This is a genomic window from Comamonas sp. 23 (genome assembly GCF_049601575.1).
Lineage (GTDB): Bacteria > Pseudomonadota > Gammaproteobacteria > Burkholderiales > Burkholderiaceae_C > Comamonas > Comamonas squillarum.
Genome location: NZ_CP187127.1, coordinates 2732023 through 3188594 on the forward strand (window position 1 = coordinate 2732023; position 456572 = coordinate 3188594).

418 protein-coding genes, 8 tRNA genes, 1 other RNA gene, 9 pseudogenes and 1 riboswitch (2 of these 437 only partly in view) are annotated in these 456572 nt (G+C 62.9%); of the genes and pseudogenes, 221 read left to right on the forward strand and 215 right to left on the reverse strand.

From position 1 onward, the window contains the following. Positions 1–47 carry the start of a quinone-dependent dihydroorotate dehydrogenase gene (locus tag ACPEE1_RS12275; RefSeq protein ID WP_182341413.1) on the reverse strand. 1009 nt of this gene lie to the left of the window's left edge, so the window shows 47 of its 1056 coding nt (coding positions 1–47); it begins with the start codon at positions 45–47; the stop codon falls past the left edge of the window. Between the two features lie 54 nt (positions 48–101). Here ACPEE1_RS12275 and rpiA point away from each other — a divergent pair, with 54 nt between their 5' ends. After that, a complete protein-coding gene (gene rpiA, locus ACPEE1_RS12280) occupies positions 102–773 on the forward strand; it encodes a ribose-5-phosphate isomerase RpiA (protein WP_260719579.1) in 672 nt (223 codons plus the stop codon). Between the two features lie 88 nt (positions 774–861). On the opposite strand, the gene ACPEE1_RS12285 is transcribed toward rpiA, so the two are convergent. From ACPEE1_RS12285 to ACPEE1_RS12305, 5 genes are all read right to left on the reverse strand, one after another. Continuing rightward, positions 862–1521 (reverse strand): DUF4124 domain-containing protein, encoded by a 660-nt coding sequence (locus tag ACPEE1_RS12285; RefSeq protein ID WP_423932892.1) that lies wholly within the window; start codon positions 1519–1521, stop codon positions 862–864. Between the two features lie 104 nt (positions 1522–1625). Further along, positions 1626–3683, reverse strand: coding sequence for a M3 family metallopeptidase (locus tag ACPEE1_RS12290; RefSeq protein ID WP_116925697.1), 2058 nt, complete (start codon positions 3681–3683; stop codon positions 1626–1628). Positions 3684–3883: 200 nt separating this feature from the next. After that, on the reverse strand, positions 3884–4732 hold the full coding sequence (gene folD / locus ACPEE1_RS12295; protein WP_116925696.1) for a bifunctional methylenetetrahydrofolate dehydrogenase/methenyltetrahydrofolate cyclohydrolase FolD: 849 nt from the start codon (positions 4730–4732) through the stop codon (positions 3884–3886). A 162-nt stretch (positions 4733–4894) separates the two neighbouring features. After that, positions 4895–5527: a response regulator transcription factor gene (locus tag ACPEE1_RS12300; protein WP_021028067.1), complete on the reverse strand. Its 633-nt coding sequence runs from the start codon at positions 5525–5527 to the stop codon at positions 4895–4897. A gap of 36 nt (positions 5528–5563) precedes the next feature. Next, entirely contained in the window at positions 5564–8083 is a 2520-nt protein-coding gene (locus ACPEE1_RS12305) for a PAS domain S-box protein (protein ID WP_116925694.1), read from the reverse strand. A 216-nt stretch (positions 8084–8299) separates the two neighbouring features. Here ACPEE1_RS12305 and aceE point away from each other — a divergent pair, with 216 nt between their 5' ends. From aceE to lpdA (ACPEE1_RS12320), 3 genes are read left to right on the forward strand one after another with little or no spacing between them, the layout of a single operon-like run. Beyond that, entirely contained in the window at positions 8300–11005 is a 2706-nt protein-coding gene (aceE, locus tag ACPEE1_RS12310; RefSeq protein WP_116925693.1) for a pyruvate dehydrogenase (acetyl-transferring), homodimeric type, read from the forward strand. A gap of 21 nt (positions 11006–11026) precedes the next feature. Then, entirely contained in the window at positions 11027–12724 is a 1698-nt protein-coding gene (gene aceF / locus ACPEE1_RS12315; RefSeq protein WP_423932899.1) for a dihydrolipoyllysine-residue acetyltransferase, read from the forward strand. 15 nt (positions 12725–12739) lie between these two features. Next, positions 12740–14605, forward strand: coding sequence for a dihydrolipoyl dehydrogenase (lpdA, locus tag ACPEE1_RS12320; protein ID WP_182341398.1), 1866 nt, complete (start codon positions 12740–12742; stop codon positions 14603–14605). A gap of 100 nt (positions 14606–14705) precedes the next feature. Here the strand turns inward: lpdA (ACPEE1_RS12320) and ACPEE1_RS12325 are convergent, their stop codons facing one another. After that, on the reverse strand, positions 14706–15347 hold the full coding sequence (locus tag ACPEE1_RS12325; RefSeq protein ID WP_423932902.1) for a VOC family protein: 642 nt from the start codon (positions 15345–15347) through the stop codon (positions 14706–14708). Between the two features lie 295 nt (positions 15348–15642). On the opposite strand from ACPEE1_RS12325, the gene ACPEE1_RS12330 reads away from it, so the two are divergent. From ACPEE1_RS12330 to ACPEE1_RS12345, 4 genes are all read left to right on the forward strand, one after another. Then, positions 15643–16563: a tripartite tricarboxylate transporter substrate binding protein gene (locus tag ACPEE1_RS12330; protein WP_423936436.1), complete on the forward strand. Its 921-nt coding sequence runs from the start codon at positions 15643–15645 to the stop codon at positions 16561–16563. Between the two features lie 148 nt (positions 16564–16711). Continuing rightward, positions 16712–17692, forward strand: a complete 981-nt coding sequence (locus ACPEE1_RS12335; RefSeq protein ID WP_313900082.1) for a tripartite tricarboxylate transporter substrate binding protein — start codon at positions 16712–16714, stop codon at positions 17690–17692. Between the two features lie 190 nt (positions 17693–17882). After that, a complete protein-coding gene (locus ACPEE1_RS12340) occupies positions 17883–19211 on the forward strand; it encodes a putative DNA modification/repair radical SAM protein (protein WP_423932906.1) in 1329 nt (442 codons plus the stop codon). A gap of 11 nt (positions 19212–19222) precedes the next feature. Continuing rightward, positions 19223–20143, forward strand: a complete 921-nt coding sequence (locus ACPEE1_RS12345) for a TIGR03915 family putative DNA repair protein (protein WP_182341387.1) — start codon at positions 19223–19225, stop codon at positions 20141–20143. Positions 20144–20165: 22 nt separating this feature from the next. On the opposite strand, the gene panS is transcribed toward ACPEE1_RS12345, so the two are convergent. After that, positions 20166–21119 carry a ketopantoate/pantoate/pantothenate transporter PanS gene (panS, locus tag ACPEE1_RS12350; RefSeq protein ID WP_116925686.1) on the reverse strand — a complete coding sequence of 318 codons (954 nt, stop codon included), beginning with the start codon at positions 21117–21119 and terminating at the stop codon, positions 20166–20168. 845 nt (positions 21120–21964) lie between these two features. Between panS and ACPEE1_RS12355 the strand changes: the two genes are divergently transcribed. From ACPEE1_RS12355 to ACPEE1_RS12365, 3 genes are all read left to right on the forward strand, one after another. After that, on the forward strand, positions 21965–23197 hold the full coding sequence (locus ACPEE1_RS12355; RefSeq protein WP_423936438.1) for a cation:proton antiporter: 1233 nt from the start codon (positions 21965–21967) through the stop codon (positions 23195–23197). Beyond that, positions 23187–24299, forward strand: a complete 1113-nt coding sequence (locus tag ACPEE1_RS12360) for a YbdK family carboxylate-amine ligase (protein WP_116925684.1) — start codon at positions 23187–23189, stop codon at positions 24297–24299. Before ACPEE1_RS12355 ends, ACPEE1_RS12360 begins: the two co-directional genes overlap by 11 nt. A 94-nt stretch (positions 24300–24393) precedes the next feature. Then, positions 24394–25176 (forward strand): glutamine amidotransferase, encoded by a 783-nt coding sequence (locus ACPEE1_RS12365; protein ID WP_232539343.1) that lies wholly within the window; start codon positions 24394–24396, stop codon positions 25174–25176. Here ACPEE1_RS12365 and ACPEE1_RS12370 read toward each other — a convergent pair. Both ACPEE1_RS12370 and ACPEE1_RS12375 read right to left on the reverse strand, forming a co-directional pair. After that, positions 25149–25463: a DUF2322 family protein gene (locus ACPEE1_RS12370; protein ID WP_182341381.1), complete on the reverse strand. Its 315-nt coding sequence runs from the start codon at positions 25461–25463 to the stop codon at positions 25149–25151. The two genes, ACPEE1_RS12365 and ACPEE1_RS12370, sit on opposite strands and share 28 nt — an antisense overlap. A 130-nt stretch (positions 25464–25593) precedes the next feature. Beyond that, positions 25594–26076, reverse strand: a complete 483-nt coding sequence (locus tag ACPEE1_RS12375; RefSeq protein WP_116925681.1) for an EVE domain-containing protein — start codon at positions 26074–26076, stop codon at positions 25594–25596. A 454-nt stretch (positions 26077–26530) separates the two neighbouring features. Between ACPEE1_RS12375 and infA the strand changes: the two genes are divergently transcribed. From infA to ACPEE1_RS12390, 3 genes are all read left to right on the forward strand, one after another. After that, on the forward strand, positions 26531–26782 hold the full coding sequence (infA, locus tag ACPEE1_RS12380) for a translation initiation factor IF-1 (RefSeq protein ID WP_021028051.1): 252 nt from the start codon (positions 26531–26533) through the stop codon (positions 26780–26782). 81 nt (positions 26783–26863) lie between these two features. Then, positions 26864–26940 (forward strand) — tRNA-Pro (locus tag ACPEE1_RS12385). Positions 26941–27213: 273 nt separating this feature from the next. Next, a tRNA-Pro gene (locus tag ACPEE1_RS12390) sits at positions 27214–27290 on the forward strand. Positions 27291–27383: 93 nt separating this feature from the next. On the opposite strand, the gene ACPEE1_RS12395 is transcribed toward ACPEE1_RS12390, so the two are convergent. Further along, entirely contained in the window at positions 27384–27578 is a 195-nt protein-coding gene (locus tag ACPEE1_RS12395; protein WP_182341378.1) for a hypothetical protein, read from the reverse strand. 209 nt (positions 27579–27787) lie between these two features. Between ACPEE1_RS12395 and nrdA the strand changes: the two genes are divergently transcribed. The 13 genes from nrdA to ACPEE1_RS12460 all read left to right on the forward strand — a co-directional run bounded on the left by nrdA (position 27788) and on the right by ACPEE1_RS12460 (position 44732). Further along, positions 27788–30049 (forward strand): class 1a ribonucleoside-diphosphate reductase subunit alpha, encoded by a 2262-nt coding sequence (gene nrdA / locus ACPEE1_RS12400; protein ID WP_420093961.1) that lies wholly within the window; start codon positions 27788–27790, stop codon positions 30047–30049. 14 nt (positions 30050–30063) lie between these two features. Then, the gene (nrdB, locus tag ACPEE1_RS12405; RefSeq protein WP_116925679.1) at positions 30064–31197 is read left to right on the forward strand and encodes a class Ia ribonucleoside-diphosphate reductase subunit beta; all 1134 of its coding nucleotides are present in this window, start codon (positions 30064–30066) and stop codon (positions 31195–31197) included. After that, on the forward strand, positions 31194–31496 hold the full coding sequence (yfaE, locus tag ACPEE1_RS12410) for a class I ribonucleotide reductase maintenance protein YfaE (RefSeq protein WP_116925678.1): 303 nt from the start codon (positions 31194–31196) through the stop codon (positions 31494–31496). The genes nrdB and yfaE overlap by 4 nt, the downstream gene beginning before the upstream one ends. A 154-nt stretch (positions 31497–31650) precedes the next feature. After that, positions 31651–31866: a hypothetical protein gene (locus ACPEE1_RS12415; RefSeq protein WP_133248127.1), complete on the forward strand. Its 216-nt coding sequence runs from the start codon at positions 31651–31653 to the stop codon at positions 31864–31866. Positions 31867–31925: 59 nt separating this feature from the next. After that, complete coding sequence (locus ACPEE1_RS12420) at positions 31926–34028, forward strand: hydantoinase/oxoprolinase family protein (RefSeq protein ID WP_423932915.1); 2103 nt, start codon at positions 31926–31928, stop codon at positions 34026–34028. A gap of 2 nt (positions 34029–34030) precedes the next feature. Beyond that, positions 34031–35707, forward strand: a complete 1677-nt coding sequence (locus ACPEE1_RS12425) for a hydantoinase B/oxoprolinase family protein (RefSeq protein ID WP_423932917.1) — start codon at positions 34031–34033, stop codon at positions 35705–35707. A 77-nt stretch (positions 35708–35784) separates the two neighbouring features. Beyond that, positions 35785–37167 (forward strand): MFS transporter, encoded by a 1383-nt coding sequence (locus tag ACPEE1_RS12430; protein WP_423932920.1) that lies wholly within the window; start codon positions 35785–35787, stop codon positions 37165–37167. 182 nt (positions 37168–37349) lie between these two features. Further along, on the forward strand, positions 37350–38294 hold the full coding sequence (locus tag ACPEE1_RS12435; protein WP_182341363.1) for a LysR substrate-binding domain-containing protein: 945 nt from the start codon (positions 37350–37352) through the stop codon (positions 38292–38294). A gap of 96 nt (positions 38295–38390) precedes the next feature. Beyond that, positions 38391–38661, forward strand: a riboswitch (cobalamin riboswitch). A gap of 240 nt (positions 38662–38901) precedes the next feature. Next, on the forward strand, positions 38902–40938 hold the full coding sequence (locus ACPEE1_RS12440) for a TonB-dependent receptor (RefSeq protein ID WP_232539342.1): 2037 nt from the start codon (positions 38902–38904) through the stop codon (positions 40936–40938). 12 nt (positions 40939–40950) lie between these two features. Continuing rightward, on the forward strand, positions 40951–42051 hold the full coding sequence (locus tag ACPEE1_RS12445) for an ABC transporter substrate-binding protein (RefSeq protein ID WP_423932924.1): 1101 nt from the start codon (positions 40951–40953) through the stop codon (positions 42049–42051). Beyond that, on the forward strand, positions 42048–43154 hold the full coding sequence (locus ACPEE1_RS12450) for a FecCD family ABC transporter permease (protein ID WP_232539341.1): 1107 nt from the start codon (positions 42048–42050) through the stop codon (positions 43152–43154). Before ACPEE1_RS12445 ends, ACPEE1_RS12450 begins: the two co-directional genes overlap by 4 nt. Then, positions 43151–43942: an ABC transporter ATP-binding protein gene (locus ACPEE1_RS12455; RefSeq protein ID WP_260719568.1), complete on the forward strand. Its 792-nt coding sequence runs from the start codon at positions 43151–43153 to the stop codon at positions 43940–43942. Before ACPEE1_RS12450 ends, ACPEE1_RS12455 begins: the two co-directional genes overlap by 4 nt. Continuing rightward, on the forward strand, positions 43935–44732 hold the full coding sequence (locus tag ACPEE1_RS12460; protein WP_260719567.1) for a (2Fe-2S) ferredoxin domain-containing protein: 798 nt from the start codon (positions 43935–43937) through the stop codon (positions 44730–44732). The genes ACPEE1_RS12455 and ACPEE1_RS12460 overlap by 8 nt, the downstream gene beginning before the upstream one ends. Positions 44733–44742: 10 nt before the next feature. Here ACPEE1_RS12460 and ACPEE1_RS12465 read toward each other — a convergent pair whose 3' ends face one another. Then, complete coding sequence (locus tag ACPEE1_RS12465; RefSeq protein WP_260719566.1) at positions 44743–45657, reverse strand: LysR family transcriptional regulator; 915 nt, start codon at positions 45655–45657, stop codon at positions 44743–44745. Positions 45658–45841: 184 nt separating this feature from the next. Here ACPEE1_RS12465 and ACPEE1_RS12470 point away from each other — a divergent pair, with 184 nt between their 5' ends. From ACPEE1_RS12470 to ACPEE1_RS12495, 6 genes are all read left to right on the forward strand, one after another. Further along, entirely contained in the window at positions 45842–46693 is an 852-nt protein-coding gene (locus tag ACPEE1_RS12470; RefSeq protein WP_021028037.1) for an alpha/beta hydrolase, read from the forward strand. A gap of 216 nt (positions 46694–46909) precedes the next feature. Beyond that, positions 46910–48160 carry an efflux RND transporter periplasmic adaptor subunit gene (locus ACPEE1_RS12475; RefSeq protein WP_116925668.1) on the forward strand — a complete coding sequence of 417 codons (1251 nt, stop codon included), beginning with the start codon at positions 46910–46912 and terminating at the stop codon, positions 48158–48160. A 24-nt stretch (positions 48161–48184) separates the two neighbouring features. Beyond that, the gene (locus ACPEE1_RS12480; protein WP_182341347.1) at positions 48185–51430 is read left to right on the forward strand and encodes an efflux RND transporter permease subunit; all 3246 of its coding nucleotides are present in this window, start codon (positions 48185–48187) and stop codon (positions 51428–51430) included. 12 nt (positions 51431–51442) lie between these two features. After that, entirely contained in the window at positions 51443–52972 is a 1530-nt protein-coding gene (locus ACPEE1_RS12485; protein WP_409935154.1) for an efflux transporter outer membrane subunit, read from the forward strand. Positions 52973–53136: 164 nt separating this feature from the next. Then, positions 53137–53213, forward strand: a tRNA-Pro gene (locus ACPEE1_RS12490). Positions 53214–53362: 149 nt separating this feature from the next. Continuing rightward, positions 53363–54184: a heparan-alpha-glucosaminide N-acetyltransferase gene (locus tag ACPEE1_RS12495; protein WP_260719564.1), complete on the forward strand. Its 822-nt coding sequence runs from the start codon at positions 53363–53365 to the stop codon at positions 54182–54184. A 22-nt stretch (positions 54185–54206) separates the two neighbouring features. On the opposite strand, the gene ACPEE1_RS12500 is transcribed toward ACPEE1_RS12495, so the two are convergent. Further along, positions 54207–55328 carry a site-specific integrase gene (locus tag ACPEE1_RS12500; protein ID WP_260719563.1) on the reverse strand — a complete coding sequence of 374 codons (1122 nt, stop codon included), beginning with the start codon at positions 55326–55328 and terminating at the stop codon, positions 54207–54209. A gap of 103 nt (positions 55329–55431) precedes the next feature. On the opposite strand from ACPEE1_RS12500, the gene ACPEE1_RS12505 reads away from it, so the two are divergent. Next, complete coding sequence (locus ACPEE1_RS12505; RefSeq protein ID WP_182341335.1) at positions 55432–56517, forward strand: DNA-binding protein; 1086 nt, start codon at positions 55432–55434, stop codon at positions 56515–56517. Between the two features lie 360 nt (positions 56518–56877). On the opposite strand, the gene ACPEE1_RS12510 is transcribed toward ACPEE1_RS12505, so the two are convergent. Continuing rightward, positions 56878–57324 carry a ribonuclease HI family protein gene (locus ACPEE1_RS12510; RefSeq protein ID WP_182341332.1) on the reverse strand — a complete coding sequence of 149 codons (447 nt, stop codon included), beginning with the start codon at positions 57322–57324 and terminating at the stop codon, positions 56878–56880. A 221-nt stretch (positions 57325–57545) separates the two neighbouring features. Here ACPEE1_RS12510 and ACPEE1_RS12515 point away from each other — a divergent pair, with 221 nt between their 5' ends. The 5 genes from ACPEE1_RS12515 to phnX all read left to right on the forward strand — a co-directional run bounded on the left by ACPEE1_RS12515 (position 57546) and on the right by phnX (position 63722). Next, positions 57546–58580: a putative 2-aminoethylphosphonate ABC transporter substrate-binding protein gene (locus ACPEE1_RS12515; protein WP_116925662.1), complete on the forward strand. Its 1035-nt coding sequence runs from the start codon at positions 57546–57548 to the stop codon at positions 58578–58580. A 137-nt stretch (positions 58581–58717) separates the two neighbouring features. Further along, on the forward strand, positions 58718–59812 hold the full coding sequence (locus ACPEE1_RS12520) for a putative 2-aminoethylphosphonate ABC transporter ATP-binding protein (protein WP_198424372.1): 1095 nt from the start codon (positions 58718–58720) through the stop codon (positions 59810–59812). Between the two features lie 81 nt (positions 59813–59893). Continuing rightward, positions 59894–61615, forward strand: coding sequence for a putative 2-aminoethylphosphonate ABC transporter permease subunit (locus tag ACPEE1_RS12525; protein WP_423932935.1), 1722 nt, complete (start codon positions 59894–59896; stop codon positions 61613–61615). A gap of 44 nt (positions 61616–61659) precedes the next feature. Beyond that, positions 61660–62793: a TIGR03364 family FAD-dependent oxidoreductase gene (locus ACPEE1_RS12530; protein ID WP_182341327.1), complete on the forward strand. Its 1134-nt coding sequence runs from the start codon at positions 61660–61662 to the stop codon at positions 62791–62793. A gap of 92 nt (positions 62794–62885) precedes the next feature. Beyond that, the gene (gene phnX, locus ACPEE1_RS12535; protein WP_182341325.1) at positions 62886–63722 is read left to right on the forward strand and encodes a phosphonoacetaldehyde hydrolase; all 837 of its coding nucleotides are present in this window, start codon (positions 62886–62888) and stop codon (positions 63720–63722) included. A 102-nt stretch (positions 63723–63824) separates the two neighbouring features. Here the strand turns inward: phnX and ggt are convergent, their stop codons facing one another. The 14 genes and pseudogenes from ggt to ACPEE1_RS12605 all read right to left on the reverse strand — a co-directional run bounded on the left by ggt (position 63825) and on the right by ACPEE1_RS12605 (position 76734). After that, on the reverse strand, positions 63825–65825 hold the full coding sequence (ggt, locus tag ACPEE1_RS12540) for a gamma-glutamyltransferase (protein ID WP_182341322.1): 2001 nt from the start codon (positions 65823–65825) through the stop codon (positions 63825–63827). A 284-nt stretch (positions 65826–66109) separates the two neighbouring features. Next, positions 66110–66370: a hypothetical protein gene (locus ACPEE1_RS12545; RefSeq protein ID WP_182341298.1), complete on the reverse strand. Its 261-nt coding sequence runs from the start codon at positions 66368–66370 to the stop codon at positions 66110–66112. Between the two features lie 79 nt (positions 66371–66449). Next, the gene (locus ACPEE1_RS12550; RefSeq protein ID WP_182341295.1) at positions 66450–66974 is read right to left on the reverse strand and encodes a hypothetical protein; all 525 of its coding nucleotides are present in this window, start codon (positions 66972–66974) and stop codon (positions 66450–66452) included. A gap of 340 nt (positions 66975–67314) precedes the next feature. Then, positions 67315–67401, reverse strand: a pseudogene (locus tag ACPEE1_RS12555) (tripartite tricarboxylate transporter substrate-binding protein); the annotation flags it as partial. 49 nt (positions 67402–67450) lie between these two features. Continuing rightward, on the reverse strand, positions 67451–68401 hold the full coding sequence (locus ACPEE1_RS12560; RefSeq protein WP_116925644.1) for a 2-hydroxyacid dehydrogenase: 951 nt from the start codon (positions 68399–68401) through the stop codon (positions 67451–67453). A gap of 74 nt (positions 68402–68475) precedes the next feature. Then, complete coding sequence (locus tag ACPEE1_RS12565; protein WP_116925643.1) at positions 68476–69156, reverse strand: amino acid ABC transporter permease; 681 nt, start codon at positions 69154–69156, stop codon at positions 68476–68478. Positions 69157–69166: 10 nt separating this feature from the next. Then, on the reverse strand, positions 69167–69850 hold the full coding sequence (locus ACPEE1_RS12570; RefSeq protein ID WP_423932943.1) for an amino acid ABC transporter permease: 684 nt from the start codon (positions 69848–69850) through the stop codon (positions 69167–69169). Continuing rightward, on the reverse strand, positions 69847–70644 hold the full coding sequence (locus ACPEE1_RS12575; protein WP_116925641.1) for an amino acid ABC transporter ATP-binding protein: 798 nt from the start codon (positions 70642–70644) through the stop codon (positions 69847–69849). The genes ACPEE1_RS12570 and ACPEE1_RS12575 overlap by 4 nt, the downstream gene beginning before the upstream one ends. A gap of 40 nt (positions 70645–70684) precedes the next feature. After that, the gene (locus ACPEE1_RS12580; protein WP_423932946.1) at positions 70685–71539 is read right to left on the reverse strand and encodes a transporter substrate-binding domain-containing protein; all 855 of its coding nucleotides are present in this window, start codon (positions 71537–71539) and stop codon (positions 70685–70687) included. 197 nt (positions 71540–71736) lie between these two features. After that, on the reverse strand, positions 71737–73209 hold the full coding sequence (hydA, locus tag ACPEE1_RS12585; protein ID WP_423932948.1) for a dihydropyrimidinase: 1473 nt from the start codon (positions 73207–73209) through the stop codon (positions 71737–71739). Positions 73210–73358: 149 nt separating this feature from the next. Further along, positions 73359–73778, reverse strand: coding sequence for a VOC family protein (locus ACPEE1_RS12590; protein ID WP_339535255.1), 420 nt, complete (start codon positions 73776–73778; stop codon positions 73359–73361). A 91-nt stretch (positions 73779–73869) separates the two neighbouring features. Further along, on the reverse strand, positions 73870–74904 hold the full coding sequence (locus ACPEE1_RS12595) for a threonine ammonia-lyase (RefSeq protein ID WP_243419303.1): 1035 nt from the start codon (positions 74902–74904) through the stop codon (positions 73870–73872). Continuing rightward, positions 74904–75917, reverse strand: coding sequence for an N-carbamoyl-D-amino-acid hydrolase (locus ACPEE1_RS12600; protein WP_116925637.1), 1014 nt, complete (start codon positions 75915–75917; stop codon positions 74904–74906). Before ACPEE1_RS12600 ends, ACPEE1_RS12595 begins: the two co-directional genes overlap by 1 nt. Positions 75918–76065: 148 nt before the next feature. Further along, positions 76066–76734 (reverse strand): aspartate/glutamate racemase family protein, encoded by a 669-nt coding sequence (locus ACPEE1_RS12605; protein WP_116925636.1) that lies wholly within the window; start codon positions 76732–76734, stop codon positions 76066–76068. A gap of 178 nt (positions 76735–76912) precedes the next feature. Between ACPEE1_RS12605 and ACPEE1_RS12610 the strand changes: the two genes are divergently transcribed. Beyond that, positions 76913–77857, forward strand: a complete 945-nt coding sequence (locus ACPEE1_RS12610) for a LysR family transcriptional regulator (protein WP_116925635.1) — start codon at positions 76913–76915, stop codon at positions 77855–77857. A gap of 93 nt (positions 77858–77950) precedes the next feature. Here the strand turns inward: ACPEE1_RS12610 and dkgB are convergent, their stop codons facing one another. After that, a complete protein-coding gene (gene dkgB, locus ACPEE1_RS12615) occupies positions 77951–78754 on the reverse strand; it encodes a 2,5-didehydrogluconate reductase DkgB (RefSeq protein WP_423932954.1) in 804 nt (267 codons plus the stop codon). Between dkgB and ACPEE1_RS12620 the strand changes: the two genes are divergently transcribed. Further along, entirely contained in the window at positions 78753–78956 is a 204-nt protein-coding gene (locus ACPEE1_RS12620) for a hypothetical protein (protein ID WP_133248120.1), read from the forward strand. The two genes, dkgB and ACPEE1_RS12620, sit on opposite strands and share 2 nt — an antisense overlap. 66 nt (positions 78957–79022) lie before the next feature. On the opposite strand, the gene ACPEE1_RS12625 is transcribed toward ACPEE1_RS12620, so the two are convergent. Then, positions 79023–80204, reverse strand: a complete 1182-nt coding sequence (locus ACPEE1_RS12625) for an MFS transporter (protein ID WP_260719552.1) — start codon at positions 80202–80204, stop codon at positions 79023–79025. Between the two features lie 75 nt (positions 80205–80279). Between ACPEE1_RS12625 and ACPEE1_RS12630 the strand changes: the two genes are divergently transcribed. Further along, positions 80280–81182 carry a LysR family transcriptional regulator gene (locus ACPEE1_RS12630; RefSeq protein WP_182341272.1) on the forward strand — a complete coding sequence of 301 codons (903 nt, stop codon included), beginning with the start codon at positions 80280–80282 and terminating at the stop codon, positions 81180–81182. Between the two features lie 85 nt (positions 81183–81267). Here the strand turns inward: ACPEE1_RS12630 and ACPEE1_RS12635 are convergent, their stop codons facing one another. Then, the gene (locus ACPEE1_RS12635; protein ID WP_232539676.1) at positions 81268–83061 is read right to left on the reverse strand and encodes an AI-2E family transporter; all 1794 of its coding nucleotides are present in this window, start codon (positions 83059–83061) and stop codon (positions 81268–81270) included. 337 nt (positions 83062–83398) lie between these two features. Next, positions 83399–85789, reverse strand: a complete 2391-nt coding sequence (locus ACPEE1_RS12640) for a Tex family protein (protein WP_423932959.1) — start codon at positions 85787–85789, stop codon at positions 83399–83401. 223 nt (positions 85790–86012) lie between these two features. Here ACPEE1_RS12640 and ACPEE1_RS12645 point away from each other — a divergent pair, with 223 nt between their 5' ends. Together ACPEE1_RS12645 and ACPEE1_RS12650 are read left to right on the forward strand one after the other, a co-directional pair. Next, positions 86013–87179, forward strand: a complete 1167-nt coding sequence (locus tag ACPEE1_RS12645; RefSeq protein ID WP_182341264.1) for a DUF72 domain-containing protein — start codon at positions 86013–86015, stop codon at positions 87177–87179. 160 nt (positions 87180–87339) lie between these two features. Next, positions 87340–87822 (forward strand): hypothetical protein, encoded by a 483-nt coding sequence (locus ACPEE1_RS12650; RefSeq protein WP_260719548.1) that lies wholly within the window; start codon positions 87340–87342, stop codon positions 87820–87822. Positions 87823–87875: 53 nt separating this feature from the next. On the opposite strand, the gene ACPEE1_RS12655 is transcribed toward ACPEE1_RS12650, so the two are convergent. Continuing rightward, positions 87876–88886 (reverse strand): bile acid:sodium symporter family protein, encoded by a 1011-nt coding sequence (locus ACPEE1_RS12655; RefSeq protein WP_116925628.1) that lies wholly within the window; start codon positions 88884–88886, stop codon positions 87876–87878. 88 nt (positions 88887–88974) lie between these two features. On the opposite strand from ACPEE1_RS12655, the gene ACPEE1_RS12660 reads away from it, so the two are divergent. From ACPEE1_RS12660 to ACPEE1_RS12675, 4 genes are all read left to right on the forward strand, one after another. Further along, the gene (locus ACPEE1_RS12660; protein ID WP_182341261.1) at positions 88975–89895 is read left to right on the forward strand and encodes a LysR family transcriptional regulator; all 921 of its coding nucleotides are present in this window, start codon (positions 88975–88977) and stop codon (positions 89893–89895) included. Between the two features lie 108 nt (positions 89896–90003). Continuing rightward, the gene (locus ACPEE1_RS12665) at positions 90004–90540 is read left to right on the forward strand and encodes a superoxide dismutase family protein (RefSeq protein WP_116925626.1); all 537 of its coding nucleotides are present in this window, start codon (positions 90004–90006) and stop codon (positions 90538–90540) included. A gap of 74 nt (positions 90541–90614) precedes the next feature. Next, complete coding sequence (gene pdxH / locus ACPEE1_RS12670; protein ID WP_182341255.1) at positions 90615–91286, forward strand: pyridoxamine 5'-phosphate oxidase; 672 nt, start codon at positions 90615–90617, stop codon at positions 91284–91286. Then, positions 91286–91831, forward strand: a complete 546-nt coding sequence (locus tag ACPEE1_RS12675; protein WP_232539338.1) for a GNAT family N-acetyltransferase — start codon at positions 91286–91288, stop codon at positions 91829–91831. Before pdxH ends, ACPEE1_RS12675 begins: the two co-directional genes overlap by 1 nt. Before the next feature lie 307 nt (positions 91832–92138). Here ACPEE1_RS12675 and ACPEE1_RS12680 read toward each other — a convergent pair whose 3' ends face one another. The 6 genes from ACPEE1_RS12680 to ACPEE1_RS12705 form a co-directional block, all read right to left on the reverse strand. Further along, on the reverse strand, positions 92139–93089 hold the full coding sequence (locus ACPEE1_RS12680) for an AEC family transporter (protein WP_409935153.1): 951 nt from the start codon (positions 93087–93089) through the stop codon (positions 92139–92141). A gap of 149 nt (positions 93090–93238) precedes the next feature. Then, positions 93239–93709 carry an N-acetyltransferase family protein gene (locus tag ACPEE1_RS12685; RefSeq protein ID WP_423932966.1) on the reverse strand — a complete coding sequence of 157 codons (471 nt, stop codon included), beginning with the start codon at positions 93707–93709 and terminating at the stop codon, positions 93239–93241. Between the two features lie 29 nt (positions 93710–93738). Further along, a complete protein-coding gene (locus ACPEE1_RS12690; protein ID WP_260719544.1) occupies positions 93739–94875 on the reverse strand; it encodes an NAD(P)/FAD-dependent oxidoreductase in 1137 nt (378 codons plus the stop codon). Between the two features lie 90 nt (positions 94876–94965). After that, complete coding sequence (locus ACPEE1_RS12695; RefSeq protein WP_423932969.1) at positions 94966–96486, reverse strand: efflux transporter outer membrane subunit; 1521 nt, start codon at positions 96484–96486, stop codon at positions 94966–94968. 20 nt (positions 96487–96506) lie between these two features. Then, on the reverse strand, positions 96507–99677 hold the full coding sequence (locus tag ACPEE1_RS12700; protein WP_182341244.1) for an efflux RND transporter permease subunit: 3171 nt from the start codon (positions 99675–99677) through the stop codon (positions 96507–96509). Between the two features lie 26 nt (positions 99678–99703). Further along, on the reverse strand, positions 99704–100999 hold the full coding sequence (locus ACPEE1_RS12705; protein ID WP_423932973.1) for an efflux RND transporter periplasmic adaptor subunit: 1296 nt from the start codon (positions 100997–100999) through the stop codon (positions 99704–99706). A gap of 238 nt (positions 101000–101237) precedes the next feature. Here ACPEE1_RS12705 and ACPEE1_RS12710 point away from each other — a divergent pair, with 238 nt between their 5' ends. The 3 genes from ACPEE1_RS12710 (at position 101238) to ACPEE1_RS12720 (ending at position 104011) form a co-directional block, all read left to right on the forward strand. Then, positions 101238–101642 (forward strand): sirohydrochlorin chelatase, encoded by a 405-nt coding sequence (locus ACPEE1_RS12710; protein ID WP_182341241.1) that lies wholly within the window; start codon positions 101238–101240, stop codon positions 101640–101642. 170 nt (positions 101643–101812) lie between these two features. Continuing rightward, complete coding sequence (locus ACPEE1_RS12715) at positions 101813–102754, forward strand: CysB family HTH-type transcriptional regulator (RefSeq protein WP_116925620.1); 942 nt, start codon at positions 101813–101815, stop codon at positions 102752–102754. Positions 102755–102847: 93 nt separating this feature from the next. Next, positions 102848–104011, forward strand: a complete 1164-nt coding sequence (locus tag ACPEE1_RS12720; RefSeq protein ID WP_423932978.1) for a pyridoxal phosphate-dependent aminotransferase — start codon at positions 102848–102850, stop codon at positions 104009–104011. 78 nt (positions 104012–104089) lie between these two features. On the opposite strand, the gene rng is transcribed toward ACPEE1_RS12720, so the two are convergent. From rng to ACPEE1_RS12755, 7 genes are all read right to left on the reverse strand, one after another. Beyond that, positions 104090–105577, reverse strand: coding sequence for a ribonuclease G (gene rng, locus ACPEE1_RS12725; RefSeq protein ID WP_182341233.1), 1488 nt, complete (start codon positions 105575–105577; stop codon positions 104090–104092). A gap of 21 nt (positions 105578–105598) precedes the next feature. Continuing rightward, the gene (locus tag ACPEE1_RS12730) at positions 105599–106213 is read right to left on the reverse strand and encodes a Maf family protein (protein ID WP_182341230.1); all 615 of its coding nucleotides are present in this window, start codon (positions 106211–106213) and stop codon (positions 105599–105601) included. A gap of 153 nt (positions 106214–106366) precedes the next feature. After that, positions 106367–106834: a 23S rRNA (pseudouridine(1915)-N(3))-methyltransferase RlmH gene (rlmH, locus tag ACPEE1_RS12735; RefSeq protein WP_116925617.1), complete on the reverse strand. Its 468-nt coding sequence runs from the start codon at positions 106832–106834 to the stop codon at positions 106367–106369. A 73-nt stretch (positions 106835–106907) separates the two neighbouring features. After that, positions 106908–107627, reverse strand: coding sequence for a ribosome silencing factor (gene rsfS, locus ACPEE1_RS12740; RefSeq protein WP_423932982.1), 720 nt, complete (start codon positions 107625–107627; stop codon positions 106908–106910). Between the two features lie 258 nt (positions 107628–107885). After that, positions 107886–108821, reverse strand: coding sequence for an oxygen-dependent coproporphyrinogen oxidase (gene hemF / locus ACPEE1_RS12745; protein ID WP_116925615.1), 936 nt, complete (start codon positions 108819–108821; stop codon positions 107886–107888). 54 nt (positions 108822–108875) lie between these two features. After that, positions 108876–110153 carry a phosphoribosylamine--glycine ligase gene (gene purD, locus ACPEE1_RS12750; protein WP_116925614.1) on the reverse strand — a complete coding sequence of 426 codons (1278 nt, stop codon included), beginning with the start codon at positions 110151–110153 and terminating at the stop codon, positions 108876–108878. Then, on the reverse strand, positions 110150–110869 hold the full coding sequence (locus tag ACPEE1_RS12755) for a YebC/PmpR family DNA-binding transcriptional regulator (RefSeq protein WP_423932985.1): 720 nt from the start codon (positions 110867–110869) through the stop codon (positions 110150–110152). The genes purD and ACPEE1_RS12755 overlap by 4 nt, the downstream gene beginning before the upstream one ends. Positions 110870–110947: 78 nt before the next feature. Here ACPEE1_RS12755 and ACPEE1_RS12760 point away from each other — a divergent pair, with 78 nt between their 5' ends. Further along, positions 110948–112468, forward strand: a complete 1521-nt coding sequence (locus ACPEE1_RS12760; protein WP_423932989.1) for a helicase HerA-like C-terminal domain-containing protein — start codon at positions 110948–110950, stop codon at positions 112466–112468. Between the two features lie 103 nt (positions 112469–112571). Here ACPEE1_RS12760 and ACPEE1_RS12765 read toward each other — a convergent pair whose 3' ends face one another. Then, on the reverse strand, positions 112572–113348 hold the full coding sequence (locus ACPEE1_RS12765; RefSeq protein WP_116925610.1) for an amino acid ABC transporter permease: 777 nt from the start codon (positions 113346–113348) through the stop codon (positions 112572–112574). 65 nt (positions 113349–113413) lie between these two features. After that, positions 113414–114178, reverse strand: coding sequence for a basic amino acid ABC transporter substrate-binding protein (locus ACPEE1_RS12770; protein WP_021028432.1), 765 nt, complete (start codon positions 114176–114178; stop codon positions 113414–113416). A 260-nt stretch (positions 114179–114438) separates the two neighbouring features. Here ACPEE1_RS12770 and ACPEE1_RS12775 point away from each other — a divergent pair, with 260 nt between their 5' ends. From ACPEE1_RS12775 to ACPEE1_RS12785, 3 genes are all read left to right on the forward strand, one after another. Next, complete coding sequence (locus ACPEE1_RS12775; protein WP_182341218.1) at positions 114439–115416, forward strand: threo-3-hydroxy-L-aspartate ammonia-lyase; 978 nt, start codon at positions 114439–114441, stop codon at positions 115414–115416. A gap of 132 nt (positions 115417–115548) precedes the next feature. Continuing rightward, positions 115549–116181, forward strand: coding sequence for a uracil phosphoribosyltransferase (upp, locus tag ACPEE1_RS12780; RefSeq protein WP_021028434.1), 633 nt, complete (start codon positions 115549–115551; stop codon positions 116179–116181). 154 nt (positions 116182–116335) lie between these two features. Further along, complete coding sequence (locus ACPEE1_RS12785; RefSeq protein ID WP_116925608.1) at positions 116336–116767, forward strand: hypothetical protein; 432 nt, start codon at positions 116336–116338, stop codon at positions 116765–116767. Positions 116768–116781: 14 nt separating this feature from the next. Here the strand turns inward: ACPEE1_RS12785 and ACPEE1_RS12790 are convergent, their stop codons facing one another. Then, positions 116782–117408: a retropepsin-like aspartic protease family protein gene (locus ACPEE1_RS12790; protein ID WP_243419301.1), complete on the reverse strand. Its 627-nt coding sequence runs from the start codon at positions 117406–117408 to the stop codon at positions 116782–116784. 219 nt (positions 117409–117627) lie between these two features. Between ACPEE1_RS12790 and ACPEE1_RS12795 the strand changes: the two genes are divergently transcribed. After that, on the forward strand, positions 117628–118620 hold the full coding sequence (locus tag ACPEE1_RS12795) for a Bug family tripartite tricarboxylate transporter substrate binding protein (RefSeq protein ID WP_423932995.1): 993 nt from the start codon (positions 117628–117630) through the stop codon (positions 118618–118620). A 62-nt stretch (positions 118621–118682) separates the two neighbouring features. Here ACPEE1_RS12795 and ACPEE1_RS12800 read toward each other — a convergent pair whose 3' ends face one another. Then, positions 118683–119690 carry a D-2-hydroxyacid dehydrogenase family protein gene (locus ACPEE1_RS12800; RefSeq protein ID WP_423932998.1) on the reverse strand — a complete coding sequence of 336 codons (1008 nt, stop codon included), beginning with the start codon at positions 119688–119690 and terminating at the stop codon, positions 118683–118685. A gap of 435 nt (positions 119691–120125) precedes the next feature. On the opposite strand from ACPEE1_RS12800, the gene ACPEE1_RS12805 reads away from it, so the two are divergent. Further along, complete coding sequence (locus ACPEE1_RS12805; RefSeq protein WP_116925605.1) at positions 120126–120791, forward strand: gamma-glutamylcyclotransferase; 666 nt, start codon at positions 120126–120128, stop codon at positions 120789–120791. A 746-nt stretch (positions 120792–121537) separates the two neighbouring features. On the opposite strand, the gene thiD is transcribed toward ACPEE1_RS12805, so the two are convergent. Further along, on the reverse strand, positions 121538–122392 hold the full coding sequence (gene thiD / locus ACPEE1_RS12810; RefSeq protein WP_182341214.1) for a bifunctional hydroxymethylpyrimidine kinase/phosphomethylpyrimidine kinase: 855 nt from the start codon (positions 122390–122392) through the stop codon (positions 121538–121540). Positions 122393–122681: 289 nt separating this feature from the next. On the opposite strand from thiD, the gene ACPEE1_RS12815 reads away from it, so the two are divergent. The 4 genes from ACPEE1_RS12815 to ACPEE1_RS12830 all read left to right on the forward strand — a co-directional run bounded on the left by ACPEE1_RS12815 (position 122682) and on the right by ACPEE1_RS12830 (position 125834). Then, on the forward strand, positions 122682–123794 hold the full coding sequence (locus ACPEE1_RS12815) for an FAD-dependent oxidoreductase (protein ID WP_182341211.1): 1113 nt from the start codon (positions 122682–122684) through the stop codon (positions 123792–123794). Positions 123795–123831: 37 nt separating this feature from the next. Next, positions 123832–124029: a sulfur carrier protein ThiS gene (thiS, locus tag ACPEE1_RS12820; protein ID WP_027011261.1), complete on the forward strand. Its 198-nt coding sequence runs from the start codon at positions 123832–123834 to the stop codon at positions 124027–124029. A gap of 68 nt (positions 124030–124097) precedes the next feature. Further along, positions 124098–124907, forward strand: coding sequence for a thiazole synthase (locus ACPEE1_RS12825; RefSeq protein ID WP_182341208.1), 810 nt, complete (start codon positions 124098–124100; stop codon positions 124905–124907). Between the two features lie 12 nt (positions 124908–124919). Beyond that, on the forward strand, positions 124920–125834 hold the full coding sequence (locus tag ACPEE1_RS12830; RefSeq protein ID WP_420093959.1) for a thiamine phosphate synthase: 915 nt from the start codon (positions 124920–124922) through the stop codon (positions 125832–125834). Positions 125835–125846: 12 nt separating this feature from the next. Here the strand turns inward: ACPEE1_RS12830 and ACPEE1_RS12835 are convergent, their stop codons facing one another. The 3 genes from ACPEE1_RS12835 to dusA all read right to left on the reverse strand — a co-directional run bounded on the left by ACPEE1_RS12835 (position 125847) and on the right by dusA (position 129220). Then, a complete protein-coding gene (locus ACPEE1_RS12835; protein ID WP_182341202.1) occupies positions 125847–126284 on the reverse strand; it encodes a hypothetical protein in 438 nt (145 codons plus the stop codon). Next, the gene (locus ACPEE1_RS12840) at positions 126281–127867 is read right to left on the reverse strand and encodes an NINE protein (RefSeq protein ID WP_423933005.1); all 1587 of its coding nucleotides are present in this window, start codon (positions 127865–127867) and stop codon (positions 126281–126283) included. Before ACPEE1_RS12840 ends, ACPEE1_RS12835 begins: the two co-directional genes overlap by 4 nt. A 294-nt stretch (positions 127868–128161) precedes the next feature. Next, positions 128162–129220: a tRNA dihydrouridine(20/20a) synthase DusA gene (gene dusA / locus ACPEE1_RS12845; protein ID WP_269780244.1), complete on the reverse strand. Its 1059-nt coding sequence runs from the start codon at positions 129218–129220 to the stop codon at positions 128162–128164. 487 nt (positions 129221–129707) lie between these two features. Here dusA and ACPEE1_RS12850 point away from each other — a divergent pair, with 487 nt between their 5' ends. From ACPEE1_RS12850 to ACPEE1_RS12865, 4 genes and pseudogenes are all read left to right on the forward strand, one after another. Beyond that, on the forward strand, positions 129708–130361 hold the full coding sequence (locus tag ACPEE1_RS12850; protein ID WP_232539335.1) for a site-specific integrase: 654 nt from the start codon (positions 129708–129710) through the stop codon (positions 130359–130361). A gap of 1006 nt (positions 130362–131367) precedes the next feature. Beyond that, a complete protein-coding gene (locus tag ACPEE1_RS12855) occupies positions 131368–134283 on the forward strand; it encodes a Tn3-like element IS1071 family transposase (RefSeq protein ID WP_003049965.1) in 2916 nt (971 codons plus the stop codon). Positions 134284–134414: 131 nt separating this feature from the next. Beyond that, positions 134415–135020, forward strand: a pseudogene (locus tag ACPEE1_RS12860) (FAD-dependent oxidoreductase); the annotation flags it as partial. Between the two features lie 108 nt (positions 135021–135128). Beyond that, positions 135129–136676 (forward strand): IS91-like element ISPps1 family transposase, encoded by a 1548-nt coding sequence (locus ACPEE1_RS12865; protein WP_011117152.1) that lies wholly within the window; start codon positions 135129–135131, stop codon positions 136674–136676. Between the two features lie 180 nt (positions 136677–136856). Here ACPEE1_RS12865 and ACPEE1_RS12870 read toward each other — a convergent pair whose 3' ends face one another. From ACPEE1_RS12870 to aroB, 3 genes are read right to left on the reverse strand one after another with little or no spacing between them, the layout of a single operon-like run. Further along, positions 136857–137348, reverse strand: a complete 492-nt coding sequence (locus tag ACPEE1_RS12870; RefSeq protein ID WP_273759457.1) for a chorismate synthase — start codon at positions 137346–137348, stop codon at positions 136857–136859. Beyond that, a complete protein-coding gene (aroA, locus tag ACPEE1_RS12875) occupies positions 137345–138640 on the reverse strand; it encodes a 3-phosphoshikimate 1-carboxyvinyltransferase (protein WP_039262295.1) in 1296 nt (431 codons plus the stop codon). The genes ACPEE1_RS12870 and aroA overlap by 4 nt, the downstream gene beginning before the upstream one ends. Continuing rightward, positions 138637–139548 carry a 3-dehydroquinate synthase gene (gene aroB / locus ACPEE1_RS12880; protein ID WP_102063299.1) on the reverse strand — a complete coding sequence of 304 codons (912 nt, stop codon included), beginning with the start codon at positions 139546–139548 and terminating at the stop codon, positions 138637–138639. The genes aroA and aroB overlap by 4 nt, the downstream gene beginning before the upstream one ends. On the opposite strand from aroB, the pseudogene ACPEE1_RS12885 reads away from it, so the two are divergent. The 4 genes and pseudogenes from ACPEE1_RS12885 to ACPEE1_RS12900 all read left to right on the forward strand — a co-directional run. Further along, positions 139483–140691, forward strand: a pseudogene (locus ACPEE1_RS12885) (IS91-like element ISPps1 family transposase); the annotation flags it as partial. The gene aroB and the pseudogene ACPEE1_RS12885 overlap by 66 nt on opposite strands. A 341-nt stretch (positions 140692–141032) precedes the next feature. After that, complete coding sequence (locus ACPEE1_RS12890) at positions 141033–141908, forward strand: EamA family transporter (RefSeq protein WP_047748381.1); 876 nt, start codon at positions 141033–141035, stop codon at positions 141906–141908. Positions 141909–142116: 208 nt separating this feature from the next. Beyond that, positions 142117–143295 carry an acetate/propionate family kinase gene (locus ACPEE1_RS12895; protein ID WP_047748382.1) on the forward strand — a complete coding sequence of 393 codons (1179 nt, stop codon included), beginning with the start codon at positions 142117–142119 and terminating at the stop codon, positions 143293–143295. Positions 143296–143312: 17 nt separating this feature from the next. After that, positions 143313–144856 (forward strand): annotated as a pseudogene (locus ACPEE1_RS12900) (phospholipase D family protein). Positions 144857–145096: 240 nt separating this feature from the next. On the opposite strand, the gene ACPEE1_RS12905 reads toward ACPEE1_RS12900, so the two are convergent. After that, on the reverse strand, positions 145097–146422 hold the full coding sequence (locus tag ACPEE1_RS12905; protein ID WP_047748383.1) for an NAD(P)/FAD-dependent oxidoreductase: 1326 nt from the start codon (positions 146420–146422) through the stop codon (positions 145097–145099). A 75-nt stretch (positions 146423–146497) separates the two neighbouring features. Continuing rightward, the gene (locus ACPEE1_RS12910; protein ID WP_047748384.1) at positions 146498–148702 is read right to left on the reverse strand and encodes a putative bifunctional diguanylate cyclase/phosphodiesterase; all 2205 of its coding nucleotides are present in this window, start codon (positions 148700–148702) and stop codon (positions 146498–146500) included. A 67-nt stretch (positions 148703–148769) separates the two neighbouring features. Between ACPEE1_RS12910 and ACPEE1_RS12915 the strand changes: the two are divergent. After that, positions 148770–149441, forward strand: a pseudogene (locus ACPEE1_RS12915) (Tn3 family transposase); the annotation flags it as partial. Positions 149442–149537: 96 nt separating this feature from the next. Here the strand turns inward: ACPEE1_RS12915 and ACPEE1_RS12920 are convergent. After that, complete coding sequence (locus ACPEE1_RS12920) at positions 149538–150341, reverse strand: SOS response-associated peptidase (protein ID WP_423933026.1); 804 nt, start codon at positions 150339–150341, stop codon at positions 149538–149540. Positions 150342–150716: 375 nt separating this feature from the next. On the opposite strand from ACPEE1_RS12920, the gene ACPEE1_RS12925 reads away from it, so the two are divergent. Next, positions 150717–151256, forward strand: a complete 540-nt coding sequence (locus ACPEE1_RS12925) for a hypothetical protein (protein ID WP_133248118.1) — start codon at positions 150717–150719, stop codon at positions 151254–151256. A 173-nt stretch (positions 151257–151429) separates the two neighbouring features. On the opposite strand, the gene ACPEE1_RS12930 is transcribed toward ACPEE1_RS12925, so the two are convergent. From ACPEE1_RS12930 to ACPEE1_RS12940, 3 genes are all read right to left on the reverse strand, one after another. Continuing rightward, positions 151430–152701: a fibronectin type III domain-containing protein gene (locus tag ACPEE1_RS12930; protein WP_116925593.1), complete on the reverse strand. Its 1272-nt coding sequence runs from the start codon at positions 152699–152701 to the stop codon at positions 151430–151432. Positions 152702–152859: 158 nt separating this feature from the next. After that, entirely contained in the window at positions 152860–153393 is a 534-nt protein-coding gene (locus tag ACPEE1_RS12935) for a hypothetical protein (RefSeq protein WP_182341196.1), read from the reverse strand. Positions 153394–153395: 2 nt separating this feature from the next. Continuing rightward, on the reverse strand, positions 153396–153677 hold the full coding sequence (locus ACPEE1_RS12940; protein ID WP_182341193.1) for a glycoside hydrolase family protein: 282 nt from the start codon (positions 153675–153677) through the stop codon (positions 153396–153398). Positions 153678–153699: 22 nt separating this feature from the next. Here ACPEE1_RS12940 and ACPEE1_RS12945 point away from each other — a divergent pair. Both ACPEE1_RS12945 and ACPEE1_RS12950 read left to right on the forward strand, forming a co-directional pair. Beyond that, positions 153700–154524: pseudogene (locus tag ACPEE1_RS12945) on the forward strand (DNA cytosine methyltransferase); the annotation flags it as partial. Positions 154525–154585: 61 nt separating this feature from the next. Continuing rightward, positions 154586–155056: a hypothetical protein gene (locus ACPEE1_RS12950; protein ID WP_182341190.1), complete on the forward strand. Its 471-nt coding sequence runs from the start codon at positions 154586–154588 to the stop codon at positions 155054–155056. A 13-nt stretch (positions 155057–155069) separates the two neighbouring features. On the opposite strand, the gene ACPEE1_RS12955 is transcribed toward ACPEE1_RS12950, so the two are convergent. Continuing rightward, complete coding sequence (locus ACPEE1_RS12955; RefSeq protein ID WP_116925760.1) at positions 155070–155471, reverse strand: BLUF domain-containing protein; 402 nt, start codon at positions 155469–155471, stop codon at positions 155070–155072. A gap of 106 nt (positions 155472–155577) precedes the next feature. On the opposite strand from ACPEE1_RS12955, the gene ACPEE1_RS12960 reads away from it, so the two are divergent. Next, positions 155578–155859 carry an ASCH domain-containing protein gene (locus ACPEE1_RS12960; RefSeq protein WP_182341187.1) on the forward strand — a complete coding sequence of 94 codons (282 nt, stop codon included), beginning with the start codon at positions 155578–155580 and terminating at the stop codon, positions 155857–155859. 63 nt (positions 155860–155922) lie between these two features. Continuing rightward, entirely contained in the window at positions 155923–156702 is a 780-nt protein-coding gene (locus tag ACPEE1_RS12965) for a YoaK family protein (RefSeq protein WP_116925588.1), read from the forward strand. A 73-nt stretch (positions 156703–156775) separates the two neighbouring features. Here the strand turns inward: ACPEE1_RS12965 and ACPEE1_RS12970 are convergent. Beyond that, positions 156776–157129, reverse strand: a pseudogene (locus ACPEE1_RS12970) (IS3 family transposase); the annotation flags it as partial. On the opposite strand from ACPEE1_RS12970, the gene ACPEE1_RS12975 reads away from it, so the two are divergent. Beyond that, on the forward strand, positions 157072–157407 hold the full coding sequence (locus ACPEE1_RS12975; protein WP_182341184.1) for a pyocin activator PrtN family protein: 336 nt from the start codon (positions 157072–157074) through the stop codon (positions 157405–157407). The pseudogene ACPEE1_RS12970 and the gene ACPEE1_RS12975 overlap by 58 nt on opposite strands. Before the next feature lie 296 nt (positions 157408–157703). Here ACPEE1_RS12975 and ACPEE1_RS12980 read toward each other — a convergent pair whose 3' ends face one another. Both ACPEE1_RS12980 and ACPEE1_RS12985 read right to left on the reverse strand, forming a co-directional pair. Continuing rightward, entirely contained in the window at positions 157704–158519 is an 816-nt protein-coding gene (locus ACPEE1_RS12980; protein WP_116925758.1) for an MlaE family ABC transporter permease, read from the reverse strand. A 93-nt stretch (positions 158520–158612) separates the two neighbouring features. Further along, entirely contained in the window at positions 158613–159170 is a 558-nt protein-coding gene (locus tag ACPEE1_RS12985) for a peroxiredoxin (RefSeq protein ID WP_182341180.1), read from the reverse strand. Between the two features lie 220 nt (positions 159171–159390). Here ACPEE1_RS12985 and ACPEE1_RS12990 point away from each other — a divergent pair, with 220 nt between their 5' ends. Beyond that, on the forward strand, positions 159391–160377 hold the full coding sequence (locus ACPEE1_RS12990) for a Bug family tripartite tricarboxylate transporter substrate binding protein (RefSeq protein ID WP_116925586.1): 987 nt from the start codon (positions 159391–159393) through the stop codon (positions 160375–160377). A 95-nt stretch (positions 160378–160472) separates the two neighbouring features. On the opposite strand, the gene ACPEE1_RS12995 is transcribed toward ACPEE1_RS12990, so the two are convergent. Both ACPEE1_RS12995 and ACPEE1_RS13000 read right to left on the reverse strand, forming a co-directional pair. Beyond that, positions 160473–161222 (reverse strand): 2OG-Fe dioxygenase family protein, encoded by a 750-nt coding sequence (locus ACPEE1_RS12995; protein WP_182341177.1) that lies wholly within the window; start codon positions 161220–161222, stop codon positions 160473–160475. Between the two features lie 138 nt (positions 161223–161360). Next, positions 161361–161798: a universal stress protein gene (locus tag ACPEE1_RS13000; RefSeq protein WP_021028467.1), complete on the reverse strand. Its 438-nt coding sequence runs from the start codon at positions 161796–161798 to the stop codon at positions 161361–161363. Between the two features lie 195 nt (positions 161799–161993). Between ACPEE1_RS13000 and ACPEE1_RS13005 the strand changes: the two genes are divergently transcribed. After that, complete coding sequence (locus ACPEE1_RS13005) at positions 161994–162956, forward strand: aldo/keto reductase (protein ID WP_423933037.1); 963 nt, start codon at positions 161994–161996, stop codon at positions 162954–162956. A 19-nt stretch (positions 162957–162975) separates the two neighbouring features. Here the strand turns inward: ACPEE1_RS13005 and ACPEE1_RS13010 are convergent, their stop codons facing one another. Beyond that, the gene (locus ACPEE1_RS13010; RefSeq protein ID WP_423933040.1) at positions 162976–163749 is read right to left on the reverse strand and encodes an SIR2 family NAD-dependent protein deacylase; all 774 of its coding nucleotides are present in this window, start codon (positions 163747–163749) and stop codon (positions 162976–162978) included. Positions 163750–163934: 185 nt separating this feature from the next. Here ACPEE1_RS13010 and ACPEE1_RS13015 point away from each other — a divergent pair, with 185 nt between their 5' ends. From ACPEE1_RS13015 to ACPEE1_RS13025, 3 genes are all read left to right on the forward strand, one after another. Continuing rightward, positions 163935–164393 carry a VOC family protein gene (locus ACPEE1_RS13015; RefSeq protein WP_182341171.1) on the forward strand — a complete coding sequence of 153 codons (459 nt, stop codon included), beginning with the start codon at positions 163935–163937 and terminating at the stop codon, positions 164391–164393. 54 nt (positions 164394–164447) lie between these two features. After that, positions 164448–164915 carry an SRPBCC family protein gene (locus ACPEE1_RS13020; protein WP_182341169.1) on the forward strand — a complete coding sequence of 156 codons (468 nt, stop codon included), beginning with the start codon at positions 164448–164450 and terminating at the stop codon, positions 164913–164915. Between the two features lie 67 nt (positions 164916–164982). Then, complete coding sequence (locus ACPEE1_RS13025) at positions 164983–165345, forward strand: DUF1428 domain-containing protein (protein ID WP_182341167.1); 363 nt, start codon at positions 164983–164985, stop codon at positions 165343–165345. A gap of 46 nt (positions 165346–165391) precedes the next feature. On the opposite strand, the gene ACPEE1_RS13030 is transcribed toward ACPEE1_RS13025, so the two are convergent. From ACPEE1_RS13030 to ACPEE1_RS13040, 3 genes are read right to left on the reverse strand one after another with little or no spacing between them, the layout of a single operon-like run. Then, positions 165392–166855 (reverse strand): sensor histidine kinase, encoded by a 1464-nt coding sequence (locus ACPEE1_RS13030; RefSeq protein ID WP_182341165.1) that lies wholly within the window; start codon positions 166853–166855, stop codon positions 165392–165394. 24 nt (positions 166856–166879) lie between these two features. Beyond that, complete coding sequence (locus ACPEE1_RS13035) at positions 166880–167545, reverse strand: response regulator transcription factor (RefSeq protein ID WP_182341163.1); 666 nt, start codon at positions 167543–167545, stop codon at positions 166880–166882. 6 nt (positions 167546–167551) lie between these two features. Next, a complete protein-coding gene (locus ACPEE1_RS13040; protein WP_182341162.1) occupies positions 167552–168292 on the reverse strand; it encodes a PepSY domain-containing protein in 741 nt (246 codons plus the stop codon). A gap of 141 nt (positions 168293–168433) precedes the next feature. Between ACPEE1_RS13040 and ACPEE1_RS13045 the strand changes: the two genes are divergently transcribed. Continuing rightward, entirely contained in the window at positions 168434–169084 is a 651-nt protein-coding gene (locus ACPEE1_RS13045; protein WP_116925578.1) for a PepSY domain-containing protein, read from the forward strand. Between the two features lie 123 nt (positions 169085–169207). Here the strand turns inward: ACPEE1_RS13045 and rlmB are convergent, their stop codons facing one another. Further along, positions 169208–169969, reverse strand: coding sequence for a 23S rRNA (guanosine(2251)-2'-O)-methyltransferase RlmB (gene rlmB / locus ACPEE1_RS13050; RefSeq protein WP_116925577.1), 762 nt, complete (start codon positions 169967–169969; stop codon positions 169208–169210). Positions 169970–170101: 132 nt separating this feature from the next. On the opposite strand from rlmB, the gene ACPEE1_RS13055 reads away from it, so the two are divergent. Further along, positions 170102–171520 carry a glycerate kinase type-2 family protein gene (locus tag ACPEE1_RS13055; RefSeq protein ID WP_116925576.1) on the forward strand — a complete coding sequence of 473 codons (1419 nt, stop codon included), beginning with the start codon at positions 170102–170104 and terminating at the stop codon, positions 171518–171520. Positions 171521–171550: 30 nt separating this feature from the next. On the opposite strand, the gene ACPEE1_RS13060 is transcribed toward ACPEE1_RS13055, so the two are convergent. The 9 genes and pseudogenes from ACPEE1_RS13060 to ACPEE1_RS13100 all read right to left on the reverse strand — a co-directional run bounded on the left by ACPEE1_RS13060 (position 171551) and on the right by ACPEE1_RS13100 (position 184869). Then, entirely contained in the window at positions 171551–172297 is a 747-nt protein-coding gene (locus tag ACPEE1_RS13060; protein ID WP_182341159.1) for a DUF3011 domain-containing protein, read from the reverse strand. A 132-nt stretch (positions 172298–172429) separates the two neighbouring features. Next, a pseudogene (locus ACPEE1_RS13065) lies at positions 172430–173848 on the reverse strand (short-chain fatty acid transporter). A 195-nt stretch (positions 173849–174043) separates the two neighbouring features. Continuing rightward, positions 174044–176668, reverse strand: coding sequence for an alanine--tRNA ligase (alaS, locus tag ACPEE1_RS13070; RefSeq protein ID WP_423933049.1), 2625 nt, complete (start codon positions 176666–176668; stop codon positions 174044–174046). A 143-nt stretch (positions 176669–176811) separates the two neighbouring features. Beyond that, positions 176812–177519, reverse strand: coding sequence for a hypothetical protein (locus ACPEE1_RS13075; RefSeq protein WP_182341153.1), 708 nt, complete (start codon positions 177517–177519; stop codon positions 176812–176814). Between the two features lie 15 nt (positions 177520–177534). Continuing rightward, positions 177535–178638, reverse strand: coding sequence for a cell division protein ZapE (zapE, locus tag ACPEE1_RS13080; RefSeq protein WP_116925572.1), 1104 nt, complete (start codon positions 178636–178638; stop codon positions 177535–177537). A gap of 91 nt (positions 178639–178729) precedes the next feature. After that, positions 178730–180157, reverse strand: a complete 1428-nt coding sequence (gene lpdA / locus ACPEE1_RS13085; protein WP_116925571.1) for a dihydrolipoyl dehydrogenase — start codon at positions 180155–180157, stop codon at positions 178730–178732. A gap of 2 nt (positions 180158–180159) precedes the next feature. Beyond that, on the reverse strand, positions 180160–180612 hold the full coding sequence (locus ACPEE1_RS13090) for a hypothetical protein (protein WP_116925570.1): 453 nt from the start codon (positions 180610–180612) through the stop codon (positions 180160–180162). A 75-nt stretch (positions 180613–180687) separates the two neighbouring features. Continuing rightward, positions 180688–181950, reverse strand: coding sequence for a 2-oxoglutarate dehydrogenase complex dihydrolipoyllysine-residue succinyltransferase (gene odhB, locus ACPEE1_RS13095; protein WP_116925569.1), 1263 nt, complete (start codon positions 181948–181950; stop codon positions 180688–180690). A gap of 39 nt (positions 181951–181989) precedes the next feature. Next, complete coding sequence (locus ACPEE1_RS13100; protein WP_116925568.1) at positions 181990–184869, reverse strand: 2-oxoglutarate dehydrogenase E1 component; 2880 nt, start codon at positions 184867–184869, stop codon at positions 181990–181992. Positions 184870–185117: 248 nt separating this feature from the next. Between ACPEE1_RS13100 and ACPEE1_RS13105 the strand changes: the two genes are divergently transcribed. From ACPEE1_RS13105 to prmB, 9 genes are all read left to right on the forward strand, one after another. Next, complete coding sequence (locus ACPEE1_RS13105) at positions 185118–186203, forward strand: AI-2E family transporter (RefSeq protein ID WP_116925754.1); 1086 nt, start codon at positions 185118–185120, stop codon at positions 186201–186203. A gap of 53 nt (positions 186204–186256) precedes the next feature. Beyond that, the gene (locus tag ACPEE1_RS13110) at positions 186257–187330 is read left to right on the forward strand and encodes a GTP pyrophosphokinase (RefSeq protein ID WP_182341151.1); all 1074 of its coding nucleotides are present in this window, start codon (positions 186257–186259) and stop codon (positions 187328–187330) included. 298 nt (positions 187331–187628) lie between these two features. After that, positions 187629–188960, forward strand: a complete 1332-nt coding sequence (locus ACPEE1_RS13115; RefSeq protein WP_116925567.1) for a polyhydroxyalkanoate depolymerase — start codon at positions 187629–187631, stop codon at positions 188958–188960. Then, a complete protein-coding gene (locus ACPEE1_RS13120; protein ID WP_182345681.1) occupies positions 188960–189730 on the forward strand; it encodes an RnfABCDGE type electron transport complex subunit B in 771 nt (256 codons plus the stop codon). Before ACPEE1_RS13115 ends, ACPEE1_RS13120 begins: the two co-directional genes overlap by 1 nt. A gap of 103 nt (positions 189731–189833) precedes the next feature. Next, positions 189834–191042 (forward strand): succinyldiaminopimelate transaminase, encoded by a 1209-nt coding sequence (dapC, locus tag ACPEE1_RS13125; protein ID WP_116925565.1) that lies wholly within the window; start codon positions 189834–189836, stop codon positions 191040–191042. A 3-nt stretch (positions 191043–191045) separates the two neighbouring features. Further along, entirely contained in the window at positions 191046–191870 is an 825-nt protein-coding gene (gene dapD / locus ACPEE1_RS13130; protein ID WP_182341148.1) for a 2,3,4,5-tetrahydropyridine-2,6-dicarboxylate N-succinyltransferase, read from the forward strand. A 184-nt stretch (positions 191871–192054) separates the two neighbouring features. Continuing rightward, positions 192055–193215, forward strand: coding sequence for a PilT/PilU family type 4a pilus ATPase (locus ACPEE1_RS13135; RefSeq protein ID WP_021028493.1), 1161 nt, complete (start codon positions 192055–192057; stop codon positions 193213–193215). 111 nt (positions 193216–193326) lie between these two features. Then, on the forward strand, positions 193327–194475 hold the full coding sequence (gene dapE, locus ACPEE1_RS13140) for a succinyl-diaminopimelate desuccinylase (protein WP_182341145.1): 1149 nt from the start codon (positions 193327–193329) through the stop codon (positions 194473–194475). A 111-nt stretch (positions 194476–194586) separates the two neighbouring features. Next, positions 194587–195498: a 50S ribosomal protein L3 N(5)-glutamine methyltransferase gene (prmB, locus tag ACPEE1_RS13145; protein ID WP_182341142.1), complete on the forward strand. Its 912-nt coding sequence runs from the start codon at positions 194587–194589 to the stop codon at positions 195496–195498. 19 nt (positions 195499–195517) lie between these two features. Here the strand turns inward: prmB and ACPEE1_RS13150 are convergent, their stop codons facing one another. After that, positions 195518–196411, reverse strand: a complete 894-nt coding sequence (locus ACPEE1_RS13150; RefSeq protein WP_232539333.1) for a ferritin-like domain-containing protein — start codon at positions 196409–196411, stop codon at positions 195518–195520. Between the two features lie 253 nt (positions 196412–196664). Here ACPEE1_RS13150 and ACPEE1_RS13155 point away from each other — a divergent pair, with 253 nt between their 5' ends. From ACPEE1_RS13155 to ACPEE1_RS13165, 3 genes are all read left to right on the forward strand, one after another. Further along, positions 196665–198719 carry an ABC-F family ATP-binding cassette domain-containing protein gene (locus tag ACPEE1_RS13155; RefSeq protein WP_182341139.1) on the forward strand — a complete coding sequence of 685 codons (2055 nt, stop codon included), beginning with the start codon at positions 196665–196667 and terminating at the stop codon, positions 198717–198719. A 22-nt stretch (positions 198720–198741) separates the two neighbouring features. Further along, the gene (locus tag ACPEE1_RS13160; RefSeq protein WP_182341136.1) at positions 198742–199056 is read left to right on the forward strand and encodes a cupin; all 315 of its coding nucleotides are present in this window, start codon (positions 198742–198744) and stop codon (positions 199054–199056) included. Between the two features lie 86 nt (positions 199057–199142). Continuing rightward, on the forward strand, positions 199143–199304 hold the full coding sequence (locus ACPEE1_RS13165) for a hypothetical protein (RefSeq protein ID WP_182341133.1): 162 nt from the start codon (positions 199143–199145) through the stop codon (positions 199302–199304). Positions 199305–199437: 133 nt separating this feature from the next. Here the strand turns inward: ACPEE1_RS13165 and ACPEE1_RS13170 are convergent, their stop codons facing one another. Both ACPEE1_RS13170 and ACPEE1_RS13175 read right to left on the reverse strand, forming a co-directional pair. Then, positions 199438–201183, reverse strand: coding sequence for a long-chain fatty acid--CoA ligase (locus ACPEE1_RS13170; RefSeq protein WP_182341131.1), 1746 nt, complete (start codon positions 201181–201183; stop codon positions 199438–199440). A gap of 69 nt (positions 201184–201252) precedes the next feature. After that, positions 201253–201870 carry a hypothetical protein gene (locus ACPEE1_RS13175; RefSeq protein WP_423933060.1) on the reverse strand — a complete coding sequence of 206 codons (618 nt, stop codon included), beginning with the start codon at positions 201868–201870 and terminating at the stop codon, positions 201253–201255. 231 nt (positions 201871–202101) lie between these two features. Between ACPEE1_RS13175 and ACPEE1_RS13180 the strand changes: the two genes are divergently transcribed. The 4 genes from ACPEE1_RS13180 to ACPEE1_RS13195 are packed head-to-tail and all read left to right on the forward strand — an operon-like array spanning position 202102 to position 205453. Next, a complete protein-coding gene (locus ACPEE1_RS13180; protein WP_260719509.1) occupies positions 202102–203109 on the forward strand; it encodes an ABC transporter substrate-binding protein in 1008 nt (335 codons plus the stop codon). A 9-nt stretch (positions 203110–203118) separates the two neighbouring features. Then, on the forward strand, positions 203119–203907 hold the full coding sequence (locus ACPEE1_RS13185; RefSeq protein ID WP_021024935.1) for an ABC transporter ATP-binding protein: 789 nt from the start codon (positions 203119–203121) through the stop codon (positions 203905–203907). A 2-nt stretch (positions 203908–203909) separates the two neighbouring features. Further along, positions 203910–204752 carry an ABC transporter permease gene (locus tag ACPEE1_RS13190; protein WP_232539332.1) on the forward strand — a complete coding sequence of 281 codons (843 nt, stop codon included), beginning with the start codon at positions 203910–203912 and terminating at the stop codon, positions 204750–204752. Between the two features lie 35 nt (positions 204753–204787). Continuing rightward, complete coding sequence (locus ACPEE1_RS13195; protein WP_116925555.1) at positions 204788–205453, forward strand: isochorismatase family cysteine hydrolase; 666 nt, start codon at positions 204788–204790, stop codon at positions 205451–205453. 55 nt (positions 205454–205508) lie between these two features. Here ACPEE1_RS13195 and hrpA read toward each other — a convergent pair whose 3' ends face one another. The 4 genes from hrpA to ACPEE1_RS13215 all read right to left on the reverse strand — a co-directional run bounded on the left by hrpA (position 205509) and on the right by ACPEE1_RS13215 (position 212145). Further along, complete coding sequence (hrpA, locus tag ACPEE1_RS13200; protein ID WP_182341122.1) at positions 205509–209582, reverse strand: ATP-dependent RNA helicase HrpA; 4074 nt, start codon at positions 209580–209582, stop codon at positions 205509–205511. Positions 209583–209663: 81 nt separating this feature from the next. Then, a complete protein-coding gene (locus ACPEE1_RS13205) occupies positions 209664–210416 on the reverse strand; it encodes a glycine-rich domain-containing protein (RefSeq protein ID WP_116925553.1) in 753 nt (250 codons plus the stop codon). 48 nt (positions 210417–210464) lie between these two features. Continuing rightward, complete coding sequence (locus tag ACPEE1_RS13210; RefSeq protein WP_116925751.1) at positions 210465–211070, reverse strand: flavin reductase family protein; 606 nt, start codon at positions 211068–211070, stop codon at positions 210465–210467. Positions 211071–211149: 79 nt separating this feature from the next. After that, the gene (locus ACPEE1_RS13215) at positions 211150–212145 is read right to left on the reverse strand and encodes a tripartite tricarboxylate transporter substrate binding protein (protein WP_116925552.1); all 996 of its coding nucleotides are present in this window, start codon (positions 212143–212145) and stop codon (positions 211150–211152) included. Positions 212146–212407: 262 nt separating this feature from the next. Here ACPEE1_RS13215 and argA point away from each other — a divergent pair, with 262 nt between their 5' ends. Further along, positions 212408–213754 carry an amino-acid N-acetyltransferase gene (gene argA / locus ACPEE1_RS13220; protein ID WP_116925551.1) on the forward strand — a complete coding sequence of 449 codons (1347 nt, stop codon included), beginning with the start codon at positions 212408–212410 and terminating at the stop codon, positions 213752–213754. A gap of 132 nt (positions 213755–213886) precedes the next feature. Here the strand turns inward: argA and bla are convergent, their stop codons facing one another. Beyond that, positions 213887–214777: a class A beta-lactamase gene (gene bla, locus ACPEE1_RS13225; RefSeq protein ID WP_182341116.1), complete on the reverse strand. Its 891-nt coding sequence runs from the start codon at positions 214775–214777 to the stop codon at positions 213887–213889. Positions 214778–214893: 116 nt separating this feature from the next. Between bla and ACPEE1_RS13230 the strand changes: the two genes are divergently transcribed. The 7 genes and pseudogenes from ACPEE1_RS13230 (at position 214894) to ACPEE1_RS13260 (ending at position 221323) form a co-directional block, all read left to right on the forward strand. Beyond that, on the forward strand, positions 214894–215790 hold the full coding sequence (locus tag ACPEE1_RS13230; RefSeq protein WP_182341113.1) for a LysR substrate-binding domain-containing protein: 897 nt from the start codon (positions 214894–214896) through the stop codon (positions 215788–215790). Between the two features lie 147 nt (positions 215791–215937). Then, the gene (locus ACPEE1_RS13235; protein WP_133248114.1) at positions 215938–216468 is read left to right on the forward strand and encodes a DUF3617 domain-containing protein; all 531 of its coding nucleotides are present in this window, start codon (positions 215938–215940) and stop codon (positions 216466–216468) included. Positions 216469–216774: 306 nt separating this feature from the next. Beyond that, positions 216775–217689, forward strand: a pseudogene (locus ACPEE1_RS13240) (rhodanese-related sulfurtransferase); the annotation flags it as partial. Positions 217690–217752: 63 nt separating this feature from the next. Then, the gene (locus tag ACPEE1_RS13245; protein ID WP_269780269.1) at positions 217753–218400 is read left to right on the forward strand and encodes a glutathione S-transferase; all 648 of its coding nucleotides are present in this window, start codon (positions 217753–217755) and stop codon (positions 218398–218400) included. 112 nt (positions 218401–218512) lie between these two features. Further along, positions 218513–219592 carry an acyltransferase family protein gene (locus ACPEE1_RS13250; RefSeq protein ID WP_182341106.1) on the forward strand — a complete coding sequence of 360 codons (1080 nt, stop codon included), beginning with the start codon at positions 218513–218515 and terminating at the stop codon, positions 219590–219592. Beyond that, positions 219589–220104 carry a dihydrofolate reductase gene (locus ACPEE1_RS13255; RefSeq protein ID WP_116925546.1) on the forward strand — a complete coding sequence of 172 codons (516 nt, stop codon included), beginning with the start codon at positions 219589–219591 and terminating at the stop codon, positions 220102–220104. Before ACPEE1_RS13250 ends, ACPEE1_RS13255 begins: the two co-directional genes overlap by 4 nt. 133 nt (positions 220105–220237) lie before the next feature. Continuing rightward, complete coding sequence (locus ACPEE1_RS13260) at positions 220238–221323, forward strand: metallophosphoesterase (protein ID WP_182341104.1); 1086 nt, start codon at positions 220238–220240, stop codon at positions 221321–221323. Between the two features lie 101 nt (positions 221324–221424). Here the strand turns inward: ACPEE1_RS13260 and ACPEE1_RS13265 are convergent, their stop codons facing one another. The 9 genes from ACPEE1_RS13265 to ettA all read right to left on the reverse strand — a co-directional run bounded on the left by ACPEE1_RS13265 (position 221425) and on the right by ettA (position 239299). Further along, positions 221425–221832 carry a GlcG/HbpS family heme-binding protein gene (locus ACPEE1_RS13265; protein ID WP_116925544.1) on the reverse strand — a complete coding sequence of 136 codons (408 nt, stop codon included), beginning with the start codon at positions 221830–221832 and terminating at the stop codon, positions 221425–221427. Positions 221833–221961: 129 nt separating this feature from the next. Further along, positions 221962–223536 (reverse strand): 23S rRNA (uracil(1939)-C(5))-methyltransferase RlmD, encoded by a 1575-nt coding sequence (gene rlmD / locus ACPEE1_RS13270; RefSeq protein WP_182341102.1) that lies wholly within the window; start codon positions 223534–223536, stop codon positions 221962–221964. A gap of 133 nt (positions 223537–223669) precedes the next feature. Beyond that, on the reverse strand, positions 223670–223999 hold the full coding sequence (locus ACPEE1_RS13275; RefSeq protein WP_182341100.1) for a hypothetical protein: 330 nt from the start codon (positions 223997–223999) through the stop codon (positions 223670–223672). Between the two features lie 469 nt (positions 224000–224468). Then, positions 224469–226703: an exodeoxyribonuclease V subunit alpha gene (recD, locus tag ACPEE1_RS13280; RefSeq protein WP_232539331.1), complete on the reverse strand. Its 2235-nt coding sequence runs from the start codon at positions 226701–226703 to the stop codon at positions 224469–224471. A gap of 11 nt (positions 226704–226714) precedes the next feature. Beyond that, entirely contained in the window at positions 226715–230560 is a 3846-nt protein-coding gene (recB, locus tag ACPEE1_RS13285; RefSeq protein WP_198424318.1) for an exodeoxyribonuclease V subunit beta, read from the reverse strand. Then, a complete protein-coding gene (recC, locus tag ACPEE1_RS13290) occupies positions 230557–234174 on the reverse strand; it encodes an exodeoxyribonuclease V subunit gamma (RefSeq protein ID WP_423933074.1) in 3618 nt (1205 codons plus the stop codon). The genes recB and recC overlap by 4 nt, the downstream gene beginning before the upstream one ends. A 136-nt stretch (positions 234175–234310) precedes the next feature. After that, complete coding sequence (locus tag ACPEE1_RS13295; RefSeq protein WP_182341094.1) at positions 234311–235333, reverse strand: tripartite tricarboxylate transporter substrate binding protein; 1023 nt, start codon at positions 235331–235333, stop codon at positions 234311–234313. A gap of 208 nt (positions 235334–235541) precedes the next feature. After that, entirely contained in the window at positions 235542–237575 is a 2034-nt protein-coding gene (locus tag ACPEE1_RS13300; protein WP_423933077.1) for a DUF1631 family protein, read from the reverse strand. Between the two features lie 62 nt (positions 237576–237637). Next, positions 237638–239299 carry an energy-dependent translational throttle protein EttA gene (gene ettA / locus ACPEE1_RS13305; protein ID WP_027010548.1) on the reverse strand — a complete coding sequence of 554 codons (1662 nt, stop codon included), beginning with the start codon at positions 239297–239299 and terminating at the stop codon, positions 237638–237640. 254 nt (positions 239300–239553) lie between these two features. Between ettA and ACPEE1_RS13310 the strand changes: the two genes are divergently transcribed. The 3 genes from ACPEE1_RS13310 to ACPEE1_RS13320 all read left to right on the forward strand — a co-directional run bounded on the left by ACPEE1_RS13310 (position 239554) and on the right by ACPEE1_RS13320 (position 244600). Continuing rightward, on the forward strand, positions 239554–241335 hold the full coding sequence (locus tag ACPEE1_RS13310) for a DEAD/DEAH box helicase (protein ID WP_182341092.1): 1782 nt from the start codon (positions 239554–239556) through the stop codon (positions 241333–241335). Positions 241336–241460: 125 nt separating this feature from the next. Further along, positions 241461–242573: an endonuclease/exonuclease/phosphatase family protein gene (locus ACPEE1_RS13315; protein WP_182341091.1), complete on the forward strand. Its 1113-nt coding sequence runs from the start codon at positions 241461–241463 to the stop codon at positions 242571–242573. Between the two features lie 212 nt (positions 242574–242785). Next, positions 242786–244600 carry a M14 family metallopeptidase gene (locus tag ACPEE1_RS13320; protein ID WP_423933081.1) on the forward strand — a complete coding sequence of 605 codons (1815 nt, stop codon included), beginning with the start codon at positions 242786–242788 and terminating at the stop codon, positions 244598–244600. 196 nt (positions 244601–244796) lie between these two features. Here ACPEE1_RS13320 and ACPEE1_RS13325 read toward each other — a convergent pair. The 3 genes from ACPEE1_RS13325 to ACPEE1_RS13335 form a co-directional block, all read right to left on the reverse strand. Next, positions 244797–244873 (reverse strand) — tRNA-Arg (locus ACPEE1_RS13325). A 275-nt stretch (positions 244874–245148) separates the two neighbouring features. Next, the gene (locus ACPEE1_RS13330) at positions 245149–245535 is read right to left on the reverse strand and encodes a PRC-barrel domain-containing protein (RefSeq protein ID WP_409935195.1); all 387 of its coding nucleotides are present in this window, start codon (positions 245533–245535) and stop codon (positions 245149–245151) included. A gap of 31 nt (positions 245536–245566) precedes the next feature. Further along, positions 245567–245749, reverse strand: a complete 183-nt coding sequence (locus ACPEE1_RS13335) for a CsbD family protein (protein ID WP_021028228.1) — start codon at positions 245747–245749, stop codon at positions 245567–245569. Between the two features lie 489 nt (positions 245750–246238). Here ACPEE1_RS13335 and ACPEE1_RS13340 point away from each other — a divergent pair, with 489 nt between their 5' ends. Then, positions 246239–246559 carry an FHA domain-containing protein gene (locus ACPEE1_RS13340; protein WP_165841234.1) on the forward strand — a complete coding sequence of 107 codons (321 nt, stop codon included), beginning with the start codon at positions 246239–246241 and terminating at the stop codon, positions 246557–246559. 91 nt (positions 246560–246650) lie between these two features. On the opposite strand, the gene ACPEE1_RS13345 is transcribed toward ACPEE1_RS13340, so the two are convergent. The 9 genes from ACPEE1_RS13345 to icd form a co-directional block, all read right to left on the reverse strand. After that, positions 246651–247724 carry an alcohol dehydrogenase gene (locus ACPEE1_RS13345; RefSeq protein WP_182341083.1) on the reverse strand — a complete coding sequence of 358 codons (1074 nt, stop codon included), beginning with the start codon at positions 247722–247724 and terminating at the stop codon, positions 246651–246653. A gap of 219 nt (positions 247725–247943) precedes the next feature. Next, positions 247944–248441, reverse strand: coding sequence for a disulfide bond formation protein B (locus ACPEE1_RS13350; protein WP_232539330.1), 498 nt, complete (start codon positions 248439–248441; stop codon positions 247944–247946). Between the two features lie 134 nt (positions 248442–248575). Beyond that, entirely contained in the window at positions 248576–249709 is a 1134-nt protein-coding gene (locus tag ACPEE1_RS13355; RefSeq protein WP_182341080.1) for a sulfate/molybdate ABC transporter ATP-binding protein, read from the reverse strand. A gap of 23 nt (positions 249710–249732) precedes the next feature. Further along, positions 249733–250698, reverse strand: coding sequence for a sulfate ABC transporter permease subunit CysW (cysW, locus tag ACPEE1_RS13360; protein ID WP_165841235.1), 966 nt, complete (start codon positions 250696–250698; stop codon positions 249733–249735). 12 nt (positions 250699–250710) lie between these two features. Then, positions 250711–251583, reverse strand: a complete 873-nt coding sequence (gene cysT / locus ACPEE1_RS13365; RefSeq protein ID WP_423933086.1) for a sulfate ABC transporter permease subunit CysT — start codon at positions 251581–251583, stop codon at positions 250711–250713. Positions 251584–251655: 72 nt separating this feature from the next. Continuing rightward, positions 251656–252660 (reverse strand): sulfate ABC transporter substrate-binding protein, encoded by a 1005-nt coding sequence (locus ACPEE1_RS13370; protein WP_116927330.1) that lies wholly within the window; start codon positions 252658–252660, stop codon positions 251656–251658. Between the two features lie 119 nt (positions 252661–252779). Continuing rightward, positions 252780–253331: a DUF1439 domain-containing protein gene (locus ACPEE1_RS13375; protein WP_423933089.1), complete on the reverse strand. Its 552-nt coding sequence runs from the start codon at positions 253329–253331 to the stop codon at positions 252780–252782. 31 nt (positions 253332–253362) lie between these two features. Beyond that, on the reverse strand, positions 253363–254001 hold the full coding sequence (locus ACPEE1_RS13380; protein ID WP_116927420.1) for a trimeric intracellular cation channel family protein: 639 nt from the start codon (positions 253999–254001) through the stop codon (positions 253363–253365). A gap of 61 nt (positions 254002–254062) precedes the next feature. Then, positions 254063–255328 (reverse strand): NADP-dependent isocitrate dehydrogenase, encoded by a 1266-nt coding sequence (gene icd / locus ACPEE1_RS13385; RefSeq protein ID WP_116927332.1) that lies wholly within the window; start codon positions 255326–255328, stop codon positions 254063–254065. A gap of 315 nt (positions 255329–255643) precedes the next feature. On the opposite strand from icd, the gene ACPEE1_RS13390 reads away from it, so the two are divergent. The 3 genes from ACPEE1_RS13390 (at position 255644) to ACPEE1_RS13400 (ending at position 257799) form a co-directional block, all read left to right on the forward strand. Next, complete coding sequence (locus ACPEE1_RS13390) at positions 255644–256087, forward strand: DUF192 domain-containing protein (RefSeq protein WP_116927333.1); 444 nt, start codon at positions 255644–255646, stop codon at positions 256085–256087. Between the two features lie 89 nt (positions 256088–256176). Next, positions 256177–256761, forward strand: coding sequence for a peroxidase-related enzyme (locus ACPEE1_RS13395; protein ID WP_423933093.1), 585 nt, complete (start codon positions 256177–256179; stop codon positions 256759–256761). Between the two features lie 12 nt (positions 256762–256773). Continuing rightward, the gene (locus ACPEE1_RS13400) at positions 256774–257799 is read left to right on the forward strand and encodes an Ldh family oxidoreductase (protein WP_116927335.1); all 1026 of its coding nucleotides are present in this window, start codon (positions 256774–256776) and stop codon (positions 257797–257799) included. Between the two features lie 57 nt (positions 257800–257856). Here the strand turns inward: ACPEE1_RS13400 and coaBC are convergent, their stop codons facing one another. Continuing rightward, positions 257857–259071: a bifunctional phosphopantothenoylcysteine decarboxylase/phosphopantothenate--cysteine ligase CoaBC gene (gene coaBC, locus ACPEE1_RS13405; RefSeq protein WP_116927336.1), complete on the reverse strand. Its 1215-nt coding sequence runs from the start codon at positions 259069–259071 to the stop codon at positions 257857–257859. Positions 259072–259260: 189 nt separating this feature from the next. On the opposite strand from coaBC, the gene ACPEE1_RS13410 reads away from it, so the two are divergent. From ACPEE1_RS13410 to ACPEE1_RS13435, 6 genes are all read left to right on the forward strand, one after another. Then, positions 259261–260916, forward strand: coding sequence for a CTP synthase (locus ACPEE1_RS13410; protein WP_116927337.1), 1656 nt, complete (start codon positions 259261–259263; stop codon positions 260914–260916). 111 nt (positions 260917–261027) lie between these two features. Further along, a complete protein-coding gene (gene kdsA / locus ACPEE1_RS13415) occupies positions 261028–261885 on the forward strand; it encodes a 3-deoxy-8-phosphooctulonate synthase (protein WP_021028243.1) in 858 nt (285 codons plus the stop codon). Beyond that, positions 261886–262176, forward strand: a complete 291-nt coding sequence (locus ACPEE1_RS13420) for a DUF1330 domain-containing protein (RefSeq protein ID WP_021028244.1) — start codon at positions 261886–261888, stop codon at positions 262174–262176. Positions 262177–262273: 97 nt separating this feature from the next. Beyond that, a complete protein-coding gene (gene eno / locus ACPEE1_RS13425) occupies positions 262274–263560 on the forward strand; it encodes a phosphopyruvate hydratase (RefSeq protein ID WP_021028245.1) in 1287 nt (428 codons plus the stop codon). A gap of 60 nt (positions 263561–263620) precedes the next feature. Next, a complete protein-coding gene (locus ACPEE1_RS13430; protein ID WP_423933099.1) occupies positions 263621–263899 on the forward strand; it encodes an FtsB family cell division protein in 279 nt (92 codons plus the stop codon). A 111-nt stretch (positions 263900–264010) separates the two neighbouring features. After that, positions 264011–264547, forward strand: coding sequence for a hypothetical protein (locus ACPEE1_RS13435; RefSeq protein WP_133248207.1), 537 nt, complete (start codon positions 264011–264013; stop codon positions 264545–264547). A gap of 24 nt (positions 264548–264571) precedes the next feature. Here the strand turns inward: ACPEE1_RS13435 and ACPEE1_RS13440 are convergent, their stop codons facing one another. Both ACPEE1_RS13440 and ACPEE1_RS13445 read right to left on the reverse strand, forming a co-directional pair. Then, on the reverse strand, positions 264572–265561 hold the full coding sequence (locus tag ACPEE1_RS13440) for an Hsp33 family molecular chaperone HslO (protein WP_116927339.1): 990 nt from the start codon (positions 265559–265561) through the stop codon (positions 264572–264574). 68 nt (positions 265562–265629) lie between these two features. Further along, the gene (locus ACPEE1_RS13445; protein ID WP_116927421.1) at positions 265630–266157 is read right to left on the reverse strand and encodes a gamma carbonic anhydrase family protein; all 528 of its coding nucleotides are present in this window, start codon (positions 266155–266157) and stop codon (positions 265630–265632) included. Between the two features lie 112 nt (positions 266158–266269). On the opposite strand from ACPEE1_RS13445, the gene ACPEE1_RS13450 reads away from it, so the two are divergent. Both ACPEE1_RS13450 and ACPEE1_RS13455 read left to right on the forward strand, forming a co-directional pair. Then, positions 266270–267076 carry a ferritin-like domain-containing protein gene (locus ACPEE1_RS13450; RefSeq protein WP_116927340.1) on the forward strand — a complete coding sequence of 269 codons (807 nt, stop codon included), beginning with the start codon at positions 266270–266272 and terminating at the stop codon, positions 267074–267076. 232 nt (positions 267077–267308) lie between these two features. Next, the gene (locus ACPEE1_RS13455) at positions 267309–268430 is read left to right on the forward strand and encodes an EAL domain-containing protein (RefSeq protein WP_182341064.1); all 1122 of its coding nucleotides are present in this window, start codon (positions 267309–267311) and stop codon (positions 268428–268430) included. A 98-nt stretch (positions 268431–268528) separates the two neighbouring features. On the opposite strand, the gene ACPEE1_RS13460 is transcribed toward ACPEE1_RS13455, so the two are convergent. From ACPEE1_RS13460 to dnaX, 4 genes are all read right to left on the reverse strand, one after another. Then, positions 268529–269842, reverse strand: coding sequence for an MFS transporter (locus ACPEE1_RS13460; protein WP_182341061.1), 1314 nt, complete (start codon positions 269840–269842; stop codon positions 268529–268531). Between the two features lie 366 nt (positions 269843–270208). Further along, positions 270209–270799, reverse strand: a complete 591-nt coding sequence (recR, locus tag ACPEE1_RS13465) for a recombination mediator RecR (protein WP_116927343.1) — start codon at positions 270797–270799, stop codon at positions 270209–270211. A 105-nt stretch (positions 270800–270904) separates the two neighbouring features. Further along, on the reverse strand, positions 270905–271237 hold the full coding sequence (locus ACPEE1_RS13470) for a YbaB/EbfC family nucleoid-associated protein (protein ID WP_021028254.1): 333 nt from the start codon (positions 271235–271237) through the stop codon (positions 270905–270907). Positions 271238–271301: 64 nt separating this feature from the next. Next, positions 271302–273563 carry a DNA polymerase III subunit gamma/tau gene (gene dnaX, locus ACPEE1_RS13475; protein ID WP_423933107.1) on the reverse strand — a complete coding sequence of 754 codons (2262 nt, stop codon included), beginning with the start codon at positions 273561–273563 and terminating at the stop codon, positions 271302–271304. Positions 273564–273718: 155 nt separating this feature from the next. On the opposite strand from dnaX, the gene ffs reads away from it, so the two are divergent. The 12 genes from ffs to ACPEE1_RS13535 all read left to right on the forward strand — a co-directional run bounded on the left by ffs (position 273719) and on the right by ACPEE1_RS13535 (position 285485). After that, an RNA gene (ffs, locus tag ACPEE1_RS13480) (signal recognition particle sRNA small type) lies at positions 273719–273814 on the forward strand. Positions 273815–273912: 98 nt separating this feature from the next. Next, the gene (locus tag ACPEE1_RS13485; protein WP_116927345.1) at positions 273913–274224 is read left to right on the forward strand and encodes a LapA family protein; all 312 of its coding nucleotides are present in this window, start codon (positions 273913–273915) and stop codon (positions 274222–274224) included. Beyond that, positions 274214–275380, forward strand: a complete 1167-nt coding sequence (lapB, locus tag ACPEE1_RS13490) for a lipopolysaccharide assembly protein LapB (protein ID WP_423933110.1) — start codon at positions 274214–274216, stop codon at positions 275378–275380. Before ACPEE1_RS13485 ends, lapB begins: the two co-directional genes overlap by 11 nt. A gap of 469 nt (positions 275381–275849) precedes the next feature. Beyond that, positions 275850–278774: a monovalent cation/H+ antiporter subunit A gene (locus ACPEE1_RS13495; protein ID WP_423933113.1), complete on the forward strand. Its 2925-nt coding sequence runs from the start codon at positions 275850–275852 to the stop codon at positions 278772–278774. Between the two features lie 12 nt (positions 278775–278786). Beyond that, entirely contained in the window at positions 278787–279152 is a 366-nt protein-coding gene (locus ACPEE1_RS13500) for a Na+/H+ antiporter subunit C (protein WP_021028259.1), read from the forward strand. Next, entirely contained in the window at positions 279152–280924 is a 1773-nt protein-coding gene (locus tag ACPEE1_RS13505) for a monovalent cation/H+ antiporter subunit D (protein WP_116927348.1), read from the forward strand. The genes ACPEE1_RS13500 and ACPEE1_RS13505 overlap by 1 nt, the downstream gene beginning before the upstream one ends. Further along, positions 280921–281409: a Na+/H+ antiporter subunit E gene (locus ACPEE1_RS13510; RefSeq protein WP_116927349.1), complete on the forward strand. Its 489-nt coding sequence runs from the start codon at positions 280921–280923 to the stop codon at positions 281407–281409. Before ACPEE1_RS13505 ends, ACPEE1_RS13510 begins: the two co-directional genes overlap by 4 nt. Further along, complete coding sequence (locus tag ACPEE1_RS13515) at positions 281406–281684, forward strand: K+/H+ antiporter subunit F (protein ID WP_021028262.1); 279 nt, start codon at positions 281406–281408, stop codon at positions 281682–281684. The genes ACPEE1_RS13510 and ACPEE1_RS13515 overlap by 4 nt, the downstream gene beginning before the upstream one ends. Next, positions 281681–282058, forward strand: a complete 378-nt coding sequence (gene mnhG / locus ACPEE1_RS13520; protein WP_116927350.1) for a monovalent cation/H(+) antiporter subunit G — start codon at positions 281681–281683, stop codon at positions 282056–282058. The genes ACPEE1_RS13515 and mnhG overlap by 4 nt, the downstream gene beginning before the upstream one ends. A 134-nt stretch (positions 282059–282192) precedes the next feature. Next, positions 282193–284013, forward strand: a complete 1821-nt coding sequence (locus ACPEE1_RS13525) for a peptidase M14 (protein ID WP_423933118.1) — start codon at positions 282193–282195, stop codon at positions 284011–284013. Between the two features lie 70 nt (positions 284014–284083). After that, a complete protein-coding gene (crcB, locus tag ACPEE1_RS13530; RefSeq protein WP_116927422.1) occupies positions 284084–284467 on the forward strand; it encodes a fluoride efflux transporter CrcB in 384 nt (127 codons plus the stop codon). Positions 284468–284621: 154 nt separating this feature from the next. After that, positions 284622–285485, forward strand: a complete 864-nt coding sequence (locus ACPEE1_RS13535) for a TIGR00730 family Rossman fold protein (RefSeq protein ID WP_423933121.1) — start codon at positions 284622–284624, stop codon at positions 285483–285485. 90 nt (positions 285486–285575) lie between these two features. Here the strand turns inward: ACPEE1_RS13535 and ACPEE1_RS13540 are convergent, their stop codons facing one another. The 5 genes from ACPEE1_RS13540 to ACPEE1_RS13560 form a co-directional block, all read right to left on the reverse strand. Next, positions 285576–286277: an ABC transporter ATP-binding protein gene (locus ACPEE1_RS13540; protein WP_116927423.1), complete on the reverse strand. Its 702-nt coding sequence runs from the start codon at positions 286275–286277 to the stop codon at positions 285576–285578. Between the two features lie 8 nt (positions 286278–286285). Beyond that, positions 286286–287053 (reverse strand): high-affinity branched-chain amino acid ABC transporter ATP-binding protein LivG, encoded by a 768-nt coding sequence (gene livG / locus ACPEE1_RS13545; protein ID WP_260719483.1) that lies wholly within the window; start codon positions 287051–287053, stop codon positions 286286–286288. Positions 287054–287090: 37 nt separating this feature from the next. Then, positions 287091–288323, reverse strand: a complete 1233-nt coding sequence (locus ACPEE1_RS13550; protein ID WP_409935194.1) for a high-affinity branched-chain amino acid ABC transporter permease LivM — start codon at positions 288321–288323, stop codon at positions 287091–287093. Beyond that, positions 288320–289243, reverse strand: coding sequence for a high-affinity branched-chain amino acid ABC transporter permease LivH (livH, locus tag ACPEE1_RS13555; RefSeq protein WP_116927424.1), 924 nt, complete (start codon positions 289241–289243; stop codon positions 288320–288322). The genes ACPEE1_RS13550 and livH overlap by 4 nt, the downstream gene beginning before the upstream one ends. Before the next feature lie 89 nt (positions 289244–289332). Then, positions 289333–290457 carry a branched-chain amino acid ABC transporter substrate-binding protein gene (locus ACPEE1_RS13560; RefSeq protein WP_116927355.1) on the reverse strand — a complete coding sequence of 375 codons (1125 nt, stop codon included), beginning with the start codon at positions 290455–290457 and terminating at the stop codon, positions 289333–289335. A gap of 719 nt (positions 290458–291176) precedes the next feature. Between ACPEE1_RS13560 and ACPEE1_RS13565 the strand changes: the two genes are divergently transcribed. Continuing rightward, the gene (locus ACPEE1_RS13565) at positions 291177–291386 is read left to right on the forward strand and encodes a hypothetical protein (RefSeq protein WP_133248208.1); all 210 of its coding nucleotides are present in this window, start codon (positions 291177–291179) and stop codon (positions 291384–291386) included. 163 nt (positions 291387–291549) lie between these two features. Here ACPEE1_RS13565 and ACPEE1_RS13570 read toward each other — a convergent pair whose 3' ends face one another. Further along, complete coding sequence (locus ACPEE1_RS13570) at positions 291550–291729, reverse strand: hypothetical protein (protein WP_182341045.1); 180 nt, start codon at positions 291727–291729, stop codon at positions 291550–291552. A 428-nt stretch (positions 291730–292157) separates the two neighbouring features. Here ACPEE1_RS13570 and ACPEE1_RS13575 point away from each other — a divergent pair, with 428 nt between their 5' ends. Next, entirely contained in the window at positions 292158–292376 is a 219-nt protein-coding gene (locus ACPEE1_RS13575; protein WP_116927358.1) for a hypothetical protein, read from the forward strand. Between the two features lie 492 nt (positions 292377–292868). On the opposite strand, the gene ACPEE1_RS13580 is transcribed toward ACPEE1_RS13575, so the two are convergent. Beyond that, positions 292869–293255 carry a hypothetical protein gene (locus ACPEE1_RS13580; RefSeq protein ID WP_260719480.1) on the reverse strand — a complete coding sequence of 129 codons (387 nt, stop codon included), beginning with the start codon at positions 293253–293255 and terminating at the stop codon, positions 292869–292871. Here ACPEE1_RS13580 and ACPEE1_RS13585 point away from each other — a divergent pair. The 3 genes from ACPEE1_RS13585 (at position 293239) to ACPEE1_RS13595 (ending at position 294853) form a co-directional block, all read left to right on the forward strand. After that, positions 293239–293577 carry a hypothetical protein gene (locus tag ACPEE1_RS13585; protein WP_423933127.1) on the forward strand — a complete coding sequence of 113 codons (339 nt, stop codon included), beginning with the start codon at positions 293239–293241 and terminating at the stop codon, positions 293575–293577. The genes ACPEE1_RS13580 and ACPEE1_RS13585 overlap by 17 nt on opposite strands. 92 nt (positions 293578–293669) lie before the next feature. Beyond that, on the forward strand, positions 293670–294215 hold the full coding sequence (locus ACPEE1_RS13590) for an endonuclease V (protein ID WP_423933130.1): 546 nt from the start codon (positions 293670–293672) through the stop codon (positions 294213–294215). A 314-nt stretch (positions 294216–294529) separates the two neighbouring features. Next, positions 294530–294853, forward strand: a complete 324-nt coding sequence (locus ACPEE1_RS13595; RefSeq protein WP_133248211.1) for a helix-hairpin-helix domain-containing protein — start codon at positions 294530–294532, stop codon at positions 294851–294853. 838 nt (positions 294854–295691) lie between these two features. On the opposite strand, the gene ACPEE1_RS13600 is transcribed toward ACPEE1_RS13595, so the two are convergent. Next, positions 295692–296531, reverse strand: coding sequence for an alpha/beta fold hydrolase (locus ACPEE1_RS13600; RefSeq protein ID WP_423933133.1), 840 nt, complete (start codon positions 296529–296531; stop codon positions 295692–295694). 907 nt (positions 296532–297438) lie between these two features. Here ACPEE1_RS13600 and ACPEE1_RS13605 point away from each other — a divergent pair. The 3 genes from ACPEE1_RS13605 (at position 297439) to ACPEE1_RS13615 (ending at position 299565) form a co-directional block, all read left to right on the forward strand. Then, positions 297439–297876: a LexA family protein gene (locus ACPEE1_RS13605; protein WP_182341036.1), complete on the forward strand. Its 438-nt coding sequence runs from the start codon at positions 297439–297441 to the stop codon at positions 297874–297876. Between the two features lie 7 nt (positions 297877–297883). Continuing rightward, positions 297884–299185, forward strand: coding sequence for a Y-family DNA polymerase (locus ACPEE1_RS13610; protein ID WP_423933137.1), 1302 nt, complete (start codon positions 297884–297886; stop codon positions 299183–299185). 155 nt (positions 299186–299340) lie between these two features. Next, positions 299341–299565: a hypothetical protein gene (locus ACPEE1_RS13615; RefSeq protein WP_423933139.1), complete on the forward strand. Its 225-nt coding sequence runs from the start codon at positions 299341–299343 to the stop codon at positions 299563–299565. A 524-nt stretch (positions 299566–300089) separates the two neighbouring features. Here the strand turns inward: ACPEE1_RS13615 and ACPEE1_RS13620 are convergent. From ACPEE1_RS13620 to ACPEE1_RS13755, 28 genes are all read right to left on the reverse strand, one after another. After that, positions 300090–300557 carry a hypothetical protein gene (locus tag ACPEE1_RS13620; protein WP_423933142.1) on the reverse strand — a complete coding sequence of 156 codons (468 nt, stop codon included), beginning with the start codon at positions 300555–300557 and terminating at the stop codon, positions 300090–300092. A 245-nt stretch (positions 300558–300802) separates the two neighbouring features. Continuing rightward, entirely contained in the window at positions 300803–301339 is a 537-nt protein-coding gene (locus ACPEE1_RS13625; protein ID WP_423933145.1) for a hypothetical protein, read from the reverse strand. Then, on the reverse strand, positions 301336–301968 hold the full coding sequence (locus tag ACPEE1_RS13630; RefSeq protein ID WP_423933148.1) for a glycoside hydrolase family protein: 633 nt from the start codon (positions 301966–301968) through the stop codon (positions 301336–301338). Before ACPEE1_RS13630 ends, ACPEE1_RS13625 begins: the two co-directional genes overlap by 4 nt. Next, positions 301965–302303 (reverse strand): hypothetical protein, encoded by a 339-nt coding sequence (locus ACPEE1_RS13635; protein WP_423933150.1) that lies wholly within the window; start codon positions 302301–302303, stop codon positions 301965–301967. Before ACPEE1_RS13635 ends, ACPEE1_RS13630 begins: the two co-directional genes overlap by 4 nt. 44 nt (positions 302304–302347) lie before the next feature. Next, positions 302348–302569, reverse strand: a complete 222-nt coding sequence (locus tag ACPEE1_RS13640; protein ID WP_423933153.1) for a hypothetical protein — start codon at positions 302567–302569, stop codon at positions 302348–302350. After that, positions 302562–304469: a hypothetical protein gene (locus ACPEE1_RS13645; RefSeq protein WP_423936503.1), complete on the reverse strand. Its 1908-nt coding sequence runs from the start codon at positions 304467–304469 to the stop codon at positions 302562–302564. Before ACPEE1_RS13645 ends, ACPEE1_RS13640 begins: the two co-directional genes overlap by 8 nt. Positions 304470–304474: 5 nt before the next feature. Next, a complete protein-coding gene (locus tag ACPEE1_RS13650) occupies positions 304475–304864 on the reverse strand; it encodes a hypothetical protein (protein ID WP_423933155.1) in 390 nt (129 codons plus the stop codon). A gap of 1 nt (position 304865) precedes the next feature. Next, on the reverse strand, positions 304866–305129 hold the full coding sequence (locus tag ACPEE1_RS13655) for a hypothetical protein (RefSeq protein WP_423933157.1): 264 nt from the start codon (positions 305127–305129) through the stop codon (positions 304866–304868). A 128-nt stretch (positions 305130–305257) separates the two neighbouring features. Further along, positions 305258–306448, reverse strand: coding sequence for a hypothetical protein (locus ACPEE1_RS13660; protein ID WP_423933159.1), 1191 nt, complete (start codon positions 306446–306448; stop codon positions 305258–305260). Positions 306449–306468: 20 nt separating this feature from the next. After that, complete coding sequence (locus ACPEE1_RS13665; protein ID WP_423933162.1) at positions 306469–308388, reverse strand: hypothetical protein; 1920 nt, start codon at positions 308386–308388, stop codon at positions 306469–306471. Between the two features lie 10 nt (positions 308389–308398). Further along, entirely contained in the window at positions 308399–310111 is a 1713-nt protein-coding gene (locus tag ACPEE1_RS13670; protein ID WP_423933164.1) for a hypothetical protein, read from the reverse strand. Between the two features lie 2 nt (positions 310112–310113). Beyond that, positions 310114–310506, reverse strand: coding sequence for a hypothetical protein (locus ACPEE1_RS13675; RefSeq protein ID WP_423933167.1), 393 nt, complete (start codon positions 310504–310506; stop codon positions 310114–310116). After that, entirely contained in the window at positions 310503–313241 is a 2739-nt protein-coding gene (locus tag ACPEE1_RS13680; RefSeq protein WP_423933170.1) for a phage tail tape measure protein, read from the reverse strand. Before ACPEE1_RS13680 ends, ACPEE1_RS13675 begins: the two co-directional genes overlap by 4 nt. A gap of 96 nt (positions 313242–313337) precedes the next feature. Continuing rightward, a complete protein-coding gene (locus ACPEE1_RS13685; RefSeq protein WP_423933173.1) occupies positions 313338–314138 on the reverse strand; it encodes a hypothetical protein in 801 nt (266 codons plus the stop codon). A 23-nt stretch (positions 314139–314161) separates the two neighbouring features. After that, complete coding sequence (locus tag ACPEE1_RS13690; protein WP_423933176.1) at positions 314162–314575, reverse strand: hypothetical protein; 414 nt, start codon at positions 314573–314575, stop codon at positions 314162–314164. Further along, positions 314575–314889: a head-tail joining protein gene (locus ACPEE1_RS13695; protein ID WP_423933178.1), complete on the reverse strand. Its 315-nt coding sequence runs from the start codon at positions 314887–314889 to the stop codon at positions 314575–314577. The genes ACPEE1_RS13690 and ACPEE1_RS13695 overlap by 1 nt, the downstream gene beginning before the upstream one ends. Positions 314890–314894: 5 nt before the next feature. Continuing rightward, complete coding sequence (locus ACPEE1_RS13700; RefSeq protein WP_423933181.1) at positions 314895–315215, reverse strand: DUF2190 family protein; 321 nt, start codon at positions 315213–315215, stop codon at positions 314895–314897. Positions 315216–315268: 53 nt separating this feature from the next. Further along, a complete protein-coding gene (locus ACPEE1_RS13705) occupies positions 315269–317329 on the reverse strand; it encodes a ClpP-like prohead protease/major capsid protein fusion protein (RefSeq protein WP_423933184.1) in 2061 nt (686 codons plus the stop codon). 85 nt (positions 317330–317414) lie between these two features. Further along, positions 317415–318926, reverse strand: a complete 1512-nt coding sequence (locus ACPEE1_RS13710; RefSeq protein ID WP_423933187.1) for a phage portal protein — start codon at positions 318924–318926, stop codon at positions 317415–317417. Beyond that, the gene (locus tag ACPEE1_RS13715) at positions 318923–319150 is read right to left on the reverse strand and encodes a hypothetical protein (RefSeq protein ID WP_369460995.1); all 228 of its coding nucleotides are present in this window, start codon (positions 319148–319150) and stop codon (positions 318923–318925) included. Before ACPEE1_RS13715 ends, ACPEE1_RS13710 begins: the two co-directional genes overlap by 4 nt. Before the next feature lie 82 nt (positions 319151–319232). Next, positions 319233–319580, reverse strand: a complete 348-nt coding sequence (locus tag ACPEE1_RS13720; RefSeq protein WP_423933189.1) for a Mor transcription activator family protein — start codon at positions 319578–319580, stop codon at positions 319233–319235. Further along, complete coding sequence (locus ACPEE1_RS13725) at positions 319562–321586, reverse strand: phage terminase large subunit family protein (protein WP_423933192.1); 2025 nt, start codon at positions 321584–321586, stop codon at positions 319562–319564. The genes ACPEE1_RS13720 and ACPEE1_RS13725 overlap by 19 nt, the downstream gene beginning before the upstream one ends. Further along, entirely contained in the window at positions 321586–322068 is a 483-nt protein-coding gene (locus ACPEE1_RS13730) for a hypothetical protein (protein ID WP_423933195.1), read from the reverse strand. Before ACPEE1_RS13730 ends, ACPEE1_RS13725 begins: the two co-directional genes overlap by 1 nt. 189 nt (positions 322069–322257) lie before the next feature. Next, positions 322258–323076 carry a hypothetical protein gene (locus ACPEE1_RS13735; RefSeq protein ID WP_423933198.1) on the reverse strand — a complete coding sequence of 273 codons (819 nt, stop codon included), beginning with the start codon at positions 323074–323076 and terminating at the stop codon, positions 322258–322260. Next, entirely contained in the window at positions 323073–323330 is a 258-nt protein-coding gene (locus ACPEE1_RS13740; RefSeq protein ID WP_423933200.1) for a hypothetical protein, read from the reverse strand. The genes ACPEE1_RS13735 and ACPEE1_RS13740 overlap by 4 nt, the downstream gene beginning before the upstream one ends. A gap of 209 nt (positions 323331–323539) precedes the next feature. Next, the gene (locus tag ACPEE1_RS13745) at positions 323540–324511 is read right to left on the reverse strand and encodes a YdaU family protein (protein ID WP_423933203.1); all 972 of its coding nucleotides are present in this window, start codon (positions 324509–324511) and stop codon (positions 323540–323542) included. Between the two features lie 11 nt (positions 324512–324522). Then, positions 324523–324852, reverse strand: coding sequence for a hypothetical protein (locus ACPEE1_RS13750; protein WP_423933205.1), 330 nt, complete (start codon positions 324850–324852; stop codon positions 324523–324525). Between the two features lie 13 nt (positions 324853–324865). Further along, positions 324866–325417, reverse strand: coding sequence for a phage regulatory CII family protein (locus tag ACPEE1_RS13755; protein ID WP_423933208.1), 552 nt, complete (start codon positions 325415–325417; stop codon positions 324866–324868). Positions 325418–325444: 27 nt separating this feature from the next. On the opposite strand from ACPEE1_RS13755, the gene ACPEE1_RS13760 reads away from it, so the two are divergent. Next, positions 325445–325672 carry a hypothetical protein gene (locus ACPEE1_RS13760; protein ID WP_423933210.1) on the forward strand — a complete coding sequence of 76 codons (228 nt, stop codon included), beginning with the start codon at positions 325445–325447 and terminating at the stop codon, positions 325670–325672. Positions 325673–325781: 109 nt separating this feature from the next. Here ACPEE1_RS13760 and ACPEE1_RS13765 read toward each other — a convergent pair whose 3' ends face one another. Continuing rightward, positions 325782–326483, reverse strand: a complete 702-nt coding sequence (locus ACPEE1_RS13765; protein WP_423933213.1) for a hypothetical protein — start codon at positions 326481–326483, stop codon at positions 325782–325784. Here ACPEE1_RS13765 and ACPEE1_RS13770 point away from each other — a divergent pair. Both ACPEE1_RS13770 and ACPEE1_RS13775 read left to right on the forward strand, forming a co-directional pair. After that, entirely contained in the window at positions 326474–326776 is a 303-nt protein-coding gene (locus ACPEE1_RS13770; protein ID WP_423933216.1) for a hypothetical protein, read from the forward strand. The two genes, ACPEE1_RS13765 and ACPEE1_RS13770, sit on opposite strands and share 10 nt — an antisense overlap. A gap of 294 nt (positions 326777–327070) precedes the next feature. Further along, positions 327071–327463 carry a helix-turn-helix domain-containing protein gene (locus ACPEE1_RS13775; protein WP_423933219.1) on the forward strand — a complete coding sequence of 131 codons (393 nt, stop codon included), beginning with the start codon at positions 327071–327073 and terminating at the stop codon, positions 327461–327463. A 34-nt stretch (positions 327464–327497) separates the two neighbouring features. On the opposite strand, the gene ACPEE1_RS13780 is transcribed toward ACPEE1_RS13775, so the two are convergent. After that, entirely contained in the window at positions 327498–327785 is a 288-nt protein-coding gene (locus tag ACPEE1_RS13780; protein WP_423933221.1) for a helix-turn-helix transcriptional regulator, read from the reverse strand. Between the two features lie 1253 nt (positions 327786–329038). Between ACPEE1_RS13780 and ACPEE1_RS13785 the strand changes: the two genes are divergently transcribed. The 19 genes from ACPEE1_RS13785 to ACPEE1_RS13875 all read left to right on the forward strand — a co-directional run bounded on the left by ACPEE1_RS13785 (position 329039) and on the right by ACPEE1_RS13875 (position 340083). After that, positions 329039–329245 carry a hypothetical protein gene (locus ACPEE1_RS13785; RefSeq protein ID WP_423933224.1) on the forward strand — a complete coding sequence of 69 codons (207 nt, stop codon included), beginning with the start codon at positions 329039–329041 and terminating at the stop codon, positions 329243–329245. Positions 329246–329388: 143 nt separating this feature from the next. After that, positions 329389–329538 carry a hypothetical protein gene (locus tag ACPEE1_RS13790; RefSeq protein WP_423933226.1) on the forward strand — a complete coding sequence of 50 codons (150 nt, stop codon included), beginning with the start codon at positions 329389–329391 and terminating at the stop codon, positions 329536–329538. Next, positions 329535–329900, forward strand: coding sequence for a hypothetical protein (locus tag ACPEE1_RS13795; RefSeq protein ID WP_423933228.1), 366 nt, complete (start codon positions 329535–329537; stop codon positions 329898–329900). The genes ACPEE1_RS13790 and ACPEE1_RS13795 overlap by 4 nt, the downstream gene beginning before the upstream one ends. 67 nt (positions 329901–329967) lie before the next feature. Beyond that, positions 329968–330222 carry a hypothetical protein gene (locus tag ACPEE1_RS13800; protein ID WP_423933231.1) on the forward strand — a complete coding sequence of 85 codons (255 nt, stop codon included), beginning with the start codon at positions 329968–329970 and terminating at the stop codon, positions 330220–330222. Next, on the forward strand, positions 330219–330857 hold the full coding sequence (locus ACPEE1_RS13805; protein ID WP_423933234.1) for a hypothetical protein: 639 nt from the start codon (positions 330219–330221) through the stop codon (positions 330855–330857). The genes ACPEE1_RS13800 and ACPEE1_RS13805 overlap by 4 nt, the downstream gene beginning before the upstream one ends. 125 nt (positions 330858–330982) lie before the next feature. Beyond that, a complete protein-coding gene (locus ACPEE1_RS13810; RefSeq protein ID WP_423933237.1) occupies positions 330983–331564 on the forward strand; it encodes a DUF1566 domain-containing protein in 582 nt (193 codons plus the stop codon). Between the two features lie 42 nt (positions 331565–331606). After that, positions 331607–331924, forward strand: a complete 318-nt coding sequence (locus tag ACPEE1_RS13815; protein ID WP_423933239.1) for a hypothetical protein — start codon at positions 331607–331609, stop codon at positions 331922–331924. Between the two features lie 111 nt (positions 331925–332035). Further along, positions 332036–332449, forward strand: coding sequence for a four helix bundle protein (locus ACPEE1_RS13820; protein ID WP_423933242.1), 414 nt, complete (start codon positions 332036–332038; stop codon positions 332447–332449). Between the two features lie 201 nt (positions 332450–332650). Next, entirely contained in the window at positions 332651–333763 is a 1113-nt protein-coding gene (locus tag ACPEE1_RS13825; protein WP_423933244.1) for an RNA-directed DNA polymerase, read from the forward strand. Between the two features lie 734 nt (positions 333764–334497). Then, the gene (locus tag ACPEE1_RS13830; RefSeq protein WP_423933247.1) at positions 334498–335682 is read left to right on the forward strand and encodes a hypothetical protein; all 1185 of its coding nucleotides are present in this window, start codon (positions 334498–334500) and stop codon (positions 335680–335682) included. A 1-nt stretch (position 335683) separates the two neighbouring features. Then, complete coding sequence (locus ACPEE1_RS13835; RefSeq protein WP_423933250.1) at positions 335684–336085, forward strand: hypothetical protein; 402 nt, start codon at positions 335684–335686, stop codon at positions 336083–336085. After that, complete coding sequence (locus ACPEE1_RS13840) at positions 336082–336420, forward strand: hypothetical protein (protein ID WP_423933253.1); 339 nt, start codon at positions 336082–336084, stop codon at positions 336418–336420. Before ACPEE1_RS13835 ends, ACPEE1_RS13840 begins: the two co-directional genes overlap by 4 nt. A 232-nt stretch (positions 336421–336652) precedes the next feature. Next, entirely contained in the window at positions 336653–336823 is a 171-nt protein-coding gene (locus ACPEE1_RS13845) for a hypothetical protein (protein WP_423933256.1), read from the forward strand. Between the two features lies 1 nt (position 336824). Continuing rightward, entirely contained in the window at positions 336825–337205 is a 381-nt protein-coding gene (locus ACPEE1_RS13850) for a hypothetical protein (protein WP_423933259.1), read from the forward strand. After that, positions 337202–337498, forward strand: a complete 297-nt coding sequence (locus ACPEE1_RS13855) for a hypothetical protein (protein ID WP_423933261.1) — start codon at positions 337202–337204, stop codon at positions 337496–337498. Before ACPEE1_RS13850 ends, ACPEE1_RS13855 begins: the two co-directional genes overlap by 4 nt. Beyond that, entirely contained in the window at positions 337495–338136 is a 642-nt protein-coding gene (locus tag ACPEE1_RS13860; protein WP_423933264.1) for a hypothetical protein, read from the forward strand. The genes ACPEE1_RS13855 and ACPEE1_RS13860 overlap by 4 nt, the downstream gene beginning before the upstream one ends. Then, positions 338129–338635 carry a hypothetical protein gene (locus ACPEE1_RS13865; RefSeq protein WP_260719423.1) on the forward strand — a complete coding sequence of 169 codons (507 nt, stop codon included), beginning with the start codon at positions 338129–338131 and terminating at the stop codon, positions 338633–338635. The genes ACPEE1_RS13860 and ACPEE1_RS13865 overlap by 8 nt, the downstream gene beginning before the upstream one ends. Before the next feature lie 121 nt (positions 338636–338756). Then, positions 338757–338981, forward strand: coding sequence for a DUF4224 domain-containing protein (locus ACPEE1_RS13870; protein ID WP_260719422.1), 225 nt, complete (start codon positions 338757–338759; stop codon positions 338979–338981). A gap of 118 nt (positions 338982–339099) precedes the next feature. After that, positions 339100–340083, forward strand: coding sequence for a tyrosine-type recombinase/integrase (locus tag ACPEE1_RS13875; RefSeq protein WP_423933269.1), 984 nt, complete (start codon positions 339100–339102; stop codon positions 340081–340083). Between the two features lie 91 nt (positions 340084–340174). Here ACPEE1_RS13875 and ACPEE1_RS13880 read toward each other — a convergent pair. The 5 genes from ACPEE1_RS13880 to tolB all read right to left on the reverse strand — a co-directional run bounded on the left by ACPEE1_RS13880 (position 340175) and on the right by tolB (position 343807). Then, a tRNA-Lys gene (locus ACPEE1_RS13880) sits at positions 340175–340250 on the reverse strand. A gap of 74 nt (positions 340251–340324) precedes the next feature. Then, complete coding sequence (locus ACPEE1_RS13885) at positions 340325–341125, reverse strand: tRNA threonylcarbamoyladenosine dehydratase (RefSeq protein WP_423933271.1); 801 nt, start codon at positions 341123–341125, stop codon at positions 340325–340327. Position 341126: 1 nt separating this feature from the next. Next, a complete protein-coding gene (ybgF, locus tag ACPEE1_RS13890; RefSeq protein ID WP_423933274.1) occupies positions 341127–341888 on the reverse strand; it encodes a tol-pal system protein YbgF in 762 nt (253 codons plus the stop codon). Between the two features lie 9 nt (positions 341889–341897). After that, on the reverse strand, positions 341898–342434 hold the full coding sequence (pal, locus tag ACPEE1_RS13895; RefSeq protein ID WP_116927366.1) for a peptidoglycan-associated lipoprotein Pal: 537 nt from the start codon (positions 342432–342434) through the stop codon (positions 341898–341900). Positions 342435–342493: 59 nt separating this feature from the next. Next, positions 342494–343807, reverse strand: a complete 1314-nt coding sequence (gene tolB / locus ACPEE1_RS13900; RefSeq protein WP_423933277.1) for a Tol-Pal system beta propeller repeat protein TolB — start codon at positions 343805–343807, stop codon at positions 342494–342496. A 121-nt stretch (positions 343808–343928) separates the two neighbouring features. On the opposite strand from tolB, the gene msbA reads away from it, so the two are divergent. Together msbA and ACPEE1_RS13910 are read left to right on the forward strand one after the other, a co-directional pair. Next, positions 343929–345749 (forward strand): lipid A export permease/ATP-binding protein MsbA, encoded by a 1821-nt coding sequence (msbA, locus tag ACPEE1_RS13905; RefSeq protein WP_409935150.1) that lies wholly within the window; start codon positions 343929–343931, stop codon positions 345747–345749. 131 nt (positions 345750–345880) lie between these two features. Continuing rightward, on the forward strand, positions 345881–346777 hold the full coding sequence (locus ACPEE1_RS13910) for a DNA ligase (RefSeq protein WP_423933280.1): 897 nt from the start codon (positions 345881–345883) through the stop codon (positions 346775–346777). A 111-nt stretch (positions 346778–346888) separates the two neighbouring features. On the opposite strand, the gene ACPEE1_RS13915 is transcribed toward ACPEE1_RS13910, so the two are convergent. Continuing rightward, on the reverse strand, positions 346889–349447 hold the full coding sequence (locus ACPEE1_RS13915; RefSeq protein WP_232539319.1) for an arginine/lysine/ornithine decarboxylase: 2559 nt from the start codon (positions 349445–349447) through the stop codon (positions 346889–346891). Positions 349448–349606: 159 nt separating this feature from the next. Between ACPEE1_RS13915 and ACPEE1_RS13920 the strand changes: the two genes are divergently transcribed. From ACPEE1_RS13920 to ACPEE1_RS13935, 4 genes are all read left to right on the forward strand, one after another. Beyond that, positions 349607–350047: an NfeD family protein gene (locus tag ACPEE1_RS13920; protein WP_116927369.1), complete on the forward strand. Its 441-nt coding sequence runs from the start codon at positions 349607–349609 to the stop codon at positions 350045–350047. A 189-nt stretch (positions 350048–350236) separates the two neighbouring features. Further along, positions 350237–351151 carry an SPFH domain-containing protein gene (locus ACPEE1_RS13925; protein WP_021028801.1) on the forward strand — a complete coding sequence of 305 codons (915 nt, stop codon included), beginning with the start codon at positions 350237–350239 and terminating at the stop codon, positions 351149–351151. A 120-nt stretch (positions 351152–351271) separates the two neighbouring features. After that, positions 351272–351362 (forward strand) — tRNA-Ser (locus ACPEE1_RS13930). An 87-nt stretch (positions 351363–351449) separates the two neighbouring features. Beyond that, positions 351450–351540: transfer RNA gene (locus ACPEE1_RS13935), tRNA-Ser, on the forward strand. A 123-nt stretch (positions 351541–351663) separates the two neighbouring features. On the opposite strand, the gene ACPEE1_RS13940 is transcribed toward ACPEE1_RS13935, so the two are convergent. The 10 genes from ACPEE1_RS13940 to xseA form a co-directional block, all read right to left on the reverse strand. After that, positions 351664–353148, reverse strand: coding sequence for a sensor histidine kinase (locus ACPEE1_RS13940; RefSeq protein ID WP_423933284.1), 1485 nt, complete (start codon positions 353146–353148; stop codon positions 351664–351666). Beyond that, entirely contained in the window at positions 353145–353855 is a 711-nt protein-coding gene (locus ACPEE1_RS13945; RefSeq protein ID WP_423933287.1) for a winged helix-turn-helix domain-containing protein, read from the reverse strand. The genes ACPEE1_RS13940 and ACPEE1_RS13945 overlap by 4 nt, the downstream gene beginning before the upstream one ends. 112 nt (positions 353856–353967) lie before the next feature. Beyond that, on the reverse strand, positions 353968–354606 hold the full coding sequence (locus tag ACPEE1_RS13950) for a sulfite oxidase heme-binding subunit YedZ (protein WP_423933289.1): 639 nt from the start codon (positions 354604–354606) through the stop codon (positions 353968–353970). A 15-nt stretch (positions 354607–354621) separates the two neighbouring features. Beyond that, complete coding sequence (msrP, locus tag ACPEE1_RS13955; protein ID WP_182340834.1) at positions 354622–355602, reverse strand: protein-methionine-sulfoxide reductase catalytic subunit MsrP; 981 nt, start codon at positions 355600–355602, stop codon at positions 354622–354624. A 1106-nt stretch (positions 355603–356708) separates the two neighbouring features. Further along, on the reverse strand, positions 356709–359186 hold the full coding sequence (locus ACPEE1_RS13960; protein ID WP_423933292.1) for a TonB-dependent siderophore receptor: 2478 nt from the start codon (positions 359184–359186) through the stop codon (positions 356709–356711). Positions 359187–359339: 153 nt separating this feature from the next. Next, on the reverse strand, positions 359340–360329 hold the full coding sequence (locus ACPEE1_RS13965; protein ID WP_423933294.1) for a FecR domain-containing protein: 990 nt from the start codon (positions 360327–360329) through the stop codon (positions 359340–359342). Positions 360330–360339: 10 nt separating this feature from the next. Beyond that, positions 360340–360897 carry a sigma-70 family RNA polymerase sigma factor gene (locus ACPEE1_RS13970; RefSeq protein ID WP_423933296.1) on the reverse strand — a complete coding sequence of 186 codons (558 nt, stop codon included), beginning with the start codon at positions 360895–360897 and terminating at the stop codon, positions 360340–360342. Positions 360898–360926: 29 nt separating this feature from the next. Beyond that, entirely contained in the window at positions 360927–363173 is a 2247-nt protein-coding gene (locus ACPEE1_RS13975; RefSeq protein ID WP_423933299.1) for a TonB-dependent receptor, read from the reverse strand. 238 nt (positions 363174–363411) lie between these two features. Then, on the reverse strand, positions 363412–363993 hold the full coding sequence (locus ACPEE1_RS13980; RefSeq protein ID WP_021026539.1) for a superoxide dismutase: 582 nt from the start codon (positions 363991–363993) through the stop codon (positions 363412–363414). A gap of 273 nt (positions 363994–364266) precedes the next feature. Next, positions 364267–365628: an exodeoxyribonuclease VII large subunit gene (gene xseA, locus ACPEE1_RS13985; RefSeq protein ID WP_423933302.1), complete on the reverse strand. Its 1362-nt coding sequence runs from the start codon at positions 365626–365628 to the stop codon at positions 364267–364269. Positions 365629–366242: 614 nt separating this feature from the next. Between xseA and ACPEE1_RS13990 the strand changes: the two genes are divergently transcribed. The 7 genes from ACPEE1_RS13990 (at position 366243) to adk (ending at position 371331) form a co-directional block, all read left to right on the forward strand. Continuing rightward, the gene (locus ACPEE1_RS13990) at positions 366243–366863 is read left to right on the forward strand and encodes a MotA/TolQ/ExbB proton channel family protein (protein WP_021026538.1); all 621 of its coding nucleotides are present in this window, start codon (positions 366243–366245) and stop codon (positions 366861–366863) included. Positions 366864–366882: 19 nt separating this feature from the next. After that, a complete protein-coding gene (locus ACPEE1_RS13995; RefSeq protein WP_116926867.1) occupies positions 366883–367299 on the forward strand; it encodes an ExbD/TolR family protein in 417 nt (138 codons plus the stop codon). Positions 367300–367341: 42 nt separating this feature from the next. Next, entirely contained in the window at positions 367342–368469 is a 1128-nt protein-coding gene (gene lpxK / locus ACPEE1_RS14000) for a tetraacyldisaccharide 4'-kinase (protein WP_423933306.1), read from the forward strand. Between the two features lie 8 nt (positions 368470–368477). After that, on the forward strand, positions 368478–368675 hold the full coding sequence (locus tag ACPEE1_RS14005; protein WP_027010813.1) for a Trm112 family protein: 198 nt from the start codon (positions 368478–368480) through the stop codon (positions 368673–368675). 161 nt (positions 368676–368836) lie between these two features. After that, on the forward strand, positions 368837–369433 hold the full coding sequence (locus ACPEE1_RS14010; RefSeq protein WP_423933309.1) for a hypothetical protein: 597 nt from the start codon (positions 368837–368839) through the stop codon (positions 369431–369433). A 229-nt stretch (positions 369434–369662) separates the two neighbouring features. Then, on the forward strand, positions 369663–370457 hold the full coding sequence (gene kdsB, locus ACPEE1_RS14015) for a 3-deoxy-manno-octulosonate cytidylyltransferase (protein ID WP_423933312.1): 795 nt from the start codon (positions 369663–369665) through the stop codon (positions 370455–370457). Positions 370458–370674: 217 nt separating this feature from the next. Next, on the forward strand, positions 370675–371331 hold the full coding sequence (adk, locus tag ACPEE1_RS14020; protein ID WP_423933315.1) for an adenylate kinase: 657 nt from the start codon (positions 370675–370677) through the stop codon (positions 371329–371331). Positions 371332–371428: 97 nt separating this feature from the next. Here adk and ACPEE1_RS14025 read toward each other — a convergent pair whose 3' ends face one another. After that, positions 371429–372448, reverse strand: coding sequence for an asparaginase (locus ACPEE1_RS14025; RefSeq protein WP_423933318.1), 1020 nt, complete (start codon positions 372446–372448; stop codon positions 371429–371431). Positions 372449–372562: 114 nt separating this feature from the next. Here ACPEE1_RS14025 and lexA point away from each other — a divergent pair, with 114 nt between their 5' ends. Beyond that, the gene (gene lexA / locus ACPEE1_RS14030; protein ID WP_021024923.1) at positions 372563–373279 is read left to right on the forward strand and encodes a transcriptional repressor LexA; all 717 of its coding nucleotides are present in this window, start codon (positions 372563–372565) and stop codon (positions 373277–373279) included. Positions 373280–373414: 135 nt separating this feature from the next. After that, positions 373415–374002, forward strand: coding sequence for a hypothetical protein (locus ACPEE1_RS14035; RefSeq protein WP_133248186.1), 588 nt, complete (start codon positions 373415–373417; stop codon positions 374000–374002). 167 nt (positions 374003–374169) lie between these two features. Here ACPEE1_RS14035 and ACPEE1_RS14040 read toward each other — a convergent pair whose 3' ends face one another. From ACPEE1_RS14040 to ACPEE1_RS14055, 4 genes are all read right to left on the reverse strand, one after another. Continuing rightward, complete coding sequence (locus ACPEE1_RS14040) at positions 374170–375117, reverse strand: IS481 family transposase (RefSeq protein WP_423933322.1); 948 nt, start codon at positions 375115–375117, stop codon at positions 374170–374172. 341 nt (positions 375118–375458) lie between these two features. Further along, the gene (locus tag ACPEE1_RS14045; protein ID WP_116926873.1) at positions 375459–376094 is read right to left on the reverse strand and encodes an FMN-dependent NADH-azoreductase; all 636 of its coding nucleotides are present in this window, start codon (positions 376092–376094) and stop codon (positions 375459–375461) included. A 58-nt stretch (positions 376095–376152) separates the two neighbouring features. Beyond that, complete coding sequence (locus ACPEE1_RS14050; RefSeq protein ID WP_260719411.1) at positions 376153–376878, reverse strand: SDR family oxidoreductase; 726 nt, start codon at positions 376876–376878, stop codon at positions 376153–376155. Positions 376879–376911: 33 nt separating this feature from the next. Continuing rightward, positions 376912–377349 carry a carboxymuconolactone decarboxylase family protein gene (locus tag ACPEE1_RS14055; RefSeq protein WP_182340814.1) on the reverse strand — a complete coding sequence of 146 codons (438 nt, stop codon included), beginning with the start codon at positions 377347–377349 and terminating at the stop codon, positions 376912–376914. Positions 377350–377456: 107 nt separating this feature from the next. Between ACPEE1_RS14055 and ACPEE1_RS14060 the strand changes: the two genes are divergently transcribed. After that, entirely contained in the window at positions 377457–378902 is a 1446-nt protein-coding gene (locus ACPEE1_RS14060; RefSeq protein ID WP_260719410.1) for a PLP-dependent aminotransferase family protein, read from the forward strand. Positions 378903–378930: 28 nt separating this feature from the next. On the opposite strand, the gene ACPEE1_RS14065 is transcribed toward ACPEE1_RS14060, so the two are convergent. Continuing rightward, positions 378931–379725, reverse strand: coding sequence for a crotonase/enoyl-CoA hydratase family protein (locus ACPEE1_RS14065; protein WP_260719409.1), 795 nt, complete (start codon positions 379723–379725; stop codon positions 378931–378933). 212 nt (positions 379726–379937) lie between these two features. Between ACPEE1_RS14065 and ACPEE1_RS14070 the strand changes: the two genes are divergently transcribed. Continuing rightward, positions 379938–380927: a Bug family tripartite tricarboxylate transporter substrate binding protein gene (locus ACPEE1_RS14070; protein ID WP_116926878.1), complete on the forward strand. Its 990-nt coding sequence runs from the start codon at positions 379938–379940 to the stop codon at positions 380925–380927. Between the two features lie 55 nt (positions 380928–380982). Next, the gene (locus ACPEE1_RS14075) at positions 380983–381771 is read left to right on the forward strand and encodes an enoyl-CoA hydratase/isomerase family protein (protein ID WP_116926879.1); all 789 of its coding nucleotides are present in this window, start codon (positions 380983–380985) and stop codon (positions 381769–381771) included. A gap of 56 nt (positions 381772–381827) precedes the next feature. On the opposite strand, the gene ACPEE1_RS14080 is transcribed toward ACPEE1_RS14075, so the two are convergent. Next, positions 381828–382253: a PaaI family thioesterase gene (locus ACPEE1_RS14080; protein ID WP_116926880.1), complete on the reverse strand. Its 426-nt coding sequence runs from the start codon at positions 382251–382253 to the stop codon at positions 381828–381830. A gap of 120 nt (positions 382254–382373) precedes the next feature. Here ACPEE1_RS14080 and ACPEE1_RS14085 point away from each other — a divergent pair, with 120 nt between their 5' ends. Together ACPEE1_RS14085 and ACPEE1_RS14090 are read left to right on the forward strand one after the other, a co-directional pair. Beyond that, a complete protein-coding gene (locus ACPEE1_RS14085; protein ID WP_116926985.1) occupies positions 382374–382871 on the forward strand; it encodes a flavodoxin family protein in 498 nt (165 codons plus the stop codon). Between the two features lie 203 nt (positions 382872–383074). Further along, entirely contained in the window at positions 383075–383545 is a 471-nt protein-coding gene (locus ACPEE1_RS14090) for a CopD family protein (protein WP_116926881.1), read from the forward strand. Between the two features lie 57 nt (positions 383546–383602). Here ACPEE1_RS14090 and ACPEE1_RS14095 read toward each other — a convergent pair whose 3' ends face one another. The 3 genes from ACPEE1_RS14095 to ACPEE1_RS14105 form a co-directional block, all read right to left on the reverse strand. Then, the gene (locus ACPEE1_RS14095) at positions 383603–385777 is read right to left on the reverse strand and encodes a TonB-dependent copper receptor (RefSeq protein ID WP_423933331.1); all 2175 of its coding nucleotides are present in this window, start codon (positions 385775–385777) and stop codon (positions 383603–383605) included. A gap of 203 nt (positions 385778–385980) precedes the next feature. Continuing rightward, positions 385981–386418 (reverse strand): DUF2946 family protein, encoded by a 438-nt coding sequence (locus tag ACPEE1_RS14100; RefSeq protein WP_423933334.1) that lies wholly within the window; start codon positions 386416–386418, stop codon positions 385981–385983. Between the two features lie 49 nt (positions 386419–386467). Continuing rightward, positions 386468–388012 (reverse strand): acetolactate synthase large subunit, encoded by a 1545-nt coding sequence (locus ACPEE1_RS14105; RefSeq protein ID WP_116926883.1) that lies wholly within the window; start codon positions 388010–388012, stop codon positions 386468–386470. Positions 388013–388424: 412 nt separating this feature from the next. Between ACPEE1_RS14105 and ACPEE1_RS14110 the strand changes: the two genes are divergently transcribed. The 6 genes from ACPEE1_RS14110 (at position 388425) to ACPEE1_RS14135 (ending at position 393719) form a co-directional block, all read left to right on the forward strand. Then, on the forward strand, positions 388425–388904 hold the full coding sequence (locus ACPEE1_RS14110; protein WP_133248187.1) for a hypothetical protein: 480 nt from the start codon (positions 388425–388427) through the stop codon (positions 388902–388904). 281 nt (positions 388905–389185) lie between these two features. Continuing rightward, positions 389186–389947 carry a transporter substrate-binding domain-containing protein gene (locus ACPEE1_RS14115; RefSeq protein WP_116926885.1) on the forward strand — a complete coding sequence of 254 codons (762 nt, stop codon included), beginning with the start codon at positions 389186–389188 and terminating at the stop codon, positions 389945–389947. 211 nt (positions 389948–390158) lie between these two features. Further along, a complete protein-coding gene (locus ACPEE1_RS14120; RefSeq protein ID WP_116926886.1) occupies positions 390159–390845 on the forward strand; it encodes an ABC transporter permease in 687 nt (228 codons plus the stop codon). Continuing rightward, positions 390842–391555, forward strand: a complete 714-nt coding sequence (locus tag ACPEE1_RS14125; RefSeq protein ID WP_116926887.1) for an ABC transporter permease — start codon at positions 390842–390844, stop codon at positions 391553–391555. Before ACPEE1_RS14120 ends, ACPEE1_RS14125 begins: the two co-directional genes overlap by 4 nt. 19 nt (positions 391556–391574) lie before the next feature. Then, entirely contained in the window at positions 391575–392351 is a 777-nt protein-coding gene (locus tag ACPEE1_RS14130; RefSeq protein WP_021026757.1) for an ABC transporter ATP-binding protein, read from the forward strand. 138 nt (positions 392352–392489) lie between these two features. Beyond that, positions 392490–393719: an MFS transporter gene (locus tag ACPEE1_RS14135; RefSeq protein ID WP_423933340.1), complete on the forward strand. Its 1230-nt coding sequence runs from the start codon at positions 392490–392492 to the stop codon at positions 393717–393719. A gap of 24 nt (positions 393720–393743) precedes the next feature. On the opposite strand, the gene murB is transcribed toward ACPEE1_RS14135, so the two are convergent. Further along, entirely contained in the window at positions 393744–394844 is a 1101-nt protein-coding gene (gene murB / locus ACPEE1_RS14140; protein WP_116926890.1) for a UDP-N-acetylmuramate dehydrogenase, read from the reverse strand. A 65-nt stretch (positions 394845–394909) separates the two neighbouring features. Here murB and ACPEE1_RS14145 point away from each other — a divergent pair, with 65 nt between their 5' ends. Continuing rightward, the gene (locus ACPEE1_RS14145; protein WP_021026760.1) at positions 394910–395395 is read left to right on the forward strand and encodes a YajQ family cyclic di-GMP-binding protein; all 486 of its coding nucleotides are present in this window, start codon (positions 394910–394912) and stop codon (positions 395393–395395) included. 75 nt (positions 395396–395470) lie between these two features. Here ACPEE1_RS14145 and ACPEE1_RS14150 read toward each other — a convergent pair whose 3' ends face one another. Then, the gene (locus tag ACPEE1_RS14150) at positions 395471–397612 is read right to left on the reverse strand and encodes a TonB-dependent receptor (protein ID WP_423933344.1); all 2142 of its coding nucleotides are present in this window, start codon (positions 397610–397612) and stop codon (positions 395471–395473) included. A gap of 273 nt (positions 397613–397885) precedes the next feature. On the opposite strand from ACPEE1_RS14150, the gene ACPEE1_RS14155 reads away from it, so the two are divergent. Then, positions 397886–398596: a retropepsin-like aspartic protease family protein gene (locus ACPEE1_RS14155; protein WP_116926892.1), complete on the forward strand. Its 711-nt coding sequence runs from the start codon at positions 397886–397888 to the stop codon at positions 398594–398596. 97 nt (positions 398597–398693) lie between these two features. On the opposite strand, the gene plsY is transcribed toward ACPEE1_RS14155, so the two are convergent. The 3 genes from plsY to ACPEE1_RS14170 form a co-directional block, all read right to left on the reverse strand. Continuing rightward, positions 398694–399326: a glycerol-3-phosphate 1-O-acyltransferase PlsY gene (gene plsY / locus ACPEE1_RS14160; protein ID WP_423933347.1), complete on the reverse strand. Its 633-nt coding sequence runs from the start codon at positions 399324–399326 to the stop codon at positions 398694–398696. Between the two features lie 67 nt (positions 399327–399393). Next, a complete protein-coding gene (locus ACPEE1_RS14165) occupies positions 399394–399885 on the reverse strand; it encodes an aminoacyl-tRNA deacylase (RefSeq protein WP_116926894.1) in 492 nt (163 codons plus the stop codon). 179 nt (positions 399886–400064) lie between these two features. Continuing rightward, a complete protein-coding gene (locus ACPEE1_RS14170; protein ID WP_116926895.1) occupies positions 400065–401126 on the reverse strand; it encodes an aldo/keto reductase in 1062 nt (353 codons plus the stop codon). A 507-nt stretch (positions 401127–401633) separates the two neighbouring features. Between ACPEE1_RS14170 and ACPEE1_RS14175 the strand changes: the two genes are divergently transcribed. The 11 genes from ACPEE1_RS14175 to ACPEE1_RS14225 all read left to right on the forward strand — a co-directional run bounded on the left by ACPEE1_RS14175 (position 401634) and on the right by ACPEE1_RS14225 (position 413167). After that, on the forward strand, positions 401634–401954 hold the full coding sequence (locus tag ACPEE1_RS14175; protein WP_423933350.1) for a hypothetical protein: 321 nt from the start codon (positions 401634–401636) through the stop codon (positions 401952–401954). Positions 401955–402035: 81 nt separating this feature from the next. After that, the gene (locus ACPEE1_RS14180; protein WP_423933353.1) at positions 402036–402707 is read left to right on the forward strand and encodes an NUDIX hydrolase; all 672 of its coding nucleotides are present in this window, start codon (positions 402036–402038) and stop codon (positions 402705–402707) included. Between the two features lie 148 nt (positions 402708–402855). Then, positions 402856–403960, forward strand: a protein-coding gene (gene prfB, locus ACPEE1_RS14185) for a peptide chain release factor 2 (RefSeq protein ID WP_133857164.1) whose coding sequence is annotated in 2 segments (ribosomal slippage) — positions 402856–402936 and positions 402938–403960 — 1104 coding nt in all. Because the reading frame shifts where the segments join, the coding sequence is not laid out codon by codon here. A gap of 114 nt (positions 403961–404074) precedes the next feature. Beyond that, positions 404075–404746: an HAD family hydrolase gene (locus ACPEE1_RS14190; protein WP_423933356.1), complete on the forward strand. Its 672-nt coding sequence runs from the start codon at positions 404075–404077 to the stop codon at positions 404744–404746. Then, a complete protein-coding gene (gene pepN / locus ACPEE1_RS14195; protein ID WP_423933358.1) occupies positions 404736–407474 on the forward strand; it encodes an aminopeptidase N in 2739 nt (912 codons plus the stop codon). The genes ACPEE1_RS14190 and pepN overlap by 11 nt, the downstream gene beginning before the upstream one ends. An 11-nt stretch (positions 407475–407485) precedes the next feature. After that, a complete protein-coding gene (locus ACPEE1_RS14200) occupies positions 407486–408571 on the forward strand; it encodes a hypothetical protein (protein ID WP_423933360.1) in 1086 nt (361 codons plus the stop codon). A gap of 38 nt (positions 408572–408609) precedes the next feature. Beyond that, on the forward strand, positions 408610–409617 hold the full coding sequence (locus ACPEE1_RS14205; RefSeq protein WP_423933362.1) for a class 1 fructose-bisphosphatase: 1008 nt from the start codon (positions 408610–408612) through the stop codon (positions 409615–409617). Between the two features lie 53 nt (positions 409618–409670). Further along, positions 409671–409746 (forward strand) — tRNA-Thr (locus tag ACPEE1_RS14210). A 979-nt stretch (positions 409747–410725) separates the two neighbouring features. After that, positions 410726–411142, forward strand: coding sequence for a hypothetical protein (locus ACPEE1_RS14215; protein ID WP_182340765.1), 417 nt, complete (start codon positions 410726–410728; stop codon positions 411140–411142). Between the two features lie 46 nt (positions 411143–411188). Then, a complete protein-coding gene (locus ACPEE1_RS14220; RefSeq protein ID WP_423933366.1) occupies positions 411189–412394 on the forward strand; it encodes a reverse transcriptase domain-containing protein in 1206 nt (401 codons plus the stop codon). 332 nt (positions 412395–412726) lie between these two features. Further along, positions 412727–413167 (forward strand): hypothetical protein, encoded by a 441-nt coding sequence (locus ACPEE1_RS14225; protein WP_423933369.1) that lies wholly within the window; start codon positions 412727–412729, stop codon positions 413165–413167. 255 nt (positions 413168–413422) lie between these two features. Here the strand turns inward: ACPEE1_RS14225 and ACPEE1_RS14230 are convergent, their stop codons facing one another. Beyond that, positions 413423–413545, reverse strand: coding sequence for a hypothetical protein (locus ACPEE1_RS14230; RefSeq protein ID WP_269780242.1), 123 nt, complete (start codon positions 413543–413545; stop codon positions 413423–413425). Positions 413546–414209: 664 nt separating this feature from the next. On the opposite strand from ACPEE1_RS14230, the gene ACPEE1_RS14235 reads away from it, so the two are divergent. Together ACPEE1_RS14235 and ACPEE1_RS14240 are read left to right on the forward strand one after the other, a co-directional pair. Further along, positions 414210–414584, forward strand: a complete 375-nt coding sequence (locus tag ACPEE1_RS14235) for a nucleotide pyrophosphohydrolase (protein WP_182340752.1) — start codon at positions 414210–414212, stop codon at positions 414582–414584. Further along, a complete protein-coding gene (locus tag ACPEE1_RS14240) occupies positions 414581–416452 on the forward strand; it encodes a DUF2075 domain-containing protein (RefSeq protein WP_182340749.1) in 1872 nt (623 codons plus the stop codon). The genes ACPEE1_RS14235 and ACPEE1_RS14240 overlap by 4 nt, the downstream gene beginning before the upstream one ends. A 218-nt stretch (positions 416453–416670) precedes the next feature. Here the strand turns inward: ACPEE1_RS14240 and ACPEE1_RS14245 are convergent, their stop codons facing one another. Next, entirely contained in the window at positions 416671–417087 is a 417-nt protein-coding gene (locus tag ACPEE1_RS14245; RefSeq protein WP_182340746.1) for a hypothetical protein, read from the reverse strand. Positions 417088–418065: 978 nt separating this feature from the next. On the opposite strand from ACPEE1_RS14245, the gene ACPEE1_RS14250 reads away from it, so the two are divergent. The 7 genes from ACPEE1_RS14250 (at position 418066) to ACPEE1_RS14280 (ending at position 425131) form a co-directional block, all read left to right on the forward strand. Beyond that, complete coding sequence (locus tag ACPEE1_RS14250; protein WP_312409300.1) at positions 418066–418485, forward strand: Ohr family peroxiredoxin; 420 nt, start codon at positions 418066–418068, stop codon at positions 418483–418485. 33 nt (positions 418486–418518) lie between these two features. Further along, positions 418519–419832 carry an ATP-binding protein gene (locus tag ACPEE1_RS14255; RefSeq protein ID WP_423933373.1) on the forward strand — a complete coding sequence of 438 codons (1314 nt, stop codon included), beginning with the start codon at positions 418519–418521 and terminating at the stop codon, positions 419830–419832. 49 nt (positions 419833–419881) lie between these two features. Continuing rightward, positions 419882–420631, forward strand: a complete 750-nt coding sequence (locus tag ACPEE1_RS14260; RefSeq protein ID WP_423933376.1) for a response regulator — start codon at positions 419882–419884, stop codon at positions 420629–420631. Positions 420632–421010: 379 nt separating this feature from the next. Continuing rightward, entirely contained in the window at positions 421011–422033 is a 1023-nt protein-coding gene (locus tag ACPEE1_RS14265; protein WP_423933379.1) for an alpha/beta fold hydrolase, read from the forward strand. Positions 422034–422061: 28 nt separating this feature from the next. Next, complete coding sequence (locus ACPEE1_RS14270; protein WP_423933382.1) at positions 422062–423843, forward strand: cytochrome c biogenesis protein DipZ; 1782 nt, start codon at positions 422062–422064, stop codon at positions 423841–423843. A gap of 119 nt (positions 423844–423962) precedes the next feature. Next, on the forward strand, positions 423963–424340 hold the full coding sequence (locus ACPEE1_RS14275; RefSeq protein WP_423933385.1) for a DUF4440 domain-containing protein: 378 nt from the start codon (positions 423963–423965) through the stop codon (positions 424338–424340). Between the two features lie 164 nt (positions 424341–424504). After that, positions 424505–425131: a LysE family translocator gene (locus ACPEE1_RS14280; RefSeq protein WP_423933387.1), complete on the forward strand. Its 627-nt coding sequence runs from the start codon at positions 424505–424507 to the stop codon at positions 425129–425131. Between the two features lie 81 nt (positions 425132–425212). On the opposite strand, the gene ACPEE1_RS14285 is transcribed toward ACPEE1_RS14280, so the two are convergent. Beyond that, the gene (locus ACPEE1_RS14285) at positions 425213–426121 is read right to left on the reverse strand and encodes a LysR family transcriptional regulator (protein ID WP_182345655.1); all 909 of its coding nucleotides are present in this window, start codon (positions 426119–426121) and stop codon (positions 425213–425215) included. Positions 426122–426249: 128 nt separating this feature from the next. Between ACPEE1_RS14285 and ACPEE1_RS14290 the strand changes: the two genes are divergently transcribed. Continuing rightward, positions 426250–427431 (forward strand): M20 aminoacylase family protein, encoded by a 1182-nt coding sequence (locus ACPEE1_RS14290; protein ID WP_423933390.1) that lies wholly within the window; start codon positions 426250–426252, stop codon positions 427429–427431. A gap of 19 nt (positions 427432–427450) precedes the next feature. Further along, complete coding sequence (locus tag ACPEE1_RS14295) at positions 427451–428458, forward strand: Bug family tripartite tricarboxylate transporter substrate binding protein (RefSeq protein ID WP_423933392.1); 1008 nt, start codon at positions 427451–427453, stop codon at positions 428456–428458. A 786-nt stretch (positions 428459–429244) separates the two neighbouring features. On the opposite strand, the gene ACPEE1_RS14300 is transcribed toward ACPEE1_RS14295, so the two are convergent. Then, entirely contained in the window at positions 429245–430108 is an 864-nt protein-coding gene (locus ACPEE1_RS14300) for a transglutaminase-like domain-containing protein (RefSeq protein WP_423933395.1), read from the reverse strand. 298 nt (positions 430109–430406) lie between these two features. Here ACPEE1_RS14300 and ACPEE1_RS14305 point away from each other — a divergent pair, with 298 nt between their 5' ends. Next, on the forward strand, positions 430407–430895 hold the full coding sequence (locus ACPEE1_RS14305) for a hypothetical protein (RefSeq protein ID WP_116926920.1): 489 nt from the start codon (positions 430407–430409) through the stop codon (positions 430893–430895). Positions 430896–430957: 62 nt separating this feature from the next. Here ACPEE1_RS14305 and ACPEE1_RS14310 read toward each other — a convergent pair whose 3' ends face one another. The 6 genes from ACPEE1_RS14310 to ACPEE1_RS14335 all read right to left on the reverse strand — a co-directional run bounded on the left by ACPEE1_RS14310 (position 430958) and on the right by ACPEE1_RS14335 (position 435746). Next, positions 430958–431290, reverse strand: a complete 333-nt coding sequence (locus tag ACPEE1_RS14310; RefSeq protein WP_423933398.1) for a DUF3325 family protein — start codon at positions 431288–431290, stop codon at positions 430958–430960. Further along, on the reverse strand, positions 431287–433026 hold the full coding sequence (locus ACPEE1_RS14315; RefSeq protein WP_423933401.1) for a PepSY-associated TM helix domain-containing protein: 1740 nt from the start codon (positions 433024–433026) through the stop codon (positions 431287–431289). Before ACPEE1_RS14315 ends, ACPEE1_RS14310 begins: the two co-directional genes overlap by 4 nt. Next, the gene (locus ACPEE1_RS14320) at positions 433023–433349 is read right to left on the reverse strand and encodes a DUF3649 domain-containing protein (RefSeq protein ID WP_232539315.1); all 327 of its coding nucleotides are present in this window, start codon (positions 433347–433349) and stop codon (positions 433023–433025) included. The genes ACPEE1_RS14315 and ACPEE1_RS14320 overlap by 4 nt, the downstream gene beginning before the upstream one ends. A gap of 230 nt (positions 433350–433579) precedes the next feature. Beyond that, positions 433580–434803: an MFS transporter gene (locus ACPEE1_RS14325; RefSeq protein ID WP_423933404.1), complete on the reverse strand. Its 1224-nt coding sequence runs from the start codon at positions 434801–434803 to the stop codon at positions 433580–433582. Next, positions 434787–435329: a Chromate resistance protein ChrB gene (locus ACPEE1_RS14330; protein WP_423933406.1), complete on the reverse strand. Its 543-nt coding sequence runs from the start codon at positions 435327–435329 to the stop codon at positions 434787–434789. The genes ACPEE1_RS14325 and ACPEE1_RS14330 overlap by 17 nt, the downstream gene beginning before the upstream one ends. Positions 435330–435491: 162 nt before the next feature. Continuing rightward, on the reverse strand, positions 435492–435746 hold the full coding sequence (locus ACPEE1_RS14335; protein WP_133248188.1) for a hypothetical protein: 255 nt from the start codon (positions 435744–435746) through the stop codon (positions 435492–435494). Positions 435747–436112: 366 nt separating this feature from the next. Between ACPEE1_RS14335 and ACPEE1_RS14340 the strand changes: the two genes are divergently transcribed. Genes ACPEE1_RS14340 through ACPEE1_RS14350 form a run of 3 tightly spaced genes read left to right on the forward strand, consistent with a single transcriptional unit; the run spans position 436113 to position 438432 of the window. Continuing rightward, entirely contained in the window at positions 436113–436766 is a 654-nt protein-coding gene (locus tag ACPEE1_RS14340; protein WP_423933409.1) for a TetR/AcrR family transcriptional regulator, read from the forward strand. Beyond that, positions 436763–437443, forward strand: a complete 681-nt coding sequence (locus tag ACPEE1_RS14345; RefSeq protein ID WP_423933412.1) for a type 1 glutamine amidotransferase domain-containing protein — start codon at positions 436763–436765, stop codon at positions 437441–437443. Before ACPEE1_RS14340 ends, ACPEE1_RS14345 begins: the two co-directional genes overlap by 4 nt. Positions 437444–437454: 11 nt before the next feature. After that, positions 437455–438432, forward strand: a complete 978-nt coding sequence (locus ACPEE1_RS14350) for a zinc-binding dehydrogenase (RefSeq protein WP_423933415.1) — start codon at positions 437455–437457, stop codon at positions 438430–438432. Positions 438433–438447: 15 nt separating this feature from the next. On the opposite strand, the gene ACPEE1_RS14355 is transcribed toward ACPEE1_RS14350, so the two are convergent. From ACPEE1_RS14355 to ACPEE1_RS14380, 6 genes are all read right to left on the reverse strand, one after another. After that, entirely contained in the window at positions 438448–439212 is a 765-nt protein-coding gene (locus ACPEE1_RS14355) for a DeoR/GlpR family DNA-binding transcription regulator (RefSeq protein WP_423933418.1), read from the reverse strand. A 66-nt stretch (positions 439213–439278) separates the two neighbouring features. Beyond that, entirely contained in the window at positions 439279–440175 is an 897-nt protein-coding gene (locus ACPEE1_RS14360; RefSeq protein WP_116926930.1) for a dihydrodipicolinate synthase family protein, read from the reverse strand. A 9-nt stretch (positions 440176–440184) separates the two neighbouring features. Beyond that, complete coding sequence (locus tag ACPEE1_RS14365) at positions 440185–441321, reverse strand: iron-containing alcohol dehydrogenase (RefSeq protein WP_423933421.1); 1137 nt, start codon at positions 441319–441321, stop codon at positions 440185–440187. 20 nt (positions 441322–441341) lie between these two features. Continuing rightward, a complete protein-coding gene (pdxA, locus tag ACPEE1_RS14370) occupies positions 441342–442340 on the reverse strand; it encodes a 4-hydroxythreonine-4-phosphate dehydrogenase PdxA (RefSeq protein WP_260719365.1) in 999 nt (332 codons plus the stop codon). Continuing rightward, a complete protein-coding gene (locus ACPEE1_RS14375; RefSeq protein ID WP_423933425.1) occupies positions 442337–443692 on the reverse strand; it encodes a four-carbon acid sugar kinase family protein in 1356 nt (451 codons plus the stop codon). The genes pdxA and ACPEE1_RS14375 overlap by 4 nt, the downstream gene beginning before the upstream one ends. A 102-nt stretch (positions 443693–443794) precedes the next feature. Next, the gene (locus ACPEE1_RS14380) at positions 443795–444079 is read right to left on the reverse strand and encodes a hypothetical protein (protein WP_182340683.1); all 285 of its coding nucleotides are present in this window, start codon (positions 444077–444079) and stop codon (positions 443795–443797) included. Here ACPEE1_RS14380 and ACPEE1_RS14385 point away from each other — a divergent pair. Then, positions 444078–445082, forward strand: a complete 1005-nt coding sequence (locus tag ACPEE1_RS14385; RefSeq protein ID WP_116926934.1) for a Bug family tripartite tricarboxylate transporter substrate binding protein — start codon at positions 444078–444080, stop codon at positions 445080–445082. The genes ACPEE1_RS14380 and ACPEE1_RS14385 overlap by 2 nt on opposite strands. A 179-nt stretch (positions 445083–445261) precedes the next feature. Next, positions 445262–445786 (forward strand): GNAT family N-acetyltransferase, encoded by a 525-nt coding sequence (locus ACPEE1_RS14390; protein ID WP_423933429.1) that lies wholly within the window; start codon positions 445262–445264, stop codon positions 445784–445786. A gap of 59 nt (positions 445787–445845) precedes the next feature. On the opposite strand, the gene ACPEE1_RS14395 is transcribed toward ACPEE1_RS14390, so the two are convergent. From ACPEE1_RS14395 to ACPEE1_RS14445, 11 genes are all read right to left on the reverse strand, one after another. Then, entirely contained in the window at positions 445846–447303 is a 1458-nt protein-coding gene (locus tag ACPEE1_RS14395; protein WP_116926936.1) for a cryptochrome/photolyase family protein, read from the reverse strand. A gap of 179 nt (positions 447304–447482) precedes the next feature. Next, positions 447483–447794 carry a hypothetical protein gene (locus ACPEE1_RS14400; RefSeq protein WP_116926937.1) on the reverse strand — a complete coding sequence of 104 codons (312 nt, stop codon included), beginning with the start codon at positions 447792–447794 and terminating at the stop codon, positions 447483–447485. Between the two features lie 52 nt (positions 447795–447846). Continuing rightward, the gene (locus ACPEE1_RS14405; RefSeq protein ID WP_116926992.1) at positions 447847–448107 is read right to left on the reverse strand and encodes a hypothetical protein; all 261 of its coding nucleotides are present in this window, start codon (positions 448105–448107) and stop codon (positions 447847–447849) included. A 239-nt stretch (positions 448108–448346) separates the two neighbouring features. Next, positions 448347–449294: an IS481 family transposase gene (locus ACPEE1_RS14410; protein WP_423933434.1), complete on the reverse strand. Its 948-nt coding sequence runs from the start codon at positions 449292–449294 to the stop codon at positions 448347–448349. Between the two features lie 98 nt (positions 449295–449392). Continuing rightward, the gene (locus tag ACPEE1_RS14415; protein WP_423933436.1) at positions 449393–449533 is read right to left on the reverse strand and encodes a hypothetical protein; all 141 of its coding nucleotides are present in this window, start codon (positions 449531–449533) and stop codon (positions 449393–449395) included. Between the two features lie 48 nt (positions 449534–449581). Then, complete coding sequence (locus ACPEE1_RS14420; RefSeq protein WP_243419396.1) at positions 449582–450367, reverse strand: SDR family oxidoreductase; 786 nt, start codon at positions 450365–450367, stop codon at positions 449582–449584. A gap of 1 nt (position 450368) precedes the next feature. Further along, the gene (locus ACPEE1_RS14425) at positions 450369–451406 is read right to left on the reverse strand and encodes an ABC transporter substrate-binding protein (protein ID WP_116926940.1); all 1038 of its coding nucleotides are present in this window, start codon (positions 451404–451406) and stop codon (positions 450369–450371) included. Positions 451407–451446: 40 nt separating this feature from the next. Then, positions 451447–452232, reverse strand: coding sequence for an ABC transporter permease (locus tag ACPEE1_RS14430; protein ID WP_423933439.1), 786 nt, complete (start codon positions 452230–452232; stop codon positions 451447–451449). Continuing rightward, positions 452229–452975 (reverse strand): ABC transporter ATP-binding protein, encoded by a 747-nt coding sequence (locus ACPEE1_RS14435; RefSeq protein ID WP_423933441.1) that lies wholly within the window; start codon positions 452973–452975, stop codon positions 452229–452231. The genes ACPEE1_RS14430 and ACPEE1_RS14435 overlap by 4 nt, the downstream gene beginning before the upstream one ends. Positions 452976–452986: 11 nt before the next feature. After that, positions 452987–454489, reverse strand: coding sequence for an acyl-CoA reductase (locus tag ACPEE1_RS14440; RefSeq protein ID WP_423936445.1), 1503 nt, complete (start codon positions 454487–454489; stop codon positions 452987–452989). Then, positions 454489–455571 carry a long-chain fatty acid--CoA ligase gene (locus ACPEE1_RS14445; protein WP_423933444.1) on the reverse strand — a complete coding sequence of 361 codons (1083 nt, stop codon included), beginning with the start codon at positions 455569–455571 and terminating at the stop codon, positions 454489–454491. Before ACPEE1_RS14445 ends, ACPEE1_RS14440 begins: the two co-directional genes overlap by 1 nt. 531 nt (positions 455572–456102) lie before the next feature. On the opposite strand from ACPEE1_RS14445, the gene ACPEE1_RS14450 reads away from it, so the two are divergent. Next, a protein-coding gene (locus ACPEE1_RS14450; RefSeq protein WP_260719356.1) for a class II aldolase/adducin family protein crosses the window boundary here: on the forward strand, positions 456103–456572 show its 5' portion. Its footprint extends 343 nt past the window's final position; the window shows 470 of its 813 coding nt (coding positions 1–470); it begins with the start codon at positions 456103–456105; the stop codon falls past the right edge of the window.

Here is a 456572-nt window from a genome sequence, read left to right on the forward strand (position 1 = left end):
ATGCCAAACAGAACGGCGCGGGAGAGGGAATAGGGGATCAGGGACATGGGATGGGATAATCAAGGCGTTATCTGTATTTTCGCTGATCTGATCGCACTACCATGACACAAGACGAATTAAAGGCCGAGGTTGGCCGCGCAGCACTGCAATATGTGGTTGCCGGAGAAATCGTAGGCGTGGGCACGGGCTCCACCGTGAACAAGTTCATTGATGCGCTGGCATCCATCAAGGACCAGATCCCGGGCGCTGTCTCCAGCTCCGTGGCCAGCACCGAGCGTCTGCGCGCGCTGGGCATCCCGGTGCTGGATGCCAACGAGGTCGAGCGCCTCGCGGTCTATATCGATGGCGCCGATGAAATCGACCACCAGGGTTTCATGGTCAAGGGCGGCGGCGCGGCCTTGACGCGCGAGAAGATTGTGGCGGCGCTTGCCGACCGCTTTATCTGCATTGCGGACGCCTCCAAGCAGGTGCAGACCTTGGGCGCTTTCCCGCTGCCGGTGGAAGTCATCCCCATGGCTGCGGCCCAGATCGCCCGCCGCTTTGCTGCCAAGGGTGGCCATGCGACCGTCCGCCTCAAGGATGGCCAGCCGCTGGTCACCGACAACGGCCAGCACATCCTCGATGTCACCGGTTTGGCGATTGCCGACCCTGCCGCTTTTGAATCCGAAGTGAACCAGTGGCCAGGCGTGATCACCGTCGGCGTGTTTGCGCACCAAAAAGCGGCTGTCTGCCTGCTGGGCACCGAGCAAGGCGTGGAAACGCTGGAGTTCTAAAACCGCCAAGCCCTCCACGCCTTAAAGCAATGGCCCGATCCAGCTAATGCCGGGTCGGGCCATTTTTTTGTAAACGGATGGCGTTTGCTTAGAACACAATCCCGGTGGGATTGCTGGGCGTAACGCGATCGGGCTCGACGCTCTGGTTACCCTGCGCTGGCTCGGCACTGCCGTCTGCCGGCTGTGCGGCAGCAGAAGCGGCCGGGGCAATCACCTTGGGAATCAAAGGCTGTGCAGGTGCGGGGCGGTAGCTGGAGGGCAACTTGGACTGGGCTGGGTAGCCGGCTGCGTCCAGGTATGCGCTCCAGTCGTTTTCATTAAAGCCACTCAAATGCTGGCTTCCCAGCGTGGCAAAGGGGATGGTGCCATCGGGGTTGAGCTTGCGCAGCGCCTGGATTTCGGCGTTGGAGGTTACCGTCTTTTCTGCAAAAGGCACACCCCGGGTCAGCAGATAGCGGCGAGCCACATCACAGGCACCGCAGTCCTTGCTGGTGTAGAAGGTCAGCGGGTACTTGGTGGCTGCTTGCTTGACTTCCAGCGGCAGGTCACTGGTGCGGGTGCCCGCAGGCTCGGTGACGGCGCCGGTGGTGACCGATTGACTCGGGGTGTCGGACGTGGGTGCACGGTCCGAGAAAGTGACCCGGCCATCGGGGCCCACAATGCGGTACACCGTTTGCGCGCCTGCCAAGCCTGCAGCGCAAGCGATGGCGGTGCCAACGAGCATGCTGCCCAAAGCCTTTTTCTTCATGCCTATCCCTCTCTATAGCTGTTGTAGCGCCATTATGCCTGCGCAGCACTGCAGCTGGCTGTGGGCTGCCGGGCACTGAAGGGGTGACCGGCAGCCGGAGCCGGTCAGGCCGCCAGCGGCTCGGCCATGCCCTGGTGGCGCAGCAGTGCGTCGAGCTGCGGCTCACGGCCCCGGAAGGCCTTGAACGATTCCATGGCCGGGCGGCTGCCACCGGCTTCCAAAATCGCATGCAGGTAGCGCTGGCCCACCTCGCGGTCCACCACATCGCTGCTGCCGCGCTTTTGCGCTGCTTCTTCAAAGCTGGCAAAGGCGTCGGCCGACAGCACCTCAGCCCACTTGTAGCTGTAGTAACCAGCGGCATAACCACCGGCAAAGATGTGGGTGAAGGTGTTGGGCATGCGGTTGAAGTCTGGCTGATCGAGCACCGCCACCTGGCGGCGCACATCGCGCATCACGCCATAGATGGCGTCCGCATTGATGCCTTCACCCGACAGCTCGGTGTGGATGCGCATGTCAAACAGCGAGAACTCGATCTGGCGCAAGGTCTGCATGCCCGATTGGAAGTTCTTGGCCGCAATCATCTTGTCGTAGAGCGCGCGGGGCAGCGGCTCGCCGGTGTCGACATGGGCCGTCATATGGCGCAGCACTTCCCACTCCCAGCAGAAGTTTTCCATGAACTGGCTGGGCAGCTCGACCGCATCCCATTCCACACCACCGATGCCGGAGACATCGCGCTCGTTGACCTGCGTGAGCATATGGTGCAGGCCGTGGCCGGTTTCGTGGAAGAGGGTGATCACGTCGTCATGGGTCAGCAGCGGCGGCTTGCCATCGACGCCAGCGGCAAAGTTGCAGACCAGGTGTGCGATCGGGGTTTGCAGCTCGCCGTTGTCCGGGCGCAGCCAGCGGGTGCGCACATCGTCCATCCAGGCGCCGCCGCGCTTGCCATTGCGCGCTGGGGGGTCCAGGTAGAACTGGCCGACCAGCACGCCATCGCGCTCGATGCGGTAGAAGGCCACGTCCTGGTTCCACACGGGAGCCAGGTCGCCCTTGATCTGCACGCCGAACAAGGTCTCGACAATGCGAAAGAGCCCGGCCAGCACCTTGGGCGCCGGAAAGTACTGCTTGAGCTCCTGCTCGCTGAACGCGTAGCGCGCTTCTTTAAGGTGCTCGCCAATGTAGCCCCAGTCCCAGGCCTGTGGGTTGTCCAGGCCCAGCTCGGTGCGGGCATAGTCGCGCAGGTCTTGCACATCCTTTTGGCCATAGGGCTTGGCCTTGCTGGCTAGCTCCTGCAAAAATTCCAGCACCTGGGCGGAGGACTGGGCCATCTTGGGCGCGACCGACAACTCGCCAAAGCTGGGGTAGCCCAGCAGATGCGCTTCTTGCTCGCGCATCTTCAAAATCTCGACCATCAACGGCGTGTTGTCGAGCTTGGTATCGCCAAACTCGCTGGCCCGCGTGGTGTAGGCGCGGTAGAGCTTCTCGCGCAAGGCGCTGCTCTTGGCAAACTGCATCACCGGCAGGTAGCTGGGGATCTTCAGGGTCAGCTTGTAGCCGGGCTTGCCTTCGGCTTCGGCTGCAGCGCGGGCAGCCTGGATCACGTCTTGCGGCACGCCAGCCAGCTCGTCCAGCTCCGCATAGTAGGCAAACTGGTCGGTCGCATCCATCGCGTTCTCGCTGTACTTCTGGCAGGCGATGGCGCTTTTTTCTTGCAGCTGCGCATAGGTCTCGCGCGCCTGGCCCTGCAGCTCGGCACCACCGAGCACAAAGTTGCGCATCGCGTTGTCCCAGGCCTGCTTTTGCTCGCTGTTCAGCGTAGCCGGGTCAATGGCCTTGTATTTGGCATACAGCGCCTCGTCCGCGCCCAGTTGCGTCCAAAAGGCGGTGACCTTGGGCATCTCGGCGTTGTAGGCTGCGCGTAGCGCAGGCGTATCGGCCACGGAGTTGAGGTGACCGACCATGCCCCAGGCGCGGCCCAGCTTTTCGGTGCTGACATCGAGCACCTTGGCGATCTCGTTCCATTGCGCCGGGAACTCGGGCGCTGTGACCGTCTTGAGGGCCGCTTCACTCTCGGCCAGAAGCTGGTCGATGGCGGGGGCGATGTGTTCAGGTTGGACCTGGTCAAAGCGGGGCAGGCCGCTGAAATCGAGCAATGGATTGGTCATGGTGCTGTATATGGGGCCTGGCGCCCTGCAATCAATGCCATGTTGGCACTTGGAACGTAATCGCGATCCGGAGATCATTGCCTGTCATTTAAGCACAAAAAAAAGCTGCTGGCACCGGCAAGGCGGATGCCAACAGCTATCGTTTTCATAGTTTTACCGCCGCGATAAATCGCGGCGGAATCGAGGCGGTTTTGGGCAGATCAGGCGCGCTCGGCCGACTCCAGCGTGTTGACCATCAGCATCGTGATGGTCATCGGGCCTACGCCGCCGGGCACGGGGGTGATGTAGCCGGCCACTTCCTTGACGCCGTCAAAATCCACATCGCCGCAGAGCTTGCCTTCGGCATTGCGGTTCATGCCCACATCGATCACCACGGCGCCGGGCTTGACCATGTCGGCGGTCAGCACATTGACCTTACCCACGGCCGCCACAATGATGTCGGCCTGGCGGGTCATCGCAGCCAGGTCGGCTGTGCCGCTGTGGGTGATGGTGACGGTGGCGTTGGCCGCCAGCAGCATCATCGCCATGGGCTTGCCCACGATGTTGGAGCGGCCGATCACCACCGCATGCTTGCCGCGCAGGTCCTTCATGCCGATCGATTCGAGCATCTTCATGCAGCCGTAGGGCGTGCAGGCCTTGAAGCCCACTTCTCCCACCATCAGCGCGCCGGCGCTGGCCACATGGAAGCCGTCCACGTCCTTCTTGGGCGAGATGGCTTCGATGACCTTGTGGTCGTCGATGTGCTTGGGCAGCGGCAGCTGCACCAGGATGCCGTGGATGCTCGGGTCGTTGTTGAGCGCCTCGACCCGGGCCAGCAACTCCGCCTCGGTCATGCTCGCGTCGTACTTCTCCAGCACCGAATGGAAGCCGCACTCCTCGCAGGACTTGACCTTGTTGCGCACATAGACCTGGCTGGCCTGGTTGTCACCGACCAGGATGACGGCCAGACCCGGAACGATGCCCTTGGCCTTGAGCTGGTCGGCACGCGCCTTGACATCGGAGCGCAGTTGCTGGGAGAGGGCCTTGCCATCGATCAATTGAGCAGTCATGTGGTCATCCAAAAAGGGTTGCGCGTGGTCCAGCAGCCGGGCGAGCCCCCAGCATGGCGCGCGGAATTGAAAAATGCGCCGTACCGAAGCCGGTACCGGCGCATTGCGCTTTGAGAAGCGTTGTTGGAACGTTGTCCCTAGGGCGCGAAGGCCGCTAATTTATCACGTTGCCTTGGCCGCTGCATTGGAGCCCAGCGCAATCTTGAGCAGATCAGCGACGGTATTGGCGCCGAGCTTTTCCATGATGTTGGCGCGGTGCGCTTCGACGGTCTTGATGCTGATGCCCAGGTCATCGGCGATCTGCTTGTTCAGGCGACCGGCCACAATGCGTTCGAGCACCTGCGACTCGCGGCCCGTCAGCTTGGCCAGCAGCGCATCGCGGCTGGCCGCTTGCTGGTGGCCAGCGAAGGCATCGCGTGCCTGGTCCAGCATGCGCTCGACCAAGGCATCGAGCTGGGCTTCGTCAAAAGGCTTCTGGATGAAATCCATGGCGCCTTTTTTCATCGTGTCCACCGCCATGGGCACGTCGCCGTGGCCGGTGATGAAGACGATGGGCAGCGGCGACTTGTTCTCGATCAGGCGGTCCTGCAGTTCCAGGCCGCTCATGCCACCCATGCGGATATCGACAATCAGACAGGCGACCTCGCGGGCATCGTAGCGTGCCAAGAAGGACTCGGCTGAGTCAAAGCAGCGCACCCGGTAATCCTTGCCCTCCAGCAACCATTGAAGCGAGTCACGCACCGCCTCATCGTCATCGACTACGTAGACCGTGCCCTTTTTGGGGATCAAGCTCATGCACAATTCCTTCTATCAGTATTGGTATAGCGCTGGCTATTCAGCCGACTCCGCGGGGCTGGCCACCGGAATCCAAAAGCTGAAATTACAACCTGTCACCTCCGGCCCATTGTAGAGGTTCTCTGCCTGCATCCGGCCATGGTGAGATTCGACAATGCTGCGGCAGAGATTGAGCCCGATTCCCATGCCTTCACTCTTGGTAGAGAAGAAGGCCTGGAACAGGCGCTCCAAAGCCTCGGGTGACAGACCGCGCCCCGTATCTTGAACGGAAAACTCTATCACATCCGTGGCGTCGATCTTGCGAGGCACGACGCGCAGTTCCACCATGCGCTGGTGGGCCGGGCGCTCGGCATTGGCAATGGATTCGGCGCCGTTCTTCATCAGGTTGATGAGCACCTGCTCGATCAGGATGCTGTCGACCTTGACCTTGGGCAGACGTGCGGCAACGTGGTGCGAAAGCCGCACATTGTGGCGCTTGAGCTCGATCGAGCCCAGCTCCACCGCTTCGCTGACGATGTCGCTGACATCGGCCAGTGCCCGGTTGGGCTCGCTGCGTTTGACAAAGGAGCGGATGCGGTGGATCACCTGGCCGGCGCGCTGGGCCTGGTGGGCGGTTTTCTCCAAGGCCCCTAGCAGCGCTTCTTCGCTCAGGCTCCCGTTCTTGACGCGGGTGATCATGCCCGAGCAGTAGTTGCTGATCGCCGACAGTGGCTGGTTCAGCTCATGGGCCACGCTCGACGCCATCTCGCCCATGGTCACCAGGCGGCTCACGGTGGCGGCCTTCTCGGCCTGGCGCGCGGACTGCTCCTCGGCCTGGCGTCGTGGCGTGATGTCAGTGGCGATCACCATCTGCGCCAGGCGCCCGTCCACCCAGTTGAGGTAGCGCGAGCGCACTTCCAGCCATTTGCCCAGCTCGGCGATATAGATCTCGGCATTGCCGCTGACAGCAGTGGTGATCTCGTCACTGGGCAGGCCCATGAGCCCATCTTCATCGTCCATGCTGGTGTTGGCATTGCTGTTGCTGGGCAACACGCCGGCCTGGGCCACCAATTGCAAATGGCCCACGGTTTGCGAGCCAAACCACTGCCGGTAGAGCTTGTTGGCGAACAGCAACTCGGCACTGCCCAGCGGCGCGACCGACACCGAGGCGTCCAGTGCCTCGAGCACGATGGTGAAGCGCTCATACGACGCCGAGAGCTGCTCGCGGATGCGGTTGGGCTCGGTGATATCGGTCATCGAGGTCATCCAGCCGGTCTGGCGGCCGTGGCCGTCAATCAGCGGCGAGACATAGAGCCGGGCCTCGAACATCGTGCCGTTCTTGCGCTTGACCCGCATCTGGAAACCACCGGGAAACACCTTGCCGCTCATCTCGTCGATCAGCATGTCGTGGTAGGTGCTCTGGTCGCCCTCGGGCCAGTACGGGTAGGGCGGCAGCTTGCCCACCAGCTCTTCCTCGCTCCAGCCGGTCATCTGGCAAAAGGCGGCATTCACATAAGAGATGCGGCCTTGCAGATCCAATGCGCGCATGCCCGTGAGCACGCTGTTTTCCATCGCTCGGCGGAAATTGGTCTCACCCTGCAGGGCTTCTTGCGCGCGTATGCGCTTGCGGGTGTGGCGCCAGGTCGCCACCAGCAGCCAGGCGGTCATAAAGCTCAGCACACAGACCAGCCAGAACAGGCCGTTGCTGACCAGGCCGAGCGAGGTGTGGTAGCCCTGGGCGCGCAGCTTCAAACTGTTACCCACGGGAGCGACTGGCATCTCGAATTCATTGGGCGCCGCGCGCCAGGGCAGCAGCCGCTGGGCGGCGACACGTGGGGTGAGCGGAGTGCCGGCCAGCGTGGTTCCCTTGCCGTCCTGCAGGGTCACCGCGTAGCGGGCCAGGATCTCGGTGGGCGTGCCGTAACGCAGCAGGTTGTCGATCGAGAACTCGGCCAGCAGCACGCCGCCAAAGCGGCCCTTCTGGCTGATGGGGACCTCCAGCAGCAGCATGGGCGCTGTCTCGCTGGTGGCCAGTGGCTGCGAGAACACAGGCTGCTGCAGATCGCGCGCCATCTCAAAGAGCTCGAGCAGCTCCTTTTTCTGGATCACCTCGTCCACGGTGAGCAGGTTCTCTGCGGCCACGCTGGGGCCAAACTGGGTGGCGCGCACCTGGCGGCCGGTATCAATCCAGGTCAGGGCCTGCAGCTCGGCGTACTGGCTGATCAGCGTGTCAGCCCGGTCGTTGAAGCCATTCTTGTCCACGTCCTGGTTGCCCACGTCGCGGGCCAGGCGCATCAGTTGCTCCTGGCGCTCGGACAGGCGCAGCCGAATGCGCTGCTGGGCATATTCCACATCGCGGCGCATGGCCTCACGCTCACGCTCGAGCTCTTCGCTGCGCAGGTACCAAAAAGCGGCCACGATGGCGATGAAAAACATCACCACGGCCACCAAGGGCGCAATGGCCGCATAGCGATCTTGTCTCGAAGGTGACAATCCTCGCCACCAGGTCTGCCACATCTGCACCAAACGAGGACGGCTGTTTGGGGATGGGGTGGCGGGGCGCTCGGTCGAATTCATGGAGGGTGAGTGTAGTCCAGGGCAGGGCGGCCATGCCCTGATGCCGGGCAAATCGTTGATCTGGTCCCCGATGCATCCTGCTGCAGCGCCCATGGATTGTGCGTTTGCAGCAATTTCCCATAATATGAAAATGAAGACCGCTATTTGAAATCTTCAAAAAATGTGAGAAACTCTGGCACAGTCATTCATAGCAGATCACTTGAAGGAGACGCGAGCATGTCCGAACCATCCGAACAAAAAGCCGTCAACGGCCCCACCCGCACCGACGACCAAGAAACCCGAGAATGGATGGACGCGCTGTCCGCTGTGATCGACCGTGAGGGCGCAGATTACGCCCACTCGCTGATCGAGCAATTGCTCGAGCACGCGCGCCAGAACAGCGTCGATCTGCCTTTCTCCGCCAAGACCGGCTACGTCAACACCATCGAGACCGAGCAGGAAGCGCGCAGCCCCGGCAACCTCGAGATCGAACAACGCCTGCGCGCCTACATGCGCTGGAACGCCATGGCCATGGTGGTCAAGGCCAACCGCCTGCACCCACCAGAAGGCGGTGACCTGGGCGGCCACATCGGCTCCTTTGCCTCGCTGGCCAGCATGTTTGGCGCCGGCTTCAACCATTTCTGGCATGCCGAGAGCGACAACCACGGCGGCGACTGCCTCTACATCCAAGGCCACGTATCGCCCGGCATCTATGCCCGCGCCTATCTCGAAGGCCGCATCAGCGAAGAGCAGCTGCTCAACTTCCGCCAGGAAGTGGACGGCAAAGGTCTGTCGAGCTACCCGCACCCCAAGCTGATGCCCGATTTCTGGCAGTTCCCCACCGTCTCGATGGGCCTTGGCCCCATCATGGCGATCTACCAGGCGCGCTTTTTGAAGTACCTGCACGCCCGCGGCATTGCCAACACCGAAAACCGCAAGGTCTGGGTGTTCTGTGGCGACGGTGAAATGGACGAGGTCGAATCCTTGGGCGCGATCGGCCTGGCCGCGCGTGAAAACCTCGACAACCTGATCTTCGTGATCAACTGCAACCTCCAGCGCCTCGATGGCCCGGTGCGTGGCAACGGCAAGATCATCCAGGAGCTCGAAGGCGAGTTCCGCGGTTCCGGCTGGAACGTGATCAAGCTGATTTGGGGCAAGGGCTGGGATGCCTTGCTGGCCAAGGACCATGACGGCGCGCTGCGCAAGATCATGATGGAGTGCAACGACGGCGACTACCAAGCGTTCAAGGCCAATGACGGCGCCTATGTGCGCAAGAACTTCTTTGGCCGCGATCCACGCACCCTGAAGATGGTCGAGCACCTGAGCGACGACGAGATCTGGAACCTGCAGCGCGGCGGCCACGACTCGCAAAAGGTCTACGCTGCCTTCCACGCAGCGCAAAACCACCAGGGCCAGCCCACCGTCTTGCTGGTCAAGACCGTCAAGGGCTTTGGCATGGGCAAGGTCGGTGAGGGCAAGAACAATGTCCACCAGACCAAGAAGCTGGCCGATGAGGACATCAAGGCCTTCCGCGACCGTTTCAACATCCCGATCCCGGACAGCCAGATTGCCGAGCTGCCTTTCTACAAGCCAGCCGACGACACCCCGGAGATGAAGTACCTGCACGAGCGCCGCAAGGCCTTGGGCGGTTACCTGCCCAAGCGCCGCGAAAAGGCCGACGAGCAGTTCACCGTGCCTCCGCTGGACACCTTCAAGGCCGTGCTCGAAGCCACGCCCGAAGGCCGTGAGATCTCGACCACGCAAGCCTATGTGCGTTTCTTGACCCAGCTGCTGCGCGACAAGGAAATCGGCCCCCGCGTGGTGCCCATCCTGGTGGACGAGGCCCGTACCTTCGGTATGGAAGGCCTGTTCCGCCAGATCGGTATCTACAACCCGCATGGCCAGCAGTACACCCCGGTCGACAAAGACCAGGTGATGTACTACAAGGAAGACACCAAGGGCCAGATCCTGCAGGAAGGCATCAACGAAGCGGGCGGCATGTCCAGCTGGATTGCTGCGGCAACCAGCTACAGCCACAGCAACCGCATCATGATTCCGTTCTACATCTACTACTCGATGTTCGGATTCCAGCGCATTGGCGATCTGGCCTGGGCCGCTGGCGACCTGCAGGCACGCGGCTTCTTGCTGGGCGGCACCTCGGGCCGTACCACCTTGAATGGCGAAGGTCTGCAGCACGAAGACGGCCACAGCCACATCCTGGCCGGCACCATCCCCAACTGCATCAGCTACGACCCGACCTTCTCGCACGAAGTGGCCGTGATCATGCACGAAGGCCTGCGCCGCATGGTGCAGAACCAGGAAAACATCTTCTACTACCTGACGCTGCTCAACGAAAACTATGCGATGCCAGGCCTCACGCCCGGCACCGAGGAGAAGATCCTCAAGGGCATGTACCTGTGCAAGGCCGGTGGCGCCGGCGACCTGCGCGTGCAACTGCTGGGCTCGGGCACCATCCTGCGCGAATCCTTCTTTGCGCAAGAGCTGCTGGCTGCCGACTGGGGCGTGACTGCCGACGTCTGGAGCTGCCCATCGTTCAACGAACTGACCCGCGACGGCCAGGATGCAGACCGCTGGAACCTGCTGCACCCGCTGGAAACCGCCAAGGTGCCGTTTGTGACCGCCGAGCTGGGCAACAGCACCGGCCCGGTGATCGCCTCGACCGATTACATGAAGTCCTACGCCGAGCAGATTCGCCCCTTCATCCCCGCGGGCCGCACCTACAAGGTGCTGGGCACGGACGGCTTTGGCCGCTCGGACTTCCGCCGCAAGCTGCGCGAGCACTTCGAGATCGACCGCCACTACATCGTGGTAGCCGCCTTGAAGGCGCTGGCCGAAGACGGCAAGCTGCCCGCGCAAAAGGTCGCCGATGCGATTGCCAAGTACGGCATCAACGCCGACAAGATCAACCCGCTGTACGCCTAAATTGCACCAGGAGACACCACAATGGCATTGATTGACATTCAAGTCCCCGATATTGGCGACTTCGCAGAAGTGGGCGTGATCGAGTTGCTCGTCAAGCCCGGTGACACCGTCGCCAAGGACCAGTCGCTGATCACTGTCGAGTCCGACAAGGCCTCGATGGAGATCCCGTCCAGCCACGCTGGCGTGGTCAAGGAAATCGTCGTCAAGATTGGCGACAAGGTGGCCGAAGGCTCGGTCATCATCAAGCTCGAAGCGGCCGATGCGGCCGATGCGGCCGATGCGGCCGATGCCGCTGCTGCCGCACCCGCTGCGCCGGCACCAGCCCCCGCCGCTGCGGCAACCGCTCCTGCAGCTGCACCTACGCCAGCACCCCAGGCTGCTGCTGCGCCTGCGGCCTCGGGCCCGGTCGAAGTGAAGGTCCCCGATATCGGTGACTTCAAGGATGTGGCCGTGATCGAGCTGCTGGTCAAGGTGGGCGATACCGTCACCGAAGAGCAGTCGCTGTTCACCGTCGAGTCCGACAAGGCCTCGATGGAGATCCCATCGCCCGCCGCTGGTGTGGTCAAGGAGCTCAAGGTCAAGATTGGCGACACCATCAATGTTGGTGATCTGGTCGCCATTCTGGAAGGCAGCGCCGCTGCTGCTCCAGCGTCCGCACCGGCTACGCAAGCACCGGCGGCAGCTGCGCCGGCTCCCGCTGCCAGCGCACCTGTCCCTGCTGCAGCACCTGTCGCCGCACCGGCTGCAGCTGTTCCCGCCCACAACCCCACCGTGCCGCCCTCGGGCGCGATGCCCTATGCATCGCCATCGGTGCGCAAGTTTGCGCGTGAGCTGGGTGTGCCGCTGGACGAAGTCAAGGGCTCGGGCAACAAGGGCCGTATCACCGCCGATGACGTGCAAGCCTTCACCAAGCAGGTGATGGCTGGTGCCGTGCAGACGAAGGCACAGGCTGCCAAGGCGCCTGCCGGTGGCGGCTCTGGCGCAGGTCTGGATCTGCTGCCATGGCCCAAGGTCGATTTCAGCAAGTTCGGCGCTGTCGAGCGCAAGGACCTGTCGCGCATCAAGAAGATCTCGGGCGCCAACCTGCACCGCAATTGGGTGATGATCCCCCACGTCACCAACAATGACGAAGCCGACATCACCGAGCTCGAAGCCTTCCGCGTCTCCACGAACAAGGAAAACGAGAAGAGCGGCGTCAAGGTCACCATGCTGGCCTTTGTGATCAAGGCCCTGGTCTCTGCACTCAAGAAGTTCCCTGAGTTCAACACCAGCCTCGATGGCGACACCCTGGTCTACAAGCAGTATTTCAACATCGGCTTTGCCGCTGACACGCCCAATGGCCTGGTGGTGCCGGTGCTCAAGGATGCCGACAAGAAGGGCATCATCCAGATCAGCGCAGAAATGGGTGAGCTGGCCAAGAAGGCACGCGATGGCAAGCTGGGCGCGGCCGACATGCAAGGCGGCTGCATCTCCATCTCGTCGCTGGGCGGCATTGGTGGCACGCACTTCACGCCTATCGTGAATGCCCCTGAAGTTGCCATCCTGGGCCTGTCCAAGTCGGCGATCAAGCCGGTGTGGGACGGCAAGCAGTTTGTGCCACGCCTGATGCTGCCACTGAGCCTGTCGTACGACCACCGCGTCATCGATGGCGCCTCGGCCGCACGCTTCAATGCCTACCTGGGCCAGGTGCTGGCGGACTACCGCCGCATCATCCTGTAATCGGAGACGCACACTATGGCAATCGTAGATATCAAAGTCCCCGACATTGGTGATTTCGCTGAAGTGGGCGTGATCGAGCTGCTGGTGCAGCCTGGCGACACCGTCGCCAAGGACCAGTCGCTGATCACCGTCGAGTCGGACAAGGCCTCGATGGAGATCCCGTCGAGCCATGCCGGCGTGGTCAAGGAGCTCAAGATCAAGATCGGTGACAAGGTCGCTGAAGGCTCAGTGATCCTATCGCTGGAAGCCGCAGAAGGCGCAGCTGCTGCCCCCGCACCTGCTGCTGCACCTGCAGCCTCGTCGCCCGCTCCGGCCCCTGCAGCAGCGGCGCCTGCTCCCGCAGCGCAGTCCGCACCAGCTGCAGCGCCGTCCCCGGTGGCCAGCAACTACAGCGGCCAGGTCGATGAAGACTGTGACGTGGTCGTGCTCGGTGGCGGCCCAGGCGGCTACTCGGCCGCCTTCCGCGCCGCTGACCTGGGCCTCAAAGTGGTGCTGGTCGAGCGCTACAAGACGCTGGGCGGTGTCTGCCTGAACGTGGGTTGCATCCCCTCAAAGGCTTTGCTGCATGTGGCTGCCGTGATGGACGAGGTCAAGCACCTGGACGTGGCCGGTATCAAGTTCGCCGCGCCCGAGGTCAATATCGACCAGCTGCGCGCCCACAAGGATAAGGTCATCGGCAAGCTGACCGGCGGTCTGGGCCAAATGGCCAAGATGCGCAAGGTCACGATCGTGCGCGGCTATGGCAATTTCGTCAGCGCCAACCACATCGAAGTGCAGGAAACCTCGGGCGATGGCCAGGAGCAGACCGGCGCCAAGAAGGTGGTGCAGTTCAAGAAGGCCATCATTGCTGCAGGCTCGCAAGCCGTGCATCTGCCCTTCATGCCCAAGGACGAGCGCGTGGTCGATTCCACGGGTGCGCTGGACCTGAAGGCCGTGCCCAAGCGCATGCTGATCCTGGGCGGCGGCATCATCGGCCTGGAAATGGGCACCGTCTACAGCACGCTGGGCGCACGCCTGGATGTGGTCGAGATGATGGATGGCCTGATGCAAGGCGCTGACCGCGACCTGGTCAAGGTCTGGCAGAAGATGAACGCGCCGCGCTTTGACAACATCATGGTCAACACCAAGACCGTGGCCGCCGAAGCAACGCCCGAAGGCATCAAGGTCTCGTTCGAGCCAGCCAAGGAGGGCATCACCGTGCCCGAACCCCAGGTGTACGACCTGGTGCTGCAAGCCGTGGGCCGCACGCCCAATGGCAAGAAGATCGGCGCAGAGGCTGCAGGCGTGTCCGTGACGGACCGTGGCTTTATCAATGTCGACATCCAGATGCGCACCAATGTGCCCAACATCTTCGCGATCGGCGACATCGTGGGCCAGCCAATGCTGGCACACAAGGCTGTGCACGAAGCGCATGTGGCCGCCGAAGTCATCGCCGGTGAGCTGCAAGGCAACAAGGAGCTGGCCGCTGCCGCTTTCAATGCCCGCGTGATTCCATCGGTGGCCTATACCGATCCCGAAGTGGCATGGGTGGGTCTGACCGAAGACCAGGCCAAGGCCCAAGGCATCAAGGTCAAGAAGGGCCTGTTCCCCTGGGCTGCCTCGGGCCGCGCCATTGCCAATGGCCGCGACGAAGGCTTTACCAAGCTGCTGTTCGACGACTCGCCCGAAGCCCATGGTCACGGCAAGATCCTGGGCGGCGGCATGGTCGGCACGCACGCCGGCGACATGATCGGCGAGATAGCACTGGCCATCGAGATGGGTGCAGACACTGTGGACATCGGCAAGACCATCCACCCGCACCCGACCTTGGGCGAGAGCATTGGGATGGCGGCCGAAGTGGCCCATGGCACCTGCACCGATGTGCCGCCAGCGCGCAAGTAAGACCAGCCGGTCTTGATCTAATCCGCAAAAGACAGCCTACGGGCTGTCTTTTTTTGCCTGTGCGCCCAGTGTTCAATGCCGTGCAGACCACGGCATGGGTTTACTCATAGTCAAACTCCGCCCGGTACTCATCCGGGTTGATGCCTTCGGCGCGCAGCGGCTCCACCAGGCGAAAGCGCGTGACCTTGGCCGATGCGGTGATATAGCCTTTGATGACCCACTCGCGGGTGACGGGGCTGTGCGCCTCCTGGGCCAGCTGTTCGATGATGCGCGTGGTCTTGCGCCGGGCCAGCATGCGAAAGAACGCCGGTACATGGGCGAGCAGGCGCTGGAGCAGGTGCTCGGCATCGGCGGTCCATTCGCCTTGCTTGGGCAGCTCGGGCACAAAGCCCCATTCGTCTTCTGTCAAGGCGCGCCACAGCACGATGGCATGGCCATCGGCATCGCTCACGCAGGCCATTTCTTCGAGTTCAGGGGTGCGCATCGGCGCATAGCGTGAGGTGCTGCCTGCCGCCAGCAGGCTTTGGTAGGCCTGGGCCACATCGGCCACCTGCAGGCGCAGGCTCGTCTGCGACTCCACCTTGGGCACCTGCAGCAGCCGCAGCAGAGCGCTGCCGGTGTCGATATCGACATAGCCCTCGCCGCTGCGCGCAGCGGCAAAGCCGATCACATCGCGCCAGAGATGCGTGGCCTTTTCCAGATCGCTGCAGGGAAGGACAAGGTGGCTGATTCCAAAAAACATGGCATACGCTGTGAACAATAAGAGCGCCGATGATAGCGGGCTGCGTGCCGTATCGATCAGAACTGATCGATGCGTACATGCGAGGCGCCACCCACTCGCAGTTGTCTTGGTGACAGGCGAGGCGGCCAAGGCGAGTCAGGATGGGCGAAGATTCCCGGCTAGAAAAAGCCTGCGCAGCGCATCGGCACTTTCTGCCACAGCGCCTGCTGCTCTTGAGGAGACCCACCCCATGACCCCCCATGCGTTTGCCACTACCGCCGCATTGGCCATTGCCGCCAGCTTGGCCGCCGCTGCCATGCCAGCAGCCGCTGCCTACCCGGACAAGCCCATCAAACTGATCGTTCCGTTCCCACCGGGTCAGGCCACCGATATCTTTGCCCGCGCGCTCGCCGAGAAACTGGGCCAAAAGCTGGGCCAGCCGCTGGTGGTAGAGAACAAGGCCGGCGCGGGCAGCAATATTGGCTCCGAGCAGGTCGTCCGCAGCGCCGCCGACGGCTATACCTTGTTGGTCGCGGGCAGTGCAATGGCAGTCAACCAGACGCTCTACAAAAAGGTGAACTTCGACCCCCGAGTGGACCTGGTCGGCATCAGCTTGATCGCCAAGGTGCCGCTTGTCTTTCTGGCCAACCCGGCCAGCGGCATCAAGAGCATGAACGACCTGGTGGCCAGGGCGCGGGCCGAGCCGGGCAAGCTGAGCTATGCCAGCGCCGGTATTGGCGGCACCCAGCACTTGAGCGCGGAGATGGTCAAGGCCCGTGCTTCGCTGCAGATCGAACATATTCCCTACAAGGGCAGCGGCCCGGCCCAGGCGTATTTTCTGGGCAACCAGGTGCCGTTGATGGTCGACTCAGTCACAGCCGCGCTGGCCAATATCCAGGCTGGCAAGGCCGTGCCGCTGGGGGTGACGTCAGCCACACGCTCCAGCCAGTTGCCCCAGGTGCCAACGATTGCTGAATCCGGCCTGCCGGAGTTCAAGGGCTTTGAGGCGGTCGGTTGGCTGGGCCTGATGGCCCCCAAGGACACGCCCAAAGCCATCGTCGACAAGCTGAACCAAGAGACGGTGGCCATCCTCAACAGCCCCGAGATGCAGAAGTTCATTCGCGACCGGGGCTCCGAGCCCGCGCCGACCAGTGGCCCGGAGATGGACCGCTTTGTCGCCAGCGAAATTGCCGAATGGGGCAAAGCGGTCAAGCAGTCGGGCGCGACCGTAGAGTAGGGCGTCGCCATCGGCCTCGCCGGCCAGTGCAGGCCGGTTCGCAGTCAGAATCCTTACGGGCTGCCGACCATGTCACCCATGCGTCCCCGTGCCTGGGAGCGCTTTTCTACACTCTTTGTCGCCTATAGACTGAAATGGAGACAAAGAGATGGTGTTGACGCGCAGAAGCATGCTGCAAGCGGGGGCTGCCACGGCAGCTGGTGCATGGATGGGGGCGGGCGCATCGCTGGCCCATGCCAGCAAGACCTTTCCCACCCGGGCGATCAAGCTGGTGGTGGCTTTTCCGGCCGGCGGCCCCACGGATCTGACGATGCGCCAGCTCGCTGAGAACGCCGCCAAGGTGCTGGGCCAGCCGATTGTCGTGGAAAACCGCCCGGGTGCGGCAGGATCTCTGCCCGCTACCCAGTTGCAGAACACCGCAGCGGACGGCTACACCATCGCCCAGCTGCCGATGAGCGTGATGCGCCTGCCCTTTACCACCGGCCTCAAATGGAACCCGGTGGAGGACCTGAGCTACATCATCAATGTCACCGGCTATGCGTTCTGCATGGTGGCCAGCACCCAGTCCGGGCTCAAGAGCTGGCAGGACGTGGTGGCCTGGGCCAAGGCCAATCCTGGCAAGCTCACGCTGGGCAATACCGGCACCTACACCTCGCCCCATGTCACCTCGGCCATCATTGCGCAGCAGCTGGGCCTGGATGTCGTGCATGTACCGTACAAGGGCTCGTCGGAGCTGATGCGCGCCACGATGGCGGGTGAGGTGATGGTCGCGGCCGACACCAGCGCCGTGATCCCCTATGTGGACCAGGGCCGCATGGTCGCCTTGAACGTCTGGACCGAAAAGCGCCTGCCGACCTTGCCCAACACCCCCACCTTGATCGAGCTGGGCCTGCCGACCACGCAGTACTCGCCCTTTGGCCTGGTGGGCCCCAAGGGCATGCCCGCCGATGTGCAAGCGGCCTTGCACAAGGCCTTCAAGGAAGCGATGGAGATGGAAAGCTACCAGGCCATGCTGCAGCGCTTTGAGATGCTGCCCATCTACATGAACAGCGCCGACTACAAAAAGTTTGCCGCCGAGTCCACCGTCAAGGAAAAGGCCGTTCTGGCCAAGCTGGGGCCGCAGGCTTGATGGGGCTGTGATGGCTGTCTGGGGGCAGTTTTCCTGAAGGCTGTATTTATATACAGTATTTGCAGAAAACTACTCCGGTCTGAATAGCGCCGCCATGCGTCCCGGAGGGGCGCGCTCCCAAGGAGGATCACTCCCATCTTGGTGAACGCGAGGAGATTTTGCTAGAATACTGTACATATACACAGTATTTATGCAAACCCTCACCAAACTCCAGATCCTGGCCGATGCCGCCAAATACGATGCCAGCTGCGCGTCGAGCGGCAGCAAGCCCCGCAACTCCCTGGGCCGCAAGGGGATGGGCTCGACCGAGGGCATGGGCATCTGCCACAGCTATACGCCCGATGGCCGCTGCGTGTCACTGCTCAAGATTCTGCTGACCAATTTCTGCATCTACGACTGCCGCTACTGCATCAACCGCAAAAGCTCCAATGTGCAGCGTGCCCGCTTTAGCGCGGCAGAGGTGGTGGGCCTGACCTTGGACTTTTACCGCCGTAACTGCATAGAGGGCCTGTTTTTGTCCAGCGGCATCATCCAGTCGTCGGACTACACGATGGAGCAATTGGTGGAGGTGGCGCGCAGCCTGCGCGAGGACCATGATTTTCGCGGCTATATCCACCTGAAGACGATTCCGGATGCTGCCCCTGAGTTGCTCGCCATGGCAGGCCGCTATGCCGACCGGCTCAGCATCAATATCGAGCTGCCCACCCAGCAGGGCCTGCAGCAGTTGGCGCCCGAGAAGGATGCCGTAGGTATTGCCGCGGCCATGCACCAGGTGGCCGAACATATCGAGCTGGCCCGGCAGCAGACGCAAGACCAGCAGGGCAGCAAGCTGGTATCGCTGCCCCGCCAGCGCCAGGCAGCCCGGGCCGCAGCGCCCAGCTATGCGCCCGCTGGCCAAAGCACACAGATGATAGTGGGCGCCGACAGTGCCAATGACGCCACCATCTTGCGCACCAGCAGCGCGCTCTACACCGGCCAGCGCCTGCGCCGCGTCTACTACTCGGCCTTCAGCCCCATCCCCGATGCATCGTCCGATCTGCCGCTGCAGGCGCCGCCGCTGATCCGCGAGCACCGGCTCTACCAGGCCGATTGGCTGATGCGCTTCTACGGTTTCAGCCCTGCCGAGATCACTGCGCCAGCCGCCGGCGGCATGCTCGATCTGGAGCTGGACCCCAAGCTCGCCTGGGCGCTGTCGCAGCGCCAGCATTTCCCGGTGGACCTGAACCGTGCGGCCAAGGCATGGCTGCTGCGGGTGCCGGGCTTGGGCGTAGGCAGTGTCGAGCGCCTGCTCGCTGCCCGCCGGGTGCGCCGGCTGCGGCTGGCCGATCTGCAGCAGCTGCGCGTTGCCACCAGCAAGGTGCTGCCTTTTGTCGAGTTGGATGACTACCACCCGCCGCTGGCCATGCTCGACAGTCCCAGCTTGCGCCAACAGCTGCTGGCCCAGATGGGGCAGGGCGCGGTGCAGCGCCGGCACAGCGGTATGCAGTTGGCGGCTGCCGCGCAGATGGCGCTGTTTTGAGGAGGCCCGGCATGCAGGCAGAGAACGACAGCTTGACCGTAATGTTGGAAGCACCGGACGACTTTGCCGGCTTTCGCCAAGCGGCGCGGGTATTGCTGGCCCTGGGCGCAGCGCCCGAGGTGGTGCATTGGCGCTGGACGGATGAACTGTCCACCCAGGCCGAGGATGGTGATTTGTTTGCGGATGCTGGGGCAGCCGACGCTGGGGCAGCCCATGCTGCGGCTGCCGGTGCTTGGGTTGCCGATGCGCCGGCCCGCGTTATTACCCCCGATGCGTTGGACCGTTTGACCATTGCACCCGGCCAGCCGGTGCATATCCGCAAACCCCAGCTGGCTGTGCTGCGCCATGCCTGCTGCCACCGCAACCCGGGCCGCTTTATGCTGTGCTACCGCTGGTTGTGGCGGCTGCAGTGCATGCCCAGCCTGGCAGGCGATGCGCTCGATGCCGATTGGCGCGAGATCGAACGCCTGGCCCGTGCGGTGGGGCGAGAGATCCACAAGATGCATGCCTTTGTGCGCTTTCGGCCCGCGCAGGACGAGAAGGGCGCACCGTTGCATGTGGCCTGGTTCGAGCCCGAGCACCACATCGTGCGCGCGGCCTCGGGCTTTTTTAGGGAGCGCTTTAGCAATATGCGCTGGGCGATTCTGACGCCAGGCTGCAGCGTGCTCTGGGACCAGGAATGCCTGCAATGGGGGCCTGGCGCCACGCAAGCCCAGGCACCGGGCCCCGATGCGGGCGAGGCGCTGTGGTTGGCCTATTACCAATCGACCTTCAACCCGGCGCGGCTCAAGGAGCAGGCCATGCTGCGCGAAATGCCGCGCCGCTACTGGAAGAACCTGCCCGAGACGCAGCTGATCAGCGGCCTGGTCGCAGGCGCACGCAGCCGCACCGGGCTGATGCTGGCGGCGCAACCAGCAGCGGAGCGCGCCTGATCAGCCCTGCGGATCTGCAAGATCAGTGCAGCGAAACGTCTTCGCGGCGCACATGGTCATTGGCCGTGCCCGTGGGGCGGCTGGACCAGTAACCGGCCAGCAGCGAGCCAGAGATGTTGTGCCAGACCGAGAAAATGGCGCCCGGCAGCGCGGCCATGGGGCTGAAGAACTTGGCGCCCAGGCTGGCTGCCAGGCCCGAGTTCTGCATGCCCACCTCAATGGCCAGGGTACGGCAGACCGATTTGTCAAAGCCCAGCAGGCGACCGCCCCAGTAGCCACCCAGGTAGCCGATCAGGTTGTGCGCAATGACGCCCGCCAGCACGACGCCGCCGACGGTAGCAATGCGGTCACGGCTCAAGGCCACCACGGTGGAGAGCACCAACAAGATCGCCACCATCGATACGAGCGGCAGCAGGCGCTCTACGCGCTTGATCTGCGCATGCCAGAAATGGTTCAGCAGCAGGCCCAGGCCAATGGGCAGCAGCACGATCTGCGCAATTTCCATCAAAAGCGCGCTGACCGGCACGTCGATCGAGGCCGAGATATACAGGCGCGCGAGCAGCGGCGTGGCCACAATCCCCACCAGGGTCGACAGCGCACTGATCGTCACTGACAGCGCCACATCGCCTTTGGATAGAAAAATCATCACATTCGAAGAGGTGCCACTGGCCACGCTGCCCACCAGCACCATGCCTGCGGTCAGCTCGGGCGGCATGTTCAGCGCCTTGGCAATCAGCCAGGCCGCTAGCGGCATGATGAGGTAGTGCAGGAACAGACCCGCCGCAATCGGGGCCGGGCGCTGCAGCACGCGGCTGAAATCGGCCACGCGCAGGGTCACGCCCATCGCAAACATGATCAGCATCAGCAGCTGGGCAATATGGGGCTTGAAGCCCAGGAAGGCCGAGGGCGCGCTGTAGGCGATCAGCGCCATCACAGCCGCCCAGACGGGGAAAAGACGGGTCAACAAGGCAAGCACGGATATATCCAGACCAAAAACGGGCCCCAGGTTGTGCGGAGGGACAAATCCGGATGCACAGGGGCCAAAAAGCAGGGAGTGGCTGATGCGTGGTCGCGGCTGCGCTGTCACGCTCGTCCGCCGGGCAAGGTGCCCGACCAGGGATAGCGGACCGGGGCAGCAAAAGGGCGGTGAACGCGGCGCTACCGGTGGGTAGCGGGCAGGCGCTGGGAGCTTGTGGCTGGCCGCATCAGAGCCGCGATCATACGGTTACGGCTGCAACTGGTTGGGGCGGGCGGCGGGGTGGCATCACTGCGCAGTCGGATATTGGCGCGCACTGCCTGGCGGTGCTGGGGCAGGTGCGGGCACCGGGCTTGCCAGTGCAGCTTACCGATGGGATGCTGGCATCTTTTGTACCCACCGCATGCTACGTTCCAAATAGCACGCTTGGGCGCCAATGCAGGGCTGGGTGCTCGGCACACCTGCCTGGTAAAAAGAGCGGCTCATGCGGCCTGCATTGTAGGACTGAAGGCTTTTTGTGCCCAGCGCCGGCATGCTGTGGTGGCAATCGGCAGATCATCCAGTAAAGTTGTTGAGATTGGTTAACGATCTGATGCATAAGTGCAACAAGGTGCCTGGGCACCACGCTGGTGCATCCCCTGCCTCGTAGTGCCTGCCATGGTCTGGCTTTTGAAGCTGGCCACGTCAGACAGCGGCACTGCCAGGCGATCTACAGCTCTGTGCCCTGCGGCCATGCATGCAGGACACACTTTTTGGAGGAGGGTGCAGATATGCCACCCCAAGCAGCATCTTCCATGCCGCTGCCGCAGATCGGCGGCTGGCTTGAACACAGTGTGGGCCCCTTGATGAGTTGGTGCGTGCTGGTTGCAGCTGCGGCACTTGCCGGGCACGCGGTTTTCCGACTCACCGGTTTTCCGCGCATGCTGGGCTATACAGTGGTGGGCCTGCTCGCTGGCTGGCTGGGCTTTGGCGATCTGCCCTGGCCGCTGCAGGGCAACACCCAGGTGCTGCTGCACACGGCAGTGGGCACCAGCATGCTGATTGCGGCCTCGCAAATCTCCCTGAAATGGCTGATGCGACAGCCATTTTTGCTGTTGCAAAGCCTGGTCGAATCGATGGCCGCTCTGGTGCTGGTCACGGCCACTTTGCAATTGCTGGGCATGGGTTGGGCGGTGTCGCTAGGGGTAGGGGTGGTGGCCATGGTGGCCTCGCCCTCGGTGCTGCTGCGCATCTCGGCCGACCTGCGCTCCAGTGGCGCCGTGACCGACCGCAGCTTGCTGATGGCCACCTTGGGCTGCATATATGCGCTGGTGCTGGGCCTGGTGGTCACCGTGGCCTGGTCGCCCGTCGCGGGCACGGATGCGCAATCGGGCCTCGTGCTGACGGCAGCTGGCATGGGCCACTTGCTGTGGAGCCTGGGTTTGACCCTGCTGTGGGCGCTGCTGACCACCGCCGCGCTATGGCCGGTGCTGCGCTGGCGATCGTCGCGCAGTGATTCCACGGCGCTCTACATGCTCGCGGTGCTGGTCGCTGCCAGTTTGCTCGCGGAGCGTCTTGGCGGCTCGGCGGCGCTGGGCTTTGTGCTGGCCGGTGTCATGCTGCGCAACCTGAGCCCCAAGCCCATGGTCTGGCCCTCGGCCTTTATGGCCGGCAACACCATGCTCAATTTGCTGATGTTTGTGCTGGTGGCCAGCATGGCCGGCCAGATTGCACCCAGCGCGGCGCTGATCAGCCTGGTCGCTGCCGTCAGCCTGGCGCGGCTGCTGGGCAAGATGGGCGGCGTGCTGCTCTTGGGCGCGGGCACCGGCATTGGCTGGTTGCGCCAGTGGCCGGTGGCCTGCGCACAGTCGCCCAGCTCGGGCCTGGCCTTGCTGCTGGCTTCCGGCCAGGTGGCGCAATGGGCTGCGATCAACCCGGAAGTGGCAGTGAGCGTGTCGTCCATCGCGCTGCCGATGATTGTGCTGTGCGAGGTGATTGGCGTGCTGCTGGCCTCGCTCGCTTTGTGGCGCAGTGGCGAGGCGCACCGCGGCATCGGCCTGTCTGCCCTCACCAGCAAGGAGAAACGCCATGACGCTTGAAGCCTTCCACCAGTCCGAGGCCTTGACGCTCGGCGTCGAGCTGGAGCTGCAGCTGGTCAACACCAACCACTATGACCTGACACCTTATGCGCCCGATATGCTGGCCTTGCTGAAAAACGCGCAGGTGCCCGGCTCCATCGTGCCCGAGGTGACCACGAGCATGATCGAGATATCGACCGGCATCTGCACCGACGCCCAGGACGCCTACCAGCAGCTGAGCGTCACGCGCGATGCGCTGGTCAAGGCGGCAGACAAACTCAATATTGCGCTGGCCGGCGGCGGCACGCACCCGTTCCAGCAGTGGCACCAGCAGCGCATCTACAACAAGCCGCGCTTCAAGGAGATCACCGCGCTCTACGGCTACCTCACCAAGCAGTTCACCATCTTTGGCCAGCATGTGCATGTGGGCTGCCCGGGCGCCGATGCGGCGCTGATGATGCTGCACCGCCTCTCGCGCTATATCCCGCACTTTATTGCGCTGTCGGCCTCCAGCCCCTTTGTGCAGGGGCAGGATACGGCCTTTGATTCGGCGCGGCTCAACTCGGTGTTTGCGTTTCCGCTCTCGGGCCGGGCGCCGTTTGCGCTGCACTGGGAGGACTTTGAGCGCTACTACGACAAGATGACCGCCACCGGTGTGATCCACAGCATGAAGGACTTCTATTGGGATATTCGGCCCAAGCCGGAGTTCGGCACGGTGGAGGTGCGGGTGTTTGACACGCCGCTGTCCATCGAGCGCGCCGTGGCGCTTGCTGCCTATGTGCAGGCGCTGGGCGCCTGGTTCCTGGCCGAGGAGCCGTTCGAGCCTAGCGAGGATGACTACCTGGTCTACACCTACAACCGCTTCCAGGCCTGCCGTTTTGGCCTTGAAGGCGCCTATGTGGACCCGGCAACCAGCGAGTCCTTTGGGCTGCGCGAGCATATCTTGCTGACATTGCAGCGCATCCAGTCCTATGTGCCGGAGAACAGCAAGGAGGCCTTGCAGCAGTTGCGCAAGACCGTCAACGAAGGCGTCAACGACGCGAGCCGCCTGCGCGAAGCCTATGCCCATGCCCAGCAGCTGCCTGAGGTGGTGCGCCAGTCGACCTTGCGCTTCCGGTACTGAGGCAAAACCGGCAATTAAATCCACCGGGTTGAAGGCCATCCGGGGCTGGCCTGCATTACAGTGCATGGGCCAGCCCTTCTTTTTGCCTTCACCCGTGTCTGAAAAAACTCTGCTGCTTATCCAGGTCGGCACACCGCCCGACGACATCCGTGCCCAGGTCGGCGATCTGCCGCTGTGGTTCTCCGCCGTCCTCGCCGCTGGGCCTGCCTTCCAGGTGGTGCGGGTGTTCGAGGGCGAACCCTTGCCGCCGCATGATGCACACAGCGCTGCGATCATCACCGGCTCCTGGGCCATGGTGACGGACCTGCTGCCCTGGAGCGAGGCGACCGCCCAATGGATACGGGAGGCGATGGCGCGGGACATGCCGCTCTTTGGCATTTGCTACGGCCACCAGCTGATGGCCCATGCGCTGGGCGGCCGGGTGGACTACCACCCCCAGGGGCGCGAGATGGGGTGCCTGGATATTGCGCTGCTGCCAGGCGCAGAGCACGAGGCCTTGCTCGCAGGCTCAGGCCGGCACTTCAAAGCCAACCTGACCCATATGCAGACGGTGCTGGAGCTGCCGCCCGGCGCCCGGGTGCTGGCCCGCTCGGCCCATGATCCGCACCAGGTCGTGCGCTATGGGCGCCATGCGGTGTCCACCCAGTTCCATCCGGAGTTCAGCCCGGCTGTGGCTGCCGCCTGCATCGAGCTGCGCGCGCAGGTGCTGCAAGCTGAAGGTTTTGACCCGGCGGCGATGCTCGCGCAGCTGAGCGACACGCCCGTGCCCCAGCAGATGCTGCAGCGCTTTGTGGCCGCCTATGCCGGCCAGCCAGCAGCTGCGCCGGCGCTGCAAGCGGCCCAGGTGCCTCAGGCCGAGACGATCTTGACGGTATAGCCCTTGCCGGAGGCGATCACCTCCATCAGGCGATCAATATTGGGATGCGCGCCGGGGCGGGCCTTGGCGTCATCCGTGTGCTCGGCAAAGATCGTGAGGCCTTCTTCGGCCGCTGCCACATTGATGTCGCCATGCTTGGCCGCCAGCGCGTTGTAGACCTTGACCGAACCGGCTTTGCCCGGTGCATTGGGAATGGTGGCCGCCACCTGGCCATCGGCAGCGATCAGTTGCAGCTCGGCGATATGGTCGATGGAGGGCAGGGACTGGAGGTTGTCAGCAAAAGCCATGGGGATTCCTGGGCGCAAAGGTAGTATCAAAAAAATAGCTGCCGGTGCTTATTGCATGGGCAGCTCACGGGTTTTGTATTATGCAGCAGCGCTTGCCGCCAACGGGGGCTGGCAGCGCTCCTCGCGCGCATTAGCCCTGGGCCTTGACCAGGTCCATGATAAAGCGCCAATGCGCCTCGTCCACCGGCGTGATCGACAGGCGATTGCCTTTTTGCAGCACGCGCATCTCTTGCAGCTCTGGGTACTGGCGCAGTGCAGCTACCGTTATCGGCCTGATCTTGCGCAGCGCCTGCACATCGAGCATCAACCAGCGCGGGGCCTCCGGCTTGGACTTGGGGTCATAGTATTTGGACTGCGGGTCAAACTGGCTGGTATCGGGCCGCAGCTGGCCTGCAATGCGGGCAATGCCGTAAATACCGGGCTCGGCGCAGCTCGAATGCCAGTACAGCACACCGTCACCCACCTGCATGTCATCGCGCATGAAGTTGCGCGCCTGGTAATTGCGCACCCCATCCCAGGCAATGGTGGCATCGGGGGCGCTGAGCGCATGGTCGATCGCATAGTCGTCCGGCTCGTTTTTCATCAGCCAGTAGCGGGGGGATGCAGCATTCATGGTGTTCGTTGGTGAAGGGGAGGGAGCCATCGGGTTGCACGGCCTGGAGCCAGCCGCGCATGCATGCGCCATGCTAGCCGATGCGCCGGCGCTGCTGCTGCCAGCACAGCCATGCGGGCCTGCGGATCACCGGCGGCGTTTATACGAGACAAGCCACAGCGGAATTGGCAGCAACATAGTACAATAGAGAGCTTTGCAAGCTTTTATAGCTTGGAGGCGTTGGCTGCCCTGGCAGCTGCGCCGTCAATATTGTGTGGGATGCTGGCTGTTGCGCCCCGTTGTCGGGCTGGCAGATTTCCACTTGGTTGCCTTGAAGGCCCTTGCCCCTTGGGTGGCGAGAGTTGGCAAGGCCCTCCCGAACCATGGAGAGAGCCACCGCTTGTTGGTGGCACTGAGAACAGCATGGCGAACCGGTTTCGCACATGCACCACTAGACAAGGATTCGTCGACTTATATGGCTAAAGAAGAACTGATTGAGATGCAAGGCTCCGTGACCGAAGTGCTGCCCGATTCGCGCTTTCGCGTGAAGCTGGACAACGGCCACGAGCTGATCGCTTACACAGGCGGCAAAATGCGCAAGCACCACATTCGCATTCTGGCCGGTGACAAGGTGTCGCTGGAGATGTCGCCCTACGATCTGAGCAAGGGCCGCATCACTTTCCGTCACCTGCCTGGCCGTGGCCCGGCACCGACCCAACAACGTTAACCGCATCGGTGGTGGCCGCTGTAAAAAAATCGTCAAATACGAAATGCAGCTGCCAAACCCTGGTTACAATAACGGCTTAGTCGGAGCGTAGCGCAGCCTGGTAGCGCATCTGCTTTGGGAGCAGAGGGTCGCGAGTTCGAATCCCGCCGCTCCGACCATTCCATTTAAAAACCTGTTGCATGCAAATGCAGCAGGTTTTTTGTTTTGGCAATTCTTGGCAATTCGCGATATGGCGCGGTTTATCCTGATGGCGCGCCGGCAAGCATCTTTCACATGCTGCTTCATGCACGGCGGGTGGCGCGGCCCTCTCGGTTTTGCTGCGCAGCGGGCAGGGCGGCTGTCTCGCCAACCGCCCCAGCAGATGAAAAGTTGTCAAAGTAATCATTTTTCGCCGGAAGGCGCTCCGGCTCGATATACAATAGCGGCTTAGTCGGAGCGTAGCGCAGCCTGGTAGCGCATCTGCTTTGGGAGCAGAGGGTCGTGAGTTCGAATCCCACCGCTCCGACCATCCTTATCGAAACCTGTTGCACGCAAGTGCAGCAGGTTTTTCGTTTGGGCAGTCCTTGAAAAAGACGATGCATTGCCCGCTATGCAGCTTGGTCTATGGCTTGATGGCCCAGGCCATCAACCAGATGGTGATCGCCATCAACATCGGGGGATGATGCCCCTCTTCATCACCGGGAATGTGCCCACCCGGATACATATATTTACCGGCGCTCTGCGCGTTGATTTTGCTGCATTCTTCGCCCAGTCCGCCAGTGCCTAGCAGAAATCGAGCCTGATTTTCTGCTGCCAAGAACGCTACAGGTAGCGTACACTCAAGCCCATAGACACCATATGTAGTGTCCACCGCTTCCCCCACAGGTTGTTTGATGCTGGTCTCGCTCCAGCCAAAACGCGCCAGCCATGCCTGGCGCGTTTTGGCGCGGGACTGCCGCGTCTTGCGCCCGTGGTCCTGCGTTTTTTATCCCATTAGAAACATCGCAAATGAACCAGACAAGCACTATGAGAGTCACCAAGCGTGACGGTCGCGTTGAGCCTATCGACCTCGACAAAATCCACCGGGTGATTGACTGGGCGGCCAAAGGCCTGAGCAATGTGTCGGTCTCCCAGATCGAGCTGCAGTCGCATATCCAGTTTTATGACGGCATCCGCACCGATGCGATCCATGAAACCATCATCAAGTCTGCGGCCGACCTGATCTCCGAAGACGCACCCGACTACCAGTACGTGGCAGCGCGCCTGGCCATCTTCCACCTGCGCAAGATCGCCTTTGGCCAGTTCGAGCCGCCCCATTTGTACGATCATGTGCAAAAGCTCACCGAGCTCAAGAAGTACGACCCGCACCTGCTGGCCGATTACAGCCGCGAAGAGTACGACGAGATCAATGGTTTCATCGACCACTGGCGCGATATGGACTTCTCCTACGCAGCCGTCAAGCAGCTCGAAGGCAAGTACCTGGTGCAAAACCGGGTGACCAAGCGCATCTACGAGAGCCCGCAGATTCTGTATGTGCTGGTGGCGATGAGCCTGTTTGCCAAGTACCCGGCCGACCGCCGTCTGCAGTACATCAAGCGCTTCTATGACGCCGTCTCGCGCTTCAAGATTTCGCTGCCCACGCCCATCATGTCGGGCGTGCGCACCCCGCTGCGCCAGTTCAGCTCCTGCGTGCTGATCGAGTGCGATGACAGCCTCGACAGCATCAATGCCACCACCAGCGCCATCGTCAAGTACGTCTCGCAGCGCGCCGGTATCGGCATCAACGGCGGCCGTATCCGTGCGCTGGGCAGCGAGATCCGGGGCGGCGAGGCACAGCACACCGGCTGCCTGCCTTTCTTCAAGATGTTCCAGTCGGCCGTCAAGTCCTGCTCGCAAGGCGGCGTGCGCGGCGGTGCAGCCACCTTGTTCTACCCACTATGGCACCTGGAAGCCGAGTCGCTGCTGGTGCTCAAGAACAACCGCGGCGTCGAGGAAAACCGCATCCGCCATCTGGACTACGGTATCCAGATCAACCGCATGCTCTACCAGCGCCTGATCAAGGGGCAGAGCATCAGCCTGTTCTCGCCCCATGATGTGCCTGGTCTGTACGAGGCCTTCTTTGCCGACCAGAACAAGTTCGAAGAGCTGTACGTCAAGTACGAGGCTGACGAATCCATCCGCAAGCGCACCCTGCCAGCAGTGGAGCTGTTCTCGCTGATGATGCAAGAGCGCGCCAGCACCGGCCGTATCTACATACAGAACGTTGACCACTGCAACACCCACAGCCCGTTCAACCCGGCCGTGGCTCCCGTGCGCCAGTCGAACCTGTGCATGGAAATCCTGCTGCCCACCAGCCCGCTCGAAGACATCAAGGACGAAAACGGCGAAATTGCGCTGTGCACCCTGTCTGCCTTCAACCTGGGCGCGCTCGAGTCGACCGATGAGCTCGAAGAGCTGGCCGACCTGATCGTGCGTGCGCTCGATGCACTGCTGGACTACCAGGACTACCCGGTAGCCGCTGCCCGCATTGCGACCGAAAAGCGCCGCTCGCTGGGCGTGGGCGTGATCAACTACGCCTACTACCTGGCCAAGAACGGCGTGCGCTACTCCGACGGTTCGGCCAATGGCCTGACCCACCGCACCTTCGAAGCCATCCAGTACTACCTGCTCAAGGCCTCGGTGCAGCTGTCGCGCGAGTTCGGCCCTTGCACCGCCTTTGCCGAGACCAACTACGCAGCCGGCATCCTGCCGATCGACACCTACAAGAAGGATATCGACGCGCTGACCGATGAGCCCCTGCACCTGGACTGGGAAGCCCTGCGCGCCGAGATCAAGACCCACGGCCTGCGCAACTCAACCTTGACGGCACTGATGCCGTCCGAGACCTCCAGCCAGATCGCCAACGCGACCAATGGCATCGAGCCTCCACGCGGCTTTGTCTCGGTCAAGCAGTCCAAGGACGGCATCCTGCGCCAGGTGGTGCCGGAGATCGATCGCTTGAAGGGCCAGTACGAGCTGCTCTGGCAAATGCCCAACAACGAGGGCTACCTCAAACTCGTGGGCCTGATGCAGAAGTTCGTCGACCAGTCCATCTCGGCCAACACCAACTACGATCCCCAGCGCTTTGCCGATGGCAAGGTGCCGATGCAGCAACTGCTCAAGGACCTGCTGCAGGCCTACAAGTTTGGTGTGAAGACGCTCTACTACCACAACACCCGTGACGGTGCCGAAGACATGCAGGGCGCAGCGGCAGAAGACGACTGCGCCAGCGGCGCCTGCAAGATCTAAGCGGAGAGAAGGCGATGGCATACAGCACCTTCTCCAAGGTCGACAATGACCAGCTCAAGGAACCGATGTTCTTTGGCAATTCGGTCAATGTCGCCCGCTACGACCAGCAGAAGTACCCGATCTTCGAGAAGCTGATCGAAAAGCAGCTCTCGTTTTTCTGGCGCCCTGAGGAAGTGGACATCACGCAGGACCGGATCGACTACCAGAACCTGCCCGACCACGAAAAGCACATCTTCATCAGCAACCTGAAGTACCAGACGCTGCTCGACTCCATCCAGGGCCGCAGCCCCAACATGGCCTTCCTGCCGCTGGTATCGCTGCCCGAGCTCGAGACCTGGATCGAGACCTGGGCGTTTTCCGAGACCATCCACTCGCGCTCGTACACGCACATCCTGCGCAACATCGTCAACGATCCATCGGTGATCTTTGACGACATCATGCGCAACGAGAGCATCAAGCTGCGCGCGGGCGATATCTCGTCGTACTACGACGACCTGATCCGCGATGCGATGCTGCACGCCCAGCTGGGCGCAGGCAGCCACACGATCAATGGCGTGGTACACCAGATCGATGTGTACCAGCTCAAGAAGAAGATGTACCTGTGCCTGATGAATGTGAACATTCTGGAGGCCATCCGCTTTTATGTGAGCTTTGCCTGCTCTTTCGCGTTTGCCGAGCGCAAGCTGATGGAGGGCAATGCCAAGATCATCCGCCTGATCGCCCGCGATGAAGCGCTGCACCTGACCGGCACCCAGCATTTGCTCAACATCATGCGCTCGGGCCAGGACGATCCGGACTTTGCCAAGATCGCCAAGGAGACCGAGCAGGAATGCTTTGAGATGTTCAAGACGGCGGCGATGCAGGAAAAGCAGTGGGCCGAGTACCTGTTCCGCGACGGCTCGATGATTGGCCTCAACAAGGACATCCTGAGCCAGTATGTGGAGTACATCACCAATATCCGCATGACCGCGATCGGGCTCAAACCGGCGTTTGACAACGCCAAGAGCAACCCGATCCCCTGGATCAACACCTGGCTGTCGTCCGACACCGTGCAGGTGGCCCCGCAAGAGGTGGAGCTGAGCTCCTACCTGGTGGGCCAGATCAACGCCGAAGTCTCGCTCGATGACCTGAGCGGAATCGAGTTGTGACCACCGTCAGCACCACGGACACCCTTATACGCGTGCTGCCAGGGGAGAGCCTGCTCGAAGCGCTGGAGCGCACGGGCCACGATGTGGAGTACCAGTGCCGTGGTGGTTATTGCGGCAGCTGCCGCCTCACCTTGGTGGAGGGCGAAGTCGTCTACACCCAGGAGCCGCTGGCCTTTGTCGGGCCCAATGAGGTGGTTCCCTGCTGCTGTGTGGTCAAGACCCCCATCAAGGTGGAGTGCAGCCTGCGGCAAGTGGAAACCAGCGCCGACGATAAGAACCAGCTGGCCCTGGACTTGTAATTCTTCTGCCGTTCTGCGCACAGGCCCCAAGCTTTGCTTGGGGCTTTTTTTGTGGCGTGGTGGCAAGCGCAAAGGCAGCCGATCTTGGGTTCCGTCTGGCGCTCAGGCGCCTGGTTTTTCCTCCCTCGTCAAAGCTTTACACAAGCAAGTCCTGATGGTTTTACAGCACCTGTCCGCCCTGATTGGTGCAAGCATGCCGCCGCATGCTGCAGCACTGTGCAGCGCTGGTGCATGGCCGACCAAAAATATGGTCTTTTTGCACTGTCGACGTGCATGGCCACCGGGTAAGCGCGTAATGGTTTTTACCCGCGAAGCACAGCTTGTGCCCGCCCTCGAATTTCTTGTTTGCGCCGACTGGGCGATCACTTGATCATCGCTGCCAGGTCAGAGCTTCTGATCCACACAGCTTGCATGATTCGGAGATACCAGATGGCAACAAGCCAAGTCATACGCGCCGGGGCAGACATCGGCGGCACTTTCACAGATATCGCGCTCGAGGTCGATGGCGTCCTGTTCAGCGAGAAGGTCCTGACGGACTATGAAAAACCTGAGCGCGCCATCGTCACAGGCCTCAAACAGGCGGCAGCCCAGGCAGGCATTGCGCCAGCGCAGATCGGCACGGTGATCCACGGCACGACCCTGGCCACCAACTCGCTGATCGAGCGGCGCGGCGCCAGAACCGCCTTCATCACCAGCGAAGGTTTTCGCGATGTGATCGAGATGCGCAACGAGGGCCGTTTTGAGCAGTACGACCTGGCCATCCAGCTGCCCGCGCCGCTGATTGCCCGCAACCACCGCTATACCGTGCAGGGCCGGCTCGATGCCAAGGGCCAGGAGCTGCAGCCGCTCGATGAGGCAGAGGTGCAGGACGTGATTGCCCAGCTGCGCGAGGGTGCATACGACAGCGTGGCCGTGGGCCTGATGCACAGCTACAAGAACCCGGCCCATGAAAAGCGGGTGCGCGCGCTGATTGTAGAGGCGCTGCCCCAGCTGTCAGTGTCCATCTCCAGCGAAGTCTCGCCCCAGATTCGCGAGTTCGAGCGCTTCAACACCGTCTGCGCCAATGCCTATGTGAAGCCGCTGATGTCCTCCTACCTGCAGCGCCTGGCCCAGGCCTTGGTGGCAGAGGGCATGCATTGCCCGCTCTACCTGATCCACTCGGGCGGCGGGGTGATGTCGCTGGCCAATGCGGCCGAGTTTCCGGTGCGCCTGCTCGAATCCGGCCCGGCCGGTGGCGCCATCTACGCCAGCGATTTTGCGGCCAAGTACGGCCAGGACAAGGTGGTGTCCTTTGACATGGGCGGCACCACCGCCAAGATCTGCCTCATCGACCAGCATGTACCCAAGACAGCGCGCGTGTTTGAAGTGGCGCGCAGCTACCGCTTCAAAAAGGGCAGCGGCATGCCGATCTCAATCCCCGTCATCGAGATGATCGAGATCGGCGCGGGCGGCGGCTCCATCGCCCATGTGGATGACATGCGCCAGGTGCGCGTGGGGCCGGAGAGCGCGGGCTCGGAGCCGGGCCCTGCCAGCTACGGCCGGGGCGGCGCCCGCCCGACGGTGACCGATGCCGACTTGCTGCTGCATAAGCTCGACCCGGCACGCTTTGCCGGCGGCAGCATGCGGCTGAACATGCCTGCCGCGCAAGACGCGATGGCCACCCATGTCGGCCAGGCGCAAGGCCTGGACGCGGTGCGTGCGGCCTATGCCGTGGCCGAAGTGGTGGACGAGAACATGGCCAATGCCGCGCGCATGCATGCCGTGGAGTCTGGCCAGGACCTGGAGGCCTACACGATGATCGCCTACGGCGGCGCTGCGCCGCTGCATGCCGTGCGGCTGTGCGAAAAGCTGGGCATCCATCGCCTGCTGATCCCGACGGGCGCCGGCGTGGGCTCGGCCATCGGCTTTTTGCGCGCGCCCTTTGCCTATGAGTCGCTGCGCAGCTCGGTGATACGCATGAGCCAGTTCGATGGCGAGGCCGTCAATGCCATGCTGCGCGAGATGGAGGTGGAGGTGAGCGCCTTTTTGCACGACACCGGCTACGACGGCGAGACCGTCAAGGAGCTGCGTGCCTTTATGCGCTACTGCGGCCAGGGCTGGGAGATCCCTGTGTCGGTGCCGGTGCAGCACTTTGGAGCGGACAGCGTGCCCGCCCTGAACGCGGCCTTTGTGCAGAACTATGTGGCCTTGTTTGGCCACGCGATCGACGGGCTCGACATCGAGGTGGTGAGTTGGGCACTGTCCTTGCGTTCCAAGACCTTGCCGCCGGCCAAGGCCGCGCTGCAGCGGGGCGGCACGCCCCAAAAGGGTGCCGGTACGGTGCTGGACCGCCGCGAGGTGTTTGACGGCAAACAGGGACAGTTCTATGCCTGCGATATCTATGAGCGCCTGGGCCTGCCCCGGGGCCAGGCCGTGCCCGGCCCGGTGGTGATTGTGGAGAAGGAAACCTCGACCTATGTGAGCCCCGGATTCAAGGTGGTGCTGCAGGCAGATGACTGCATGCTGGTCGAGCGCATGGACAGCGGAGTGTGATCATGGCAAACAATACAGACGTTCATTACCAAATCATGTGGAACCGCCTTATCTCGGTGGTCGAAGAGCAGGCGGTCACCTTGATTCGCACCGCCTTTTGCACCAGCGTGCGGGAGGCGGGGGACTTGTCGGCCGGCGTGTTCGACAAGCAGGGCCGCATGATGGCCCAGGCCGTGACCGGCACCCCAGGTCACGTGAACTCGATGGCCGAGTCGGTCGCGCATTTCGCCAAACGCTTTGAGCGCAACACGCTGCAAGATGGCGATGTGCTGGTCACCAACGACCCCTGGCTGGGCACCGGCCACCTGCACGACATCACCGTCGTCACCCCAGTCTTCTATGGCCGCGATGGCCACAGCGCCCATATCGGTTACTTTGCCGCCACCGCCCATGTGGTGGACATCGGCGGGCGCGGCTTTGGCCCGGACGGCAGCGATGTCTACGAGGAGGGCCTGTGCATTCCGCCGATGAAGTTCTTCCGCGCCGGCGCACTCAATGAGGACCTGATCGAGATCCTGCGCAACAACGTGCGCGAGCGCGACCAGGTGATTGGCGACTTCCATTCGCTGGCCGTCTGCAATGCCACGGGCATGCGCCGCTTGAAGGGCATGCTCGACGAGTTCGGGCTCCATGACCTGGAAGACCTGGCCGGCTTTATCTTTGCCAACAGCCAGCGCGCCACCCGCGAGCGCATCGCCGCCTTGCCCGACGGCACGCAGCGCTACGCGATGACCGTGGACGGATACGAGAAGCCCATCGAGCTGGTCGTGGCCGTGGAGATTGCGGCCGAGAAACTGCGCGCCGACTTCACCGGCACCTCGGATCCCAGCCACTACGGCATCAATGTGCCGCTGACCTACACCAAGGCCTATGCCTCCTATGCGCTCAAATGCGCGATTGCGCCGGAGATCCCCAACAACTGGGGCTCGCTGGAGCCCTTTGAGATCAGCGCGCCCGAGGACTGCATCCTCAATGCCCACCGCCCGCGCCCGGTCTCGGTGCGCCATGTCATCGGCCATCTGATCCCCGATGTGGTGCTGGGTGCGCTGCAGCCCATTTGCCAGGGTGAGATTCCGGCCGAAGGGGCCAGCTCGCTGTGGAACCTGCAGATGCGCTTCAAGGGCATCACCCAGGCGACGCGCAACCAGCAGCACGAGATCCTGATGTTCAACACCGGTGGTACCGGCGCGCGCCCCTCTAGCGATGGCCTCAGCGCCACCGCCTTCCCCAGCGGCGTGCAGGCCATGTCGGTCGAGGTGACCGAGAGCATCGGCCCCATCATCATCTGGCGCAAGGAGCTGCGCCCCAACTCGGGCGGCGCCGGCCGCTGGCGGGGCGGCCTGGGCCAGCGCATCGAGGTGGGCTCGGCCGAGGGCTTTGAGTTTGACCTGAACGCCATGTTCGACCGTGTGCATTTTGCAGCGCGCGGCCACAACGGCGGCCAAAGCGGCGCACTGGGCAAGGTGACGCTGGACGACGGCACGGCCTTGCGCGGCAAGGGCAAGCAGCAGATTCCGGCCGGGCGCCGATTGATTTTGGACTTGCCCGGCGGTGGCGGCAACGGCGATGCGGCGCTGCGCCCCGCCGCGCTGGTGCAGCGCGATGTGGCTTATGGCTATATCAGCGCCGAACAAGCCGAAACCGATTACGCCCAGGCCACGCCGCTGCCCCCGGCCTGATCGCGTGCCCATGGCCAGCGGCATAGCCGCTGGTCCTTTCCCATTTTTCTCCCCCTGCAGGACACCAAGGACTCCCGATGCGCACCCACAATCCCATGGCAGATGGCTTTGCCGCCCCAAGTGCAAGCCTTTCGGACTGGTCATCCCCCCAAGCGGCGGTGGCGCCGCGCGCGGTGCAGTCCAAGGAGCTCAACCGCGTAGTACTGGCCTCGGTGGTGGGCAGCTTTGTCGAATGGTTCGAGTTCTCAGTCTACGGCTACCTGGCAGCGGTGCTGGGCAAGGTGTTCTTTGCCACCAGCTCGCCCACCATGCAGATCACCGCATCCTGGGCGGCCTTTGCGATTGCGTTTTTTGCCCGGCCCATTGGCGGCATCTTCTTTGGCTCGCTGGGCGACAAGTACGGCAGAAAGCGGGTGCTGACCATCACCATCATCATGATGGCGATCTCCACCTTTTTGATTGGCGTGCTGCCCGGCTATGCGAGCATCGGCATTGCCGCGCCGCTGCTCCTGATCGTGCTGCGCCTGATGCAGGGGCTGTCGGCCGGTGGCGAGGCCAGTGGCGCGGCCATCTTTGTGGCCGAGTACTGCCGCGACCGCAACCGCACCTTGCTCACCAGCTGGGTTGAGGTGGGCTGCATGGCGGGCTTTTTCTTCGGTGCCTCGGTCTCGGCCATTCTGACGATGTTCTTCAGCGCCGAGCAGATCCTGGACTGGGCCTGGCGCATTCCGTTTCTGATTGCGCTGCCGCTGGGCGCCATTGGCCTCTATATCCGCAAGTACCTGGAAGAGACCCCCACCTTCATGGCCATGAAGCAGCAGCATGACGCACTGGCCCAGGCGAGCTGGAAGGTGCTGTTCGCCACGCACAAGAAAGAGCTGTTCCAGTCCGCTGGCATCATCATCGTGACCAATGTCACCTTGTTCACCGTCGTCACCTATATCCCGACCTACTTTGTCAGCGCGCTGCATGTCGATGTGGCCACCGGCCTCAAGCTCTCGCTGGGCCCGCAGCTCTTTTTGGTGGTGATGATCCCGATCATGGGCCTGCTGGCCGACAAGCTCAGTCGCAAGACGATGATGATCGCTGCGAGCCTGGCGATTGCGGTACTGGCCGTGCCTTGCTTTCACCTGCTGCTCGAAGGCAGCACCGCCGCCAAGATCTTGTCCTTGATGGTGCTCAACTTCTGTCTGGCCATGCTGCTGGGCAGCATCTACTCGATCATCCCTTCGATGTTCCACACCAGCGTGCGCTTCAAGGGCATGGCGCTGAGCTACAACGTGGCTGTGGCGATGTTTGCCGGCACCGCGCCGATGATCAACTCCTGGTTGATTGCCCGCACCGGCAACCCGGTCGTGCCTGCCTACTACCTCATTGGCGCGGCAATCATTGGCCTCATCGCCCTGGTCAGCAGCCGGGACCGCACCGGTTTGCCGATGCATGGTGATCCGGTCCAGTAAGGCCATGCGCTGCTGAGCGCTGCGCCAGCCCGAACGCATCCTTTCTGGATGCGTTTTTTTATGCATCAGCGGGGCAGGGCGCAGCAGGCAAGAGCGGTGGCATGCCGGCCCGCTGGGCGCCGGGCTGCGACCTATAATCATCGCCAGCCCGGGCTCTGCCTCTCCTGGCCTGGCGCTCCTCCATGAAATACAAGCTCCCGCCCCTGCAGCCACTGCGCGTGTTCGAGTCCGTCTACCGCCATGGCTCGATCCGCAAGGCGGCCGACGAGCTGTGCCTGACGCCACAGGCCGCCAGCCAGCAACTCAAGCAATTGGAAAGTGCGCTGGATGTGCAACTTTTCGAGCGCGGCGCGCGGGGCCTGGCGGCCAGCGCCGAGGCGCAGACCTTGTACCACTATGTGGAGCAGGGGCTCGATGCACTGAGCCAGGGGCTGGAAGCCGTGCGCTCCCACTACAAGGCTGCGCAGTTCCATATCCAGGTCAGCCCATACTTTGCAACCCAGTACCTGATCCGCTCGCTGCCCTCGTTCACCAAGGATTACCCGGAGCTCGATCTGCGCATCTCCATCGGTGTGGAGCTGCCTTCGTTCGATAGCGGCGATCTGGATGCAGCCATTGTCTGGGGCTACGGCGGTGTGGACCACCTCGATGAAACGCCGCTGCTCGAAGACCTCAAGGTGATCGTGGCTGCGCCGCAGCTGCTGGCCGAGCACCCGGTGGAGACAGCGCAGGATTTGCCGCACCACCGGCTGATATCGCCGCTGACGCACAACAGTCTGTGGCAGGACATTTATGCGATGCTGGGCCTGGAGCCCGGCGGCAAGCATGTCAGCCCCATGCTGCTGCACACGCACGATGCGATGCTGCAAGCCGTTCTCAGCGGGCAGGGCGTGGGCCTGCTGTCCTATGTCGATGCGCTCAGCTATATCCACAGCGGCAAGCTGCTCGCACCCTTTGGGGCCGAGCTGCTGCGCCAACTGCCGATGGACAGAACGCCCAAGTTCCACCTCTACACCCGCCGGGGCGGGGGAGAGCGCCCAATCCAGGCCAGCTTTCGGCAGTGGCTGCTGGGCCAGCTGCGCAGCACTGACTTCATCGGCTATGCGACGCGGCTGCCGCAGGGCTGATACAGCCACTGGGGCATGCGCTGTATCGCCCAGCTGACACAGGCCATGGCCAAAAGGCACTGCCCGGGCTTGCGGCTGGTACACTGGCTGCGCTTTGAAAAAAGCCTATCTACAGGTGCTCGCATGCGAGTGAAACGGGAACAAGGTCGGGAGTGCGCTCCCCCAAGCCTTGGCTGCCCCCGCAACGGTAGACAGGAAACGTAGCCGATGCGGCCCGCTCCCACGCGGGCCCAGTCACTGGGGTTGAGAGAGTGTCCACGCCTGCCAGGCAATAAGACACCCGCACCCTGGGAAGACCGGCTACCGGGTCAGCGCCTGCGCTGCACCGCCTGTAAGCCCGGAGACCGGCCTGTTCCTAGTCGCAGTGCGCGCTGTGCCTCTGGCCAGCACGTGCTCTCTCAACTGTCTGCGGGGTGTGGACGGCGGTTCTTCGCGCGACCCCGTCTTGGGGGGTGACCGCGTGCAGTGCAGCCCCCGCATCAGGCAGTTAGCGCCTTTTGTTCAAATGACTGCAGTTCCTTTTCCGAAAAACCGGCTCCTGGCCGCCCAGCGGCTCTCTTCCTCCTTGCGCCTGGTAGGCAGCTCCTGTGTTCTGTGTTTGCCCGCCTTGGGCATCGCAGTAGCCCATGCCCAAGAAGCCTCACTGCCTGAAGTGGTGGTGAGCGACCAGCGCAGCGAGCCCAATGCGCTCCAGCTGCCGTCGACCTCGGCGAGCAAGCTGGCCGTGCCGCTGCAGGACCTGCCCGCCAGTGTCAGCTCGGTCTCGGCCGTGCAGGTACAAGAGCGTGCCGACTACGAGGTGGTCGATGCCGTGGGCCGCAGCGTGGGCCTGAGTGCCAATGGCACGCCTGGCAATGGCGGGCTGTCGTTCTCCAGCCGGGGCTTTACCGGTGTGAACTCGGTCGGCGTGGCCGAAGACGGGCTGAGCCTGGGGGTTGCAGCCGGCACCGTGGCCTATCCCAATTCCAGCTGGGGCTATGAGCGCTTTGATGTGCTGCGCGGCCCCGCATCGCTGATGTACGGCAGCGGCACCATGGGCGCCACGGTGAACGCGGTGCGCAAGGAACCCAGCCGCAGTACATCGACCGAAGTGCTGCTGGGCGCTGGCTCCCACGGCACCGCCCGCGCGGGCCTGGGCAGCACCGGCGCGCTGAGCGACAGCCTGAGCTACCGCCTGGATGTTTACGGCGATCGCACCGATGGCGAGCGCCAACTGGGAAACAGCGACAGCAAGAAGATCATGAGCGCCATCCGCTGGCAGGCGAGCAGCGATCTGCGCCTGGACCTGACGGCCGATGTCAGCGACCAAAGGCCCGAGCGCTACTTTGGCACCCCGGTGGTCGATGGCAAGCCGGTGGCGGCGCTGGGCGACCGCAATTTCAACTTTCTCGACAGCGACATCCACTACAAGGACCAGCGCTACAAATTGAGGGCCGAGTGGAATGTGAGCGAGGCGCTGGTGCTGCGCAACGAGACCTACCATATGAAGGCCGACCGCCACTGGAAGAACATCGAAGGCTATGACTACGATGCCAGCACGCGCACGGTTCACCGCTACGACTACCTGGAGATCGGCCACGACCTGGAGCAAAGCGGCAACCGCTTAGGCGCCGTTTTCAAGCCCGGCCAGCATGAGATAGCGATGGGCTGGGATGTGTCGCAGGCCAAGTTCACTGCGCTCAACAGCTCGCCCTATACCGGTGAATCCGATGTGCCGCTGACCGGTAGCACCAGTGGCTACTGGGACAGCCCAGACCCTTACAAGCCGCGCATGACCTCGCGCATCCGCCAAAACGCCTTCTACCTGGAAGACGCCTGGAAGCTGGGCGAGCAGTGGCTGCTGATGGCCGGCCTGCGCCGCGACCTCTATGATTTTGACCGCATGGATTTGCTGAGCCAAGCCCGCTTTGACAAGACCTTGGGCGGCACCTCTTGGCGCCTGGGCCTCACGCACAAGCTGGACCAGAACACCAGCCTCTATGCCCAGGTCAGTACCGGCCATGACCCGGTCAACAGCCTGCTGTCGCTGACCCAGTCGCAAACCGGCTTTACATTGAGCAAAGGCCGCCAGGTGGAAGTGGGCATCAAGCAGCAGCTGCCCAATGGCCAGGGCGAATGGACCCTGGCGGTCTTTGATATCCGCAAGAAGGACATCATCACCCGCGATCCGGACCGGCCAGCGCTGTTGATCCAGGGCGGCAAGCAGTCGTCCAAGGGGATCGAGCTGGCAGGCAGCTGGCGGGCGACCAAGGCCTGGCGCTTCGAGGGCAACCTGGGCTATGCGGATGCCCAGTTCGACGAGCTGCTCGAAGGCGCCACAGCCATTGACCGCGCTGGCAACCAGCCGGCCAATGTACCGCGCTACACGGCCAATGCCTGGGCCCATTACCAGACGGGCGATTGGCGCGCATCGCTGGGCCTGCGCCATGTTGCCAGCCGCTACACCAGCAATGCCAATACCGCGCAGCTCCCCGCCTACACGGTGGCCGATGCGGTGCTGGGCTGGAACCTGAACCGCACAACCACCTTGAACCTGGTGGGCCGCAATCTGGCCAACAAACGCTATGCTGCATCGTCCTACGGCTCGCAATGGCTGATGGGCAATGGCCGCAGCTTTGAGCTAATGGCCCATCTGCGTTTCTGAGCAAGGTAGAGCATGACCACAAGCGCTTCCCGGCAAACCCTGCGTGCCCTGGCGGCAGCTGCTGCCCTGGTGCTGACCGGCTGCGACCGGCCAGGGGGCCAGCAGCCGCCCAGCCGCCCCAGCCAGGCGGCGGCCATCCCCATGGCCGAAGCGGCAGCAGTGCCCGCAGGCCTGCGGGCTGCGCCGTTGGAGATCGATGTCTGCGGCCAGCCCCAGCGCTATGACCGGGTGCCGCAGCGTGCCATCACGCACGATGTGAACATCACCGAGATGTTCCTGTTTCTGGGCCTGGGGCCCAGGCTGGTCGGCTACTCGGGCATACCGTCGCGCAAGGAAATCAGCCCCGAGCTGATGACCCAGCTCGCCCAGGTGCCCAAGCTGTCATCGCAGGACATGAACCTGGAAAACATGCTCGAGGCCCGCGCCGACTTTGTGTTTGGCGGCTGGAGCTATGGCTTTCGCCCCGGCGGGGTGACGCCCGAGCTGCTGGCCCAGCATGGCGTGGCCAGCTATGTGCTGTCCGAGTCCTGCATCCATGTGCAAAAGCGCGAGCGTGTGGCGCTGGGCGACACCTTGGCAGACCTGCGCAATGTGGCGCGTATCTTTGCTATCGAAGCCCAAGCGCAAGGGCAGATTGACAAATTGCAGGCCTCGATCGACCAGCTGGCCGCGCAGATGCAGGGCAATACGCACAGGCCGCGCATCTTTGTGTTTGACAGCGGCGAGAAGATACCCACGACCGTGGGCGGTTTTGGCATGCCCCAGGCCATGCTCGATGCCGCAGGCGGCAGCAATATCTTTGCCGACATCGCCAGCAACTGGCCCAAGGGCAACTGGGAGGATGTGATCACCCGCGATCCGGAATGGATCATCATCATCGACTATGGCCGGCCCAGCGCCCAGGGCAAGATCGATTTTCTGCGCGCCAAGCCTGAGCTGGCTGGGGTGTCTGCGATCCGCGAGCAGCGCTTTTTTGTCATCAGCTATGCCGAAGCCACCCCAGGCCCGCGCAATGTGCATGTGGCCCAGCGCCTGGCTGCCGCCCTGCACCCGGATCGCCGTATCACCGTGGACTCCGTTCCCTGGCTGCCTGCAGCGGAGCCCAAGCCGTGAGCCATGCGCCGGGCTGCGACGGCCTGCATGAACGCCAGCGGCGCGCGCCCTGGTCCTTGGCGCTGTGCCTGCTGCTGCTCTTGGCCCTGCTGCTGGCCAGCGGCCTGGCCGCCATCACCTGGGGCTCGGCATCGCTGCACGCGTCAACGGTGTGGTCGGTCATCTGGCAGCAGCTGCTGGGCGGCGGGTGGCAGCCCGATGCTGGGCAGGGCGGCATCAGCCAGCAGCACTACCAGATTGTCTGGATGGTGCGCATGCCCCGGGTGCTGCTCGCGGCGCTCGTCGGCACCGGCCTGGCCGTCGTGGGCGTGGTGATGCAGGCGATGGTGCGCAACCCGCTGGCCGACCCCTACATGCTGGGCGTGTCCTCGGGGGCATCGGTGGGGGCAGTCTCGGTGCTGGCCTATGGCAGCCTGGCGGCGGCTGGCCTTTATGCGATCACCGCAGGCGCCTTTATCGGTGCACTGCTGGCTACCGCCCTGGTCTATGCGCTGGCCCAGCAGCAGGGGCGCCTGCACGCGACCCGGCTGATCCTGAGCGGCGTGGCCATCGGCTACATGCTGATGGGGGTCACGAGCCTCATCACGTTGACGGCCGGACAGCGCGAGCTGGCCAATGCCTTGCTGACCTGGACCTTGGGCAGCCTGGCCGCAACGCAGTGGAGCGCCCTGGGCCTGCCCGCAGCCGTGCTGGGCCTGGGCCTGCTGTGGCTGCTGCTCTGCGCCCGCCAGCTCAATGCCTTGCTGATCGGCGATGAGGGCGCGGCCACCTTGGGGCTGAACACTGCCAGCCTGCGCCTGCAATTGTTTGTGGTGGTGTCGCTGCTGACGGGCACCATGGTGGCGGTGAGTGGCGCCATCGGCTTTGTCGGTCTGGTCATCCCCCATATCACGCGCATGCTGGTGGGCAGCGACCACCGCCGCGTGCTACCGGTCAGCGCCTTGATGGGGGCGAGCTTTCTGGTGCTGGTCGATCTGGCCGCGCGCACCTGGTTTTCGCCCAGCGAGCTACCCGTGGGCGTCATCACCTCGCTCATTGGCGGGCCCTTCTTTATCTGGATGCTGTGGCGCCGCACCAGTGCGATGCCGGGAGACAGCGCATGATGCTGACGGCCAGCAACCTGTCCTGGACCGCCGGCCACGGCGCCCAGGCCACGCAAATCGTGCGCCAAGCCAGCCTGCAAGTGGCAAAGGGCGAATGTGTCGGTCTGGTCGGCCCCAATGGCTGCGGTAAATCGACGTTGATGCGCATGCTCTACCGCGTGCTGCAGCCCCAGGCCGGTGGCCGCATACAGCTGCAGGGCCGCGATATCTGGCAGATGAGCGCCCGCCAGTTTGCACAGCAGGCGGCCGTGCTGGGCCAGGAGTCTGGCCTGGGCTTTGACTGCACGGTGCAGGAGCTGGTGATGATGGGCCGCTACCCGCACCAGTCGCGCTGGGCGAGGGACAGTGCCCGGGACAAGGCCATCGTCAGCGACTGCCTGGCCCAGGTGCGGGCCAGCAATTTGGCAGGCCATCCGCTGTCCTCGCTCTCGGGCGGCGAGCGCCAACGTGTGCTGCTGGCCCGCGCACTGGCCCAGCAGCCCCAGCTTTTGTTTCTGGACGAGCCCACCAACCACCTGGATATCCAGTTCCAGCTGGAGCTGCTCAGCCTGGTGCGTGCCTCGGGCTGCACGGTGCTGATCGTGGTGCATGACCTGAACCTGGCCGCGCAGTTCTGCGACCGCCTCTATGTGATGCAGGACGGCGCGATCGAGGCCGAAGGCTGGCCAGAGCAGGTGCTGACGCCGCAGACCATTGCACGGGTGTTCCAGGTCGAGTCCCTGGTGGACCGCCATCCGCGCCTGGACAAGGCCCGTGTTAGCTACTGGATGGACAAACCCCATGGCTAAACCACCCGATGCCTTGTTGCTGCTGGGCCGGGGCGGCCTGGGGTCCGCCGCCAAGAACGAATTGCAGGCCTTGCTGCAGGCCTGCCAGCAGGGAGCTCCGGGCCTGCCTATGCAGCTGGCCTTTGTGGACCGCAACCAGCCGGCCTTGCCCGAGGCGCTGGACAGCCTTTGCGCTGCACTTGCGCCGGCCGATCTGGCGCGGCAGACCATCGTCATCCAGCCGGTCATGGTGCCCGATGAGCCCGCCCTGCGGCGCTGGCTGCAAAAGGTCGCCATGCGCTGGCTCGCCAGCCAGGCCAAAGATGCCCGGCCCCAGCTGGTATTTGCGCAGCCGCTGCTGCAGTCGGATGGCTTGGTGCCCGCCTTGCTGAACAACCTGGCGCTCGCAACATCCCAGCCCGATGTGGTGGCCGAGGAGGGCGACGAGGGCTGGCAAACCGACCCCGTGGCGTGGAGCACGGTGCCCGCGCACCAGCGCCATGTGCTGTGGTGCATGGGGCCGCGCTGCGTAGCCAAAGGGGCTGCAGCGTTATGGCCCCGGCTCAGCCAGGCGGTGCAGGCCAGTGCGCCCCTCAAGCAGCAGCTGCAGCTGCTGCAGACCAGTTGCCAGTACCCCTGCAACCAGGGGCCGCTGATGATCGTCTATCCCGATGGCGTCTGGTACGGCAACCTCGATGAAGACAGCCTGGTGCCGGTGCTCAAAAGCCACATCGAAGGCAGCGAGGCCTGTGCGGCGCACCGGGTGCATTCGCCCCGCGTGCCTCCGCCCTGCAGCGATCCAGATCCATGAGCGCAGTGCGCTATTTGCACTGCAGCAGCGGATCGGCCGCAAAAATCTCCACCACCCAGTCGACAAAGGCACGGACCTTGGCGCTCAGGTGCGAGTTGGGCGGGTAGACCACATAGACTGGCAGCAGAGGCTGGGTCCACTCCGGCAGGATCTGCACCAGCTGACCGCTTTTCAGGTATTCGCGCGCCTGGTAGCTGGTGATCTGTCCTACGCCCTGGCCGCTGAGCAGGCTGGTGGTATAGGCATTGGCTTCGTTCACGGCCAAGGTCGAGGGGTTGGTCATCTCGATGACCTCGCCGTTGTGCTGAAACTCCAGCGGATAGCGGCGCTGGGTCACTGGCGAGAAATAAATCACACTGTTGTGGCCGTTTTCCAGATCGCGCGGATGCTGGGGCGTACCGTGCTGCTGCAGATAGCCGGGCGAGGCCACCGTCGAAAACTCCACATTGCCCACGCGGCGCGCCACCAGCGACTGGTCACGCAACTCGCCGCCCCGGATCACGCAGTCCACATTGTCGGCAATCAGGTCCACCGTACGGTCCGTCACACCCAGGTCGATCTGGATATCGGGGTAGCGCGCCTGGAAGGATGCCAGCTGCGGAATGATCAAAAGCCGGGCGATCGAGGTGCCCACGTCCACACGCAGGCGCCCGCGCGGCGTGGCCCGCACCTGGCTCATGCTGGCTTCGAGCTCATCAAAATCGCTCAGCAGCCGCACGGCGCGGTCGTAGTAGGCAGCGCCGTCGGTGGTGACGGTCACGCGGCGCGTGGTGCGGTTGAGCAGTTTGACCCGCAGCCGGTCTTCCAGCGCCTGCACATGCTTGGTCACACTGGCCTTGGGCAGCTGCAGCGACGAGGCCGCAAGCGTGAAGGTGCCCGACTCCACGACCCGCGCGAACACCCGCATTGCCTGTATCTGATCCATCTGCCTCTCCTTGCACTGTGCTTGCACTGTCGCGCACGCGCGCGCCAAAGTAGGTGGATTCTCACACGCCAAAGATCATGCCATTGTTCCTGATTTGGAAATAGTGCGGCCATAATTTGCGGATTGATCGGTTGCAGCAACGCAACTACATTTACCCCATGCCTACTTTCCACCGGGCTAGCTTATGTCTGACACCACCGTAAAAACCCGTTCACCGGCTCCTGACTTCATCGACACCGTCGCTCCGACGGCGTCGGGCGAGTCGGTGGCCGTGCGCCTGTACGGTAGCAAAGGCAAGTCGGGCGAGCCTTCGCCCTTGGTGCTGCATTTTCATGGCGGCGCTTTTGTTGAAGGCGATCTCGACAGTGGCTGCACCGTAGCGGGTCTGCTGGCCTCAGCAGGTGCCCGTGTGGTGTCGGTGGCGTACCCGCTCTCGCCTGAGCATCCATTTCCGCGTCCATTGGAGATCGGATATGAAATGCTCCAGTGGAGCTACAAACATCGCACACGCCTTGCCGGCAAAGGTGCGCCGATGTATGTGGCTGGTGAGGAGGCGGGCGCCAACCTGGCGGCCGGCGTGTGCTTGATGGCGCGTGATCAACGCCATCCGCCGCTGGCAGGGCAGATCCTGCTCTCACCCATGCTCAATCCCTGCGCCGGCACGGCATCGCTTCGCGCTGCCAATGGCGATGCGACGGAATGCAAATGGGCCGAGGGCTGGAGCAAGTTCCTGGGCTGCACCTATGACGGTATCCATCCCTACGCCGTGCCCGCGATGGCACAGCGCCTGGCTGGGCTGCCGGCAACGCTCATCATGGTGGGCGATGAAGACCCGATGCACGACGAGGCACTGGCCTATGCCAGCCGCCTGCAGGCAGCCGGTCATCTGGTGCAGCAGCATGTGTTCAAGGTCGCGCAACAGTGGCCCGATGCATTGCTCGAGCCCCGAGCTCCCGAGCCCTGTCCCTGTGCCGGGGCGGTGCTGGAACAACTGGCACTTTTCTTCGAGACATCCCGATGTCGGGCGCAAGCCTGATCCCCTGAACGAAGCGCAAGGCATGAGCGGCGCCTCTTCCCGGTAAAGCCCTGGGAGCGGCGGCGGGCGGCTGCGCCTTCACCACCCTTAAAAACGCTTTCTCGCAACGCATTGCCGGATGGGCAAGGATTTTCTGTCGGCTCTTGTTAGCCGCAGGGGCATGCCGTTGCCGCAGGAAACCTCAAAAACGATTCACGCACACATCAGGACTTGGCCATGAGCAACAACAAAACTTCTTCTTCCCCTCAACGCCGCTGGTGGACGGCCATCGGACTGGCAGCCGCCGTGGTAGCTGCCGGCGGCACGGCATTGGGCCTGCAAAGCTCGCACGCGAGTGCCCCGGCCGAGGCCGCAGCGCCGCCCGCGATGCCGGTCTCCGTCGCCCAGGTGCTGCAGCAGGACGTGCAGCTCTGGGACGAATTCTCCGGCCGGCTCGAAGCCGTGCAGCGCGTCGATGTGCGCCCCCGTGTGGCCGGCGCGCTGCAGGCGGTGCACTTCAAGGAAGGCGCCCTGGTCAAGGCCGGTGACCTGCTCTTCACGGTGGACCCTGCGCCATATGCCGCCGAAGTAGACCGTGCCGAAGCCCAGGTAGTGGCCGCGAAGGCGCGCATGGGCTATTCGCAAAGCGAAGCCGAGCGTGCTGCACGCCTGTGGGAAGAGCGCGCGATTGCGCAAAAGGAGCTGGACGAGCGCAGCAACGCCCGCCGCGAAGCAGACGCCAACCTGCGCGCCGCCCAGGCCGCGCTGCAGACGGCCAAGTTGAACCTGGGCTACACCCAGGTGCGCGCGCCGGTGGCCGGCCGCATGGGCCGCATCGATGTGACCGTGGGCAACCTGGTCAGCGCCGGTGCCGGCGCGCCAGTGCTGACGACCCTGGTGTCCGTCAACCCCATGTACGCCAGCTTTGATGCCGACGAGCAAATCGTGACCAACGCGCTGCAAGGCCTGCGCCAGGGCAAGAGCGCGCGGGCGCTGATCGAGAGCATTCCCGTGCAGATGGGGGTGGGCACGAGCGGCGCCACCCCTTACAACGGCCACCTGCAGCTGATTGACAACCAGGTCGATGCGCGCAGCGGCACGGTGCGGGTGCGTGCGGTGTTTGACAACGCCGATGGCGCGCTGATGGCCGGCCAGTTTGCCCGCGTGCGCATGGGCCAGCCCCACAGCCAGCAAGCGCTGCTGATCAATGAGCGTGCGGTGGGCACGGACCAGAGCAAGAAGTTTGTACTGGTGGTGGGCGAGGGCAACAAGGCCGAATACCGCGAAGTGCAGCTGGGCGCGCCGTTTGAAGGCCTGCGCCTGGTGACCTCGGGCCTCAAAGCCGGCGAGCGCATTGTGGTCAACGGCCTGCAGCGCGTGCGGCCCGGCGCCGTGGTGGCGCCGCAGGATGTGCCCATGTCCAGCAAGTCCGAGCTCAAGAACGATGCGCAGCAGGCAGCCAACGATGGCTCCAAGCCAGCCGCCTAAACCGATAACAAAAAAGCCAAGCGTATGAATTTATCCCGATTTTTCATCGACCGCCCGATCTTTGCGGGCGTGCTGTCGCTGCTGATCTTTCTGGCAGGGCTGATCGCCATGCGGGCCTTGCCCATCTCGGAGTACCCCGAGGTGGTACCACCCTCGGTGGTGGTGCGCGCCCAGTACCCCGGCGCCAACCCCAAGGTGATCGCCGAAACCGTGGCCACGCCGCTCGAAGAATCCATCAACGGTGTCGAAGGCATGCTCTACATGGGCAGCCAGGCCACCACCGATGGCGTGATGACCCTGACCGTGACCTTCAAGCTGGGCACCGACCCGGACAAGGCCCAGCAGCTGGTGCAAAACCGCGTCTCGCAAGCCGAGCCGCGCCTGCCCGAAGAAGTGCGCCGCCTGGGCGTGACGACAGTCAAGAGTTCGCCCGACATCACCATGGTTGTCCATATGGTCTCGCCCAATGGCCGCTATGACATCGATTACCTGCGCAACTACGCCGTGCTCAATGTCAAGGACCGCCTCGCGCGTATCCAGGGCGTCGGCCAGGTGCAGATCTTTGGCGGTGGCGATTACTCGATGCGTGCCTGGCTCGACCCGCAAAAGGTGGCGCAACGCGGCCTGTCGGCCAGCGATGTGGTCGCTGCCATCCGCGGCCAGAATGTGCAAGCCGCTGCCGGCGTCGTCGGTGCATCGCCCGGTCTGCCCGGCGTGGACACCCAGCTGTCGATCAATGCCCAGGGGCGCCTGTCCAGCACTGAAGAGTTTGGCGACATCATCGTCAAGACCGGCTCGGACGGTGCGGTGACGCGCCTGCGCGACATTGCCCGCCTGGAGTTGGGCGCGGCAGATTACTCGCTGCGTTCGCTGCTGAACAACGAACCGGCCGTGGGTATGGGCGTGTTCCAGGCCCCGGGCTCCAATGCCCTCGAGATCTCGGAAAACGTGCGCAACACCATGGCCGAGCTGCAAAAGAACATGCCCGAAGGCGTGGAGTTCCGCATCGCCTATGACCCGACCCAGTTTGTGCGCGCCTCCATCGACTCGGTGATCCACACCTTGCTCGAAGCCATCGCGCTGGTCGTGGTCGTCGTGATTGTGTTCCTGCAGACCTGGCGCGCCTCCATCATTCCGCTGCTGGCCGTACCGGTGTCGGTCGTGGGAACGTTCGCCGTTTTGCACCTGCTGGGCTTCTCGATCAATGCGCTCAGCCTGTTTGGCTTGGTGCTGGCCATCGGTATCGTGGTCGATGATGCCATCGTCGTGGTCGAGAACGTCGAGCGCAACATTGAAGCGGGGCTGAGCCCGCGTGAAGCCACCTACCAGGCGATGCGCGAAGTCTCGGGCCCGATCATTGCGATTGCGCTGGTGCTGGTCGCGGTGTTTGTGCCGCTGGCTTTTATCAGCGGTCTGACCGGCCAGTTCTACAAGCAGTTTGCGGTGACGATCGCCATCTCCACAGTGATCTCGGCCATCAACTCGCTGACCCTGTCGCCGGCGCTGGCAGCGCTGCTGCTCAAGGGCCATGACGAGCCCAAGGATGCGCTCACCCGTGGCATGGACCGTGTGCTGGGTGGCTTCTTCCGCCGCTTCAATGCCGTCTTCCACCGTGGCTCGGAAGCCTACAGTGGCGGCGTGCGCCGCGTGATTGGCCACAAGGCCGGCATGTTTGTGGTCTACCTGGCGCTTGTCGGTGCCACCTGGGGCCTGTTCCATATGGTGCCCGGCGGCTTTGTGCCGGCGCAGGACAAGCAGTACCTGGTCGGTTTTGCCCAGCTGCCCGATGGCGCAACCCTGGACCGCACCGAAGACGTGATCAAGCGCATGGGCGATATCGTCAAAGACAACCCCAATGTGCAGGACGCCATCGCCTTCCCCGGTCTGTCGATCAATGGTTTCACCAACAGCTCGAACTCCGGCATCGTGTTTGTCTCGCTCAAGCCCTTTGCCGAGCGCACCCGCGCCGACCAAAGCGGTGGCGCCGTGGCCGGCCAGCTGAACCAGGCCTTTGGCCAGATCCAGGACGCCTTTATCGCCATGTTCCCGCCGCCCCCCGTGTCGGGCCTGGGCACCACGGGCGGCTTCAAGCTGCAGATCGAGGACCGGGCGTCGCTCGGCTACGAAGCGATGGACGGCGCGGTCAAGGCCTTCATGGCCAAGGCCTACCAGACGCCTGAGCTGACCGGCATCTTCTCGAGCTGGCAGGTCAATGTGCCCCAGCTCTTTGCCGATATCGACCGCACCAAGGCGCGCCAGCTCGGTGTGCCGGTGACCGACATCTTCGAGACCCTGCAGATCTACCTGGGCAGCCTGTATGCCAATGACTTCAACCAGTTTGGCCGCACCTACAGCGTGCGGGTTCAGGCGGATGCGGGATTCCGCGCCCGTGCCGAAGATGTGGGCGCGTTGAAGGTGCGCTCGACCACCGGCGAGATGGTGCCGCTGTCGGCGCTGATGAAGCTCGAGCCCAGCTTTGGCCCTGAGCGTGCGATGCGCTACAACGGCTTCCTGTCTGCCGACGTCAATGGCGGCCCCGCCCCCGGTTTCTCGTCGGGCCAAGCGCGCGAAGCGGTCGAGCGCATTGCCGCCGAGACCTTGCCGCAGGGCATCAGCTTTGAATGGACGGAGCTGACCTACCAGGAAATCCTGGCGGGCAATTCGGCAGCGCTCGTCTTTCCGCTGGCTATCTTGCTGGTGTTCCTGGTGCTCGCTGCGCAGTATGAAAGCCTGACCTTGCCGCTGGCGATTGTGCTGATCGTGCCGATGGGGCTGCTCGCCGCCATGACCGGTGTCTGGCTCTCGCATGGCGACAACAATGTGTTCACCCAGATCGGCCTGGTGGTGCTGGTGGGGCTGTCAGCCAAGAACGCCATCTTGATTGTGGAGTTTGCCCGTGAGCTGGAGTTTGCCGGACGCACCCCCGTGCAAGCCGCGATTGAGGCGAGCCGCCTGCGTCTGCGCCCCATCCTGATGACCTCGATGGCCTTCATCATGGGCGTGCTGCCGCTGGTGCTGTCCAAGGGCGCCGGTGCCGAGATGCGCAGCGCCATGGGTGTGGCGGTGTTTGCCGGGATGATTGGTGTGACCGCGTTTGGTCTTTTCCTGACCCCCGTGTTCTATGTACTGCTGCGCAAGCTCGCAGGCAACCGCCCGCTCAAGCAGCATGGCGCCCATGTGGCTCCGATCACGACGCCGGTGCCAGCCCCCGTGCATGGCGCAGGCTCGGGCCAACCCATCTTGGCCGCGGCGCGCGGACATGACGAATAAGAGAAGAACAACATGCAAAAAATGACCCTATTTACCCATGCCAACGCCGGGCGGGGCCCGGTGGGCCAAAGCCTGCGCCGCGCACTGGCCCCCCTGCGCTTGAAACTGCTCACGCCGCTGGCAGCGGCCCTGCTGCTGGCCGGTTGCGCAACCGCGCTGCCGCCTGCTGTACAAAACGCTGGCGTGCCGGTGCCCGCCGCTTTCAGCACAGCGCAGGACCAGGCCTCCTGGACCACGGCGGCCCCGGCCGAAGCCCAGCCCCGGGGCGCCTGGTGGCTGGCCTTTGGCGATGCCGAACTTACCCAGCTGGTCGAGCGCGCAGCGGACGCCAACACCGATGTGCAAACGGCCGCAGCGCGCCTGGCAGAGGCCCGGGCGCTGCTGCGCTCGGCCGATGCCCAGCGCCTGCCGCAAGTGGGCGTCTCCGGCGGCGCGGCGCGCCAGGCCGGTGCCAACACCAGCAATGGTTTGCAGCCGGCCACCTTGGTAACGGCCGGGCTCAACCTGTCCTACGAGGTCGACCTGTTTGGCCGTCTCTCGCAAGCCAGCCAAGCTGCCCAGCTTGACGCCGATGCCCGTGCCGCCTTGCTGCAAAGCACGCGGCTGATGGTGCAGTCCGATGTGGCGCAGACCTATCTGCAGCTGCGCGCGCTGCAAACCGAGCAGCAGCTGGTGCAGCAAAGCCTGTCCGCCTACCGCGACACCTTGCGCTTGATCCAGCGCCGCTTTGACGCGGGCGATGCCGCCGAGCTGGACGTGGTGCGCATGCAAAGCGAGGTGTCGGCGACCGAGTCCGAGGCCTTGGCCTTGGAACGCCAGCAGGCAACACTCAGCAATGCGCTGGCAGTGCTGGTGGGCGAGGTGGCGACCGGCTTTGTGCTGCCCGCAGCCCAGGGCGAGGTGCGCTTGCCGGTGATCCCGGCGGGCGTGCCCGGCACCGTGCTGGCCCGCCGGCCCGATGTATCGGCCGCGCAAGCCAGTGTGCTGGCCGCACAGGCCCGCGTGGGCGTGGCGCAAGCGGCCTGGTTTCCGGCGATCACCTTGACGGGCAATGGCGGCTTTGCCTCGCCCGACCTGGGCGACCTGTTCAAATGGTCGGCCCGCTCCTGGGGCCTGGGCGCGCTGCTGTCGCTGCCGCTGTTTGACGGCGGCCAGCGCGAAGCGCAGGAAGAGGGCGCCAAGGCCAGACTGGAAGCGGCAGTGGCGGCCCAGCGCGGCCAGGTGCTGGGGGCCTTTCGCGAGGTGGAAGACCAGCTGAGCAGCCTGCGCCTGCTGCAAGGCCAGGCCAGCGTGCTGGGCCAGGCCGTGCAGTCGGCCGAGCGCGCCACGCACCTCTCCGATGTGCGCTACCGCAACGGCCTGGTCAGCCAGCTCGAACTGCTCGACGCCCGCCGCAACGAGCTGCGCAACCGCCGCCAGGCGCTGCAGGTGCGCACCGCACAGTACACGGCCACCATTGCGCTCATTCGCGCGCTGGGCGGCAGCTGGGACAGCGCGCCGCTGGCAGAGAACGGCGCGGCCAGCGCCAAAGCAGCAGGTTAAGTGGCGGTCGCCACAGGCTACCATCCGGGCTGCGTGGCCGCAGCAAGGCGGGGGCCTGTGGCGCAAATCGCACGGCCTGACATCCGGCTCGTGCAGCGCAACGAGAAGATCAGTTCTGATTTCTCCAAACACGCTCCAAAATCGGGTTACAATAGATGCTTAGTCGGAGCGTAGCGCAGCCTGGTAGCGCATCTGCTTTGGGAGCAGAGGGTCGTGAGTTCGAATCCCACCGCTCCGACCATTATTTAAAAGCCTGTTGCATGCAAATGCGACAGGCTTTTTCATATTGGAATCTTTGAAAACGGTGGCTGGGTTTGCTGCTTGCCAGCAACGCCAGGCAGCAGCTGCGGTGCAGATGTGGCACGATAGCGCAGCCTCCGTCATTGACCTATGCCCACCCAGTTCCATCCTGTCACCTACGCCGATTCAAAGCCCCGCGCGCCGCGCGATCGCTGGGACCACCTGGATGTGCTGCGAGGCCTGGCGATGGTCTGGATGACGGTCTTCCACCTCTGCTTTGATCTGAGCCATCTGCAGCTGTGGCGCCAGGATTTCTACCACAACCCCGTCTGGACCTGGCAGCGCAGCGCCATCGTCAGCCTGTTCCTGCTGTGCGCAGGCCTGGCCCAAGCCGCAGCCCAGAGCAAGCAGACCAGCGCCACCCGGTTTTACCAGCGCTGGGCGCAGGTAGCGGGCTGCGCGCTGCTGGTCAGCGTCGGCTCCTACCTGGTGTTTCCCAACAGCTTTATCTACTTTGGCGTGCTCCATGGCATGGCCGTGATGCTGCTGCTACTGCGCCTGCTGCAAGGCTGCAGTGACCGTATGCTGTTGTGCCTGGCGATGCTTTGCATGCTCGCGCCAGGCCTCTACCACTATGCCGCCAGCAGCTTGCCTGCCGCGCTTGTCGAGTGGCTCAACACTAAGCCGCTCAGCCCCTTGGGTTTGGTGACGCGCAAGCCCGCGACCGAGGATTTTGTTCCGATCCTGCCTTGGTTGGGCGTGATGCTGCTGGGCTTGAGCGTTGGCCGCCAACAGATGGCCAAGCCCGGTGCCTGGCTGCAGGCCTACCTGGCGCGGCCTGCGCAAAGCTGGGCCAGCCGCAGCCTCGCCTGGCTGGGGCGCCACAGCCTGCCTTACTACATGCTGCACCAGCTGGTGCTGCTGGGTGGTTTGATGCTGCTGGTGCTGCTGCTGCCTACCGCACTGGATTGACCCAAGGCACTGCGCTGCAGGCTCAGTCGGCCAACGGGTCATCAAGCAGGCGCGCTGCCTTGTTGGCCAGAGGCGCCTCGGCTCGGAAATAGCCCAGCACCGTCGCCGCACTTAGGTGGCCGGTCATCGCCATCGTGTCGGCCAGCGCCATGTTCTGCCGGCCCGCTTCGGTCACAAAGCCCGAACGCAGCGAGTGCGCAGAAAAATCCCCCTCAACCCCCGCGAGCGCGCAGCGCTCCTTGACGATGTTGTTGACCGACAGCGCGCTCAGTGCCGAGTCGCCCACCAGGCCATTCTTGAACACGCGTCTAAATATCGCGCCCTCACGGATGCCCGAGCCCTCCAGCCACTGGGCGAGCGCCGCACCGGCCACGCCAACGACGGGCTTGAAGTTCTCCGGCCGGGCGGATCCGCTCTGGTTGGTTTTGGACAGGCGCAGGTCATAGAGGTACTGGCCCGGGCCCATGCTCTGCAGCCATTCCATGCGCGCGTCCGCCACCTCTGATCTCCGGCGCCCACCGCTAGCCCAGGCAAACAGTAGCAAGGCGCGGTCACGCCGGCCTTTGAGACTTTCATCGCAGGTGGCCAGCAGCTGCTCCAGCAAGGGGCGGGTGAGGGCGGCCTTTTTCTGCTCCAGCATGCCCCGGCGCGCATAGGCCTTGCGCAGGTGCTGCAGTGCCTCGCGCACTTCCGTGCTGTGGCAGGGATTGGGCAGGGCCTGGTGGCTGTGCGCCTTGGATAGCACCGCAATCCGGTGCACCAGGGTGGAATGCGCCAATGATCCCCGTTTTCCCTTGAAGCCAAGTTGCACCAGCTGCGCGTCCAGCGCCGGCGGCAGGCCCGACTGCGCGCCTTGCGCGCCCAGGTGCTCGCCGTGGTCAGCCACAAACTGCAGCACCACATTGGCCGGCAGCGGCAGGGCAATGGCCTGGCCATAGCGCAACCAGTACCAGGCGGCCCAGTAGCGCAGCGCCCCTTGGTAGCTGTTGGTGGTGTTTTCAGAGGCAGCCTCCAGCCGCAGCGCATGTAATGCGTCTTGCGCCGATGCGGACAGCAGCTCAGGCTGCAATGGCGCGGCGCCGGGCGGCGCTGCGGGCAGCAAATCCGTATCTACCGGTATAGGAAGTGGTATGTAAGACTTCATATTAATTAAATATTACATGCTATGTATGATATATTACATACAACAGACGAATTACTTGCGATAACAATCTCTTATCGATAGTAATCGGAAAAGGGGTCAAAAAATGGAAATGTCGCGTGCCACGCGCAGCGTGCAAAAAGAAGATGTCTGGCAGGCGGCCGATGCGCTGCTGCTAGAGGGCAAACGGCCGACGATTGAGCGGGTGCGCCAGAAGATCGGCCGGGGCTCGCCCAATACGGTAAGCCCCATGCTGGAGGCCTGGTTTGCGACCTTGGGGCCGCGCCTGGGAGCGGGAGGCGGGGGCAGCGCCCTCAATGGCGAGCCTGATAGCGCTCTCGGCAACGGCTTGCCGCCCGTGCTGGTGCAGGCGCTGCAACAGGTCTGGGAGCAGGTGCAAGCGCAGGCATCGCAAGCGGCCGATGCGCTGTTGGAGCCCGTGCGCGAGGATCTGCAGGCGCAGCAGCAAGCGTTAGACGACGCTCAGCAAGCCCTGGCGCAAGAGCGCAGCCTGATGGCCCAGCAACGCGCCGCCACCGAGCAGGCGCTCGCCGTAGCCCATGCCCAGATCAAGATGCAAAGCGGGCGCCTGGCTGATCTGGAGCAGGCCGGCCGGCAAAAAGACCAGTTTGCCGCCACCCAGCAGCAGCGCCTGCAGGCGCTGGAGCAGGAGCTGTTTGCCAACCGCAAAGCCCGCGATGAGGCCGACCTGGCCCATGCCGAGCAGCTGCGGGAGCTGCAGCACAGCACCCAGCTGCAGCAGCACAGGGCATTGCAAGAGCTCGACCGCGCACGCCAGGAGACCAAGCAGGCAATGGCGGCCCAGCGCGCCGAGCAAGAAAAGCTGGCCAAGCTCGAAGCCCAATGGCAGCAAGACCGCCAGACCCTGCAGGGCCAGCGTGAGCAGCAAGCCGCGCAGCTGCAGCAGGCGCAGGCCCAGGTGCAGCAGTTGCAGCACCAGCTGCAGAGCGCGCAAGCAGCACATGCGCAGGCCATGGCGCTCCAAAGCCACCAGCATGAGACTGCGCTCGCCCAGCTGCGGCTGGAGCAGGCCCAGGCGGGCAGGGCGGGGGATACAGTCGCCGCAGCAGACACTGGAGCAGGCAACGGCCGCCGCCCCATGCGCAGCGTGCCGCCAGCGGCCCGGCCCCTGCGCAGGCTGCCAGGCTCGCGCCTGCGCGGCAAAAACTAGCCCGTCTGCGCTGCGGGTCTCGCCTCAGAACCTTTTCAAAGTGTCTACGCAACCGCGTTGGAGTGCAATCGGGATGAGTTTGAAGGGTCAGCGCGAAGAAATCGCCCGATTTCACTCCAACCCACAGGGACAGTGGCTTTGCGCTGCCCGGGAAGGGGCGCCCGGCTAGGGAGCGGTATGCGTTGTTGCAAATCCTCGCAATAGCTGGGCTATTGCTGCGGTATTGCGCGGCTGGGCGCCCCCCTCGCATCCCATCTCGCAAAGACACTGTCGCGGCGCGAGGAGACTTTGAACAGGTTCTTAGGCCAGCCTCAACCAGATCAATCCAGCTAAGGCCAGATAAAACACCATCAGACCGGATCAGGCCATGCTGGTCATCGCTGCTGCATCTACCGCATCGTCTGCCGGTGCCGCTTCACCGCGCGCCAAGGCATCGGCTACGGTGTTCTTGTGGCGCGGCACCCAGCGCACCTCCAGCTGTGCAAAGCCAGCACGCAGAGAACGGGCCTGTTCATACAGTGCAGCCAGGCGGGCAATCGGCTTGGCGGCGGGCTCTGCCATTTGCGCGGCCAGAATGCTGCTGTCGGTGTGCAGTAGCACCTCGCGTGCGCCCATGCCTTGCAGCCATTGAAGGGCATGGATGGCGGCCAGTGCTTCGGCCTCGTTGTTGCAGCCGGTATGGCCTACTGCCTGGCTAAAGCGGTGGCTCGCCCCATCGGGCGCATAGGCAATGCCGCCAATGCGCATGCGCCCCGGGTTGGGCAGGGCGCTGCCGTCGATATAGGCGATCCAGGTGGCTGATGTCATGCGAACAGCATAAAGTGGCGCCCAATCCAGCGCAGGGCCACCGGGAATGGCGGCCTTCAGGCGCAGGATGGCAGGCCACTGTAGCGCCTGCGATACAGCCCAAATGCCTCGTCAATATGACGAGCGCCTGTGTCATCCAAGATTCGCCAATCCGCCATGCCATTGTCACAAAGGCTTCCGATACTCCATCGATCCTATTAACCCAGGCGAGAGAGTACGCAATGAAGAACTGGAAAAAGCTGGTGGCTGCAGCTGCCGCCATGGCAGCAACGGGCCTGGTGTATGCCCAAAAGACGGAACTGACGGTCTACACGGCGCTCGAGATGGACCAGCTCAAGGCTTACGAGACGGCCTTCAACAAGAACCATCCCAACATCGCGCTGAAATGGGTGCGTGACTCGACCGGCGTTATCACCGCCAAGCTGCTGGCCGAAAAAGCCAACCCCAAGGCCGATGTGATCATGGGCGTGGCGGCATCGAGCCTGGCGATTTTCGACAAGAACGACATGCTCCAGGGCTATGCCCCCAAGGGCCTCGACGCCATCACGGCCAAGTACCGCGACAGCAAGAACCCACCCAGCTGGGTCGGTATGGATGTGTTTGGCGCCACCATCTGCTTCAACACCGTCGAAGCCAAGAAGCGCAACATCCCCATGCCCACCAGCTGGCAAGACCTGACCAAGCCCGAGTTCAAGGGCCAGGTGGTGATGCCCAACCCCGCCTCGAGCGGCACCGGCTACTTTGACGTCGCTGCCTGGCTGCAGCTGTTTGGCGACGACAACGGCAACGGCGGCGGCTGGAAGTACATGGATGCGCTGCACGAGAACATTGCGCAGTACACCCACTCGGGCTCCAAGCCCTGCAACATGGCCGCCCAGGGCGAGTATGTCGCCGGTATCTCGTTTGAATACCGCGCGCACGCCAACAAGGCCAAGGGCGCCCCCATCGAGTTGGTGTTCCCCAAGGAAGGCCTGGGCTGGGATCTGGAAGGCATCAGCATCTACAAGGGCACCAAGCAAGCCGATGCCGCCCAGAAGCTGGTGGACTGGGCCGTGAGCAAGGAGGCGATGGAGCTGTACGGCAAGAACTTTGCCGTCACCGCCATGCCCGGCGTCGCCCCCAAGCTGGCCAATATTCCTGCCGACTATGAGTCGCGCCTGATTCCGCTGGACTTCTCCAAGATGGCCGACAGCCGCGAGCGCGTGCTGGCCGAGTGGACCAAGCGTTACGACGCCAAGAGCGAGGCCAAGAAGTGAGTGACAGGGAGACAGCACGTTTGCCAGTAGCGCAGGGCCAGGCGGCGCAGACCACGCCCGTGCGCGATACCTCGTATGCATTCGAGTCCGCCGAGCAGGGCTTGCGCCGTGGCCGCGAAGAAGGCGGCCCGCCCTTTTTGGAGATTCGCCATCTGCACAAGTCCTACGGCAGCTTTACCGCCTTGCAGTCGATCAACCTGCAGATTCGCCGTGGCGAGCTGGTGTGCTTTCTGGGCCCCTCGGGCTGCGGCAAGACCACCTTGCTGCGCGCGATTGCCGGGCTCGAAGCCCAGACCAGCGGCGAGATCTGGCAGGACGGCAAGAACATCTCCCAACTGCCTGCTTCCCAGCGGGACTACGGGATCGTCTTCCAGTCCTATGCGCTGTTTCCCAATCTGACGGTCGCCGACAACGTGGCCTATGGCCTCGTCAGCCAGCGCCAACCCAAGGCCCTGGTGGCCCAGAAGGTGCAAAGCCTGCTGGATACCGTGGGCCTGTCGGTCAGTGGCGGCAAGTACCCGGCCCAGCTGTCGGGTGGCCAACAGCAGCGCGTGGCCCTGGCCCGTGCGCTGGCCATGTCGCCCGGCCTGCTGCTGCTCGATGAGCCTCTGTCCGCCCTGGACGCCACCGTGCGCGTGCACCTGCGCAACGAGATCCGGGCGCTGCAGCAGCGCCTGTATGTCACCACCATCATGGTCACGCATGACCAGGAAGAGGCGATGGCCATGGCCGATCGCGTTGTGGTGATGAACCATGGCGTGGTCGAGCAAGTGGGCACGCCCCGCGACATCTACCAACGCCCGGCCACCCCGTTTGTGGCCGAGTTCATCGGCAAGGCCAACAAGCTGCAGGCCCTGGCCGCCGGCAATGGCGGCATCACCTTGGCAGGCCACAAGCTGTACTGCCCGCAGGCGCCGCGCATGAGCCCCGGCGAAAGCCTGCATGTCTACCTGCGGCCAGAAGACTGCAGCGTGCATGACTGCACGGCCATGCCGCCCATCGGCAGCGCGCCTGCGCCCAATGGCGCGCCGGTGCTCACCGGTGTCGTCGAGCAGCTGGAGTTTCTCGGAGCGCTGTGCATCGTCCATGTCGATGTGCAGCGCCTACCCGAGCGCCATGTGCAGCTGCAGCTGAGCCCGGCGCAGTGCCTGCAGCTCGATATCCAGGTGGGCCGCTGGTTGCAGTTTTCCATCCATGCGCAGCAGTTGAAGATTTTTGCCCAGGCCGCCTGAGCCCGGCCGTTGCCCTGGCAAGCGCCGGGGCAGGGGCCGCTCGCGGCCATGTCCCCGGTCACGGGGCCTTACCGACACACTATGACCTCATCCGTTTCAGCGCCCGCAGCGCTCCCCCGCCATACCGGCCTGCATGCAGCGCCCAGTGACCGCATCGCGCAACTGGCGCTGGTCGCCATCACTGCGCTGCTGCTGCTTGGCCTGTTGGCACCGCTGGCCGCCTTGCTGGGCCAGGCCTTTGCGCCCACCTCGGCTGACGACGGCTCGGCCTTCATGCGCTTTGTGCGCTATTTCCAGTCGCCCGCGCTGCTGGGCAGCCTCTGGAACAGCCTGTGGGTATCGCTGGTGGTCACCGCCGTGGTGATCCCGCTCGCCTTTGGCTTTGCCTATGCCATCACGCGCTCGGGCATCCGCGCCAAGGTTCTGCTGCGCAGCATCAGCCTGCTGCCGTTGCTGGCTCCGTCGCTGCTGTCTGCCATCTCGCTGATCTACTGGTTTGGCAACCAGGGCGTGCTCAAGTCCGTTCTCAATGCGCTGGGCTTTGAGAGCATCTACGGCGCGCCCGGTATCGTGCTGGCCCAGTGCTTTGCCACCTTTCCGCATGCGCTGATGATCCTGATCACCGCACTGGCCCTGGGCGACCAGCGCCTCTACGAGGCCGCCACCGCGCTGGGAGCGAGTCGCACGCGCCAGTTCTTGACTGTGACCTTGCCGGCGGCGCGCTACGGCGTGGTCTCAGCCGCGCTCGTGGTGTTCACCTTGGTGGTCACTGATTTCGGTATCCCCAAGGTAATCGGCGGCAATTTCAACATGCTCGCCACCGATGTGTTCAAGCTGGTGATCGGCCAGCAGGATTTCCAGCGTGGCGCCGTCGTGGCCTTGCTGCTGCTGCTGCCGGCCGTCATCACCTATGCGATTGACCGCCAGGTGCAGAAAAAGCAGACCGCGGTGCTGACCGCGCGCGCCGTGGTGCTGCAGCCCAGCCGCCATGCCGCCACCGACCGCTTTTGCAGCCTGCTGTGCTGGACGCTGGCCGCGCTGATGCTGGCCATGTTCGGCATGGCCATCTTTGCGTCGCTGGTGCAGTTCTGGCCGTACCAGCTGGGCCTGACCCTGAGCCACTACACCAGCGGCCTGGTCGATGCCGGCGTGGATACTGCCGTCTTCAACAGCCTGACCATGGCTGCGAGCGCTGCGGTGGCCGGGCCCATCGTGGTCTTCATGGGCGCCTATCTGCTGGAAAAAACCAAGGGCATGCCTGCGCTGCGCCCGGTGCTGCGCATGCTGGCCATGCTCCCCATGGCCGTGCCCGGCCTGGTGCTCGGCCTGGGCTATATCTTCTTTTTCAATGCCCCCGGCAACCCGCTGAACTTTCTGTACCAGACCATGCCCTTGATGGTGCTGTGCACGGTGATGCACTACTACACCACCGGCCACATGACCCTGGTGACGGCGCTCAAGTCGATTGATGGCGAGTTTGAATCGGTCAGCGCCTCGCTCAAGGTGCCGTTCTACCGCACCTTGTGGAAGGTGACCCTGCCGATGTGCCTGCCGGCCTTGCTGGAGGTCTCGCGCTACTTCTTTGTGGCCGCGATGACCACGATCTCGGCCGTCGTCTTCCTCTACTCGCCAGAAACGCGCCTGGGCGCGGTTGCGATCCTGAACCTGGATGAGGCCGGCGACATGGCCGCTGCCGCTGCGATGGCGGTGATGATTGCCGCGATCAGCTGCGTGGTGACCGTGCTCTACCAGGCGCTGGGCTGGTGGTTGAACAAGCGCACGCAGGCTTGGCGCAAGCGCTGATCGCGTGGATGGACAAGATGATTCGAGAACCAGGAAAGACAGGAATGACGGTGGGAAGCACAAGTTTTGATGTGATGGTGGTGGGTGCAGGCATTGTGGGCCTCGCCCATGCCTATGAGGCGGCGCGCCGGGGCCTTAAGGTCTGCGTGGTCGACCGGGATGCCGCCTGTGTGAGCGCATCGATCCGCAATTTTGGCTTTGTGACGGTGACCGGCCAGGGGGCAGGGGACACCTGGCGCCGTGCGCGCCATGCGCGCGACGTCTGGGCCGAGCTTGCGCCCAAGGCCGGTATCACTGTGCAGCACCAGGGCCTGAACCTGGTGGCCACACGCGACAAGGCGCTGGATGTGTTGCAGGCCTTTATGCACACCGAGATGGCCCAGAGCGTGAACTGCGCACTATGGAGCCCCGAAGAAGCCGCCCGCCACGCACCCGAGCTGCGGCTGGACCAGGCCAAGGCCGTGTTGCACAGCCCCATTGACCTGCGGGTCGAATCGCGCGACGCAATCGCCCAGCTGACGCGCTGGCTGGCCGAGCAGATGCAAGTCACCTTCCGCTTTGGCGAAGCGGTGTGGGAGGTGGCCACGCCCAAGGTGGTGACATCCAAGGGCCAGCTGCATGCCGAGCGCGTGGTGGTCTGCACCAATGCCGACATCCATGGCCTTTACAGCGAGCTGTTTGCCAAACACCAGGTGCAGCTGTGCCAGCTGCAGATGCTGCGCGTGCAGCCGGCTGGCGATCTGCGCCTGAACGCATCGGTGATGGGCGACCTGAGCCTGGTGCGCTACCACGGCTACAGCAAGCTGCCCGAGGCCCGCGCCTTGCTTGAGCAACTGCAGCAGGAAGAGGGCGAGAGCCTTGCCCATGGCATCCACCTGATCGTGGTGCAGAGCGCCGACGGCAGCCTGGTGGTCGGCGATTCGCACCACTACGGCGCCTCCGTCCAGCCCTTTGCGCAGGACGAGGTCGATGCCCTGATGCTGCGCCACATGCGCGAGGCATTGAATATCGACGACTTCCGCATTACCGAGCGCTGGCTGGGCATCTACCCTTCGGCCCCACGCACGGACTGCTTTATCGAGGCGCCGGACGCTGCCACCCGCGTAGCCATCGTCACCAGCGGCACGGGCGCGAGCACCGGCTTTGGCGTGGCGCACGACACCTTTGCCCATTGGTAAGGGTTGCCGGGCACGCAGAACGACACATCTCTTGTATAGACAGCCCCAACGCGGACCCTGGCCAGTGGCCGGGCCAAGGGGCAGAGGACACCATGACGAATTTTCACAACCCCCAACGCGTACAAGCCGTTGTTTTTGACTGGGCCGGCACCATTGTCGACTTTGGCTCACGCGCGCCTATGGGCGCCTTTGTGCAGCTGTTCCAGGATTTCGGCATCGAGATCAGCATTGCCCAGGCCCGGGGCCCTATGGGTTCGGCCAAATGGGACCATATTGCGGCGCTGTGCCAACTGCCCGAGGTGGCAGCCCAGTGGGAGCGCCGCTATGGCAAGCCGGTGTCCAGCAGCGATATCGACCATCTCTACGAGGTGTTCACGCCGATGAACGCGCGCGTGGTCGGAGACTTTGCCGAATTTATCCCTGGCGCGCTCGAAGTCGTCAACCGCCTGCGGCTCGATGGCATCAAGATCGGCAGCACCACCGGCTACAACCGCCCAATCATGGATGTGCTCGAGCCCATCGCAGCCCGCGCCGGCTACGCGCCAGACAACATCGTCTGCGCCGGCGACCTGGCCGCTGGCCGCCCCAGCCCCTTGATGATGTACCGCTGCTTTGCCGATCTGGGCATCTGGCCGGCCTCGACCGTGGTCAAGGTGGACGACACCAGTGTGGGCATTGCCGAAGGGCTGAATGCCGGTTGCTGGACGGTCGGTGTGGCCGTCAGCGGCAATGCCAATGGACTGTCCCTGCCCGAATGGCAGGCACTGAGCTCGGACGCGCAATCAGAGATCCGCAGCACTGCGAGCGAACAGCTGCGCAGCGCCGGCGCCCATTTTGTGATCGACAGCGTGGCTGACCTGCTGCCAGTGATCGAGCAGATCAACCAGCATCTGCAGCGCCAGGAGCTGCCCGCACACACTGCCGCTTGATGCGCTAATCAGATAAGCGCCAAGAGCAGGGCGCCAACCAGCAAAAAAGCCGCCGCGGGCATCAACCCACAGCGGCTTTTTGACGATGGTGAAACCCGAGGCTTACTTGGCCTTGTAGGTATCGCCCAGCACCACACCTTCACGGCGTGGATCTGCGCCACCGCTCAGGCGGGCTTCGCCTGCTGCATTGGCGGTGCGAATCACGGTGCCCACACCGCTGGACTGCGCATTGACCGACACGGTATGCCCCATGGCGCGCAGTGCCAGCACCAGCGGATCGTTGTCACCGCTGTTGGTGGCATTGATGTTGGGGTGCTCGCCGCCCAGGTTGGTGGTGCGGCTGTTGGAGGCGCCAAAGTTCACCAGGTTGGTGGCTTGCTGCGCATCGAGGCCCCAGTCCAGTGCGCCCACCAGGGTCTTGGTCACGAACTGGATGATGGTGGCACCGCCAGGCGAGCCAGTAGCCATTTTGAAGGCGCCAGGTTGGCCGTCCGCCGTGGCTTCAAACACCAGCGTGGGCGCCATCGAGCTGCGTGGGCGCTTGCCCGCTTCCACCTTGTTGGCGATCGGCAGACCATCGGCCGAGGTGGGCGCGGCGGAGAAGTCGGTCAGCTGGTTGTTCAGGATAAAGCCCTGGGTCATGTGGTAGGAGCCCATGCCCGCTTCCACCGTCGTGGTCATGCTCACCACGTTGCCCTTGCCGTCGACGATGGTCATGTGCGTGGTACCCGCTTCGGTCACCTTGCCCACGCCCAGACGGGTGTTGCCAAACTGGCCGGCAGTCGCGGTGCCCATGCTCTGGGTGGGCGAGATCAGCGCGGCGCGCGACTTCAGGTAGCTCTTGTCCAGCAAGGTGCTGTAGAGCGGGCCGGGCAGGGGGGTGAAGTCGGTGTCGGCCACATACATGTCGCGGTCGGCATAGGCCATGCGCTCGGCTTCGCTCACCAGGTGCACGCCCATGGCGGTGGGCTTGCCGCCTTCGACATCCAGCGCGGTGGGCTTGTGGGGGGCCAGGTCAAAATTCTCCAGCACACCCATGGCCTGGGCCACGGCAATACCGCCGGATGACGGTGGTGGCATGCCGCAGATCACATACTTGGCACGGTAGGTGGTGCAGACGGCATCACGCTTCTTGGCCTGGTAGCCGGCCAGATCGGCCAGCGTGGTCACGCCAGGGGTGATGGGCGCGCCAGTCGTGACGTTCTGGGTCACGGCAATCTTGTCGACAATGCCTTGTGCCACCGATCCGGTGTAGAACGCATCGGCACCGCCGGTCGCCATCTTCGTCAAAGTGGCTGCGTAAGCGGGGTTCTTGAAGGTTTCACCCAGGCCCTTGGTCGAGCCATCGGCGTTGAAATACAGAGCCAGCGCATCGGCATCGGCCTGCAGCGCGGTCTTGGCACCGGCCAGCGCATCGGACATGCGGCCGCTGATCTTGAAGCCATTGGTGGCCAGGTCAATGCCGGGCTGGATCAGGTCCTTCCAGGGTTTGGCACCGTGGTCCTTGTGGGCCAGGTCCAGCATGCGCACGGCGCCAGGCGTGCCGATGGAGCGGCCGCTGGCACGGGCGCTGGGCAGTGGCGTGGTTTGTGTGCTGCTGTCGATATAGCGCAGGTAATCGGGTGTCGCGGCCGCAGGGGCTGTTTCGCGGCCGTCGTAGGCCGTTACCTTCTTGGTCGCTGCATCGTAGTACAGCATGAAGGCGCCACCACCAATGCCGCTGGACTGGGGCTCGACCAGACCCAGCACCATCTGCACGGCCACTGCGGCATCGACGGCCGAGCCGCCGGACTTCAGCACTTCACAACCGGCCTTGGACGCCAGAGGATTGGCCGTCACCACCATGTACTTATGGCCTTCGACGACCTTCTTGCCGGTGCGGTAACCCGAAGCCAGCTCGGGGAACGAAGGATCGCCAGGCAGACCGGAGCCCACCACTACCGAGCCGTCCGACGTGCCAGCTTCGCAAGCGGTGCTCACCAGGTCTTCTTTGTCGTTGTGGCTGGAGCCGCCGCAGGCGGTCATCGTCAGCGCGACGATCGCTGCCAATGCGGCCATGCTGTAGCGCGCAGGTACGGCGCCCAGCGATTTTTCGTTTTTCATATAACTTTTCCTTGGATCAATTGACAGGAAATTGTCTTAGCAAAACGAATCATCGAAAGGCTGTATGAGCCGTGGTTAACCCTCGGTTTGGCAACAAATTGACCGCCTTGCCCAGGCGGGGCGAGTAGATGGTTCCTGGTTCGGTGCTGGTCTGTTGGCTAGGCAGAAAGATGACTTAACATAATATACATCGTATCAATTAACTAAGGAGCTGTCTGCAGTGCTCAGCAGTACTTGCAGCTGCCATTCCTTCAGCGCCGCCTAGAACCTGCAATTTCTTGCTCTTAGCGCTCAGGCCGAATATCTGCGTCAGACTTGTCATCCTTGACCAGCACCCAACGGTAGCCCGCTGGTGCAACTGGTGGCTGCGCCGCCTGCGTCGACCTCCGGCGGTCACCCAGACTGGAGGCATTGATGCCGTTTTTGATGGCGGCCTTCAGAATCTCGTAACCGACCCACAACGAGATGATGCTGCCAACCAGCCACCACAACAGCATCCAAGCGAACTGTCGATCCATCTCCATCTGCCATCTTGCCCAGTCCATTGCGACTCCTCCTGCCGCGCAGTGTAGCTGCGTGCGGGTCTGAAACCCGCCAGCGCATGCAAGCGCTGTAACAGGAACCTCAGCACCCCGCCCGAAACTGCTGGTCTCGCGCGCTTTGCCGTTCCTCGCGGATCCATTCCATCTTGCGTGCGGTACCGCCAAATCTAGCGGCGGCATCCAGATATTCCACCCTTTGCTTGAATTCCTCGCAACGCGCTTCGTTGGATCGTACGCTGCCAGGCGCCGCCGAATGGTAGTGATGACGGGCCCGGCTAGCGCGCCGAGCATCGTCCGCCCGTTTTCGTTGGGCGATGGCCATTTGGGTCTTCCAGTCCACATTGCTCGGCACTCGGGCGCTCTCGACCAGGCCCCAACGCTCCTGCGAACAAGGCCGATCGATCCACCACAGCTCGGTTTTGTCAGGCCTTTTGCACAGGTAGATCAGCCGGGTAAGCGGCCCATCGGGATTGCTGACTGCGGGCGTCACATCAATGGTTTTGGCGTTTTTGCAGGGCTCGGCGCTATAGCTATTGCCGCAGCGGTAGACCTCTTGGGCACCGGCTGAGCCTGCGAGCAGCAGGCCCAGGGCCATCAGAAAGCGCATACATTTCCTTACGTATTCTCTGCGCGAATCCTAGCGGCTGGTTCTGCTTCCAGCATTGAAAAAGGCCTGCATACGGGCAGGCCTTTGGTGGTGGGTGAGGTCGTCACCGTATCAGCGCCCACCTCAGCTGGCATTGATACCAAAGCGCTTGATGATGTCGCCATAGACCTGGGTCTCACGGCGCATCTTCTCGGCAAACTGGGCCGATGGCATGGCGACCAAGTCGGTGCCTTGGGCGGCAAGCCGTTGGCGGGTATCGCAGCGTCTTGCCACCCAACGCGTGGCCTGGCCACCAGGATATTGGGCGACTGTGAAATGAGCACCACCGGTACAAAGCTATCAACACTGTATAGCCATCCGCCTGCGCCCTGGTCACGACCTCGGCACCGAGCAAGCCGCCCGCCCCTCCCCTGTTCTCGACGACCATGAACAGGTGATGTCAGCCGCCCCGACTTGACATTGAGTGGATTGAGTTTTTAGCGGATTAGAGAGGAGCTCTTAGCGTACAAACCGGCTAAACGCTGCAAAGTCAGTGCAATGATTTCCTCGTGGGCTTCGACCGTAAAGCCGCCACGGTGCGGCTGCAGCAAGGTGTTGGGGCTTTGAACCAGGCTATCGGGCACCTGCGGTTCGTGCTCAAACACGTCGAGGGATGCCCCGGCAATCTGGCCTGCGGCCAGCGCTTGGGCCAGCGCTTGTTCATCGACCACGCTGCCACGGCCCACATTGATCACATAACCCTGAGGGCCCAAGGCGCTCAGGATGTCGGCATTGACCAGATGCAGTGTCGCGCTGCCTCCGGGCAAGGCTAAAAACAGAAAATCCACCGCAGTGGCCAGGCTTTGCAGATCGGCATGGTGGGTATAAGGCAGCGCTTCTACTGGGCGGCGTGAGAAATAGCTGATCGGCATGTCGAAGGCGAGCAAGCGCTTGGCAATCGCCTGGCCAATCGCGCCCATGCCGGCAATGCCCACGCGCTGGCCAGCCAGGCGGCGCACCGGCTTTCGGTCAGCGCCCCATTGCAGCGCGCGCACTTCGCGGTCGGCAAAATGGATGCGCCGGGCCATCGAAATCATCATGCCAATCGCAAGCTCAGCCACGTCCACCGCATTGACGCCTGCGCCTGTCAGCACCTGAATGCCACGTGCCTGTGCGGCGGCCAAATCCACGCACTCCGTGCCCGCACCCAGGTTCAAAATGAGTTCGAGCTGGGGCAGTTGCTCCATCAAGGTCGCATCAATTGCCTGGCCGCCGCTGGTACACACCAGGGCGCGAATGCGCGGCACGTACGGTGCGAGCTGGGCCATAAAGTCCGGTGCACTGTGCAAGACCAAAGGCAGGAAGCTGTCAGGCAAGCTGGCACTGAGGTCCTGGGCCAGCCAGGGGCCGAGAATGGGCAATGGGATGGGTGTAGCGTGCAGGGTCATGGGGCGTGCGCAATTAAATGGATCAATGAACCTGCGATTGAAACCATTCAATGGCAGGCCTGCTAGTGCGTCTATCAGTGGCTGAACATGGCGAGCTTGCGGTGCTCCAGGCGCGCCAGCCAGCGCGTCAGCGGCCACAATAAGGCCAGGTAGAGCAGTGCGGCCAGCACCACGGGCGAGGGGTTGTAGACCAGCGACTGCACATCGCGGGCGTTGCGCAGCAATTCCGGAATCCCGACCACGCTGGCAATCGCGGTGAGCTTGACCACCTCAATACAGTTGCCCAGCAAGTCGGCCTGCACATGGCGCGTGGCCTGCGGCAAGATCACCCAGCGCAGTGCTTGCAAACGGCTCAGACCGGTGGAGCGGGCCGCTTCCATCTGACCTTTGGGAATGGCCTCGATGCCGGCGCGAAACACCTCGGCAAAGTAGCTGGAGTTGTTCAGCGTAAAGGCCAGCATCACGGCAATCAGCTTGGGCACATCGCCGATGACAAAAGGCAGGCCAAAGTAGAGAAAAATCAGCAAGACCAGCGGCGGAAAGGCGCGAAAGAAATCAATATAGGCAATGATGCTCCAGCGCAGGCTGCGGCGGCTCGATTGCGTCTGGCCCAGGGCCAGCAGCAAGCCTGCAGCTGCACCCAGCGGAATCACCAGCACCGAGAGCCAGATCGTGGTCCAAAAACCTTGCAGCAAATACGGCAGCGCTTGCTGGAAGACCTCGAGGTTGAAGAAGTTTTGTAAGAAAATTTCCATGGCTTGGCACTTACGCGGTGGTTTTGGTTTTGTGCTCCAGCCACCGCGAGAAAATCACGATCGGCAAGAACACCAACAGGTAGAGAAATGCCCCAATCGTCAGCGGCGTGGGGTTGCCCGCCACCGCCGATGCGGCCTGCGCATTGCTCAGAATTTCCCCCAGGGCAACGATCGAGCCCAGTGCGGTGTTCTTGGTCGTCGAGATCACACGGTTGGTCAGCGGCGGTACCGCGCGGCGCAGCGCCTGGGGCAAGACCACCCAGCGCATCGCCTGCCACCACGACAGGCCGGTGGAGCGCGCCGCCTCGGTCTGGCCTTTGGCCAGCGAGGCCATCGCCGACCAGATGCTTTCTTGCGCATAAGCGGCCAGCACCATCGACAGGCTCACCCAGGTCGCGGCAAAGGCCGATAACTCCAGCCCCAGGGTCGCCAGGCCAAAATACAGCAGGATGAGCACCACCAGCGGTGGCAGCGAGCGCATCACGTCCGAGAAGATCACAGTGGCTGCCGTCAGCCAGCGCAGCTGCAATGCGCGGCCAATTGCCATGGCCAGACCCAGCGCCAGACCGGTGATGACGACCGCTATGCCGACCCCGATGGTGACCAGCATGCCACGCGCGATGTCGGCCCAGTATTCCTGCGCGATGGCAAGGTTGAAAAAGGTAAATAAAAAACCGCCGCTGGACTCGCTCATAGGCTGCCACCTGCGCCAATGAATGCCTGCAATGCAGCGCCTTTGACTCCATTCGTGCCATGCATGTAGCGGCCCACAAAGCTGCGGGTGCGCTCTTGCTGGGGGTTCTCAAAAATCTCAGCCGGGGTACCCGCTTCGGCGACCACGCCGCCATCCATGAAGATCACGCGGTCAGCCGCTGCGTGGGCAAACGCCATTTCATGGGTCACGACCAGCATGGTCATGCCTTCATCGCGCAGCGCGCGCATCACCTGCAGCACCTCGTCAACCAGCTCCGGATCCAGCGCGCTGGTGGGCTCGTCAAACAGCATCACCTGGGGCTTGAGCGCAATGCCGCGCGCAATGCCCACGCGCTGCTGCTGCCCGCCCGATAGCTGGCTGGGAAACGCGCTCGCCTTGTGGGCCAGACCCACTTTGGCCAGCGCCTCCTGGGCAATGGTCTCGGCCTCGGCTTTGCTTTTTTTCTGCACCTGGCGCAGTGCCAGGGTGATGTTTCCCAGCACGTTCAGGTGGGGATACAGGTTGAAGTGCTGGAACACCATGCCGACGTTTTGGCGCACCTGGTTGACATCGACATCGGACCGCATGATGTCCTGGCCGTTGATGACCACCTGGCCGTCGCTGGGCTCTTCCAGCCGGTTGCAGCAGCGCAGCATCGTGCTTTTGCCAGAGCCAGAAGGTCCGATGACGCACACCAGCTCTGCCGGGTACACACGCAAGTTCACACCACGCAAGACGTCCAGCGAGCCGTAGGATTTGCGCAGTTCAACAAGTTCAAGAATGGGGGCACTCATAGGTTCTCAGCACTTCAGGGTTATCACAGCCATCGCGTGCTTACGAGCACTTCGGCTTAACGGGGGTGGCGTCGTAGTTCTCGGTGCCTGGCACGCCGTGGCCTGGGCTGACGGTGCGCTCCACGCTGTTGGTCTCGGGCGAGTAGCCATACCATTTTTCTGCGAGCTTGGCGATCGTGCCATCGGCCTTCATGCACTTGAGCACGTTGCTGACCTGGTCACGGCCGGCCTTGTCGTCGAGGCGGAAGGGAATCGCCCAGACCAGCCCGGTCTTGATGGTGTAGCCCGCCTGCAGCGCAGGCGATTGTTTGACGGCCCAGCCCGCCACCGTGCTGCCGGTCAGGTTGTAGTCGGCACGCTTGGTCAAGACGGCCTGAATCGCATCGGCGTTGGAGCCGTAGACGAAGTACTTGAAGCCGTACTTGTCGGCGTTCTCTTTGGCCCAGGCGTCGTAGTTCGAGCCCTTGTTGACCGCAACAACCTTGCCTTTCAGCGCCTCCAGCGACTCCAGCGCGGCTGCGTTTTTTCGGCCCATGAAGGTGTAGTTCGTCTCGGTGTAGCCCTCGGTAAACAGCATGGCTTTGGCGCGCTCAGGCGTGACCGTCACAGGCGCGAGCAGAAACTCGTATTTGCCGCTGTTAAGACCCGGCACCAGGCCCGAGAATTCGGTTGCATCAATGCTGAGCTTGCGGCCCAGGCGCTTTGCGATTTCTTCGCCCATGTCGACGTTAAAGCCTTGCAGGCCGCCGCCGATCTTGACCATGGCCTGCGGGGCAAAGGTGGGATCCAAGGCGGTTTTCAAAGGCGCAGCAGTTTGTGCGTGGGCGGCGCTGGTCAAAGCCAGTGCCAGTGTCAGCCAGGAGACGCGAGTGAGGGGATGGGCAAGGTTGTTCATGGGCGGAGTTGGTTCATTCATGGATGAAAAGCCATCACTGGCTGGGCCTGAAAGCTTGGGAGCTTGAGAAAATTATTGGGCGCATTGGCCAAGCTGTCGCCTGCCGTTTTATCGGTATGCCTTAACCTGTTGTTAAGGGCCCGCCAAAGCCAGGCTGGGCCTGGCTTTGACACGCAAAAGGCGACGTCATCTGGCACTCAATACTGCTGCCAGGCCTTGCCTTTGAGCCCCAGCCATTGCGAGGCATCAGAGGGCTTGGGCTGCTGGGCTGCTTGCAAAATCGGCTCGGGGCATTCGCAAGGCAAGAATTGGCCACGGCCACGCTCGGCCTGCAGCTGGGCGTTCTCGACCACGACCTCGCCACGGCTGATCACGGTGATGGGCCAGCCATTGACCACACGGCCCTCGTAAGGCGTGTAGCCGACCTGGTCGTGCAGGTCGCTCCAGCGCACGCTGCGCTGGGCTTGGGGGTCCCAAATCGCAATGTCGGCATCCAAGCCGACGGCAATATCGCCCTTGCGTTTTTGCAGGCCATACATGCATGCATGGTTGGTGGCAGTGAGACGCACAAATTCTTCGGGCGTGAGGCGGCCAGTCAGCAGGCCCTCGGAGAACAGCAGCGGCAAGCGCAGCTCCAGGCCGGGCACGCCATTGGCCATTTCCTTGAAGGTGGTGGCATCACCCTTAGGCAGCTTGCCGCTTTCATCGAACTTATAGGGCGCGTGGTCAGAGCTGTAGATGCCCAGGGTGCCATCCAGCAGGCCCTGCCAGACCTTGTCTTGCGCGGCCTTGTCGCGCACGGGTGGGCTGCAGCAGAACTTCGCCCCTTCCAAGCCCTTCTGGTCCATGTCTTCTGCGGTCAGGAACAGGTATTGCGGGCAGGTCTCGGCATGCACTTTGCTGCCCAGTTGCCGGGCACTGCGAATCACTTCAATAGCTTCGGGGCCTGAAATATGCACCAGCAAAATCGGCACATCGAGCAGATTGGCCAGCTGGATGGCGCGCGCGCTCGCTTCGATTTCTGCAATCGCATCGTGGGCCACGCCGTGGAATTTGGGTGCCGTGAGGCCCTTGTCCAGCAAGCGGCGCGCAATCCAGCGGATCACGTCGTGGTTCTCGGCATGCACCATGACCATCGCGCCTTCGCGGCCTGCGACTTCCAGCACATCCAGCATCTGGAAGTCGTCGATCTTGAGCTTGTCGTAGGTCATGTAGACCTTCAGCGAGGTGATGCCCTCTGCAATCGCGCGTGGCAAATCCTGCTCCAGCATTTGAGGGGTGATCTCGGACAGGATCAGGTGAAAGCCGTAGTCGATCACCGCTTTCTCGGCCGCCAGCTTGGCGTAGGCGGCGACCACCTCGGGCACTTGCTGGCCTTTGTGCTGCGCAGCAAACGGGATCACGCAGGTCGTGCCACCAAACGCGGCCGAGACCGTGGCGCTGTAGAAATCATCGGCGCACATCACGCCCGCGCTGGACGCTTGTTCAATATGGGCGTGGCTGTCGATGCCGCCTGGCATGACCCACAGGCCTTGTGCGTCAATGTCACGCCGCCCTGCTGGCAGGTTCTCGCCAATGGCAGCAATGGCGCCGCCCTGAATGCCGATATCGGCCACAAAGGTGTTTTGGGAGGTGCTGATACGGCCGTTGCGGATGGTCAAATCAAACATGGCATCGTTTCTTTCTCAAGCTAGGTTCAGACAGATGCCCGGGTGGTAAGCAGGCTTCATGCCAACTTGCACCGGATTGGTGCTCAGTGCAACGGCTTTGGTGCATGGAGCGGCCTTGGGGCAGCGTTTTGGGGAACCTGAATACATTCTTAGTGCGCGTAGATTTGCGCTTCTGAGCGGAAGCCTTTGACCTCAATTGGATTGCCAAAGGGATCGCGAAAGAACATGGTCCATTGCTCACCGGGCTCGCCCTCAAAGCGCACTTGGGGCGCGAGCACAAACTCCACGCCGGCGGCTTGCAGGCGGTCGGCCATCGCGCGCCAGTCGGGGTAGAGCAGGATGATGCCGAAGTGCGGCATTGGCACCATGTGCTGGCCGACCTTGCCGGTGTTGGCTGTGGCAAAGGGCTCGCCCAGGTGCAAGGAGATTTGGTGGCCGAAGAAATCAAAATCGACCCAGGTGTCGGTACTGCGGCCTTCGACGCAGCCGAGCACGCCGCCGTAAAAGGCGCGGGCCTGGTCCAGATCGCGGATATTGAAGGCAAAGTGGAAAGCGGAAGGTAAATTCATGGTGTATGGACTCTGGAAATAGCTGGACGGTGCGGGCGCTGGCGAATGCATGGAACGCAGAGCAGGCCCGCTCGGGACGTGGCAGATGGCATCAAGCCAGGGCCTGGCTGAGCAAAGGCAAGTCGACATTGGCCCCTGACAGCACAACCACTGCACTTTGGCCCTCTAGCGGCAACTTGCCTGCGAGCAAGGCTGCCAAAGCCACTGCGCCGCCGGGCTCGACCACCAAGCGCAGGTCTTCGATGGCAAAACGCATGGCAGCCAGTACCTCGGCGTCGCTGACGCTGACGGCCTGGCTCAGGCGCAGGCCATTGATCGCATAAGGCAGCTCGGCCGGTGTGACGGCCTGCAAGGCATCGCAAATCGAATCGGCCGATTGGGGATTGCTCTGGCGCGTGCCACTGGCCAGTGAGCGCACGGTGTCATCAAACGCAGCCGGTTCCACGGCGACGCAGCGGGTCTGCGGGCTCAAGGCGGCCAGGCTCAGATTGCAGCCCGCCATCATGCCGCCACCGCCACAGGGGGCGGCAAACAGACCGAGTTGCGCCAGGTCATCGGCAGGCAAGTCCTGCAAGGCTTCGAGCGCGACCGTGCCTTGGGCGGCCAGCACTTCGGGAAAGTCGCCCGGTGGGATCAGGGTTGCGTCGGTCTCGGCCAGCAACTGCATGCCGATCTCCTCACGGCTTTGCGTCATGCGGTCGTAGTGCACCACTTTGGCGCCCTGCTCCAGCGCCTTTTTGACCTTATTCTTGGGCGCATCAGCGGGCATCACAATCGTCGCCTGCACGCCCAGCGTGGCAGCGGCCCAGGCAATCGCCTGGCCGTGGTTGCCCGTGGAGTACGCGATCACGCCGTTCTGGCGCTGCGCTTGGCTGAGCGACAAGATCGCATTAAAGGCACCGCGCAGCTTGAAGGAACCGGTGATTTGCAGGCATTCGGGCTTGAGCCAGATGCGTGCACCCGTGCGTTCGCTCAGGCTGCGCGAAAACAGCAGTGGCGTGCGGCGTATATAGGGCGCAATGCGCTCGGCGGCCAACTCAACATCGGCAAACGTGGGCACGCGCATTACGCCAAACAGCTCATGCTGGATGCTGCTGGGCAGCTCGGCCAGGCTGGGCGCATTCATTAGTTCTGCTCCTGGGCGACGGCAGCGCCTTGGGGCTGCCAAACCGCAGGCGCTGTGCTGCCAGTTTGGTTGGTGAGCCGCTGGTAGGCTTCGAGGCGGCGGTGCTGCGCAAAGTTGAAGATGGTCGTGCGGCCCAACTCGCACATCGCGAGGTTGCAGTCGGCCACGACCAGCTCGTCGTCCCAGCTGGTAGCCATCGCCATGATCTCGCCTTGCGGGTTGACGATGATCGAGTGGCCCATCAGCTCAAAGCCGTCTTCATTGCCCGCCTTGGCCACGCCCACGCCAAACGTGGCGTTTTGGTAGCAACCGGCCTGGATCGATAATTGCGAGTGGAAGTTGCGCAGGTGGTGGGCTTCAAAGCCACGGTTTTCCTGGTTCACGGCCGGGGTGTTGTAGCCCAGCATGACCAGTTCCACCTGCTGCAGACCCAGCTCACGCCAGGATTCTGGCCAGCGGCGGTCGTTGCAGATCAGCATGCCCATGTTGACGCCTTCGACTTCACCTACAGGCGCGCGGGTGACCGGAAAGCCCAGGTTGCCCACTTCAAAATAGCGCTTCTCCAGGTGCTGCACCTTGCGGATGGTGGAGAACTCCTTGTGACCGGGCAGGTGGATTTTGCGGTACTTCAATATGACCTCACCCGACGGTGCAATCACCACCGAGGTGTTGAAGCGGCGCTTGCGCAGCACGCCGGTTTCATCGGCTTCGTGGGCGATCTCGGCGTAGCCCAGGTAGCAGGTGATACCGTAGCGCTTGATTGCATCGAACAGCGGCTGGGTGGCGGGCGATGGCAGGGTTTCTTCATACCAGTTGTCAGCCTGGTCGAGGTCCTCGACATACCAGCGTGGGAAGAAGGTCGTGAAGGCCAGCTCGGGGAACACCACCACATTGGCGCCGCGCTGGTAGGCGCGCTCTACGAGGCGCACCATGCGTGCGACGACCGAGTCACGGCCTTCGGCTTTTTGAATAGGGCCCAGCTGGGCGGCAGCCACGGTAATAAGACGCTTCATAGTTGTAGAACTCAAGTGCTAGGAAAACAAACAGGCCTGGTGTGACACGGCAGCGCAGCGCACGCCCAGGTCAAGCCATCAAAGTCAATCCAAGGGGAAAAAGGGTGCAAGGGCTTGTGCCCATGCCGCTAGGGTGGCGAGCAGTGGCCTACCAGCCCAGCCGCGCACGGCCCAAGGCCATCGCAGCAGCTGCTTGGGTGGGCTCGACCACCGGCACGCCAGAGGCTTCAGCCAGTGCATCGCGGTAAGAGGCCATGCCTGCACAGCCCATCACCAGCACGTTCGCGCCCTGCTCGCGCACCAGGCGCTGCCCCACCTCCACCATGCGCGAGAGCGTGCGTTCCTGGTCGGCCAATTCAGTTACGCCCAGGCCGATTGCAGCTTCGCCAGCAATACGGCTGCTGATGCCCATCGCACCGTAGTTGCGCATATGGCGGGCTATCGAGGTTTCCAAAATCGCAATCACGCCCACCCGCTGGCCCATCGACAGGGCCGTCAGCATCGCGCACTCGCTGATGCCCAGCACCGGCACGCCACGCGGCTGCATGGCCTCGCGCACGGCGTACAGGCCGGGGTCGCTAAAGCAGGCAATCACCACTGCTGCGCAGTCATCCGGCAAGGCCAGGCAATGCTGCACCAGGAGCATGGCCACGCCATCGACATCCTGTTGGCTTTGCACACCGGGCGGGCCGCTTGGCAGCCAGTCACTGACGAAGCGCGGCCCTCCAGGCATGCGCAGCGGCGAGAGCGCGAGATCAATTCCTTGGGTGACCCTTAAGCTGCTGTTGGGGTTGACGACGTAAATGGCCGATGACATGAGCGCGCCTCGTACAAATTGGAATGACTGCAATTTACGAGTATTCGCGTGGCATAGAAATTGCTGAAATGTCGGTCTTGATTAACATGAGGTTAAGGCTTGCTGGTGGCGCCCTGCTCTGTGCAGTCTCCCAGCACCTTGGCCGCTTTTGTAGTCACCTTGACTAGTAAGGACCACAATGGCCGCACTGAACTTGCGCCAGATTGAGGTATTCCGCGCCGTGATGAGCACCGGCAGCATTGCGGGCGCTTCGCAAATCCTGTTTGTCTCCCAGCCGGCCGTCAGCCGTCTGCTGGCCTACACCGAGCAGCGCATTGGTTTTGTTTTGTTTGAGCGCATCAAAGGGCGCTTGTTTGCCACGCCGGAGGCGCGCCGCCTGATTGGCGAGGTCGAGCAGGTCTACCAGTCGGTGCAGCGCGTCAACGACCTGGCAGGCGACCTGGCCAGGCACCGCACCGGCATTCTGAACCTGGTCTCGGGCCCCTCGATTGGACAAAGCTTTATTCCGCAGGCTGTCGCCAGTTTTCGCCAGCAGTTTCCCGATTGCAAGATGACTTTTGCCTGCCACGGCCACGAGCAGATTCGCGAGCGCTTGCTGAACCACCAGGCCGATCTTGGCGTGATCAGCTCAGCGATTGAGCACCCGAATCTCGACATCACGCCGCTGTGCACCAACCGCCTGGTGTGCATCATGCCGGCCAACCACGCACTGTGCGAGAAAGAAGAAGTCACCCCCGAGGACTTGATGCAATGGCCCATGGTTGGCTACGGACACGACACGCCGATGGGTCGGCGCGTGACGGCGTACTGCCAGGATATGGAGCTGGAGCCCAACGAAGTGGTGGAGGTGGGCTCGCCGCAAAATGCGGGATCGATGGTCGAGATGGGTGTGGGCATTGCGCTGGTCGATGAATTCTCGGTGCGCAGCTGGCATGCCTCGCGACCCGTCATGGTGCGCCCCTTGAGGAATGCACCGGTATTGCAAACCAATTTGGTGCATCACAAATTCGAGCCCATGTCCCAGCTGGCGCAGCGCTTTATCGCCGAGTTGCGCCAGTTGGTTGAGCAATACGGCTTTGTGCTTGCGCGAGAGAGGGATATGGAACCGGCGGTGACCCCATAGCATGGGCCAGATTGCAGAACCATCCCGCCTTTGGACGCAGCGCGTTTGCTGCAAAGCGGCCAAGCGCCCATGCAGGCAAATGCGGCTACCGCCTCAATCCCAGATCGGAGCCAGCCCCTCAGGATTGACTTCGCGGCCATTGCGCTCCAGCTGCGCAATGCGGGCCATGTCCTCGGCATCGAGCACCAGCTGCTGGGCCAGCAGGTTGCTGGCCAGGTTCTCGCGCTTGGTGGAAGACGGGATGACGGCGTAACCCAGCTGCAGCGCCCATGCCAGGGCGACCTGGGCGACGGTGGCCTGGTGCTTGCTGGCGATCTCGGCCAGTACCGGGTCCTTCAGCACCTTGCCGTAGGCCAGGGTCATGTACGAGGTCACAGCAATTCCCTGCTCCTGGAGAAAGGCCGTCAATTGGTGGCTTTGCAGGTAGGGGCTGAGCTCGACCTGGTTGGTGGCGATCTCCCCTGCTCCGACAGCAGCGATAGCCTGGCGGGTCAGCTCGATATTGAAGTTGGAAATACCGATCTGGCGCGTGAGGCCCTGGGCCTTGGCTTCTGCCAGTGCCGTCATGAACTCTTGCAATTCCACGCCATTGCCGGGGGCGGGCCAGTGGATCAGGGTCAGGTCCACATAGTCGCTGCGCAGCTTTTTGAGGCTGTGCTTGAGGCTGGGAACCAGCTTGGCCTGGCTGTAGTTGTCGGTCCAGATCTTGGTGGTGACAAACAGCTCTTCGCGCGCCACGCCGCTGTCGGCCATAGCCTGGCCCACTTCGGCTTCGTTGCCGTAGATCTGCGCGGTATCGACCGCCCGGTAGCCCAGCTCCAGTGCATTGCGCACGGAATCGACGACCACCTGCCCTTGCAGACGGAAAGTACCAACGCCAAATCGAGGAATAGACATGAAAAACTCCTTGGAAAAAATACAGATAGAGACAGGTGCGGCAGACCTGCAGCGCTTGGATCACCAACCAGGTCTTGATCGCATTGGCAACCAGTTTGCGCTTTTCATCCTTGCAGATAAAGCCCTGGATCAACAATATTCTTTTGAAGAAATATCAACTATCAAGCCCTACCCACTCCGTGCGCGGCTTCACCAGGCCTAGAAAGCAAAAAAGCCCCTCGCGCAGCCTGTGGTCTGCACGAGGAGCCTTTGGCCCAAATAGCAATGTTTAGATATTGCTAGCCGCCGCTGCAGCACCAGCCTGACCACGGCGCATGCGGCCCTGAATCAATACCAGGCCCAGCCCGCCTGCGGCAAGCGCCGCACCTGCCCAAGCTACGGCCCCGTAGCCCAGGCCCTGTCCGATCACGGCACCCCCCAAGGCCGCGCCCACGGCATTGCCCAGATTGAAGGCGCCCACATTGACGGATGAGGCCAGGCCGGGCGCCTCAGCAGCGGCCTGCATCACCCGCATCTGCACCGGGGGCACCATGCCAAAGGCAGCCGCACCCCACACCACCAGACCGATGCCGGCGCCTACATGGGTGGTCAGCGCCCAAGGCAATACCACCATGATGAGCGCCAGGGCCAGCAGGATGAGGCGCGTGGCGCCATCGAGCGACCAGTCGGCCAGGCGCCCTCCCAGGCTGTTGCCGATGGTGAAACCCAGGCCAATGAGTACCAGCGCAAAGGCGATAAAGCCGGGGCTGGCATGGGTGATCTCGGTCAGCACCGGGGCCACATAGGTGTAGAGCGTGAACATGGAGCCGGCGCCCAGCACCGTGGTGCCCATGGCCAGCAGCACCTCAGGTCGCGTCAGCACCTTGAGCTCGCGGCGCACATCAGGGCGTGTGCCGGCCTCGCCCTTTGGTAGCACCATCCACAGCGCGGCAATGGTGACCAGGCCCAGCGCGGCCGTGCCGGCAAAGGCCAGCCGCCAGCCCACTTGCTGGCCGATCCAGGTGGCAGCGGGCACACCGCCAATATTGGCCACCGTGAGCCCCATGAACATCGCAGCAATGGCGCTGGCCTGTTTGTCCTTGGGCACCACGCTGGCTGCCACCACCGCGCCAATGCCAAAGAAAGCGCCATGGTTGAGGCTGGTCACCAGGCGCGACAGCATCAAGGTCGTGTAGCCGGGGGCCAGTGCCGAGAGCAGATTGCCCACGGTGAAGATCAGCATCAAGGTGACCAGCGCGGCGCGCCGACCAAAGCGGCTGAACAGCAAGGTCATCACCGGCGCGCCCAGCATCACGCCCACGGCATAGGCCGACACCAGCATACCGGCGGTCGGAATGCTGACATCAACGCCCTGGGCGATAACAGGCAAAAGCCCCATCGGGGCAAACTCGGTCGTGCCAATGGCGAAAGCACCAATGGCCAAGGCGAACAAAACAGCGGAAGACTTCATAGCCTCTAGTGTGCCCTGCTACTATTTGCAGATTAAGTACCATTGCCACCAAAATATTTTGACGCCAGGGCAACAATGAAGACCACGCTCGATGAATTGCAGGCCTTTGTGGCCGTGGTCGATACCGGCTCGATCACCGCAGCGTCCGAATTGCTGGACCAGACGGTGTCCGCCACCAGCCGCACCTTGGGCCGGCTGGAAGAAAAGCTACAAACCACCCTGCTGCGCCGCACGACCCGCCGCCTGGAGCTGACCGAAGAAGGCAGCGCCTTCCTGCAACGAGCACGCGCGATTTTGGTGTCCGTCGATGAGGCCGAGGAGCTGATGGCCGCCCGGCGTGTGCGGCCCGCCGGGCGCCTGCGGGTGGATGCTGCCACGCCCTTTATGCTGCATGTGCTGGTGCCGCTGGTTGACAGCTTTCGCGCGAAATACCCGGAGGTGGAGCTGGAGCTGCACTCGCACGAAGGCATTGTGGATCTGATCGAAAAGCGCAGCGATGTCGCCTTTCGCATTGGTGCGCTCAAGAATTCGAGCATGCATGCGCGGCCGGTGGGCATCAGCCGCATCCGGGTGCTGGCCAGCCCGGCCTATCTGGCGCGCCATGGCACCCCGAGCAGCCCCCAGCAGTTGGCGCAGCATGTACTGCTGGGCTTTACCCAGCCCGATTCGCTCAATGAATGGCCGCTGCGTGATGCAAGCGGCGAGCTGCTGCGCATCCAGCCCGCGATTGCGTCCTCCAGCGGCGAGACGCTGCGCCATATGGCCCTGGCGGGTTTTGGCATCGTCTGTCTGTCGGATTTCATGACCCGGGCGGACCGCGACAGCGGCCAGCTGGTGACCTTGTTTGACGACCAGCTGCTCGATGTGCGCCAGTCCATCCATGCGGTGTACTACCGCAATACGGCGCTGGCCTCGCGCATCACCTGCTTTGTCGACCATGTGATCGGTGCGCTGGGGGCGCAGCCCTTCAGCGACTGATCGCTGCCACCCAGACCATGGACAACCGCCCTGCTCTGCCGGGCTTGGGGGCGCCTATTACTGCCTGCCTGCCAAAGCGCGCTCGTCAGGCAGCATCCTTGTCCGATGGCTCTTCATCCACCACCAGCGCCGTCAGGTCACTGATCCGGTAAGCGGCGCTATCGGCCTGCATGCTGCCCAGCGTTGCAGGCCGCAAGGGTCCGCGCCCCGGGGCGCCCAACAGCATCACGGTGATGTGCAGCTGCGGGCAGCGCAAGCGCAGGCTCTCGCACATCTGGCTAAGCTTGCCCAGCGGGTTGGAGTGAAAGCTGCAGATGCACAGATGGCGCACGCCGTCATAGAGGGACAGATCGCCCTGGCGCAGTACCGTCTCGATCGACACCGCGCGGGTGCTGCTGTCCACGCCGTGCAGCCGCAGCGCATGGGCGGCCATCGAGGCGGCATGCCGGTCAATATCCCACTGCATGCCCACGCAGACCACGGTCTGTGCCGGTGGCTGGCCTTCGGCAACTGGGGGCAGCGCCGCGGGCCGGTAGTGGCGCTGCAGGCCACTGAGCAGCATGGCCACGGCCTCTGAAAGGCGCTGGCGTTGCGGCGGGCTGGCGGAATGGCGGTACTGCTGCGCGGCAATCAGCAGCGCCGGCACGGCCACTTGGTCATAGAACTGGGTGACAGCCAAGGCCTGTTCATGCTGGCTGGGCTTGGGAGACAGCGCCTGGTCAATATTTTCCGAGGCCACGTCAATGGCCTGGTCCACATCGCCACGCCACAGCCGTTGCAGCAGTTTCTCGGGCGGGTCAAACACGGCCTGGCTGCCCAGCAAGATCTCCAAAAAGCCCATGCCCGGAATATAGCGGCCCAGCACCAGCAGGCAGACCGTCAGCGGCGTCGACAAGATCAGGCCGATGGGCCCCCAGAGCGCGGTCCAGAAGGTCGCTGCCAAAATAATGGACAAGGTCGACAAGCCCGTGCTGGCCCCATACAGCCAAGGCTCGATCACGTTGTTGCTGAGCAACTCCAAAAGCAGGATCAAGGCCAAGGTCCACAGCAGCAGGCTCCAGCCCGGGTCCACCGCAAAGGCCAGCGTGAGCGGGAACACCGCCGACGCCATCGGGCCGATATAGGGCACAAAGCGCAGCACCGCTGCCAAGATGCCCCAGAGAATCGCGCCAGGCACACCAATCCACCACAGCCCCAAAGCCATCGGCACGCCATAGCTCAGATTCACAAAAAGCTGCATGCGCAGATACTGGCCAATGCGGGTGGCGGCATCGTCGAGCGCGTCCGACGCCATATGGGTGTTGGGGCCCATCAGGCGCAGCAGCCGGTCCTGCAGGCCGCTGCGGTCCAGCAAGATCAAGACGACAAACAAGAACACGATGCCGGTGGTGGCCAGCGGCTCAGCCACCTTGCTCAGCAGCTCCAGCGCCTTTTGAATGGGTTTGACGGTGGGCTCTTGCACTTCCACCTTCTGCACCCGGCGCGTGCGTGCATCGCCCTGCCCGATCTCCGTCTCCACGGTATTGAGCACCTTGACGGCGCCGTCCCAGACGCCCGGGCCATTGAAATAAGGTTTGACATGGCGCAGCTTCTGGCGAATGGTGTTTTGGTAGGTGGGCAGCTCGGCGCTGAGGCTGGTGACCTGACCGCCCACATAGATGGCGCCCGCACCCAGCGCGCCCAAGGCCAGCACCATCACCAGCGCCACCGACAGCACCCGGGGCATGCCCCAACGCTTGAGCCGGCTGACCGCCGGGTCCAGCAAAAAGCCCAGAAGCGCTGCCAGGGCCACCGGTAGCAGCACATCCCGGCCTACATACAGGCCCAGAATCACCACCGCCGCAATGACCATGCCCACCATCAGCCGCAAACCGGGCACGATCGCCAACAGCGGCGCCAGTGTTTCTTGGGTAGACGGCCCGGCTCGGCGGCGCCCCGCTGAGCGCCCGCTGCTGCGTCCCGTTTCGCGCAGCTCTGCACGCTGTGAGCGTTTGGGCCCGGGAACAGGCTGGGCTACAGGCTCATCATCGGGCGCGGGGTGGTCGGGTGGCATGGGGTGCAGAGCTCAGAGGGGTGGGATACGCAAGCTGCTATTAGATCCAATTTCCGGGATGGAAGATGTCATCTTTGGCCGCTTTTTGGAGCGCTGACCGCAGTCAACAAAAAACCGCAAGGCCGGATGGCACTTGCGGTTCGCGCAGGCCATAGGCCTGGGCTTATTTTTTGAGGCCTTGCAGCTTGGCAAAAGCCGAGGCCATGGCGTTTTGCTGCGCAGGTTGGTTGGCGCGTGCGGGCTGCGTGTAGCCGCCCCGGCCGCCACCGCCCTGGCCCCGGCCAGCCGCTTCAAAGCGGTTGTCGCGTGGGCCATCGCGGCGTGGGGGCGCAGCGTCCAGCTTCATCGTCAGGCTGATGCGCTTGCGCTCCACATCCACTTCCAGTACCTTGACCTTGACGATCTGGCCGGTCTTGACGGCTTCGCGGGCATCTTCGATGAACTTGTAGCTCATCTGGCTGACGTGGACCAGGCCATCTTGGTGCACGCCCAGGTCCACAAAGGCGCCAAACTGGGCGACGTTGCTCACGGTGCCTTCCAAGGTCATGCCTTCGCGCAGGTCCTTGATGTCTTCCACGCCTTCGTTGAAGCGGGCCACGACAAAGTCGGGGCGCGGGTCACGGCCGGGCTTTTCCAGCTCGCCCAAAATGTCCGAGATCGTGAGCGCGCCAAACTTCTCGCTGACAAAGCGCTCGGCCTTGAGGCTCTTGAGCACCTCGCCACGGCCCATCAGCTGGTCCACCGGCTTGCCCGTCGTCGCAATGATCTGCTCAACCACCGCATAGGTTTCCGGGTGCACGCCGGTCATGTCCAGCGGGTTGTCACCACCCCGGATGCGCAAAAAGCCTGCTGCCTGCTCAAAGGTCTTGGCGCCCAGCCCCGCCACATCCATCAGCTGCTTGCGGTTCTTGAACGAGCCATTGGCATCGCGCCAACGCACCACCGACTTGGCCACCGTGCCCGACAGGCCGGAGACGCGGCTGAGCAGTGGGGCAGAGGCCGTATTCAGGTCCACGCCCACCGAGTTCACGCAGTCTTCCACCACCGCGTCAAGCTGGCGGGCCAGCTCGCTTTGGTTCACATCGTGCTGGTACTGCCCCACGCCAATGCTCTTGGGGTCGATCTTGACCAGCTCGGCGAGCGGGTCCTGCAGGCGGCGGGCAATCGAGGCCGCGCCGCGCAGGCTGACATCGACATCGGGCATCTCGAGCGCAGCAAACTCGCTGGCCGAGTAGACCGACGCGCCCGCCTCGCTCACCACCACTTTTTCAATCTTCTTGTCCGCTTTCTCGGCAATGCGGATCAGGTCGGCGGCCAGTTTGTCGGTCTCGCGGCTGGCCGTGCCGTTGCCAATCGCAATCAGGTTGATCTGGTGCTTTTCCACCAGGCGTGCCAGCACGGCCAGGGAACCGTCCCAGTCGCGGCGCGGCTCGTGCGGGTAGACGGTGGTGGTGTCCACCAGCTTGCCGGTAGGGTCGACCACCGCGACTTTCACGCCGGTGCGGATGCCCGGGTCCAGGCCCAGCACGGCGCGCTGGCCGGCAGGCGCTGCCAGCAGCAGGTCGCGCAGGTTGTCGCCAAACACCTTGATCGCTACTTTTTCGGCGTCTTCACGCAGGCGGGAGAACAGATCGCGCTCGGTCGACAGGCTGAGCTTGACGCGCCAGGTCCAGGCCACGCACTTGCGGATCAAATCATCGCTGGCGCGCTTGGCATGGCTCCAGCCCAGGTGCAGCGCAATCTTGCCCTCGGCGAGGCTGGGCTGGCCCGGCTCGGGCGCCACGCCAGGCTGCAGCTCGGGCTGGACCAGCTTGGCCTCGAGCACTTCGAGCGCGCGGCCCCGGAACACGGCCAGCGCGCGGTGCGACGGCACGCGGCCAATGGGCTCGTCATAGTCAAAGTAATCGCGGAACTTGGCGACCTCGGGGTCGTTTTCGTTCTTGGACTCGACCTTCTTGGATCGCAGCAGGCCTTCGGCCCAAAGCCATTCACGCAGCTTTTGCACCAGTGCCGGGTCTTCAGCCCAGCGCTCGGACAGGATGTCGCGCACGCCATCGAGCACCGCCAGCGGGGTCGAGAAATCCGGACCGGGCTTGCCATCGTCGAGCACGGTGGCGGGCTTGCAAAAGGCCCGGGCTTCCTGCTGCGGGTCCAGGCTCGGGTCCGCAAACAGCTTGTCGGCCAGCGGCTCAATGCCAAACTTCTTGGCGATCTGGCCCTTGGTGCGGCGCTTTTGCTTGAAAGGCAGGTAAATGTCTTCGAGCTCCTGCTTGGTGGGCGCGCGGGCAATGGCCAGGCGCAGCGCATCGGTCAGCTTGCCCTGCTCGTCAATGGCCTTGAGCACCGTCTCGCGCCGCTCCTGCAGCTCCCGCAGATACGTCAGGCGCTCGGCCAAATCCCGCAGCTGGGTGTCATCCAGACCACCGGTGGCTTCCTTGCGGTAGCGGGCAATAAAGGGCACCGTCGCCCCGCTGTCCAGCAATTCCACGGCCGACGTCACCTGCGATTCGGCAACCTTCAGCTCAGCTGCAATCTGCGCAATGATCTTTTGCATGCTCTACGCTCGCTCCAATGCTTCTCTGGCAAAAGAGCCAGTGTGCCATAGCTGCTGGCAGCCACTGGGGATTTGAACAGTTGCCGGATTTGAAAAATGTAATTTTTATAGCGATCGGCAGGACAGCTGCACTGGGGTGGCGCCTCACGGCGGGCTTTGCGCGCCAATCGTCAAACAATGCCAATCGGGCGGGCAGCTGCCGCCAATGGCATACTGGGACGCGATGTCCTCTGACCATGACCTGAATTTGGATTTGTTTGGCGCCGAGCCCGCGCCGGCTGCTGCTGCAGCCACCCCAGCGGCGCCGCCCGCCAACGCGCAAGACAGCGAAGCCGCCCCTCCTCCAGCCGCCACTCCACCCGCTCCTGCCGTCAAAACGCGCAGCCGTGCGCAGGCCGTCGGTGCCGCATACCCCTTGTTGGGGGAGGACCTGGCCCCCGCCCTGCCTGCGCTGCTGCGCATGGGCGGCTCATCCTGGTCCTATCCTGGCTGGCAGGGCCTGGTCTGGGACAAGGCCTACAGCGAGCGCATTCTTGCGCAGCGCGGCCTGAACGCCTATGCCGAGCACCCGTTGCTGCGCACCGTCAGCATTGACCGCAGCTTTTACCGGCCGCTGGCAGCGTCCGAGTACGCGGTTTATGCCGCCCAGGTGCCAGAAGATTTTCGCTTTGTCGTCAAGGCGCCGGCGCTCGTCTGCGATGCCCAGGTGCGCAGTGAAGAAGGCCGCGGGAAAGAGCCCAACCCAGCCTTTTTGAATGTGGAGCTGGCCCTTGCCAGCTATGTGCGGCCCGCCTGCGAAGGGCTGCTGGACAAGCTCGGCGTGCTGCTGTTCCAGCTCAGCCCCCTGCCGCTGGGGCGGCTGCTGAACCTGCAGCCCACCTTGGCGGAACTGGAGCAACTGGCGCAGGCCGTGCAGGCCGAGCTGGCCGGATTGCCGGCAGAGCGCCGGCCCATTGTGGCCTTTGAAGTGCGCGATGCCGATTGGCTGCGCCCCGACATCGCCCCGCAGCTGGCCCAGATTCTGCGCCAGACCGGCGCGACCTACTGCCTGGGCCTGCATGCCAAGATGCCGCGCCTGCCCGAGCAACTGCCGCTGCTGCGCGCGCTGTGGCCCGGCCCGCTGGTCTGCCGCTGGAATGTGAACCCCGTCTTTGGCCCCTATGGCTATGCCGATGCCGAAAAGCAATTGGCGCCGTTTGACCGCATCCAGCAGCCTGACCCCGCGACGCTGGCCCTGCTGGCGAGCACCTTGGCCGGCGTCTGCGGCAAGGGGCAAGCGGCCTATGTCACCGTCAGCAACGAAGCCGAGGGCTGCGGCCCGCTCAGCATTGTACGGCTGGCAGAGGCGATGGCCGCGCTGAAAAAATCTGAAAACCCAAGCCCGGCCTGATTGCAATCGCTTGCGATGTTTTGCGCAAATTTGCCGCTGCTGCCCCGTTATCTGCGCTGGAGCAGTCTGGTGCAGGCCTATGATGGTTGCCCTGCGGGTGCGCAGCGCAGTGCCATTCCGGGCGAACGCCGCACCCACTCCCCCTTTAGCGATGGATCCCATGCGTTACCGCACTTTGTGCCAATTTGCCAGCCTGGCGGCCTTTTGCACTGCCCTGGCCTCTTCTTTCAGCGCCCAGGCGGCAGAAGTCCGTGCCAACCGGTTCACTGTGAGCGACAGCGTCACCAGCGTACAGCTGTGCGGCAACCGCAACCAGGGCAGCAACAAGGCGGAGCAGCCCTACCGCGTGGTGCAGGGCGAGCAAAACGGCCAGGCCTATTTGTTTGTGCAGTGGATGAACCAGCCCGAAGAAACGCCCCACTGGCGCGGGGTGGCTGCCCATACCCAGGGTTTTGCCGAGATCAACGACGACAACGCCGATCTGGGCTTGCAGGAGCTGCGCTGCAAGGCCCATGGCAAAGGCATTGTGATTACGGCCCAGGTGACCGGTGGCAAGCCCGCGGCCAAGCGCCGCACGATGCAACTGGAAGTGGGCCCTGCGCTGGAGAAATACAGCATCCGCTTCAGCCCGGCGCTGAAGTGATGCGGGCCGGGGCTTGATGCGCCCGGCCCGTTTTTGATGGCTTTCGCTGTGGCTTACTTGCCCGCAGCCGCTGTGCCCAAGGCCTTGTCACCCTCGAGCTGCTGCGCACGCTTGGCATACTTGGCGGCCAATACCCCGCAGACCATCAGCTGCATCTGGTGGAACAGCATCAGCGGCAGCACCATCATGCCCACGGTGCTGCTGGCAAACAGCACCTTGGCCATGGGCACGCCACTGACCAGGCTCTTCTTGCTGCCGCAAAATACGGCGGTGATTTCATCCTCTTTGCTAAAGCCCAGGCGGCGCGAGAGGAAGGTCGTCAGCAGCAAGGCCAGTGCCAGGATGATGGCGCTGATCACCAAGAGGCCCACCAAGGTGGTCACCGACACCTGGCGCCAGATGCCTTGCACCACGGCGGCACTGAAGGCGGTGTAGACCACCAGCAAGATGGAGCCCTGGTCCACCACCTTGGTGAGCTTGCCGTGCTTTTTGATGAACGGGCCCACCCAGCGCTGCAGCAGATGGCCTAGGGCAAAAGGCAGCATCAGCTGCAGCAGGATCTTGACCACCGCATCGACCAAGGAGCCGCTGGCACCATGGGCGGTGACAAACACGCTCACCAGCAGCGGCGTGATGAACACCCCCAGCAAGGTCGAGGCCGAAGCGCTGCAAATGGCCGCCGGGATATTGCCGCGCGCCATCGACACAAACGCAATCGAGGACTGCACGGTGGACGGCAGAACGCACAGGAACATCACGCCCACATACAGCTCGGGCGAGACCAATGGCGTCAAGAGCGGCTTGAGCGCCCAGCCCAGAAGCGGAAACACGACAAAGGTGCTGCCGACGATAAACAGGTGCAGTCGCCAGTGCATGATGCCCGCGAGAATCGCCTGGCGCGAGAGCTTGGCGCCGTGCAGAAAGAACAGCAAGGCCACGGCGGCGGTCGTCAAGGTCTCAAAGCTGCTCGCCACCTGGCCGGTGGCAGGCAAAAAACTGGCCAGCAGCACGGTAGCCACCAGCATCAGGGTGAAGTTGTCGGGACGGAATTTCATGAGCGCCATTGGACGCCGTTCTCTAGCGAAAGTAAAATTAATTTATAAGATTGATTAATGATTTAAAGTCATATATATCCCCATCACCCTTCCAGCCATGCATGTCAGCCTCCGCCAGCTCCAGGTGTTTCTCTGCGTTGCCCAGTGCCGCAGCTTCAGCCAGACCGGCCAGACCCTGGGCCTGACCCAGTCGGCCGTGAGCCGCGCGATGGTCGAGCTGGAGGGCCAGCTCCATGTGCGGCTGCTGGACCGCACCACGCGCGAGGTGCTGCTGACCGATGCCGGCCAGCTGCTGGCCCAAAAAGCCGCACCCTTGCTGCAGGAGCTGGCCGATACCCTGGCCGAAGTGGCCGATGTGGGCCACGCCGCGCGCGGCCAGGTGCGCATGGCCAGCAGCCCGACCTTGTCTGCCGCGCTGATGCCCGCCTGCATTGCCGCCTGCAACCGCGAGCTGCCGCAGGTCCAGCTGCAGCTGGTGGACCGCCTGCAGCAAGAAGTGCTGGCCCAGGTGCGCAGCGGCGATGTGCATTTTGGGCTGGTGGTGGAGCCGCCCGAGCTGGGTGACCTGGACTGCATCAATCTGCTGCATGACCCGTTTGTCGCAGTGCTGCCGCCCGGGCACGCGCTGGTGCAGCAGGCGCAGGATGCGACGAGTTTGCGCTGGGACCAGCTGCGCGGCGAAGCGCTGGTGCTGCTCGACCATGCATCGGGCAGCCGCCGCCTGATGGACGCCGCGCTGCTGGCCAGCGGTTGCGGGCCCGAGCACAGCCCCGTCGTGCAAGAGGTCGGCCATGTGACCACCGCCTTTCGCATGGTCGAGGCGGGCATCGGCATCAGCATCATGCCGGGCCTGGCGATCCCGGCCCATGGTTTGAGCAGCCTGCAGGTGCGCGATCTGCGGCCCCAGGTGCAAAGGGCCATCATGCTGGTGCGGCGCCGCCAGCGCAGCCTGCCCGCTGCTGCGCAAGCGGTTTGGGATTTGGTCGCCAGGCGGCTGACAACGCTGCCCCCGCAGTAAGCATGCCGCCTCGATTGCTAGCCATCAGACTACAAAACAGGCCCAGCACGCATGCTAAAAACGGTGGCTTGTGACAACCCTTTAATACAAGGCACCAGGAGAGTTCGCATGATTCAACGCATCCCATCTATCGCCAAACTCGCAGCCGCTGCTGCCGTGGCCGCCGTTTTGAGCGCCTGCGCCACCACCGACCGCGCCACCCCGATTGCCGAGGCCACGATCAACCCTACCGAAGGCAACAACATCAGCGGCTACTTCCGCGTCTACGAGGTCAACCGCGACACCGTGCGCGTGATGGCCCAGGTCAAGGGCCTGCAGCCCGGCAGCGAGCATGGCTTCCATGTGCATGAGAACGGCAACTGCTCCTCGCCCGATGCGATGAGCGCCGGCGGCCACTACAACCCGAACGGCCACCAGCATGGCAAGGCCGGCCCGCAAGCCCATGTGGGCGATCTGCCCAGCCTGATGGCCGATGCCGCGGGCACCGCGTTCCTGGTCTGGGAGACCAAGGACCTGTCGATCGGCACCGGCAAGCCCAGCGACATCAAGGGCCGCGCCGTGGTCGTGCACAAGGACAAGGACGACTACACCACCCAGCCTACCGGCAACTCCGGCGCGCGTCTGGGCTGCGGCGTGATCCAGTAAGCCCCTCCTGCGCTCCCCAGCCTGTGGCGCCCAGCGGCCCACAGGCTTTTTTGTCGCTGCGCCGCGCCAAAGCGATGCACAATCGGGCCATGAGCGAACTCTCCCACTCCATTGCCGATTTGCGCAAAAGCTATGAACGCGCAGAGCTGAACGAATCGGCGTCTTGCGCCGCGCCCATCGACCAGTTTGACCGCTGGATGAACGAGGCGGTCGCCTCGCAACTGCCCGAGCCCAATGCGATGACGGTGGCCACTGTGGGAGCCGATGCCCGCCCCAGCACCCGCATCGTGCTCATCAAGGGCTACGACGCGCGCGGAATCGTCTGGTACACCAATTACGACAGCCGCAAGGGCCGCGAGATTGCCGGCAACCCATTTGCCGCGCTGATGTTCCACTGGGTCGAGCTCGAGCGCGTGGTGCGCATCGAGGGGCGCGTGGAGAAAGTCTCGGACGAAGAAAGCGATGCTTACTTCAACAGCCGCCCGCTCGACTCGCGCATTGGTGCCTGGGCCAGCCCGCAAAGCCAGGTCATCGACAGCCGCACCGTGCTGGTGACCAATGCCGCCAAGTATGGCGCGCAGTTCCTGCTCAAGCCCCCCCGCCCGCCGCACTGGGGTGGCTTTCGCCTAGTGCCCGACACCTGGGAGTTCTGGCAGGGCCGCAAGAGCCGGCTGCATGACCGTCTGCGCTACCGTCAGGCAGCGCCAAACAGCGCCGACTGGATTCGCGAGCGCCTGGCGCCCTGATGCTGATGGCTGCCGCTGCCTATGAGATCCGTTGGCTGAACCCGTCCGATGCCAGTGCGTTCCAAACGCTGCGCCTGGCGGGCCTGCGCGCATCGCCTAGCGCCTTTGGCTCCAGCTACGAAGAGGAAAAAGACCGTGCATTGGCGCTGATTGAGGCGCGCCTGGCGCCCAGCCCCGACCAGGGCGTGCTGGGGGCCTTTGCCGGGGGCCAACTGGTGGGCATGCTGGGTATCCGCCGCCAGGACGGCCTCAAGACCCGGCACCGCATGGCTTTGTGGGGCGTGTATGTGGCGCCCGCCTTCCGCGGCCAGGGTATCGCGCAGGCCTTGTTGGCGCGGGCCGTCGCCTTTGCCCGCCAGGTGCCTGGCGCGGTGCAGATCCACCTGAGCGTCAACGCCGCCAATGCCAGCGCCATTCGCCTCTACGAGCAAGCGGGCTTCCATGCCTATGGCACCGAGCCGGCGGCCTTGCTGGTCGATGGCGCGCTGCACGACGAGCTGCTGATGCAGCACCGCTTGCATCCTGCCGCAGGGCCTGTGGCCTAAGAACCTGTTCAAAGTCTCTACGCAGCCGCGTTGGAGTGCAATCGGGATGAGTTCGAAGGGATGGAACGCTGCTTGCACCGGGGTGCAAGCAAGGGCCAGCGCGCAGAAATCGCCCGATTTCACTCCAACCCGCAGGGACAGCGGCTTTGCGCTGCCCGGGAAGGGGCGCCCGGCTAGGGAGCGGTCTGCGTCGTTGCAAATCCTCGCAATAGCATGGCTATTGCTGCGGTATTGCGCGGCTGGGCGCCCCCCTCGCATCCCATCCCGCAAAGACACTGTCGCGGCGCGAGGAGACTTTGAACAGGTTCTAAGCCGTCTGCAGCAGCTGGGCCAGGCCCAGCAAGATCAGCGGTATCGTCACCAGGGCCAGGCTGGTCGATACCGCGATGCTGGCCGTGACCTCCTCGCGCCCCACTTCATAGCGCTGCGTGAACAAAAACACATTGGCCCCCACCGGCAGCGATGCGGCCGTGGCCAGCACCACCAGCGGCAGGCCGCGCAGCCCCCACATCCATCCGATGGCCAGCAGCAGCACCGGGTGCAGCAGCAGTTTGACCACTGCGATACGGCTGGCAGGCAGCCAGTAGCGGCCCACTGCGCTGAAAAACAAGGTGATGCCCACGAGCATCAGCGCGATCGGGCCCAGCGCCTGGGCCAGCATCTGCAGTGAGGTATCGATCACCTCGGGCATCTTGAGCCCGGTCTGCGCGAACAGCAGCCCGCAGATGATGGGCAAGGGAATCGGGTGGATGATGCCGTTTTTCAGCGCCCGGACCACGGTGATCGCCATTCCGCGGTAGCTGCGCGCGCCGCCTTGCGCCCCCTGCTGCTGGTGCATGACGGCCAGCTCGAACACGATGGTGGCCGAGGTCATCAGGATCAGCGCATGGACCGAGACGATGGTGAACAAGGTGACCAGGCCTTCTTGCCCAAACACCATTCCCACCAGCGGCACGCCGATCATGATGTTGTTGCTGAAACAGTTGGCCAGAGCCCGCGCAGCGCCCAGCGTGGTAAAGCCCTGCAGCAGCAAGGTCGTGACAAACAGCAGGCCCGCAGCGCTGAAGTAGACCGCAATGGTCTGCAGGTTGAGCTCTTGCACACGCACCGTGCTCATCGTGTGAAACAGCAAGGCCGGCGTGAGAATCAGAAAAACGATATTGGACAGATCGCGCACCGATGCCGCCTTGACCCAGCCCATGCGCCCTGCACCATACCCCAGTGCAATGAACAGCACCACGGGAATCAAAGACACCATCACCGCCATCGCTGCATCGCCCTTTGTTGATCAAACCCGGCGGCGATTATCGCCGCTGCACCGCGCCGGCCTCGTCGCCCAGGGGCGCGTTAGCCAAACCGCCGCGAATCCAAAGGACGCATGCAGCTTGCCGGCAGCGCAATGCCGCGCTACAGCACGCGCGCCAGAAAGGCCGTGCCCGGCACCGGGTTGACGCTCACCGGCGGCGCATCGACAAAGCCCAGATCCCGGTAAAGCGCTTGGGCGGCGACAAATTCCGGCAGCACATCGAGCGCCATGCGCTGGTAACCGGCGGCGCGGGCCTCCTGCAGCATCTGCTCGACCAGGCGCCGGCCCAGCCTGAGGCCGCGCGCCGCTGGCCGCACATAGACGCGTTTGAGCTCGCAGCACTGGCCATCGACATCGCGCAACGCCGCGCAGCCCACCACCGCATCGCCTTGCCAGGCCAGCAGCAAACGCCCCTGGAGCGCTGCATATTTGCCGGGGAGTGCCGCCAGCTCGGGCTCATAGTTCTGAAAACCCAGGTCGGCCTGGGGGCTGGCAATGTACTCGCGAAAGATCGCCAGCACCGCCTGCAGATCTTCAGGAAAACGGGCGTGGCGAATGGATAGATCAGGCATCGGCGGGGTTCGTATCAACAAGGCGGGGCTCAGTCCGGGTGCGACACACCCAGGCGTTCATGCAGGCGTTTGCTGGTGGTCGTGTACTCCAGCAGCAGTTTTTCGCCGCGCAGGTATTCTATGGCGGCCATCGCGGCCATCGTCGCTTCGTAAAAGCCGCTCAGAATCAGCTTGCGCTTGCCAGGATAGCTGACGATATCCCCTGCGGCATAGATACCGACGGCGTTGGTCTGGAAGGTATCGGTCGCCACTTGCAGCTGCTTTTTCGCAAGCGCCAGGTTCCAGTCGAGCAAGGGCCCGAGCTTGGGCGAGAGGCCCTGGAACACCCAGAGCTGGTCACAGGCCAGGCGCTGGTCCGCGCCATCGGCATCGACATAGTCGATAGCCTGCAGATGTTCCCCCGCATCGATAGCCTGGGGCATGCCAATGACGACCTCCACCCTGCCACTGGCACGCAGCTGCGCCAGGCGCTGCAGCAGCGCATCAGGCGCATTGAACTGGTCGCGCCGGTGCATCAGCACCAGCTGCGCGGCTTGCAAAGCGGCATGCCCTGCCGCTGTCAGCACGGCCTCGACGGCGGCCTCGTCGCCGCCATGGATCACAATGCGCGGCGCGGGGTGGCGCGCCAGTACCGGCTCCAGCCAGGCATCATCGAACGCGGGATGGTAGAAGACCTGGCTGCCCAACCAGGCGTCGAGCCCGGGCAGGCGCAGCTGCTTGGGCACAAAGGCCCCAACACCGGCGGTCACCACCACGGTACGGGCCAGCAGCCAGCGGGTCTGCAGCCCATCGATGGCCTGCAGCTGCACACGCCAACGGCCATCGCCATGGGGCAGCAGTTGCGCGACCTGGGTGTGGCCATGAAAAACGGGGTGGAAGGGCTGGATCTGTTGCTGCAGCTGCGCGGCCAGCTCGCGGCCGGTGCACAGCGCTATGCCGGGGATGTCGTAGATGGGCTTGTCGGCATAGAGCGCAATGCACTGGCCGCCCATCTGCGGCAGGCTGTCGCATAGATGGGCCTGCACGCCCTGCAAACCCAGCTGGAAGGCGGCAAACATGCCTACGGGCCCGGCGCCGACAATCAGCGCATCCACTGCCTGCGCCTGGGATTCGTCAAACTCGGAAGAGGTAATGCGGTCAGCAGGCGTGTGCAAGGTGTCAGTCATGCCGCCATGGTAGTGCAGCGCGCATTGCCCTCGCAGCATTGCGCGTTTGCGTTTGCACCTGAGCTTGCGAGGGTCCTAGCGCCTGCGACCTCACGACACCTTGTCGATACCCCCGCCCAGCGCCTTGTACAGGCTGATGCGGTTGACCTGCTCGGCCTGCATCAAGGTGATCTGGGTTTGCTGGGCCGCATAGAGGCTGCGCTGCGCATCGAGCACGGTGAGAAAGTCGTCGGCCCCGGCCTTGAAGCGCGCCTGCGACAGCTGCAGCACGCGGCTGGCCGCCTGCACCAAAGCCACTTGCGAGTTCAGGCGCCGCTGCATCGTGGCGCGATCGGCCAGCGCGTCGCTCACCTCGCGGAAAGCGACCTGGATGGCCTTGTCGTACTGGGCCAGCGCGGCATCGCGGTTCGCTTGCGCAATATCGAGGTTGGCCTGGTTGCGGCCACCGTCAAAAATCGGCAGACGGATCTGCGGCACAAAGCTCCAGGCGCGGTTGCCGCCATCGAACAGGCCCGAGAGCGCATCACTGGCAGTGCCGGCATTGGCCGTCAGGCTGATGGTAGGGAAGAAAGCCGCACGCGCCGCGCCAATGCTGGCGTACTGGGCCTGCAGGCTGTGCTCGGCAGCGGCCACATCGGGCCGGGCCAGCAGCACCTGCGATGACAGGCCGGTTGGCACCACGGTCATCGCGGTGGCGACGCCAGGCGCTTTGACCTGTGGCGTTGCGCCGTCGAGCAGCTGGCCCGAGCCCGCGCTCTTGACCTCATTGCTGCTGAGCGATGCACTGGGCGCCGGGGGCAGCATATCGCCCGACACCGGCCCGCCCACCAGCAGCTGCAGCGCATTGCGATCACGCGCCACCTGCGACTCGTAGGCAGCCACATCGTTGCGGGCGGTCTCGACCGCCGTCTGGTTCTGGGCCAGCACCAGACCGTTGGTGGCGCCCAGCTGGTGCATGCGCTGCACCAGTCCATAGCCCTGCTCGCGCGTGGCCAGCGTATCGCGCGCCAGTTGCAGGCGCTGCTGGTCGCTGGCCAGGGCCACCCAGGCATTGGCGATATCGGTGATCAGGCCCAGCTGCACACTGCGGCGGTTTTCTTCGACCAGCAGGTACTGCTGCAAGGCCGCCTCGCTCAGGTTGCGCACCCGGCCCCAAAAATCGAGCTCATAGCTGGCCAGACCCAGCTGCACGCTCACCTGGTTGGCCACGGACGACGGCGCCGTCGACGAGCGCAGATCATCTGCGGTGCGGGTGCGGCTGCCTTGGGCATTGGCGTTCAGGCTGGGCAGTTGGTCGGCGCGTTGCACACCGTATTGCGCGCGCGCCTTTTCGATATTGGCGATCGCCACGCGCAGATCGCGGTTGTTCTGCAGTCCCTGCTCAATCAACTGGCGCAGGCCTGCGCTCTCCACCCACTGCTGCCAGGGCAGCAGCTCCAAGGTATCGGCCGCAGCGGGCTCCACGACAAAGTCGGCAGGCAAGGTCTGCGCCACGCCGTCGAGCGTAGCGGGCACCGCCGTTGGAGGGCGCTGGTACTGCGGTGCCAGGTTGCAGGCGGACAGCAGGCCCGCTGCCAAAAGCGACAGCGGCAAACGATAAGCACGTGTCATGGAAAAAGTGTCAAAACGGCTCATGGCGCGGTCTCCTGCGCGGGGCTGGGGTGCGCGGGCGCCTCGTCATGGCGGCTGCGGGAGCGGAACCAGCTGCGGATCAGCAGGAAAAAGACCGGCACCATGAAAATGCCGAGCACGGTCGAGGCCACCATACCGCCCAGCACCGCCGTGCCGATGGCATTGCGCCCGCCCGCCCCGGCGCCGGTGCCAATGGCCAGCGGAATCACGCCAAAGCCAAAAGCCAGCGAGGTCATCAGGATGGGGCGCAGGCGCAGGCGCACGGCTTCGACCGTCGCGTCGAACAGCTGCTTGCCCTGCTCCTGCAATTGCACCGCAAACTCCACAATCAAGATGGCATTCTTGGCCGCCAAGCCCACCGTGGTGAGCAGGCCCACCTGGAAATACACGTCGTTGGTCAGGCCCCGGGTATAGGTCGCCGCCAGTGCACCAATCACGCCCAGCGGCACGGCCAGCATCACCGACAGCGGCACGGTCCAGCTCTCGTAGAGCGCGGCCAGGCACAGGAACACGAACAGGATCGAGATCGCATAGAGCATCGGCGCCTGCGCTCCGGACTGGCGCTCTTGCAGCGAGGCGCCGGTCCATTCATAGCCCAGGCCGGCGGGCAGCTTGGCCAGGATGGCTTCGACCTCCTGCATCGCCGCGCCCGAGCTGATACCGGGTGCCGCGCGGCCTTCAAACTCATAGGCCGGGCTGCCGTTGTAGCGCAGCAGCTGGGGCGAGCCATAGGCCCAGTGGCTGTCCGAGAACGCGCCAAAGGGCACCATCTCGCCGTTCTTGTTGCGCACGGTCCATTTGGCGATGTCCTGGGGCAGCATGCGGTGCGGCGCATCACCCATGATGTAGACGCGCTTGACCCGGCCATTGTTCAAGAAGTCATTCACATAGGTGCCGCCCATCGCACTGGACAGCACGCTGTTGATGTCGGCATACGACAGCCCCAGCGCTGCGGCCTTGCGGTCGTCCACATCGACGCGCAGCTCGGCCGCATCGTCCAGATTGGTGGTGCGCACGGCAGTCAGATTGGGGTTGGCACGCATCGCGGCGAGCACCTGGTTGCTGGCGGCCAGCAGGCCATCGTGGCCGATGCTGTTCATGTCCTTGACCATGAAGTTGAAGCCCGAGCTGGCACCCAGGCCGCGCACGGCCGGCGGCAGAATCACCAAGACGCGTGCATCGCGGATGCGCGACAGGTCCTTGGTGGCCTTGTTGGCGATGGCTGCCGACGACTGCGATGGAAGCTTGCGCTCATCCCAGGGCTTGAGCCGGATGAAGCCACGCGCCGAGCTCTGGTCGCCGTTGAGGCCCGAGACCTGGTTGAAGCTGATGATGTCGGGTTGCTGGAGCAGGTACTCGCGCACCTCGTCGAGCACATCCTGCAGGCGCGCATCTGCCGCGCCCGAGGGCAGGTTGACGTTCACGTACAGAAAGCCCTGGTCCTCATCGGGCAGGAAGGACGTGGGCAGCTTGTGCATCAGCAGCCACACACCCAGCAGCACCGCGATAAAGATCAGCATCATGCGCTTGGCGCGGCGCAGGCTGCGGGCGACGATGCCCTGGTAGCGGCTGGCAGTGCGGTCAAAATTGCGGTTGAACCAGCGGAAGAACCGGTCGCTGATGCCAAACAGGCCCTTGCGAATGGCCCGCTCATGGCCGCCCGCATGCGCGGGCGCCTTCAGGATGGTGGCGCACAGCGCAGGGGTCAAGGTCAGCGCGACAAACACCGACAGCGCCATGGCCGCGACGATGGTGATCGAGAACTGGCGGTATATCACCCCGGTGGAGCCGCCAAAAAAGGCCATCGGCACAAACACCGCCGACAAGGTCACGCCAATGCCGACCAGCGCCGGCGTGATCTCGCGCATCGAGACCTTGGTCGCCTCCTTGGCGGACATGCCCGTCTCGTGCATCACCCGCTCGACGTTTTCCACCACGACAATGGCATCGTCCACCAATAAGCCGATGGCCAGCACCATCGCAAACATCGTCAAGGTATTGATCGAGTAACCGGCAATCGACAGCACGCCGAACGTGCCCAGCAGCACCACTGGCACGGCAATGGCCGGAATCAAGGTCGCGCGCAGGTTCTGCAAAAACACGAACATCACGATCACCACCAGCACCATGGCCTCGCCCAGCGCTGCGACCACCTCATGGATGGAGGCACGCACAAAGGGGGTGGAGTCCGAGCTGACGAAGTAGTCGATCTGGTTGGGGAAGTACGGCTTCATCTCGGCCAGCTTGGCCGCGACGGCATCGGACACCGCCATCGCATTGGCGCCATCGGCCAAGATGATGCCCATGCCAGCGCCGCGCATGCCATTGAGCTTGGCCTGCACGTTCAGGTTTTCCGCGCCCAGCTCCACCCGCGCCACATCCTTGATGGTGACCACCGAGCCATCGGTCGCAGCCTTGAGCACGATGTCCTCGAACTGGTCCACGGTCTTGAGCTTGGTGCGCGCGGTGATCGTGGCATTGAGCTGCTGGTTGTTCACCGCTGGCAGCGCGCCCAGCTGGCCGGCTGAGACCTGGGCGTTTTGCGCATTGAGCGCATTGGCCAGGTCCGACGGCATCAGGCCGAATTTCTCCATCTTGGCCGGGTCCATCCAGATGCGCATGGCATAGGACGTACCAAACACATTGATGTCGCCCACGCCTTCGAGGCGCCCGATCACATCGACCAGGCTGGCATTGATGTAGTCACCAATGTCGACCTCGGTCATCGTCGGGTCTTGCGAGTAGAAGCTGTAGGTGACCAGAAAATCCTGGCCGCCCTTGTTGATGAACACGCCCCGGCTCTTGACCGATTCGGGCAGGCGGTTGAGTGCCCCCTGGATCTTGTTTTGCACCTGCACCTGGGCGACGTCCACATTGGTGCCGGGCGCAAAGGTCAAGGTGATGCGGGCCTGGCCAGAGGCATTGCTGGTCGCGCTCATGTAGAGCATGTTGTCAATGCCCTTGAGCTGCTGCTCGATGATCTGGGTGACGGAGTTCTCCACCGTCTCGGCCGATGCACCGGTGTACTGGGTGCCGATGGTGACGCGTGGCGGCGCAATCTCGGGGTACTGCTCCAGCGGCAGCTTGGAGATGGACAGGGCCCCGCCCAGCATGATGATGATGGCGATCACCCACGCAAAAATGGGGCGCTGGATAAAAAACTGTGCCATGGATGCAGCCTCGGGTTCTGGGTGTCTTACTGGGCTGCTGCCGGCGCTGCGGCCTGGCCGGGAACGCGTCCCGGGCTGCGCACGCGCTCGGTCTGTGCCTTGAGGTCCACCTCGGCCACCCGCACCTTGTCACCGTCCTTGACGCGCTGGAAGCCATCGACCACCACGCGCTCACCGGACTTGAGCCCACTGCCCACCAGCCACTGGCTGCCCACAGCGCGGTCCAGTTGCAAGGTGCGCTTTTGCACCTTGTCCTCGGCGGTGACCACCAAGACGGTCGGCTTGCCGGTCAAATCGCGCACCACCGATTGCTGGGGCACGAGCAGCGCATCGGGCGCCACGGCCGTGGGCAGCAAGGCCTGCACATACATATTGGGCATCAGCACGCCATCGGGGTTGGGCACCTGCGCCCGCAAGGTGACCGTGCCCGTGGTGGCGCTGACAATCACGCCGGAGAACTTGAGCTTGGCCTCATGGCTGTATTCGGTGCCGTCATCGAGGCGGATGCGCACCGGAATCTGGTCGCCTTCGAGGCGTTGAAAGCGCCCCGCCTTCAGGTCGCGCTGCAGCTGCAGCATCTCGGTGCTCGATTGGGTGAAGTCCACATACATCGGATCGAGCTGCACCACGGTGGTGAGTGCCGTCGCCTGGTTGGCCGTGACCAGCGCACCGGGCGTGACGGCCGAGGTGCTGACCTTACCGCTGATGGGCGAGCTGATGCGGGTGTACTGCAGATTGATGCGCGCATTGTCCAGCGCGGCCTCGGCGACGGCCACATCGGAGGCGGTCTGCGCGACCAGCGCCTGGCTGTCATCAAACACCTGGCGGCTGATGGCATCGATCTTGACCAGCTCGCTGTTGCGCGCTGCGTTGCTACGCGCCGTCTGCGCCGTGGCCTTGGCTTTGGCCAGTGCCGCCTCGGCGCTGTTGACCGCGGCCCGCGCGGGCCGGTCATCGAGCTGGTAGAGCGCCTGACCGGCCTTGACCGAGGCACCTTCGGTGAACAGGCGCTTTTCGACAATGCCGTTGGCCTGGGGGCGAATCTCGGCAATCATGAAGGCATTGGTGCGGCCCGGCAGCTCGGCGGTCAGCTGCTGCGATGCGGATTGCACGGTGATGATGCCCACCTCCGGGGCCTGCGGCGCTGCAGCGGTGGGCGCAGGTTTGTCCGTGCAGGCAGTCAGCAGGCCCAGGGCTGCGACCACCGCGCCAACCCGGGCGAGCTGGCCAAACGTACAGGGGGAGGAAAGCTTTCCGACAGTTGCCAAAGATTGAAACGGTGCCAGAGACTGGCGCGAAAAATTGGAAACATCCGGCATCATCGGTTTTGGCTTCAGGTAGAGCAAACTACTATTTTTACAGCTAAATATGTAGGCAGTGTAAAGCGTTGCGCAGGATGGGCAGGTTTTTCGGACCTGGCCGCGCAAGCTGTACATTTTGCTACATGCGGTATCAGCGCGGGCGCCAATCGCGCCCATCCATGGGAAAGCGATAATGATCAAAGGTTCCAAGCTTTACAGCCGCAAACACCTTTCCACCTTAGACCACCACCATCGCCCCATGCCATCGCCCTCCTCTGCCACTGGCCTCATCCTGCTGTCTCACGGCTCCAAGGACCCCGTCTGGCGCCGCAATGCCGAACACCTGCTCGCCCAGGTGCAGCAAGCGCAACCGGCTGCTGCTGTGGCTTGCGCCTACCTGGACTGGTGCGAGCCGCCGCTCGGCCCCGCCGTGGCCCAGCTGCTGCAGTCGCATCCGCAGCTGACCCACATCACCATCTGGCCCCTGCTTTTTGGCGTGGGCAAGCATGCCAGCGAAGACATTCCTGCGCTCGTTGAGGAGCTTGCTCCCCTCTACCCCCAGCTGCAGCTGCGCATCGCCCCGGCGATGGGCGAGGATGCCCGGGTCATCCAGCTGTTGGCGGACATGGCTGGCGGCTATCTGCAAGGCAAGCTGCAGGGCTAGTGGCCCGAGTCGCATCGCCGAACTATATGGGCCTAGACGCCACGCCTATGGCGATGCGCGGCAAGCGCGGCGTGCCAAAATTCCGCCCCGCCGCTTGGGTTTCTGTCTAAGGGCTGCTTTTTATATTCCAATCAAGCATAATGATGCACATTCATATTCCGCATCATTGTATGAACCTGCATCAGTTCCGCTTTGTGCAAGAGGCCGCGCGCCGCAACCTCAATCTGACCGAGGCGGCCAAGGCATTGCACACCTCGCAACCCGGCGTCTCCAAGGCCATCATCGAGCTGGAAGAGGAACTGGGCATCGACATCTTTGCACGCCACGGCAAGCGCCTCAAACGCATCACCGAGCCGGGCCAGCAGGTGCTGCGCAGTATCGAGATCATCATGCGCGAGGTCGGCAACCTCAAGCGCATTGGCGACCAGTACAGCGCGCAGGACAGCGGCACCCTCTCCATCGCCACCACCCACACCCAGGCGCGCTATGTGCTGCCCACCCCGGTGGCGCGGTTGCGTGAGCACTACCCCAAGGTGACGGTCAGCCTGCACCAGGCCACGCCCGCCGAAGTCGCGCGCATGGTGATCGATGAGCAGGCCGACCTGGGCATGGCCACCGAGTCGCTTGCCGACTACCCCGAGCTGGTGACCCTGCCCTGCTACGAATGGCAGCACGTGCTAGTCATGCCGCACCAGCACCCGCTGGCGCAAAAGGAACGCATCAACCTCGAAGACATTGCGGCCGAGCCCTTGATCACCTACCACCCCTCCTTCACCGGCCGGGGCAAGATCGATTCGGCGATGGCAGCCCGCCAGCTCACGCCCAAGATCGTGCTCGAAGCGATTGACTCCGACGTCATCAAGACCTATGTCCGCCTGGGCCTGGGCATTGGCATCGTGGCCGAGATGGCCATGCGCGATGACCCGATCAAGGACCTGGCCGTGCGGCCCATGGGTCACCTCTTTGGCGAGAGTGTGGCGCGCGTGGCCTTCAAGCGCGGCGCCTATATGCGCAATTTCGTCTACAAATTTGCCGAGCTGATCAGCGACCGTTTGAACCGTGATCTGATCGGCCGAGCGATGGTCGGCCATGTGGCTGACTACGAGCTCTGATCCGCAACCCTTTTCACCCCCATTTTTGATCGATGGATGCATGGTTCGCGGCCCCGCTGGCCGGCCGTGGTCTTGTGTCCCGCCCCGTCCACCATGTCCGCTTCTGCCCTGACCCCATCCTTCCCCAGCCGCCTGCCCAACGTGGGCACCACCATTTTCACCGTCATGTCGGCGCTCGCGACCGAGCACAAGGCCGTCAATCTGGGCCAGGGTTTCCCGGACTTTGGCTGTGATCCGGCTTTGATCGACAGCGTCAGCCGCGCCATGCAGGCCGGCCACAACCAGTACCCGCCAATGACCGGTGTGCCAGCCTTGCGCGAGGTGGTGGCCCAGAAAATCGAAGCGCTCTATGGCAAGCGCTATGACGCCAACAGCGAAATCACTGTCACCGCCGGTGCCACCCAGGCCATCCTCACCGTCATCCTCAGCTGCGTGAGCCCCGGCGATGAAGTCATCGTGCTGGACCCCTGCTATGACAGCTATGTGCCCAATATCGAGCTGGCTGGCGGCGTGCCGGTGCGCGTGCCGCTGACCCCCAAGACCTTCCGCCCTGATTTTGGCAAGATCGCGGCAGCCATCACGCCCAAGACGCGCCTGCTGCTGATCAACACGCCGCACAACCCCAGCGGCACCACCTGGACCGCGCAGGAGATGCAGCAGCTGCAAGACCTGCTGGCCCCGACCAGCATCCTGCTCTTGGCCGATGAGGTTTACGAGCACATGGTGTTCGACGGCGAGCGCCATGAAAGCGCATCACGCTACCCGGGCCTGGCCGCGCGCGCCTATGTGGTCAGCAGCTTTGGCAAGACCTTCCATGTGACCGGCTGGAAGGTGGCCACCGTGGCCGCACCGGCGCCGCTGACGGCGGAATTTCGCAAGGTGCACCAGTTCAATGTCTTCACGGTCAACACCCCCATGCAGGTGGGGCTGGCCGAGTATTTGAAGGACCCCGCGCCCTACCTGAACCTGCCGGCCTTCTACCAAAAGAAGCGCGACCTGTTCCGCGCCGGCCTCGAAGGCTCGCGCCTCAAGCTCCTGCCCAGCTCAGGCACCTATTTCCAATGCGTGGATATCTCGGCCGTGACCGATGCCAGCGAAGCGGAGTTCTGCCAGCAACTGGTCAAGGACCTGGGCGTTGCAGCCATTCCTCTCTCCGCCTTTTATGGCGACGGCTTTGACCAGCAGGTGGTGCGCTTTTGCTACGCCAAAAAGGATGAAACGTTGCTGGCGGCGCTGGAGCGCCTGCGCAAGCTTTAAGCAGCCGTCCCATAGCAAAAGCCCGGCGAGAACCGATCTTGCCGGGCTTTTTGCTGGGTGGATGCAGCCGACTTGGAGCTACAGCAGCACGATGTCGTACTGGTCCGAACCATCCCGCCCTTCGGCCTGCAGCGAGATCGGCTTGCCGATGAAATCGGACAGGCCGGCCAGGTGCTGGCTCTCTTCGTCCAGCAGCATCTCGATCACCGGAGGGGCTGCGAGCACGCGGAACTCCTTGGGGTTGAACTGGCGTGCCTCGCGCAAAATCTCGCGCAGGATGTCGTAGCAGACGGTGCGCACGGTCTTGACTTCACCGACGCCATGGCAGACCGGGCACGAGGTGCAAAGCATATGCGCGAGGGACTCGCGCGTGCGCTTGCGCGTCATCTCTACCAGGCCCAGCTGGGAGAACTCGCCGCACATGGTCTTGACGCGATCGCGCTGCAGCTGCTTGCGCAGCTCATGCAGCACCTGCGCCTGGTGGTCCTCGTGCACCATGTCGATGAAGTCGACGATGATGATGCCGCCCAGGTTGCGCAACCGCAGCTGCCGGGCAATGGCATGGGCCGCTTCCAGGTTGGTCTTGAAGATAGTGTCGTCAAAATTGCGCGCACCCACATAGCCGCCGGTGTTCACGTCGACCGTGGTCAGGGCCTCGGTCTGGTCCACGATCAGGTAGCCGCCCGACTTGAGATCCACACGCCGGCCCAGCGCGCGGGCAATCTCCTCGTCAACCGAGTACAGGTCGAAGATCGGGCGCTCGCCCTTGTAGAGCTGCAGCTTGGGGAGCGCGGCGGGCATGAACTCCTGGCCAAACTGCTGCAGCAGCACAAACTGCTCGCGCGAATCGATGCGGATCGACTGGGTGTTTTCCGTGACCATGTCGCGCAGCACGCGCTGCATGAGGCTCAGGTCCTGGTGCAACAAGCTCTTGGCGGCTTGCTTGGCAGCGCTGTCCTTGATGCGCTTCCAGACCTTGCGCAGGTAGCTGATGTCCTCGGCCAGTTCCTCATCGCTGGAGTCCTCGCCATTGGTGCGCAGGATAAAACCGCCGCCCCCGCCGGTTTGCGCCGTGCCCACCAATGCCTGCAGGCGGGCGCGCAACGCATCACGTTCGTTCTGGGGGATTTTTTGCGAGACGCCGATATGGTCGTCCTGGGGCAGAAACACCAGCAGGCGCCCGGCCACGCTGATCTGGGTGGACAGCCGCGCGCCCTTGGTGCCGATCGGGTCCTTGATGACCTGCACCATGATCGACTGGCCTTCGAAGATCTGCTTTTCAATCGGTACCTGGGGCTCGCCCTTGCGCGCAAACATCGGCGCCAGGCCACCCTCCTGGCGCTGCCAGACATCGGCCACATGCAAGAACGCGGCGCGCTCCAGACCAATGTCGATAAAGGCCGATTGCATGCCGGGCAGCACGCGCGATATCTTGCCCAGGTAAACATTGCCTACGAGGCCTCGCTCCAGGGTGCGCTCGTGGTGCAGCTCCTGCACGGCGCCACCCTCAATGATGGCCACGCGCGTCTCCTGCGGCGCCCAATTGATCAAAATATCATTTTGCATAGAAGTCATTCTTAGAGGGCCTTAAATGGCAAACCCTGCAGCCCGCAGCACCTGGGCCGTCTCGAACACGGGCAGCCCCATGATGCCGGAATAACTGCCGCTGATCTTGGCAATATACGCTGCCGCCCGCCCCTGCACGCCATAGGCGCCCGCCTTGCCCATGGGCTCACCACTGGCAACATACGCCTCGATCTGCGCGGCATCGATAGGCGCAAACTGCACGCTGGAGACGGACAAGGCCGTCAAGCGCTTGCGCCCGCTTTGCAGGGCCACAGCGGTCAATACCCGGTGCGTCTTGCCGCTGAGTGCCTGCAGCATCTCGCTCGCTTGCTGCGGCGTCTCGGGCTTGCCCAGAATATGCCGGCCCAGCGACACCGTGGTGTCAGAGCACAGAATCGGTGCTGGGTCCAAGCCGCGCCGCTGCAGCCGGGCCAACGCGGCATCGAGCTTCAGCCCGGTCACGCGCTGCACATAGTCGGTGGCCGATTCGCGCGGCAGCACCTGCTCCAGTGCTTCAGGGTCCTGGGATTCGGGATCGCCGTCCTGGGCCACCAGCAAGCGGTGGGCGATACCAATCTGTTCGAGCAGTTGACTGCGCCGCGGGGACTGTGACGCCAGGTAGACGAAGGGATGCATGGTGGGAAGCGAGGCCTTGATTTGAAAAAAGCGCCTGTGCCCATCAATCCAGCGCAAGCAGCTATTATTTTTGCAGCATAACGCATCCGGCATCCCGCTGGCAAGCGGGGATATTGCCCTGCCCTCGCCCACCCGAGCGCAGGCGCTCTGGGCCTACTCGCGGTGGTAGGGGTGGCCGGCATTGACCGACCAGGCGCGGTAGAGCTGCTCGATCAGCAGCACCCGCACCATCGCATGGGGCAAGGTCATGTCCGAGAGGCGAATGCGCTCATGCGCAGCAGCCTTGAACTCGGGGTCCAGCCCATCGGGGCCACCAATGATCAGCGCCACATCGTCACCCTCGAGCTGCCAGCCCTTGACCCGCTGGGCCAGCGCCTTGGTGGTCAGGTTGGTGCCGCGCTCATCGAGCACCACAATGCGTGTGCCGCGCGGGATCGCCGCCTCGATGCGCTTGCGCTCGGCGGCGTACAGGGTCTCCACCGTCTTGGAGCCGCGCGGCTCGGTCTTGACCGCCTTGAGCTCCACCTTCAGCTCGGGCGGGAAGCGCTTGGCATAGTCGTCATAAGCGGTCTGCGCCCAATCGGGTACATGCTGGCCCACCGCAACAATGAAAATCTTCATGCGAAATCTCCAATGAAAAAGAGCTGTCCTGCTTGGCAGTACAGCTCTTTGCAACCCGCAGGTTGAGGGGGTGTTACTTGGCCTTGCTGGTCGCGCGCTTGGCCGCTGGCTTGTTGGCTGCAGGCTTGGCGACGGCCGACTTGGCTGCGGGCTTGCTGGCCTTGGGCTTGTTGACCACGACGGTCTTGACGGTGGCAGCAGCGCTGGTCTTCTTGGCCGCAGGCTTTTTGGCCACGGTGCCCGAGATCTTCTTGACCGCTGGCTTCTTCGCAGCGGTCTTCTTCACTGGTGCATCGGCAGCGCTGGCAGCAGCGGCAGGCTTGCGTGCAGCGGGCTTCTTCTTGCTGTCAGCAGCGGTGTCGGCAACGGCTTCTGGTTTGGCCTTGGCCGGCTTGGCGGTCTTGGGCTTGGCAGCGCCCAGCTTGACGCGCACGGGCGTGTCGCCCCACATCTCTTCGAGGCGGTAGTACTGGCGGATCATCGGCTGCATGATGTGGGCCACAACCGGGCCGCAGTCGACAATGATCCATTCGCCGTTGTCTTCGCCTTCGGTGCGTGGCTTGGGAAAGCCCGCTTCCTTGACGGCGTCCTTGACGCTGGCAGCCAAGGCCTTGGTCTGGCGGTTCGAGGTACCGGCAGCGACGATCACGCGCTCAAACAGCGGCGAGAGGTGCTCGGTATTGAAAACCTGGATATCTTGTGCTTTCACATCTTCCAGCCCATCAACGATGGCACGCTGCAGCAATTGCACAGATTTCTTGGCAGTGGATTCGGATTTTTTGGCGGTGGTCATCAGTCGGTGATGGATGAAAGTGTTTGTACTATAGCGCGTGTTGCAGTTATTGTTGATCGCGTCAACACGCCGTGTCAAAAGGGCAAGGCCTTCAAGAGATACTGCCGCACAGCCTGCGATGGGGCATGAATACGGTCAGCGGAACGTCAATTATACGCAAGCTGCGCCAAATGGCGCCTTGGTAAGGCCTTGCAGTGCAGACGGCAGGCCCCGCCAGCCCTGCCACAAGTGGTGCCGGCGGACTGAGGCGGCCGGTGTTTACAGCCAATCACGCGGCTGCAAAAAGTCCGCAAGCAAACGCGCTTCGGGCGAGCCCTCTGGGTCCTGGCGCTGGTAGCTCCAGCTCGCCAGGGGCGGCATCGACAGCAGGATCGATTCCGTGCGCCCGCCCGACTGCAGGCCAAAGTGGGTGCCCCGGTCCCAGACCAGGTTGAACTCCACATAGCGCCCGCGCCGGTAGAGCTGGAACTCGCGCTCGCGCTCGCCATAGACCTCGTCCTTGCGGCGCTGCACGATGGGCACATAGGCCTTCAAAAAGGCATCGCCCACCGACTGCAGCATTGCAAAGCCGCCCTCAAAGCCCAGCTCGGAGAAGTCATCAAAGAAGATGCCGCCGATGCCGCGCGCTTCGTTGCGGTGCTTGAGGAAAAAATAGCTGTCACACCACTGCTTGAAGCGCGGGTACAGCTCGGCACCGAAGGGCGCTACCGCATCGTGGCAGACCTGGTGGAAATGCTGCGCATCCTGCGCAAACGGGTAGAACGGCGTCAGATCCATGCCGCCACCAAACCAGCAGGTGGCCGGCTGGCCGGGGTGGCCTGCGGCAATCATGCGCACATTCATGTGCACCGTGGGCACATAGGGGTTGCGCGGATGGAAGACCAGGGACACGCCCATGGCCGTGAAAGGGGCACCTGCCAGTTCCGGCCGGTGCTGGGTGGCCGAAGGCGGCAGCTGCGGGCCCCGCACTTGCGAGAAACCCACGCCTGCGCGCTCAAACACCGTGCCGCCTTCGAGGATCTTGGTCAGACCCTGGCCTTGCAGCTTTTCGCCAGGTGCCTTTTGCCAGGCGTCGGCCAGAAAGCGCACGGCGCTGCCCGCCTCCTGCTCCAGCGCCTCAACGGCCTCGGTGATCGAGGCCTGCAGCGACTGGAGATAGGCGGCCACCGCCAGGGCCTGGGTTCCAGCGTTCACTTGGTCAACGGACGAGGACAGCACGGGCCTGGCTCACTGTGGGCTTGTTGGCAGTCACTTGACCGCGCGGTAGCCGATGTCATGGCGGTATTGCGCGCCATCGAAATGCACCTGGGCGGCAGCGGCATACACGCGCTGCTGCGCCTGCTTGACGTTGTCGGCCAAGGCGGTCACGCACAGCACGCGGCCACCGCTGGTGACGGGCTTGCCATCCTGCACCGTGGTGCCGGCGTGAAAGACCATCACCTCTTCTTCATCCTCGGGCAGGCCGGTGATCACATCGCCCTTGCGGGGAGCGTCCGGGTAGCCATGGGCGGCCATCACCACACCCAGGGCCGTGCGGCGGTCCCACTGCAGCTCGATCTGGTCGAGCTTGCCATCGGTCGCAGCCTGCATCACATCGACCAGATCGCTCTTGAGGCGCATCATGATCGGCTGGGTCTCAGGGTCACCCATGCGGCAGTTGAACTCCAAGGTCTTGGGGTGCCCCGCCTTGTCGATCATCAGGCCCGCGTACAAGAAGCCGGTGTAGGGAATGCCGTCTTTTTCCATGCCACGGATGGTGGGCAGAATGATCTCGCGCATCGCGCGGGCATGCACATCGGCCGTCACCACCGGGGCGGGCGAGTAGGCACCCATGCCGCCGGTATTGGGGCCCTGGTCACCGTCTTTGAGGCGCTTGTGGTCCTGGCTGGTCGCCATGGCCGCCACGCTCTTGCCGTCGCACAGCACGATGAAGCTGGCCTCTTCGCCGTCGAGGAACTCCTCGATCACCACACGGGCGCCGCCGTCGTTATGGGCAACGCCGTACTTGTTGTCCACCAGCATGAAGTCCACGGCATCGTGCGCTTCCTGGGCCGTGGTAGCCACCACCACACCCTTGCCGGCGGCCAGGCCGTCGGCCTTGACGACGATGGGCGCGCCCAGCTTGTCGATGTAGGCATGGGCCGCCACTGGATCGCTGAAGGTCTCGTACTGCGCCGTCGGGATGCCATGGCGCGCCATGAAATCCTTGGAAAAAGCCTTGGAGCTCTCCAGCTGTGCAGCGGCCTTGGTCGGGCCAAAGATCTTCATGCCGTGCGCGCGGAACTCGTCGACCACGCCGGCGGCCAAAGGCGCCTCGGGGCCCACCACGGACAGCTGCACACCGTTGTCCTGCGCCCATTCGCGCAGTTGGACCACATCGGTGATCGGCAGGTTTTCTAGACGCTTGTCGCGTGCGGTGCCTGCGTTACCCGGGGCTACATAGACCTTGGAGACCTTGGGCGATTGCGCCAACTTCCAGGCCATTGCGTGTTCACGGCCGCCGCCACCAATCACAAGTACCTTCATAGCGCCGCGTTATGGTAAACATCTTGAACATCATCCAGATCTTCCAATGCGTCCAGCAATTTTTGCATCTTGGCCGCACCTTCCTCATCCAGATCTACGGTATTTTCGGGGCGCATCGTCACCTCGGCCACTTCGGGCTTGAAGCCCGCTGCCTCCAGCGCATTGCGCACCGCTTCGAATTCTGACGGGGCCGTCAGCACTTCGACGGCGCCCTCCTCGTCGGTGATCACATCCTCGGCGCCCGCATCGAGCGCCACTTCCATGATCTTGTCCTCGTCGGCACCGGGGGCGAACACCAGCTGCCCCAGGTTGCGGAACTGGAAGGACACCGAGCCTTCGGTGCCCATGTTGCCGCCGTGCTTGCTGAACGCATGGCGCACATCGGCCACCGTGCGCACGCGGTTGTCCGTCATGGTGTCAACAATGATGGCCGCGCCACCAATGCCATAGCCTTCGTAGCGGATTTCCTCGTACGTCACCCCTTCGAGGTTGCCGGTGGCCTTGTCGATGTTGCGCTTGATGTTGTCGGCCGGCATGTTGGCCGCCTTGGCCTTGTCGATCGCCAGACGCAGGCGCGGGTTGGCGCTCAAATCCGCACCGCCCTGCCGCGCAGCGACCATAATTTCACGAATGATACGGGTCCATACCTTGCCGCGTTTTTCGTCCTGACGACCCTTGCGGTGTTGAATATTGGCCCATTTGCTGTGTCCTGCCACAGAATTTCCTTTGCTATTGTTTTATCTAGCTAGACTGCGATTTTACTTTTGACTTTGATGCTGGAGAGGAAACCTACGATGGCTGAACCCCTACTGGTTGCCAAAAATGGCACAACGGAGTGTTTTTTACTTCCCGGCCTCGCCAACCGCCACGGGCTGATCACCGGCGCGACCGGCACGGGCAAGACTGTAACCCTTCAGACATTGGCCGAGGGATTCTCGGGCATTGGCGTGCCGGTGTTCATGGCCGATATCAAGGGCGATTTGACCGGCATCAGCCAGGTAGGCCAGATTGGCGGCAAGCTCGCTGCCACCTTGCAAGACCGTGGTATTGACCTGCCCACGCCCAAGGCCTGCCCCACCACCTTGTGGGATGTGTTTGGCGAGCAAGGCCACCCGGTGCGCGCCACCATCTCGGACATGGGCCCGCTGCTGCTGGGCCGCATGCTGGACCTGAACGACACGCAGATGGGCGTGCTCAACCTGGTCTTCAAGATCGCCGATGACAACGGCATGCTGCTGCTGGACCTGAAGGACCTGCGCGCCATGCTCTCCTATGTGGGTGAGAACGCCAAGCAGTTCACCACCGACTACGGCAACATCAGCTCGGCCAGCGTGGGCGCCATCCAGCGCGGCCTGTTGCAGGTCGAGCAGCAAGGCGGCAGCAACTTCTTTGGCGAGCCCATGCTCAACATCGACGACATGATGCAAACGGTGGGCACGCAAGGGGTGATCAACATCCTGGCGGCCGACAAGCTGATGAATTCGCCGCGCCTGTATTCCACCTTTTTGCTGTGGATGCTGTCCGATCTGTACGAGAAACTGCCGGAAATTGGTGACCCCGACAAGCCCAAGCTGGTGTTTTTCTTTGACGAAGCCCACCTCTTGTTCAATGACGCACCCAAGGTGCTGCAAGAGCGCATTGAGCTGGTCGTGCGCTTGGTGCGCTCCAAAGGCGTGGGCGTGTATTTCGTCACGCAAAACCCGCTGGATATTCCCGACAGCGTGCTCGCCCAGCTGGGCAACCGCGTGCAGCATGCGCTGCGCGCCTTCACGCCGCGCGACCAGAAGGCCGTCAAGGCCACCGCAACCACGATGCGCGCCAACCCGGGCTTGAACATCGAAGCGGCCATCACCGAACTGGCAGTGGGCGAGGCGCTTGTGAGCTTTCTCGACGAAAAAGGCCGCCCCAGCGTGACCGAGCGCGTCTATGTGCTGCCGCCCGGCAGCCAGATCGGCCCCATCAGCACCGAGCAGCGCCAGGCCTTGCTGAAAAATTCGCTGGTCGCTGGCGTCTATGACGCGCCGGTGGACCGTGAGTCGGCCTACGAGATCCTGAAGGCACGAGCCGTACAGGCCACGGCAGAGCAAGGCGGCAAGGCCGGTGCAGGCACAGCAGGTGGTGCCGCAGCCCCAGAGGAAGGTGGCCTGATGGGCAGCATCAACGACATCCTGTTTGGAACTACCGGTCCGCGCGGCGGCAAGAAGGACGGCATCGTGCAGTCCATGGCCAAATCCACCGCCCGCTCCTTTGGCACCAAGCTGGGCAACCAGATTCTGCGCGGCGTGCTGGGCAGCATCATGGGTGGCAAAAAATAAAACTGCCCGCCTGTGTGACCTGGCAAACCTGGCAGGCCTTACAGGGCGCAGGCAAAGAAAAAGCCGGCAATGCCGGCTTTTTTTTCGCTTATGCGCTGCGCAGTCAAGTGCGATCGGTGCGTGCCAGGTGGTTTTCCAGTGCCCGCAGGCCCAGGGTCAGCATAAAGGTCATCAGCCAATAGGCGAGCGCCACAGCGAGGTAGGGCTCCCAGTAGCGGCCATAGGCGCCGGCCACGGTGCGCGCGGCATAGGCCATCTCGGCCAGGCCGATGGCCGAGACCAACGAGGTGTCCTTGAGCAACGAGATCATGTTGTTGCCCAGCGGCGGCAGCATGCGGCGAAAGGCCTGCGGAATCACCACATAGCGCATCATCTGGCCATGCGTCATGCCCAGCGACATGCCCGCCTGCTTCTGGCCCATCGCAATCGACTGGATGCCGGCGCGGAACACTTCGGAGATATAGGCCGCCGAGTTCAGCGTCAAGGCCACGACCCCCGACATCAGCGCGCCATGGTCCTGCTTGAGCGTGCGCGCCAGGTCACCGCTGATGAACAGCCCGTTGACCGGGTGCACGAACAAGGGCATCACGGCAAAATGCATCAGCAAGATCTGCACAAAGAGCGGCGTGCCCCGGAAAAAGCTGACATAGGCCGTCGATGGCCAGCGCAGCAGGTATTTGCACACGCCCTTCCAGGGCTGGTGGCGCGTGTCGGCCAGGCGTGCCAGGGCCAGCATCAGGCCCAGCGCGCAACCCATGATCACGCAGGCCACCGTCATGCCGATGGTGACCATGGCACCCTGCCAAAACATCTGCTTGTATTCCACCAGGATATCGGGGCGGAACCAGCCGAACCACTCTACGGGGGTGTTGTTGTCCATCAATCCATTCCTTCAAACAAAATGACGGCCACAGGGCCGTCATTGCAACTGCGCCAAGCCTTGCCTTATTGGGGCTTGTAGTCCTGGTTGAACCACTTCTTGTAGATCACGTTGTAGCTGCCATCGGCGCGGATGGCGGCCAGGCCGGCGTTGATCTTGTCTTGCAGGGCCTTGTCGCCCTTGCGCACGACGATGCCGAAATGCTCCTTGGGGAAGCTCGCATCATCGACAGTCTTGAGCGCCGGGTACTGCGAGACGCGGTAGGCGATGACGCCGTTGTCGCCAATCGCCGCATCGACGCCGCCGGCGGCCAGCTCGGAGATGATCAGCGGTGTGCTCTCGAAGCGGCGGATATTGGCGCTGGTCTTGCCCACTTCGCGGCTCATCACATCGTCACCGGTCGAGCCGCTGACCACCGACACCTTCTTGTCCTTGAGGTCCTTGAGCGAGGCCACCGTGCTGTCCTTGGGTACGGCAATCAGCTGGCGGGCATCAAAGTAAGGCTGGGAGAAATCAAAGCTCTGCTTGCGCTTGTCGTTGATGGTCACGCCGGAGATGACAAAGTCCACATCGCCATTGTTGAGCGAGGCAAAGATGCTGCTGAACGGTGTGTTGACGATGCGCAGCTTCATGCCCTGCTGCTTGGCGATGGCATTGACGATGTCGATATCAAAACCCACGATTTGCTTGTCTTTGTTCTCGAACGCAAAAGGTGCGTAGGTCGCGCTCGAGGCCACCACGAGATCACGGCCCTGCGCTTGCGCCGCGCCCGCTGCCAACACCGAGACCGCTGCGGCACCGATGGCCAGCGCAAATTTTTTGTTCCACATACCCCAACCTTTAGCAACATAAGCCGATACAAGCGGCCGATTATACGTAAACGCCTATAGGCAACGGTGGTTACAGCCTGCCCGCCAGCGTTGCGCACAAGCTTGTCTGCCAGCCTCGCGAGCCAGGTGTCGGGCGCCGCAGCGACCCGCAGCGCTGCATGCAGCCTGCAGCACCCCCAAGGCGGACGACCAGAGCGACACCAAACCGCCAAAAAGCCACTACCATGAATCCCTCGATGCCTCTGCCACCCTGATCGACCATGAACGCCACCGCCACCCCGCTCCCCACTTTTGACGATGTGCAGGCCGCTGCCCAGCGCCTGCAGGGCGTTGCCCACCGCACGCCGGTCCTGCGCTCGTCCACCCTCGACAAATTGACGGGGGCAGAGTTCTTCTTCAAGTGCGAGAACTACCAGCGCATGGGCGCCTTCAAGTTTCGGGGCGGCTACAACGCGCTGGCCCAGTTCTCGCCGCAGCAGGCGCAGCGCGGCGCGCTGGCCTTTTCGTCGGGCAACCATGCGCAGGCGATTGCGCTGTCGGCCCGCATCCTGGGCATGCCCGCGGCCATCGTGATGCCCGAAGACGCCCCGGCGGCCAAGCTCGATGCCACGCGCGGCTATGGCGCCGAGGTCATCACCTATGACCGTTTTAGCGAAGACCGCGAGGCGATCAGCCAGCGCATTGCCCAGGAGCGTGGCATGACCCTGGTGCCGCCCTACAACCATGCCGATGTGATTGCCGGCCAAGGCACCAGCGCGATGGAACTGTTCCAGGACGTGCCCCAGCTCGACTACCTGTTTGTCTGCCTGGGCGGCGGCGGACTGCTGTCGGGCTGCCTGCTGTCGGCCAAGGCCATGGCACCCCAGTGCAAGGTCTATGGCGTGGAGCCGGAGGCCGGCAATGATGCCCAGCAATCGCTGCGCAAGAGTGAGATCGTCAAGATCGCCACGCCCCGCACGATTGCCGATGGCGCGCAGACCCAGGCACTGGGCGACCTGACCTATGCGATCATCCGCCGCGATGTGACCGACATCGTCACCGCCAGTGACCCGCAGCTGGTGGACTGCATGCGTTTTTATGCCGAGCGCATGAAGATGGTGGTCGAGCCCACCGGCGCGCTGAGCCTGGCCGGGGCCCGCTTTGGCGGCGTCGATCTGCAGGGCGCCCGCGTGGGCGTGCTGATCAGCGGCGGCAATGTGGACCTGGGCCGCTACGCGCAATTGCTGGGCAGCGCCTGAGCGGCGAATAGCGGCGATTGGCGACGATGGGCCCTGCAAAAGCCTACCATTCGGTAAATATATTCACCGGCAGCGCACGGCCACAGAGCGGCACTGCTACCATTGCGGCCAAAAATGACATTGGCAACTACCATGAGCACCGTTCACCTCATCGACCACCCGCTGGTCCAGCACAAACTCACCCTGATGCGCCGCAAGGAAGCATCGACCAACAGCTTTCGCCGCATGCTCGGCGAGCTGTCCACCCTGATGGCCTATGAGATTACGCGCGACTTCCCGCTGCAGGATCTTGAGATCGAAACCCCGATGGAAAAGATGGTCGGCAAGGTCATCGATGGCAAGAAGCTGGCCCTGGTCTCCATCCTGCGCGCCGGCAATGGCTTTCTCGACGGCATGCTCAACGTGGTGCCCGGCGCCCGTATCGGCCACATCGGCCTCTACCGTGACCCCGAAACGCTGCAACCCGTCGAGTACTACTTCAAGATGCCCGACAACATGGGCGAGCGCGATGTGATCGTTGTCGACCCGATGCTGGCCACCGGCAACTCGGCCGCCGCCGCCGTGCAGCAGCTCAAGGACAAGTGCCAGCCCAAGTCGATCAAGTTCATGTGCCTGCTCGCAGCCCCTGAAGGCATCAAGACCATGCAGGCCGCCCACCCCGATGTGGACATCTACACGGCCGCCGTGGACCGCCAGCTCAACGACCACGGCTACATCCTTCCGGGCCTGGGCGACGCGGGCGACCGCATCTTCGGCACCAAGTAAGCCCAGCCACACCGCCTGCCCACCGCGCGCTGGGCATGCGAGGTCCGACGACGCCGCAGCTTGCCCATGGCAGGGCGTAGGACAAATCGCACACCCAACACGCAGCAGCTTTGGTTAAATGGGCTTCGGGGCATCATTGCCGGGAGACCACACCATGAGCTACCATCTGCTGGTTTTTGCGCCCACTGCCGCGCCCAAGGAGGCGTCGGCCTTTGGTCTCTGGTTCCAGGCGCAGACCGAATGGCCTGAGCACCATGACTATGAGGACCCGGCCGTCGCCACCTTGTCGCTCAAAGCCTGGTGCCTGGATATGATGCAGCGCTTTCCCCCCCGGTCAGGCCCTTACCGGGAAGAACTCCCACCCGAAGACAAAAGTCTGCTCGCCGACTACAGCATTGGCCGCAATATAGTTTTTGTGGCCGTGCAGCCGTCGCAGGCCAAGGCCGCACTGCAATTGGCGCGTGCGCTGGCAGCGCAGCACTGCGTGGGCCTGTACGAGGCCAGCGCATCGCCAGCCGCCGTGCGCCTGCCCGATGGCAACAATGGCTTGCAGGCGGCGTTTGACTGCAAGCCGGACATGGGCTGAGCAGGCCTCCAGAGTCAGCGCGCCGACTCGCTATCGCGGGCCTTGAGCACCATGCTATTGCCCGAGATGCTCACATCAAAGTAGCGCAGGAAGTTCTGCCCCAGCAGCGCATCGCGTGCGCTCTCACCGGTGTAACCGGTGCCCACGCGCAAGTCGTTGACGGCCAGCGGCCCCACTTCGATACGCTCGGCCCGGCTCATCATGCCCTGGCGCACGCCATTGGCCGTCTGAAAGCTGATCGGCACGCCTTCGCCCAAGTTCGCACGCTCGGCCACCGTATCGGTGATGCTGATCAGGCTGGCGCCAGTATCGACCATGAACTGCACCGGCACGCCGTTGACCGAGCCTGCGACGCGAAAGTGCCCGTCGCGGTCGCGGGGAATCTCCAGCACGCCATGGGCCATGACCTTGCCTTCGCTGGGCTTGCGGTAGACCTCGGTCACCAGGTAGATCGCCAACATCACGCCAATCCAGATGGCCAGCAGCAGCCAGGTCGTGCGCCGGCTGGCATCGGGTGGCGTGCGCACAGACCCTGGGCCGCCAGCGGGCTGCGGGCTGCCCGGCCATGGCGATGGATGCGCCGCGCCTGCGGGCTGTGCTGAAGAGGAGGAATTGGGGCGTCGGGTGCGTAAACGGCTCATGGATCAGGATTTTTTGCCTACGCAAGCAAACTGTGCGACGGCCGGTGACAAAGCATAAATCATACTGGCATGGCCCGGGCCACGCCGCTGCACTGTGCGCGCGGGCTTGTCGCGCTTCATTGGCGCCCGGCCGCAGCCGCCTGGCGGACAAGGTGAGCAGCAGGGACCGGGCTGGACTGGGGTAGGATTGCCGCCAGTTATCACCCTGCCCTGTTATTCATGACCATCGACCGTCGCCATTTGCTGCAATCCCTGGCGGGCTTTGCCGCCGCCGCTGCCCTGCCTGCGGGCTGGACCAACGCCCATGCAGCCCAGGCCCATTGGCCCAGCAAACCCCTGCGCTTTATCGTTGGCTACCCGGCGGGCTCCTCGCCCGACATGCAGGCACGCATGATCGCCCAGCCGCTGGCGCAGATCCTGGGCCAGCCCGTGGTGGTCGACAACCGGCCCGGTGCCAGCGGCAATATCGGCGCTGACCAGGTGGCCCGCGCGAGCGATGACCACAGCTTTGGCATTGTGGGCAATGGCCCGCTGACCTCGTCGCAGGCGCTGTACGCCAAGCTGCCCTACGACCCGGTCAAGGACTTTGCGCCGCTCGCCCTTGTGGGCGTATCGCCGCTGGCCTGGGTGGTGCCCGCCAGCGCGGGTGCGCAGACCGACAAGGCGCTCGCCAGCCTGCGCCAAAAAGGCAATGCCGCCAGCTATGGCTCCACCGGCCTGGGCTCGGGCGGCCATCTGGGTATGGAGCTGCTCAAAGATGCGCTGCATTTCGAGGCCGTGCACATCCCCTTCACCGGTGCGCCCGGTGTTGTTGGCGCGCTGATGGGCGGCCAGCTCGACTGCGCGCTGCTGCCCATATCTTCGGTGCTGCCGCTGGTGCAAAGCGGCAAGCTGGCGGCGCTGGCCGTCACCTCGGCCCAGCGCACGCAGCTGATGCCGCAGACGCCGTCGATGCGCGAAATCGGCGCCCAGGATGTGAATATCGAAGTCTGGAATGCGCTGATGGCCCCCGCCAGCATGCCGGCCGCCATCCGCAGCCAGTTGAGCGAGGCCTTGCTCAAGGTGCTCAACACCGCCGATATCCGCGATCAGCTGCTGCGCCAGGCCTGGACCTTGGAGGACGTGTCGCCCGCTGCGCTGCAAACGCGCATCAGCAGCGACCGCAAGATGTACAACGCCTTGATTGCGAAAAAGAAACTGCAGCTGGAGTGATACCCGCGCTGCTGCAACACCAAGGGCCCTCGCAGGGCCCTTTTTTTGTGCGCTAAGCCGACTTAGCGGCGCACCTGCAACGCACCCGGGTTGACGATATTCGACGGCCGGCCCCTGATGAAGTTGACCACGTTGTCGAAAGCCACGCCAAAGTATTGCTCGTAGCTGTCCTGCTCGACATAGCCAATATGGGGCGTGCAGATGCAGTTCTCCAGCCGCAGCAAGGCATGGCCCTGCAGGATAGGTTCGCTCTCGAACACATCGACGGCCGCAATGCCGGGGCGTCCCCGGTTGAGCGCGGCAATCAGCGCATCGGGCTGCACCAGTTCGGCCCGCGAGGTGTTGACGAAGGTGGCCGAGGGCTTCATCTGCGCCAGGTCCTCAAAGCTGATGCAGCCCTTGGTCTGCTCGCTCAGGCGCAGATGCACCGACAGCACATCGCTGTTGGCAAAAAAGAACTGCTTGCTCGGCGCCACCTTGTGGCCGTCGGACAGCGCCTTGGCGCGCGAGCCATCGCTGCCCCAGACCAGCACCTCCATGCCAAAGGCCTTGCCATAACTTGCAATCAGCTGGCCAATGCGGCCATAACCCCAGATGCCCAGCGTGCGCCCACGCAGCACTGTGCCCAGGCCAAAATTGGGCGGCATATTGGCCGCCTTGAATCCCGACTGCTGCCAGGCGCCATGCTTCAAGTTGGCAATGTACTGCGGCAGGCGGCGTGCTGCGGCCATGATCAGCGCCCAGGTGAGCTCGGCAGGCGCAACGGGAGAACCCACGCCTTCGGCCACCGCCACGCCGCGCTCGGTGCAGGCCGTCAAATCCACATGGGAGCCGATGCGCCCGGTCTGGGCAATCAGTTTGAGACGGGGGAGCTTGTCGAGCAGCAGGCGGTTGATATGCGTACGCTCGCGGATCAGCACGATGATGTCGGCATCCTTGAGGCGCACCGACAACTGTCCTAAACCCTTGACGGTATTGGTATAGACCTTGGCCGAATAGGCGTCGAGAACGGATGCACACTGCAGTTTGCGCACTGCATCCTGATAATCGTCCAAGATCACTATATTCATAGGAAGACCATTCTCGTCGAACGCCAACCAGGCTGCTTTGCCCCACGCAAGCCACCTGTACACGGCAGCGCGCTGGCAACATTCACCGAAAAACCGGTTTCTGAGCACCGCTGAGTACCGCATCAGCTATGAACATCATAGCATTGAATAATCTCGGCCTTTTGCCATGCCCACCAGCTGGCGACATGCCTGCAACAACAGGCGGCTGCGCCACCCGTCCGTGCTGCCGCGTGCTATGCAAATCTTTGCACAAGCCGGTGCAGGGGCGCTGTCATCGCCCTGGCCGCCTGCTGCGTTGTGCACAGTGCGTCCAGCGCCCGCCAGACTGTTGCTTTCAACGCAAATTTAGAAGCTCGGGCGCGGCAACGCTAGCGCTGGCTCACGCCGAGCGCTATAACAATTGCTTGTTACTTTGCTTTGTTGGTTGATAGCACTATGACGAATTTGGTCGCTCCATCCCGCAGTCGTTGCCCACAACAGATGTTGGCGCAAACCATGCAGGAATGGGGAGGAACAGACGACCTCTGGGTATTTGCCTACGGCTCGCTGATCTGGCGCCCGGAGTTCGAATTTTTGGAATGCCGCCACGCGCGGGTTTTTGGCTGGCACCGCGCGCTCAAGATGTGGAGCCACATCAACCGGGGCACGCCCGAATGTCCGGGTCTGGTGTTCGGCATGTTTTCGGGTGGCAGCTGCCGGGGCATGGCGTTTCGCATCGCCCGCCAGCATGTGCCCGAGATGATGCCCCGCCTGTGGCAGCGCGAAATGGCCACCGATTCCTACGATCCCAAGTGGCTCGATTGCCAGACCGAAGACGGCCCCGTCAAGGCACTGGCCTTTACTCTGTCCAAATCCAGCCCGCGCTGCACGGGCACCTTGAGCGAAGAAGACTACCGCCGCATCTTCGCCCAGTCCTGCGGCATTTATGGCACTACCTTGGACTACGCCGAGTCCACCTACACGGCCCTCAAGAGCCGGGGCATCCAGGACCGCGCCTTGGAGCGCCTGCTGCGCCTGTCCGCCTCACGTGCCCATGCGGGCCAGCAAGCGCGCAGCCTGCTGGGCCAACCAAGCCTCAGCACAGCCAGCTCTGCCACTTAAACCCCATTGCAACTGCTGAACCAGCGCGCCTGGTGCGCTGGCCTAAAGGCTGATCTCCCTACAACTGCGCCAGAAAAACAAACACCCCGCCTTTCTGGGGCCAGATGGCCACTGAAGCGAGGTGCATGTTGAGAGCGGATGGACTGTCTTTGGTCCATCCCGGGCGGGAATGTGCAGCTTCCGCGCCCTATTCGCAAGTAACGGCTCCATGGAGGAGCCGTCTACTGGGGTGGGTTGCCGGATTCAGTATCGGCAAGCAGGAAAAAAGAGCTACTGGCGCCAGTGCTTAGCGCTTGCGATCACGTTCGTCTTCTGGCCAGATGCTGAAAACATTTGCGGTGGTCATGTGAACAATCTCCTAAAGATGGGTGTTCAACGCCGGGGCTGACGAGGCGGTTGACAGCAGGCCTTAGAAATTTAAATGTTTACACATTGTTTACCTAGGTTGATTTAACCCATGAAAAACAACGATGAGAAATGTATCAAAAACTTGATTTCGGCTACATTTTCGGCATATTATTGATATATATCAATGGCTTAAATCGTAAACGTAGAGAGTAACTTAAATTAACAGCAACACCATTTGATGTTCAGTAAATATTGCATTCCGTCGTAATCTTGACAACTTTCAGGTCATTTCGATTTTAAATCGTCAATTATTTAGCCATTTAGACGTAAGTATGGACGAAAAATCAACTGCGCAGCCACCTTGACTGCTGCTTACAGAACCCGCCAAGCGCAGGTGTTCAACGCACAATGACCTGCTTTTGCGGGTTCCAACCATGGTTGAGCGGGCCATGGCCCTGGCCGGTATGCACATCGGCACCCGATTCAATGGCGCCCAGAATGTACTGCCGCGCCAGGCTGACGGCGGCCGGCAGTGGCTGCCCCAAGGCCAGCTGGCAGGCAATGGCCGATGACAGGGTGCAGCCGGTGCCATGGCCGTTGTGCGTGTGGATACGGGTGGAAGCCAGGCGCAGGCGCGCGCCGTCGGCAGTGGCCAGCAAGTCCACCACCTCGTCGCCCGGCAAATGGCCGCCCTTGATCAGCACGGCCTGGGCGCCCAGGGCCAGCAAGTCCTGCGCCGCCTGCTCGAGCTGGTCGGCATGCACCAAGCTGCGGCCCAGCAGCAAACCCGCTTCGTCCAGGTTAGGGGTGATGAGTGCAGCGCGGGGAAACAGCTCGCGCACCAGCTCAGCCACTGTGGCCTCGGCAATCAGGCGGTCGCCGCTGGTGGCGACCATCACCGGGTCCAGCACCACATGGGGCAAGGCATAGCGGTCAATCGCCGCAGCCACCACGGCGACAATCTCGGGCGCGTGGAGCATGCCGATCTTGACGGCATCGCAGCCAATGTCCTCCAGCACGGCATCGAGCTGCTCTTGCAGAAAGACTGGTGGCACGCCATGGATGGAGCGCACGCCTTGCGTGTTTTGCGCCGTCAGCGCCGTAATCGCGGTCATGCCAAAGCAGCCCAGCGCCGACATGGTCTTGAGATCAGCCTGGATACCGGCCCCCCCGCCGCTGTCGGAGCCTGCAATCGACAGCACCCGGGCATAACGGGGCAAAGAGACAGGAGAAGATGGGGTCAGTGAGGCCATGGCTGCAGTCCAAAAACAATGCCGGGCAACACTGGCCCGGCCTGGGCAAAATTATCCACGATTGTGACGACGGCTTGACACTGCACGGTGGTTGCAGCGCAGCGCTGTGCTTTAATGCAGCTTGAGACGAAACAGGGGTGTCCCTGCAGCGCTTTGGCTGCAGCGCGACTGAGATCAGACCCTGGAGCGCGCCGCCACGGTAGCGCTCCGCAACCCGATCCAGGTCATGCTGGCGTGGGGAGTTTTCGGCAGCTGCGCGCACTGTTTTGTCTATTGCCAAGCACAAAACATGTCCTCTCCGCCCTTCATTTCTCCCCAATCCCGTATCACCATTTTGGGCGCTGGCCTGCTGGGCCGGCTGATGGCGCTGGAGCTGTCGGGGCGCGGCTTTTCCATCGATCTGTACGACCGGGGCGGGCCAGACGCTGAGCATGCTGCAGCGCGCGTGGCCGCCGCCATGCTGGCGCCCCTGGCCGAATCGGCCGTGACCGAGCACGGCGTGGTGCGCATGGGCCAGTACGGGCTGCAGCGCTGGCCCGCGTTGCTTGCGCAGCTGGAGGCGCCAGTGTTTTTGCAGCAGGCGGGCACCCTGGTGGTCTGGCACCGGCAAGACGCACCCGAAGCCCAGCGCTTTCATGGCATCTTGCAGCGCACGCAGGCTGCCATTCCGGAGCTGCCGCCTTTGCAAATGCTGGACCGTGCGCAGATCGCCGAGCTGGAGCCAGCGCTGGCGGGCCATTTTCAGGCGGCCTACTACCTGCCAGGTGAAGGGCAGTTGGACAATCGCCAACTGCTGGCCGCACTGGTGCCGGCGCTGCAGGCCCGGGGCGTGCGCCTGCACTGGCACCAGGCGCGCGAGCTGGATGACTTCTCGCCCGGTGCGCAGGGCCAGCCCGATCTGCTGATCGACACCCGCGGCCTGGGCGCCAAACCCCAGTGGAGCCAGCTGCGCGGCGTGCGCGGCGAGGTGCTGCGTGTGCATGCCCCAGAGGTGCAGCTGCGCCGCCCCACGCGCCTGATGCACCCGCGCTACCCGATCTACATCGCGCCCAAGCAGGACCGCCATTTTGTCATCGGCGCCACCGAGATCGAGTCCGATGACATGTCGCCGGCCAGCGTGCGCTCGGCGATGGAGCTACTGAGCGCCGCCTACACCGTGCACAGCGGCTTTGCCGAGGCACGCATCCTGGAGATCAACACCCAGTGCCGCCCGACTTTGCCCGATAATCTGCCAGCCATCCGCCAGGTGCGGCCAAGGGTGCTGGAGGTCAATGGCCTCTACCGCCACGGCTTCATGATCTCGCCAGCGGTGCTGGACTGCGCGGTCGAGCTACTGCTGACCGGCCAATCACCCCTGGCAACGCGCTTCGATCTGGATGTGCGCCTGCTCGCGGGCGCCTGATGGCCCGCAGCCCCCTGATGAGCCTAGACAAATGACGATACAGATTCTCTTGAACAACCAGGCCACCGCCTTGCCCGAAGGCGCCACCATCGCCGTGGCCCTGGCGCAGCTGCAGCCGCGCCCGCCGTTTGCCGTGGCCGTCAACACCGAATTTGTGCCCAAGGGCCAGTACGACAGCCGCCAGCTGCAAGCCGGTGACAAGCTCGAAGTCATCTCGCCCGTCACTGGCGGCTAAGCGCCGGCGCCATCTGCCCGGGCCACCCCCACCCGGCCCCTGACCCGTATTTACCCAAGGCCTTTGCCATGAACGCCACTCCCTCCTCCGACGACGCCCTGGTGCTGTATGGCCAGCGTTTTCAAAGCCGCTTGCTGCTGGGCACCTCGCGCTACCCATCGCCCGCCGTGCTGGAAGCGGCCGTCGCCCGCGCCCAGCCTGCCATGGTCACCGCATCGCTGCGCCGCCAGGGCAGCAACGCTGCCGAGACCGGCAGCGATTTTTGGGCATTGCTCAAACGCCTGAATGTGCCGGTCCTGCCCAACACCGCCGGGTGCATGCGCCTGCAAGAGGCCATCACCACCGCGCAAATGGCGCGCGAGGTGTTCGAGACGCCCTGGATCAAGCTGGAGCTGATTGGCGACGACTACACCTTGCAGCCCGATACCTTGAACCTGGTGGAGGCCGCCTCCATCCTGATCAAGGACGGTTTTCAGGTGCTGCCCTACTGCACCGAGGACCTGGTGCTCTGCCAGCGCCTGGTCGATGTGGGCTGCCAGGCCGTCATGCCCTGGGCTGCCCCCATTGGCACGGGCCGTGGCCCCGTCAACCCGTATGCGATGCAGACCTTGCGCGAGCGCCTGGATGTGCCGCTGATCTGCGACGCGGGCCTGGGCCTGCCCAGCCATGCCTGCCAGGTGATGGAATGGGGCTTTGACGGCGTGCTGCTGAACACCGCCGTTGCGCTGTCGCAAGACCCGGTCGCCATGGCCGGCGCCTTTGCCGATGCCACCACCGCTGGCCACGCCGCCTTCCGCGCCGGCGCGATGCAGGCGCAGGACATGGCCCAACCCAGCACCCCGGTGCTGGGCACGCCGTTCTGGCACCAAAGCAACTAAAAGGCCATGCCCATGCACGCCGCCTCCACCCCAGCCCAGATCGCACAGGCCATCACGGCCGCCCACCAGGCCGCCTTTGCCAGCTTTCCGCCGCAACCCACGCCCGCACTGCCCGCAGACCGCCAGCACGATGCCGTCTATGCCGGCGCCTTGGCCGCTTGCAGCGCACTGGGCTTTATCGCCATCGATGCCGAATGTCTGGCCAGCGCCTGGAGCGCGCAGACCGCCCGCACCGGCCAGTTCGATCCCCAGGCCTGGCCCACGCAAGCCGCCGATTTTGGCCTGCTGACCAGCGGCGGGCCTGAGGCCTTTGCGCCCTGCCCCCAGTGGCTGGGCCTCTATGCCGTGCTGCCAACGGCCGAATGGGTGGGCCGCATGGCCCGCGCGGGCGTGCCTACGGTGCAGTTGCGCTTCAAATCCGACGACGCCCAGGCCATTGCTGCAGAGATCGCCGCAGCCGTGGCCGCCGTTGAGGGAACCGGCTCCCTGCTCTTTATCAACGACCACTGGCGCCAGGCGATTGCGGCGGGCAGCTATGGCGTGCACCTGGGCCAGGAAGACCTCGATGCGCTCAGCCCCGAAGAGTTAGCCGAGCTGCGCGCCAGCGGCGTGCGCCTGGGCGTCAGCACCCATGGCTATGCCGAGATGGTGCGTGCCAGCCAGGCCCAGCCCAGCTATATCGCGATGGGGGCGGTCTTTCCGACCACCTTGAAGAAAATGGCCACCGTCCCGCAAGGCTTGGCACGCTTGGAGCGCTATGCCGCATTGACGCGCAGCTATCCCCAGGTGGCTATTGGTGGCATCTCGGCAGCAGAGTTTGCGCAGGTGCGCAAGAGCGGTGTCGGATCGATCGCCGTGGTGCGCGCCATCGTCAACGCAGGCAACCCCGAGGCCGCTGCCGCCGAGTTGATGGCGCTGATGGGCTAAGCGCGGCCCGCGCTACACCACATAAAGCAGCACGGCATCACGCCGCTGGGCAGCTGCCTGCCAAAAGCCGCGCAACGCGGCCTGCCGGCGCACCCACAGGCGCAGAGCTTCCAGATCGGGCACGCTGCCATCCTGCGCCTTTTGCCAGGCATGCATACGCTGCACCAGTTGGGCTGCGCTGATGGCGGCCAGCCGTTGCGCACTGTCCGTCACCAGGTCGGCCGGCCAGGCCCAGCACTGCTGGGCCAAGGTGCCCTCCACCGCCACACCGGGCTCGATCTCGGGCAGGCGCTGCATGTCCTGCTGCCACAGGCTGCCCTGGTCCAGCATGGCGAGCGGCCCGCCTTGCGCAGCACTGCGCTGCAGGTAGTCATCCATCGCCGATGGCTCGACCAGCAAGCCCCGCAGGCCATGGCGCGGCAGCGCATAAAAAAGTCCTTGCACGCTCATGCCGCCTCCCTTATCGCTGTTTTGAGCTGTTGCAGATGCGCGCTGTTGTCCGGGTCACAGATCTGCACCAGCAGCAGCGCTTTTTTCAGGTAGCTACGGCGGGCATCGGTCTGCCCGTGCGCCGCCAGAAAATCCGCAAACACCTCATAGGCACGCGCTGCTGCCAGCGAGTAACCCCGGCAACTGCGCTGCTGTATGCGCAAGGCCTGCTGCACAAGGGGCTTGACCCGCGCGGGCTGGAGGCGGCTGGCAAACGCTGCGTAGCCGGCCAGCATGACAGACACCGCCTCCGGATCGGGCATGCGCTGGCCTTGCTGGTCCAGCCGGTCAAAGCTGTCCACGTACAGCGCCAGCCGCTGCCAGCATTGCAGCGCCTGCGCCGTCTCGCCCAGCGCTGCATGGCTGGCGGCCATGCGCTGCAACAGCGCGCACAGTGCCAAGGCCTGGGCTGCGGGGTTGACCCCGCTGCGCACATCGACCAGCGCCAGCGCTTGCGCATAGTGCTGCGTAGCACGCTGGTGCTCCCCCTCCGCCTGGTACCCATCTCCCAGGCGTTCCAGCGCCTGGCGCCGCAGCGTGGCGGGCACAGCAGCCCCCTCGCGCACGGCCAGCGCCAGCAAGGCCTGGCCATGCCCACGTTGGCGCGCCGTATCGCCCAGATGCTGGGCTAGCTCCATCGCATGCAGATGGTGCTGCGCCAGATCGGGCAGATCCCCGTTCTGGGCGGTCTGCAAGCCAATGGTCTGCTCACACAGTGCCAATGCCTGCGCCCAGTCCTGCGCTTGCATCAGCAGCGGGTACTGCCCTGGCTGCAGTGCAGGGGTGGCAGTGGTGCCCGGCGCCATCTTGGGCGCGCGCAGGCGCTGCAAACAGGATTGCGCCTGCTGCACCGGTTGCGCCAGCTCGGCAAAAGCCGCGCCCAGATGCACCCCCATCTGCAGTTTTTTGCGCGCGGCATCGAGGTGTTCGGTTTGGTAGAAGGTCATCCCCTGCAGCAGATAGGCCATCGCCAAATGGGGATCGTTTTGCGGTTTACGGCTACGCTGCGCCAGGTACCTGACCAAGGTGTCCGCCTCGGCATGCGCGGTCTGGATATCCCGGTGTGCCAGCGCATCGCTAATATGCTTTTGCGCCATCTGGATGGCCAGCGACTTTTTGTCGGCCTGTAGATCGGCTGCAGGATCGGACTTGGGGTGCGGCAAGGGTGCTGCAGCCACCAGGGACTGGGCCACAGAGGCAAGCGCCGGGGCTGCTGCAGCCTGCACGCTCGCCGCTGGCTGCGATGCCTGCGCATCGAGCTGCGACTGGGCAAAGGCGGACAGGCGCGAATCCATGTCTTCCTCGACCCGAAAGTAGTCGAACAACCAAAAACCATCCCGCAGCAGCCAAAAGACCACCGGCCCGAGCAGGTAAGGCGCGTAGCGTGCAAGGGGACCTCCCCATAGCCACAGCGCCGCGCACAGCACGCTGATGCCCAGCTGCGCCACGGCGCTTGCATAACGCCCCAGATAAAAGCGGTGGGCGCCCAGCCACCCCACCGCCAACAACAGGCCCAGAGCCCATCGCGGATTTTTTTCCCCCATCCCTCATCCCTTGTGCTTTGTTTGGTCTGCACTTTGCCGCCCAGGCATGCACCGTATTGGCGCTGCCCAAGGCGGCATATATCGCGGGAAGTATAGCAACCGCTACCGGCTCCGCCAGGGCTGCCAGCGGGCGCGGAGCTTCAGTTGGCAGGCGCTGCCGCTTTGGCACCAGAGGGATTTAGCAAGAAAATCAGGCCTGCGCGAGGGCGCCATAGGGGCATGCCGCCGCTCTGCTGCCGCGCAATACCGATCGGCAGCGACCAGCAACGACCAGCTGCCGCCGGCATTGCCGTATCAAACATTTACCAAAACGGGCGCGTCGGTTTGGCGTTCGGGCTTGGTGAGTGCCGCTTGCATGACCTCGTGCGGTGGCAGATGCTTCATGCGGTGGTCGCTCCAGACCTGGCGCCAGCGGCGCGCACCGGGCATGCCCTGGCGCAGGCCCAGCATATGGCGGGCAATGGCGTACCAGTGCGTGCCGTGCTCGGCAGCCTCGCGCTCCATGTAGCGCACCATCGCCTCTTCGACCGATTCACGGCTGATGTCGTTGTTGGGCTCGGCGCCATAGAACAGCGCATCCCAACGGGCCAGCCACCAGGGGTTGTGGTAGGCCTCGCGCCCCACCATTACGCCATCGACCTGGTCCAGCTGTTCCAGCACCGTGGCGTCATCGGCAATGCCGCCATTGATCGCGATGGTCAGCTGCGGAAAGTCCTTTTTCAGCTGCGCCACCACCTCATAGCGCAGCGGCGGAATCTCGCGGTTCTCCTTGGGCGACAAGCCCTTGAGCCAGGCATTGCGGGCATGCACGACAAATACCTCGCAACCGGCCTCGGCCACCGTACCGATGAAGTCACGCACAAAGGCATAGCTCTCATTTTTGTCAATGCCAATGCGGTGTTTGACCGTTACGGGAATGTCCACCCCATCGCGCATGGCCTTGACGCCATCGGCCACCAATTCCTTCTCGTTCATCAGGCAGGCACCAAAGGCGCCGCGCTGCACACGCTCGCTGGGGCAGCCGCAGTTGAGGTTGACCTCGTCATAGCCCCAGTCCTGCGCCAGCTTGGCGCATTGGGCCAAGTCTGCGGGCTCACTGCCGCCCAACTGCAAGGCGACCGGGTGTTCCTCTGCAGAAAAGCGCAAATGCCGCGCCACATCCCCATGGATCAGCGCACCGGTCGTCACCATCTCGGTGTAGAGCAAGGTCTGGCGCGTGAGCAGACGGTGAAAATAGCGGCAATGGCGGTCGGTCCAGTCCATCATCGGCGCAACGGACATGCGTCCTGGCCAATGAAGAGGCGTTTTCCCTATGGAAACCAACGATTTTTCAACTGTCTGATTCGATGCCATTTGATCTAATTTCATGCCATTTTTAGCACTTTGGTGCTACATTCAGTGCAACAATTTTTCAATGTTGCACCGAGACTAAGGGAACCATAATCCGCCGTGAGCGCAAAGACGGAAGCGTGGGCTACACCGCCCAAGTCCGCGTCAAAAAGGGGGCAAGGTCGTTCACGCTGAAACCCAGACCTTTGACCGCGAAGCAGCCGCCAAAACCTGGATCAAGAAGCGCGAGACAGAGCTTGCGGAACCTGGCGCCCTTGATAAACCTGAAGACCCAATCCTATCTGTCGTCATCCAGAAGTACCTGGGGGATAAGCTCAAGCCACACGGGAAGACCAAGGATCAGGTTCTGCGCACAATTGCCAACTCTTGGCTTGGTGAGACACATTGCTCTCAGATCGACAGTGCGACGGTCATCAAGTACCTAGAAGGCCTTACCAGTCAGCCCCAAACCCGAGGCAACTACCTTTCCCACCTTTCCGCGATTTTCACTGTGGCCCGTCCTGCTTCGGGCTACCCCCTAGACAAGCAAGCTTGTGAAGACGCACGCGTGGTGGCTGAAAAGCTTGGGCTCATTTCCAGGTCAAAGCAGCGCACACGCCGCCCAACTCTTGAGGAGTTGAACAAGCTCATGACCTACTACTCGGTCTATGAGCGAAAGCGGGAGGATTCTATCCCGATGACCTACATCATACTGTTCAGCCTATTCTCCACGCGCCGACAGGAGGAAACCTGCCGCATCTTGGGCGAGGATGTGGATGCGGAAAACTCTGAGGTCATCGTTCGCGACATGAAAAACCCGGGTGAAAAGATAGGCAACGATGTCACCACCCTCCTCCCGCCAGAAGCTCTCAAGCTCATTCAGAATCGCAAGGTGGCAAAGGGTCGCATCTGGCCCTACAACGCTGAGTCTGTCAGCACGAGCTTTACTCGAGCATGCAAGCTACTCGGAATTGAAGATCTACATTTCCATGACCTTCGACATGAAGGGATCAGCCGGTTGTTTGAGATGGGCTGGAACATTCCTCATGTTGCGCAAGTTTCAGGGCATCGCTCTTGGCAGAGCTCGCAGCGCTACACCCAGTTCAAGAAGGTCGGAGACAGATACGAAAATTGGGAATGGAAGACCAAGCTTCTGGCTGGGTAGAGTTTTAGCCTGGTCGAACATGAGGGTGCGGCCCTCGCTTGACCTCCTTGTATCTCGCGGAGAGCCAGTGCGGCATCTCCCCCAAGATCTCATGCATCTCCCGGAGATTGGTGCCGCACATCCAAATTTGCGGCCAGCGCTGAAGCTCTCCCTCGTCAAACTCGAAACCTCGTAACAGGAGAGTCCCCGATTGGCGTTGCCGCCATACCTCGACACGCTCCAGCCCATGAATGATGAGCCGCATAGGCTCATTGCGATCTACCAGCCAAGTTTGGAAGCTGCCATCTGTCATTGCGGTACTGAGCAGCATTCCCATGGACTTAGCACGCCTGGCCAGTATTTCAGCCGGCAGGTAGACACCATTGAAGCACAGCCGAAGCACATAGGCATCACACCCAACCCGGCGCTTGCCCTCCAAATCTAGCTCAGTGCCAGGTGTCGCCATACCCAGGTATAGCCCTGGCAAATCTTGACCCGCAAATTTCCTGACTGCTTCCATTGCTCGCTCCATTTACTGTATAAATATACAGTCTTTTGGAGGTGTCTATGGATCAATCAAGATACTGGCGCTGGCACATCAAGAACGGCCAGGGGTGGCTGCAGACCACCGAGCACGAGCGATGGGATGGCATCAAGCCAGACTTCCCAGAGGCTATGCCGGTCTTGGGCACTATGATCTTGCACAGCACGCCACTGTCTTCTGATGCAGTGGCCCTTTATGAAAGCTTGGAGCCAGATGTCCCTTTCTGAACGCCGCGGTGTAGTCATTGGTCTTTGGCGGCCCTGGCGCCAGAACATGCGCGACCTTAGCGACGGCTGGTTCCCGTATTACGACTCGGGAAAGCAGATCCATCTGTTCTCGGGGTCTCCTCGTTTTCAGTGCAATAAGTGACGGTACGCAAAGCTAGCACTGGCGCGGGGGTGGTCTGGGTAGACCGTTGATTTCATTGACTTTCCTGTTCGCTTTGTAAACGGGTATGGTGGCCTCCCACTTTTGAGGTTCACGATGCAGGGTTGGCACACAACGTTTTTGGGGATGCGTGGGCTCCCCCGCGATATCAGCGACTTCGAGATGAAGGCATTTTTCACCTTCGATGGTGCCGAGCGCGACGCAATCAATGCACGCCGAGGTGATTCCCACAAGCTTGGTCTGGCGCTCCATATTGGTTTCCTGCGCATGAGTGGGCGTTTGCTCGGTGCCTTTCGGGTAATTCCAGTAGCCTTGTGGCGCCACCTTGGCAACGAGCTTGGCATTGCAGCACCAGAAGTCGCCTCGCTGAGAGCCATGTATGAACGCGGGCGCACGCTATTCGATCACCAACAAGTAGCCTGCACGGTCCTTGGATTCCAGTGGATGAGCGAGCACCAGCGCCGCTCACTGGTACGTGAACTGCGCGACGAAGTGGCGCGCTGCGCCGACCGCGATCAGCTACTCGTGCGGGCGCGTCAATGGCTGTACAAGAACAAGCTGGTGATCGTGCACGAGCGGGCAATTCGGACACTGATTGCGGCGGCACTTGCCCAGCTTGAAGTTGAAACAGGCACCGCCATCGCCGCCAGCGTTGATCCAGCAACACTTGATCGCTGGCGAGCCTCAGTTTCAGAGCTGCGCCCAGATGGACAAACCCAGCAGAGTTGGCTATGGGCTGCACCGGCGAAACACTCAACCCGCCAAATCAGCGAGGTACTGGAGCGCATCGACCTGCTTTACACGCTGGACGTTCATAAGCACCTGGCAGACATCCCCGATCTCATCTTGCGCCGCTACGCGCGCCGACTTGTCTCCAGGCCGCCCTCAGCCGGAGCCAAGATCAAAGAGCCAGCGCGCACCGTGGAGGTCGCATGCTTTCTTCGGTATTGCCTGTTCACCACCACAGACCAGTTGATCCTTATGGTGCAGCGCCGGATCGCCGATCTGTGGCGTCAGGCTGCCGCCGATGTCCCCGCTACCGTCAATTGGGCCGCAATGTACAAAACGCTGCTCGGCGAACTTGTTGCCTTGAGCGCGCAAGGTGCGGTGCCAGATGCTGAGTTGCGTGCCCGTCTTGAAGCCTTGATCACCGAAACCCAGAAACGCAAACCACCGAGCAGGGCCTCCCTGGTCCGCGAGGGATTGATTGATGGAATTCGCCCCGTGCGGTCGTTGCTCGTCGCCATTGCAAAGCTGCCCTGGCAGGCCACCGGCGAGCATCCTGCCATCGAGTACCTTGCCAAGCTGCAAGCTTTATATCTCAAAGGATCCAGAAAGCTGCCAGTTGAAGTGGTGGCACCAAGTCTGGGAATGATCTGGCAGGTTTCGATCTCCAGCCCAGACCGGGAACGGGCGTTTCAGGCGTTGGAGGTGGCCACCCTGTTTGCCCTGCGCCGCGCGGTGCGCAATGGCTCGGTCTGGATTGAGCACAGCCTGAGCTTTCGGGGTCGTGCGCGCTTGTTCTTCACGGACGAGCGTTGGCAGGCAGAGTCCAAGAAACACTATGCCCGTCTATCGTTACCCAGCAAGGCTGCCACTTTCTTGAAGCCTTTGCTGGCCAGAGTAACTGCCGGTGTCGATGCGGTGGCCGCTGCAGCCCGCAGTGGCGTACTGCGCGTGGATGATGAACTCCATTTGTCGCCATTGCCCGCAGAGGACGAAGACCCAGAAGTGACCAAGCTGCGCGCGGCTTTGGATCACCGCATCGGTGAGGTTCAATTGCCGGAAGTGATTCTGGCCGTTGACGCCCAGGTGCGCTTTAGCTGGATCATGCTCGGACGTGAGCCGCGCTCTACCGACGAGCTGCTGATGGTCTATGCCGGCATCATGGCCCACGGCACCAGTCTGACTGCGGTCGAATGCGCGCGCATGATTCCGCAATTGTCTGCCACCAGCATTCGCCAGGCCATGCGCTGGGCGCGGGACGAACGGCGTCTGAGCCAGGCCTGCCAGGCTGTGCTGGAATTCATGCAGCGACACCCGATTGCCGCCACCTGGGGGCGGTCCGATTTGGCATCTTCTGACATGATGAGCATGGAGACCACCAAACGGGTGTGGCAAGCCCGGCTTGATCCTCGGCGCAACACACCTTCCATTGGAATCTACTCCCATGTAAAAGACCGGTGGGGCATCTTCCATGCGCAGCCCTTTGTGCTCAATGAGCGCCAGGCGGGCGTGGCCATTGAAGGTGTCATCCGCCAAGAAAAGCTGGAGACCAGCCAGCTTGCTGTGGATACCCATGGCTACACCGACTTTGCCATGTCACATGCCCGTTTGCTTGGTTTTGATCTTTGCCCGCGGTTGAAGGAACTCAAACAGCGCCACCTCTTTGTGCCACGCGGCACCAAAGTGCCCGCAGAAATCGCTGCGGTGTGCGAAGCCAATGTCGACGTCGCTTTGATCGAAAAGCATTGGGATAGTCTGGTGCACCTGGCAGCCTCGGTCATGAGCGGACATGCCAGTGCGGTGGCAGCTCTTGCGCGGTTCGGTTCTGCCGCCCAGGGCGATCCAATCTATGAGGCTGGCGTGCAATTGGGGCGGTTGCTGCGTACGGCGTTTTTGGCTGACTACTTTGTCAAGGACGCTTTCAGGAACGAGTTGCGCCGGGTGCTCAATCGGGGCGAGGCTGTTAACGCCCTCAAGCGCGCCATTTATACCGGCCGGATCAGCCCGGCGCAGGCCAAACGTGTCGATGAAATGCAGGCTGTGGCCGATGCGTTGAGCCTGATGGCCAACATCGTGATGGCGTGGAATACCTCACAGATGCAGGCGGTCCTGGATCGCTGGTCGAACCGCCGCCAGGTCATTCCACCGGAACTGATCGGGAAGATTGCGCCCACCAGGCTGGAGAGCATCAACTTGCGGGGTGTGTTTCGCTTCCCGGTTGACCGCTATGCTGACCAAATCCTGCCTTCGCGGCCAAATGCATCGATAACTGGCACCAATGGATGAAACCGACCACGGTTTGACGCCACGAATCGCAGATTTGAAAGTGAACAGGAAAGTCAATGAAATCAACGATCTACCAACACCACCTCCGCGCCAGTGCTAGCTTTTCGTACCGTCACTTATTGCACTGAAAACGAGGAGACCCCAACGTGGACATCCAGATGCGCACCAATGTGCCGCACATCTTCGCCATCGGCGACATCGTGGGCCAGCCCATGCTGGCGCACAAGGCGGTGCACGAGGCGCATGTGGCGGCGGAAGTGATCGCCGGCGAATTGCAGGGCAACAAGGAACTGGCCAGCGCCGCCTTCAACGCCCGCGTGATCCCCAGCGTGGCCTACACCGACCCCGAAGTGGCCTGGGTGGGCCTGACCGAAGACCAGGCCAAGCAGCAGGGCATCAAGGTCAAGAAGGGCCTGTTCCCCTGGGCGGCCTCGGGCCGCGCCATTGCCAACGGCCGCGACGAAGGCGTCACCAAGCTGCTGTTCGACGACAGCCCCGAAGCAGGATCAGGAGACGGCCATGCTGGCCGGGGCCACGGCAAGATCCTGGGCGGCGGCATGGTCGGCACGCATGCGGGCGACATGATCGGCGAGATCGCCCTGGCCATCGAGATGGGTGCGGACGCTGTCGACATCGGCAAGACCATCCACCCGCATCCGACGCTGGGCGAGAGCATCGGCATGGCGGCGGAAGTGGCGCATGGCAGCTGCACGGATGTGCCGCCTGCGCGCAAGTAAGTCCGCAGCCAAGCTACCCTGACAAGGCCCGAACTGGCGACGGTTCGGGCCTTGTGCTTTGCGTACCCAAACAATCGCCGCAGAATACTGTGCATTTGTACAGTATTCATGTCAGCCACTTCCAAGCCCAAGCTCTACAACCCACGCCACCCCGAACGCACGCTGCTCTACCAAATGGTAGCCGAGCACTACGAGACCTGGCTAGAGTTGGCCAGCGCGGGTCAGTTCGACGGCCAGGGCGACCACCACACCCCCAAGCCCTTCGTGCGCAAAGCGTTTGCCAAGTATCTTGAGTGCGGCATCTTTGCCCATGGCTTTGCCCGCGCTCGCTGCGGCGACTGTGGGCACGACTACTTTGTAGCCTTCTCCTGCAAAGGCCGGGGAGTCTGCCCCTCGTGCACCACGCGGCGGATGGTGGAGACGGCGGCACACCTGAGCGACCACGTTTTCCCCCGCCTGCCGGTGCGCCAGTGGGTGCTCTCCGTGCCCAAGAGGTTGCGGTACTTCATGCAACGCGACGGAGCGGTGCTGAGCATGGTGCTGCGCATCTTTCTGCGGGTGATCGCACAAACTCTGCAGACCCACAGCCCCGGTGCGGCCCATATGGACAAGGCAGGCCTGCACATCGGTGCCATCGCCTTCATTCACCGATTCGGCTCCAGCCTCAATGAACACGTCCACTTCCACGTTTGTGTGGTGGACGGGGTGTTTGAGGAAGTGGAGGGCGAGGGCGATGCTGATGCGACCCCTCGAATCTCATCGCCGGGTGTCATCTTTCACGCGGCCACCGGCATCGATGCGGCTACCGTGGCCCCAGTGCAGACCACACTGCAAAAACGCATCCTGCGCGCCTTCGTTGCTCGGGGCCTGCTGGAGAACTGTGACGCCAAAGACATGCTGGGCTACAAACACAGCGGCTTCTCGGTGGACGCCGGTGTCTGCATCGAAGCCCACGACCGCGCTGCGCTGGAGCGGCTGCTGCGCTATTGCGCGCGTCCACCGTTTTCCATGGAGCGCCTACGCAAAGAGGGAAGCAAACTGGTGTACCGCTGTGCCAAACAGCGCAGCGAGCCCACCAGTGACAAGCGTGGTGCCAAGGCAGATGAGCTGCACCTCACACCGCTGGAACTGATCGACCGCATCGCCGCGCTGGTGCCACCGCCACGCACCCACCGGCACCGCTACTTTGGTGTGCTGGCACCAAACTCGCCGCTGAGAGCGGCGGTAACGGCGCTGGCTCAGCCTGCTGCGTCGCAACCAGCCACGGTGGAGACTGCACAACCTGGCGCGGGCGTACCTGGGGTGGCGGCGCCGGGCAACGCGGCCACACCCACACCCGAACCTGAAGCACGCCCGAAGCGAGCGGCGCATTACTTGTGGGCGGTGCTGATTGCCCGCATCTACGAGGCATTTCCGCTGCTGTGCCCCATGTGCGGTGGGCAGATGCGCATCATTGCCTTCATCACCCACAGCGCCGAAATCCGCCACATCCTGAACCACATCGGGGTGGAGTCTGCCCCCCCGCACATCACCCCGGCACGCGGGCCACCGCTGTGGGAGGGCTGCGACGCGCCGGTGGATGATGGTGCGCAAGGCGAGCCGGATTGGGATCTGGCAGCTCAACCCGACGAGGTAGACCAGCGCGTCAATTGGTGACCCAGTGAAGCGGCGGTATCCATCGCTGCGGGGAAGCAGCTGCGCGCGCGCCAGGCCCAAATGCATACTGCCTCCCAAGCTCTTGCCATTGAGCGGCAAGCGAGCGCTCAACCTTCCTTGGCCGAACGTGTTTCGAGGCCCAAAACTCGTGCCATACTTGGCCTCATGCGGTTGAATTTCCTATCCGTGATCAGCCTCACCTCCTATCTCTTTTACAGCGGCTTCTATTACCACTCCCGGCATCAGCTTTTTAGCAATCGCTCCTGCGGCAACAAGCCCCGTGGTCAAACGAGCACTGAAGTGCCCACCACCACGATAGTCTTCATTACCGCCATATTTTTGATGCGCCACCATATCTGCATGACCAGGACGCGGAAAGCTGCGTTGCTTTTCATAATCGCCGCTTCGGGTATTATTATTTTCAAAAAGAATCGTGATCGGTGCCCCGGTGGTTTTTCCATTGAACACGCCACTCTTAAAAAAGGGATAATCAGCTTCCTGCCGCGGCGTTGTCCCCTTCTGTTTTCCGCCTTTACGCCTTTCCAGGTCCGGTAAAAGATCTTCTTCGGACAATGACAGACCAGCAGGACAACCATCAATAACGATGCCTACTGATTCACCATGTGATTCGCCAAAAATATGCACCCTGAAGATGCGGCCGAAGCTATTCATGAGAAATTAAATTGATGGTTTAAAGATACAACACCGCCAAGTTGTTTAAGATCGCTGTAAAAATCCGGGTAGGATTTATTCACCGCTTCTGCATGTTCGATGGTTGTTTCACCCACAGCTTTTAAAGCAGCCACCGCGCAAGCCATCGCAATGCGATGATCGTGCCTTGAACTAACTTCAGCTCCTTTTACGCCTTTCCCTCCGATCACGCGCATCAGATCTCCCTCAAGGTGGATTTCAACACCCATTTTCCCGAACTCGTCCTGCAGCGTCAATCCTCTGTCACTTTCTTTATGCGCCAGCCTGCTTACGCCTTTGATCTTTGTTTCTCCTTTGCAATAAGACGCCAAAGCAACCAATGGCGGAAAAAGATCCGGGCAATCAGTAGCATCAAATTCAAATGCATTGAGATCAGCAGGATGAAGTTTGATCTCTTTTGCATCAATCGCAATACCTGCGTTCGCACTCATCAAAGCCTGAACGATCGCTTTATCAGCCTGCGTCGAAGCTATATCCAAACCTCTTACCGTGATCGGCCCGGCAATAGCCCCCGCTACCAGTAAAAAAGCACCACCGCTCCAGTCGCCTTCTACGGTGTATCGTTGCATTTTCGTTTCATCATATACATTCCCGGCTTTGAAATAAAACTCTTCATAGTTTCGATTCTCGGGAGTCTTCAAACCAAACCGCTTCATCACATCCAGTGTAAGATCGATATACGGACGGCTTTTGAGATTCGTTACTTTTATCGCAACATCGCTTGCATCTGCGGCCGCATATGCAAGCAACAAACCTGTAAGGAACTGAGAGCTTAAGGACCCATCAACCGTAACGTCTGCTGGTTTCAATGGCCCCTGTATAACGAGAGGCAATTTACCCTGGTTAGATTTAACTTTTACACCGAGATGCGGAAGAATTTCATCAAAGAAATCCATTGGTCTTGTAACAAGGCTTCCAGATCCTTTGATCGTCACCTCTTCTTTACTCAACGCAACAATCGGAGTAAACATCCGGATACTTAAACCAGATTCACCGCAGTCAATAAAAGGAGCGACAGGTTTTACGCCTTCACTTGTTATCTGCAAAGAACCATCAGGCTGATCTTCAAGCCTGGCACCAAGCCGGCTTACAATATCCCTGGCAGCTTTATCATCATTGCTATGACCGGGATTAATGATCTCACTTATTCCTTTTGCAACCAGTGCAGCAGCACAAGCTCGCTGCATCGAACTTTTTGAAGCGGGTGACTGGATAATTCCAGTCAGATCTCCGGGCTGTATTGTTACTTTCACTTTGGTAATGCTTGAATGATTTTTTCTAATTGAACCAGTGGAATACTCTTCACCACTCCCTTCCCTACTTTTTCCAGCAACACATAGTTCATTTCCTTTTTTTCACGCTTCTTGTCCATTTTCAACAGATTAAAAGCCTTTTCCCTATCGAATGCCATATAAGTCGGTAACCCATATTGTTCCAACACTTCTACCACGCGATTTGTTTGTTTGAATCCAGACAATTGCTCAGAAATATGACACGCGTATGTCATTCCTATAGCAACCGCATGGCCATGCATCAACGCATATTCATTTTCGATGGCATGCCCCAATGTATGACCAAAGTTCAACAAACGCCTTACCGACTTTTCGAACTCATCCTCCTGAACAACCTTCGCTTTTAACTGAGCATTACGCTGAAGAAGCACTGCAATCAGCTTTGGCTTTTTCTGATATACCGCAAGATTGTTCGCTTCCAGTTCACGGAACATGGCAGCATCCTTTATACAAGCATGTTTTATGATCTCGGCAAATCCGTTCACCCATTCCTTGTGCGGAAGACTCTTCAATAAACTAATATCATGCAGGATAAATGATGGCTGACGGATCACACCAACCATGTTCTTATACAGCCCCACGTCAATACCATTCTTACCGCCAACAGATGCATCCACCAGTGCCAGCAATGAAGTCGGAATAAATCCAAACTTTAATCCGCGCATATAAACCGCCGCAACATAACCAGCAATATCTGTGATCACACCGCCGCCAATTCCTACCAGCGTTGTTTTTCTATCAGCTTCCAATTCTATCAACTGATCGATAATATCGTCAACTGTCGACTGAATCTTATACGCTTTTTCCCCCGCCTGCCGGTGCGCCAGTGGGTGCTCTCCGTGCCCAAGAGGTTGCGGTACTTCATGCAACGCGACGGAGCGGTGCTGAGCATGGTGCTGCGCATCTTTCTGCGGGTGATCGCACAAACTCTGCAGACCCACAGCCCCGGTGCGGCCCATATGGACAAGGCAGGCCTGCACATCGGTGCCATCGCCTTCATTCACCGATTCGGCTCCAGCCTCAATGAACACGTCCACTTCCACGTTTGTGTGGTGGACGGGGTGTTTGAGGAAGTGGAGGGCGAGGGCGATGCTGATGCGACCCCTCGAATCTCATCGCCGGGTGTCATCTTTCACGCGGCCACCGGCATCGATGCGGCTACCGTGGCCCCAGTGCAGACCACACTGCAAAAACGCATCCTGCGCGCCTTCGTTGCTCGGGGCCTGCTGGAGAACTGTGACGCCAAAGACATGCTGGGCTACAAACACAGCGGCTTCTCGGTGGACGCCGGTGTCTGCATCGAAGCCCACGACCGCGCTGCGCTGGAGCGGCTGCTGCGCTATTGCGCGCGTCCACCGTTTTCCATGGAGCGCCTACGCAAAGAGGGAAGCAAACTGGTGTACCGCTGTGCCAAACAGCGCAGCGAGCCCACCAGTGACAAGCGTGGTGCCAAGGCAGATGAGCTGCACCTCACACCGCTGGAACTGATCGACCGCATCGCCGCGCTGGTGCCACCGCCACGCACCCACCGGCACCGCTACTTTGGTGTGCTGGCACCAAACTCGCCGCTGAGAGCGGCGGTAACGGCGCTGGCTCAGCCTGCTGCGTCGCAACCAGCCACGGTGGAGACTGCACAACCTGGCGCGGGCGTACCTGGGGTGGCGGCGCCGGGCAACGCGGCCACACCCACACCCGAACCTGAAGCACGCCCGAAGCGAGCGGCGCATTACTTGTGGGCGGTGCTGATTGCCCGCATCTACGAGGCATTTCCGCTGCTGTGCCCCATGTGCGGTGGGCAGATGCGCATCATTGCCTTCATCACCCACAGCGCCGAAATCCGCCACATCCTGAACCACATCGGGGTGGAGTCTGCCCCCCCGCACATCACCCCGGCACGCGGGCCACCGCTGTGGGAGGGCTGCGACGCGCCGGTGGATGATGGTGCGCAAGGCGAGCCGGATTGGGATCTGGCAGCTCAACCCGACGAGGTAGACCAGCGCGTCAATTGGTGACCCAGTGAAGCGGCGGTATCCATCGCTGCGGGGAAGCAGCTGCGCGCGCGCCAGGCCCAAATGCATACTGCCTCCCAAGCTCTTGCCATTGAGCGGCAAGCGAGCGCTCAACCTTCCTTGGCCGAACGTGTTTCGAGGCCCAAAACTCGTGCCATACTTGGCCTCATGCGGTTGAATTTCCTATCCGTCGTGGACAATGCAGCCGAGCAGACCATGCCCGCAATACAACACCGCCTGCTTCCGTTGCCCTGCGAACCAGTGCATGCGCCGCCGGACATTCGGCCCTGGATGGCGCCCTGCTTGGTCCGCACCCCGTCCGCCTCCATCCCAGGGGCCGTGCCATGACGGTGCTGAGCCTGTCGATGGTGGTGCTGGCGGCACTGATCCACGCCACCTGGAACCTGCTGGCCAAGCGTGCCGCCCATGCGGGCACGGCCTTCGTCGGCGCCAGCACCGTGGTGGCCTGCGTCGCCTACCTGCCCTGGGTGGTGTGGCAGCTCATGCATGGCGGCATGCCCATCAACGCGCCGGTCGTGGCCTGCATCGTGGCCAGCGGCCTGCTGCACCTGGTCTACAGCATGTGCCTGCAGAAGGGCTACCGCGTGGCCGATCTGTCGGTCGTGTATCCGGTGGCCCGCGGAACCGGACCGCTGCTGTCCTCGGTCGGCGCCTTCGTGCTGCTGGGCGAGGTGCCCTCGCTGCACGGCCTGCTGGGCCTGGCCGCCATCGTGCTGGGCATCGGGCTGATCTGCACCGACGGCCACCTGGCCATGTTCCGCAAGCCCGGCGCCCTGGCCGGCGTGCGCTGGGGCGGCGCCACGGGGGCCCTCATCGCCGGCTACACCGTGGTCGACGCCTGGGGCGTGAAGGTGCTGGGCGTCGGACCGGTGGTGCTGGACTGGTTCTCCAACCTGGTGCGGCTGTGCGTGCTCGCGCCCTGGATGCTGCGCAACCGCGCAGCCACGGTGGCGGCCATGCGCGGGCACTGGTGGCTGGCCGTGGCCGTGGGCCTGCTCTCGCCGCTGTCCTACATCCTGGTGCTGGCTGCGCTGGAGATGGGCGCGCCGGTCAGCGTGGTCGCGCCCACGCGCGAGATGTCGATGATGGTCGGCGCGCTGTTCGGCATGCTGGTGCTGCGCGAGCGGGTGGGCCCGGGCCGCGCCGCGGGCTGCGTGCTGGTGGTGCTGGGCGTGGTGCTGCTCAGCGGGGCCGTGTGAGAAGCTGTGCACCGGGCCCTCGCGGCCACGCGAGAGGCGGGATCGGCCGGTGCAGGCCCGAAGGCACGCGCGCCGACCAATCCCACACCAGCACCTGGGCGCGACAATCCCCGCCGTGCCGACCAGCCGCGCCGACGGCCGCGCGATGGCGCAACGCATCCTGCGCCGCGGCCCTGCTGCTGGCCTACCTTCATCGGAGCAAGCCCCTATGACTTCCTTCATCGTCGTGCTGAACTGCGGCTCGTCGAGCATCAAGTTCGCGCTGTTCGACGCCACCGGCACGGACCGCCACCCCGCCTGGAACGGCAAGGTCCAGGGCATCGGCGGCCCGGCGCCCGACTTCGGTGCCACCACGGTGCCGGTGCGGCCGGTCGACCTGGGCAGCGAGCAGCCCTACACGCGGGCGCTGCAGACCATCCGCGAGGAGATCGTGCGCTGGCTCGACGGCCGCTCCGTGGCGGCGGTGGCACACCGCGTGGTGCACGGCGGCGCCCGCTACCTGGCGCCGCAGCGCGTGGACGCCCAGGTGCTGGCCGAACTCAAGGCCCTGGTGCCGCTGGCGCCGCTGCACCAGCCCTTCGCGCTGGAGGCGATGGAGATCCTGCTGCGCGAGCAGCCCGGGCTGCCGCAGGTGGCCTGCTTCGACACGGCCTTCCACCGCAGCCTGCCGCTGGTCGAGCAGGTCCTGCCCCTGCCCTACGCGGCCTTCGAGCGCGGCCTGCGCCGCTACGGCTTCCACGGCCTGTCGTACGAGTACATGGCCGTGGCGCTGCAGGAACGCCACGGCGCGCTGGCACGCGGCCGCACCGTGGTCGCCCACCTGGGCAGCGGCGCCAGCCTGTGCGCCATGCAGGCGCTGCAGAGCGTGGCCACCACCATGGGCTTCTCGGCGCTGGACGGCCTCATGATGGGCACGCGCACGGGCGCGCTGGACCCCGGGGCCGTGCTCTACCTCATGGAGATCGAGAAGCTTTCGCTGCAGCAGGTGGGCCGTGTGCTGTACCACGAGTCGGGCCTGCTGGGCGTCTCGGGCATCTCGTCCGACCCGCGCGTGCTGCTGGAGCGCGAGGCCGACGCGCCGCGCGCCGCGCTAGCGCTGGCGCTGTACGTGCGCCGCATCGTGCGCGAGGTGGGCGCGCTGGCAGCGGTGCTGGGCGGGCTGGACCTGCTGGTCTTCACGGCCGGCGTGGGCGAGCACAGCGTGGTGCTGCGCCAGCGCATCTGCGCGGCGCTCGACTGGCTGGGCGTGGCGCTGGACGAGGATGCCAATGCCCGCAACGCCAGCGTCATCTCGGCCGCCGCCAGCCGCGTGCGTGTGGGCGTGGAGCCGACCAACGAAGAGTGGGTGGCGGCGCGCCATGCGCAGGAGGTGCTGGCCCTGGGATGAGAACCATCGGGATGTCCATGCCGCTGCGCCGTTGCTGCATCGCCTTGTTCGCCGCAGTGCTGGCGCTGCTGGCCGGCTGCGCGCAACTGCCTTCGCTGGAGGGTCGCAGCGCGAGCCGGCTCGACCCGGACACCGCGGCCACGCGGCTGGGCCGCGCCGTGCGCCAGGCCGCTGCGCTGCAGTCGCCCGGGCACTCGGGCACTCGGGCATGTTCCTGCTCGACCAGGGCCGCGACGCCTTCGCCACGCGCGTCTTGCTGGCCGAAGCGGCCGAACGCACGCTGGACGTGCAGTACTACATCTGGCGCGACGACATGTCGGGCCGGCTGCTGTTCGAGGCGCTGCGCCGCGCAGCCGACCGCGGCGTGCGCGTGCGCCTGTTGCTCGACGACCTGGGCAGCGCGGGCCTGGACGCCACCTTGGCCGACCTCGACGCCCACCCGCGCATCGAGGTGCGGCTGTTCAACCCCTTCGTCCAGCGGCGCTTCAAGCCGCTGGGCTTCGTGACCGACTTCGGGCGCGCCAACCGGCGCATGCACAACAAGTCGTTCACGGCCGACAACCAGGCCACCGTGGTCGGCGGCCGCAACGTGGGCGACGAATACTTCGGCGCCGAGGTCGACACGCTGTTCGTGGACCTGGACGTGCTGGCCATCGGGCCCGTGGTGCAGGCCGTCTCCGAGGATTTCGACCGCTACTGGGCGAGCGGCTCGTCCTATCCGCTGGCCTTGCTGCTGGACGCGGCCGACGCCACGCCGCCGCCGCCCAAGGACCTGCAGAACCTGCCCGACCGCACGCGCCAGTACCTGGACGCCGTGGCGCGCTCGTCCTTCGTGGCCGAGCTGCTGGCAGGGCGGCTGCCGCTGCACTGGGCGCCGGTCGAATTCGTCAGCGACGATCCGGCCAAGGGACTCGGACAGGCGGACGATGCCGACCTGATGTTCGCGCGCACGGCCCGGCTGGTCGACACGCCTGCGCACAGCCTGAAGCTGGTATCGCCCTACTTCGTGCCCACGGCGCGCGGCACGGCGCTGTTCGAGAAGCTGGCGGCCCGCGGCGTGGACGTGGCCATCCTCACCAATGCGCTGGAGGCCACGGACGTGGCCGTGGTGCACGCCGGCTACATGCCTTGGCGCGTGCCGCTGCTGCGCGCCGGTGTGCAGCTGTACGAGATGCGGCGCGAAGCCGACACGCAGGCGCCGGACGCCAAGCTGCGCCTGGGCAGCAGTTCGGCAGAGAGCCTGCACGCCAAGACCTTCGTGGTCGACCAGCGCCAGTTGTTCGTGGGATCGTTCAACTTCGATCCGCGCTCGGCCCGGCTCAACACCGAACTGGGCTTCGTCATCGACAGCCCGGCGCTGGCCGCGCAGCTGGACACCCAGCTGCGCGAGAAGGCCAGCGCGCGCGGCTACCAGCTGCAGTTGAGCCCGCATGGCCGACTGCAATGGCGCGACGGCCGCAGCGAGCCGCCGCAGCTGCTGGAACGCGAACCCGGCGCGCCGCTGTGGCTGCGGCTGGGCCTGCGCCTGCTGTCCTGGTTGCCGATCGACTGGCTGCTGTAACCCTAGATTCGGCAGTTGGATGCGCCCGATGGCGCCGTGATCGGCGTGCCAGGCAAGGCGCGACGACGCGGCGCACTTCTGTGCGCAAGGAGGAGCAACGCGGCATGGCGCGGCGAGCGCGGTGCCGGCGGGTGCATAGCGTCCTCACCTCGAAGGTGAGAGCCATCGAAGACGCTCGCTTCAGTGTCCATGCGGTGTTTCTGAAGGTGGCGAGCGGTCAACTGCCGAATCTAGGGCAACTCAATCCAGCCGGATCGGTGGCCGCACGCGCGCCTGGATGCGGTCGGCCAGCCACAACAGGCCGCCGCGCCAGAAGCCGTGCAGCCGTGCCTGGTGGCTGCGGTACAGCATGGCATGGCTCAGCTGCGCCAGGCGCCCGCGGATGATGCCGCCGTCGAAGAAGCCGAACTGGCCCAGCGATCCGAACGCATCGTAGTCGGCCAGCGACACCAGCGCGCCGAAGTCGCGAAAGCGGAACGGCGGTACCGTGGCCCCGGCCGCCAGCACCTGCGGCAGGTGGCGCACCAGGTGCTGGGCCTGCTGGTGGGCCACCTGGGCCGTGGGCGGCAAGGGCCGCTCGCTGCCGGGCAGCGTCAGGCTGGCGCAGTCGCCGACGGCGTAGATGGAAGCGTCGCGCGTGGTCTGCAGCGAAGGATGCACCAGCAGCTGGTGGTTGCGGTTGGTCTCCAGGCCGTCCAGGTCGGCCAGCACCGCCGGCGCCTTCACGCCGGCGGCCCAGACCTTGAGCGAGGCCCGCAGCAGGCTGCCGTCGGCCAGCTCGAAGCCCTCGGCCAGCGCCGCTTTGACCTGCGTGTCCGTGCGCACGCGCACCCCGAGCGCGCGCAGACGCCGCAGCGCGGCCTCGGAGATGTCCTGCGGGAACGAGGCCAGCAGCCGCGGCCCGGCCTCCACCAGTGTGATCGTGAGCCGCTCGCCGAGACCCGTGGCGCCATAGGCCTCGGCGGTCTCGGTCAGCTGCACGAGTTCGGCCGCCAGCTCCACGCCCGTGGCGCCACCGCCGACGATGGCGATGGACAGCGGCTGCCCCATGGCCACGCACTGCAGCATGCGCAGCCGCACTTCGCGGCTGAAGGCATCGGCCTGCAGCCGCGAATCGATGGCATGGCAGTGCTCCGCCACGCCCGGCGTGCCGAAGTCGTTGGCCTGGCTGCCCAGGGCCAGCACCAGAACGTCGTAGGGCAGCCTGCGCGCAGGCACGAGCAGGCGGCCGTCCTCGGCATGCAGCGGCGCGACCTGGACCAGGCGCTGCGGCCGGTCCAGGCCACTCAGCGCACCGGGCTGGTAGACGAAGCCCGCGTCGCGCGCCTGGGCCACGAAGGTGGTCTGCTGCTGGGCGATGTCGCGCGTGCCGGCCGCGATGGTGTGCAACATCGGCTTCCAGACATGGGCGGCATCGCGGTCCAGCAGCGTGACCGTGGGCGCGCCCGGCCGGGCACGCCAGCGCCGGCCCAGCGACGTGGCGATCTCCAGGCCGGCGATGCCGCCGCCCACGACCAGAACGCGGGCGCCGGGTGTGTCGGGTGTGCCGAATGCGGTCGTGTTCATCGGACCATTACAGCACCGGCCACGGCGCCAGGGCCTGCAGGCGCGCACGCCGCAGGGGATTGCTGCGGCGCCGTCCTACGCCGCTACGGCGTGCGCCGCACCCGCTTGCGCCACGGCCTCGCGCAACAACCACGCCTGCAAAGCCTCGCGCTCCATCGGCTGCGCGATGTGGTAGCCCTGGCCCTCGTGGCAACCCATGTCCACCAGGGCCTGCAGCGTGTCCGCATCCTCGATGCCCTCGGCCAGCACCTGCAGGCCCAGCCGGCGGCCCAGCTGGGCCACCGTCTCGGCGATGCGGGCGCTGCGGGCCTGGCGCAGCTGGCGCACGAAGCCACGGTCGATCTTGATGCGGTCCAGCGGCAGCCGCTCCAGGTAGCTCAGCGAGGAGTAGCCGGTGCCGAAGTCGTCGACCGCGATGCTGATGCCCTCGGCACGCAGCGCCGTCAGCGTGGACTCCAGCAGCTGCGTGGGCAGCACGGCGGCCGACTCGGTGATCTCCAGCTCCAGGTGCCGGCCCTGCAGGCCGTGCTCGGCCAGCGCGCCGCGCACGGTCGCGAGGAAGGCCGGGTCGCGCAGCTGGGCCACGGCCACGTTGACCGCCATGCGCCGCGGCGCGCAGCCCTGGTCCAGCATGGCGCGCATGGTGGCGCAGGCCGTGGCCAGCACCCACTGGCCCAGCGGCACGATCAGGCCGGAGTGTTCGGCCACCGGGATGAAACGGTCCGGCGGCACCAGCCGTCCGTCGGCGGTGCGCCAGCGCAGCAGCGCTTCCAGGCCCACGAGCGCCTGCGTGCGCAGGTCGCGCTGCGGCTGGTAGACCAGGTACAGGCGTGCCTGGTCGATGGCCGCGCGCAGCTCGGACAGCAGCAGCGCGCGCTCGCGCGCCTCGGCCCCCATCTGCTCGGCGTAGCGCAGCTCCTGGCCACGGTGCTCGCGCTTGGCGCGCTGCAGCGCGATGGTCGCGTCCTTGAACAGGTCCACACCGGTCTGGCCCGCGTCGGCCAGCAGCACGTAGCCGCAGGTCAGCGAGACCTTGTGCGGCACGCCGTCCAGCAGCAGCGGCTGGCGCACACAGGCCAGCAGGCGCTGGGGCAGCACCTGCGCGCGGCTGCCCAGCACGCCGAAGGTGTCCGACCCCACGCGCGCCAGCAGCACGCCCGGCGGCAGGGCCTGGGCCAGTTGCTGCGCCACCGCGCGCAGCAGCCGGTCGCCGAAGCGGTGGCCCATCACGTCGTTGGTGGCGCTGAAGTCGTCGATGTCCAGCAGGGCCAGGATGTGGTCGCGCGCGCCGCGGCGCGCGCATGCGTCCACCTGCTCGGTGAAGTGCGCGCGGTTGGGCAGGGACACCAGCGCGTCGTGGTAGGCGGACTGGTGCAGGCGCTCGAGCAGGCTGCGGTTGTGCCGCAGCGTGCGCAGGTGGGCGCAGAACACCTCCAGCAGGCGCGGCTCCGGCGCCTCGCGCAGCGCGGGCGCGTGCACGTAGACCGCCATGGCCTGGCCGGCGTGCTGCCCCATGGGCAGGGCCAGACCGCCCGACGCACCACCGTGGGCGGGCAGGCCTTGCACCAGCGCGCGGTGCAGCAGCAAGGCGGCGTTGGAGGTCTGCAGGCGGCGCCGACGCGCGGCGAAGTCGCCGGTCGCGGCCAGAACACGGCAGCCGCTGGCGGCGCCCGTCTCGCGCACGCAGACCAGGCCCTGCGGCGCCACGCCCAGCAGGCCGGCCAGCTGGGTGATCACGGCCGCCGCGAAGCCGCGCAGGTCGGTCTGCTCCATCAGCGCCGCGCCCGATTGCACGATGCGCGCCAGGCTGCGCCGGTTCGCATCGATGCGGCAGTGCTGCACGTAGGCACGCACCGCGCCGGCCAGCACCGCGCGCAGACGCTGCGGCGACAGCTCCGCCTTGCGGCGGTGGTCGCCGATGTCGTGGCGGGCCAGCATCGGCAGCGCGAGCGAGCGGGCCTCGGTGCGCAGCACGATGCGCATGTTCACGCGGCCGGCCTGCTGTCGCGCGAAGCCGGCCAGGCCGCCGGACGCGGCGCCGCCCAGCAAGGCGTCCAGCAGCAGCACCGCGAGATCGTCCTCCTGCAGCAACAGGTGGCGGGCCCGTGCCGCATCCTGTGCATGCAGCACGACCACGGGCCGCCCGAACAGTACCAGTCCCTGCACGGCAGCACGGGCCGCTGCATGCACCTGCAGGTCGTGGTCGGCCACCAGCACGCGCCAGGCCGGCGACTGCTCCGTGCCGCGGTCGGCGCCCGCCCGCTCAGCCTGGCTGCACATGCAGGTCGTTGCCGGCATGTGCCACGCGGTTGCGTCCTCCGCGCTTGGCGGCGTACAGGGCTTCGTCGGCCAGCATCTTTGCCCGCGGTTGAAGGAACTCAAACAGCGCCACCTCTTTGTGCCACGCGGCACCAAAGTGCCCGCAGAAATCGCTGCGGTGTGCGAAGCCAATGTCGACGTCGCTTTGATCGAAAAGCATTGGGATAGTCTGGTGCACCTGGCAGCCTCGGTCATGAGCGGACATGCCAGTGCGGTGGCAGCTCTTGCGCGGTTCGGTTCTGCCGCCCAGGGCGATCCAATCTATGAGGCTGGCGTGCAATTGGGGCGGTTGCTGCGTACGGCGTTTTTGGCTGACTACTTTGTCAAGGACGCTTTCAGGAACGAGTTGCGCCGGGTGCTCAATCGGGGCGAGGCTGTTAACGCCCTCAAGCGCGCCATTTATACCGGCCGGATCAGCCCGGCGCAGGCCAAACGTGTCGATGAAATGCAGGCTGTGGCCGATGCGTTGAGCCTGATGGCCAACATCGTGATGGCGTGGAATACCTCACAGATGCAGGCGGTCCTGGATCGCTGGTCGAACCGCCGCCAGGTCATTCCACCGGAACTGATCGGGAAGATTGCGCCCACCAGGCTGGAGAGCATCAACTTGCGGGGTGTGTTTCGCTTCCCGGTTGACCGCTATGCTGACCAAATCCTGCCTTCGCGGCCAAATGCATCGATAACTGGCACCAATGGATGAAACCGACCACGGTTTGACGCCACGAATCGCAGATTTGAAAGTGAACAGGAAAGTCAATGAAATCAACGATCTACCAACACCACCTCCGCGCCAGTGCTAGCTTTTCGTACCGTCACTTATTGCACTGAAAACGAGGAGACCCCTTCTCTGAGTACCTGCAGGCCAGTCACCCTCACCTACTCGACATGCCAGGGCAGGCATATCAAACGATCCACCAGTGGATTGCGGAGGATGTCGAGGGTTAGGCGCGGGCCCAGCCGCAAACACCTCGACCGGTGCCAACGTCAGCAGCGCCTTGGCGTCCTTGATTGATCCTTCAAGCCACTGGTCCACATCAGCCAGCTCGATAGGTATCACGCTCCGCTTTTCTTGCTTGTCGAGAGTGAGCTTCGGGTCTGGCTTGTGCATGCGGCTCATCAGCGGGTGCTCATCTGCGTTGAGCGTGAGCATGGTGTAGCTCTCGATCAGCTCGCCGGTTGCCGGATCCTTCCAAGTATTCCACAGCCCCGCCAGGCCCCACGGGTCGACATCAGCCCGGGCAAACCGCCACCACACATTTTTCCCGCTCTCCCAGTTCGGCTCATCAAAGGTGGTCGCCGGGATGATGCAGCGCTGGCCGCGTTTCCACGGGTCTTTGAAGCTGGCCTTGTCCGCCACCTCCTCGGCACGGGCGTTGTTGGTGCTGTACTTGATGTCAGGCGTCTTGCTGAACCAAGGGATCAGGCCCCATCTCCCCACGGCAAGCTCTTTGCTGTAGCCAGGATCATCCACGGCGCGCCGGATGAATCCACCGGGTGATCGCGGGAACACATCGCGGGCACCCAGGCCCAGCTGCCGGGGGTTCAGCCGCCAGTACTGCTGTATATAGCCTTCGTCTGGTGAGTGGTAGCGATTGCACATTGGAGCCTCTTGGCGCCAAGGTACAGGGGCCGGGATCTGGCCGATGTCATCCGAAATCGATTTTCGCGCACCGGGCCTCGTTCTCGCTTTTATTGACGCATGATTGCATGCGATGTACGCTGGCTGCTTCGATACAAATTATTGGAGAGAGAAGAATGAATTTTAAAAAGTCATTTTTGAAGTTGGCAGTGCCATTTAGCATGGCTTTTGCATTCATAATGCGTAAACGCTCAAGTCAAACCAGAATACCCGACGAAAGTCACATTTTCCAGAGCTATTGTCAATGGCACCCCTGTAGATCGAGTTCGGGAAACCTATTCTTGGGGCATACAAACTTTACCAGCTCATCGAATTTCCAGGGCAAATTCTGGATTTTTGCATCACACTTTTGCAACTGAAAAGCCAGCTGGAGCTTCAACGCAAGAATTGAAGTTCCGTTTCAGAACTGTCGGCACATTTACATCAAATCCTGGAGCGCACTTTTTTGCAATGGCAAGAGCTGAAAGCACGGGATGGTACAACCGAGGCAAGGGCTTGATCGTAGGTGGTCTAAGTGCAACAGCTAATCCCTGCCCTAGTGGCGTAACAAGCCAGCCTGAGACCTGGTTCATAGATCCAGCGAGCGGTAATGCGACCAACTACGTCTGGGGTGGCGCCAACTGCGGTAGTCCGCTACTAGATAATGTTTGGTACGATGTATTCATTCATGTGGCCGACAAAAACTGGTTTGCCTATCAAATCAAAAACCCAAGTGGGCAGTTGGTGGCAAATATTGCAATCCAAGACACAATTAACCAAGAGAATTCACTTATTAACAACAGGCTTAGCGGCTTCAGCTTCGGCCTCGTCTTTGCTAATAACATGTCCCAAGCCTGGACATTGGAATTCGATAATATTCAAATTACTTGGTTTTAACGTCACATGGGGCCATGTTTATGTTTGGCATCTACTGACTTGAAAACACGTTAGAAAAAATAGCCTCCCCAGTGCCGTAGTGGCGCCGGGGAGGCTCTCGCCGTGTGCTTTCAACCATTCGTCACGCGACAGTTATTCAAATGTCAAAAAACCCTCCGAAGAGGGTTCACGGATCAGCTGGATTTCCGTCGGCGCATGAAGCCTATGGATCCGGCTACGACCCCGGAGAGCAGCAGCATGCCAACGCCGCCCAGGGCGGGTACTGGTGTCGGGGTAGCTTGAACCACTGGTGCAGCAGTGATCACGATGGTGAAGGTTTGTTCTGCGACATGAACTGCCTTGGCCGCGAGTGTTGGTTGCACCGCGCTATCCATGGCCATGACCGAGAAGCTGTAAGTGCCAGTGGTCGTGGGCGTCCCGGAAATGATGCCGGTTGCCGTGTCGAGAGCCAGCCCAGGTGGCAGCTCGCCCGTCACGGAGAAGGTGTATGGAGGCAGGCCGCCTGTTAGCTGCAGAGGTTGAGAATATGCCGCTGCAACAACACCGCCTGCGAGCGTGATGTTTGGACCTGCACCCACAAACATCACGTCTGCGAGTGGAATAGCTTCTGCACTTTCGGGTGACGGAGCGCTGTCACCAATTGCGTTGGTTGCCACGACCGTGAACTTGTAGGGCGTACCATTGGTCAAGCCGGTGATCGTGCAAGAAGTTGCTGGCTCGGTGGCAGGGGCCACGATCTCGGTTGTGCATGAGCCGCCAGGAACGCCTGTCACGGTGTACTTAGTGATGGGGGAGCCGTTATCACTAGCAGCAGTCCAAGTGACAGTCAGCGATCGATCCGCAACATTTGAAACACTCACGGACGGAACAGGGTCCGGGCTTGTGACGTTGGCGGTATAAAAAACGCGCTCAAAAGCTGAACTTTCATTCAGCCCAGTAGCCCCGCCGCATCTCCAGCCCCCGCTCAAATTGCCTTGATTGGTATGAACACACATGCGAGTAGCACTTCCTTCACCCGAAGAATTTTGTGTGTCACAACTTGATCTGCTTACAGCCTGCCCTTCCGCAGCAAAACCCCAAGAATAGCTCGAATTGAAATACCATGCGACTCCATTGGCTTGGTGGGTGATAGCAAAGGCTGTTCCCGTATCCGTCATCACGTCGATTTTGGGAGCTTGGGCCAACACCTGCAGGCTGTTGGTCCCGGTGGCGCGACAGGCCATCATCAATTGCTTGCCACCGCAAGCCGTGGATATTTCTTCTATAGATTTCCCGTTTTTGTCAAATGTTTCTTTGTAACACTCCGACCACCCGCCATCTGTCACCGTTTGCACGGCAACGTTTTGCTGCACACCTACAGGGTTGTAAGTAGGAGTGGCAGCATTTGCTGCGGCCATGCATAACATCGACAAGCCCAGAAATGTCCCGCGTTGATAGAGATACATACGAACGCCTCAGTTAAAAATTGGAATAAGTTATCAGTTTAGTATTTTTAACATTTACAAACAACTGTTTCTCTATTTTTTTTGTTAGAGGTGTCCCGAGCATAGAGCTGCGCTATCCACAACTCATTGGAATTGGATTGTCGCAATGTGGACCGTGTTTACCGGCTGCAAGCTTGGCCGCTGTCGTCACCGCTCAGCCGGCGCTCGATGTTCACCTGGTCACGCAGCGCGGCTACTTCGGAGTCTCTTCGTCTAAGGTCGCTCCCGAGGATTGCGACCACACCGAGGCCTTCTGCAAGCTGGCGGTCGAGGGCTGCCGCTTTATCTGCGAGATCGCTGCGGGCAGCTGCGTCGGCTTGGGCTTGCGCGCGATAAGTGGCACTTCGACTGGCGGTGTCGCGGTGCAGGCGCTCAGCACGGGCAAGCTCAGCGCGCACATCAACATCAATGCCCGTCTTGAGATTCGCCAGTCGGTCGGCGTTGTAGATTGTGTCTTGGGCATGCTTGCTTTCCTTGATCGAAGTTTTCGTGTTTTCCACCAGCGCCGCATTTGACCTGGTGGATTCTTCTTTTGCTTGCTCGGAGCGGATTGATTCAATCTGCGCGCCCACACGCCAGGCCTGCACATTCCAAGTGCCAATGGCGGCCAGGGCCATCCCAAGCAAGAGAGCAGCAGCATGTGTGTAGACCATGTTTACCCCTGTTCTGCTAAGCATTTGGCTTGCCTTTCTAGCTGCCGGGTCCACACGCCCTTGCAGCCTTTCGGGCCCCAGTTCTGCGGCAGCGAACAATCCCGGCCCGCTTGCTTCCGCCAGGCGGGCAGCGCGTTGCAGGCCTGCAGGTATTCACCGTTCAGCAGGTTGCGCCGCATCGAGCTCGTGCGCCAGTTTGTGATGCCGAACTGGTAGGTGAAGTCCATGTAGAGGTCATATTCGCCCTGGGTGAGCTTCACCCCTGGCAGGCTGGCCCGGAACATGGCTTCGTCCTTGCTCTTGTGGCGCTTTGAGCAGTCTTCGCTGTGGAAGGATGGCCAGGCCTACGGCGTGCGCCGCTGGAATGGCAGCACCGGCACAGTAGCTGGCCAGCAAGGGCCTGGCCAGGGCGGATACAGCGTTGCCGATCCCCGACACTATGGCCCTGCAAAGCACAGCAACGAATTTCGCATCGTCCGCTGGGACAAAGCTGCTATGGCAGTAACCAGTGCCCACGGCAGCGGCCAGGCGGTGGCGGACCCGCGCGGCGGTAGCGATCCCACCCTGTTGCATGGGAAGTGCCATGTGACTGAATGGACAGGGCCGACCCGGACAGTGATTGCAGGCAGCACCTCGGGCGAAGGCGCATACGCAGTGGCAGATCCACGCTCAGGCATGGATGCCGACCGTGCAGCATATCTCACTGGTGGGCACTATGGCGTAGTGCCCTGGGCCACGTCCGCCGGCGCAGTCAGCGGATCAGCTTGTCACGACAACGGCCGCTGGTCGGTCGCGGATCCACGGCCCATGCCAGCGCCTGCTGAAAAGCTGGTTTGCAGAATCGTGGCCGAAGACGGCACCTGGCACCGCCCATTCACCACTCTGGAGCTTGCAGCGCTGCAGAGTCTGGTAGACCCTGAAGAGCAGCTGGAACTGGATGGTCTGAGCGACCAGGCCTGGCGAGAGCGCATCGGCAACGCGGTGCCCAGCGCAGCCGGCGAAGCCATAGCGCACGTCATGGGCGAAACGCTCTTGCTCGCTTGGTCTGGAGAAACCTTCCTGCTGTCGGCCCAGCCAGTTTGGGTCAAACCCATGGCCGTCGTACTTTCTCTGCCAGTAGCTGCTTGGTAGCTGCCTGCTTCACCCGTACCATTGCCCGCCTTGAGCGGGCATTTCCACTTTTGGAGCCCCAATGTCTGAAACCACCCCTTCCGTTCCCCTCAAGACTGCACCCTGCTCTGCAACTTGGGATTTAATCGAGCAGCTGGTGCAGCTGGAGAGCAGCAAAAACCGACTGCACCTCGAATACATGGGTAAGGCCATGCCGGCCGATGTGTACCTGCGCTTCCAGAAACTGCGCGACGAGCGTATCCCGGCACTGCTGGACCAGCTGCGCGCTGGCCTAGCCGAAGCCCCTGATCAACCGCCTGCCCATTTTGCTCACGCCTATGCGGACCAGCTCCTGTTGCGCTGCTTGGTGCCGAGTGAGTCGGCACCCCAAGCTCAACCCGCTGATGCACTGGATTTTGAAGCCGCAGCAAAGGTAATGGCCCAGCGGATGGATTACCCCTGGGAGCACATGCCAGAGGAAGGCAGATCGCACATGCGCGAGAGCGCAAGAAAAATTGTCAACGCCGCCATGGCTGCCGGCCAGGCCAAGTAGGAAGGTTGAAAGGCTACAGACGGTCTATCTCAGCAACAGCCTTAGTGAACAAGTTCAAGGCAGCATCGCTATCAATTGTGGCCATTAGATCGATGTCCAGCTCGTCAAGGCTAACGTCGCTGTACCCCATGGACCATGTCGCGTAGCGGCGCTCTTCAAGGTCGTCGCCTGCATTCAGCTGCAGGAAGTCTGTATGCCTGCTGTCCTTGGGGAGCTTAGCCACCAACGCATCGACCTCGCTCGCAGGCCCTTCAATATATTGCGTAAAGCGCTCACCATCGAAAACCAGAATGCCAGTGATGCCGTGCGAGGCGTTGAACTCACGCGCCACCTTCACGATGTTCCCCACCTCAGTGGGGTCGCAGTCAGGTGCCAGCCGACTTGAATAGAGGAAAAAACTCAGTGGAGTGGACATAGCAGCACCTTTCATGAACTGATCCACTGTACACCCTCCCGAATTACATCTTTGCTTTTATGCAAATTCCTTTGGAAAACACACGAAACCTAACCAAGGTTGCACCATGACCACCCTGCACTTACCGCTCAAGCGCCAATACTTCGAGGCCATACGCGACGGCACCAAGCTCGAGGAATTCCGCTTGTGCACACCATACTGGGCCAAGCGCCTGGAGGACCGCGCGTATGACCGGATCATCCTGACCTCGGGCTACCCCGCCCGCGACGATCTTGCTCGGTGCCTGATAACTCCTTGGCGCGGCTTCATGGTGAAGACGATCATCCACCCGCACTTCGGCCCTAAACCTGTGCGGGTCTATGCTATCGATGTGAAGCAACCTTCGTGACCAAGTCACTTTTCCGAGTCGGTCACTGGCATATATGGCATCTTGGTTCAGGGAGCATTTTTGATGAGAAGAATTCGACACCTGACAAACCGACATCGAGCAAATTCCACCAACTTGGCTCTTGGATGGTTACTGGCTTTCAACGCTGGTGCAGTTAATGCGGGTGGCTTTCTAGTCCTGCACATGTACACCTCGCACATGACAGGATTCGCGTCACAGATAGCTGATGGCCTGGTCCTGGAAAACATGAAGATGCTTCTGAATGCGCTGGGCGCCATCTTGTCCTTCATGACCGGCGCAGCCGTCTGTGCTGTTTTGGTGAACTGGGGTCGAGAAAAGCATCTCTACAGCGTTTACGCGCTGCCGCTAATGCTGGAGGCATTGATGCTCTTGCCCTTCGGTCTGATGGGCGCTGTCACCCTCTCCTGGAACACGCCATTCGCTGTTCCCATCACGGTTCTGCTGCTCTCATTCATGATGGGACTTCAAAACGCTGTGGGCTCAAAGACCTCTGGTGGAAGCATTCGCACAACCCATATGACTGGGAACTTCACGGACCTGGGAATGGAATTGGGCAAGCTATTCTTTTGGAAGCGTAGTGGCACTGCTTGTAGGGTTCCAACAAACCGTGTGCAGCATAACTGGGTGCGCATGCGTGCCTCTGCTGGTCTGATTGGCATGTTCGTGCTGGGAAGCATTACGGGCGCAGTTGGCTTCAGCTACATCGGGTTTTTCTGTGTGGTGCCGCTGGCCGCGCTACTGCTCGCGGTGTCAGTGCCGCCATTTATTCATGATGCCAAGCACTCCAACGAGATGCGCGCATTTTTCCAAAAAAGGTGGTGATCACTGAATCACCACCGTCTTAAACAGCAAACCCGCCTAGTGAACTGACCCCAAGAAGTTGGACAGTTGGAAGCTAGGGACTGAAGGCCTGAATCCGGTATTGCACCGGACTCAGGCCTTTTAGTTTTAGCTTGATGCGTTGGTGATTGTAGTAATGGATGTAGTGGTGAAGACCTTCTTGAAGCTGCGCCACACTGCTGAACTTGTTGAGGTGGAAGAACTCGGACTTCAAGGTTCCGAAGAAGCTCTCCATCGCTGCGTTATCCAAGCAATTGCCCCGACGTGACATGCTTTGCACCAGGCCATGATCGGCCAGCAAGCGGCGATAGGCACGACTTTGGTACTGCCAGCCCTGGTCGGAATGCAGCAATGGTTTTTCCTCCCTGCCCAGCTTGCCTAGCGCCTTGCGCAACATGTCACCCACCATCTAATACGGCATTTCTGCTCATGGCTCAGTACAACGCCATGGCGGTGATTCCGCTTGATCAAGTAGTCAAGGACTACTTCCCGCACCTGGGAACGCAAAAGTTCCTGCGCAAGATCGCAGCGGGCGAAATCAAGCTCCCTTTGATCCGCATCGAGCCCAATTCACAGAAGGGGGCAAAGGGCATCCATCTCACTGATCTGGCCACCTACATCGATGCTCAACGAGCAGCCGGTGTAAAGGAATCGAAGCAGCTAAATGGCGAACGGGTGCAACAATAAAGCAACATCGAAAAAGAGAATCCCCATAAGTCTTTGTACTTATGGGGATTTTTTTCGTTTGCCTGTCCGCTCCATCATCGGCGCAACGGACATGCGCCAGGGGCTGTGGGTAGAGAATCAGTCATGGTGGTTGCGCGGCCAAGGCGTGGCCCTCGAATGTGGTGGCCCACACAGGCAGAGGCAGCGCCTGCGGGCAATCGGCTATTTTAAATCCTGCGCAGCCAGGGCGCCGAGCAGCACCCCAAAAGCCTGTCATGGCGGGCCGACCTGTTCGCTCCACTGCCAAGCTTGACGCCCTAGTAATAATTGCCCAGCAACGACGCCACCTCGATGAGCAGCAAGATGGCAAACATGCGCGCAAGGCCACTGAGGTCCGAATCGGGGCCCAGAACCTCATCCTGGCGCGTGCCGTAGGGCCGGTACATGGCCGATGCGGTGGGTATGAGTGCAACGGCCAGACCAAACAGCAGGGTTTTGAGGCCAAACAACCAGGTCACCATGGGCGTGAACACGCTGGCAAACATGCGCGTGTACAGGTCAAAACCGACCCAGCTCAGCCCATAGACGCTGAGGTAGACCATGACCAGCGAAACCACACAGGACAGCGCAGCCAGCGTGATCGAGGCATACATGCTGGCGACCACCAGGGGCAGCATCTCCGTGCGCACAGGGTCATAGCCGTGCTCGCGCAGGCGCTCAAAATGCCCCGCCTCGCGCAACTTGGTCAGTTGCGCACCTGCCGGAATCGAGCAGCGCATCGCGACAAACAAGGCCGCCGTCAGCGGGATGAGCTCGAGCACCAGCACGCGGATGACCATCTCGACAGCGACGCGCGAGAGGCCATAGCTCGTGGCGGTTACAAAGACGATCCGCGCCACCACCAGGCACAGCAAGGCGGCCAACGCGGTAAAGCCCAGCAGGATGGGCGCGGTGTCGACATACATGCGGCGCATCAGCCGCGCGCGGGTCTGCGGGCCGTAGCTGGTGGGCGACATCAGCATCACCAGCACGACCGCACCCAGGTAAAAAATACGCCACCAGGCCACCGCCCAGCGGCGCGCCGTGCGCCAGGTCCGGTGGGGCCATTGGGGTTGAAGCAGACTTGCCAGCATCAGGCGATCATAGGCGATCGGCGCCATCGTGGGCACCTGCCAGCAACATGGCTGGCAAGCCCAGACACTGCCACCGCGCCATGAAAAAGTGGCTCAAGACTTCTGGCGCGCCTTCCAGGCCTGCACCGCCTTCAAGGTCTGCTGCACATGCTCGAGCGGATCGCTGCCCTCATGCGCATAGATCACCTTGCCGTCAGGTGCAATCACGTAGGAGATGCGTGAAGCGGTGCCCGGCCGTGCGGCGGAGCCTGCGTCATAGGCCTGGATGGCCTTGGCATCGGGGTCGGAGGCGACGCTGAACTGGTTACGGCAGGCCTCGCTGGAGAAGCGCTGCATCGTGGCAATGTCGTCATGCGAGATACCGACGACCTGCGCGCCGGAGGCCGCAAAGCTCGGCGTGGCCTCGGCAAAGGCATGGGCCTCGATCGTGCAGCCCTGGCTGAAGGCCTTGGGGAAGAAGTACAGGACGACGGGGCCGCGCTTCAAGGCCTCGGCCATGTCAAAGCGCTGCACCTTGCCGGCCAGTGCCGACTGTGTGCTGAACATCGGTGCCTGGGCACCAACAGCCAGCGCCGCCTGGCTGGGCAGGCTGACCAGCGCCGCGCAGCCCATCACCACCGAGGCCAACGCCCCCACGAATTTTGCTTTCATAGTCGATCCTTCTGTTGTCATCTAGATACGCCCCAAGCCTGGGCCATTGGCGGCAGGCTCTGTTTTTCGCCTGCGCTCCATCGCTCCACACCACAGCCCCTAGAATATGCCACCTGGCGTGATGGCATACATCATCACCCCTTTGACTGTTTATGCAACTACCTCCTTGGCCGACTGTGCGAAAGCCATGCGAAGGTGTGACCCTCAAGGAGACAACAAGATGATGAAACACATTCTGCAATGCGCCGCCGTGGCGCTGACGGTGGGGGCCGCTTCGGGTGCCATGGCCCAGGGCTCGGCGACGGACTACCCCGGCAGCAAGCCGGTGCGCATGGTCGTGCCCTTCCCACCAGGCGGTGGCACCGATATTCTCTCGCGCATCATCGCGCAAAAGCTCAGCGAACAGAACCACTGGACGGTGGTCGCTGACAACCGGGCCGGCGCGGGCGGCACCATCGGTATCAGCGAAGTCGCCAAGGCCCAGCCAACGGGCTATGACATCGTCATGGGCCAGAAGGACAACGTGGTGCTGGGCTACTACCTGTACAAGGGCCTGCCCTGGAACCCCGCCAAGGACTTGACGCCCATTGCCCATGTGGCCTACTCGCCGGTCATCATTGCCACCTCGGAAAACAGCAAGTTCAAGACCTTGAACGATGTGATCGCCGCCGCCAAGGCCGACCCCGGCAAGATCACCTACGGCTCGCCCGGCAATGGCACCAGCATCCATATCGCTGGCGTGCTGTTTGAGAAGGCGGCCGGCGTCAAGCTGACCCACGTGCCGTACAAGGGCTCCAACCCCGCGCTGCTCGACACCTTGTCCGGCAATGTCGATCTGCTGGTGTCGTCCGTGCCCTCGGCCATTGGCCAGATCAAGGCCGGCAAGCTGCGTCCGCTGGCTGTTACCTCGGCCAAGCGCAGCAGCTCGCTGCCCGATGTGCCTACCGTTGCGGAACTGGGCATGAAGGGCTTTGATGTGAGCACCTGGTATGGCCTGTTTGGCCCCAAGAACCTGCCCGCCCCCATCGTCAGCAAGCTCAACACCGAGGTCAACAAGCTACTGGGCCAAAAGGAAGTGCAGGATTCCATCCTGGCCCAAGGCGCCGAGCCCCAGGCCATGTCCGTATCGGACTTTGACAAGTTCTTCCACAAGGACTTCCAGGACGCTAAGGCCATTGTTGAAGCCTCGGGCGCGACCATCCAGTAAGCCCCAGGGCTGGGATACGGCAAGGGCACCTCGCAGGTGCCCTTTTTTTATGACCAGGCCAATGGGCCGATGGTGATCAATGGCAATGCCAGCGCTCAGGCACCGTCGCCCTGGAAGGCCTGGCGGCGCAAGGTCACCACCAAGGTATCGCGGTGGCCGGGGGCATCGCCCAGCGGCTGGATCGGCGTGCTCTCATGGATCATCCGGGCGTCGTCGAGCAGCATCAGCGACCAGGGCTCGGTGAGCGTAAAGCGCAGGCCTTGCGGGCCCTGGGCGTCGAACACCCGCGTCTCCCCGCCTTTGATGCCCTCGCGTGCCACCAAAAACACCGCCACCAGATCCACGCCATCGCGGTGCGCACCTTCGGGGGTGGGCCGGCCAATGCCCTCGGCGGTGTCGATGCGGAACTGGTGGGCCTCGGTATACCAGGGCGCGTGCTCCGCACTGGGAAACAGTGCCTGCGCCGTGTGACCCAGCGCACGCATGATCTGGCGCCAGGCGGGCAGCGCCTGGGTGCTGGCTGCGACGGGCTCAAACCAGCGCTGCATGCCGCCATGCAAGGCGTTGTACTCCACCGGCTGCCAATGGGCACGGTGGGCTACGGACTCAACCTGGTCATCCTGCACCACATAGCAGGAATGGCGGCGCTTGCGGTAGCGCCCGCCGTCTTTGAGGTAGGCATCATGGGGCATGGCCTCCCAGTGGCTGCCGAGCGCTGCCAGGTCATCGGGCGGGCAGGCTGCCCACTGCGCCACGGCGGCGGGGCTGAGCACCGCATAGCCATAGGCGCGCAAAGTGCCGTCCACCTGGTCGGCATCACAATAAGGAGGAGGAAAGGACTGCATGTAAAACTCCGTCAAGCGGGCGAGCTTACGGCGGTCACAAAAGCATTGCGTGCTGCACAACTTTGGGCAGCGCCGCAGCGCTGCCCGGTAGCCATCCACTCAACGAAAACGGCACCAAGCCGGGTGCCGTCGCTGACATTACTGGCGAACGACCAGCACGGGGATCAGGCTGTCGCTCAGCACGCGCTGGGTCACGCTGCCCAGCACCAGCTTTTCCAGGCCCTTGCGGCCGTGCGAGCCCATCACAATGAGGTCGGCGCCGGTGGTTTTGACCGCTTCCATCACCCCGTCGTGTACGGAGTGGCCTTCGCCCATGACGGTGTCCACAGGAATACCGGCCTGCTCCATCGCAGTTTTGACCGCGTCCAACGCGGTGTGCGCATCGGCAGTGGCAGCAGACAGGTACTGCGCCTGGCCATAGGCAAAATCGGCGCCCACGCCGGTGAAGGGATAGGGATCGATCACATACACCGCAGTGACCTGGCTGCCAAAGGCCTTGGCAAGACCGGCGGCCTTGTTGACCGCGAGCATGGAGGTGGCAGACCCATCGACCGGCACCAGAATATGTTTGAACATAGCGTCACTCCTTTTTGTTGTTGCATGCATAACTTACTCTAAAACGCAGGGCCCGGCAAACCTGGCAGGCCCTGCAGCACTGCCACCTATGCGGCAGTTGCAAGCGGTTTGCGCTGCATCAACGGGTGGCGCCGCGCCAGCCCGCGCCGCATAATGTTTGCACCGCCCTGCTGGGCCCTAACCCCTCTTCAAACGATGACAACATCCCTGCGCTCCCTGGGTCGATCCGCCCTGCAAGTCTCGCCGCTGTGCCTGGGCGGCAATGTATTTGGCTGGACGGCTGACGAGGCCACCAGCTTTCACCTACTCGATGCCTGGCTGGATGCCGGCATGAACTTTGTCGATACCGCTGACGTGTACTCGCGCTGGGCGCCTGGCCACAGCGGCGGTGAATCGGAGCGCGTGCTCGGCAAATGGCTGCGCAGCTCGGGCAAGCGCGCGCAGGTGGTGTTGGCCACCAAGGTCGGCAAGGATATGGGCGAAGGCAAGGTCGGCCTGCGCCCGGAGTACATCCGCCAGGCGGTCGACGCCTCTCTGCAGCGCCTGCAGACCGATTACATCGACCTCTACCAATCGCATGACGACGACGCGCAGGTACCGCTGGCCGATGTGATGGGCACCTTTGGCGAGCTGATCGCCGAGGGCAAGGTGCGTGCCGTGGGCGCCAGCAACTACAGCGCAGCGCGCCTGGCAGAGGCGCTGCAGACCAGCGAGCAGCATGGCCTGGCGCGTTATGAGAGCCTACAGCCGCTTTTCAACCTCTATGACCGTGCCGTGTTCGAGCAAGAGTTGCAGCCGCTGTGCGTTGCGCAGGGCGTGGGCGTCATCAACTTCTACAGCCTGGCTGCCGGCTTTTTGACCGGCAAATACCGCAAGGCCGAGGACGCGAGCAAAAGCCCGCGCGGCGCCAAGACCACCCAGCTGTATCTGAACGACCGGGGCTTGCGCATTCTGGCCGCGCTCGAACAGGTGAGCAGCCGCACGGGCGCCCCGATGGGCGAGGTGGCCGTGGCCTGGGTCATGCGCCAGCCGGCCATTGCCTCGCCGATTGCCAGCGCCAGCAACCTCGAGCAGCTGCAGTCGCTGATCCGCGCCAGCCAATTGCAGCTCGATGCCGATGCGATGGCCACGCTCAACGCCGCCAGCGCCGAAGCTTGAGCGAAGGCTGGCGACAAGCCTAGGCCAGCAGAATCGGCAAAATTTGCGCCGAAGGCAGGCGCCAGCAGCGGTCGGCCACCCCGTCAAGCGCGGTGGGCTCGGGGTTGATGACCACCACATGCGCGCCGCCCCGGGCGGCGATATGGGCCAGGCCAGCCGCCGGGTAGACATGGCCGGAGGTGCCAATCACCAGCATCAGGTCACAGGCCTTGGCGGCGTCTTGCGCCTGCTGCAGCTCGGCATGGGGCAAGGCCTCGCCAAACCAGACCACAGCCGGGCGCAGGTAATTGCCGCAACCAGGGCATTGCGGCGGCGCATCGCCTTCGGTAAAGCGGGCATCGCAGCAGGGCTTGGGCGGCAGCAGCCAGCGGTTGTCCATCAGATTGCCATGCAGGCACAGCACTGGCGTACTGCCGGCACGCTGGTGCAGGCCATCGACGTTCTGCGTGACCAGGGTCATCCGGCCGGGGTGGCGCGCCTGCCATTGGGCCAGCGCCACATGGCCGGCATTGGGCATCACCTGCCGCACCAGATCGCGGCGGTACTGGTACCAGTCCCAGACCCGCTGCGGATGGGCCAGAAAGCCCGCTTCGCTGGCCATCTCCTCAGGGCTGAACTGCGCCCAGTAGCCCGTCTGTGCATCACGAAACGTCGGCACGCCCGACTCCGCACTGGCCCCCGCCCCCGTCAACACCAGCAGATGCCGCGCATTGTGCAAGCGCTGTCGCAGGCTGGCAATTTCTGTATCGGCAAGCGGCAGCGCTGCGCAGGAATCCAAGGGATCAAATGACATAGAAGGTGCGGTGAAAAGCAGCTGCCTAGCATACGGCAAGGCTTGCGTTCCAGCGCCACAGTCCAGCATCACTGCGCAGGGCGCCGATTGAGCGACTTACATTCAGAAACTGTCATCACGATTTGGAGATGGACACGATGGACGGGCCGAGCCCAGAATGGCTGACCCACGACGAGGAGACAAGAATGCAATTCATCCCCTATCTGAACTTTGATGGCGATTGCGCCGAAGCCATGGCCTTTTACGCCCAGCTGTTTGGCGGCCAGATCATGCACCAGATGCGCTTTAGCGACATGCCGCCTGGCGAAGGCATGCCACCGCTCCCGCCTGAGGCGCAGTCGCGCCTGATGCATGCCCACCTGCAAGTAGGCAGCCAGGCGATCATGGCCTCGGACACGATGCCTGCGATGCCTGGCGCCAGCGCCGAGACCTGTGGTGGCGGCTATCTCAAACCCCAAGGCATGTGGGTGTCCATCGGTGTCGATTCCGCAGCAGATGGCGAGCGCATCTTCAACGGTCTGGCTGACGGTGGCCAGGTGGCCATGCCCTTTTCAGCCACCTTCTGGTCGCCCGGTTTTGGCATGGTGACCGACCGTTTTGGCACCCCGTGGATGGTGAACGTCCAGACGCAGCCCGCTGCATAAGGCCCTCGTCTCCTCACCGCACAACCGCACACCACCTGCACCGAGCCACACCCTATGTCTCTACAACCCCATCCCCAGGATCTGGTGCTCAGCCGCCTGATCCATGCCCCCGCCGCCACGCTCTACCGCTGCTGGACCGAGCCCGCCCTGCTCACCGAGTGGTTTGTACCCAAGCCCTGGACCATTGCCAGCGCCCAAGTGGATGTGCGTGTGGGCGGCGGCAGCCAGATTGTCATGCGCGACCCGCAAGGCAACGAGTACCCCAATGCCGGCGTGTACCTGGAGGTAGTACCCAACCTCAGGCTGGTCTTTACCGATGCCTACACCGCTGGCTGGGTGCCCAGCGCCAAACCGTTCATGACGGCCATCATCGAGTTTGAGCCCGAAGCGGGCCTGACCCGCTACACCGCCACCGTGCGCCATTGGAGCGAAGAGACCCGCAAGCAGCACGAGGCGATGGGATTCCACACCGGTTGGGGCGTGGCCACCGACCAGCTCGTGGCGCTGGCTGCCAGCTTGTAGTTGCGTCCTCGCGCTGCGATGTAGCGCCCACCCATAACAGCGCCGCTCGAGCGCCCAGGAGACTACCATGCCTTATGTCGATGGATTTGTACTGCCCGTGCCCCGCGCCAAGCTCGACGCCTACCGAGCCATGGCCGAGGCGGCCGGCAAGGTCTGGATGGAGCACGGCGCACTGCAGTACTGGGAATGTATGGGCGACGATGTGCCCGATGGTGAAGTCACCTCGTTTCCGATGGCGGTCAAGCTACAGGCGGACGAGGTCGCTTGCTTTTCCTGGATCGTCTACACCTCGCGCGCCGAGCGCGACCGCATCAATGCCGCGGTGATGGCCGACCCGCGCCTGGCGGACATGCAACCGGCCAACATGCCGTTTGATGCCAAGCGCATGATCTTTGGCGGATTCATGCCGGTCGTGCAGCTGGGGACTTGATAAGGCCACCAAGGCCACCAAGCCCACCTAGAGCCGCTGCGCCGTATCAGGCCACTACGCCGGCCATCTCCACGCGCACCAGCAGCCCCTTCAAGGCCTCGCTCTTGCGCCATTGCAACCGGCCTTCGTAGCCTTGCACGATTTGCTGGGTAATCGACAGGCCCAGGCCCGTGCCATCAACCGTCTCATCAAAGCGCTGGCCCCGCGCGCCGGCTGCCTGCATTTGTGCGGCCGTCATGCCAGGGCCGTCGTCCTCCACCTGCAGCACCAGGCCTTGGGTGGCGCTGCCATACACCGTCAGGCGCACCTGGGAGGCTGCCCATTTGCCCGCGTTGTCCAGCAGATTGCCCAGCAGCTCTTCCAGATCGGCGCGCTCGCCCCGCCACCACAGCGCGACACCCTCCTCCACCAGTTGCCAGTCCAGGTCGCTGGCCTGGTGCAGTTGGCGCAGCATCGCCAGCATCTGCCGCGCGCAGGCCAGCACATCCACAGGCAAGCCGGCGCTTGGCCCATGCACCAGGGTGGCATCGCTGAAGGTACGGGCCTGGTAGCGGTCAATCAGCCGCGCCATCGCCGTGGTCTGCTGCAGCACCAGGTCCGCCGGCAGGGCTGCACCGCTGCCGGCATGGGCCATCAGCAGCGACAAGGGTTTTTTCAGCGCATGGTTGAGGTCGGCTGCATGCGAGCGTGATCGCTCCACCACCTGGGTATTGCGCGCGAGCAAGGCGGCCAGCTCCTGCTGCAAGGGCTGCAGATCGGCACCCAGCGGCAGCTGCGCAATCTGCTCGGTGGCGGGCGCAGCGCCTGGCAGCGGCTTGTCCAGGCCGGCAATCACACCGACCAGACGCTTGAGCGGCGCCAGGCCCACGCGCAGCTGCAGCCAGACCAGCGCGCCAATCAGCAGGATCAGCATGGCGCTAGTGATTCCCAAAATCTGGTCAATGCGGCGCAGGCTGGCCATCAGCGGCTGAGCCGGGCCAAAGACCTGCAAGTGCATCGGCGCGGCGCCCGCTGCCAGCTGCACCGAAAAATGCTGTACCAAAAGCGGCTCCTGCTGCGGGCCCCGGGCCTGCTGCAAGCGTTCGCTGCCCCACAGCCGGGCTGGGCTCACCACCAGGTCGGGCTGGTCCCACAGCGAGCGGGAGCGCGCCAGCACCACCGGCTCTGCGGCTGTTCGCAGGGGCGCGCGCGCCTGGCCCTGCAACTGCCAGTACCAGCCCGAGAAAATGGCGCTGAACTCGTCGCTGCCGCCCGCCGCCTCTTGCACCCGGCCATCGGGCAGCAGCGCCAGGCGCGCGTGGATGCGCTCGGATTTTTCCTCCAGGCTGCGCGACATGCTGCCCAGCAAGCTGGCATGCACCTCATAACGCAGCCACCAGCCGCCCAGCCCCATCACCAGCAAACTGGGCACGATGACCAGGGCGGCCATGCGCGCAGCCAGCGACCAGCGCCGCGCAGGTGAGCGCCGCGCGGGCGGCCGCTCGTGGACAGAACTGGGAGGGAAGGCCATGGTGCGGCGGGGCTACAGCAGCAGCTAGCTGGGCGCGTTCAGCCGAAAACCCTGGCCGCGCTCGGTCACCAGCAGATCGGACTGGCGCAGCTTGCGCCGTATGCGGCCGATCAGCACATCAAGCGTGTTGGAGTCCGGGTCCAGATCTCGGGCATAGACATGCTCGCTGATCTCGGTGCGCGTGAGCACCCGGTTGGGGTGGTGCATCAAATAGGCCAGAATCTTGTGCTCCTGCGCCGTCAGCTGCAAACCCTGGCCGTCCTGCAAAAAGCGGCCGGCCGTTACGTCGTATTCCAGGCAGCCCGCGCGCAGCACGGTGGCCGCACTGCCAGTGCTGCGGCGCAGCATGGCACGCAGGCGCAGCACCACCTCGTCGAGCATGAAGGGCTTGGTCAGGTAGTCGTCAGCTCCGGCGCCAAAGCCGGCCACCTTGTCGCTCCAGCGGTTGCGCGCCGTCAGGATCAGCACCGGCCAGTGGCAACCCGCCTCGCGCCAGTCGCGCAACACCGTCAGCCCATCGCGCTGGGGCAGGCCCAGGTCCAGCACGGCTGCGTCGTAGGGCTCGGTGCTGCCGGCAAACGATGCGGCATCGCCATCGGCTTCCACATCCACTGAGAAACCGGCACGCGCCAGTGCCTGCTGCATTTGCGCGGCCAGTTCCGCATCGTCTTCGACCACCAGAATTCGCATCAGCGCTCAATCCTCCATCTTTTGTTGGAGCACCTGCAGGCTGCGTGCATCCACCTTGAGCTTCAAGGTACTGCCATTGCCCTGCAGCAGTTCGATCTCGTAATAAGAGCCCTGGCCCTCGTCATGCTCCAGCTCCACTTCGAGCACCTGGCCCGTGAAGCGCGGTGCCAGCGCCTGCAATACCTCGTCAGCCCGCTTGAGCGGCGCCGGGTTGCGTGCCTTGGCCTGGGCGGGGGGCAGCACTTGGCCGGTCGCGGCCTCCATCACCAGCTTGCGGTAGCCTTGCTGGTCGGCGCTGAGCTTGATTTCATAGACGCCCCGGCCCTGGCTGTCGCGCTCAAACTCCACATCGGTGATGCGGCTGGCGTGCTGCTGCGCCAGCTTGGCCAGGTACTGGGCCAGCTCCCGCATCCCCAGCGCCTGCGAGCGGTCCTTGGCCACGCGCTGCACGGTCTGGCCACTGGCCGCGTCGATCAGCAGCTCCTGCTTGAGGCCCTGGCTGTCCACCAGCTTGATCTCGTAGCGCAGCTCGCCCTTGGGGCCGCGCTTGGTCTCGACATCCACCACGCGGCCGGCCTGGCTCGCGGCAATGTCGCTCAGGATCGCGGACAAGGGCTTGTACTGGCCAGTGGCCACCGCCGCACGTACCGCGTCATGCTCGGCCGCTTGGCTGGCGCCCCCCAGCAGCAAGCTGCAGGCCAGGGGCCAGGCAGCGATGCGAGAAAAGCGGGGGGGAATTTGCGCCATGGCAGGCATTATGACAAGCACGATTAAACAGACCATGAACGGTCGCTTCACACTGCGTTTAGGCAAGGTTTTCAATACTTCAGTCCATGACGAATCAGCCAACTGCTGGTTTGCATGTCACCACATTGAAGGGATTGAACCATGAAGAAGACCACCATCGCCTGCATCCTGGGTGCCGCCAGCATCGCTGCCAGCCTGCCGTTTGCCGCCCAGGCCTACAACGCCCAGGAAGTGCTCAACAGCATCAGCGCCAGCGGCCTGGTCGCAGCGCAAGACCTGGAAAAGCAATACGGTTACTGGACTGCCAAGGCTACCCAGCAAGACGGCAGCCGCGCCTATGTGCTGGTGAGCGATGCCGACGGCAGCCTGGTGGCCCTGCGCAAGGCCGAGCTGGGCAGCACCTACCCCGGCGCCAGCCAGGTCGCTGCCAAGCTGCAGTCGCTGGGCTACGGCCAGATCAAGGAAGTAGAGTTTGACGACGGCTTCTGGGAAGCCAAGGTGCGCGGCGCCAACGGCGTTAAGCAAAAGCTGGTGCTGCACCCGGTAAGCCTGGATGTGCTGTCCCAACCCGGCCAGCCTGCTCCCACGCCGGGCGCGGGGGCCGGCAGCGCGGTCTTGAGCGCGGCGCAAATCCAGCAGCTGCTGACCCAGGCGGGCTACACCCACATCCACGACCTGGAGCTCGATGACGGCATCTGGGAAGCCGATGCGATCAATGCCCAGGGTTTCCGCGTGGATCTGAAGATCCACCCTGAAACCGGTGCGGTGCTGCGCGAGAAGCTGGACGACTAAGTCGCCCTCGCCCTTGCGCGCACGCGCTGCGGTCTGCACAAAACAAAAAGGCTGAGCCCGCTAGGGTCCAGCCTTTTTTCGATGCCCCCGCGCCTCACGCGGTGAGCCAGCGGAAACAGCGTTTTAACCGGCCTTTGCAGGCGTGCGCTGGCGCAGCGCTTCATACAGACACACGCCGCTGGCCACCGACACGTTGAGGCTGGAGACAGCGCCCATCATCGGGATGCCGATCAGCTCATCACAGGTCTTGCGGGTGAGCTGGCGCATGCCATCGCCTTCGGCACCCAGCACCAGGGCCACGGGGCCCTTGAGGTCCACCTGGTACAGCGTGTTGGGGGCGTCGTCGCTGGTGCCGATGATCCAGACATTGCGCTCCTTGAGCTCTTTCAAGGTACGCGCCAGGTTGGTCACCATGAAGTACGGTACCGTCTCGGCAGCGCCACTGGCGACCTTGGCCACGGTGGCATTGATGCCGACTGCATGGTCCTTGGGCGCAATCACCGCATGGGCACCGGCACCATCAGCCACGCGCAGGCAGGCACCCAAGTTGTGCGGGTCGGTCACACCGTCGAGCACCAGCAAGAGCGGCGAGGTGACACCGGCTTCTTCCAGGTCGTCGAGCAGCTCATCGAGGGTGCGAGTATCCTTGATCTCTTCGACGCGCGCGGCCACACCCTGGTGGCCATGCGAGCCCGCCAGCTTGGCGATGCGTGGTGCATCCGCCTCGATCAGCCGCACCCCCGCCTCTTTGGCGCGCTCCAGAAATTGGCGCATGCGCGCGTCGCGGCGCGTGGACTCGAAATAGACTTCGATGATCGATTTGGGCGCAGTCTTCATGCGCACACCAACGGCATGGAAGCCGAACAACACTTTGGGGGATGACATAGGGCAGCATTATCGCTGCTTGCCCATACCCCGGGGGGCGCAGCGACCATCCCATGCAGGGGCGACAAGCTGCGCCTTGGCAAACCCGGCCATATCTGCGACGCTTGCAGCGACTTTGAACAGGCTCCCCCCATGACCTCTACCGCCTCCGCGGCCTTTGCGGCCCACCTGATCGATGTGCATGGCAGCGATGCTGCCCAGCCCGTGCCTGAGCCCCATCTGCAGCCCTTGCAGTTTTTGCAGCACCTGTACCGGGTTGCCGTGCGCGATGCGCTGCCGCTCGAAGGCCTGCGCAAGCATTTGCCAGCCGTACCCAAGGGCCGCACCTTGGTGGTTGGCGCGGGCAAGGCCGGCGCGGCGATGGCGCAGGCGCTCGAGCAGCTCTGGCCCGCGCAGGCACCGCTGTCGGGCCTGGTCGTCACCCGCTATGGGCATGTTCCGCCGCGCCCGCCGGGCCTGGTCCAGCGCATCGAGGTGGTGGAAGCGGCCCACCCGGTGCCCGATGCTGCCGGCCTGCAAGCGGCCCAGCGCATGCTGGCCTTGACCGAAGGGCTCAGCGCCGATGACCTGGTGATTTGCCTGATCTCGGGCGGCGGCTCGGCATTGCTGACCCTGCCGGCCGAGGGCCTGACCCTTGCCGACAAGCAGCGCATCAACCGCGAGCTGCTCGACAGCGGCGCCCACATTGGCGAGATGAACTGCGTGCGCAAGCACCTCTCGCGCATCAAGGGCGGGCGCCTGGGCGCAGCCTGCCATCCGGCGCAGGTGGTCAGCCTGCTGATCAGCGATGTGCCGGGTGATTCGCCGGCCATCATCGCCAGCGGCCCGACAGTGCCAGACCCCAGCACCTGCGCCGATGCGCTGGCAATCCTGGAGCGCTATGCGATTGCGGTACCTGAGCCGGTGCGCGAGGCGCTGCACAGCGGCTTGCTGGAAACCCCCAAGCCCGGCGACCCGCGCTTTGCCGGCCACCAGGTGCAGCTGATTGCCACCCCGCAGCAGTCCTTGCAAGCAGCAGCCGCTGCCGCGCGTGACGCGGGCATTGCCTGCCATGTGCTGAGCGACGAGATCGAAGGCGAATCCCGGGAGGTGGCCAAAGTGCATGCTGCGCTGGCGCGGGCTGTGGCGCTGCATGGCCAGCCCTTTGCCCGGCCCTGCGTGATTCTGTCAGGCGGTGAGACCACGGTGACGGTGCGCCAACCAGCCGAAGGTGCTGCGCGTGGCCGGGGCGGCCGTGCCGGCGAGTTCTGCCTGGGCCTGGCCCAGGCACTGCAGGCCGTGCCTGGCGTATGGGCGCTGGCCGCTGATACCGATGGCATTGATGGCGTGGAAGACAATGCAGGCGCCGTGGTGACCCCCGACACCCTGGCCCGCGCCGCCGCCTTGCAGCAAAAGCCCTCTGCCTACCAGGACCGCAATGACAGCTATGGCTTTTTTGGCCCACTGGGCGATCTGGTGGTGACCGGCCCCACGCACACCAATGTGAACGATTTTCGCGCACTGCTGATTCTGCAGCCGCTGGAAACCGCCATGAAAAAAGCGGCCAGCTAACGCCGACCGCTTGGTCGTGGTTTACCTGGCTCAGCGGCTGCCAAAACGCCCACGGCAACCGCGCGTGACCCAGATGCGGCGCGCGCGGTCGTCATAACCCCAGGTATAGCCTTCGCGGCAGCTGTCGCTGGACAACTGCTCCAGCAGCACCGGACGGCCCCAGCGCGCATTCCAGTCGCAGCTGTTGTCGCGGCGGTCGTCGCTGCTGCAGGTCAGCTCCCGGCCCTGGCCATATCCAGGATTGGGCCGGCCGCCGCCGTAGCCGCCACCGTAACCGCTGCTGATGGCAAAATCGGCGCGGCAGCCGCGGCTGACCCAGACCATATCGCTGCGTTGGCCCCAGCTGCGGCCCTCGTCGCAGCGAGCGTCGGAGAGCTGGCGGGCAACCTCGACCCTGGCGCCACGCGGAATGGCGCATTCGCGCATGCGCCCGTCGTTGCTCTCGCAGCGCACCAGCTGGTTACTGCCACCGCCACCACCCCAGCCACCGCCGCCGCCTCGGCTATCGGCAAAACGGGCCCGGCAACCATCGGTCACCCAGACCACGCCGCCACCGCGGTGGCCCCAGCTGCGGCCTTCGACGCAAGAGGCGCTCGACAAGGTCTCGCTCACCACCGGATCGCGAAACGGCGTGCGGCATTCGCGCGTGCGCCCGTCCTGGCTCTCGCAGGTCACCTCGCCGTCGCGCCCATACTGCGCCTGTGCGGTGGGGGCGATGGCCGCCAAAGCCAGTGCCAGTGCGCCCAGTGCAGCGCCGCTCCATGTGGTGTTTTGCATTGCTCTGTCCTCATTGTTGTCTTCGATGGGGGCCAAGGTTAACCCGAAATGGCTGCCGGTCATGTAAGCGAAGTCAGCAAAAAGGCGAGCCGCAGCTCGCCCGGGTCATGGCCGGTTGCCACCTAACGATGCTCAGGGCATCACGGGCGGAATATAGGCCAGGGTCTGCCCCAGGAACCACAGCAGGAACAGCACCACCGGGATGTGCACCAGCAGCTGCACAAAGGTAAAGCCGATCAGGTCGCGCGCCTTGAGGCCCAGCACGCCCAACAGCGGCAGCATGTAGAAGGGGTTGATCAGATTGGGCAGTGCCTCGGCGGCGTTGTAGATCTGCACGGCCCAGCCCAGGTGGTACTGCAGGTCGTTGGCCACCTGCATCACATACGGCGCCTCGATGATCCACTTGCCGCCGCCCGACGGAATGAAAAAGCCCAGAATGGCCGAGTACACGCCCATCAGCAGCGCATAGGTGTCATGCGTGGCGATCTGGGTGAAGAAGGTCGAGATGTAGTGCGCAATGGTGTGGCCATCGACGCCCTTGACCTCGGTCATGATCGCAGCAATCGAGCCATACAGCGGGAACTGGATCAGCACACCGGTGGTGGTGGGCACGGCGCGCGCGACCGCATCCAAAAAGCTGCGCGGGCGTCAGTGCAGCAGCGCGCCCACCATCAGAAAAATCAGGTTGTAGGTGTTGAGGCCCGAGATCGCCTGGATCGCCGGCTTGCTGGAGAACTCTTCGACCATCCAGCCGACTGCCAGCAGCACCAGAAAAATGATCAGCAGCGGGCTGTGCTCCAGCCATTCACCGGGCCGCGTGGGCTTGGTCACCGGCTGCGCCTCGGCGCTGATGTCCACCTGGCAGGCGGCAGCATCCTTGGCGTTGGCAGCGCCCGGGGCCGTCACATAGGCAATCACCAGCGAGATCAGCACCAGGGCCAGCAGCATCACGCCCGATTGCCACAGGAAAATCGTCTCGGTAAACGGGATCACACCAGTAATCGCCAGGATCGACGGCGGCAGGCTGGCCGGGTTGGCCTGCAGCTGCGCGGCCGACGAGGAAATGCCCAGCGCCCAGACGGCACCCAGGCCCAGGTAGGCCGCAGCGCCGGCGGCCCGGTAGTCCATTTTCAGGTCGGTGCGGCGGGCCAGCGCCTTGACCAGCAGGCCGCCAAACACCAGGCTCAAGCCCCAGTTGAGGAGCGAGGCCACCATCGAGATCAGCGCCACCCAGGCCACCGCACTGCGGCCATTGCCAGGCACCTTGGCCAGCGCTTCAATCAGGCGCGACGCGGGCTTGGAGCTGGCCACCACATAGCCGCCAATCACCACAAAGGCCATTTGCATCGTGAACGGGATCAGGCTCCAAAAGCCCTTGCCAAAAGCCTTGCTCGTCTCTTGCACCGGCACACCAATGGCCAGGGCCGCTGCCACCACAATCGCAATCCCCACGACCGCAAACACCCAGGAATCGGGAAACCACTTCTCGGCCCAGGCCGCACACCGCATCGCAAACCGCGCCGAGCGGCTCTCTTCCAATTGCACCGACATAGTCACCTTTCTGTCTCGCGTTAATTTCAAAGCGCGGCGATCTTCTCATGCGGACAGGTCAATTTCGTTAAGTGCGACTACGTACCGCCATGCGAAATGGTCAGAGTGGCGAAGTGCTGGCTGCTGTGCGTACGCAAAAAAGCCCCCTGCATTGCAGGAGGCTCGTTGGGGGATGCGAAGCGGCTTAAGGGGCTATCAGACCCGCTCGGCCACCCAGGCCTGAACGCCCGCCAGCGCTTGCGCCAGGCCCGCTGGGTTGGTGCCGCCAGCCATCGCCATGTCGGGCTTGCCGCCGCCCTTGCCGCCCACTTGCTGGGCGACAAAGTTCACCAGTTCACCGGCCTTGACCTTGCCAATACTGTCCTTGGTCACGCCTGCGGCCAGCTGTACCTTGTCGCCGTCGATAGCCGCCAACACGATGGCAGCGGTGCCCAGCTTGTCCTTGAGCTTGTCCATGGTGTCGCGCAGCGCTTTCGCATCGGCGCCATCCAGGGTGGCAGCCAGCACCTTGATGCCCTTGACGTCCACCGCCTGGCCGGCCAGCTCATCGCCCTGGCTCGACGCCAGCTTGCCCTTGAGCTGGGCCAGTTCCTTCTCCAGCGCCTTGATCTGGTTGAGCGCACCACCGATGCGGTGGTTCAGCTCAGCCACTGGGGCCTTCAAGGTGGCAGCGGCTTCGTCCACGGTCGATTCGAGCGACTGCAGGTAGGCCAGCGCGTTCTCGCCGGTCACCGCTTCGATACGGCGCACGCCAGCGGCCACGCCGCCTTCGGCGACGACCTTGAACAGGCCAATGTCACCGGTGCGCTGCACATGGGTGCCACCGCAGAGTTCCCGGCTCGATCCAATGTCCAGCACGCGCACGGTCTCGCCGTACTTTTCACCAAACAGCATCATCGCGCCGGTCTTTTGTGCGCTCTCGATGTCCATCACGCGCGCGCCGGTTTCGGTGTTCGCCAGGATCTCGGCATTCACGCGCTTTTCGATCTCGCGCTTTTGCGCATCGGTCACCGGGCTGTTGTGGGCAAAGTCAAAGCGGGTGCGTTCCGCATTGACCAGGCTGCCCTTTTGCTGCACATGGTCGCCCAGCACTTCACGCAGCGCCTTGTGCATGATGTGGGTGACCGAGTGGTTACGCATGGTGGCGGCGCGCAAGGCGGTATCGACCTCGGCTTGCACCGCATCGCCCACCTTGAGGCTGCCCGCAGCGAGCTGGCCGTGGTGGCCAAACACATCGGCCTTGATCTTCAAGGTGTCTTCCACGACAAAGCGGTTGGCACCGGCCGAAATCACGCCCTGGTCGCCCACCTGGCCACCCGACTCGGCGTAGAACGGGGTGGTGTCCAGCACAACCACGGCCGTCTGGCCAGCGTTGATCGCGTTGACGCTGCTGCCATCGACATACAACGCCACGACCTTGGCGGCCTCGCTCAGCTGCGTGTAACCGGTGAAGGCATTGGCCGCGCCGGTGTATTCCAGTGCGCGGTCCATCTTGAACTTGCCCGCTGCGCGGGCCTGGCTCTTTTGCTGCTCCATCGCGGCATGGAAGCCCGCCTCGTCCACGCTCAGGCCGCGTTCGCGCGCCACGTCGTTGGACAGGTCCAGCGGAAAGCCGTAGGTGTCATGCAGCTTGAAGGCCACATCACCGGGCAGCACCTTGGCGCCACCGGCCAGTGCGCTGTCCAGGATGTCCATGCCATGGGCCAGGGTCTCGAAGAAGCGCTCTTCCTCGACCTTGAGCACCTCGGTGATGCGCGCTTCCTGCTCGCGAATCTTGGGATAGGCATCGCCCATCACGGCGACCAGGTCCTTGACCAGCTTGTGGAAGAAGGGGGTCTTCTGGCCCAGCTTGTAGCCGTGGCGGATGGCGCGGCGGATGATGCGGCGCTGCACATAGCCGCGGCCTTCATTCGACGGGATCACGCCATCGGCCACCAGGAAGGCGGTCGCGCGGATGTGGTCGGCAATCACCTTCAGCGAGGGGGTTTCCAGATCGTCGATATGGGTCTCGCGTGCAGCGGCCTTGATCAGCGCCTGGAACAGGTCGATCTCGTAGTTGCTGTGCACATGCTGCAAGATGGCAGCCAGGCGTTCCAGGCCCATGCCGGTATCGACGCAGGGGGCTGGCAGCGGCTTGACCGAGCCGTCTTCGGCCATGTCGAACTGCATGAACACGTTGTTCCAGATTTCGATGAAACGGTCACCGTCTTCATCGGGCGAGCCTGGAGGGCCGCCGGCAATATGCGGGCCGTGGTCGTAGAAGATTTCCGAGCAAGGGCCGCAAGGGCCCGTGTCGGCCATCATCCAGAAGTTGTCGCTCTTGTAGCGGCCGCCCTTGTTGTCGCCAATGCGGATCACGCGCTCTGGGGGCAGGCCGATCTCCTTGGTCCAGATGTCGTAGGCCTCGTCGTCCTCTTCATAGACGGTGGCCAGCAGCTTCTCGGCCGGCAGCTTGTAGACCTCGGTGAGCAGCTCCCAGGCCCACTTGAGCGATTCGCGCTTGAAGTAGTCGCCAAAGGACCAGTTGCCCAGCATCTCGAAGAAGGTGTGGTGGCGCGCGGTATAGCCCACGTTTTCCAGGTCGTTGTGCTTGCCACCGGCACGCAGGCAGGTCTGCACGCTCGTTGCCCGGGTGTAGGGGCGCTTGTCCGTGCCCAGAAACACATCCTTGAACTGCACCATGCCGGAGTTGGTGAACATCAGCGTCGGATCGTTGCCCGGCACCAGCGGGCTGGACGGAACAATGGTGTGCCCCTTGGACGCGAAAAAGTCCAAGAAGGTCTTGCGGATCTCAGCGACGGAAAAAGTGGGTGTACTCATGGTGTGATGCAGTGGTGGCGCCTGCCCACTTCCCCTGAAGCGGTGCGGGCGCGAATCTTCCATTATAGGGTTTGGTCGCAACCGCAGCACCAGGGCAGCCTGTGCAAGGGCCCCTGGCGCGTGATGCGTAGTCTTCCAGCGGTTTACTGGGGCACGGGCAGTGGCGCCGCCTTGCGCTTGCCTTCCTGCTCCTTCATGCGCTTTTCATGGGCTTCGAGCTTGCGCTGCGCAGCCTCTTGCTTGGCATCGTATTCCTCTTGGGCCTCGCTGATGCTGTCCGCCCGGTCTTCGTTGTGGCGCTGCAGCGTGCGCTGCTTGCTGTCCACCTTGCCAGCCTGGCTGGTGGCACGGCGGGCGGCATCCTGCTCGCGGCGCTGCTGCTGCTCGGCAATGCTCTGGGCATTGCGCTTGGGCGCATGGCTGCTGCGCTGGGCCGCCTGCTCGTCGTGCTCTTTCTGGCGCTGCTCCAGATCGGGCTGGCTCAGCGCGCCGCCATCGAGCGGCGGGTGCTTGCGCTCAAAATCGTTTTGCTTGTTGGCGCGGGCATCGCGCTGGTTGGCGGTTTTCTCGTCGCGTTCCTGCGCATTGATGGCCAGCTCGCGCTGGCGCAGCGCGCGCTCTTCGGTGTTGTACTGGCGGCGCACCTTCTGCAGGCAGTCGGTCACCGCAAAGTGCTGGTAGCAGATCTTTTCGTTGTTGGCCAGGCGCGCTTCGCTGTCCTTGCGCTCCAGCGTGATCTGGGCACGCGCCTGCGTGCGCTCCTGCGCATTCGAGGTTTTGCCGGAGGCCGCATGGGCCAGGCCGGTGGCAGCCAGCAGCACCAGCACGGTGACAGTGTTCAAACGAGGCATAGGGGCCCTCTCTTCTCAGGTCAGCGCGGTATCGACCACGCGTCGCTCCAGCGACAAATACTCCTGCGACTGCATCTCGTTGAGGCGCGAGACGGTGCGCGGAAACTCATGGGACAGCGGCCCTTCGGTGTAGAGCTGCTCGGGCGGCACGGCGGCCGACATGATGAGCTTGACCCGGCGGTCATAGAGCACATCGACCAGCCAGGTAAAGCGGCGTGCGGGCGAGGCCATGTTGACGAACATCTGCGGCACATTGGACAGCAGCACGGTGTGGAACTGGGTGGCCAGCTCCAGGTAGTCATTTTGCGAGCGCGGGTTGACGCACAGTTCATGGAAATCGAACCAGATCACGCCCCCTGCGCGGCGGCGCGGCTTGAGCTCGCGCGACTCAATTTTGAAGACTGGTTTTTCGTCAGGCACCTCGGCCAACTGGCCAAAGGTCTGCTCCATCGCTGCATCCGCCTCAGGGCCCAGCGGGCAATGGTAGAGCTGGGCCAGCTCCAGCGCGCGGCGGCGGTAGTCGGTGCCGTTGTCGACATTGATCACATCCATGCGCGCGTTGAGCAGGTCGATGGCCGGCAGAATGCGGTCGCGGTGCAGGCCATCGGGGTAGAGGCCATCGGGCGTGAAGTTGGAGGTGGTGACAAAGCCCACGCCGTTGTTGAACAGGGCCAGCAGCAAGCGGTAGAGGATCATCGCATCGGTGATGTCCGCCACATGGAACTCGTCAAAGCAGATCAGCTTGTACTTCTTGGCGATCTTGGCGCCCAGCACATCGAGCGGGTCCTGCGTGCCCTTGAGCAGGGTCAGCTCGCGCTGCACCTCGCGCATGAACTCATGGAAATGCAAACGCACCTTGCGGCGCAGCGGCACGGCGTTGAAGAAGCAATCCATGATGAAGCTCTTGCCGCGCCCCACCCCGCCATACATGTACACCCCGCGCGGAATGTCGGGGTGGTTGATCAGCTTCTTGATAGGGTTGGAGCGCTTGTTCTTGTACTGCTCCCACTCGTCGGCACAGCGCTGCAAGGCGTCCACCGCACGCATCTGTGCAGGATCACTTTGAAAACCCTTGGCCTTGAGTTCGGCCTCGTATGCATCTCTTACCGCTGTACCCATGGGTGTCTCAATCTCTTGTTGCTATAAATGACATAGCCTCTGGCGCAGAACCAATCTGCACCAGAGGCCATTTTCGCCTAAAACTTCAGGATCAGAAGTTCAGGGTGCGCTTGTCCACGGCCAGGGCCGCTTCCTTGGTCGCTTCCGACAGCGATGGGTGGGCGTGGCAGATACGGGCGATGTCTTCGCTCGATGCCTTGAACTCCATCGCCACCACGGCTTCGGAGATCAGCTCCGAAACCATCGGGCCGACCATGTGCACGCCCAGGATTTCGTCGGTCGTGGCATCGGCCAGGAACTTGACCATACCGGTGGTATCGCCCAGCGCACGTGCGCGGCCATTGGCCAGGAACGGGAAGGTGCCAGCCTTGTAAGCGACGCCGTCGGCCTTGAGCTGCTGCTCGGTGCGGCCCACCCATGCGATTTCGGGGCTGGTGTAGATCACCCATGGAATGGTCGCAAAGTTCACATGGCCGTGCTGGCCCGCAATGCGCTCGGCCACGGCAACGCCCTCTTCCTCGGCCTTGTGGGCCAGCATCGGGCCACGCACGACGTCGCCCACTGCCCAGACGCCAGGCAGGTTGGTCTTGCAGTTCTCGTCCACGACGATGGCACCACGCTCGTCCAGGGCCAGGCCCACGGCTTCGGGGTTCAGGCCGATGGTGTTGGCCACGCGGCCGATGGACACGATCAGGCGGTCCACGTCCAGCTGCTGGGCTTCACCCTTGGCATTGGTGTAGCTGATCTGCACGCCCTTTTTGTCGGCCTTGATATCGCCAACCTTCACGCCCAGCTCGATCTTCAGACCTTGCTTGTCAAAGGACTTCTTGGCTTCCTTGGCGATTTGCTCGTCGATGGCGGGCAGGAACTTGTCCATGCCTTCGAGCACCGTCACTTCGGTGCCCAGACGGCGCCAGACCGAGCCCATTTCCAGGCCGATCACGCCAGCACCGATCAGCGCCAGCTTCTTGGGCGCAGCGCCCAGGCGCAGTGCGCCGTCGTTCGACAGAATCTTGTCTTCGTCGAAAGGCACGCCAGGCAGAGCGCGGGCATTGGAGCCAGTGGCAACAATGATCTGCTTGCCGGTGATGGATTCTTCGTCCTTGCCCGCGACCTTGATTTCGTAGCCGCCATCAGCGGCCTTCACGAAGGAGCCACGGCCGTGGAAGAAGGTGACCTTGTTCTTCTTGAACAGGTACTGGATGCCGTCGTTGTTTTGCTTGACGACGGTGTCCTTGCGGGCAATCATCTTGGCCACATCCATCGTGACCTTGCCAGTCGAGATGCCGTGGTCTGCAAAGTGCAGGTTGGCATGCTCGAAATGCTCGGACGACTGCAGCAGGGCCTTCGAGGGAATGCAGCCCACGTTGGTGCAGGTGCCGCCCAGGGCTGGGCCGCCAGCGGCGTTCTTCCACTCGTCGATACAGGCCACTTGCATGCCCAACTGGGCTGCACGGATGGCCGCTACGTAGCCGCCGGGGCCGCCGCCGATCACGACGACATCAAATTGCTTGCTCATGATTAATCCAATGGTGTTAGTTCAAAACTGCCCTGGTGCAATGCCACACCGAAGAGGCCCGTTTTGGTGGTCAGTTGCTCGTCGTTTTGACGACCAAACGACAAGGTGGTGCCGGGATGGGTGCGGCAGACGAACATGAAGGAGCCGGACTCCAGGCATGCAATCTTGCCGCCAGCGCGCATCACCGCCCAGCCCATCTCTTCATAGCCCTGGGCCTTGAAGGGGATGAGCGGCAGCGGCGCGCCGGGCTCGCCGACAAACGAAATGGCCCATTGCGGGCCATTGCCGTCCGCCTTCGCGCCGGGCACCTCCTTGGCGGAGGTGACCGGGCGGATGCGAACCTGTGATGGGGCAGGCAGACCCCGGCGCGCAGCCTGGGTGCCTGCTGCCCACTGGAAGCGATAGTCACCGCTCCAGCTTTGCGTGGCGACATCCTGCGCTGCAGGACGGGACAACGTCCCGCAGGCGCCCAGCACAAGTGCGGACGCTGCAGCCACCAGAACGCGTAGCATCACTGCCCGGCGACCCGATTACAGGTCGAACAGCAGACGCGATGGATCTTCCAGCGCATCCTTCATCGCCACCAGACCCAGCACGGCTTCGCGGCCGTCGATGATGCGGTGGTCGTAGGACATCGCGAAGTAGTTCATCGGACGCACCACCACCTGGCCGTTTTCGACCACAGCGCGGTCCTTGGTCGCGTGCACGCCCAGGATGGCCGATTGGGGCGGGTTGATGATCGGGGTCGACATCATCGAGCCGAAGGTGCCACCGTTGGAGATGGAGAACGTGCCGCCGGTCATGTCTTCGATGCCCAGCTTGCCGTCAGCAGCCTTCTTGCCGAATTCGGCGATCTTCTTTTCGATGTCGGCAAAGCTCATCTGGTCTGCATTGCGCAGGATGGGCACCACCAGACCGCGTGGCGAGCCCACGGCGATACCGATGTCGAAGTAGCCGTGGTAGATGATGTCGGTGCCATCGACCGACGCGTTCAGCACGGGGTACTTCTTGAGTGCATGCACGGCCGCCTTCACGAAGAAGGACATGAAGCCGAGCTTGACGCCGTGTTCCTTGGTGAAGTCGTCCTGGAACTTCTTGCGCAGCGCCATCACGGGCGCCATGTTCACTTCGTTGAACGTGGTCAGGATCGCGTTGGTCGACTGCGACTGCAGCAGACGCTCGGCGATACGGGCACGCAGACGGCTCATCGGCACGCGCTGCTCTGGACGCTCGCCCAGGTCTTGGGCAGCGGCGGGCGACGCCACCTGGGGCAGCGACTTGGTCGGTGCGCCGGTGGGTATCACGGCGGCGGTGGACTTGACGCCACCGGCCACAGCGGCCAGCACATCACCCTTGGTGACGCGGCCGTCCTTGCCCGAGCCGGCCACAGCGCCGACTGCCAGGTTGTTGTCCGCCAGCAGCTTGGCTGCAGCTGGCATCGCCACATCGCCCTTGTTGCCACCGGCAGCTGCAGGCGCAGAAGCGGGGGCGGGAGCGGCAGCAGCTGGCGCAGGTGCTGCGGCAGCGGGGGCTGCAGCGGCGCCGGCCACGGCTTCGGTATCGATCTTGGCGATCAGCTGGTCAGCGATAACGGTCGCGCCGTCGCCTTGCACGATCTCGGTCAGCACACCAGCGGCAGGCGCTGGCACTTCGAGCACGACCTTGTCGGTTTCGATCTCGATCAGGATTTCGTCGACAGCAACAGCTTCACCGGCCTTCTTCTTCCAGGTGAGCATGGTGGCTTCAGCGACCGACTCGGACAGCTGGGGGACTTTGACTTCTACGATTGCCATAACAATTCTTTCTGTATTCGTTAAATGCTGAGGTCGTGCTTACTTGGTCAGCACAAAGCCCTTGAGCTTGCCGAATGCGCCTTCGACCAGCGCCTTTTGCTGCTCTTGGTGCAGGTGCGAATAGCCCACGGCAGGCGATGCCGAGGCGGCACGGCCGGAGTAGCCCAGCTTTTGGCCGTCGAGCATGTTCTCGTGGATGTAGTGCTGCACGAAGAACCATGCACCCTGGTTTTGCGGCTCGTCCTGGCACCACACCACTTCCTTGGCGGCGCTGTACTTCTTGAGTTCAGCGGCAAAAGCCTTGTGGGGGAACGGATAGAGCTGCTCGATACGGATGATGGCCACATCGGTGCTGCCTTCTTCGGTGCGCTTCTTGACCAGGTCGTAGTAGACCTTGCCCGAGCAGGCGATCACGCGCTTGACCTTGTCGGCCTTGGCAACGATGGCCTCATCGCGCTCACCGATCACGGTCTGGAAGCCACCGGAGGTGAATTCCGACACGGGCGAGGTTGCGTCCTTGTTACGCAGCAGCGACTTGGGCGTCATGATGATCAGCGGCTTGCGCAGCGGACGCACCATCTGGCGACGCAGCAAGTGGAAGATCTGCGCAGCCGTGGTCGGCTGGGTCACTTGCATGTTCTGGTCCGCCGACAGCTGCATGAAGCGCTCCAGGCGTGCCGAGCTGTGCTCGGGGCCCTGGCCTTCGTAGCCGTGTGGCAGCATCAAGGTCAGACCGTTGATACGGCCCCACTTGACTTCACCGGAGGCGATGAACTGGTCGATCACCACTTGCGCGCCGTTGGCGAAGTCGCCGAACTGCGCTTCCCAGATCACCAGGGTGTTGGGATCGTTGGAGGCGTAGCCATATTCGAAGCCCAGCACGGCCTCTTCGGACAGGATGGAGTCGATCACGGTGAACGGCGCCTGGTTGTCAGCGACGTTCTGCAGAGGGATGTAGGTGCCCTCGTCCCACTTCTCACGCTTTTGGTCGTGCACGACCGAGTGGCGGTGGGTAAAGGTGCCGCGGCCGCTGTCTTCGCCCGACAGGCGGATGGGGTAACCCGAGGCCACCAGCGAGGCGTAGGCCATGGTCTCACCCATGCCCCAGTCCACGTTGATGTCGCCACGGCCCATCGCTGCGCGGTCGTCATAGACCTTCTTGACCAGCTGGTGCGGGTTCACCGACTCCGGCAGGGTCGTGACGCGCTCGGCCAGACGCTTCCACTCGGCCACGGGAATGGCGGTGTCGGCGCTGTCGGTCCACTTCTGCTTGAGGAAGGGGCTCCAATCCACCGCGTACTGGCTCTTGAAGTTGGTCAGCACCGGGTCGACCGTGTGCTTGCCCGCATCCATGGCCGCGCGGTAGGCCTTGACCATGTCGTCGCCCAGCGTCTCGCCCAGCCCTTGCGTGGCCAGCTTGTCGGCGTACAGCTTGCGCGTGCCGGGGTGCTGGGCAATCTTCTTGTACATCAGCGGCTGGGTCAGTGCAGGCGTGTCCTGCTCGTTGTGACCGAGCTTGCGGTAGCAGATGATGTCCACCACGATGTCCTTGGAGAATTCCATACGGAAGTCCAAAGCCATCTGCATGGCCAGTGCCACCGCTTCGGGATCGTCACCGTTGACGTGCAGCACGGGCGAATCGATCATCTTGACGATGTCCGTGCAATACGTGGTCGAGCGCAGATCGCGAGGATCGGAGGTCGTGAAACCAATCTGGTTGTTGATGATGATGTGCACCGTGCCGCCCGTGGTGTAGCCACGGGTTTCGGACAGCGCCAGCGTTTCCTGGTTCACGCCCTGGCCGGCAAAGGCCGCGTCACCGTGCACCAGCACCGGCAGCACTTGCTTGCCCTGCGGGTCGTTGCGGCGGTCCATGCGCGAGCGCACCGAGCCTTCAACCACGGGGTTGACGATTTCCAGGTGCGAGGGATTGAAGGCCAGCGACAGGTGCACCGGGCCGCCAGTGGTCGACACATCGGAGCTAAAGCCCTGGTGGTACTTCACGTCACCGGCGGTCAGCTCTTCAGGGGCGGTGTGGTCGAACTCGGCAAACAGGTCCTTGGGCATCTTGCCGAGGGTGTTGACCAGCACGTTCAGGCGGCCACGGTGGGCCATGCCGATGACGATTTCCTGCACGCCGGTCACGCCAGCGGCATTGATCAGCTGGTCCATCGCGACGATAAAGGACTCGCCGCCTTCGAGCGAGAAGCGCTTCTGACCCACATACTTGGTGTGCAGGAAACGCTCCAGGCCTTCGGCCGCGGTCAGGCGGTCAAGAATGCGCTTTTTCTGGTCGGCGTTGAAGGCGGGCTTGCTGCGAATGCTCTCGAGCTTTTGCTGCCACCAACGCTTCTGGTTTTGCTCGGCGGTGTACATGTACTCCGCGCCCAACGTGCCGCAATAGGTCTCGCGCAGTGCATTGAGCAGCTCGCGCAAGGTCATCGATTCCTTGCCGAAGAACGTGTTGCTGATGTTGAACACGGTTTCCTGGTCCGCATCGGTAAAGCCATAGAAGGCTGGATCGAGCTCAGGAATTTCGGGGCGTTCTTGGCGCTTCAGCGGGTCCAGATCGGCCCAGCGTGCGCCCACATTGCGGTAAGCGGCAATCAGCTGCTGCACGGCGGTGCGCTTGCGGCCCAGTTCCGAATCAGCACCAGACGCTACCACCACCTTGGTCACGCCTTGTTTGGCGCGCTCGGCAAAGGCGTTGACGACGGGAAGATGAGGGACGTCCTTGGCGTTGCTGCCGTCCAATGCGGGGACGTTTTGCAGTGCATCAAAGTAAGCGCGCCAGGTGTCTGGTACGCTGCCTGGGTTATCCAGATAGTTCTCATACATCTCTTCGACATACGGGGCATTGCCGCCGAAGAGATAGGTGTTGCCTTGGTAGGCTTGATACACAGAATTCGTATCGCTCATTTTCTCCGCTGACCTCCGCTTTCCTCTGGAAAGCATTAGCTGGTGCATATAAACAACCTTCCGCGACACGGCTGAACCGATTGGCGGATGCGACTGTGGCTGGGAAGGGCCGAACAACGGGTATTGTGCCACTTCCGCCTGGGCTTGTCCTTCGATGGCCTTGGCCCCAGCAGATGGGTGCCCGAAATAGCGTAGGTTTATGCCGGAAGCAGATACATTTGCGCTATCCATTCACACCGATGCGCTTGATGTTCAACAACCACTCTCTTCACGACAAAGCATTCATCTTGCTGCTAATAGGCGTCACCATTGCCTTTTTTGCCGTGCTTTTCCCCTTTCAGGGGGCCGTTTTCTGGGCCGTGATCCTCGCTGTTGTGTTTACGCCTCTACACAAAAAAATCCTGGTCCGCCTCCCCAAATACCCGACTATTGCGGCCCTGATTACGCTGGTGCTGTGCCTGGTGCTGGTGATCCTGCCGCTGATCCTGCTGTCGATCTCGCTGGCCAAGGAGGCGGCCACCATCTACGAGAGCGTGCACTCGGGCGAGATGAATTTCGGCCAGTACTTCCAGCAGATCTACAACGCCATGCCCCAGTGGGTGCTGGACCTGCTGACCCGCTTCAACCTGAACGACCCCAAGGTGATCCAGGAGAAGATCTCCGGCATCTCGGTGCAGGCGAGCCAGTATGTGGCGACCAAGGTGCTGACCATCGGCCAGAACACCATGGGCTTTTTGGTGAGCTTTTGCATCATGCTCTACCTGTTGTTCTTCTTCCTGCGCGACGGCAAGACCTTGATCCGCAAGATCCTGGCCGCCACGCCGCTCGATGACGCGCACAAGAAAAAGCTGGGCGCCAAGTTCATCACCGTGGTGCGCGCCACGGTCAAGGGCAACCTGGCCGTGGCTGCCACCCAGGGCGCGCTGGGCGGCATCATCTTCTGGATTCTGGGCATCGAGGCCTCGCTGCTGTGGGGCGTGGTGATGGCCTTTTTGTCGCTGTTGCCGGCCGTGGGTGCAGCCATTGTCTGGGCGCCAGTTGCTATTTATTACATTGCCACCGGCTCCACCACCGAAGGCATTGTGCTGGCCGCCTATGGCGCCGCCATCATGGGCATGGTCGACAACGTGCTGCGCCCGCTCCTGGTGGGCAAGGACACCAAGATGCCCGACTACCTGATCCTCATCTCCACCCTGGGCGGGCTGTCGCTGTTCGGGCTTACCGGCTTTGTCATCGGGCCACTGATTGCCGCGCTGTTCATCGCGGTCTGGGATCTTTTTGCACCCCAGGCCCACATCAGCGACACCACAGAGGTAGACAATAGCGCCAAGTAACTTCTTCTTTTGGCGGGCGCGTGGCGCCTGCCCCTTCTTTGCTGCCCTGCCCCATGCCCGCTCGCGATTTTGAATCCCGCAAACAGGAATTCCTGGATTTCTACGCCGCCCAGTTGCCCACCCTCAAGGCTGCGGCGGCCTCGTTCAATGCGCTGATCCACGCCATCTTGAGCAACCTCGAGGGCGTCAACATCGCCAAGTTCGAGTGCCGGGTGAAGACCGCTGACGAATGCGTGCGCAAGTTCAAGCGCAAGTACCGAAACTTTGTCGAGGACCAGTCCGAGGACTATGCCATCGAGGACTACATCACCGACCTGATCGGCGTGCGCGTGGTCTGCCTCTATGAGGACGAGCCACCGGCCATCATGTCCCGGGTGCGCGAATATTTCGATGTGATCGAGATCACCGACAAGACCTCACCGATGGAAGACTCGGAGTCCGAGTTTGGCTACAAGGGCATCCATATGGACCTGCGGCTCAACCAGCAGCAGGCACAGCTGACCGAGCACCAGGCCTATGCCGACCAGGCCTTCGAGCTGCAGATCCGCACCATCATCCAGGACTCCTGGAGCGAGCTGGACCACAAGATCAAGTACAAGAAGTCCATCCCGACCAACCTCAAACGCCGCATCAACATTCTGTCGGCGCTGTTTGAACTGGCCGACCGCGAGTTCTTGCAGATCCGCAATGAGACCAGCCAGGCGCTGGCGCTCTCGCGCGCCGAGGACGAGGTCGACGGCCCCCTGGGCGATGGACTGGGCGACCACAACGAGCCGCTCGATGCCTTCAGCTTTGTCGCCTTTGGCCACAAGCACTTCCCCGGCTATGAGTTTGACCCGCAGAAGGTGGAGTTCTTCCTGGACGAGTTGCTGCATGACTTTGCCGTGCGCCACGCCGGCTGGCTGTTTGCCGTGGTGCAAAAGCATGTCACCACCGTGCGCCACTACAAGGCCGATTTCCAGCACCGCTACCCGTCCAGCAGCTTCAACCCCTTCACGGTGATGCGCCACTGCCTTTACCTGGAGGACAAGCAGCGCTTTCGCAAAACGCTGCGCAACTCTGCGCGTGAGGCCTTTGAGGAATGGTTGCAGCGCCAGCCCGCCAACAGCACCACCAGCGAAGACTGAGCGGCCATAGCGTCCTGCCCTGATCTACAGGCCCTGTCTACCCAGGGCAAGCGCGGGCATGGGGCCAGAGCAATAGTCTAGCAAGACCCTCAGTCATTAGTTAAAATCAATCTTTGTAACTACGCCCATCCGAGTGGCTGCATTGCAGCGGCCATGCGGGTGGCAGGCCGGTGTAGCACACAGTGGGCAGCGGCGCAGAACCCAGCGCCAGCACCCTCCCCGTGTTTACGAGCATGGCTGGCCATGCTTTCTGACGCGCGCTGCTGCTATATTGCGATGCAACAATCACGGAGTTTTGATGCTGTACCAACTGTATGAAACCCAGCGGGCCCTGATGGAGCCCTTTGCAGAATACGCCCACGCCACCTCGAAGATGCTGAGCAATCCGCTGTGGCCGATCAGCCAGACGAACACCGCCCAGCGCGCCTCGGCGGGCTTTGATCTGTTCTACCGGCTGGGCAAGGACTATGAAAAGCCCGCCTTTGGCATCACCACCATCGAGGCCAACGGCCATGAGATCGCGATCCACGAGCGCGTGGAGCTGACCAAGCCCTTTTGCGAGCTGCGCCGCTTCAAGCGCTTCTCGGACGACCAGACCAGCCTGGCGGCGATGAAGCAGCAGCCCGTGGTGCTGGTGGTGGCCCCGCTGTCGGGCCACTACGCCACCCTGCTGCGCGAGACGGTGCGCACGATGCTGGCCGACCACAAGGTCTATATCACCGACTGGACCAATGCGCGCCTGGTGCCGCAGACCGAGGGCATCTTCCACCTCGATGACTATGTCAACTATGTGCAGGAATTCATCCGCCACATCCAGGGCATCTACGGCAACTGCCATGTGGTGAGCGTCTGCCAGCCCACGGTGCCGGTGCTCGCCGCCGTCTCGCTGATGGCCAGCCGCGGCGAGAAGACCCCGCTGTCGATGACCATGATGGGTGGCCCCATCGATGCGCGCAAATCGCCCACCACGGTGAACAACCTGGCCACCACGCACGATCTGCAGTGGTTCGAGTCGAACGTGATCCATCCGGTGCCCGGCAACTTTCCCGGTGCCGGCCGCCTGGTCTACCCCGGCTTTTTGCAGCACATGGGCTTTGTCAGCATGAACCCTGACCGCCATGCGATGAGCCATTACGACTACTTCAAGGACCTGCTCAAGGGCAACGAAGACAGCGCCGAACACCACCGCAAGTTCTACGACGAGTACAACGCCGTGCTCGACATGGATGCGGCCTACTACCTGGAAACCATCAAGACCGTGTTCCAGGACTTTGCGCTGGTCAAGGGCACCTGGGAGGTGCGCTCGCCCGAAGGCAATCTGGAGCTGGTCAAGCCCCAGGACATCCGCCACAGCGCGCTGCTGACGGTCGAGGGCGAGCTTGATGACATCTCTGGCTCGGGCCAGACCCAGGCCGCGCATGACCTGTGCACCGGCCTCAAGGCGGTCGACACCCGGCACTTTGAAGTCAAGGGCGCGGGGCACTACGGCATCTTCAGCGGCAAGCGCTGGCGCACCATGGTCTACCCGATGCTCAAGGACTTCATCCTCGCCAACAACCGCATCGAGGATCGCCCTGCAGGCAGCGTAAAATCGGCCACTTCCAAGCAGAATACTTTGCACACGGTGTGATCGATACCCACAAAACCAGCGACCAGCCAGCCTCAGCGCTGGCTGTTTTCATTGGCGCCATTGATGCGGCCCTGCCGCAGACCCAATGCACGCGCTGCGGCTACCCCGACTGCCGCCACTATGCCCAGGCCATTGCCCAGGGCGAGGCCGCGATCAACCAATGCCCGCCTGGCGGCCAGGAAGGCGTGGCGCGGCTGGCGGCCATCACCGGCCGGCCTGCGCTGCCGCTGAACCCGCACAACGGCCTCGAAGCCGTGCGCGTTGTCGCCCGCATCGATGAGAACTGGTGCATCGGCTGCACCTTGTGCATCAAGGCCTGCCCGACCGATGCCATCCTGGGCGCGAACAAGCGCATGCACACCGTCATTGCCGAGGCCTGCACCGGCTGCGAGCTGTGCCTGCCGGTCTGCCCGGTCGATTGCATTGAACTGGACAACGCCAGCGGCGAGGCCACCGGCTGGGCCGCCTGGAGCCCGGCGCAAGCCGATGAGGCCCGGCTGCGCTACAACAGGCACCAGCAGCGCCTGCACGGCACCAACCGCACGCAGGTGCCCAGTCCAACTGCCAGCCCAGCGGGCACGCCGCACGCTGCCCCTGCAGCCCTCAGCGCCCAGGCGGCCCAGGCTGCTGCCGTCAGCGCAGCAGCATCGCAAAATACCGCGGCCAGCAAGGCCAACCTGGCCGCGCCGGCCGCTGCCGACAAAAAGGCAATCCTGGCCGCCATTTTGGCCAAAGCCAAGCAGCAACAAGGCGGCAACCACTCGTCTTAATGGCTGCGCGGCGCTGGGTAGCCGACAAAGGCCGCCAAGCCCCTACCGGGCATGACAGAACGGCGCAAAAAAACAAGCGCCGCTGCACCATAATGGCTGGCTTATGAACCCCTTGCTCCAGAAACTGCAGCCCTACCCGTTTGAGCGCCTGCGCCAGTTGTTTGCCGGTGTCACGCCGCCCGCAGACCAGTCGCCCATCAGCCTGGGTATCGGTGAGCCCCGCCACCCCACGCCCGCCTTCATCGAGCAGGCGCTCTCGGACAACCTGGCCGGCCTGTCGGTCTACCCGGCCACCGCTGGCACGCCGGCACTGCGCGAAGCCTTTGCTGCCTGGCTGTCCACGCGCTACGGCCTGCAGGTGGATGGACACAAGCACACCTTGCCCGTCAATGGCAGCCGCGAGGCACTGTTTGCGTTCACGCAGACGGTGGTCGACAGCAGCAAGCCAGGCCCGGTCGTGCTCTGCCCCAACCCCTTCTACCAGATCTACGAAGGCGCGGCCCTGCTCGCGGGCGCCACGCCCTACTACGTGCCCAGCATCGCCAGCAAGAACTTTGCCGTCGACTGGGCCAGCGTGCCCGAGGACATCTGGCAGCGCACCCAGCTGATCTTTGTCTGCTCGCCGGGCAACCCCACCGGCGCCGTGATGCCGCTTGACGAGTGGAAAAAGCTGTTTGAGCTGTCCGACCGCTATGGCTTTGTCATTGCGTCTGACGAGTGCTACAGCGAAATCTACTTCCGCGACGAGCCACCACTGGGCGGCATGCAGGCAGCAGCGCAACTGGGCCGCAGCGATTTCCGCCGCCTGGTCTCGTTCACCAGCCTGTCCAAGCGCAGCAATGTGCCGGGCCTGCGCAGCGGTTTTGTCGCGGGCGACGCCGAGCTGATCAAGGCCTTCACGCTCTACCGCACCTACCAGGGCGGCGCGATGAGCCCGCCGGTGCAGGCGGCCAGCATTGCGGCCTGGGGTGATGAGCGCCATGTCGAAGACAACCGCGAGCAATACCGCCGCAAGTTTGCCGAAGTCACGCCCGTGCTGTCGGCCGTGATGGACGTGCAGTTGCCCGATGCCAGCTTCTACCTCTGGGCCGGCGTGCCTCCAGAGATGGGCTTGTCCGACACCGAGTTCGCACGCGAACTCTATGCCCAATACAATGTCACGGTTCTGCCAGGCAGCTATCTGGCCCGTGACTTCAACGGCAGCAACCCAGGCGCCGGCCGCATCCGCATGGCCCTGGTGGCCCAGACGGCCGAATGCCTGGAAGCCGCTCAGCGCATTGCCCAATTCATTCAATCCTGGAAAAAAGCCTAAACCATGACGCAACAACTGCAAACCATCATCGAATCCGCCTGGGAAGCCCGCACGACGCTCTCGCCTGCCTCGGCTCCCAAAGAAATCGTCGATGCGGTCGACCATGTGATCAACGCCCTGGACCAGGGCGAGTTGCGTGTGGCCACCCGTGACGGCGTGGGCCAGTGGACCGTGCACCAGTGGATCAAGAAGGCCGTGTTGCTGTCGTTCCGCTTGAAGGACAACGCGCTGGTGCAAGCCGGCGACCTGAACTTCTACGACAAAGTGCCCACCAAGTACGCGGGCATGTCCGAAGCCGATATCGCCGCCACCGGCGTGCGCGTGGTGCCGCCCGCTGTGGCCCGCCGCGGCAGCTATGTGGCCAAGGGCGCCATCCTGATGCCTTCCTACGTGAACATTGGCGCCTATGTGGGCGAAGGCACCATGGTTGACACCTGGGCCACCGTGGGCTCCTGCGCACAAGTGGGCAAGAACGTCCACCTCTCGGGCGGCGTGGGCCTGGGCGGCGTGCTCGAACCGCTGCAAGCCAACCCCACCATCATTGAAGACAACTGCTTCATCGGCGCCCGCTCCGAAATCGTCGAAGGCGTGATCGTCGAAGAAAACTCGGTCATCTCGATGGGCGTGTACATCAGCCAGTCCACGAAGATCTATAACCGCATGACCGGCGAAGTCACTTATGGCCGCGTTCCTTCGGGTTCGGTGGTGGTCAGCGGCTCCATGCCTGCCAAGGACGGCAGCCACAGCCTGTACTGCGCGGTGATCGTCAAGCAAGTGACGCCCGAGACCCGCGCCAAGACCAGCATCAACGACCTGCTGCGCGACTGATCTGCCGCCCAGGGATTCTCTGTATAACCCTCGCCAGGCAACCCATCAGCCCTGCAAGCTTTGCGCTGCAGGGCTTTTTTGTGGCCGTTTGGCTTGCGGTTGGGTTGCAGCGCGGGCGCAACATCGTTTATTGACTGCGTAGCTAAGCCTACAATCTCTGCACAAATTACTGGAGGGAACGGACATGGGAACCATGGAGCGAATCTTGCGCCTGATGGCAGACAACAAGGCCTCGGATGTCTATCTGTCAGCCAATGCGCCTGCGCTGGTCAAGATCCAGGGCGAATGCATCCCCCTCAACAACCAGACCTTGACACCGGATGCGCCGCGTACCCTGCTCGCCGAGATCGTGCCGCCCGAGCGCATCGAAGAGCTGGACGAAACCGGGGAGCTCAACATTGGCGTGCCGCTCGAAGGCGTGGGCCGTTTCCGCGTCAGCGCCATGCACCAGCGCGGCAGCTGCGCCGTGGTCATCCGCTATGTGCCCCAGGACATCCCCAGCCTGGAGCAGCTGGAGCTGCCCGAGATCTTCCAGGACCTCATCATGGCCCGGCGCGGCCTGGTGCTGTTTGTCGGCGCCACCGGCTCGGGCAAGAGCACGTCGCTCGCCGCAATGATCGACCACCGCAACGGCCAGCAAAGCGGCCATATCCTGACGGTGGAAGACCCGATCGAGTACCAGTTTTCCAACCGGCGCTCGATCATCAACCAGCGCGAGGTGGGCAGCGACACCGCCTCACTGCAGACCGCGCTGAAGAACGCGCTGCGCCAGGCGCCCGATGTGATCATGATTGGCGAAATCCGCGACCGCGAGACCATGTCGGCGGCCATTGCCTACGCGCAGTCCGGCCACCTGTGCCTGGCCACCTTGCACGGCAACAACAGCTACCACGCGCTCAACCGGATCCTGAGCTTCTACCCGGTCGAGGTGCGCCCCACGATGCTGGGTGACCTGTCATCGGCGCTGCGCGCCGTGGTCTCGCAGCGTCTGGTCAAGACGGTCTCGGGCAAACGCACCGCTGCCATCGAGGTGATGCTCAACACCAAGCTGGTGGGCGAGATGATCGAGCAAGGCAACTTCTCGGCCGTGCGCGAGGCGATGGAAAAGTCCATGGCCGAAGGCTCGGTCACCTTTGAAGGCGCACTGGCCGCGCTCATCCACAGCGGCAAGATCAGCCGCGAGGAAGGCCTTGCCAACTCCGACTCGCCAACCAACCTGATGTGGCGGCTGCAGAACGACTTCCAGATGGCGGCCAATGCCGCCAAGGCCCAGGTCGCGGCCAAACCCGAGCTCGACGACGCGGCCTCGTTCACCGAAATCGTGCTTGATGTGAACCAAGAGTAAGATAGCGGCCGTTGCCCCCGGGCAGCACGCCACGACGCCGTGGCCATATGCCCTGAATGCGGCCTGCGGGCCGCATTGTTGTTGACCTCCCCGCCCACTTTCTTTGACGCCATGTCCCGCACCCTGCAACTGACCGAGCAACTGATCGCCCGTCCTTCCGTGACGCCCAATGACGAAGGCTGTCTGGACATGGTTTCCGACCTGCTCCAGCCGCTGGGTTTTGCCTGCGAGCGCATGGACAGCGGCCCCGACAGTTTTCGGGTGAGCAACCTCTGGGCACTGCGCCGCAGCGGCGTGGCGGGAGCCAAGACCGTGGTCTTTGTCGGCCACACCGATGTGGTGCCCACCGGCCCGCTGGAGCAGTGGAACTCGCACCCCTTCACCCCTTCGCACCGCGATGGCAAGCTCTACGGGCGCGGTGCCAGCGACATGAAGACCTCCATCGCTGCCTTTGTCGTGGCCGCCGAGGAGTTTGTCGCCCAGAACGCTGCAGCGCCGCTGGATATCGCGCTCTTGCTGACCAGTGACGAAGAAGGCCCGAGCGTGGACGGCACCGCCGTCGTCGTCGAGCAGCTGCGCCAGCGCGGCCAGGTGCTGGACTACTGCCTGGTGGGCGAACCCACCGCCGTGCAAAAGCTCGGCGACATGGTCAAGAACGGCCGGCGCGGCAGCCTGACGGGCAAGCTCACCGTCCATGGCGTGCAAGGCCATATCGCCTACCCGCAGCTGGCCCGCAACCCCATCCACCAGGGGCTGGGCGCGCTGGGTGAACTGGCCAGCACCCTGTGGGACGAGGGCAATGCCTTCTTCCCGCCCACCAGCTTCCAGATGAGCAATATCCATGCGGGCACTGGCGCGGGCAATGTGATCCCGGGCCAGATGGTGGTGGACTTCAACTTCCGCTTCAGCACCGAATCGACGGCCGAGAACCTCAAGGCCCGCGTCAAGTCCACCTTGGAGCGCCATGCGCTTGAGTACGACCTGAAGTGGACCCTGGGCGGCAAGCCCTTCCTGACCACACCCGGCGTGCTGGTGACGGCCGTGCAGCAAGCCATCCGCGACGAAGTGGGGCTGGAGACCACCTTGTCGACCACTGGCGGCACCAGCGACGGCCGCTTTGTCGCCGATATCTGCCCGGAAGTCATCGAGATCGGTCCATCGAACGCCACCATCCACAAGATCGACGAGTGCGTGGCCGTGGCCGATATCGAGCCGCTGAAAAATATCTACCGCCGCATTCTGGAAAACCTGGCGCGCTAAGAACCTGTTCAAAGCCAATACCCAGATAGCCCTGGCGGCAGCCTTGCCTGGTGCCACGCAGCTGTCATCAAGCCTACAATGGCGGTCTTTGATTTTTGCCTGAGTTGAGCCATGACCACCATCCGCACCCTGATTGATGACAGCGCAGCAGCGCTCAGCGCTGCCGGTGTGCATTTTGGCCATGGAACGACCAATGCGCAGGACGAAGCGAGCTGGCTGGTGCTGTGGTCACTGGGTCTGCCGGTGGACAGCGACACCAGCCCGGATGGCGCAGACTCAGTCGCAAGCCAATCGGTGAGTGACGTGCAGCGCAGCAAACTCGAGCAACTGATCGCCGAGCGCATCCGCAGCCGCAAGCCAGCCGCTTATCTGACCCAGCAGGCCTGGCTGCAAGGTGTCCCCTTCTACATCGACGAGCGCTCCATCGTGCCGCGCAGCCTGATTGCCGAGCTGCTGGCCGATGGCAGCATTGACGACTGGCTGAGCGACAAGACGCGCCAGGTGCTGGACCTGTGTACCGGCAACGGCAGCCTCGCATGCCTGGCCGCCATGGCCTACCCCGATGTGCAGGTCACCGGCGCTGATCTGTCTGCCGATGCGCTGGCCGTGGCCCGCATCAATGTGGACCAGCATGGCCTGCAAGAGCGCGTGCAGCTGGTTCAATCAGACGGCATGGCCAACGCCCGCGGCCCCTGGGACCTGATTCTCTGCAATCCACCCTATGTCAACGCCCAGAGCATGGCCAGCCTGCCGCTGGAATACCAGGCCGAGCCGGTGCTGGCGCTGGCTGGTGGCCAGGACGGCATGGACTTTGTGCGCGGCCTGATTCTGGAGCTGCCCCAGCGCCTGAGCGAAGACGGTGTGCTGGTGCTGGAGATTGGCAACGAGCGCGCCTACTTTGAAGCCGCCTTCCCTGGCCTGCCGGTGTTCTGGATGGACACCAGCGCCGGCGACGACCAGGTGCTGCTGCTGACCCGCGAAGCGCTGATGCACTGGACGCAGGAACAGCCTACGCAGCTCTGAAGGCCCAGCTCGGCTTGCATCAGTAGGCCAGCATTTTGCAGGCCAGCCGGCTGATCGGCCGGTGCAGACAGGACTCCAGCTTGGGCGGCAGCAGCAAGGGTTTGAGCAGCATCTGCACTGCCAGTTGGGCCGGCAATCCGGTGCTGATCAGGTGGTAGATGCGCTGGGCGACATCGTCAAAGCTGCGCTGCCGGTCGGCAAACAGATCGCCCTTGTTGGCGAACACATGGCGCAGCGCCACATCGGAATCACTCTCGCGCAATTCTTTCAAGCGGCTGTACAGCGCCTTCGCAATGCGCAGCCGGCCAACGGGCTCCTGGGCCTGCAGGCTTTTGAAGTAGCTCAAGAAATGCTTGAAGTGGCCGACCTCGTCATTGCGGATATGGCCCAGCAGCTCGGTGAGCACCGGCTCCTGGCTGAGCCCGCGCAAGGTGTGGTAGTAGGCCGTGGTGCCGGTCTCCACCACGCAGCGCGCCACCATCTCCAGGCGCGGGTCCTCCAGTAAAGCCTCTTGCGTGCACAGCAGCGAGTACTCGGCGAAGAAGCTGTCATAGGCCTTTTGCCAGTCAAAGCTGGGCCAGACGGTTTCCACATAGCGCCGCAGCGATGCGCCATGCTGCAGCTCCTCATGCTCCCAGCGCGCTTCCAGCCAATGCTGGATATCTGGGTACTGGGCGTAGTGCGCGCCCAGATTGGTGGCATAGGTGTCCGAGCCGGTCTCGACAAAGGAGGCGCTCATCAGCAAATAGAACATGTCCTCGTCGTTCGCCACCGCGCCATGGTCGATCTGCGCATAGGGAATGTCGGCCAGCTGCCAATGGGACCGCGCCGGCGGTGCAGCGCCAGCATCCTGGCTGGTGCCTGACTGGCGGTCGATACCAGGCCGTCCATGCATTTCAGAGGCTGTTGTCATAGCACTGTCCTTGTGGTTGCCATCTCTGACATATGGCGTTTGCAGACCGCAGTATGGCGCTGCGGCCCATGCTTGGGTAGGCCCAGGCTGGTGACAGCGTTCAACACCTGTTACCTCCTACAAGGGCATGCGGCATTGGCCTACCTGGGCCTGCAACAGCGCCTTGCGCATGCACTGCGCACAGTCAACCCCTGTCCGCTATGCCCCGCATAGCGCTGTGCCAAGCCCAGGGCGGCGATAATCGAGGCCATTCATGATTACGCTGAAAAATATCACCCTGCGCCGCGGCACCAAAGTGCTGCTTGACGGCGTCACCACCACCATCAACCCAGGCGAATCGGTGGGCCTGGTTGGCCGCAACGGCGCTGGCAAGTCCACGTTGTTTGCACTGCTCAACGGCTCGCTGACGGAAGACGGTGGCGATTTCCACATTCCCGCACAGTGGCGCATGGGCCAGGTCGCCCAGCACATGCCCGAAACCGAGGAATCGGCCACCCAGTTCGTGCTGGAGGGCGACACCCGCCTGGTTGAAGTACAGGCCCAGCTCGAGGCTGCCGAGGCGTCCGGCGACGGCATGGCCCTCGCCCAGGCCTATGCCGACCTGGCCGATGCTGGCGCCCACGATGCCGTGCCGCGCGCGCAGGCGTTGATCCTGGGCCTGGGCTTCAAGGTCCAGGAGCTGGAGCACCCGGTCAACAGCTTCTCGGGCGGCTGGCGCATGCGCCTGCAGCTGGCCCGCGCGCTGATGTGCCCCAGCGATCTACTGCTGCTCGACGAACCGACCAACCACTTGGATCTGGACGCCCTCGTCTGGCTCGAAGCCTGGCTCAAGCGCTACCCCGGCACCCTGATCACCATCAGCCATGACCGCGAATTTCTCGACGCGATCACCAATGTGACCCTGCAGATCCAGGGCGGGCAACTGACACGCTACGGCGGCAACTACAGCCGCTTCGAAGAGCTGCGTGCCCAGCAGCTGGAGCTGCAGCAGGCCAGCTTTGCCAAGCAGCAAGAGAAGATGGCGCATCTGCAAAAGTTCATTGACCGCTTCAAGGCCAAGGCCAGCAAGGCCAAGCAGGCGCAAAGCCGGGTCAAGCAGCTCGACCGCATGGAGAAAATTGCGCCCGTGCTGGCCGAGGCCGAGTTCACCTTCGAGTTCAAGGAGCCAGCCAACCTGCCCAATCCAATGCTGGCGATCACCGATGCCGCCTTTGGCTATGAGGACGAAGACGGCAAGCAGACCACGATCTTGCAAGGCGTCAACCGCTCGGTGCTGGCAGGCCAGCGCATCGGCATTCTGGGCGCCAATGGCCAGGGTAAATCGACCCTGGTCAAGACCATTGCCCGTGAGATGAAGGCCCTGGCCGGCACCGTGACCGAAGGCAAGGGCCTCAATATCGGCTACTTTGCCCAGCAGGAGCTGGACGTTTTGCGCCCGAGCGAAAACCCGCTCGAGCACATGATCCGCCTGGCCAAGGAAATAGGCAGCGAAGGCAACAGCGCGCGTGAGCAGGACCTGCGCAACTTCCTGGGCACCTTCAACTTCAGCGGCGACATGGTCAAGCAGTCCGTGGGCAGCATGAGCGGTGGCGAAAAAGCCCGCCTGGTGCTGGCGATGATCGTCTGGCAGCGCCCCAACCTGCTGCTGCTCGACGAGCCCACCAACCACCTGGACCTGGCAACTCGCGAAGCGCTGGCGATGGCACTGAACGACTTTGACGGCACCGTCATGCTGGTCAGCCATGACCGCCATCTGCTGCGCGCCGTCTGTGAGGACTTCTGGATGGTCGGTCGCGGCCAGGTCGGCCCCTTCGATGGCGACCTGGACGACTACCAGCGCTACCTGCTGGACGAATCCAAGCGCCTGCGCGAGGAAGCGCGCCAGGCCGATATGCAATCGCGCAGCAAGGATGCAGCGCCGGCACCCGCAGCCGAGGCTGCGCCCATCGCGGCACCGGTTGCGGCACCCGCGCCAGCCCCTGCGCCTGCGCCCGCCAAGGCCGAGCCCGTGGGCGACCCCAAGGAAGCCCGCCGCCTGGCCGCTGCGGCCCGCCAGCAGCTGGCCGACAAGACCAAGCCCTTCAAAAAAGAGCTCGAACAGATCGACAAGAAGCTGCCCCAGCTCAACGCGCAGCGGGATGCGCTGGAGACCAAGCTCGCCACCCCGGGTTTGCCGGGTGCAGACATCGTTGAGGCTGGCAAGCAGCTGAGCGCCGTCAATGGCGAGATCGAGCAGCTCGAAGAGCGCTGGCTGGAGCTGTCCGAGCAGATCGAGGCGATCAGCCAGGAGCTGAACGCGACGGCCTGAGCGGCCTATGTGCCAGGACACCATGCAACGCATCATCCGCAGCCAGGACTTCACCGCTCAGCGCCCCTGGGGCGCCCAGGACATTGCCCAGATGAACGGCACCAGCGTTCGTTTGCACTGGACGGACCAGCCCTATATCTGGCATGTCAACGACGGAGAGGAAGTCTTTGCGGTGATGCAAGGCATGGTCGTCATGCACTGGCGCGAGGCGGGAGAAGAAAAGCAAGCCCTGCTGCAGGCCGGCGATATCTTCCACGCCGGCGTGGGCTGCGAGCATGTGGCCCACCCGCAAGGTGAAGCGCGGATTTTGGTGATTGAAAAGGCTGGCAGCCTGTAGTGCCAGCCCCAGGAAAGGCCAGGCAGGCTTGGCAGCGCTGACTGCCTCCGCCTACACTGCCTGGCCCAGCACTGCCTCGTCAAGCCATGCAAGAAGACCCGCCCCGCGACACCGAAGAGCGCAATATCCGCATCGTTTGCGGTGGCTTGCTGGGCCTGTTTATCGCGGGTGTCATCGGCTTTAACACCGATCCCAGCTGGACTGCATGGGCCTTGCTATGTGCCATTTGCGCAGCGGTTTGCGCCTAGCTTGCGGTCCGCTATGGCGATGGTTTCTGGCACAGGATGCTGCAGTTGATGCGCTGGTGGTAGCGCAGCCATCTGCCCAAACAGCCCGTATACAGCCCGGATACAAGCCGTACAGGGGCCTCCCGCTCGCCCGTCACTGCTCCTTTTCCTGCAGCAAGCGCCACATCACCTTGCCGCTGCCGCTCTTGGGCAGCTGATCTACCAACTGCACCAGGCGCGGCGCCTTGTATACCGCCATGTGTTCACGGCACCAGTCGATGATGTCCTGCGCGCTGACAAGGCCCTGCTGGCCTTGGCGCAACACCACCACAGCCTTGACGGTCTCGCCCCGGTATTCATCGCGGGCCGCGATCACGCAGGCCTCCAGGATGGCAGGGTGGCGGTACATGAGGCTCTCGACCTCGGCCGGCCAGACCTTGTAGCCGCTGGCATTGATCATGCGTTTCAAGCGATCGGTCAAAAAGAAATACCCGTCGGCATCGCGGTAACCCAAGTCCCCGGTGCGGAAAAAGCGCTGCCCGCCCACCTCAACGAAGCTGGCGGCGGTGGCAGCGGGCTGCTTCCAGTAGCCCTGCAGCACCTGCGGGCCTCGCACCAAAATCTCGCCCACCTCACCATCGGCCATGGGCTGCAAGGTTTCGGGGTCGATCACCAGCGACTGCATGCCGATGTGCGGCAGCCCCAGGCACTGCTGCTTGGGATGCTCGTAGGGATTGGCGTGCGAGGCGCCGCAGGTCTCGGTCATGCCATAGCCCTCGATATAGTCCAGGCCCCAGACCTCCTTGACCCTTTGCGCCACCGACTGCGGCATCGCCGCGCCCCCGCCGCCCATGTAGACCAGGCTGCGGGTGTCCATCTGCGCCAGGTGCGGGCTGGCCAGCAGATCGACCACCATCGTCGGGATATTGGCCCAGTGCGTCACCCGGTAGCGCGCCATCAGCGCGGCCGCCAGCTGCCGGTCCCAGCGCGGCATGATCACCAAGGTGGCCCCGGCGCAAATCAGCACATGCATGATCGACACCATGCCGGTGATATGGAACATCGGCGCCACGACGAGGTTCACGCTCTCGGTGCTTTGCCGGCCCCAAAGCACACCCGCCATGGCCGCATGCTGCACATGGCTGTGCGCATGGATACAGCCCTTGGGCAGGCCGGTGGTGCCGCTGGTGTAGGGCAGGATCGCCATATCGCTGGCCGCTACCTCCACGGCGGGGGGCTCGGCACGGCACTGGACGGCATCGAGCCACCGGCTGACCGTGGTGGCACCCAGCAGATCGGCACCCGGCAAAGGCTGGTTGCCCAGCAGCCAAGGCTGCCAGGCAGGTGGAAAATCCGGCTGCGCCGCCGCATCGGCGGGCATGGTGTCCGACAAATGGCTGATGACCAGGTGCGCCAGCTGCTGCTCGGGCGGCAGGCTGCTGCTGGCCTGGCACAGCGCAGGGGCCAGATCGGCGGTGGTGATCGCTACGCGCGCATCGGCATCGCTGATGTAGTGGGCCAGCTCGGCAGCGGTATTCATCGGGTTGACGGGCACCACCACCGCATTGGCGCGCAGGATCGCGTAATGGGCCAGCACCAGCTGCGGGCAGTTTTGCATCAGCAAGATGACCCGGTCGCCCTTGCGCACGCCTTGCTGGTACAGATGGGCGGCCAGCCGCTCGGTCTGTTCGCACATCTGGCCATAGCTGATGGCCTGGTCAAAAAACACCAGTGCGGCATGGTCCGGATAGCGCCGGGCATTGACGGCCAGGTTGTCCCAGACCGAGGTGGCCGGCATGGTCAGCTGCCGGGGCACACGCCCGGGCCAATAGGCGGATATCGGGGCAGATACCGGGGCAGAGGTTGAAGTGGAGGCAGGCAGGTCTGCAGCAGCGGTCATGGCGGGTCCCGAACATTCAAAGCGAGTTGCGGTCCAGTATGCCCAGCGGCCCAGGCACAAGGCCGTCGCTTAGGGGACCGGCAAGCCCCGGTGTGACGCACCCTGTTGTTGCACCCAGTGCAGTACCGCATGCCAGCGCTGGGCAGCGGCTGCCAGCCGCTCCCGTTCCGCACCGGGCCCGGCCTGGCGCCAGGCGATATCGGCCATCACCGCGTCTTGCCACATCTGCGCCTGCTGCTCGACCTGGGCCTGCTGGAACTGGGCGAGCAGCTCCACCGGCGATGCACTGGACGTATAGGCATAGGGGTTGATTCCATGGCACCAAAAGCGCCACTGCAGGCCCAATGCCTGCCGGGTTACCGCCCTGCCCTGCAGCCGCTGCCAGTGGTGAAAGGCCTCGTGTGCGAGCCACCCTGCGACCAATGGATCGCCAAGGCGCAGGCACTGGCGCGGGTCTGATGCTGCAAAACAGAGGGCTGGCATCGACACAAAGCCGCCGTTGAACGACAGCGCACGCCGCGTATCGCCCAACCGGCGCAGGTACAGGCGCATGCGCGACCAGCCCGGGTGCTGCGGCTGGCCAAAATAACGCGCCAGTAGCGCCCATTCGTCGCCCGTGAGTGGCCGAGACCAGAACAGCGCGCGCCGCAGACTGTGGATCCATGGGTTCGCGATTCGCCGCGGCATCAACGCGGGCCCCTGAAACGGCTGTCTCGGGCGACCCTAAAACTTCGCCCTACACCCAATAGGGGTGCCCAGTCCTGATGGTTAACACCGATCCTCGGCGCGCACGATAAATTGGATACTGAATACATAACAAGACATTGCCTTGGCAAATTCAGCATTTATTTCGGCATTGTTCTTGCATGAAGCTGTTTTTAGTCATCCGTCACTATTTTCTGTATACAAGGAGTGGGTATGAAGAAAATGTTTCGCCGCCGTGCGGCTGTTATTGCTTCCATGCTGGCGGCGCTGCTGCCGCTGTCGGCAGCCCAGGCGCAGACAGCGCACAAGATACGGTACGAGGAGGTGGTGCGCTCGGTGCTCTATGTTCCCATGTATGTGGGCATCCAAAAGGGGATGTTCAAGGACGCGGGCATCGAGATGAGCATGAAAACCTCGCAGGGCACCGACAAGGGCATGGCCGCCCTGCTCTCGGGCAGCGCCGATATTGTGCTGATTGGCCCCGAAGCATCGATCTATGTCGCCAACAGCGAGTCGCCGGTCAAACCCATTGTGTTTGCCGGACTGACTGCCACTGACGGCTTTTTGCTGATGGGCCGCAAACCCGATGCGAATTTTGACTGGAGCAAGCTCAAGGGCAGCAAGATCATGTCCTTCCGCCCGGGCTCCAACCCCGATATCTTTCTGGAGGCGGCCCTGCGCAAAAAGGGGCTTGATCCGAAGAAAGACGTTACGCTGGTCAGCAATATCGGCCCGGCCGCGCGCACTGGCGCCTGGCTGGCGGGGCAAAACGACTACGCGACCTTTCTGGAGCCCGAGGCCAGCAGCTTGGAAAAACAAGGCAAGGCCTTCCCGCTGGGCGCAGTGGGCAAAGAGGTGGGCATGGTCGACTACACCGTGTTCACCACCACCGACGCCTACCTGAAGAAAAACCGCGCCGCCGTGCAGGCCTGGACCCAAGCGGTGGCGAAAGCCCAGCAGTACACCGCAGCTGCGCCCGCAGGCGAGCTGGCCGATCTGGTGGGCAGCTATTTCACGGGCCTGAGCAAGGCCGAGCTGGTCAGCGCCATTGAGCGCTACCAGCAGCTGCAGCTGTGGAAGAAGACGCCGATGGTCGAGAAGCAGGCCATGGACCAGCTGCAGGACATGCTGGTGCAAGGCGGCGTGCTGGAGGCCGGCAAAAAGGTCGACTACGCCCGCTTTGTCGACATGGGCTTGGTGCAGAGCCTGGCGCAAAAATAAGGAGTTGCGATGACCCACCCCTACCGCGTCCATGTCGACAACGTCTCCTTGCGCTATTTCACACCCCAGGGCGAAACCCAGGCGCTGCAGAACATCAACCTCTCGGTCAAGGCAGGCGAATTCATCAGCCTGATTGGCCAGTCGGGCTGCGGCAAGAGCACCTTGCTGTCGATCCTGGCGGGCATTTTGCCGCCGTCCAGCGGCACCGTGCTGGTCGATGGCCAGACCATCGTCGGCCCCAACCCGCGCATAGGCTACATGCTGCAGCAGGACTACCTCTTCGAGTGGCGCACCATTTTGGAGAACACCTTGCTGGGCGCCCAGATCCAGAACAAGGACCTGGCCGCTGCCGAAAAGCGCGCCACGCAGCTGCTGCACAAATGCGGCATGGGCGACTACCTGCACCACTACCCACGCCAGCTCTCGGGGGGCATGCGCCAGCGCGTGGCCCTGGCCCGCACCCTGGTCACCAACCCGGACGTGGTACTGCTCGACGAGCCGTTCTCGGCGCTCGACTCGCAAACCCGCTTGTCGATTGCCGATGAGGTGGTCGATGTGCTGCGCGACGAAGGCAAGTCGGTGATCCTGGTCACGCACGACATCGGCGAGGCCATTGCGATGACCGACCGCGTCATCGTGCTCTCTCGCCGGCCTGGCCGCATCAAATCGGTGCACCACATGGACTTTCCCTCGCAGGGGGGCAAACGGCCCACGCCTTTTGAGGCCCGAGGCTGCCCGGAATTCAACGATTACTTCAATGTGCTGTGGGACGAGATCGACGCCCACGTGGAAGGCTAAGCATGAGCACCGTCATGAACACCACCAACACGGCGGCCCCGGCCCAGGCCGATACCCGCAGCCCCGAATACCGCCAGTGGCTGGCCCAGATCCAGCGCCGCAAGCGCCTGGTGGCACTGAGCCGCGCAGGGCTCTTGCTGGCCTTTTTGCTGATTTGGGAACTGCTCGCGCGCAGCCACATCCTCAACCCCATGCTCACCAGCTACCCGTCTGCCGTGCTGCCTACCTTGGTCGATCTGGCCCGCAACGGCGACCTGCTGGGCCACACCTGGATCACCTTCAAGGCCACAGTGATCGGCTTTGTCGTCAGCATGCTGCTGGGCATCGGCACGGCTGCCATGCTGTGGTGGAGCAGCTTTTTGAAAAAGGTGCTCGATCCTTTCCTCGTGATCGCCAATGCCATGCCCAAGATTGCCTTTGTGCCGATCTTCTACATCTGGCTGGGCTCGGAATACTCGGTTTACGGCATGGCCGTCGCCATCTCGCTGTTCATCACGATCATGGTCGTCTATGAAGGCTTTCTGGCCATCGACCCCAACAAGATCAAGCTGGCCACCACCTTGGGCGCCAGCAAGGCCCAGGTGATGAAGTATGTGGTCTTCCCCGGCAGCGTGCCCGCGGTGATTGCTGCGATCAAGATGAACATTGGTCTGTCCTTGATCGGCGTGATCGTCGGCGAGTTCCAGTCCTCCAGCGCCGGCCTGGGCTTTTTGATCGTCAATGGCAGCCAGGTGTTCAAGCTCAATGTGGTGATGGCCTCGATCGTCGTGCTGGCGCTGCTGTCGGCCGTGATGTACATGGCCGTCACCCGCCTGGAAAAAAGCGTGCAGCACCGCTACGCCTGAGCTGTTTCCCATCTACACCAGAAAAGATATTCCCCATGCAGTTTGAGCCCTGGATTGAAGAGCGCGTGCTGGCCCGCCAGGGGGTGCTCCACCCCTATGACCAGCTGGACGCCGCGACCACCGCCTTTGTCGTCGTGGACTTGCAGAACTACTACACCCAGCCTGGCTACCAGGGCGAATGCGCGCCGGCGCGTGCGATCTTTGCCAAGGTCAACCAGCTGGCGGCCGCCCTGCGCGCCAAGGGCGGCACCGTCGTGTGGATCAAGACCAGCGCCGATGGCGCCGACCAGTTCTGGTCGCACCACCACCGCCATATGCTCACGCCCGAGCGCAGCGCGCGCCGGCTGCTGGAGCTGGGCAGCGGCCACGCCGGTTTTGCGATGCCGCCTGCGCTCGATGTACAGCCAGGCGACCTCACGGTCGTCAAGCGCTGCTACAGCGCGCTGGCCCCCGGCGCCTCCGAGCTCGACGCCGTCCTCAAGGCGCAGGGCGTGCGCACCGTCTTGATCGGCGGCACCGTCACCAATGTCTGCTGCGAATCCACCGCGCGCGACGCGATGATGCTGGACTACGCCACCATCATGGTCGACGACGCGCTGGCCGCCGTGACGCCCTATGAGCATGTCCACAGCCTCAACAACTGGATGCTGTTCTTTGGCGATGTACTGACGGTGGACGAGGTGGTGGAACGCCTGGTGTGACAAAGAAAAACCGGCCATGTTGCGCAAGGCAGCATAGCCGGGTATCCCTAAGTCCTTACTGCTGCAACTGCTGCCAGACCTTGTCCAGCCGCTTGCTGCTGACCGGGTACGGCGTGCGCAGCTCCTGGGCAAAAAAGCTCACCCGCAGCTCTTCGAGCATCCAGCGGTACTCCTGCATGCGCGCATCGACCTGGCCCTTGCGCTCTGCCACCAGGCGCCAGTAGCGCTGCTCCAATGGCTGCAGCTCCTTCAACTTGGCGCTATCGCGCGCGGGGTCAGCCCGGTACTTATCGAGGCGTGCGGTGATCGCCTTCAGGTAACGGGCATAGTGGCCCAGCTGGGCCCAGGGCGCAATCGCGATAAAGTTCTTGGGCACCAACTTTTGCAGCTGCTGCTGGGCGTCGGCCGTGGCCTCAGGCGCGTTCTTGGTGTCCTTGATCTTGCGCACCGCCGCCATGTACTCCTGCAGCACCGCGCCTGCCATGCGCGCCACCTCGTTGGCGATCAGGGTCAGGCGCCCGCGCCCCTCCTGCACCCGCTGCTTGAACTGCTCGGCGTCGGCGGGCAGCGGCTCTTGCAAAAAGGCGCGGTCAATCGCCACATTGATGATCTGCTCGCGCAGCTCTTCCTGCGTGCCCAGCGGCATATAGCCCACCGCCATCTTCTGCAGATCGGGGATGTTCTTTTCCAGGTACTTGAGCGCATCGCGGATCTGCAGCGCAAACAGGCGCCGCAGGCCCAGCGCATGGCGGCTGGCTGCCACCTCGGGCTCGTCAAACACCTCGATGCCGACGCCGTTGCCGTGGTCGATCAGTGCCGGGAAACCAATCAGCGTCTGGTTGCCCTTTTTGATCTCCATGAGCTCGGGCAAGGCGCCAAAGCTCCAATCTGTCCAGAGCTTGTCGGCGGCAAGCACGGGCCCCTGGGCCTTGCTGTGCGCCGCAGCGCTGGCTGCAGGTGCCGCCAACTTGCCACCTTGCTTGGCAGCGGCGGCAGGCGCTTGCGCCGGCGCCGGGGCTGCCGCGCCATCGGCCTTCGGCGCGATCTTGAGCTCGGCCAGCGCCTGGAAGGCACCGCGCGCCTTGGCGCCCCACTGGGCCTTCAAGGCGCCCAGGTTGCGGCCCTGGCCCAACTGGCGGCCATGCTCGTCGCTGATACGGAAGTTCATGAACAGATGCGGGCTGAGCATGTCGAGCTTGAAGTCGGCCCGCTTGATGTCCAGCGAGGTCTCGTCGCGCGCCTGCTTGAGCAGCACCTCAACCAGGCTGCCCGCACCAAAGCGCTCGGCGCTGCCCAGCAGCTCGGCCAGGCGCTGGGCGTTTTCGGCCAGTGGCACAAAGCGGCTGCGCGGGCGCTGGGGCAGGCTTTTGAGCAAGGCCTGGATCTTGTCCTTGAGCATGCCCGGCACCAGCCATTCGGCGCGCTCCTCGCTCACCTGGTTGAGCACAAAGAGCGGCACCGTCACCGTGACGCCATCGCGCGGGTCCCCTGGCTGGTGCAGGTAGCTGGCTGTGCAATCGACCCCGCCCATCTTGATGGTCTTGGGGAAGGCCGCCGTCGTGATGCCGGCGGCCTCATGGCGCATCAGCTCATCGCGCGAGAGGCGCAGCAGATCAGGGTTGCGCGCGCTCTCGTCCTTGACCCAGCGCTCGAGCGCCCGGCCCGTGCAGATATCTTGCGGAATCTGCTGGTCGTAGAACGCATAGATGAGCGCATCGTCCACCAGCACGTCCTGGCGGCGGCTCTTGTGCTCCAGCTCCTCGACCTTGGCAATCAGCTTCTGGTTGGCCTGCAAGAACGGCAGGCGCGTCTCCCAATCGCCTTCGACCAACGCCTGGCGGATAAAGATATCGCGCGCGCCTTGCGGGTCGATCTTGCCGTAGCTGATGCGGCGCTGGCTGTAGACCACGAGGCCATACAGCGTGGCGCGCTCATAGGCAGCCACCTCGCCCTGCTTTTTCTCCCAATGCGGGTCCAGCAACTGCTTGCGCAGCAGATGCGCGCCCACCTGCTCGAGCCACTGGGGCTCGATGGCGGCAATGCCGCGCCCGTAGAGGCGCGAGGTCTCGACCAGCTCGGCCGCCACAATCCAGCGGCCTGGCTTTTTGGACAGGTGCGCGCCGGGGTGCGGGTGGAAGCGGATGCCGCGTGCGCCCAGGTAGCCATCGCCCTCCTCGGTCTTGAAACCGATATTGCCCAAGAGGCCCGAGAGCATCGACAGGTGCACGGCCTCGTAGCCAGCGGCCTCCTCGTTCATCGGCCAGCGCTGCTCCTTGACCACCGTCAGCAGCTGCGAATGGATGTCGCGCCACTCGCGCACGCGGCGGATATTGATGAAGTTCTGGCGCAACAGCTGCTCCCACTGGCGGTTGCTGAGCTTGTGGCTGGCCTCGTCGGCCACCACGCTGTCCTGCGGCGTGAAAGCGGCCAGCGGCGCGGCGGACTCCACCGATGCAGTCGCACCGGTGCTGCGCTGGGCCACCGGCAAAAAGGCGGCATTGCGCCCTATCGCCTGGCCCTTGGCGGGGGCTGCTTGCTGGGCCATGTCCTTGCGGCTCTTGGCCACCATCTTGCCGCCACGCGCATCCTGCAGCCATTTCCACAGCCGCAGGTAGCCGCTGAACTCGCTTTTTTCGTCGTCAAACTTGGCATGCTGCTGGTCGGCTTGCTGCTGGGCTTCGAGCGGGCGGTCGCGCACATCCTGCACGCTCAGCGCCGAGGCAATCACCAGCACCTCTGCCAGTGCGCCGCGCTCGCGCGCCTCCACAATCATGCGCGCCACGCGCGGGTCCAGCGGCAGGCGCGACAAGGCCTGGCCCATCGGCAGCAGCTCGCCTTGCTCATCGACCGCGCCCAGCTCGGCGAGCAGCTGGTAGCCGTCGGCAATCGCGCGGCCCGACGGTGCTTCGAGAAACGGAAAATTCACCACATCGCCCAGGCGCAAGGCCTTCATGCGCAGGATGACGCCGGCCAAGGACGAACGCAGAATTTCCGGATCGGTAAAGGGGCTGCGCGACTGGAAATCGGCCTCGTCATAGAGACGTATGCAGATGCCGTTGGCCACGCGGCCGCAGCGGCCAGCACGCTGGTTGGCCGCCGCCTGGCTGACGGGCTCGATCAGCAGCTGCTCGACCTTGCTGCGGAAGGAATAGCGCTTGACCCGGGCCGTGCCGGCATCGATCACATAGCGGATGCCGGGCACCGTGAGCGAGGTCTCGGCCACATTGGTGGCCAGCACAATGCGCCGGCCGGTATGGCCTTCAAAGATGCGGTCCTGCTCGGCCTGCGACAGGCGCGAGAAGAGCGGCAGCACCTCGGCATTGCGCAGCACCGGTGAGTGCTGCAGGTGCTTGCGCAGATGGTCGGCGGCCTCGCGGATCTCGCGCTCGCCCGGCAGAAAAATCAGGATATCGCCGCCGGCCCCGCCGGTCCACAGCTCATCGACGCCATCGGCAATCGCATCGTTGAGGTCGTAGTCCTTGGCATCTTCAAAGGGGCGGTAGCGCATCTCCACCGGAAAGGTGCGGCCCGAGACCATGATCACCGGCGCCGGGCCCTGCGGGCCGGCGAAATGCTTGGCAAAGCGGTCGGCATCGATGGTGGCCGAGGTCACCACCACTTTCAGATCGGGGCGCTTGGGCAGGAGCTGGCGCAGATAGCCCAGCAAAAAGTCGATATTGAGGCTGCGCTCATGGGCCTCGTCGATGATGAGCGTGTCGTATTGCTTGAGGAGCGGGTCGGTCTGCGTCTCAGCCAGCAAGATACCGTCGGTCATCAGCTTGACCGAGGCGTCCTTGGACAAGCGGTCCTGGAAACGCACCTTGTAGCCCACCACATCGCCCAGCGGCGTCTGCAGCTCTTCGGCAATGCGCTTGGCCACGCTGCTGGCCGCAATGCGGCGGGGCTGCGTGTGGCCGATCAAATGGCCGCGCACCTCCCCCTTGTCATTGGGGGCGGCATTGACCTTGCCGCGGCCCAGGGCCAGCGCAATCTTGGGCAACTGGGTGGTTTTGCCCGATCCGGTCTCCCCGCAGACGATGATGACCTGGTGGCGGTCCATGGCCTCCATGATTTCATCACGGCGGGCGGAGACTGGCAGGGATTCGGGAAACGTAATCTTGAGCGACATAGGGGCAGCATTATCCCCGCAGCAGCCGCCCACCGGTTGCGAAGCCGCAACAACGCCTTGGGCCCACGCAGGCTTTGCCGCTCAATCGCTGCTGCCGCCCCCGCAACTGCTGCCGCCGCAACTGCTGCCACTGCAGCTGGACGCGCCGCCATCGCTGTCCGCGCCGCTGCTGGTGCTCGCCACATCGGCGCTATCGCCAGCGCTGCCGCTGTCGTCACGGTGGTCGCTGCCCGAGACCCCGCTGGATGTGTTGTCGGTGCTGTTGCTCGCCGCCGCTGCTGCCTGCGCAAATGCCGCAGCCCATTGGCCCAGCAAATCCGGCGGGTACAGCCAGCCGTCGTCTATCGCGGCAGCGGCATCTAGCGCAAACAACAGCGGTATGCCACCCAGCAGCGCACCCACCATATAACGCCGAGTCTGCATGGCTGCATTCCAGCTTGGCTGCATAGCTGCTGCCTGGTTCTGCGAAGCCCCAGCGCTGGCTGGCTGCGCCGGCAGATGGTGGAACATATGGCCAAAGGCCTGCTGGCAAAACTGCTGATAGCGCCGGGTGTCCAGGATAAAGGCATGCCACAGCGCATCGGCCAGGCGCGAGGGCATCTGCAGCTGCGCGCGGGGCGACAGCCAGTGCATGATGAAAAACTGGCGCAGCGCCTCTTCGGCTTGCGCCAGGCTCGCGTCATTCAGATGCGGGTAGTCACGCCAGAGCGCCTTGCGGTAGGCAGCATCAAAGCGGTATTGCTGCAAAAAGCGCAGTTGCCGACGTTTGCGCAGGCTGCGCCAACCCAGCACGGCCAACAGCGCGGCAACGAGGGCGGCAAAGATCAGAAACATCAGGCCCACCCAGCGCCAAAGCTGGCGCGGATGCAGCCAGGCGCGCGATCACGCCTTGGGCACGGGCACATCAATCGCCTCCCCAATCGCATAGAAATGGCCACCCGCGACATAGTGCAAAGTGCGCAGGTCTTGCGGCGCTGTCTCGAAATGCCAGTGGCCCTCCCGGAACACCCGGTCATCGGCCCAGGCCCCGGTCACCTCGCCAATGAACAGGTCATAGCTGTGCTGGTTGTGGGGCTCGGGCACCAGGCGGCACTCCAGCCAGGCGGCGCAACCCGCCACCAAGGGCGTTTGCTGGCCGGGCGCCTCAAACAGCTGCACACCCGACTGGGCGAGTTTGTCCGGCTGCTGCAGCGCGCTGATGGTGCCCAACTCCACGGTCAAGGCGGCGATAGGCACGGTGGGCAGTTGCAGCGCAAAACGGCCGCTGGCCTCGACCAGCGCGCGGGTGCGCGTGGCCTTGTCCAGCACCACGGTCACCTTGGGCGGTGTGAAGTCCAGCGCGCAGGCCCAGGCGGCGGCCATCACATTGCGCTCGCCGGCATGGGCGGCGGACACCAGCACCGTGGGGCCGTGGTTGAGCAGGCGGTAGGCTTTTTCCAGCGCCACCGGTTGGAAATGGGGGTCGGCGCTGCCAGAGATCAGGTCCATAGAGGCGGTCTGCAAGTACAAGATGCCTCCATTGTGCATGCCTGCACCATGCAGTGCATCAACCCGCGCAGCCTCCCGCTCAATCGATACGGATCTGCGCGGCCTTGACCACCCGCGCCCATTTGTCGATCTCGGACTGCAGGCGCTGCGCCATCTCCTCGGGCGTGCCGGGGTCGGCTTCGGCGCCCGCCACATAGAGGCGCTGGCGCACTTCCTGGGCGCGCATCACCTGGTTGAAATCGGCATTGATCTTGGCAACGATCTCCTTGGGCGTGCCTGCCGGCGCAAACAGCGCCGCCCAGGAATAGGCCTCGTAACCGGGCAAGCCCTGCTCGGCAATGGTGGGCACCTCGGGCATCAGCGCCGAGCGCTTGGGGCTGGCAACGCCCAGCACGCGCACCTTGCCGCTCTTGATATGGCCGATGGCGGTGGGCGCATCGCTGAACATCATCGCCACCTGCCCGCCCAGCACATCGGTCATCGCCGGGGCGCTGCCCTTGTAGGGGATGTGCAAGAGCTTGGTGCCCGCATGCATGTTGAACAGCTCCCCGGCCAGGTGCGTGCCGCCACCATTGCCCGATGAGGCAAAGGCCAGGTTGCTACCCGGCTTTTTCGCCAGCGCGATCAGCTCCTGCACGTTCTTGGCTGGCACGCTGGGGTTGACCACCAGGAACACCGGGAACATCGCCGCAAAGCTCACCGGCACAAAGTCCTTCTGGATGTCATAGCTCAGCTTGGGATGCAGTGAGGGGTTGACCGAATGGTGGATTGCGCCGACAAACAGGCTGTAGCCGTCGGCCGGTTGGCGGGCCGCCGTCTCCGCGCCAATGATGCCGCCGCCGCCAGCGCGGTTGTCGATAAAGGTGCCCTGGCCCCACAGCTGGCCCAGCGGCGGCACAAAGGCACGCGCGGTCGTATCGACCGGGCCGCCCGGCGGGAAGGGAACGATGAACTTCACCTGCTTGCTCGGGTAGTCGGCCGCATGCGCAGCCCCCGCATGCAGCAAAGGCAGGCCGGCGGCCAGAGGCGCTGCGCCCAGCGCCAGCAGCTGGCGGCGGTTCATGGTGGTGGTCATGCTTGTCTCCTGACTATTTTTTGCAAAACCGCCATCATCGGCCCGGCGCGCCGGTTTGCCCACACCTGCGCCGTTTGTGATTGCGAAACCTCCACTTTGCGCCAGCCAAAATGGACAGGGCGGCGCCGATGGATTTTTCCCATGACCGCAGGCCCCATTCCGTAGCGAACTGCATGCAGACGCGTGATGTTTGTATAACAATAGCGGCAGCCGCAAAACGCCGATCTGGCGTGCTTCTAGGAAATACCCCCACCCCACCCCCATGTCCGCTGTATTCAATTTCACCTTTGTGCCCTGGTTCCGCTCGGTGGCGCCTTATATCCATAAGTTTCGCAACCAGACTTTTGTAGTGGGCGTGACAGGTGAGGCGATTGCAGCGGGCAAGCTGCAATCGATTGCCCAGGATCTGGCCCTGATCCAGGCGCTGGGTGTCAAGATCGTGCTGGTCCATGGTTTTAGGCCCCAGGTCAATGAGCAGCTGGCGGCCAAGGGCCATGCGCCGCGCTACTCGCATGGCATCCGGGTGACCGATTCGGTGGCGCTCGACTGCGCCCAGGAGGCCGCAGGCCAGCTGCGCTTCGAGATTGAAGCGGCCTTCAGCCAGGGCCTGCCCAATACACCGATGGCCGGCGCCACCGTGCGCGTGATCTCGGGCAACTTTGTCACCGCGCGCCCGGTCGGCATTGTCGATGGCGTCGATTTCATGCATTCGGGCCTGGTGCGCAAGGTTGATGTCGGCGGCATCCACCGCACCCTGGACATGGGCGCGATGGTGCTGGTCTCGCCGTTTGGTTTCTCGCCCACGGGCGAGGCTTTCAACCTCAGCATGGAAGAAGTGGCCACGCGCGTGGCCATTGAGCTCAAAGCCGACAAGCTGATGTTCCTGACCGAAGTGGCCGGCATTCGCCTGAACCCGCTGGAGCCCGAAGGAGAAGACAACCCGGTCGACACCGAGCTGCCGCTGGATGTGGCACAAAAGCTGCTTGCCCAGTTGCCACCCGCCACCTTGCCCACCGATGTGGGCTTTTACCTGCAGCATTGTGTGAAGGCCTGCAAGGAAGGCGTGGAGCGCAGCCACATCCTGCCCTTTGCGACCGATGGCGCGCTGCTGCTGGAAATCTATGTGCACGATGGCATTGGCACCATGGTGATCGATGAGCGCCTCGAAGAGCTGCGTGAGGCCAAGCCCGATGATGTCGGCGGCATTTTGCAGCTGATCGAGCCTTTCGAGAAGGACGGCACGCTGGTCAAACGCAGCCGCACCGAGATCGAGCGCGATATCTCCGCCTACACCATCATCGAGCACGATGGCGTGATCTTCGGCTGCGCGGCACTCTACCCCTACCCGGAAGCGGGCACCGCCGAAATGGCCGCTGTCACCGTCTCGCCCCAGAGCCAGGGCACGGGCGATGGCGAAAAACTGCTCAAGCGCATCGAGCAGCGCGCCCGCGCCACCGGCCTCAAGAGCATTTTTGTGCTCACCACCCGCACGATGCACTGGTTCCTCAAGCGCGGCTTCCAGCCGGTGGACCCGGACTGGCTGCCCGAGCAGCGCAAGGCCAAGTACAACTGGAGCCGCAAGAGCCAGGTGCTGGTGAAGTACCTGTGATCGCCTGGCGTTAATGCGCCAAGGGGCCCTGCTTGCACCGGCAGCGCCCCTCACCAAACTGCCTCTGGCAAGGGGCAGTTTGGTTTGAATCGAGGCGATCAGCGCCCGATCCATCCCCCATTCAATCCCCAATCAGCCCCAAAGCTTGACCAGCTCGGCGGCCACCCGCGCCAGTGCCGCATCGCGCGCCTTGGGCTCGGCCTTGCATTCGGTCAAGTAGCTGGTCACCAGAATCGGCGTCGCAGCGCCGGGCGCCCACAGCAGGCCAATGTCATTGCGGGTGTTAGGTCCGGACCCGGTCTTGTCCGCCACCTTCCAGCCCGGGGCGCCTGCGCGCAGGCAGTGGTCGCCCGTCGTATTGGCTTCCATCCAACCCACCAGCCGTTCGCGGCTGGCGGGGCTCAAGGCCGTACCCAGGGTCAGCGCGCGCATGCTGCTCAGCATCGCCTGTGGGCTGGTCGTATCGCGCACATCGCCGGGTTTGGATTCACTCATCGCAGGCTCGATGCGGTCCAGCCGGGTGACCGGGTCAGTCAAGCTGCGCATGTAGGCGGTAAAGCTCGCCGGGCCACCCACGCGCTCCAGCAGCAGGTTCGCAGCGCCATTGTCGCTGACCGTCATGATGGCGTCGCACAGCGCATCGACCGTCATCGGAGCCTTGCCAGCAAATTTTTCGGTCACCGGCGAATGCTCCACCAGGACCGACCGGTCAAACGTCAGCGCAGCGTCCAGCCGGTCCTGGCCCGCATCGACGCGCGAGAGAACCTGGGCGGCCAGCAGCATCTTGAAGGTGCTGCACATCGCAAAGCGCTCATTCTGGCGCCAGCCCAGCGCCGCACCCGTCACGGTGTTGAGCGCAGACACGCCCAGGCGCCCGCCCACCGAGCGCTCCAGATCCTGCATGGCCTGGGCAAACTGGCGCGCTGCCGCCTTGTCTGCCGATGGCGCAGCAGCCCAGGCGCGCGCGGAGGTGGCGATCAAGCTGGCCGCACCCATAGTCAAGAAAAACTTTCTTCTATACATGGTTTTCAATCCTTAAAATTCGTTGTTATCCAGCGGACAGGCGTAAATTTACCGATATCCCGCGCGCTTGACCAACGATGAAAACCAAGAAAACCCACAAGAAAAACTTATAGCTTATGCACCTGCCTTTGAATGCCCTGCGCGCTTTCGATGCCGCCGCGCGCCACCTCAATCTGACGCGTGCGGCGCTGGAGCTGCATGTGACCCAGGCCGCCATCAGTCAGCACATTCGCCAGCTAGAAGACCAATTGGGCAAGCCGCTGTTTCGCCGCCTGCCGCGCGGCCTGGCACTGACCGATGAAGGCATGGCTCTGGTGCCGGTGGTGGCCCAGGCCTTTGGCAGCCTGTCGCGTGCCTTGGCGCAGGTGCAGGACCGGCGGCCGCATGAGGTGCTCTCGGTCGGCGTTGTGGGCACTTTTGCGGTGGGCTGGCTGCTGCCCAGGCTGCGTGCTTTTCAGGAGGCCCATGCCTTTGTCGACCTGCGCCTTTTCACCCACAACAACCGGGTGGACCTGGCCGGCGAAGGCTGGGACTGTGCGATCCGCTTTGGCGACGGCGCCTGGCATGGCACGTCGGCCCGGCAGCTGCTGCAGGCGCCCCTGACCCCCATGTGCGCGCCCGCGATCGCCGCACGCCTGCAGCAGCCGGCCGACCTGGCGCGCGAGACCTTGCTGCGCACCTACCGCGCAGGCGAGTGGGAGCAGTGGTTCGCCCAGAACAAGCTCGCCTGCCCCAGCCTGCGCGGCACGGTGTTCGATTCATCCCTCACGCTGGCCGAGGCGGCAGCGCAGGGCCTGGGCGTCGCGCTGCTGCCCTTGCGCCTGTTTTCGCGTGATCTGCAGGCGGGGCGCCTGGTCGCGCCGCTTGCGCAGACCTTGGATACCGGCAGCTACTGGCTCACCCAGCTGAAATCGCGCAGCCCTTCGTTGGCGATGCAGACCTTCGAGCGCTGGCTATTGGAGCAATGTGGCCAAGATCAGCACCCCGAAGAGCGTACAAAACCGCTGCCGTAAGCACGCGCCGGGTGCTCTCCTACACGCGGCCCGGCCCTTGTCAGACAATGTGCGGGCAGCGCCCCGCCTAGGATATAAAGTAACAACGCGTTCCTGTACAAAAACACGCTGCAGCGATGCTGCATGACAACCACCGAGAGGACATCCATGCTTTCTACCCGTTACCTCGCCTCCCTGTCCGCCGTTGCCGCCGCCTTGCTGGCAGCCGGTTGCGCCTCCACCGGCGACATCGAAGACCTGCCCCGCCCCAAGTCAGGCCACTGGCAGATCAGCTCCACAGACCAGGATGGCCAGACCGTCCAGTTCCAGGACTGCATGGACAAGGACACCTTTTACAAGACCCGTGAGCTGCAAAAGGCCAAGTACGATGTGCAGCAATGCAAGACGGCGAGTTTGAAAGACAGCAATGGCTGGCAATTCACGTCCAACTGCAAGGTGGGCCAGACCGAGCAGCGCATCGAGAGCAGCCGCAAGATCACCGGCGACTTCCAGCACAACTTCCATGTGCTGTCGGTCACCAAGCAGCAGATGCCCGATGGCAGCACCGTGGAGACCACCCGCAATATCAAGGGCGAGTACCTGGGCGCCTGCCCTGCCGGCATCAACCCTGGCGACCGCGTCTTTGACGGTGGCGGCAAGATCAACTTCTACGACATCACGGGCCTGAGCCCCAAGTAATCAGCAAGCGCGCAACTGCTGCAAAACCCGCCCGGCCCTGCCGGGCTTTTTTACGCCTGCACGCTGGGCCATTTTGCTGATCCAGGTCTAGAAATGGGCGATTCAGATACAGTACGATGTTCAGCCGTTGGACTGCGGCCCGCCCGCCATGGGGATGCCTGCGCAGGCCACCCTGCCGGCGCCAGCCCCCTGCAGCCACCCCAAGTTGGTGGATCGAAGGGCCCTCCTCCAGTCCACCTGGCTTTTCCTATGCAATACCCCGAAAAATACGGCCACAGGGGCGCGTATTTTTCGCAGATTTTCTCCATGTCCCAGCAATACCTCACCGCCGCGCTTTACCAGTTCATCGACCTGCCCGAGTTTGCCCAGTGGCAGCAGCCCTTGCAGGCGCTGTGTGACCAGCACCAGGTCAAGGGCCTGCTGCTGCTGGCCCATGAAGGTATCAACGGCACGATTGCCGGGCTGCCTGCCGATGTGCAAGCGGTGCTGGACTGGCTCAAGCGTGACCCGCGCCTGGCCCACCTGGTACACAAGGAGGCCTATGCCGACAGCAATCCCTTCTACCGCATGCGCGTGCGCCTCAAGCAGGAGATTGTGACCTTGGGCGTGCCCGAGTTGAACCCCGCGCGCAATGCCGGCCAGTATGTCAAGCCCGAGGACTGGAATGCGCTGATCAGCCAGCCCGATGTGGTGCTGGTCGATACGCGCAATGACTACGAGGTGGGCATTGGCAGTTTTGAGGGCGCGATCAACCCGCACACCAAGAGCTTTACCGAGTTTCCGCAATGGGTGGCCGAGCAGTCCCAGCCCGGCGGCGCGCTGCATGGCAAGCAAAAGGTGGCAATGTTTTGCACCGGGGGTATCCGCTGCGAAAAATCCACCGCCTACATGAAGACCCAGGGTTTTGAGGAGGTGTACCACCTCGAAGGCGGCATCCTCAAGTACCTGGAAACGGTGGCCGAGGACGAATCGATGTGGTGGGGCGACTGCTTTGTGTTTGACGAGCGCGTCTCCGTCGGCCACGGCCTGGTGCGCGGCCCCCACCAGCTGTGCCGCAGCTGCCGCATGCCGCTGGGCGCGGCCGAGCTGGCCCATGCCCACTATGTGCGCGGCGTCAGCTGCCCCTACTGCCACGGCAGCCGCACGCCTGAGCAACTGCAGTCGCTGGCCGAGCGCCAGCGGCAGATGGACCTGGCGCAGGAGCGCGGTAACACCCATCTGGGCCACACCCAGGCCAGCTCGCAGCAATCGCGCCAGCAAAAGATCGCCGCGCAGCAGCAGGCCTTGCAAGGCCTGCCGGTGCTGTACTCGTTCCGCCGCTGCCCCTATGCGATGCGGGCCCGCCTGGCGCTGGCCTATGCCGGCATTGCCTGCCAGCTGCGCGAGGTCGTCCTCAAGGACAAGCCCCAGGCGCTGCTGGATGCATCGCCCAAGGCCACCGTGCCGGTGCTGGTGCTCGCCGACGGCACGGTGCTCGAAGAGAGCCTGGAGATCATGCTCTGGGCGCTGCGCCAGAATGACCCCGACCAGTGGCTCAGCCCCACTGCCGGTAGCCTGGGCGAGATGCAGGCGCTGATCGCCCGCCATGACAGCGAATTCAAACCCGCGCTGGACCGCTGCAAATACCCCAGCCGCTACCCGCAAGCAGACGCCGCTGCCGCAGCGGCCACCGCCCAGACCTTTTTGGGTGCGCTCAACCAGCAGCTGGCGGCGACCGGCTACCTGTTTGGCCGCGACCCGAGCCTGGCCGACATGGCCATCCGCCCCTTTGTGCGCCAGTTTGCCGGCATCGATGAGGCGGCATGGCAGAATCACCCCTGGCCCCATCTGCAAGCCTGGCTGCTGCGTCTGACCGACTCGGCGCTGTTCGAGCAGGTGATGGAAAAATACCCTGCCTGGCACCCGGACGAAGCGGGCGTGCTGTTCCGCTGAGCGGACACCGCCCCTGACGGCACGCAAGTGACAAGCACTGCCAGCGGATGCGCATCCCAGCGCCCGCTGCAGCGCTTGCCCGGCATTGACCGCCTGCGCCCACCCCCGTGCCATGATCCAGTCCATCCAGATTCTGCGTTTTGCTGCCGCCCTGTGGGTGGCGCTCTACCATGCGCGGACCTACAGCTTCTTCCCCGAGCTTCCTGGCTGGCTGCGCGCCATTGCCGAGGGCGGCTTTGTCGGTGTCGACATCTTCTTTGTCATCAGCGGCGTCATCATGGCGCTGGCCACCAGCAACACGCCCACCGGCCTGCGTCCTTCCGCCCAGTTTGTCGCCACCCGCTTTGCCCGCATCTACACCGGCTGGTGGCCGGCGATGCTGCTCTATGTGGTGGGCTTGCAAGCGCTGGGCGCCATGCCGCCGGATGTGAACCTGCTGTCGTCGGCGCTGCTCTATCCGGCCAATTTCAGCCTGCATATCAATGCGGTGATCTGGACCCTGGTCTACGAGCTATATTTCTATCTCGTCATCGGCGCCAGTTTGCTGCTGCCCAAGCTCTGGCGTGACCGCGCGCTGGCGGGATGGGCCATGGTCATCGTTGCGCTGGTGCTGTATTACGCCGCTACGGGTCGCTACCGCCCGGATATGTTTTCGCAAGCCACGCCACTCGTCTGGTTCTATGCGGCGCCGCTGGTGCTGGAGTTCTTTGCCGGCTACTTCATGTACCGCTTTCTGCAGCGCCACCCGCAGCAGCGCTGGTACGCCTGGCTGCTGGCCAGCGCGCTGCTGGGCGCCACAGCGGTGTACTACAGCCACAGCGCCACCTTGTACGCACCTGGCATCGTCGGTTTTTTCCACTGGGCGGACCGCGCGCTGCTGGTGGGGGCTGCCGCCACCGCACTGGTAGGGGCAGCTTTGCTGCTGCCAACGCCCCAGCACCGGGCATGGCAGCTGCTCGCCAGGCTCGGGGACTATTCCTTTGCGATCTATTTGCTGCACCTGCTGCTCTTCCAGGTCGTGCAACGCGCCACCACGTCGTTGGCGCTCGACATTCCCCACCGCTCGCTCAGCTTGCTGCTGGTGCTGGCAGTCCTGGTCGCGCTGTCGGCCCTGTATTACCACGCGATCGAACACCCCCTCTACCAGGCCTGCCGGCGCGCCATTGCGCGTTGGGTGGCCCGCACGCCATGACCCCAGCCCGCATCCATCTGATCTTTGCCCGCGCCCGCAATGGCGTGATTGGCCGCGACAACCAGCTGCCCTGGCACCTGCCCGAGGACATGGCCTTTTTCAAGCAAAAGACCGCTGGGGGGACCGTCGTCATGGGCCGCAAGACCTGGGATTCCCTGCCGCCGCGCTTTCGCCCGCTGCCGGGCCGTGACAATGTGGTCGTCACGCGTCAGAGCGGCTGGCAGCCCAGCCCGGCCAGTGAACGTGTCCACGTCGCCGCCGATCTGGAGCAGGCACTGGCCACGGCCCAGGCGCTGGGCCAGCCCGTCTGGGTGATTGGCGGGGCGCAGATCTATGCCCAGTCGCTGGCCCTGGCCGACGAAGTCTGGGTGACCGAGATCGACCAGGATTTTGACGGCGATGCCCATGCGCCGGTGCTCGGCAGCCAGTGGCAGGAGGTCTCGCGTGAGCGCCACACCAGCAGCAATGGCCTGCCCTTTGCGTTTGTCTGCTACCAGCGCCAGCCCGCCTGAGAGACGCGCTCACCGATGGCACCACGCTGGTGCGGCGCAGCAAATTCATGCAAAATGGATTTCATCGAATAGCAATCTGCGGCGCGCCGGGCCCCAAGCACCGGGCGCTGCAACAAGACGGAACACTGTGACGATGAGCCTGGTACAAGCGTTGCCCGCCGGCCCGTTGGATGTGATCGGCGATGTGCACGGCGAGCGCCAGGCACTGGAGTCGCTGGTTCGGCATCTGGGCTATGACAAAGATGGTGGCCACCCGGCAGGCCGCACGCTGGTCTTTGTCGGTGATTTCTGCGACCGGGGCCCGGACAGCCCCGGCGTACTGGCGCTGGTGCGCCGCTGGGTAGACAACGGCCATGCCTGCGCAGTGCTCGGCAACCATGAAATCAACCTGCTGCGCGAAGATGCCAAGGACGGCTCGGGCTGGTACTTTGACGAGCGCATCGAGGCTGACAATCGCAAGTACGCGCCCTATGTACGCGCGGACCAGGCTTTTGATGAAGAAATGCTGCCGTTTTTGCGCCAGCTGCCGCTGGCTCTGGAGCGCGCGGACCTGCGCATCGTTCATGCCGCCTGGATCGACGACAAGATCAACCAGGCCCGCGCACTGCGGCCCGGCCATGTCGCCCAGGACTATGACCGCCTGGAGCAAGAAGCCTACCTGCACGCCAAGACCTTGGGCATTCCAGCCCGGCTGAAGGCCGAAAACCAGGCCTGGCCCTACCACCTGGAAGATGGCGCCCATTGCCCCCCGTTCATGCCCGCGCATGCCGACAGCGAGCTGAACAAATCCCAGTACAACCCCTTGAAGGTGCTCAGCTGCGGTGTGGAGCGCCGCGGCAGCGAGCCCTTCTATGCCGGCGGCAAATGGCGCTTTGTCGAGCGTGTTGCCTGGTGGGATACCTATACCGACAACACACCGGTCATCGTCGGCCACTACTGGCGCCGCATCCATGAGCTCGACCGCTCGATGCTGGGCAAGGGCGACCAGGATTTGTTCGCCGACATCAACCCGCATGCCTGGCATGGCCTGCGCGGCAATGTCTTTTGCGTGGACTTCTCCGTGGGCGCGCGCTGGACGGCCCGGCTCGCGGGCCAGCCACCCGAGAAGGACTTCAAGCTCGCCGCCCTGCGCTGGCCCGAGCGGGTGCTGATGCTCGACGATGGCAGTGCGGAGCCCACCACGCACTTTCTGCAGGCGCCCGCACCTGCGCTGGTTTGACGCCCCAGCTACACATTCAGACGCGAAAAAGCGGCCAGTGGCCGCTTCGTCGTTGATGGGCCGGAGCCCTTTGCACCTTGGCAAGGCGCAAGGGCTATGCCTTACAGCCCCAGGGCTGCAATACCCGCCTTGGCGATCTGTGCATCTTCAGGTGCCTTGACACCGCTGACGCCCACGGCGCCCAGGCATTCACCATCCTTGATGATCGGCACGCCGCCTTCGAGCATGCCGTCGATCAGCGGAGCGCTCAGGAAAGCGGTGCGGCCACCATTGATCATGTCCTCAAAACCCTTGCTCTCGCGGCGGCCCAGCGCCGAGGTGCGGGCCTTGGCCACGCAGATGTGGGCGGACACGGGAGCTGCGCCATCGCGGCGGATCATGCCCAGCAGGTTGCCGCCGTCGTCCACCACCGCAATGCTGACGATCCATTGGTTCTTGACCGCTTCGGCCTCGGCCGCATTCAACACCGCCTTGACATCGGCCAACTCCAGCACTGCTTTGGTTTTCATGGTAACTCCTTGGAAAATATTCGGGAAACCCGGTTGTTCAGCCTGCCAGCTTAACGGTATTTCACCGCCCTAATCAAGCACAGGCATCACAGCATTTGTGCCTAAAACGGGGGTAATACCCTGTCGTCATCAGGCTGCTGCGTTTTCTGGCGCAGCGCTCGGCTCGGCAGCGTCGGCCGTGTCCACGGCGGCCGTCTCCACGTCGGCCGCATCCCCCTCGGTCTTGACCGACGGTGCATGGCCATCCCATTCAAACACGGCCATGCTCTCGACGTGGGCGGTATGCGGGAACATGTTGACCACGCCTGCGGCCACACAGCGGTAGCCGGCCTGGTGCACCAGCAGCCCGGCATCGCGCGCCAGCGTCGCGGGGTTGCAGCTCACATAGACGATGCGCTGGGGCGGTGTCCAGTCCTTGGCGCTGTCAGGCAGCGGGGCGGTATCAGGCACTTGGTGGCGCGCCTTGTGGATGTCGGCCAGCGCCTTGGACAGCGCAAACGCGCCTTCACGCGGAGGGTCGACCAGCCACTTGTCGGCCTGGCCGTCGGCGATCAGCATCTCGGGCGTCATCTCGAACAGATTGCGCGCCACAAAGCGCGTGGGCGCCAGCGCGCTGCCTTCGGGGCGCGTCGCATTGTTGGCGGCATAGTTCTCGTGCGAGCGCTGCACCAGGGTCTCGGAGCCCTCGATGCCCAGCACCTCGCCGGCCATCGTGCCGATCGGCAACGTGAAGTTGCCCAGGCCGCAGAACCAGTCGATCACGCGCTCGGTCTTCTTGGCATCCAGCAGGCGCAGCGAGCGCGTCACCAGCACCTGGTTGATGTGGGGGTTGACCTGGGTGAAGTCGGTGGGCTTGAACGGCATCGTGATACCGAAATCGGGCAGCGCATAGGACAGCTGCTCGCCCACGCCATCCATCAGGTGCACGGTGTCCGGCCCCTTGGGTTGCAGCCACCATTGCACCTTGTGGGCTGCGGCAAAATCGCGCAGGCGCTGCAGATCGGCCTCGCTCAGGGGCTCCAGGTGGCGCAGCACCAACGCGGTGACCTGGTCGCCACAGGCGACCTCGATCTGCGGGCAGGTCTCGCGGGCATCGAGGCTGCCGATCAGCGCGCGCATGGGCATCAGCAAGGCGTCGACATGCGGCGGCAAGATCTTGCAGGTTTCCATGTCGGCGATGTAGCGGCTCTTGCGCTCATGGAAGCCCACCAGCACCTTGCCCTTCTTGGCGACATAGCGCACCGACAGGCGCGAGCGGAAGCGGTAACCCCAGCTGGGCCCCTCGATGGGGCGCATCACCGTCTCAGCCACCACCTTGCCCAGGTGCCAGAGGTTGTCTTCGAGCACGCGCTGCTTGGTGGCAATTTGCGCGCCCACATGCAGATGCTGCATCTTGCAGCCGCCGCAGGCGCCGGCATGCAGGCCAAAGTTGGGGCAGCCGGGCCGCACGCGCTGCGACGACTCGCGGTGGATCTGCAGCAGATCGGCCTGCTCCCAGTTGTTTTTCTTGCGCCGCGTCTTGGCGCTCACCCATTCGGTAGGCAGCGCGCCATCGACAAAGACGACCTTGCCATCGGCACGGCGCGCCACGCCCTGGGCGTCCATGTCCATGGACACGATCTTCAACGCATCTGCGGGGAACTGCGCCGCTTCGGCGGCATCGGGGGATTCGGGAATATTCTGTGGGGTCTGCGCTTGGCTCATCCCGGTATTTTCGCAGGCTGGGCAATGGCCTGCGGCCAACCTCTGGCAATTTGGCGCAGGCAGACGCAAAAAAGGCAGCCTGCGAGCTGCCTGCCATGCATGGACGCCACGGTGTGCCGCCACCGCTGCCTATTTACTGCGCCGTGATCATGCTGCCCAGGCTCAGCTGGTCAGTGACCATGTTGGCGCTGCTCGAGGTGAGCTTCTTGCCGCCTGGCAGTGCATGCACCTCGGTGACGCATACGGCATGGTTGGGCGTAAAGACAACACGGCTGCCGCTGGGCAGCTCGCTTGCCGTCTGGTGCAGCGGCTTGGACATGTCCACCGGGGGCTCAGCACTGCGATACACCACCTCGTTCTTGCTGTCATAGACCGTGTAGCAGGCAGCCTGCGCCCAGGCCGATGCCGTGAGCGCCAGCATCGCAAGCGCTGTGGATTTGAAGCTGTAACTGGAACCGGACATGGTTGGAACTCCCGCAATATTTTTTATCGATACGGCGAAGTTACCAAATTTTCCTGAACGCTGCATCCCCATTTCCAGGGGAAAGGTCAAGAAAAATCAACCAAAAACAAAAACTTACACAAATCCAGCAAACCAGAAGCATATATCAATACCAGTATTGATAATTATTCTCATTCAGTGTTATTATTCGCCCATCGCCGCTGTCAGGGGCGTTGCGCATGCACACATGCCCAGCGCCCTCGCAACGGTGATTGTTTCATCGTGGGGCGACTCTTGGGGCCCGTTCAGCTCCAGGGTCGTTATGGCCAGCCAACGATCTTTTCGCACAGCCACGCATTTTTTCGATGAAACCCCCGCAGCCGATGCGCACTCGCCTATCGCAACCGCTGCGACGCTCTTTGCTCCAAACGGCCCTGCTCTGCTGCACTGGCCTGCGACCTCTACAAGCCCCAAGCGCTAGCACCAACGGCTACAACTCACCTTGTCGCAATCCGCTTGAGCGCCGGACCTGGCGCTCCGTCGCCTCTTCCAGCACCGCGAAATTGCTGCTGCCGCCAGCCACGACCGTCAGCCAGCGCTTGGCCCGGGTTATGCCGGTGTAGACCAGCTCGCGGGTCATGATCGGCGACAGGCTGGGCGGCAATACGACGGCCGCATGGTTGAACTCCGAGCCCTGTGATTTGTGGATGGTCATCGCATACACCGTCTCGACCGCCTGCAGCCGGCTGGGCAGCACCCAGCGCAGGCCCTCGCTGGTGGCAAACACCACGCGCAGCGCGCCTTGCGCTACCGCGGCGCCACTTGCCCCGCCAGCGTCAAGCGCCTGGCCCGCCGGCATCTGCACCGTGATGCCGATATCGCCATTCATCAGCTTGAGGCTGTAGTCATTGCGGGTCACCAACACCGGGCGGCCGGCATACCAGCCGCTGCTTTGCGCAATCAGCTCGCGGTGGGCCAGCAGCTGGGCAATGCGCTCATTGAGCCCTTCCACACCCCAGGGCCCGCTGCGCAGCGCGCAGAGCACCTGAAACTCGCCATGTGCCCGCAACAGGCGCAGCGCCCATGGGTTCAAGGCCTCCGGGCTGGGGTTGGCCGGCATCTCGCGCAACACCTGCAGGTAGTGGCCATAGCCCACCGGCCCCGCATCGCGCTTGGCCGCACTGTCGACAAAACGTTTGCCGCCGCCATCCAGCACCAGCTGGGCCAGCGACGAATGCGTCAGATCCGGCACCGCATACGCGGCCAGATCGGGGTAGCCCGCTTTCAGCAGCGGCTTGATCGCCTTGCGCCGCCCGGTATTGACGACGCCGGCTAGCTGGCCGATGCCGCTGTCGGCATGAAAGCGGTGGCTGACCCGCAGCATGGCCACTGCCTGGTCCAGCGGCTTGCCTGCTATGTCCTGCAGCTCGGCGGGCACCTGCTGGCCAGTCACCTGCTGCAGCCACTGCGCCGTTTCGTGCCAATAAAGGCCCCGCTCGGACTGGGCGCAGAGCTCGCCCAGCACCGCGCCGGCCTCCACCGATGCGAGCTGGTCCTTGTCGCCCAGCAGTACCAGCCTGGCCTGCGGCGGCAGGGCCGACAGCAAGGCCGCCATCATCTCCAGATCGACCATCGAGGCCTCATCGACCACCAGCACATCGAGCGTCAGCGGGTGCTGGGCATCATGGCGAAAATGCCGGCTGTCGGGCCGGCTGCCCAGCAGCCGGTGCAGGGTTTGGGCCTCCGTAGGGATCAGCGGTTTGAGGCTGCGCGCCTCACCACTGCCCGGCGCTGGCGGCACCGCAGGAAGCTGCGCATCCCCCAGGCGCTGCAAGGCCTGCACGATCGATTCGGACAGGCGCGCTGCCGCCTTGCCGGTGGGCGCAGCCAGACAGATGCGCAGCGGCCGCCCGTCCTGCTGCAGCGCCATGCTCTGCAGCAGCGCCAGCAGCTTGACCACCGTGGTGGTCTTGCCGGTGCCGGGGCCGCCGGTGATGATGGAAAAGGCGCTGGAGGCCGCCAAGGCGCAGGCCATTTTCTGCCAGTCCGGCGCATCGGAAATCGGATTACCCGCCGTTGGAAACAGCTGGTCCAGCGCCTGGCGCAGCATCGCGTCTTGCGCGGCGCTGCGGCCCTGGCGCAGATGCTGGCTGGCAGTGATGCGCTGGCCAATCGCCTGCGCCACATCCTGCTCGTACTGCCAGTAGCGGCGCAGATAGAGGCGATCACCTTGCAGCACCAGCGGCGTGCCGCCCTGGCTGGGTTTGCCAGGTGCGGCCACCAGTGCGCTCGCCTGCAAGGCCGATTGCCACTGCAGCAGGTTGACCTGGGCCAGCAGCTCGCTGGGCAACGGCAAGGGCGTGGGCTCGGTGGCGCCACTCCCCTGCGCCACGGTATCGGGCGGCAGCGACAGCGCAAAACGGCTATTGTCCAGGGTAGCCTGCAGATCCAGGCAGACATGGCCCCGGCCCAGTTGGTGGCTGGCCAGCGCGGCGGCCAGCAGCACCAGCGGTGATGCGGCGGGATCGAGTTCGCGCAGAAAAAGCACCAGCGCCTGGTCGAGGCTGCGCAGCCAGCCATGTGCCGTCCAGCGCTCTACCGTGTGCAGCAGGCTGGCGGTGGCGCCGTCGGGCACGGCCAGCGTGCGGGCAGCCGATCGCTGGGTGGGCAGGCCATCTTGAGCCTGGCCGTTCTCGGGCATACCGTCCTGGGGTTCTGTCGTCATTGCATTCATCATCATTGCGCAAACAGCGCATCGAGCGCATCCATCAGTGCACGCGGGGGCTTGTCATGGTAGAGGCCCTGGAGGTCCGCACCGACGCCCCGCAAAAACCAATACTGCACACCGCCCACATCGCGCTCGTAGTCATAACCGGGCAGGCGCTGCTGCAGCAAGCGGTGCAGCGCATAGGTGTACAGAACATACTGCAGGTCATAGCGGTGCTGCAGCACGGCAGCGGCCATGGCTTCTGCCGTGTAGGCCGCACTGTCCGCGCCCAGCCAGTTGGATTTGTAGTCCATCACATAGTAGCGGCCGCCCTGCTCGAACACCAGGTCCATATAGCCCTTGAGCATGCCATGCAGCTGGTTGGCCAGCAGCGCGGGCCGGGGATGGCCGGGCAGCACATGCTGCTGCACCAGCGCATCGAGCTGGCCGGTCGAGGCCCGGTGGATCGACAGCCAGAACTCCATCTCGACCTGGTAGTCGCCCAGCGACTGCAGTGCGACCGGGCTGTCGACCGGCGTGTCGACCTGCCTGTCAGTGGGCGCACCCTGCAGCCGCAGCGGCGTTTGCAGCCATTGCCGCACAAAGCCTTGCAGCGGCTCGGCCCAATCGGCCCAGCCGCGCACCTGGCAGCGGTAGGCGATGATGCCATCCAATGCCGCAGGCCTGCTGAGCACCGTGGCAAAACCCTCTTGCGCGCACCATTCCAGCAGGCCGTGCAGAAAGTTGCCGGCGTCAGGCCCCTTGGGAAAGGCATGCAGGCTACCGGGCTCCGGCTGGCCGGGCGTGGCCGCATCGGGTGCGGGCTCTTGCGGCTCCAGGTACTGGTCCTGCTGCGCCGTTTCGGGTTCAGCGGCTGTCAGCGCGTCTTCGATCCAGAGGCTCGGCGAAGGGGCGGCATAGCCCAGCCGCTCGGTCAGCGCCGAGAAGCTGGCGATCCACCAGTGCTCATCGGCCTGCCGGCGCGTTTGGCGCGCCGCAAAGGCGGCGGGCGGGCGCTCAGGTTGGTAGCGCTGCAGGCTGACCTCGGGCACCGGCTGCACGGCCATCTGCGGACAGCCGCTGGCAAAGTCCTGCAGATAGGCATGCAGTTCTAGGTCAGGCAATTTTTGCCCGCCGGCCAGCAGGTAGCCGACGGCGCTTTTCTCCAGGCTGCCCGCGCGGCTCATGCCCTTGGCCAGCGGCGCCACGCCCAGCCACAGTGCGTACTGGGCGCGGGTCAGCGCCACATAGAGCAGGCGCATGTCTTCGCTCAGGCGCTCGTCGTTATTGGCGCTGACGGCGTCCTGGTGCTTGTTGTTCAGCTCCACCACCAGGCCGCCCGATGCGGCATCGTGGTACTGCGCATAGCCCCGGCTCTTGCCATCAAAATCGCGCCAGCTGCTGATGAAGGGCAGCAGCACCAGCGGGTACTCCAGCCCCTTGGACTTGTGGATGGTGACCACCTTGATCAGATCGGCATCGCTTTCCAGGCGCAGGATTTCTTCCTCGCCCTCGGGGCTGTCCATCTGCTCGGCCAGGCGGCGGATCAGCGCCTGCGCGCCCTCCACCTCGGTCGATGCGCGCTGCAGCCATTCGGCCAGGTGCAGCACATTGGTCAGGCGCCGCTCGCCGCCCGGCTGGGCCAGCCAGCGCGCGGGCAGGTCAAAATCAAGCAGCCACTGGCGCAGCATCGGCAACACACCCTTTTTCTGCCACAGCTGCTGCAACACGCGGGTGCGCAGCGCCAGTTGCTCCCAATGCTGCTCATCGTGGTTGAGCCGCTCCAGGTCCTGCCAGGACCAGTCCATCGACGCGGTGGCCAGCGCCACGCGCAGCAGGCCGTCATGGCCCGGCGCATTGACGGCGCGCAGCCAGCGCAGCATGTCGGCGGCCTCAGCGGTCTGGAACACCGAGTCGCGGTCCGACAGGTAGACACTGGCCAGCCCCCGGTCCTTGAGCGCATTGCGCACCAGCTCTGCCTCGGCGCGGCCCCGCACCAGGATGGCGATATCGGCTGGGCGCAGCGGCCGGACCAGCGCATCCGCAGATGGGCCAAAACCGGCTTGGCCCGCCCGGGTGGCATTGAGCCAGGTGGTGATCTGGCTGGCTGCCGACTGCGCCATGCGCTGGCGGTAGGCCGATTCGGCCACGCCGGTGCGCGCGCTCTTGCCAGTGGCTGCGGCATCGCCCTGCTCGTCGGCGGCATCGGCCAGCGCTGGCGTGCCGGCATCCAGGGTCCACAAGGTCATCGCCGGCGTAGCCTCGCCCTGCAAAAAGAGTGCGTCACGCCGGCCGTTTGCATCGACGGCCACAAAGGGCACGGGATTGTGCTGCGCGTCCTGCCGGAAGCGAAAGGCCGCGCGGGGATGGCCCTCGGCATGCACAAAGCAGTGGTTGATGGCCTGCACCACCGCCTGGGTGGAGCGGTAGTTGGTGCCCAGCGAGTAATGGCGCCCTTGGGTGGCAGCGCGGGCGCGCAGGTAGGTGTAGATATCGGCACCGCGAAACGCGTAAATGGCCTGCTTGGGGTCGCCAATCATGAACAGGCCCTGCGCGGGGTCGTTGTCAGCGATGCGGTAGATGCACTCAAAAATGCGGTACTGCAGCGGGTCCGTATCCTGGAACTCGTCGATCATCGCCACCGGAAACTGGCTGCGGATGCGCTGCGCCAGCGCCTCACCGCCAGGCGCATGCAAGGCGCTATCGAGGCGCTGCAGCAGGTCGTCAAAGCCCAGCTCGGCGCGGCGCTGCTTTTCCGCCTCCAGCGCGCGCTGCACATGGGCAATCGCATGGCGCAGCAGCAGCGGTTTGAGTGGCGTGGCGGACTCTGCGTCTTGCGCTACGGCCTCCAGCCAGGCATCGATGGCGGCAAAGGCCGCATGCGCGGGCACGGTCACGCCTTTTTTAGCCTTGATACCCGATTGGCTGAAGGCTCGAATCTTGGCGGGGGCCGGCTCGCCATCGCTCCAGGCCGCCATGGCGGCGAGCCAGGCCTCGAACACGCCCGGCTCGTCCTTTTTGGGATAGGTCGTGCCGTTGAGACCCGGCAGCAGCGCGATGAGCAGCTGCTCCAGCTCGGCCCGGTGCTGCTGCCAAAGCAGGCGTGCGCTGTTCTCCAGCGCGGTGTGGCGTGCGGCTGCCTCGCTGGCCTGGGCCAGCAATGCGGCCAGATCGACCTGGTCGGCAGGCGCCAGTGCCGCGCCGTCGTAGCGCCAGTCGGCATCCTGGCGGCTGAGCATGGGCTGGATGGCCTCTTGCAAGGCCTGCGGCGTGGCCACCACCTGGAGCAAGCTGCGCAGTGAGCTGGCGGGCAGATCATAGAACTGGCGGCGCCAGTAGTCCTGCACCACCTGGGTCAGGAGCTCGCTCTGGTCGGTGATGAGGCTCTGCTGGAACAGGCTGCCGCTGTCAAACGCATGCTCACGCAGCATGCGGTAGCACCAGCTGTGGATGGTGGAGACCGCCGCCTCGTCCATCCAGTTCGCGGCCTCGTGCAGCAAACGGGCGCAGGCGGGCCAGCGGCTGGCGGGGTAGTCGGCGCGCAGTGCCAGCAGCAAGGGATCCACTGCCGCTTCGCTATCCGGCTCTTGCGGGTTCTGCGCAAACAGCTGGGCAGCTTCTGACAGGCGCTGGCGAATGCGGTCGCGCAGCTCTTGCGTCGCCGCATCGGTGAAGGTCACCACCAGAATATCGGGCGGCGCCAGCGGCCGGCCAAAGGCCTGCTCGCCGCCATGCTGCAGCACCAGACGCAGGTAGAGCGCGGCGATCGTATAGGTTTTTCCGGTGCCGGCACTGGCCTCGATCAAGCGACTGCCCCACAGCGGAAAGCGCAGCGGCTCGAGTGGCAGAGTGGTATCGCTTGGCATCGCGCTCATTGCGGCCCCTCCCCATCACCCGCGTCGCCCGCATCACCCTCCGCAAAGCGCGCCAGCGCCTGCGGATGCTGGCCATTGACCAATTGCACGTGGTTCAGCATGTCGCCATAGAGCTGCTGGGCCACATCCAGCAAACCAGCGGCCAGCAGCGCATCAAAATCCGGAAACACCCGGGCCAGCTCGGCCGAGCGCTGCAGCTCACCGGTGCCCCGGTAGCTGTCGTCATAGAGCGCCGCGAGCTGGCCGGCAGATGCCGTGGGCGCCAGGCTGGCGATGGAGGTACGCACAGCGGCCGGCAAGGGCGCGCGCATGCCTTGCTGCCACAGCGCCAGCAACTGGCGCCAGGCCGCTTGCGCAGCGCCAGCGGCCAGCGGCGCAAACACTGCAATGCCCGATTCGGTACAAACCACCGTCGTCAGCGCCTGGCCCGCGTTGTGCCAGGCCAGGTGCTCGACCCAGGCGCGCACCAGGCGGTCATAGCGCAGCTGCTCGCCGGCATGCAAGCGGCCGGCAGACAGGCTGATCTTGGCGGCTTGCTGCTGGCCGGCTGCATCGGCCCAGCGCAGGCCGCGCAACCAGTCGGCCACGGCCGGGCCCTCTGCGCCATCGCTGTAGCGCAGCTCCAGTGCTGCGCTGCTCGCCTGCGGCCAGTAGCGCAGTGCCGCCGCATAGACCTGCAGCGCACGCTGGGCGGCATCGCAAGCGGGCTCCAGCGCGCAATCGGCAAAGGCGCGCAGCGGCAGGCGCCCCTCCAGCCGCAAACGCTGGGCAGCGGCATCGAGCTGCGCGCGCAGGCGGGGCGCATCGGCCGCCGCCTGGGGGTTGTCGCGCACCCAGGGCTCCAAGGCGCTCAGCAAGCTCGCTTGCAAGGCCCAGGCCTGCAGGCCATCGGGGGCAAACATTTCCTCGTCCTGGCCGGTTAGGTCCTCGTCCTCAAAATACACACGCAGGCGCTGGCGAAAGAAAGCAGCCACCGGCTTTTGTGCAAAGTCCTGCAGTTGGCGCAGGTTCAGCGCGGCCTCCAGCCCCATCTCGGGCAAGGCCTCCAGCGCGTCTTCGGCCGCCTCGGTCTGCAGGCCATCGCCGTGCACACCATGCCATTCCTGTGCATAGGTGTAGAGGCCATCGCTGCCCGCATGCGAGGGCGGCTGCGCGAAGTAACGTGGGCTGAAAGGCTGCAGCGGGTGCTCTTGCGTGAGCGCGCTCAGCAGCGCCTCGCCAGCGGCAGGGCCAGACAGTGCTGCGGGGGTGCCCGCCAGTTGCCAGCCCTGGGCCAGATGGTCACGCAGCTGACCGATCAGCACCGAAGGCGGCCGGGCAGTGCTGTCGCGGATGCTGCGCCCCACCCAGCTGATATAGAGCTGCTCGCGGGCGGACAGCACCGCCTCCAGCAGCAAGTAGCGGTCATCATCGCGGCGCGAGCGGTCGCCGGGCCGGTACTGCTGGCGCATCAGGTCAAAATCCAGCACCGATACCGGGCGCGGGTAGGCGCCGTCATTCATGCCCAAGAGGCAGACCATCCGAAACGGAATGGCGCGCATGGGCATCAGGCTGCAAAAGCTCACTGATCCCGCCATAAAGCGCTGGTTCAGGCTGCTGGCATCCATGCCGGCCAGCCAGGCCTCGCGCGCCACCGACAGCGGCAAGGCCTCGTCAAACGCTGCCGCTTCGCACTGGCCCAGCCAGCGCTCCAGGCCTTGGATGAGTTGCATCTGCAGCAGTTTTTCATGTTCTTGCTGGGGGTCAAACAGCAAGACCAGCACCTCGCGGGCGCGCTCCACCCAGGTGCTGGGCGGCAGGTCCTCGGCCAGCAGATCGCAGGCCTGCTCCAATGCGCGCAGCAAAGCGGCCAGGCCGCCCAGCGCGGCAGCATCGAGGCCACCAATCTCGTCGTAGGGCTGGATGTCTCCGAGCGCCTCGCCACGGCCTACCGCAAAGCCCAGCATCATGCGGCGCAGGCCAAAGCGCCAGCTGTTGGTCTCTCCCGCCTGCGCCAGACCAATGCGGGCGCGCTGGGCGGCATCCAGACCCCAGCGCACACCGGCGCCCTCGATCCAGCGGTGCAGCAACGCGAGGTCATCCGGGTCAATGCCAAAGCGCTGGCGCAGGGCATCGACAGCGAGCAGATCGAGCACTTCGCTCACCGCAAAGCGGCTCTCGGGCATCGCGAGCACATGCTCCAACGCCACCAGCATGGGCTCGCGCCCGCGCTGGCTCTGGTCGGCCAGCGAATAGGGGATGTAACGCGCATCGCTGCGGGCGATGCGGCCAAACACCGCATCGATATGCGGCGCATAGACCTGGATATCGGGCACCATGACGATGATGTCGCGCGGCCGCAGGCTAGGATCGGCGCCCAGGCGGGCGAGCAGCTGGTCGTGCAGCACCTCCACCTCGCGCTGCGGGCTGTGCGCGGTCTGAAAGCGGATGGAGGCGTCCTGCGCCGGGTCCACCGCCGGCCACAGCGCGCGGCTTTCGGCCAGCGGCCGCAGGTCCAGGATGTCGTCCTGCAACTGGGCCAGCATATGGCCGGGCTCGGCCTCACCAAACAGGTCAATGCGCCCGCCATTGACGGGCCCCAGCAGCGACGCGTACTGGTCCGGCTGGTCGAACTCGTCAATCAGGTGGATGTAGTCGCGCCCCTGCTTGCCCCAGGCGGCCAGCAGCGGATGGGCATGCTGGTGCAGGTCGTCGTCGTGGATAAGCCCGTGCATGCTGCCCTTGCGCTGTTGGCGCCGGTACTGGTGGCGCAGCAAATCCTTGTCGGCGACGATGTCCGACCAGTGGTGGCGGCAGGGGTTGTGCACGCACAGCAGCACCTGGCAGCTGCGCGAGATGGCAGCGAGCGCCTGCAAGGTCTGCGCCGGCATCGACGAGATGCCAAACACCACCACGCGGCGCGGCAGGCGGGGGACATGCGCCTGCGGCGATTGCAGCGCTTGCGGCGACTGCAGGTACTGCACAAAGCGCTGGTGCACGGCGGCGCGGCTGGTCTCCATTCCGGCGGCGCCCACATCGTCCAGCAGCGCGCGCCATAGCTGCGCCTGCCAACGCTGCTCTTCATCGAGCGGCTGGATATCGCCGCGTGCGCTGCGCAGCTGGTCCCGGCCCTCGGCCCAGTCGCGCAGCCAGTCGGCGCGGTAGACCTGGTACTGGTCAAACAGATCGGCAATGCGCTCGGCCAGTTGGTAGCGCCGGCGCTGGTCATGGTCCTCGGCCAAAAAGCGCTGCAGCGCGGCAAACGCGGGCTGGGCCAGCAGATCGGGCAAGAGGCGCATCAGCCGCCAGGTGACCGGCTGCTTGTCCAAAGGCGATATCTCGGGCACCTCGTGCTTGCCCAGCACCGCCCGGTAGGCCTGCCACAGAAACTGCGCAGGCAGCTGCACATCGACAGCCGCGGTAATACCGCAGCCGCCCTCTGCCACCGGCTGGGCCATCGACAGCTTGAGCCACTGCGCAATGCCATTGCTTTGCACCAGAATCGTCTCGCTCTCCAGGGGGCGGAGTGGGTAGCGCTGCATCCAGGCCACGACCAGGTCCCGCAAAGCCTCCGGATGGTTGCTGTGTATCACCATCAGGCCGGGGGTCATCGCATGGACGGGGGAGGATTGCATCAGAGGAGGAAGATCAGTCAGGATGTGCCAGTTGGGAACTTTAACGCAGGCCACCGCCTGCTGGCGTCGCCCAGGCCAGCGCAGGCCAGAAAAAAGGCAGCCGAAGCTGCCTGTGCGGATGGGAAAGGGGCGCGCCTCAGTCCACCGTCGCGCCCGAGGACTTGACCACCGGTGCCCAAGCCGCCACTTCGGACTTGATGAAGGCGCCAAACTGCTCGGGCGTGTTCTTCTCGGCCACAGCGCCGAGCTTTTCATAGGCTTCCTTGACCTGGGGCTTGTCAAAGGCGCGGTTCATCGCGGCATTGAGCTTTGCCACCACTTCAGGCGGGGTGCCTGCCGGCGCAATCAGACCAAACCAGGACGAGACATCAAAAGGCTTGATACCGCTCTCTTCCATCGTCGGCAGATCGGGCGCGGTGGGCGAGCGCTTGGTGGTGGTCACGGCCAGCGCCTTGAGCTTGCCCGCCTTCACATGCGGCCAGGCCGACGGCATGTTGTCGAACATGAACTGCACCTGGCCGGCCATCAGGTCGGTGAGCGCAGGCGAGCTGCCCTTGTAGGGAATGTGCTGGGTCTTGAGGCCCGTGCGGAGCTTGAACAGCTCCCCTGCCATGTGGATCGAGGTGCCACTGCCCGAGGACGCGTAGGAGACCTTGTCGGGGTTGGCCTTGGCAAAGGCGATCAGCTCTTGCACGTTATTGGCGGGCACACTGGGGTTCACCACCAGCACATTGGGCACCTTGGCGCCCAGCGCGACGGGCGCAAAGTCCTTTTCCAGGTCAAAGCGCACCTTGGGGTAGAGCGTCTGGTTGATCGCGCTGGTGACCGCAACGAACAGCAGGGTGTAGCCATCGTTCTCGGCGCGGGCCACCTGCTCGGTGGCGATGTTGCTGCCAGCGCCTGGCTTGTTGTCCACGACAAAGGACTGGCCCAGCTCGGCCGTCAGCTCCTTGGCCATAATGCGCGCGACCACATCGGTGGTGCCGCCAGCAGAAAAGCCCACCACGACACGCACGGTGCGCTCGGGGTACTTCTTGGGATCGGCGGCCTGCGAGGCCAGGGGCAGCAGGGCTGCGGCGCCCAGCAAGGTGGCAGCCAGCAGGTTGCGGCGCGAGGGCAGGCATGCGGCCGCAATGCGGCTGCGCGAGAATGGGCTCATGGTGTCTCCTTGGCACCTGGACGCTGAGCACATCCAGGCGATTGGCTTATTGGCTGATGGTGGCTGCAGCCTGGTGTGGCTGCATGCCACTGGGGCTTGGTGCCCCGAAAGCGGAGATTGTGCCACGGCCAAAAGGCCTGAAACCCAGATGCCCTTTAGGCGATGAGCGGTTGGCGACTAGGCAGTTGCGACCTCTGCCCGCCAGCACTCAAACCGGCCGTACCGCCCGCTCCTGCGCCAGCTTCTCGAGCATGCGGCGCGTGATCGATTGGCTCGCGCCGCCGCTGGCGACAAACAGGAACATGGTCGAGCGCGCATTGGTCCAGCTCAGCTGCTTGGGCACCCAGCCACCACCTTGGCCCAGGAACTCCAGCCAGACCCCGGCCTCCAGGCGCTTGCCGCCAATCCACAGCCCCACGCTGTCGGGCTTGGGGGCATCGAGCATCGAGCCCGTCACGATGATGGCGGGCTCATCCTCACCCATGGCGTCCACGGCCTCGGGCAGCTGAGCCCAGGCCGATGGGGTTGGCGCAGGCGACAACGCAATGGCCCCCGCAGAAGCGGGCAATGGCGCGGCCACGGCCGGCACCGCATGGCGCCCCTCTTCCTGCACCATTTGCAGCTCCACCAGCGCGCTGGGCGCCATCTGCGCGACGGCGGTGAGCACCGGTGCAATGCGCTCGGGCATCCAGCCGATGCTGGTCAGGCCGGCCTTCAGGCGCGTGAGAAGCGAGGGGATCAGCATGTCTGCATCGCTGTGCATGCTGGCACTGGCATGGGCCCCTGCCAGGGCCAACACGTCGTCCACCGCCTCTTGGTAGGCGCGGTAATGCGATGAATCCTGGCCTGAGCGCTCGGCCGCCTGCAGCAGCACCTTGGGCCAGGCGCCCGTCAAGGCTGCCAGCAGCGCCGGGTCCACATCAAAGCTGTGCAAGCTGGTGGCCAGGCGCAGCATCACCTCGGCCTCGATCTGCTCCAGGTTGGCAGACGCTCCAGGGCCTGGCGTGGCGGCGCTGGCCGCCAGCGGCGCTGGGGCTGGCTGTAGCGCAGGCTCGGGCTGATGTCCGGCTTTGGGTGCGGGCTGCGCCATCACCTCGCGCTCTGCCTGCATCTGGGCCAGTTGCGCCCAGTCGGATTCAGGGCTGATGCTGATGAGGCCCGACGCGCCCCACTGGCTCTCCAGCAGCATGCTGCTGGAGTAGCCCGAATCATTGACATCCTGCAGCGCCGACGACAGCCGGGGCTTGAGCCGCACGCCAAAGCGGCTGAGCGCCTGGGCGAAATCTGCCGCACTGGGCTGGGCCAGGGCCGACAGCGTCTCGACCGTCTCGGTCACCAGCTGCGGGAACTGCGGATCGGACAGCGCGCGGCCCTCTTCCTTGAGCACCGTGGCCTTGTCGACAATGGTTTGCACCAGCACGCGGGCGGGGTGGTCGGCATCGGTCCAGAACGAGCTGTCCTGGGCGGCCATGCGCTCCATCACCGGGATCAAGGTTTTATAGGCCCGGACGGCGCCCACGGGGCAATGCGCCGGGATGTCGAACAGGCTCTTGGTCCGCTGCACAAAGCTGCGGGTATTGTCTTTGGCGGCGCGGCGCTTGAGCTCGGCCTTGGCCAGCAGCTCGGCATAGCTGTTCATCGCCAAGGTCATGATGCGCTGGTAGCTGGTCTGCAGGTGGTCGGCCATGACGCCCACCATGTCGGGCAGAAACAGCGCGGTTGCGTCGGCAGAAATTTCCACATCGCTCAACGTGGCCTGCAGGCTGTCGAGGTATACGGTGTGGTGCAAAGGGTTACCGTTGCGCCAGTAGCGGGTGATCTTGCGCAATGGGCGGTAGACGCGCTCCAGGCCCGTCAGGCTTTGCTCGGTCTGCTGCAGCAGGTTGATCTGCATGCGGCCCCATTCGATCTGGGCGCGCAGCGCGTTGCGGTCTTCCTGCAAGCCATCGGCCTGGCCCTGGCCGCTCATCTGCGCGTGGTAGTCCTCGCGCTTGCCCTCCGCAATCGCAAAGACGGCCTGGCGCAGACGCAGCGCATACGCGAGCGGCAGTTGCGCCTTTTTGCTGGCCAGCTGGGATTGCGCGTACAGCAACAATTGTTGATCTTGTGCGTTGCTGTAAGACGACAACTGCGCAGCCAAAGACGCCAAAGCCGCATTGCCCATGGCAGCCATCAAAGGCTCGGCCTCATGCAATGCCTGCTCCAGACAGGTGTCAAATACCGATACGGCCCGTTGCTCCACGCTTCACCTCTCCCAGTTGAAACGCCCGGCGCTTGGCAAAAGCGACGGGCGTACGGTGTGGGTTACTTCAGGGCTTTGTAGCGCATCCGCTTGGGCGCTGCCCCTTCTTCTCCCAACCGCTTCTTCTTATCTGCCTCGTATTCTTGATAGTTTCCATCAAAAAATACCCATTGGCTATCCCCTTCCGCCGCCAGAATGTGGGTCGCAATGCGATCGAGGAACCAGCGGTCGTGGGAAATGACCAATACTGTACCCGCATATTCCAGCAAGGCGTCTTCGAGTGCACGCAGGGTTTCCACGTCCAGGTCGTTCGAGGGCTCGTCCAGCAGCAGCACGTTGCCGCCCTGGATCAGTGTCTTGGCCAGGTGCAGGCGACCGCGCTCACCACCGGAGAGGTTGCCCACCTTCTTTTGCTGGTCCTGGCCGTTGAAGTTGAAGCGACCCGCATAGGCGCGCGAGGCCATCTGGAACTTGCCCACGTTGATGATGTCCAGGCCGCCGGAGATGTCCTCCCACACGGTCTTTTCATTGGCCAACGCATCGCGGTGCTGGTCCACAAAGGCCATCTTCACCGTCTGGCCGATTTCGACCTCGCCCGAATCGGGTTGCTCCTTGCCGGCGATCAGCTTGAACAGCGTGGATTTACCCGCGCCGTTGGGGCCGATGATGCCGACGATGGCGCCCGCCGGAATGTTCATGCTCAGGTTGTCGATCAGCAGACGGTCACCAAACGCCTTGGAGACATTCTTGAACTCGATCACGCGGCTGCCCAGACGCTCGGCCACAGGAATGAAGATTTCCTGGGTTTCGTTACGTTGCTGGTATTCGTAATCGCTCAGCTCTTCAAAGCGGGCAATACGGGCCTTGGACTTGGCCTGGCGGCCCTTGGCGTTCTGGCGCACCCATTCGAGCTCCTTCTTCAGGGCCTTGGCACGGGCTTCCTCGCCCTTTTGCTCCTGCTCCAGGCGGTTGCCCTTTTGCAGCAGCCAGTCGGAGTAGTTGCCCTTGTAGGGGATGCCATGGCCTCGGTCCAGTTCCAGAATCCATTCGGCCGCGTTGTCCAGGAAGTAGCGATCGTGGGTGATGGCCACCACGGTGCCGGTAAAGCGGTGCAGGAACTGCTCGAGCCAGTCCACCGATTCGGCGTCCAAGTGGTTGGTCGGCTCGTCAAGCAGCAGCATGTCGGGCTTGGACAACAGCAGCTTGCACAGCGCCACACGGCGCTTCTCACCACCGGAGAGTTGGCCGACGATGGCATCCCAGGCGGGCAGGCGCAGCGCGTCGGCCGCGATTTCGAGCTGGTGCTCGGAGTCGGTGCCCGCAGCGGCGATCACCGCCTCCAGCTGGCCTTGCTCGGCAGCGAGCGCATCGAAGTCGGCGTCTTCTTCCGCATAGGCGGCATAGACCTCTTCGAGGCGTGCCTTGGCATTGTTGACTTCGGCCATCGCCTCTTCAACCGCCTGGCGCACGGTGTGCTCGGGGTTGAGCTGAGGCTCTTGCGGCAGGTAGCCAATCGACAGTCCCGCCATCGGGATGGCTTCGCCTTCGAACTCCTTGTCGACGCCCGCCATGATCTTGAGCAAGCTGGACTTTCCCGAACCGTTCAGACCCAGCACACCGATCTTGGCGCCCGGGAAAAAGCTCAGAGAAATACCCTTCAGAATCTGTCGCTTCGGAGGAACCGTCTTGGTGACGTTGTTCATCGAAAAAACGTATTGAGCCATGTGTTCTTTTGGTAAATCAGTAAAAAAATATGCGATTTTTGATCGCGGCCACCCTGGGATTATCGGTGCATGCGACAATACCCGCAGTCAAAGGCTCCAGTTGCCTAGGACTTCAGCGCTAATGCTGGGGACGATGGACACAGTTCCGGGCTCCCTCTTTGAACCCATCTGCCTACCTGACTGGCTGCAATTATTCCAAAAAATTGCTTAGACGAGGCCGATACCCAGCGTCCAGGTTGGACGCATCTGATCCAATGAACTTTGAAGAACTGAATCTGGCACCTGCCATTGTGCAGGCTGTGCGCGAACAAGGCTACGACACGCCTACCCCTATCCAAGCCCAGGCTATCCCGCTCGTGCTACAAGGCTGCGATTTGCTGGCCGGCGCACAGACGGGCACCGGCAAGACGGCCGCTTTCACGCTGCCCATGCTCCAGCGCCTGACCCAATCTGAAGGCAGCCGCAACAAATGGGGCAACAAGGCCATCCGCGCACTGATTCTGGCCCCCACCCGCGAGCTGGCCGCCCAGGTCGAAGAAAACGTGCGCCTCTACGCCACGCACCTGGACATCAAGTCCACCGTCATCTTTGGTGGCGTGGGCATGAACCCACAAATCGACCGCATCAAAAAGGGCGTCGATGTGCTGGTGGCCACTCCCGGCCGTCTGCTCGATCTGCAGCAGCAAGGCTTTCTGGACCTGTCTACGGTCGAGATCCTGGTGCTCGACGAAGCTGACCGCATGCTGGACATGGGTTTCATCCACGACGTGAAAAAAGTGCTGGCGATGGTGCCCAAGGACAAGCAAAGCCTGCTGTTCTCGGCCACGTTCAGCGATGAAATCCGCGAGCTGGCCAGTGGCCTGCTGAAGAACCCGCAGTCCATCCAGGTGACGCCGCGCAACACCACGGTGCAGCGCATCAAGCAAGTGATCCACCCTGTGGGCCGCGGCAAGAAAAAGCAGGTGCTGCTGCACATCGTGCAGGAAAACAACTGGAGCCAGGTGCTGGTCTTCACCCGCACCAAGTTTGGCGCCAACAATGTGGCCGAATACCTCAGCAAGAATGGCGTCTCGGCCATGGCGCTGCACGGCAACAAGAGCCAAAGCGCCCGCACCCAGGCCCTCGAAGGCTTCAAGTCCGGCGATCTGCGCGCGCTGGTCGCCACCGATATTGCAGCACGCGGTATCGACATTGATGAATTGCCCAACGTGGTCAACTACGAGATCCCCAATGTCTCGGAAGACTACGTGCACCGCATCGGCCGCACCGGCCGCGCTGGCCGCGAAGGCAATGCCGTGAGCCTGGTGTGCATGGATGAAGAAGGCTTCATGATGGACATCGAGCGCTTCACCAAGCAGGACATTCCTGTGCAGGTGCTCGAAGGCTTTGGTCCGGAAGAAGGTGAAAAGGCCGAACCCATCGCCATGGGCCGCCAGACCATCTGGGGCGGCGCAGGCAAGGCCCCCGGCCGTGATGTGATGCAGGCAGCGGCCAAGGCTGCCCGCCAGGAAATGATGGAACGCGTGCGCACCAACAAGGTCGCTCGCGGCCCTGGTGGCAATGCAGGCGGCGGCCAGCGCGGCGGCAATGCCAAGCGCAGCCCCGGCCCACGCGCTGAACGCGCCGAAGGCGGTGCAGAGTTTGGCGGCGAAGGCCTGGACCAGGCACGCCGCGAGCAGCGCCCACCACGCCGCGACGGCCGCCAAGGCCCACGCCACCCCTCGGGTGAGGCGCGTGGCCCACAGCGCGCGTCGCAAGGTCCACGCCAGGCGGGCCCCGGTGCAAGTCGCGGCCCGCGCCAGGACAGCGAACGCCAGCCACGCGCTGATGCCCACCTGGGCACGCAGTTTGGCGGCACGGTCGATGGCCGTGACCATCGCCGCAGCGGCGCGGCCCAGCCCGATCCGATGCGCACCAGCGTGGACAGCATGGCCGAGCGCGGCCGCCGCGGCGGCTTTGGCGGTGGCAACCGCAATGGCGGCGGCGGCGGTGGTGGTGCAGGCCGGGGCGGCCGCAACCACTCCTTCTCGCGATAGATCGCGATAAACAGCGTTCTGGGCCGTCGCATTTCTACCGCCATCGCCGATGGCAGTTGATTTGGACGCCCAATTCCGCTAGGGTTAGGCCGCATTCGAAAGCGAGTTTCATGCGGCCTTTTTCTATGCCCTCTTCCGCTGCCAACCCTGCAGCGCCTGCCTTGCCTCCCGACACCTTGACGGTCGCCACCTGCAATGTGCTCAACCTGGCGCTGCCCGAGCGGGAGTTCTACGCCAACCAGGCGCCCTACACGCGGGCGCAGTACGAGCGCAAGACGCAATGGCTGGGCGGCCGCTTTCAGACCCTGAATGCAGACATTCTGGCCGTGCAGGAAGTATGGGACGAAGCCGCCTTCACCGAAGCACTGGCCGCCAGCGGCCTGCACTACCACTATGCGGTGGTGCCCGGCGCAGAAAACACCGAAGGCCGGGCTGGTGCCAGCGGCACCCCCCGCGTGGGGCTGGCTACGCGGCTGAAGGTGCTGGCCACGCGCTCGTTCACCGATTTTCCTGCCGGGCTGGGCCAGCCCATTCCGGGCCTGGGCGTCCACACCCGCTTTGAGCGCCCGCCACTTGTCGCCACCTTGCAGATGAAACGCGGCCAGATCCTCACGGTGCTCACCTGCCACCTCAAATCCAAGCGCCCCAAGTTTCTACTCGATGCCAATGGCAATCCGCTCGAAGACCGCGACAACCCCAAGATCGCCGCCCTTGCCTCCTTGCGCTCGCTGGTCATGCGCGGCGTGGAAGCCACAGCGCTGCGCTGCCTGGTGATCGACCTGCTGCGCCACACGCGCATGCCCTTGGTAGTGCTGGGCGATTTCAACGACACGCCCGACAGCGTCACCACGCAGATGATCTCCGCCAGCTCCGAGGTCGCTTACGACCGCAAGGCCCGCGACCGCGCGCTGTTCAATGCCTTCGATCTGCTGGGTGATGCAGCGCTGAAAAAAGATGTAGCCTATTCCCACATCCACCAAGGCGCACCCGCAGTGCTCGACCAGATTCTGGTCAGCGAGGAATTCGACCCGCGCAGCCGCCATGCCGTGGGCGATGTGCGCCGCGTCGATTACTTCAACGACCACCTGCATGAAGGGCGCGACCGCAGCCGCTCGGACCACGGTTTCGTGCGTGCGCTGCTGCGCATGCGGGCCCTGACACCCGGGGCTGGTTCCGGGGATTGGTCGCCCGACCTGGATGCGGCTGTTACATTCGAGCAGTCGCATGATGGCGCCTAGCGCCCTGCGACGCTGAGGCGCTTCCTCCGGGCCTGCGATGAACCCGCCCGCCAGGCGGCACCGCAGCGGCGCAAACCGCCGCCGACAGCGTGTGTTTCAGATACGCACGGAAACTTATTGTTTCGCACCCATCCTACGTAAAAGCTGCACGCGGCTTTGCATAATGGCAACGTATTTTTCAGGAGGGGCGTGATTCGTCACGCACAACAACGATGATGAAACCCGACGCAGTATCCCCATCCACCCAGCGCGCAGTGCCAGGCTGGACCAGCCTGACTGTCATCGCCGCAGCGCTTGCGCTGTCCGCATGCTCGAGCACGCCACTGCCTGCCTGGAACAGCACGCCGATCGCGGGCGGCCAGCCAGCGCCCGGGACAGTCACCACCAAACCTGCCAGCGGCCCCAGCCCCGTACAGATCCCTGGCATCGGCAGCCCAGGCGTGGTCGCCACGCCGGTCGAGACGGTTCCGCTGCAAGGCAGCCCTCTTGGCGGATGGAAGGAGAGCGACGAAGTCGCTGCCCGATTTCCCGATCCCGAGCGCAGCTACGCCACGCCAGGACTGAGCGCGGGCCGCACCACCTACACCAGCAATGCCGAGCTGGGCCAGTGGCTGCGCCAACTGGCCACGCCAGGCCAGTCCGGCACCAAGGCCGAGCTGGTCACCGCCGGTACCTCGCAGGAAGGCCAGCCCATTTTGGCGCTGTTGCTGACCCGCGCTGCCAGCACCAGCTTGCATGACCTGGACCAAAGCCAGCGCCCTACCGTGCTGCTGATCGGCCAGCAGCATGGCGATGAGCCCGCCGGCAGCGAAGCGCTGCTGGCCCTGGCCCAGGACCTCAAGCAAGGCCCGCTGGCCTCAGTGCTCGACAAGATCAACGTGCTGCTCGTGCCCCGCGCCAACCCCGATGGCGCAGCCGCTGGCCGGCGCAGCACCGCCAATGGCCTGGACATGAACCGCGACCACCTGCTGCTGCAGACGCCCGAAGCCCAGGCGCTGGCCAAGCTCAGCCGCATCTACCGCCCCATTGCGGTATTTGATGCCCATGAGTTCACCGTGGCTGGCCGCTATCTGGAGAAGTTCAAGGGCGTGCAGCGCTATGACGCGCTGCTGCAAACGCCGACCACCGCCAATGTGCATGAGTTCATCGCCAAGGCGTCCACGGAATGGTATTTGCTGCCCATGCAAAAGGCGCTGACCGAGCAGGGACAGAGCACCAACTGGTACTACACCACCACCCGCGACCCGCAGGACCTGTCGCTGTCCATGGGCGGCGTGCGCCCCGATACGGGCCGCAATGTGAACGCGCTCAAGAACGCCGCCACGATGCTGGTCGAGACCCGGGGTGTCGGCATTGGCCGCGCGCATATCCAGCGCCGCGTACACAGCCAGTATGTGGCGCTCGCCTCGGCACTGCAGACCACCGCCCAGCGCACCAAGGAGCTCGAGCAGGTGCGCAACTACGCGAACCGCGACATCGCCTCCCAGGCCTGCCGGGGCGAATTCACGCTGGAGTCGCAACAAACCACGGAAAAGCGCCGCGTGGTCTTCCTCGACCCGCAAACGGGTGAGGAGATGCAGCAGGAAGTGGACTGGCACTCTTCGGTCAAGCTCAACCCCGGCCCCAAGCGTGCACGCCCTTGCGGCTACTGGCTGGCGGGCCATGCCACCGACGCTGTCGACAAACTGCGCGCGCTGGGCCTGCAGGTGCTGCGCGTGGCCGAGCCCGGCAACCTCCTGGCCGACACCTACCAGGAGCAAGAACGCAGCAGCAGCGCCAAGAGCGATGTCTTGGGCCCTGGGCAGCAGAGCGTGGAGCGCGTCAAGGTCGGCCTGGAGCGTGTCGCCATCGACGTGCCCGAAGGCAGCTACTACGTTCCGCTGAACCAGTCGCTGGCCAATGTGGCGATTGCGGCGCTGGAGCCCGACACGCAAAGCAGCTTTTTTGCCAACCACATCATCTCCAGCCTCAACGATGTGGCCCGGTCGATGAACAATCCCTCGCTGGTTTACGAAGAGACCGAGTAAGCGCTACCCTGCCCTTCGTAGCCATGCATTGATCGATGCATGGCTGGCTCTGATTAGAAAATGCCCGCAGTACTTTTGAACTGCGGGCATTGCTTTTGGGTAGTTGAACAGTCATACGATGCTACACACGGCGTGTGATCAGTATGGGGAATGCGATTGCGTGCGGCAGCAGCAGCTAGCCTGCTGCATAGGAGTTTGGCCTGCCCGACAGGGATCGAACCTGTGACCCACAGCTTAGAAGGCTGTTGCTCTATCCAACTGAGCTACGGGCAGATGTTTGGTTGATGGAGGTATTTTGCCGGTATGGGCGCAACCTGAGACCCAAGATATGCGGAGCGCTCCACATGGGTCGTTTTGTTTTTTATGACTGGGCGTCATTATGCACTGAATCACCCGGCCCAACCTCGCGACAGGCCTGGCCAAGCCAAAGATGGATGGGTAGAGGCAGTGGCGGTCCAGCAAGCGGATCCAAGTGCAAAATGACAAACGCTATCCAACGCAACAAAGCCCCTTTCGGGGCTTTTCAAGTCTGATCATCGACGCAGCAATTATTTCTTGGCGTACTCAAACTTAGGCAATGCCTTGAGCGCATCCTTGGTCGCACCCGGCAATGTGATCTTGTCATTTTGCACGCGGAACTGGCCCACAGGGATCGCGACATCATGCTTGCCAACGCCCAGAAAACCGCCAGCACCGATGATGGCATAAGAGACGGCCTTGTCGGGCGCAACGATCACGTCGTCGATCTTGCCCACGGACTTGCCTTCTTCGTTGTAAACGCTCTTGCCGAGAACAGACTTCTTGAGGCTCCAACCCGTGGCAACGGCCTGGATTTCCGTCTGCTCGACACCCAGCTTTACGCCACCTGCAACGGGCACTTGTGTCTGCGCAAAGGCGGAGCCCGCAGCCATCGTGATCGCAAAAGCGCCCAGCATCAATATCGATTTGGATTTCATCGTCAACTCCTTATTTCTTCGCAGCGTCTTTGGCGGCTTCTTGCACATTGCCTGCTGCCTTCTGTGTCTTGCCTTCCACCTGCTTGGCAATGCCCTTGGCCTGCTGCTCAGGGCTGTTCACTGCTTCACCGACCTTCTGCTGGACCTTGCCAGCCGCATCTTTGACGGCACCTGCGACTTGATTCTTGTTCATGCTTTTTCCTTCAGTGGTGTTGCAAAGCAACGTTGGGATGGCTCAACGATAGCGCGCAACAACAGGCAAAACGCTAGGTGCAGTACCTGTCCGGTAGTGGGGATAGGCTTACAGCGGCCCACCATGGATGGTTCAACGATCGCCTTTGCGCTGGAGGGAGGTAGTGATGCCCGGCCCTGTTTGTGCTTGGATGCGCGTGAAATTTGTTGGTGCATCCTCAGTGCTGAGCTGCGGACCATCTGAAAACCGCGCTCAAAGCCTTTGAGTAAAACGGTAGGGATTGACACAAAGCCGGCACCCAGGATGGGTACTAACCCCTACAATCGCGCACCCTTTTTTAGATTATTTGTTTTTATTTGGTTTTTTTCATAGTTTTTGCGCATTGAGCGCTGCTATGACAATGATTGGCAATGTGTATCAATTGTGAGCGAATAATAGATGCATAATCCGCCCAGACCTTTCAATAGCCAGTTCCTCCAGGAGCTCACCATGTTGCCGGAAATCCTTGTTCGTTCTGATCTGCAATCTCCCCCCCGCGCCATCCAGCTGGAGCGCGGTTGCACGGCCATTGGCCGAGGTCCGAGCAGCGGTCTGTTCCTGAGCGACCCGAGCATCAGCCGCGACCATGGGGCCTTCAGCTACTACATCGGCCTGTTGATGGTCGAGGACCATGACAGCACCAATGGCATCTTTGTCAACGGCCGCCGCGTCAAGCGCCAGGTTTTGTATGCGGGTGACCAGGTCAGCGTCGGCCCTTTCCAGATCGTCGTGAAGTCCGGCTCCGTGCCGACCTTGGAGACGCAGGACTAAGCGCTGCCGCCCCACGAAAAAAGTCCGCATTCGCGGACTTTTTGCATGGCCACTGCATGGTCAGTGGCGGTCTGGTTCAGCGGCGGGAGATTCAGGCCACCGCTTCTTCGTTGGGGGTCAGCATCAGGCGCCCCACGGCCTTGCCCTGCTCCAGCGCCACCAGCGCCGAGAACGCCTTGCTGAAATGCATGCAGGTGGTCGGCACCGGGCTCAGCTTTTTGTCGCGCACCAGTGCGATCAGCTCGCGCAGATCGCCCAGGTTGCCCACATAGGTGCCTTGGTAGGTAATGGCGCGGATCGCATGCGTGGGCGTGGGCAGGTCCACATGGCCGCCAAACAGGCCAATCTGTACCAGGTGGCCGCCCTTGGTCAGCATGTCAATGCCCTGCTGCACGGTCTGGCTCGAGCCCACGCAGTCAATGATGGCCCAGACGGCGCCACCGGCAGCCTCCTTGACCTCCGCGATGAAGTCCGCCGACTTGGGATCGATGACGACATCGGCGCCCGCATTCAATGCCGCTGCATGCTTGCTGGCATCAGGCTCGACCACCACGACGCCAGCGCCACCCATGGCCTTCATCAGCAAGATGGCCATCAGGCCCAGGCCGCCTGCGCCAAACAACACAACCTTCTCGTCCTTGAACACCTGGGGGGAGATCTTCTTGATCGCGCTGTAGGTGGTGAGACCCGAGCAGGCATAGGGTGCGGCGCGCTCGGCGGGCATGTCGCCGATGTCCACCAGGTAGTAGGCATGGTTGACCAGCACATGGTCGGCGTAGCCGCCATTTTGGTACACACCCATCGATTTGCCAGCCAGGCAAAGGTTTTCGTCACCGCGCTTGCAGACCTTGCATTCGCCGCAGCCATGCCAGGGGAAAACCACATAGCGCTTGCCGATCTCGACACCCTTGGCGTCCGGGCCCATCGCCACCACCTCGCCGGCGATCTCATGGCCCAGGGTCAAGGGCAGCTTCATGCCGCGGTCGGCCATCGACAGCTTTTTGCCATTGCCCAGGTCGTACTCGCCATGCCAGATGTGCAGGTCCGAGTGGCACACACCCGCGGCCTCAATGCGCACCAGCACCTGGTCTCCGGTCGGTACGGGGGTTGGGCGCTCGCTGCGCACCAGGGGTTCACCAAAGCCGGTGACGTCATAGCTGATCATGCGATCTCCTTGTTGCTTGTTCGTTGTAATGAGCCGGGCCAACGGGCCTGTCTCGATGCCTGTCAGATGAGCATGTTAGTGCGGCAGTGTTTCTGCACAAGCTCGCTATCACGCACACCAGTCGCATTGGCGATAAAGCGTGGGCGGGCATCTGCCAGCGCAGGTCGGGCATCAAAAACGCCCCTCAAAAGGGGCGTTGGCATGCAGCACCGAAGGTGCTTAGCGCTTGGCTTTGAACAAGGCCAGCAGCAGCACAATGGTGAAGCCAGCGAAAGCGATGAAGGACCAGTTGGCAATCGACAGACCCAGAAAGGTCCAGTCGATGGCCGTGCAATCGCCCGAGCCACGGAAAATCATCGGCAGCGAGCGGCTGATCGGGTAGTTCTCGATCATGCCGTAGAAGTCGCGCCCGCAGGTAGCGAACTCCGGTGGATTCCATTGCAGCCAGCTTTGGCGCGCTGCGGTAAAGGCACCAAAGGCCGAGAACAGCAGCGCCAGGCCGCCAAAGCTCTTCCACCAACCGGCCGACGAGGGCCGCAGGCTGCCCAGCAGTGCCAGCACACCGACTGCAATCAGGCAGTAGCGCTGCACGATGCACATCGGGCAGGGCTCCAGCCCCACCACGTGCTGCAAATACATGCCAAAGGCCATCATGGCCGCGCAGGCCACAAAAATCAGCGCCAAGGTGCGGCGCGGTGCGTTCCAGATCCAGTTCAAGTCATGTCCTTATGCTGCCAACCCCGCCATCTTACGCGTACAGACCTGCAGGGGCCTGAAACCAGAAAACCGGCCCCACCTCATGGGCAGAACCGGGTCTCACAGCATCAGGCGCAGGCGCGAGCGCCAGGGCATTAGATATTGGCTGCTTGATCGAGAAAAACTCGGGCTTGGCGCGGTGTCACCACCAGCGTCTCGCCTTCCTTGAGGCCCATGGCTTTGAACTGCTGCGCAGAAATCTGCGCCTCAATGAGCTTATCGCTGTTCGAAGCCTCGGCACCCTGGGCTTGGTGCCCGCCAATGGCAATAAGTTCCAGACGGGCGATGGGGCCGACCACAATCGCGCGGTCGAGCTGGGCGACGATGCCGCGCTGGCGGCCATCGGCGTCTTTTTCCTGGCCGGGCGAGTAGCGCTCCACATCCAGCTCATGGGGCCGCACATAGGCCAGCGCCTGGGCATTGTTGGCCGAGGCAAATTCAGGTGAATCGATCTGCACGCCCCCCTCCACCACCGTATGCCCGCCGGTGGCGCGGCCATGGAACAGGTTGACATCACCCAGAAAGCCGTAGACGAAGGGGCTGGCCGGGCTGTCCCAGACTTCCTGGGGCGTGCCGGCCTGCTCGATCTGGCCCTTGTTGATCACGACCACGCGGTCGGCCACTTCCAGCGCTTCTTCCTGGTCATGGGTCACGAAGATGCTGGTCACATGCAGCTCGTCGTGCAGGCGGCGCAGCCAGCGGCGCAGCTCCTTGCGCACCTTGGCATCGAGCGCGCCAAAGGGCTCGTCGAGCAGCAGCACCTTGGGCTCTACCGCCAGCGCGCGGGCCAGCGCAATACGCTGGCGCTGGCCGCCCGACAGCTGCGAGGGGTAGCGGTCTGCGATCCAGTCGAGCTGCACCAGCTTGAGCAGGCTCATCACCTTCTCGCGGATCTGGCCTTCACTGGGGCGCTCCTTGCGGGGCTTGATGCGCAGGCCAAAGGCCACGTTCTCGAACACCGTCATGTGGCGAAACAGCGCGTAGTGCTGGAAAACAAAGCCTACGTTGCGGTTGCGCACATGCACATCGGTGGTGTCTTCTCCGCTGAACTGGATGGTGCCCTGGTCCGCAGACTCCAGGCCCGCGATGATGCGCAGCAAGGTGGTCTTGCCGCAGCCCGAGGGGCCCAGCAGCGCGATGAGTTCACCAGATTTGATGTCCAGGTTGACGTTATGGAGCGCTTTAAAGCTGCCAAACGACTTGGAGATGTTTTGGATTTCAATGCTCATATCCGACCTCGAAAATACCGTGTTTATGCCGTGACTGCGCTGTCATCGCGCGGCCGCTCGGGCGGCAGGCTGGCTGCCTCTTTGTGCTCTTTCTCGGCACGCCACTCGGCGATCGATTTGAGCACCAGGGTCACCAGCGCCAGCAAGGCCAGCAGCGACGCCACCGCAAAGGCTGCAGAAGACTGAAAGTCGGCATACAAAATCTCGACATGCAGCGGAATGGTGTTGGTCTGGCCGCGAATGCTGCCGGAGACGACTGAGACCGCGCCAAACTCGCCCATGGCTCGTGCGTTGCACAGGATGACGCCATAGAGCAAGCCCCATTTGATATTGGGCAGGGTTACGCGCCAGAACGTCTGCCAGCCCGATGCTCCGAGCACAATGGCGGCCTGCTCCTCATCATTGCCCTGGGCCTGCATCAGCGGAATCAGCTCACGGGCGATGAAGGGGAAGGTCACGAACACGGTAGCCAGCACAATGCCCGGCACGGCAAAGATCACCTTCAGGTTATGGGCCTCCAGCCAGCTGCCAAACCAGCCATTGGCACCGAACAGCAGCACATAGGTCAGGCCCGCCACCACCGGCGACACCGAAAACGGCAGGTCCACCAGCGATGTCAGCAAGGCCTTGCCCTTGAATTCGAACTTGGCAATCGCCCAGGCGGCAGCCACACCAAACACCAGGTTCAGCGGCACGGCAATCAGCGCCGTGATCAAGGTCAGCTTGATGGCCGACCAGGCATCGGGCTCGGTAAGCGCTGCCACATAGGTGTCCCAGCCCTTGCGCAGCGCCTCGACAAACACGGCCACCAGCGGCAGCAGCAAAAACAGCACCATGAAGGTCAGCGCAATACCGGTCAGGGTCCAGCGCACCCAGCGCGGCTCGGTCACGGTGCTCTGCACTTCGGGCGCATGGCGGGCCACATACTGGTAGCGCGCCAGCACCGTGCCCAGCACCACCACCACGATGGCAATCAATACGAGATACATGGTTGGCATGGCTTAAATCCCCGCACGCTTGCGCTGCCAGCTTTGCAGGCCGTTGATGAGAAGCAGCAGCACGAAGGAGATCACCAGCATCACCATCGCAATGGCGGTGGCACCGGCATAGTCATGCAGCTCCAGCTTGGCCATGATGACGAAAGGCGTGATCTGCGACTCCATCGGGATGTTGTTGGACACGAAGATGACCGAGCCATACTCGCCCACCGCGCGGGCAAAGGCCATCGCAAAGCCGGTCAGCAGCGCCGGCCCGATCGCGGGCAGGATCACCTTGTAAAAGGTTTGCCAGCGCGAGGCACCCAGGCTGCCGGCAGCCTCTTCCAGCTCTTTTTCAAAATCTTCGAGCACCGGCTGCACCGTGCGCACCACAAACGGCAGGCCGATAAAGATCAGCGCAAACACGATACCCAAGCGGTTGAACACCAGCTGGATGCCCAGCGGCGCAAAGTACTGGCCAATCCAGCCGTTGTCGGCCAGCAAGGCGGTCAGCGAAATGCCGGCCACGGCCGTGGGCAGCGCAAAAGGCAGATCGACCAGCGCATCGACGATCTTCTTGCCTGGGAACTTGTAACGCACCAGCACCCAGGCGATCAGCATGCCAAACACCAGGTTCACCAGTGCGGCGATCAGTGAGGCACCGAAGGTGACCTTGTAGGCGGCCACGGCAATGGGTGCGGAAATCGTGGTCCAGAACTGGTCCCAGGTCAGCTCAAAGGTCTTGAACAGCAAGGTCGCCAGCGGGATCAGCACAATGATGCTGAGGTAGAAAATGGTGTAGCCCAGGGTGAGCCCAAAGCCTGGCAGTACCCGTTTGGCACTCCGGCGTTTGGCACTGGGCACGGCGTTGGCCGGGGCAGTGATGGCAGCTGACATGGATTCCGATCGGCAAAAATCTACATAAAATACGCAGTCAGCGCCCGGCTGGCGGGCGCTGCTGCTGGCTCATCACTTCTTGGGGTCGGTAAACAGCTTGTCGAAATAGCCGCCGTCGCTGAAATGGGTCTTTTGCGCCTCGCCCAGGCTGCCGAAGTACTTGGCCACGGTGAACTGCTTGATCGGCTTGAACACGTCTGCGTGCTTTTTCAGCACCGCTTCGCTGCGGGGACGGATCGCATGGTTGGCAGCGATTTCCTGGCCTTCATCCGAGTAGAGGAAATCCAGGTAGGCCTTGGCCAGCTCGGCCGTGCCCTTTTTCTCGACCGTGCGCTCGACCACGGCGACCGGGTTTTCAGCGGTGATGCTCACCGATGGGTAGACGGGGTCCACCTTGCCTTTGCCAAATTCACGGTCGATGGAGACCACTTCCGATTCAAAGGTGATCAGCACATCGCCCACATTGCGCTGCAAGAAGGCGGCCGTCGCATCGCGACCGCCCTTGGCCAGCACCGGCACGTTCTTGTAGAGCTTGCTGATGTAGGCCTGCGCATCGGCGTCCGAGCCACCCTTTTCACGGGCTTGGCCCCAGGCAGCCAGATAGGCGTAGCGGCCATTGCCACCCAGCTTGGGGTTCACGACCACCACCTGCACACCGGGCTTGATCAAGTCATCCCAGTCCTTGATGCCCTTGGGGTTGCCGTTGCGCACCAAAAACAGCATGGTCGAGGTGGTGGGTGATGCGTCGTTGGGAAACTTCTTGGCCCAGTCCTTGGCGACCACACCCTTGTCGGCGAGGAACTCCACATCGGTCGTGGTGTTGAAGGTCACCACATCGGCGGCCAGGCCTTCAGACACGGCACGCGCCTGGGCGCTGGAGCCGCCATGGGACTGGTCGACCTTGATGTCAACGCCCTTGGTCTTCTTGTAATGGGCGATAAAGGCTGTGTTGTAGTCCTTGTAGAACTCGCGTGCGACGTCATACGAGACATTGAGCAGCTGGTTTTGTGCCAGCACCGAACCACTGGCCACCACCGCTGCGGCAACCACCAAAGATTTCAATCCACCCAGTTTCATGTTCTGCTACCCGTTCGTATGAAGTGATGTAGCAAATTGTGGACTTTTGTACTTAAAACTCAAACGAATATATTCTTGTTAATTTATGGTGTTTTGAGAATAAAGAAAAAAGCGCAGCATCACAGGCCCAAAATGACGACGAGCACACCCTTGTCCACCTTGATGTCGCGCACCGCCATGCGCGCAACGCGCTGGCGCGCGTCCGATGCATTGAGCGTGTAGATCGGTTGCTGGGCCAAGTACGAGGTCATCGCGGCCTCCAAAGCGACCTGCGCCATCGCCGTGCGCCGGTCATCGAGGCCCTGCACCACCATCTTGTCCATCACCGGCTGGTCCAGAAAGATCGCGCCGCGCTCGGCGTCATAGCGCAGTGAGGAAGACACATCGATCTGCGCGCCCAGCAGCTGACTGCCGCTGGTGTTGGTCGTGACCGTCATGTTCAGCCCAAAGTCGACGCGCTCGCTGTCCTCACTCAAATGCACCCGCGGCTGCGCCATGGTGACCGACACCAACGGGTAGCGCTGGGTCAGCGGTAGGCGTTCGGCGAGCTTTTGCTCGAGCTGCGCCTGGCTGATGCGGATCTCATAGGTCTTGCCCGCCAGGTACCAGATGGCAGCGGCGCCCACCAAGGCCGGCAGCGCCAGCAGTGACCATACAAATTTTTTTCCCATGCCTGCACAACTCCTCTAGCTACAACCTTGTTTATTCCACCCGCCAGCTCGGCAGCCGCCAATGCCGCCACAGCGCAATCGCCCGCAGCCCGGCGGTGACGAACACACAGCCGAGCATTGGTGCCATCTCGGGCACGGGCGAGCTGCGCAGCAGCAGATCCACCCAGCCGCCGACAAAAGCGCAGACTGCATAGGGCTGGTGGTCACGGAAAGCCTGCGGGATCTCGCCGCACATCACATCGCGCAACACCCCGCCAAACACCCCGGTGATTACGCCCATCATCACGCAAATGAGCGCGGGCAGCCCTTGCTCGGCAGCCATGTCCACGCCCACCGCGGCAAACAGGCCCAAACCCAGCATATCGGGCCAGAGCATGGCGCGCTCGGTCAGCGCAAAATGGCGCTGCCGCAAAAACACGATGGCCAGCAGGCTGATGCCCAGGATCACCCAGACAAAGGTCTCCTGCCGCACCCAGAAGAAGGGCCGCTGGTCCAGCAGCAGATCGCGCAAGGTGCCGCCGCCAAACGCGGCCACAAACGCCACCACGCAGACGCCGACGACATCGAGCCTCTTGTGCGCCGCCTTGATCACCCCGGACAGCGCAAACGCAATCGTCGCCGCGATCTCCAGCACCTGGCGCGCAGTGTCGATGATGTGCGGTGTGTCCATGGCCATGGGCAACAAGGTAAGAGGCGGTGTGCGCTTCGTGCGCACCCCCGCCGGTGGAAGGTCAGGCAGCTTGCATATTGCTGATCATCTCGTCGCCAAAGCGCGAGGTGCTGACCTGCGTGGCGCCATCCATCAGCCGCGCAAAGTCATAGGTCACGCGCTTGGAGGCAATGGTGGCCTCCATCGCGGCAATGATCAGGTCCGCCGCTTCGCTCCAGCCGATGTGGCGCAGCATCATCTCGGCCGACAGGATCAGCGATCCTGGATTGACATAGTCCTTGCCCGCATACTTGGGCGCTGTGCCATGCGTGGCCTCGAATACCGCCACTTTGTCTGACAGATTGGCACCCGGCGCAATGCCGATGCCGCCCACCTGGGCGGCGACCGCGTCCGAGATGTAGTCGCCATTCAAATTGAGGGTGGCGATCACCGAGTAATCGGCCGGGCGCAGCAGCACCTGCTGCAAGAAGGCATCGGCAATCACATCCTTGATGATGATCTCGGAGCCATCCTTGGGGCTTTTGAGGCGCATCCAGGGCCCCCCATCGATGACCTCGGCGCCAAACTCCTTCTTGGCCAGCGCATAGCCCCAGTCGCGGAACGCGCCTTCGGTGAACTTCATGATGTTGCCCTTGTGCACCAAGGTCACGCTGGGCTTGTCATGGTCGATCGCATACTGGATGGCCTGGCGCACCAGGCGCTCGGTGCCTTCGCGCGAGACAGGCTTGATGCCGATGCCCGAGCTTTGCGGAAAACGGATCTTCTGCGAGCCGATCTCCTGCTGCAAAAAGGCGATCAGCTTGACGGCTATATCGGAGCCGGCCGCAAACTCGATACCGGCATAGATGTCTTCGGAGTTCTCGCGGAAGATCACCATATGCGTCTTGTGCGGCTCGCGCACCGGCGAGGGCACGCCTTCAAAGTAGCGCACCGGCCGCAGGCAGACATACAGGTCCAGCGTTTGGCGCAGGGTGACGTTCAGCGAGCGGATGCCGCCGCCCACCGGCGTATTCAACGGCCCCTTGATGGCAACCAGGTACTGGCCGATGGCATCCATGGTTTCCTGGGGCAGGCTTTGGCCCTCGCCATACAGGCCAACTGCCTTGTCACCGGCAAACACTTCCATCCAGGCGATGCGGCGGGCCTCGCCATAGGCCTGGGCCACCGCTGCATCCACCACCTTGCGCATCACCGGCGTGATGTCGCGGCCCACGCCATCGCCTTCGATAAAGGGGATGATGGGCTGGTCGGGCACGCACAGGCTGTGGTCTGCATTGGCCGTGATGGCCTGTCCGCCCTCGGGCTGCTGGATATGTTGAGCACGCATCGTCACAAATCTCCCAATCTGATTCTTCGCCCAGCCCCACACCAGGCACCAGGCGCATGTGTTACCGCCAACGATTCTATCGACAAATACCGGCCCGCCCTGACTGCGCAGATGCGACAGCCAGACACCGCACCGCGCATGGCACAGCGGGCCCGCAGCAAAGCGGGCATGGTGTATAAAACCGGCTATGGCGCGCTGCGCCGCCACGGCACATCTCGTGCACCCTGCTTTGTGAGAGTCTTGACCACCATGTTCCCCACCCCCTTGGCCATCCGTTCTTCCCGCCTCGCTCAGCGCTGCCTTGCCGCATCGGCCATGGCCTGCGCATTGGCCGCGGCCTTGCCGGCTGCGGCGCAGCAGGCCGCACCCACCGGAGAGCCCCAGATGCAGCTGGCCCGCACCGAGCTGACGGCCGGCATGCACCGCATCCATGCGCAGGTGGCGCAAACGGCGCGCGAGAAGGAAATCGGCCTGATGTTCCGCAAGGAGATGCCGGCCAACGAAGGCATGCTTTTTGTGTTTGACCGCCCCGGCACTCAGTGCTTCTGGATGAAGAACACCCTGTTGCCGCTGACCGCCGCCTTTGTCAGCGATGACGGCACCATCGTCAACCTGGCCGATATGCAGCCGATGACCGAGGACTCGCACTGCTCGAGCAAGCCGGTGCGCTATGTGCTGGAGATGAACCAGGGCTGGTTCAAGCAAAAAGGCATTGCCGCTGGTACCAAGCTGCGCGGCCGCCCTTTTAGCGCAAACTGACCCTCCCCTGCAGTAGTCACCAACAGGCAGGCCCGGCGCAGGGCTTGCCTCTATGATGGTCCGCAGAACAACCCTGTGGAGACAAGACCATGGCTGCAACTGCGCGCTACCCCCTGCCTGACCTCAAGAGCCTGCCCCAAGACATCCAGGCCCGCATTGCCCAGGTGCAGGAAAAGGCCGGCTTCATCCCCAATGTATTTTTGGCCTTTGCACGCCGCCCGGCGGAATGGCGCGCCTTCTTTGCCTACCACGATGCGCTGATGGAGCGCGAGGAAAGCAGCCTGAGCAAGGCCGAGCGCGAGATGATCGTCACCGTCACCAGCGCCCACAATGAATGCCTGTACTGCGTGGTCGCGCATGGCGCGCTGGTACGCATCTACGACAAGGCCCCGATGCTGGCCGACCAGTTGGCCGTGAACTACCGCAAGGCCAACATCTCGGCGCGCCAGCGCGCGATGCTGGATTTCGCGATGAAGGTCTGCACCCGCTCGCAGGAGATTGACGAGGCCGGCTTCAGCGCCCTGCATGCCCATGGCTTTGATGACGAAGACATCTGGGACATCGCTGCGATCACCGCCTTTTTTGGCCTGAGCAACCGCATGGCCAGCTTTGCCGGTATGCAGCCCAATGAGGAGTTCTATCTGATGGGGCGCATTCCCCGCAGCAAGTCATAAGAAAGGCGAGGCATGGATCAATCACAAGAAGACATCCTGCTGATCAGCGAGAGCGACCTGCGCCGCTTGGCGCTGCAGGTGCTGCAGCACCTGGGCCTGAGCGCCCCCCATGCCCAGGCCATTGCCCGCATTGTCGTGGCCGGCCAGCGCGATGCCTGCCAAAGCCATGGCGCCTACCGCATCCTGAGCGCGGCCCAGACCATCCGCACCGGCCTGGTGGACCTGCAGGTCCCTCCTCTGCTGCAGCCTACGCAAGGCGCGATCACCCGGGTCGATGCCCAGCGCGGCTTCTCGCCCTGGGCGCTGGAAGTGGGCCTGCCGCCCTTGGTGGCAGCCACCCGCAAGCTGGGCATGGGCGCCTTGGTGATCAACCACTGCTTTCACTTTACGGCGCTGTGGCCCGAGGTGGAGATGCTCACCGACGAGGGCCTGGCCGCGCTGGTGATGACACCCAGCCATGCCTGGGTGGCGCCGGCAGGCGGCAGCAAAGGGGTGTTTGGCACCAACCCGATCGCCTTTGGCTGGCCCCGGCCCGGCCCCTACCCCTATGTGTTTGACTTTGCCACCAGCGCCATTGCGCGCGGCGATCTGGACCTGCACCGCCGCGCCGGCACCCCGCTGCCCGAAGGCGTGGGCATTGACGCACAGGGCCAACCGTCCACCGACCCGGCAGCCGTTGCCCAAGGGGCGATGCGCACTTTTGGCGGCCACAAGGGCTCGGCCCTGGCCACCATGGTCGAGTTGATGGCGGGCATGCTGATTGGCGACCTGGGCAGCCAGGAATCGATGGCGCTGGACGCTGGTGCCGGCGGCATGCCCTGCCATGGCCACCTGGTGCTGGCTTTTGACCCAAAGCGCTTTGCCGGCGAAGACTGGCCCGGCCACCAGGCGCGCGCCGAGGCTCTGTTTGCCGCCATCCAGGGCCAGGGCGCACGCCTGCCATCCGAGCGGCGCTATGCCGCGCGGGCTTTGAGTGCGCAGCAAGGCATCCGCCTGCCGCGCCAACTGCACGACGAGATCCTGGCCTTGTTGAACTGATGCAAAGCAAACAGCCGCCCATCTTGGCGGCTGCAATGTGCGAAGCTCTTGGTCCGACTAACGCGCGATGCGCTTGGCGATTTCGGCCACCAGTTGCTCGCCCAGTACCGCCTTGCTGGCATGGGGCAGCTCCTTGTGGCCTTGCGCATCCACCAGCAGCAAGGCGTTGTCATCCTTGCCAAAGGTAGCCGGGCCAATATTGCCGACCAAGAGCGGGATCTGCTTGCGCAGGCGCTTGGCCTGGGCATTAGCCAGCAGGTTTTCGCTTTCTGCAGCAAAGCCCACGCAGTACAGATCGCCGCTTTGGGCGCGCGGCAGCTGGGCAACGGTGGCCAGAATGTCCGGGTTCTCGACAAAGGCCAGCTGCGGCACCTCGCCACTGCCGTCTTTTTTGATCTTCTGGTCGGCCGCCTGGGCTGGGCGCCAGTCGGCCACCGCAGCGGTGGCGACAAATACATCGGCGCCGTCAATGTGGGCCAGCACCGCTTGGAGCATGTCTTGCGCCGATTGCACATCGATGCGGCGCACACCGCGCGGCGTGGGCACATGCACGGGGCCGGCTACCAGCATGACCTCGGCGCCAGCGGCCTGGGAGGCGCGGGCAATCGCAAAGCCCATCTTGCCGCTCGAGAGGTTGGTGATGCCCCGCACCGGGTCAATCGCCTCAAACGTGGGGCCGGCGGTGATCAGCAGCTTTTTGCCTGCCAGCGCCTTGGCGCTGAAAAAATACTGCAGCTCTTCCTCGATCTCGGCGGCCTCCAGCATGCGGCCGTCACCGGTCTCGCCGCAGGCCTGGTCGCCATTGCCCACGCCCAGTACCACCGCACCATCTGCCTGCACCTGGCGCAGGTTGCGCTGTGTCGCAGGGTGGGCCCACATCTCGCGGTTCATCGCCGGGGCCAGGATCAAGGGCACGGTATCGATCGGCCGCGCTAGGCACAACAGGCTCAGCAGCTCATCGGCGCGGCCTTGCACCAGGCGGGCGATAAAGTCGGCGCTGCAAGGGGCCACCACAATGGCATCGGCCTCGCGGCTGAGGTTGATGTGCGGCATGTTGTTGTGCTCGCGCGCATCCCACTGCGAGGTATAGACCGGGCGGTTGGAGAGCGCCTGCATCGTCACCGGCGTCATGAACTGGGTGGCCGACTCGGTCATGACCACCTGCACGGTCGCGCCCGCCTTGATCAACCGGCGGCACAGCTCGGCAGACTTGAAGGCGGCAACGCCGCCCGACATGCCGAGGACAATATGTTTTCCATGGAGCTGGTTCATGCCCGCCAATGTAGCAGAGGCGCAGCGCTGCCGCTGCACTGCAGCAGACAAGAGAGCAGTAGCAGGGCGGCTATCTTGGCAGCGATGCATCGGGTGCAAACCCGTGACCTTGGAAGCCCATTTACTGCAGCTGCCCGCACAGGCTGGCATACGCCTTTATAATCAGAATTTCCCACCTCCCTAAAAGACATGACCAAATTTGTCTTCGTTACTGGCGGTGTGGTGTCTTCCCTGGGCAAGGGAATCGCCTCAGCCTCCCTTGCAGCGATTTTGGAATCGCGCGGACTCAAAGTCACCCTGATCAAGTTGGATCCATACATCAACGTGGATCCAGGCACCATGTCTCCCTTCCAGCACGGCGAAGTGTTTGTGACGGACGATGGCGCCGAGACCGACTTGGACCTGGGCCACTATGAGCGTTTCATCGAAACGCGCATGCGCCAGACGAACAACTTCACGACCGGCCGCATCTACCAAAGCGTTCTAGAAAAGGAGCGCCGTGGTGATTACCTGGGCAAGACCGTGCAGGTCATCCCGCACATCACCAACGAGATCCAGGAATACGTCAAGCGCGGCGCCGGCATCGGCACCGACCACGCTGTCGATGTCGCCATCTGCGAGATCGGCGGCACGGTCGGCGATATCGAGTCGCTGCCCTTCCTGGAAGCGGTGCGCCAGCTGTCGCTCAAGCTCGGCCCCAACAACTCGGCCTTTGTGCACCTGACCTACCTGCCCTACATTGCAGCGGCCGGCGAGCTCAAGACCAAGCCTACCCAGCACACGGTGCAAAAGCTGCGCGAAATCGGTATTCAGCCCGATGCGCTGCTGTGCCGCGCCCAGCATGCGGTGCCTGAGGAAGAGCGTGACAAGATCTCCTTGTTCACCAACGTCCAGTCCTGGGGCGTCATCAGCATGTGGGATGTGGACACCATCTACAAGGTGCCCCGCATGCTGCACGAGCAGGGCCTCGATGGCCTCATCTGCGACAAGCTGCGCCTGAACACGCCGCCGGCCAACCTCAAGCGCTGGGATGACCTGGTCTATGAGACCGAGCACCCCAAGGGTGAAGTGGCCATCGCGATGGTCGGCAAGTATGTCGAGCTGTCGGATGCCTACAAGTCCGTCAACGAAGCGCTCAAGCACGCCGGCATGCAAAACCATGTGCGCGTCAAGATCACGCACGTGGATTCGGAAACCATCCATGACAGCGATGCAGCCGAGCTGCTCAAGAGCTATGACGGCATTTTGGTGCCCGGCGGCTTTGGCTCGCGCGGTGTCGAAGGCAAGATCTCCACGGCCAAGTTTGCCCGTGAAGGCAAGGTGCCCTACCTGGGCATCTGCCTGGGCATGCAGGTGGCCACCATCGAATACGCCCGCCATGTGGCGGGCCTGGACAACGCCAACTCCACCGAGTTTGACCGCCAGACGCCCCACCCCGTGATCGCGCTGATCACCGAGTGGAAGGATGCCGACGGCACCATCAAGACCCGCGACGAGAACTCGGACCTGGGCGGCACGATGCGCCTGGGCGCGCAATCGTCCGATGTGCAAAAGGACTCACTGGCCCACAGCATCTATGGCGATGTGGTGACCGAGCGCCACCGCCACCGCTACGAGGCCAACACCCAGTACCTGGACCAGCTGCGCAGCGCCGGCCTGGTGATCTCGGCGCTGACCCAGCGTGAGCATCTGACCGAGATTGTCGAGCTGCCCAAGGCGGTGCACCCCTGGTTCATCGGTGTGCAGTTCCACCCCGAGTTCAAGTCCACCCCCTGGGCCGGCCATCCGCTGTTCAATGCCTTCATCAAGGCGGCAGTCGATCGCAAGAAGCAGGCAGCCAAGTAAAATTGCGGCCACGCTGCGGCACACACAGAAGCCATGACAAACAAAGCATCCACCAACGCTGCGTTTTTCATGGCGTCTTTGCTCTCACCCCATCCTTAAGGAACACCGTCCATGCAATTGTGCGGATTTGATATCGGGCTTGATAAACCGTTTTTCCTGATCGCCGGCCCCTGCGTGGTCGAGTCCGAGCAGCTGCAGATGGATGTGGCCGGACAGCTCAAGGAAATGACGTCCAGCCTGGGCATCCCCTTTATCTTCAAGAGCAGCTTTGACAAGGCCAACCGCAGCTCGGGCACGAGCTTTCGCGGCCCCGGCATGGAAAAGGGCCTGGAGATTCTGGCCAAGGTGAAAAAAGAGCTGAATGTGCCCATCCTCACCGATGTGCACACCGAAGCCGAAGTGCCCTATGTGGCCAGCATCGTCGATGTGCTGCAGACCCCGGCCTTCCTGTGCCGCCAGACTGACTTCATCCGTGCGGTCGCCCAATCGGGCAAGCCGGTCAATATCAAGAAGGGCCAGTTTCTGGCGCCCCATGACATGAAGAATGTCATCGACAAGGCCCGCGCTGCCGCCAAGGAAGTGGGCCTGCCCGAAGACAGCTTCATGGCCTGCGAACGCGGCGCCAGCTTTGGCTACAACAACCTGGTGAGCGACATGCGCTCGCTGGCCATCATGCGCGAAACCAACGCGCCCGTGGTGTTCGACGCCACGCACAGCGTGCAGTTGCCCGGCGGCAATGGCACGTCGAGTGGCGGCATGCGCGAAATGGTGCCCGTGCTGGCCCGTGCAGCGATTGCCGTGGGCGTCGCTGGCGTGTTCATGGAAACCCATCCCGACCCCTGCAACGCCCTGAGCGACGGCCCCAACGCCGTGCCGCTCAAGCACATGAAGGCCTTGCTCGAAACCATGGTGGCGCTGGACAGCATCACCAAGAAGAACGGTTTTCTGGAAAACAATTTTGGAGCTTAAATGCCAAGCGCATACATCATTGCATCGGTCACCGTCACCAACCCCGAGCAGTACGAGGAGTACCGCAAGTACAGCACCATCGCCATGCAAACCTATGGCGCCGAGGTCTGCGTGCGCGGCGGCAAGGTCGAGGTGATCGAGGGCGACTGGAACCCCGGCCGCACCGTGATCCTGAAGTTCAAGGACAGCGAGCAAGCCCGCCGTTTCTATGATTCGCCCGAATACAGCAAGGCGCGCGAAGCGCGTGCCGGCGCCGCCATCATGCGCATGGTGCTGGTCGAAGGCGTTTGAACGTCCATCCCGCATCCCCTCCCCTTGATTCCGTGCAGTTGCAGTCCACCCGTTTGCAGCGCACCAACCCTTTTCTCAATCTCTGAAAGGCTCTAAAGTGAGTGCAATTGTTGATATTGTTGGCCGCGAAATTCTGGATTCGCGTGGCAACCCCACCGTGGAATGTGATGTACTGCTGGAATCGGGTGTGATGGGCCGCGCGGCCGTCCCATCGGGCGCCTCCACCGGTTCGCGTGAAGCCATCGAGCTGCGCGACGGCGACAAGAGCCGCTACCTGGGCAAGGGCGTGCTCAAGGCCGTCGAGCACATCAATACCGAAATCTCCGAAGCCATCCTGGGCCTGGACGCCGCCGAACAGGCCTTCCTGGACAAGACCCTGATCGATCTTGACAACACCGACAACAAGAGCCGCCTGGGCGCCAATGCCATGCTGGCCGTGTCGATGGCCGTGGCCCGCGCTGCTGCCGAAGAAGCCGGTCTGCCGCTGTACCGCTACTTTGGCGGCATGGGTGGTGTGCAGCTGCCCGTGCCGATGATGAACGTGATCAACGGTGGCGCGCACGCCAACAACTCGCTGGACCTGCAAGAGTTCATGATCGTGCCCGTGGGCGCGCCGAGCTTTCGCGAAGCGCTGCGCTGGGGTGCTGAAGTGTTCCACGCGCTGAAGAAGATCATCGACAGCCGTGGCATGCCCACCGCCGTGGGTGACGAAGGTGGTTTTGCGCCATCGGTCGAGAACCATGAAGCCGCCATCCAGCTGATCCTCGAAGCCATCGACCAGGCCGGCTACACCGCTGGCGAGCAGATCGCTCTGGCGCTGGACTGCGCTGCCTCCGAGTTCTACAAGGACGGCAAGTACGTGCTCGAAGGCGAAGGCGGCATCAGCCTGACGGCCGAGCAATGGACCGACATGCTGGCCGCCTGGTGCGACAAGTACCCCATCATCTCCATCGAAGACGGCATGCACGAAGGCGACTGGGATGGCTGGAAGGTGCTGACCGAGCGCCTGGGCAAGAAGGTGCAACTGGTGGGTGACGACCTGTTCGTGACCAACACCAAGATCCTCAAGGAAGGCATCGACAAGGGCATCGCCAACTCGATCCTGATCAAGATCAACCAGATCGGTACCTTGAGCGAAACCTTTGCCGCTATCGAGATGGCCAAGCGCGCCGGCTACACCGCCGTGATCTCGCACCGCTCGGGCGAGACCGAAGACAGCACCATCGCCGATATCGCCGTGGGCTTGAACGCGGGCCAGATCAAGACCGGGTCGCTCAGCCGCTCGGACCGCATGGCCAAGTACAACCAGTTGCTGCGCATTGAAGAAGACCTGGGCGAAGTGGCCGTGTACCCCGGCCGCGCCGCCTTCTACAATCTGCGCTAAGCCTGCTGCGGGGCATGGCCTCAGGCCCTGCCCCGCCAGCCCTTTCGAGCCCTGTTTGCCATGATCTCTCGCATTGTTCCCTTTGTGCTGCTGGCCATTTTGGTCAGCATCCATGCCCAGCTCTGGAGTGGGCGCGGCAGCGTGCCCTATGTCAAGGACATGAAGCAGCAAATCGCCACGCAGAAAACAGAGAACGAAGCGGCCAGGCGTGAGAACGTGCGCCTGGAGACCGAGGTCAACGACCTCAAGCAGGGCATGGACATGGTCGAAGGCAAGGCCCGCAATGAGCTGGGCATGGTCAAGCCCAATGAAGTATTTGTGCAGTACACGCGCAAATAAAGCAGCGCCGCCCCCAGCCCCGACAAGCGCCTCTTTGCAGGCGCTTTTTTGTCGCTGCGCGCTGGCTTTGGCCGTATCATCGCGGCCATGCCTGCGACGCCCAACCCAGCCATGACGCCCAGTACCCAGCGCTCGCCACCGGCGGTCTATCTGGCCTCTGCTGCCTGTGAAGATGCCAAGCGGCTTGCACAGCAGCTGGAGCACTACCTGGCACAGAGCGCTACCGCATCCACGCCCGCCTTGGTGCTCAAGGCATGCAGCTTTACCCAATTGGCAGGTCTGCCAGCGCAGGATGCGCCAGCCATTTTGCTAGACAGGCACGACGCCGTACTGCTGATTGCGCCACCACTGCCGGCCAGCTCAGGCCAGTCCGATCCAGCGCAGACTCTGCTGATGCAGGCACGCCTGCACCTGGTGGGCCAGGGGCAGGCGTTTCAATTGTTATTCAGCCAGGGCCACCGGCTGGAGCAGGAAGCACTTGCAGCGCTGTGCAACTGGTTCCCGCAGGCGCCGGGCCTGCAGGCCTTGCGCATGGCACTGGGCCAGGCCAACCCAGGCGCGCGTGCGCGCTGGAACTGCGAAAAATGCAGCGACCCCGATTGCGAGCTGCGCCTGTTCCAGGGCCTGATCACACCGCAAACCAGCTAAGCGCGACCAGCGGGGCGCCCGGCATCACTGCACCAGGTTGGAGGCCGGCGGGTCATTGCCGCGCTCGGTAAACAGATGCGCCACATCGACAGCGTCAAAGCGGTACTGCTGGCCACAGAATTCGCAGCCCACCTCGATCATGCCCTGCTCTTCCAGAATGCTGTCGGACTCTTCCTGGCCCAGGCTGCGCAGCATATTGCCCACACGCTCGCGGCTGCAGGTGCAGGCAAAGTGCGGGCCGCCTTCGCCGTCTTCAGGCACAAAGCGCAGCAGCTTTTCTTCCCAGAACAGGCGGTGCAGGATGGTCTCGACATCGAGGCTCAGCAGCTCATCGCGGGTCAGGCTGGCAGCCAAGTGGGCAATGCGGTTGTACTCTTCATTGAGGCCGATCTGGTCGACCTCTTCGGTGTTCTGCGCGCCTGCGGCCAGATTGGCCTCGCCCTTGATCGGCATGCGCTGCACGATCAGGCCAGCGGCCACCTTGTCGTTGGCTGCCAGCACCAGCACGGTGTCGAGCTGCTCGGACTGGCGCATGTACTGCTGCAAGATGGCAGCCATGCTCTGGAGCGGCTGGCCATCCACATCGACCAGCGGCACCACGCCCTGGTAGGGCTGCTGACCAGGTTGCCTGTCTTTGGGGTCCAAGGTGATCGCGCAGCGGCCCTTGCCATGCACATTGACCAGGTCGGTCAAGGTCGCATCGGCGGGCAAGTCGCCCACCATCGTGACGGTGGAGCGCACGCTCAGGTTGGTCAGCACCTCGGTGACGGCCAGCTTCACCGGGCCATCACCCGAGATCTGGAACACCAGCGCGCCATTGAATTTGATGTTGGACTGCATCAGCACGCCAGCGGCGGTCATCTCGCCGAGCATCTCCTGCACGGGCAGCGGGTACGGGCCGGTACTGGTATTGACGGCGCGGCGCTGCAAGATCTCTTGCCAGGCATCGGTCAGTCGAACAATGGCTCCCCGCACGGGCAGCCCATCAAACAAAAATTTATGCAGTTCAGACACTGTAATTCTTCCAATTCAATACATGCAGGCCTGCTGCGCCCGGGCTTCGCACCCGGGGCCGCAGCGCCTCAATCCGGCAATTTTCGCAGACCCGATTTGAAACGCCGCGCATTGGCCATATAGCCCTCAGCGCTGCGCCGCAGCCCCTCGATCTGCTCCTGGCTCAACTGGCGTACCACCTTGGCGGGGCTGCCCACAATCAAGCTGCCTTCAGGAAACTCCTTGTTCTCGGTCACCACCGCGCCAGCACCCACGAGGCAATGGCGGCCGATTTTGGCGCCGTTGAGCACAATGGCGCCCATGCCGATCAGCGACGCATCGCCAATCGTGCAGCCATGCAAGATGACGTTATGGCCGATGGTGACGTGCTTGCCGATGTCCAAGGGCTTGCCCTTGTCGGTGTGCAGCACGCTGCCGTCCTGAATATTGCTGCCCTCGCCAATGCGGATCGGGTCATTGTCCCCGCGCAGAATGGCACCAAACCACACACTGCTGTCTGCGGCCATCTCCACGCGGCCGACCACCTGCGCGCTGTCTGCAATCCATGCCGAGGCGGCAACCTGCGGTTGCACACCATCGAGTTCATACTTCGCCATCATGTCTCCATCGGGTTATGGTTACAGGTCAATCCCCTGTGAGTGCTCGCAGGAGCGCGGGCCATGCCTGCCTTGCACGCCTCCATGGGGCGCCAGCCTCATAATTGTAGGGATGGAATTACGTCAATGTGCCTTGCAAGCCCTGTGTGTGGCCGATGCCGAGGAAAAATCCGCGCTCACTCTTGCCATGTATGCGCAAAGAGCCACTATTTCAATAGCACCCGGGGCGCAGCTGCAAGTGCCCGAGGGCATCAGCCTGCCCGGCCACCCGGCCAGACCCGAGCTCAAGGTCCATACCGCCATGGGCCGGCGCTCCCCGGCAACGGCTGAGGGGCGCGCCATCTTGCTGCACGCCATCGCCCACATCGAGTTCAACGCCATCAACCTGGCGCTCGATGCCATCTGGCGCTATGAAGGCATGCCCGAGGCCTTCTACCAGGACTGGCTGCAGGTGGCGGGCGAGGAAGCCAAGCATTTCCGGCTGCTGCGTGCCCACTTGCGCAAATGGGGCCATGACTATGGCGACTACCCCGCGCACCAGGGTCTGTGGACCATGTGCGAGAAAACGGCCGATGACATCGTGGCGCGCATGGCCTTGGTACCCCGCACCCTGGAGGCCCGTGGTTTGGATGCAACTCCCCAGATCCAGGCAAAATTGCAACAAACAGCTGCGCCAGACGCACTGGAGGCGGTCGCCATCCTGGACATCATCCTGCGCGAAGAGGTGGGACATGTGGCGATCGGCAACCACTGGTACCGGTTTCTTTGTGCGCAGCGCGATCTGGACCCAGAGCAGCACTACAGCTGGCTTGTCAGCCACTACGAGGCACCCCGCCCCCGCCCGCCAATCAACCTGCCTGCCCGCCGCCAGGCCGGGTTCAGCCAGAGCGAGTTGGACTGGCTGCAGGGGCAACTGTAACAAACAGACGCTTTTTATACGCCAAAAGCGTGTGCAGTTTGCTACAAAACCAGCAGGTTCACTCTCTCCATAGACGCGTGAAATGCCCGATATGAAGGACAATGCACGTCGATCCCGAGTTAACGAAATGCAGACATTGCTTACACCAGTTGCTGGTGAGGCACCACTGATGCATGCAATGGTTCAGCCGTACATGCAACACACGAGCGCGCCTCCTTCAACACCCCCCTCCATGGCAGCTGCCATGGTGTTCACATCACCCGCACCCCCTATTGCCTGGCAGCCGATCAAAGATGCCAGCGGCGCCGTCACCGGCCACGAGATATTCAACCGCTCCCGCACCGCGTCGTCCCATACGCTGGAATCAGACCTGGCGCTGACGCATGCCGTGCTCTCGCACATCGAGCCCGCCCCCTTATTGGGCGATGGCCTGCTGTTTCTGAACACCACGTTCGAGAGCCTGCGCGGCAGCCATCTGAATCTGCTGCCTGCAAGCCAGGTGGTGCTGGAGATCCCGTCACTGGGCCATGCCGCATCGTCTGAAGCGCTGGCACGCCGCCCCGCGCTGGAGGCCTTGCGTGCCAAAGGTTTTGCGCTCGCGTTCAACCACTCGGTGCTCGATTCGGCCTACGCGCCCTGGCACGACCTGGTCAACTACCTGAAGATCGATTTCTCGGTGCTTTCGGCCGAGCGCGCGGTACTGATGCTGCAGTGGGCGCGCCGCATCTCTGGCGCCACCTTGATCGCCGACAAGATCGAGTCCACTGCGCAGCTGCAACTGGCGCAGGAGAACAAGGCCCATCTGCTGCAAGGCTATGCGGTCAGCCGCCCAGAACCCATACCCGCCCGGGTCGTGCTGCCCAGCACCGCCGATGTCGCGGCACTGGCTCAGGCGCTGAACAACAAGGCCGATACCGCGACCCTGGTCGAGTTGCTGCAGCACCGCCCCGCCCTGCTGTTCAATCTGCTGCGCATGGCACAGTCGCAAAACCTGGAGGCGCGCGCGCCTTACCTGTCCTTGCCCGAGCTGGTCCAGGCCTACCCGGCCGAAGACCTCAAGGCCTGGGAGACCCTGCTGCAGGCCGTGGCGGCCAAGATTCCGCAGCTGCCCCAGATCCAGCACTGCGAAAAGCTCTACCCGCGCCTGAGCGCAGAATTGGCAGCCAAGGCCCAGGCGCAGTGGCCGCAGGTGCCCGCCGGCAACCTGCAGCTGGTGGCCGGCGCCTTGCTGCTTGGCCACATCCTGGGCATGGGCGTCGAGCACACCGCCAGCCAGCTGCTGCCCGGCGCGCTGGCCTCATCAGCGCGCCTGCTGGCCCAGGAGTGGCAGGCGTTGCTGCCCGTGCTGGCCTAAGCCCTATACACCCCACAGAAAAAGCCCGGTGCTGCATCAGCACCGGGCTTTTTTGTCAGCTCGCTGACCAGCAGCGTCATGCCTGCTGGCCGGGGTGATCAGACCATCTCGCCATCCAGGTCGTCGTCATGCGCGCGCTCACGGATAAAGAACGCCGCAATCAGTCCCAAAGTCACGCCAAACATCACATAGAAGGCCGGCGACATCGTCGAGCCCGTGGTCTTGATCAGCCAAGTCACGATGAACTGGGCAAAGCCGCCAAACACCATCACGGCGATGTTGTAGGCCATGGACATGCCCACAGAGCGCACATTCGCAGGGAAGAGCTCAGCCATCACCGTGCTGAAGACGCCAAAGAACACCGACACAAAGAGGCACACAACGACCTGCACGGTCATCAGCTTGGCAATGCTCGGGCCATCGGTCAGCCAGGCGTACAGCGGGTACAGCACCACCAGATAGCCCAGCAGCGAACCAATCATCAAGGGACGGCGGCCCACCCGGTCGGACCAGGCGCCCATGAAGGGCATCAGCACAACCATCAGCGCCGCACCGGCCATCTGCACCATGAAGGTATCGTGCAGCGGCAGCTTCAAGGTGACGGTCGAATAGGTCACCAGATAGGTGAAGGTGATGTAGATGGACACCGTGGCCGTTACCACCAGGCCCATGCCCACCAGGGTTTCACGCGCATGGGTGCGCAGCATCTCCAGCACGCCCACTTGCTTGACCGTGCCCGCCTTTTGCGCGGCCTGCATCTTCACAAAGGTTTCTGGCTCTTCGACATGGCGGCGGATATAGATGGCCACCGGCACAATTAACAGGCCCACCGCGAAGGGAATGCGCCAGGCCCAGGACATCAGCTGCTCCTGGGTGAAGAAGTCGGTGATCAAGGTGCCCACCGCCGCGCCAATCAGCAGTGCCGCCATCTGGCCCGTCATCTGCCAGGAGCCATAAAAGCCCCGTTTGCCCTTGGGCGCCAGCTCGATCAGCAAGGCCGTCGACGTGCCGAATTCGCCCCCTGCGGCAAAACCTTGCAGCAAGCGTGCCAGCACGATGAAGATAGGCGCCCAGATACCCACACCCTGGTAGGTCGGCGCAAAGGTGATCAGTGCAATGGCCACGGCCATGATCCCGGTGACCATCACCATCGCCGCCTTGCGGCCCTTGCGGTCGCCGTACAGGCCCAGCAAGATGCCGCCCACCGGACGCATAAAGAAGCCCACGCCAAACACCGCCGTGGTCATCAGGATGCGGTTGAGGTCATCGCTCGGATCGTTGGGGTTGGAGGGGAAGAACAGCTTGGCCACAATGGGCGTCATGAAGGCAAAGACCAGGAAGTCATACCATTCGAGCGCGTTGCCAATGACAGCGGCCAGAATATTTCGCTTGGATACAGCAGTAGATTGCACGCAAAAATCCTAAAAAACACGAGGCACAGCCGGCAGCAACACGGCTAGATGCAATAAGGAGAACGGAGAATGATCTTTGGAGCGGTGCAGACAGACAGGCGTGCAAGACTGAAAAACGGGCAAATCCAGGAAAACACAGACCGCACCGGGCTTGATTTATGCACGCAATGCATAAATAACCATAAAGATCAGCATTGAATTGTAATCGGTCGCAAGCAGCGCGCTGGGCGCCTCAGCCGGATTTAGCCCAAATGGCGGCGCAGGAAAACCGGTTTTCCCAAGCTGCGGGAGGCCCTGCGCCAAAGACGGTGCAAGCCGCTGAATTGCTGGGAAAAGGCGCTGCCACCCCTCCCAATGACCAAGGCTTTAGCGGCGATCCGCCAATGCGTGGGCAATCGTGCCCAGGTCCACATATTCGAGCTCGCTGCCAATGGGTACCCCACGGGCCAGGCGCGTCAAGCCAATACCCCTGCGCTGCAAAGCCTCGCTGATCACATGGGCAGTGGCCTCCCCTTCGGCGGTGAAATTGGTGGCCAGGATCACCTCCTGCACCACGCCGTCGCTCGCCCGTTGCAGCAATTGCTGCACACCGATATCGCGCGGTCCAATGCCATCGAGCGGTGACAGGCGCCCCATCAGCACGTAGTAATAGCCTTTGTAGGCACCGGTGCGCTCAAGGGCTGCCTGGTCAGCGGGGGTTTCCACCACGCACAGGCGAGCGGCATCGCGCCCCTCATCCAGGCAGGTGTCGCAGATCGTGTTTTCGGTAAAGGTATGGCAGCGCTCGCAGTGCTGCACCCGGCTGCTGGCCTCGTGCAAGGCGCGCGCGAGCAGCTCGGCCCCCTCCCGGTCGTTTTGCAGCAGGTGAAACGCCATGCGCGATGCCGACTTCACCCCCACGCCCGGCAGTCGGCGCAGTGCCTGCACCAGGGCCTCCAGCGTGCCGGTATCAGACATGGCGATGCCTCACCAAGCAGTGCACAGCGCAGACAAGCCTTGGGTTGCGCGTGGCAGCCAAAGGCACAGGGGCGGCAAAAGCGTGCGGCAAAACGAGGCGCGCGCTTAGAACGGGAACTTCATGCCGCCGGGCAGGCCTGGCATGCCAGCGGTGATCTTGCCCATTTTCTCGTTGCTGGTCTCTTCGGCCTTGCGCACCGCGGCGTTGAAGGCGGCAGCCACCAGGTCTTCGAGCATGTCCTTGTCTTCGGACAGCAGGCTGGGGTCAATGGTCACGCGCTTGACGTCGTGCTTGCAGGTCATCAGCACCTTGACGAGACCGGCACCAGACTCACCTTCGACCTCGATGTTGGCCAGGTCGTCCTGGGCCTTCTTGAGGTTGTCCTGCATGGCCTGGGCTTGCTTCATCAAACCTGCGAGTTGTCCTTTGTTGAACATGGAAAATCCTTTTGTATAAAAACCTGCAGCAGACGGGAGGGCCCATCTGCCAGCGAACGCCGCATCATAGAGGCTGAATGCTGCCGGGCACTATTTTCGCGCCAAATTGCTGTATCAAAGACTGGACATAGGGATCCTGGCGCACGGTTTCCTCGGCCGCGCGCTGGCGGGCCTGCACGGCATGGGCCTTGCGCCGCGCCGGGCAGTCGCTCACGGCGCCCACCGACACCTGGATCTTGCCCACCAGACCGGCGGCCACCAGTGCGGTGCGCAGGCGCTCGATCGTGCCGGATTGGGCCAGCGACTCGAGGTCCACCCGCAGCCACCACTCGTCGGCCTCGCGCTTGATGAGCTGCGAGCGCAGCGCCAACTGGCGCGCCACCGCCGTAATGGCTTCGGCCTGCACCAGGGCTGTCACGGTGTCGTTCCAGAAACGCCCCTCTTCGGTGTCCTCGAATTCGGGCGGCACCCGGCCCAGGTTCTCGCCAAAGTTGGCCGCTGGCCGGTCCAGCTCACTGGCTTGCGGCGTTTGCACCGGCAAGGCAATCAGGCTGGCACGGTCAGGTGCCGCTGCAGCGGGCGGCTGCGCAGCAGGCGCCGCATCGGGCAGATCGGCCAGCGCTGCTGGCTCGTCATCCGCATACGCCTCCATCGGTACCTCATCAAAGTACGGCGCTGCGGTCTCGTCCTCGGCATCGCTGTCCGGCTCGGACGGGGCATCGTCGTCATGGGACTGCGGCTGCTCCTCTTCCACCAGCTCCTTCTCGGTCTGGGCGGGGGTCGGCGGGTCGACTGGGACAGGCGCCACAGTGGCAGTGGCGCGTGCGGGAATCAAATCTTCTGCGCTGCGCACAGGCAGCTTGACGGCCTCGACCGTGGGCGTGGCGACGATAGGCTCCGAAGCCGGAGGTGCTGGCTGGGCCACTGGAGCCGCCACAGGTGCCGGTGTGGGCACGGGCGCGGGCACTGAAACAGGTGTAGAAACGGGCGCAGAAATGGCTGCGGATGGCGGAGCAGCAACAACAGGCGCTGCAAGGGCTACGGACGCATCCACCGCAGTGGCGACCTGCGGCGCTGGAGACGCAGCAAGCGGCGGCACCACGCGCGGAGCAACAGCCACGGCAGGCGCGGCAAGGGGGGCAGCAGCCTGCTTGGGCCCAGCAGCCACCGGCGCCGCAGCCCCAGCACTATTCAGAGTTTTTTTTTCAGCCGTGCCCGCAGGCTTGAAGGCCAGCAGTCGCAGCAGCGCCATCGTCAAGGCCGCATATTCATCCGGTGCCAGGCCCAGCTCGCCCCGGCCATGCAGCGCAATGCTGTACAGCAGCTGGGTTTCGTCCGCCGGCATGAACTGGGCCAGGCGCAGCAGCTCCTGCTGCTCGGCGTCGTCCTCAGCGGCAGCGGCCTGGGCCTTGCCAGGCACGGCCTGGAACACGGCCATGCGCTGCAGCTGCACGGCCATGTCTTCCAGGGTAGACGCAGCAGACAAGCCCTGGTGGCGCAGCTGGTTGACGGTATCGACCACCTCGGCGCCATCGCCGCGCGCCAGTGCCTCAATCAGGCGAAACACATGGCTGGAATCGACGGCGCCCAGCATCCGGCGCACGCTGGCCTCTTGCAGCTGGCCGCCACCAAAGGCAATGGCCTGGTCGGTCAGCGACAGCGCATCGCGCATGGAACCCCGGGCTGAGCGCGACAACAGCCGCAAGGCCTGCGGCTCGGCCGTAATCTGCTCTTGCACCAGCACGCGGCCCAGGTGCTCCTGGATCGTCTCTGGCGCCATCGGGCGCAGGTTGAACTGCAGGCAGCGCGACAGCACCGTGACCGGCACTTTTTGCGGGTCGGTCGTCGCCAGCACAAACTTCAGGTACTCGGGCGGCTCTTCCAGGGTCTTCAACATGGCGTTGAAGGCGGTATTGGTGAGCATGTGCACTTCGTCGATCATAAAGACCTTGAAGCGCCCCTGCACCGGCTTGTACACCGCCTGCTCCAGGAGGCCCTGCACTTCATCGACACCACGGTTGGAGGCGGCATCGAGCTCGGTGTAATCGGGGAAACGTCCGCTGTCGATCTCGGTACAGGCTGGGCACACGCCGCAAGGCGCAGCGGTGATGCCGCCATGGCCGTCCGCGCCTGTGCAGTTGAGCGACTTGGCCAGAATGCGCGAGACCGTCGTCTTGCCCACACCCCGGGTTCCCGTGAACAGGTAGGCATGGTGCAAGCGCTGCTGCACCAGCGCATTGGACAGCGCCTGCACCACATGCTCCTGGCCTACCATTTCAGAGAAATTTCGCGGACGGTATTTGCGAGCGAGAACAAGATAAGACATAGCATCGCATTCTACGGTCAGTCACGGCCATGGGCGGCACTGGCTGCGCGCAGCTTGCAATACTTTTGGCCGCTGCGCCCTGGCCGCACAGGCGAACAAGGACTTTTTGGCCAGCTTGGCCAAGGGGCCCCATTCTTTAGGTACAATCGACAGCTGACGGGCCTCCTCGCATGGGGAAGCGGCCAACCGGGTCAGGTGGGGAACCAAGCAGCCCTAACTGTGGATCCAGTGCCGGGGTCAGGCTCGTCACCTTCTTTCGAACAATGCCAGCCTCGTGCTGGCATTTGCTTTTCCAGGCCAGGCGTGGGAATCCACGTAGAATGGCGCCCAAGCCATTCCTGTCACTGCCATGAAATACCTGCTGTGGCTGCTCAAAGCTGTCATCTTCTTCACCCTGTTTGCATTTGCGCTCAATAACCAGCGGGATGTGGTGGTGCACCTGTTCTTTGGCACCCAATGGCAGGCCCCGCTCGTTCTGGTGGTGCTGCTCGCCTTCAGCGCGGGCGTGATTCTCGGCATCATCGGCATGGTGCCGCGCTGGTGGAAGCACCGCAAAGCCGCGCAGCGTGCAGCGGCGGCGCAAGCCATTGCGGGCGAACCCACCCCCTCCACCAACGCCCCTGCGGACGAGACCACCCCGCTGCCACCTCATGGAATTTGACATCTCCTGGATCCTGCTGGGTTTCCCCGCTGCGTTTGTGCTGGGCTGGCTGGCCTCGCGCTTTGACTTGCGCCAGATTCGCCGCGAGAACCGCAGCGCCCCCAAGGCCTACTTCAAGGGGCTGAACTTTCTCCTGAACGAGCAGCAGGACAAGGCCATCGATGCCTTTATCGAGGCCGTGCAGAACGACCCCGATACCGCCGAGCTGCACTTTGCACTGGGCAATCTGTTCCGCCGCCGGGGCGAATACAGCCGTGCGGTACGCGTGCATGAGCACCTGCTCTCACGCGCCGACATCAGCAAGCCCGAGCGCGAGCGCGCCCAGCATGCGCTGGCCCTGGATTTCATGAAGGCCGGGCTGCTGGACCGCGCCGAAGATGCGCTGGCCCGGCTGGAGAACACCCCTTACGAGAACGAGGCCCGTCTCTCGCGCCTGGCGATCTACGAGCGCGCCCACGACTGGCCGCAAGCCGTGCAGATTGCGCGCCTGATGCACAGCCATAACCAGGGCGACTACAGCGTGCGCATTGCCCACTACCTGTGTGAGCAGGCGCTGGGCCAACTCGCCCATGGCCAGCTCGACGCCGCGCAGGACTTGCTGCAGCAAGCCCAGTCCGAGGCGCCGCATGCACCGCGCCCCCGGATCGAGCTGGCCCATCTGCAGCACAAGAGCGGCCATCCCTTGCTGGCACTGGGATCGCTGATGGAGCTGGCCGCGGTGTCGCCCTCCTCGGTGCCCCTGGTCGCGCCGCTGATGCTGGAGCTGGTCAAGGCCGACGAGCGCAAGCCCCAGGTACGTGCGCTGCTGGAGGCCAACTACCACAGCGCGCCATCGCTGGATGTGATGCAAAGCCTGGTGCAGCTGGACGAATTTGCCGGCGTGGAGCAAGCCGAGGGACCGGTCGGGCGCGACTGGTACATCGAGCACCTGCGCCACGAGCCCTCACTGGTTGCGGCCGGCCGCTGGCTCGCCCAGGAATCGCTCAGCCACGAAGAGCACCACCCCGCCATTCAGCGCGCGCTGGACAATGCCGCAAAACCGCTGACCCGCTACCGCTGCGCCGCCTGCGGCTTTGAGGCGCGCCAGCATTTCTGGCAATGCCCCGGCTGCCAGTCCTGGGACAGCTACCCGCCGCGCCGGGTGGAAGAGCAATAAGAACCTCGCTCTCCCAGGAGAGGTAGGACTTCCCAGTCGCTTCTGCTAGGATGCGCAAACGCCCTGCTCTGGGCGCAGGAGCCCTGATATGCCACGGCACCGGACCCTACGCACCCCAGCCTCGCCCGCACAGCCCTGCTGCCATGCGCCAGCAGCGGTACCGCGCGCGCCCCCGCCCCGCGCACTACAACTCCTGGACTCAGCGGACCTGCGGCGCAACCATCTCCTCCCCCTGTCCCAGCCCCCTGCCGCAACGCTGCAGTGTTGCCCTATGGGCAAGTGGCCGGCTATTCATGCAAAGCATGCATGGGCGCATGTTCAAAACAGGCATCAAGAAACCACCTTTGCTCGCGCATTTGCAGTCACTAACATAGGGTATTGACTATCGATAAGCCATGACCAATATCCTGAACTTGCTCGGGTTTTAGTAGCAGCTGGGATCGGGCCAGCTTGTAGAATTTACAAAGAAATGGCACTTTCCTACCTGATCCTCCTCCCCTTCATCGGCAGCGCAATTGCAGCGCTGCTGCCTGCCAACGCGCGTAACACCGAGTCCACGCTGGCAGGGGCCATTGCGGTGTTCTGCGTGGTTCAAGTTGCCATGCTTTTCCCGGAAACGCAGAACAACGGCGTGGTGCACCACAATGTGGCCTGGCTGGGCCAGCTCGGGCTGGATCTGCACTTCCGCATGGATGGATTTGCCTGGTTGTTCTCCATCCTGGTGCTGGGCATCGGCAGCTTGGTGGTGCTGTATGCGCGCTACTACATGTCGCAAGCCGATCCGGTGCCACGCTTTTTCTCGTTCTTCCTGGCCTTCATGGGCTCGATGATGGGCGTGGTGCTCTCGGGCAACCTGATCCAGCTGGTGTTCTTCTGGGAACTGACCAGCCTCTTCTCCTTTTTGCTGATCGGCTACTGGCACCACCGCAAGGACGCACGCATGGGCGCGCGCATGGCGCTCACCGTGACCGGCACCGGGGGCCTGTGCCTCTTGGGCGGTGTGCTGCTGCTGGGCCACATCGTGGGCAGCTATGAGCTCGACAATGTGCTGGCCGCCGGTGACCAGATCCGCAACCATGAGCTCTACCGCGTCACCCTGGTGCTGATCTTGCTCGGCGCGCTCACCAAGAGCGCGCAGTTCCCCTTCCATTTCTGGCTGCCGCGCGCAATGGCGGCGCCCACCCCGGTCTCGGCCTATCTGCACTCGGCCACCATGGTCAAGGCCGGTGTCTTTTTGCTCGCCCGCCTCTGGCCTGCGCTGAGCGGCACCGAGGAATGGTTCTGGCTCGTTGGTGGCGCCGGCGCCATCACCTTGCTGCTGGGCGGCTATATCGCCATGTTCCAGCATGACATGAAGGCGCTGCTGGCGTATTCCACCCTGTCGCACCTGGGCTTGATCACCTTGCTGCTGGGCCTCAACAGCCCGCTGGCCGCCGTTGCTGCCGTCTTCCACATCATGAACCACGCGACCTTCAAGGCCTCGCTGTTCATGGCCGCCGGCATTGTCGACCACGAGTCAGGCACACGCGATATCCGCCGCCTCTCCGGCCTGCAAAAGATGATGCCGATCACCGGCACCTTGGCGATGGTGGCCAGTGCGGCCATGGCCGGCGTGCCGCTGCTCAACGGCTTTTTGTCCAAGGAAATGTTTTTTGCCGAGACGGTGTACATCAACACCACACCGTTTCTGACCACCGCCTTGCCGGTGGCCGCTACCTTGGCGGGCATTTTCAGCGTCGCCTATTCGCTGCGCTTCACGGTCGATGTGTTTTTTGGCCCACCGGCCACCGACCTGCCGCACGAGCCCCATGAGCCACCGCACTGGATGCGCGTGCCGGTCGAGCTGCTGGTACTGATCTGCCTGCTGGTGGGGATCTTCCCGGCCTGGGCGGTGGGCAGCTACCTGGATGCAGCTGCTTCGCCCGTGGTGGGCGGCAACTTGCCAGAGTTCAGCCTGGCGCTGTGGCACGGCATCAATGCACCGCTGGTGATGAGCATCATCGCGATGCTGGCGGGCATCTTGCTGTATTTGCTGCTGCGCCTCTTGCGTGCCAAGCAATACCTCGATGATGCGCCGCTGGTTGGCCGCGTCAATGGCCAATGGGTGTTCCAGGCGGTGATGGCGATCATCACCAATGGCGCGCGCCATATGCGCCCCTGGCTGGGCACGCGCCGCTGGCAGTGGCAGGCACTGTGGCTGGTGCTGGCGGCCTTGTTGACCGCCACCTTGCCGCTGCTGATCCACGGCCTCCAGCTGGGCAACCGGGGCCTGCAGCCGCTGTCGCCCGCCTTTGGCATTCTCTGGCTCATCGGTATCAGCTGCTCGCTGGCAGCGGCCTTCCTGGTCAAGTACCACCGCCTGGCGGCCCTGGTCACCTTGGGCGGCGCGGGCCTGGCCACCTGCATTACCTTCCTGTGGTTCTCCGCACCCGATCTGGCCTTGACCCAGCTGGTCGTCGAAGTGGTCACCACGGTGCTGCTGCTGCTGGGTCTGCGCTGGCTGCCCAAGCGCGACAAGAAGCTCAAGAAAGTCTCCCAGCATGGTGCACTGGTCACGTTGCGCCGCTGGCGTGACCTGGCCATTGCGCTGCTCGCCGGCGGCGGCATGGCCTGGCTGTCGTTTGCGATGATGAGCCGGCCTTTCCCGGAGAGCACTTCTACCTTCTTCCTGGAGCGCGCCCTGCCCGAGGGCGGCGGCACCAACGTGGTCAACGTCATGCTGGTCGACTTTCGTGGCTTTGATACCTTTGGCGAGATCGTCGTGCTGGGCATTGTGGCGCTCACCGTCTATGCCCTGCTGCGGCGCTTCCGCCCCGCACCAGAGGCCATGGATGTGCCCGAGCAGCAGCGCTTCTTGCCGGCTGACTTGCAGACCGACCTGCTCAACCCGCGCAGTGCCACCGATACCGCCGTGGGCTACCTGATGGTGCCCGCCGTGCTGGTGCGCCTCTTGCTGCCGTTTGCCGCGATTGTGGCGATGTACCTGTTCATGCGTGGTCACAACGAGCCCGGTGGCGGCTTTGTGGCCGGCCTGACCCTGGCCATCGGCCTGCTGCTGCAGTACATCATCTCCGGCACGCACTGGGTGGAGTCGCATCTGCCGATCTACCCGCGCCGCTGGATTGCCGCCGGCCTGCTGTTTGCGCTGGGCACCGGTGTGGGCAGCTGGTACTTTGGCTACCCGTTCCTGACCAGCCACACTGCGCATCTGACCTTGCCCGTGGTGGGCGAGATCCATATCGCCAGCGCGCTGTTCTTCGATATTGGGGTGTTCTCGCTGGTCGTGGGCTCGACCATGCTGATGCTCACCAGCATTGCCCACCAATCCGTCCGGGGATTCCGCTTCCACGAGCGCCAGCAAGGCGAGCGCAGCGACTCCGCTTCTCAACCCTAAGGACAATACCAAATGGAAATCGTACTGGCCATTGCCATTGGCGTATTGACCGGCTCCGGCGTCTGGCTGTTGCTGCGCCCACGGACGTTTCAGATCATCATGGGTCTGCTCTTGCTGTCGTATGCGGTCAATTTGTTTATCTTCAGCATGGGCCGCGTGGGCCTGGCGATCGACCGCGAGCCGATACTGCAGCCCGGTGTGCCCACCGACCTGATGCATTACGCCGACCCCATGCCGCAGGCCCTGGTGCTGACGGCCATCGTCATCGGCTTTGCGATGACCGCCCTCTTTTTGGTGGTGCTGCTCGCCTCGCGCGGCATGACGGGCACTGACCACGTGGACGGATCCCTCTCCAACGATGTGCAGGAGGCGCCTTGATGTCGCTGATGACGCTGACTGAGCGCCTGATGCCGCACCTGCTGCTGGCACCGATTTTGCTGCCCATGCTGACGGCAGCGCTGATGCTGACGCTGGGCGAGAAGTACCAACGCACCAAACTGCTGATGAACATCAGCTCCTGCCTGATCGGCCTGGTCATCGCCATGGCCCTGGTCAAGTGGAGCAACCAGGATGGCATGGCCACCTCGATGAGCGTTTACCTGTCGGGCAACTGGGCCGCGCCATTTGGCATTGTGCTGGTGCTCGACCGGCTCTCGGCCCTGATGCTGCTGACCACCAGCGTGGTCGCGCTGTGTGCCGTGGTGTATTCCGGCGCGCGCTGGCACCGGGTGGGTGTGCATTTTCACCCGCTGTTCCAGTTCCAGATGATGGGCCTGGCCGGTGCCTTCCTGACCGGTGATCTGTTCAACCTCTTCGTGTTCTTCGAGATCATGCTGGCCGCCTCCTACGGTTTGCTGCTGCACGGCTCGGGCAAATCCCGGGTGCAGCATGGCCTGCACTACATCGCCATCAACCTGGCAGCGTCCTCGCTCTTTTTGATCGGCGTGTCGATGCTCTACGGCATCACCGGCACCTTGAACATGGCCGATCTGGCGCGCATCATCCCCAGCGTCAGCAGCGCTGACCGGGGCTTGCTGCACACCGCAGCCGGTATCTTGGCCACGGCCTTTCTGATCAAGGCGGCAGTCTGGCCGCTGAACTTCTGGCTGGTGCCCGCCTATGGCTCGGCCACCGCGCCGGTGGGCGCCATTTTTGCGCTGATGACCAAGGTGGGCATCTATACGATTGTGCGGCTGTGGACCTTGATGTTCAGCAGCGAGGCCGGGCCTTCGGCTCATTTTGGCAGCGCTTGGCTGATCTTGGGCGGGCTGGCCACGATGCTGTACGCGGCGATCTCGATCCTGGGTACGCAGCGCCTGGGCTATGTGGCGGGCTATGCAGCCATATTATCAGCAGGCACCTTGCTCGCCGCTGCCGGCTTTGGCCAGAACCTGATGACCAGCGCCTTGCTCTACTACATGCCCAGCTCCACCTTGGCCGTAGCGGCCCTGTTCCTGGTCACTGACCTGATCGAGCGATGGCGCACCACCGATGGCGCCAGTGTGCGCTTTGAGGATGAGGAGGCGCCGTTTTTGACCGCAGAGCTGCTGCCACGCGAGGGCCTCAACCTCGACGAGGACGAGGAAGTGCTGATTGGCCGGGCCATTCCGGCGGCGATGGCCTTCCTGGGCCTGTCGTTCATGGTCTGCACCCTGGTGATTTCCGGCCTTCCCCCGCTGTCGGGCTTTATCGGCAAATTCGCGATGCTCTCGGCGCTGCTCAATCCGCTGGGCCTGGGCTCGTCGGCGGGCACGCAGATCGGCTGGCTGGGCTGGCTGTTCATGGCCATTTTGATCGCCACGGGCCTGATGGCCTTGACGGCCCTGGTGCGCATCGGCATTCGCGAGTTCTGGTCCAGCATCAGCCGCAGCACGCCCGAGCTCAAGGTGATTGAAGGCCTGCCGCTCGCCATCTTGCTGGGCTGCTGCATTCTGATGGTGACCCATGGCGCCAGCGTGATGCGCTTTACCCAGCGCGCGGCCGACAACCTCCATTCGCCTGGCAACTACATCCGCGCTGTGCTGGAGACCAACCCCAAGCCCTCCCCCACGGCCAAGCCCGTGGTCACGCCCGAGATCCCGACCGTGCTGCCTGAAACTGGCTTTACCGCTGCGCCCGATGCAGCCATCGCCGGAGGTACCGAGCCATGAAGCGCCTTTTCCCTGCGCCCCTGCTGTCCGTGCTGCTGTGCCTGGTGTGGCTGCTGCTCAACCGCAGCATCAGCCCGGGCCAGATCATCCTGGGCGTGCTGTTCGGCTTGCTGATTCCTGTGCTGACCCAAGGCCTGCGTCCCCGCTCGGTCAGCATCAAAAAGCCCTGGACCATCATCCGCCTGGGCTTTCGTGTCGCCGCCGATTCGCTGCAATCCAATCGCGCCGTGCTGCGCCTGCTGCTGATGCCCGGCACCCGCAAAAAGCCGGCTGGCTTTGTGCACGTGCCCCTGCAACTGCGCGATCCCAATGGTCTGGCGGTGCTGGCAATGATCGTCTGCATCACGCCGGGCACCGCCTGGGCCGAGATATCGCGTGACCGTTCCATCCTGCTGTTGCACGTGCTGGAGGCGGATGACCCACAGGGCGTTATCGACCACATCAAGGCCTTCTATGAACGGCCCCTCATGGAGATTTTCGAATGAACAACATTCTTGCCTGGACGATGCCGGCGGCCCTCTTCATCCTGCTGCTGGCCATGCTGTTTGCGATGATCCGGCTGCTCAAGGGCCCGCAGGCCCAGGACCGTGTGCTGGCCCTGGACTGCATGTACCTGATCGGCATGCTCGCGATGCTGGTGCTGGGCATCCACTATGCGTCGGTCAATTACTTTGAGGCCGCCCTGCTCATCGCGCTGTTTGGCTTTGTCAGCTCGACGGCCATGGCCAAGTTCCTCCTGCGCGGGGAGGTGATCGAATGACGGAAATCGACCTGCCCATCTGGGTGCAGATTGTGGTGTCGGTGCTGGTGCTCGCGGGCTGCTTGATCACCTTGATCGGCGCGCTCAGCCTGTTTCGCCTGCCCAGCTACTACGAACGCGTCCACACGCCGTCCATCATCGCCTGCGCCGGCTGCTGGCTGATTGTCTGGAGCTCGGTCCTCTTCTTCAGCCTGCAGTCGCACAAACCCAGCTTTCACACCTTGCTGATCGCTGTGCTGCTGTCCGTGGCCGTACCCATCACCAATATCTTTTTGATGCGTGCGGCGCTGTTCCGCGACCGGCGCATGGGCAAGGATGTGCCGCCTAGCCTGAGCCGCATCGTGTCGGCCAACCCGGAAGGCAACGACGCCTGAAACCGTGATGGCGGTAGGCGGCCAAGGCACCGCCAGGGACGAGGTTCAGGCGGGAATAAGCGCCCGGGGACAGCAGGAACAGCGCGCTTGTTCTATGCTGGTGGATCACCAGCATCCACACCCCAGGCCCTGCCATGACGCTTCTGCTCTCCCACACCCTCAACCGCACGCTCAGCCAATGGATGGCTGAGCGCTTGGCCCATCCGCAGCCCGAGCTGGCATGGCAGCTCTGGTGTTTTGAAGGCGTTGATGCACGCCGGGCGGCTGAGCAGCAACTGGCCAAGCACGGCATCCGCGCCCGCATTCGCAGTGCCTACAAGCCGCTGGTACATGCGGTGCTGGAAGACCTAGACACCACCGGGCTGCAAAGCCTGCAGCTGCACTATCCGCTGCATGCGGATGCGGCGCCCAACCGTTTTATGCTGGAGGCCTACCCGCTGGCCGCCATGCTGCCACACGGTGTCGATCTGCAGATGGCCGCCGGCCAGCACAACAGCAACTACACCCTGGCGCTGCGCTACCAGGATGGGCGCACACAAAGCCTGCAGGTGTTCGCGCCCAACCGGGCTTTCCAATCAGCGCACGGCAGCAGCGGCATCACCCCCTGCGGCTGGCAGCAGGCGCATGACGCCCAAGGCCGCACCGTGCACGATGCCGCCCTGCTCACGGACTACGAGGCAGCCTATAGCCAGGCCATGCAGGCCATTGAGCACCATGCCTGGCCCAAGACCGAGCCCTTCTTTGGCCGTCTGCATATCGCCATGCAACTGCCCGGATTTGAACAAGCGATTGCCGGCACCGGCGAGACCATGAGCACGCCCGAAGCCATGCACGAGGACCTGTATTTCTCGCTGCTGGAACATTTTCAAAAGCTGTCCGGGCGCGCAGCCGGTGACCGCCGCCTGCAACCGGGCCAGATCGTGCCGGACATCCAGATCGCCGCACAGTCCCATCCGCTGGAGCTGACAACGGTCGGCTTGCAGATCCGCGCACTCGCGCTGAGCGAGCCCCTGCCCGAGGTGGAAGAAGGCCTGCCAACCGCTACCTATAGCCCCCACAGCTTTGCCCAGGCCGATGCGGCCGCAGCGCAGCTGCAGCGCGCGCCGAGCCTCACCCAGATGGATGCGCTGGTCCAGCCGCTGTTTGATGCCTATGGCAGCGCCTGCCAGGGCCAGAGCGTGCAGGGCCGCCGCATAGCCGCCACCTACAAAAAGGGCAGCGAGCATCCGGTGGTGCTGAGTGGCGGCCAGCATGCCAATGAGATATCAGGTGTGACAGGCGCCTTGCGCGGCGCGCTGGCACTGGCGCAGCAGGCGGACAGCCACTTTGCCTACATCCCCGTCGAGAACCCCGACGGCTATGACCTGCACCAGTGGTACTGCCGTTACGCCCCCGAGCAGATGCACCATGCAGCACGCTATACCGCGCTGGGCGATGACCTGGCCTACCGCGACCATGCCCCCTGGTACGAAGGCGCACTGCGCCGTGATGCGATTGCCGCCAGCGGCGCGCAGCTGCACCTGAGCCTGCATGGCTATCCCGCCCATGAATGGACGCGCCCCTTGTCCGGCTATGTGCCCCAGGGCTTTGACCTCTGGACCATTCCGAAGGGCTTTTTCCTGATTCTGCGCTACCAGGAAGAGTGGCAGCCGCAGGCCGAAGCGCTGGCCGAGCGGGTGGCGCAGGCCCTGCTGCAGGTGGCGGGCTTGCCGGAGTACAACCGCCGCCAATTGGCGCTGTACCAAAGCCATTCCGGCCGCCAGCCGTTTGAGCTGCGGCATGGCACACCCTGCACGATGCAGGTCGACAACAACGGCCTGACCCCCGTGAGCCTGATCACCGAGTTCCCGGACCAGACGGTGGTGGGCGATGCGCTGGTCTTTGCGCATACCGTGCAACGCGCTGCGGTGCTGGCCGCCTATGCCGCCTGGCAGGACATTGTGCAAACGCGCTGAGCTGGGAAGCATCACTGGCGTGGCACCGATTTTTCACGCAGTGCAGCTGCGCCCTGCTAAGCTGCCTGCCATGTGGAATGTTCTTGGCATATCGATTGGCGCCTGCCTGGGCGCGCTGGCACGCTGGCAACTGGGCCGCTGGCTCAACCAGCCCCATGCCTTGCTGCCCTGGGGCACCTTGGCGGCCAACCTGGGGGGCGGCTACGCCATTGGCCTGCTGGTGGCGCTGTTCCAAAACGCACCGGGCATCGACCCGGTCTGGCGCCTGGTGCTGATCACCGGTTTTCTGGGCGCCCTCACCACCTTTTCCAGCTTCTCTGCCGAGACGGTATCGATGCTGCAGGCCCAGCGCTACGGCCTGGCGCTGTTGCAATGCAGCCTGCACCTGCTGGGCTCGCTGGCGTTGACGGCCCTGGGCCTGGCGACCGGCCAGGCGCTGTGGGGTGGGCGCTAAGAATCCTTAAGGCGTATTTTTTAAGGCATTGCCGCGAGTGCATGCCCAAATCGCTCTATATTCAGTAGCAGCGCAGGCCCCGCTTGCGCTGTTTGTGTTTTTTGTGAACGCTGGTGCCTGCCGGGCACTGGCATTGTGAAAGCTGGAGAAGACCATGGACGCCAACACCCAACTCGACGAACAAGTCATGGCGCATGACTGGAACCTGTTCGGTGCCGACATACCTGCAGAGCAGGCGGCCAAGCGCGACTCTTACCGCCTGGCTTTTGCAGACCCCGAGTTTCTGAGCCGCCGCGAGACCCGCTCGATCCGCTTTCAACTCGAGATGCTCAAGCCCGACCTGGAGCTGACCGCCCAAGGCATCAACAACACCGTCGTGGTGTTTGGCAGCGCGCGCTTTGTGGCGCCTGAAGAGGCTGAGCTGCTGCTGGCGGCCGCCCAGACCCAGGGCGATGCGCAAGCGATTGCCGTGGCGCAGCGCGCCATGGCCACCAGCCGCTACTACGACGCCGCACGCCGCTTTGCACGCCTGGTGGCCAAGTTCAGCGAAACCCAGAAGCTCGAAGACCGCCTCTACATCTGCACTGGCGGCGGCCCCGGCATCATGGAAGCGGCCAACCGGGGCGCCTCCGAGGAGCACGCACCCAATGTCGGCATGAACATCACCTTGCCCCATGAGCAGTCGGGCAACCGCTACATCACGCCGGCGCTGTGCTTCAAGTTCCACTACTTTGCGCTGCGCAAGATGCACCTGATGATGCGCGCGCGGGCCCTGGTGGTGTTTCCCGGCGGCTTTGGCACGATGGATGAGCTGTTCGAAGTGCTCACCCTGGTGCAGACCCACAAGGCCAAGGGTGTGCCCATTGTGCTGTTTGGCGTGGACTACTGGTCGCGCATGCTGAACTTCGATGTGATGATCGAGTACGGCACCATCTCGCCCGAGAACGTCAAGCTCTTCCACATCACCGACGATGTGCATGAGGCCTGCCGCATCATCCAGGCCTACTACCAGCGCTAACGCAGCGCCCAGGCATAAAAAAACCGCTCCTGACCATGCAGCCAGGAGCGGTTTTGCTTTGGGTAGTGGCAGCGTCTGCCGCTGCGCCGATCAGCCGCCCAGGTAGGCCTTGCGGATGTCCTGGTTGCGCAGCAGGTTGACCCCGCTGTCTTCCAGCGTGACCTTGCCGGTCTCCAGCACATAGCCCCGGTCGGCGATCTGCAGCGCCTGGTTGGCGTTTTGCTCGACCAGGAACACGGTCACGCCCTGCTCACGCACGGCCTTGATGATCTCGAAGATCTGCGCAATGATCAGCGGCGCCAGGCCCAAGGTGGGTTCATCGAGCAGCAGCAGGCGCGGCTTGCTCATCAGCGCCCGTCCAATGGCCAGCATCTGCTGCTCGCCGCCCGACATGGTGCCAGCGCGCTGCTCGGCACGCTCCTTGAGGCGGGGAAAGAGCCCGTAGACATAGTCAATGCCGTGCGCAATCTCCTGCTTGTTCAAGAAGAACGCGCCCATCTGCAGGTTCTCCATGACCGTGAGGTCCTTGAAGACGCGCCGGCCTTCGGGCGAGATCGCAATGCCCTTGCGCATGATCAGGTGCGAGGACTGCCCCACCAGCTCTTCACCCTCGAACTTGATCGAGCCCGTGGTGGCGCAGGGATTACCGCAGACGCTCATCAGCAACGTGGTCTTGCCAGCGCCATTGCTGCCGATCAGCGAGACGATCTCCCCCTCATTGACATGCAGGCTCACATCGTTGACTGCACAAATCGCACCGTAATGCGTGCTGATATTCTTGATTTCCAACATCGGCTGCATCAGGACTCTCCCAGGTATGCCTTGATCACGCGTTCGTCATTGCGAATGACCTCCGGCACACCCAGTGCAATCGGCTTGCCATACTCCATCACCAGGATGCGCTCGGACACCCCCATCACCAGGCTCATGTCATGCTCGATCAGCAGCACCGTCACGCCGTACTCGCGGCGCAAGCGGTCGATGAGGTGCTGCAGCTCCACCTTCTCTTGCGGATTGAGGCCGGCTGCAGGCTCGTCAAGCATCAGCAGCTTGGGCTTGGTGATCATGCAGCGCGCAATCTCCAGCCGGCGCTGGTGGCCATAGGCCAGGTTGCCCGCCTCGCGGTTGGTGAAGGCGCGCAGGCCCATCACATCCAGCCAGTGGGCCGCTTGCTCCTTGGCGTGCTCTTCGGCCGCGCGGTAGGCCTTGGTCTTGAACAGGCCCGAGAGCAGGTTGCGCTTGATCTGCTGATGCTGGGCCACCAGCAGGTTCTCCAGCACCGTCATGCCCTTGAACAGGCGCACGTTCTGGAAGGTACGCACCACGCCGTGGTTGGCCACCTCATGGCTGGCAAGGCCGGCAATCGACTGCCCGCCCAGCGACACGGTACCAGCCGTGGGCTTGTAGAAACCGCTGATGCAGTTGAACACGGTGGTCTTGCCCGCACCATTGGGGCCAATGATGGCGAACACCTCCTGCGGCTTGACATCGAGCGCGACCTGGTCGACCGCGAGCAAGCCGCCAAAGCGCATGCACAGGCCTTCGACCTTCAGTATGCTTTGACTCATAAACACTTCTCCCTGTTTGCGTTTTCCGTGTTTACGGTCATTGCTTCAACTCTTCATGGTGGCGCTTCATCGGGAACAAGCCCTGCGGACGCCAGACCATCATCAAGATCATCACCAGGCCGAAAATCAGCATGCGGTATTCCGAGAACTCGCGTGCCAGCTCAGGCAGCACCGTGATCAGGATCGCGGCCACGACAACGCCGATTTGCGAGCCCATGCCGCCCAGCACCACGATGGCCAGGATCAGGGCCGACTCGATAAAGCTGAACGACTCGGGGCTGACAATGCCCTGGCGCGCGGCAAAGAATGCGCCGCCAAAACCGGCAAACATGGCGCCCAACGTGAAGGCCGAGAGCTTGATCTTCGTGGGGTTCATGCCCAGTGAGCGGCAGGCGACTTCGTCTTCACGCAGCGCTTCCCAGGCGCGGCCAATGGGCATGCGGATCAAACGGTTGCTGATCCACAAGGTGACCAAGGCCAGGCCCAGCGCCAACAGGTAGAGGAACACCACCATGTGCATGGTGTTGAACTCGATGCCCAGGAACTGCTGCAAGGTCTGCGCACCCTCTTGCGAGGCCGAACGGGTCAGCTCAAAGCCCAGGAAGGTGGGCTTGGGAATGCTCGAGATGCCGTCCGGCCCGCCGGTGAAGTCCACCAGGTTGACCAGCAGCAGGCGGATGATTTCGCCAAAGCCCAGGGTCACGATCGCCAGGTAATCGCCGCGCAGGCGCAGCACCGGAAATCCCAGCAAGAAGCCGAACAGGGCAGCGGCTGCGCCGGACAGCGGCAGCGCTTCCCAGAACGACCAGCCGGCCCAGTGGAACAGCAAGGCATAGGTATAGGCGCCCACCGCATAAAAGCCGACAAAGCCCAGATCGAGCAGACCGGCAAAGCCGACCACGATGTTCAGGCCCAGGCCCAGCATCACATAGATCAAGGCCAAGGTGGCAATATCGACCGCGTTGCGGCCGCTGAAAAACGGCCAGGCAATGGCCGCCACAATCACCAGCCACATGAGCGTCATGCGCATGCGGGCGCTGACCTCGGGCAGGCGCGGGGCCTGCACCCGGGCCATATGCTTGCCCAGCATCGGCTTGACCAGCTGCAGCACCAGCACGATGACAAAGCCCCAGATCACCAGGTTCCAGTGCGGCTCAATGTAGTTCTGGCCGCCCTTGCGCTCCAGGTGCAGGCCAAAGATGGGGACCACCACCAAAGCGGCCAGCACGGCCGAGATGATGGCGTTCTTGATGTTCGCTTTCACCATCAGACTTTCTCCACTTCAGGCTTGCCCAACAGGCCCGTGGGGCGGAAGAGCAGGATCAGCACCAGCAGACCGAAGGCGACGATGTCCTTGTATTCGGACGAGATATAGGCGGCAGCCATGGTCTCGGCCACGCCCAGCAGCACGCCGCCCAGCATCGCACCCGGAATGCTGCCGATGCCGCCCAGCACCGCCGCTGTGAAGGCCTTGATGCCCGCAACAAAACCGATATACGGGTTGAGCTTGCCGATCGCCAGCGCAATCAGCACGCCGCCCACCGCAGCCAGCACCGCGCCCAGAATGAAGGTGAACGACACCACCTTGTTGGTGTCAATGCCCAACAGATTGGCCATCTGCATATCTTGCGAGCAGGCGCGCGAGGCGCGGCCCATGCGCGAGTGGCGGATGTAGAAGGTCAGCGCGGCCATCAGCACCACGGCAACTACGATGATCAAGATGCGGGTGTAGGGCACAAAGACCTCGAAATCACCCATGTGAAAGTTGAAGGCACCAGGCAACAGCGAAGGCACCGCCATATCACGTGCGCCCTGGCCCAGGGCCACCCAGTTTTGCAAAAAGATTGACATACCAATGGCCGAGATCAGGGCCACCAGACGGGGGCTGCTGCGCAAGGGCTTATAAGCCACCTGCTCGACCACATAGCCATAGACACCGGTGAGCACCACCGCTACGAGCAGCATGGCACCGATCACCACAAAGACCGGCAGCCCGCTTTGCGTGCCGATGGCCGACAAGGTCACCAGGCCGATATAGGCCGCAATCATATAAATCTCGCCATGGGCGAAATTAATCATTCCGATAATTCCATACACCATCGTGTAGCCAATGGCCACCAGCGCGTAGATCGCGCCCAGTGACAGACCATTGAACAACTGTTGTATGAATTGGGGCAAAAAATCGTTCATACCGTACCAACCCAATTCCATTGGCGCTTGTGGCCGCCAAAATAAAAAAGCATGGCTCTATGTTTTAGAGCCATGCTTTTGCCAAACACTTACTTGGTTGCAGGCGACTTGCTGCCGTCCTTGTGCCAGCTGAACACCTGGAAGTCGTAGGACTTCAGGTCACCCTTGGCATCCCAGGCGAGCTTGCCCAGCGGGGTTTCAAAAGTTGCGGTATGCAGGTGCTTGGCCACCTTGGCGCCATCATTGCCCACGGCCTTGATCGAGTCAGCAATGACTTGGACTGCGGTGTACGAGCCCATCTGGAACGAGCCGGAAGGATCGCGCTTCTTGTCCTTGAAGGCCTTGACGATGGCGGCGTTCTTGGGGTTGGAAGCGAAGTCCGCAGGCAAGGTCACCAGCATGCCTTCAACAGCCGGGCCGGCGATGGCGTTGATTTCAGGGTTGCCCACGCCTTCTGGGCCCATGATGCGGACCTTCAGGCCTTGCTCAGCCGATTGGCGCAGCAGCAGGCCCATCTCTGGGTGGTAGCCGCCGTAGTAGACAAAGTCCACACCGGCGCTTTTCAGCTTGGTGATCACGGCAGAGTAGTCGCTGTCACCGGCGTTGATACCTTCGAACAGCGCGACGTTCACGCCGTCGGCCTTGAGCGTGTCACGCACGGCCGTGGCAATGCCCTGGCCGTAGGATTGCTTGTCGTGCAGCACGGCAACCTTCTTGGGCTTGACGTTCTGGGCAATGAACTTGGCAGCGAAAGGACCTTGCTGGTCGTCACGGCCAATGGTGCGGAAGATCGAGCTGAAGTTCTTGCCTTCGGTGAGCGCTGGCGACGTGGCCGACGGAGTCACCACCACCACACCTTCGTTGTTGTAGATGGGCGCCGCAGCAATGGCAGCGCCCGAGCACACGGGGCCGACCACGTAATGGATCTTGGCGTTGACCACGCGGTTGGCGGCCACTGGGCCTTGCTTGGGCTCGCAGGCATCGTCAACGATCACCGCTTCGAGCTTGTTGCCATTGACGCCACCGGCTGCATTGATCTGCTCGAGCGCCGTATCCACACCCTCCTTGACCATGTCGCCGTACTGGGTCAGCGGACCCGTCGCAGGAATGACCACACCAATCTTGATATTTTGAGCCTGGGCGGCGCCAGCGAGCATGCTGCCGGCCAAACCAAATGCAACCACCATCGAGTTGAGGCGAAACGGTACCTTCATATCGGAATCCTTTTTTTAATCAAGCTATGGATCGCAATCATTGCCAATAGAGCAACTATCAAGTGCGATGCGGAGACAGCATATAGGTCTAACCAACTCTCACAAGAGGGATGCCAAGGATTGCCAAATATGTCACGCATGTGCTAGCAGACAGTGACCTTTGCACCTATGCGAGGCATCCATCGGCATCTTTGCACCAAATGTGTGCAAATACCGCTAAAGCCACCGCAAGCGCTGGTTGAGTCCTTCTACATTTAAATGCATTTAGTGCACCTATAAGAAGGACCCGCGCCCTCCCCGGCATCTGCAGCGTGCTCAACCCTCCCCTGGCCAACCGCCCAACGGCTATCACCAAGCCCAGAGTACAAGCACGCCATTGCGAGAGGCAGCATTGTGCGCGAAAAATCCTGCCGCGCGCGCATTCTGACCAGTCCAAACCCATCCACAGCCCGCCAAGATCGGCAACGCGCACCGAGTTCACAGGTTTTTTTGTTACATCCGCAATCAAAAATCGCCACCCTTACGGTCGCCTAGAGCGTGGCCAACCACCCAGAAATCGGTAAACACGCTTGATGCACATGGGCTTATATTGCTGCCCGAACCTAACGGTATGTGAATGTTTTTATTGGGTGATTCTTTAACCATTGCTAACTCAAGCAAAAACTGCTTGCACAATGTCAATCACGTATGGAGAATTGTTCAACATGAAAGAGATTAGGTTGATCAATTCCAAAGGCAGCGGCGCGGACAACGCCGTGGCTGCCTCTGCCTGGCTGCCCGATGACGTCCACCATCGCCAGCAATTCCTGGAACTGCTGGAGCAGGCCATTGCTGACGGCGGGCCAGGCACCTACCTGCTGCAGACCCGTGGCCACCATGTGCTTACGGATATTCTCTACCCCAACCGGGCGTTTTGCACGCCAGCCTAAGCGCTGCGGGCTTTGCGCGCTGGCCGCTTATACCGGTTGGCGGCGCCGGGGTCATGTCTCCCTGCAGCATCGCTGCGCAAAGGCAAGCGCCTATGCGGTTGCCCCAGCACCGCTTTCACTGCCGAGACTGCCAGATTTTTTGGCTGCACGCTCCGGTTTGGCGTCAGTCACCCACTACCACCCCAGCCGCCGCCAGCTTGGCGGCCAGCACATCGCGCCGGCGCTCAGCCTTTGCAGCAGTCGCCATCGCAGCACGCATGGCCTGAGGCCCTTTGAGCGATGCGATGCGCACCAGGGCCGTTTTCTGGTTGACCTCGGCCACCAGCTTTTGGTAACTGGCCATCAACGCAGCATGTTCTTGGGAAGGGACCACCGCTTTTCCTTGTCTTTCGAGAGCCGCTATTGTCGGGCGAAATGCCTTGTCCCCGCGCCCAGCGGCTACTCCCCCGCCCTGCGGCATGACCTGCATGACAGCTGCCTACACCCTCCCGGCCGCAACGCAACCTCGGATTGTGTTGCATGGCAACCAATGCGCCTGCGTGCGCTCCGGAACCGGTTACAGTGGGGCATAGCATCAGGAGGATTCCATGGCCACCCAAGCGCAACGCAACTGCAGCCCGGACACGCACGCACATGGATACGCGCTTCAAGTACCAGCCGCTCCTTGACGCACGCAGCAGACTTGCCCGTCCCCTCTCCGCCCCGATTTCCTTTTGATTGCCGATGGCGCATGACTGCGGTCATCTCGCCCGTGCACACCGCTTGAGCTTTATGAAAACCATCGACGAAATGCTGAGCCTGGAGCTGCTCACCCATGCCCAACATGGCGAGATCAGCGCCTGGATTGACCAGTCCAACTCCCCCGAAGAAATTCTGCAGATGCCTTCGAACCTCTGGCAGGCCATTGAGCGCGCAAGCCTGGCCATGGGGGTCAATGACGATCTTTTGCGACCTCCTGCTCTGGATGCGGGAAGCTTGTTGCTGGGTTGAAATTTTTTGCCGAGCGCAGCGTTTGGTGCAGGCACGAGCTGCCGAGGGTTCGGTGCCAGCCTTCAGGCTTGCTAGGCCCCATGAAGGACCACCATTGGCATGGATTTGCCAAGTGGGTGAAGTGGTTCAGGTGGGCCAAGTCGATCCAGTGGGCCCACTGGGCGACATCGCATTGGGATGGCCAAGGCGGCCGGGCAAGTCCGCCCAAGGGGTGTGAGCCCGATGATGTTGCTTCGCAAGCTCACATGCTGACACGCTTGCCCTGACAGTTGTTGATGGTACCAAGACCGTCCTGCAATTGGTCTAGCTTATGATTTTATGAATATAGGGAGGTGCTAGAACGAAGTATGAGATAGTCATCGTTTGAGAGCCGGCTGAACGCAGGCTCTTTTTTTGCGAACCAAGGGAATACCCTTGCAAAATCGTTTTATATCAATCTATAGAATATATCTAACGATTTTGCCGGATTCATGCACCATCCTCCCTCCCTCTCTATATTTGCATGAACATGCCTGAGCGATCAGGAACGGCTTTTTTCAGCGCCTCGGGCCACCTTCGGGTGGCCTTTTTTTGGGACTTGGTGGCGAGCTGCAGCGGTGATCGTCCTTGATATACGTCCATCGTGGCCGTCTCTTGCCCGCGGGCAGCTTGCGGATGCCTTTCGCACCAGTTGCGCACCAAGACAAAGAGAATTTCCGCTGCAGCGCTCAGCCCGGATGGCCGTAAACTGCCTGCGTCTTCAGAACACCAGGTGTCCACCATGTTGTCCCGGCTTACTTTGTCACTCTCATGTGTATTATTCACATATGCAGGTCTGTCCCACGCCAGTCCCGCCTCACAAGAAGCCTTTGCCTGGAAGACCTTGAAGATCAAAGCCATGATCTGCAAGGAAGAATATACGATAGGTCGCCTCCAGGCGAACCAGGGTGAGACAACACGACAACAGGCTTACAGCGATTTCCTGGACTGCCGAACTGCAGTCTTGCAGGCATCCAAGAACGTCTACCAAAAAGTGCTCGGCAAAGCCAAGGGGAGCGACGCCAAGAAGGCCGTGAAAGACTACCAGGTGGCATTCATGACCTTTCTGGACGGCATCGATCCCCAAGCGGAAGAAACAAAATACGCGTACGCGCTGCGCCCCTCCGCCTTGGAAAGCAAGCTCAGCACGGCTAAGCAGCGCCTGGATCTGGAATTGGAATAAGCGATGGGCTCGCTCCTCACTGCAGCCCCCACGAAGACTCGAGTCATGCAAGCCATCAGCAGAAGTGGCGGCTCAGCCAGGGAATCCGCACCATGATTGCGATTCTGGATGTCCACTACCAGGGCCAAAAGGCGCAAGCCGCTTGCGTCACTGCGAGCGATTGGTCATCGCCAGCCGCCCTGCACCACTACCTGGCCCATATCGAAGCCATACAAGACTATGAACCCGGGGCGTTTTACAAGCGTGAGCTGCCTTGTCTGCTGAGTGTTCTGCAAACGCTACCCGCACTGCCCCAAGCCATCGTCATCGACGGCTATGTGTGGCTGGGCGACGAAAAGCGTGCGGGGCTGGGCGCCCACCTCTACGAGGCACTGGATGGCGCTGCGCCAGTCATCGGCGTTGCAAAGACCGCGTTTCATGGTGTGGCGTCTTGCCCGGACGTGGTTCAGGTGCGCCGCGGGCAATCGCAGCGCCCCCTGTTTGTGACAGCCGTAGGCGACAGCCCTCAATTAGCCAGTGCCCGGGTCTCGCGCATGGCGGGCGCGCACAGAATCCCATCACTGCTGGCCCTGACCGATCAGCTCTCCAGGTCTGGCAGCATGGATGGTCAACTGCAGGCGAACCACAGGCCTGCTTAGGAAGCGCTCTGGCCTGAGCCGCACGTGTGGCAGAGGTGCTTGGCCATTGGTGGGCCGAGGCCCTATAGTTGGCAATCCTGCTTGGCCGGCACCCCAGGACCCGGCACGGAGTCGTAGCGAGCGATACGACGCTAGATATCCTCCAGTGCAGACCTCGGCACACCCCCTTCTTTTTGCGTTGACATTGACAGAATCACTATTTTCAGTGATACCAATTGTTACGCGCTCACTCTATGCTTCAAACTCCGCAGCCCTTCACTTCCCAACGCACCCGGGCTGCGGCGTTTCAGTTCTACATTGTTGGATGGCTAGAGATGAATACCAGCACTGCACACCCATCGCTCCATGCGGCTACGACCTTGCAAGGCTTGCTACCGCCTCATTTGTGGCGAGTGCTTGCAAGAAATGGCATTACCACCATTGAACAGGTAGCCCAGAGCTACCCGGAAAAGCTTTTGCAAATGCCCAGCGTGGGCCCCAGAACCTTCAGAAAAATAGAGGAAAGCCTGTTTCCAGGCGAGCGCTATGCGCCTGCCCAGCAGCCGAACATTGCGCAGGCCGATCTGGACCAGGCACCCAGAGCCCTGCCTTTTTTCAGACGCACCCAGAATGCACTGAGGCGGCACGATCTCAAGTAGCCAAGGCTGGGCCGGGCTAAGGGCCATGGGAGACCTTGCGACGATCTTTGCGTTCGCGCCTCATTCGCCTCCAAAGGGTGGTGCCTGCATGTCACCATCCCATCCGCAGCCTCGAATGCTGCCGCAGCAATAAGGCTCCGCTACCCCCGCATGACAGATCCCTGCCTGCTATGGCACGGAGGGTACGCCCATCCACCGCCTGGTGTCGCTTTTGAAAAACGGCCAATATCCGTGCACGGCGACCGCGCCCAAGCGCCCAAACAGATCGCTTTTCCACCATGCACACGGCACCCAGCCTAGCTGCAGGCCGAGCTGCGGGCTAGGTGAGACCTATCCACAGAGTTTCAAAGAGTTACATTGCGCTTCACACCAGAGACAAACTCCCGGCCAATCGCTTGCATAGGATCATCTCAAGTCATGGGGCTGGTTGACCTACCAGCCCTTTGCACAGCTCCCTCCCGCCCGTAACCCTGCGGGCATTCAAGCCACCCAGCCGGTGGCTTTTTTTTACGCGCCCGATCTTCAGTTATTCACTGCATACGCATTGCGGAGCACGCCCGAAAATTGCGGAACGGAACGCAAGAAAAGCCCTCGCGCGATGCACGCAAGGGCTTGATTTTTAAAATTTTATTCGGCGAGCTCCGCGATTTTTCAATCCGCGAGCTACGGTTTACCCCCGCACCTTCAACCCATCCAAGCCACTGCCAGTTCGGGCAAATAGATCACGGTTTTGGCTGGAGACTGGCATTTGCCAATCCCTCTTTGGCAGCCATTTAACGGCCTTAGATTAACTCGCCATCCGCCTCTGACCTCCGCCAATCCCAGCGATTGACGTTAGTCAGCCTCGCTTCATAAAGCTGATCAGGGCCTGATTGAACTCAGCTGCATGCGATACATTGCAACCATGCGGGCCTCCCTGGATGAGGTGCAACTCGCATCCTTTCACCAGTTGGTGCGTATGATGGCCGCTCACTTCAAACGGTACGATGGCATCACTGTCACCGTGCAACACCAAGGTAGGGATAGTGATCTTTCTCAGGTCTCCCCGAAAATCAGTGCGCGAGAATGCATGCCTGCAATCGAGCGTGGCTTTAGGTGATCCCAACGTAGCGATGGCATACGCGTAAGCACGTTGGGCTTCGCTGACGGCCAGCTTTCCGCCTTTGGGGGTGAAAAAATCATGGGTAAATTTTTCCAAGAAAGCCAGGCGGTCAGCGCGGATGGCTGCGTCCTTCTCCGCAATGGCCTCTTCTGTCACCGGGCCTTCTGGGTGGTCGTCTGTCTTGAGCAGGTACGGGGTGACAGCCGCCGCGAACACGGCCTTGGCAATACGCTTGCTGCCATATAAACCCAGGTAGCGGGCCACTTCTCCACCCCCCATAGAAAAGCCGACCAAGGTGACATCTTGGAGCGTCAGGGCGTCGAGCAAAGCCTCGAGATCTTGGGCAAAAGTGTCGTAGTCATAGCCAGACCAGGGCTGCGAGGACTCTCCGAATCCTCTGCGGTCATACGTAATGACGCGGAATCCAGCCTCAACCAGCGGCAGGATCTGCGCTTCCCAACTACGGCCACTGAGCGGCCAGCCATGAATAAGCACAACCGGTTTGCCTTGGCCATAGTCCTGGTAGTGGAGGCGAACCTCTTGATTGTCAGCGGATGGAAGTGTGATGTGCGGCACGTATAACTCCTGTCAGACCGTGAATCGACAGCTTCACTGTCCCAAATTCTGATGACGAGGCCTGTCAGGGATAGCTGATACGCCTGTGGGTAGATACCGAAAACGGAGGCGTAAATGCAGAAGGACTACCGCCACACACCCACTGGCTTTCTGATTAACGCGGGTCCGTACTTGCCGCCAATGCCTGCCGCGCCGCCGCCGACTTTGAGCAACGCTTGATGGGCTGAGCAAATCATCCGGGACACTGGGGCAAGCCCTGCTGGCTGACTCCTTCTAGGCCGCCGCGCCCCACTTGGGCGACCGCATTGCCGATAACGCGCAGCAGCAATTCCCGCGTCTCCACGGCCAGGTGGCGAAAGCCCTTCGGGTCATCCTGCGTTTGCATCAGGCTGAAAGAGCTTGGAGTCGATGAACCTTCAGGCAAGACCAGTGCCGAGCGCTCCACCGAGCATGGCTCGTGGCGACACCAAGCCACCACCGAACGACACACCGATGGCATCATTTGCCCGGAACCGCATAGGAGACATGTCTTGTTTCGCGCCAGACAAACGAAAAACCCTGCTACCTATGAGATAGCAGGGTTTCCTTGTTATATATGGTGGGTCCTGCGAGATTCGAACTCGCGACCAACGGATTAAAAGGCCATTGCTTTATCTTTTAAAAACAATGGCTTGCCAAAAAATTAGTTCCGCAAAAGAGAGCGCGAACCACTGCGCAACCTATTGTTTTACAACATGCTGAAAAGCGTTTGCGGAACACTTTTGGCTGCATTCAGCTCCTACAGTGAGCCGGGCCCTGCCACCGCTGCAGGCCTCTCCGGCCCCCTGTCTCCCATGACAAATCGCTACTGAATTGAATCAATAGAAAGTGTTGAAGGCTTTATCTTCCTTTCAGATATACTGTATGCATGCACAGTACTTTTCAGCCCAACACGCCGATCCTGGTGTCCGCTGCCCCGCTCTCAATCCTGCGGGCCGAAGGGTCTGTGCGCGCGGGCTTCCCCTCGCCAGCTGAGGACTTTGCCGTCACCCGGCTGGACATCGGCGCCCTGCTCGTGAAGCACCCGCAGGCCACCTACCTGCTGCGTGTGGCTGGGCCGTCCATGCGGGAGTTCGGCATTGATGATGGCGACTTGGTAGCGGTCGACCGGGCGCTGCAGGCCCGCCACGGGTGCATAGTCGTGGCCGTCATCGAAGGGGAGTTCACGGTCAAGAAGCTGTTCAAGGCTGCAGGCATGGTCAAGCTGAAGGCCGGCAACCCCACCTACCCCGACATCACGCCCAAGGAAGGCCAGAGCCTGGAGATCTGGGGCGTGGTCACCAGCTGCATCAAGATCTTCGCGTGAGGCAGCCATGTATGCACTCATCGACGGCAACAACTTTTATGTGAGCTGTGAGCGGGTATTCCGGCCGAGCCTGCAGGGCCTGCCTGTGGTGGTGCTCAGCAACAACGACGGCTGCGCCATCGCCCGATCGGATGAGGCCAAAGCCTTGGGCGTTAAGATGGGCCAGCCCTTCTTCCAGCTACAGCACCTGGTCGAGCTCAAGGGTTTAGTGTGCCTGTCGGCCAACTTCGAGCTGTACGGCGACATGAGCGACCGCATGATGACGCTGGCCGCCGGGCTGGGGCCCCGGCAGGAAATCTACTCCATTGACGAATCCTTCATTGGCGACCTGGCCGGCGTGCGCGATCTGAACCGCCGGGCCTGGGCCGTTCGCGCGCGCATCCTGCAGTGGGTCGGAATACCCTGCTGCGTCGGCCTGGCCCCAACCAAGACCCTGGCCAAGCTCTGTAACCATGTGGCCAAAGATTCAGAGCGCAAGCCCGGCAGCTACCCGGCCGAGCTGGCCCGGGTATGCAACTGGCAGGAGATGTCGCCCGCCACGCGCGAGGATGTGCTACGCCGGACCATGGCCGGCGATGTCTGGGGTATCGGCCGGCGGATCGCTGTGCAGCTGGCAGAGCGCGGCGTTGTCACCGCCCTCGATGTCTCCCGCATGCCGGGACCCATGGTGCGCAGCAGCTGGGGTGTCGTGCTCGAGCGCACCGTCCGCGAGCTGCAGGGCATCAGCTGCATTCCGATGGAGCTGGCCCCGCCGCCCAAGAAGCAGATTGCGTGCACGCGCAGCTTTGGCCATGGCATCAATGAGCTCGAGCCCCTGCTCGAAGCCGTCAGCGAGTTCGCCACACGGGCCGCCGAGAAGCTGCGCAAGCAGGATCTGCGCGCCGGCGCCCTGCATGTCTTCGCCCACACCTCACCCTTCCGGCCAGGGCCCAGGTTCTACGGGCAGACCACCACCCAACTCGTTCCCCCCACCTCCGACACAAAAGCCCTGGTGCGCGCCGCGCTAGGCGGCATGCACTCAATTTACCAGCCGGGCTTTCGCCTGGCCAAGGCCGGGGTGATGCTGATGGATCTTGCCGAAAGCCGCCATGAGCAGCACGACCTCCTCGCGGCTGCAGACGTTGGCCGGGATCAAAGCCGCCTTATGGAGGCCATGGATCGGGTGAATGGCCGCTTCGGCAAAGGCACGGTGCACGTTGCCAGCACTGGCTTTGCCTCCCAGGACGAAGCGGGATGGCGGATGCGCCAGGAGCGGCGCACGCCCCGCTACACCACCAACATCGACGAAATCCCCATTGCAAGGTGCTGATATGCAGAGCCAGCAGTTTGATTTTTGGATATGCCCGCCTGATAAGCTCCCGCCTCAGGAACAACAGGTGGTGCACATAAAGCTGCGGCAGGTCGCCCCGCCGCCCCCCATGACTACCGCTGAACTCCAGCGCCTTTATAGGAGCCTCGAGCCAGATGTCCCTTTCTGACCGCGAAAAGACCGTTGTTGCGCTGTGGCGCCAGTGGCGCAAGAACATGCGCGATCTCAATGACGGATGGTTTCCCTACTACGACTCGGGCAAGCAGATCCACCTGTTTTTCGAGTACCTGCAGGCTGACCAGCCGCACCTACTGGACATGCCCCGGATGGATCCGTACCAGCAGGTGAAGGCATGGGTTTTGCAGGATCTGGAGATTTAGGATAGCTGCGCTGCACGGCGCCACAGGTGGAGGATAGCGGCCATCCGCGTGTCCCTTATTGAGCTTCCTCGTAGTAAAAGCAAACGCCCATCTCAGCGCCGTGTAACGTGAGCATCGCCAATGCTTCGCGCGTGATAAGCGGACCACCCCCAGTTCCGTTTCCACCCCAGAACACGGAAAAGTAGTACTCAAATCCCTGCAAGCTGAGGTCTGTCAAAAGCTTGCCTCTTTTAAGCCGATTTAACAGCCAAATCAAATGGTCACTAAGATCGTCACTATCAACTTTCCCATTCGTGTCCAAGTACCACCTATACCTCGGAACGTCCGGCCGCTGTTGAATTCCGGCTTTTCGCAGTCTTGCCCGTGAAGCAACTCGTTCGGGTGACATGTTGTCCGAAAAATCTGCGGCCCTTATCGCAGTCGCGAGGAAAATGCTTGACGGAAGCGCCGCATGGGTTCTTGAACTAATAAAAAGTGTGCAATAGCGCATCAGAACATGTCCGCTTCTGGCCGGTTCCAGACAGTTAGAAATTTCGCTGTTGAGAAGCGATACGCAAGTCACGAGTTTCCGGATACATGCGCTTGAACCTCTTTTCAGCCTCCTCCGGAAGGCCGATTAAGAGTGTTGCACTGCTATCCCAACAGACAACCTCAAACAACGCATCATCGAGCTGTGGAGACACCTCAACACCCTGCCAATATAGGGGGTTGTTATCCACATACGGTGCTTGCTCGACATTTCGGCGGTAACCGATAGGAAAGGCGCTAAAAACCCCCCAAATGAACTGAACGGTACGGGTAGCCAAAAAGTTTTCCAGTTCTACCCCAGAAAGCCATCTGTCGGTGTCTGAGAATTCGTCGCTGCCACAATTGGTATCGATATCGCTGATGTACCAATCAAAATCAGACGCATGAAGCCCCGTGGCCTCAAAAACCAGGCGCATGTCCGTGTAGAAGCGAACTCTTTCTGTCCGTTCAAGAATGAGGTTCATAGCAGTGTGTGGGTACAGCAATCTATTCATTGGCATATGCGGACATAGATGACCGCTTCTGGCCGTTTGCAGCCCGATGTTGATTTCCTTTACCTCCAGTGTAGGCGGGAAATAGCAACATGGGGTGTCGAGTCAGGCTCGACAGTGCCGGTTTGCGATTCTGTGCACACTGATGGTTTTGGCCAACCCTGCAAAAACCACGATCTGTCAACCGACGAACCCTGCAAATTCCGCGTTTTGTCAACCTAGCGGCTGCAGGCCTGATCGCTGTCGTCACCGCTCAGCCGGCGCTCGATGTTCAACTGGTCGCACAGCGCGGCTACTTCGGCGTCCCTTCGTCTAAGATCGCCTCCGAGGCTTGCGACCACGCCGAGGCCTTCTGCAAGCTGCCGGTCGAGGGCTGCGGCTTTATCTGCAAGATCGCTGCGGGCAGCGGCGTCGGCTTGGGCTTGCGCGCGATAAGTGGCGGCTCGGCTGTCGGTGTCGCGGTGCAGCCGCTCAGCACGGGCAAGCTCAGCGCGCACATCCACATCAATGCCAGTCTTGAGGTTCGCCAGGCGGTCGGCGTTGTAGATCGTGTCTTGGGCATGCTTGCTTTCCTTGATCGCGGTTTGGGTTTCGTCAGTTCTGGCAGCTTCGGCGCGGGTGGCCATGTCCTGGGCCTGCTCGGCGCGTAACTCGGCGATGGTCTGGCTGGCCTGCCAGCCTTTAACCACCCAGCCGGCGGAGAAGGCCAGCGCGGCGATGACGGCTGTCAGGATGAGTTTGATCTGCCAAGTCATAAGCCTGCCTCGCAGATTTCGCCGTTGGCATCGCCCCGGGCCTGCAGGCCGGGCAGCACCACAGATATGCCGTTGACCGTGCCACGGTTCCAGCGCGGGTTCTCACGGCATGCACCCACCACATCGCCCGCATTGGCCTTGCGCAGCAGGGTCGAGGTGTACAGCGCGCCCTCGCCCTTGTTGTGGATGAAGTCGATGAACACAGCCTGTTGCAGCGGGGTGTAGGTGGTCCAGAGACGGAACATGCTCATGGCAGTGCGCTCGGCCGCCAGGTAACGGATGCGCTCCAGGTCGTAGCAGTCGGCCGGCGTGTAGTACCTACCAGCCACCACGGCAAGGCCAGTGATGCCGTTGCAGACCGTCAGCGGCTGACCCTTGCCCAGTTTGTCCACGTAGGGGGTGCCAATGTGCCGGTAGCTGCTCTCGTAATAGCTGCCCATCACCATGGCGATCTTGACTGCCTGGGATGTGCCCGGGTCAGCGGCCACGGCCTGGATGTACTGATTCTGCTCGGCCATGGCCTGCGCGGCCGCCTTGTCGCGCTCGAGCGCCACGTAGCCGCCAGCGCTGGCAGTCAGAATAGCCAGAGCCATGAGGCCGGTACGCAGGGCGTCGGAAACTCGGCTCATAGTTCAGCCCTCTGTGTTTCACTCATCCGCTGGTAATCATCCAACAAAATAATGCGGGATCCCTTGCGCGGCTTAATCCAGCCCCAACGCTCAAACGCAGGCCGCCAAAGCTTCTTCCAAAACCATTCCGAAATAAGCAAAACGGTGTAAAGCACCGCTACTATCGATGCGATAGCCCCCCACGGGATCGAATTCACCCAGTACCAAGTTTCAAAACTTGAGTTAGCTGTGGCTGCCTGGGCAATTCTGTCTGCCACATCGGTTTGCGCGGCAGTAGCCAGTGTTACAACGCTGGTCGCCTTTGTAATTGGCATGTTGATATCAGTGTTTTGCATAACATGGCTCTCCTAAAAATAAGGACATAAATTCAACTTCGACCCTATATTTCGATTTGCACAAGGGGCAGGTCCGGGGCTTCACCTTCAATCAACCCATCTCTAACAAACACGCGCTGATCGGGCTGAGCATTACCTCTCGCATGCACGATAGCGCCCCCAAGTAACTCAACCTCTGCCACGCCCGCATCGAAAGTCAGGACCACACCAACCTGAAGCGGCCCCTTCCCAAAAAGCGTTTGAAACTGCTTGAACAAATTAGCCATAGCTCACCTCCGGCACTTCCAAATTGATCGATTGCCTGAGCTTTGCGCCACCATCCCAACCGACACTTGTCCCACGCACCAAGCCAAGATGGGAATTGGTGCCCTCCGTGTATCGAACGAATGAGCCCGGCTTGATAACGCCCGTTTGTGGAAGAACCTGCAGGCTGAGCGTGATACGCTGCTGCCGGCCAGAGGGGGACAGCTCTGCAATACCGCGCTGCCGAGCAGCATCCATGTCGGTGATGAGCGGATGGGTCACCATGGGCGCAAACCTGTCACCCGCTGTGCCCGCGCGCGTTACCTGCCCCAGCACCCCAACACCTTCCCCAGCCACGAACACGCTGTTGTAGTCAGCATTGGTCAACCACTCTGTAGCCTCAACAGAAACAGCATCCGCAGGCAGTTGGTAATCCGGCGTTATCGAGCTCCACAACCAGGACTGCTTTGGATAGCGAGGCAAAAGGCGCAAGGTTTGATCGGTGTTGTGAGGCTGGACATAGCCCCCAACAGCCGAGGCAATGTCGGTCAATGCAGCGATATAGCTGCCATTCAGCGCCCACGATCCAGCAGGAACAATCCAGTCCTGGAGTTGCCAATCGAGCAACCACCCGATCGGGGCACCATTGATGTTTAGCGCCTCGATGGCCAACTGCTGTGCAGACATGGTGGTGCGCCCGACATGGCTGATCATTGGCGCGTAGGGCGTGTCGAGCATTGCCGCCCTACCGCGCCCATTCACTTCGATTCGAGTCTTGGCGAAACTGCGCTCGCGTGAGAATCGCTCCACCAAAAGTCGATAGGGGACGTTATTCACCACAGCCTCTACCTCAACGGGAGAACCATCCTCGGGCTGTATGTACGCCAACGTGGATGAATGAAGTGATGCCTGCCAAGACCAGGTCCAGCTATCAATATCCAAACTCATACTGAAGCTGTATGCAGGAATTGGCAGACCATCTCTTACTCGTCGCAACAGAATTGAATTCAGCACTATGTAAACCTCCCGCACTGGCACAACAACGGTTTCGATCGGCTCAGGGTCAGTGCCACCCCCTTTGCGCTTGCACACAAAAACCAGCTTCCCGGTTCCATCCCAAGCCTCGGAAAACACCAGCCGCGCCACGGTGGCCGGGTCGTAGCAAAGCTCTTTTTCAGGCGGGGCGATATCCGGGGGCAGCGATACACCCGAGCGCGGCCAGGCAGCCTCCTGCCAGCGCGTATCCAGGCGCCTGGCCACCAGCCGGCCATCGCCGAAGCTGGTGCGCAGCTCGGTGCGGGTCGGGATGGCCTGTTGCCACCTGGCATCCATCAGCGCGCTCAGGTGCAGCGTCTCCTGCCAGGCCAAGGCCAGGCGAGTGCTGACGGGCACGGCTTCTTGCCAGTCGGTGGCCAGGCGTGACTCCAGCCGGATAGTCTCCTGCCAGGCAGAGGCCAGGCGGATGCTGAGCGGCTCGGCGTTCTGCCAGGCCGTAGCCAGCCGCGCCTGCAGGCGCTCGGTCTCCTGCCAGAGAGAATAGACACGGGCGGCCAGCGGCATCGCAGCCTGCCAACTGGTGACCAGTCTGGCCACATGCGCTTCGCTGAGCTGCCAGGCGGCGGCCAGGCGAGCCTCGACTGGCACTGCCTCCTGCCAAGAGAATTCCAGGCCCACCCGGGTGCCCCGGAAAACCCCCGAGTCATACTGCAGGCCCACATCCCCCTCCATCGCTGGGAAGTCGCCGTCCACCGCCATGTCGTAGGCAATGACCAGGGTGGTGACGCCATCCATCTCGGGAAAGTCGCCATCTACCCCCAGCTCAGCACCAGGCGCCGCGCTCGAATCGCCCTCATAGCCGAATACCAGCCGGCCGCTGCCGTCTGCCGGCGCGGTGAAGAGCAGTTTCCCGTCGATATCGGCCACAGTGCCTACCGGATGATGGCCGGCGTCTTGAGCAGCACTACGCCGCCCTCATACACCATGCCATTGGCAGCGCCAGAGAGCCGAAACGGGCCCGCGCCATCAGCGGCCGTCACCGCGCCGCCGTTGATCTTGTTGCCGTTGCCGTCGCACCATTCGCCCCAGGTGGGGGTGCCGGTGATCAGTGCCAGGTCATTGGCGGCCGAGGTCTGCAGGCTGATGTAGCCCTCGGCCGTCAGCACGCCGCAGGGCTTGGCCAGCGTGCGCACCGCCATCAAAGTGCCATTGCGCTCGCTGTAGAGCTTGATGCTGGACGGATTGGGGCCCGTGTCGGCCAGCGTGATGCTGGCCTGGTTGCGCACCTTGCGGTGCTCGACTGTGATCTCAAAGGTGGCCATCTCAAGCCTTTACTGCGACCACAGGGCCGCCAGCCGTGCATTTGTGCTCGCCCGTCAGGTCAATGGCGGTGACCTGGTATGCCACTCCCACCTCCAGGCCGGCGGCGTGGTAGTAGCCCAGCGCGTCGGAAAAGCCCTCCCAGGCCTTGTAGCCGTCAGCCAGGCGCAGCGCCCAAACGCGGGCGCTGGCCATGGGCACCTCGGGCGCGCTGGGGCTGGTCTTGAGCATGACGCGGTCATTGATCACGCCCGTGGTATTGCCCACCAGCCGAAAATCTCCCGCCAGATTTGCGACTCGCGGCAACGGCGCAAGGCCTGTTGGCTTTTGGGGCGCCTTACCCTGGACGAACGAGGGCGCAAGCAGGAGAGCGGTTGGGTAATTCAATACAGCCATCAAGCCCTCCAGTTGGGGCCAGTGATATCCAAGAGATATCGCCCAGCTGCGGATGAAGTACTCGGTCCAGTACCCACAACGAACATTCGTTTGCCTGCCATAGCCCCAGAGCCCGGCAGGAAGTCACCATCAGCCAGCACGCTCAAAGCCCCGGACTGCGGTATGTAATGAATGGCGGGAAGCACAACGCGAGGCACAGAGTCACTCTCAGCGCAATAAATGGTTGAAAACTTGATCTGCCCATCAACCCGGCTTGGGAGCGCACCCATGGCACCATCGGAACCCGAGTAAGTCCTGCCTCCTGCAAATGACTTTGGATCCGAGATGACAGCCGAGCCCAAACCAGACAATGCACGAGGGCTATAGATAGCTCCACCGCCGGTGACGGAGGACGTAGTACAAGCGTCGAATGATCCGTTAGTGAACGGGCCCGATGCAGTGCTGGTGCCAGCTACAGAAAGTACGCACCCCCAGGCATCACCACTGGGAGATAACGCGAGAGGATCACCGAAGCCCCGAGCCGGGGCGGCAGTTGTGTCACTGCTTGATGCGCCCACATAGGGCGCAATGGCATGCAGGAGAAACTTCGAGTCAGCAACCATCTTCCAACGCACAGCCGTCGCATTCGCAGTGATGGACTTATGCCAATATCCACCGCCTGGCATTTGCACAGCAGTAGGAAACGCACCGGTGCCGGTATCCACATCGGTCATGCTTTCATAGCCCACCACCCGCGCAAACAACGCATTTGTGTCGTCCACGCGCAAAAACATGCGATTGCCCGTCGGGTCCACGCTTCGGAACACGCTCACGTTGGTCTTGGAGAAAACCTCCTCCCAGCCGCCGACTGGCGCATAGCGCACGGTGATGCTGCCCGCAATCGGGCCGTTGGCTGCGGTGGTCGCAACTGTGATGCGGTCGCTGGCAGTGGTGAGCACCCGTTCTTCGCCATTGAAGCCTGGCGTGGTAGCGCCCGCGAGCAGTACCACGCCATGCTCTTCAAAGCTCTGGCCGCTGGGCAGCATGATGGTGGCGATGCCATCCAAGGCTGCGGCTGACACTGCGGCGGTCGGCGCGAAGCCGGTGATCAGGAAGGTGCGTATTGCACCGATCAGCGAGCCAACAACGCCGTTGATGACGGGGGCACCTCGCATGCCGCTGTGTGCCCACTTGACGGGAATGTTTGCCATGGTGTGATTTCCTCGGAGTCTTAAAGGGTGGATTCAGGCGCGCGGCCGACATCGCCGTACTGCACAAAAATGGAGTTGTCCTCGATGCCGGCCGGCGTGCCAGGCATCACGCAGCGCACGCAGGCGATCTGCGCTTCTGCCCCCACCGTGTCGATAAAGACGGTGTTGTTGGGGATGAAGCCACCCGCGCCAAAGCCCAGCGCCTTGATGTGCATGTAGGGCGCGCCTGCTGCCCGGTTGAGGGGCTTGTAGTCGGTGTTGATGTTGAAGGCGCCCAATAGACCGGACTTCTGGCCGTACAGCTCGTAGTTCTGGCTGTCCTTGAACTTGAGCGCCCAGCGCTGGCTGATGGCGCCCAGGTTGGTCACCTCAATGGCGTAGGCGTCATGGTCATACTTGGCGGCCGCTGGCCCGATGGCGGGATCCAGGCCGTCGTACCAGGTCACACCATCCCAGCTCTTTTGCGTGTAAACGCGGGTCACCCGGGCATAGCGATCCCCCTGGCGCAGCGCGCTGCTGAAAACCGCGCCCGCAGGGAAGGCGTAGCCGATTGGCGTGGTGAAGTGCACCTCGCCATTGATCAGCACCTTGGAGACCCGCAGATAGACGCCCACCCGGCCAATCACGCGGACTTGCGCGGGGTAGCCGGTCAGGTCGTTGAACTTGACAGTGCCCGCATCCAAGTCTGCCTCGAAGCCCGTGAAGATCTCCGCGCCATCCTCGCCCAGCACATGCATATGAGACATGCGCTCATGGCCCAGCTCGTAGGTCATGCCGACGGTGGGCACAAACGCCGTGCCGCCATACTCGGTGCCGATCCAGCCCGAGTCGCCGCTGCGCACAAAGGGCACCAGGCCATCAGAGGGTAGCGCAGCCGGATCGAGACCCGTCAGGTTCACATCGACCGGCAGGTAGACGTAGGTGACCGCGTTGTAGCGCAGCGTGGTGGGGTCCACCGGCCACGGCCGCCAGATCTTGCCCGCCTCGACCGCGCCGACGTCGGCTGCGCTGTACCACCATTCGGCCTTGTCCGCGTCCGTCAGCTCAGCTGCCAGCACGAAGTCGCCCGTCTGCAGGGCAACGCTACCGCGTGCAAACACGACCTTGCCGCGCATGTGTGGACCGGTGATGTTACCCTGGTTATCCACGTTGGCAGTGAGCAGGTTGCCCTTGGTGTCGTTGACGGTCAGCACGAAGCCACCAGGGCCGGCGCGCAGCGGCGCGGACTCGGTGTTGAAAAACAGGCTTGCCGTCGTCCACTGGCCCTTTTGCGTCCACAGCGATATCAGCTGGAAGTCGCCGGGCCCGGTGCCGCCCACCACGTAATCGGTCATGAGCACGGTGCCGCCCGCGTAATCGATGTAGCCGCTGATGGTGCCCGGCTGGGTGTCGGTGCGGCCCCGGTAGATCACGCCCTCGAAGTCCACATAGGTGGTCGCCATCCAGCGGAACATGACCGAGCCGGCCACAATCCGGTCTGTGGTAAGTGGGCACAGGTCCAGCGTCACGGCGGGCATCACATAGCTCATGGTTTTGGACAGCGGCACGCCGGCGCCCGTGCGGTACCGCACCATGACCGAGGAGCTGGCCAGCATCTGCTCGCCCACCGAGGCGGTGCCGTAGGAGCCGCCCTTGCTGGAGTCCGAGCTGCTCGACCCTTCACCATCGGCCACCGTGCGCTCGAACTCGGCCGCGTCCTGGTGGTCGGACTTATAGCTCTCGGTCGACCTGGTGAAGTCCACCACCTTGATGTTGAGCTGCTTGCCGACATAGTTGACGTTGCCCAGGCCGGTCAGGAAATTGCCCAGCCCGTCGTCGGTAGCTTTGCTGATGGCCACGATGCGACCGTCGTTGGTCGTGCCCGTCTCGGTCGTGAGCGTTGAGCTCTTACCGGTGGTGGTCTTGACAGTGAACGGGAGTACTTTGGTTTGAATAGCCATGGTCGGTCGCTCAGGAAGTCATGATCGGGATGTAGCCAGGCTTGTAGCCAATGGCTGGCGGCAGCACGGCGGCCGGCGCTGGCTCGTAGTACTCGGGCACAGGCTTGTAGGTATAGGTGGCCGTGGTGTCCTTGTTGGCAGTGGTGGTCGTCAGGTTGCCGCCCGAGGTGTTGGACACCGCCCGGGCCGTCGCCCACTGCACCACTACCGACTTGGCGGCGGGCTGCTGGGACAGCGTCATCGCAATGAAGCCGCCCGCGTCCGGCGAGAGGCCGGGGAAGTACTCGGTGATGGTGCCGTCGATCTCGTAGGTGATCTCCATCTCGGCGCCCGGGTCCGGCATGTACTTGGGGCGCACCACCAGCGTGCGGCTGGGGTAGTCCACCACGCCCGTCGCATCTCCCGTCAGCGTGCCATTGCCGTCCTCGGTGAAGGTGCGGATCACGTTCTGGCTGGTGTAGCGCACAACGATGGTCCCGGGCTTGGCCTGGTCGGAGTCGTTGTCGGCGTCGAGCGTGATGACCAGCTCGGGCATGCGCACATTGGCGCCCTGGCCCGAGCGGTCGGTATAGGCATCTTTGGTGCCCCAGGTGATGGCGATGCTGCTGCCGATATCGGGGATGGCGTTGGTGGTGAGGCTCAGGTCACCCGTCAGGTGGCTGACAGCACCGCCGCCAGAGCCGGTGATACGGCCGGTGCCGTCATCCCGTGCCGTGTAGCGCTGGCCCAGCGTGAAGAAGTCGATAAAGGTCAGGCCGGGCTGCGGCAGCGGGAACAGGCGCTCGACAAAGTTCTTGCCCGCGTTGTTCTCGCCGATGACGATCTGCTTGGTGTGCGGGGTGATGCCCACTTCCACGCGCCGGGGCGACTCGGCCAGCACCACGGTGTAGCGCGAGCTGGGCCGCTGGTCGACCAGGTTGGATTCGGTCCGGTTGTTGGGCACCACCTGGGTGTAGATGGTCGGGAGCTTGACGAAGGTATCGTTGATCCCGCAGGGCAGCTCCAGCCGGCCGGCGCTGTAGAACACACCCGCGTCGACAAACGTAGTCTCCCGAAACAGCGTCTTGTTGGCGGCCCGCGTGAAGAAGATGTCAGGGGGCGAGCCGGGAAAGTCCAGCGTGAGCGGGTTCATGAGCTCGATCACCGACAGCTGCGCATCAAACGTGGTGGCCTGGCCGTTCACGACCACCGTGTATTTGCGGATCTCGGTCTTGACCGCCTTGACCGTAATGCGCTGGCGGCGCTCGCTGGCCTTGCCCTCGTCATAGATCAGCAGGAAGGTCAGGCCAATGCCAGGCGGCACCATCTCTGGCCGCTGGAAAATCGAGATTTGCCCCATGGTGGCAAAGTGGTCCTGCAGCAAGTAGCCACCGAACTCGGGCCCAGCTGCACGCATGCGCTCAATGCGCGCTGCGATATCGGCGCGAGTGGCAAATGAGTCGCCCAGCGACAGGATGGTGACTGCCACACGAGGGTCGCTCGGAGGGTTGGCCACGATAACGTTGGCGCCCTGCAGCATGGTGCGGTCTGCGTTGCGCAGCACACCGAAGATGCTGTAAATCTCCACGCGGCCGTTGACCCGGGAGTCGAGCGGGATGTCCGGGAAGATCTCATTGGAGCGGCCAGAGGTCAGCAGCTTGGCCGAGGGCGGGCCGCCGCCCTCTTTGGCGTCGACCATGCGGGCCGACTGTGCGAAGCGAATGTCGCCAAACAAAAGAGTCATTGCTACACCGTGATGAGTTTGAAGGTTGCGTAGTAGCGCTGGCCGCCATTTGGCAGTTCAGGGCGGCCGATTGGAGCTGCCGAAATGGCCTCGTCGTCCGCATCGAACTGAACGTCAAACACACGGCCATCGGCGAGAACGAGGGAATGGGTCGCCAGCGGTTGATTCGCAAGCGTCATCACCTGCATGAGAACGTCACGACCTATCCAGCCCGCACCCTCTTCTGCCTGCAAGGTGATGGGACGCCCCGCCTTCTTCACGCCCACATCCAAAAGGAGCGCACCCGTGGTGCTGTATTCCTTGTCCTTTTGAACTGCCAGCCAAGAAAACTCATCGACCCAAACCATTCCACGGGGAATTTGCAAGCCACCTAAGGTGTGAAACTTCTCGGTCATTGCGCCACCTTCGCGGCAAAATCCAGACGGCCCAGCAGGCGCTTGAGATCGGCATCAGTACCATCCACGGTGTTGACACTGAATTTCTCCTGCGAGCCGTTGTAGACCAGGGTGATGTTGTTGACGACAGTCGTGGTGCTGCGAGTCGGCGCGGCCACAGCTGGTGCAGCTGCAACTGGGGCATTGGCTGCAGCCTTCTGCTCGCTCTCTTGCTTGGCTTTGGCAAGCGCATCATCCTTGCCCTTACCGTTCATGAAGTAGTCTTGAACCAAGTTGCCAAGGGCATCCGACAGGGTGTTGCCGCGCCACTTGTTTTGGCCGGCATTGTTGTAGTACTGCACGTTGCCTTGGGCGTCCGTGAAGTCTTTTGCGGCGTTGCGGGCCGACTCTTCATCCAGGCCGCGCTGCTTGAGCTCGTCGACAATCCGCATCCAGGTCCAGCCGCCGGCGCTGCGGGTGGCGTGGCCCATGTTGTCGTGCCCCTGGTAACCCGCAGCAAGATCGGAAGACTTTCGAGCCGCTTCAGCAGCTTGCTGCGCAGCCCTCTCCGCAGCCTCCCCCATCTGCACAAATCCTGCCGCAGCATCTCGTGCTGCATCTCCAACCCCGCCTGTCGCTCCTGCAGCTTGCTCCATCAGACGAATGGTTGCCTTACCAGCAGCATCGACTTCCACCTTGAAGCCATGCATTCCAGCCTCAGCCTGAATTGACGAAGATGCAACGCCGTTATTTGCAGCGATGGCCTTGTCTGCATAAGACTTCCATGCATTCGCCTTGTCTGCAAGAGTGGTATCGCCTGAGTTCTTTATGGCTTCAAAGCTCGCCTTAGCAGCCTCAGCCATACGCTTCAACTCTGCCTGACTGGTTACCCCCAACTCCTGAAACGCACGGCTCACCCGCTCGGCTGCGCTTTCGACCGGAGCCCCTTGCTTATTGAACTCATCGGTAACTCCGGCCACTGCCTTGCGAATCTGATCTTGAAGCTCAACAGCCTTCTGCCAATTACCGGAATCGATTGCAGCCTTATATTGCGCCTGCAGATCCGCCAATGCCGTTTTTTGAGCAGCATCAGCTTTCGCCTTAACAGCTGCCGACGCAGCGGCAGCCTCTGTTTTCGCAGCAGCCTCAGCAACAGCTCGACCAGCAGCCTTACTCGCTTCAGATAGCGCTTTGGACTCCTCACTACCTTTCGCCATAGCGTCACTGAAGCGACCAAAGCCATCCTGAGCAGTCCTAGCTGCCTCTGTCGCACTGTCAAACGCCTCTGAAGCCTTATCAGCTAGAGCCTCAGCCGCAGCACCTGTTGCACCGGCGGATATCTCCACGTCTTTGGCAAAATCCGCAAACTGCTTGGACACGTCGCCAAAGGAGATCTTGGCCATCCCCTGGAGCAGCAGGGCAAGACCTTCCTGAATTTTTGCCAGGACACCAGCCGCTGTTGCACCCAAGAGATACAGTACGGACATGACGGCATTTCCACCTGCCGACATCACCCCGTATGCCGTCTGCATGATGGCGCCCGCAGCATTGGCCTTGTTGCCAATGGCCTCGAAAGCCGCGCCCGCCTCATTGGCCCACGTTTGAATCTTGGTTGTCAGGGCATCCAGATCAAAGCTGGCAACGAACTTTGTAACCCAATCTATGCCCGCCTGAAATGCCTTGGCAATGGCATCCCCCATCTTTCCGATGGTTCCATCAGCCACCCAGGCGCGGAATGTTTCCGAGAGCTTCTCGACTCCTGCCTGCAACACCGGCAGGACAGGCTTGGTCAGCGTGTTGGTAACACTCGTCCAAGCCTGTGACATGGCAGCTAGACTGCCGTTCAGGTTATTTTTCAGGATGTCCGCAAAACTCTGGGCGCTGCCACTCGAATCCTGCAGTTCCTTTTTCAACCCGGACAATGCAGCCATACCCTGGTTGAGCAGCGACCGCAATGCTGGACCAGCCTCAAGCCCCACCGCGTTGATGGCCTTGCTACCTTTGGGACCCGCCGCAGCAAGCTGCTGCAAAGCCTTTTCGAAATCGTTGGTAGTGATACCGGCAGCCGAAAGCTGCTGACGGAACTTACTGGCTGGATCGGCAAACTGGCTCATGATCGAGTTGAGCGCTGTACCCGCCCGGCTGGCGTCAATGCCGGCGTCTGCCAACTTACCGATGATGGCCACAGTACCTTCAAGGCTGACACCCAAGGTTCGGGCGATGGGGGCCGTGTAGCTCAACGCCTGGCCAAGGCCATCGACGCTGGTGTTGGTGGCATTCGCACCCTTGGCCAACACGTCCGCCACGCGCGCAGCATCAGAAAATGACAGGCCCATCCCCATCACAGTCTTGGTGACGTAGTCAGCGGACGCTCCCAGCTCTATGCCGCCAGCAGCGGCAAGCTTGATTACCGCAGGCAGCGCCTTGACCGCATCGGCGGCCGACAAACCGGCTTTACCCAGGTTTTCAAGCGCACCAGCTGCCTCAATTGCAGTGAATTGCGTACCCGAGATAGCTTTTGCGATGGCCCCTTCCATCGTCTTCATCTCGGCGGCAGTAGCGCCAGTAGCCGCCTCGACCTTGGACATGGCGGCTTGCAGATCGGCCGCGCCCTTGACTGCGCCGACGAACGCCTGCACACCAAAATATGCGGCAATGCTCGCCCCCACCAACTTGATCTTGTTGCTCAAGCCGTCGAACACCGCAGACGCATTGTCTTTGGCGTTGATCAGAATGTTGATGGGTTTAAATGCCATGCGATTTGTGCTCTATGGTTTGCATTGCCGTCAGCGGGCACTAACAACAATGCAAACCACCCGGCCGGCATGGCCTGGCCAGGATGGTTTTAGGACTTAGACGCCAGGGACTGGGCGGCCGTCGACGTAGATGGCTTCCGCATTGGCGCTCTTGAGCACCTCCAGGCCAAACTCCATCTGCGCGAAGTCAGTACTGTTGCCCTCGGCAATCAGCGGCAGGTCACCACTCGGGGTGAGCGTGACCAGCGGGCAGAAGACATCGCGATTGCCACCGATGGCGTTGTCGGACACGATGCGCAGGCTGCCGGTCAGCTCCGAGCTGCCGCCGGACTTCACGGCGTCATACGAGCCAGCGACCGGCGTGTAATTCACCTTGACCTTGGTGTTTTCGGCAATGGCACCGCCCGCCAGGATCTGGATGCGGCCCGTGGGCAAATCCACCTCATAGTCAACACCGGCTTCGTAAGGCGTTGTGCCGGCCTCGTTGTTGACGGCCACGCCCGTGACGTTTCGCACACCCAGCGGCTTGGAAGGCGTCGCGCCCAGCTGGTAGAAATAGCCAGGGGACACGGTGATTTCTTCACCCACTACCGGAGTGGCCGCCTGCGTTACACGCGCGGCGGTGCCAGAGAGCCAGCGCGCAAAGTTCTGCGGGCTAAAGTTGTCACACGTCAGCGAGCCAGTGCGGTCGATGCGAACCACGACAGCGGCATCCTTTTGCGCCAGGCCGGTTTCAGAGCTGTAGTGGTCGGCCTTCTCGGTGTCAATGGTGAGCGACACGCCAGGGCAGTTGCCAAAGGGGTACTCACCCGCAAAGGTGCCGTCGGCGCGCTGCAGGTTGAAAAACACCCGACCGCGCGGGATGACATACTGATTCGTTTCGTACTTCAAAGCCATGTCGGGCTCCTAAGGTTGAAGGGTTAGTTGCCGCTGCGATAGATCGCAGCAGTCTCGAAAAACATGACCACACCAAACACGCCGTCGTCTTGCTCAGGCATGGGGCTGGCCCGCCGGTAATGCAGGTAGTCCCATGGGCGGCCCCTCACGGGCTCCGGCGCCCAGTCATGCAGCGCTTGAAAGCTGGCATCAAAGGCACCGTCCAGAAGATCGACTGCACCAGAACCTCGGCGTGCTGCAAGAGCCACAGACCAGGCCGCGCCAATAGATGCAGCCTTTTGATTGCTCGTGTTGACAGGGGTATCGTCCAAGCGAACCACCAGAAGCACCTTGTTGGCAGGGACCTTGCGGTTTGCATCCTCAGACCAGCCCACCACCTGTGCATCGGGGAGCGCCTGCGCCAAGCGCGCAACGATTTGCGGCTCCAGTGCGTACATCAGTCGCCTTCCTGGATAAGACGAACCATCACAAGGCCAGCCCCGTCCGGCTCAACGTCTTGCACCCGGTAGGAGATCGAGTCAATCAAGATCGCATCACCGCGCTGCAGCGAACCCAGCATTTCCGCTGAGCCCTTGCACTGCGGCGACCGGCTGTCGACATCGCCCCCGAATGCATCGCCATAAGGCGACTCAAAGATCACCCCGAACGGCTCGCCCCCGTCAACGCGAGCAACCGCGTTGGCCAGGCGCTGCATCACTGCGGCGTTAGCGCGCTGCTGGATGGCGACGAAAGGGGCGACGCTGGCGACCATTTGCCTTAACCGTTGAGCTGCACGCTGACGGTAGTGGCATCCGCCGCAGCCGGATAGGCGGCATAGCCGGCAGGCGTGTTGCTGGTGGACGTTTTGGTGATCAGGCCCTCTGCCGTCAGGTAGACCAGATCACCCTGGCCCAGAGCGTCTGCAGCCACCTTGGGCAGAACGGCCACACCAGACACGCGCACAGCGCCCAACTGGTTGGCGGCCAGCGAGTTGACGACGACGCCTACGCGCTTGCCCAGGGCCACGGGGGTTCCGCCTGCCACAGCTGCGGTCGGGGTGTAGTCCAGCACATCCCCGGGTTGCACAAAGTTCTTCATGGATTAACTCCTGTTGCGTTGACTGCACCCAGCCGATGGCTGGGCGCCGAGGATTACTGGCCTGGGTTTTTGGCCAAGCCACGGAAGTTGAGAGGCGAGACGCCGGCATCGATGCGCACCTTGAATTCGGTGCCGTCAACCGTCCAGCCCTGCTGCTGCTCCAGATATGGCGTCTGGTTGCCATCCAGGTAGTTCACCTCCACGGTGTCGTACAGGTTGGGATCGGCCGCGCCGTACCACGCCAGCTTGGACTTGGCATCCAGGCGCGCATCGGCGATCACCTCGAACGACTCACGCACGATGTTGGGCACCGTGTTGTTCTTAGCAGTTGCGCCGACGGCAAACTCGGAAGCACGCACGGTGTTCGCGGCGCCACGCAGCGATACCGGCACCAGCATGTACTTGAGCGGCACATTGGTAACGTGGCCGTCCTTGGTCTTCTGCAGGGCCATGGCCGACTGCATGGCGTCAACGCTGTCGGTGGTGATACCAGCAGCAGCCAGCAGATTGCCGTGGTCAGCGTGGAACAGCGCCTTGCCGTCTTCATCCATCACGGGGTTGCCGTTGAGTACGGCATAAACTAGATCAGCCACAGTGCGGATAGCGGCACGGCCCATAGCCCGGGGGATGGAAGCGAAGGCACCCAGGTCATCGTTGATGATGGCCTGGCGAGTGATCGAGAACATCTTGCCGTAGGTGGCCAGCACGACGCTCTGCCCGCTCTCGCCAATGGTGCCCGACTTGTACTCACCGCCTTCGGGGATCAGATCCAGATTGGCGAAGGCACCCAGCGAAACTCGCTTGGAAGGGCGGAAGTCGTTCAACGTGCCAGCACGCGTCCACAGCTGGAAGGTTTCTTCAGCTTCCGTGTAGCCTTGCGACATTGCGCTGCGAGCGACTTCCTGCAGCAGCAGGGGGAAGTCACTGGTGGAGTGCGTGAATGCACTGGCCACGACTTGCATCTTGTCTCCCACGCCCACGCCGGCACGAGCGGCACTTGCACGGGCCATCTCCAGCAGGGTGTGCCCGCGATACGGGTTGGCACCGTCTTGCTTGCCGAGACCCGCACGGGCCAGCAGGGCCTTTACCTTGGCGGCGCGCTGCACATCGGCTTCGTCAGCCACGGTCACGACAGTGCCAGCAATGGATTCAACGCCCTTCGCCATATGGGCCAGCAGCTTCTGACCCGCCGCAGCGACAGTCGTAGTGCTGTCGTCCTCGCATTGGCGCTGCAGCGCTGAGACGCCCTCGCGCTGCGAGAAGGGCGCAAACTGCGCGGCAATGGCTTGGCGACGTTCCTTGTCTGCCTGCAGGGCGGCCTGGGCGATTGCCTGCGGATCCTGCGCGGCAGGAGCCACAGGGGCAGCGGCTACGACAGGAGTCTGCACCGCCTGGGTTTCGGTTTTATCCATGGATGTTTCCTTGGTTGGAATCGCGGCGGTGGCCGCACGGGGTTGCACCACGGCCGCCGGCTGGCGGCTGTAGCGGGCTTGCGCTGCATCACGCACATGGGCGGATGCGGCAATGGGAAGGGGGTCGGAGATTTCGTCAATCAGGCCTTGAGCCAGGGCCTCTTGAGCGGTGAAATAGTGATCTTTGCCATCGGCCAGCCAGGCATCGATATCGGCCTGGGCTACGCCCTTGGCGACAAAGCTCGTCGCGATGGCGGCGCTGTGCTGATCGAGCGAGTCGGCATAGTCACGCATCTCCGCTGCGTTGCCCAAGATGCCACCCCAAGGGGCATGCACCATCATCAATGCGTTGGAGGCCATGCGGCGCGTGCTGCCCGCCTGTGCGATGAGGCTGGAGATGCTGTATGCGCATCCGTCAACTTCCGTCACCACATGGGCCTTATGACGCTTGAGCGCGTTATGGATGGCAATGCCGTCAGTAACGCTGCCGCCGTAGCTGTTGATGCGGACGGTCAGCTCAGTCACATCCAAAGCAGCGATTTCGCGAACGAAGTCTTTGGCTGCAATGGTTTCATCCCACCAGCTTTCGCCGATGTCACCATAGATCAGCACTTCTGCAGCGCTTTGAACGCCTGCAGCGGCCGCAGCGATAGCCGTCTTGTGACGGACGGTGTACCAGGGTTGCGCTTGTGCTGTAGACATGAAAAGAGCCCATTGATTTCAATGGGCTCAAGTTTCTAAAAACGCTCCTGAAATTTGTACTAAAAGATTGCAGTATTTTTAGAACTCACTCCGCATCGTCTGGCTGCGGTTTGGCGGCACCTTGCATGGCAGTGTCGTTGGCGGCATCGCTGGCGAACACCAGCCCTCGGCCATCCACATCCTTTCGCCACGCCGAGATCTGGTCGAGCACGTCGCGCGGGTTCTGGCCGCGCTTGCGGATGACTTCCACCTCGCTGGCAAAACCGTTTTTGACCAGTTTCTCCATTGCCATGGCTTCCTTGTAGGGGTCGATCCAAGGCATGGCCTGGCCCACAAACAATGCATCGTCCGAGTTTTCCAGAGGAACGTCCTTAGGGCAGCGGACAACGCCCGACAGATGCGCTGTGCGAACAAAGTTTTCCCACACTGGCTGCACCAGCATGCTGACGAACTCATCTGCCAGCACCGCGTAATGGATCCATTGTTCGACCAGCTCTTGCCGCTGCGCGCTGTAGCTGCCGTCGTAGTCGCGGCTGATGCTGCTGTAGCTGGCCCCCATGCCGGCGGCCACCGCCTTGAGCTGCCCAGCACGCCAGGCAACCAAGTTGGGGTTGGGCCGTTTGGTGTCAATCATCCCGATCTCTTCACCCACTTCCAAGGTGTCAATGATCATGCCAGGCATCATCTCCAGCTCGCGCACTGGCCTTTGTCCATCAGCATTCGGCGCGCCACCACTTGGAGTGCCGCCCTCCCCGCCATACTGCTCATTGCGCTTCACATAGGCTGTCAGGCTTGCAGCAACCTTGGCAGCAATGCGCTCGCTTTCCTCAAAATCCTTGAGGTCTTCGAGCCGCGTGATGACGCTGGCAAGCTCGCTCATTCCACGGTATTGGTGCAGCCGGTCAATGGTGGCGACGTGCAGCATGCGATCAGCAGGCACCACCTTGGTGGCAAGGTTGAACACCTCGCGCGGATCACCCTTAAAGCAGTGGTAACCCACGGGCCGCCCCCAGGCATTGCACTGAACCCCTTGTCGCAGGTTGTTGCCTGGGTCGCTCATGTCGAGCGGGACAAAATCAGGCTCCAGCAACTCCAGAGAATACGGCACGGCAGACCCATGCTCCAGCGAAGCCAGCGGGCCCATGATCTGCTGGGCAAATGCCTCGCCGTCGCGCAACCAGGTATAGGCCATCAGCCGCTGCGCCAATGGCCAGCGCAGGCGATGTGTGACTTCGGGCTTTTTCTGCCACAGCATCCAGGCCCCACGGAGCTGGTTGGCATAGTCCTCATGCACCTCTCCTTTGGCGGTGCGCGGCTGCGGCTCAATGCCGATACCGTTTGCACCGACGACGTTATTGACAAGGACACGCAATGCGCCCCGGACAATGTCGTGGTTGCGTTCGAGATCTCGCGCCTGGGCCCGCACAGCTGATGCGCTGGCCTGCACCATCGCATTGATCGATCCCACCGCCTGGCTTGACAGGCGCTGGCGGCTTGGGCGGGCTGCCTCGTACTGCGCCATGACGTGGCGCGCCTGAGCGCGCCGCAGACCCCAGCGAGGACTGACGGCCGCGATGACTTGGTCAAGGTAGTTCATAGACGACGCCCAAACGTGGCCACGGCAAAACCCTTGCCGCCAAAGGTGGCGCCCGCAGCGCCCTGCTCTGCAGCCACTTTCTTCTCCCACTCTTTACGGCCAGCTCGAATGCTTTCGAGGTCAGCCAGGGTGTGGGTGCGGCCGTTGAAGCTGATGGTTTGCCCGCTGAGCACTGCAGATTCGGCCTGCAGGTACTGGCTGAGCATGTCGGTGGCTTGACTCATGCGTTGGTTCCTCTTCCGCGCGTGGCGGCAACGCGCTTGAGCGTAAACACAAGCCCCTGAAATTTGTACTAAAAGATTGCAGTTAGTGGCCTTGCTTGGCCCGGGCGATCTGGTAGATCCGCCGCTCGGTCAGTCCATACTTACGCTTCAGCCCGGGCAAGCTGTTGGGGCCCGAGAATTCGCGGCGAATTGCCTCATCCCTCGCCTGTTTGTCGAGCAAGACAGGCACATACCAACTGCCGCCACCCATGCGCTTGCGCATGCCGCGCACAACGGCCTGGGCCTTGTCAGCTGCTTCACTGGCAGTCATCCCCAAATCCTCCCGCAAGATGTCAGCCATCTCCACTTCGAGCTGAACGGCCATGTCTTCACTGCGACCGGGTGTGAGGGTGGTGATTTTTGTTGAAGTATTCATCGTCGGTTCAACCATGACTGGCTTGCAAAACGGTTGCTGCGCGCTGGAGGCACAACAACCTGGGATACATCGGGAACGGATACGGCCTGCGCGGGCGGGCTGCCAGGCAGAGAGAAGAGATCGGCCGCCGGCTGCACCATGGCCTCCAGTTGCTGCCAGCGGGCATCGGTGTACTTGTGGATGCCCAGGCCCATGGCGGCGTGCATCGCGTAGTTGCGGCAGTCCAGCGCTTCGTTGCGCGGGCGGCGCTTGACCCACACATAGACTTCTTTGCCGGCCTTCTTGGTCAAAATGCGCTGCTCTGCAGTGAGCTGCTCGAAAAACTCGCGCGGGAGCTGATTGCTGAAATGCACACAACCGGGGCCTGGCTCGGCAATGGCCAACTGTCCGAGCAGCAGATCCTTGGCCGTGTCAACGCCAACCGCCCACAGCTTGATGCCGCGCGCGATCTTGGCTCCACGCCAGTTGATTTCCTGCAAGCTGCTTGGCCCAAGGATCGGGATGTTTTCTTCGCCGCGCCCCTTGATCGCCCGCAACTGTGGCAACCGGGTCTGCTGAGAGCGCACCCAGTTGTATACGGACTGGGTCTGGTCCGAGCTGTCGATGCTGATGGCGGACAAGCCCAGGGTCGCGCCATTCCAGGCGTGCGTGTAGCGCTGCTGGAGGTATTCGGCAACAGGTTCCCAATCCCCTTCACTGGCTGGATTGCCGTAGATGATGTGGTGGTCGACCACCCAACTTTCCAACCCACGCCCCCAGGCCCAAACAGTGAGCTCCCACCGGTCGCGCTGCACGTCCACCCCCGCCGTCAGCAACAATCCGCCCAAGGGAATGGTCTTGAGTGCATAAGGCTCGGCACGCTGCTGCAACGCATTCTCATCAGTGCTGTCGCCCTTGATCTCCCAGGTATCGCCTAGGGTTTCATTCGTGAAGCTGGTCATAGGCCCCACATCGCCGGCCTGCAAAGCCTTGTAGGCCTTCTCGAACTCATCGACGATGCTCACCCAGGTGCGCTGGGGGCTGTACGCAGACCAGATGTGGACGCCCAGGGTGCGCGGCGGCTTGCACGGCACGTTCCGCGCATCGCGCCAGACTCGATCGGCACCGTAGCGCATGCCAGTCTTCTGGCAAACCCAAGTCCCCACCATGGGCGAGCCACCACGCAGGTAGTCAGCCTGGGTGATGGATTTTCGGCAGTGTGGGCAGACATGGCGCACGGTCTCTGGCTGGCCACGCTCCCACTTGAAACCGTGCAGAAGCTCCTTACCACCCCACACAAGCGGATGATCAAGCCCACAGTGGATGCAATCGATGTGGTACCGCACCAGGCTGTCGGCATCTTCGCAGGCGCGCTCCACATGGCAGAGCCCCTTAATACGCGGGGTGCTTCCACCGACGAACTTCGGATAAGGCGCGCCTTCCAGGCGGCCTTTGGCCAAGCCACCCGGATCGCCCGACTTCTCGATGCTCTGGTCAAAGGCTGACCATTCATCGAGCATGGAGACGGCCACGGTGATCCGGCGATAGGCACGCGCCGCCTTGCCGCCCAGCAGGTGCAGAACGCTGTCACGGAACGGCTTGTACTTGATGGTGTCTTCGATCTTGCCGCCAGTGCGACGCGCCTTGCGGATCGCCTCAACACCGTCGAGCACAGGCTCGATCTCGCTTTTCACATAGCTGTCTCGGTCGTCGTCCGTAGGCTGCCAGATGGCCTGTTTGCGGCGTCGATGCGCTATGTTGTACGCCACGAAGCTGGTCAGCATCTTCGTATAGCCGACACGCTTGGACTTCTTCACATAGAGTTCCTCTATGCGGTCATCGCTCATGAAGTCAAGAATGCCTTCCTGAAAAGGCCAGCCCACCCAACCACCCTTTTGGTGGCTGGATTCGCCGGCCAGGATGAAGTGCTGCGCGGCCCACTCACTGAGCGTCTGCGGCACCTCGGCGCGCATGCTTGACAGCCCCAGCGCCACGGCAGACTTGATGGCCGCTACTGCTTCGGGAGATAGTGGCGCGCCCATCAGTCGTGATCCTCCATCACGGCAGCCTCATCCTCAAAATCGTCGGCCAGCTCATCGACCTTGTCGGCCACCAGCTTGGCCGTGCTGCGCAGCCACTCGTTGCGCGCCTTGGCCACCACGCTGAGCACTACTGCTCGGGCATCTTCCGGCAGATCAGGACAGGCCTTGCGCAGATCGCCTTCGAGCTGGTCCATACGATCAACGACACCGCTGGCAGCCTGGCCGAGCACATCAGCCAGGATGCCAATGGGCGCAAACTCACCGCTGGCCACCTTGTTTTTCATGGCCTGGGCAATGCGCTGCTCGCGCGCCAGGGCAGCACGCTCCTGAACAAGGTCCAGGCCGCCGGCACCATCAGCACCAACACGGCCAGCGGCCTGATCGCGCAGGCGCTCGCAGTACGCAATCAGCCATCCCGCACAGGTGTCACCGCGCGCAATCACGCCCTCGCTGACCAGCTGGCTGACCCTGGCCTCACTCACACCGATTATTTCCGCAAATTCTGCTTGCGAAATGAGAGCATCCAAGCAAGGTACTACCTTCACTTAACCCCCTTAGGAGCACCACGCAACAGTCCGAGGACGTGGCGCGAATTACCCGCTTTGGCGGCAGCCAGGAAGGACCCACGATCTACGCGGACTGATGCCTCGATGGAGATAATCACATCCATCTCACACCCCCGCCGCTTCACGGAAGCGAAAGCGCACGCGACTCTGCAGGAAGTTGTACAGGTCGGCCTTGTCAGCAATGCGCTGCATTGACAGCCGGGGCTTGTACGAGCCACGCTTCACAAACATAAGCACAGGTTGAACATCAACACCGCCCGTGCCCGATGCCGCCCAGATGCCAGGCGCCAATGCGCTGGCACGCTGGTCCGGGCTACCCTTAGCCGTAGTGCGAGCACCACCCCGCAACTTGCCGTAGGAGACGAAGTAGCGGCGGCCCGCCGACTTCTTTGTGCCACGATGGATGCGCCCCTTGGTCTTATCCGTCATGTTGGCCTTGTAGCCCTGCTCACCAAAGGACTGGAAGTAGGAAAGCAACTGGACAATGAAGCTGCCCTTGATGTTGCCGTAGCCGTCTGTGCTGCCAGGGAATGGCGATTGAGGGACGACTGTCTGGAAGCCAGCGGGCAGGATGCCCACCCGACGCAATGCCACTTCACTTCGCTTATCCACCCGCGTACCGCCCCACTCCTGCGCCTGCAGAATCTTCTGGGGGTCTATGCCCTTGCCACCCAGATACGTCGGCTCGATAGTCACACTGAGCCGCTGAGCTGTGGCACCCTTGAATCTCGGACTACGCAGGATGTAAGGCGTTGGCTTATCGAACACCTGCGCCATCTCGGCCTGCATCGCACGGCGCCCCTCGAAGCCCGTGTCGTTCATTGCCTTGGCAAATGCCTGGGCAGCACGCCCCTTGCTCAGCCCCAGCAATGTGGCCATGACCTCATTGGCCCCGGTGATCTCTGCGGAAAAGCGGACGCTCATGCACGCACCGCCTTCCCCAATACCTCCAGCGCCATCTGCTTTGCGCGGTAGCTGACAGCCTCACCACGGTCAGCCCTGGCCAGCACTTCACGCGCCCAGCCCTTGCTGTCAGCGGGTACGCGGTGGCTGACGATCTGCTGCAGCTGCTCACGCACCTTGCTCAAACGGGCAGGCGAGACGGCAGGCCGCTCCAATTGGCGGGTGGCTGGCCGAGGCGCAGCGCCACACAGCTGTCGGAATTGAGGCGCCAACACAGGCGCATCAGGCAAATTCTCCAGCGCCCATTTGATCGCTGCTGGATTGCACGCGTACTCTCGCAGAACTCGCGCCCAATCACGGTGCACGAGCTCGATGGCCACGCCGTCGTACTGCGCCAAGAATCGCCGGCCGTATCGCACTTGGCAAGCCGAGAAGATGCCGTAGATCCACATGAGCGCTGGATCGTGTTGAACTGCCGGGCTGGTCATTGGGACACCTCCAGACGGCGGCCATGGTCAGCCACCGCGTTATCGAAAAACGCAAATCCGTCAATCACCGACTCGCCAGTCGAAGGATCGGCAGCAGCTGCAAACGGCGCTCCAGCCTCCACCCTCTCCCGCGCAGCCTTCTGCCAAGCCGTTTCGGCGGGCGCAGCAGCCGCAGCGCTCTGGCTTGCAAGCACACGGTCCACATACGCCGGGAGGTAGGCAATGCCCTCACGGGCTTCTGCGCGGGCCTTGCTGCAAGCGCGGCGCATCTGCCCGACACTGACGCCACTCGCCACCCAGGACGTTGCCAGTGGCCAGAACTTCTGGCGGTCCTGCCGGTTGGTGGGGCTGACCTCGACACCGAACTCGCTGCCAAACACAGCAACCCAGTCGCCAACATGCTGTGGCACATCGTCGTCGGCGCTTTGCGCTTTTGGAGACGAAGTCTCTTTTATGTATTGGTTCTGGTTCTGGTTCTGGTTAGTTGCACCGTCGTTCAACGTTCGTTCAACGGTCGTTTCGTTGTCGTTGGAGCCTTGCTTTTGCCCCTGAGCAGCACCACCGTCACCACCGGGCGCGCCGCCTCCAGTAGATGGAATATCCTTGCGGGCAGATGAACGAACACCGCGCTCGGTAGCCTTGCTACGCCTAGCTTCTGCGCTCTTCTTGCCCGCAGCACTGGCGCTCTGCACCTTGCCTCGATAGGCTTCAATCTCGGCGTCGCAACGATCGTTGTGCCAGCCGTCATCCTGCAAGACGAAGAACTCATCCAGGACGCCGGAGAGCGCTGCACACTGCTCTTCACCTTGCGCAAGAACAAGACGCGCCAACTTCTGCAGGTCTGCGTTCAACGGTCGCTCAGTGTCGTAGTACAGATCAAGCAACTCCCTGTACAACGCCCGTTCAACGAACGTTAAATGGCGGGTTGCACTGCGGAAGTCGCCAATATGGTGGGGATAGTGGTTCACTGAGCTACCCCTTACGCCAACAAGCGCTGCTGCTGGGCAACGGGCACCACAGGCTTGATAGTCTTGCCGGTCACTGCGCAGGCGCGCGCCTGGCCGCGCTCCAGCACGCCTTTGGTGATGAGCTTGTTGATGGTGCTGCTCACCGTACCCTCGCCGATCCGTTTGTTGTGCAAGGCCTCCCAGCGCTGGCCCAGCTCGCGGGCGGAGACATCCTTGCCGCCGTTGCGAACAACACCCTGCACAATTTCCAGCATCTCACGCTGCAACCGTGCCAACTGCTCACACGACTGCTGGGCAAATGCCTCAGCCTTCGTGTCGCTCGTAGTCAATACATCAAGCATTGGAATATCCTCTCTACATGCCCGCATCACGCTGGGGCACGCGGGCTGCAATTGCTGCAGCCAGCTGGTTGGCAGCGGCAATAGCCTCCTGCACCGCATAATCCACACGGCGCTGTGCAGCGCGGCCCACCTGGCCACGGCGGTCACGCGCCTCATTCACTGCATCACCGATGGCGTGCGTCAGGTCGGCCTGCTTAAGCTGCCAATGCACGAAGGCATCGACAAGATCAAAGCTCGCTGCCGCAGTGCTCGAGCGCTGAACGGTGTAGCCCTCTTGCGCAGCCCACGCAAACAGAATCCCCCGGCTGTTTGTCACACGCTGCATCAGCATCGCGTCGCGCAAAGTCAGGTGGAATCGCTCGTTGTTAGGGTTCAGCTTGTGCTGCAAGGTGCCAGCAACCACGCCCATCTCTTTGGCAATCTGGGCAACGCCACCCTTGTGGTTCTGCGCAATCAGGTAGGCCGCGTCCAGCGGATCCATGCCGTTGAAGCGACGTGTATCGCCTTGCGCGTCGCTTTCGACGTATCCACTGGGGCCGCCAGCTGAGAGACTGAAAGCACTCATCAATCAGCCCTCAGAAGGAAAGCCGACATGACCACAACCATGACCACAGCCGCAGCAGCCGACCAGATCAGCGCCATCGAAATATTCTTGGAAAACTTAGTGATCCTGATGGAAGCGGAGTGCGCAGACTTCACGATCGCGAAGCTCGACCACTGGCTGGACCTCTGCACCCAGCGGATGATTGCCACTGGCAGCACCAGCCCGGGGACCATCGGGGCGCTGTGGGCCATGCAAGCTCGGGTGCTGGGGGTATAGCCATGCAGCAGAACGCACACAGCACAGAGGGCGCCCGCTACGCCTTGGCTTACGATGGCGGCTACCACGCCCCCCATCCAACCAAAACGAGCGGACATAAATGGACGTTTCAGCACTTATCACCTCCGTCGCCGGAGCCGCCGACCTGGCACGACACCTCGTCCAGGAGCGCGACCGCCAAAAAGCGGCGGCCATCGAGATTGATCTCACGAACAAAATCGCTCAAGCCCAGATGCAACTCACGCAGGTACTCGGCGCCATCATCGAAAAAGATGGGCTTATTCAGGCCCTTACCGAGCGCGTGCGCGAGCTGGAATCCGAGCAATCCGAGAAAGCGCGTTACCAACTTGCAAAAGTCGGCACCGTCGGGGATTTCTTTGCCTATAAGCTGCGCGCGCCCGCTGAACTGGCTGAGCGCAGCGATGAGCTGCCGCACTTCCTCTGCCAACCGTGCCTCGATATCCGAAAGCACCGCAGCGTCTTGCAGCTCAGCAGGCACTACGCCAAATGCACTAGCTGCAATACCAGCCTGCAAATCGAGCCCCTGCCAACCAGGCAAGCGAAAAGCAGCACCAGCGTTCTCCGAAGAGACTGGTGAAGAGCTATGCATGCGCTCCCCAAGTTGGCGGCGAAGGTGATACGACGCGTACACCGGGTCCTCGTGGATCGCATCATGCTCAGCCAGCAGTTGCCCATCTTTGGAATAAACCTGCAGCACATCCCGGCGTAGTTCACCCTCTCCCCGCTGGCACTCAACTATCACAACCTCAGTTACACGAACCCCGTTTGGAGGGAAAGAATATGAATTCATGGGACAAGACCCTCTCTGCATGCGATGAGATTGAAGAGCTGCTGCGCACAGCCACAGCCGGAGCTAACGAGCAGCGTCTGCAACGCATCCGCTTCCTGACAGCGGCACTTGGCGGTACCAGCCCCTACATCACCGACAAGGCAAACGCACTGGCAAGTCGAGCCGCCATCTACTTCAGCGCACGCAAACACGCCACCTACACCGGCGGCGCTGAGGCATTGATGCGCGAGATGCGATACAGCCTGCTGGGCCGCATACGCGAGGAAGCCCAGCAGCTGGCAAAAAATGAGTGAGGCGACATCAGTCATGTGCCACCTCCTGCTTTGCCTCGCGCTCATCAGAGCTTGGAGCAACCTCCGGAAGCACCGCATCCAGCTTTTCTAGAGTCCGAATTCCAGGGTTAGGGATTAGCCCTCGCATGAACTGCGAAAGCCAAGAGTGACTAACTCCCGCTTTTTTTGCGATGACTTGCCACTCGCCTCTTTGAGCCTCAAGACGGTTGCGAATTGCGATGTCAAATTTTGTAGACATACCCCATTCTAGCAATGTATTGCTAGAACACCAAGCAACACTTTGCTAGCAAAGCTATGCACACTCAAAAAATGCAAATCAGTCCACTTAATCAGGCTCTGGCCGAGAACTTGGCCTATCACATGGAAAAGCGCAGCCTCACCCAGATGGCGCTGGCAAAACGATGTGGCGTCGGCCAAACGACAATCAGCCTTTATCTAAAGCCTGAGCGTAGAAAGCAAGGAAAAGATTCCAAGCCAGGATCAGCAAAGCTGACTGAGGTTGAGATGCTTGCCGGCGCCCTGGATGTAGAACCGTGGGAGTTACTGCGCCCTATGGACGGCGTACAACGCGAGGTGTACGAGAAGATAGAAGAAGCCTACAAAGCTCTTCACAGGCACACACCAGCCTCGCAGCCGCAGACAGCCGCTCAAACGGATACAGCCAAAAAAGCCAAGCAGCACGCGTAACCATGCCGCGAATGAGCACCAACACTTCGGGTTATCACCCCTTTGGCAGGGCAGCCTGATCAGACATCAGCCTCCCCAACAAACTGTATTGAAAGGACTCACCAAACAAGAGCTGGTGAGCACAACAGCAATACAACGCCGCCAACTCACCCAATTGAGTTGCAGACGGACAAGTCGCACCAGTCTCCCACGCAGAGATTGACTGCCTAGACACACTCAAAAACTCCGCTACATCACCTTGGGAAAATCCCACCTTTCTGCGCGCCTCGCGCAGACGGCTCCCAAAAAGCTGCTTGCGACATTCCTCCATTGGCCCATCCATTCTTTTAATACTGTATGCATAAACAGTATTTCACACATAGATGCCCATTGCAATCGCAATTTTGACTGTCATGCCAGCGGAACTGGCATCTATATAAAAGTGATAGCGCCACACCCACAAGAATCGCAAGGCCATCTCAACTAGCAAAGTTTTGCTTGCGTACTTAGCAATACTTTGCTAAATTACACCTCATCGACGCAAAAACAAGTCGAAGGGGACCAGGATCACCATCCCCACTGAACCCAGGGGGATCGCCTGGGCTTCCAAGAGACGGGGCACACCCGCAGGGGGGCGAAAGGATCACGCAGCTAAGGCTAGTAGGCTGGTGACAAACCAGATAGCACCGTGGACACGGGGAAACAAACGAACGAGATGGCAGCTGCGGCACCAGCCCCTGGGTGGATACGGGGTGAGGCATACAGGGATGCCAAGAACAGCAAAGCCCAGCGCGTAAAGCGCCGCATGGCCGGGAAGCGACACCCCGGCCCCATCAGGCGAGCGCCAAGTAGCGAGCACCCTCTTCTTCACTGTGATCTCAATCGCAAGCTGCGGGGCGCTCGCCTGATGGGAAAAGAGCCCTTTTCTCGATCCGCCATAATGCTCCGTAGGTAAAACTGCTTACGAGGTGAGAGGGCATGGGGACGCGGTTCAATTTCATTCTTTCAATCATCACTTGCGCATCCGCATCTGGCGCCACTGCACAGGTCAAGTGCACCATGCCCAATGGCAAGACGATTACCCTCCAAAGCACTCCACGCTGCCCTGCAGACGCGACAAAGTGGGCAACACTACAAGATGAAGACATCACTCCCGCTAGTGCCCCGTCCCGCACTCCCAAGCCACTCAAAAGTGAATCCAACGGTGCAACTTACATAGTCCAGCCAAGACAAGAACCCGCACCAACAAATCCAATGGACACCGCTCTGCAGATTTGCTCAGCGCTTAAGAAAACAACGAGTGCTTGGTGCTCTGTTGCAGCGGCGAATGGTCGGTACCAGGCCTTTTCAACCATCAAGATCTGGGACAGCGTTACGACATCTGCACAAGCAAACAGCATTTGCCGTGACATCGCATCCTCCGCACACACATTCAGCGGGGGAAGCATGCGTAGCGCCTACTGGCAAGTAGAGGTCTACTCAAAGCATGGAGCAACGTCACCCCTCTCGAAGTGCAACGTTTGAACCCGAGACACTCTAAGCCCCCACCAACCCAGCCCACCACCCCGGTGGGCTTTTTCGTTTCTGGAGCCCAACATGATCCCCAGCAAACACCCGAAGTGCTACCACCCCGCCCAGAGCCTGGACACAGAGGCATTCCGCTATCAAGACCACCTGAACACGGACATTCGCCAGCGCTTTGCCCGCGCTCGTGATGACCTGCAGCGGCCGCAGTTCAAGCTGGTAGGGCAAAGCGCCAAGCCAGCGGAAAAGCCTGCACCCAAGCAAGCCCAATCCCGCTAAGAATCCTCCGCGCTGCTCCAGCCAGGCAGCGCTTTTGCCGCAAGCACACTCCGGCGCCCACACGCTAGCGAAGCGGCATTTTTTACAACCCCTGCGGCCCATTCATCAGTTGATGCGTGGGCCGTTTTACTTGGAGCAGCACCATGCCTCGATTCCTTGTATGTGTTGGCGATCTGGAGTTCACCAGCACCGCCGCAACCAGCTCGCAAGCCATTCTCGATGGCCTGAAGCACTTCAACGGCGCAGCGGGAAAGGTCACCGTCATGCCCCTGCACCTCAAGCCAGCACCATGATCCCCACAACACAGCAGACAACCCGCAGACCAAAGGGCAGCGGGCCGCGCCCCTTCACGCAACCCAAACTGGACAATGAACGCATCGTGCCAACGGCGCGCGGCGTGCTGCCCATCCTCACACCATCCGAGCGCGCAGCACGCTACCAGGCCCGCCTGGTCAACAGCAACGCCACGATCCCGATCATCAGCGAGGACAGCTACAAATGCCCCGAGCTGTGCCGCAACCCGGGCATTGAGACAGGCCGCTTTGCCGCCTACGCATTGCCCAGCCGCACGGGCGATTGGCTGCACTACCCAGACGGCCGCGTTCTGCCAGTACCCGGCAGCAAGGCCGACAAGGAAAACGCATCCCCACCCTGAACCAGTACGCAGGCCATGCCGAGCTTGGCCGCCCGATCCAACTACACCTCACCACCTGGAGCCCACCATGGACCACAGCATCCGCCCCATCACCCAACCCGCTCGCATGCAGCCAGCAAACATCCAGCTGCATGAATACGAGATCACCACCATTCCTCCGCATGTGCGACCAGAGGATGTAAGCATGCTGGCCGAGGCCAACCGCCTGCCGCGCACCCGCTTCAAGGCGATCAGCGCAGATGCCGCGCGCAAGACAGCCCTGCATGTGCTGCGCGACCCGATCCACGATGTCGCCAAGATTGTCGATCGGGCACCCCAATGAAAAAGATACGCATCATTGGACTGACCGGCCTAGAAGGCGCCGGCAAGGACAGCGTTGCGAATGTGCTGCACAAGCACCACTTGGCCTTCCCCATTGCGTTTGCCGATCCGCTACGCACCGAAGTCTCCGAGGCTTACGACATCCACATTCACGAGTTGACCTGCAGGACAACGAAGGAAACACCCAGCGAGCGCCTGGCACTTTGGCGCTGCACCAATGGCGCATTCGTTCAGGCCGTGATCGCCACCTATCCGCATGTTGACCCCAAGGCACCACAAAGCCCTCGGCAGATCATGCGCTGGTGGGGCACTGAGTACCGCAGAGCCCAGGACCAGCAGTACTGGATCAACGCTATGCGTGAGCGCCTGCTCTGGGCCGACGGCATACCTCTGCCGTCCACAGCCATCGTCGTCACAGATGTTCGCTTTGGCAATGAAGCGGATCTGGTGCGAGAACTGGGCGGCCAAATCTGGCGCATACACCGCCCAGATCACCATGTGGAGTCGGAGCATGTCAGCACGGTCACCGGTGAACGATTCGCCCCCGATCAGACAGTGATCAATGCAGGGGACCTGGCGCTCCTGGACCGCAGCACCCTGCACCACTGGCAGCAGGCCGGTCTGTACTGGCGATAGGTAGAGTGCCATCGCAAGAAGAAACACCGAGATGGTAAGCGGGTCCCAAGGCTCCAGCCCATCACCCCAACCACACGATGCCCGCCAGCCAGCGGGCTTCTTTATTTCTGACACCAGAGGCATCCATGAAACATCTTCACATCGAGAATTTGACCATCAACATTGGAGCGACCAGCGGCGCTCCAGCCTTAGGCGTGGAACTGCTGCACGCCATGGCCACGAGCGATGACAAGCACGGAATGCCGGTCATTGATCACGCACGGCCAGCCATTGGTGAGTATTGGCCAGGCCAAGGCGGCATCTACGCCGGGGATTTTCGCGGAGACGACGGCAACATCTATGGCCTGATCGTAAGTCCCGACCAGGATGCCGGCCGCGCCACCTGGGGCCCGGACGGGGAGCGCGACCTGTCCAACTGGGATGGACTGGAAAACACCCGCCGCCTTGCCAAGGAATGCCCTGCAGCAAAGCTGGCCAGCGAATACACCCGCGACGACCACTCCGACTTCTACTTGCCTGCACGGCGCGAGCTGCAGATGGCAGGCGCCAACCTGAATGACACCTTCGGCAAGGAAAGCTGGTATTGGACGAGCACGCCCTATGCAAATGACTACGCCTGGGCGGTCGATTTCAAGTACGGACGCACGCTCAACGGCCACCGGACCAGCGAGTTCCGAGTCCGCCCCGTCCGCAGATTCATCTACTAAGCCCTTCACCCCTTTTTCCCACCTCATCAAACGGAGCATTCAATGAGCACTATCCCAGCAATCAACCAGCCTTGGCCGGAACAAGGCGGCATATACATCGGCACTCGCCTGATCGATGGCGAGCCACATCACGTTGTCATCCCTGGCGGCGTGGAGTTCGACCACGTCGATGTGACTTTCAGCCGCGTTGAGCAAGTGGTCGCCGAGGGCGATGAACTCAACGGCCACAGCGATTGGCGCGCACCAGACCAGGAAGACCTGATGCTGGCGTACATCAACGCCCGTGAGCACTTTGACAAGGATGGCTGGTACTGGTCGCGCAGTGAACACCACGGCTGGCCCTGGGCGGTCGTTTTCTAGTACGGACGCACGTTCCACTACTACCGGGACAACGAGATCCGAGTCCGCCCCGTCCGCAGCTTTTCCGCTTCAACTCTTTAACCCTTCGCGGGCGCAGCCCGCAACTGCGGCATGGCACTACACACTGATACTGAGATCTACAAGGCCACCTACGATCTAAGCAAGCTGGTCACAGAATACGTCTCCAACATGCGCAGAAACTACAAGGCCGACTTTGGCGCAGAGCTTCGCCGGCGCTGCATGTCTCTGGTCATGCGCACCTACGAGGCCAACACCACCAGCGACAGGGCACCAGTCCTGCTGCGCATGCGGCAGGAAGTGGAGGCAGTCAACCTGTCTCTTCGCCTGGCGGTCGATCTGCGCCTGATCTCTCCCAAGCAGTACAGCCATGCCATCGCCTTAACCACCAGCATCGGCAAACAAGCCACCGGCTGGCAGAAATCCTCGGAACGAGCGCTTGCCGCCGGCCTGCCAAGGCAGCCAGGCCAACGCGCCTTGAAATCTGGTCGAGCCGCTGGGCCATAAGCCCACCGAAAGGCGCAACAGGAATATCAGCAGCAGCTGCTGCAGTGATTCCGCGCAGTTCGCCTGCCGAGTCATCGGCGGGCCGACGTGATGAGTTCGATACCCCTGGGCGGTCGATTTCAAGAACGGAAACACGAACAACAACAACCGGAACAACGAGTTCCGAGTCCGCCCCGTCCGCATATTTCACCGAGGACATTCATGGATTCAGGCTACTCATTCGAAAAGCTGGTGCAGGCCTACTTTGACTGCCGTCGGCACAAACGAACCTCAGCCAGCGCGCTGCATTTTGAGCAGCATCTGGAGAGCAATCTGGTGGAACTTGACGAGAAGCTGCGCGATGGCAGCTATCGACCAGGCCGCAGCATCTGCTTTGCAATCAGCGAACCCCGCCCCCGCGAGGTGTGGGCGGCAGACTTCACAGACCGCGTGGTGCACCACATGGTCTACAACGAGATATCTGAGCGCTTCCACCGACGCTTCATCGCTGACTCATGCGCATGCATCCCTGGACGTGGCACCTTGTATGCAGCCAAGCGGCTTGAATCGAAGGTGCGCAGCCAGACGCAGAACTGGACCGTACCAGGCCGCTATCTGAAGATCGACTTGGCCAACTTCTTCGTGTCGATCGATAAGCGCAAGCTCTGGCCGTTACTGATGGACCATATACCCGAGCGCTGGTGGCGCGGCCTGACAAAGACAGTCCTGTTTCATGACCCCCGACAGGATTACGAGGTGCGCGGCAGCAGGACCATCCTCGCAGCCGTACCGGAACACAAGCGGCTCACCAATGCAGCAGATCACTGTGGATTACCCATCGGCAACCTATCCAGTCAATTCTTTGCCAACGTGTTACTGAACCAGCTGGACCAGCACATCAAGCACGGTATTCGTGCCCAGCACTACACCCGGTATGTCGATGACATGGTGCTGCTGCACGAGTCCGCAGACTGGTTGAACGGCGCGCTTGCCAGCATCAATGCATTCTTGCCTGATCTCGGCTTGGCACTCAATCCGCGCAAAACCGTGCGGCAGCCGATCCATAGAGGCATTGACTATGTGGGCCAGATCATCCTGCCCCACCGCCGCGTCACACGTCGGCGGACCTTGAAGAACGCATTGCGAAGACTTGAGGAAATTCCCGCCGACCAAGTATTTGAGACGGGAAACAGCTACCTGGGCCTGGTCCGGCAAGCAGGTGCCAGCCATAACGAACAGGCCCTGATCTGTCGCGCCCTGCTTAAGCGCGGGCATGCGGTTGATGGACTGTACCTTGAGAGAGCATTCCGAATGCACTCTACGGCAAGCAGCTAGACAGCAATCCTGCCCACCGCCCCCAGTGGGCCCCTATTCACAGCCCGCCCTGAGCAATCGAGGCGGGATTTTCTTTTTGGAGCTATGCAACATGAGCATGATTGCAGCCCTGTACGTAGAGACCGACGGCGCCTATTTCGGACTTGAGGGGGTAGATCCCTGGGATGAGGTCCGGGACGCCCGCAAGTACGCCGGTCCCTGGCCAGTCGTCGCGCACCCGCCGTGCCAACGCTGGGGGCGATTCTGGGGTGGCAATCCGAAGCAATGGCCAAGGCTCAAGCTTGGAGATGACAACGGTTGCTTTGCTGCAGCCCTTGCCTCTGTGCGGGAGTTTGGCGGGGTTTTGGAGCATCCCGAAGCCTCGCATGCCTGGGCCGCTCACGGGCTCAACAGGCCACCAAAGTCTGGAGGCTGGATTCAAGCCGACTTCACAGGTGGCTGGACATGTTGCGTTGAACAGGGTCACTACGGGCACCTATCACGCAAAGCTACTTGGCTCTATGCACACAGCGTGGATCTGCCAGACCTTCTGTGGGGGAAAGCCGATGGCTGCATACGGGTCGCCGGAGCAGGCTTTCACAGCAAAGCTGAACGAGACGCCGCGCGCGAATTAGGTTCACACAAGCATCAGCAGCTGCCATCCAAATTGCGCAATGCTACCCCCATCCCATTCCGCGACCTGCTCTTGAGCATCGCTCGCACTACAACCCTCGCCACTTCTTCTGGAGCCCAACATGGCTGAAAACAACTCTTCCGCTCCCCTCAAGACTGCCGAGGGGGCTGCAACGCTCTGGTGTGTGCACGTTACAGGCGCTGACGATGTGCACCCAATGCCATCCCGCGAGGTGGCGCTAGAAGAAGCAAACGCCCTGAATACCTCGATTTGCCGTATCAAGCGCCAGGACATTGACCCGGTGCTGATCGCAGTGGTTGCTGAGTGGCCGCACTCCGCTGACTCGCATGCGGCCGGCTTGATGATCCGCGAAGAATGCTTGCGGATGCGAGGCGAACAGGCAGTGGCAGCACAGGCAGCGCCCGCAGCAGTGGCTGTGCCTGAGAATATGCCGGCAGCCTATCTGCATTTCGCTCCGAAAAAGCCTGAATTACGTCGTGTCGACTTTCTAAGGAATGCTTCCAAATCTGAGCGGGGTTGTGGCTGGATAACCATCCCTCTTGCACCATTCCAGGCAGCACCCACCCCAGCCCTTCCAGCTACCGAGGATTCCTCGGCAGGTGACCTGGCAGAGGTGCAGGCCTCCACTTTGCAAGAGATTGCCATCGAGGAACTGTACCAGCTTGGATACACATTCAAGGACGGGCGATTGATCCCGCCTGACCATGTTGGCGAGCTCATGTCGGTGGTTCAGGGGTCGGCCTGCGGTTGCCAGTACGGCACCTGCGAAACCAAGGCTAACCGAGCATGTCGCATGACTGCTGAAGTACGGGAGCAGGCCCAGGAAGAGGTGCAGGCCGAGCCGGTGGCAATGTCCACACTGCAGTGTGAAACGGTAACGAAGCTCCTGGAGCTGGCCCGTATCGTTGATCGCGCAGTCGAGGATTGGGGCGAGTCTCTCGCAGATGGTTCAAGCAACGTCATCTTCCACAAGGAAGAAGCTGACGCACGCGATGCGATTCTCGACTTTCTGGACAGCCTGCCCGAGAACCCCGACCCAATGATTTTGGAAAGCGGCCCAGTGAAAGCTGCGCGGCTACTGTCAGCCCCCCAGGCCCAGCCCGCTGATGCGCTGGATGCACAGCATTGGCGCGATCACATCGGCAAGCTGGACGCGCTTGTGACTTACTGCCCGACCTGCTGCCAAGGCTTCACCGCGAAACCAGAAATGACCCGTGACGAAGTGATTTTCGAGTGCGGGAAGACCGCAGGCAGATCTGCAGCCATGACAAAGGAAGGGAAGTGATATGTCAGACGCAAATTCAGAAATGTCGAAAGTTCCCGGTGCCGAACTCATTCCACTGTCAGCCCTGCTGAGCCTGTCGAGCGGGTTCTATGACGGGCGATGGATCGACGGCGACAGCATGGCGGCACTTGTGGAAGAGTGTGTGCGAATGGCCGCACCCCAGGCCCAGCCCGCTGATGCGCTGGATGCGGCGCGATTGATGTTTGTCATGCAAGACGCGGACGGGTTTGTCAATGTCGAAAAAGACAAATACGACTTCGCAATCGAATGCGCTGGCGAGGCTGGACGTGAAGAGCCAACAGAGGCTGATGAACTCAATGGAGTACGCAGACTTCTTGACGCCGCCATGGCTGCAGCCCAGGAAGGCGGCAATGCCGCAGCCGGAAAGGATGGTGCAGCATGAGCGGCCAAGCCAAAGAACAAGCAATCCTTGACTTCAACCCTTTCGAGGGTGACTTCGGGGAGCCCGGCGATTCCATCCTATCCAACAAGATTGTGACCGCAAGGAAGCCTGGGCCGTGCTCTCACTGCGAGCAGGAAATTCAAAAAGGCGAGCGCGTGCGCAGCATGTCCGCCAAGTTCGGGGACTTCATGCGCTACCGGTGGTGCGCCGCCTGCTGTGAGGCCATGGTCGCTGCCGACGACGATTCTGACGATTCAGCTGATCCGTGGGAGGCATGGGAAGCGCGTGCCGCTCTCCGCAACGCCCAGCGCGCCCAGCAGAGGGAGGGCCAGTGATGCGAGCCCTAATCCTCATCGCTATCGCAGGCGCGGCATACAGCCAGCCAATCACCATGCAGCACTTTTACCACTTCACTGGCCGCGTCGTACCCGACGCAGTCGCTGCGAAGTGCGAACAGGCTGGGGGCTGCTATGTACTCACACACAAGGAACTGATGGACGGCCTTCAATCTGCGCATCGCGCGGGGCAAAGATCGGCCCAGGCCCAACCACAGAAGGACAGCAACCAATGAACGGATGGTTCGGATTCTGGATCTTCTGCGCAGTCTGGGTACTGGCAGAGGTCTACATCACCACCCTGGGCATCGACACGGTGCTCTGGCAATTCAAAACACCGGCTGAGCTTGAGCTACAGCAGCGGCTGATCGACAAGGCAGCCCAGGCCAAGAAGGAGGATTGAGATGGATAAGAAGCTACCCGCTGACATACGGCAAAAGCTGGTCGAAATTGCAAAAATCTGGATGCTCAACAACTACGTTGGAGGGCGCAAGCGTCTCGAAGCCTGGAGTGATCACTACGCACACCTAACAAGCATTCACTCTTATGACCTGCCAGGCGGCACAGGAAAGAACCTGCGCCGTCTCGCGAAGCTGGCAGCAGAAGGCGTGCTAGTTGAAGAGCAGCGCTACAGGCCCGGAATAGGCACACGCAGATTCAAACCCCAGCCAGACGAGCTCAATGAGATCGGCATGAAGGCGCAGCGCTACTGGGAGGCCGTAGGCTACCGCGTTGGCGAACTCGTTCCAAAGCTGGCCGAGCCCGCCCCCAAGGCAGCACCATGACCGACAAGATAAGGCGCCTGCGCGCTCCGAAGCTTAAAGACGGGGAACTGCGCGTGTACTGGGGCAAACCGGACAAGCACTGCGCGCCAGATGTGACATTTGCCTGGCAAGGAGATCCAGTTATGCGCGCTGACACGCGGCTGCTGCACTACCACTTTGGCGCACAGAGGCCAGACCCTCATGTGCAGCCACTATTCAGCAAGATGATCCCGAGCCTGATTGAGGAACTGCAGGCACGGGGCTACGACATAACCACGCTGAAGTTCAGCATTCAAAAGAAGGCACCTTCATGACCGACAAGACAGAAGCACAGCCCGAAGCGCTGCGGCTGGCCGCCGAGTTCGAGGATTGCATTCGAATAGACGCTATACCGTCAATCAACGACGTGAAGAAATCAGCCGCCGAACTGCTCCGCCAGCACGCCGAGATACAGCAGCTCAAGGCCCAGCTATCAGCGCGGCAGGCTGCGCCGGATGGGTGGCGCCTAGTGCCGGTGGCGAGCACAGCAGCAATGGAATGGGCGTTCCGAAGCGCCGAGGTGCGTTACAGCAATGGTGCAGGCCGCATGCTTCCAATGGATCCGCACAGCGCGTTCAAGGCCCAATACCGGGACATGCTCTCAGCCGCCCCTCCCCCACCTGAGCGGGAGCCGCTGACGGAACTGCAAAAGCAGGCGCTGGCCGTGTACCTGCCACCGTTCCAGTTTAGCCACGGCTACGTTTTTGACAGCGCTGGACGCATGGTTGCCGATGAGGGCCGCGAGCACGAGCTCGACCAGCTTGCATCCACAGTCGGCATGCGTATCCGTGGATGGGGGCACTTGGGGAAGTTGAAGAACGGCGCTGCGGTGCAAGACACCATTGGAGAGCTTGCAGCTGAGGCTTTGAACGCATTTTGGAAACAGCACGGAATAGGAGCCGCCAATGGCTAAAGCCACCACCAAGAGCGGTCAACGACAGCCAACCCACAGCCGCGCCATGAAAAACGGCATCTACCGCAAAGCTTCGCCCATCGAGGCCTTGATGGTGCGCCAGAGTATGCAGGCAGATGTAGTCAACCTCGGCCTGCACTGCATGATGACCGACCACGGTAGCGAGCAGCCCGAGATGCTGGCCAGCCTTGCCTATCTGATCGGGATCGGCGCGGAGATTGCGCGAGCCATACCTGTGGCCGGCAACAACCGACCCGGCCTGCACCAGGCGCTGGCCGCCGTGGTAGACATGGCAGTGGATGGCCACCGCTGGGACTCAAGCTGGGGAGCGCAGCTCTCGCATGCCGTTGAGATCAGCATCGACCTATTCTGCAGCTATCGAAACCTGGGCCGCCGCTTTGAGCCGGGCGCCCGCCTGCTCTCGCACGAGGTCAAGGCCGGCACCGTGGGCACAGATGCGATCAGGCCTGTGGAGCTTCCAAGCGAGGCCCTTCAATGAGCCGATCAATAGCAATGAGCAGACGGGCGCGCCAGCGCGGCGATAAACGCGACCGCTGGAAAGAGCCCACCGATCAACCCGAGCCCGCACACAGCGGGCTTTTTTAATGGAGAGTACGGCCATGTCTACCCTCTTTCTGAACGAAGCCGAGCTGGCTGTGTTGACCGGCCGGAAATACAAGACGCGCCAGATTGAATGGCTGCGCACCTCTGGGATTCCATTTCGCGTGAACGCGCGCGGCCATGCCATCGTCACCCGGGGCGCTGTTGAAGGCCGGAAGCCAGAACCCGAGCCGACCGCAATAGAACCATTGCGGTGGACGCCGCGCGTGGTGGGGGCTAGGTGAGATGGGACGCAAACCAAGCCGCTGGACAAATCTTCCGCCAGGCATGCGCGCCAGAGAGCGAGGCAAGAAAGTGCACTACTACCTGGACACCGGCCAAAAACCACGGCGGGAGATCCCCTTGGGATCCGACTACGTGTTGGCCGTCCAAAAATGGAGTGAGCTGACAGCCGCCAAAAAGCCGCGCGCTGCCCAGCGCACCTTCCTGGATATCGTGCCTGTATATCGAGCCAAAGCATTGCCACTTAAGGCTCCGCGCACAAGAGTGGATAACGAAAAGGAGCTTATTTGGCTTCTGAAATTTTTCGGAGATCCACCGGCCCCGCTGGACGACATCGAGCCCGTGCACATCCGCCAGTACATGGATTGGCGGATTCAAGAAGCGCGCAAGGTGGCTCAGGAAGAAAACAGGGAGCGCTCAGCAAAGGGGCTGAAGGCTTTGGCGATCCCGCCAAACTTCGGCCATGTGCGCGCAAACCGCGAGAAGTCGCTGTTCTCTCATATGTGGAATTTCGCCCGCAGAGAGGGCATCACCAAGCAGCCAAATCCATGCGCTGGCATCGAGAAGTTCAAGGAAAAGGGTCGAGATACTGTCATTGGCGACGCCCTGCTGGACAGAATCATGCCCTTCGCAGCTCCGCCATTGCGGTTCGCGATACGCCTGGCCAAGCTCACCGGTCAGCGGCCGGCCGATGTGCTACGCATGAGCGAAAACAATGTGGTCGGCAGCATTCTCCATGTCAAGCAAGGGAAGACATACACCAAGCTACGCATCGAGATTATCGAAGGACTGGCGGTGCTCATGGATGAGATCCGGGCTTACAAGCAGTCCGTTATGTCCCGATCCCATCATTTGCTCGTGAACGAAAAGGGGGAAACATTGACCACGTACATGCTGCGAGTCCGCTTCGATGATGCCCGTGAAGCCGCAAAGATTCCCAAAGCAGAATTTCAGTTCCGTGACCTGCGCGCTACGGCCGCCACGACTCTGGATGACAGCTCTGGCATCAGGGACGCGCAGGCATTGCTGGGCCACACGACCGAGTCCATGACTGCGAAATACATCCGCCACAAGGTCGGCAAGAAAGTGAAGCCCGCCGGATAATTGCGGAACTGCACCAGTAATTGCGGAACAACTGCAAAGAAAAAAGCCCTTGCACGATTTGCGCAAGGGCTTGATTCATATGAATAATGTTTGGTGGGTCCTGCGAGATTCGAACTCGCGACCAACGGATTAAAAGTCCGCTGCTCTACCGACTGAGCTAAAGACCCGCCGTGTTTGCTTGACAAATTACTAAGAACTGGTCTTGCTCACAACAGACTTAAATTATAGCGTAGGTTTTTTGTCATTTTGGGGAAAGTGCCAACTTTTCCAGAATCCAGCTGGCCGCGCACATTCCGAAGGTCGCGGTCACCGCCACCGATGAGCCATAACCGTGGCAGTTCAGCGAGCCATCACCATCCACGGCGCAGGAAGGGTCGGGGCCGGCCACGGCCTCCTGGCTATAGATGCAGGCCACATTCATTTTCTTGCCATCCTTGGGGGCGCCATATTCTTTGCGCAGGCGGTAGCGCACCTGGGCCAGCAAGGGGTCGTGCGTGGTCTGCGACAGGTCGGCCTGCTCCACCTTCCAGGCAAGACGTTTGCCGCCTGCCGCACCGATGCAGACAAAAGGCCGCTGGTGGCGTCGCCCCCAGTTGGCCATTGCCGCCTTGGCACGCACCTGGTCACAGGCGTCGACAAAGCCATCAACGCCATCGAGCAATGCGGCGCAGTTATCGGCAGTGAGGAAGTCCTCTACCACCTCAACTTCACAATGGGGGTTAATCTGGCGGATGCGCTCGCGCATCGCGTCAACCTTGGCCATGCCAATGGTGTCTCTCAGCGCGTGGATCTGGCGATTGATGTTGGACTCGGCCACATTGTCCAAGTCGATCAGGCGAAGCCGGGCAACGCCACTGCGGGCCAGGGCCTCCGCAGTCCAGGAGCCCACGCCCCCGATGCCGATAACGGCGATAGCGCTTGCGCGCATTTGCGCGGCAGGCGCTACGCCAAACAGGCGGTCCAGCCCGCCAAAGCGCCTTTGTGTGTCAACGTCCGCCTCGGCGTCCTGCCGATCGGGCGCCGATGGAGACGGTGCACTCATATCACTTCAGCTTGGAGAGGCGCTCTTTGGCAGCCGCTGCCGCATCGCTTTGCGGGTAGGCAGCAATCAGGTCTTCCAAGGTCTTGCGGGCGGCCTTGGTGTCCTTGAGCTCGATCTGGCAGTTGGCAATGGACAGTGCCGAATCAGGCGCACGCATATGCTCGGGCGCCTGGGCCAGGATCAGCTTGAAATTGTCGATGGCCGGCTTGTAGTCGCGGGTGGCATAGTACGCGTTGCCCAACCAAAAGCGTGCCGATGGCACATAGCCACTCTTGGGGTAGCGCTGGATGAAGCTGCTGAACACGCCAGCGGCATCGGCAAACTTGCCGGTGCGAAACACGCCCAGCGCGGCTTCGAAATCACGCTTTTCGGCAGGATCGGCCTTGAACTCCTGTCCATCTACGGTGACCGAAACGGGTTCAAACTGCTGGAGCCGGGCTTCGACACCCTTGGCCAAATCAGTCTGACCGCGCTTCAGATCGGCAACCTCACGTCGCAGCGTCTCGTTTTCACCGCGCAACTTGTTCATCTCGCCACGCATGGATTCAATCTGCGATTGAAAGTCCAGCAGGCTGCGACGCACTTGCGAGGTGTCCTCACCATTTTGGTTGTAGCCTTGCGTCAGCTGATCGACACGCTGGCGCAGTTCAATGATGGCGCGACGTGCGTCGCCATCTTCAAACAAAGCGGCTTGGGAGGTGCTTGCACAGGCCATCAACGCGGCCAGTGCAATCCAACGGGGAGTACTGCGAGTGAGGTTCATGGAGCCTTATTAACGGTAGTTCAGTTCAACGCGGCGGTTTTGTGCGTGCGCATCTTCCGAGCTACCTTCAGCAGCCAGCTTTTCCTTGCCGAAAGACACGGCTTCGAGTTGGCTGTCGCTCACGCCCAGCACGTTCAGCGAACGGCGAACGGCTTCAGCACGCTTTTGGCCCAGGGCCAGGTTGTACTCGCGGCCACCGCGGTTGTCGGTGTTGCCTTCGAGCATGACCTTGCGCGAAGGGTTGGCCTTCAGGAAACGTGCATGTGCGTCCAGCATCGATTGCGCATCGGGCTTGACCGAGTAGCTGTCGAAGTCAAAGTACACAATGCGTGCAACGCCGACAGGGCCTTGGCCGTTGGCTGCGCTGTTGTTCAGGTCCACACCACCAACGGTGCTTTGGCCAGCACCACCGGCGCCAGCGCCTTGACCGGCGGTAGCAGCACCCTTGTCTTCCACAGGTGCGTTATCCAGCGGAGGCGCAGAGCTGCAACCAGCCAACACGGCAGCGGCCACCAGGGCCAGCGAAGCTTTCTTCAATGACAACATGTAAAACTCTCCGAAACGAATTTCTCGTATAAAAATAATTGACTCGCCAAAAACCAATCTTAGGGCTGGTATGGGCCCCAATCGGGCTCCCGTATGTCTCCGCTCTGCCCTGCCAGTCGTGCTTTGATCTTGCCGTCCAGCGTCGTGGTCATGAGGGCTTCACGACCGCCTTCGCGGGTTGCATAGACGATGAGTCGGCTGTTCGGAGCAAAACTGGGGCTTTCATCGCTCGTGGTGTCGGTGACCGACGCCACAGTGCTGGAAGCCAGATCCATGACCTGCAATTTATATCCACCACCGGCGCGGGTGATGTAAGCAAGTGTCTTGCCATCAGGACTGATGGAAGGAGAAATGTTGTAGGACCCGCTGAACGTCACGCGCTCTGCACCGCCGCCTTGCGCGCCCACGCGGTAGATCTGCGGCGCACCGCCGCGATCGCTGACGAAGTAGATATAGCGGCCATCCTTGGAGTACGTTGGCTCGGTGTCGATGCCGCTGCTTTGCATCAGACGGCGAGGCTCACCCCCGCTCGAAGGGATGGTGTAGAGCTGCGAGCCGCCATCGCGGCTCAAGGTCACCGCCAAGGTGCTGCCATCGGGCGACCAGGCTGGCGCGCTGTTGGAGCCACGGAAATTGGCGATCAGGCGGCGGCGGCCGGACGAGACCTCGTGCACATAGACCACGGGCTTGCGCGACTCGAAAGACACATAGGCTAGTTGCGTGCCGGCAGGCGACCAGGTGGGCGAGATGATGGGCTCGGGGCTGGCCAGTGCCGACTGTGCATTCTCGCCATCCGAATCGGCTACCCAGAGGGTGTAGCGCGGACCGGCCTTGGTCACATAGGCAATGCGGGTCGAGAACACGCCCTTTTCGCCGGTGATTTTTTCGTAGATGTAGTCCGAGATCTTGTGCGCAACCAAGCGCAGATCCGCCTGCGGCACGCTGTAGCTCTGACCGCCCATGTCGGCGCCCTTGACGGCATCCCACAAGCGAAAGCGCACGTCAAAGCCATTGGCGCCACGGCTCACACTGCCGACCGACAGGTACTCGGCGCCGGCGGATGACCACCTGGCCACATCGGGGCGAGAGCTCTCGTCCAGCTGTTCGCCCGATGCGTCAACGGGCTTGAAGAGACCGCTGCGGATCAGATCGGCCTGCACGATCGCAGAGATCTTTTGCGGCGACGCATCTTCGTCCCGAAACTTGGGCAAGGCGATGGGGATTTGCTTGATGCCAACGCCACTGATCTCAACCCGGAACTGCGCCAGGGCGGGGACTGCAGGGGCTGCGAGCGCAGCACCCAGTACGTGACGACGATGGAAGAGCGGCTTGGCCGCCTCCGAGATGAGAGATGGGAAGCGTGTTTTAGTCATTACCGACCATCATAAATGCGCTATGCATGACAAGCCCTGAAGGCTGCAGGATGTTACACACCCCACAAATTCTTTATTATCGTCCAACGTCGACAGCCGTGCATTTTAGAATCACCTCTACATGTCCACAACCGAAAAACCATCTTCTGCACGTGCGTCTGAGGCATCTTCCAGCACCGAAGGCCACAAACCGGCTGGCAGCGTTGCGCAGATGCCACTGCGCGCACGCCTGTCGCGCCTGGCGCCCTACTTTGGCTACCAACGCTGGACCTGGGTGCTTGCCATTCTCGCGACCATCGTTGTAGCGGGCACCGAGCCGGCCATCCCGGCCCTGCTTAAGCCTTTGCTCGACCAGGGCTTTACCGGTGGCACCTTGCCGCTGTGGGCTGTGCCTGTGACCATCGTCGGCGTCTTTTTCATCCGAGGCCTGGCGCAGTTCATCAACCAATATGCGCTGGCGCGCATTGCCAATGACGGCATGATGCGCCTGCGCGAGAACCTCTTTGGCCGGGTGCTTGATGCGCACCTGGGGCTCTTTACCAAGCAGTCTGCCAGTGCGCTGTCCAACACCGTGGTGTATGAGGTGCAAAACGGCTCCACCCTGATCGTGCAGGCCTTGCTGATGCTCTCGCGCGATGGCTTCACCGTCATTGCGCTGTTGATGTACCTGCTCTACCTCAACTGGCAGCTGACCCTGATCGTGGCTGTACTGCTACCCAGCGTGTCGTGGATCATGAAAAAGCTCTCCAAGCGCCTCTACCACATCACCAAGGCCAGCCAGCAAGCCACCGATGAGCTGGCCTATGTGGTCGAGGAGAACGTGCTCGCGCACCGCATGGTGCGCATCCACGCCGCCCAGTCCAGCCAGTCCGGTCGCTTCCAGATTCTGAGCCGCAAGCTGCGCCAGCTCGCCATCAAGGCCACCATCGCCTCGGCGGCGATGACGCCGCTCACCCAGCTGCTGGCCGCTGTTGCGCTGTCTGCGGTGATCTGCATTGCGCTGTGGCAAAGCCGCACCACCGGCATCAATGCCAAGGATGTGACCGTTGGCGGCTTTGTGGCCTTTATCTCGGCCATGCTGATGCTGATTGCGCCTATCCGTCGCCTGGCCGATGTGGCCAATCCGCTCACGCGAGGCGTTGCCGCCTTGGAGCGCGGCCTCGGTCTGCTCGAGGAAATCCCGCCAGAGCAAGGCGGTGGCTACAAGACCGAACAAGCGCGTGGCGCCATCGCGCTGCAGGATGTCAGCGTGGCCTTTGGCGAAGACAAAGCCCCGGCGCTGCGCCACCTGAGCCTGACCATCCACCCCGGTGAAGTCGTGGCGCTGGTGGGCCCCTCGGGCGCTGGCAAGACCACGCTCGTCAACCTGCTGCCGCGTTTTGTGGAGCCCAGCGACGGCCAGATCAGCATTGATGGCGTGGCCCTGGCCGAGTGGGACCTGCCCAACCTGCGCAACCAGTTTGCGATGGTCAGCCAGGATGTGGTGATGTTCAATGACACCATCGCTGCCAACGTGGCGCTGGGCCAGGACATCGATGAAAAACGCCTGCTCGAATGTCTGGCTGCCGCCAACCTGCAGGACTTTGTCGAGCGTCAGCCCCAGGGCATCCACAGCATCGTTGGGCACAATGCCAACCAGCTGTCTGGCGGCCAGCGCCAGCGCCTGGCCATTGCCCGGGCGCTGTACAAAAATGCGCCGATCCTGATCCTCGATGAAGCGACCTCGGCGCTGGACACCGAATCCGAGCGCCTGGTGCAAGAAGCCCTCTCACGCCTGATGCAGGGCCGCACCACCTTGGTTATCGCCCACCGCCTGTCCACCATCGAACACGCAGACCGCGTGGTGGTGATGGAGCGCGGCCAGGTGGTCGAGCAAGGCACGCACCAGCAACTGCTTGACCTGGGCGGCCTGTACGCGCGGCTGCAGTCTCGTCCGCACTGAACCACCTAGGCATCCCCGCGCAACCCAACATCTGCTTACCGCGCCAAACCACAGCGGCGGTTGGCAGGTGTTGGCTATCGCCGCTAGCATGCGGATAGGCGGCCACCCCGGCCGCTGCCCGAGGAGGCTGCATGCGTGTCCCTGTCCATCCCTGGTGGCGCCAGCTGTGGCTGGCCACCCTGCTGTGCTGCTGGTCTGTGCTGGCACAGGCCAACAGCCCACCCGCGCTGTGGCTTGCGCAAAAGTACCCCGGCGGACTGGACCTGCAGCAGTACTGGGTGAGCGAGAAATACGACGGCGTGCGCGGTTACTGGGATGGCCAAGCGCTGTGGACGCGCCAGGGCACTGCCATCCACGCGCCCACTTGGTACACCGCCGGCTGGCCTGCCACGCCGATGGAAGGTGAGCTATGGGCCGGGCGCGGCCAGTTTGCCCGTGCCCAATCCATCACCAGCAAAGCCAAGCCTGAGGATGCCGACTGGCAGGACCTGCACTTTATGGTGTTTGACGCACCCGCCGCGCCAGGCAGTTTCAGCGATCGCCTGCCAGCCATTGCGCAGTTCGTCGCTGCCGTGCAGCAGCCCTGGGTTCAGGCGGCACCGCAATGGCAGGAGACCGACGAAGCCCGCCTAATGACACAGATGCGGCGCATCGTGCGCGACGGGGGTGAAGGGCTGATGCTGCACAAGGCCAGCGCCGTCTACCGCAGCGGCCGCAGTGGCGATGTGCTCAAACTCAAGCCGCATGAGGATGCCGAGGCCCAGGTGATGGGCTATGCACCCGGGCGCGGCAAATACGAAGGCATGACGGGCGCCTTGCTGGTACGCACCATTGATGGCATCGACTTCAAGCTGGGCAGTGGCTTGAGCGATGCCCAGCGTCTCGATCCACCCGCCATCGGCAGCTGGGTGACCTACCGCTACCGTGGCCTGCACGACAGCGGCAAGCCGCGCTTTGCCACCTTCTGGCGCGTGAGGGAAGAAGGCATGCCACCCTCCCCTGCGGGCGAAGTGGCAAGCACACCATGAGCCATGAGTCATGTGCGGGCATAAAAAAAGCAGCGCCTCTGCGCTGCTTTTGAGCTGAGGAAAGCGTGACGCAGGGGACTCAACATCCCCCGCCACTACTCACCTGCCCGGTCAGACCTTGGGCGAGCGCGGCTTGGCCACGCGGCGTGGCTTGGGCGCTGCCTGCGGGGTCTTGGCCACCGGCGAGACAACACCTTCGCTGGCATCACCCATCGGCTTTTCCGCCTTGAGCGATTTCTTCATCGCAGCGGTGGTGCGCTTCTTGGCCGACGACGCGGGCGCCTTGCCTTCCAGCATGGGGCTGCGCTTCTTGGACGAAGCCACCGGTGCAGAAACCACCTGGGTTTGCACGGCCTGGTCACTGGCGTCCAGCGCCACGCAATCGGCGTAGTAACGCACCTCACCACTCTCTTCGTCCACCAGCTCCACCAGGCCGTGGATATCGGTCTCAAAACCTGGGCAGAGCTTGGAGAACTCACGCGCGAACATGAGGTAGTCCACGATCTTCTTGTTGAAGACTTCGCCAGGAATCAGCAACGGAATACCGGGTGGGTATGGCGTGACCAAACCCACGGTGACGCGGCCTTCCAGATGGTCGATCTCGACACGCTCGGTCTTGCGGCGGGCGATGTGGGCAAAGGCGTCCGAAGGCTTCATCGCCGGCGTCAGGTCCGACAGGTACATCTCCGTGGTCAGGCGGGCGATGTCGTACTTGGCGTAGAGCTGGTGCACGTGCTGGCACAGGTCCTTGAGGCCCATGCGCTCATAGCGCTTATGCTGCTGGCAGAACTCGGGAAGGATGCGCCACATCGGCTGGTTCTTCTCGTAGTCGTCCTTGAACTGCTGCAGCGCGGTCAACATGGTGTTCCAGCGGCCCTTGGTGATGCCGATGGTGAACATGATGAAGAACGAGTACAGGCCCGTCTTCTCCACCACCACGCCGTGCTCGGCCAGGTACTTGGTGACGATGGATGCGGGGATACCGGTCTCGTCAAAGTCACCGTCCAGGTCCAGACCCGGCGTCACGATGGTGGACTTGATCGGGTCCAGCATGTTGAAGCCATCGGCCAGATCGCCAAAGCCGTGCCAGTTGTCGAACTCCTTGCCGTTCTTGCCCTTGGTCTTGCGCGATGCGTCCGGGCCACGAATGATCCAGTCCTGGGCCGAGCCCACGCCTTCGTCAGCCAGGGCTTCTGGGCCCCAGACCTGGAACCACCAGTCGTCCTCACCAAACTCATCGTCGACCTTGCGCATGGCGCGGCGGAAGTCGAGCGCCTCGAGGATCGACTCCTCCACCAGCGCGGTGCCACCGGGCGGCTCCATCATCGCAGCGGCCACGTCGCAGCTGGCGATGATGCTGTACTGCGGGCTGGTCGAGGTGTGCATCAGGTACGCCTCGTTGAACAGGTTGAAGTCCAGCTTTTGCGTCTGGCTGTCCTGCACCAGCACGTGCGATGCCTGGCTGATACCGGCCAGCAGCTTGTGGATGGACTGGGTGGCATAGACCACCGAGTGCTTCGGGCGCGCGCGCTTCTTGCCCATGGCGTGGTAGCTGCCATAGAAGGGGTGGAATGCGGCATGCGGCAGCCAGGCCTCGTCAAAGTGCAGGTTGTCGACATAGCCATCGAGCTTTTGCTTGATGGTCTCGGTGTTGTAGAGCACGCCGTCGTAGGTCGATTGCGTCAGCGTCAGCACACGCGGCTTGACGGCCTTTGGATCGACACCCTTGAGCAGCGGGTTGGCAGCGATCTTGGCCTCGATGGTCTTGGGCGAGAACTCGCTCTCATGGATCGGGCCGATGATGCCGAAGTGGTTGCGCGTGGGCTTCAAGAACACCGGAATCGCACCCGTCATGATGATGGAGTGCAGGATGGACTTGTGGCAGTTGCGGTCAACCACCACCACATCGCCCGGTGCCACCGTGTGGTGCCAAACCATCTTGTTGGAGGTCGAGGTACCGTTGGTCACAAAAAAGCAGTGGTCGGCATTGAAGATGCGCGCCGCATTGCGCTCGCTCTCGCCAATCGCGCCGTTGTGGTCCAGCAGCTGGCCCAGCTCTTCGACGGCGTTGCAGACGTCCGAGCGCAGCATATTCTCACCATAGAACTGGTGGTACATCTGGCCAATCGGGCTCTTCAAAAACGCCACACCGCCACCGTGACCGGGGCAGTGCCAGCTGTAGGAGCCGTCTTCGGCGTAGTCCAGCAGCGCCTTGAAAAACGGCGGCTGGATGCCTTCGAGATAGTTCTTCGCTTCGCGCAGGATATGCTTGGCCACGAACTCGGGCGTGTCCTCGAACATGTGGATGAAGCCGTGCAGCTCGCGCAGGATGTCGTTGGGCAGGTGGCGGCTGGTCTTGGTCTCGCCATAGATGTAGATCGGCACATCCGGGTTCTTGCGGCGCACTTCGGTGATGAAGTCACGCAGGTTGTGCACGATCAGGTCATCACCGCCGCCGAGCTGGAACTCCTCGTCGTCGATCGACAGGATGAAGGCACTGGCGCGGCTTTGCTGCTGCGCAAACTGGCTCAAGTCACCATAGCTGGTCACGCCCAGCACCTCAAAGCCCTCCTCCTCGATGGCATGCGCCAGATCGCGGATGCTCAGGCCGGAAGTGTTTTCCGAGCGAAAGTCCTCGTCAATGATGACGATGGGAAAGCGAAACTTCATGGGCGTTCCCGCAGGGGCGGGCCTCACTAAAACAATCGAAACAGGCGCGAAGTGTACGGAATTTGCACGACCTTTTTATGTATCCTGCATCAATTGCCGCAAAATTGGTCGGCATATCGCACAATCGGACAACAAACCTAATCGAACAAGGAGGGAGCTATGGAGATGTCAACCGTGTGGTGGCTGCTGACCGGCCTGGCCGTCGTCGCCGAGCTGCTCACCGGCACGCTGTATTTGCTGATGGTCGCCATTGGCATGGCTGCCGCTGCCATCGCTGCGCACCTGGGTGCCAATGAAGTCACGCAGATCCTGGTCGCCGCCATCGTGGGCGCAGCCACCGTGCTGGCCTGCTACCTGCGGCAAAAACGCCGCGGCTCGCTGCTCTCGGGTGAGCGCGATCAGGACATGCACCTGGACATTGGCGAGCTGGTCCACATCGAACACTGGGATGCCGACCGCTGCGCCCAGGTGCGCTACCGCGGCGCGCCCTGGACGGCTGCACTGCTGGGCCAACACCCTGCGCTGCCCGGCGCCTACCGCGTGGTGCGGCTCGACGGTAACCGCCTGCTGGTGGAACCTGCCGAGCCCGCCGCGCACTAAGCGCGTATTCCCATCACCGGGGCAACAAAACATAACAGGCGCAGCCCAACCCATGCCCCACCACCGCCACTTGGCCCGTCACACCCGCGTGGTGTAATGGCCAAGACCGTTGAGCCAGGGAGCCATCCCCAGCCAATCACCGAAAAAACGGGCGCGTTGCACTTAGCAGTGCGTCCATGAGGAGAGTCCATGGAAGTCGCCATCATCATATTTGTCATCGCCATCATCTTCATTGCGATGTCCGTCAAGATCGTGCCCCAGCAGCACGCCTGGGTCAAAGAGCGCCTGGGCCGTTACGCCGGCACCCTGGCCCCCGGCCCGCGCTTCATCATTCCCTTTGTCGACAAAGTCGCCTATAAGCACAGCTTGAAGGAAATTCCGCTGGATGTCCCCAGCCAGGTCTGCATTACGCGCGACAACACCCAGCTGCAGGTGGACGGCATCCTGTACTTCCAGGTGACCGACCCGATGCGCGCCAGCTACGGCTCGTCCAACTACATCATGGCCGTCACCCAGCTGGCCCAGACATCGCTGCGTAGCGTGATCGGCAAGCTGGAACTGGACAAGACCTTTGAAGAGCGCGACATGATCAATGCCCAGATCGTCTCGGCGATCGACGAGGCCGCGCTCAACTGGGGCGTGAAGGTGCTGCGCTACGAAATCAAGGATTTGACGCCACCGGCAGAAATCCTGCGCTCCATGCAAGCCCAGATCACTGCCGAGCGTGAAAAGCGCGCGCTGATTGCCGCCTCCGAAGGCCGCCGCCAGGAACAGATCAATATCGCCACCGGTGAGCGCGAAGCCTTCATCGCCCGCTCCGAAGGTGAGAAGCAAGCCGCCATCAACAAGGCGCAAGGCGAGGCCGCATCGATCACTGCGGTGGCCGATGCGACCGCCCAGGCGCTCGAGCGCATTGCGACCGCCATCCGCCAGCCCGGCGGCGAGCAAGCCGTGCAGCTGAAGGTGGCCGAGCAGGCCGTGCACGCCTACGGCAAGCTGGCGAGCGACGCGACCACCACCTTGGTCGTCCCGAGCAACATGACCGAGGTCTCCAGCCTGATCACCTCGGCCATGCGCATGATCCAGACCGGCAAGGGCCAGTAACCGCTTGGCCAACGCAAATGCAGCACTTGCCCGCTGGGGCCGCGCTGCATTTTTGCCAAACAAGCCCCCGCTTTGCTGGAAGGCGCCAAATTTCAGGCTAGAATACACGCTTCACCGACTGGAGAGGTGGATGAGTGGTTTAAGTCGCACGCCTGGAAAGCGTGTGTGGGTTAATAGCCCACCGCGGGTTCGAATCCCGCCCTCTCCGCCAGTCAACAGGTGAAATTGTCAGCCAAGCTGTCCACGCTTGGCTTTTTATTTCCTGGCCACCACAGGATGTAAAACGTACAAAACATGCGGAGAGGTGGATGAGTGGTTTAAGTCGCACGCCTGGAAAGCGTGTGTGGGTTAATAGCCCACCGCGGGTTCGAATCCCGCCTTCTCCGCCACAGATAATGGATTCAGCAGCTTGCAAAGGCTTTTGAATCTGGCGCTGCCAGAGGCGCACAAAACAGAGGCTGCAAATTTCGGTTTGCAGCCTTTTGTTTTCAACGTGATGCGCTCAGGTAGCCCTAGCGCAAATAAAACCGAAACCGCGCCCCCGCCTCCCCTGCCTCACTGAGCAGCTCAATCGAGCTGTCGTGCAGCTGCAATATGCGGTGCACGATCATGAGCCCCAGCCCTCCAGACCGCCCATCGCTGCGGCTGTGCATGCGGCTCAAGGTGGGGCGCTCGAACAGGCTGTCGCGCAGCACGGGCGGTATGCCTGGCCCGGTGTCCTGCACCGTCACGCTGATGCGGCCCTGCTCTGCGGCACGCAGCTCCACATGGATATCGCCGCCTGGCGGCGTGGCGCGGATGGCGTTGTCGATCAGGTTGACCAGCACGCGCTCAAGCATGCCCAGATCAGCAGTGACGGGGGGCAGATCCGGGTCAATCACGGCGTGCAGGCGCTGCGCCTTGGCTTCGGCGGCCAGCTCGAACTTCTGGAACACGTCCTGCAGCAGATCGGGCAGAAAGAAGCGCTCGGGCTCGGGCTTGACCACGCCGTATTCCAGCCGCGCCAGCTCAAACAGTTTTTGCGCCAGGTCACCGACCTTGCGGCTTTGGTCCAGCGCGATGCCCAGGTAGCGGCGGCGCTCGTCTGCCGATAGCACATCGGCCTTGATCTGCAGGGTCTCCAGATAGCCATGCAATGACGTTAAAGGCGTGCGCAGGTCGTGGGAGATATTGGCGAAGAGCTCGCGGCGCTGCTGGTCTTGGGTGCGCAGCTTTTGCCACTGCTCCCAGGTGCGTTGCGCCAGCTGCGCAAAGGCCTGGCTAAGCACAGCGATATCGGCTCCGCCATGCGCGGCTTTTTGCAGCTTGGCCTGGGCCTGGGGCAGATCGGCCAGGCCATCGGTTTGCAGCTCTTGTACGGCCGCCGTCAGGCGCCGCAGCGGCCGGGTAATCATGCCAAAGGCTACGGCTGCAGCGACGGCGCCCAGCACCACCACGACCAGCAGCGACCAGAGCAGTGTGCGCAGCGCGCCATCGCTGCTCACGCGGGCTGCCAGGTTGTCACGCCCCTGGCCTTGCAGGATCACATAGACATAGCCAGAACGCTGGCCGCCCTGCATCAATGGCGCTGCGCTGAACACCTTGCGCTCGGTCATGCTGCGGGGATCATCCCCCAACACCGGCAGGGCCGCGCCACTGAACAGGCGCTGCAAGGGCTCCAGATCCACCTTTTGGCGCAAAATCCGTTCTTGCGGCGCATCGTAAGCCTGGATGGCACCTGTGTCATCGAGCAGGTAGACCTCGACGCTCGGGTTGACCTGCATCAGCTTGCCAAACAGCTCGCGGCTGGCCCCGGCGTTGAGGCCATCGGCACGCATCAGCTCCGGATAGCGGGCAATGCGCGCGGCCAGATCCTGCGACAGGCGCTGCACCACCTCTTGCTCACGCTGGTCGGACACCCGCATCTGCAGCCAGACCGTGGCCGCGCTGCAAGCCAACAGCAGCAGCACAAAGACCAGGGTCAGGCGCTGCGCCAAGGTGGTGGATGCGAGCTTCATGGCACTTCCTCCGCCCATTTGTAGCCATGGCCCCATACGGTCAGAATGCGCTTGGGGCTGCCAGGATCGGCTTCGATCTTGGCTCTCAAGCGGTTGATATGGGTGTTGACTGTGTGCTCGTAGCCATCATGGCGGTAGCCCCAGACTTGGTTGAGCAGGTCAAACCGGGAGAACACCTTGCCCGGATGGCGCACAAAAAAATGCAGCAGGTCAAATTCTCGCGGTGTCAGCTCCACCTGGGATCCACCCACCTTCACCTCGCGCGATAGCGGGTCGATCTCTAGATTGCCGAGCACCAGCACACCGGCATCCAACCGGGCGTTTTGGGCCAAGGCCTGGCTGCGGCGCAACAGCGCGCGCACCCTGGCCACCAGCTCCAGCACCGAGAATGGCTTGGCCAGGTAGTCGTCCGCTCCCAGCTCCAGCCCCAGGATGCGGTGCATCTCGCTGGAGCGGGCACTGGTGATGATGATGGGCACGTAATAGGCCATCGCGCGGGCGCGGCGGCATATCTCCAGGCCATCCACGCCCGGCAGCATCAAATCCAGCACCAATGCATCCCAACCGCCCCGCTCCAAGGCCTGCATGCCCGCGTCGCCATCGGCCATGTGCACCACCTCATAGCCCTCGTCGCGCAGGTGCAATTGCAGCAGCTCCGCAATGGGAGCATCGTCTTCCACGATCAAGATACGTTTGCTGGGGTTCATGCTGTCATTGTGCGGTACATCGTGCGGTCTGCTGGCATCGGCACTTGGCTGCAAACCCAGGCGCCGCGCCCGCAAACGCCGGAGGCAGGCGCGCTTGAAATGGCCAATCCAGTCAGACCCCGGCAGCCTTGGCCGCCACTTGCATCTGCTTGCGCTTTTGAAAAACCCAGCGCGCCGCCAGCAGCCCGGCAAGGATCAGCCCGTAGAGCCACACCTCGGCAAAGTTGTTCTTGCCCGAGCGCATCCACCAAAAGTGCAGCACGGCCAGCGCAGCCGCCCCATACACCGCGCGGTGCAGCATCTGCCAGCGTTTGCCGCCCATGCGCCGGATGATCCTGGGCACCGAGGTAATGGCCAGCGCCAGCAGGATCAGCCAGGCCAAGGTGCCCACGAGGATAAAGGGGCGCTTGATCAGGTCGTCGACGATGGCGGGCCAATCCACCCCCATGTCAAACACCACATAGGCCAGCCAGTGCAAGCTGGCGTAGAAGAAGGCATAAAGGCCCAGCATGCGGCGGTAGGCTGCCAACCCGTTCCAGCGCAGCCACTGGCGCAATGGCGTGACTGCCAGCGCAAAGCAGATAAAGCGGATGGCCCAGTCACCCAGCGAACGCAGCAGCGCTTCAGCCGGATTGGCCCCCAGGCCATCGGTGGCGGCCAGATAAAACAGCCAGGCCGCTGGCACCAGGCACAATACATGCAGCAGCAGCCGCTGCACAGCTTTGGCAGAAAAGCGCGAAGGTTTTGCCATGGGCAGGGACACCGATCAGTAGTCTTTGCGCAGATCCATGCCAGCGTACAGCTGGCCCACCTGGGCTTCGTAGCCGTTGAACAGCAAGGTCTTGTGGCGCTTGGCAAACAGGCCGCCTTCACCAATGCGGCGCTCGGTCGCCTGGCTCCAGCGCGGGTGCGGCACATCCGGGTTCACATTCGAGTAAAAGCCGTACTCATTGCGCGCCGCCTTGTTCCAGGCGGTGCCCGGCTGCTTCTCGACCACGCGGATGGTCACGATGCTCTTGGCGCTTTTGAAGCCATATTTCCAGGGCAGCACCAGGCGCACCGGTGCGCCGTTTTGCGGGGTCAAGGTTTTGCCGTACATGCCAAAGGCCAGCAGGCTGAGCGGGTGCATGGCTTCGTCCATGCGCAGGCCCTCGGTGTAGGGCCAGTCGAGCACACTGCTGTTCAGGCCAGGCATCATCTTGCGATCGGCCAAGGTCACGAACTCTATATACTTCGCGCTGCCCTGGGGCTCCACCTGCGCCAGCAATTTGGACAGCGAGTAGCCCACCCAGGGGATCACCATCGACCAGCCCTCGACACAGCGCAGCCGGTAAATGCGCTCTTCCTGGGCGCTGAGCTTGAGCAGCTCTTCGATGTCAAAGGTTTTGGGTTTGTTGACCAGGCCTTCGACCCGCACGGTCCAGGGCCGTGTCTGCAAGGTGTGGGCGTAGCGCGCCGGGTCGCTTTTGTCCAGGCCGAACTCGTAGTAGTTGTTGTAGCTGCTGGCATCCTGAAAGGACGTCGGTGTCTCCATCGACATGGCGCCGGGCACCGTCGAGCGCACGGTGCTGATCGGCTGCGTGCCGTCGGACCTGGCCGCTTGTGCCCAAGCCCCGCCTGCGGCCAGCGCCGAGCCGCCAGCGGCCCCCAGTTTGAGCAAGTCGCGCCGGCTCAAATACAGGTGCTGCGGGGTGATGTCGCTGCTGCTGCCGTGGTCAAAACCCGCGTTGTTGGTACGTATCAGCATGGGTATCGCTCCTGAAGTCGGTAGATGCGGATGAGGCAGGCCAGTGGGCCTGCCTCGGTTACCTCTAATAGACACCATCTGCAGCGCAAAAATTTCAAGCGCTGCTCAGTATTTGTTAAACAAAAAGTTATAAATAACCTGTTTGGAATGCCTGCCAGCGTCCGCTTTGGTGCCGGATCTCTAGCGCACAGAAAACAAGACCACCCTCGAAAGCGTGGCACCGACCATTCAGATCCGCCTATCGCCGCCCAGCGCAGATGAGCTTGCACACAAATCCCGTCCCATTCTGAGATGGCCCTTACATACAGTGCTATCAGACAAACACTGAAAGATGCCATGCAGATCTATGTCCGTGTAAATCCTGGCCAAACAAGACCGGTTACATGCTGAGTGGACAAAGCATACCGCTGATGGCTATGCATAACTAGGCATGATTATTCCCCTGAAACGGAATGCCGTAGACGCTGCCGCTGATGGCTTTATACCTTGCCAGCATGGCCTGCAGCGGAATTGCACCATGGAGCAGAAAGCCCGCCAGGCCGCGATGGCTGTATGGCCTTGCTTCCTTAGAGTGGACTCCCGGGGACATTGTGCGACGAAGCATCCGATGGTTCGTTGTAATAAGCCCCCAGCCAGAAATCCCTGCCATGTGGCTCTCCTACCGTGACGTCATCGATATCTGCGGAGCTACCTTAGGTCGCGTTGATTATCACGAGAGGAGCCTCCAAAATGCTTGAAGCAATGAACCTGCCAGTACGGTGCATGAATGGGCCCCCAGCGTCGAATTCAAGGCTGCCAACTAGTAGGATCAGCTTGGATGAAAGGGGCCGCTGCTGCAGCAAGTCAGATGCAGTAAAGTGAGCGCCGCCGCCGCTGCTGAAGATCAAAGCATGCTCAGATTGCATGACTTGACTCACTGGCTCCGTTCGTGCCGGTAACGGCGCTTGCGCATACCGGTGGCCCAGCGGTAGAGGGGTGCACTACTGGGCCCAGGGCCCTCACAACCCCAGGCTTGCGGCAAAGGAATGATGATCCTCAGGCTAGGCGCACACCACTACGTGTGCAGTGTTTTGCCACTCGTCATCAAGCGCCATTAAGTGTGACCCTCAGAACTTATAGCGCGCCGACAGGTAATAGCTGCGCGGATCCCCATATACGCCCGTGCCATACGAGCCCATGCCTGGCATATAGGTCTTGTTCAGCACATTGCTCAGGTTCAGCGCTACCGACAGGTGCGAGTCCACCTCCCAGCGCGCCATCAGGCCCAGCAAGGTGTAGGCCGGCTGGGTGGCGCGCCACTGGGTGTCGCCCGCTTGCTGGTAGTAGGTCTCGCTCTGCCAGCTGAGCGACCCGCCCACCGTCACGGGGTTCCACTGGCCGGGCAGGCGGTAGCTGGTGCTGAGCTTGACCAGGTGCTTGGGCTGGTTGGTGTTGACAGCGCTCAGGATCACATCGGGCTGGTAGCCCAGGGTGGACTCGCGGTAGGTATAGCCCGCGTACACATTCCAGGCCGGGGTGACCTGGCCGGAGACCTCCATCTCCACGCCCCGGCTCTTGACGCCCTTGGCCGCGATGTAGATTTCTTCGCCAGTGGCGGGGTTGGAATCCACATACTGCGCGGCATTGTTTTGCTGGGTGTGGAACAGCGCGACCGAGGTGTTGAGCTTGCCATCCAGCAGCGCACCCTTGATGCCGATCTCCTGGCTCTTGCCGGTGAGCGGCGGCAGCGCCGCACCGCCCGCATCCTTGTAGTAGGTCTGCGGGTTGAAGATATCGGTGTAGCTCGCATAGGCCGACCACTGCTTGCTGAAGTCATAGACCACGCCGGCATAAGGAATGACTTTGTGGCTCACCTTCAGCCGGTCGTTGAGCGTGTAGACGCTGCTGGCCAGATCGGTCTCGCCATCGACCAGGCGGTACCAGCTCAGCCGTGCACCCAGGATGACGGACAGCGCATCGGTGGGGCGCAGACGCACGGCGCCAAACGCGCCTTTTTCGGTGACGCGCGTGTCGCGGTCGCTGACCAGGTCCAGTTGAGGCTCGGGCGCATTGCCATGCCAGTCAAAATAATTGCCCACCGCGTCATAGCTGGTGGTGTAGCCGGGGGCGCCACGGCGCTCGCGCGACCACCCCGCGCCCAAGGTCAGCTCATGGCTGCGGCCCAGCAGCTCGAACGGGCCCGACAGCACGGCATTGAGCGAATCGGTGGTCGAGGTCGTGGGAATCTTGGCCGACAGCATATTGAGGCCCAGCCCTGTCTCTTTGTCCAGCGAACCATAGGCGGCCACTCCCACCTTCACATCGCGGCTTTGGCGCAGGTGGCTGCCTGCCAGCTCCAGCTTCCAGCGGTTGTCAAACACATGCTTCAGATCGGCAAACAGGTTGGTGCTGTCGTTGTTCCAGTACGACCAGCGCGCAGCAGGGTTGAGCGAGGTCGGAAAATGCGTCTGCGTGCCATCCGAGAAAAACAGCGGCAGATGGCCATAGCTTGCGCCGTCAGCGCGGGTCTGCATGTAGTCAATGCCCAGCGCTGCCGTGGTGCGGGGCGCCAGATCGGCCTCGACGATGCCATAGAAGTTGCGCGTATCGCGGCTGTAGTAGTCGACATGTGAATCGGCATTTTGCGCGGCGGCCACCACGCGGGCACGCAGGCTGCCATCGGCATTCAAGGGGCCCGATACATCGGCCACACCGCGCTGCTTGCTCCAGGATCCCACACCGCCTTCCAGCGATGCCTGGAACTCCTTGGTCGGCCGCTTGCGCACCAGGTTGACAACCGCGCCCGGGTTGCCCGCGCCAGTCAGCAAGCCGGTGGCGCCCTTGACCACTTCCACCCGGTCGTAGATGGCGCTGTCCGCCAACGAGGTGGTGTATTGGTTGGCCGAGTTCATCGTATTGGGCATGCCGTCGAACTGGAAGTTCTCGACCGCAAAGCCGCGCGAGTAGAAGGTCGCGCGCTCGCTGTCATTGCGGCCTACCGTGATGCCGGTCACCTTGTCCAGAATCTCGGGCAGGTTGCTCAGGCCCTGGTCGTCCATCTGCTGGCGGGTGATCACCGTCACCGACTGCGGCGTCTCGCGCAAGGACAAGCCCATGCGCGTTGCCGTGCTGGATTCCGCTGCCGTGTAAGAGCCCGTATGCTCCGAGGCGGCCACCCGGTCGGCCTGGGCCTGCACCACCACCGGCGCCAGCACCATCTCGCCCGCCGCCGGGCCCTGGCTGGCCGCTGCGCGCTTGCGCAGCACATAGGAGCGGTCGCCCGCAGGCACGGCCTCCAGCCCGGTTCCCGCCAGTAGCAGCTGCAGCGCCTGGGCCACGGGCAGCTGCCCGCGCACGCCGGGCGATTGCGCGGCGCTCACCAGCTCGGGCGGGCCGCTGACGCTGACACCGGTTTGCGATGCAAAGGCCACCAGCGCCGCTGGCAGTGGCCCGGCCGGCACCTGCAGCGGTTGCGCCGCGCCCGCCGCTGCAGGGGCCTGCTCGGCGGCGGTTTGGGCTTGGGCCGGCACGGCCAGCCCCATCATGGCGCTGACACCCATGGTGATGACGGCGGCTTGCACCGCGCGGGCCACCGTAGATGGCATGGGCAGCGCTCCCGCGGGGGTGGTTTGGGGACGATGAAAAACGGTTGGCATAAGGCTTCCTGCTTGGGGTCGGTACAGATCAATTCGCTATCTCTATGCAGGACAGCCGACCGCGCCCAAAGGGGCCAACTTGGCAGAAAATTCTTTAAAAGCTCAGTGCCGCAAGGGCAGCACCGTGACCCAGTAAGGGGTTCGGGCGCTGATCTGCACCGGCAGCAGATGGGCCAGGTTGGCCAGCACCGCGTCGGTATCGGCTAGCTGGAACGCGCCCGAGATGCGCAGCGCCGCCACCTGCGGGTCGCAACGCAGCCAACCTTTGCGGTAGCGGCCCAGCTCGGCCAAAAAGGCATCCAGGCGCATGTTGTCGGCCACCAGCACACCTTGCGTCCACTGGCTGGCCCCGGCCTGGGCAAGCTGTGGCTGCCCTGCCTCGCTGTCGCTAAAGCGCAGTTGCTGGCCGGCCTGCAAGCGCAGTGCTGCTGCGCCGCCGCGTGGGCGTACCTCCACGGCATCCTGCTGCACGGCCACATCGCTGTAGCCATCACCGCAGCGCACACTAAAGCGTGTGCCCAGTGCGCGTATCTCGCCCTGCTCGGTGGTCACCAAAAAAGCCCTTGCGCTGGCCTGCGGATCGGGCGCTGTCTCCACATAGAGCGCGCCAGCGCGCAGATGGATGCGGCGCTGCAGCGCGTCGAACTGCACATTGGCCGCGCTGGCAGTGTCCAGCACCATGCGGCTGCCATCGGCCAGCGTCCAGCTGCGCCATTCGCCAGTGGTCGTGGCATGTCTGGACGTCCACTGCTGCACCGGCGCCATGCGCCAGGCCAGCCAGCCCGCTGGCACTGCCGTGATCAGCACCGCCAGCGCGCGCACGGTATCGCGGCGCGTGGCACGGCGCTGGGGCCGAGACAGCGCGGGCGCGCCCAGCGATGCCGGAATGGAGCCCGCCTGCAGACTGACGGCCATCGCCCGTTGCCAGGCACGCTCATGCGCAGGCGATTGCGACCGCCAGCGCGCCAGCTCCGCCTGGGCACCGGCGCTGCCGGCCTCCTCTTGCAGGCGCACAAACCATTCGGCCGCCTGCATCGCCACCTCGCGGGTGATGAGGGGCGCGGCCACGGGCGGCGGATTCCAGGCACTCATGGCGGGCACCTCAGTCCGCCAGCAAAATGCATTCGGCCATGGCCTGGGCCATATAGCGCTTGACCGAGCGCAGGCCCACGCCCAGTACCTGGGCAATCTCGGCATAGGTCAGGCCGTCAATCTGCGAGAGGATGAACACCGCCCTTACCTTGGCCGGCAGTGCATCGAGCATCGCATCGACCTCCTGCAAAGCCTGCAGAATGACCAGTTGCCGCTCGGGCGAGATAGCCTCGGGCTCGGGCAACACAGCCAGCGCCTGCAGATAGGCCTGCTCCAGCGACTGGCGGCGCAGGTGGTTGAGCAGCACATGCTTGGCCACCGTGGCCAGGTAGGCACGCGGGGCGCGCAGCGCAGCGGCCGGCGGCACGGCCGCGCTGGCATCGCCATGGCTGGCAGCCGGGCTCAGCAGCCGCACAAAGGTGTCTTGCGCCAGGTCTGCTGTCTGGTGTGCATCACCGAGCCTGCGGCGCAGCCACCCTTGCAGCCAGCCATGGTGCTCCACATAGAGCGCGGCAATATCGGGCAGCATGGGGACGGGCTGCAGGGGCAAGGGGCTGGTCGCAGTCATGGGGCAAACCGCAGTCCGGCTGTCAGCGCTTAGAAGTCCACACTGGCGCTGACCGTGAAGGTGCGCGGGTTGGACAGCACCAAGTAGCCGGTCGAACCCACCGAGGCCCAGTAGTTGCGGTTGGCCGCGTTCTCCACGCTGGCGCGCAGGGTCACCAGGCGGCCATCGATTTCGGTCAGGTAGCGCGCACCCAGGTCAAACCGAGTCCAGCCTGCCACCTGCAAGGTATTGGTCGCATTGGCATAGCTGCTGCCGGTGGCCACGGCGCGGCCATCCAGGCTCAGGCCCCGCACGCCGGGCACATCCCACTCCAGCCCCAGATTGCCCTGCTGGCGGGGCACGCCAATCACGCGCTTGCCGGCATTGGGGTTGTTGCCATCGGCCAGTTGCTTGGCATCGAGCCAGGTGACGCCACCCAGCACGCGCAGGCCGCGTGTGACCTGGCCAAACACATTGAGCTCCAGGCCACGGTGGCGGTCCATGCCTTCAGGGCCGTAGACGCCCGAGATGGAATTGCGGAACACACGCGGCTTGTCGGTGGTGAACCAGGCCAGGCCCGCGCCAATATCGCCACCATCCCACTTCAAGCCCACTTCCTTTTGCTTGGAGACATAGGGTGCCAGCGCCGCGCCGGCATTGGCCACCGGCAAGCCCGACGACAGCGCCGGTGCAATCTCGCCCGGGGTCAGGCCTTCGATGTAGTTGGCGTAGAGCGATACCCGCTCGGCCGGCTTGAAGACGACGGCCGCCATCGGGCTGGTGCGGCTCTTGTCCACCTTGGGCGCTGCAATGCCGGTGTTATAGGCAAAGGTCTGCGTCTCGATGGCCTGGTGGCGCACGCCCAGGGTGAGCAGCAGGCGCTCGTCGAACATCGACAGGGTGTCCGACAAGGCCAGGCTCGACAGCTTGATGCGGGCCTGCACGGCCGGGTCATCCAGGTCGTTCGAGCTGGTGCCCAAGGGCGGTGCCGCGCCATAGACGGGGTTGTACAGATTGGTGGCCAGCGCGCTGGCGGCCGGCTGCGAGTAGAAGGCGTTCTTGCGCTTGTCCGAGAAAGCCGAGGCCGCCAGCACGATGCTGTGGCCAATGCTGCCGGTGGTCAGCTTGCCGCGCAGGCCCACTTCGCCGGTAAAGATGTCATCGGCGCGGGTATTGTCAAAGCGCCCTTGGGTGCCGCTGCCGGTGCTGCCATTGTTCAGGGTCAGGCTGGCGAGCGAGTTGCGCTCGCGGCCAAAGCGTGCACCGCCTGCCGCCCAGGCGGTGAGCCGGCTGTTGATGTCGTACTCGGCGCGCACCGAGCCAAAGCTGTCGCGCTCGTTCGAATAGGTCCAGGGCTGGGCAAAGTTTTTGCTGTTGTCCGGGGCGCTGGGCACCTGGGTCACTGCGGCACCCAAGGTCACATTGGGGCGTGGCGTGGTCAGTTTGTGGCTTTGGTAGCCCACATCGGCCGACAGGCGCAGATTGCTGGAGCGCCAATCCAGCCCCAAGGACACCACACTCAGATCGACACCTTCGTCGTCGATCGTGGTATCGCCCTTGCGTTTGGCCACGTTCAGGCGCAGGCCGGTGGCCTGGTCGGGGCCAAAGCGGCGGCTGATGTCGGCCGCGGCATAGCCTTGCGCGCCGCTCGATCCACCCACGCTGACCCGCGTCAGCGGCTCGTTCGAGGCGCGCTTGGGCAGCAGGTTCAGGGCGCCACCAATGCTGTCACCGGCGGGCGATGCCCCATTCAAAAAGCCGCTGGCGCCGCGCAGCAGCTCTACGCGCTCAAACAGCTCGGCCGACACATACTGGCGCGGCAGCAGACCGTAGAGGCCGTTGTAGGCAATGCTGTCCGAGCCCAGCACAAAGCCGCGCACAAAATACGATTCCTGGAAGTTGCCAAAACCGCGCGAGACCCGCACCGAGGCATCGTTTTGCAGCACATCGCCCACGCTGCGCGCCTGCTGGTCGCGGATCAGATCCTGGGTATAGGCCGTCGTGGAGAACGGCGTGTTCATGATGTCTTCGGTGCCCAGAATACCCACACGCCCGCCGCGCGCCACCTGGCCGCCGGCATAGGCCTTGGACAGACCTTGCGCCGATGCATCGGCACTGGCGTTGACGGTCACGGTCGGCAAGACGCTGTCTTCGCCGGCAGCTGGCGCCGCTGCGGCGGTGGCTGTGTCAGCAGCGCCCTCCTGGGTTTGAGCCAAAGCGGGGACAGCGGTAAAATAAACCAGCAGAGCAACTGCGCCCGCCACCGGGTGGAGCGCAAAACGGGAAGAGAACAACATACAACAACCAGCCAAGAAGCAAATGAGACTGATTATCAATCATGCATTTGCACGGCTCGGAAAACTGGCGCAAATCAGGGGCTTTGCCAGAGGGAAGTGTTGCCTGTAGCTGACAGACTGGGCACTGGCGCCAATGCACCGCCCTGCCCCCAAAAAGCAAAGGCCGGATACGGTGCAGCGCACCATCCGGCCTTTTTTCTGATCAGGTGTACCCGGCGATCACGCAGGGCAGCCGCTATCAGGCGAAATTGCTTTCCGCAAACTTCCAGTTCACCAGCTTGTCGAAGAAGGTTTCAACAAACTTCGGACGGGCATTGCGGTAGTCGATGTAGTAAGCATGTTCCCACACGTCGACGGTCAGCAGTGCCTTGTCGTCAGTGGTCAGCGGGGTGCCAGCAGCGCCGGTATTGACGATGTCCACCGAGCCATCGGGCTTCTTGACCAGCCAGGTCCAGCCCGAGCCGAAGTTGCCCACGGCCGAGGCCTGGAACGCCTTCTTGAACTCGGCGTAGCTGCCCCACTTCTTGTTGATGGCATCGGCCAGCGCGCCGCTTGGCTCAGCGCCGCCGCCGGGGGTCATGCAGTTCCAGAAGAAGGTGTGGTTCCAGATTTGAGCGGCCTGGTTGTAGATACCACCGGTCGCCTTCTTGATCACGGCTTCCAGCTCCAGGTTCTCGAACTCGGTGCCCTTTTGCAGCTCGTTGAGCTTGTCCACGTAGGCCTTGTGGTGCTTGCCGTGGTGGTATTCCAGCGTTTCCTGGCTGTAGGCAGGGGCCAGGGCATCAATCGCATAGGGCAGTGGTGGCAGAGTGCGTTCCATCGTGGTTTCCTCGTGGTTGGTATGGTTTCAAAGCCGGGCCAGGCGGTGTTGGCAAACACCGGCCAGCCCGCAGCCTCAGTCGTCGATTGTAAAAAGGAAAATCGACCCGTTGATGAATACGGGTTCAGCCCATTTACTATGACGACGATAGCATGCAAGCCAGGCAGCACGGCGTCAGAAAGCGCCGCCAATTGCCATCACGCGGCCTGGCAGCCGCAGTGGCGCAAGCGCGCGTCCGCCCCCAGGCCTGCGCAGTGGCACCTTGGCGCAGCGCTAGACCAGCAAGCGCTGGGTCGCCACCACATCGACACTGCCATCGGCCAGCTCGGCATGCAGGGCCTTGCCCGGTGTCGCCTGCGTTACCGAACTCACTACCTGGCCTTGCATGTCGGTCAGCAAGGCATAGCCCCGCGACAGCACCTGGCGCGGGTTGAGCAGCTCCAGCCGCGCATGCAATTGCGCCAGGCGCTGCTCACTGCGCTCCAGATGGCGCGCCGCGCCAGAGGGGAATACGCTGGCCAGGTGCTGCACGCGCTTGTCCTGGCCATGCAACTGGCTTTGTGCAGCGCTTTGCAGGCGGCGGCCAAGCCGGTCCAGCATCTGCTGCTGGCCGTGCACCAAGGATGACGGCCTGCCAATCTGGCGCGCTGCCATGTCCAGGCGCTGCTGCTGGCGGTCCAGATGGCGCTCGACGCCATCGACCAGGCGCTGCTCCGCCAGTTGCAGCGCGCCCAGCCAGACATCGCGCGGCTGGCAGACCAGCTCGGCAGCGGCCGTGGGCGTGGGCGCGCGCAGATCGGCGCAGAAATCGGCGATCGTGAAGTCGGTCTCATGCCCCACGCCACTCACCAGCGGCACCGGGCTTTGCACTACGGTGCGGGCCAGTTGCTCGTCGTTGAAGGCCCAGAGGTCCTCCAGCGAGCCACCGCCGCGCACCAGCAAGATGGTGTCGATGGGCACCGCCGGCGCGTCAATACTCAGGCGGGCGTCATAGGCGATCTGGGCCTCGGCCAGGCGGTAGAGCTTTTGCAGCGCCGCCACCATCGATGGCGCCGCCTGCGCGCCCTGCACCAGCGCTGGCACCAGCACCACCGGCAGCTGCGGCACGCGGCGGCGCAAAGCGGTCACCACATCGTGCAGCGCCGCCGCGCCCAGCGAGGTGACGATGCCGATGCCGCGCGGCATCAGCGGCAGTTGCCGCTTGCGCTCGCTGTCAAACAGGCCCTCGGACTCCAGTTGCGCCTTGAGGCGCAGGAACTGCTCGAACAACGCCCCCTGCCCGGCACGGCGCATGCCTTCCACAATCAGCTGGAGATCGCCGCGCTGCTCATACACCCCCAGCTTGCCCACCACCTCGACCAGCTCGCCGTCGCGCGGGTTGAAGTCCAGCGCCTGCGCGGAGCGGCGAAACATCGCGCAGCGCACCTGGCCGTTGGCATCCTTGAGGTTGAAGTAGCAGTGGCCGCTGGCCGCGCGCGAAAAACCGCTGAGCTCCCCGCGCACCTCCACCGGGTTGAAGCGTGCCGCCAGCGCATCGGCCACCGCCCGGCACAGCGCGCCCACCTCCCAGATGCGGGGGCTGGGGCTGGGGGTGGCGTTGGCAGCGGCAGTGGGCGGGTAGTGTGTGGTGTCCATAAAAATGGCCGGCTTGGCGGCAGGCTCGGCGCGGCAGAAATCAGGAGAGGTGAGTGTTGGTTGCGCCGCAACGCGGCATGCAGCAGACATGGTAGCGGCTGGGACTTGCGCCAGGGATCCAGCGGGCTGGCCATCCTTCGCCAGATGCAGCGGTTCCGTTATCGGAAGGGGCTGCCAATTAGCTGCCAACGCAACCACTGGCAGCGGCATTTTTCCCGTCACAGCAACGACATAGAGGCCAGGGAAGGCTCAAAAGCCGCCTTTTCCCACACCTCCAACGCGCAGTAGTCCACAAGAGAGCGGCTCTGTGACAGCGTCATGCATACGTCATACTCTGTAGCACAAAATATTGAACCTACGTACAAGCTTTTGATTTTTCAATATTTTTATCAGCTTATTTTTTAAGCAATCTAAGAAAAACCCCGTAAATTGGGCAATTTTTCCGGCTGATGACACATTACCCACAAAGTTATCCACATTTTTTGTGGATGACTGGGCCTTTCCGGCATCCTGGGACTGTGGGTTCGACGCAGCGCCAGCGCCGATTTTAGGCGGACCGGCAGTGGCCTTGGGCCATAATGGCCGCTGAAAAAAGAAAGAGCGGAGAGAGAATCTTGTTTTCCATCATCCAAGCAGCAGGCTGGCCCATCTGGCCCTTGATTGCCTGCTCCATCCTGGCCCTGGCATTGATCGTTGAGCGCTTTGTGGCTTTGAAAGCGGACAAAGTCGCCCCAGCCAACCTGCTGCAGGAAGCCATGTCCGTCTCAGCCAATGGGGTGCCCAGCGCCGAAGTGGTGAACCAGCTCGGCCAGAACTCGTCGCTGGGCGAGGTGCTGGCCAGCGGACTGCGCACCATCACCTTGGAGCCCCGCATCTCGGAGGCCGACCTGCGCGCCACGCTGGAGAGCACCGGCCGCCGCGAAGCCCAAAAGCTCGAAAAGTACCTCACCGCCCTCGCCACCATCGCATCGGCCGCGCCGTTGCTGGGCCTCTTGGGCACGGTGATCGGCATGATCGAGATCTTCGGCTCGCAAAGCGGTGGCGGCAACAACCCCAGCATGCTGGCCCACGGTATCTCGATTGCGCTGTACAACACCGCTTTCGGTCTGATGGTGGCCATCCCGGCCCTCATTTTCTGGCGCTACTTCCGCAGCCGGGTCGATGGCTATCTGCTCACCCTGGAGCTGTCGGCCGAGCAGTTTCTGCGCCACCTGAACAAGCTGCGCCGCAGCTGATCGCCGGGCAGGAGCCAGCATGAACTTTCGCCCCCGCACCACGACAGAGCCCGAGATCAACCTGATCCCGTTCATTGATGTGCTGCTGGTCGTGCTCATCTTCCTGATGCTCTCGACCACCTACAGCAAATTCACCGAGCTGCAGCTGACCTTGCCGACCGCCAATGCCGAGCAATTGCGCGACCGGCCCAAAGAGATCATCGTCTCCGTCGCTTCCGATGGGCGCTATGCCGTGGGCAAGGTCGCGCTGGAAGGCAAGACCGTGGCCGATATGGCCGAAGCACTGCGCAATGCCGCCACCGCTGGCAAGGACAGCGTGATCATCATCAGCGCCGATGCGCTGGCGCCGCACCAGTCCGTGGTCTCGGTGATGGAAGCCGCCCGCCGCGTTGGCCTGCAGCAGATCACCTTTGCCACCCAGACGGCGGCACGCTAAACCCCAGGCACTGCGCCTGGGCAGTGCTAGCATGCAGCCTGCATGACCGTCCCGCCTCCCCCTCCATCCACGCCTGCCGCGCCCCCCAGTGCCACGCGCCCCCGCTCGGCACGCATCACCGATGCCTGGCAGCGCAAAGGCCTGCTGGCCATCGCGCTGCTGCCGCTGTCCTGGTGCTATGCAGCGCTGGGCGCGCTGCGCCGCGCCCTCTACCGCACCGGTCTGTGCAAGGCCTACTGCGCGCCGGTGCCCGTGGTGGTGGTGGGCAATGTGATCGCCGGGGGCGCGGGCAAGACGCCTGTGACCCTGCACCTGGTGCAGGCCTTGCAGGCCCAGGGCTGGCGGCCAGCGGTTATCTCGCGCGGCTATGGGCGCGACAACAGCAAAAATCCCAACGCGATAGCCGTCACCCCCGGCAGCGACCCGCGCCTGGTGGGCGATGAGCCCTTGCTGATCGCCCAGCGCAGTGGCGTGCCGGTGTATGTGGCTGCGCTGCGGGCCACGGCCGCCCAGGCGGCCCTGCAGGCGCACCCCGATGTCGATGTGCTGGTCTGCGACGATGGCCTGCAGCACCTGGCACTGGCCCGCGATGTGGAGATTGCCGTCTTCAACGCCCAAGGCATTGGCAATGGCTGGCAACTGCCGGCCGGGCCACTGCGCGAGCCCTGGCCCAGGCGGCTGGACATTGCGCTCTACGCCGGCCCAGCGCCCCAGCAGCTGGCAGCCACTGGTGCAGCGGCCTGGCCGCTGCAGCGCAGCCTGGCCTGCTATGCCGTTGGCCAGGATGGCCGCCACCATGCGCTTGCCGATCTGCGCGGCCGGCCAGTGCATGCGCTGGCCGCCATTGCCTATCCGCAGGAGTTTTTTGCGATGCTGCAAGCCCAGGGCCTGCAGCTGGCCCGCAGCGATGCACTGCCCGACCATGCCCCGCTGGACGACCCGGCCTGGCTGGCAAGCCTCGGAATCGCCGCGACCAGCGCACCTACAATAGGTGCACCCGATGCACCCGTGCTGCTGTGCACCGAAAAGGATGCGCACAAGCTCTGGCGCATTGCCCCCCATGCACTGGCTGTGCCGCTGGAGGTCGCCATCGACCCGGCCTTTGGCCAGCATGCCGATGCACTGCTGCGCCAGCACCAGCCCGCATCGCCCCCTGTTAAGAAAGACTGATTGCTGCTATGGACCCGAAACTGCTCGAACTGCTGGTTTGCCCCGTCACCAAAGGCCCCCTGCGCTATGACCGCGAGCGCCAGGAACTGGTCTCGCGCAGCGCGCGCCTGGCCTACCCGGTGCGCGATGGCATGCCCATCATGCTCGAAGGCGAAGCGCGCCCGCTCAGCGACGAAGAAATCGACGCTTTAGCTGCGGCAGATTAAGGTTTGATGAAGTTGCGGCCCCACCGGGGCCGGCATGGCCGTCCGCACAGGCAAACCCCAATAGCGGTTTTGTAAAAAAAAGACACAATTTGCTGAAATTTTAGGCACAGCGCCTCCGGGCAGGCCTTGTGGATTGCATCCATTTTTTTCAGCACATTGCCATGCATACCCTGATTCTCAAGAAAACCGACAAAGGCATGGAGGCGCTGCGCGCCCGGGATCCCTCGTTGCCGCACCGCATGCGACCGGCCTTCATCATGTTTGATGGGCAAAAAAGCATTGAACAGGTGATGGCGCTGGCGCCCTCGGCAGGTGGACAGCTGCAGGTGCTCGAAGACATCAAGCAGCTGCTGCAGCAAGGCCTGCTGGAGCTTTTGCGCCCCAGCGACGCAGGCCAATTGCCCGCCAGCGCCAGTGCCATCATTGACAACCTGACCGACCCTGCGACCACGCCGCCACCCGCTGCTGCAGCCGCCCCAGTTGCCGCGCAGACCGCAGCCAGCAATGCAACTGCTGCCATCAGCAACCACAGCGAGCGCTATATCAAGGCCTATGCCGCTGCCAGCCAATTGGTCAGCGGCCTGGGGCTCAAAGGCTTTCGGCTGCAGCTGCAACTGGAAAAAGCCCAGGGCTACGACGGCCTGGTCGCCGTCCTGCCCAAGCTGCGCGAGGTGATCGACGCCAAGAAACTGCGCCCCATCGAGGCCATTCTGTTTGGCAGCAACGAGACCAATACGCCTGTCAAGCCTGCACCCTGAGCGCGGGCGCCGCAGCAGCGGCGACTGCCTGGGTAGGTGGCTTGTGGCTGTCGGGCCTGGTCGGCGGCGACTAGCTGGGCGCACCTGGCCGGCCGCACCTAGTCGGCTACACCTCGCTGGCAGCGCCTGGCCGGCCGCACCTCGCCGGCCGCACCTAGCCGGCCGCACCTCGCCGGCCACCCTCCTCGCTACAATTTAAGTTGGCTTCACTCTCCTCTCCTTTAGCACCATGGCATCCGCACCCGCGCCGTTTACTGTCTTGATTCCTTCGCGCATGGCCTCCTCGCGCCTGCCCAACAAGCCCCTGGTCGATATCGCCGGCCTGCCCATGGTGGTGCGCGTGGCCAGGCGCGCGCAGGAGAGCGCCGCCCAGCGCGTGGTGGTGGCTGCAGATGACGAGCGCATCATCGACGCCTGCAAAAAGCATGGTGTGCAAGCGGTGATGACCTCGCCCAAGCACCCCAGTGGCAGCGACCGCCTGGCCGAGGCCTGCAATGTGCTGCAATTGGGCGGCGATGACATCGTGGTCAATGTGCAAGGCGACGAGCCCTTGATCGCGCCGGCGCTGATCGATGCGGTCGCGGCGCTGCTCAGCGACCGGCCCGAGGCCAGCATGGGCACGGTCGCGCACCCGATTGCTGATCTGGAGTCGCTGCTCAGCCCCAATGTCGTCAAGGTGGTGCTCGATGCACAGGGCCTGGCCAGCTATTTTAGCCGCGCGCCCATCCCCTGGGGCCGTGATTTTGTGAATATGGCCTGGTGGAAGAACCCCGGCACCACCGGCACGCCCGGTTTTGCGCCGCTGCACCATATGGGCATCTACAGCTACCGCGCCCAGTTTTTGCATACTTTCCCTACGCTCAGCCAGGCCCCGACCGAGCAAATCGAGATGCTCGAGCAGCTGCGCGCGATCTGGCATGGCCACCGCATCGCCGTGCATGTGACGCGGCAGATCCCTGGCTCGGGCGTCGATACGCCCGAAGACCTGGTGCGCGTGCGCCAGCTGCTGGGCGCGGTGATGTAACCCGCGTGCCTGCCCTGCACCGCGACGGCCACCGATGCAAGCGCACCGTAAGCTAAAAGGCGCAGCATGCCTGTCTCGCGCAGCCGAGACACGGTATTGGTGCCAGTTCGCTGACAATCCCCTGATGCGTGATATGCTCAAGCCCAGTTTTTTTGTGTAAAAGCGGGCTTTAGTGCCCGCTTTTGCCGTGCAAGTTTTTTATTCTCCAAGGACCGTCATGAAATTAATTCTTTTGGGAGCACCCGGCGCCGGCAAAGGTACGCAAGCTGCCTTCATCTGCCAAAAATACGGTATTCCCCAGATTTCCACCGGCGACATGCTGCGTGCTGCCGTCAAGGCTGGCACGCCGCTGGGCTTGCAAGCCAAGGCCGTGATGGACGCCGGCCAGCTGGTCAGTGACGATCTGATCATCAATCTGGTCAAGGAACGTATCGCCCAGGCCGACTGCGCCAATGGCTTCCTGTTTGACGGCTTCCCCCGAACCATCCCCCAGGCCGACGCGATGAAGGCCGCCGGTGTCAAGCTCGACTATGTGCTGGAGATCGATGTGCCGTTTGAGGCCATCATCGAGCGCATGAGCGGCCGCCGCAGCCACCCCGCTTCCGGCCGTACCTACCACGTCAAGTTCAACCCGCCCAAGACCGAAGGCCTCGACGATGTGACCGGCGAGCCCCTGGTGCAGCGCGAAGACGACAAGGAAGAAACCGTCAAGAAGCGCCTGGATGTGTACAGCAACCAGACCCGCCCCTTGGTGGACTACTACGGCAGCTGGGCCGCACAAGACCCGGCCGCCGCCCCCAAGTACCGCGCCATCAGTGGCATGGGCTCGGTCGAAGAGATCACGCAGCGCGCCATTGCCGCACTGCAGGCCTGATAAGTCGCACAGACTTATCCGCACAGCCACTGTCTTGCGACAGTGGCTTTTTTAATGCCTGCTCATGCCATCAGCAGACCGGCATGTGGCGGCTGCTTTAGGCCTTGGCTTGGACCTGCGCCAGCGCCAGTTGCAAGCTGACCCGGCATTTGTAGGGCGTCAAGGCCACCGCCAAGTCCTTTTCCAAATCGGCCACCCCGGGCAGTACCGCATCGCTGATCACACCATCGCTGCAGCGGCTGCTGCGCCATACCGGCAGACCTTGCTGGCGTGCGCGCGCCATGGCCTCCAGCAGCACCTGATGCACGGTGCCATTGCCGGTGGTTGCCACCACCAGACCGTCGATGCCCTGGGCCTGCAGGGCGTCCACCAGCCCGGGGCGCATACCGGCATGGCTGGTCACGATCTCCACCCAGGGCCAGGGCTGGCTGGCGGGGGCAGGCAAGGCGGCCAGCCACTGGCTGCCGGTGTAGCCATCCGCTGCGCCTGGTGCCAGCGAGGCATAGCCCTGGCGCAGGCGCACGGTCACGCCATCCACCCAGCCCAGGGGCCCCTGCTCGCCCGATGAAAAGGCCAGCAAACGGTGCGGATGCACCTTTTGCAGCCAGCGCGCGCTGTGCAGCTCGCCGCCGCCCGTCACGGCCACGACCTCGCGCAGCAGCGGCTGGCCATCCGCAGCCAACGCCGCAGCGGCGGCCACGGCGTCCTTCAGGTTCTGCGGGCCATCGGGCATCAAGGCATTGGCCGGGCGCATGGCACAGGTCAGCACCACGGGCTTGGCCAGGCGCCCTAAAGCGCAATGCAGGAACCAGGCAGTCTCTTCGAGCGTATCGGTTCCGTGGGTGATAACAACAGCACGCACGGTCTCATCGTGCATGGCCGCATCGCAGCGCTTGAGCAGCGCATGCCAGACCTCGTCATTCATGTCCTTGCTATCAATTTGCGCTATCTGCACCGCATCCAGCGGGCCTGCCGCAGCTGTCTCAATACCGCTCACGCCCGCCAGCAAGGCCGCGATGGACAGCTGGGCCGCGCGGTATTGGCCGGGTTTCTCGGCGTCATCAGCCATGCCGGCAATGGTGCCGCCGGTGCCGATGATCAAAATTTTTGGCTGCAAGGCTTGCCTCCTGCAAAAAACTGGTTAAAAATACAGGTACTGGATTGATATACAGGTGTTGGGATGCACAGTGGCTTTGCTTCTGCCCGGCACCGCAGATCACACGGAGATCTTATGCGAGACCATCCCAAACTGACCGCGCGCCAACAAGAAATTCTGGACCTGATCCAGACCGCCATTTCGCGCACCGGCGCCCCGCCAACGCGCGCCGAGATTGCCAGCAAACTGGGCTTCAAATCGGCCAATTCGGCAGAAGACCATCTCAAGGCGCTGGCCCGCAAGGGCGTGATCGAGCTGGTCAGCGGCACCTCCCGGGGGATTCGCCTGCAAAGCGATACCGTGCGCTCTATCAACGCCGCACGTGGCACGCGCTTTTCGTCGCCGCTGGCAGGCGTGTCCAATGCCACGGCCGGCCTGGGCCGTGTGGTGCAAGAGCTCGCCCAGCTGGCCCTGCCGCTGATTGGCCGCGTCTCGGCCGGCTCGCCCATCCTGGCGCAAGAGCATGTCGACCAAACCTATACCGTGGAGGGCGGCCTGTTCCAGCAGCAGCCCGATTACCTGCTCAAGGTGCGCGGCATGTCGATGCGCGATGTCGGCATCATCGATGGCGATCTGCTGGCCGTCAAAGCCACGCGCGAGGCCCGCAACGGCCAGATCATCGTGGCGCGCCTGGGCGATGATGTCACCGTCAAGCGCCTCCAGCGCACCAAGGACGGCATTGAACTGCTGGCCGAAAACCCGGATTACCTGCCCATCATCGTGCAGCCCGGCGAGCCCTTTGAGATCGAAGGCATTGCCGTGGGCCTGATCCGCAACACGATGCTGAACTAGGCCTAGCGGCCCCCTCGGCCCTCCCTTTTCTGCGCAACCCCAGGTAGCGGGCGTTGTGGGCTCTTGGCCCACAGCCCTGGGGGATGCGCTCGCCCTGCGCAATCCTGCTGTTACCCGTATACCAAGGAGTCTCCTATGCTTGTAGCAGATGCATTGCGCGCGCTTGCGCCTTTTTCCCTCGTCGCCGGCCTGCCCTGGTTCCAGTCCATCCAGCGTGCCATTGTGCGCAGCAACCGCCGCCGCCCCGGCCATGGCGCCGCCAATGACGGCCAACTGGCCGCCCAGGTGCACTGCTTTGCCACCGCGTCCTCTGCCGCTGTACAGCGCGGCGCCGCCCAGCAGCTGAGCTTGCTCGATGGCCCGGTAGCTCAGTCCAGCGTGGATACGTCAGGCGCGGATACCTCCTGCATGGACACGCCCCGCGTTGACTCGCCTGCCGATGGTGCACCAGTGCAGCGCCCCATCGACCGCATCCGCCTGCCGCGCAAACCCGCTGCGCGCCGTCGCCTCTCAGCAGCTGCGCAGTCCCACACCCGCCCCTTCCTGTCGGTGCAGCGCTGCAGCGCCCAGGCCGCCAATGATGCGCCCATCAAGATGTACTGGGCCCAACCGGCCAGCCTGCACCGCCAAAAAGGTATGCGCTGGGCCATGTCGGGCAGCATGGCCGATATCTGTGCCGAGCTCGAGCGCCTGGAGCGGCTGGAACATCTGCACGCGGTCTAAGCCGCCGCCCAGGGCGGGGATCAAGTCTGGCCCCCAGCATGCGTTGAACGCCGCAAACAGGGCCAGACTAGCCGAAGGTTTGCGCATGGGGCTCAGCGTCCCCGGCGCGGCATCTTGCCGCAGGCAGACCCGATTGCCGCTAGGTGCGGCCGGCTAGGTGCGGCCGGCTAGGTGTGAACTGTCAAGAGGTTGTTTGCAGATTTGAGCCTGGCCATCGGGGTAATTCGACCAATGCCGCTGTGAGGCCTGTGCCAGTTGTAGTAATGCTGCCAGCGATGTAAGGCTTGTGTTCGCTCAGCTGAATTCTGGTATGTCCAACCATAGGCCCACTCGCGCAGCGCCGATTGGATGAATCGCTCGGCCTTGCCGTTGGTCTGTGGCCGGTACGGCCTGGTGAACTTGTGCTGCACGCCCAAGGCGTTGCAGGCCGCAGCGAACTCCCTTGAGCGGAATGCCGCACCGTTGTCGGTCAGCAGGCGTTTGATGCTCACTCCAAGCCCCGCGTAGTACGCCACGGCGTTGCGCAGAAAGGCGACGGCTTGCGGCGTTTTCTCGTCCGGATGCATAGCGGTAAAGGCAATGCGTGCGTGGTCGTCAATGGCCACGAACAGTGTCTCCCATCCCGCACCATCGACCGAATCGCGCCGATTGCCTGTGACGCGGTGGCTGGGCCGAACGATGCGCCCGAGCTTCTTGGTATCGATGTGCAGCATGTCTCCAGGCGCATCGTGCTCATAGCGAACCACGGGCTCGGACGGCTGCAGATCGCTGAGTCGAGACAGGCCCGCACGGGCCAATACCCGGCTCACGGTGGACGCCGAGACGCCTGCGTAGCTGGCAATGCGCGACTGCAGCATGCGGCGTTTGCGTAGCTCAACAATGAGTAAGGCCTTGGACTCGCAGATGGCTTTGGGAGAGCAAATGGGCCTGGAGGAAGCATCGGCCAGGGCTGCTTCGCCGCCCGAGAGGTAGCGGCCCAGCCACTTGCGAGCGGTCTGTGCGGTGACGCCTTGAAGGGCTCCGGCCTGAGAGGCATCCAGGCCTTGCAAGGTCATCTGTTTGACCATCTCCAGTCTCCGGGCAAAGGTAAGTCGGGCATGCTTATGAGTGTTCATCCGGTTGGCTGTCCTGAGTGGGTTGGGTGTTTGGCGACTTCCAGTCTCTCAAATCCAACCCGGATGAACACCGGATACAACCTATTGAACCTTCACAGCTAGGTGCGGCCGGCTAGGGGTGAGCAGCCAGGCAACAGCCTACCGGAGGGTTTCCAGAACGACGCTGAGATAGTCTGGGCAACATGCAAGACAGGTGCAACGGCAGTACAGACCTGCCCAGTCCAGCAGCACCCCTCCCTGCCGTCCAGGCCAGGCCTTGGTGGTGCAAGGCCCATGCGCTGGGCACCCCGCGCTGTCAGCCATCGCTCCCTGCTGCCCACTTGCACCAGCTACGCGTGCTGTCAGCGCGCAGCAGCGACCACCTCCAGCGCCTGCTGCTTGAAGGGCGCCAGCTGCTCCCGCAAGGTATCTCTTGCGCTATCCACCGCAGCGGCGACGGCATCGGGGCCAAATACCAGGCCTTGCAGCAATACAAAATGCACATTGCGGATGCCGATGGAGGCCAGCGCATAGCGCAAGTAAGGCGTCAGAAAATCTTCCTGCCGGGCCCGGGGGCCCGTGTGGAAGCCGCCCGAGCTCACCAACACCAAGGTGGGCCGGTCTTTCATCAGGCCGATCTTCCCTTCAGGCGTGGATGCAAAGCTGCGGTGGATGCGGATCACATGGTCCAGCCAGAGCTTGAGCGTGGCCGGCACCGCAAAGTTGTGCATGGGGGTCAGAATCATCAGCAGATCGCTGTCTTCCAACTCCTTGATCAGCGTTTCGGACCAGGCCAGCGCCGGTGCATCCGCGCTCGCATTGGCGGTGATCGCCAGCGCATAGTCGCGGCTGATCGGCGGTATCGGGGTGGCCACCAAGTCGCGCTCGCGCAGCGGCTGCTGCGCCAGGCCCAACTCGGCGAGCATATCGGCCGCCAGTTGGTAGCCATGGCTGGCCTGGCCATGGGGGCCACAGTTCAAGAGCAAGGTACGGGTCATCAGTCGTCCAATCGTTTGAAAATAATCACACCCCGGTGTCCAGCCAATGCCTGGGGCATCAAGCCGCACTGCATTTGCAGACCCAGGCCGCCAGCGTGGTCCGCCCCAGGCGAGCGGGTCCCGTGGGCAGCAAGCTGTCACCGTCCAGCAACGCCCCCCGATACAGAGCGTGGGCATCGCCCAGCACTTCCCGCGGGTCGCCGCGCAAGCGCAGGTACTGCTGCATCCAGTCGGCCATCGCCATCTTCTGGGGCCCGGCCACCTCCATGCAGCCATCCAACGGCTGCGCCAGCGCGGCATCGGCCACCAACATCGCCAGGTCCTCTGCGGCCATCGCCTGCATACGCGCTACGGGCATGGTCAGCGCCGTACCGGCAGGGCTGCCCTGTGCCAGCCGTGCCAGACTTTCGTACAGGGGTGCGGCACGCAGCACCGTATAAGGCGTGCTGCCTGCCTGGATCAGCTGCTCTCGCAGCGCCAGCGCCTGGTAGTAGCCGCTGTGCTGCAAGCGCTGCAACCCCAAGGCCGACAGCGCAATATGGTGCGCCACTGCTGCAGCGGCGATGGCGGCATTTAGCTGGCGGCATATGCTCGCCCAGCTCGCCAGCGCATCGGCCGTCTCCATCACAGGTGGCTCGCGCACATCAATCAGCACCTGGGCGCCATGCAGCGCAGCTGGCAGCCTGGGGTCCACATCCGCAACCACCGGGTAGCCCAGCTGCCGCAGATTGCTGACCACCTTCGCGCCCAGCAGCTTGCAGCCGCCCAGAACCAGGACTTTCATAGGCCGTCTTGCGCCACGCCGGGAGCTAGCTTCTTAAACCGGCATCTTGCGAAAGGCAATCGCAAAGCGGTTCCAGCTGTTGATCGAGGTGATCACGGCCGTCAGCTCCATCAGCTCGGCATCCGTGAAGTGGGGGCGCACGGCCTCCCAGACGGCATCGGGCACATGGTTGTGCGACACCAGGGTCAGCGCCTCGGTCCATTCCAGCGCAGCGCGTTCGCGGTCGCTGAAGAACGGCGTCTCACGCCAGGCGGCCACGGTGGCCAGGCGGCGGCTGGATTCGCCGGCCTTGACCGCATCGGTCACATGCATGTCCAGACAAAAGGCGCAGCCATTGATCTGCGAGGCGCGCAGGCGCACCAGTTCCTTGAGCAGAATGTCCAGGCTGCCCTTGGCAATCTGGTTTTCCACGCCCATCAGGGCCTTCATGATGGCGGGGTCGGCGGTGTAGAAGTCGAGTCGGGTTTGCATAGCTATCTCCATGGCTGGGTTGCGTCGGTGAATTCCGTTGCTGATAGGCAGTATGCAGTTGTCTTGGCCAAGCCAAAAGAGCCAAGAAATGCAAAAATGACTAGGCCATGATTTCTGACCCTCCCAATTCCCACCCTGTGCCAGCGCTGCAGCTGCACATCGACCGCAGCCTGCAGCTGCCCATGTACCTGCAGATCTGCCAGCGCTTCAAGACCGCCATTGCGCAAGGCCATCTGCGCGCCGGCGACCGGGTGCCTGCGTCGCGGGCGCTGTCCACCGAGCTGAACCTGGCGCGCGGCACCGTCGATCTGGCCTACCGCATCCTTGCCGACGAAGGCTACTTCCAGGGGCGCGGCGCGGCGGGCACCGTCATATCACCGAGCCTGCCCCCGGCTGCCACGGCCCCGGCGCCGCAAGCCATCGCCCAGCCACCGGCCGCCGATATCGTGGACCACGACGGCCTGCAGCCCCGCCCCTTGCAGCTGGGCCTGCCCGCGATCGATGCCTTTCCGCGCAAGGTCTGGAACCGGCTGGTCACCCACCGCCTGCGCAGCAGCGAGCCCTACCGCCTGGCCTACCCCAACCCGCAAGGCGATGAGGAGCTGCGCCAGCGCATTGCGGCCTACCTGGCGGTCTCGCGCGGCGTGACCTGCGTGCCCGAGCAGGTCTTTGTCACCACCGGCCTGCGCAACACCCTGGAGCTGAGCCTGCGCAGCCTGGCCAGCCCTGGCGATGCCTTCTGGTTTGAGGACCCGGGCTATATCCTGGCGCGGCCGTTTTTGCAAAATGCCGCCGTACAGATCGTGCCCGTGCCCGTCGATGCCCAGGGCCTGCAGGTGGATGCGGGCCGGCAGCTGAGCCCCTATGCGCGGTTTGCGATGGTGACGCCTTCGCACCAAAGCCCGCTGGGCGTGACTCTGTCGCTGGAGCGGCGCATGGCGCTGCTCGAATGGGCGAGCGAGGCGGGCAGCTGGATCATCGAAGACGACTACGACAGCGAGTTCCGCTACCAGGGCCGGCCCCTGCCCGCCCTCAAAAGCCTGGACCGGCAGGACCGCGTGATCTACGCCGGCACCTTCAGCAAGGTGATGTTTCCCGGCCTGCGCCTGGCCTACGCGGTGGTGCCGCTCGAGGTCGTGCCCCGCTTTCAGGCCGTCAGCTCCAACCTCAATGCCGGCTGCCCCTATCTGCTGCAGGCCAGCGTGGCCGACTTCATGGCCCAGGGCCACTTTGCCCGCCACCTCAAGAAGATGCGGCTCTTGTATGCCGAGCGCCGCGCAGTCGCACAGCGCAGTTTTCAGCAAGTGCTGGGCGATCGCCTGCGCATTGACTTGCAGCCCGGCGGTCTGCACTTGCTCGGCCAGATCCAGGACGGCGACAACGACAGCCTGGTGGCCCAGCGCGCCCGCGTACAGGGCCTGGCCACGCACCCGCTGTCGCGCTGGTATATCGACGCAGCCCCTCGCCAAGGCCTGCTGATGGGCTTTGCCAATATCACCAGCGAGGCGCAGGCCTTACAGCTGGCGGGCCAGATCCAACAAGCCTTCGGCTAGCGGAACGCGGACCAGGAAGACGGACTGCTTAGCCCTTAAACGCAGGCGTGCGCTTTTCCAAGAAGGCAGTCACCGCTTCGCGGTGGTCAGCCGTCTGGTGGGCCAGCGCCTGGTAGGCGGCTGACAGCTCCAGCAACGAAGCCAGGCTCTGGTGCATGCCTTCGCGCATCAGCTTCTTGGTCATGCGGGTGACCTGGGGCGGGTTGGCCGCAATCTCGCTGGCCAGGGCGTTGGCGGCGTTCAGCAATTCCTCGGGCGGCACCACCTGCGAGACCAGGCCCCACTGCAAGGCGGTGGCGGCATCAATCATGCGGCCGGTCAGCGACAGCTCGGCCGCGCGCGCCATGCCGATCACGCGGGGCAGCAGCCAGGCACCGCCGTCGCCGGGGATGATGCCCATCTTCACAAAGCTCTCGGCAAACTTGGCCTTGTCCGAGGCCACGCGCAGATCGCACATGCAGGCCAGGTCCAGGCCCGCGCCCACCGCCGCTCCATTGATCGCCGCGATGGTGGGCACCTCCAGGTTGAACAGCGCCAGCGGCAGGCGCTGGATGCCACGGCGGTAGTCATCGCGGATGCGCATGCCATCGACATCGCCAAAGGACTGCTGCTGCATGGTCTTGATGTCGCCACCCGACGAGAACGCGGGGCCCTCGCCCGTCAGGACGACGGCCCGCACGCTGCTGTCGGCCGCAATGGTCTCGCAGGCGGCCAGGATCTCCGCCACCGCCGTGTTGCCGGTCAGCGGATTGCGGCGCTCGGGCTGGTTCATCGTCAGGGTAACGACATGGCCTTGCTGTTCGTACTTCAAAAATGCAGTCATGGAAAGGGCTCCTGGTTCCGGGTAGGTCTCGATGTGGTCAGCGCTGTGCGCCGAATGAGCCAGAGCATACGGTTAAAGCCCGCATGCGCCTGCATATCAGCTGAGTGCAATTTGGTATTGGACGCTGCCCAAAAACGGCCCTAGCCTGCATGGATGCTGGGGCAGGCAGCGCCCCACATGCCGATAACTACATGCTGCCTAGGAGACAGTTGATGCCCGTATCCCGACGCCAGTTCCACCACCGTCTTGTGCAATGGGGCGCAGCCGCCAGCCTGGCCAGCCCCTGGCTGGCACGCGCGGCCGATGCCCCCTTGCGCTGGGTCGTGCCCTACCCCGCAGGCGGCGCCGCCGACCAGATCACCCGCATCGTGGCCCAGGATGTGGGCCAAAGCACAGGGCAGCCCATCGTCATCGAGAACAAGGCCGGCGCCGCCGGCATGATTGCGGCCGAGACCGCGCTGCGCGCCCCCGCCGATGGGCTCACCTTCTTTGTCGGCTCCAATGCGCCGCTGGTCATCAACAGCGCCATCTACGCCAAGATGAGCTATGACCCGGTCAAGGATTTTGTGCCTGTCGCGGGCCTGGGCAAGGCGCCTTTGCTACTGGTCACCCGCAAGGACCTGGGCGCCAGCGATCTGCGCGCGCTGATCACGCTCGCCCAGCAGGCGCAGCGCCAGGGCAAGACGCTCAGCATGGGGTCGGCCGGCAGCGGCAACATCACCCACCTGGCGGGCGAATATGCCGCCGAGCGCATGGGTTTTCAGGTGACGCATGTGCCGTTTTCCGGCAGTGCACCGGCCATCACCAGCATGATGGGCGGCAATGTGGACATCATGTTCGACGCGCTGCCCTCCTGCATGCAGCAGGCCATTGGCGGGCGCATTGTGCCACTGGCGATTCTGGACAAGCAGCGTTTTGCAGCACTGCCCCAGGTGCCTACCCTGGCCGAGCTGGGCTTTGGCGATACCGAGGCGAGCGCCTGGTTTGGCGTGGTGGCCCGCAGCGGCACGCCCGCTGACGCGGTGGCGCGCATGGCCCGCGCCATCAACCAGTCCCTGGCCAAGCCTGAGGTGCAAGAGCGCCTGCGTCGCATAGGTGCGCAGCCGATTGCGGGCAGCACCGCAGAATGGGGGCAGTTTGTGGCCTCCGAGCGCGAACGCTGGATACCGGTGGCCCAAAAGCTGGGTATCCGCGCCGAATAGCCCCCGCTCCCGCCGCTGGCTTGCCTTACCGTTTTATTGTTGAAAACCGACTGATATGACCGCCCTGACCCTGAGCATGCATGGCACCACCGCCGTGCTGACGATGAACCGCCCCCAGGCCCGCAATGCGCTCGACGAGCAGATGCGCGAGGATTTCACCCGCCTGATCCCACAGGTGCGCGATGACCGCGCGATCAAGGCCGTGGTGCTGACGGGGGCCGGCGGCCATTTCTGCGCCGGCGGCGATATCAAGAGCATGCAAGCGGCCGTTGCCGGCAAGCAGGATGTGTTTGACAGCCGCAACCGCATGCTGGGCCTGCACCGCTGGTTTGACGAGCTGCTGGACATGGAAAAGCCCGTCATCACCGCCGTGCAGGGCAGCGCCTTTGGCGCCGGCCTGTCGCTGGCCCTGGCAGGCGATTTTGTGCTGGCCGCACCGTCTGCCAAGTTCTGCTGCGTGTTTGCCAAGATCGGCTTTGTGCCCGATCTGGCCGGCATGTATTTGCTGCCGCGCCTGGTGGGCCTGCAAGCGGCCAAGGAGCTGGCCTTCACGGCCCGCGTCGTCGCCGCCCCCGAGGCGCAGCAGATGGGCATGGTCTACAAGATCACCAGCGAAGACGTGCTGGCCGACGCCCTGGCCTTTGCCGAGCGCTTTGCCAGCGCACCGACCGAGGCCATGGGCTACACCAAACGCGTGATGAACCGCGCCTTTGAGACCCAGCGCGACGAGATCTACCAGCAAGAAGCGCTGGCCCAGACGCTGTGCCGCGAAAGCGCCTTCCACCAGGAGGCCATTGCCCGCTTTGTAGCCAAGCAGCCGCCGCTGTTCCAGTGGCAGGACTGAGCACGTGATCGGAAGGCGCAGCTGCAGCAGCCCTGGTGGGCTGCTGGTGCGTCAGATCAGTACTTCACATTGACAATCGTCGCCTGCAGCAGCGCCACTACCTTGGGTGGCACTGCCGCATCTGCGCCATAGGCCAGCACCTCGCCGCTGCACACCGTCAGCAGCTTGCCGGCGTTCACCACCTTGCCAATGGCGACAAAGCGCTCGCCAATCGCCGGGCGCATCAGGTTGATCTTGAACTCGGCCGTGACCACCTCATAGCCCTGGGCCGCCACCGTCAGCGCCGCATAGCCTGCCGCGCTGTCCACCACGCTGCTGACGGCGCCGGCATGCAAAAAACCATGCTGCTGCGACAGCGCCTTTTGGTAGGGCAGCGCAATCTGCACCTCCCCCGGCTGCACGGACAGCAGGCTCGCGCCCAGGGTCTGCATCAGCCCTTGGGCATGGAAGCTGGTGGAGATGCGTTCAAACACTGCGTTCATGGTGGTATGCCTTTGTGGCCAAGCCTCGATAGCGATCAGCCAATCTAGCATGCAGCGCAACTGATGGTGCAGCCCTGCGTCCTGCACATGACAGCTGCCTTTGCCACTATGCTTGCAGCCATGGACAGTCCCCAACTCCTGATCGTCTATCACAGCCACACGGATGGCAGCCGCCAGATGGCCGAGGCCGCGCACGCCGGTGCGGCCAGCCAGCCGGGTGTGCAAGTGCGCCTGCTGTGCGCGCCCGATGCCGGGCCTGCCAATGTGCTGGCCGCCAGCGGCTACCTGTTTGTCTGCCCCGAGAATTTGGCTGCGATGAGCGGGCTGATGAAGGACTTTTTTGACCGCTGCTACTACGCGGCGCTGGGCCGCATTGAGGGCCGGCCTTATGCCGCCCTCATCTGCGCTGGCAGCGATGGCAGCAACGCGGCAAGGCAGATTGCCCGCATCGCAACCGGCTGGCGGCTCAAGCCCATTGCCGAGCCGCTGATTGTCTGCACCCATGCCCAAACGCCCGAGACCATTGCGGCGACCAAGCAGATTGGCGCAGACGATCTGCAGCGCTGCCGCGAGCTGGGCGAAGCCTTGGCAGCAGGTTTAAGCATGGGTATTTTTTAGAGTCACTGACATAACCCTTGATACTTCGTTCTCAAGCCTTGCCGTACGTCTGTACTGTCTGCGGCTTGAAGCCTCGTCTCAACCGCAAACCTTCGGTTTGCTGGGCTATGTTAGCGCCTCTCAAAGCAGGCCCGCATCCCCAGCCGGGGCGGCTTGGCGCGTACCATAGCGCATCCCCACACAAAACTAAACGGCGCCCCCCGATGCTCTACATCATTCTCAAAACCGTGCACCTGTTGTCCATCATCGTCTGGCTGGGCGGCATGGCTTTTGCACATTTCTTTCTGCGCCCTGCGCTGCAGCAGCTCGAACCCCCTCAGCGCCTGATGCTGATGCGCGATGTGCTGGGGCGCTTTTTTGCCGTGGTGCTGGTCATCATCGCCGCCGTGCTGCTGTCGGGCATCGGCATGATGGGCCTGGTCCACCAGATGGCCGCGCAGGCCAGTGCCAAATTCAGCATGCCCGTCTCCTGGATGGTGATGGCCGTGCTGGGCCTGGCGATGATGGCCGTGTTTGGCCATATCCGCTTTGCGCTGTTCAAGCGCCTGGACCGCGCCGTCAACGCCCAGGACTGGCCGGCAGGCGGCAAGGCCCTGGGCCAGATTCGCCAGCTCGTCGCGCTGAACCTGGCGCTGGGCGTGGTGATTGTGCTTTTCTTGCGCGTACCACTGTAACTGGTACAAAGCTGCGCGCCGCCGCCAGCACCTGGCTGGCAGCAGCGCAGGCCTGCCTCAGAACTTCAAGTCGCCCCGCAGCCACAAGGTGCGACCCGGCTCATGGATGCGCACCCCACCGGGGAAACCAAAGCCCGCATTGCCAGCCAGGTTCAGGTGCTCGGCATAGGTCTTGCCAAAGACATTGTCGATGCCGGCCGTCAGGCGCAGTTGCTCGCTGATCTTGTAGCCGGCATTGAGCGACAGCACGCCAAAGCCAGCACTGGGCCCCAGATCCTGGCCCACGACATTGCCCTGGCCGCTGGCATAGCGGTGCTGCGCGGCAACCAGGCGCCACAGCGCGCCCGCGCTCCAGGGGCCTTGCCGATAGTCCAGGCCCAGCTTGGCTTCGAGCGGCGGCATCTGCGGCAGCGGCTTGCCATCGCTGCGGTTGCGGGCCCAGCTGTAGGCCAGGGTGGCCTGGGCGGTCAGGCCGGGGCTCAGCCGGTAGCTGCCACCAAGCTCGGCACCAGCGGTGCGCGCCTGCACATTGCGCACGTTGGCGGCCATGCCGGCATAGTCAAACAGCAGATAGTCCTGCACCTGGCCGACATAGGCCGAGGTCCACAGCTGCCAGTCCGCCCCCTTCCAGCTCGCGCCCACATCGATCTGCGTGGTTTTCTCCGGCTGCAGGCGGTTGAAGGCATCGCCCTTGTCGGCTGCGCTGTTGCTCGGCGATATCAGCTCCCAGTAATCCGGGAAGCGCTGCACATGGCCGATACCGGCGTAGAGCGTGCTGCCATCGGCGCGGGCCCGTTCCCAACGCAGAAAGCCACTGGGCATGGCGCTGCGCTCGCGGTGGTTGCTGGCCGTGGCGGCCATGCTGCCATCCATGCCCGCCATGGCCTGCATGCCCGCCATACCACCCATATCACCCATCCCATCCATGCCACCCATACCGCCTTTGCTGGGGGTGCGCCAGGCCTGGGCGCGGTCCAGCCGCAGGCCGGCGACGAGCTTGCCTTCACTACCCAGGTGCTGCGTGGCCTGCGCAAACAGGCCCTGGTTGCTGAACTTGGCATCCCGCGCCCAGGGCTTGCTGCGGTAGGACTGCATGGCCGTGCCCGATCGGCTGTCGTGCGGGCTGCCCATGGCATCCACGCCCAGCACCGCTTCGGTGTGCGGGCCCAGTTGCCAGGTGCTTGCGACCCGCATGCCGGTGGTGGTGCGCCGCACATTGGCCGCCATCGGCATGGACATGCCGCCTTCCGGCACAAAGGGCCGCAGGCTGAAGTTGTCCATCACATGGTCGGCGCGGTGGTAGTACAGCTGCGCCTCCAGCTTGGTCCAGCGCTCGCCCAGGTTCTTTTTCTCCAGCCGCAGCCCATAGCTTTCGCGCTTGAACTGGGTGCCGTCCATGCCCCGGCCGCCATAGCGCGCCTCGCCATCGCCTTGGCCCGCGCTCAGCTCCAGCCAGGTGTTGGTATCGGGCGTCCAGCCAAGCGCGACATCGGTGTTCCATTTGTCCCAGTGCGAGGGCACGCGCTGGCCATCGCCGTCGCGGTAGTCCTTGCTTTGCGAATGGTTGGCCGTGAGGCGCAGGTAGTACGCGGCATTGCCGGCCAGCAGGTCGATGTTCTGGTCGCTGCGCGCCGCGGTGCCGCCTTGCAGGCTGGCAGACAGGCGCACCTGGCCGCTGTCCAATTCGGGCCGTTCGCGGTCAAAGCGCACCACTCCGGCCGATGCACCCGGCCCCCAGATCACCGTCTGCGGGCCTTTGACCACCGTCAGCACATCGTAAGTCTCGGGCGAGATATAGGAACTGGGCGAATCCATGCGCGCCGGGCATGCACCCAGCAAGGTCTGCCCATTGGTCAATACCGGCAGGCGTGAGCCAAACTGGCCCCGGAACACCGGGTCGCTGTTGGAGCCCCCACTGCGGATGGCCGCAAAGCCTGGAATGCTCTTGAGATAGTCAGCCGCATCGCTCGCCGGCACCGGTTGGCGCGGTTGCTTGGGATCGGCCACCACCTGCAGTGGGGAGTGTTCATGCACCGCTGTCACCACGGTCTCCTGCAGGCTGATCTCAGGCACGCTGGCCGCAGGTAGCGATGGTGCAGCAGGGCTTTGCGCCCAGGCAGAGCTGGTGGCCAAGACCAGCGCGGATAGCGCCATCTGCGGTCGCTGCAAGCGGGCGCGTGGCGGGGCAGGCAGGCGCAGTCCAGGCGCTGCTGCCAAAAAGAAGGAAGTCATCAATGTCTCTCGCAGCAAGCGCTGCAGGGCGCAGCGGCTTGCATCAATGTGGTGGAGGCACTCGCAGCCATGCCCAGCCGGCCGCAGCGAAGGCGGCTAAAGCAGACATGACGAAGAGGCCCATGGGCCGCAAGGTTGCGCGGCTGCCCTCCCCGCGCGATGGGCGCGGAGAGCAGCGGCAGCATCACTGCGGCATAAGTGCGTTAGACAAGGACGGGAGGTGGGCCGCGCGCGGGCAGCGGTGCGCCCGGCGCCTGGGGGTTGTGCGCCGCCTGGGCCTGCCACTGCGCGTGGAAGGCAGGGGCCGCTGGCCGGTGCACATCGGCGACAAAGGCCAGTGGCAGCGCCATGGCGATACACAGCACGCAATCAGCGCCATGGGCGCTGTGCGCGCTGTGGCTGCCATGGCTGTCGCTGCCATCGGCCAGCAGATCATCCAAGGTCTGGTGGTCGCCATGGGCCAGCGCCACATCCAGCGCCGGCGCATTGACGCTGCAGACATCGGCCGCCAGCACCGCAGCAATGGGCTGCGCCAGCACTCGCACCTGCACGCCCGCCACCGATGCCACGAGCAGCAGCAACGCAAAAACCGCCGTGATGACGGCGGAAAAGCGTGGGCGGCTGCGCAGGCGTTGGAGCATGGTCAGGCAGCAGTGTAGGTGACTTCCAAACCTGTATGTTCAGAATTTATTAAATTATCAGTTCAATCAAGAACGGGCCGGATTTAGCAAAGCTGGCCTGCATCAGCTGGGCGCACTCCTCCATGCTGGTGGCGCGCGCCGCTTCCACGCCCATGCCTTCGGCCAGCTTCACCCAGCCAATCGACGGGTTGCCCAGGTCCAGCATCTGCATGGCGGTGGCGCCCGGCGTGGCGCCCACGCCCTTGTATTCGCCAATCAGGATGTTGTAGCGGCTGTTGTTCAGCACGATGGTGGTGACAGGCAGCTGCTCACGCGCCTGCGTCCACAGCGATTGCAGCGAATACATCGCCGAGCCATCGGCCTGCAGATTGATCACCCTGCGCTGCTTGCCCGCACCAATGGCCGCGCCGGTCGCCACCGGCATGCCATCGCCAATCGCGCCGCCAGCCAGGTGCAGCCAGTCATGCGCCGGCGCGGCATGGGTGTGCGGGTAAAAGCCCCGGCCGTAGGAGATGCTCTCGTCCGAGACGATAGCGCCCTCGGGCATCAGCGCGGCCACGGTACGCGCCAGGCCCTCGGGCGTGGGCGCGCCAGTCGCTGCCTCGGGCCGGGGGCCCGCATCGGGGATGGCGGCCTGCGGCGCCTGCAGCGCATCGACCAGGGCTTGCAGCGCGGCCAGCGGCTCCTGCTCGGGGCGCGTCAGCACATGCAGCTGGGCGCTCGAAGGGTACTGGGTCGACGGCAGGCCGGGGTAGGCAAAAAAGCCCACCGGCGGCTTGGCGCCCACCAAGATGATGTGCTCAAACCGGGCCAGGGTCTTGATCGCGGCCTCCATGCCATAGGGTACCCGCTCCAGCGCCATGCGGCCCTGGCCGCGCTGCAGGTGCGAAGCGCCGTACTCGGCCAGCACGGCAGCGCCGCTGGCCTGCGCAAGCCGCCACACCAGCGCCTGGGCCGGCGCAAACACCGCCGCGCCCGACAGCAGAATCAAGGCCTTGCCGCCCGCCTGGCGCAGCAGCTTTGCCACTTCATCGATCGCATGGCCATCCACTGCGGGCGGCGCAGGCAGGGGCAGCGGCTGCGCCACCACACCGCCCTCGTCCCAGGACACATTGGCCGGCAAGATCAGGCTGGCGATTTGCCCGGGAAAGGCGGAGGCCGCACGCACGGCCATCGCCGCATCCAGGCCCAGGTCCGCACTGTGCGTGCTGGTATGCACCCAGCCGGATACGGCGCGCGCCAGGCCATCGGTGTCGGCCGTCAACGGCGCATCAAAGGGCCGGTGGTAGGTGGCCTGGTCGCCCACGATATTGACAATGCCGCTGCGCGCGCGGCGCGCATTGTGCAAATTGGCCAGGCCATTGGCCAGGCCCGGGCCGCAGTGCAGCAAGGTGCAGGCGGGCTTGCGGGCGATGCGGTAGTAGCCATCGGCCATGCCGGTGACCACGTTCTCTTGCAGGCCCAGCACGCAGTGCATGCCGGGGATCTGGTCCAAAGCTGCTACAAAGTGCATCTCGCTGGTGCCGGGATTCGCAAAGCAGGTATCCACACCTGCAGCCAGCAAAGTCTTGACCAGACTGTGTGCGCCATTCATCTCTATGTCCTTATGGGGTTGCCTATCACTGCGCGACACCTTAGCCGCAACAGCGCAAAAACCGGGTCGCCAAGATGAAAGCGGGCCAGGCCGGGCCATGGCCGCGTGCCGCACAAGCGCATGGGCACAGGGTCTGCCCGGTTTTGCATCGACCCACTATGTAGGCCAATTCTCAAGCCCTCTTACGGCATCGGATGGCCCCACCTTAGCCGGCCGCGCGCCACAGTAGAGGTCCACGCAGAGCGGCATCCGATGAAGATGCCTGGCTCGCCCGTTCTGGGCTGCGAGACAGGCGCCGAAAACGGCCCTCCGCCCCCACTTTTAGCCCCTGCATCTGAACACCAAGTGTTACCACCAGCGCGCCCACTGCGCCTAGGATGGCCCGATGCAAAACCACACCAAGGAAACCCGCATGCACCGTATGTCCCGCCACGCCCTGTTGTCCACCGCACTGGCCTGCGCCGCTTTGGCGGCCCAAGCCCAAAGCAGCCAGGGAGCGGCCAACCCAGCAGCGGCAGCCACGCCGCCCGCAGCCGAGGCAGCGCCCCAGGCCCCTGCGCCCAACCCTGCTGCTGAAAAGGCGCTGGCCCAGCGTTTCCAGGCGCTGCTCGCCGCCTTTGAAGGCAAGGCCGCCGTGCCCGATGCCAAGACTTTCACCGAAGACTTCAACAAGCAGGTCACGGCCGACCAGATGAAGCAGGTGTTCAACGACGTGCACCAAAGCGTGGGCAGCTGCAAGGTCGGCGCGCAGATGACCAGCCCCACCCCTTACATCACCAGCTACCTGCTGCAGTGCGACAAGGCCTATGTGCCGATGGACATCGGCATTGAGGAAAAGGCGCCCTACCGCGTCCACAGTCTGCTGATTCGCCCAGGCTACTGGAAGAAGTAAGCGCGGACGTTTCGACAAAATAGACGATCAAATCGACCGTCACAACCCATACTTATTAGTGTTTCCCTGGATAGGGCGTAAAAATTGACGCTTCAACGTCGATTTTTGCGCTCAATGGCCGTTTAGGCTGGTGATAATGCGCACAAGCTCGCCGCTTTGCCACAAAGCACAGTGCAGAGCTGTCGCCGGGTCGCCACAAGCCGATATCAGACCCCGACGGCGGGCAGCAAAAGCACTAGCATGCTAGCCACCTTATCAACATTCGGATCCGAGGATTCACTATGCGTAAAACCTTGATCGCACTGGCAGTGGCCGCTATCGCCGCCCCTGCTTTTGCTGCAGACCTGAAAGTAGCTGTCGACCCGACCTACGAACCGTTTACCTACAAGACGCCCCAAGGCGAAGTCACCGGTTTTGACGTGGACATCGCCAAGGCGGTGTGCGAGCAGATCAAGCGCAAGTGCGTGTTCGTCGAGCAAGTCTGGGACAGCATGATCCCCGGCCTGCAAGCCAAGAAATACGACGTCATCGTCAGCTCCATGTCGATGACCGACGAGCGCCGCCGCGTGGTCGATTTCAGCGACCGCTACTACAAGACGCCCAGCGCCGTGGTGCTGAAGAAAAGCGTGGAATACAAGGGCCCGGCTTCGGCCAAGGGCCTGAAGATCGGCGTGCTCAAGGGCTCGACCCAAGAGAAGTGGGCCAATGGCGAGCTCAAGCCCGCAGGCGCGACCATCGTGCCTTATGAAGCCCAGGACCAGGTCTACCTGGACATCAAGTCCGGCCGCCTCGACGGCACCGTGGCTGACAAGGTCGAAGTCAACGGCGGCTTCCTGCGCAAGCCCGAAGGCGCTGACTACGGCTACAAGGGCCCGGACCAGTACGAGACCAAGTACTACGGTGATGGCATCGGCATTGCGCTGCGCAAGAACCAAGGCGACCTGAAAAAGCAGATCAACGAAGCGATCAAGACCATCCGCAGCAATGGCACTTATGCCACGATTGCCAAGAAGTACTTCGATTTCGACCCCTACGGCAACTGATCTTTGCAAAATGCGGTGGCGCGCCTAGCGCCGCCCGCGTCCTCGATCAGGGCTAACACCAAGCGGCGCGCTGCTCCAGAGTCTTCATACTGGATGAATCGCGCCGCAATTCCATGGTGCCAAGCCTTTTTGCAGCGCCCACCCAAGGCAACACCAGGCCACCGATGGGCCCGATTGCACAACGCGATCCCGGCGCCCAAGGCCAAAAAATATGAGTGATTACTTTCAATCGATCCTGATGGGCTCGCTGCTGACGGTAGCGGTCTCACTGGCATCAGCTGCCATCGCCACCGTGCTGGGGCTGCTGGGCGCCAGTGCCAAGCTGTCGGGCCGCCGCCCGCTGGTGGTGCTGGCGACGGTCTACACCTCCATCGTGCGCGGCATCCCCGAGCTGGTGATGATGCTGCTGATCTTCTACGGCGGCGCCATCGGCCTCAATACCTTGCTCGAGAAGATGGGCAGCGAAAGCTCGGTCGACCTCAACCCCTTTGTGGCTGGCTCGTTCACGATCGGCTTTATCTACGGCGCCTACATGACCGAAACCTTCCGGGGCGCGATCCTGGCCATCCCCAAGGGCCAGATGGAAGCGGCCTGGGCCTTCGGCATGAGTCCGGTCAAGACCTTCTTTCGCATCACCCTGCCGCAGATGGTGCGCTATGCCCTGCCCGGCTTTACCAATAACTGGCTGGTGCTGATCAAGGCCACCGCGCTGGTCAGCCTGATCGGCCTGCAAGACATGACCTACCTGGCCAAGCAGGCCAGCGCCGCTGCGCGCGAGCCCTTTATCTTCTTCCTCTTCACCGCTGCGCTGTACCTCGTCTACACATCGGTATCACTGTGGGCGCTGGGCCGCCTCAATGCCCGCTACAGCTTGGGAACCGAAAAGGTGCAGCTATGAACTGGGACGTCATTTTTCAGCCCGACACGATTGCGCTGTACGGCGAAGGCCTGGTCACCACCCTCAAGCTACTGCTGTCCAGCCTGGCCATTGGCGCTGTGCTGGCGCTGCTGGGCGCGCTCGCGCTGGTCAGCCGCTCCTGGCTGCTGCGCAAAACGGTGGGCGCCTTTACCTATTTCATGCGCGGCACGCCGCTGCTGATCCAGGTCTACCTGATCTACTACGGCTTCTCGCAGCTCGAATGGGTGCAGGCGCGCTGGGATGCGATCTGGCCCTGGACCTACTTCAAGGAGCCGTTCTTCTGCGCGTTCCTCGCCTTCACCTTGAACAACGCGGCCTACACCGCCGAGATGCTCGCCGGCTCGATCCGCGAAACCTACAAGGGCGAAGTGGAAGCGGCCCGCGCGATGGGCATGAGCCGCTGGCAGCTGATGCGCCGCATCGTGATGCCCAGCGCCATCCGCCGCACCCTGCCTGCCTACAGCAACGAGGTGGTGATGATGCTGCATTCGACCAGCCTGGCCTCGACCGTGCCGTCGCTGGTGGACCTGACCGGCGCTGCCAGCCGGGTGTACTCGGACTACTACCTGCCGTTTGAAGCCTATATCGCGGCAGCTGCCATCTACCTGAGCATCACCTTTATCCTGATTGGCATCTTCCGCCTCGCCGAGCGCCGTTTCCTGGGCTATCTGGCCCCCCGCAAGGCCTAAGACATTCGAGCATCGAGATATGAACGCATCCAACTACAAACTGCAGGCGCTGGACATCCACAAGAGCTATGGCAGCAACCAGGTGCTCAAGGGCGTCTCGCTCAACGCCTGCGCTGGCGACGTGATCAGCATCATCGGCAGCTCCGGCTCGGGCAAGAGCACCTTTCTGCGCTGCATCAACCTGCTGGAGCAGCCCCAGCAAGGGCAAATCATCGTGGCTGGCGAAAGCCTGCAGCTGCGCACCGGCCGCAATGGCGCGCTGGACGCGGTGGACCCCAAGCAGCTCCAGCGCCTGCGCAGCAAGCTGGCGATGGTGTTCCAGCACTTCAACCTCTGGGCGCACATGACGGTGATGCAGAACATCATCGAAGTGCCGGTGCATGTGCTGGGCATCAGCAAGGACGAGGCCGTCGCCCGCGCCCGCAAGTACCTCAAGCTGGTGGGCCTGGAGAACAAGGAAGACAGCTACCCCAACCACATGAGCGGCGGCCAGCAGCAGCGCGTGGCCATTGCGCGCGCGCTGGCGGTCGAGCCCGAGGTGATGCTGTTTGACGAGCCGACCTCTGCCCTCGACCCCGAGCTGGTCGGTGAGGTGCTGCGTGTGATGCAGGTGCTCGCCCAGGAAGGCCGCACCATGCTGGTCGTGACGCATGAGATGGGCTTTGCCCGCGAGGTCTCCAACCATGTGATCTTCCTGCACCAGGGCCTGATCGAAGAGCAAGGCCCGCCGCGCGAGGTGCTGGCCAACCCCAAGAGTGAACGCCTGGCACGCTTCCTCTCGGGCAGCCTCAAATAAGCCGCGCAGGCCGAGTTCTGCCCGCGACAGGATCACTGCCATCCAAGCGCCGGGCAGGCGCACAATCTGCGCTTGAGGTGCTGATCCACACAGCGCCCCAGGCAACCAGCGCAGATTGATACCCACCTTACCGCGACCATGGGCACGCCCAGCTCCCCTCCCCCCGTATCGGATTCCGTAGCAGACGGCAGCGCCGAATTCTCGCTGCGCCGCATTGCCGTGGCGGCCTTTGGCCCCTCGCTGCTGTTTGGCATTGGCGAGGGTGCGGTGCTGCCGGTGATCGTGCTGATGGCGCGGGACCTGGGCGCCTCAGTCTCCATGGCGGCGCTGGTGGTGGGGCTGGTCAGTATCGGCTCCTTGCTGAGCAATATCCCGGCATCGCTGATAACCGCCCGCTGGGGCGAGCGCTGGGCGATTGTGGCCGCAGGCCTGTGGAGCGCCATCGGCATGGCGATCTGCCTGGCCACCCAGCAGCTGTGGCTGTTTGCGCTGGGCTGCCTGATGGTGGGCATGTCGCAGGCGGTCTACAACCTGGCGCGGCAAAGCTATCTGAGCGAGGCCGTGCCGGTGTCCTACCGCGCGCGGGCGCTGTCCACATTGGGTGGGGTGATGCGCATCGGCATGTTCATCGGGCCCTTTATCGGCGCCTGGGCCATGCATGCCTTTGGCCTGCATGCCGCGTTCGCGGTGGGCATCGTGGGCGTGCTCTGCGCCGCAGCCATTGGCTTGCGTGTGCCCGATCTCGCGGCGCCCGCCGCGCTGCCGGGCCAGCCGGTGCCCAACGAGGCACCGTCCATCGCCGGCATTCTGCGCGATCACCACCGGCTATTTCTCACGCTGGGCCTGGGCGTGCTGCTGGTCAGCGCCGTGCGTGCCTCGCGCCAGGTGGTGATTCCGCTGTGGGCCGACCATCTTGGCCTGGCACCCGCTGCCGCCTCGCTGGTCTACGGGCTGGCGGGCGCCATCGATATGCTGGTCTTCTACCCTGCGGGCAAGCTCATGGATCTCAAAGGCCGGCGCTGGGTGGCCGTGCCGTCGATGCTGGTGATGGGCGCGGCCATGCTGCTGATGCCGCTGACGGGCAGCGTGACGACCTTGCTGCTGGCCGCCATGGCGCTGGGCTTTGGCAATGGCATTGGCTCGGGCCTGATCATGACCTTGGGGGCCGACCACGCGCCGCGCCATGCGCGGGCGCATTTTCTTGGGCTATGGCGCCTGGCGGCCGACCTGGGCTCATCGCTCGGGCCAGCGCTGCTGTCGTTTCTGGCAGGCAGCCTGTCGCTGGCCAGCGGCATCGCCTGCATCGGCTTGCTGGCCTGGGGCGCGGCGGCTGCGCTGGCGCGCTGGATACCGCCAGCCAAGCGCTGAGCCCTTTAGCCCGCGCTGGCGCAGCTACCAGACGACCGGTTCGGGCTCCAGCTGGATGCCAAAGCGCTCATAGACACTGGTCTGAATCGCGCGCGCCAAGGTCACCACCTCGCCGCCGGTCACGCTGCCTTCGCCCTCGCCCAGGTTGACCAGCACGAGGGCCTGGCGGTCATAGACACCGGCCTTGCCAATGCTTTTTCCGCGCCAGCCGCAGGCATCGATCATCCAGCCTGCAGCCAGCTTGATGCTGCCGTCCAGCATCGGGTAGTGCACAATTTTGGGCTCGCGCGCAATGATGTCCTCGCACTGGTCGGCGGTGACCTGCGGGTTCTTGAAAAAGCTGCCGGCATTGCCGATCTGCGCCGGATCGGGCAGCTTGGCGCGGCGGATCTCCACCACCCAGTCAAAAATATCCTGGGCCGTGGGCTGCGCAATGCCTTTTTCGGCCTGCTTGCGGGCCAGGTCCAGGTAGCCCAGCTCGGGCTTCCAATCCTTGGCCAGGCGCAGGCGCACATGGGTGATGACGGCGCGGCCCGCCAGCCCCATGCCCCGGGGCTCGGCCACGCCGGTGGCGCGGGCAATCATGGTGAGCGGCATGGTCTCGGCCGGCGCATGCTTGAACACCGAATCCCGGTAGCCAAACGCGCACTGCGCCGCCTGCAGGCTGAAATGCTCGCCATTGCTCAGGTCGATCGCATCGAGCGAGTCAAAGCGGTCTTGCAGCTCCACGCCATAGGCGCCAATGTTCTGCACTGGTGCTGCGCCTGCGGTGCCCGGGATCAGCGCCAGGTTCTCCAGCCCGGGGTAGCCCTGGGCCAGGCTCCAGGCCACGACCTCGTGCCAGACTTCACCAGCGCCCACTTCAATGATGTAGTGCTTGTCGGTCTCTTCGACCAGGCGCTTGCCCATGATCTCCATCTTGAAGACGGTGGGCTCGACATCGCCGGTGATGACGATATTGCTGCCGCCCCCCAGCACCACCACCTGGCGGCTGGCGCCCAACGGGGGCTGGGCCAAAAAATCACGGATATCCTGCGGGGCCTGCACGCGCACCAGGTTCATGGCCCGCGCCATGATGCCAAAGGTGTTGTATTGCTGCAGCGGGGCATTTTTCTCGACTAACATCGCTAGATTGTCGCACTTGTCGCGACCCACTCAGGCGCTCAGCCTGGCCTGCAAGGAGAGTATTTATGCCATCGTTTGACACGGTTTGCGAAGCCGACTTCGTCGAGGTGAAAAACGCTGTTGAGAATTCCGCCAAGGAAATTGGCACCCGTTTTGACTTCAAGGGAACGTCGGCCGGGATCGAGCTCAAGGACAAAGAGATCATCATGTACGGCGATGCCGACTTCCAGCTGGTGCAGGTTGAAGACATCCTGCGCAACAAACTGACCAAGCGCAATGTGGATGTGCGCTTTCTGGACAAGGGCGATGTGCAAAAGGTCGGCGGCGACAAGGTCAAGCAAGTGATCAAGGTGCGCAATGGCATCGAGCAGGAGCTGGCCAAGAAGATCCAGAAGCTCATCAAGGACAGCAAGATGAAGGTGCAGGCCGCCATCCAGGGCGATGCTGTGCGCATCACCGGCGCCAAGCGTGACGACCTGCAAGCGGCAATGGCGCTTTTGAAGAAAGACGTGACCGACGTGCCACTGTCGTTCAATAACTTCCGCGACTGATCCGCACTCGATCAAAAACAAACAGGCCGCGCTGCAGGGATTGCAGCGCGGCCTGTTTTTATGGCGCCTGGGCGTTTAGAACTGGTAGTTCGCGCTCAGCAGCGCACCACGCGGCGTGCCGGGCATGCTGCTGGACCGCCAGTATTCCTTGTTGGTCAGGTTGGACACTGCCAGGGTGACGGTCCAGGGCGCGGCGCGCCAGCCCACCAGGCCATCCCAGCGGGTGTAACCCGGCACACGGCTGGTGTTGGCGTCATTGGTGTAGCGCGCGCTGGTGTGGGTCACGCCCAGCTCGGCATACCAGTTGCCCGCAGGCGCATAGCGCAGAAAGACATTGCCATTGCGGCGCGCGGTGTTGGCCAGGTAGTTGCCTTCCAGGGCGGGGTTGGCCTTGTTCTCGGTAACCTTGGCGGCCATGATGCCGACGCCGCCGCGCACATACCAAAACGGTGCCACACGGCCGGCCGCGCTGAACTCGATACCGCGTGAGCGCTCCTTGCCACGCACGGCCCAGGTGAAGGGGTCGTTGTCCGGATCGGGGCGGTAGCGGATGTTGTAGTGCTCCAGCTGGTAGACGGCCAGCTGCGTGGACAGCGCGCCATCCAGCCAATCGCTCTTGACCCCCATCTCGAACTGCTGCGAATGCTGGGGCTCGTCATCCAGCACCGCGCCAGCGCCGGTATCCACCGACAGAATGCCGCGCCCGCCATAGGGCGAGAAGCTGCGGCTCCAGGACGCGTACAAGCTGTGCTCACGCACCGGCTGCCAAACGAGGCCCGCACGCGGGCTGACGGAGTTGCCGTCGGTGCTGCGGCTCGCATGGGTCAGCTGGTTCGTGCTGTTGAAGTCAAAGTTGTCGTAGCGCGCGCCCAGCAGCAGCTTCCACTGGTCGCTCAGGCTGATCAAGTCCTGCACATACAGCGCGCGGGCCGTGCCCTTGTGCAGGTTGTGCTGCGATGGCGCGCCTTGGGGCGGGCGCACGGCATCGAACACCGGGTTGTTCGGGTCGATATAGCCATTGCTGTTGGCGGTGCTGAAAAGGCGCGGCGCGCGCTCTTCCTCGCTGTGCTCCACGCCCAGCAGCAGCTCATGGCGCATGCCGGCCAGGTCCAGCTTGCCGGTCAAGTCTACGGTATGGGTGGTGGTGCGGTTCTCGGTTTGCTGCCAGGCATAGCTTTGGCGCAGCAGGCCGGGGTTGGCGCACTTGGCGCCCGCCGGGGTCAGGCCCTGGGGGTTGCAATAGGTACCGGCAAAGTAGTGGTCAAAGTCCTGGCTGGCCTCGCGCTTGCTGGCCACCCAGCGCACACTCCAGGCCTTGTTGAACTCATACGACAGGTCCGAGCGCAGCACGCGCAGGCGGTCTTCGACAAAGTCGCCCGGCTGGGCAAAGCCCTGGCGGATGGACATGCCCGGCGGCATCTGGTCGTAGGATGGCCCCCGGTCCGGCACGCGCCAGACATTGTCATAGGTGTACTGGCCGGTCCAGCGCAGGCCCGTGCGCGTATCCACCAGGATGCTGGGCGAGACCATCTCGTTGCGGTTGCGGATGCCGCTGCGAAAGCTGTGCGCCTGCTCGCGGTCGGCCGTCAGCCGCATGACCACATTGGGGCTGATCACCCGGTTGATGTCGATGGTGCCGCCCACGTTCTCCCAGGAGCCGCCGCGCAAGGTCACGCTGCTGACGCCATCAAAGCGCGCTTGTTTGCTGACCATGTTGACCACACCGCCGCCCGCGCCACGGCCATACAGCACCGAAGCCGGGCCTTTGAGGATCTCGATGCGCTCGACGTTGGCCGTGCTGCGGCGCACCTGGCCGGATTCGCGCACGCCATCGCGGTAGATATCGCCGCTGTCGGCATTGAAGCCGCGGATCATCACGCCCTCGCCACGCATGTCATAGCTGGTGTTGACCCCCGGCACGCCATCGAGCATGACCGACAGGTCATTGATGCCATAGCTCTTGAACTTGTTGACTTCCAAGGTGTCGATGGTCTGCGGAATGTCCTTGGGCGCCATATAGGTCTTGGTCGCCGTGGTCACGCCTTCGGGGCGCACATCATCGGGATCGAACTGGTCGGCAGACACCTGGACCGTTGGCAAGGTGTGCTCTTGTGCCATGGCTGGCATGGATGCCATCATCAACAGCGCGGCGACCGACAGGCCGGCGCGCTCGCCTCTTGTACGCGCGAGCGTCTCGCTGCGAAGGGCTTGGATCATTGAAAACTCCTGAAACAATAATTCCGCTTGGTAAACGGCTTGTAAATTTGAGTCAGGAATGCTAATGATAACTATTATCAATGGCAATATATTAACCTTAAGCGGCTGCTTACTTTTCAAAAAAACAACGGGCTAGACTTTGGGTCAAAAAATAAATCGCAGCTTTTGCTGCCACTCGCATGCTTTAGGATGTAAAGCAGCCGACCTGCCTGTGACCCGCGCTAGACTCGGCTCCGCCCTGTTTGTATGCACCACCATGCTGCCCCGCGACCCATGAAGCTTTCAGTCCCCAAGCCTTGCCCCGCCCCAACCCGCCTGCACCACTGGGCGTTGGCACTGGCCCTGTGCGGCAGCGCCAGTTGGGCCGTCCATGCACAAGATGCCGCCGAAGGCCCCCGCTCGGTGGCGCTGGCCGGCATCCTGGGGGACAAGGCCTTGCTGGTCATCGATGGCCGGGCGCCCAAGGCCGTGGCAGCGGGCAGCAGCTACCAGCAGGTGCAGGTGGTCAGCGTCAAGGATGGGCAGGCACAGGTCAGCATCGCGGGCGCCCTGCACAGCCTGCGCATGGGCGAGTCGCCGGTCAGCGTGGCCGATGCCGCGCTGCCCGTCAGCAACACCGGCCGCATTGTGTTGGCGGCCGATGCCAGCGGGCACTTCATGACGGCCGGCATGATCAACGGCAAGGCCACGCGCTTTCTGGTCGATACCGGTGCAACCACGGTGAGCCTGGGGATGAGCGAGGCACTCAAGCTGGGGATTGACTACAAACAGGGCCGTGCAGTGCGCATGGGCACGGCCAATGGCGTCAGCAACGGCTGGCACCTCCAGCTGAGCAGCGTGCGCATCTCCGATGTGGAGCTGCGCAATGTGGATGCCGTGGTCACCTCGGCCAACATGCCCTATGTTCTGCTGGGCAACAGCTTTCTCAATGCCTTTGAGATGAAACGCGCCGGCCCGCAGATGACCTTGGACCGGATCAAATAACGGCGCACAACAGCGCCGAACGCAGGCAAAACAAAAGGGCTGAACCCGCTATCGGTATTCAGCCCTTTTGCCGTCTGCCCGGGGGCAGCGCGTTGCATCACTTGCTTTTCTTTTGGCCCAGCTTGGATTCCTTGCCTTCGACCAGGCGCTGGATATTGAGCTTGTGGCGGTAGACCAGCAAGGCCGACATCACCAGGATCGCGACAAAGATCTCGGCGTGGAAATCCCAGAGCTCGCCGCCGATGAGGATGTAGAACACCGGCGCCAGCACCGCCGCCACCAGCGACGACAGCGACGAATAGCGCCAGATGGCAGCGACCGCCACCCAGGCCAGCAAGAGCAAGAGACCCAGCCAACCGCTAAAGCCCAGCAGCACGCCCAGCGCAGTGGCCACGCCCTTGCCGCCTTCAAACTTGAAGAACACCGGCCAGAGGTGGCCCAGAAATGCCGCAATTCCCACCAGGGCGACAGTGCCCTCTTCGAGGCCATAGGGCTTGCCCAACCAGACCACCAGCGCCACCGGCAGCCAGCCCTTGGCGGCATCCAGCAGCAAGGTCACCACGGCCGCCGCCTTGCTGCCCGAGCGCAGCACATTGGTGGCACCCGGGTTTTTGCTGCCATAGGTGCGCGGGTCACTCAGGCCCATCGTGCGGCTGACGATCACCGCAAATGACAGCGAACCGATGAGGTAGGCCAGGATGGTGGCCAGGATGGAATAAACGGTACTCAAATTGCTCCCCTTGTCTGCGCGCCTGGGCGGCCGGCGCGCACTGGTATATCTAGGTCAAAAACAGGCATCATTCTGCCAGTGCGCATTGCACCGGCTGGGCACCGAGCACCTCCACGCATGCTTTGGGGTCGATCTGCACCAAAAAACCACGCCGCCCGCCGTTGATGGCGATACGCGGCAGCGCCAGAATCGTCTCCTGGATATAGACCGGCATGGCCTTGCGCAGGCCAAACGGTGAGGTCCCCCCCACCAGGTAGCCGCTGTGGCGGCTGGCCACCTCGGGCGTGCAGGGTTCCACGCTCTTGGCGCCAATCTGGCGCGCCAGGCTCTTGGTCGACACCTTGCAGTCACCATGCATCAGCACGATGAGCGGCTTGGCATCCTGGTTCTGCATCACCAGGGTTTTGACGACGACATGCTCATCGAGCCCCAGCTGGCGGGCCGACTCGGACGTGCCGCCATGCTCCACATAGTCGTAGGGATGCTCGGTAAACGCCACCTTGTGCGCCTTCAGAAACTGGGTGGCAGGCGTTTCGCTGATATGGTTTTTTTTGCTCATGGCTGGAGGGGTGGCGGCAGGCGCCACACAAAATCTGCCCCTATTGTCCCGAAAAAATAAGTAGAGGGCGCCGCCAAGCATAGCGGCCTTGGCAACGCCAAAGGCCCTGGTTTGCACCAGGGCCTGCAGGTCAGCGCCTTTCATCAGCCCCGTCAGGGGCCTCAGAACCTGTTGGAGACTTATTGCGCCGGATCGCCCAGCGCCCAGCGCAGTGCGTCAATCTCCTGCAGCAAGGCCTCGGACAGCTGCGTGCCCCAGACATTGAGGTCTTCGTCCAGCTGCTCCATCGTGCGCACACCGATGATGGTGCTGCCCACCTGCCATTTGTTGTAGCAAAAGGCCAGTGCCAATGCAGCCGGGGTCAGGCCATGGTCGCGCGCCAGCTGGTTGTAGCGCTTGGCGGCATCCAGCGCCTCGGGGCGGCCCCAGCGCTGCTTGCGCACCGATTCATAGCTGGCAATGCGCGCGCCCTGCGGTGCCTGGGGGCCGGTAATGCCGCTGTCGTCGTATTTGCCGGTCAGCAGGCCAAAGGCGAGGGGCGAGTACGCCAGCAGCGACACGCCCAGGCGGTCGCAGGTTTCGTCCAAGCCGTTTTCCCAGCTGCGGTTGATGAGGCAGTACGGGTTTTGCACGCTGGCCACGCGCGGCAGGCCATGCTGCTCGGCCAGGCGCACAAACTCATGCACGCCATACGGCGTCTCGTTGGACAGGCCAATGTGGCGGATCTTGCCGGCCTTGACCAGGCCCGCCAAGGCCTGCAGCTGCTCGCCAATCGTTGTCTCGCTGGTTTCCTTTTTCGGGTCGTAGTACAGATTGCCAAAGGCGGGCACATGGCGCTCGGGCCAATGGATCTGGTAGAGGTCGATCACATCGGTCTGCAGGCGGCGCAGGCTCGCCTCGCACGATGCCACGATGTCGGCCGCCGTCATGCCCTTGCCTTCGCGCACCCAGGGCATGCCGCGCGACGGGCCCGCCACCTTGCTGGCCAGCACCACCTTGTCGCGCTGGCCCGGGTTGGCCTTGAACCAGTTGCCGATGATGGTCTCCGTCGCACCATAGGTTTCGGCGCGGGCGGGCACCGAGTACATCTCCGCCGTGTCCCAGAAGTACACGCCGCGCGCCAGCGAATGGCTGAGCATCGCATGCGCATCCGCCTCGCTCACTTGCTCGCCAAACGTCATCGTGCCCAGGCAAATGGGCGAAACCTTCAAATCACTGCGGCCAAGTTGGATGTCTTGCATAAGAAAAATTCAGCGGTGTCGGTCAAAAAAACCAAGTGTAAAAGCATTTTTTGACACCTCGCTGGCCATGGCCGCCATGCGCGCCAGGCAGAGACGCCCATCGACACGGGCATCACCGCCGCTCAGCTAGCACCGCGCAGCAGATTGAGGCGCTGTCAAGCGTTATTCATCGCTCTTTTGATCCGCATCAGTCGCCAATAACCCGTAAGTTCTGCTGAAGCTTCATCTTTTATTATTTATAAAAAACTATCGAGATCATTAATCCGTTCAATACAGTTATAGCGACAGCCCCCGATGTTCCAGCCGCCCAACCCCCACAGCCACCCTCCCCCCGCACCCCGGCCAGACAAGCCGCGCGACCCCAAGCCCGAGGACGGCAAAAGCATACCAACGCCTTGCACCCAATCCCATTGCCCTCAGTGCGCGCCCCATGGCAGGCAGGCGTGGGCCTGCAGCAGCACGGCGCAATACGCACAGCACCACAAAGGTCCAGTTGCGGGGCAGGCAATGTCCTGGCCCAAGGGCAGCGCCCCAGGCATCGTGCATTGCATGCTGTGCGACGCCAGCGGCCATGCACACGGCACGGTCTGGCTGATCTTTGAACCGCAAGCCCCCCTGCACTACCACCAGGGCCAGACCCTGCGGGTACTGCTGCCCGGTGGATGCGGCCCTGAGATACTCATTACCTCCCAGCCAGGCGATGCCGGCGTGATGCATGGCCGCCTGCTGCTGACCCCGGGCGAGCCTTGGCCTGCCCAGTTTGGGCCCGATGCGGGCTTTGGATTGATGTTCCAGGTCTGCCTGCGCCACAGGAGCCGCTCCAGCTGAACCCTTAAAGTCCCGAACACCGCCCCCTGTCTCTCTGGCGCGCCGTAGCCGGCCGGGCCGCTTCTACAATGCAGCAGCCCTATGACCCATGCCATGCCCCTGAGCGACGCCCTGCGAACGCGCATCCACCACAGCCTGCAGCATTTTGAGGTGCAGCGCATGGGCGGCGCCGGCCAGTCCCAGGCCGCCGTCGCGCTGGTGCTGCTGGACGAAGGCCCTGGCGCCGGGCTCGAAGGCATGCCCCCACCCGCGCAGTGGAGCAACGAGGCCGCACTGCTGCTGACGCGCCGCGCCCTGCACTTGCGCAACCACCCCGGCCAATGGGCCCTGCCCGGCGGCCGCATCGAGGCAGGCGAGACCGCCGAGCAGGCGGCGTTGCGCGAACTGCATGAAGAAGCGGGCCTGTTGCTGGCGCCCAGCCAGGTGCTCGGTTGCCTCGATGACTACGCCACGCGTTCTGGCTTTGTCATCACCCCGGTGGTGGTCTGGGCCGGTGCCACCGCCCAGCTGCAACCCAACCCCGATGAAGTGGCCAGCGTGCACCGCATCCCACTGGCCGAGCTGCTGCGCAGCGATACGCCAATGCTGGAAAACACCGATGCCTCGCCCCACCCTGTGCTGCGCATGCCCATGGGCAAGAACTGGGTGGCCGCACCCACGGCTGCATTTTTGTACCAGTTTCGTGAGGTTTGCCTGCTGGGGCACCCCACCCGCGTCGCGCATTTTGACCAGCCCCGGTTTGCCTGGAAGTGAGCCTCGCCTCGCCCAGCGCCGCAAACGCTGCGCAGCGGGAGCAAAAACATTATTAAATCAAGCATATGCCCTAAAGCACCACTGGCCGGCCAAGCGCTGCCAGCATGCGACAATAACGGGCTAGACCGCAATAATAGGACACAGTGACATGGAAGCAGAACGCATCAACCAAATCGGCAACACCCTCGAAGACCTGTCCAGCCGGACAGAAGAGCTTCGGAGGTATCTTTGACTACGATGCAAAGTACGAACGACTGCGCACGGTAAACGCCTCGCTGGAAGACCCCAGCGTCTGGAACGATCCCAAGAAGGCCCAGGAGCTGGGCAAGGAAAAGAAGGCCCTCGACTCCGTCGTGCTGACCTTGCAAAAGCTGAGCAGTGAGCTGGCCGACAACACCGAGCTCTTCGAGATGAGCAAGGAAGAAGGCGATGACGCCGGGCTGGAGACCATCGAGGCCGAGGCTGCCAAGCTGCGCCCGCTGATCGAGGAGCTCGAGTTCCGCCGCATGTTCCGCAACGAGGCCGACCCGCTCAACTGCTTTGTCGACATCCAGGCTGGCGCCGGTGGCACCGAAGCCTGCGACTGGGCCAGCATGCTGCTGCGCCAGTACCTCAAGTACGCCGAGCGCAAGGGCTTCAAGGCCACTGTTGAAGAAGAAACCCCGGGCGACGTCGCCGGCATCAAGAGCGCCACGATCAAGATCGAGGGCGAGTACGCCTTTGGCCTGCTGCGCACCGAAACCGGTGTGCACCGCCTTGTTCGCAAGAGCCCGTTCGACTCCTCGGGCGGCCGCCACACCAGCTTCTCGTCGCTGTTCGTCTACCCCGAGATTGATGACTCCATCGAGATCAACATCAACCCCTCGGATGTGCGTACCGACACCTACCGTGCCTCGGGCGCGGGTGGTCAGCACATCAACAAGACCGACTCGGCCGTGCGCCTGACCCACATCCCGACCGGCATCGTCGTGCAGTGCCAGGATGGCCGCAGCCAGCACAGCAACCGCGATGTAGCCTGGCAGCGCCTGCGCTCCAAGCTCTATGACTTTGAAATGCGCAAGCGCATGGAAGAGCAGCAAAAGCTCGAAGACACCAAGACCGATGTGGGCTGGGGCCACCAGATCCGCAGCTACGTGCTGGACAACAGCCGTATCAAGGACCTGCGCACCAACGTCGAAGTCTCCGCCACCCAAAAGGTGCTGGATGGCGACCTGGACGTGTTCATCGAAGCCTCGCTCAAGCAAGGCGTTTAAAAACCTGTGGCACTCCCCATGCAGCGCAGCCTTGCAGCGGTGCATGCGGCGTGCCTCAGCCCCTCTATCGATTGGCTGGGCCTCCCAGCCGATACGGACCTGAAGACAAGCCCAATGCCTGCGATCGAAGCGCTGATTTTTGACATGGACGGCACCATGGTTCACTCCATGCCCTGGCACACCCAGGCCTGGGTGGAATACGCACGCCGCCACGCCATGGATCTGGATGTGCCCGCCTTCATGGCGCAGACCACCGGCAAGAACGCCTTGGAATGCGCCTGCGCGCTGATGGGCCGCACGGTGAGCGCCGAAGAGAGCGAGCGCATCACCGCAGAAAAAGAAGGCATTTACCGCGAGCTGTTTGCAGCCAACTTCTGCGCGGTCGATGGCTTTGACCGCTTTCATGCCCAGGCGCGAGACATGGGCCTCAAAGTGGCCATTGGCACTGCGGGCGACCAGGACAATGTACGCTTTGTGCTGGACAACCTGCAGATGCAGCCCCCGGCCCAGGCGATTGCGCGTGGCGACGAGGGCCTGCCCGGCAAGCCCCACCCCGATATTTTTCTGAAGGCGGCCGAGCGCCTGGCAATAGACCCGGCCGCCTGCATCGTGTTTGAAGATGCGCCGCACGGCATTGAAGCGGCGCGGCGCGCCGGCATGCGTGCGGTGGGCATTGGCACCACGCACGATGCCCAGCAACTCAGCGGCCCCCATGTTCTGGCATGGGCGCCCGATTTTTCGACCCTGCTCAACAACCAATTTTTGGAGAAGCTCCATGATGCGTGAAGGACAAGCACACACCGTGTACCGCGCCGACTACCAGGCCCCGGCATGGTGGATTGATACGGTCGACCTGACATTCGATCTGGACCCGGCCAAGACGCGCGTGCTCAACAAGATGCGCGTGCGCCGCAACCCCGATGTGCTAGCCCAGCCGCTGCACCTCAACGGCGACGAGCTGAACCTGGCCCGCGTGATGGTCAATGGCGCAGCGTCCTCGTTCAAGATGGACGGCTCAGACCTGGTGCTGGAGAACCTGCCCGAAGGCAGCGACCCGGTCGACCTGGAGATCTTCACCACCTGCATGCCCGAGAAGAACACCAAGCTGATGGGCCTGTACACCAGCAATGGCTCGTTCTTCACGCAGTGCGAGGCCGAAGGCTTTCGCCGCATCACCTATTTCCTGGACCGTCCCGATGTGATGGCCATGTACACCGTCACCCTGCGCGCCAACAAGGCCCAGTTTCCGGTGCTGCTGTCCAATGGCAACCTGGTCGAGCAAGGCGACTTGCAAGGGCCTGGCAACGAAGGCCGCCACTTTGCCAAGTGGGTCGATCCGCACAAAAAGCCCTGCTACCTGTTCGCACTGGTGGCCGGCAACCTCGTTGCCCGCGAGCAAAAGATCAAGAGCCGCGCCGGCAAAGAGCACCTGCTGCAGGTCTTTGTGCGCCCCGGCGACCTGGAGAAGACCGAGCACGCGATGAACTCGCTGATGGCCTCCATCGCCTGGGACGAAGCCCGCTTTGGCCTGAGCCTGGACCTGGACCGCTTCATGATCGTCGCCACCAGCGACTTCAACATGGGCGCGATGGAGAACAAGGGCCTGAACATCTTCAACACCAAGTACGTGCTGGCCAGCCAGGCCACCGCGACCGATGCCGACTATGCCAATATCGAGTCGGTGGTGGGCCACGAGTACTTCCACAACTGGACGGGTGACCGCGTCACCTGCCGCGACTGGTTCCAGCTCTCGCTCAAGGAGGGCCTGACCGTCTTCCGCGACCAGGAATTCAGCATGGACATGGCCGGCAGCGCCTCGGCCCGCGCCGTCAAGCGCATCGACGACGTGCGCGTGCTGCGCACCGTGCAGTTCCCCGAGGACGCCGGCCCCATGGCCCACCCCGTGCGCCCGGACAGCTACCTCGAAATCAACAACTTCTACACCGTCACCATTTACGAAAAAGGCTCGGAAGTGGTGCGCATGCAGTCCACCCTGGTGGGCCGCGACGGCTTTGCCAAAGGCATGAAGCTCTACTTTGAGCGCCATGATGGCCAGGCCGTGACCTGCGACGACTTTGCCCAGGCCATTGCCGATGCCAACCCCGGCTCGCCACTGGCCCAGCACCTGCCGCAGTTCAAGCGCTGGTACAGCCAGTCGGGCACGCCCCGCGTGGCCGCGCAAGGTGTGTACGACGCAGAAGCGCAGACCTACACCCTGACCCTGACCCAGTCCTGCCCGCCCACCCCGGGCCAGCCTGGCAAGGAGCCCTTTGTGATTCCCGTCACCCTGGGCCTGCTGGCAGCCGATGGCCGCAGCCTGCCGCTGAACATTCGCCCCAGCCAGGCGCTCAGCAGCATTGCCCACAGCGCCACCAACCACACCGTGGTGCTGACCGAGGAATCCCACACCATCGTCTTCGACGGTGTCGAGCAAGCCCCTGCCCCATCGCTGCTGCGCAACTTCAGCGCCCCGGTGGTGCTGCAGATCGAAGAGAGCGACGACGCCCTCCTGCACCTGCTGGCACACGACGAAGATGCCTTCAACCGCTGGGAAGCCGGCCAACGCCTGGGCCTGCGCTTTGCGCTGCAAGCGATTGCCGCACGCAGCGCCGCCGGTGCCGATGCCGCTGTACCACAAGCCCATCTGCTGCCCGCCTCGTTTGTGCAAGCGATGCGCGAAGTGCTGCGTGATCCACAGCTCGACGCCGCCTTCAAGGACCTGGCGCTGACCCTGCCGTCCGAAGGCTATATCAGCGAACAGCTCGACCAGGTCGATCCGCAGACCGTGCACGCCGTGCGCGAGGCCATGCGCCAGCAGCTGGCCACCGAGCTGGCCGCCGACTGGGCCTGGGCTTACGACGAATGCAGCCACACCGGCGCCTATGTGCCCGATGCGGTGAGCGCCGGCAAGCGCGCACTGGCAGGCCATGCGCTCCTGATGCTCTGCGTGGCTGCCCGTGAATCCGGCGACAAGGTCTGGCCTGGCAAGACCTTGCAGCGCTACAAGGACGCCGGCAACATGACCGACCGCTACAACGCCTTGAGCGCGCTCGTGGTGAGCGGCAGCCCGCTGGCCGATGCGGCCATCCAGAGCTTCCACCAGATGTTCAAGAACGACGAGCTGGTGCTGGACAAGTGGTTTGCGCTGCAAGCGAGCGCACCCGATATCAACGGCAGCGCCCTGCCCGCCGTGCGCGCGCTGATGAAGCAGCCCGACTTCAACATCAAGAACCCCAACCGCGCCCGCAGCGTGATCTTCAGCTACTGCAACGGCAACCCCGGTGGCTTCCACCGCGCCGATGGTGCTGGTTACGCCTTCTGGGCCGAACAGGTGGTGGCGCTCGATGCCTTCAACCCGCAAGTCGCTGCCCGCCTGGCCCGCGCGCTGGACCGCTGGAAGAAGCTGCCCGAGCCCTACCGCAGCGCGGCGGGCGACGCGATTGCCAAGGTCGCTGCCAAGCCCAAGCTCAGCAACGATGTGCGCGAGGTGATCACGCGCGCGATGGCGGACTGATGCGCCAGGGCATGCGCCAACAGCTGCTGGCCCAGGGCATTGCCGCCCTGGCCAGCTTGGCTGCCGCCATGCCCTTGCTGGCCAGCGCGCAAACCGGCCGCAACGCCGGGGCGGTGGCCACCGCCGCGCCCGAAGGCCTGGCGGTCACGCCGAGCAACAATTTTGAAAAGCGCTTTGCGCCGCTCTATGCCGCCGTGTTCAGCGAAGGCGGCCGTTTCAGCGGCAGCGCGATGAGCGCCGATTTGCAGGCGCTCGAGCCGATCCTTAAGCGCACCAAGGCGCCGGCGCTGGATTTTTTCCGCCTCTACTACACCCAGGCCACCATCTTCAGCCGCCGCGCCATGCCTGCCGAAGCGGGCCAGGTGGCACAAAAGGCCTTGGTGGCCATGCCCAAGCCCAGCGATCCGCAATGGGCCTACCCGCATCTGGAGCTGAGCATTGCCAGCATCCGCTGGCTGGCCGAAGGCGGGCGTTATGAGGCCGCGCTCAAACAGGCGCAAACGCTTATCACCCGCTACCCGCTGCAAGAGATTGCCAGGCTGCCCGCGCAGATGCGCTGGGACAACAGCACCCCCATCCCGCAGGCGGCCGACTACCCCACCCAGCTGCAGATACTGGGCGTGTACGAAGACCTGGGCTATGTGCTGCACGAGCAAGGCCAGTACCGCCAGGCCCTGCAGGCCAACCAGCAGCTGCTGCCCGTGGCGCGCGAGCGCCTGCTAGCGCTGGGCGAGACCCCGCGCCTGCGCGGCCTGCTGGCCAACCTGGCGCAGAACAGCTACATGCTCGGCCAGGTGGACGCCGCCCGCAACTACCTGCAAGAGCGCCTGCAGATTGCGATCAGCGCGGGCGACCATGACACCGTGTACGACAGCTATTTCCAGCTGATGGTGCTGGCCCATGAGCAGAACCAGCCGCAGCAGGCGCAGCAGTGGCTCAGCGCCTATGCGCAATATGCCCGCGCCCAGGACCACAGCGACCAACTGGCCCGCGCCGAGCAGCTGCGCGATGAGCTGAATGGCCGCGAAGCAGCGCCCCCGCCGCAACAGCCGGCCCAACCGCCAGCCCCACAGGCACCGCGCCAGCCCAAGCGCTGAGCCCACCCAGATTGACCCAATTTGAAGGAGTTCCACCCATGAAGAAAAACATCACCCTCAGCCGCTACCTTGTCGAGCAGCAACGCGTAGACGGCCTCATCCCCGCCCAGCTGCGCCTGCTGATCGAAGTGGTAGCCCGCGCCTGCAAGCGCATCAGCCACAGCGTCAACAAAGGCGCGCTGGGCGATGTGCTGGGCACCGCCGGTAGCGAGAACGTGCAAGGCGAAGTGCAGAAGAAGCTCGACATCATCGCCAACGAGGTGCTGATCGAAGCCAATGAATGGGGTGGCCACCTGGCCGCGATGGCCTCCGAAGAGATGGACAGCATCTACCTGGTGCCTAACCGCTACCCCCAAGGCGAATACCTGCTGATGTTCGACCCGCTCGACGGCTCGTCCAACATCGATGTGAACGTGTCCATCGGCACCATCTTCAGCGTGCTCAAAAAGCCCGAAGGCCACCCTGGCGTGACCGAAGACGACTTTCTGCAGTCAGGCGCCCAGCAAGTGGCCGCCGGCTACTGCGTCTACGGCCCACAAACCACCCTGGTGCTGACCTTTGGCGACGGCGTGGCCATGTTCACCCTGGACCGCGAGCAAGGCAGCTTTGTGCTGACCCAGGAGAACGTGCGCATCCCCGAAGACACCAAGGAATTCGCGATCAACATGAGCAACATGCGCCACTGGGATGCCCCCGTCAAGCGCTATGTGGACGAATGCCTGGCTGGCGTGGAAGGCCCCCGCAACAAGGACTTCAACATGCGCTGGATCGCCTCGATGGTGGCCGACGTGCACCGCATCCTCACCCGCGGCGGCGTCTTCATGTACCCATGGGACAAGCGCGAACCCAACAAGCCCGGCAAGCTGCGTCTGATGTACGAAGCCAACCCCATGAGCTGGCTGGTAGAACAAGCCGGCGGCGCCGCCACCAACGGCCGCGAACGCATCCTCGACATCAAGCCCACCAAGCTGCACGAGCGCGTCAGCGTGGTCCTGGGCTCGAAGAACGAGGTCGAGCGCATCACCCGCTACCACACCGAAGCATAAATTCTGCAATTTGGTCTGAGAGCAAAAATTTCACGCTATAATTTCTCTCTAACGCCGGTGTAGCTCAGTCGGTAGAGCAGCTCATTCGTAATGAGAAGGTCGGGTGTTCGATTCATCTCTCCGGCACCAAAATTCCGAAATAAGAAACCGCCCTAGTCTTCACAGACTAGGGCGGTTTTTCTATTGAATTCAATGCTTGTCAGAGAGCATATGGGAAGCTTCATTCCATCTTTATACCCGCCTCGGCAACTTCCCCAACGTTAGTCTCCCATTGTTAAGCGTCCAACTATCAACGTTTCTCAGGAAATTCTGCTACCCAAGGTTTAACGCATTGCACAGAGCCTAGCCAGTACAAGCACACGTTGCACTTACACCGTACAACCAGCAACGTGAAACGCCAGTCCATTTGAGTGGCTTTCTGAAAAGCCAGCTATGCGTGTAAAGTGCAAAGATGGCGCGCACTTTTGTAAGCAATCGAAATCTTGAGAGGACAGCACGGCCTCGTGGACTAAATCTCCTGTATCTACGATGAGATCTGGCTTATCTTGTGCGGGTGCTAGTACCGCTGTACGAAGGTCAATTACTGTCGAGTCGCAGCCTTCAAGTCTCAAGGCAATCAATGCCAAACGGCACAGCAGCCACATTGATTGACCAAGGCGAACCAGTAATACTGTTTTCTAGCCTCTGTCGGAAGATAGCGAAGCTGCAAGAACTGTAGCTGGATGTGGCCCTGGGCGAGGCACTAATGGCGCGAGGCATAGTCTATGAAATCAATCGTACCGACAAAATAACTACGGCTTTTGGATTACGAGCGAGCCTCCAGGATGACAAGCTCAATCTTGGTGTTGGCTCTACTGCCAACGACGTCTAAACGCGATCATCCGTCCCGCATGTGCGGCGCGGCAATAGTATGCAGCACGTGGTCAATTCCGCGATTGCGAACCAACCAGTGCCCATCCTGGACGTGTAATTCCTCTCTTAAAAATATGCGATACTTACACCCAGTTCTCCCGCTAGTGTGTTCACGTGGCGGTTGCAGAACGACGAACCTCGGCGCGAATGTTCTCAACGCTGCGAAGCGGCGAGCACATACACCGGACAAAGCACAGTGCAACTGCGTGTACGCGCAGAAGTGGTGCTCGGTGGTCTGATCGAGGTGCAGCTCGTGGCCCCTGAAGCTACGCGGGCTGATAGAGGTCGTTATGCAACAGGCCGAGGCGTGGATGCGGTGGACGGAACTGACCCGTCAGAGGCGCGCGAAACGCCGCAGATGGGTGCCGTGGCGAAATTTCGCGCCCGCATCCTGCATATTCAATACACTTGGAGTGTTGCGATGAAGGTACGAATGAGTTTGATTTGCATTTTCGCCGCATGCGTGAGCGCTAGTGTGTTCACGTGGCGGTTGCAGAACGACGAACCTCGGCGACAATGTTCTCAACGCTGCGAAGCGGCGAGCACATACACCGGACAAAGCACAGTGCAACTGCGTGTACGCGCAGAAGTGGTGCTCGGTGGCCTGTCTTAAATCTGGCAATCTCAGGGGCATTTTTTAGCCGATTGCGATCAGAGAATTGACTTACTTATCCGAAATTTCCCACGTAGATGGCCTGCGGCAAGCTTTTAGCCATATTTCCAAAGGCCGACTTGGTCGCCCCTCTGGACAAGTTCAAGGCGTAGACGGAGTATCAATAAATTCATTCGCAGAAAATATTGACTCCAAGCTTTTGTCTCTTTCCAAGAGATTGAAAAGCGATTCTTTTCAATTCTCTCAGCTAAAACCAATTATTCTTCACGATCCGATAAAAAATAAGAGACGAATTATCTGCGTCCCGACTATCGCCGATCGCATTGTTCAAAGAGCAATCTTGGATAGAATTGCCAAATCGCAAGCCTGGCTATTCAATGAGATTAGTTATGGTTTTATACCAAGAACAGATGAGCAAAAAGGGGTAGTTTCCGCTGTAAAAAAAGCAAAAGAGCTTAGAGAATCCTCCCCCTGGGTTTTCAAGACTGATATCCAAAAATTCTTTGACCGGGTGAAGCGTCCGCTCCTAGAAGAAGAGGTGCGAAAAAAAATAAGGCAGCGCTCAATTCACAACCTCTTGCAGCAGGCCATGCATTGCGAAATCAAGCTGGGCCCTAGATCGGAATCGATTCAAATAAAGCAAGCAGGCATTAAATTTGGAGAAGGTGTTAGGCAAGGGATGCCTCTCTCGCCATTTTTTGCTAATTTAATGCTATCCGACTTTGACAAATACTGCATAAAATCTCATATAAAAGCCATTCGCTATGCAGATGATTTAATATTTTTCTGTCAGAGCAAAGATCAAGCCATTGCCATTCACCAAGAATGCAAGGAGCGGCTAGCTAAGTTAGAGCTTAGCATTCCAGATATAGAAGAAAGCAGCAAGAGTGTAATTGCAGGCCCAGATGATTTGGTTTCATTTTTAGGCGTCGAGCTTTCTCCAGATGGGAAAGGAAATTACTCTCTTCTGGTTGGGAAGAAGCAATTTCTAGACATCAAAGGAAGCTTCTATAATCTATGCGGCATTTCAGAGTTGAAATCAAAGAACCTTACGCTCGGAAAATTACAAGCCGTATTAGATTCAAAAAAGAATGCTTATAGCGCCTGTTACGATTACTGCGATAATATTCAAGAATTAGAAAATCAGATGAGCCACTGGACAAATGGGGTTATTAAAAAAGTTCTGAATAATGTTGGCATTTCTGCCGCTACTCTCAGTATAGACGCGCAATGGCTGCTAGGTCTTAGATAAATCAGCATCGAGCAATTTATTGAGCCAATAGAAAAAGCGAGTTGACATGCACCTAGGCGTAGCGCAGGTATCACATTGAATATAAATCGGAAGTATCAATGTCGCGACGAAAGCACGGCTAGCTTGATTGGACCGTTGGTGCAATATCTGCAGCTATGCCCATCAATAAAGCCGCAGGAGGTTTACTCCTGAGCAACATATGAAGGCGCTTGAGGTGCGGATTAAGAGGGTCAGCAACATGCTTCGCAGAGACTATTTAGTGCATGGCGCCAAACGCTTTTGGACAAGTCTTGCAAGAGCAACTCTTCCAAGAACCATCAGTGAGAATTCCCATGACCAACCAACAACTGAATGAAATATTTCTGTGTGCAATTCCATTTTTTGAAAGCTTAAAGGGTGTCCGGGGCATTCCCTTCATTAGCACTTACCCTGTAAACAGCTGTGAGTCAACCAGTGCAATGCTTGCGGCCATCCTTCAAAAACTGGATCATCAATTAGATGTTTTAGTTGTTAAAGGGACACAAGCGTCTGGTTACGGAATGCATTTTTGGGTTGAAGCAAATGGCTGTGTTCTCGACCCTACTGCACATCAGTTTCCCGAATACAATGCCCCTATTTTTGCAATGCACCCAAGTTCATTGGAAAAGGTTTTTTCACATACAGAGCTATTTACACCGGAACAAGCTTTGACACAGTGTGATGAAAAAATGGGCTTTCCCAGAGACTTAGCAAATCGTCTCGTCAGTAAATTCCTTACGCATGTTTATTCGTAACAGCCGCAGGGTCGCCCAAGATTTCGAAGCTCAACTTAGCGGTTAAACATCGGATCAAACGCGTTATCTGCCCACTCGTTAGTGTCTGCTCGTTAAACCTAGGCGCACTACATCGGCATCCATCGCCTCGGCCGGTCAATAGCAGACACAGCGGAGAGAGAGATGTTTATGCGCGATGGCGTCCATCTCAAGTGAGGTCGACAATGCAGCGTATTAGCGCTCAGGGTCCTCATAAGCAGGGAAATTGTTGTAATCTCACGCTGCACGACCCTTCTGCCCCTCGGCAGCCTTCTCATTTGCCCGATGCAGCACCGCCTGCGCATACTCGATCAGCGCATACAAAGCGCTATGCAGATCGCCTTGCAGCCACTTGCTCAACTTTTACGACCTGCCGTCATCTGCCCCCATCAGCAGAGCCGATATGGCACTCAGGCCATACAAGCGCGTATTGATCGCTTGGGCTTCCCAATCCGTTAGCGCCAGGTCATCCGTAAAGCCGCAGGCCCTACGTTGCCTGCAAATGTCGTGAATGTCTAAAGGTCGGTCGTCTTGGTCCACGATGGACTGGAAGGCATCAACATGCGCGGTATCCGGGCTGGATGCATCCAAGCTGGTGGGATAGCGCCAGTAGATGGGTGGCCAGTTGGTGTAGGCCAGTGGGGCCGATAGATGAGTTGGCGCCAGTGCCATTCCACTCGTTGGCGATGCAGAAGGTCTGCGCTTGGACGTCATAGGAGATGTCCCGCGTTTCCAGGCATTCGGCAGCAGGCGGTTGCAAAGGCTGTGAAAAAAACTGCTGACAGTGCCAGTCCCCATTGCATGAACCGACGCGCTTCATCCACCAGCGCACAAAGGGAAGAAGGGCTGTGCAAAAGCCCTTCAAAAACATCAGAACACAGATAAATAACCTTATCATCTGTTCAAAACGAACATGTTGCCCTCTCACGCAGAAGAAGCACTTTAGTGCTGCAGGCAGCATCGTTTCGGATGCCCGAATCCCGAGATCAGTTTGAACCACAAGCTGAGACCAAAGGTATGACCCGTGGAAAAAACTCTTGTTAACGTTGATGGCGCCGCTCAAGCATTGAGGCAATTTGCTGAAGAGCGAGATTGGCATAAATTTCACTCGCCCAAAAATCTGGTCATGGCGCTCTCCGGAGAAGTTGGCGAACTCACCGAAATATTTCAGTGGATGTCGGAAGCGGATTCGCTCAGTGCTGCGACCTCACCAAAAACATCCCAAGCAGTGCGCGATGAGCTCGCGGACGTCGCGCTTTACCTTGTGCGACTTGCCGACGTGCTTGGGGTTGACCTGAATGCCGCAGTGAGCAGCAAACTCGCTTCCAACGCTGCCAAGTACCCGATCGAACTCTCTAAAGGAGTGAGTACCAAGTACGACCAGTTGCCAAAGCCATGATCGTCTATCAAGCTGACAAGAAGGAATTCTTGGTTGACTACAACGATCGTGACATCGAGGACGTCATTTACGAAAAGTACCGCGCTGCCACAGACCGAAAAGTGGCGCAGGCAGAGATCCGATCCTGGCGAGAATCCCTGGGCTACGTGGCACGTGTCCTGAGTGACCCGGAAATTGCCGACGATGTTGGGGTGGCAGTGGAATTCATCCTTCCGCAATCTGCCAAACGCATCGACGTCATTCTTGCTGGGCATGCTGATGATGGTTCGCGACGTCTGATTGTTGTGGAGCTAAAGCAGTGGTCCTCTGTTAACGCTACGGACCGCGATGCCATTGTCTTGCTACGTCATGGCGGTCGCTCAGACCAAATGCGTGTGCATCCCAGCTACCAGGCATGGTCCTACACCGCATTTTTGGAAGGCTTCAACGAAGCTGTCTACGATGGCGGTTTGCAAGTACGCCCTTGTGCCTACCTGCACAACTACGCTGCGGATGGAATCATCGACGCGGCTCACTATCAACCATATATTGAACGTGCGCCACTGTTCCTGAAAGGTGATGATGATCGCAAGCGACTCAGAGAATTCATAAAACAGCATCTTCGCCATGGACGAGGTCGTCAGGTGCTGTTCGATCTAGAACAAGGCCGTCTTCGCCCTTCCAAAGCGCTTGCTGACGTCGTCGGGAAGCTTCTCAAAGGCAACGAAGAATTCGCGTTGATCGATGATCAGAAGGAGATTTTTGAAGCTGCAAAGGCTGCATGCCGTCAGGCGAGCTCTTCCGAAAAACCTCGTGTCGTGATCATTGAAGGCGGTCCGGGAACCGGCAAATCGGTCGTTGCAGTAAACCTGCTGGCCGCCTTGCGAGAAGGGCTGACTGTTAAATACATCTCCAAGAATGCGGCACCGCGTGCCGTGTACAGCGAAAAGCTCATCCAGACCCGAGAGAACGCGCATCTGGTCAATCTGTTTGGTGGCTCGGGCTCGTTCACTGAAACAAGCACGGATGCCTTTGACGTGCTGGTAGTTGACGAGGCGCACCGCCTGACCGAGAAAAGTGGTTTCTATGGGAACCTGGGTACACACCAAGTCCAGGAGCTTATCAATGCAGCCAAGTGCAGCATTTTCTTTATTGACGAAGACCAGCGCGTAACGCTCAAAGATGTAGGAACCAAGGCAGCCATCCGTAAGTTTGCGGCCGCTCGCGGAGCAGAGGTTGAGGAGTACGCTCTTGCCTCGCAGTTTCGCTGTGCAGGTTCAGATGGTTACCTTGCCTGGGTGGACGATGTGTTGCAAATCAGAGCGACTGCGAACGGCAGCCTTGAGGATATTCCGTTTGACTTTCAAGTTTTCGATGACCCCGAGGAAATGCACGCAGCGATTGAGGCAAAGAACAGCGGCAACCGAGCACGCGTGGTCGCCGGATATTGCTGGCCATGGAACAGCAAGAAGGACTCCAAGCAGATGGATGTGGTGATCGGCGATTACCAGCGTCAATGGAATCTTGACCAAGACGGCAGTCTTTGGATCATGGCACCCCATTCAGTGCAGCAAGTGGGCTGTATCCACACCTGCCAAGGCCTGGAAGTGGACTACATCGGCGTGATCATTGGTCCTGATCTGGTGATGGACGGAGAGAAACTTACCACTCTACCCAGAGCGCGCGATCGGCACGATAAAACCATGAAAGGCTTCGTGAAGATGTCCAAGGAGCAGCCTGCTGAAGCTGCACGGCAGGCGGACATGATCATCAAGAATACGTACCGCACGCTAATGACACGTGGAATGAAAGGGTGCTATGTCTATGCGACTGATGCAAAGCTGGCCGCCTATCTCAGGTCCCGTGGCAAGCAAAAACAATTCGCTTAGCCTCCAGACCGCATTGAGACTTCAGCTCTAGCAGTTCAAAGGAGTCGGTCGCTCCCATGGGTATGCGCCAACCGAGCTCTTACCCCCTGCAAATTGATGAATAGTGAATGGGGCGCACGCGACTTGCAGCCCCCCTCACCCAACGCCACAAGTGCCGGCATCCACTAATGCCGCCTGTTGGCGCGCTGCTTGCTTTTAAGCAGGGGTAGTGCTGCAATTCATGCTACGCCATCCTTCCGCGCTTCGGCAGCCTTCTCATTAGCCCGATACAGCACCGCCTGCGCATCCTCCGTCAGCGCATACAAAGCACTGTGCAGACCGCCTTGCAGCCACTTGCTCAGCTTGAACGACCCGCCATCATCTGCACCGATCAGCAGAGTCGATATAGCGCTCAAGCCATACAAGCGCGTGTTGATCGCTTGGGCTTCGCACTCCGTCAGCGCCAGGTCGTCCGTAAAGCCGCCAGCCCTGCGGAGCCTGCAAATGTCATGAATGTCTAAAGGCTGATCGCCATGGCCAGCGAGGGCCTGGATGGCATCGGCAAGAGCTTTATCCGGGCGGGAGGTGTCCGAGCTGGAATCCACGGATGAGCCGGCTTTTGCTGCTGGAGGGGCAGCTTGGGGCTTGCTGTTCATGATGACGCCTCCTGACTCCGGGACAGGTTGCGCAGTGCAGGCAGTAGTGCCTGTACGGCCATGTTCAGCGCGTTGTGCGCGTCGGGATGGAGTTGGATAAAGGCGCTTTCGCCCAGGCAGGAAGTGGGCGCAGAGATGTGCGCAGGGGATGACTGAGCCATGGTGGACTCCAAGCAGGATGGTTTGCTACAACCACCGCTTCCCACGCCAATGGGGGCGGCAGCTCGAACAGGTTGGCGTACCGGCCCCGCTTGCGCATACCGGCGAGCCTCGCGGCTCCCTGCCCGAGCCGCCATAAAACGAGCACGAACAAACAAGCCGCAGGTACTCTGCGGAAGAGACTGCGGCTTGCGTCGCAGCGGGAATCGGGACGCCAATCCCGGCTGCGCTTGACTGGCGCAGCGGCCTAACTGTAGCACGGCAGGAATGGGAGTGTTTAGGTGTGGCGCATTTTTGAACCCCTCTTCTGCCCGAGCCTCTCGGCCCTCCTCAGTGAAGCGGTCGCGGCCCGGCTAGGTCGGGAAGCCGTCACGGTCGATGACATGGAGGTGCTCTATTTCAATGCAGCAATAGCCCAAGCGCTGGCGCATAGCCTGCGCGCCATTGCCCGCTCAAGCGATGCGGTCCATGGACTTCCGGGCCAACCAGCCCGTGGCATGCAGCAGGGCATGCATTACGTGCACTAAGGGGCGACGTAAAGGGTTTGCAGGTAGTAGCGCGGGCGCTGTTCTCAGGGGACTCGGAAAGAACTTCTCCCTCCATCAACAAGGCCACCCCGCTTTATTTCGCCGCGATTTTCTTTCGTCGGGCACCCAGCCTGGCAGCCTGTAATTCTCACCACCCAACACTTTTGTATAGTTTTGTACACTGCCTCTCGCAGCGCTACATTCGGTCAGACAACCCCTTTGCCAAAGCGCCGCTGGCTTGAACAATCGCTCCGTCAGTTTGACAAAACAACAGCTCCACAAGGATTTGACCATGAGCGCAGCACAAGACAAGGTTCTCTACACCGGCCGCACAACCACCACCGGCGGCCGCTCCGGCGCATCGCGCAGCGATGACGGGCATCTGGATATTCGCCTGACCCAGTTTGGCACGGCGGGCACGGGCACCAACCCCGAGCAGCTGTTTGCGGCGGGCTGGTCGGCCTGTTTTATGGGGGCGATGGCGCGGGCGGCGCAGCCGCTGGGCGTGAAGCTGCCAGCAGACCTGGCGGTCGACGCCGAGGTGGATCTGGTGCAAAACGCCGAGGGCTTTGCGCTGGCGGCACGCCTGAACGTCAAGGTGCCGGGCGTGGCGCATGACCAGGCGCTGGCCGTGGTGCAGGCGGCGCACCAGATCTGCCCGTACTCCAAGGCGACACGCGGCAATATCCAGGTCGATCTTTCCGTGGCCTGATCGCCCCTTGGCTCCCCACCCGGCTTGACCCCCATGCGCAGCATTCTTCAACGGCTTGTCCCTTCCACCCTGCTGGCGCGCGTCGCCTTGCTGGTGGTGCTGGGCATGGGGGTCGCCCAGCTGCTCACCTATATGGCCATTCGCCATGAGCGTGAGCAGGCGCTGATGCGGCTGATGATCAGCGGGGTCGAGCGCGATATTGCCAGCTCGGTCGCGCTGATCGACCGGCTGCCGGCGGGCGAGCGCCAGGACTGGTTCCCCAAGCTGGAGCGCCCCAACTACAGCTTTTCTCTGGAGGGCGCGGTCAGCAACGCCGCGCCCACCGACCCGGCGCTGGCCCGCTTTGCGCAGGTGGTGGCAGATGCCTTGCAGCCTTTTCCGGTGCTGGCGATGGGCCAGTTGGGCGACCGGCCCGATGCCGTGCGCATGCAACTGCGGCTGAGCGATGGCTCCCCGCTCTACATCGTGGCGCGCCGTGTGCCTATGCCCGTGTCGGGCTGGGTCACCTGGCTGCTCGGGGGCCAGCTGCTGGTGCTGGCAGGCCTGGCCTGGCTGGCGGTGCGCCTGGTCACGCGGCCTTTGGAGAGGCTGGCCACAGCGGCCGACCAACTCGGCCCCGACCTGCAGCCCACCGTGGTGGCCGAGGCCGGCCCCGCCGAGGTGGTGCGCGCAGCGCGTGCCTTTAACGCCATGCAGCAGCGCATTGCCGGCTACCTGAACGAGCGCATGCAGATCCTCGCGGCCATCTCGCACGACCTGCAGACCCCCATCACCCGCATGCGCCTGCGGGTGGACCTGATGGACGACATGCCCGATGCCGACAAGTTTCGCCAGGACCTGGAGGCCATGCGCAGCCTGGTGCAGGAAGGCGTCAACTACGCCAAGACCCTGCAAGGCTCCGACGAGAAGGTGCGGCGCCTGGACCTGGATGCGCTGCTGCGCAGCATCGTCAACGACTATGCCGACACCGGCAGCCCGGTAACACTTGATGGCGCTGCGGGCCAGCCCATCCACACCCGCCCCCATGCGCTGCGCCGCATTCTGGGCAACCTGATCGACAACGCCTTGAAATACGGCCAGCGCGCCGATGTGCATCTGCGCCTGGAAGCTGGCCATCTATGCATCGACGTCTGCGATGCCGGGCCCGGCATCCCCGAGGAGCAGCTCACTGCGGTGCTGCAGCCCTTTTACCGGGTGGAGGCCTCGCGCAACCGCGACACCGGCGGCTCGGGCCTGGGCCTGGCCATTGCCCACCAGCTGGCCCTGTCGCTGGGCGGCACGCTGCGCCTGCACAACCGCGCCGAAGGCGGGCTGCGCGCCAGCCTGCAGCTGCCGGCCACCCGCTGATACCACCCATATCACCTGACATCCACTGACACCACCGCCACCTTCTGCCATGACAAGCACCACCCCTGCCAGCGACCACATTCTTTTGGTGGATGACGACCGGGATATCCGCGACCTGGTCAGCGCCTACCTGCAAAAAAACGGCCTGCGCGTGACCACGGCGCCCACCGGCCGGCATATGCGGCAGCTGCTGGAGACGGCAGGGCCGTTTGACCTCATCATCCTGGACCTGATGCTGCCCAGCGAAGACGGGCTCACCCTGTGCCGCGACCTGCGCGCCGGCAAGTTCAAGACCACGCCGATCATCATGCTGACGGCACGCGGCGATGAGACCGACCGGGTGCTGGGCCTGGAGATGGGCGCCGATGACTATATGCCCAAGCCCTTTGCCGCGCGCGAGCTGCTCGCGCGCATCAAATCGGTGCTGCGGCGCACCCGTATGCTGCCACCCAATATGCGCAGCAGCGAGGAGGCGCGGTTTCTGGCCTTTGGCGAATGGCGGCTCGATACGGTGGAGCGCGTGCTGCTGGACCAGGATGGCGTGATGGTGTCGCTGAGCGGCGCCGAATACCGGCTGCTGCGCGTGCTGGTGGACCACCCGCAAAAGGTGCTCAGCCGCGACCAGATCCTGTCCATCACCCAGGGGCGCGAGGCCGAGCTGTTTGAGCGCTCCATCGACCTGATGATCAGCCGCCTGCGCAAGTGCCTGAACGACGACGCCCGCGAGCCGCGCTATATCAAGACCGTCCGCAGCGAGGGCTATGTGTTTGCCGCTCAGGTGGAGGCCCAGGATGTTTAGGGTTCGCAAATGGCTGTACACATGGATGTTCTTGCTGGGATGTGCGGCTGCTGAAATCGCCTCGCCCGCAGGCCGGCCCTGCCCCTTGACCAGCAGCAGCACCCCGCTGCGCAAGCGCGGGCCCCGCGCTTAAAACGCCCGAGCACCCCCCACCACCCCCAACACCGCCACCTTTGAGGTGGTGGTGGCGTTTCCGGGGTCGGCCATCACGGCTTTGTATAGCTGTGTATCTGCCCGCGCCGCTTGCTACACGGCCATGCATTTGGGGGGTGCGCATGACACATGCCACATACATGGCGGCGGTCTACTAGCTGACAGCCAAGACACACAAGTTTCGGCGCCCAGCTATCCAACCACCTTCATCATGCAAAGGCCCTCCATGAACCCGATCACCACCTCCTCCCGCCGCAGCTTCTTGGGCCATGCCGCCCTGGGCCTGGCCCTGGCGCCGATGGGCAGCTTGCTGGCCAGCAGCGCACGCGCCGCCAGCCCGGCAAGTGCCACCAGCTTTGGCCCGCTCAAGCAGATCGATGCCGGCGACCTGCGGGTGGAATACGCCGAAGCGGGCCCCGCCAACGGCCCCGTCGCCATCCTGCTGCACGGCTGGCCTTATGACATCCATGCCTTTGTCGATGTGGCGCCGCGCCTGGCGGCTGCGGGCTACCGCGTCATCGTGCCCTACTTGCGCGGCTATGGCGGCACGCGTTTTCTGTCCGCCAGCACCGCACGCAATGGCCAGCAAGGCGCAGTTGCCCAGGACATCATTGCGCTGATGGATGCGCTGGGCATTGGCCAGGCCGTGCTCGGCGCCTTTGACTGGGGCGCGCGCACAGCATGCATCATGGCGGCGATCTGGCCCGAGCGGGTGCGTGGTCTGGTATCGGTGAGCGGCTACCTGATCGGCAACCCGCAGGCCAATGCCAAGCCCCAGGCACCCGCTGCCGAATATGCCTGGTGGTACCAGTCTTACCTCGCCACCGACCGGGGCCGCGACGGCTATGCCGCCAACCCTGCTGCCTTCAACCGCTTTATCTGGCAACAGGCCTCGCCGCAATGGCAGTTTGACGATGCCTCCTACCAGCGCAGCGCCCAGGCCTTTGACAACCCCGACCATGTCGCCATCGTGGTGCACAACTACCGCTGGCGCATTGCCCTGGCACCGGGCGAATCGCGCTTTGATGCGCTGGAGGCCCGGCTGGCCAGCGCGCCGCGCATCGCCGTGCCCAGCATCACGATGGAGGGCGATGCCAACGGCGCGCCACACCCCGCGCCGGCTGCCTATGCCGCCAAGTTCAGCGGTCCTTACCAGCACCGCAACCTGGAGGGCGGCATTGGCCACAACCTGCCCCAGGAGGCGCCGGCGGCCTTCGCCCAGGCCGTGATCGACGTCACCCGCTTGTAACCCCCAACCAGCCACCAATGGAGCTGCCATGGCCTTGTACCTTGTTGCCTTTGCCGCTGGGGTGCTCAGCGTGCTGAGCCCCTGCATCCTGCCCGTTCTGCCCTTTGTGTTTGCACGCCAGGGCCAACCCAGCCGCCACGGCAGCCTGCCGCTCTTGATCGGCATGGCGCTGGCCTTTGCCGCTACCGCATCGCTGGCCGCCGCAGCCGGTAGTTGGGCGGTGCAGCTGAGCCAGTGGGGCCGGGGCCTGGCGCTGCTGGCGCTGGGTGTGTTTGCAGCGTCCTTACTGCTCCCCGGCCTGGCCGCCTGGTGGAGCCGGCCGCTGGTGCAGATCGGAGAAAAGCTGGCTGCCCAACAGATCCAGCGCCGCTGGCTGCATTCGGCACTGCTGGGCGTGGCCACGGGTCTGATCTGGTCGCCCTGCGCCGGCCCGGTGCTGGGCCTGCTGCTGTCGGGTGCCGCACTGGCGGGGCCGGACACTGCCACCAGCGCGCTGCTGCTGAGCTATGCGGCCGGTGCCGGCCTGGCATTGTGGGCGGCCCTGCGCATCAGCGCCGGAACCCTGGCTCGCCTGCGGGCCCAATGGCTGCCAGGCGAGCGCGGTCGGCGTTTTGCAGGCGCCGCGATGCTGGCCGCCGTGTTGGCCGTGGCCACCGGGCTGGACAGCCGCCTGCTCGCCCAATCGGGTGGATGGGCCGGCTTGGGCAGCAACGGGCTGGAAAGCAGTCTGCTGCAAGCGGCCATGCCCTCGGCCCAGGCGGCCGAGCGGGCGGGCAATACCGCAGCACAGCTGGGTGACGGCGCCCCTTACACCAGCCCGCTGCCGGTGGAATCGACCCGCCCCAGCCTGGACGGCGGCAAGCAATGGCTGAACGCCGAGCCGCAGTCCATCCCCGCGCTGCGCGGCAAGGTGGTGCTGGTCAATTTCTGGACCTACTCCTGCGTCAACTGCCTGCGCACCCTGCCGTATGTCAAGGCCTGGGCGCAAAAGTATGCCGATAGCGGCCTGGTCGTGGTGGGGGTGCATGCGCCCGAGTTCGCGTTCGAGAAGGACCGCCGCCATGTCGAAAAGGCCTTGCAGCAGCTCAACATCAGCTACCCCGTCGTGCAGGACAACGGGTTCCGCATCTGGCGCGCCTTTAACAACCAGTACTGGCCTGCCCTCTACCTGGTCGACGTGCAAGGGCGCGTGCGCCACCACCAGTTTGGCGAAGGCGGCTATGCGGCCACCGAGCGTGCGCTCAACGAGCTGCTACGCGAAGCCCAAGCGCCATCGGCCGCAACGGCACCCGCCAACAACGCCAAAGTCAATGCCAGCGTCACCCCCGACACCCAGGGCCTGGGCCTGCCCGCCGACACCGCCAGCCTGCGCAGCCCCGAGCTCTACCTGGGCTACGACAAAGGCGGCAGCCTGCGCCTGGCAGGCCGCCCCGCCCCCGACAAGGCCGCCAACTACCAGCCAGCGTCCCTGCGCCTCAACACCTGGACCTTGCAGGGCAACTGGACCTTGATGCCCGAGTTGGTGCAAGCCAATGAGGCGGGCGGACGCCTGGCGCTGCGCTTTGAGGCCCGCGATGCCAACCTGGTGTTGGGCGCTGCCGGTGCTGGTCCCTTGCGCTTTCGCCTCACCATCGATGGCCAGCCCCCGGGCATCCACCACGGCAGCGATGTCGATGCCCAAGGCTACGGCCAGGTCGATGCCACACGGCTCTACCAGCTGGTGCGCCAGCAAGGCGCGGTGAAGCAGCGCAGGCTGGAGATCGAGTTTCTGGATGCGGGTGCGCAGGGGTATGCGTTTACGTTTGGCTAGTGCTGGTCCTCGTGCCAGTGCTCGTGCTGGTGCATGTGGGTAGGCATGGCGCGCCTGTTAGGATGCCTGCTGCCCCCTCGCGGGCAATCCACACCGGCAACACCCACAGGCACGCGCCCATGGACCCCACCCTGACACAGCAGCTTTCACAACAGGAGGCCCAACTCCTCCGCCCGGAGATCCGCAACCAGCCCGGGCGCGTGTCGCAACTGTTGCACCCGGCCTTTGAAGAGACAGGCCGCTCCGGCCAGCGCTATACCCGAGAGCAGGTGCTGGAGGCGCTGCGCAACGAATCGGACGCCGCCGAGATCGTGGCGGACGGCTATGCCGCGACCGAGCTGGCCCCCGGTGTGGCGCTGCTCACTTACCGCAGCACGCAGCGCGACGCGCAGGGCCTGCGCAGCAAGCACACGCTGCGCTCGTCGATCTGGTTGCTGACAGATGGCCATTGGCAGCTGCGCTACCACCAGGGCACACCAGCCCAGGACATTTGGTAGCCGGTGGCAGGTTAGCCAGGCAGCGACGCTCTACAGACAGCGCCCGGCGGCAATTCGCCGTACCATGGCACAGCGCCAGTGCCCGCTCACCAACATAGTCGCCAGTACCCTGCGCGTGACTCCCGCCCCATCCCCCCTTTGCCCCTCTGCCACCAGGAGCCTCCATGCCGATCGAACTGTGGTTTGCCTTTGTCGCAGCATCTGCCCTGCTGCTCATCATTCCGGGACCGACGATTCTCACGGTCATCAGCTATTCGATGGCCCAGGGGCGCCGCGCCAATGTACCGCTCGTCGCAGCAGTGGCGCTTGGCGATTCGACGGCGCTGGTGGTGTCGCTGCTGGGGCTGGGGGCGCTCTTGGCGGCGTCGGCCTGGTGGTTCACCGCCGTCAAATGGGCAGGCGGGCTCTACCTGCTCTACCTGGGCATCAAGCTCTTGCGCGCCGGCATCTCGCCGTCCGAGCTGGCTGATGCGTCTGTCTCCAGCTCCCGCTGGAAGCTGTTTGCCAACACCTACCTGGTCACGGCGCTCAACCCCAAAGGGATTGTGTTCTTCGTGGCATTTCTGCCGCAGTTCATCAGCGCCGAGGCACCGCTTGCGCGCCAGCTCTGGATTCTGGCCATCACCTTTGTCGTGATGGCCACCCTCAACGCCACGCTCTATGCCGCCTTTGCATCGTCTGCCAGAAAGCTGCTGTCTTCACCCAGGTCGCTGCGCTGGTTCAACATGGCAGGGGGTGGCCTGCTGTCGGCCGCCGGGGTCTGGGCGCTCTTGGCACGGCGGCCAGGCTAAGGCTCAGAGCCGAGGCTTGCGGCCGGTAGGCCGCCCGCTTGCGCTGCCCCGTTGCACCGCCCGTCCCGTCGCGGCGCCACATCAAGCCGCAGAAAACGCCGCCAGCATATGGCGCAGCAATTGCGACGCCACCGGCGACAGCGGCCGGCCGCTGCGGGTGACCACATGCAGCTGGCTGTGGTTGAGCACCGGGCTGGCCAGCGGCAGCGACACCAAAGTCTCCAGCGCCACCCCTTGGAGCGGAATGGAGCGCGGCGTCATGATGTAGCCCAGGCCCATCACCGCAAAATCCCACAGCACCTTGAACGAGTTGGTGGTCAGCATCGGCTGCAGGCGGATGTTCTCCTCCAGCTCGGCGGCCTGGATGTGCTTGCGCACGCCAAAGGATTCCTCCAGCGCCGCGCCCGGGTAAGGCGCCAGATCGGCCAGGCTCAACGGGCCCTGGTGGCTGGCCAGCGGGTGGCCCTTGCGCACATGCACCCGCACGGGGGCCAGCCGGGCATGGTGGGAGCGCAGGCGCGCATCGGCCGGCGGCTGGAACACGATGCCGATATGCGCGCGGTCCTCCAGAATGCACTGCACGGCCTCTTCGGTGCCGGCCACCTTGATGTGGTAGCGCACCTCGCCATGGGCCCGCACAAAATCCTGCAGCACCGGGCCCATCACCATGTCCAAGGTGCCCTCGCCCAGCACCAGGTCCAGGTGGCCGGATTGGGCGTTCTTGAGGCTGTTGACCTCGGCGACAAAGGTGTCGTGCAGGTCCTGCTGGCGGCGGGCAAACAGTGCCAGCATGCGGCCGGCATCGGTCACCACCACGCCCCGGCCGCGCCGCTCCAGCAGCACCAGGCCGGTGTCCTGCTCCAGCCGGGCGACCGTGCGGCTGACCATCGACGGGTCCACGGCCAGCACCTCAGCGGCGCCGCGCACCGAGCCGGTTTCCATGATCTGCAGCAGGCACAACGCCCGCTTGCGGTCCAGCACATCGTCCATCCCCAAGTTCAACATCGCTTGCCTCCGCCAATTGTTGCGATTCTTGCAACGTTTGATTGCCGGCGTTGTCATGGACGCGACGGATGGCAGTTTCGATAATGGTTTGACTTTTTTGTGACGGCCCCACCATGAACGCACCTATCAAACCCTCCATGCTATCTGCCGTACAGGCCCTTGCGCCTGAGTTTGTCGGCATCCGCCACCAGATCCATGCTTTCCCCGAGCTGGCGTTTGAAGAGCTGCGCACCAGTGACCTGGTGGCCGAGCGCCTGCAGTCCTGGGGCTATGAAGTACACCGGGGCCTGGGCAGCACCGGCGTCGTGGGCCGCCTCAAAAAAGGCCAGGGCAGCCGCAGCATCGGCATTCGTGCCGACATGGATGCGCTGCCGATCCAGGAAAAAACCGGCCTGCCCTATGCCAGCACCCTGAGCGGCAAGATGCATGCCTGCGGCCACGACGGCCACACGGCCATCTTGCTGTGCGCGGCGCGCTACCTGGCCGAATCGGTGGACTACAGCGGCACCCTGAACCTGATTTTTCAGCCAGCAGAAGAGAACGAAGGCGGCGCGCTGCGCATGGTCGATGACGGCCTGTTCGAGCAGTTCCCCTGCGATGAAATCTATGCGCTGCACAACACGCCGGGCCTGCCGGTGGGCCAGATCGGCATGATCACCGGCCCGGCGATGGCCTCGTTTGACCGTGCCACCGTCACCCTGACCGGGCGCTCGGCGCACGGCGCCATGCCCCACCATGGCATCGATGTGATGCAGGCCGCTGCCAGCATCGTGCTGGGCCTGCAGTCGCTGGTCAGCCGCGAGGTCGATGCCCTCAAATCGGCCGTCATCACCGTGGGCTCCATCCAGGCGGGCGCCACCTACAACATCGTGCCCGAGAGCGCGACGATCAAGATCGGCATCCGCGCGCTCAACCCCGAGGTGCGCAACCAGATCGAAACCCGGCTGCGCGACTTTGTCAGCGCCCAGGCGCAGAGCTACCAGCTCCAGGCCGATCTGCTGTATGAGCGCAAGTACCCGGTGCTGGTCAACCATGCCGCGCAGACCGAGCGTGCCCGCGAAGTGGCCACAAAACTGCTGGGCGCCGACAACGTGGTCACGCGCGGCCCGGTCATGGGCAGCGAGGACTTTGCCTACATGCTGGAGCACCGCCCCGGCGCCTATGTGCGGCTGGGCAATGGCCTGGGGCAGGACGGCGGTTGCATGGTGCACAACCCGCTGTATGACTTCAATGACAAGGCCCTGCCCATTGGCGCGGCCTTCTGGGCCAGCCTGGCACACAGCTATCTGCAATAAACCACCTAGCGAGAGCACCATGACCGCAACCCATCGCCGCCAGTTCCTTCAATACGCCAGCGTGCTGGCAGGCGCCCCGTGGCTGGCCACCCAACCGGCCTGGGCCGCCGATGGCTACCCCAGCAAGCCTCTGTCGCTGGTCGTCCCTTACCCCGCTGGCGGCGCCAGCGATACCGCCGCACGCATCTTTGGCGAATCCATTGGCAAGACGCTCAAGCAGCAGGTGGTGGTCGAGAACTACGGCGGCGGCACCGGCCTCATTGGCGCCAACAAGGTCCTGAGCGCGCAGGCCGACGCCTATACGTTCTTCCATGGCTCGATCAACGAGGTGTTTCTGGCCCCGATGCTCAACCCCTCGGCCCGCTATACCCCTAAGGATTTCAGCCTGGTCGCGCCGATCAGCGAAGCGCATATCGTGCTGCTGGCCCGCAATGGGCTGCAGGCCGATTCACTGGACAAGGTGATTGCGCTGGCCAAGCAAAGCAGCGCCAAACCGCTCACCTATGCCACCGTGGGCATTGATTCCATCTACCACCTGATGGGTGAGGCCTTGGCCACGCGCGTGGGGGCGCCCTTGCTGCATGTGCCCTACAAGGGCGGCGCCCCCGCCTTGCAAGGCGTGGCCGGTGGCGAGGTGGACCTGGCGATCCTGCCTTACCAGACCAGCTTTGATGCGATGCAGGCCCAGGGCCGGCTCAAGGTGGTCACCAGCTTTTCCAAGGAACTGCCCACGCCGCTGGCCCATATCCCGCTCATCAGCCAAAGCCAGCAGTTGCCTGACTTTGCCTACACCATCAGCGGCGGCTACTTTGTCAAGCAAGGCTGCCCGGCCGAGCGGGTCAGCCTGCTGCGCAATGCCATTGGCGCGGCGCTGCAAAACCCCGAGATCCGCGCCCGCCTGGAGGCCGAAGGCCGCACCGTTGCCCAGCCCACCGGCAGCCAGGCTGCTGCCAACCAGGCCTTTGACCAGTACCTGCTGCGCGTGGGTGAGCTGATCCGCACGGTGGGCCGCAAGCCCGTGGCCTGAGTCTGCCTTTCACGCCAGCCCTTGCATCGCAGGCTGGCCTGCTTCTTATGAACCCCTCCCCCATGGCGCCATCTAGTCCGCACTGTGGCGCACAAGGGCTGCGGCATGCTGTCACCCGCTGGGCAGCATGCCGCTTTTCGCGGTCGAAATTAGTACATAATATTGCACCACCAACAATCAGTTGCGCCAACTGCGTGCTAACAGGCAATGCATTCAGTAACGATTGGCACAAACCAGCGGGGCGTCCAATCCCTTGATTTGACGCGGATGTTGTGGGAAACCCTGCGAGCTCGCAGGCAAGCATTGAACTATTTATTGATTCGACCACTTGATAGCATTTAGCATGACCCGGGTGGATGTCTGCTTGGAATCCGCTAAGCTTTCGAAAAGCTGACATTTGTTGAATTTATGATTATTCAACAGTCATAGTTTTGACATATGATCTCGATTCCTCTGGAGGGAGGTAGAAGTAGAAGAAAAGGAAAACGACCTTGGAGCCCGCAGTCATGCGGGCTCTTTTTTTGTCAATTGCTGACGATTGCTCCAGGCATTCCCCTATTGGGCGCCAATAGCCGTCCTAGAATTTGACCATCGCTTTCGCCGAGTTCATGCGTACCCTCCCTCCCTCTCTTGATTTGCATGGACACCCTGTTTGACAGGATCGGCTTTCTTCTTGAATGCACTGCCGCCCCATTGGGGCGGCATTTTTTTTGGGCCACACGGTTGCCAGGCGCAATGGCAGGTCTTTGCGCCGTATCAAGGCAGTTGCGCGGGTGGCGCTCCAGCTCAGACCAGCGCCGTTGACAGGCCCTGCGTGGTGTGCACCGGCAGCTGCCACTGCCCGCCATCGTGCTCAGCGACCACCTCGATGCGCGGCGCATCACTGGTGACGCCGCCAAAGATGGTCGCGAACGCCGCATCGGCGGCATCACGGCCGGTAGCCAGCCGCATCATGCCCATCGGAATGGCGGTACCTGAAGGGTCAAACATGTACCAGCGCCCGCCCAGGTAGACCTCGACATAGGCATGGAAATCGGGCGGACCCAAGGCCGGGTCGGCGCCGTAATCGGTGCCTGTCACAAAGCGGGCAGGCAGGTTGATGGCGCGGCACATGGCAATCATCAGGTGCGCAAAATCGCGGCAAACGCCGACGCACTCGACCAAGGTATCGACGGCCGAGGTGGTACCGCTGCTGCTGTTGGAGCGGAACTTCACATGCTGCTGCACCCAGTTGCACACGGCCTGGGCACGCGCATAACCCGGGGCCTGTTGGCCGAACAGATCGTAGGCATAGGCGGCGAGCCGGTCGGACTGGCAGTAGCGGCTGGGGTAGATATAGCGCAGCGCTTCTAGCGGCAATTGGTAGAGCGGCACCTCGGCAATGCTCTCGGGGTCGTCGCTGTAGTGGCGCATCTCGACGGTGGCCTGGTAGTTGAGCTGGAGCGGGCCGCTTTGCGCCTGCAGCCGCAGGCTGCGCTGACCATCAGCATCTTGCTGCAGCTGCCAGGTGGCACCGGCCTGGTTGACGCTCAAGTGCTCTTGCACCACCGACTGCTGCGGGGTGAAGGCGGGGTGGAAGTTGAAGAAAAAGTCGGCGCTGGGGGTCAGCACCGTATAGGCAAGCTCCAAAGAATACTGCAATCGGATCATGGCGTGGGCTTCTGGGCCATCGTTGAGGAAGATTCCTGGCTGGGGGCAGATCCAGCCCGCATCCAAGTGGCAAACGGCTGCGCTGCAACCAGTGTGCAGCCAGATGCAGACGCCGTCTGTCAGGCAAACGCCCTGCTGCCTTGTGGTCCGCCGCTACCTGGCTGCAAGGCGGTGGTGACAGCCCCGCGCAGGCCCGTCGTACCAGCGCTGCTGCGCTTGTCCTACGGCCCGGGCGCGGTCAGCGCCGCACCATGGAAGCACCAGGACCCAAGTCCTCCACCAAACCCAGGAGCGCAGCATGACCCATCCTCAAGATCCCAAACTCAACCCCGATCCCATCACCGATGAGCCCGGAGCCCACCCCATTGGCACTGGCATTGGTGCCGCCGGTGGCGCGTTGACCGGCGCGGCCGCAGGCTCGGTCGCAGGGCCTGTCGGCACCGCCGTGGGCGGTGTCGTGGGCGCCGTGATTGGCGGCCTGGCCGGCAAGGGCGCTGCCGAGGCCGTCAACCCTACTGCCGAGGATGCCTACTGGGCCGACGCCTACCAGCGCGAGCCCTACTTTGCCGAAGGCTATACCTATGACGACTATGCGCCAGCCTACCGCGCCGGCTACCAGTCGGTGCGTGATGGCCTGGTCGATTGGGACGATGCGCGCAGCGACTGGGAGCGCCGCTGGCAGCAAGAGCGTGCCCAAAGCCGCCTGGGCTGGCCAGAGGCTGAGCCTGCTGTAAAGGCTGCGTGGGAACGCGCCAACCGCGCCTACAAGCAGACCAACCAGGGCTAAAACAGACTGCCCTTGAGACAACAACGCCGCGCCAGGCCATTGCCTGGCGCGGCGTTGTGCGTTCAGTAGGCGATGGCCGCTGCCAGCAGCCCCGAGGCTGCGGCAGCCAAGGCCAAGCGACTGGCGCGCTCGGGCGCATAGGTCAGCACCAGGCCCCAGGCCATCGCGGCCAAGGTCAGCAGGCCCAGCCAAGCGGCGATGCCGACCGAGGCGTTCCAGCGCTGCAAGCAGGCCATCAGCGATAGCAATAGCAAGGCGCTGCCGCCCGCCTGCCAGCCATGCCGCTGCGTGGGGGCGAGCGCGGCGGTACCCAGTGGTTCCTCATGGCGGTCCATGGCGGCCGCCAGCGCCGCAAAACCGGCAAAGGCCCACAGCAGACTTGCGATGGCGATCATCGTTGCTGCTCCATCGCGCTGGCCACGGCGGCATGCGGCGCCAGCAAACCGGTATCCGTGGCGGCTGGCTTGGCAGCGGCTGCCGGTTGGCGCGCTGCAGGGGTCGCAGTCTGCCCACTGCGCGCCAGCCACCACACGACCCAACCATGCAAGGCGGCCAGCGCCAGCATCATCAAGTCAAAACCGGCAATGCTCCACTGCGCATGCGCAATGCTTTGGGGCAGCCATGCACCGCCACTGAGGCCATTGAGCAGCGGCAACAAGGCCAGCAGCACGGCGGCCAGCAGCATCTGCTCGCGCCAGGCCTGGCGGTGCGGGCGCAGCAGGGGGTGCAGCAGGCATAGCGCCCACACCGTAAAGAAGCCGCGAATCTCCCAATCGCTGCGGCCAACCAGATCGGCAGGCAATAAGCGGTTGAACCAGAAGAACGAGGCCGTGGCGACCGACAGACCGGCGATCGCGCCCACATTGAGCACCTCCACCAGGCGGTGGCCATGGGGCGTGCGGCCGAGCTTGCGCCGCTCGGGCAGGCGCTTGACCACCCAGAGCACCATGCCGGTGGCTGCCATCGTGGTGCCGACCACGCCGCTCAAGAACAGCAGCCAGCGCACCAGCGGCTCGGCAAAGCGGCCCAGGTGCAGGCTCGATACGACATTGCTGGTCGCACGCGGCCACGAGATGGCAGCGGCCTCTGGCGCCTGGCGCGGCTCGCCGCTCACGCCATCAAACAGCAAGGTCGATGCCGCGCCCCGGTTGACCAGGCTGGAGCCCCCACCCTCGCGCAGCTCCACGGTCGCGCGGGCAGTGCCGGGAGCATTGACGGTGATACTGCCCACGCCATGCACCGGCCACTGCTGCAACGCTGCCTCCACCATCGGGCCCACGGGTGCCATTGCGACGGTTGCGACGGGCGTATTGGCATCGGCATCGGCATTGGCCTCGCGGCTGGCACGGCCGCCCTCACGCGGGCCATTACCGCTATTGGCATTGCCCGCGCCCGGCTGTGCCTGGCGGTTGCCCCGCAGCTCGGAGAAATAGGCACTGCTGTCGCCGCTGTAGGCGGTCTGCACGCCCCAGGGCATCAGCATGTTCATCAGCAGCACCAGGCCGCTGAACGTGATCACCAGGTGAAAAGGCAGCGCCAGCACGGCCGTGGCATTGTGCGCATCGAGCCAGGATCGCTGGCCCTTGCGTGGGCGGAAGGTGAAGAAGTCGCTGAAGATCTTCTTGTGCGTGATGACGCCGCTGATGATGGCCACCAGCATCAGCATCGTCGCAAAGCCCACAATCCAGCGACCCCAGATGCGCGGCATCGCATAGAGCTCGAAATGGAAGCGGTACAAGAAGCTGCCGCCCCGCGTCTCGCGCGGCTGCAGCTGCTCGCCGGTGCCGGCATCCAAGGTGGCGCGCTGGGTCCCGGCCCGGCCAGCCGCAGCACCGGGCTCGCGCCAGGAGGCCTCGATCGCCGTCTGGCGTTCATTGGGCAGCGACAAGGTCCAGGTCGTGGCCTTGGGCGCCATGGCCTGCATGGCATCCAGCCCGCGCTGGGCAGTGTCCGCATCGGGCACGGACTGGTGCAGCTCGGGCCGCATCCAGTCGGTGATCTCATTGCGAAAAAAGCTCAAGGTGCCGGTAAAGAACACCGCATACAGCAGCCAGCCCAGCAGCAGCCCGCTCCAGGTATGCAACCAGGCCATCGACTGCCGCAGGCCCTCGGGTTTGCCGTCGACCCTCATGCCGCTGCTCCCGGCGCCAGCACCCAGGCGATCAGCGCAAGGGCCGCCGCTGGCAGCGCAATGCCCAGCCAGGCGCGCACGGCCGTTGCACAGGCAAAGGCCCACATCGCCGCGATCGCGTAGACCACAAAGGCCAGCATCGTGGCCGCCATCGTCGCATCCACCCGGGCCATGCCCAGCGTTTGAAAGCCCACGGCCCCCGCTGCGGCAGAAGCCGCTGCCAAGGCATAACCGCCGCCAATGGCGGCGATGGCCCGCGACGCGACACGCGTGCGGTAGCCCAGCAGGCCGGCTGCAGGTGGGGGGGTGGGGGCTGTTTGCATCTTGACCATCCTGTGAACGGGGCCCGCCACAGCGGCATGGCCCGGGGCGCCTGAGCATGCCTGTGATACCGCAGGCCTGGCAGTGCCGCGCGGTATTTTAAATGAGAATGAGTCTTGATAAATGTTTGGACATCGATAAAGCTGCGGCTGAGCACCACCCGCAGGCATTCACGTCAAAAACGGCCCCGAAGGGCCGTCTCAAACCACCAGCGCTGAATTTGACCGGCTGCTCAACCCCGCCCGCGCTGCAGCAGCAGCCCCAGCGCCGCCAGCAGCGCAAAGGCCGCGCCGCAGACAAAGGTGGCCTGGTAGCCAATGGCATCCCAGAGCAGCCCGGCCATCACGCTGGCCAGCAGCAAGGCCACACCGGTGAGCAAATGGAAAATGCCAAAGGCCGTGCCGCGCAGCTCGGCCGGCGCGCTGTCGGCAATCATCGCGTTGAACAGGCCCTGGCTAAAACCCATATGCAGGCCCCACAGCGCCACGCCCAGCCCCAGGCCCAGCACACCGGGTACCAAGGCCAGCACCAGATCGGCGGCCACCAGCAAGAACAAGCCGGCGAGCAGCACATCCTGCCGGGGGCGGCGGTCCGACAGCGCCCCGGCCGGATAGGCCGACAGCGCGTAGGCCAGCCCCATGACCACCAGCACCGCAGGCGCCCACATGGGCGGCAGGCCGGCCGACTGCGCGCGCAAGACCAAAAACGCCTCGCTGAACCGCGCCAACGTGAACACCAGGCCCAGGCCCACCACCACCCAGTAAGCCCGGGGCAAACGCTGCAGCTCGCGCCTGCGCAAGGGCAGCTGGCGCGGCCGTTGGGCGACCGGCGTTGCGGGCTCTTTCACAAAAAACACCAGCACCGCCACCGCCGCAAACGCGGGCAGCACCGCCAGCCAGAACACCAGTTGGTAGTTGTCCGCCGTCCACCACATCAGGCCGATGGCCAGCAAGGGGCCGGTAAAGGCACCGATGGTGTCCAGGGTCTGGCGCAGACCGTAGGCGGTGCCGCGCAAATGCGGCGGCGTCACATCGGCCACCAGCGCATCACGGGGCGCGCCGCGAATGCCTTTGCCCACCCGGTCCACAAAGCGCGCGCCCACCAGCCATTCCAGGCCGCCTGCCAGCGGAAACACCGGCTTGGTCAGGGCGCCCAGGCCATAGCCCAGCACGGCCAGCAGCTTGCGCTTGCCAAAGCGGTCGCTGATCGCGCCGGAAAACACCTTGACGATGGAGGCCGTGGCCTCGGCGATGCCCTCGATCAGGCCCACCGCCAGTACCGAGGTGCCCAGCACCGCCACCATGTAGATCGGCAAGAGCGCATGCACCATCTCGGACGAGATATCCATCAGCATCGAGACAAAGCCCAGCGCCCAGACGCTGCGCGGCACTGCGCGTGCGCCGCGCTGCAACCCGCTGTCCGCTGCGGGCTCGGGGGTTTCAACGGTTTTCGTCATGCGCGTCATACACCCGTTGGGCATAGGCCTCCAGCAAGGATTCGCAGTGCTGCAGGCGCTCGGCCGCCGTCACTGCCAGCGGCGCGTCGTAAAAGTCCAGCTTGCGGATCTTCTCGTACCAGGCCTGCAGTTTTTTCAGGTCGGTCTCTTCTTCATCCAGCTCGGCATAAGTGAACTTCTCGATCGCGATCTCCTTGGCGATCTCGGCCTCGAAATCCTGGCAGCGGCCCAACAGTTCGCGGTACTCGTCGTCGCGGTCGGCCTTGAAGCGGGTGATGACCTTGTCCTCCTGCCGCCGGTCGAGCGCAATGGTCTCCAGCAGCACGCAGTCCCCGTCCATCGCGGCAATGTCGTTCTCCAGCACCTTGAGCCGGCGCACATGGTCATCGGTCTTGGGCAGCAGGCACACACCGTTTTGCAGGTACACGGCCCCCAGGGCCTTGAGGCGCCGCCACAGCGCCATGCGTTTGGCTGTGGGCTCGGCCGGGACTTTATAGGTCAGCAGCAACCATGTGATGGAATCCATCGATCATCCTAATTTGTGACGACCGTTTCATTTTAAGATTGACGAACAACTCCTAACAGCTGTGTCAGATGAATTTTCTATGACCCCTGCGCAAAGTCCTGCGCGGCATGCAGGCGTCAAAAAGCCCCGCGAGCGGGGCTGGCTGGGGGGCTGTGCGCGGCACTAGGTATCGGACTCTGGCGCCAGATCGCAAGGCCCGACCGAGAGGAAATCGTCTTCGAAAGAGGCCACGGCCTCGTCCAAGGCCCGCGTGATACGCTTGGCCACCTCGTCGCTGGCGACCAGCGCACTGTCGGCATCAAAAATGGCGGCCGCATCGGTGACCCCTGCGAGATAAGCCATCTTGAACAGCTTGATCTGGTCCGGGGTAACCACGGTGATTTGCAGCTCCGACAAAGACTTTGCACGGGATCTCATACGGCCTCCTCTGCGGGCGCATCGCAATGAAAAATCAGGTTTGCAACACACCAGCCTCCGACCGGTCAGATGTTGTCATCCTGCAGCTGTCACAAACATAGCATAGCAGTACCTGCTTGTTTCATATACAGCCCCCAATGACAGTCACTTGCGGCAATGGCTGACAGCAGGCGCGCCACCGGTGCGACCGCATGGACCACCATCTGGGAAGATGAAGATGCTTCTCCGAGACAGACGCCTGGGGGGTCGCGTGTGGAGTGCCTTGTCGGCAACCGCTCCCACCTCTGCAACGGTCAACCCACACCGCGTTTGGGGTATTTTCAGATTTACTAGACGACCGGTCTATTTTTTATTACCATCGAGCCCATGACCTTGACCCCAAAAGCGCAAGCCACCCGCCAGTACATCCTCGACACCGGGAACCAGCTCGTGCTGCGCAAAGGTTTTGCGGCTGTGGGCCTGCAGGAAATCCTCAAGACCTGCGGCGTGCCCAAAGGCTCGTTCTACCACTACTTCCCGTCGAAAGAGGCCTTTGGCTGCGCGTTGCTGCTGCAGTATGTCGAAGGCTATGGCCGCAAGGTGGATAGCCTGCTGGCAGCCGATGGCACGGGCTATGAACGCCTGATGCGCTACTGGGACGCCTGGATCGCAGCGCCCGGCGATGCGCACTGCGGCTGGGCCGAAGAATGCCTGGTGGTCAAGCTCGCGGCCGAGGTTGCTGACCTGTCGGAAGAAATGCGCCAGGTGCTCGATGGCGGCGTGCAGCGGCTGCTGGCCAGGATCGCTGCCGTCATTGACGAGGCGCGCAGCGATGGCTCGCTGCCTGCGGGCCCGCCGTCGCTGGTGGTCGCGCGTGTGCTCTACCAGATGTGGCTGGGCGCGGCGCTGCTGGCCAAGCTGAGCCAGGACCGATCGTCTCTGGTGCAAGCGCGGGCCGCCACCGTGCATTTGCTGACCTGCAACGCATCCACCCTCTCCTCTCCCCAACCCCTCCCTTCATCCCCCAAGGAGTCCCCATGAAAGTTCTATTGGTACTGACCTCGCACGACCGTCTTGGCGACACAGGCCGCAAGACCGGTTTCTGGCTGGAAGAATTTGCCGCGCCCTACTACGTATTCCAGGACGCAGGCGCCGAAATCACACTCGCATCCCCGCTGGGCGGCCAGCCGCCACTGGACCCCAAGAGCAACGAGCCCGATGCCCAGACTGCCGCCACCGAGCGCTTCCGCAAGGACCCGCAGGCACAGGCCGCGTTGGCGGCGACCACGCCACTGGCCCAGATCCAAGCCGATGACTTTGATGCCGTCTTCTACCCCGGTGGCCATGGCCCGCTGTGGGATCTCGCCAATGACGCCAAATCGATTGCACTGCTGGAGGCCTTTGAGCGCGCAGGCAAGCCGCTGGGTCTGGTCTGCCATGCGCCGGGCGCCCTCATCAAAGTTAAGGCCGCCGATGGCCAGCCCCTGGTGGCAGGCCGCCGCGTGACGGGGTTTACGAACAGCGAAGAAAACGCAGTTGGCCTCACTGCCGTGGTGCCCTTTTTGATTGAAGATGAATTCATCCGTCAGGGCGCCGACTACCACAAGGGCCCGGATTGGCAGGTGCATGTCGAGGTCGACGGGCGCCTGGTCACCGGCCAGAACCCCGCCAGCAGCGAAGCCGTGGCCCAGGCCCTGCTGTCGATGCTGGCCCAATAAGGACAGCCCCCATGCGCAGTGCGATTCACTCCACCTTTGGCGAGCCCGCCGAAGTCCTGACCCTGGGCGAGCAGCCCATGCCCCAACCCGCCGCCGGCGAGGTTCGCATCAAGACCTTGCTCGCCCCCATCCACAACCATGATCTTTGGACCATCCGTGGCCGCTACGGCTACAAGCCCGAGCTGCCCGCCATTGGCGGCAGCGAGGCCGTGGGCGTGGTCGATGCGCTCGGCGCTGGTGTCGAAGGCGTCACCCTGGGGCAGCGCGTTGCGGTAGCCGGCGTCCACGGAACCTGGGCCGAGCACTTTCTGGCGCCCGCGCGCCTGCTGGTGCCCGTGCCCGAGGCCATTTCCGATGAGGTAGCCGCCCAGCTCATCGCCATGCCGCTCAGTGCCTTGATGCTGCTGGAGTTCCTGAACGTGCAACCCGGTCAATGGATTGCGCAGAACACGGCCAATGGCGCCGTCGGCAAGACCCTGGCCATGCTGGCCAGCGCACGCGGCGTGCAGGTGCTCAACCTGGTGCGCCGCGATGCAGGTGTCGAGGAGCTCAGCCAGCTGGGCATTGCCAATGTCCTGTCCACCGCGCAAGCGGACTGGAAGCAAAGCGCCAGCGCGCTGCTCGGCCCCCAAGGTGCTTACGCCGCCGTCGATTCCATTGGCGGTGCATCCAGCGCAGCGCTATTGGCCTTGCTCGGCGAAGGCGGCACGCTGGTGTCGTTTGGCACCCTGGCCGGCGAGCCGATGCAGATTGATTCGGGCGCGATGATCTTCAAACAGGCCACCGTCAAAGGCTTTTGGGGCAGCAAGGTGAGCGAGGCCCTGTCCGCCCAGGACAAACGCCGCCTGATCACTGAGCTGATCCAACGCATTGTGGGTGGTGAACTGAAGCTGCCGACCGAGGCCATCTATGACCTGGGCGATGCCGCCCAAGCGGCCGCAGCCAGCCTGCAGCCGGGCCGCAAAGGCAAGGTGCTGCTCAGGCCTTGACTGTAGGCAATGCCCTCAGGCCACCGGCACTACCGTCACAAAGGGGTGGTTGCTGAAGGCCTGCACGGCATGGCTTTCGGGCGCGGCATCGGTGATCAGGGTCCACTGGCGGTGAATGGGCGACCAGTTCATCTGCGACTTGCGGCCCAGCTTTTCAGCAGTGGCCAGCAGATAGACCTCGCGCGTGCGGCGGAACAGCTTTTCCTTGAACCAGGCCTGCTCGATCGAGCCTTCGCAAACGCCAAACTCGGCATCGATGCCATCGGCGCTGCAAAACACCTTGTCGAATGTGAGGCGCTCGAGCGCCATGTCGGCGAGCGACCCGTAGACGCTCATGCTGCCCCGGCGCAGGTCGCCGCCGATCAAGGTGACGGGGATATCACGGCTGCTCAGCGTGTTCAGCGCCAGCAGGTTGTTGGTGATGATGCGCAGCGAATCGTCCTTGGGCAGTAGGCGCGCGAGCGCATCGGTGGTGGTGCCGCCATCGATAAAGATCGTGTCGCCCGGCTCGATCAGGCTGATGGCCTTGCGCGCGATCGCGGCCTTGGCCTCGCCGTCATGCACCTTGCGCAACTCCAGCGATTCTTCGGGCTCATGGCGGATGGGCGCCGCCACGGCGCCACCGTAGACGCGCAGCAGGCGGCCGTCCTGCTGCAGCGCCTGCAGGTCACGGCGCACGGTGGCCTCGGAGATGGCAAACCTCGCGCACAGCGCGGCGACATCGGTCATGCCCGAATGCACGGCATGCAAAATGGACTCTCGTCGGTTGGCGACCTTCATGGGATGCGTGGCTGGCTACAGCGCAATAGCGATAACGGATAAGAGCTTAACCGAGTCCGCAACGCCTCAACCCGATATGCCATGGGCCTGCAGGATTTCGCGCATCTGCGCCTCCTGCTCGGCGCTGATGCGCACGGGGTACTTGCTGTTGCCCACGTGGTAGCCCAGCAGTTGCACCGCGCGCTTGACGGCGGCTGGCGCAAAGCAGACCTTGTAGAGCGCCTCGCGCAGGCTAGTGACCCTCTCTTGCTGCTGGCGCGAGCCGGCAATGTCACCCGCGGCAAAGCGCGTCCAGATCGCATTGACCTCGCGCGGCGCCGCATTGGCCAGGCCCGATACAGCGCCGGCGCAGCCTTCGACAAAGCCTTGGTGGATCAGGCTGTCAGGCCCGTTGAACACGACAAAATCCGGCACTTCCTTGGCGACTTTCAGAAAACCGCTCAGGCTTTCATGGCTGCCGGCGCTGTCCTTGATACCCGCGATATTGGGGTGCGCGGCCAGGCGCTTGGCGGTCTCTGGCGCAATGGTGTTGCCGGTGCGCGCGGGGATGTTGTAGAGGTAAACGGGCACCTCCAGCGCATCGGCAATCGCGCTGAAATGCCCATGCAGCTCATCCTGCGACAGCGGCACAAACCAGGGCGTGATGGCGGCGACCGCATCCACACCCAGGCGGGCAATCTCGCGGCCTGCGCGGATGCATTCGGCCGTCGATACCTCGCCCACATGGCCGACCACGCTGGCGCGCCCAGCGACTTGCTCCATCGCCACCTCGGCGACGCGGCGCTTCTCCCCCTCGGTCAGCGCAAAGAATTCGCCATTCGTGCCGCCGCAGAAAATGCCGTTGCCCGCCTTGATCTGGCGGTCGATCTGCTCGCGGAACGGCGCCTCGGCAAAGCGGTCCTCCGCGTCCATGGGGGTGATGATGGCCGTCAGAATGCCTTGGAGTTTTTGCTTGTTTGCCATGGTGTTGTCTCAGTTAAACAGCTTCAGGTAGACCTTTTCGATATCGGCGCCCGTGACGGCCCCGGGCACATTCTTGATGAGGCGCTGCACATCGAGCGCGGCCTTCACCAGATCGGGCAGGTGATCGCGGCCAATGCCCAGCTCTTGCAGGCTGGCCGGCAGGCGCAGGCGCTGGACCAGATCGGCAAAGTAGGCCACCAGCGCATGCGATTTGCCTTCGTCGTCCAGCGCCATATTGGCACCGGGCACCAGCTCGTAAGCGCGTGCCAGCTTGGCAACGCACAGCGGGCGCAGCCATTCAAAGCAAGGCGCGAGCAAGATCGCATTGGCAACGCCATGCGGGATGTGGTACTTGCCGCCCAGCGGGTAGGACATGGCATGGACCAGGTGCGTGCCCGCATGGGCAATGCAGGCGCCGCCGTAGTACGAGGCCCAGAGCATATTGAGCTTGGCTTCGAGGTTGTCGGGTTCGGCTACCGAGAGCTCGATGTTCTCGAACAGCTTTTTCATGCCGATCATCGCGTAGTTGTCGGCGACCGGGTTGGCAATGCTGGCGGTAAAGCACTCGATCAGGTGGCAGAGCGCATCGACCCCGGTCGAAGCCGCAATTTTGTGCGGCATGGTCACCGTCAGCTCCGGCGCCAGGGCCACATAGTCGGGCAGCAGCACCGGGGAGATGATGCCCTGCTTGGTCTCGCGCGCAGGGATCGCCAGGATGGCATTGGGCGTGGCTTCCGAGCCCGTGCCCGCCGTCGTCGGCACCATCAGCGCCTTGACCCGCTGCGTGACCTTGGTGCCCGCCAGCAGCTCGGCCAAGCTGGGCGATTCGGCATGCGCCAGTGCCGACAGCAGCTTGGCCACATCCAGCACACTGCCGCCGCCCACGCCGACGACAAAGTCCACGCCGCGCAGATCGCGCTCTTGCAGAATCCGCTCTACATCCGCATCGGACGGCTCGGGCGGCACATCGTCAATCACCTGCACCTCGGCGGCCGCGCGCCGCAATTGGGCCAACAGCGCCTGCACGCCTGCGATGCCGGAGATGTTCTGGTCGCTGACAAACAGCAGCTTGTGCTTGCCGCTTACCAGGTAGGCGATGTCATCGAGGACCTTGTGGCCACTGAGGACGGTGCTGTGGATATGCATGTGTTTGTCTCCTGGATTTTTTAGCTGCGTGTTGCGAGTTCTGCGCCCTGGCGCAAAGCCTCCAAAAGGCTGCGCTCATCGGCAATGCCCTTGCCGGCAATGTCAAACGCCGTGCCGTGGTCCACCGAGGTGCGGATCACATCCAGCCCCACGGTGATGTTCACGCCCGCCTCCAGGCCCAGCACCTTGACGGGGCCATGGCCCTGGTCGTGGTACATGGCAACCACCAGGTCGAAATCACCGCGCCCGGCGCGGAAGAACAGCGTGTCGGCCGGCAGTGGGCCTTCAATGTCCATACCCTTGTCGCGCAGCTTCTGCACGGCGGGGATGATCTTTTCTTCTTCCTCACCATAGCCAAACAGGCCGTTCTCACCGGCATGCGGGTTGATGCCACACACTGCAATCCGTGGGTTGGCGATGCTCGCCTTGCGCAAGGTGTCGTAGCCGCGCTGGATGGTGCGCTCGACCAGGCCCGGCTCGATCTTGCGGATGGCATCGAGCAAGCCGATATGTGTGGTCACATGGATCACGCGCAGATTGGGCGCAACCAGCATCATCGAGACCTCTTCCACGCCCGTCAGGTGCGCCAGCATCTCCGTGTGGCCGGGAAACTTGTGGCCGCCGGCATGCAGTGCTTCCTTGTTCAGCGGCGCGGTGCAGATAGCGTCGATCTTTTGGGCCTTGGCCAGCTCCACCGCGCGCTCGATAAAGCGGAAGGCGGCATCACCCGCAATGGGCGAGAGCTTGCCAAAGGCCAGGTCATCCGGGATCAGCTGCAGATCAATGCAGTCGATGACGCCCCGCTCAAAGGCTGCATCGGCAATGTCCTCGATCGCCCGCACACGCACCTGAGTGCCCAGCAGCGCATTGGCCTTCTCCAGCCGCCTGGCGTCGCCAATGACCACGGCTTTGGCCAGGCTGTACAGGCTGTCGTTCGCAAAGCTCTTGACAATGATTTCAGGGCCCACGCCGGCAGCGTCTCCCATGGTGATTCCGATGACGGGCAGGGAATGGCTCATCTTTGCTTGCTTTCTGTAGGGAGTGGGTCGGTGTGGCCGCCATGGGTGCTGGCAGCCAGCAATGAATGGATGGCGCGGCTTGCGCGGTGCAGCGATGCGGGATGGCCAAAGGCTCCGGCCTTGGTGGCAATCCACTGGCGCGGGGTGTCTTGTTCGATGTCCTGGTTCTCGGTGATGCACAGCACCACGCCGGGCTCGCTCTCGGAATGCACGCGCAGGCGGCGCAGTTGCAGTTCTTCCAGTACCGCCCGGGCCGTTTCACCGCCGGTGATGACGAGACCTGCGGCGGCGGCCATGGGCGCGTGCAGCAAGCGGGCCAGCTGCCGTGCCAGCATCGGGCCTTCGGCCGGGTCGGTCTGCGCATCTGCTCCCAGGCTGACCACGACATCCAGGCCCTGGGCCACTTCGTCGCTGATGGTCTGCACCAGGGTCTGTACCAGCGTCTGCACCAGTTTCTGGCCTTGGGTCGTCTGCGCGTCGCTGCGCAACCAGCCAGGATGCACCACATGCAGCCGCGTGCCTGGCTGCTCGGCCAAATACGTGAGCTGCTGCTGCGCAATCGCCGACATGCTGCCAACGACGGTAACCACGCTGGGCAAACGCCCGGCGGCATGCGGTACATCCAAGGAACCGACCGATGCCGGCAAAGCCGGTACCTGCTGCGCCAGCGCATGCGACAGGCCGGCAGAGCACACGCAAAAAGCCTGCTCTACCTGGAGGCTAGCCTGGGCCAAGGTCTGCAGATGCTGGTCATGGAGCACATCCAATACCAGCGCCTGCACGCCCTGCTCACGTGCATGGGCAATTGCTTGTGCGGTCGCTTCTGGGCCTGCATCGAGCACGCTGGCGGGCAGGTTGTCGCAGCGCAGGCCGGCGGCATGCAGCTGCTGCGCCGCGCGGTCCTCGCGGTCTGCATGCTCCAGCTGCCAGGTAGCGGTATCGGCCAGGCGCACGCCGTGCACATACACCACGCCGCCCTGCATCGTGCGGCCCATCTGCGGGAAGGCAGGGGCCACCAGCGCAATGGCATGGAGCGCGCTTTGCAGCACCGCCACCTCCTGCGCCCAACCACCCCGCAAGGTGGAGTCGATTTTCTTGAGCACCCGGCGGCCCTGGGATGCTGGCGCGGCCAGCACTGCCTGCAGCTTGGCAGCAGCCTCAGCCGCCGTATCGCGCCGGCTATTTGTGTCTACCGTCAGCACATCCACATCGCTCTGGGCACCAGCGCTGGCTTGCGCATCCAGCAGCACGCTGGTGGAGAGACCAGCGCTCGCAAACCCCGCAGCGCAGTCGGCTGCACCGGAGAGGTCATCGGCGAGAACGAGGTAACGCGGGAGGGAACGCGGGCTCATGCAGGTGCTTTCGGTCGACTCAGTCATCACACCAAGCCTTAAAATTGATTGATTCAATCATAATTCAATCAAAGCGGGATAAAACAAGGGTTAACCCTTGATTCAACGCACCAGAAATGATCGATTTGATCGTGGAAGCAGTGAGTTTAGGTCGAACCCCATTACATCTGGCCCCATACGCACCGCCAATGTGCAGCGATTCCGCACCATGGTGCATGCACCAACTCGGGGAAAGTCCTGATTGGAGACTTTGGCAAAAAGAGTTCTGATCGAAGCGTTCAAAAAATTATCAATTTTGATTGTTTTGATCAAATAACCACCAAGAACCATTGCGTCTTCAGCCCTGAAGTCATATTTGAACCACCAGCCCTTGAGGTGTCCCACCATGTTCGCTTCCAACCCTGCTTCTGCCACCACGCGCCGCCGCTTTCTCCTTGCCAGCAGCCTGCTGCTGGGCCTCGCCCCGCTGGCCAGCCAAGCGGCAGACGCCGCCTATCCCGCCAAGCCCATCACCTTGATCGTGCCCTACCCGGCAGGCGGCGCCAACGATGCGGTGGGCCGTATCGTGGGCCAGAAGATGGGGGAGATCCTCAAGCAGTCCGTGATCGTTGACAACCGTGGCGGCGCGGGCACCACCATCGGCACCGCGCTGGCGGCCAAGGCGCCCGGTGACGGCTACACGCTGGTGCTGGGCTCCCTCTCCAGCCACGCGATCAGCCCGCACCTGTACCGCCAGCCCGGCTATGACGCGATCAAGGATTTCGCCCCGGTCGGCATGATCGGCGAAGCCCCCATCGTGCTGGAAGTCGCCACCAACTCGCCGTTCAAGGATGTCAAGCAGGTGGTGGAACAAGCGAAAAAGACGCCGGCCACCCTCACCTACGGCTCGGCCGGCAATGGCTCGCCGCTGCATTTGAGTGCCGAGCTGTTCAAGCGCGCCGCCAGCGTGGACATGACCCATGTGCCCTACAAGGGCGGCAATGCCCACACCATGGACCTGATGGGCGGCCGCATCGACATGATCTTTGACACCTTGACCAGCGCCACGCCACTGATCACCTCGGGCAAAGTGCGCCCCCTGGCCGTTGCCAGCACCGAGCGCCTGCCCGAGCTGCCCACTGTGCCCACCTTCGCCGAAAGCGGCTACCCCAACTTTGTCGTGAACGCCTGGTACGCCCTCTACGCCCCCGCCAAGACCAGCCCCGAAGTGCTGGCCAAACTCCACCAGGCACTCAACGAAGCCCTGGCCGATGCGGACGCCAAGGATCGCCTGACCAAGCTGGGCGTGCGCAGCAAGGCCAGCACCCAGGACGAGCTGGCCAAGTTCACCAAGGCCGAGCTGGACCGCTATGGTTCGGTGATCAGCGCGATTGGCTTGAAGATTGATTGATTTTTGAGGGGGCGTGTGCGGAGCCGATCGACCAGATCGGCTCCGTCAGTGCCAGCCAGCTGGATATTTGCTGCCCAGCAGCGCGGCGTTCAGAGCCCCCGATGCCTCTGGCCAGAACTACAATGCCAGGCCGTTCGACCCCATCCCCAGCGAACACGGTATGGATCTGGAGCCCCCGCATGTTGATTCGCCCTGCCCGTCTCACCGACGCCGCAGATTTACCAGCCATTGAAAAGTCTGCCGCCCAGCTGTATAGCGATGCCGCCGGCCTGGCCTGGCTGGCAGAAGGCCCGCTGATAGCGCAGGCTGCGCATGAAAGCCGCATCCTCCAACAATCGGTATGGGTGGCCGAGACGGATGAAGGAGTGCTGACCGGTTTCATCAGCACGGAGATTGTCGACACCGAGCTTCACATCTGGGAGTTATCCGTCCACACGGACTGGCAGCGCAGGGGCATCGGCCGCCTGCTCATGGCCAGTGCGTACCAGCACGCCCTGGCACAGGGGCTGAGCGCGCTGACCTTGACGACGTTTTCCGATGTGGCATGGTGTGCCCCTGCTTATGCCAGGCTGGGTTTTCAGCAGCTGCTGCAACCCGGGCAACGCCTCCAGGAAACCCTGGACGCCGAAGCCCTGCATGGATTGCCCCCAGGCAGGCGCATCGCAATGCGGCTGCCCATGGGCATGTTCACGCCGCGGCACTGATCAAGCTATGGCGCTTGCGGCGAGCCCTGCCCTGCCTCACCACCGAGCGTCTCATCCGGTCAATCCGGATTCTTCATAAAGTGAAACCGCATCAAGGTCCGCTCACGCGCCCGGCCGTGGTCCACCACCGGCTGCGGGTAATCGCGCCCCAGCTGCAGACCGCAGGCCTGCTGCTCCAGCGGCTTCATCGCAGCGGGAAAGTGGATATACCGGTCAGGCACCTTGGCGAGTTCTGGCAGATAGCGACGGATGAACTTGCCATCCGGGTCAAAACGCTCGGACTGGGTGATGGGGTTGAAGATGCGGAACCAGGGCTGGGCGTCGCAGCCCGTCGACGCCGCCCACTGCCAGCCGCCATTGTTCGATGACAGGTCATAGTCATTGAGGTGCTGGGCAAAAAAGCGCTCGCCCGCGCGCCAGTCAATGCCCAGGTCCTTGGTCAAAAAGCTGGCCACCACCATGCGCAGGCGGTTGTGCATATAACCGGTCTGCAGCAGCTGGCGCATGGCGGCGTCCACCAACGGGTACCCGGTGCGTGCCTCGCACCAGGCCTGCCACAGCTCAGGGGCGTCGTCCCACTGCACCTTGTCGTAGATGGGGCGGAACGACTGGGTCACCACCTGCGGGTGGTGCCAGAGAATCATCGCGTAAAAGTCGCGCCAGGCCAGCTCCGACAGCCAGGTCTGCGCGCCCTCGCAGCCCGTGCGCGCCTGCGCCACGGACAGGGCGGCCAGCTGGCGGATCGACACGGTGCCAAAGCGCAGATGCACCGACAGGTAGGAGACGCCCTTGACCGCCGGAAAATCCCGCGCGTCCTGGTAGGCCGCCATGCGCGGCAAAAAATCCTGCAGCAGCAGCTGCGCGCCCCGGCTGCCGGTGGGAATCTTGAGCGACGCCAGATTGCTGGGCTGAAAACCCAGATCGGCCAGCGACGGAATCGCCTCGCCCTTGGGCAATGCCGCCAGATGCCCGGCATAGCGCGCCACCGGGTAGGCCTTGCACTGGAAGGCATCAAGCTTTTGCAGCCAGGCGCGCTTGTAGGGCGTGAACACGCTGTAGGGATGGCCTTGCTGGGTCAGCACCTCATCGCGGTCCAGCAGCACCTGGTCCTTGTAATCGCTAAAGGCGATGCCGGCGGCTTGCAAATCGCCGGCCACGCGCGCATCGCGGGCAATGGCCTCGGGTTCGTAGTCGCGGTTGGTCAGCACCTCTTGCACGCCCAGCGCCTGCGCCAGCTGCACCACCTCTTGCACAGCCGGCCCATGGCGTACCAGCAGGCCCGCACCCGGCGCGCCGCTGCCCGCCGCCAACTGGCGCAGGTCATCGTCCAGCGCCAACACACTGGCATGGATAAAGTCCACCCGCCTGTCCTCGCGCGTGGGCAGCAGATCGAGGATGTCGGTGTCAAAAACGAAGACGCAATACACCTGCTCAAAGCGGCGCAAGGCATGGTAGAGAGCGGCATGGTCGTCGCAGCGCAAATCGCGACGCATCCACACCAGGGCGCGGCTGGCCATGGTTGATGGGTTTCCTGTTCTGGTTTTTGATGCAGCGGATGACAAGGCGGCAGCATGTAGTCCCAAGCTGGCCCCGCCATCCCAAGGGCGCTATTGTGCCGTGGCAGCGCGCCGCTGCATGTCAGCCAACAGGCTGGATGCCGCTTCCTTCTTGGGCTCGCGCGATGCTTTGCCTGGTCTTAGCGAAGCCGCGATCCGTCCGGGTTCTGGGCTTCTTCGTCGCGCCGGCTGGGATAGAAGGGTTTTTTCTCGTCAAGTCCATAAAACAGCTGGCCATGGATGCCCATCGCCTGCGCCTTGGCAAGCCGCCGGGTCCATAGGCTATCAAAGGCTTTGTCCAAGGCCGCCGCATCGGGTGCAGCTGCATAGACGTCGTCGATGAAGGCGATGTCCTGGCCGCTGGGGAAGATCAGCGCGAACTCCTGCTCCGTCGCAGCAAAGATGTCGTAGACGCAGTTCAGCGCGCCATCGATGACCTGGATGTTTTTCATGGATGTCGTGGTGCGGCAGCTGGGCCGCTGGCCAGCAACCGCGCTGCCCGGCTCAGTCGTCCGCAGCGGGGGCTGTTTCCAACCAGACGATGCTAGCCGGGTGGTGTTGCGCTATGGTGTCGAGCGCGCCAGCCAAAGTATCTGTGTCTTTCGGGTCCAAGGCGTAGTCAAAGCGCGAAAGGCCGCTCCCTGCCATAGCGCTAAACGCCTCTTGGGAAATCGCATTCAAGCCGCACCACAACGGCTGGCCCGTTTTTTCTGCTGCGATCAAGGCCTGCTGAAGGCCTTCGGGGGTGATTGCCAGGAAGACCATGGTTGTCCGTTTCTGCTGATCAGTCTTTGCGAGGACCCGAGGGGCCCTGGGTGCCATAGCATACTGTGCGTCCGTAATCAGCTCCAAGCACCAATATGAGTACCTGGGAACCCGTCACCGTCGATGCGTTGGAAGCGATTGTTGAAAAGCAACTCTCCAACTGCAGCACAGCGCAACAGGCGCTTTTCACTGGATGTCGGCAGCCTTTTTACCCGGTCCCCATCCATCGCCTGGGCCAGCTAGATGTGAACTGTCAAGAGGTTGTTTGCAGATTTGAGCCTGGCCATCGGGGTAATTCGACCAATGCCGCTGTGAGGCCTGTGCCAGTTGTAGTAATGCTGCCAGCGATGTAAGGCTTGTGCTCGCTCAGCTGAATTCTGGTATGTCCAACCATAGGCCCACTCGCGCAGCGCCGATTGGATGAATCGCTCGGCCTTGCCGTTGGTCTGTGGCCGGTACGGCCTGGTGAACTTGTGCTGCACGCCCAAGGCGTTGCAGGCCGCAGCGAACTCCCTTGAGCGGAATGCCGCACCGTTGTCGGTCAGCAGGCGTTTGATGCTCACTCCAAGCCCCGCGTAGTACGCCACGGCGTTGCGCAGAAAGGCGACGGCTTGCGGCGTTTTCTCGTCCGGATGCATAGCGGTAAAGGCAATGCGTGCGTGGTCGTCAATGGCCACGAACAGTGTCTCCCATCCCGCACCATCGACCGAATCGCGCCGATTGCCTGTGACGCGGTGGCTGGGCCGAACGATGCGCCCGAGCTTCTTGGTATCGATGTGCAGCATGTCTCCAGGCGCATCGTGCTCATAGCGAACCACGGGCTCGGACGGCTGCAGATCGCTGAGTCGAGACAGGCCCGCACGGGCCAATACCCGGCTCACGGTGGACGCCGAGACGCCTGCGTAGCTGGCAATGCGCGACTGCAGCATGCGGCGTTTGCGTAGCTCAACAATGAGTAAGGCCTTGGACTCGCAGATGGCTTTGGGAGAGCAAATGGGCCTGGAGGAAGCATCGGCCAGGGCTGCTTCGCCGCCCGAGAGGTAGCGGCCCAGCCACTTGCGAGCGGTCTGTGCGGTGACGCCTTGAAGGGCTCCGGCCTGAGAGGCATCCAGGCCTTGCAAGGTCATCTGTTTGACCATCTCCAGTCTCCGGGCAAAGGTAAGTCGGGCATGCTTATGAGTGTTCATCCGGTTGGCTGTCCTGAGTGGGTTGGGTGTTTGGCGACTTCCAGTCTCTCAAATCCAACCCGGATGAACACCGGATACAACCTATTGAACCTTCACAGCTAGAGCAGGTATTGGTCGTCGCCCACCTCCCCCACGGCCTGCTGTATTTCGAAGATGTCGAAGACGGTTTTGAGGTGGGGGAGCTGCAGCAGGACGGTGCACTCCATCCCCACAGCTGCGACCAGTTGGAGCTCAGGCATGTACTGCCACGGGAGAACGACTGAGGTTTGCGCCGCCTGATCGCCCCATCAGCGCATCACCAAGCCCCCATCCACCAACAACACCTGCCCCGTCATAAACCGGCTCAGGTCCGATGCCAGAAACAGCACCGGCCCGGCCACATCGTCGGGGCTGGCCAGGCGGCGCAGCGGGGTGGCAGCCATCAGCGATTCGCGGAAGGACTCGCGGGTTTGCGCGCTGCCCTGGGTGGGGTAGACGAGGCCCGGGGCGACGCAGTTGACGCGTATGCCAAAGGGCCCCAGCTCGCTGGCGAGGTTGCGGCTAAAGCCCACCAGCGAGGCCTTGGCCGTGCTGTAGTCGTGGTAGGCAACGACAGGGTGTTCCACCAAGTTGCTGCTGATATTGACAATGCTGCCCCGGGCGCGCTGGCGCATCTGTGGCAGCACGGCGCGGCAGACATGGAAGGCGCCGCCCACGGCGGCATCGAACTGCGCCTGGTAGTCGCTCCAGGCCAGTGCATCGAGCGGCTGGCGGCGCTCGGGGTCAAAGGCATAGGGGCGCAAGGCGTTGTTCACGACGATGTCGATGGGCCCGGCCTCTTGCGCAATGGCCTGGGCCATCGCGTCCACCGCGGCCGGGTTGCCCACATCAGCCTGCACGGCCCAGGCGTTGCCGCCAGCAGCCTGGCAGGCGGCCACGGTCTGGGCCGCTGCTGCCTCATTGGCCAGGTAGTTCACCGCCACGGTGGCGCCTTCGCGCGCAAAGGCCTGGGCGATGGCCGCTCCAATGCCCCGGCTGGCGCCGGTGACCAGCACCACCTTGCCGCGCAGATTCAAAGCACTGCTCTCCAGCATCTCAGGCCCCTGGCAGCCAACGGCTGTCGACCACATCGGCCACCTTGATGGGCTGCTGCACCATGCCCAGCGCATGGTAGGCGTCCGCGCCCTTTTGCAGCGCAGCCAGGTCAAAACTGCCCAGCGGCGCGACCTTGCCCTGCACCCGCAGGGTGGGCTGGGCCGAGGCATTGCGCAGCGCAATCACATCGAGGTTGATATCGCGCTGGGTGCCATCGATCGCGCGCTTGGTGGCCAGGGTGGCGGCCTCTTCGGGCTGGGCGATCATCCATGCCGCGCTGTCACGGTAGCCGCGCAAAAAGGCCTGCAGCAATGCCGGCTGCTGCTCCAGCGACTGCCGGCGCACCACAAACATATCGCTGGACATATTGAGGTAGTCGCGCACGGGCATCACATGGACCTCGCCCATGCCCTTGCGCAGGCCCACGGCCAGGCCGGTGTCAGTGGCGGCGGTCGCATCGACCTGGCCTTGCATCAGCGGTGCAAAGTTCAAAAGGCCGGTGACGACAATGCGCACGTCCGATTCCTTGAGCCCCGCCTGGTGCAGCATCACCAGCAGGTTCTGGCGCGTGCCGCTGGCGAGGCTATAGACGCCAATGGTCTTGCCCTTCAGATCCGCCGGGCTGCGGATGCCGCTCGAGCGCAGCGAGACGACATTGAAAACGTTTTGCGGGTAGATGTCGTAGATGGCGACCAGCTTCTCGCCCTTGTCCAGCGCCATGAAGAACGAGCCCGGGTCGGTAAAGGCCACATCGCCCTGCCCGCTCAGGATATTGCGGATCGCGTCGCCACCGCCGGCACCGGGCAGGTAGGTCAGATCCACCCCTTGGGCCTTAAAAAAGCCCTTGTCCGGCTCAGCCAGGATATTGGTGATCTCGCTGATCGGCTTGCTCCAGCCGGCCAGGCGAATCTTGCCGCTGACCGGCGCGGCAGCGCCCGCTGTGATGCCCTTGCCCGCCAGGCCCAGGCCAAAGAGGCCGGCAGAGGCGCCCAGCCAGCGGCGGCGCGAGAGGGAGGAGGTCAGAAAAGGTGCAGACATAAGCGGTCCATCCAGAAGCAATCGAGCAAAAATCTAAAAATCAACGGCGCGGGCCTGCCGGGGCGCCAGCGACTGCATGGCCACGCAGCAATCTGCGCTCCAGCAGCAGGCAGGCCTGGTACAGCAGCAAACCCAGCGCCGCAATCAGCAAGAGCGCGGCAAACATCAGGCTGGTGTCCATCATTCCCTGGGCGGCAATCACCACCGCGCCCAGCCCTTGGCTGGCGCCCATGAACTCTGCCACTACCGCGCCCACCAGCGCCAGCACCACGGCCACGCGCAGGCCCGCCAGAATGGCGGGCAACCCCATGGGCAGCTTGAGCCGCAATAACGTCTGCAGACGGCTGGCCCCCAGCATGCGAAACAGCTGCAGGCGCTGTGCATCGACCTGGCGCAGGCCCGTCAAGGTGTTTTCCATCAGCGGAAAAAAGCAGACCAGCGCCGTGATCAGCACCGTCGGCAGCATGCCAAAACCAAACCACAGCACAAACAGCGGCGCCAGCGCCAGCTTGGGCACCACCTGGCTGACGACCACATAGGGCCTGAGCACGCGCTCCAGCAAGACCGATTCGGCCAAGGCCATGCCTGCCAGCAAGCCAAAACAGGCACCGGCAGCCAGGCCGAGCAGCACCGCCTGCACGGTGGCCGCCACATGCGGCCAAAAGTAGCCGGACGCGAGCCCCGTCCACAAGGCCTTCAGCACCGCAGATGGCACCGGCAGCACCAGCGCCGAGATGCCGCCCAGGCGCCCAGCGCCCTCCCACACGGCCAGCAGCAGCACCAGCAACGCAGTGGCCCAGAGCCGGGCTATCAAGAGAGGGTTCATGCGCTGGCCCCATCCATCGCGGCACGCACCTGGGCCGCATAGGCGTTAAAGACCGCGCCATGGCGCATGGCCTGGGTGCGGGGCGTCGGCAGGTCAATGGCGATATCGGCCACCAGGCGCCCGCCATGCATCAGCGCCACCCGGTCGCCCAAGTACACGGCTTCGTTGATGTCATGGGTGACAAAGAGCACGGTGGTGCCGCGCGCGCGGCAGCTGCGCAGCAGCTCGTCTTGCAGCTCCGCACGGGTGATGGCGTCCAGCGCAGCAAAAGGCTCGTCGAGCAGCAGCAAGGCGGGCTCACGAATCAAGGCCCGCGCCAGCGCCACCCGGCTTTGCTGCCCGCCAGACAGCTGGCCGGGTTGCTGCCGGGTCAGCGCCGCCAGGCCCATTTGGGCCAGCAGCTGCTCCGCGGCGTCACGGTCCTGCGCCGTCGGTTTGCGCTGCAGCGACAGCGGCAGCAGCACATTGTCCAGCACCGTCAGCCAGTCCAGCAAGGTGGGCGACTGGAACATCACGCCCAGCTGCGGGCCGGGTGCGGCCAGGCTACCACCAGCCCGCACAATGCGCCCGGCCTGGGGCTGCAGCAGGCCAGCGACCAGCTGCAGCAAGCTGGTCTTGCCGCAGCCGCTGCGGCCCAGCAGGCAGTGGAAGGCGCCTTGGGCCATCTGCCAGCGCACGCCATCCACGACAGGCGGCTGGCCCGGGTAGGCAAAGCTAAGGTCCTCGATATCAATCCATGCCATCGCGCCGCCCTTCAGTCTGCGTAGCGCGCCAGCGGCTGGGCGGCGGCCTCGGCAGCGGCATCGATCTCGGTCATCCGCACCAGGTCGAGCAGGCTAAAGCGCCCGTCATGGTGCCAACCGGCTTCGGGCATGCCCATGGCGCCCAGCGCGCTGATGCGGGTGACGCCGGCGGCCCCCAGCAGGTCGGCGAGGCGGTACAAATCCTCGGGGCCCACGGCCAGGCCTGCGCTCTGCAGGTAGTCACGCTGGGCTGCCACCAAGGGCAGCACCTGCTCCAGGCTGTCTACCCCCACCACGACAATGCTGCGGTACAGCGCCGTGGGCGCCAGCGGTTCCAGGCTGTCGCTATAGGCCACGCTCCAGGGCGCATCGGCCGGGCCAATCAGCTGCGGGGCGGCGCCATCATCGGCGGGCGCACGCCACTCCAGCGACTGCTGCCAGCGCGCCATGCCGGCGCCCTCTTCCAGATCCAGCGGGCGGCGCGCAAAGCGCTGCTGCAGGTTGGCGAGCTCGGCGGCCAGGTAATCGGCAAAGGCGCGGGGTGAGACCGTGGCGTCCCGCTCTACATAAAATACATGGGGCGAGTAGCAGCCCTGCTGGTCATAGCGCATGACATCCCAGGCTGCCAGCCGCGCATGGGCCGGCGCTTTGACGGCATCCAGTGCCGCCCTACCCACCATGCCAAAACCCAGCTTGTGGCCATGGGGCAAAAAACGCGTGGTCACCGGCAACTGCTGGCGCAGCGCGGCCAGGGTCTGGTTGCTGCCATAGGCCATCACGGTATCGGCCTCCGCGTAAAGCACCTGCGCACCTTCGGCGCTGTCGCCCGTCTGGGCGCCGCCGGGCCACCAGACCACGGCCAGGCAGTCGGCCAAGGGCGGATGGACTTCGACCAGCAAACGCGCAAACCAGCCGGCAAACAGCGGCTCGGCACTGGCCAGCTTGCCGACGCTAGGCGCTTTGGCGAGCAGGCCGCAAACCAGGCTCCACAGCGACAGCGCCGGCACATTGCCGGCCCAGCTGTGCAGCAGCAGGCCGGGGCCATAGGCACGCACCGCTCCGCCCTTGGCGGCGGGCACAAAGCCGTCCAGCACACGGGGGTTGGCAAAATCCTCGCCCACAAAGCGCCACAGCTGGGGCGCGCGAAAGGTCTTGAACAGGCCGTTGAGCCCTAGCCGCACCATCGCCGCGTCATAGCCGCACACCAGCGGGAGGCAGGCATCGATCTGGCGGCGATAGGGGTCGGCCGGGTCCAGCAGGCGGGCGATGGCGCGGTCAATCGCCGCCACAATCTCGGCCAGCGGCATCGGCTGCAGCTGGCGCTGCGCGGCGGCGCGCACCCGCTCGGTGAGGGCCTGCATCTGCGCGCCGGTCAGCACCGGCACCTCGACCTCCAGGCGCTGGCCCGCGCGCTCAAACACCAGCACCTGCCAGCGTACCTGGCTTTCCTCCAGGCCTGGCAGGTAGCCGGCCCGCATGCGCCCGGCCATGCGCTCAGCGGCTTGCGGCTGCATCATGTGCGCGCCGCTTGCACAAACTCATCGACGGCCAGCGAGCAGCCTTTGGCGGCGGCCCCTTCGGCCCGGCCCAGCAGCAAAAAGCCGCCATCGGCCCACAGGCCCACGTCTTCGGTCAGGATGGTGCTGACCGCGTTGTAGTTGGCCAGGTCGCAGTGCACCAGAATGCCGCGCTCGCCAGGCGCTACGCTGCGGCCGCTGACGGGCTCGACCAGGCGCGAGCGAATCCAGTGCGGGCCGGACTTGACCGAGGGCAACGTGGCATTGCCGTTGTCGTAGAACTGGGTGCTCAGCTCGGTCATGCCATACATGTTGATGCACAGCTCGGGCGGCACGCCCAACAGTTCGGAAAGGCCGGCATAAAAGTCGGCCAACGGCAGCTCACGCGACTGGCCCTTGTAGCCGCCGGTATCCAGGATGCGGCTGCCCGCTGGAAGATGAAAGCGGCGGCCCTGGGCACGCAGCGCATCCATCACATGCACGAGGCTGAAGCTGGCGCCCAGCAGTGCATAGGGCTGGCCGCTGCCCTCAGCCGCTTCCAGCGCGGCGCAGAGCCCGGCCATATCCAGGCCCTCCGGCCCGAGAAAATAGCGGCTCTCCGGTGTGCCAAAGCTCGACTTGGCCAGTGCTAGGTAATGCGCCAGCGACGAGTTGGGCATGGCCGCCTCATCAGGGAACAGGATGCCCATTGGCATGCGCGCTGTGCCCTGCATAAAGCGGGTGGCGAAATGCTGCTGCATCGACAGGTCATACACCTGCAGGGCAGGATGAAAATGCCGGCCCCGTGCCGCGCGGCCCGTGGTGCCACTGGTCATGAAGACACGCTCGGTGGACGACGGCGGCTCGCTGCGCAGCTCCAGTGCCTTGAAGGCGTCGATGGGCACAGCCGGGATATCGCTCCAGGTCTTGACCGTGCGGGGGCTTGCGCCACGGCGCTGGCAAAAGCTGCGGAACGGCGTATTGGATGCGTATTGGTAGGCAAAAAGACGAAGCGCGAGCTGGTTAAACTGGTCATCGGTGCAGCCATCCATTGCGATGAATGCAAGCAGGTCTGCGACCAGCGTATCGGCCTTGTCCATGGAATTCCTTCTAGAGCGGTGAGGTCATGCTCCGAAGGCTCCCCCCATGCGCGCAAGGCGCCCCTGGCAGGGACTTGGCTCTTCTTCCGCCGGAATGACCCGGTTCAAGTTCTCGGGTGTAGATCTCAGCACTGGCGTGCACCCCGGAGCAGGCGCCATCTTACCCCAGGGCTGCTGGGTCACCGCCATCCACACTGTCAAGCCAAGGCCTGCACCACGGCCAATCCAGCCACCGGGGCCAAGCCCAAACCAGGGAAAACACCAGGGCCACCGCGATGGTGCAAGGCGCCGAGGGCGCAGTCGCACACGCACCAAGCCAAGGCATTTTTTGCGCATTCCTGCACCATATCCAGGCAAGGACATCACCACCTAACCCACTGTGGTGCTTTGCAAATTTTCTGCGCCAGGTCAAAGCGCGCCTGCTGGAAATCACCTAGTCCGCAACCCTTTCCATCCGCGATTCAGTCTGTTAACTTATGTCCTGTCGACAGACGACTGTCGCTAGACGACATAAATTTAATGAGGACAACAATGCTTGCAATGGCTGATGCCGACGTCCAATCCGGCTACGACAAACCGCATACCGACAGCGAACAGCGCGTTCGCGAAGACCTGGCCGCCGCCTACCGCCTGATGGCCCATTTCGGGATGGACGACAGCATCTACACGCACATCTCGGCGCGGGTGCCAGGCCGCACTGACCAGTTCCTCATCAACCCCTTTGGCACCCTGTTCAAGGACATCACGGCCAGCTCGCTGGTCAAGATCGATGCCGAGGGCCGTATCGTCGAGGACACGCCCCACGAGGTGAACCCGGCCGGCTTTGTGATCCACAGCGCTGTGCATGCGGCCCGCCATGACGCCGCCTGCGTCGTGCACTCGCATACCGAAGCGGGCGTGGCGGTGTCCTCACTGCAATGCGGCCTGCAGCCGAGCAACCAGTGGGCGCTGCAGTTCTACAACCGCGTGGCCTACCACACGTTCGAAGGCATCGCGCTGGA

Bases quoted from the DNA above. Each gene is read 5' to 3' on its own strand.
- rpiA (WP_260719579.1), top strand. From the start codon at position 102: ATGACACAAGACGAATTAAAGGCCGAGGTTGGCCGCGCAGCACTGCAA.
- ACPEE1_RS12285 (WP_423932892.1), bottom strand. From the start codon at position 1,521: ATGAAGAAAAAGGCTTTGGGCAGCATGCTCGTTGGCACCGCCATCGCT.
- ACPEE1_RS12290 (WP_116925697.1), bottom strand. From the start codon at position 3,683: ATGACCAATCCATTGCTCGATTTCAGCGGCCTGCCCCGCTTTGACCAG.
- folD (WP_116925696.1), bottom strand. From the start codon at position 4,732: ATGACTGCTCAATTGATCGATGGCAAGGCCCTCTCCCAGCAACTGCGC.
- ACPEE1_RS12300 (WP_021028067.1), bottom strand. From the start codon at position 5,527: ATGAGCTTGATCCCCAAAAAGGGCACGGTCTACGTAGTCGATGACGAT.
- ACPEE1_RS12305 (WP_116925694.1), bottom strand. From the start codon at position 8,083: ATGAATTCGACCGAGCGCCCCGCCACCCCATCCCCAAACAGCCGTCCT.
- aceE (WP_116925693.1), top strand. From the start codon at position 8,300: ATGTCCGAACCATCCGAACAAAAAGCCGTCAACGGCCCCACCCGCACC.
- aceF (WP_423932899.1), top strand. From the start codon at position 11,027: ATGGCATTGATTGACATTCAAGTCCCCGATATTGGCGACTTCGCAGAA.
- lpdA (WP_182341398.1), top strand. From the start codon at position 12,740: ATGGCAATCGTAGATATCAAAGTCCCCGACATTGGTGATTTCGCTGAA.
- ACPEE1_RS12325 (WP_423932902.1), bottom strand. From the start codon at position 15,347: ATGTTTTTTGGAATCAGCCACCTTGTCCTTCCCTGCAGCGATCTGGAA.
- ACPEE1_RS12330 (WP_423936436.1), top strand. From the start codon at position 15,643: ATGCCAGCAGCCGCTGCCTACCCGGACAAGCCCATCAAACTGATCGTT.
- ACPEE1_RS12335 (WP_313900082.1), top strand. From the start codon at position 16,712: ATGGTGTTGACGCGCAGAAGCATGCTGCAAGCGGGGGCTGCCACGGCA.
- ACPEE1_RS12340 (WP_423932906.1), top strand. From the start codon at position 17,883: ATGCAAACCCTCACCAAACTCCAGATCCTGGCCGATGCCGCCAAATAC.
- ACPEE1_RS12345 (WP_182341387.1), top strand. From the start codon at position 19,223: ATGCAGGCAGAGAACGACAGCTTGACCGTAATGTTGGAAGCACCGGAC.
- ACPEE1_RS12355 (WP_423936438.1), top strand. From the start codon at position 21,965: ATGAGTTGGTGCGTGCTGGTTGCAGCTGCGGCACTTGCCGGGCACGCG.
- ACPEE1_RS12360 (WP_116925684.1), top strand. From the start codon at position 23,187: ATGACGCTTGAAGCCTTCCACCAGTCCGAGGCCTTGACGCTCGGCGTC.
- ACPEE1_RS12370 (WP_182341381.1), bottom strand. From the start codon at position 25,463: ATGGCTTTTGCTGACAACCTCCAGTCCCTGCCCTCCATCGACCATATC.
- ACPEE1_RS12375 (WP_116925681.1), bottom strand. From the start codon at position 26,076: ATGAATGCTGCATCCCCCCGCTACTGGCTGATGAAAAACGAGCCGGAC.
- infA (WP_021028051.1), top strand. From the start codon at position 26,531: ATGGCTAAAGAAGAACTGATTGAGATGCAAGGCTCCGTGACCGAAGTG.
- nrdA (WP_420093961.1), top strand. From the start codon at position 27,788: ATGAGAGTCACCAAGCGTGACGGTCGCGTTGAGCCTATCGACCTCGAC.
- nrdB (WP_116925679.1), top strand. From the start codon at position 30,064: ATGGCATACAGCACCTTCTCCAAGGTCGACAATGACCAGCTCAAGGAA.
- ACPEE1_RS12415 (WP_133248127.1), top strand. From the start codon at position 31,651: ATGGTTTTACAGCACCTGTCCGCCCTGATTGGTGCAAGCATGCCGCCG.
- ACPEE1_RS12420 (WP_423932915.1), top strand. From the start codon at position 31,926: ATGGCAACAAGCCAAGTCATACGCGCCGGGGCAGACATCGGCGGCACT.
- ACPEE1_RS12425 (WP_423932917.1), top strand. From the start codon at position 34,031: ATGGCAAACAATACAGACGTTCATTACCAAATCATGTGGAACCGCCTT.
- ACPEE1_RS12430 (WP_423932920.1), top strand. From the start codon at position 35,785: ATGCGCACCCACAATCCCATGGCAGATGGCTTTGCCGCCCCAAGTGCA.
- ACPEE1_RS12435 (WP_182341363.1), top strand. From the start codon at position 37,350: ATGAAATACAAGCTCCCGCCCCTGCAGCCACTGCGCGTGTTCGAGTCC.
- ACPEE1_RS12445 (WP_423932924.1), top strand. From the start codon at position 40,951: ATGACCACAAGCGCTTCCCGGCAAACCCTGCGTGCCCTGGCGGCAGCT.
- ACPEE1_RS12455 (WP_260719568.1), top strand. From the start codon at position 43,151: ATGATGCTGACGGCCAGCAACCTGTCCTGGACCGCCGGCCACGGCGCC.
- ACPEE1_RS12460 (WP_260719567.1), top strand. From the start codon at position 43,935: ATGGCTAAACCACCCGATGCCTTGTTGCTGCTGGGCCGGGGCGGCCTG.
- ACPEE1_RS12465 (WP_260719566.1), bottom strand. From the start codon at position 45,657: ATGGATCAGATACAGGCAATGCGGGTGTTCGCGCGGGTCGTGGAGTCG.
- ACPEE1_RS12470 (WP_021028037.1), top strand. From the start codon at position 45,842: ATGTCTGACACCACCGTAAAAACCCGTTCACCGGCTCCTGACTTCATC.
- ACPEE1_RS12475 (WP_116925668.1), top strand. From the start codon at position 46,910: ATGAGCAACAACAAAACTTCTTCTTCCCCTCAACGCCGCTGGTGGACG.
- ACPEE1_RS12480 (WP_182341347.1), top strand. From the start codon at position 48,185: ATGAATTTATCCCGATTTTTCATCGACCGCCCGATCTTTGCGGGCGTG.
- ACPEE1_RS12485 (WP_409935154.1), top strand. From the start codon at position 51,443: ATGCAAAAAATGACCCTATTTACCCATGCCAACGCCGGGCGGGGCCCG.
- ACPEE1_RS12495 (WP_260719564.1), top strand. From the start codon at position 53,363: ATGCCCACCCAGTTCCATCCTGTCACCTACGCCGATTCAAAGCCCCGC.
- ACPEE1_RS12500 (WP_260719563.1), bottom strand. From the start codon at position 55,328: ATGAAGTCTTACATACCACTTCCTATACCGGTAGATACGGATTTGCTG.
- ACPEE1_RS12505 (WP_182341335.1), top strand. From the start codon at position 55,432: ATGGAAATGTCGCGTGCCACGCGCAGCGTGCAAAAAGAAGATGTCTGG.
- ACPEE1_RS12510 (WP_182341332.1), bottom strand. From the start codon at position 57,324: ATGACATCAGCCACCTGGATCGCCTATATCGACGGCAGCGCCCTGCCC.
- ACPEE1_RS12515 (WP_116925662.1), top strand. From the start codon at position 57,546: ATGAAGAACTGGAAAAAGCTGGTGGCTGCAGCTGCCGCCATGGCAGCA.
- ACPEE1_RS12525 (WP_423932935.1), top strand. From the start codon at position 59,894: ATGACCTCATCCGTTTCAGCGCCCGCAGCGCTCCCCCGCCATACCGGC.
- ACPEE1_RS12530 (WP_182341327.1), top strand. From the start codon at position 61,660: ATGACGGTGGGAAGCACAAGTTTTGATGTGATGGTGGTGGGTGCAGGC.
- phnX (WP_182341325.1), top strand. From the start codon at position 62,886: ATGACGAATTTTCACAACCCCCAACGCGTACAAGCCGTTGTTTTTGAC.
- ggt (WP_182341322.1), bottom strand. From the start codon at position 65,825: ATGAAAAACGAAAAATCGCTGGGCGCCGTACCTGCGCGCTACAGCATG.
- ACPEE1_RS12545 (WP_182341298.1), bottom strand. From the start codon at position 66,370: ATGGACTGGGCAAGATGGCAGATGGAGATGGATCGACAGTTCGCTTGG.
- ACPEE1_RS12550 (WP_182341295.1), bottom strand. From the start codon at position 66,974: ATGCGCTTTCTGATGGCCCTGGGCCTGCTGCTCGCAGGCTCAGCCGGT.
- ACPEE1_RS12560 (WP_116925644.1), bottom strand. From the start codon at position 68,401: ATGACCCTGCACGCTACACCCATCCCATTGCCCATTCTCGGCCCCTGG.
- ACPEE1_RS12565 (WP_116925643.1), bottom strand. From the start codon at position 69,156: ATGGAAATTTTCTTACAAAACTTCTTCAACCTCGAGGTCTTCCAGCAA.
- ACPEE1_RS12570 (WP_423932943.1), bottom strand. From the start codon at position 69,850: ATGAGCGAGTCCAGCGGCGGTTTTTTATTTACCTTTTTCAACCTTGCC.
- ACPEE1_RS12575 (WP_116925641.1), bottom strand. From the start codon at position 70,644: ATGAGTGCCCCCATTCTTGAACTTGTTGAACTGCGCAAATCCTACGGC.
- ACPEE1_RS12580 (WP_423932946.1), bottom strand. From the start codon at position 71,539: ATGAACAACCTTGCCCATCCCCTCACTCGCGTCTCCTGGCTGACACTG.
- hydA (WP_423932948.1), bottom strand. From the start codon at position 73,209: ATGTTTGATTTGACCATCCGCAACGGCCGTATCAGCACCTCCCAAAAC.
- ACPEE1_RS12590 (WP_339535255.1), bottom strand. From the start codon at position 73,778: ATGAATTTACCTTCCGCTTTCCACTTTGCCTTCAATATCCGCGATCTG.
- ACPEE1_RS12595 (WP_243419303.1), bottom strand. From the start codon at position 74,904: ATGAATGCGCCCAGCCTGGCCGAGCTGCCCAGCAGCATCCAGCATGAG.
- ACPEE1_RS12600 (WP_116925637.1), bottom strand. From the start codon at position 75,917: ATGAAGCGTCTTATTACCGTGGCTGCCGCCCAGCTGGGCCCTATTCAA.
- ACPEE1_RS12605 (WP_116925636.1), bottom strand. From the start codon at position 76,734: ATGTCATCGGCCATTTACGTCGTCAACCCCAACAGCAGCTTAAGGGTC.
- ACPEE1_RS12610 (WP_116925635.1), top strand. From the start codon at position 76,913: ATGGCCGCACTGAACTTGCGCCAGATTGAGGTATTCCGCGCCGTGATG.
- ACPEE1_RS12620 (WP_133248120.1), top strand. From the start codon at position 78,753: ATGAAAAACTCCTTGGAAAAAATACAGATAGAGACAGGTGCGGCAGAC.
- dkgB (WP_423932954.1), bottom strand. From the start codon at position 78,754: ATGTCTATTCCTCGATTTGGCGTTGGTACTTTCCGTCTGCAAGGGCAG.
- ACPEE1_RS12625 (WP_260719552.1), bottom strand. From the start codon at position 80,204: ATGAAGTCTTCCGCTGTTTTGTTCGCCTTGGCCATTGGTGCTTTCGCC.
- ACPEE1_RS12630 (WP_182341272.1), top strand. From the start codon at position 80,280: ATGAAGACCACGCTCGATGAATTGCAGGCCTTTGTGGCCGTGGTCGAT.
- ACPEE1_RS12640 (WP_423932959.1), bottom strand. From the start codon at position 85,789: ATGCAAAAGATCATTGCGCAGATTGCAGCTGAGCTGAAGGTTGCCGAA.
- ACPEE1_RS12645 (WP_182341264.1), top strand. From the start codon at position 86,013: ATGTCCTCTGACCATGACCTGAATTTGGATTTGTTTGGCGCCGAGCCC.
- ACPEE1_RS12650 (WP_260719548.1), top strand. From the start codon at position 87,340: ATGCGTTACCGCACTTTGTGCCAATTTGCCAGCCTGGCGGCCTTTTGC.
- ACPEE1_RS12655 (WP_116925628.1), bottom strand. From the start codon at position 88,886: ATGGCGCTCATGAAATTCCGTCCCGACAACTTCACCCTGATGCTGGTG.
- ACPEE1_RS12660 (WP_182341261.1), top strand. From the start codon at position 88,975: ATGCATGTCAGCCTCCGCCAGCTCCAGGTGTTTCTCTGCGTTGCCCAG.
- ACPEE1_RS12665 (WP_116925626.1), top strand. From the start codon at position 90,004: ATGATTCAACGCATCCCATCTATCGCCAAACTCGCAGCCGCTGCTGCC.
- pdxH (WP_182341255.1), top strand. From the start codon at position 90,615: ATGCACAATCGGGCCATGAGCGAACTCTCCCACTCCATTGCCGATTTG.
- ACPEE1_RS12675 (WP_232539338.1), top strand. From the start codon at position 91,286: ATGCTGATGGCTGCCGCTGCCTATGAGATCCGTTGGCTGAACCCGTCC.
- ACPEE1_RS12680 (WP_409935153.1), bottom strand. From the start codon at position 93,089: ATGGTGTCTTTGATTCCCGTGGTGCTGTTCATTGCACTGGGGTATGGT.
- ACPEE1_RS12685 (WP_423932966.1), bottom strand. From the start codon at position 93,709: ATGCCTGATCTATCCATTCGCCACGCCCGTTTTCCTGAAGATCTGCAG.
- ACPEE1_RS12690 (WP_260719544.1), bottom strand. From the start codon at position 94,875: ATGACTGACACCTTGCACACGCCTGCTGACCGCATTACCTCTTCCGAG.
- ACPEE1_RS12695 (WP_423932969.1), bottom strand. From the start codon at position 96,486: ATGACACGTGCTTATCGTTTGCCGCTGTCGCTTTTGGCAGCGGGCCTG.
- ACPEE1_RS12700 (WP_182341244.1), bottom strand. From the start codon at position 99,677: ATGGCACAGTTTTTTATCCAGCGCCCCATTTTTGCGTGGGTGATCGCC.
- ACPEE1_RS12705 (WP_423932973.1), bottom strand. From the start codon at position 100,999: ATGATGCCGGATGTTTCCAATTTTTCGCGCCAGTCTCTGGCACCGTTT.
- ACPEE1_RS12710 (WP_182341241.1), top strand. From the start codon at position 101,238: ATGCCATCGCCCTCCTCTGCCACTGGCCTCATCCTGCTGTCTCACGGC.
- ACPEE1_RS12715 (WP_116925620.1), top strand. From the start codon at position 101,813: ATGAACCTGCATCAGTTCCGCTTTGTGCAAGAGGCCGCGCGCCGCAAC.
- ACPEE1_RS12720 (WP_423932978.1), top strand. From the start codon at position 102,848: ATGTCCGCTTCTGCCCTGACCCCATCCTTCCCCAGCCGCCTGCCCAAC.
- rng (WP_182341233.1), bottom strand. From the start codon at position 105,577: ATGCAAAATGATATTTTGATCAATTGGGCGCCGCAGGAGACGCGCGTG.
- ACPEE1_RS12730 (WP_182341230.1), bottom strand. From the start codon at position 106,213: ATGCATCCCTTCGTCTACCTGGCGTCACAGTCCCCGCGGCGCAGTCAA.
- rlmH (WP_116925617.1), bottom strand. From the start codon at position 106,834: ATGAAGATTTTCATTGTTGCGGTGGGCCAGCATGTACCCGATTGGGCG.
- rsfS (WP_423932982.1), bottom strand. From the start codon at position 107,627: ATGACCACCGCCAAAAAATCCGAATCCACTGCCAAGAAATCTGTGCAA.
- purD (WP_116925614.1), bottom strand. From the start codon at position 110,153: ATGAAGGTACTTGTGATTGGTGGCGGCGGCCGTGAACACGCAATGGCC.
- ACPEE1_RS12760 (WP_423932989.1), top strand. From the start codon at position 110,948: ATGGCTGAACCCCTACTGGTTGCCAAAAATGGCACAACGGAGTGTTTT.
- ACPEE1_RS12765 (WP_116925610.1), bottom strand. From the start codon at position 113,348: ATGGACAACAACACCCCCGTAGAGTGGTTCGGCTGGTTCCGCCCCGAT.
- ACPEE1_RS12770 (WP_021028432.1), bottom strand. From the start codon at position 114,178: ATGTGGAACAAAAAATTTGCGCTGGCCATCGGTGCCGCAGCGGTCTCG.
- ACPEE1_RS12775 (WP_182341218.1), top strand. From the start codon at position 114,439: ATGAACGCCACCGCCACCCCGCTCCCCACTTTTGACGATGTGCAGGCC.
- upp (WP_021028434.1), top strand. From the start codon at position 115,549: ATGAGCACCGTTCACCTCATCGACCACCCGCTGGTCCAGCACAAACTC.
- ACPEE1_RS12785 (WP_116925608.1), top strand. From the start codon at position 116,336: ATGAGCTACCATCTGCTGGTTTTTGCGCCCACTGCCGCGCCCAAGGAG.
- ACPEE1_RS12790 (WP_243419301.1), bottom strand. From the start codon at position 117,408: ATGAGCCGTTTACGCACCCGACGCCCCAATTCCTCCTCTTCAGCACAG.
- ACPEE1_RS12795 (WP_423932995.1), top strand. From the start codon at position 117,628: ATGACCATCGACCGTCGCCATTTGCTGCAATCCCTGGCGGGCTTTGCC.
- ACPEE1_RS12800 (WP_423932998.1), bottom strand. From the start codon at position 119,690: ATGAATATAGTGATCTTGGACGATTATCAGGATGCAGTGCGCAAACTG.
- ACPEE1_RS12805 (WP_116925605.1), top strand. From the start codon at position 120,126: ATGACGAATTTGGTCGCTCCATCCCGCAGTCGTTGCCCACAACAGATG.
- thiD (WP_182341214.1), bottom strand. From the start codon at position 122,392: ATGGCCTCACTGACCCCATCTTCTCCTGTCTCTTTGCCCCGTTATGCC.
- ACPEE1_RS12815 (WP_182341211.1), top strand. From the start codon at position 122,682: ATGTCCTCTCCGCCCTTCATTTCTCCCCAATCCCGTATCACCATTTTG.
- ACPEE1_RS12825 (WP_182341208.1), top strand. From the start codon at position 124,098: ATGAACGCCACTCCCTCCTCCGACGACGCCCTGGTGCTGTATGGCCAG.
- ACPEE1_RS12830 (WP_420093959.1), top strand. From the start codon at position 124,920: ATGCACGCCGCCTCCACCCCAGCCCAGATCGCACAGGCCATCACGGCC.
- ACPEE1_RS12835 (WP_182341202.1), bottom strand. From the start codon at position 126,284: ATGAGCGTGCAAGGACTTTTTTATGCGCTGCCGCGCCATGGCCTGCGG.
- ACPEE1_RS12840 (WP_423933005.1), bottom strand. From the start codon at position 127,867: ATGGGGGAAAAAAATCCGCGATGGGCTCTGGGCCTGTTGTTGGCGGTG.
- dusA (WP_269780244.1), bottom strand. From the start codon at position 129,220: ATGGCATCGAATCAGACAGTTGAAAAATCGTTGGTTTCCATAGGGAAA.
- ACPEE1_RS12855 (WP_003049965.1), top strand. From the start codon at position 131,368: ATGCAGGGTTGGCACACAACGTTTTTGGGGATGCGTGGGCTCCCCCGC.
- ACPEE1_RS12865 (WP_011117152.1), top strand. From the start codon at position 135,129: ATGTCAGCCACTTCCAAGCCCAAGCTCTACAACCCACGCCACCCCGAA.
- ACPEE1_RS12870 (WP_273759457.1), bottom strand. From the start codon at position 137,348: ATGAATAGCTTCGGCCGCATCTTCAGGGTGCATATTTTTGGCGAATCA.
- ACPEE1_RS12890 (WP_047748381.1), top strand. From the start codon at position 141,033: ATGACGGTGCTGAGCCTGTCGATGGTGGTGCTGGCGGCACTGATCCAC.
- ACPEE1_RS12895 (WP_047748382.1), top strand. From the start codon at position 142,117: ATGACTTCCTTCATCGTCGTGCTGAACTGCGGCTCGTCGAGCATCAAG.
- ACPEE1_RS12905 (WP_047748383.1), bottom strand. From the start codon at position 146,422: ATGAACACGACCGCATTCGGCACACCCGACACACCCGGCGCCCGCGTT.
- ACPEE1_RS12910 (WP_047748384.1), bottom strand. From the start codon at position 148,702: ATGTGCAGCCAGGCTGAGCGGGCGGGCGCCGACCGCGGCACGGAGCAG.
- ACPEE1_RS12920 (WP_423933026.1), bottom strand. From the start codon at position 150,341: ATGTGCAATCGCTACCACTCACCAGACGAAGGCTATATACAGCAGTAC.
- ACPEE1_RS12930 (WP_116925593.1), bottom strand. From the start codon at position 152,701: ATGTATCTCTATCAACGCGGGACATTTCTGGGCTTGTCGATGTTATGC.
- ACPEE1_RS12935 (WP_182341196.1), bottom strand. From the start codon at position 153,393: ATGGTCTACACACATGCTGCTGCTCTCTTGCTTGGGATGGCCCTGGCC.
- ACPEE1_RS12940 (WP_182341193.1), bottom strand. From the start codon at position 153,677: ATGTTCCGGGCCAGCCTGCCAGGGGTGAAGCTCACCCAGGGCGAATAT.
- ACPEE1_RS12950 (WP_182341190.1), top strand. From the start codon at position 154,586: ATGTCTGAAACCACCCCTTCCGTTCCCCTCAAGACTGCACCCTGCTCT.
- ACPEE1_RS12955 (WP_116925760.1), bottom strand. From the start codon at position 155,471: ATGTCCACTCCACTGAGTTTTTTCCTCTATTCAAGTCGGCTGGCACCT.
- ACPEE1_RS12960 (WP_182341187.1), top strand. From the start codon at position 155,578: ATGACCACCCTGCACTTACCGCTCAAGCGCCAATACTTCGAGGCCATA.
- ACPEE1_RS12965 (WP_116925588.1), top strand. From the start codon at position 155,923: ATGAGAAGAATTCGACACCTGACAAACCGACATCGAGCAAATTCCACC.
- ACPEE1_RS12975 (WP_182341184.1), top strand. From the start codon at position 157,072: ATGGTTTTTCCTCCCTGCCCAGCTTGCCTAGCGCCTTGCGCAACATGT.
- ACPEE1_RS12980 (WP_116925758.1), bottom strand. From the start codon at position 158,519: ATGCTGGCAAGTCTGCTTCAACCCCAATGGCCCCACCGGACCTGGCGC.
- ACPEE1_RS12985 (WP_182341180.1), bottom strand. From the start codon at position 159,170: ATGAAAGCAAAATTCGTGGGGGCGTTGGCCTCGGTGGTGATGGGCTGC.
- ACPEE1_RS12990 (WP_116925586.1), top strand. From the start codon at position 159,391: ATGATGAAACACATTCTGCAATGCGCCGCCGTGGCGCTGACGGTGGGG.
- ACPEE1_RS12995 (WP_182341177.1), bottom strand. From the start codon at position 161,222: ATGCAGTCCTTTCCTCCTCCTTATTGTGATGCCGACCAGGTGGACGGC.
- ACPEE1_RS13000 (WP_021028467.1), bottom strand. From the start codon at position 161,798: ATGTTCAAACATATTCTGGTGCCGGTCGATGGGTCTGCCACCTCCATG.
- ACPEE1_RS13005 (WP_423933037.1), top strand. From the start codon at position 161,994: ATGACAACATCCCTGCGCTCCCTGGGTCGATCCGCCCTGCAAGTCTCG.
- ACPEE1_RS13010 (WP_423933040.1), bottom strand. From the start codon at position 163,749: ATGTCATTTGATCCCTTGGATTCCTGCGCAGCGCTGCCGCTTGCCGAT.
- ACPEE1_RS13015 (WP_182341171.1), top strand. From the start codon at position 163,935: ATGCAATTCATCCCCTATCTGAACTTTGATGGCGATTGCGCCGAAGCC.
- ACPEE1_RS13020 (WP_182341169.1), top strand. From the start codon at position 164,448: ATGTCTCTACAACCCCATCCCCAGGATCTGGTGCTCAGCCGCCTGATC.
- ACPEE1_RS13025 (WP_182341167.1), top strand. From the start codon at position 164,983: ATGCCTTATGTCGATGGATTTGTACTGCCCGTGCCCCGCGCCAAGCTC.
- ACPEE1_RS13030 (WP_182341165.1), bottom strand. From the start codon at position 166,855: ATGGCCTTCCCTCCCAGTTCTGTCCACGAGCGGCCGCCCGCGCGGCGC.
- ACPEE1_RS13035 (WP_182341163.1), bottom strand. From the start codon at position 167,545: ATGCGAATTCTGGTGGTCGAAGACGATGCGGAACTGGCCGCGCAAATG.
- ACPEE1_RS13040 (WP_182341162.1), bottom strand. From the start codon at position 168,292: ATGGCGCAAATTCCCCCCCGCTTTTCTCGCATCGCTGCCTGGCCCCTG.
- ACPEE1_RS13045 (WP_116925578.1), top strand. From the start codon at position 168,434: ATGAAGAAGACCACCATCGCCTGCATCCTGGGTGCCGCCAGCATCGCT.
- rlmB (WP_116925577.1), bottom strand. From the start codon at position 169,969: ATGTCATCCCCCAAAGTGTTGTTCGGCTTCCATGCCGTTGGTGTGCGC.
- ACPEE1_RS13055 (WP_116925576.1), top strand. From the start codon at position 170,102: ATGACCTCTACCGCCTCCGCGGCCTTTGCGGCCCACCTGATCGATGTG.
- ACPEE1_RS13060 (WP_182341159.1), bottom strand. From the start codon at position 172,297: ATGCAAAACACCACATGGAGCGGCGCTGCACTGGGCGCACTGGCACTG.
- alaS (WP_423933049.1), bottom strand. From the start codon at position 176,668: ATGAGTACACCCACTTTTTCCGTCGCTGAGATCCGCAAGACCTTCTTG.
- ACPEE1_RS13075 (WP_182341153.1), bottom strand. From the start codon at position 177,519: ATGCCTCGTTTGAACACTGTCACCGTGCTGGTGCTGCTGGCTGCCACC.
- zapE (WP_116925572.1), bottom strand. From the start codon at position 178,638: ATGGGTACAGCGGTAAGAGATGCATACGAGGCCGAACTCAAGGCCAAG.
- lpdA (WP_116925571.1), bottom strand. From the start codon at position 180,157: ATGAGCAAGCAATTTGATGTCGTCGTGATCGGCGGCGGCCCCGGCGGC.
- odhB (WP_116925569.1), bottom strand. From the start codon at position 181,950: ATGGCAATCGTAGAAGTCAAAGTCCCCCAGCTGTCCGAGTCGGTCGCT.
- ACPEE1_RS13100 (WP_116925568.1), bottom strand. From the start codon at position 184,869: ATGAGCGATACGAATTCTGTGTATCAAGCCTACCAAGGCAACACCTAT.
- ACPEE1_RS13105 (WP_116925754.1), top strand. From the start codon at position 185,118: ATGTTCAACAACCACTCTCTTCACGACAAAGCATTCATCTTGCTGCTA.
- ACPEE1_RS13110 (WP_182341151.1), top strand. From the start codon at position 186,257: ATGCCCGCTCGCGATTTTGAATCCCGCAAACAGGAATTCCTGGATTTC.
- ACPEE1_RS13115 (WP_116925567.1), top strand. From the start codon at position 187,629: ATGCTGTACCAACTGTATGAAACCCAGCGGGCCCTGATGGAGCCCTTT.
- dapC (WP_116925565.1), top strand. From the start codon at position 189,834: ATGAACCCCTTGCTCCAGAAACTGCAGCCCTACCCGTTTGAGCGCCTG.
- dapD (WP_182341148.1), top strand. From the start codon at position 191,046: ATGACGCAACAACTGCAAACCATCATCGAATCCGCCTGGGAAGCCCGC.
- ACPEE1_RS13135 (WP_021028493.1), top strand. From the start codon at position 192,055: ATGGGAACCATGGAGCGAATCTTGCGCCTGATGGCAGACAACAAGGCC.
- dapE (WP_182341145.1), top strand. From the start codon at position 193,327: ATGTCCCGCACCCTGCAACTGACCGAGCAACTGATCGCCCGTCCTTCC.
- prmB (WP_182341142.1), top strand. From the start codon at position 194,587: ATGACCACCATCCGCACCCTGATTGATGACAGCGCAGCAGCGCTCAGC.
- ACPEE1_RS13150 (WP_232539333.1), bottom strand. From the start codon at position 196,411: ATGACAACAGCCTCTGAAATGCATGGACGGCCTGGTATCGACCGCCAG.
- ACPEE1_RS13155 (WP_182341139.1), top strand. From the start codon at position 196,665: ATGATTACGCTGAAAAATATCACCCTGCGCCGCGGCACCAAAGTGCTG.
- ACPEE1_RS13160 (WP_182341136.1), top strand. From the start codon at position 198,742: ATGCAACGCATCATCCGCAGCCAGGACTTCACCGCTCAGCGCCCCTGG.
- ACPEE1_RS13165 (WP_182341133.1), top strand. From the start codon at position 199,143: ATGCAAGAAGACCCGCCCCGCGACACCGAAGAGCGCAATATCCGCATC.
- ACPEE1_RS13170 (WP_182341131.1), bottom strand. From the start codon at position 201,183: ATGACCGCTGCTGCAGACCTGCCTGCCTCCACTTCAACCTCTGCCCCG.
- ACPEE1_RS13175 (WP_423933060.1), bottom strand. From the start codon at position 201,870: ATGCCGCGGCGAATCGCGAACCCATGGATCCACAGTCTGCGGCGCGCG.
- ACPEE1_RS13180 (WP_260719509.1), top strand. From the start codon at position 202,102: ATGAAGAAAATGTTTCGCCGCCGTGCGGCTGTTATTGCTTCCATGCTG.
- ACPEE1_RS13185 (WP_021024935.1), top strand. From the start codon at position 203,119: ATGACCCACCCCTACCGCGTCCATGTCGACAACGTCTCCTTGCGCTAT.
- ACPEE1_RS13190 (WP_232539332.1), top strand. From the start codon at position 203,910: ATGAGCACCGTCATGAACACCACCAACACGGCGGCCCCGGCCCAGGCC.
- ACPEE1_RS13195 (WP_116925555.1), top strand. From the start codon at position 204,788: ATGCAGTTTGAGCCCTGGATTGAAGAGCGCGTGCTGGCCCGCCAGGGG.
- hrpA (WP_182341122.1), bottom strand. From the start codon at position 209,582: ATGTCGCTCAAGATTACGTTTCCCGAATCCCTGCCAGTCTCCGCCCGC.
- ACPEE1_RS13205 (WP_116925553.1), bottom strand. From the start codon at position 210,416: ATGTTTCTGATCTTTGCCGCCCTCGTTGCCGCGCTGTTGGCCGTGCTG.
- ACPEE1_RS13210 (WP_116925751.1), bottom strand. From the start codon at position 211,070: ATGGACCTGATCTCTGGCAGCGCCGACCCCCATTTCCAACCGGTGGCG.
- ACPEE1_RS13215 (WP_116925552.1), bottom strand. From the start codon at position 212,145: ATGACCACCACCATGAACCGCCGCCAGCTGCTGGCGCTGGGCGCAGCG.
- argA (WP_116925551.1), top strand. From the start codon at position 212,408: ATGTCCGCTGTATTCAATTTCACCTTTGTGCCCTGGTTCCGCTCGGTG.
- bla (WP_182341116.1), bottom strand. From the start codon at position 214,777: ATGTATAGAAGAAAGTTTTTCTTGACTATGGGTGCGGCCAGCTTGATC.
- ACPEE1_RS13230 (WP_182341113.1), top strand. From the start codon at position 214,894: ATGCACCTGCCTTTGAATGCCCTGCGCGCTTTCGATGCCGCCGCGCGC.
- ACPEE1_RS13235 (WP_133248114.1), top strand. From the start codon at position 215,938: ATGCTTTCTACCCGTTACCTCGCCTCCCTGTCCGCCGTTGCCGCCGCC.
- ACPEE1_RS13250 (WP_182341106.1), top strand. From the start codon at position 218,513: ATGATCCAGTCCATCCAGATTCTGCGTTTTGCTGCCGCCCTGTGGGTG.
- ACPEE1_RS13255 (WP_116925546.1), top strand. From the start codon at position 219,589: ATGACCCCAGCCCGCATCCATCTGATCTTTGCCCGCGCCCGCAATGGC.
- ACPEE1_RS13260 (WP_182341104.1), top strand. From the start codon at position 220,238: ATGAGCCTGGTACAAGCGTTGCCCGCCGGCCCGTTGGATGTGATCGGC.
- ACPEE1_RS13265 (WP_116925544.1), bottom strand. From the start codon at position 221,832: ATGAAAACCAAAGCAGTGCTGGAGTTGGCCGATGTCAAGGCGGTGTTG.
- rlmD (WP_182341102.1), bottom strand. From the start codon at position 223,536: ATGAGCCAAGCGCAGACCCCACAGAATATTCCCGAATCCCCCGATGCC.
- ACPEE1_RS13275 (WP_182341100.1), bottom strand. From the start codon at position 223,999: ATGTCCGGTTCCAGTTACAGCTTCAAATCCACAGCGCTTGCGATGCTG.
- recD (WP_232539331.1), bottom strand. From the start codon at position 226,703: ATGACGACAGAACCCCAGGACGGTATGCCCGAGAACGGCCAGGCTCAA.
- recB (WP_198424318.1), bottom strand. From the start codon at position 230,560: ATGAGCGCGATGCCAAGCGATACCACTCTGCCACTCGAGCCGCTGCGC.
- recC (WP_423933074.1), bottom strand. From the start codon at position 234,174: ATGCAATCCTCCCCCGTCCATGCGATGACCCCCGGCCTGATGGTGATA.
- ACPEE1_RS13295 (WP_182341094.1), bottom strand. From the start codon at position 235,333: ATGAGCCCATTCTCGCGCAGCCGCATTGCGGCCGCATGCCTGCCCTCG.
- ettA (WP_027010548.1), bottom strand. From the start codon at position 239,299: ATGGCTCAATACGTTTTTTCGATGAACAACGTCACCAAGACGGTTCCT.
- ACPEE1_RS13310 (WP_182341092.1), top strand. From the start codon at position 239,554: ATGAACTTTGAAGAACTGAATCTGGCACCTGCCATTGTGCAGGCTGTG.
- ACPEE1_RS13315 (WP_182341091.1), top strand. From the start codon at position 241,461: ATGCCCTCTTCCGCTGCCAACCCTGCAGCGCCTGCCTTGCCTCCCGAC.
- ACPEE1_RS13320 (WP_423933081.1), top strand. From the start codon at position 242,786: ATGATGAAACCCGACGCAGTATCCCCATCCACCCAGCGCGCAGTGCCA.
- ACPEE1_RS13330 (WP_409935195.1), bottom strand. From the start codon at position 245,535: ATGCTGGGCGCTTTTGCGATCACGATGGCTGCGGGCTCCGCCTTTGCG.
- ACPEE1_RS13335 (WP_021028228.1), bottom strand. From the start codon at position 245,749: ATGAACAAGAATCAAGTCGCAGGTGCCGTCAAAGATGCGGCTGGCAAG.
- ACPEE1_RS13340 (WP_165841234.1), top strand. From the start codon at position 246,239: ATGTTGCCGGAAATCCTTGTTCGTTCTGATCTGCAATCTCCCCCCCGC.
- ACPEE1_RS13345 (WP_182341083.1), bottom strand. From the start codon at position 247,724: ATGATCAGCTATGACGTCACCGGCTTTGGTGAACCCCTGGTGCGCAGC.
- ACPEE1_RS13355 (WP_182341080.1), bottom strand. From the start codon at position 249,709: ATGAGCATTGAAATCCAAAACATCTCCAAGTCGTTTGGCAGCTTTAAA.
- cysW (WP_165841235.1), bottom strand. From the start codon at position 250,698: ATGTATCTCGTATTGATTGCCATCGTGGTGGTGGTGCTGGGCACGGTG.
- cysT (WP_423933086.1), bottom strand. From the start codon at position 251,583: ATGTCAGCTGCCATCACTGCCCCGGCCAACGCCGTGCCCAGTGCCAAA.
- ACPEE1_RS13370 (WP_116927330.1), bottom strand. From the start codon at position 252,660: ATGAAACTGGGTGGATTGAAATCTTTGGTGGTTGCCGCAGCGGTGGTG.
- ACPEE1_RS13375 (WP_423933089.1), bottom strand. From the start codon at position 253,331: ATGGGAAAAAAATTTGTATGGTCACTGCTGGCGCTGCCGGCCTTGGTG.
- ACPEE1_RS13380 (WP_116927420.1), bottom strand. From the start codon at position 254,001: ATGGACACACCGCACATCATCGACACTGCGCGCCAGGTGCTGGAGATC.
- icd (WP_116927332.1), bottom strand. From the start codon at position 255,328: ATGCGTGCTCAACATATCCAGCAGCCCGAGGGCGGACAGGCCATCACG.
- ACPEE1_RS13390 (WP_116927333.1), top strand. From the start codon at position 255,644: ATGGCCTGCGCATTGGCCGCGGCCTTGCCGGCTGCGGCGCAGCAGGCC.
- ACPEE1_RS13395 (WP_423933093.1), top strand. From the start codon at position 256,177: ATGGCTGCAACTGCGCGCTACCCCCTGCCTGACCTCAAGAGCCTGCCC.
- ACPEE1_RS13400 (WP_116927335.1), top strand. From the start codon at position 256,774: ATGGATCAATCACAAGAAGACATCCTGCTGATCAGCGAGAGCGACCTG.
- coaBC (WP_116927336.1), bottom strand. From the start codon at position 259,071: ATGAACCAGCTCCATGGAAAACATATTGTCCTCGGCATGTCGGGCGGC.
- ACPEE1_RS13410 (WP_116927337.1), top strand. From the start codon at position 259,261: ATGACCAAATTTGTCTTCGTTACTGGCGGTGTGGTGTCTTCCCTGGGC.
- kdsA (WP_021028243.1), top strand. From the start codon at position 261,028: ATGCAATTGTGCGGATTTGATATCGGGCTTGATAAACCGTTTTTCCTG.
- ACPEE1_RS13420 (WP_021028244.1), top strand. From the start codon at position 261,886: ATGCCAAGCGCATACATCATTGCATCGGTCACCGTCACCAACCCCGAG.
- ACPEE1_RS13430 (WP_423933099.1), top strand. From the start codon at position 263,621: ATGATCTCTCGCATTGTTCCCTTTGTGCTGCTGGCCATTTTGGTCAGC.
- ACPEE1_RS13435 (WP_133248207.1), top strand. From the start codon at position 264,011: ATGACGCCCAGTACCCAGCGCTCGCCACCGGCGGTCTATCTGGCCTCT.
- ACPEE1_RS13445 (WP_116927421.1), bottom strand. From the start codon at position 266,157: ATGGCGAAGTATGAACTCGATGGTGTGCAACCGCAGGTTGCCGCCTCG.
- ACPEE1_RS13450 (WP_116927340.1), top strand. From the start codon at position 266,270: ATGGAATTACGTCAATGTGCCTTGCAAGCCCTGTGTGTGGCCGATGCC.
- ACPEE1_RS13455 (WP_182341064.1), top strand. From the start codon at position 267,309: ATGGCAGCTGCCATGGTGTTCACATCACCCGCACCCCCTATTGCCTGG.
- recR (WP_116927343.1), bottom strand. From the start codon at position 270,799: ATGTCTGATACCGGCACGCTGGAGGCCCTGGTGCAGGCACTGCGCCGA.
- ACPEE1_RS13470 (WP_021028254.1), bottom strand. From the start codon at position 271,237: ATGTTCAACAAAGGACAACTCGCAGGTTTGATGAAGCAAGCCCAGGCC.
- dnaX (WP_423933107.1), bottom strand. From the start codon at position 273,563: ATGTCTTATCTTGTTCTCGCTCGCAAATACCGTCCGCGAAATTTCTCT.
- ACPEE1_RS13485 (WP_116927345.1), top strand. From the start codon at position 273,913: ATGAAATACCTGCTGTGGCTGCTCAAAGCTGTCATCTTCTTCACCCTG.
- lapB (WP_423933110.1), top strand. From the start codon at position 274,214: ATGGAATTTGACATCTCCTGGATCCTGCTGGGTTTCCCCGCTGCGTTT.
- ACPEE1_RS13495 (WP_423933113.1), top strand. From the start codon at position 275,850: ATGGCACTTTCCTACCTGATCCTCCTCCCCTTCATCGGCAGCGCAATT.
- ACPEE1_RS13500 (WP_021028259.1), top strand. From the start codon at position 278,787: ATGGAAATCGTACTGGCCATTGCCATTGGCGTATTGACCGGCTCCGGC.
- ACPEE1_RS13505 (WP_116927348.1), top strand. From the start codon at position 279,152: ATGTCGCTGATGACGCTGACTGAGCGCCTGATGCCGCACCTGCTGCTG.
- ACPEE1_RS13510 (WP_116927349.1), top strand. From the start codon at position 280,921: ATGAAGCGCCTTTTCCCTGCGCCCCTGCTGTCCGTGCTGCTGTGCCTG.
- ACPEE1_RS13515 (WP_021028262.1), top strand. From the start codon at position 281,406: ATGAACAACATTCTTGCCTGGACGATGCCGGCGGCCCTCTTCATCCTG.
- mnhG (WP_116927350.1), top strand. From the start codon at position 281,681: ATGACGGAAATCGACCTGCCCATCTGGGTGCAGATTGTGGTGTCGGTG.
- ACPEE1_RS13525 (WP_423933118.1), top strand. From the start codon at position 282,193: ATGACGCTTCTGCTCTCCCACACCCTCAACCGCACGCTCAGCCAATGG.
- crcB (WP_116927422.1), top strand. From the start codon at position 284,084: ATGTGGAATGTTCTTGGCATATCGATTGGCGCCTGCCTGGGCGCGCTG.
- ACPEE1_RS13535 (WP_423933121.1), top strand. From the start codon at position 284,622: ATGGACGCCAACACCCAACTCGACGAACAAGTCATGGCGCATGACTGG.
- ACPEE1_RS13540 (WP_116927423.1), bottom strand. From the start codon at position 286,277: ATGTTGGAAATCAAGAATATCAGCACGCATTACGGTGCGATTTGTGCA.
- livG (WP_260719483.1), bottom strand. From the start codon at position 287,053: ATGAGTCAAAGCATACTGAAGGTCGAAGGCCTGTGCATGCGCTTTGGC.
- livH (WP_116927424.1), bottom strand. From the start codon at position 289,243: ATGAACGATTTTTTGCCCCAATTCATACAACAGTTGTTCAATGGTCTG.
- ACPEE1_RS13560 (WP_116927355.1), bottom strand. From the start codon at position 290,457: ATGAAGGTACCGTTTCGCCTCAACTCGATGGTGGTTGCATTTGGTTTG.
- ACPEE1_RS13570 (WP_182341045.1), bottom strand. From the start codon at position 291,729: ATGGCCAGTTACCAAAAGCTGGTGGCCGAGGTCAACCAGAAAACGGCC.
- ACPEE1_RS13575 (WP_116927358.1), top strand. From the start codon at position 292,158: ATGAAAACCATCGACGAAATGCTGAGCCTGGAGCTGCTCACCCATGCC.
- ACPEE1_RS13580 (WP_260719480.1), bottom strand. From the start codon at position 293,255: ATGGCTTTGATCTTCAAGGTCTTCCAGGCAAAGGCTTCTTGTGAGGCG.
- ACPEE1_RS13590 (WP_423933130.1), top strand. From the start codon at position 293,670: ATGATTGCGATTCTGGATGTCCACTACCAGGGCCAAAAGGCGCAAGCC.
- ACPEE1_RS13595 (WP_133248211.1), top strand. From the start codon at position 294,530: ATGAATACCAGCACTGCACACCCATCGCTCCATGCGGCTACGACCTTG.
- ACPEE1_RS13605 (WP_182341036.1), top strand. From the start codon at position 297,439: ATGCACAGTACTTTTCAGCCCAACACGCCGATCCTGGTGTCCGCTGCC.
- ACPEE1_RS13610 (WP_423933137.1), top strand. From the start codon at position 297,884: ATGTATGCACTCATCGACGGCAACAACTTTTATGTGAGCTGTGAGCGG.
- ACPEE1_RS13615 (WP_423933139.1), top strand. From the start codon at position 299,341: ATGTCCCTTTCTGACCGCGAAAAGACCGTTGTTGCGCTGTGGCGCCAG.
- ACPEE1_RS13620 (WP_423933142.1), bottom strand. From the start codon at position 300,557: ATGAACCTCATTCTTGAACGGACAGAAAGAGTTCGCTTCTACACGGAC.
- ACPEE1_RS13625 (WP_423933145.1), bottom strand. From the start codon at position 301,339: ATGACTTGGCAGATCAAACTCATCCTGACAGCCGTCATCGCCGCGCTG.
- ACPEE1_RS13630 (WP_423933148.1), bottom strand. From the start codon at position 301,968: ATGAGCCGAGTTTCCGACGCCCTGCGTACCGGCCTCATGGCTCTGGCT.
- ACPEE1_RS13635 (WP_423933150.1), bottom strand. From the start codon at position 302,303: ATGCAAAACACTGATATCAACATGCCAATTACAAAGGCGACCAGCGTT.
- ACPEE1_RS13640 (WP_423933153.1), bottom strand. From the start codon at position 302,569: ATGGCTAATTTGTTCAAGCAGTTTCAAACGCTTTTTGGGAAGGGGCCG.
- ACPEE1_RS13650 (WP_423933155.1), bottom strand. From the start codon at position 304,864: ATGGCCACCTTTGAGATCACAGTCGAGCACCGCAAGGTGCGCAACCAG.
- ACPEE1_RS13660 (WP_423933159.1), bottom strand. From the start codon at position 306,448: ATGGCAAACATTCCCGTCAAGTGGGCACACAGCGGCATGCGAGGTGCC.
- ACPEE1_RS13665 (WP_423933162.1), bottom strand. From the start codon at position 308,388: ATGGCTATTCAAACCAAAGTACTCCCGTTCACTGTCAAGACCACCACC.
- ACPEE1_RS13670 (WP_423933164.1), bottom strand. From the start codon at position 310,111: ATGACTCTTTTGTTTGGCGACATTCGCTTCGCACAGTCGGCCCGCATG.
- ACPEE1_RS13675 (WP_423933167.1), bottom strand. From the start codon at position 310,506: ATGACCGAGAAGTTTCACACCTTAGGTGGCTTGCAAATTCCCCGTGGA.
- ACPEE1_RS13680 (WP_423933170.1), bottom strand. From the start codon at position 313,241: ATGGCATTTAAACCCATCAACATTCTGATCAACGCCAAAGACAATGCG.
- ACPEE1_RS13685 (WP_423933173.1), bottom strand. From the start codon at position 314,138: ATGGCTTTGAAGTACGAAACGAATCAGTATGTCATCCCGCGCGGTCGG.
- ACPEE1_RS13690 (WP_423933176.1), bottom strand. From the start codon at position 314,575: ATGTACGCACTGGAGCCGCAAATCGTTGCGCGCTTGGCGCAGGCGCTC.
- ACPEE1_RS13695 (WP_423933178.1), bottom strand. From the start codon at position 314,889: ATGGTCGCCAGCGTCGCCCCTTTCGTCGCCATCCAGCAGCGCGCTAAC.
- ACPEE1_RS13700 (WP_423933181.1), bottom strand. From the start codon at position 315,215: ATGAAGAACTTTGTGCAACCCGGGGATGTGCTGGACTACACCCCGACC.
- ACPEE1_RS13705 (WP_423933184.1), bottom strand. From the start codon at position 317,329: ATGTCTACAGCACAAGCGCAACCCTGGTACACCGTCCGTCACAAGACG.
- ACPEE1_RS13710 (WP_423933187.1), bottom strand. From the start codon at position 318,926: ATGAACTACCTTGACCAAGTCATCGCGGCCGTCAGTCCTCGCTGGGGT.
- ACPEE1_RS13715 (WP_369460995.1), bottom strand. From the start codon at position 319,150: ATGAGTCAAGCCACCGACATGCTCAGCCAGTACCTGCAGGCCGAATCT.
- ACPEE1_RS13720 (WP_423933189.1), bottom strand. From the start codon at position 319,580: ATGGTTGAACCGACGATGAATACTTCAACAAAAATCACCACCCTCACA.
- ACPEE1_RS13725 (WP_423933192.1), bottom strand. From the start codon at position 321,586: ATGGGCGCGCCACTATCTCCCGAAGCAGTAGCGGCCATCAAGTCTGCC.
- ACPEE1_RS13735 (WP_423933198.1), bottom strand. From the start codon at position 323,076: ATGAGCGTCCGCTTTTCCGCAGAGATCACCGGGGCCAATGAGGTCATG.
- ACPEE1_RS13750 (WP_423933205.1), bottom strand. From the start codon at position 324,852: ATGCTTGATGTATTGACTACGAGCGACACGAAGGCTGAGGCATTTGCC.
- ACPEE1_RS13755 (WP_423933208.1), bottom strand. From the start codon at position 325,417: ATGAGTGCTTTCAGTCTCTCAGCTGGCGGCCCCAGTGGATACGTCGAA.
- ACPEE1_RS13760 (WP_423933210.1), top strand. From the start codon at position 325,445: ATGACCACAACCATGACCACAGCCGCAGCAGCCGACCAGATCAGCGCC.
- ACPEE1_RS13770 (WP_423933216.1), top strand. From the start codon at position 326,474: ATGAATTCATGGGACAAGACCCTCTCTGCATGCGATGAGATTGAAGAG.
- ACPEE1_RS13765 (WP_423933213.1), bottom strand. From the start codon at position 326,483: ATGAATTCATATTCTTTCCCTCCAAACGGGGTTCGTGTAACTGAGGTT.
- ACPEE1_RS13775 (WP_423933219.1), top strand. From the start codon at position 327,071: ATGCACACTCAAAAAATGCAAATCAGTCCACTTAATCAGGCTCTGGCC.
- ACPEE1_RS13780 (WP_423933221.1), bottom strand. From the start codon at position 327,785: ATGGATGGGCCAATGGAGGAATGTCGCAAGCAGCTTTTTGGGAGCCGT.
- ACPEE1_RS13785 (WP_423933224.1), top strand. From the start codon at position 329,039: ATGATCCCCAGCAAACACCCGAAGTGCTACCACCCCGCCCAGAGCCTG.
- ACPEE1_RS13790 (WP_423933226.1), top strand. From the start codon at position 329,389: ATGCCTCGATTCCTTGTATGTGTTGGCGATCTGGAGTTCACCAGCACC.
- ACPEE1_RS13795 (WP_423933228.1), top strand. From the start codon at position 329,535: ATGATCCCCACAACACAGCAGACAACCCGCAGACCAAAGGGCAGCGGG.
- ACPEE1_RS13800 (WP_423933231.1), top strand. From the start codon at position 329,968: ATGGACCACAGCATCCGCCCCATCACCCAACCCGCTCGCATGCAGCCA.
- ACPEE1_RS13805 (WP_423933234.1), top strand. From the start codon at position 330,219: ATGAAAAAGATACGCATCATTGGACTGACCGGCCTAGAAGGCGCCGGC.
- ACPEE1_RS13810 (WP_423933237.1), top strand. From the start codon at position 330,983: ATGAAACATCTTCACATCGAGAATTTGACCATCAACATTGGAGCGACC.
- ACPEE1_RS13815 (WP_423933239.1), top strand. From the start codon at position 331,607: ATGAGCACTATCCCAGCAATCAACCAGCCTTGGCCGGAACAAGGCGGC.
- ACPEE1_RS13820 (WP_423933242.1), top strand. From the start codon at position 332,036: ATGGCACTACACACTGATACTGAGATCTACAAGGCCACCTACGATCTA.
- ACPEE1_RS13825 (WP_423933244.1), top strand. From the start codon at position 332,651: ATGGATTCAGGCTACTCATTCGAAAAGCTGGTGCAGGCCTACTTTGAC.
- ACPEE1_RS13830 (WP_423933247.1), top strand. From the start codon at position 334,498: ATGGCTGAAAACAACTCTTCCGCTCCCCTCAAGACTGCCGAGGGGGCT.
- ACPEE1_RS13835 (WP_423933250.1), top strand. From the start codon at position 335,684: ATGTCAGACGCAAATTCAGAAATGTCGAAAGTTCCCGGTGCCGAACTC.
- ACPEE1_RS13840 (WP_423933253.1), top strand. From the start codon at position 336,082: ATGAGCGGCCAAGCCAAAGAACAAGCAATCCTTGACTTCAACCCTTTC.
- ACPEE1_RS13845 (WP_423933256.1), top strand. From the start codon at position 336,653: ATGAACGGATGGTTCGGATTCTGGATCTTCTGCGCAGTCTGGGTACTG.
- ACPEE1_RS13850 (WP_423933259.1), top strand. From the start codon at position 336,825: ATGGATAAGAAGCTACCCGCTGACATACGGCAAAAGCTGGTCGAAATT.
- ACPEE1_RS13855 (WP_423933261.1), top strand. From the start codon at position 337,202: ATGACCGACAAGATAAGGCGCCTGCGCGCTCCGAAGCTTAAAGACGGG.
- ACPEE1_RS13860 (WP_423933264.1), top strand. From the start codon at position 337,495: ATGACCGACAAGACAGAAGCACAGCCCGAAGCGCTGCGGCTGGCCGCC.
- ACPEE1_RS13865 (WP_260719423.1), top strand. From the start codon at position 338,129: ATGGCTAAAGCCACCACCAAGAGCGGTCAACGACAGCCAACCCACAGC.
- ACPEE1_RS13870 (WP_260719422.1), top strand. From the start codon at position 338,757: ATGTCTACCCTCTTTCTGAACGAAGCCGAGCTGGCTGTGTTGACCGGC.
- ACPEE1_RS13885 (WP_423933271.1), bottom strand. From the start codon at position 341,125: ATGAGTGCACCGTCTCCATCGGCGCCCGATCGGCAGGACGCCGAGGCG.
- ybgF (WP_423933274.1), bottom strand. From the start codon at position 341,888: ATGAACCTCACTCGCAGTACTCCCCGTTGGATTGCACTGGCCGCGTTG.
- pal (WP_116927366.1), bottom strand. From the start codon at position 342,434: ATGTTGTCATTGAAGAAAGCTTCGCTGGCCCTGGTGGCCGCTGCCGTG.
- tolB (WP_423933277.1), bottom strand. From the start codon at position 343,807: ATGACTAAAACACGCTTCCCATCTCTCATCTCGGAGGCGGCCAAGCCG.
- msbA (WP_409935150.1), top strand. From the start codon at position 343,929: ATGTCCACAACCGAAAAACCATCTTCTGCACGTGCGTCTGAGGCATCT.
- ACPEE1_RS13910 (WP_423933280.1), top strand. From the start codon at position 345,881: ATGCGTGTCCCTGTCCATCCCTGGTGGCGCCAGCTGTGGCTGGCCACC.
- ACPEE1_RS13915 (WP_232539319.1), bottom strand. From the start codon at position 349,447: ATGAAGTTTCGCTTTCCCATCGTCATCATTGACGAGGACTTTCGCTCG.
- ACPEE1_RS13920 (WP_116927369.1), top strand. From the start codon at position 349,607: ATGGAGATGTCAACCGTGTGGTGGCTGCTGACCGGCCTGGCCGTCGTC.
- ACPEE1_RS13925 (WP_021028801.1), top strand. From the start codon at position 350,237: ATGGAAGTCGCCATCATCATATTTGTCATCGCCATCATCTTCATTGCG.
- ACPEE1_RS13940 (WP_423933284.1), bottom strand. From the start codon at position 353,148: ATGAAGCTCGCATCCACCACCTTGGCGCAGCGCCTGACCCTGGTCTTT.
- ACPEE1_RS13945 (WP_423933287.1), bottom strand. From the start codon at position 353,855: ATGAACCCCAGCAAACGTATCTTGATCGTGGAAGACGATGCTCCCATT.
- ACPEE1_RS13950 (WP_423933289.1), bottom strand. From the start codon at position 354,606: ATGGCAAAACCTTCGCGCTTTTCTGCCAAAGCTGTGCAGCGGCTGCTG.
- msrP (WP_182340834.1), bottom strand. From the start codon at position 355,602: ATGCTGATACGTACCAACAACGCGGGTTTTGACCACGGCAGCAGCAGC.
- ACPEE1_RS13960 (WP_423933292.1), bottom strand. From the start codon at position 359,186: ATGCCATCTACGGTGGCCCGCGCGGTGCAAGCCGCCGTCATCACCATG.
- ACPEE1_RS13965 (WP_423933294.1), bottom strand. From the start codon at position 360,329: ATGAGTGCCTGGAATCCGCCGCCCGTGGCCGCGCCCCTCATCACCCGC.
- ACPEE1_RS13970 (WP_423933296.1), bottom strand. From the start codon at position 360,897: ATGACTGCGACCAGCCCCTTGCCCCTGCAGCCCGTCCCCATGCTGCCC.
- ACPEE1_RS13975 (WP_423933299.1), bottom strand. From the start codon at position 363,173: ATGTTGTTCTCTTCCCGTTTTGCGCTCCACCCGGTGGCGGGCGCAGTT.
- ACPEE1_RS13980 (WP_021026539.1), bottom strand. From the start codon at position 363,993: ATGGAACGCACTCTGCCACCACTGCCCTATGCGATTGATGCCCTGGCC.
- xseA (WP_423933302.1), bottom strand. From the start codon at position 365,628: ATGGACACCACACACTACCCGCCCACTGCCGCTGCCAACGCCACCCCC.
- ACPEE1_RS13995 (WP_116926867.1), top strand. From the start codon at position 366,883: ATGAACTTTCGCCCCCGCACCACGACAGAGCCCGAGATCAACCTGATC.
- lpxK (WP_423933306.1), top strand. From the start codon at position 367,342: ATGACCGTCCCGCCTCCCCCTCCATCCACGCCTGCCGCGCCCCCCAGT.
- ACPEE1_RS14005 (WP_027010813.1), top strand. From the start codon at position 368,478: ATGGACCCGAAACTGCTCGAACTGCTGGTTTGCCCCGTCACCAAAGGC.
- ACPEE1_RS14010 (WP_423933309.1), top strand. From the start codon at position 368,837: ATGCATACCCTGATTCTCAAGAAAACCGACAAAGGCATGGAGGCGCTG.
- kdsB (WP_423933312.1), top strand. From the start codon at position 369,663: ATGGCATCCGCACCCGCGCCGTTTACTGTCTTGATTCCTTCGCGCATG.
- adk (WP_423933315.1), top strand. From the start codon at position 370,675: ATGAAATTAATTCTTTTGGGAGCACCCGGCGCCGGCAAAGGTACGCAA.
- lexA (WP_021024923.1), top strand. From the start codon at position 372,563: ATGCGAGACCATCCCAAACTGACCGCGCGCCAACAAGAAATTCTGGAC.
- ACPEE1_RS14035 (WP_133248186.1), top strand. From the start codon at position 373,415: ATGCTTGTAGCAGATGCATTGCGCGCGCTTGCGCCTTTTTCCCTCGTC.
- ACPEE1_RS14040 (WP_423933322.1), bottom strand. From the start codon at position 375,117: ATGAACACTCATAAGCATGCCCGACTTACCTTTGCCCGGAGACTGGAG.
- ACPEE1_RS14045 (WP_116926873.1), bottom strand. From the start codon at position 376,094: ATGACCCGTACCTTGCTCTTGAACTGTGGCCCCCATGGCCAGGCCAGC.
- ACPEE1_RS14050 (WP_260719411.1), bottom strand. From the start codon at position 376,878: ATGAAAGTCCTGGTTCTGGGCGGCTGCAAGCTGCTGGGCGCGAAGGTG.
- ACPEE1_RS14055 (WP_182340814.1), bottom strand. From the start codon at position 377,349: ATGCAAACCCGACTCGACTTCTACACCGCCGACCCCGCCATCATGAAG.
- ACPEE1_RS14060 (WP_260719410.1), top strand. From the start codon at position 377,457: ATGATTTCTGACCCTCCCAATTCCCACCCTGTGCCAGCGCTGCAGCTG.
- ACPEE1_RS14065 (WP_260719409.1), bottom strand. From the start codon at position 379,725: ATGACTGCATTTTTGAAGTACGAACAGCAAGGCCATGTCGTTACCCTG.
- ACPEE1_RS14070 (WP_116926878.1), top strand. From the start codon at position 379,938: ATGCCCGTATCCCGACGCCAGTTCCACCACCGTCTTGTGCAATGGGGC.
- ACPEE1_RS14075 (WP_116926879.1), top strand. From the start codon at position 380,983: ATGACCGCCCTGACCCTGAGCATGCATGGCACCACCGCCGTGCTGACG.
- ACPEE1_RS14080 (WP_116926880.1), bottom strand. From the start codon at position 382,253: ATGAACGCAGTGTTTGAACGCATCTCCACCAGCTTCCATGCCCAAGGG.
- ACPEE1_RS14085 (WP_116926985.1), top strand. From the start codon at position 382,374: ATGGACAGTCCCCAACTCCTGATCGTCTATCACAGCCACACGGATGGC.
- ACPEE1_RS14090 (WP_116926881.1), top strand. From the start codon at position 383,075: ATGCTCTACATCATTCTCAAAACCGTGCACCTGTTGTCCATCATCGTC.
- ACPEE1_RS14095 (WP_423933331.1), bottom strand. From the start codon at position 385,777: ATGACTTCCTTCTTTTTGGCAGCAGCGCCTGGACTGCGCCTGCCTGCC.
- ACPEE1_RS14100 (WP_423933334.1), bottom strand. From the start codon at position 386,418: ATGCTCCAACGCCTGCGCAGCCGCCCACGCTTTTCCGCCGTCATCACG.
- ACPEE1_RS14105 (WP_116926883.1), bottom strand. From the start codon at position 388,012: ATGAATGGCGCACACAGTCTGGTCAAGACTTTGCTGGCTGCAGGTGTG.
- ACPEE1_RS14110 (WP_133248187.1), top strand. From the start codon at position 388,425: ATGCACCGTATGTCCCGCCACGCCCTGTTGTCCACCGCACTGGCCTGC.
- ACPEE1_RS14115 (WP_116926885.1), top strand. From the start codon at position 389,186: ATGCGTAAAACCTTGATCGCACTGGCAGTGGCCGCTATCGCCGCCCCT.
- ACPEE1_RS14120 (WP_116926886.1), top strand. From the start codon at position 390,159: ATGAGTGATTACTTTCAATCGATCCTGATGGGCTCGCTGCTGACGGTA.
- ACPEE1_RS14125 (WP_116926887.1), top strand. From the start codon at position 390,842: ATGAACTGGGACGTCATTTTTCAGCCCGACACGATTGCGCTGTACGGC.
- ACPEE1_RS14130 (WP_021026757.1), top strand. From the start codon at position 391,575: ATGAACGCATCCAACTACAAACTGCAGGCGCTGGACATCCACAAGAGC.
- ACPEE1_RS14135 (WP_423933340.1), top strand. From the start codon at position 392,490: ATGGGCACGCCCAGCTCCCCTCCCCCCGTATCGGATTCCGTAGCAGAC.
- murB (WP_116926890.1), bottom strand. From the start codon at position 394,844: ATGTTAGTCGAGAAAAATGCCCCGCTGCAGCAATACAACACCTTTGGC.
- ACPEE1_RS14145 (WP_021026760.1), top strand. From the start codon at position 394,910: ATGCCATCGTTTGACACGGTTTGCGAAGCCGACTTCGTCGAGGTGAAA.
- ACPEE1_RS14150 (WP_423933344.1), bottom strand. From the start codon at position 397,612: ATGATCCAAGCCCTTCGCAGCGAGACGCTCGCGCGTACAAGAGGCGAG.
- ACPEE1_RS14155 (WP_116926892.1), top strand. From the start codon at position 397,886: ATGAAGCTTTCAGTCCCCAAGCCTTGCCCCGCCCCAACCCGCCTGCAC.
- ACPEE1_RS14165 (WP_116926894.1), bottom strand. From the start codon at position 399,885: ATGAGCAAAAAAAACCATATCAGCGAAACGCCTGCCACCCAGTTTCTG.
- ACPEE1_RS14170 (WP_116926895.1), bottom strand. From the start codon at position 401,126: ATGCAAGACATCCAACTTGGCCGCAGTGATTTGAAGGTTTCGCCCATT.
- ACPEE1_RS14175 (WP_423933350.1), top strand. From the start codon at position 401,634: ATGTCCTGGCCCAAGGGCAGCGCCCCAGGCATCGTGCATTGCATGCTG.
- ACPEE1_RS14180 (WP_423933353.1), top strand. From the start codon at position 402,036: ATGACCCATGCCATGCCCCTGAGCGACGCCCTGCGAACGCGCATCCAC.
- ACPEE1_RS14190 (WP_423933356.1), top strand. From the start codon at position 404,075: ATGCCTGCGATCGAAGCGCTGATTTTTGACATGGACGGCACCATGGTT.
- pepN (WP_423933358.1), top strand. From the start codon at position 404,736: ATGATGCGTGAAGGACAAGCACACACCGTGTACCGCGCCGACTACCAG.
- ACPEE1_RS14200 (WP_423933360.1), top strand. From the start codon at position 407,486: ATGCGCCAACAGCTGCTGGCCCAGGGCATTGCCGCCCTGGCCAGCTTG.
- ACPEE1_RS14205 (WP_423933362.1), top strand. From the start codon at position 408,610: ATGAAGAAAAACATCACCCTCAGCCGCTACCTTGTCGAGCAGCAACGC.
- ACPEE1_RS14225 (WP_423933369.1), top strand. From the start codon at position 412,727: ATGACCAACCAACAACTGAATGAAATATTTCTGTGTGCAATTCCATTT.
- ACPEE1_RS14240 (WP_182340749.1), top strand. From the start codon at position 414,581: ATGATCGTCTATCAAGCTGACAAGAAGGAATTCTTGGTTGACTACAAC.
- ACPEE1_RS14245 (WP_182340746.1), bottom strand. From the start codon at position 417,087: ATGAACAGCAAGCCCCAAGCTGCCCCTCCAGCAGCAAAAGCCGGCTCA.
- ACPEE1_RS14250 (WP_312409300.1), top strand. From the start codon at position 418,066: ATGAGCGCAGCACAAGACAAGGTTCTCTACACCGGCCGCACAACCACC.
- ACPEE1_RS14255 (WP_423933373.1), top strand. From the start codon at position 418,519: ATGCGCAGCATTCTTCAACGGCTTGTCCCTTCCACCCTGCTGGCGCGC.
- ACPEE1_RS14260 (WP_423933376.1), top strand. From the start codon at position 419,882: ATGACAAGCACCACCCCTGCCAGCGACCACATTCTTTTGGTGGATGAC.
- ACPEE1_RS14265 (WP_423933379.1), top strand. From the start codon at position 421,011: ATGAACCCGATCACCACCTCCTCCCGCCGCAGCTTCTTGGGCCATGCC.
- ACPEE1_RS14270 (WP_423933382.1), top strand. From the start codon at position 422,062: ATGGCCTTGTACCTTGTTGCCTTTGCCGCTGGGGTGCTCAGCGTGCTG.
- ACPEE1_RS14275 (WP_423933385.1), top strand. From the start codon at position 423,963: ATGGACCCCACCCTGACACAGCAGCTTTCACAACAGGAGGCCCAACTC.
- ACPEE1_RS14280 (WP_423933387.1), top strand. From the start codon at position 424,505: ATGCCGATCGAACTGTGGTTTGCCTTTGTCGCAGCATCTGCCCTGCTG.
- ACPEE1_RS14285 (WP_182345655.1), bottom strand. From the start codon at position 426,121: ATGGACGATGTGCTGGACCGCAAGCGGGCGTTGTGCCTGCTGCAGATC.
- ACPEE1_RS14290 (WP_423933390.1), top strand. From the start codon at position 426,250: ATGAACGCACCTATCAAACCCTCCATGCTATCTGCCGTACAGGCCCTT.
- ACPEE1_RS14295 (WP_423933392.1), top strand. From the start codon at position 427,451: ATGACCGCAACCCATCGCCGCCAGTTCCTTCAATACGCCAGCGTGCTG.
- ACPEE1_RS14300 (WP_423933395.1), bottom strand. From the start codon at position 430,108: ATGATCCGATTGCAGTATTCTTTGGAGCTTGCCTATACGGTGCTGACC.
- ACPEE1_RS14305 (WP_116926920.1), top strand. From the start codon at position 430,407: ATGACCCATCCTCAAGATCCCAAACTCAACCCCGATCCCATCACCGAT.
- ACPEE1_RS14310 (WP_423933398.1), bottom strand. From the start codon at position 431,290: ATGATCGCCATCGCAAGTCTGCTGTGGGCCTTTGCCGGTTTTGCGGCG.
- ACPEE1_RS14315 (WP_423933401.1), bottom strand. From the start codon at position 433,026: ATGAGGGTCGACGGCAAACCCGAGGGCCTGCGGCAGTCGATGGCCTGG.
- ACPEE1_RS14320 (WP_232539315.1), bottom strand. From the start codon at position 433,349: ATGCAAACAGCCCCCACCCCCCCACCTGCAGCCGGCCTGCTGGGCTAC.
- ACPEE1_RS14325 (WP_423933404.1), bottom strand. From the start codon at position 434,803: ATGACGAAAACCGTTGAAACCCCCGAGCCCGCAGCGGACAGCGGGTTG.
- ACPEE1_RS14330 (WP_423933406.1), bottom strand. From the start codon at position 435,329: ATGGATTCCATCACATGGTTGCTGCTGACCTATAAAGTCCCGGCCGAG.
- ACPEE1_RS14335 (WP_133248188.1), bottom strand. From the start codon at position 435,746: ATGAGATCCCGTGCAAAGTCTTTGTCGGAGCTGCAAATCACCGTGGTT.
- ACPEE1_RS14340 (WP_423933409.1), top strand. From the start codon at position 436,113: ATGACCTTGACCCCAAAAGCGCAAGCCACCCGCCAGTACATCCTCGAC.
- ACPEE1_RS14345 (WP_423933412.1), top strand. From the start codon at position 436,763: ATGAAAGTTCTATTGGTACTGACCTCGCACGACCGTCTTGGCGACACA.
- ACPEE1_RS14350 (WP_423933415.1), top strand. From the start codon at position 437,455: ATGCGCAGTGCGATTCACTCCACCTTTGGCGAGCCCGCCGAAGTCCTG.
- ACPEE1_RS14355 (WP_423933418.1), bottom strand. From the start codon at position 439,212: ATGAAGGTCGCCAACCGACGAGAGTCCATTTTGCATGCCGTGCATTCG.
- ACPEE1_RS14360 (WP_116926930.1), bottom strand. From the start codon at position 440,175: ATGGCAAACAAGCAAAAACTCCAAGGCATTCTGACGGCCATCATCACC.
- ACPEE1_RS14365 (WP_423933421.1), bottom strand. From the start codon at position 441,321: ATGCATATCCACAGCACCGTCCTCAGTGGCCACAAGGTCCTCGATGAC.
- pdxA (WP_260719365.1), bottom strand. From the start codon at position 442,340: ATGAGCCATTCCCTGCCCGTCATCGGAATCACCATGGGAGACGCTGCC.
- ACPEE1_RS14375 (WP_423933425.1), bottom strand. From the start codon at position 443,692: ATGAGCCCGCGTTCCCTCCCGCGTTACCTCGTTCTCGCCGATGACCTC.
- ACPEE1_RS14385 (WP_116926934.1), top strand. From the start codon at position 444,078: ATGTTCGCTTCCAACCCTGCTTCTGCCACCACGCGCCGCCGCTTTCTC.
- ACPEE1_RS14380 (WP_182340683.1), bottom strand. From the start codon at position 444,079: ATGGTGGGACACCTCAAGGGCTGGTGGTTCAAATATGACTTCAGGGCT.
- ACPEE1_RS14390 (WP_423933429.1), top strand. From the start codon at position 445,262: ATGTTGATTCGCCCTGCCCGTCTCACCGACGCCGCAGATTTACCAGCC.
- ACPEE1_RS14395 (WP_116926936.1), bottom strand. From the start codon at position 447,303: ATGGCCAGCCGCGCCCTGGTGTGGATGCGTCGCGATTTGCGCTGCGAC.
- ACPEE1_RS14400 (WP_116926937.1), bottom strand. From the start codon at position 447,794: ATGAAAAACATCCAGGTCATCGATGGCGCGCTGAACTGCGTCTACGAC.
- ACPEE1_RS14405 (WP_116926992.1), bottom strand. From the start codon at position 448,107: ATGGTCTTCCTGGCAATCACCCCCGAAGGCCTTCAGCAGGCCTTGATC.
- ACPEE1_RS14410 (WP_423933434.1), bottom strand. From the start codon at position 449,294: ATGAACACTCATAAGCATGCCCGACTTACCTTTGCCCGGAGACTGGAG.
- ACPEE1_RS14415 (WP_423933436.1), bottom strand. From the start codon at position 449,533: ATGCCTGAGCTCCAACTGGTCGCAGCTGTGGGGATGGAGTGCACCGTC.
- ACPEE1_RS14420 (WP_243419396.1), bottom strand. From the start codon at position 450,367: ATGCTGGAGAGCAGTGCTTTGAATCTGCGCGGCAAGGTGGTGCTGGTC.
- ACPEE1_RS14425 (WP_116926940.1), bottom strand. From the start codon at position 451,406: ATGTCTGCACCTTTTCTGACCTCCTCCCTCTCGCGCCGCCGCTGGCTG.
- ACPEE1_RS14430 (WP_423933439.1), bottom strand. From the start codon at position 452,232: ATGAACCCTCTCTTGATAGCCCGGCTCTGGGCCACTGCGTTGCTGGTG.
- ACPEE1_RS14435 (WP_423933441.1), bottom strand. From the start codon at position 452,975: ATGGCATGGATTGATATCGAGGACCTTAGCTTTGCCTACCCGGGCCAG.
- ACPEE1_RS14440 (WP_423936445.1), bottom strand. From the start codon at position 454,489: ATGCAGCCGCAAGCCGCTGAGCGCATGGCCGGGCGCATGCGGGCCGGC.
- ACPEE1_RS14445 (WP_423933444.1), bottom strand. From the start codon at position 455,571: ATGGACAAGGCCGATACGCTGGTCGCAGACCTGCTTGCATTCATCGCA.